Consider the following 400,171-nt stretch of genomic DNA (forward strand, 5'->3'; position numbering starts at 1 on the left):
CGACTCCTGGAACCACGGGTGCGCGTCACTGGTGTGGTTGAGCACCAGGTCCGTGATCACCCGGATGCCCCGCCGGTGCGCCTCCTCCAGCAGGTAGACGAAGTCCTCCACCGTGCCGAACTCCGGCAGCACCGCACGGAAGTCGCTGATGTCGTACCCGCCGTCACGCAACGGCGAAGCGTAGAACGGCGGCAACCACAGGCAGTCGACGCCCAGCCACTCCAGGTAGTCGAGCCGCGACGCGAGCCCGCGGAGGTCACCGGTCCCGTCGCCGTTGGAGTCGCTGAACGCCCGGACCAGGACCTCGTAGAAGACGGCGCCCTTGTACCAGTCCGGGTTCGGCTTCGCCTGCCGCGCGGACTTGAAGTCCTCGGCCTGCGGCTCGACCAGGAAACCGGCGTCGTCGATGGCTTCTCCGGTGTGCGGTGTTCCTTCCAGCCCGAGTGCAGCGTCGGGACGCGGGTCGTCGACCATGATGCCCACCTCGTCGGGGGTTGTGCGGTGGAGCGGCTTGCGCGCGCTCTAGGAAAAACGTCGTTGGAGGCTCACGACGTGCGCGGTCGCACGCCACGGCTCGAGGCGGACGTAGTTCGCCTGTCCCCAGTCCCAGGTCTCGCCCGTGACCTCGTCGTGCGCGATCACCCGCTCGTGCCAGTCGAACCCGAGGTCGGGCAGGTCGAGGTACAGCGTCCCCTCCTGCGCGTTGTTCGGGTCGAGGCTCACGACCACCACGACGGTGTCACCGGTCCCGGGGTCGCGCTTGCTGAACGCGACCAGGGCGTCGTTGTCCAGCTCTTGGAACTTCAACGTGCGCATCTGCTGCAGCGCGGGGTGCGCCTTGCGGATGTGGTTCAGCTTGCGCAACCACGGTTCGAGAGAACGCCCGTCCGCCAGTGCACGGGCGTAGTCGCGTGGCCGCAGCTGGTACTTCTCGGAGTTGAGGTACTCCTCGCTGCCGGGCTTGACCGCCTCGTGCTCGAACAGCTCGTAGCCGCTGTACACGCCCCACGTGGGGGAGAGTGTCGCCGCCAGTGCCGCACGCAGGCCGAACATGCCGGGGCCGCCGTGCTGCAGCGACTCGTGCAGGATGTCCGGCGTGTTGACGAAGAGGTTCGGCCGCGCCTCGTCCCAGTGGTCGCGGAGGTCCTCGCCGAACTCGATCAGCTCCTGCTTGCTCGTCCGCCACGTGAAGTAGGTGTAGGACTGCGTGAAGCCGAGCTTGGCCAGCCCGTAGAGGCGGGCGGGCCGGGTGAAGGCCTCGGACAGGAACAGCGTGTCCGGGTAGACCTCCTTGACCTTCCAGATCAGCCACTGCCAGAAGTCCGGCGGCTTGGTGTGCGGGTTGTCGACCCGGAAGATCCGCACCCCGTGCTCGGCCCAGTACAGGACCACGCGCAGCACCTCGTGGTAGAGGCCCTGCGGGTCGAGGTCGAAGTTGATCGGGTAGATGTCCTGGTACTTCTTCGGCGGGTTCTCCGCGTACGCGATCGTGCCGTCGGGCCTGGTCGTGAACCACTCCGGGTGCTTGAGCACCCACGGGTGGTCCGGCGCGCACTGCAGTGCGAAGTCCAGCGCCACCTCGAGGCCGAGCTCGTGCGCGCGTGCGACCAGCGCGTCGAAGTCCTCGATCGTGCCCAGCTGCGGGTGGATCGCGTCGTGACCGCCCTCGTCGGCACCGATCGCCCAGGGCGAGCCGGTGTCCTCGGGACCCGCGACGAGCGTGTTGTTGGGGCCCTTCCGGTTCACCCGGCCGATCGGGTGGATCGGCGGGAAGTAGACGACGTCGAAGCCCATGGCCGCGACCCGGTCGAGCTCCTTGGTCGCCGTGGCGAACGTGCCGTGCACCGCCTGGCCGGTCTCGTCGATCCCGCCGGTGCTGCGCGGGAAGAACTCGTACCAGGAGCCGTACGCGGCCTTCTTCCGGTCGCACCAGACCTTGTGCGGCTTGCCCTTGGTGATCAGCTCGCGCACCGGGTGCTCGAACATCACCTTCTGCACGTCACCGGCCAGCGCCGGGGCCACCCGTTCGGCCAGCGGCCGTTCGTCGTCGCGCAGCGCCGCGGCCGCGTTCATGAGGAGTGCTCGGTCCTGCCTCCGATCGGGGCGCCTTGCCACCCGATCGAGCAGGAGAGCGCCGATTTCGAGGTCGTTCGCGAGTTCGCCGGCCCCCTGGCCGGCGGCGATCTTCACCTCGACGGTGTGGTTCCAGGTGCCCCAGGGATCACTCCACGCATCGACCCGGAAGGTCCACGCGCCCTCGGCGTCGGGAACGATGGTCGCTCCCCACCGGTCGAGCCCGGTTCCCACCTCGTGCATGCGGGTCTGACGAGCGACTCGGTCGTTCGGTCCCCTCCACGTCACTGTGGCCGCGAGCTTGTCGTGCCCCTCGCGCCAGACTGTCGCCTGGACCGGAATGTGTTCTCCCACAACGGCTTTGGCTGGATACCTACCAGCCGACACCACCGGGGATACGTCGTCGATACCGAGCCGTCCACTCATCGGCAGCGCCCTTCCGCCGTGGATCTCCGCGATGCCTGCGAATCTTGCCTTGTTCGGTCAAACGCCCTGTCAGCGGGTTGCCCCAAGTAGATCCGTACCCCGCTGCCGCCGATCGCACACCTCGAACACGGACCGTGTCCGAGGTCTCCCGGCCGGGCCTCCGGCGCCTCGAACCTCTCCAGTGGACCGTTCTCGTGATACCCACCGGGTCACCGGGGTGTTACGGGTACCGTGCCCGCGTGAACAAGGTTGGCGACCGGTACGTCCTGCTCGACCAGCTCGGTGCGGGTGCGATGGGCGTCGTGTGGCGTGCCCGCGACGAGCTGCTGCACCGCGACGTGGCCGTCAAGCAGCTGCTCCTCACCGAGGTGCAGCCGGACGAGTTCCACGAGGCCGTCCAGCGGGCCATGCGCGAGGGCCGCATCGCCGCCCGCCTGCAGCACCCGAACGCGATCGCCGTGTACGACGTCGTGGTCGAGGACGGCAAGCCCTGCCTGGTCATGGAGTACCTGCCGTCGCGCAACCTGTCGGCGCTGCTGAGCGAGCGCGGCACCATGCCCGTGCAGGAGGCGGCCAGGATCGGCTCGCTGGCCGCCGGGGCGCTGGCCGCCGCGCACGAGGCCGGCATCGTGCACCGCGACATCAAGCCCGGCAACGTCCTCATTGGACGCGACGGCGCCGTCAAGATCACCGACTTCGGCATCTCCCGCGCCCTGGGCGACGTGGCCGTGACGAAGACCGGGATGCTCGCGGGCACGCCCGCCTACCTCGCGCCGGAGCTCGCCCGCGGCTCCGAGCCCGCGCCGCCGTCGGACGTGTTCTCGCTCGGCGCGACGATCTACGCGATGACCGAGGGCGAACCGCCGTTCGGCAAGAGCACGAACGACCTCGGCCTGCTCTACAAGGTCGCCCGCGGCGAGACCCGGCCGCCGATGCGCTCCGGCCCGCTCACGCCGCTGCTCACCCGCCTGCTCGCCAACGAGCCGCACCAGCGCCCGACCGCCGCGCAGGCCGCCGAGGCGCTCAGGGCCGTCGCCGCGGGCCAGCAGGTGCCGGCCACGACGTTCATCCCGCCCGGTGCGGGCACGCCGCCCGGTGGCACCGCCGTCCTGCCGCCCGGCACGCCTCCCGGCGGCACGCTGCGCCAGTCCGGCCCGCCGTCGCCGCCGCCGCGCCAGGGACCGGGCACCGGCACGTACGGGGCCGCGTCCCGGCCCCCCACGGCCCGCCAGGCCGTGCCCGCGGGCCCGCCCGGCCCGCCCACCCGGCCGCCCCGCGAGCCCGACCAGGAACCGGAGCCGAAGCGCAACCGCGGCCTCGCGGTGGCCGCCTCGGTGCTCGCCGTCCTGCTGGTCGCGGGCGTCGCCTACGCGATCATCCAGGGCACGGGCGACGACCAGCGGACAGCCGACCCCGGTCCCTCGACGTCGCAGGAGGTCGAGCCGACCAGGCCGACCGCCGGTGACGAGCCGACCACCACCCAGCCGCAGCCGACCCAGAAGCCGCCGGCGCCGACCTACACCACCGCGCCGACCACCACCGCGTCCAAGCCGAGCGGCCCGAAGTTCAGCAAGGCGCAGGTCACGCAGTTCGTGCAGCAGCACTACGGCAAGCTGCCCGGCAACACCGACGCCGCGATCAAGGACTTCACGAAGGAGAGCGCGCCGAGGGCAGCGGACTACCAGGACTACTGGAAGGCGTTCAGCAAGGTCGCGCTGCAGGGCACGCCGCTGGTCGAGGCGAACGACGACGGCTTCTCGGTGACGGTGGCGCTCAAGCTCACCGAGGCCGAGGGGGACAAGACCAAGACCGAGGAGCACACCCTGACCGTCGCCGGTGACGGGGACAGGCCGCTGATCGCGAGCCGCGACCACCCGTAGTCCGCCGGGCGTGTGACCGGGAACGTTGTCAGTGCCGCGGGGGTGCCGGGTAAGTTGCCTCGTCATGCGAGCACTTCGCCGGTTCACCGTCCGCGCCAGTCTGCCGGAGCCCCTGTCCGCGCTGAGCACGCTCGCCACCAACCTGCGCTGGACGTGGCACCCGCCGACGCAGGAACTCTTCTCCTCGATCGACTCCCGGGTCTGGTCCGAGGTCGGTGGCGACCCGTTGCGCCTGCTGTCCGCTGTCGGCGCCGCCGACGCGGGACGGCTGGAGACACTTGCGAGAGATGAGCAGTTCCTCCTGAAGGTGCACGCGCTGGCGTCCGACCTCGACCGCTACGTCAACGGTCCGCGCTGGTACCAGCGCCGCCAGGACGAGATCGCCGGGCGCAGGGAGCACGGCGGCGGCACCGACACCCCGTTGCCCACCTCGGTCGCGTACTTCTCGATGGAGTTCGGCGTGCACGAGGCGCTGCCGAACTACTCGGGCGGTCTCGGCATCCTCGCCGGCGACCACCTGAAGGCGGCCTCCGACCTGGGCGTCCCGCTGATCGCGGTCGGCCTGCTGTACCGCTCCGGCTACTTCCGCCAGTCGCTGTCGCTCGACGGCTGGCAGCAGGAGCACTACCCGTCGCTCGACCCGCGCGGCCTGCCGCTGGAGCTGCTCACCGAGCCGTCCGGCCTGCCGCTGCTCGTGCACGTCGCCATGCCCGGTGACCGGGTGCTGCGCGCGAAGATCTGGAAGGCCCAGGTCGGCCGGGTGCCACTGCTGCTGCTCGACTCCGACGTGGAGCAGAACGACGAGGACCTGCGCGGTGTCACCGACCGGCTCTACGGCGGCGACCAGAACCACCGCATCCGCCAGGAGATCCTCGCCGGCATCGGCGGGGTCCGCGCGGTCCGCACGTTCTGCGAGCTCACCGGGCACGCGCAGCCCGAGGTGTTCCACACGAACGAGGGCCACGCGGGCTTCCTCGGCCTGGAGCGGATCCGCGAGTACATCACCAACGACGGCCTCGACTTCGACCAGGCGCTGACCGCGGCGCGCGCCGGTGCCGTGTTCACCACGCACACCCCCGTGCCCGCGGGCATCGACCGCTTCCCGGTCGACCTGGTCCAGCACTACTTCGGGTCCGAGCAGCTCGTGCCCGGCGTGAACACCCAGCGCATCCTCGCGCTCGGCGCCGAGGACAACCCCGGCATGTTCAACATGGCGCACATGGGCCTGCGCCTGGCCCAGCGCGCCAACGGCGTGTCGAAACTGCACGGCGAGGTCAGCCGGGACATGTTCCGCGGCCTCTGGCCGAGCTTCGACGCCACCGAGGTGCCGATCGGTTCGGTCACGAACGGCGTGCACGGCCCGACCTGGGCGGCGGCGGAGATGAGCCGCCTGCTCGGCGCCTCCGAGGCGGACACGCAGACCAGCGGCATCGGTCTCGGCGCGTTCGAGCCGGTCACCGACGCGGGCCTGTGGGAGCTGCGCTCGACGCTGCGCGGCCGGCTCGTCGACGAGGTGCGCAGGCGGCTGCGCGAGTCGTGGCTGCAGCGCGGCGCCTCCGCCCTGGAGCTGGGCTGGACCGACGGCGTGTTCGACCCCGGTGTGCTCACCGTCGGGTTCGCCCGCCGCGTGCCCACCTACAAGCGCCTCACGCTGATGCTGCGCGACCCGGAGCGGCTGCGGTCGCTGCTGCTGCACCCCGAACGGCCCGTGCAGCTCGTGGTGGCCGGCAAGTCGCACCCGGCCGACGACGGCGGCAAGGCCCTGATCCAGCAGATCGTGCGCTACGCCGACGACGCGGGCGTGCGCCACCGGATCGTGTTCCTGCCCGACTACGACATGTCGATGGCCCGCTACCTGTACTGGGGCTGCGACGTGTGGCTGAACAACCCGATGCGCCCGCTGGAGGCGTGCGGCACGTCCGGCATGAAGGCCGCGCTGAACGGCGGGCTCAACCTGTCCATCCGCGACGGCTGGTGGGACGAGCTCTACGACGGCTCCAACGGCTGGGCCATCCCGACCGCGGACGGCGTCAACGACCCGATCCGGCGCGACGACCTGGAGGCCAACGCGCTCTACGAGCTGCTCGGCTCGCAGGTCGCGCCGCTGTTCTACGACCGCAACGAGGACGGCGTCCCGCTGCGGTGGATGTCCATGGTCCGGCACACGCTGGCCTCGCTCGGCCCGGTCGTGCAGGCCTCGCGCATGGTCCGCGAGTACGTGGAGACGTACTACGCGCCGGCCGCCGCGTCCGCCCAGAACGTCGTCGGTGAGGGCTTCCGCGGCGCGAAGGAGCTGTCGGCGTACCGGCACCGGCTGCGCGCCTCGTGGACGCGGGTGCGGGTGCTCGACAGCGACCTGGTGATCGCCGGGTCGTCGGTGCCGGTACTCGGGTCGCCGGTCGTGGTGCGCGCCCGCGTCGAGCTGGCCGGCCTGGAACCGTCCGAAGTGGACGTCCAGGTGGTGCTCGGCAAGCTCACCCACGACTCGGACGAGCTGAAGGACGTCGTCACCGCGCCGATGAACTACGCGGGCAACGGCAACTACGAGGCCGAGGTGCCGCTGCCGCACGCCGGTGCGCTGGGCTACACCGTCCGCGTGCTGCCCCGGCACGGCCTGCTGGCCTCGCCCGCGGAGCTGGGACGCGTGGTCCTGGCCGGCTGACCGCTCAGCCCGATCGACGCAGGGCATCCAGCTCGCCTTCTTCCGGCGGGCTGGATGCCCTGATTTGTTCATTTTCACCGTGCCCGGTCACTGCTCGTGACCTGGTTCAGGCGCATCTCGCCCAGGCACGTCTCCCTCATCCGGATGACGCCCTTTTCCGGCGGGTGATTTCACGATCCCCGCTGGTAGGGGTCGGTGGACCGACTTACGCTCGATCGCATCGGACGAACCGCAGCCGAATTCCGACGGAACTTTCCGGCGCGGCCCCACCTGATTGCGCATTGAGGAAGAAGGTAGCCGTGAAGAAGACGATTACCGCGCTCTCGCTCGCCGCAGCTCTGTTCGCCGCCTCCACGGTTCCGGCTGCCTCCGTCACGACCGCCGCGCCGGAACCGCCCGCCGCCTGCGCCGACCTCGTCTCCGACCTGGCGGCGAAGCTCAAGAAGGCCGTCGCCAGCCTCGTCCCGGCCCCCGACGTGGCCGCGCTGACACCGCTGGTCGGTGACGTGCTCGCCGTCCTGACGGCGATGCAGAACGCGGGATGTCTGCCGGCACCACCGGTCAGCGCGCCGAGCGTGCCCGCGCCGGTCACCGCGAAGACCTACGAGGGACCCGCCGACCAGTGCGTGGCGGCCGTGCTGAACCTGATCTCGTCCGTCGCCGGTCTCGGCGGCACGGTGCTGGGTGCGGCCGCCGGAGCCCAGCCCGACGCCGCCAAGCTGACCGAGCTGCTGAAGGGCGTGCTGAAGGACGCCGAGGACCTGCTCGCGAAGTGCGGCCTGCCGAAGCCGTCCGGTGGCATGCCCGCGATGTCGGGCGCGCCGCTGCCGGTCGGGCAGGGCTGATCCGGCGCGGGGTGGGAAGGGCCCGTCACGGTGTCGGTGGCGGGCCCTTCCCACCGGTGGGTCAGCTGATCTCCAGCCGGGCGCGGGTCGCCGCGACCCGCGGGTACCAGCCGGCGAGCTCGTGCGCCTCGGCCACGAACGCACGCGCCTTCGCGTTGTCGCCGTCCGCCATCCACGCCCGCGCGACCGTGACCAGGTCGTCCGCCCGCCCCAGCGCCTGCTCGCTGTTCTCCGCGGCCCACGTCGCGAGCTTGCGCGCCTCCGCGTTCTGCCCCTCGATCAACGCGATCAGCGCCAGCGTCCCGTGGGCCCGGTGCTTCGGGTACCCGGCCTCGTAGGCGTTGACCAGCATGTTCTTCGCCGTCTCCAGCCCGATCTCGCGCGGGAACTGCCCGGACTCCACGGCCTGCGCCGCCACCCCCGCGGCCGTGGCCATGACGAACGCGAGCTCCCGCTGGGAGAGGTCCGAGCGCGAGCTCAACCCGACCACCGTCTGCAACGCGTCGAGGTACTTCTCCCGCGCGCACGCCGTGACGACCTTGAGCCCGACCACGGTCAGCAGGTGCGGGTACCGCGCGACCGCCTCCTCGTAGATCCGCTCCGCCGCCTCGACGTCACCGCGGTGGTAGGCGTCCATCCCCGCTCCCACCAGCGGGCGTGCCTCCATCTCGTCGAGCGGCCGTCCGCTGACCTTCGGCAACCGGAACACGAACCACCCCAGGCTCGTGTGCCCCGGCTTCTCGAGCGGCCACAGCTGCACCGCGAGCAGCGCCGTCGAGGCGAGCGCCATGCCCTTGCCGAACGCCCAGCCGGTGAGCAGCCACGTCACCGCCACGAACAGCGCGGTCACCACGATCGCGGTGACCCCGGCCAGCACGGTCCGGCGCCGCACCCCCGGCTTCACCCCGGTGAAGCTCAACGACGCGAGCAGCGGCACCGACCGCAGCACGACCCGGCGGTCGTTGCTCGTCCACGACCTCACCTCGCTGCCCACGCCGATCGTCACGTGGGTGAGCCGCAGTCCGAAGAGGACGGCGCCGAGCGCCAGCCCCGCCTGCACCACGCTCAGCTCCAGCAGCAACCCGGTCACCGCCCCCGCGAGCCCCAGGTACCAGGCCGACGGGTCCCACGCGATCGTGCCCGCCACGACCAGGGCCGCGAGGGCCCAGCGCACAACTGTCACGGTTCGCAGACGCTACTCGGCGGGCTCGCGGTTCCCGGCTCGGGCCGATGTGGGGGACCGGCCGGCCGTCGGCGCGTCTCGGAGTGCCGTTCCGGACCACCGGCTTCGGCGCACCAGCCCCGGTTCCCCGGCCTCACGCCACCGCCTGCGTGCCGCCCTCCCGCACCGGCAGTCCCGCGGCCCGCCACGCCCGGTACCCGCCCACGAGGTCCGTCGCGTTCGGCAGCCCGATCCGTTGCAGGTCCCGCGCCGCCAGCGACGACGAGTAGCCCTCGTTGCAGACCACGACGACCGTGGTGTCGGCGGTGAACCCGGGCAGCCGCCAGTCGCCGGTCGGGTCGAGCCGCCACTCCAGCACGATCCGCTCGACCACCACGGAGTTCTCGATCTCGCCCTCGGCGAGCCGGTTGGGCAGCGGCCGGATGTCGACGACCAGCGCGTCCGGCAGGGCGTGCACCTCCTGCGGGGTGAGGCGGGTGAGGTGGGCGCGGGCGGCTTCGAGGTAGGTGTCGACGTTGCTCACGGGCCCTCCAGGTCGGCCAGCCGGCGCAGCTCGGACAGCGGCAGCCGTTGTGCGGGCAGGGGTGGGATCTGGTCGGGGATGTCGAGCAGCGACGCGTACTCGCGCGTGGGCACGAGGGGCGGTGAGTAGGCGTGCACGGTGGCCGCGGGGGTGTCGAAGGGGTTCGTCACCTGGTGGGCGCGGCCGGAGCCGAAGCCCAGCGCGTCGCCGGTCGTGCGCACGGCGGAGCGGACCGGGCCGGCCGGGTAGCGGTAGTCCTCGTGCAGCCGGCCGGTCAGCACGGTGAACGAGCCCGCGGACCCGCCGTGGTCGTGCGGTTCGGTGCCCTGGCCGGGCAACCACGACAGCAGCCACAGCTCGACGCCCTCGGTCAGGCCCAGGCGCGCCCACCAGCGGCGTTCGGCCGAGTACTCCAGGACCTGGAGCAGGCCCGTGGTCAGCTCGCTCGCCACGAACGAGGTCAGGTCGCGCAACTCGCGCGGGGTCCACAGCGACCGCGACGGGTGGATCACGTCACGCAGCAGCTGGGTGTCCAGGACAGGGTGCAGGTCGTACTCGGAAAGGGTGGAAGTCACCGGCTCGCTCCTGAAGGCCACGTCGGTACGGGGTAGCGATCAAGACGCGACGGCGGCCGTCGTTCAGCGCGCGCGTCGCGTCGAGCTACACCCGCACGACGCCACCAGGACGAGGTCGATCGTGCGGTCGGACCAGTAGTGGACCAGCACGACCGTGATGGTGCCACGATTGCCTCGAAGGCCGCCACAGCGTCCACGGGCTGGTCACCGGAACTGCCTCCGAGCTGCCGGTCAGCGCGGCAGCCGCAGCAACAGCAGCGACCGCGCCTCCATCGTCAGCTTCGTGCGCGGCAGCAGCGCCGAGGTGTCCGCCGGCGAGCCGTCCGGGGTCGTCGTGTCCAGGAACGGCTCGTACGACGGCCCGTACCGCTCGTGCGGCAGCGTCACCGTGATCGCCTCCGCGCCCGAGTGCATCAGCAGCAGCCACGAGTCGTCCGACACCAGCTCGCCGTCGCGGGTGCGGGACAGGCAGTTCGAGCCGTCGACGAACATGCCGAGGGTGCGGCGGCCCTCGTCGAACCAGTCGGTCTCGGCCATCTCCTGGCCGTCCGGCCGGAACCACACCAGGTCCGGGTTGCCGCTCGGGGTCGTGCGGCCCTCGAAGAACTCCGGCTGCCGCAGCGCGGGCGAGGACGAGCGCAGGTCGATCAGCCGCTGCGTGAACCCCAGCAGCGCCTCGCCCGCGTCCGTCCTGGTCCAGTCGACCCACGAGACGCGGTTGTCCAGGCAGTACGCGTTGTTGTTGCCGCCCTGGGTGCGCCACATCTCGTCGCCCGCGACCATCATCGGCGTGCCGGTGGACAGCAGCAGCGTGGCGAGCAGGTTGCGGGCCTGCTTCGCCCGCAGCGCGAGGACGTCCCGGTCGGTCGTCCCGCCCTCGGCGCCGCAGTTCCACGACCGGTTGTCGTTCGTGCCGTCCCGGTTCTCCTCGCCGTTCTCCTCGTTGTGCTTGTCGTTGTAGGACACCAGGTCCCGCAGCGTGAAACCGTCGTGGGCGGTGATGAAGTTGATCGACTGCCACGGGCGGCGCAGGTCGTCGGCGTAGAGGTCGGACGAGCCGGACAGGCGGTAGGCGAGGTCGCGCACCGACGTGTGCCCGCGCCAGAAGTCGCGCACGGTGTCGCGGTAGCGGCCGTTCCACTCCGCCCACTGCATGCCGAAGTCGCCCACCCGGTAGCCGTCGCCGGTCGCGTCCCACGGCTCGGCGATCAGCTTCGCGCGGCACAGCACCGGGTCCGTGGTGATCGCGGTCAGCAGGGCCGAGTCGCGGTCGAAGAACCCGCCGCCGGGACGGCCCATCGTCGAGGCGAGGTCGAACCGGAACCCGTCCACGCCCATCTCCTCCGCCCAGTACCGCAGCGAGTCGGTGACGAGGCGGACGACCTGCGGGGAACCGGCGTCGAGCGTGTTGCCGCAGCCGGTGATGTCGACCGTGCTGCCGCCGCCGGCGTGCAGGTAGTAGCCGGGTGCGTCGAACCCGCGGAACGACAGCGTCGGGCCGTCCGGGCCGCCCTCGCACGTGTGGTTGTAGACGACGTCGATCAGCACCTCGATGTTCGCCGCGTGCAGCGCCGCGACCATCGTGCGGAACTCCTGCACCTCGTTGCCCGGCTCGCTCGCGTACGCCGGGTGCGGCGCGCAGTACGCCAGCGGCGAGTAGCCCCAGTAGTTGCGGGCCCCGCGGCTGATCAGCGAGGGCTCGTCCTGGAACGCCTGCACCGGCAGCAGTTCGACGGTCGTGACGCCCAGCCTGGTCAGGTGCTCGACCGCGGCCGGGTGCGCGAGGCCGAGGTAGGTGCCGCGCAGCCGCTCCGGGATGTCCGGGTGGCTCTTCGTGAAGCCCTTGACGTGCAGCTCGTAGATCACCGCCTCCTCGAACGGCACCTCGGGCTTGGTCCCGGTGTTCGCGCCGCCCGGCGAGCTGACCACGCTCAGCGGGACGCTGCCCAGCGAGTCCTCCGCCGACGGCGGGCCGTGCATGGGGTCGCCGACGTAGCCCAGCGCCCTGCCCAGGTCGGTGACCGCGCCGGTGATCTGCCGGGCGTACGGGTCGACCAGCAGCTTCGCCGGGTTGCAGCGCAGCCCCCTGCCGGTGTCGTAGGGGCCGTGCACCCGGTAGCCGTAGCGCTGGCCGGGTGTGACGCCGGGCACCAGGCCGTGCCAGACGCCGAACGTCCGCTCGGTCAGCTCCACCCGTTTCTCCGCGCCGTCCTCACCGATCAGGCAGACCTCCACCGCGTCGGCGACGTGCGAGGTCACCGCGAACCGGACACCGCCCGCCTCGGCGTGTGCCCCCAGCGGGAACGGTCGGCCTGCCAGCACCTCGGACTCCGGTCGCGTAGCCATGCCTCCGATCTTGGCATCCGCCACCGACAAAAAACTTGAGACTTCACACAGGCGGCGCAGCGGTCGTGCCCGGTGTGAGGTGCACCCCGATGAGTGGTCGGTCGGAGGCCGTTCGGAACAATGGGGGCGTGGCGGACGTCGACGTGACAGATCTGGTCGTGCACATGGCGGGCGTGTCGGTCCGCCGAGGCAAGAACACGCTGGTCGGCAACATCGACTGGAGCGTGGAGCTGGACGAGCGCTGGGTGGTGCTGGGCCCGAACGGCGCCGGCAAGACCACCCTGCTGAGGCTCTCCAGCGCCGACCTGCACCCGACCAAGGGCAAGGTCCACCTCCTGGGTGAACGCCTCGGCAAGACCGACGTGCAGGAGCTCAAGCCCAGGATCGGGCTGTGCTCGGCGGCGCTCGGCGGCCGCATCCCGCCGGACGAGTCGGTCGTCGACCTCGTCGTCTCCGCCGGCTACGCGGTCCTCGGCCGCTGGCGCGAGGAGTACGGCAAGCAGGACACCGACCGCGCCCGCGAGCTGCTCGGCACGCTCGGCATGGCACACCTCGCCGACCGCCTCTACGGCACGCTGAGCGAGGGCGAGCGCAAGCGCACGCTGATCGCCCGCGCGTTGATGACCGACCCCGAGATGCTGCTGCTCGACGAGCCCGCCGCGGGCCTCGACCTGGGCGGCCGCGAGGACCTCGTGGCGAAGCTCTCCGAGCTCGCGCTCGACCCGGACGCGCCCGCGATGGTGCTGGTCACGCACCACGTCGAGGAGATCCCGCCGGGCTTCACCCACGCCCTGCTGCTGCGCGAGGGCTCGATCGTGGCGCAGGGGCTGCTGGAGGACACCCTCACCGAGGAGAACCTCTCGAAGACGTTCGGCCAGGACCTGGAGCTGCAGAAGTCCGGGGACCGCTTCTTCGCCCGCAGGAAGAGCTAACAGCTACTGCCGGGTAACGTGAGGGCAGCCGGACTGAACCGCGAGTTCGCGTCGGTCGTCCGGTCGCCTCTTCGGGTCAACCGCCGGAGGCGATTCGGGCCGAAGCGGCGGCCGGACGGCCGACTTCCCGGCGAACTCGCCGCCGTCTGCGGAGCAGCGGCCGAAGATACGGAGGATTGCTTTGGCTGAGTTCGTGAGGCTCGAGGTCGAGGACGGGATCGGCACGATCCGCCTGGAGCGGCCGCCGATGAACGCCCTGAACCGGCAGGTGCAGACCGAGCTCCAGGCCGCCGCGAAGGAGGCCTCCGAGCGGTCAGACGTCTACGCGGTGATCGTCTACGGCGGCGAGAAGGTCTTCGCGGCCGGCGCGGACGTCAAGGAGTTCGCGAAGATCTCCCACGCCGAGATGACGCTGCGGGCCAAGGGCCTGTCCGACGCACTCGGCGCGCTGGCCACGGTGCCCAAGCCGACGGTCGCGGCCATCACCGGCTACGCGCTCGGCGGCGGGTTCGAGGTCGCGCTCGGCTGCGACCGGCGCATCGCGGGTGACAACGCCAAGCTCGGCCAGCCCGAGATCCTGCTCGGCCTGATCCCCGGCGGTGGCGGCACGCAGCGCCTCGCCCGGCTGATCGGCCCCGCGAAGACCAAGGACCTGCTCTACACCGGCCGGTTCGTCGGCGCCCAGGAGGCGCTGGAGATCGGCATGGTCGACGAGGTCGTCGCGCCCGACGACGTGTACGCGGCCGCCGTGCGGTGGGCCAAGCAGTTCGTCGGCGGACCGGTGCTCGCGCTGGCCGCCACCAAGGCCGCCGTCGACGGCGGCCTCGACACGGACCTCGAGTCCGGTCTCAAGCTGGAGAGCCACCTCTTCGCGGCGCTGTTCGCGACCGAGGACAAGAAGGCCGGTGTGGAGTCGTTCATCGAGAACGGCCCCGGGAAGGCGAAGTTCAGTGGCAACTGACCCGGCACCCAACCCGCACGCGACCGAGGAACAGGTCGAGGCGGCCTACCAGGACACCAAGCTCGCCCAGGTGCTCTACCACGACTGGGAGGCGGGCACGTACGACGAGAAGTGGTCGATCTCCTACGACGAGCGCTGCATCACCTACGCGACCGAGCGCTTCCGCGCCGCCGCCGGTGACGCCGGACCGTACGGGCACGCGCTGGAGCTGGGCTGCGGCACCGGCTTCTTCCTGCTGAACCTCATGCAGGGCGGGGTGGTCGAGAAGGGTTCGGTCACCGACCTGTCGCCCGGCATGGTCGAGGTCGCGCTGCGCAACGCCGAGCACCTGGGCCTCGACGTCGACGGCCGGGTCGCCGACGCCGAGCGCATCCCGTACGACGACGACACGTTCGACCTCGTCGTCGGCCACGCGGTGCTGCACCACATCCCCGATGTGGAGGCGGCCATGCGCGAGGTGCTGCGGGTGCTCAAGCCCGGCGGCAAGTTCGTGTTCGCGGGCGACCCGACGAACATCGGCAACTTCTACGCCCGCAGGCTCGGCCAGGCGACGTGGTGGCTCACCACCACCATCACCAAGGCCGTGCCGGTGCTGAACGACTGGCGCCGCCCGCAGGAGGAGCTCGACGAGTCCTCCCGCGCCGCCGCGCTGGAAGCGGTCGTCGACCTGCACACGTTCGACCCCGACCAGCTGGAGGCCACGGCCCGGCGCGCCGGTGCCGTCGGTGTCCGCGCCGTCACCGACGAGCTGTCGGCGGCGTTGTTCGGCTGGCCGGTGCGCACGTTCGAGGCCGCGGTGCCGCGCGAGAAGCTCGGGTTCGGCTGGGCGATGTTCGCCTACCGCACCTGGCAGAACCTCTCCTGGCTCGACCAGAACGTGCTCTCGAAGGTGCTGCCGCGCGAGGTGTTCTACAACGTGTCGATCACCGGCAGGAAGTCGCAGTAGGGCGTTGGGGTACGCGTTCACCTCGGCCGACGTGGCGTTCCTGCGCTCTGCCGCCGGAACCGCCGCTCTCGCCGAGGTGGACGCGCTGCCGTTCACCGACGCCTCCCGCCTGCACGACGTCGGTGCCGCCCGCAGGCTGCTCGGCGACGGCTTCGCCCCCGTGGTCGAGACGGTGCTGCTGCGCCGCCGCGCCCGGTCCAAACTGGACGGTGCGCGCGACTGGCTGTTCACCGACGACGCGCTCCAGCAGGCGACCGCCTCCCCGGTCGCGCGGCACCGGGCGGAACGCTTCCGCGGCCGGGACGTCCACGACGTGACGTGCTCGGTCGGCGCTGACCTGGGGGCGCTGCACGAGGTCGCCGCCCGTTGCCTCGGCTCCGACCTCGACCCGGTCCGGCTCGCCATGGCCCGTCACAACGTCCCCGGTGCGCTCGTGGTCAGGGCCGACGCGCTGCGGCCGGTCTCCAGGGCCACCGCGGTCACCGCCGACCCGGCCCGCCGCGACTCCGCCGGCCGCCGCCGGTGGCATCCCCAGGACTTCCTGCCACCGCTCGACGAGCTGGCCGAGGTGTACGCGCACGTCGACCTGGCGGTGAAGTGCGCGCCCGGCATCGACTTCGCGGTCGCGCCGTGGGCCGACGAGGTCGAGCTGGTGTCGCTGGACGGGTCCGTCCGCGAGGCCTGCCTGTGGACCAGGGGCCTGGCCACACCGGGGGTGTCCCGCCGCGCCACGGTCCTGCACGGCACGGAGGTGTGGACGCTCACCGACGCCGAACCCGACGACTGCCCGGTCGCCCCGCCCGGCGAGTGGCTCGTCGACCCGGATGGCGCCGTCGTGCGCGCGGGCCTGGTGCGGCACTACGCGGCCCGGCACGGCCTGCACCAGCTCGACGAGCGCATCGCCTACCTCAGCGGGCCGGAACCGCCGCCGGGCATCAGGGCGTTCCGCGTGCTCGACCACGCGCACTACACCGAGAAGGCGCTGAAGACGCTGCTGAAGGCGCGCGGGATCGGCCGGGTGGAGATCCTGGTGCGCGGCCTCGACGTCGACCCGAACACGCTGCGCAAGCGCCTCAAGCCCAGTGGTCCCGACGAGGCGTCGGTCGTGCTGACCAGGATCGGGTCCAGGCCGGTCATGCTGCTGTGCCGGGCAGAGCGGACCTGAGCCGGGATCAGGCCGGGGCGAACGCGGCGAGCACGAGGTCGAGCCGGTCCCCGTCGAGCTCCGGGCGCAACCGCTGCCCGTGGCGCAGCGTGGCGATGCCGTGCAGGGCGCTCCAGAACGCCTCGGCGAGCGCGTCGAGGTCGCGGTCGCCTGCGACGGGTTCCAGTGCGGCGACGATCTCGCCGAACGACGTGCGCAGCTCGGCCGGCGTCTCCTCGCTGCCGAACGCGATGTCGATCCGCTGCACGAACATGGCGTCGTAGAGCGCGGGCCGTTCCCCGGCGAACCGCAGGTAGGCCTCGGCGAGCGCGCGCAGCGGGGCGGTGCTGGTGGCGGCGGCGGTGGTGCGCGCGGCGCGCATCCGGCGGCCGAGCTCGGCGAAGCCCTCGACCGCGACCGCGCGCACGATCGCGTCCTTGCCCTTGAAGTGGCTGTAGAGCACCGGCTGGCTGTACTCGACCTTCTCGGCGAGCCGGCGCGTCGTCACCGCGTCCCAGCCGTCCGACTCGGCCAGCTCGCGGGCCGCGTCGATGATCAGCTGGTGCCGCTCTGCTCGTTCGCGCTCCCGGCGCTGCTGGACGGACACGACCCAGAATCTAGCACTGCTAGACAACCGAGCGGCGTTCATTTAGCGTTGCTCGTGTTGCTAGCAGTGCTAGATCCTGGAGGGTGTCATGCGGTTGACCACGACCATGGCGTGGCTCGTCGTCGCGGCGGGTTTCGTGTTCGGGCTGAACTTCCTGTTCAACGGGCACGGCGCCGCCGCGGGGTTCGGCATCGCCGACCCGAGCGGCTACTACGTCGTGAAGGGCGTGCGCGACCTGGCGTACGCGTTGACGGCGCTGATCCTGCTGGTGCTGCGGCAGCGGCGGGCGCTCGGCTGGGTGGTGCTCGCGGACGCGGTCATCCCGATCGGCGACTTCTTCTCGGTGGTCACGTCGGGCGGCAGTGCCGCCTACGCGGCCGCGGTGCACGGCTCGGCGGCCGTGCTCGTGCTGATCACGGCCGCACTGCTGCTGCGCGAGTCAGCTCACGCACCGTCCGCACCAGCTGCGGGTCCTCGATCTCCAGCATCAGCAGCCCGCTGAGCACGCGGAACGCCCGCAGCAGCTCCTCCGGCTCGGTGGATCGCGCGAGGGTGGCGCCGAACTCGCCGGCGTCGGACAGGTCGTCGAGGCCGCGGCCCTGCACGGCGGGAAGGCCCCGGCGCAGGCACCGCAACGACATCACGTTGTCGCGCATGGTGTTGACGAGGTGCAGCGCCTGCCACACCCGGCCCCGCGCGAGGCTCGCGCGGACGTGCAGCGCGTGCAGCCACGCCAGGCCGATGAGCTGGCCGCGGTCGGGTGGCCGCACCTTCGGGATGTCGTTGACCTCGCCGAACAGCAACCGGAACGCGGGCCCGGACGCACCGAACTCCGCCGAGGGCCAGAACGCGAGGTCCACCTGCAGGGTCGTGGCCATCAGGAAGACCCGGAAGAGGGTGGCGCCGTGCTGCACGTCGAGGTGGCTGACCGCGCCGCACGCGTAGAGCAGGTCGGTCCAGTCCTCCACCACGGCGTCCATGTCGCGGTCGACGGACACGGCGAAGTCGAGGTCGGACCAGCGGTCTTCCCGTCCCAGCGCGGACGACCCCGTCAGCGCCGCCCCGACCACCCGCGGGTCGGAGTCGGCGGCGCTGACGAGGTCGTCGCGCAACCGGTCACGTTCGGAAACTGTGAACACGGACCAACACTATTGGTGGTGACTTGAGCCCCGGCTCAGATCACCCCGTGGCCACGGCGAAGACGTGCAGGTCCCCGTCCTCGGGCAGCACGATGCCCTGCAGCACCTTGCCTTCCGGGGCCGTGTACGTCTTCGTCGCGAAGATGTGCGTGGCGACCTTCTCGTTGCCGCCGCCGAGCTGGTTGCGGTACGGGGTGGCGGCGACGACCACGTTGCCGTAGCTCGGGGTGGCCCCGCCGCCGCCCAGCGTCCAGTCGCTGAACCCGATCTCGACCGGTGCCGTGGTGCCGTCGGTGAACGTCACCGTTGCGGTGCGGGTGCGGGCGCCGTTGGCGGCCGAGCCGAGGAACGCGAGCCTCGTGCCGGACAGCGTGAGCTTCTGCTTGTTCGCGGTCACGTTGTCCGGGCGGCCGGCGGGGGAGCCGGGCCAGGTGAACGTGAGCCCGTCGACCGTGCCGGTCTGGCCGGGCACGAGCCCCGCTGTGGCCAGCGCCTGCCGCGAGTAGCTGTAGCCGCCGCCGTCGAAGTCGCCGTCGCCGGTGGCGTCGTCGGAGGCACCGACGTTGTTCACCGCGGCGAGCATGCTGCCCTCCTGCGCGACCTTCGCCGTCATCGGCAGCACGACCGGCTTGGCGGCGCCCTCCACGGTCACCGTGACGGTGAAGTCGTAGAAGCCCTCCGCCGTACCGGCCGCGGCGCTCACCTGGAACGACGACGGCACCGCGCCGGTGGCCGGGGTGAACGTCAGCGACTCGGGGCCGGTGATCACGTAGGTCGCCTTCGGGTCGCCGTCGTAGAGCTTGACCGCGTTGACCTTCGCCGTGACGGTTCCGCCCGGCGTGACGACGACCTGCTGCGGCTCGACGCTCAGGTAGTAGGGCTGGTCGTGCTTGATCGGTTCTTCGCCGTCGCGGAACGACGGCGGCGCGTCGGCCGCGCCGGTGCCCCAGGACGACGGCTTGGCGCCGAGCACGAAGTCGAGCTTGCCGCCGCGTTCGACGAACGACTCCGGCAGCCAGGTCTTGGTCGCTGTGCGGCCGTTGACCTTCATCGACTGCACGTACTTGTTCGCGGTGCTCGCGCCGGGTGCGGTGATGGTGATGTCCCTGCCGCCACCGCGGTTGATCTTCACCGACGTGAACAGCGGGCTGCTCAGCACCAGCTCGGCGCGCGAGGGCACCTGCGGGTACACGCCCATGGCGGTGAACACGAACCACGACGACATGGCGCCGAGGTCGTCGTTGCCGGGAATGCCGCCGGGGGTGTTCTTCCACAGCGTGTTCACGGTCTCCCGCAACGTCTCCTGCGTCTTCGCGGGCTGACCGGTGTAGTTGTAGAGCCACGGCACGTTCACCGACGGCTCGTTGTCCAGCTCGGACTTCGCGCCGCCCTTGCCGGTGAGCGCCCAGCTGCCGTCGGCGTTGTGGAAGAAGTCGTCGAGCCGCTTGTTCGCGCGGTCCTTGCCGCCCAGCGACTCCACGAGCCCGGCCACGTTGTGCGTGACCATCCAGGTGTACTGGGCGCTGCTGCCCTCGACGAACCCGTTGCCGGTGTCGGGCGTGAAGTTCTTGACCCACGTGCCGTCGGCGTTGCGGTTGCGGACGTAGCCGCCGGTGCTGTGCGCGACCGGGTCGAAGTTGTGCTGCCACCACTGGGACCGCTCGGCGAACGTCTTCGCGGTCCTGCGGTCACCCGTGCGCTCGGCGAGCTGGCTGATCGCGAAGTCGGCCGCGGAGATCTCCAGGGTCTCCGCCGCACCGCCCCAGGCGTTCGACACGGACGGCATGTACCCGTGCTCCAGGTACTTGTCGAGCGACGGCCGCTGACCGACCGACATCACGGCCCAGCCGTCCTTGCTCAGGTCGAGCGGCGTCGGCACGGTGGCCGCCTTGACCAGCGACTTGAGCGAGGCCCGCAGGTCGTAGCCCCGGCCGCCGAACGCGGAGATCGCGGCGAGCGCGATCGGCGCGGGGTCGCCGTTCATCACGTGCGTCCCACCGCTGGCGTGCGTCCAGCGGTCCCAGACGCCACCGTTCTGCTCGGCCTGGTTCAGCAGCGACTGCGCGATGTCCGAGCCGATCTGCGGTTCCAGCAGGGTCAGCAGCTGCAGCTGCGAGCGGTAGACGTCCCAGCCGGAGAACGTGCCGTACTGGGCCTTCTGCCGCTGCCGGTCGACCTTGTGCACCTTGCCGTCGAAGCCGGCGTACTCGCCGTTGGCGTCGCTGAAGAGGTTGGGGTGCAACAACGAGTGGTAGAGCGCGGTGTAGAACTTCGTGCGGTCGTCATCGGAGCCGCCGCCGACCTCGATGCGCTTGAGCTGCTGCTGCCACGCGATGTAGGCGTTGTCCCGCATGTCCTCGATGGACTGGCCCTTGTTCTCGGCCCGCAGGTTCGCCCTGGCGTTGTCGAGGCTGACGTAGGAGATGCCGACCTTGACGTTCACCTGCGCGCCCGGCTCGAAGCCGAGGTACGCGCCGGACCCCTTGCCCAGCACCGGCCAGCCGTTCGTGCCGTACGTCGTGCCGCCCTTCGAGGTGGTGCTCCCGGGCGTGACAACGTTGTCCTGGTACGTGCCGACCTCCTTGAACGGCTGGTCGAACTCCGCCACGAAGTGCAGCGTGTAGTAGCTGCGGCGGCCGGCCTGGTTGATGTAGCCGCAGAAGTTGCCGGACGTGACGCTGCCGGTGATCGTGCGCTTCTCCTGGTCCACCGCGGTCTGCGCGTCGGAGGAGCCGACCTGCGACTTGGAGGTGTTGACCAGCACCGTGGCCGGCTTGCCGGCGGGGAAGGTGAACCGCGCGGCACCGGTGCGTTCGGTGGCGGACAGCTCGGCCTTCGCGCCGGACTTGAGCGTCACGTCGTAGCGGCCGGGCTTGGCCACCTCGTCGGCGTGCGCGAACTCGCTGGCGTAGACCGCGTCCGTGGCGTCGGTCGTCGGCGATGTCGTGACGGTGCCGACGTGCGGGAAGATCGGGACGTCCCCGCTGCCGCCCGCGCAGCCCGTGCCGGACATGTGGGTGAGGCTGAACCCGCGGATCTTCGTGGCGTCGTACCGGTACCCGCCGGGGGCCGCGGCGCGCAGGGTGTTGCCGCGGGAGGCCTCCGGGCTGAACGAGAACATGCCGAACGGCACGACCGCGCCGGGGAAGGTGTTCCCGAGGTTGGTCGTGCCGATGAACGGGTTGACGTGTGCTGCCGGGTCCGGCACCACCTGAACCTGGGGCTGAGCGGAGGCAGGGACCACTCCGAACGTCATGGCCACCGCCACCGCAGCTGCCGTGAGGACTCTTCGCTGCATGGTCGCGGACCCTACTTTCCGTGCCCGCTCAACCCCAGAGAGCGACACGAACCTGTCGTCAAACGGACAACCGCTGCTCCATGAACGTCCTCAGCGCGGGCCAGTCGGTGTCCTCCGCGACCGCCACCTGGTGCTTTCCGCCGATCAGCGCGCCTTCGTCGTCGACGTCGAGCAGGTGCGTCTTGAGCGTGAGCGTGCCGGGGATGATCGCCTCGGCGACCGCGACGGCGTCGTGCACGAGGATGCCCTCGTAGTCCGACCGCCCGGCGAGGTAGGCGCGGTAGGTCTCGGTCAGCCCGCTGAGCACCGGGTCGACGGCGTCGAGGAACGCCGGGTCCGCGATGCACCGCTGGGTGAGGTTGAGCGGCACCACGACCGGGTTGCCCCTGCGGACCACCGTGCGCGCCGCCGCCGGGTCGGCCCAGAAGTTGAACTCGGCCCGTTCCGTGGTGTTGCCCAGCCCCAGCCCGCCACCCATGACGACCAGCCGCGGGAACTCCACCCCGGCCTCAACAGCCCTGGCGATGTTGGTCTGCGGCCCGATCGCCGCCACCACGGTCTCGGCCGTGACGTGCTCGCGGAAGAACTCGACGACGTCACCCTCGTGCAGCGCCCTGTCGTTCTCCGGCAAGGTGTGCGCCCGCCCGCCGAGCCCGTCCGCACCGTGCACGTCCGCGGCCCCGCCCGGCCCCTCCGCACCCCTGACCACGGGCACGTCCGTCCGCCCCAGGTGCGCCAGCAACCGCTGGGCGTTGCGCGTGGTGTGCTCCAGCGACACGTTGCCGAACACGGTGGTGAGGGCGACCAGCTCGACCTCGGGACTGCGAGCGGCGAGCGCGATCGCGAACGCGTCGTCCACGCCGGGGTCGGTGTCGATGATGAGAGGAATCGCCATGCCCCCAGCCTGCCCGACGGCTCGGGTCAGCGTGCATGCCGCAGGACCGTTGTCAGGCATCTTCCTACCAGAGATGGCGCTGCAGGTGCGTCATCGGAGTGCTTGCAGGATTCGTACCGGCACTCGTTCTCTAGCTACGTCGAGCACTCGCTCCAGGCTCACCGCCAGCTCGGAAGAGTCGAGGTCGATGGCATCAGTCCAAGCTCCTGGCTCGTATCGAGCAAGACTCGACAGTCCCAACAGAAGCGCCCACCACAGCATCAATGGGTGAGGACTCGGACCTCCGGCCAATTCTGGCAGGGCGTAGCCGATGAGGTGGGGATACGGTGTTCTTGCATGTCGGTCATCGATCTCAACGAAAGAAGCAAGCTCTCGCTGTCTGCGCCAGAAGTCAGCGATGCTTATGTTTGGTGGTGCTTCCCTTCCGATCGTGACTCGCCATGAACCATCATGATCGGGTCCGCCAACGACCTCATCGTCCGGGCCGGAGCGCTCACCGCCACTGGGTCCTTGCTTAACCCCGAACGCGTCACGAAGAGTTGGATATGGCTGAAGGGCTCGGGTTACGTCGTCCCCAGTCTTGGCTGCAATGGTGGCTGATGTGGATACCATGCCGCCAGTAGTTATGGGAAGCTGAGATGGGTCGGCATTTTGTTGGCCTGTCAATGCCCGGACGTCTTGAACTCCGATTGGAACGTCGAGTGCTCTTGGCCATTCTCCTGCGCTTCTAGGTATTTGGGTATTGCGAAGATCCGGGTTAACTGCCCATAATGCGCCGAGTTCGACCATTCCGCTCAGTGCAGGGGAGCCTATAGCTTCCGAAACGCCCTTGAAGGAGTTGATTCCACGGCCATTTGGTTCTACCCGGGTTGCCAGCAGTGAGGTTGCCGCACTGCTGTCCACGCTCAGGCCATGTCCGCGAAGAACTCCGGAACTGGCCAGATGTGCGGCCGCTATGGCTCGTCCGGCTTGGCTGAGTGAGTAGAAGAGCGGAAGCGGGCGTGCCGAGTAGCCGGCGGCATCAGCAGCTTCGGCAAGTTCCTCCGCCTGCCGCAGAGACGCTACGAACGTCTTGCGTCGATCAGCATCCGTTGCGGCCAAACCTGTCGGAGTTGCGCGGAGACTGCGGATTTCCTGCCAAATACGAGTGTTCAAGTCGTGAGTCTCCTTCGATCCTGTGTAGAGCGGCACCCTGCGCGAGTCATTCGTCGTGCATCTCCGGCCTTAGCTCCCACACGCCACACGACTGCCCACATGCGGTCCACCACTCTCTGTCAGGTGGATCGCCGTCGATGCACCCGCCGTTAGTGGAGGTCGAGCACGGTCTCCACGCGCGCGGCGAACACGTCGTCGAACTCGCCGTCGATCCGGAACACCAGGTGCCCGTCGTCATCGGTGCGCGCGATCCGCAGGGTCAGGTGGGCGAGCGGGTACTCGAACCAGATCTCGACTTCGTCGTCTGTGCCGGGTAGGCCGGCCTCGAGCGCGCCCTCGTCCAGTTCGTCCCAGCGGTAGTTGACCAGGCCCGCCAGGTACTCGACGACCCTGGTCAGGTTCTCGGTGAAGATCCAGCCGCACACTTCGCGCACGACTCCGGATGGTGCCTGGCCAGGCCGGTCGTTCGCGAATAGTTAAAGTGCCCGCATGACTTCGATGTGGGGCGCACCCGTGTGGACCAGGTGGGCCAGGTCGCGCCGGGATCCGCAGCAGGCGCGCTTCCTCACGATGGCGTCGTTGCGCTGGGTCCTGCGCCACCGCGCCTACACGCCCTGGTACCTGGTGCGGTACTGGCGGCTGCTCCGGTTCCGGCTGCTCAACCCGCACGTGGTGCTGCGGGGCATGGTGTTCTTCGGCAAGCGCGTCGACGTGATGGCGCGGCCGGGGTACGGGCGGCTGGAGATCGGGCGGTGGGTGCACATCGGGGACGGCAACGCCATCCGGTGCCACGAGGGGTCGTTGCGGATCGGCGACAAGGTTGTGTTCGGCAAGGACAACACGGTCAACTGCTACCTCGACGTCGAGATCGGGGCGTCCAGCCTGGTCGCGGACTGGGTCTACATCTGCGACTTCGACCACAAGACCGAGGACATCACCTTGCCGATCAAGGACCAGGGCATCGTGAAGTCGCCGGTGCGGATCGGGCCGGACTGCTGGCTCGGCGCCAAGGTCACGGTGCTGCGCGGCACGCGGGTCGGGCGTGGGTGCGTGCTCGGCGCGCACGCGGTGGTGCGCGGGGACGTGCCGGACTTCAAGATCGCGGTCGGCGCGCCCGCCCGCGTGGTGCGGGACCGGCGCGCCGACTACGAGGCGGACGCGCAGCGCCGGGCGGACGTCGCCGACATGGCGCGCAAGGCCCAGGAGGCGCTGGCTAGGCGAGCGGAAGAAGCTGCGGACGCTTAGGCGTGAAGCCGTCGCCGGGCTGGCGGCCGATCAGCCTGTTGCGCGAGCGCGAGTAGGCGACCGGGAGGACCTGGTCGCGCAGCCACCGCCAGTGGTCCCACAGCGACGCGCCGGCCGCGGCGCCGGGCAGCGGTGCCGTCCAGGCCGGGTCGAACGGCACGTCCAGCGCGGACAGCAGGTGCCCGGCCAGCCGCCGGTGGCCCAGCGACGACAGGTGCAGGCGGTCGGGGCCGAAGTAGCGCGAGTCGTTGACGCACTCGTCGGCCCACACGTCCACCAGCAGCACGCCGTACCGGGCCGCCGCCGCGCGCACCGCGGCGTTCAGGGCCTCGATGCGCGGGCGCATGCGCCGGCCGAACGGCATCCGGTGCGAGATGTCGCTCAACGTGAACACGGCGACGGTCGGCGCCAGCGACGACACGGCGGACACCACCGCGTCGACCCGGTCGGCGATCTGGGCGCAGGTCGCGCCGGACATCACGTCGTTGCCGCCGCCGAAGAGCACGAGCAGGTCCGGTGACAGCTCGGCGGCGAGCGGCACCTGTTCGGCGAGCATCTGGTCGAGCCGGCGTCCGCGCACGCCGAGGTTGGCGTAGCGGAAACCGGGCGCGTCCAGCACGGACGCCACCCGGTCAGCCCAGCCGCGGTACGCGCCGTCGGGCAGCAGGTCGTCCAGGCCCTCGGTGCAGCTGTCCCCGAGTGCCACGAAGCGTTGGTATCTCATTCAGTCCCCGGTCACCTCTCGTTCACGTGGCCGCGGACTGTACTGGAGCTAGGTGAACAGATTTCCCGTCGCGATCTTGGGGCGGCCCAGCACCCGCGGCTCGCGCACGACGGCCGACGCGTAGACCTCCGCCGTGCCCGCCGCGATCGTGGCCCAGTTGAAGTCCGTTGCGAGCCGTGCCTTGGCGGCGCGCGCACGGGTGGCGGCAGCCGCCGGGTCCGACAGCACCGCGCGCACCGCACGGGCCAGCCCGTCCACGTCACCGGGCGCGAACGACAGCCCGGTTACCCCGTCCAGCACGACCTCGCCCAGGCCGCCCGCCGTCGAGGCCACCAGCGGTGTCCCGGCGGCGGCCGCCTCCAGGGCCACGATGCCGAACGGCTCGTACCGCGACGGCAGCACGACCGCGTTCGCGGCGGTGAGCAGCGCGGCGAGCGACCGGTCGGACAGGTGCCCCACGAACTCCACCGCCCGCAGCACCCGGTGCTTGCGCGCCTGCTCCCGCAACCACTCCGTCTGCGAACCACCACCGGCCACCACGACCCGCGTGCCCCGGAACGCCCTGCGGATCCGCGGCAGCGCGGCGATCAGGTCCTGGACGCCCTTCTCCCACTCGATCCGGCCGAAGAACAGCAGCAGCGGGTCGCCGTGCGGGGTGTGCCGCCGCCGGGCCGCACCGACGTCCGCCGGGCGCACCCGCCAGCCGCCGGGCTCGATGCCGTTGTGGAGCACGGAGACGTCCGCGGTGTCCACTTCGAACAGGTGCGCCACCTCCCGGCGCATCGCCGACGAGCACGTGATCAGCGCGTCGGCCCGGTTCGCGAGCCACCACTCCACCGAGTGCACCTGCTGGTTCAGCGGGTGCGAGAGCCAGCCGGAGTGCCTGCCCGCCTCGGTCGCGTGCACCGTGGCCACCAGCGGCACGCCGTGGGCCTCCGCGAGCGCGATCGCCGGGTGCGAGACCAGCCAGTCGTGCGCGTGCACCACGTCCGGTCGCCACGGTGCCAGCGCCAGCCCGGCGCGGACCATCGCGTGGCCCATCGCGAGCGTCCACGCCACGAGGTCCTTCTCGAACACCAGGTGCGCGGGGTCCTCGGCGACCCGGACGAGCCGCACGCCCTCGCTCTCCACGTCCGCGGTGGGGTGCGTGACCGCGTCGGTGCCGGACGGTTGCCGGCACAGCACGACGACCTCGTGCCCCTGCGCGGCCAGCTGTGTCGCGAGCGCGTGGACGTGCCTGCCCAGCCCGCCGACGACCACCGGCGGGTACTCCCACGACAACATCAGCACGCGCATGCCGTTACCTCATTCCTCGCGCGTCCAGCTGCCCGAACGGGCCGTCCGCCGCGCGGAGCTCCGCCGCCCTCGCCCGGCCCCGGCCGCTTCTGGCCAGCGCGGCGAGCTCGCTGAACCGGTCGCTGTGAATCTTCGCGCGGTACCGCGCGTAGTCGGCGGCCGAGTCCTTCGTGACCATGAACGCCCAGTCGCTCGACAACGCCAGCAACGCCTCGCGCACCGCCTGGTCCAGCACCGGGTCCCTGGTGGTGCCGGAGAGGTCGAGCTCCAGCAGCTCCCGCTGCACCGCCGCGTTCAGCGACACGACGTCGGCGACCTGCGCGCCGTCCCAGACCCGCCAGTCCTTGCCGCTGCCCCACGAGGAGGCGGGCAGCTCGACCGGCGCGCCCACGTGGCCGGCCTCGACGGCGCCGCGCAGCGTCGTCACGCGCACACCGGCCTCCGGCAACGCGCGCAGCACGCCCTCCAGCCACATCGGACCCTCGTGCCACCAGTGCCCGTACAGCTCGGTGTCGTAGGCCGCCACGACCAGTCCGCCGTCGATCGCGCGCAACCGCCGCACGACCGTGCCGACGAAGTCCTCGACGTGCCGTTCGATCGCCTCGCGGGCGAGCAGCGGGTCGTAGGGCCGCTTGTCCTGCGGCGCCACGTTCTTGCCGGTCACCCGCGCCGGCTTCAGGCCGGTGGGGTGGTCGAAGGTGTGGAAGTCCCGGTAGGCCGCGTCACCCGGATAGCCGACCTTGGGCGACCAGACGCGGTAGGACACCTCCAGGTCGCGGCCGAACGCGAGCACGTCGGACGAGCCGACCGGGTGCGCGGTGGACGTGTCGCCGTGCAACGCGGGCCCGTCGACCAGGAACCGCCGCACGCCCGCCGCCGCGTACCCGGTCTCCATGCCCGGCGAGTAGCCGCACTCGGGCGCCCAGATGCCCTCCGGCGCGCGGCCGACCCGCAGTGCCGTGTCGTCCAGGCCGGTCCGCAGCGCGAACGCCCGCACCCGCGGGTCCAGCAGCGGCTGGAACGGGTGCGTGGCGGGTCCGCCGAGCAGCTCGACGGTCCGGGAGTCCACAAGGGACCGCAGGATCGGCGAGAACCCGTGCCGCCACCGGGTCTCGAACTGCTCCAGCGCCCGGGCCGAGGCGCGGTGCTCGTAGGCCGACAGCTCCGGCAGCCGCCGTCCGGCGTACTGGGAGCGCAGGTGCCAGTTGCCGAGCCAGTCGTGCGCGCCGCGCAGGCAGTACGGGTCGTCCAGCTGTGCGGCCAGCACCGGCGTGACGCCCAGGGTCAGCACGTCGTGGCGGCCCTCGTCGGCGAAGCGCCGCAGCATGTCCACGACGGGCAGGTACGAGTGCGCCCAGGCCTGGTAGAGCCACTCCTCGCCGACCGGCCACGCGCCGTGGTGGGCGAGCCAGGGCAGGTGGCTGTGCAGCACCAGGCAGAAGGTGCCCTCGTGCCCGCCCGTCACGCGCGCACCGCCACGGCCACCAGGTCGAGGCTGGTGTCCAGGTCCGCGGAGGTGATGTCGAAGTCGTCCACCGTCACCGACTCGACGGCCTCCTTGAGCTCGGCCGGCCAGGGCGCGCCGGACAGGGCGACCTCGACCTGTGCGTCGATGATCCGTCCACCGAGGAGCGAGTCGAGCCTCGGTCCGTGACGCAGCCCGCTCAGTTCGTCAACGGCGAAACCAGCCGCCCGCAGCATCTCGTCCAGTTCGGACGGAGCCAGTTCCCTGGTGTGGAACGGGTTCAGCGGCGTGTCCTGGCCGGGGGAGAACGTGAGCCGGTTCGGCGTGGTCACGATCAGCGTGCCGCCGGGCCGCAGCACGCGCCGGCACTCCGCGAGGAACTGCTCCTGGTCCCACAGGTGCTCGATCACCTGCAGGTTCGCCACCACGTCCACGGAGCCGGTGCGCAGCGGCAGCGTCGCCAGGTTGCCGCGCAGCACGTCGAGCCGCGGGTACGTGCGGGCGACGTGCCGCGAGGTCAGCTCGTCGTAGTCGAGCGCGACGACCCGCCGCGCGACCGTGCGGATCAGCTGGGCGCCGTAGCCCTCGCCGCAGCCGGCCTCCAGCACCACGGCGTCCGCGCAGTGGCCGATGAGGTGTAGATATGCGGCCTCGTGCCTGCGGAACCAGTAATTCTCTTCCGCGATGCCGGGTACCGTGCGTTCGCCGGTCAGGGGGAGGGTCACGCCCGCCAGGTTACTTGCCAGTAGTGACAGTCGGTACCGCGGAGCACCCGGTCACCTCCCCGCTGCACGGGCCTCCGCGGTGCCTGGACGAGCATCCCGGCGCGGTCAGAACGGCGAGACGGTGACCGCCAGCGCGCCGGGACCCACGTTCGCGCCGATCGCCGCGCTCACCTGGGTCAGCACGATGTCGCGGGCGTGCGGGATCCGCCTCTGCAGCATCTGCAGCAGCTCCTGACCCTCCTGCTCGGCGGCGAAGTGCTCCACCGCGAGGTCCACGTCGCGGCCGTGGGCCAGTGCCACGGCCTTGTCGGCGAGCTTGGACAGCGCCCGGTCGCGGCCGACGACCTTGCCGAACGGCTCCACCTCGCCGTTGACGACCGTCAGCAGCGGCTTGACCGAGAGCGCGTCGCCGAAGAGCTTCGCCGTCGCGCTCACCCGGCCGGCCTTGCGCAGGTAGTGCAGCGTGTCGACGTAGATCAGCACGTGCGCGTCGCGGCCGCGCTGCTCGGCGACGCTGCGGGCGTGCTGCACGTTGCCGCCGGTCTGAGCGATCCGCGCCGCCGCGAGCGCCGCGAAACCGAGGGTCATGCCCGACGAGTGCGAGTCCACGATGAACACCGGCACGCGCGACTTGGCCGCTGCCGCCTTCGCCGCGTCCGTCGCGGGGGAGAGCTTCGGGCTCACGTGGACCGACACGATCGTCTCCGCGCCCTTGGCCCACGCGTCCTGGTAGGCCCAGAAGAACGCGTCCGGCGCCGGCGGCTGGGTCGTGATCGGGATCTCCGCCTGCAACGCCTGCAGCAGGCGCTCGGTCGGCACGTACGCCTCGTCGATCAACTCCGATCCGATCTTCAGCTGCATCGGCACGGTGATGATGTTGAACCGGTCGGCCAGCCGGGCCGGGAGTGACGCGGTCGAGTCGGTGACGACGGCTACACGTGAGGACACGGGAAGGAAGGTTAACGAAGCGTGATCGCTTGAACCACTGGCGAAGGATGGCAATTCGTGTGACGTATGCCTGCATCGTCGCTTTCCGTACACGACGAACGCACGGAGTGAACACCACAGAAAGGGCGACCCGCTTACACAATCGGGTGACTGACGGCCTGGTGGAGTTGATCTAGGATCTCCGTGTTTGCCCTGCAAGGAACCGTGTTCCCGACCGCCGCCGGAGACCGTCCGGTCCTTTGTCGACACTGGTTGGAGGGTGGTCAACTCGGTACGCTCGCACAATCTTCCGCGGTGTGAGTGAGCAGGTGACCATGGGTGCAAAAGGGCACGAGATAGTTCCGCTGCACGCCGGTTTCGACGTTGTCCACCGAGGTTTTCACCGACGTCAGGTCATCGACCACATCGAGAATCTCGAGGAGCAGCTCCGCTTCACGAGCCTCGACCGGGCCGAAGCGCTGGCGCAGGCCGCCGATCTGCGCCGGCTCCTGGAGACGACGCGCCAGGACCTCGACGAGGCGCGCGCCAGGATCGAGCGGCTGGAGTCCACCCCCGGGTCGCACGCGAGCGCCACCGAACGGATGCACCGCATGCTCCGCCTCGCCGAGGACGAGGCGGCGGAGATGCACCTGCGGGCCGGCCGCGAGTGCGCCGACCTCCGCCTGCGCACCGAGGCCGAGTGCGCCGCGCTGGTCGCCGAGGCCGAGCGCGAGTCCGCCGCCCTGCGGGCCGAGGCCGAGTCCGAGCTGCGCGAGACCCGCCGCCAGTGCTCCTCCCGTGCCGCCGCCATGGACGAGCGCGAGGTCGAGCTGGAGCGCCGCTGCGCCGACCTGGAGGCCCAGCACCGGCAGCGCGCCGACCAGGTCGAGCGCGAGTGCGCCGAAGCTGTGGAGCAGGCCCAGTCCGACGCCGACCGGCTGCTGCGCGAGACCGCGCTGGCGTGCAGCTCGCTGGAGGCCGACGCCGAGCGCAAGCGCGAGAAGGCCCAGCGGTTCTTCGAGCTGACCACGACCCGGCGCCGCACCGAGGCCGCGCAGCACCTGGAGCAGCAGGAGGCGCTGGCCCGCGCCCGCGCCGGGTTCGTGGTGACGATGGCCTGCCGCGAGTCGAACCGCCGCCTCGCCGAGGTGGCGCGGGAGGTGGACGAGCTGCGCGAGCTGCGCCGCGTCGTGCACTCGCAGCTGTCGGCCGCCCGTGCCGCCCTGACCGCCGCCGCCGACCAGGTCGCGCCCGCGCTGATACCGGAGCAGGTGGCCGCCTCGTGAGGCAGTGGGTGCCGCTCGTGCTGGGGGCGGTGCTGGTGCCCGCCGCGGTCACGGCCGCCGGCTTCTCGGTCGCGGGCGAGGAGCTGACGACCGCGCTGTCGCCGTCCCCCGCCACACCGCCGCCACCCGCGGGGCCGGTGCCGCTCCCGGCCTTCCTGCCACCGCTGCGGATGGAGCGGCCCGCCCCGCTGCTCGTCCCGGCGGCCGTCGCGCAGCAGAACGTGCGGCGGGCATCGCCTGCGGTGCCGCGCACCGTCTCCGGTGGCGCCGTCACCCCCGTCGGACAGGCAGGAGCCTGAGGTGGCCGGTGCCGTCGAGATCGTGTTCGGGTTGTGCTTGCTGTCCTTCACCCTGGGGGCGGCGCTGATGTACGTCGTGACGCGCCGCCGCGAGGACGCCGAGGAGACGCGGCCGGGTCCGGCGGTCGACGCGCTCCCGGTCCCGCGGCGGACCGCGTCCGCTGACGAGGCGTGGGCGCCGCAGCCGATGCCGGACGCCGACTACGACACCCCGCCGATCCACCGCAACGCCGTGGTGGGCCTGCCGCGGGCGGAGCCGGAACCCGAGCCGGAGCCGGTGGTGGAAGCGGTGCCCGAACCCGGACCGGAACCCGTTGACGAGGAACCGGCCGAGGCCGTGTTGCCGCCCCCGCCAGGACCCCAGCCCGCCGAGCACACCACGTGGGCCGAGCGGGACGAGTTCCGGGAGCGCTACCTGCGGACGTTCGACGAGGTGCGGCGCAAGGCCGGCAGCAACTGAGCGGACGGCCGCGACCTCGTGGCAGATGTCGGAAACCCGCGGTAGATGTCGGAAAACTGCCGGACTCGCGCGGTCCCGGCTGCTATCACTTGATCATGACTTCCAGCTCCGACCGCACGCAGCTCTTCCACGCCCTGCACCGGCAGCCGCCCCTGGTGCTCCCCAACGCCTGGGACGTGGCCTCGGCGCTGATCGTCGAGGCCGCCGGCGCGCAGGCCGTCGCCACCACGAGCGCCGGTGTCGCGTGGAGCCTCGGCGCCCCCGACGGCGACCGGCTCGACCGCGACCTGGCGGTGGACCTCGTCGCGAGGATCGCGAAGGCCGTGTCCGTGCCGGTGACCGCGGACATCGAGGCCGGGTTCGGCGAGACCGCCGACGAGGTGCGCGCGACCCTCGCGGCGGTCGCCGCCGCCGGTGCGTCCGGTGTGAACGTCGAGGACGGGTACGGCAGCGCGCTCCGGTCCGTCGAGGAGCAGTCCGAACGACTGCGCGCGGCACGGGAGGGCGCACCGGAGCTCTACCTCAACGCCCGCATCGATGTCTTCCTGCGCGGTGTCGGCGACCCGGCTGACCGGCTCGGCGAGACCCTGCGGCGGGCGGAGGCGTACCTGGCGGCGGGCGCGAGCGGCATCTTCGTGCCGGGGGTGACCGACCTCGCCGACGTGGCGGAGCTGGCGAAGAACATCGCGGCACCGCTCAACGTCCTCGCGGGTCCCGGCGCGCCCGCCACGGCGGAGCTGGCACAGGCGGGCGCGGCCAGGATCAGCGTCGGCACCGCGCTCGCCTCCGCCGCCTACGCCGTGGCGAAGAAGGCGGCGGAGGAGCTGCTGAGCGCCGGCACGTACGACAGCACGAGGGACGGCTTGGGGTACGGGGAGCTGAACGAGCTGTTCTAGTACCTGTCAGCCGGTCTAGTACTTCTTCTTGCCGCCACTGCGGAACTTGCGCAGCAGCTGCTCCGCCTGCGCGCGGCGGCGGGGGTCGCGGGAGAGCTCACGTGCCTTGTCCTGCAGTCGACGCCCCGAAGGGCTGTGCAGGAACTTGGTGATCTTGTCCATGAACGCCATCGGGTCCTCCAGGTGTCCGTTACGTCCATTTCAACGCAACACGGGGCACCTGGAGTTCCCGGACGTCACACCGGCGAAACGGTGATGCCCAGCGCACCGGGGCCCACGTGGGCGCCGATGGCCGAGCTGACCTGCGTCAGCATGAACTGGCGGACGTTGGGCACACCGCGCCGCAGCTTGCCCAGCAGCCGCTGCGCCCTCTCCAGCGCGTCGAAGTGCTCGACCGCGATGTCGACCTGGTCGGTGCCCGCGCGCTTGATCGCGATGTCCAGCATCCGGTTCAGCGCGCGGTCGGCGCCGATCACCCGGTCCAGCGGGGTGATCTGGGCGTCGGACATGGTCAGCAGCGGCTTGAGCGACAGCGCGGAGCCCACGAGCGCCGCCGCGGCACCGATCTTGCCGCCGCGCCGCAGGTATTCGAGCGTGTCGACGTAGATGAGCTCGGTGGACCGGTCGTAGCGGCGCTGGGCCGTCTCGATCACGCGCTCGACGGTCCCGCCGGCCTCGGCCACCTTGGCGGCGGCCTGGACCGCGTAGCCGATGCTCATCCCGCAGGTGTGGGTGTCGACGACGTGCACGGGGACACGCGACTGCGCGGCGGCGGTGCGGGCGGCGTCCACGGTGGCGGAGAGCCGGCCGGAGACGTGCACCGACACGATGGCCTGGACGCCCTGGGCGGCGAGGTCTCCGTAGGTCCAGAAGAAGGCGCCCGGATCCGGCGGGATCGTCTCGACGGGCACGTTCGCGCGCATGGCCGACACGAGGTCGGGAACCGGGACGCGGGCCTCGTCGTCGGTGTGGTCGCCGATCCTGACCTGGATCTGCACGACCTCGATGCCGAGCTGGTCGGTCAGGTGAGCCGGGAGGCAGGCCGTGGAGTCGGTCACTACTACTACTCGCCGGTACATGTCCGCGCAGGTTACTCGCCCGAATGGGGTACGTCTCAATCGGTGGTGCGACCGGGTGAGAACCGTCACGCTAGCGGAGTGCTTGCTCCCGTTTGCACCGCTGCTACTGGCGGGTAACATCCGGGTGATGGCAGGGTCGTGAACACCCGGCGGCGCAGTTCTGAAGTCCTCTGCGCGTCGCCGCCCGTCCGCAGGAGGTCGAAGAGGACCTATGAACATTGTTGTCCTGGTCAAGCAGGTGCCTGACACCTGGTCCGAGCGCAAGCTCACCGACGCCGACCACACCCTTGACCGCGAGTCCGCGGATGCAGTGCTCGACGAGATCAACGAGCGCGCCGTCGAAGAGGCCCTGCAGCTGCAGGAGGCCCACGGCGGTGAGGTGACCGTGATCGCGATGGGTCCCGACCGCGCCACCGACGCCATCCGCAAGGCCCTCTCGATGGGTGCCGACAAGGCCATCCACGTGAACGACGAGGCGCTGCACGGCTCCGACTCGCTGGCCACCGCGAAGGTCCTCGCCAAGGCCATCGGCACCGTCGAGGGCGTGGACCTCGTCATCGCCGGCAACGAGGCGACCGACGGCCGCGCGGGCGCCGTCCCGGCCATCATCGCCGAGCTGCTGGGCCTGCCGCAGGTCACCCAGCTGCGCAAGGTCACCGTCGAGGGCACCACGATCAAGGGCGAGCGCGAGACCGACGAGGGCGTCGCGTTCCTCGAGGCGTCGCTGCCCGCCGTGATCTCGGTGACCGAGAAGATCAACGAGCCGCGCTACCCCTCCTTCAAGGGCATCATGGCCGCGAAGAAGAAGCCCGTCTCCACGGTCTCGATCGCGGACCTGGGCGTCGACGCGGCCGAGGTCGGCCTGTCCGGTGCGTGGACCCAGGTGCTCGAAGCGGCCCCGAAGCCGCCGCGCACCGCCGGTCAGCGCGTCGAGGACGGCGGCGACGGCGGCGCGAAGATCGCCGAGTACCTCGTCGGCCAGAAGCTCATCTGAGGGAGTGGAAACCATGTCTGAAGTACTGGTCCTGGTCGACCACGTCGACGGCGAGGTCAAGAAGGTCAGCTACGAGCTGCTCACGGCCGCCCGTCGCCTCGGCACCCCGTCCGCGGTCGTCGTCGGTGCCCCCGGCACCGCCGCCAAGGTCCGCGAGTCGCTCGGCAGGTACGGCGCGGCCAAGGTCTACGCCGTCGAGTCCGACGACGCCGTCAACTACCTGGTGACGCCGAAGGTCGACGCGCTCGCCGCCCTCGCCCCGAACGCCGCCGCGGTGCTCGTCTCCGCGACCGCAGAGGGCAAGGAGGTCGCGGGCCGCCTGGCCGTGCGCATCGGCTCCGGCTGGCTCGTCGACGTCGTGGACGTCGAGGCCGACGGCACCGGCGTGCAGTCCATCTTCGGTGGCGCGTTCGTCGTCAAGGCGAAGGTCAGCCAGGGCACCCCGGTCATCACGGTCCGCCCCGGCGGCGTCGACGCCGAGGAGTCCGCCGCGGACGCCGCGCTCGACGAGTCGGTCTCCGTGTCCGTGGACACCGCCAAGGCCGCCCGCGTCACCTCCCGCGAGGCCGTGGTCGGCGGCGACCGCCCCGAGCTCACCGAGGCCTCCGTGGTCGTCTCCGGTGGCCGCGGCGTCGGCTCCGCCGAGAAGTTCTCCGTCGTCGAGGAGCTCGCCGACTCGCTCGGTGCCGCCGTCGGTGCCTCGCGTGCCGCGGTCGACTCGGGCTACTACCCGCACCAGTTCCAGGTGGGCCAGACCGGCAAGACGGTCTCGCCGCAGCTGTACGTGGCGCTGGGCATCTCCGGTGCCATCCAGCACCGCGCGGGCATGCAGACCTCGAAGACGATCGTCGCGGTCAACAAGGACCCCGAGGCCCCGATCTTCGAGATCGCCGACTTCGGCGTGGTGGGCGACCTGTTCGCCGTCGCACCGCAGCTGACCGGTGAGGTCCAGAAGCGCAAGGGCTGAGCACGACCAGCTCACCGGAAGGGCCGTCCCGTGCGCGGGGCGGCCCTTCCGCGTGCGCGGGCACCACCGGCTCTTCACCCGACTGCCACTGACCGGTCATCGTTGTGCCCTGCTGTCATTCGCCAACGCGGGATCACCCTGGTGCGCATGACGCAGCCGGAACTGCTTGTCAGCACCCCCGCCCGACAGGGTGAGGACGTTCCCCGCTACTCCCTCCTCGTCGCCAGGGACGGCGCCGAGGTCGTCGCCGCGCAGAAACTGCGCCACGAGGTGTTCGCCGGTGAGATGGGCGCGACGCTGACCACGAGCGTGCCCGGCCACGACGTCGACGAGTTCGACCGGCACTGCGACCACCTGGTGGTGCGCGACGACCGCACCGGCCAGATCGTCGGCGGCTACCGGATGCTGCCGCCGGAGCGCGCCAGGGAGGCCGGGCGGCTCTACGCCGACACCGAGTTCGACCTCGCCAACCTCGACCACATCCGGCACACCACGGTCGAGACCGGCCGGTCGTGCGTGCACCCCGACCACCGCAACGGCGCCGTCGTGAGCCTCGTGTGGGCCGGCATCGCGCGCTACATGCTGCTGAGCGGCCACAAGTGGCTCGTCGGCTGCGCCAGCATCCCGTTGCAGGACGGCGGTGCTCTCGCGGCCGGGGTGTGGGACACCGTGCACGCCAAGCACTACGCGCCCGAGCAGTACCGCGTGACGCCGCACCGGCCGTGGGACGTCGACGCGGTCGAGCGGCCCGCCAGGACCGTGCTGCCGCCGCTGCTCAAGGGGTACCTGCGGCTCGGCGCCCGGATCTGCGGGCGGCCCGCGCTCGACGCCGACTTCGGGGTGGCCGACCTGTTCATCCTGCTCGGCATGGACCACGTGGACCAGCGGTACCTGAGGTTCTTCCTGGGGGAGACGTCGTGAGCCACGCCTGGATGCCCGCCTCGCCGTGCGGCGACGGGTGCGTCGGGTCGGCCCCGCGGACCGCGGGCGGGGTCAGGCAGCTCTGGCGTGCCGTCACGGCCCTGACGGCACTGCTGTGCGGCGTGGGGATCGTCCTCGCGTTGCTGCTGCCGCGCGCACAGCGGGAAACCGTGGTGCGGCTGTGGTTCCACGCCCTGCTGCGCGCGTTCGGCGTGCGCCTGGAGGTCCACGGCGCCCGCAGGTTCCAGGAGGTGCCGCAACGCGGTGTGCTCGTCGCCAGCAACCACGTGTCGTGGCTGGACGAGCTCGCGATCGACGCGGTGCAGCCCATCCGGATCGTCGCCAAGAAGGACATCAAGGGCTGGCCGGTGCTCGGCCGGATCATCACCGCGGCTGGCACCGTCTACCTCGACCGCGAACGGCTGCGCGAGCTGCCGCGGACCGTCGCCGAGCTGGCGGCGACCCTGCGCGCCGGGTCCGCCGTCGGCATCCACGCCGAGGGCACCACGTGGTGCGGGCTCGCCTCCGGGCGCTACCGGCCGGCGTTGTTCCAGGCCGCCCTGGACGCCGGTGTGCCGGTGCGGCCGATCGTGCTGCGCTACCGGGTCGACGGCCACGTGAGCACGCAGCCCGCGTTCATCGGCAGCGACACCCTGGTCGACTCGATCCGCCGGGTGCTGCGCGTGAGGGGCCTCACCGTCGAGGTGCACGTGCTCGACGAGATCGCCCCCGGCCGCGCGGAGAACCGCAGGCAGCTCGCAAAACTTGCACAAGAGCAATCAAATCGCTTGACCTCGACCGAACTGGAAGTTGCACGATCTACCGGTGACACTCACCGCGCCCCGGCCGTCTCGCCTCTGGTCGCCTGACCGCCGCTGGCCCACGACGGGCATCGTCCTGCTGGTCACGCTCCTCGCCTTCGAGGCGATGGGCGTCGGCACGGCGATGCCCACCATGGTCCGCGAGCTGCACGGCGAGGCGCTGTACGCGTGGCCGTTCCTCGCGAACCTCGCGGCGAGCGTCATGGCCACCGTCTTCTCCGGCCGCCTGTCGGACCGGCGCGGCCCCAAGCCCGCCGTGCTGATCGGCGTGAGCCTGTTCCTCGCCGGCCTGGTCGTCGCGGGCGTCGCGGAGAACATGACCGTGCTGCTGGCGGGCAGGGCCCTGCAGGGCCTCGGCGCCGGCTTCCTGATCGTCGCGATCTACGTCGTCATCGCGCTGGCCTACCCGGAGAGCGACCGGCCCGCGGTGTTCGGCGCGCTGTCGGCGGCCTGGGTGGTGCCGTCGCTCGTCGGACCCGCCGTCGCCGGGTGGGCGACCGAGCACCTGACCTGGCGGCTCGTGTTCCTCGCGATCGTCCCGCTCGTGCTCGTCGGCAGCGTGCTGCTGGTCCCGGTGCTCAGGAAGCTGCCACCGCACACCGCGACCCCGCCGGTGCGCCGGTTCCTGCCCGCCGCCGCGCTGGCCGCCGGTGCCGGGGTGGCGAGCCTGAGCTGGGCGTTGCAGCACCGCACGTGGTGGCTGCTCGCCGTCGCGCTGCTGCTCCTCACACCGGCGGTGCGCATCCTGCTGCCCAGGGGCACGCTGATCGCCCGCCGCGGCCTCCCCGTCACGATCCTCGCCCGCGGCCTGCTCGCCGGCACGTTCTTCGCGGTCGAGAGCTTCATCCCGCTCACGCTGACCGTCGTGCACGGCTACTCGCCGCTGGAGGCCGGCATCCCGCTCACGGTGAGCGCCCTCGGCTGGGCCGGCGCGTCGATGTGGGCGTCGCGGCACCCCGAGATCGAGCGCTACACCCTCGTGCGGACCGGGTTCCTGTTCACGGCGGCCGGCATGGCGGCCGTGACGCTCGTCGCACCCTCGTGGGGCCCGGCCTGGCTGACGTTCCTCCTGTGGGCCGTCGCGGGCGCCGGCATGGGCATGGCGACCTCCAGCGTCGGCGTGCTGATGATGGCCGCCTCACCCGAGCAGGACCGGGGCTTCAACTCGGCTGCCCTGCAGATCTCCGACATGCTGGGCTCCGCGACCATGATCGGACTCGGCGGTGTGCTGGTGCTGGCGACCGCCCCCACGGCGGGCGTGGTGGTGCTGAACCTGTCGATGGCGGCGTTGGCCGTGGTGGGAGCGGTTCTGACCGGGCCCCGCATGCGGGCTACGCTGGAGCCCTGATGGCTTATCTCGACCACGCTGCCACGACCCCGATGCACCCCGAGGCGGTCGCGGCCATGACCGAGGCGTTGTCCACCACGGGCAACGCCTCGTCGCTGCACACCTCCGGCCGGCGGGCGCGGCGTGCGGTCGAGGAGGCGCGGGAGAACATCGCCGACGCCCTCGGCGCCCGGCCGTCCGAGGTGCTGTTCACCGGCGGCGGCACCGAAAGCGACAACCTCGCGGTCAAGGGCGTCTACTGGGCCCGCGAAGGCAAGCGCCGCGTGCTCGCCTCGGCCGTGGAGCACCACGCGGTCCTCGACGCCGTCGAGTGGCTGGAGCAGCAGGGCGCCGAGGTCACCTGGCTGCCGGCCGACCGGTTCGGCCGGGTGTCCGCCGAGTCGGTGCGCGAGGCGCTGGACGACGACGTGGCGCTCGTCACGACCATGTGGGCGAACAACGAGGTCGGCACCATCAACCCGGTGCACGACATCGCGGCGTTGTGCGCCGAGCGCGGTGTGCCGTTCCACACGGACGCCGTGCAGGCCGTGGGCGCGGTGCCGGTGCACTTCGCCGCGTCCGGCGCGTCCGCGCTGACCATGACCGGCCACAAGGTCGGCGGCCCCTACGGCGTCGGCGTGCTGCTGCTCGCGCGTGACGTGAAGTGCACGCCCCTGCTGCACGGCGGCGGCCAGGAACGCGACGTCCGCTCCGGCACCCTGGACGTGCCGTCGATCGTCGGCCTCGCCCGCGCCGTCCGCATCGCCGTGGAGGAGCAGGAACAGCGCGCCGCCGAACTGGTCGCGTTGCGCGAGGAGCTGATCGCCTCGGTGCGCGCGGTGGTGCCGGACGTGGTCGTCAACGGCGACCCGGTCGACCGGCTGCCCGGCAACGCACACCTGACGTTCCCCGGCTGCGAGGGCGACAGCCTGCTGATGCTGCTCGACGCACGCGGCGTCGAGTGCTCCACTGGCTCCGCCTGCACCGCGGGCGTCGCGCAACCGTCGCACGTGCTGCTGGCGATGGGCGTCGAACCCGCGCCGGCACGCGGATCTTTGAGGTTCTCCCTCGGGCACACCTCGACGCGTGCCGATGTCGAGGAGTTGGCGGGCGTGATCGGTCCCGTGGTCGAGCGCGCGCGCACGGCAGGTCTGGCAGGCATGAGGCGTTCCCGGAAGGTGGTCAAGCAGTGAAGGTCCTCGCGGCGATGAGCGGCGGTGTCGACTCCGCGGTGGCGGCGGCCCGCGCCGTTGAAGCGGGACACGACGTGACGGGCGTGCACCTGGCCCTGTCCGCCAAGCCCGGCACCCTCCGCACCGGCGCCCGCGGCTGCTGCACCGTCGAGGACGCCCACGACGCCCGCCGCGCCGCCGACCTGATGGGCATCCCGTTCTACGTCTGGGACTTCGCCGAGCGCTTCACCGAGGACGTCGTCGAGGACTTCGTCGCCGAGTACGCCGCCGGCCGCACCCCGAACCCGTGCCTGCGCTGCAACGAGCGCATCAAGTTCGAGGCGTTGCTGGACAAGGCCATCGCCCTCGGCTTCGACGCGGTCTGCACCGGCCACTACGCCCGCCTGCAGGTGGTCGGCGGCCGCCCCGAGCTCCGCCGCGCGGCCGACCTCGGCAAGGACCAGTCGTACGTGCTGGCCTCCCTGACCGCCGACCAGCTCGCCCACGCCATGTTCCCCCTGGGCGACACGACGAAGGACGACGTGCGCACCGAAGCCGCAGCGCGCGGCCTGTCGGTCGCGAAGAAGCCCGACTCGCACGACATCTGCTTCATCCCGGACGGCGACACCCAGAAGTTCCTCGCCTCCCGCATGGAGACCAAGCCCGGCCTGCTGATCGACGACGCGACCGGCGCCGTGCTCGGCCGGCACGCGGGCGTGCACGAGTTCACCATCGGCCAGCGCAAGGGCCTGGGCATCGACGGCCCCGCCCCCGACGGCCGGCCCCGCTACGTGCTGGCCCTGGAGCCCGTCTCCGGCAACGTCCGGGTCGGCTCGGTGGAGAAGCTGGCGGTCACGGGCATCTCGGCTTCCTCGCCGATCACGCACGTCGACCTGGACGGTCCCGTGGAGTGCGTCGCCCAGGTGCGCGCGCACGGCGGTACCTCGTCCGCCGTGGCCGAGGTGGTCGGCGGCGTGTTGCGGGTGCAGCTGCGGGAGCCGTTGAAGGGTGTGGCGCCGGGGCAGGCGGTGGCGATCTACCGGCCCGATGCCGGCGGTGACGTGGTGCTGGCCAGTGCGACGATCGACGCGACCAGCTGATTCGCTGGCCTGTCGGTGTTGGGGTGTCGCCCGGTCGGGTGATGTGTGTCCGGAAACGCTCGTTCGCTCGCCCCGTGGGGGAAGAGGAACGCGGGGCGGCACGGCGGTCGCGGTGGTTCCGGGGTGTGCGGGCTCGTGGGGTCAGGACTGGTGGTGGGCCGCGACAGTCCGACGATCAGGTCAGTGGCGGCGGTCCGGTGAGACCGGCCCGTGGCGACTGGCCCGGTAATAGCTGGCCTGGCGCATGGGATCGCCCCAGCGGTGACCGCCCCAGCGGTGACCGCCCCAGCGGTGACCGCCCTGGCGGTGACCGCCCTGGCGGTGGTCGGCCCTGGTAGTCGGCCTGCGCGGTGGTCACCTGGCTGACCACCGACCCGCCCGCGCTCAGCTCACCTGCGCTCGGCCAGCCGCGTTCGCCCGCTGGCGCTCAGCCCGTCCTCGCTCAGCCACCCGCGCTCAGCCCAGCCGCGCTCGGCCAGCGGCGACCAGCCCGCCCGCGCTCAGCCCGGCAACCACTCCGAGTTCGCTCCACACAGGAGCACACACGGAAGCTCCCCAGGAACCTCCCCCTTGAGGAACCCCGCAAACGCCACCGCCCCAGCCGGCTCCACCGCCAACCGGAACTCCTCCCACAGCCGATCCCGCGCAGCCAGCAGCTCCGCGTCGGACACGAGCACCGACGTGACGTTGTGGCGCTGCAACACCTCCAGCGGCACCGTGCCCACCTGCGTCGCCCCGAGTGCCGACGCCGCAACGGAGTCCACCGGACCGTCCACGGGCTCACCGGCTTCGAGGCCGCGGTGCACGGCGCAGCAGCCGGACGGCTCGACGTTCACGATCAAGCGACCGCCAGAGGCCAGTGCGGCGCCGGCGATCAGGCCGCCGCCGCCCGAGGCGATCGCGATCGTGTCCACCTCGGGCACGTCCTCGACGATCTCGCGGGTCACCGTGGACTGTCCCTCGATGACGACCGGGTCGTTGTAGGCCTCGACGTAGAGCGGGCCGAGGTCGCGGGCTGCGGCTGCGGCCTCGGCGTAGGTGGTGCCGTGGCGGATCAGCTTGGCGCCCAACGCCTCGATGCGGCGGGTCTTCGCCTCGGGGGCGGTCATCGGCACGAAGACGGTGGCGTGCATGCCGAGCAGGTGCGCGGCCTGGGCGACGGCGATGCCGTGGTTGCCGCCGGAGGCGGTGACGACCTCGTCCACGCCGGACAGGGTGAGGAGCTTGTTGACCGCGCCGCGGACCTTGAACGAACCGGTGAGCTGGAGGTGCTCCAGCTTGAACACCACCGGGCGACCGTCCACAGCGGTGCGCAGGACCGGGGTGCGGCGCACGTGGTCAGAAAGCGTTCTCATGTGACCAGCTTCCACAAGAACTGCGCCAGAGTCACGATTCCCAGCAGGAAACACACGATGACGAACGTCCCACCGGCCATCACGAGCAGGCAGGCGCCCCAGGACGTCTCCTCCCGCGGGGTCGCGTCGAGCTCGTGCTGCAGCTCGACGCGCGCCTCCAGGTACAGCGACGCGAGGCGGGTGCGAGCGGCCTCGGTCGGGGCCTCCTCCACACGGCCGGCCCAGTTCAGCGCGACGAGGCGGACCTGCGCGCGGCGGTAGGCGCGTTCGAACGCCAGGGTTTCCTCGGGGTCGCGGTCGTCGGAGAGGTACGTCCAGCGACCGGCCTGCGCGGGCTGGCCGAGCACGCGGTACGCCTCGGCGAGGCGGTCGCGCAGGTCGAGCCGGTGGGGGTAGGTGCCGACGAGTCCCGCGAGGCGTTGACGTGCGCGGAGCACGTTCGCGAGGTCGCCGCGCCGCAGCTCCTCGGCCGCTTTGTTGAGCGTCAGCTCTACCGGCATGCCGAGTAGTTTCGCAGGCGCGGCTAGCTTTGACCCGTGTTCGTCCTGTCGCTCGTGGTGTCCGGCCTCGCGTGGTGGCTCGGCCTCTACCTGCTCGCCCGCGATCCCGCCAAGCCCGTGCTGTGGTGGTCCGGCGCCGGTCTCGTCGGATGTGCGGCACTCGTCGTCATGCCTCATCCTGTGCTGTTGGGCGTGCCCGCACTCGCGTGGACTGGGGCGATCCTGGTGCTGGCACGGCCGGAGCTCGTCCGCTGGTGGATCTTCGCGGTGGTGCCGGTCTTCGCCGCGGCGCTGTGGCTGCCGTGGGTCGTGCTGCTCCCGCTGGCCGCGGCGACTGCGCTGGCGGCGGGGAAGCGTGCCTATTTTTCACTCGTTGGGGTGATGTTCGCGCTCTCAGCGGCGGCGTTCCTGCTCGACTGGGTACCCACCGCGGTCGCGTTGCCGGCGATCGGACTCGACGTGCTGCTGTTCGGCGTGCTCGTCGCCGTCACGGACGCGGTCGAGGAAGGGCAGGCGATCCGCGCCGACATGCTGCGCTCGCTGGTGATCTCCGGTTTCACCGCCGTCCTGTTCGGTTCGCAGGTGCTGCTCTTCGACGGCCCGCAGCTCCTCGCCTGCACGACGGTCGCCGCCGCCATCGCGGTCCAGGTGCTGGCGAACCCGCTCGCCGCCGCCGTCGACCGCCTCGCCGTGCCCGCCGTCGCCGCCGAACGCGCCGAACTCCGCGACGCGGCCGAGGCGCTGCCCAGGCAACGCCCGCTGGTGACCGAGGACGAGGCCGAGTTCGCGCGGCTGACCCGCAGGGCGCTCAGCCATTACGGCGACCTCGGAAAGCTCGTCGCGAGCCCGTTGATCGCGCTGACCGAGGAAGCACCGCCGCTCGACCGCGCGGCACAGCTGAAATCCATGTTGCTGACGAGCATCCAACGGCTCAAGCCCGCGGACGGCGATTTCGGCACGAGCGACGAATGGCGTTATTACAACGCCCTGTACTTCTACTACGTCAAGGGAATCCGGCCGTACTCGGTCCGCACCAAGCGCGAGGACCTCGACGCCGAGGACCGCCGCGCGCTGCAGTGGTTCGTGACACAGGTGCCCGAGCGCACCCTCCACAACTGGCAGAACGCGGCCGCCCGGCTGGTCGCGGCGGACCTGGTGGCAGGAGTCGGCAGCGCTTGACGTGGTCCTGGCAGTGATCACCGGGCCACGGTCGGGCCATGTTGAAATTCGCCTTGAAACTCGACGGTGTCGCTTCGTTCGGCCTGGGCCTGCTGACCCTCCTGATCCGCCCGGAGGTGGGAATGCCGGTGGGCTGGCAGATCGGGCTCGGTGCTTTCTGCGTCGTTTACGGCGCGGGCGTGTTCTTCCTCGGAACGCGCGCCGTCCCGGACCGCCGGATCGTGCTGCTGGTCATCATCGGAAACGCGGTGTGGGCGCTCGACAGCATTCTCACCGCGGAGCTGGAGTGGTTCCCGCTGACCGGTCTCGGCGTCGCGCTGGTGCTCGCCCAGGGCCTCGCGGTGCTCGGGTTCGCGGTGCTGCAGCTCATCGGTCTGCGGCGCGCAACGTCCGGGACCGGCCCCGGAACTCAGCCACGACCTCGGACCCTCGCCTGACCGTGATGTCGTAGATCCCGCTGCGGCCGAACCGGGTCCGTTCCACCGCCTCCGCCACGAGCTCGTCGCCCGCGTGCACCGGCCGGATGAAGTCGATCTCGGCCGTGGCGGCGACGGTGACGGACCCGGCCCTGTTGCAGGCGCACGCGAACGCCGAGTCGGCCAGCAGGAAGACGTAACCGCCGTGCGCGATGCCGTGCCCGTTCAGCATCAGCTCGGTCACCGTCATCCGCAGCACCGCGTACCCGTCGCGCAGCTCGACCGGCGTGATGCCCAGGGCGGTGGAGGCCTTGTCCGCGGCCAGCATCTCAGCAGGACCATTCATTCGTGGCAGCGTAATCACCCTGGCGGTGGTGTCACCCCGCGTCGACCCGGCCTTACTGTCCGAATGCTTGATCGCTCAAAACGGAGGTGGTCATCATGGGTGGATGCTCTTGCTGCGGCGGGTGCACGGGTCCGGGCTGCGGGTGCTGCAGCAGCTGTTAGGAGGCTCGGACAGGACGAACGAGGGCCGGCGCGGTGAACTCCGCGCCGGCCCTCGCCGTCGCCGGATGGGGAGTGGTGCGGGAACGCGGGGCGCGTCGCGCTCCCACACCACGTGCGGGGAGGTGCTCGCACGCTCGGCACCTGCTCAATCACGGTAAGTGGCCTAGACCATGGCGTCAATGGGTCTAGACCTCTTCTGTCCGCAGGACAGTGGAACAATCTGCCGGTGCGCGGAGCAACTGGAATCGGATCGCTGCCCGGAACCGACATCGACGAGGCGGCGCGGGTGGTCGTCGGCGAGCTGCCGGAACTGCCGCACGTGCCGGAGCTGCCTGCGCGGGGAGTGGGCGCGGACGTGATCGGCCGCACCGCCGGCCTGCTCGTCGACCTCGCGATCGAGGTGATCACGTCCGGCTACCGGGTGACGCCGCGGCCCGGCCGTGACCACCGCCGTGCCGTCGACCTGCTGCGCGGTGACCTGGACGCGTTCGACGAGGCGCTGGAACGCGCGGGTGCGAGCCCGGACACGGTCAAGGTGCAGGCGGCGGGGCCGTGGACGCTGATGTCGAACATCGAGCTGATGCGCGGGCATCGGGTGCTCACGGACCGCGGCGCCGTGAAGGAGTTCGCCGAGTCGCTGGCGGAAGGCCTGCGTCGGCACGCGGCCGAGGTCGCCAGGCGCACCGGTGCGAAGGTCGTGGTGCAGCTCGACGAACCCGGCCTGCCCGCCGTGCTGGAGGGGCTGCTGCCGACCCCGTCGAAGCTCGGGACGGTGCCCGCGGTGCCCGGTCCGGACGCGCGCGCGGTGCTCGCCACCGTCATCGAGGCGCTCGACGGCCACGAGGTGCTCGTCCACTGCTGTGCGCCGCAGCCGCCGCTGACGCTGCTGCGGGAGGCGGGCGCGGCGGCCATCGCGTTCGACCTGACCCTGGTCAAGGGTGCCGCGGCGCTCGACGAGATCGGCGAGACCTGGGAGGCGGGCACGACGCTCGCGCTCGGGCTGGTGCCGAGCACCGACCCCGGCACGCCGGTGACGTTGAAGGACGTCGGACAGCGGGCGTTCACGCTGGCCGACCGGCTGGGCTTCCCGCGGTCGGTCCTCGCGGAGAAGGCGCTGCCGACGCCGACGTGCGGCCTGGCCGGTGCCACGTCCGGGTGGGTCAAGCGCTCGCTCGCCCTGACGCGGGACCTCTCCTCGGCGTTCGTGGAGCCACCTGAGGGCTGGTGATGTCCGGTTTGTGGAGCTAGTCTGCTGCGAACTATTAGGAAACTTTCTTAACCGTAGGCCACCGCCGGGCCTGGATCGGGAGTTCCGAACATGCGCATCAGACGTGCGGCGCTCGTCGCCGCAGTGCTCACCGGTGTGGTCGTGGCACCTGCCGAGGCGGCCCCCGCCTCCCACATCAGGCTCGACCAGGTCGGGTTCGGCACCGCCGAGGCGAAACACGCCTACGTGCTCGGTGGTGCCGCGAACGCGCGGTTCTCCGTGGTCGACAGCCGCGGCCGGACCGTGCTGACCGGGCGGACGGGTGCCTCGACCGGGGCGTGGAGCGCGAAGTTCCCGGCCGTGCACCCGATCGACCTCTCCGGCGTGCGAAAAGCGGGGACGTACCGGGTCAAGGTCGGCTCGGCGACCTCCGCGGCGTTCCGGGTCGACTCGCTGAACCGGCTGTTCGCGCCGGTCGCCCGCAACACCGTCGAGTTCTTCCAGGCCCAGCGCGACGGTGCCGACGTCGTCCCCGGCCGGCTGAACCGCAAGCCCGCGCACCTCACCGACCGCGAGGCGCTCGTCTACGAGGAGCCGGTGTTCGCGGGCGAGGGCGGTGACCAGATCGCGGCGCCGTTGCAGCCCACCGGCGCCAAGGTCGACCTCGAAGGCGGCTGGTTCGACGCGGGCGACTTCGTGAAGTTCACCCACGCCTCGTCGTACTCCACGGCGTCGATGCTGCTCGCGTTGCGCAACAAGCACGACGACGCGCTGTACGAAGAGGCCGAGTTCGGGCTCAGGTGGCTCGACAAGGCCTGGGACGAGCAGACCGGCACCCTCTACGCCCAGGTGGGCATCGGGACCGGCTCCGCGGAGTTCGGCTTCGTCGGCGACCACGACGTGTGGCGGCTCCCCGAGGCCGACGACAGGCTCGACGTGAAGCCCGGCGACAGCGAGTACTTCATCAAGTACCGCCCCGTCTTCCGCGCGAACGCCGCCGGCGAGAAGATCAGCCCCAACCTGGTCGGCCGGGTGGCCGGCTCGTTCGCGCTGGCCGCGCAGGTCGAGGCCCGCAAGAACCCGCGCCTGGCCCGCGCGCACCTGGACAAGGCCGCGCGGCTGTTCTCGCTCGCCAAGACCGAGGACGTCGGGCAGCTCGTCACGGCGTTCCCGCACGCCTACTACCCGGAACCGTCGTGGACCGACGACCTGGAGTTCGGCGCCACCCAGCTCGCGCTGGCCGCGAAGGCGTTGAACGACAAGCGGTACCAGCAGTTCGCGAAGGCCGCCACGCACTGGGCCAAGGAGTTCCTCGCGACGAACGACCCGGACACGTTGAACGTCTACAACATCTCCGCGCTCGCCCACGCCGACCTCGCGAAGCTGCTGAAGGCGGGCGTCCACGGTGCCGAGGTGACCGAGGCCCAGGTCGTGGGGGACCTGCGGCGCCAGCTGCAGCAGGGCGCCGACGCGGCCAAGAACTCACCGTTCCGCACCGCCGCGAACGTCGAGACCTGGGACGTCGGCTCGCGCACGTTCGGCTTCATCACCACGGCCGCGCTCTACCGGAAGCTGACCGGTGACACGAGGTACCAGACGTTCGGCACGCAGCAGCGCGGGTTCGCGCTCGGCACCAACGCCTGGGGCACCTCGCTGATCGTCGGTGTCGGCGCGAAGTTCCCCGAGTGCCCGCACCACCAGGCGGCCAACCTCTCCGGCTCGCCGAACGGCGGCGCGAAGGTGCTGGTCGGCGCCGTGATCAACGGACCGAACGACGCCTCCCTGTTCGGCGACCTCGGCGAGATGCCGCCGGGCTCCGTGGACTGCACCAAGCCGTACACCCGGGAGTTCGACTCCGCGAAGTCCGTGTTCGCCGATGACCTGCGGTCGTGGCCGAGCTCCGAGCCGGCCATCGACTTCACGGCGACGGGCGTGCTGGGCTTCTCGCTGATCGCGCACGGGTGATGGGGCACGGCTGAGTGGCGGCGGCGCGGGCCTGGGTGTCCAATTCGGACTGTGCTCAGGCTCGCGCTGGTCGTCGTGCTGCTCCTCGTGGGCGTTCCCGCTCACGCACTGCCGTTGAACACCGAGTGCAGGGTGCCCGCGGTGCACGACCCGGAGGTCGTCCGCGAGGTGCACGCGGCCGGTCTCGCGCTGCGGGTCAGCGACAAGGTGATGCTCGCGGGCTTCGAGGCCGGCTGGGTCGAGTCGCACATGCACAACCTCGACTGCGGTGACGCCGACTCACTGGGCGTGTTCCAGCAGCGCCCGTCGATGGGCTGGGGCACGCCCGAGCAGATCATGGACGTCACCTACGCGGCGACGCGGTTCTTCCAGGCCGCCGTGCGGCTGGACCGGCCGGACCTCACGCCGGGGTTGCTGGCCGACGCGGTGCAGCGGTCGTGCTGCCCGGAGCGCTACGACCTGGCGGTGGACCGGGCCACCTCGATGCTGCGGCAGGCGTGGCAGGGCGGGCCCGAGGTGACCGACGTCGTGTACGTGGTCGACGACGGCGACGTCTGGGCGGGGCCGCAGCAGCTGAGCACGACCGCGGACTTCGTCGGGCGCCCTTCGGTGGCCGGGAAGCTGGTCTACGCGCGCACGGTCCGCGGCGAGGTCATGGTGCTGAACGGCACCTGGCGCCCGCTCGCGTCCGGCGTGGCGGGCGACCCCGAAGCCGTGCTGCTCCCCGACGGTTCGGTGGCGGTGTTCGCGGTCCTGGCCGACGGCAGCGTCGCGAAACTGTCAGACCTCCCTGCGACGATGGGAGTGGGGGCTTCGGACCCCCCGGAGGGGGGCCAGGCGGGATCGATTCCGTTGAGCGCGGCCGGGTTCGCGGCGGGCAAGCCGTCGGCGGTCGTGCACCCGGACGGGTCCGTCACGGTGTACGTGCGGTCCGGCAGCGCGTTGATGGCGCACACGGCCGGTGTGTGGCGGGAGATCGCCGGCGGGCTCACCGGCAGCCCCGAGGTCGTGCTCCGTCCGGACGGGACGATCGCCGCCTACACGCTGCTCGACGGCCGCGTGCACCGCCTCGGACCCACGTGGGAACCGTTGGGCGACGGCCGTTTCATCGACACCGTGGCCGCGCTGCCCGACGGTGCGGTCTACGCGCGCAAGGCCGACGGGACCGTGCTCAAAGTCGGTTGAACGGCTCCGCGTACCGGAACGGACCCGGCTCCACCGGCGCGAACAACCGGGCCTGGAAGTGCGGCGCCCACTCGGCGACCGGTGGCGTGATGCCGAACTCCGCGGCCGGCCGGAAGCCGAACCGCGAGTAGTAGCGCGGATCGCCGAGCAAGATCACGGCCTTCTCACCGCGGGCCTCCGCAGCCCCGAGCACCGCGTGCACCAACGCCTTCCCGATGCCGGAACGCTGGTGGTCCGGGTGCACCGCGATCGGCCCCAGCCCGAGCGCGGGCGTGTCGCCGACGTACCCGCGGGTGCACACGACGTGACCGAGCACGCCGTCCGCGACCAGCGACAGCTCCGGTATCCAGCCGGGGTCGGCGCGCAACCAGTCGATCAGCGGTGCCTCGGGGCCGTTCTTGAACGCGAGGTTCGTGACGTCGCGGATGGCGTCGATGTCTGCGGGCGTTTCCCGGCGGATCAGCATGACGCGCACTTTGTCCGGACAACGCGCGCGACGCCACTCATAATTCGGGGACGCGGGGAGTGCTGAGGGGAGGGTGCGTTGATCATCTTCGAAGGTCCGGACGAGTTCGACCGGTGGCTGCACGACAACGGCGCCACCGAGACCGAGTTGTGGATCAAGTACGCCAAGAAGGGGTCCGGGCTGCGGACGATCACCTACGACGAGGCGCTGGACGTCGCGCTGTGCCACGGGTGGATCGACGGGCTGGTGCGGTCGGTCGACGACACGTACTACTCGCAGCGCTGGACACCGCGCAAGCCGCGCAGCAAGTGGTCCAAGCGCAACTGCGGCAAGGTCGAGGAGCTCGTCGCAGCAGGGCGGATGCTGCCGGCCGGGCTGGCCGAGGTCGAGAAGGCCAAGGCGGACGGCCGCTGGGAGGCCGCCTACGCGGGACCCGCGACGATCGAGGTGCCGGCCGACCTCAGGGCGGCGCTCGACGCCAACCCGGAGGCCGCCGCGTTCTTCGAGACCCTCAACAGCCAGAACCGGTACGCGATCCTGCTGCGCGTGCACGACGCCAAGCGGCAGGAGACCCGGCAGCGCCGCATCGCGCAGTTCGTCGGCATGCTGGCCGAGGGGCGCAAGCTCTACGCTTGAGAATCATGAAGTGGTTCCGCCGTCGCAAGGCCGAAGAGGTCGCGCCAGCCCACCTGCCGAACGCCGGGGAGGCCGCCCAGCGGTTCTGGGAGCAGTGGTTCGAGCTGGTGCCGGTGGTGAGCGCGGCGCTGGGCGACGGCGAACCGCACCGCGTCGAGGACGACCTGCGCGCGCTGGTCGAGGGACTGCACCCGGACCTCGTGTTCAGCCTCGAACAGGGCCACCTGGCGATGTACGCGCTGGTGGTCACCGGCCAGGAGGACCCGCGGCTGCGCCCGTACACCGACGCGTGGATCGCCGCCGCGCCGCCCTCGGACATGGTGTGGGAGTTCCACGACTCGGTGCCGCCGGTGCCCGACCCAACCGAGGTCGTGGTCAACCTCGGTGAGGTGCGGATGCGGCTCGGCGACTTCCGGATCGTGGCGCAGGTCGACGGCGAGGTCGTCGACGTCGCCGTGTACCACCCGGCGCTGAAGGACCTCTCCGACCACCAGCGGCAGACGATGACGTTCCTGCCGCTGGACGTCACTCTCGGCGAGCGGCTGGCGGGGGAGCGGCTGCGCCGCGTCGAGACGGCCCAGCTGGAACCGGAGGGCACGATCAGCCTGCTGGAGCTGCGTTCACTCGTCCGGACACTCGCCGGTGCGTCCGGCGGCTGAGCCCTCCGGAATTGTCGGACCTGGTCACTAAGCTTGCGGACGTGACCAGCGAGAGCCTTGAAGACGTTCCGGCCGAGATCCGCGAACGGCACGCCGTGCTCGCGGAAGAGGTGCGCTCGCACCAGTTCCGCTACTACGTGCTGGACGACCCGATCGTCACCGACGGTGAGTTCGACGCGCTGCTGAAGGAGCTGGAGGCGCTCGAAGCCGAGCACCCCGGTCTGGCCACTCCGGACTCGCCCACGCAGCGGGTCGGCGGCACGTTCTCCACGGAGTTCCGCGCGGTCGACCACCTGGAGCGGATGCTCAGCCTGGACAACGTGTTCGCGCAGGACGAGCTGGCCGAGTGGTTCAAGCGCGTCGAGCGGGAGACGGGCGCGGGCACGCACTTCCTGTGCGAGCTGAAGATCGACGGTCTCGCGATCAACCTGCTCTACGAGAAGGGCAAGCTCACCCGCGCGCTGACGAGGGGCGACGGCCGCACCGGTGAAGACGTCACGCTGAACGTCCGCACCATCGCGGACGTGCCGCAGACCCTGCGGGGCACGGGCGAGTACCCGGTGCCGGACCTGGTGGAGGTCCGCGGCGAGGTGTTCTTCGCGGTCGAGGACTTCCTGGCGCTCAACGCCGCGCTGGTCGAGCAGGGCAAGCCGCCGTTCGCGAACCCGCGCAACACCGCGGCGGGGTCGTTGCGGCAGAAGGACCCCAAGGTCACCGCGTCGCGCCGGCTGCGGATGATCTGCCACGGCATCGGCAAGACCGAGGGCTTCTCGGCCGACCGGCAGTCGCTCGCCTACGAGGCGCTGGGGGCGTGGGGCCTGCCGGTCTCCCCGCACACCAGGGTCCTGACCGACCCGGCGCAGGTGGCCGAGCACGTCGAGCACTGGGGCGAGCACCGGCACGACGCGGTCCACGAGATCGACGGCGTGGTGGTGAAGGTCGACGAGGTCGCGCTGCAACGCCGCCTGGGCACCACGTCACGGGCCCCGCGGTGGGCGATCGCGTACAAGTACCCGCCGGAGGAGGCCACGACGACGCTGCTGGACATCCAGGTCCAGGTCGGGCGCACCGGCCGCGTCACGCCGTTCGCGGTGATGGAACCGGTGAAGGTGGCCGGCTCGACGGTCGCGCGCGCCACGCTGCACAACGCGTCGGAGGTCAAGCGCAAGGGCGTGCTGATCGGCGACCGGATCGTCATCCGCAAGGCCGGCGACGTGATCCCGGAGGTGCTCGGCCCGGTGCTGGCCGCGCGCCCCGCCGACGCGCGCGAGTTCGTGATGCCGGCCCGCTGCCCCGAGTGCAACGCCGAGCTGCGCCCGATGAAGGAGGGCGACGTCGACATCCGCTGTCCCAACGCCCGGACGTGCCCCGGCCAGCTGCGCGAACGGCTCGCCCACCTCGCCTCCCGCGCGGCGCTCGACGTCGAGGTGCTCGGGTACGAGGCCGCCGCGGCGATCACCGAGTCGACCGCCTACACCAACGAGGCCGACCTGTTCGACCTCGACGCCGAGTCGCTGCGGCAGGTCGAGCGGTTCGTCACGGTCAAGGGCGAGCTGTCCGCGAACGCGGTGAAGCTGCTCGACAACCTGGAGGCGGCGAAGTCGCGTCCGCTGTGGAGGGTGCTGGTCGCGCTGTCGATCCGCCACGTCGGCCCGACCGCGGCCCGCGCGCTGGCGCAGGAGTTCGGGTCGATGGCCGCGATCGTCGCCGCGGACGAGGAGGTGCTGGCCGGCGCCGAGGGCGTGGGCCCGACCATCGCCGCCGCCGTCGTGGAGTGGCGGGATACCGGGTGGCGCCAGGAGGTCGTGCGCCGCTGGGCGGCCGCGGGCGTGCGGATGGAGGACGAGCGCGACGAGTCCATCGCCCGCAACCTGGAGGGGCTGTCCATCGTGGTCACCGGGTCGCTGGCGGAGTTCTCCCGCGACTCGGCGAAGGAGGCGATCCTCGCCCGCGGCGGCAAGGCGGCCGGGTCGGTGTCGAAGAAGACCTCTTTCGTCGTGGTCGGCGACTCGCCAGGATCGAAGTACGACAAGGCCGTCTCCCTGAAGGTGCCGGTGCTCGACGAGTCCGGTTTCCGGGTGCTGCTCGACTCCGGACCCGACGCCGCGCGGGAGGTCGCCGTCAACCCCGAAGAGGAGGCTTGATGACCCAGCTGCTCATCCGCCCGGCCACCGCGGCCGACCTGCCCGTCGTGGGCGCGCTCACCGTCGAGGCCTACCAGGCCGACGGCTTCGTCGACGAGGGCGACGACTACGTCGCGCACCTCGCCGACGCGGCGGCCCGGTCCCGCGACGCCGAGCTGCTGGTCGCGGTGGACCCCTCCGGCGGCGAGGTGCTGGGCTCGGTCACCGTGGTGCTGCCCGGCAGCCCGTTCGCGGAGATCTCCGAACCGGGCGAGACCGAGTTCCGCATGCTGTCCGTGGCCGCCGCGGCGCGCGGCCGCGGTGTGGGCGAGGCCCTGGTGCGGGCGGTGCTGGACCGCGCCCGCACCCTGGGCGCCGAGCGGGTGGTGCTGTCGTCGTCGGAGAAGATGCGGGCGGCGCACCGCCTGTACGAGCGGCTCGGGTTCACCCGGCTGCCGGACCGCGACTGGTCCCCGTTGCCGGGCCTGAAGCTCCTCGCCTACGTCCTGCCGTTGTGAGCGCAACCCGGTGCCCCGCGCACGCGTCCACCGGTGACCGACCGCGAATGGGGGTTCGCGAACGATGAGAGCCGCACCGCTGCTCGCACTGGCCGCGCTGACGACCCTGGCCACCGCCGCCTCGGCCACCCCGCTGGAGCTGCCCGGCCACGACCGGGACGGGATCGCCGCGCTGGCCCAGCGCTACCTGGAGAACCGCGCCCAGAAGGTGACGACCGGCCCGCAGACACCCGGCTTCGGCGTCCCGCTCACCCCGGCGCTGGCCGCCGAGCTGCGCACGCACGAGGAGGAGTTGGCGGCCGCGCGCACCTCGTGGTCGCACCGGCGCACCCGCTACCGGTCCGCGGTGGTGCGGACCGAGGTGACCCGCTTCGACGTGCAGCATCGCGACCTGGTGGTGGCGCACGTGCGGGAGGCTGGCGAGCTGCACTTCGACCGCCCTGGCACCGTGCCGGCCACCGGCTACGGCCTGCTCCACCACCTGACCGTGCGGCGCGAGAACGGCGACTGGGTGCTCGCCGGCGTGGCGGTCGAGCACTCCGAGGCCTGCGGCCTGCTGCCCGAACCCCAGGCGGTGACCTGCACCGACTAGACGTGCCCGGCAAGCGCTACGCCACCGGCTGACCCGGCGCCCGCTCCACGTCCTTCTTCGCCTTCATGATCCGCGACCGCAACGCCAGGTCCGCGGCCGCCTGCTCGTACAACAGCTCCCGCAACGCGTCCGGCGACAGCGATCTCAGCCGGTCGCGCAGCTCCACGTCCTCCGCGTCCGGCGGCGGCACGGTCTCCCCGCGCTCCAGCAGCACCAGCCCCACGGCCACGCAGTGCTTGCAGAAGAACCCCTCGGACCCGTGCGGGCAGGTGCACGTGCCCGCCAGGTGCGTCTGCGCCCACGACAGCTCCACCGAGTACAGCGCGTCCTCGCTGCCCCGCACGAGCGCCGTCACGTGCCTGCTGTGCACCCGCAACGCGCGCACGGCATCGCGGTAGGTCAGACCACGCCAGTACGACTTGGTGCCCGCGCGGTGCAACAGCAGCTCGGTGGTGAGGGTCGTCGACACGGGGGTCATCCAACCGGGTGACCGCAGCGAGGATCAACATGATCGCGATCAGTCCACCCCACCCCGCCGAGAGCGGCCGGTGAGCGAGCGCACGGCCGCCGAGGCGACCGCCCGCACGCTCGCCGAGGCGGCCAGGACGCCCACCACCCGCAGCCCTACCGGGCCGTCGTCTCCAGGTCGAGCAACGTGACGGCGGCGCGGAAGTACTTGTTCGTGCCCAGGTCTCGCACGGTCTTGATGTTGAAGGCGGCCTTCAGCTTCTCCGCGTCCCCCGCGCTCACGCCCTGCAACGCGTCGACGGGCGCGTCGAGGATCTCGGACAGCGGCAGGTTCTCGCAGGCCTTGTCGAGGAGCATGTCGAGGTTGACCGTGATTGCCATGATCCGTCACCTCCGTCTGCGGAAAGGGTTCGACCACGGCAGATTCTGGGGCGCCTCCGGCGTTTCCGCCGGGCGAGCACCACCCCGGGACGGCACCCATCGGCGCAACGCGGTGACCGGCGTTGTGTGGGACCGTTGACCTGTGCTGCAAGCCTGTCTGAACGGCTCCCGCACCGCGCAGGAGCACCCGGCCCTGCCGTTGACCCCCGAGCGCCTGGCCGAGGACGCCGCCGACGTCGCCGCGCTCGGTGTCACGTCCGTGCACATCCACCCGAGGGACGTCATCGGCGCGCTCACGCTCGTCGGGCCCGAGGTGGCCACCACCATCGCCACGGTCAGGGCGGCGGTGCCCGGCATCGAGATCGGGGTGTCGACCGACGTGGACGGGCCGCGGGCCGCGGTGATCGGCAGCTGGGCGCCGCTCGCGACCGGGCGGCCGGACATCGCCTCGGTGCGGGTCGGCCGGCCGGGCTGGCAGGAGGTCGTGGAGGCGTTGCACAACGTCAACGTCGCCGTCGAGCTGGTCGTCGACGGCGTGGGCGCCGCGCGGCTGCTCACGACCGTCGACCGGGTCGCCCGGCTGCGCGTCACCGCGACCCGTGCGAACGCGGGGGAGCTGCTGGCCCTGCTCGAACCGCTCCAGCGGCCGATCCTGCTGCACGGCGTGGACGACGAGGCGTGGCCGGTGCTCGACCGCGCGGGCAGGCTGGAGCACAGCACCCGCATGGGTCTCGCGGACACGCTCGCGCTGCCCGACGGGCGCCCGGCCAGGAACAACGTCGAGCTGGTCGCCCTGGCCAGGAGGACGCTGCGGACCAAGGCGCCGCAGTAGCGGCTCAGTCCGGCAGCACGACCGCGACGATGCCGGCCAGGTGCGCGAGGCGCGCCACCTCGGCCGCGCGGAACATGGGACCACCGGGACGGCCGACGACCAGCACCCGGTCCGGCTTGCCCAGCGGCGTGGCGGCCAGCTCCGTGCCCAGCTCGCGCCAGGTCTCCGGCACCCACTCCTCCTCGCCGTCGAGCACGGTCGCGCGCTCCAGCGGGAACCACGGCACGTTCGCCATCCGGGTCTCCGGCGCCGCCGACGACGACGTCAGCCGGTTGATGCCGGTGCCCTCCGGGCCGACCACGACGGCCCAGCCGGCGCGGATGATCTTCGGGACGCCCTCGGTGAAGACCTCGAGGCCCTTGTGCGGCTCCTCGGCGATCTCTTCCACGAGCTCCAGCTCGCGGTGGGTGTCGAGGATGCCCGCGTACGGCCGCACGGCGTCGACCTCGACGCCCTCGACGGACTCGGCCGCGGTGATCAGCGTGTCCGGCAGGCGCCCCGACGGCAGCTCCACCACGAGGTCGTCGATCGCGAGACCGGAGCCGCGCTCCACGACGTCCACGCTGAGTATGTCCGCCCCGATCTCCCCCAGTGCCGTTGCGACCGCGCCGAGGGTGCCGGGACGGTCCGGGAGCTGGACCCGGATCAGGAACGACAAGGTGAACGCCTCCATAGCTCGTGCGCGGGACCCCGCGTCCCGCGCCGTTGCCGGTCGGTGATTCTCGCAGACGCATCCTCAACGCATGACCTGCTGTCCGCGTTGCGGAACGGTTAAGTTGAGCGGTCGCTCGGCAACCCGTTCGAAGACGCTGCTGACCAGCCCATAGACTCACGGGGTTCCCGATTCGAATCCCGACCCTACGGGGGTTGACAGGAGTGCCCAGCATCTCCCGCGACGAGGTCGCGCACCTGGCGAAGCTCGCCAGGCTGGCCGTCACCGACGAAGAGCTCGACCTCTTCGCAGGCCAGCTCGACGTGATCCTCCAGTCGGTGGCCACGGTGGGCGACATCGCCACGGCCGACATCCCGCCGACGTCGCACGCCGTTCCGCTGACCAACGTCTTCCGCGAGGACGTGGTCCGTCCGAGCCTCGGTCAGCAGCAGGCGCTTTCTGGCGCTCCTGACGCCGAGGACGGCCGGTTCCGCGTGCCCCGCATCCTGGGTGAGGAAGCATGACCAACGACCTGATCCGCGCCACCGCGGCCGAGCTCGCCGCGAAGATCCACAGCGGCGAGGTCTCCTCGGTCGAGGTCACGCAGGCCCACCTGGACCGCATCGCCGAGACCGACGGGAAGGTCAACGCCTTCCTGCACGTCGACACCGAGGGCGCGCTCGCGCAGGCCCGCAAGGTCGACGAGGACGTCAAGGCGGGCAAGACCGTCTCGCCGCTCGCCGGTGTGCCGCTCGCGCTCAAGGACGTCATGACCACCGAGGGGATTCCGACCACGGTCGGCTCGAAGATCCTCGAAGGCTGGCTGCCGCCGTACGACGCGACGGTGACGCGCAAGCTCAAGGAAGCCGGCGTCGTCATCCTCGGCAAGACGAACATGGACGAGTTCGCCATGGGTTCGTCGACCGAGAACTCGGCGTACGGCCCCACGCACAACCCGTGGGACCTCGACCGCATCCCCGGTGGTTCCGGCGGTGGCTCCTCGGCGTCGCTCGCCGCGTTCCAGGCGCCGCTCGCGATCGGCACCGACACCGGTGGCTCGATCCGCCAGCCCGGCGCGGTCACCGGCACCGTGGGCGTGAAGCCGACCTACGGCGGCGTGTCCCGCTACGGCCTCGTCGCGTTCTCGTCGTCGCTGGACCAGGCCGGTCCGTGTGCGCGCACGGTGCTCGACGCCGCGCTGCTGCACGAGGTCATCGCCGGCTACGACCACATGGACTCCACGTCCATCAACGCGCCGGTGCCGCCGGTGGTCGCCGCGGCCCGCGAGGGCCTGTCCGGTGACCTGTCGGGCCTGCGCATCGGCGTCGTCACGCAGTTCAGCGGCGAGGGCTACCAGCAGGGCGTGCTGCGCAGCTTCGAGGCCGCCGTGTCGCAGCTCAAGGAGCTCGGCGCGGAGGTCTCGGACGTGTCGTGCCCGAGCTTCGACTACGCGCTGCCCGCCTACTACCTCATCGCGCCGAGCGAGTGCTCGTCGAACCTCGCCCGGTTCGACGCCATGCGCTACGGCCTGCGCGTCGGCGACGACGGCACGCGCAGCACCGAGGAGGTCATGTCGCTGACCCGCGAGGCCGGCTTCGGCCCCGAGGTCAAGCGCCGCATCATGATCGGCACCTACGCGCTGTCGTCGGGCTACTACGACGCCTACTACGGCTCGGCGCAGAAGGTCCGCACGCTGATCACGCAGGACTTCGCGAAGGCGTTCGAGAACTTCGACGTCCTGATCTCCCCGACCACGCCGACCACGGCGTTCAAGATCGGTGAGCGCGCGGACGACCCGATGGCCATGTACAAGGCCGACCTCTGCACCATCCCCGCGAACCTCGCGGGCACGCCGGCGATGAGCGTGCCGAGCGGTCTGTCCGATGAGGACGGTCTGCCGGTCGGTCTGCAGCTCATGGCGCCGGCGTTGCAGGACCACCGCATGTACCGCGTGGCCGCCGCGTACGAGCTGGCGCGCGGCGCGTTTGGAGGGCCGTCGCTGTGAACATCAAGAAGGCAAGGGGCCTGCTGGGTCTCGCCGGTGCCGTCGCGGGTGCGGTGGGAGCGTTCTCCGGCTTCCGCAACGCCCGCGCGAAGAACGACAAGCTGATGCTGGCCAACGCGGTCGCCAGCATCGTCGTGGCGGTCACCGGTGCGGCGCTCGCGGCACGCGCTCTGCGGAAGGACGAGCTGGCATGACCTCTCTCGTTGAGCTGATGGACTACGACGAGGTCGTCGAGAAGTACGACCCCGTCCTGGGCCTGGAAGTGCACGTCGAGCTGCACACCAACACGAAGATGTTCTGCGGCTGCGCCAACGTCTTCGGCGGCGAGCCGAACACCAACACCTGCCCGACGTGCCTCGGTCTGCCGGGCGCGCTGCCGGTGGTGAACGCCAAGGCGATCGAGTCGGCGATGCGCATCGGCCTCGCGCTGAACTGCGAGATCGCCGAGTGGTGCCGGTTCGCCCGGAAGAACTACTTCTACCCGGACATGCCGAAGAACTTCCAGACGTCGCAGTACGACGAGCCGATCGCGTTCAACGGCTGGCTCGACGTGACGCTCGACGACGGCGAGGTCATCCGCGTCGAGATCGAGCGCGCGCACATGGAGGAGGACACCGGCAAGTCGCTGCACGTCGGCGGCGCCACCGGTCGCATCCACGGCGCCGAGCACTCGCTGCTCGACTACAACCGCGCCGGCGTGCCGCTGATCGAGATCGTCACGAAGATGATCCCGGGCACCGGCCGCCGCGCCCCCGAGGTGGCCCGCGCGTACGTCACCGCGCTGCGCGACCTGCTCAAGGCGCTCGACGTGTCCGACGTCCGCATGGACCAGGGCTCGCTGCGCTGCGACGCGAACGTGTCCCTGTCGCCGAAGACCACCGGCGCGCTGGGCACCCGCACCGAGACCAAGAACGTCAACTCGCTGCGCAGCGTCGAGCGCGCCGTCCGCTTCGAGATGACGCGCCAGGCCGCGGTGCTCGCGTCCGGCGGTGAGGTGACCCAGGAGACCCGTCACTTCGACGAGTCCTCCGGCAGCACCTCGCCGGGCCGCAAGAAGGAGACGGCGGAGGACTACCGCTACTTCCCGGAGCCCGACCTGGTCCCGATCGCGCCGTCGCGCGAGTGGGTCGAGGAGCTCCGCGGCACCCTGCCGGAGCTGCCCTGGGAGCGCCGCGCGCGCATCCAGAAGGACTGGAACCTCACTGACGAGGTCCTCCGCGACCTGGTCAACGCCGGTGCGCTGGATCTCATCGAAGCCACCGTCGTCGCCGGCGCCAAGCCGGACGAGGCCCGCTCCTGGTGGGTGTCCTACCTCGCGCAGCAGGCCAACACCCGCGGCGTCGAGCTGTCCGGCCTGCCCATCACGCCCGCCGACGTGGCGCGCGTGATCGAGCTGGTCAACACGGGCGCGCTGACCAACAAGCTCGCCCGCGAGGCCGTCAACGGCGTGCTGGAGGGCGAAGGCTCCCCGGACGAGGTCGTCGAGAAGCGCGGCCTCAAGGTCGTCTCGGACGACTCGGCGCTGGAGAAGGCCGTCGACGAGGCCCTCGCGGCTCAGCCGGACGTGGCGCAGAAGATCCGCGACGGCAAGGTCCAGGCCGCCGGTGCGATCGTCGGCGCGGTCATGAAGGCCACCAAGGGCCAGGCCGACGCGGCACGCGTGCGCGAGATCATCATCGCCCGGTGCAGCTGAGGTTGTGACGCTGCGTTCAGAACGGCACGAGGGCGGCAGCGCTCGGTAGATACGCAATAGATGGACAGATCACAAAGGGTCACCTGTTCGTGCAGGTGACCCTTTGTGATCTTAGGCCGTCCGAGTGGCTGTTAGCTAAATGAGACGTATACCCGTAGCCGTGTGTGCCACTCTCTCCGTGCATCCATCTGGGGGGATGGAGCGTAATAGTCCAAACGAGGGGGGAAACCTCATGACGACGCAGCGTGAAGGGTTCTTGGGCGACATCGTCGACAAGGTCAAGGACTTGCTCGACGGTTCGGACGAGCACAAGAACCCCACGAAGGTGGAAGACCCGCCGATGGTGCCGCAGTGCTGCGGCCCGCCGCCTCCGGGATGGCCCGTCATGGGTGGCCACAAGCTGGTGACCGAGGGCCCGGTGGAGCACGAGGCGAACTGCCCGAACCACCCGGACAACGCTCCGAAGGAAGAAGTGGCGAGCTAGTCACGCTCCGCGCTGTCCTTCAACCGGGCTCTGCGCCTGGTTGGAGGACAGCGCCATTCGGGCGAATGTGGTGTGATGATCACATGCCCGCTCGTGCCTTGGACACAGCGCGCGAGTTGTACATGCGGGGATGGGCGGAGCAGGCGAAGTTCCGGTTCCTGCCCGCCAGCCGACACCTCAAGCGTGCACTCGCGCACGCCGATCGCGCCCAGGACAGTCCGGAGCGGACGGACCTGCGCGCCCGCATCCTCTACAACCTCGGCCGGTGCCTCGGCGAGACGAGCGGCCTCGACACCGCCGTCGAGCTGTTCGACCAGGCCCGCCGCGAGATCGAACTGGTGGCCGACCCGTGGCTGCGCACCCTCCTCAAGGGGAACGCGGACTACAACCAGGGCATCCTGATCATGCGCCTGGGACAGCCGGAGCAGGCGGTCCAGTGGTACGAGCCGTTCATCGGCTTCGCCGAGAACGCCCTGCGGACCTCACCCGAGCGGATGACCGCGGAGTGGATGCACTGGCTCGCGACCAGTCTGACCAGCCGGGCGCTGGCGAACGCCGCCATCCGCCGGCGCGAGCTCGCCGTCGCCGACCTCGAACGGGTCGCCGTCCTCAGCCGTGAGCACAACCTGGACACGATCTACCCCTACACGGTGGTGGCACTGGCCAACACCTACAAGCAGAGCGGCGACCTGATCGAGGCGCTGCGGCGCTACGAGGAAGCCGAACGGATCTTCCGCGCGGCCGAACAGCCCTCGGTGCTCGCCGCTGTCCAGCTCCTGCACGCGGAAGCGATGCTGATGGTCGGGATGTCCGACGACGTCGGCCGGATGCTCGACGAGGCGTTGCCGGTGCTGCGCCAGGGAAAGGTCAGCCAGGACATCGCCGAGGTCGAGATGTACCGGGCGTCGGCCGCGTTGCTGGACGACCAGTTCGACCTCGCCCGCCGGATGGCCAAGGCGTCCATGCGCAAGCTGGAGAAGCGCGGCAGCACCTGGTCGATGATGGCCGCGCTGATCGAGCTGTGGGCGCACGCCATGCAGGTCAAGCGCGTGACGAACGCGTTGGTGCAGAAGGCGTTGTCGCTGTCGTCGCAGCTGGAGGCCAACCACCTGCTCGACGAGGCGTGGCTCGCGAAGGTGCTCGCCGTGCGGCTGGAGGTCCGCAGGGGAAGGCTCGCCGAGGGCGAGGAGCTGCTGCGGCAGCTGCCCAGGCCGAGGGCCGTCACACCGATCGACCACCGGATGCAGCGCCGGCTCGTGCTCGCCGAACTGGCGCTGGCCAAGGGCGACCGCCGGACCGCGTTGCTGCACGCGCGCAAGGGGCTCGACGAGCTCGGCCTGGTCCGTGACCAGCTGGGCGGGCTGGAGCTGGTGTCCGCCACCGCGGTCCACGGCCGTGAGCTGCGGGAGCTGGCGATCCGGCTCGCCCTGGAGAGCAACAACGCCCGCCAGGTGTTCCTGTGGATCGAACGCACCCGTGCGCAGACTTACCGCTACGAACCGCTGGAGCTCGTCGAGAACCCCGAGCTGGCCGACCGCATCGCCGAGGTGCGGGGGCTGGGCCGGGAGCTGATGCGCGCCGGTCTCGACGGGCGGCCGACCACCAGGCTGCGGGCGGAGATCGCGAAGGCGCAGCGGGAGGCGAACCGGCTCGGGTGGCACGCGCAGCGCTGGGGGCGCACGCGTCCGATGGCGACGGTCGGCGAGGTGTTCGCCGAGCTGGGTGAGCGGGCGATGGTCAGCTTCGTGGTGTCCAACGGTGAGATGGTCGCCGTTGTGCTCGTGGGCGGCCGGGTGCGGATGGTGCGCCTGGGGGTCGCCGAACCCGCCCTGGAAGGGGCGCAGAAGCTGCACTTCGACCTCAACGCGCTGGCGCCTGACCACCTGCCGCCACCGTTGGTGCAGGTCATCGGGGCGTCGGCGCGCAAGCAGGCGGATGCGCTGGACACGTTGCTGATCAAGCCGCTGGCCCACCTCATCGGTGAGCGCGAGCTGGTCATGGTGCCGACCGGGTCGCTCTACGCGGTGCCGTGGGGTGTGCTGCCGAGCCTGCACGGCAGGCCGGTCACCACAGCACCGTCGGCTACGGCCTGGCTCGCCGCCACGCAGGCCGTCGAGCCGAGGTCCGACCGGGTGCTGCTGGTGCGGGGCCCGGGGTTGCAGTTCGCGGACGGTGAGCTGGACCGGCTGGGGGCACAGCACGAGAAGGCGACCGTGCTCGCGGGGGACCGGGCGACCGCGGGGGAGGTGCTCGCGCACCTCGACGGCGCGGACCTGGTGCACGTCGCGGCGCACGGGGAGCACGAGAACGAGAACGCGTTGTTCTCCCGGCTGGAGCTGTTCGACGGGCCGTTGTTCGCGCACGAGCTGGGGCGGCTGCGCAGGCCGCCGACGCAGGTGGTGCTGTCGGCGTGTTCGCTCGCGTTGAACCGGATCAGGCCCGGTGACGAGGCACTCGGGTTCGCCGGGGCGATGCTCGCGGGCGGCACCCGGACCGTGGTCGCGGCGGCCAGCAAGGTCGGGGACGAGGCGAGCGCGGCGGCGATGGCGGACTACCACCGGGCGCTGCTCGCCGGGGCGGCACCGGCCGTGGCGCTGGCGGAGGCGATGGCGAAGGACCCGTTCCGCCGGCCGTTCCTCTGCCTGGGGTCCGGCTAGGCCGATCGGGTGGTTGTCCCGGTCACGTGCTGTCGAACGCGCTGGTCAGCTGTGACTTGTACCCGGTTGGCGGCTGTGGTTGGTGAACTTTTCTCGCAGCTCCGGCGGGTTCTGTGCCACCCTTACCCCCTCGACCGAGGGGAACGGACCCGGTCGTCGCAGCCCCCCAGGGGGTGAGGCTGGGAGCCGGGGTCCGTGCCAACGGCCCGCCTGTCGGCTCTCGCCGATGCGCGGGCCGTTGTGTCACAACGGGCACATGCGCCGGGACGCGGGAGAACGGCTTCCACCTCAACCGCGTGGCCTGGAAAACCAGGGGGCGGCGCTCAGTCCTTCGTGCCGCCGGGCGGGCCCTGGCGCGTGATCAACGCAACCCGGTCGTCGGACGACACCGGCTGGCCACCGGCCTTGTTGACCGTGCCGACCAGTGCCGCGGAGTCGTTCAGCAGCTCCATCGGGCCGAGCAGGCCGTAGCCGTTCTCCTGCATGGCCGGCTCCGGCTTCCCGGTGATGGCGCCGGCGGCGTTCATCGGCAGGTTCTGGAAGCCCGCCACCTTCGACGTCGACACCCACAGCACGTCCGACAGCGACGCGCAGCCCAGGACGCCGAGCCGGTCGGTCCACCGCCACGCCGGGTCGCCCAGCGGCTTGCCCGCCGTGACGCGGTAGACCACGTCGCCGGTCGCGGCCCAGTCGGTCACCCAGATCTTCGAGGTGTCACCGGAGACGCACAGGCCGCCGGGCAGCCGCAGGCCGGACGCGATCACCGCGGAGCCCGCCGCCGGGTTGCCCTGGGCGGCCTTGCCGGAACCGTCGATGCGCAGGACCTTGCCGGCCAGCGAGTTCGGGTCGGCGGCCAGTGCCGGGTTGCCCGCGTCGCCGGTCGCGACCAGCAGCGAGCCGGTGCGGTCGCTCGCGATGGCACCGCGGTTGCCGGTCGGGCCCTTCGGGATGCCGGTCAGGATCGGTTTGGGCGCGTCGCCCGGTGCGATCCGCAGCACCCGGTTGTCCGTGGCGGTCGTCACGTACACGTAGGCGAGCTGGTCCTCGGCGAACGTTGCCGAGATCGCGAGCCCGGACAGGCCGCCGTCGGAGGAGGCGTCCACGTCGACCTGTGCGACGAGGACCGGGTCGGCGTCCTTCGTGACCTTCAGCAGCCGGCCGCCGCGTTCGGTCGCGTAGGCCGCCACGCCACCGTTGGAGTCGCCGCCGATCGGCGCCACGCCGGTGACCGTGTTCAGGCAGGTGGCGATCACGCCGGGGTTGAAGTCCTTGCAGCCCTGCGGCGGCGGCACGCTCTGCGGCGTCGGGTTCTGGCCGTTCTGACCGGGTGCGGGCCGGAACTCGCCCGGCAGCTCCGGTCGCGGGCCCGCCTGCGGCGTCAGCTGCGGTTGCGCGCTCCAGCTCGTGGGCGGCGGCTCGTCGGGAAAGCTCGCACAGCCCCCTGCCAGCAGGCAGGCGGCGGCCAACAACGCAACGGAACGAACCACGGGACCAGGCTAGGTGCGCGACCGTGAGCCTGGGGTGAACACCTCGGAAGTGGCGAAGTCGACCGCCTCGACCCGTTCCAGCAGCAGGTCCAGCTCCTCGCTCACGACCTCGGGCGCCTCCAGCGGCAGGTAGTGGCTGCACGGCAGCACCCTCAGCCGCGCCTGCGGCAGCGCACCGGCCGGTGCCGCCATGCTCTCCGTGGTCGCCAGCACGTCGTCCCTGCCCGCCAGCAGTGTGACCGGGCACACGATCGAGCCGAGGTCCTGCCGCGGTGCCGCGCCCAGCGCGAGCGCCAGCGTGAAGTACCAGCGCCAGTCGTGCTGCAGGAACCGGCCGACGGCGTGCGTCACGGCCTTCGGGTCGCTGCTCGGCTTGACCACGCCGGTGTACCGCAGCAGGGACGTCGTCAGGTCCGTCACCGGCACCCGGTGCAGCACCTCGTCCAGCACCGGTCCCGCCTGCCGCAGCAGCCGCGTGCCGGTGAGACCGACCAGCCTGCGCACGGACTTCGGCACCATCGGCAGCATCGCGTCGAACGAGTCACCCGGCGCACCCGCCACGAGCAGCAGGCCCGCGACCCGCTCGGGGTGGCGCAGCGCGAGCTCGGCGGCGATCGTCACGCCCATCGACCAGCCCATGACCACGCACCGCTCGACACCCGCGTCGTCCAGCACCGCGAGCGCGTCCGACACGTGGTCGTCCAGCCCGATGTTGCGCTCGTCGACCGGGCGGTCAGAGCCCATCGTGCCGCGCATGTACCAGCTGGTGAGACCACCGCGGCCGGCCAGCGACGGCCACGACTCCGGCCCCGAGCCGACGCCGGGGCACAGCAGCACCGGCGGCCCGTCGCCGCCCGGTCGCCAGGCCCGGATCTTCGTGCCGTCCCAGGAGAGGACGTCGTGCTCCCGCATGACCGACATTCTGACGTACTTTGCAGGGGTGACGCTCACTGTGCTGGTGCCAGATGACTTCGGAGTCCAGGCGCTGTCCCGGGTGGACGGTGTCCGGCCGGTCCGCTACACCCCGGGCGAGCCGTTGCCCGCCGAGGCCGCGACCGCCAGGGTCCTGGTGCCGAAGTTCCTCGCCGGCACCGACCCGCGCGAGGTGTTCGAGCAGCTGCCGGCCCTGGAGCTGGTGCAGCTGCTGAGTGCGGGAGCGGAGAACTTCGTCGGACGGATTCCGGACGGGGTGCTGCTCTCCACCTGCCGCGGCGCCCACGGCGGCAGCACGGCCGAGTGGGCGATCGGCGCGCTGCTCGCGATCTACCGGGACCTCCTCGTCTTCGACCGGGCCAGGGCCGAGGGCCGCTGGGACTTCCACCCCACGGACACGTTGCAGGACAAGAAGGTCCTGATCGTCGGCGCCGGAGACCTGGGCGAGCAGCTGCGCCGCAGGCTGGAACCGTTCGACGCGACCGCCACGATGGTCGGCCGCACGGCCCGCGAGGGCGTGCACGGCATCGACGAGCTGCCGGAGCTGCTGCCCGGGTTCGACGCCGTCGTGATCTTCACGCCGATGACCGAGGAGACCAGGCACCTGGTCGACGCGAAGTTCCTGGCCGCGATGAAGGACCACGCGATCCTGGTCAACGGCGCCCGCGGCCCGGTCGTGGACACCGGCGCGCTGCTCGCCGAGCTGAGCTCCGGACGGCTGCGCGCGGCCCTGGACGTGACCGATCCCGAACCGCTGCCCGCCGATCATCCACTGTGGACCGCACCCGGCCTGCTGCTGACCCCGCACGTGGCCGGGAGCTGCACCGGGAGCATGCAGCGCGCCTATGCCGTGGTCGCCGCCGAGCTCTCCCGGTTCGCCGCGGGGGAGCAACCGCGCAACCTCGTCCAGGGCAGCTACTAGCCCTCCCGCTGCTCCATCGGGGTGAAGTTCGGCTGCCGTTCGGCTCTCGCGCGGGCTTGCCCGGTCTCCTAGCGTGCGGGCGTGGCTACTCACGACAAAGGCTCGGGCAGTCCGAGCGCTTTCTCCGACGACTCGTTCTACTCGGGCAGCGGAGGGGGAGTGCACCACTTCGACGACGGCACCACCGGGGTCGGCGAGGGCACTTCGCCGTACGACTCCACGACGAAGGTGTTCGACACCACGGCCTACACCCCGCTGGACAGGTCCACTGTGGACAACGGCGGTGCCGGCGACGACCCGTTCGACGACCGGCACAAGAAGTTCGGCTGGACCGCCGGTCCCGACCTCGGCCTGCTGGGTCTGCGCGCCGTGCTCGGCGGCATCTTCGTGCTGCACGGCCTGCAGAAGGTCTTCGGCCTCTTCGGCGGCCCCGGCATCACCGGCTTCGCGCAGTCGCTGGAGAAGATGGGCTACCGCGAGCCGGTCGTCCTCGCCTGGGTCACCGGCGTCACGGAACTGGCCGGCGGCGGCCTGCTGGTCCTCGGCCTCTTCACCCCGCTCGCGGCGGCGGGCCTGCTCGCGGTGATGGCCAACGTCATCGCGCTGAAGTACAAGGGCGGCTTCTTCGGCCCCAACGGCGTGGAGCTGGAGCTGGCGCTCGCGGGCATGGCGTTCGCGGCCCTGTTCGCCGGCCCCGGCCGAGCCGCGCTGGACTACAACCGCAGCTGGTTCCGCCACCCGCTGGTGGCCGGCTTCCTCGCACTCCTGCTCGCGGCGGGCGGTGCGGCGCTGACGTTCTTCGTGTTCCGGTAGAAACGCGGCATGCGGAAGAACCTGACGGGAGCACTGCTCCAACTCGCCCTGCTGGTGGCCGGCATCCCGGTCGTCTACCTGGTGGCGTTCCCGTTCGGGCTCAGCGCGCGTTCCCTGCTGCCACCGCTCGGCCTGCTCGCGGGCCTGGTCGTGGCCGGTCTCATGGTCAAGAAGACGAACCAGCCCGTCAGCGGCCCGCTGACGGGCTGGTTCGTGTTCGGCGTCAGTCTGGCGCTCGCTCTCGCTCTTTAGCGACTGGGGTCCCGGACGGCGCCCGTGGACGCGTCCGTTGCCATTCGTGCGTACGCGCGCAGCGCAGCGGTCACCGGGCGGATGCGGTCGACCGGCTGCCACGGGCGCTCCGACGCCTCCATCTTCGCGCGGCGCTCGGCCAGCACCTCGTCGTCGACCAGCAGCTCCAGCCGCCGCTCGTGCACGTCGATCAGGATGCGGTCGCCGTTCTCGACCAGGCCGATCGTGCCGCCGCCCGCCGCCTCCGGCGAGATGTGGCCGATCGACAGGCCCGACGAACCACCGGAGAACCGGCCGTCCGTGATCAGCGCGCACTTCTTGCCCAGGCCGGAACCCTTGAGGAACGCCGTGGGGTGCAGCATCTCCTGCATACCGGGGCCACCGGAGGGGCCCTCGTAGCGCACGACCAGGACCTCGCCCGCCTGGATCTCCTTGTTCAGGATCGCCGAGACGGCCTGCTCCTGGGACTCGACGACCCGCGCGGGACCCTCGAAGTGCCACAGCTCCTCGTCGATGCCCGCGGACTTGATGATCGCGCCGCGCTCGGCCAGGTTGCCGCGCAGCACGGCAAGGCCACCGTCCCTGGTGTAGGCGTGCTCGACGTCGCGGATGCAGCCGCCGGTCGCGTCGGTGTCCAGGGAGGACCAGCGGTTCGACGTGGAGAACGCCTGCGTGGTCCGGACACCGCCGGGCGCCGCGTGGAACAGCTCCAACGCTTCCGGTGACGGGTCCGAGGCGCGGATGTCCCACTTGCCGAGCCACTCCGCGAGCGTGGGCGTGTGCACCGACGTGACGTCGTCGTTCAGCAGACCACCGCGGTACAGCTCGCCCAGCAACGCCGGGATGCCACCGGCCCGGTGCACGTCCTCCATGTGGTAGTCGGAGTTCGGCGACACCTTCGACAGACACGGCACGCGGCGGGACAGGTCGTCGATGTCCTGCAGCGTGAAGTCGATCTCGCCCTCCTGCGCGGCGGCGAGGATGTGCAGCACGGTGTTCGTCGAACCGCCCATGGCCATGTCGAGCGCCATCGCGTTCTCGAACGCCTTGCGGTTCGCGATCGACCGCGGCAGCGCCGACTCGTCGTCCTCGCCGTACCAGCGCCTGCACAGCTCCACGACGACCCGGCCGGCCTCGGAGAACAGCTCGCGGCGCGCGGCGTGCGTGGCCAGCGTCGAGCCGTTGCCCGGCAGCGAGAGGCCCAGCGCCTCGGTGAGGCAGTTCATGGAGTTCGCGGTGAACATGCCGGAGCAGGAACCGCACGTCGGGCACGCGGAGCGCTCGACCTCGGAGAGCCCGTCCTCGCTCACCGCGGGGGACGCCGACGCGGAGATCGCGGTGATCAGGTCGGTCGGTGCGACGGCGACGCCCTCGACGACCACGGCCTTGCCGGCCTCCATCGGACCACCGGACACGAACACGACGGGGATGTTGAGCCGCATGGCCGCGTTCAGCATGCCGGGCGTGATCTTGTCGCAGTTCGAGATGCAGACGATCGCGTCGGCCTGGTGCGCGTTGACCATGTACTCGACCGAGTCGGCGATGATCTCGCGGCTGGGCAACGAGTACAGCATTCCGCTGTGGCCCATGGCGATGCCGTCGTCGACCGCGATGGTGTGGAACTCGCGCGGCACGCCACCCGCCTCGCGCACCGCCTCGGCCACGATGTCGCCGAGGTCACGCAGGTGCACGTGGCCCGGCACGAACTGCGTGTAGGAGTTGGCGATCGCGATGATCGGCTTGCCGAAGTCGCTGTCCGTCATGCCGGTCGCGCGCCAGAGGGCACGGGCTCCGGCGGCGTTGCGGCCGTGGGTGGTGGTGCGAGAGCGGAGCTGAGGCACTGCTCCTCCAGATTCAGTTCAAGAAGACATGCGCGCGGGACGGCCGGGTCAGGCGTCACCAGTCTGGGGGCGGTGCCTCAAAGGTTACTCGTGCCCGTGGGCTGCACCGCCACGCAGATCGGCCGCGACCAGCAGGTAGGCCAGCGCCAGCGTGATGACGTGCACAGCCGTGCACCACAGGCAGATCTTGCCGATGATCAGGAACTCGGCCGCCACCAGGTACACCACCATCAGCACGCCGACGCCCGCCGCGCCCAGCCGCACCCACCTGAGCGGCTCGACCCGCCACGCGAACGGGAGGCAGATCACGGTGAGGAACGCGAAGAAGGCCAGCCCGAGGATCGCGACGGGGATGCCGAACAGCTCCGACTGGTCGCTGGAGGTCACCGTCTCGCAGTCCACGACCGCGTCGGCCGAGCAGACCAGCGCGTCCCGGTCGAAGTGCGCGTACGTCAGGTAAGCCGAGACCAGCAGACCCGCGACGGACAGCAGCAGGCTCAGCAGCGGAACTCGTTTGATCACTTCTCCGACTGTACGGAGTCCGGCGTTCCGGTTTCGTCAGACGCGACGGCCGGCTCGCCGGGTTCAGCCTTTCCGGCTTCCTCCTCGGCCTCGGCCGCCTGCCGCGCGGCCTTCGCCTCCTCCAGCGAGGCGCTCGGGTCCGGCACCAGGCCACCGCTGATCAACGACAGCGCCGGCAGGTGCACCATCCGCACCGCGGGCAGCGTCACCTCGGTGCCGTCGGCCCGCACCGCCTTCAGCCAGCCCTTGTCGGCGAGCCGGATGGACTTCAGCTCCGACCACTCGACCGTCGTCGAGCCGAACAGGCCGCGGGCGACGAGGCGCTCCTCGGTGGCGGTCGTGCGGTTGCGGAGCACCCAGTAGGCGTACCCGGCGGGGAACAGGTAGAGCGCTTGCAGTCCGGGAACGGTCCACGCGACGGGAGTCACGCAGATCGCGATCAAACACGCCGCGAGCAGCGCCGTTGACTGGATGCGAAAGACGAGCTTCTTCACCCGGAGGATTGTTCCACGTCCACCATCCGGGAAATGCGTCCCGCAGAGTTGACGCACTCTTGCGGGAGGGGATAACGTCCGCTTCATGCAGCGCACGCTCGTTCTCGTACTTCTCAGGCGCGTCGACGCCTGAGCCGAACAGCCTGCGTCGACGCGCGACCCTCGCACGACCCTTCTCCGGGTTGTCGAGGGTTTTTTCGTGTCCGGACCCCGATACCCACGAGGCAATGAGATGACCAGCGCACCATCGCGACAGGCTTCCGAGCCGACGTCGCCACGTCCAGGTCCGCGGCCCAAACCGGCTCCGCCCACCGGCGCGCCGATCCGGGTAACCGGTGCCCAGTCGCTCGTCCGCTCGCTTGAAGCGGTCGGCTGCGAGGTCGTCTTCGGCATCCCCGGCGGGACGATCCTGCCCGCCTACGACCCGCTGCTCGACTCCACGAAGGTCCGGCACATCCTGGTCCGCCACGAGCAGGGTGCCGGCCACGCTGCCACCGGGTACGCCCAGGCCACCGGCAAGGTCGGCGTCTGCATGGCGACCTCGGGACCGGGTGCCACGAACCTCGTCACGCCGCTCGCCGACGCGAACATGGACTCCGTGCCCGTCGTCGCGATCACCGGCCAGCAGTCGCGGCCGCTGATCGGCACGGACGCCTTCCAGGAGGCGGACATCTGCGGCATCACGATGCCGATCACCAAGCACAACGTCCTCGTGACCGACGCCGCGGAGATCCCGCGGGCGATCGCGGAGGCGTTCCACATCGCGGCGACCGGCCGACCCGGCCCGGTCCTCGTCGACATCCCCAAGGACGTGCTGCAGGAGACCACGAGCTTCTCCTGGCCGCCCGACCTGCGCCTGCCCGGTTACCGGCCGACGACCCGGCCGCACGGCAAGCAGGTGCGCGAAGCCGCCAAGCTGATCGTCAGCGCCCGCAAGCCGGTCCTGTACGTGGGCGGCGGCGTGATCAAGGCGGACGCCCACGCCGAGCTGCTGCGCCTGGCCGAGGACACCGGCATCCCGGTCGTCACGACGCTGATGGCGCGGGGCGCGTTCCCCGACTCGCACCACCAGCACCTGGGCATGCCCGGCATGCACGGCACCGTCGCGGCCGTCGCGGCGATGCAGAAGTCGGACCTGCTGGTCGCGCTGGGCGCCCGGTTCGACGACCGGGTCACCGGCCAGCTGGGCTCGTTCGCGCCGGACGCACAGGTCGTGCACGCCGACATCGACCCGGCCGAGATCTCCAAGAACCGCCGCGCGGACGTCCCGATCGTGGGCGACTGCAAGGAGATCATCGCCGAGCTGATCGACGCGGTCCGCGCCGAGCGCGAGAACGCCAAGGCCGTCGACCTCACGCCGTGGTGGGACACGCTGAACGCGCTGCGCGAGACGTTCCCGCTCGGCTACGACTGGCCCGACGACGGCACGCTGTCGCCGCAGTACGTCATCGAGCGCATCGGCCAGCTGTCCCCGGCGGACACGATCTACACCGCGGGTGTCGGCCAGCACCAGATGTGGGCCGCGCAGTTCGTGAAGTACGAGCACCCGCGCACGTGGATCAACTCCGGCGGCCTGGGCACGATGGGCTTCGCCGTTCCCGCGGCCATGGGCACCAAGGCCGGTGAGCCGGGCCGCACGGTGTGGGCCATCGACGGCGACGGCTGCTTCCAGATGACCAACCAGGAGCTCGCCACCTGCGCCATCGAGGGCCTGCCCGTCAAGATCGCCGTCATCAACAACGGCAACCTGGGCATGGTCCGCCAGTGGCAGACGCTGTTCTACGGCGAGCGGTACTCCAACACGGATCTGGGCACGCACAAGCACCGCATCCCAGACTTCAAGCTCCTGGCGGAGGCCCTCGGGTGCGCGGGCCTGCGGGCCGAGTCGCGCGAGGAGGTGGACGACGTGATCGCGAAGGCGCTGGAGATCAACGACCGCCCGGTCGTCATCGACTTCGTCGTCGGCAAGGACGCGCAGGTGTGGCCGATGGTCGCGGCCGGCACCGGCAACTCCGAGATCATGGCCGCCCGCGGCATCCGCCCCCTGTTCGACGAGGATCTGTGATGACCAGGCACACGCTGAGCGTTTTGGTCGAGGACAAGCCCGGTGTGCTCGCGCGCGTCGCCGGCCTGTTCTCCCGCCGCGGCTTCAACATCGAGTCGCTCGCGGTCGGCCGCACCGAGTACCCCGAGATCTCCCGCATGACCATCGTCGTGTCGGTCGACGAGCTGCCGCTGGAGCAGGTCACCAAGCAGCTCAACAAGCTCATCAACGTCATCAAGATCGTGGAGCTGGAGCCGACCGCTTCCGTCCAGCGGCAGCTGGTGCTCATCAAGGTCCGCGCGGACGCGACGGTGCGGTCGCAGGTCCTCGAGACCGTGCAGCTCTTCCGCGCGAAGGTCGTCGACGTGTCGCCGGAGGCGGTCACGATCGAGGCCACCGGCACGTCTGAGAAGCTCGACGCGTTGTTGCGCATGCTGGAGCCCTACGGGCTTCGCGAGATCGTCCAGTCCGGCATGGTCGCCATCGGCCGTGGCGCTCGTTCCATCACCGCCACCGCGGTTCGTTAAATCCAGAAGGTAGGAAAATACTGTGAGCGTCGAGATCTTCTACGACGACGATGCCGACCTGAGCATCATCCAGGGCCGCAAGGTGGCCGTGATCGGCTACGGCAGCCAGGGCCACGCCCACGCGCTGTCCCTGCGCGACTCGGGCGTCGAGGTCCGCATCGGCCTGCAGGAGGGCTCCAAGTCCCGCGCCAAGGCCGAGGAGGAGGGCCTGGAGGTCGGTACCCCGGCCGAGGTCTCCGCGTGGGCCGACGTGATCATGATCCTGGCGCCGGACACCGCGCAGCGCCACATCTACGCCAACGAGATCGCCGCGAACCTCAACGAGGGTGACGCGATCTTCTTCGGCCACGGCTTCAACATCCGCTACGGCCTCATCACGGCACCGTCCGGTGTGGACGTCGCCATGGTCGCCCCCAAGGGCCCCGGCCACCTCGTGCGCCGCCAGTTCGTCGACGGCAAGGGCGTCCCGGCGCTCATCGCGGTCGAGCAGGACGCGTCGGGCACCGCGCAGGCGCTCGCCCTGTCCTACGCCAAGGGCATCGGCGGCACCCGTGCCGGCGTCATCAAGACGACGTTCAAGGAAGAGACCGAGACGGACCTCTTCGGCGAGCAGGCCGTCCTCTGCGGTGGCGCGTCCGCGCTGGTCCAGGCGGGCTTCGAGGTGCTGACCGAGGCGGGCTACGCCCCCGAGGTCGCCTACTTCGAGTGCCTGCACGAGCTGAAGCTGATCGTCGACCTCATGTACGAGGGCGGCATCGCCCGCATGCGCTACTCGATCTCCGACACCGCCGAGTTCGGTGACCTGACCCGCGGCCCGCGCGTCATCACCCCCGCGGTGAAGGAGGAGATGAAGAAGATCCTGGGCGAGATCCAGGACGGCACCTTCGCGAACGAGTGGGTGGCCGAGGACGACAACGGCCGCGCCAACTACAAGAAGCTGCAGCAGGAGGGTGAGAACCACCCGATCGAGGCGACCGGCAAGAAGCTGCGCGACATGATGTCGTGGGTCGACCGCCCGATCACCGAGACCGCCTGATTGGTCTGTTGGACTGATTTTCCGAACGGCCCGCGGCCCAGAGCCGCGGGCCGTTCGTCCGCATCCGCTAGCTTCTGGGCCATGACCGACAGCGCGCCGATCTACGACAACAAAGCCCACGTGCGCGGCAAACTGGACCTGCGCAACGCCGTCTGGCAGCGCCCGCCCGGCCCGCCGTCCGAGGGCGGTGACGCCGAGATCGCCCAGGTGGAGCACACCGACGGCGCCACGTACGTGGCCATGCGCAACTCGCTGCACCCCGAGTCGGTCCTGGTGTTCACCATGTCCGAGTGGGACGCGTTCGTGGCCGGCGCGCGCGACGGGGAGTTCGACGAGCCCTGGTGACCCGTGCGGTAACCAGCGCAAACCCCGTCCCATCCCACAGGACGCCCGCAGTGACCTGAGCCACCCGCCAGAAGCCCGCGGCAGGCCCGGTGTCTATGCTCGTTAACAGTCCGGACACATTGCGGTGCCCGGTCGGCGCGGGCCTGCCGCCCCCGACCACGCCCGCGCCCCACGATCCGACCCTTCCTGGGAGCGATGTCCGTGACCAACACCAGCCGACCTGTTGTCCTCATCGCCGAGAAGCTCGCACCGTCCGTTCTGGACGCGCTCGGTGACGGCGTGGAAGTGCGCCACGTCGACGGCACCGACCGCGCGGCCCTCCTCGAGGCCGTCCAGGACGCGGACGCCCTCCTCGTCAGGTCCGCCACCCAGGTCAACGCCGAGGTGTTCGCCGCTACCCGCAAGCTGAAGGTCGTGGCCCGCGCGGGCGTCGGCCTGGACAACGTCGAGGTGCCCGCCGCCACGCAGAACGGCGTGATGGTGGTCAACGCGCCGACGTCCAACATCGTGTCGGCGGCCGAGCACGCCGTCGCGCTGCTGCTGTCGGTCGCGCGCCAGATCCCGGCCGCGCACGAGACGCTGCAGAACCACGAGTGGAAGCGCTCCAAGTTCAACGGCGTCGAGATCAACGGCAAGACCGTCGGCGTGGTGGGCCTGGGCAAGATCGGCCAGCTGTTCGCGCAGCGCATCGCCGCGTTCGGCGTCGAGCTGATCGCCTACGACCCGTACGTCTCGGCCGCGCGGGCCGCGCAGCTCGGCATCGAGCTGGTGAGCCTCGAAGAGCTGCTGGAGCGCGCCGACGCGATCTCCATCCACCTGCCGAAGACGCCGGAGACCAAGGGCCTCATCGGCGCCGAGCAGCTGGCGAAGGCCAAGCGCGGCGTCATCATCGTCAACGCCGCCCGCGGTGGCCTCGTCGACGAGGAAGCCCTCGCGGAGGCCGTGAAGGAGGGCCAGGTCGGCGGCGCCGGCATCGACGTGTTCTCCACCGAGCCCACGACCGAGAGCCCGCTGTTCAACGTGCCGGGCATCGTCGTCACCCCGCACCTCGGCGCGTCCACGGCCGAGGCGCAGGACCGCGCGGGCACCGACGTCGCGAAGAGCGTGATCCTCGCGCTCGCCGGCGAGTTCGTGCCGGACGCCGTCAACGTCCAGGGCGGCGCGGTCGGCGAGGAGGTCCGCCCGTACCTGCCGCTGGTGCAGAAGCTCGGCACCGTCCTCAGCGCGCTCTCGCCCAAGGCGCCGACCAGCGTCACCGTCGAGGTGCGCGGCGAACTGTCCAATGAGGACGTCGAGATCCTGCCGCTGGCCGCGCTGCGCGGTGTCTTCTCGAAGGTCGTCGAGTCGCAGGTGACGTTCGTGAACGCGCCGAGCCTCGCCGCGGACCTGGGTGTGAGCGTCGAGCTCACCAAGGAGACGGAGAGCCCGAACCACCGCAGCCTCGTCACGGTCAGGGCCGTGCAGGCCGACGGCACGACGAACAGCGTCTCCGGCACCGTCAGCGGCATCGCCCAGGTCGAGAAGCTGGTCAACATCAACGGCCGCAACTTCGACCTGCGCGCCGAGGGCACCGTGCTCCTGCTGGAGTACCCGGACCGCCCCGGTGTCATGGGCACGGTCGGCACGCTGCTCGGCGAGGCCGGCGTGAACATCGAGGCCGCGCAGATCAGCCAGACCGGCAGCGACGCGGTGATGGTGCTGCGGGTGGACCGCCCGGTCGACACCGCCGTGCTCGACCCGATCGGTGCCGCCGTGGGTGCGCGCACGGTCCGCTCGGTCGACTTCGGATAGTCACGACAAACCGGGAGGGGGACCGCAAAGTCCCCTTCCCGGTTCTGTCGTCCTTCACAACGAAGTCGTAACAGGCAACTACCCGTAGACAACATTCATACTTTCGGGGCAATCGCAGACACACGATCAGCGATTAGCGTCCCAGCGAGGTTGACCCGGTGCCGTCGAGGGCGCGGCACTGCGTGTTCGGGTCGAAGGCACACACCTCGGTTGGGGCAACGTTGTGAAAAGACGATCAAGCCTGGTGGTGTTCTCCGCCATCACCACACTGCTGATCGCACCCGCCACCGCACCGGCGCAGGCGCAGGGCGAACCGCTCGCGCAGCCGGTCAAGGGTGCTCAGGGGCTCGACGCGAAGGCGTTGCAGCTCAAGGTTTCTCCCAGGCTGAACCAGGCCGGCCAGGTCACCGCGTTCGTCGCGCTGGACCGCAAGCCCGCCGTCGACGCGTTCGCGGAGAAGCAGGGCCAGGGCAAAGAGGCGCAGAAGCAGGCCGCCAAGCAGGCGAAGAACGACACGTCGGCCGCTGTCGACGGGGTCGTCCGCGAGCTCACGGCCAAGGACGGCGCCACCAGGGAGGTGTTCCGCACCTCCAACGGCGTTCCCGGTGTCGTCGTGACGGCGGACGCGGCGAAGGTGCGCGAGCTGGCCCAGCGCTCCGACGTCGTCGCGGTCTACCCGGTCGTGCCGAAGAAGCGCGACAACTCGAACGCGGTGCAGCTCACCAGGGTCGTCAACACCTGGCAGCAGTACGGCAAGCTCGGCGACGACGTCCGGGTCGGCATCATCGACACCGGCGTCGACTACACGCACGCCAACTTCGGCGGCCCCGGCACGGTCGAGGCGTTCAAGGCCGTCGACCCGCGCAAGGCCGACCCGAACTTCCCGACCGCGAAGGTCGTCGGCGGCTACGACTTCGTCGGCGAGGACTACGACGGGGAGAGCAAGGACCCGGCGATCAACACGCCGAAGCCCGACCCCAACCCGATCGACTGCAACGGCCACGGCTCGCACGTCGCGGGCACCACGGCCGGCTTCGGTGAGAACGCCGACGGCAGCACGTTCAAGGGCGACTACACCAAGCTGACCGCCGACAGCCTGAACGCGATGAGGATCGGCCCCGGCACCGCGCCGAAGGCCCTGGTCTACGCGCTCAAGGTCTTCGGCTGTGACGGCTCGACCAACGTCACCTCGCAGGCGCTCGACTGGTCGCTCGACCCCGACGGCGACGGCGACTTCTCCGACCACCTCGACGTGGTCAACCTGTCGCTCGGCTCCGACTACGGCGCCCCGGACGACCCCGACAGCCTCTTCGTGAAGAAGCTGTTCAAGGTCGGCGTCATGCCGGTCTTCTCCGCGGGCAACGGCGGTGACCTCTACGACATCGGCGGCTCGCCGGGCAACACGCCCGAGGCGCTGACGGTGGCGTCGGTTCGCGACTCCTACGTGCTGCGCGACGGCGCCGAGGTGCCCGGTCAGGGCCTCAAGGCCGGTCAGTACAGCCAGAACTTCACCGGCTACCCCGGCTACGACAAGACGCTGCCCGCGGTGAAGCTCACGCAGGCGGGCAACCTCGACGGCTGCCAGCCGATCACCGACGCGGTCGCGGGCAAGTTCGTGTGGCTGGAGTGGGACGACAACGACGCGACGCGCCGCTGCGGTTCCGCCGCCCGCGCGAACAACGTGCAGGCCGCCGGTGGTGCCGGTGTGCTGCTGTCGTCCACGCTCAACAACTTCGCGGCCGGCATCGCGGGCAACACCGCCATCCCGATGTTCCAGTTCACCGGTGACGCCACCGCCCAGGTGCGCCCGGCGCTGAACGCGGGCACGCTGACCGTCCGCCTCGCGGGCGAGCTGCGCACCTCGACGCCGACCTACGACCAGTCCATCTCGGACACCCCGAGCTCGTTCACCAGCCGCGGCACCCGCGGTCAGTCGATCAAGCCGGACGTCGCGGCGCCCGGTGACACGATCTCCTCGACCGCCGTGGGCTCCGGCAACGACCGCTCGGTCATCTCCGGCACCTCGATGGCGTCCCCGCACGTCGCGGGCATCGCGGCCCTGGTGCGCCAGACGCACCCGGACTGGACGCTGGAGGAGGTCAAGGCCTCGATCATGAACACCGCCGGTGCGGACGTGAAGGAGAACGGCAAGACCTTCGCGCCCAACCGGGTCGGCACCGGCCGCGTGGACGCCAAGTCCGCGCTGGACAACCAGGTGCTGGCGTTCGTCGAGGACGACCACGGCTACGTGAGCGCCAACTTCGGCACCGTCGAGGTCTCGAAGCCGGTCTCCAGGAGCAAGACCATCAAGATCGTCAACAAGTCCACGAAGCCGGTGGAGTACAAGGTCGGCTACACCGCGGCCACGACGATCCCCGGCGTGAGCTACGTGCTCTCGCAGGACAAGGTCAAGCTGAGCCCGCGCGGCGTCGCCCGCGTCAAGGTGACGCTGAAGATCGACGACCCGAAGGCGCTGCGCAAGACGATCGACCCGACCGTCGCGACGACGCAGCTCGACACGCCGCGCCAGTTCCTCGCGGACGCCTCCGGTCGCGTGACCCTCACGCCGACCGCCGGTGCCGTGGTGCCGCTGCGCGTGTCCGTCTACGCCGCGCCCAAGCCGGTGGCCGACATCAGCACCTTCCCGTCGCTGCGGTTCCGCGGCGGCGACAAGCAGGCCGTGCTCAACCTGAACGGCCGCGGCGTCGACCAGGGCACCGGCTCGCAGGCGTACCGCTCGCTGGTCAGCGTCCTGGAGCTGCAGGCGTCCTCGCCGAAGCTGCGCGACTGCCGCCGCAACGTCACCGAGAACTGCGCGCTCAACGAGACCGCCAAGGGCGGCGACCTGCGCTACGTCGGCGCGGCCTCCACGGCCCCGCTCGCCAAGGCCCAGGGCAGGCCGGAGGAGGCGCTGCTCGCGTTCGGTGTCGCGACGTGGGGCAACTGGTACAACCTCGGCGTCAACACCGTCCCGTTCATCGACATCGACACCACCGGTGACGGGGTCGCGGACTTCGAGACGTTCGCGACGCGCCTGACCGACACCGACCTGCTGGTCGCGACCACCGTCGACCTCAAGACGGGCCTGGAGGTCGACATCCAGGCGGTCAACAACCAGTGGGGCGACGTCGACACGAACACCGCCGACACCAACGTCGCGGTCCTGCCGGTGCTGCTCACCGCACTCGGCATCGACCCGGCGAAGGACACCTCGCGGATCTCGTACACCGCCGGCACCACGGGCTACTACGTGGCGCCGGGCAACGCGAACGGCCTGATCGACGTCATCGACCGCCCGCTGTCCTTCGACCCGCTCAAGCCGGGTCTGTGGGTGCAGGGCGGCGGTGACGCGGCGCTGTCGTACCTCGCGAAGCCGGGCACCGCGCTCGTGGTGAACCGGGACGCGAAGGCCCTGGAGCTCGACAAGTCCGAGGGCCTGCTGGTGCTCAACCACCACAACGCCACCGGCGACCGCGCCTCTGTCGTCACCGTGCGGGCCAGCGGCCGCTCCTAGCCCCTTCTCCTCCGACCTTTTCTGAAGTCCACGCGGGGACCTTTCGTACTCTCAGAGAGTACGAAAGGTCCCCGCGTGCGTTCCGGGGGAAGCGGGGTTACTGCGTGGAACTGCCGGGCGTCACCCCTTGACGCGACCCTGTTCCTGCGATCGAGTGACACTCGAAAGTGCGGAATGGGCCGTGTGGGTGTCCCGCAGTACGGGAGATAACACCCCGATGGGGTGTCCGGCATGCGGCGAGCGGCCGTGGTGCCGGTAACCTTTCGCGGAGGAAAGTAGTCCCACCAATTGGGGACTGACACCTGGGAGGTGTGTGGATGCGGCTCGCAGTGATCCCAGGAGACGGGATCGGGCCCGAGGTCATCGCTGAGGCCCTGAAGGTCCTCAACGAGGTCGTTCCGGCGGCCGAGATCACTCGCTACGACCTCGGCGCGGCGCGCTGGCACGCCACGGGAGAGTTGTTGCCCGAGTCGGTGCTCGGTGAGCTCCGCCAGCACGACGCGATCCTGCTCGGAGCGGTAGGCGATCCGTCGGTGCCGAGCGGAATCCTGGAGCGCGGCCTGCTGCTGCGCCTCAGGTTCGAGCTCGACCACCACGTGAACCTCCGCCCCGCCCGTCTCTACCCCGGCGTCCGCAGCCCGCTCGCGGACCCGCCGGAGATCGACATGGTGGTGGTCCGCGAGGGCACCGAGGGCCCGTACGCGGGCAACGGTGGCCTGCTGCGCAAGGACACCCCGCACGAGATCGCCACGGAGGTGTCGCTCAACACGTCGTTCGGCGTGGAGCGCGTGGTCAGGGACGCCTTCGCGCGCGCCTCGGCCCGTCCGCGGCGGCACCTGACGCTGGTGCACAAGACGAACGTCCTCACGCACGCCGGCTCGCTGTGGTCGCGCGTGGTCGAGGAGGTCTCGCTGCAGCACCCGGACGTGACGGTGGCGTACCAGCACGTGGACGCGGCCACGATCCACCTGGTCACCGACCCCGCCCGGTACGACGTGATCGTGACGGACAACCTGTTCGGCGACATCCTGACCGACCTCGCCGCCGCCGTCACGGGCGGCATCGGCCTGGCCGCGTCGGGCAACATGGACGTGACGCGGCGCAACCCGTCGATGTTCGAGCCGGTCCACGGTTCGGCACCGGACATCGCGGGCCAGGGCATCGCCGACCCGACGGCCGCCGTGCTGTCGGTCGCGCTGCTGCTCGACCACCTCGGCGAGCACGAGGCGTCGCGCCGGATCGAGGCGTCCGTGGCGTTCGACCTGGCGACCCGCGACCACCAGTCGCCGGGCGCGACGTACGCGATCGGCGACCGCCTGGCCGCCCTCGTGTCGTCGAACGTCCGCACGGGCTGACGGTTGTAGTGCACGCGGGGAGCTTTCGTACTCTTGTAGAGCACGAAAGGTCCCCGCGTGACATTCACAGCTGGGCGGTGGACTCGCGCCAGGCGCGCTCCTTCTGGATCCACTCGTTGTCCTGCGGGAACTCGTCGATCGTCGGCACGCGGCGGATCTCGGTCTTGAACCCGGGCCCGGCCATCGGCATCCGCTTCGCCCACTCGACCGCCTCCTGCAGCGAGGACACGTTGAGCAGGTAGAAGCCGCCGAACAGCTCCTTGGTCTCGCCGTACGGGCCGTCCGTCACGATCGCCGGTTCGGCGGAGAAGTCGACGACGACGCCCTCGGACGGGTCGGCGAGGCCCTCGGCGGCGAGCAGCACCCCGGCCCGGATCAGCTCGTCGTTGAACGCGCCCACGACCTCCAGCATCTTGTCGAAGTCGAGCTCGCCCATGTTCGCGTAGGCCTCGTCGGTGGCGCGCATGATCAGCATGTACTTCACGGTGGTCTCCCTGCGTTGTGCCCTGCTCGCTGACGTCCACAGGTCGAACGGGCACCCCGCCGGATCGACATCACAGCGGAGAAATTTTCGAACTTCCTGTTTGCGCAGGTAGGGTCACCCGAAGTCGTGCGTGGGGGAAGACCGGTCGAAGTCCGGCGCTGACCCGCAACGGTAGGTCCCCGGCCAGGGGACGAGCCCGAATGCCCGCACACGGCAGACATAGGACTCCAACTCCTGCCGTGGACTGCGGGAAGGGCACATGTGATCGGGAAGATCAGCGCGCTCGTCGGCGTGCTCGTCATCAGCATCGTGGCGGGCGTCGCGCTCGGCCCCGTCTCCGTCCCCTTCGGCGTCACCGCCGACCTGCTGTGGCAGGCGGTCACCGGCGGCACCGTGCCCGCCCACCTCGCCGGGCAGTACCACATCGTCTGGAACATCCGGCTGCCGCGCGTGCTGCTCGCCGCCGTCGTGGGCGCGGGGCTGAGCGCGGTCGGCGTCGCGATCCAGGCGATGGTCCGCAACGCGCTGGCCGACCCGTACGTGCTCGGCATCTCCTCGGGGGCGAGCGTGGGTGCCACGGCGGTCGCGACGATGGGGGTGCTGTCCGGGCTCGGCGTGTACGCGCTGTCGACGGGGGCGTTCCTCACCGGGCTCGGTGCCACCGCGCTCGTCTACCTCACCGCGCGGTCGAGCGGGGCGCTCACGCCGTTGCGGCTCGTGCTGACCGGCACCGCGCTCGCCTACGGGTTCTCGGCCGTGGCGATGCTGCTGGTGTTCCAGGCACCGCACGGGGAGGCGGCGCGGGCGGCGATGTTCTGGCTGCTCGGCAGCCTCGGCGGGGCGGACTGGAGGTCGTTGCCGGTCGCCACGGTCGTGACCGCGCTGGGCATCGCCTACCTGATGGCCAAGGCGCGGCCGTTGAACGCGCTGGCGATGGGCGACGAGACCGCGACCACGCTCGGGGTGGCGGTCAACCGGTTCCGCACGCACCTCTTCGTCGTCACCGCGGCCATGACCGGGGTGCTGGTGGCGGTCAGCGGGGCCGTCGGGTTCGTCGGGCTGATGCTGCCGCACCTCACGCGCATGGTCGTGGGCGCCGACCACCGCAAGGTGCTGGCCCTCGCACCGCTGGCCGGTGCCAGCTTCCTGGTGTGGGTGGACGTCGCCGCGCGGATGCTCGCCGCACCCGAGGAGCTGCCGCTCGGCGTCATCACGGCCGCGCTGGGCGTGCCGTGCTTCATCTTCCTGATGCGCCGCAGGGCGTACGTCTTCGGAGGCCGCTGATGCGCGTCGAGGTGCACGACGTCACCGTGCGGAACATCATCTCCGGCATCACGCTGCACGCCTGCGACGAGGTGGTCGGCATCGTCGGGCCGAACGGCAGCGGCAAGTCGACGACGTTGCGCTGCGTCTACCGGGCGCTGCGACCGGACGCCGGCGCGGTCCTGCTCGACGGCGAGAACGTCCACAGGCGACAGGGCCTCGCCCGCGACCTCTCCGCGCTGACCCAGGAGTCGCAGGTCGAGTTCGACTTCACCGTCACCGAGGTCGTGGAGATGGGCCGGCTGCCGCACGACCGCGACCCCGTGCGCGACGCCGCTGTCGTCGCCGATGCTCTGGCCACAGTGGACGTCGGGCACCTCGCCGCCCGCAGCTTCCTCAGCCTTTCCGGCGGGGAGCGCCAGCGGGTGCTGATCGCCCGCGCCATCGCCCAGCAACCCCGCGTGCTCGTGCTCGACGAGCCGACCAACCACCTCGACATCCGCCACCAGCTCGACGTCCTCGCGCTCGCGCGGGGACTCGGCGTCACCGTCCTGACCGTGCTGCACGACCTCAACCTCGCCGCGTCGTACTGCGACCGCCTCTACGTCCTCGACGAGGGCCGGGTGGTCGCCTCCGGCACCCCGGCGGAGATCCTCGTGCCCGAGCTCGTCGCCAAGGTCTTCCACGTCACCGCACACGTGGTCGCCCACCCCACGACAGGAGTCCCCCAGCTCCTGTTCGACCAGGAGGTCACCCCGTGAGAACCGCACTCGTCACCGCCGCCCTGCTGCTCGTCTCCGGGTGCGGCGCCACGGTCGCGCAGGACACCTCCGCGACCGAACCCGTCACCGTCACCAACTGCGGGCAGCAGGTGACCTACGACGAGGTTCCGTCCAAAGTGGTCACCAACGACACCGGCATCACCGAGCTGATGTTCGCGCTGGGCCTCAGGGACCGCATGGCCGGCTACGTCGTCAACGGCATCGACACCGTCGACGTGCGGACCTCGCCGTGGAAGGCCGACTTCGACAGCGCGAAGCACCTGTCCGACAAGATCTCCAAGGAGGTCGTGCAGGGCGCCAACGCCGACCTCGTGTTCGCCGGCTGGAACTACGGCTTCAGCGAGAGCACCGGCTTCACCCCGGACGCGTTGCGGCAGCTCGGGATCGCCACCTACCAGCTCACCGAGGCGTGCCGCAACGGCGTGGGCAAGCAGCGCGGCATCATGCCCGCCCTCGACGCGCTCTACACGGACCTGCGCAACCTCGGGAAGATCTTCCGGGTCGAGGCCAAGGCAGAGGAGCTGGTCAAGGGCTACCAGCAGCAGATCGAGAACGCCGGCAGGCTGATGGCCGGCAAGCCGCGGCCCAAGGTGTTCCTCTACGACAGCGGCCAGGACCAGCCGTTCACCTCCGGCAGGAACGCGGCCCCGCAGGACGTCATCTCCAAGGCCGGCGGCGACAACGTCTTCGGCGACCTCAACGACAGCTGGACCACGGTCAACTGGGAGGCCGTCGTGCAGCGCGACCCCGACGTCGTGCTCATCGTGGACTACGCCGACGGCGAGGCGAACACCCCGCAGGAGAAGCAGCGGTTCCTGGAGGGCTACGCACCGCTGCAGAACTCGCCGGCCGTGCGGAACAAGCGGTTCTACGCGCTGCCGTACGCCGCACTGGTCGAGTCGCCGCGCAACCCGGCCTCCATCGAGGCCTTCGCGCGGTACCTGTCCCAGGCGTGAACCCGTGACCAGATAGTGGGAGATTTCCTCCCGTCACTTGGTACGTCGTGCTGAGCTGTGGCAGCATCCCGGTCATGGCTCAGCACACCGCCATCATTATCGACGAGCGCGTCGGGTAGTCGCCGCCCCTGGCACCCGACGCGCAGACCTCTCGCATCCGCGGGAGGTCTTTTTGTTTGTCCTGGACAGGAGATGACCCGCGATGGCCGGCCCCGCCGACGAGTTCCACGTCTACGACACGACGTTGCGCGACGGCGCACAACGCGAGGGCATTTCGTACTCCGTCACGGACAAGCTCGCGGTCGCGCGGCTGCTGGACGGGCTCGGCGTCGGGTTCATCGAGGGCGGCTGGCCCGGCGCTCTGCCCAAGGACACGGAGTTCTTCGCCCGCGCGGCGGCGGGGGACCTGGAGCTCAAGCACGCCGAGCTGGTCGCGTTCGGCGCCACCCGCAAGGCCGGTGTGCGTGTGGAGGAAGACCCGCAGGTCAAGGCGTTGCTCGACTCCCAGGCACCGGTCGTCACGCTCGTGGCGAAGTCGGACCTGCGGCACGTCGAACGCGCGCTGCGCACCGACGCCGAGGAGAACCTGCGGATGGTGCGCGACACCGTCCGGTTCCTCAAGGACAACGGCCGGCGAGTCTTCCTCGACGCCGAGCACTTCTTCGACGGCTACGCCTTCTCCCCGGACACCGCGCTGCGCGTGCTGGAGTCCGCTGTGGAGGGTGGCGCCGACGTCGTCGTGCTGTGCGACACGAACGGCGGCCAGCTGCCGCTCGGCCTCGCCGAGACGGTCGCCGACGTCATCGCGAAGACCGGCTTCCGGGTGGGGATCCACTGCCAGGACGACACGTCCTGCGCCGTGGCGAACACCCTCGCCGCCGTCCAGGCAGGCGCGACGCACGTCCAGTGCACCGCCAACGGTTATGGCGAGCGAGCAGGCAACGCGGACCTGTTCGCCGTCGTGGGAAACCTCGTGACCAAGCTCGGCCTGGAGGTGCTCCCGACCGGGGCGCTGGCCGAGCTCACCCGTGTCTCCCATGCGTTGGCCGAGATCGCGAACATCGCACCCGACACCCACCAGGCCTACGTCGGGTCGTCAGCATTCGCCCACAAGGCGGGTCTGCACGCGAGCGCGATCAAGGTGGACCCGGAGCTGTACAACCACATCGATCCGGACACCGTCGGCAACGACATGCGGGTGCTGGTCACCGAGATGGCCGGTCGGGCGAGCCTCGAACTCAAGGGACGTGAGTTCGGGCTCGACCTGGCCGGCCGGGGGACCGAGGTCGGGACCGCGCTGAAGCGCGTGAAGGACCTGGAGGCGAAGGGCTGGTCGTTCGAGGCCGCCGACGCCTCCCTGGAGCTGCTGCTGCGCGGCGAGCTGTCCGAACTGGACACCCCGCCGTTCACCCTGGAGTCCTACCGGGTCGTGCTCGACCACCGCTCGGACGGCGAGATCGTGTCCGAGGCCACGGTCAAGGTGCACGTGGCGGGGGAGCGGGTCATCGCGACCGCCGAGGGCAACGGACCCGTGCACGCACTGGACGCGGCCCTGCGCAAGGCGTTGCTGCCGCACCTGTCCTGGTTGGACGCCGTCGAGCTGGCCGACTACAAGGTGCGCATCCTCACCGAACACCCCGGCACGGACGCGGTGACGCGCGTGCTGGTGGAGTCGACGGACGGCGAGCGCGAGTGGACGACCGTGGGGGTGCACGGGAACATCGTCGAGGCCTCCTGGCTTGCACTGTGCGACGCGTTGGTGCACAAGTCGATGCGTTCCGGCTCACACATCTAAGGTGTAGTACGTGCGTATTGCCAGGATCGCTCACCCGCAAGGCGTAGCTTTCGTCGCCGTTCACGGCGAGGAAGCCGCAGAGATCGCCGAACACCCCTTCGGCGAACCGACTTTCACCGGACGCAAGTGGCCCTTGGCCGACGTCAGGCTGCTCGCGCCCATCCTGCCCACCAAGATCATCGGGGTCGGCCGGAACTACGCGGACCACGCGGCGGAGCTCGGCAACGAGGTCCCCGCGGAGCCGTTGATCTTCTTCAAGCCCAACACCTCGGTGGTCGGGCCGAACGTGGAGATCAAGCTTCCGGCCGCGTCCGAACGAGTGGACTTCGAAGGCGAGCTGGCCGTCATCATCGGCCAGCCGTGCCGGGACGTGTCCAGGGCCAAGGCCATGGGCGTGGTGATGGGCTACACCATCGCCAACGACGTCACGGCGCGCGACCTGCAGAAGAAGGACGTGCAGTTCACCCGTGCCAAGGGCTTTGACACCTTTTGCCCGATGGGTCCGTTCATCGAGACCGAGTTCGACCCGTCGGACGTCCGCGTCGTCACCGAGGTCGACGGGGAGGTCAAGCAAGACGGACGTACTTCCTCGATGGTGCACGACATCCCGTCGCTCATCGAGTACGTCTCTGCGGTCATGACGCTGCTGCCCGGCGACGTGATCCTCACCGGCACGCCCGCCGGCGTGGGACCGCTGAGGGCCGGACAGACGGTCTCCGTGACTGTGGACGGCCTTGGCACGCTCACCAATCCGGTGGCAAATAGGTAGCCGTACGGAGCAATCCGGCGTTCGGCAGGTTACGCACCGGGGTACCCGCTAGTAACTTCCCGGTGTCATGACGGACCCCGCGTCCACCCGCGTGCTGCTCGTCGACGGTTCACAGCTCCTCACCGAGGGGCTGCGGATCTCGCTGCACCGCACGCACTCCTTCCGCGTTGTGGGCATCGCCCACACCGTGGCCGATGCCGCGCGCTGCCTGCGCGGCGTGCCGGTGGACCTGGTCGTCACGGACTTCGACGTGCCGGGCGCCGGACCGCTGCGCACCGTGCGGGACACGGCGCAGTACCGGCCGGACGCCCGCGTCGTCGTGCTGTCCAATGCGGACAGTCCGAGCTGGGCCCGCGCCGCGCTGGACGCCGGCGCGGTCGCCTACCTGCTGAAGACCTCACCCGTGGCCGAGCTGCTGCCGCTGATCGCGGCCGCGGTGCGGGGTGCGCCCGCCACGATCGACGCACGGGTGGGGTCCTTCGCCCGGTTGCCCGCGCGGATGCCGCCGCCCGCCTCGCTCGGCCGGCTGTCGGCGCGGGAGTTCGACGTGCTGGCCGAGATGGCGAAGGGCATGGACAACGCCCGCATCGCCCAGCGGCTCTTCATCAGCAACGACACCGTGAAGACGCACGTGAAGGCGATCCTGCGCAAGCTCGGCGCCCGCGACCGGGCCCACGCCGTGGCGATGGTGCTCGGGGAGAGCTCCGAGGCGTTCGTCACGACCTGACGATGGTCTGCGGTGCCCTGCGCGCGAAGTCCGGCGCGTGCTCCGGACGTGGGCCGATGGCCACCAGGTAGGCCGGCACGGCCTGCAGGAACGGGAACCGCCGCGCCACCCGGAGCATGAACGGCGTGCCGGTGCTCGACACCGTCTCGGTGCTGTTGAGCTTGCGCCCGAGGAACAGCCGGTGGACGGCCCGCTGCATCGTCTGGACGACCACGGTGGGGAAGAGCCTGCGGCTCCGCACCTTCGCGAGCACGGCACCCGTGACCCCGCCCTGCCGCAACGGCTTCGCGAGCAGCGCGGCCGCCGCGACCGCGTCCTGGACGGCGAGGTTGATGCCGACGCCACCGACCGGCGACATCGCGTGCGCGGCGTCACCGATGCACAGCAGACCGTCGACGTGCCAGCGCCGCAACCGGTCCAGCTTCACGTCCAGCAGCTTGACGTCGTCGAGGGTGGTCAGGTGCCCCACCCGGTCGGAGAGCCACGGCACGAGCGTGACGAGGCGGTCGCGGAACTTCTCCACGCCCTCCGCGCGCACCTGCTCATCGGTGCCCTTGCGGATCAGGAACGCGCACTGGAAGTACTCACCGCGCGGGATCAGCACCATGCCGCTGCCCGCGCTGAACCGGCCCGCACCGCCGCGGACCGGGTCGTCCTCGGTGCGCGGCAGCCGGAACCACCACACGTCCATCGGCGCGCCGAAGCGGTACACCGGCAGCTCCACGGCGTCGCGCAGGATCGAGCCGCGCCCGTCCGCCGCGACGACCAGGTCCGCGGCGATCTCGCCCTCGTGCCCGCCGGCCCGGTCCCGGTAGGTGACGCCGGTGACCCGGCCGCCGCTCCTGGTGATCCCGGTGACCTCGGTGCTCATCCGCAGGTGGAACCGCGGCTCCAGCCGGCCCGCGTCCGCGAGCAGGTCGAGGAAGTCCCACTGCGGCACCATCGCGATGTGCCGGTGGGCACCGGGAAGCCGGTTCAGGTCGGCGATCGTGGCCTTGCGGCCGCCGTCCAGCAGCACCTCGACCTCGTCGACCAGCTGGTGCGGCACCTGCTCGAAGGCAGGCCCCAGGCCCAGCTCGTCGAGCAGCGTCAGCGTCGACGCGTGCACGGTGTCACCGCGGAAGTCCCGCAGGAAGTCGGCGTGCTTCTCCAGCACCGTCACCTCGACGCCCCCGCGCGCCAGCAGCAACCCCAGCACCATTCCCGCGGGTCCGCCTCCGACGACGAGGCAGGTGGTCCTCTCCATGTCGATCCCCTCTTTTCAACCCTCGTTGAATAAATTCAGCATGCTCCTGATCGCCATGGCCGTCAAGCCGGTCGTGCTGTGGCGGGTGTCGCGCGGTCGCACCGCAGCTCGACAGTCCTCTGTGGACTGTCTGGTACCCCAGGCCCCGAAACCGTTGCGGCTGGTGCGATCCAGTGCGACTGGAGCTAAGGTGTCGCGCCGCTGGAACAACCGCCTTCCGAGTGGTGCCAGGGGTAGTCGAACAACACTCGTCCGGGCGATTGCATTCGGCGGCCGGACGAGTCTCACTGGTTCGTTCGGGGCCTCAAGGTCGGCTGGATCGAGCAAGGACCCACGGGAATCACCTCGTTAGCCGAATCGGACGAGGGGCCCACGCACCTAACCTTCCTGGGTGACAACTGCGTCCCCGACTTTCACGCGTAAGAGAACCGGCGAGATCCGCGCTGTGTGCCTGGACGTCGACGACACACTTGTCGACTACAGCACCTCTTCGCGCGCCGCGTTGGCCTCGATGGTCGGTAACGCCGACGCTTGGTCGTTGTGGCAGCGGATCACCGACGACCACGTCTCCCGCCAGCTCGCCGGCGAGCTCCAGTACGAGCAGATGCGCAACATCCGCACCCAGGCCTTCTTCTCCGCCCTCGGCGAGGAGCTGTCGATCGAGGAGGCCACCCGCCGCGAGCTCGGACGCCAGGCGGTCCTCTCGGCGGGCTGGTGCCTGTTCCCGGACGTCATCCCCATGCTCGACTGGCTGCGGGCCACCGGCCTGCCGATCGCCGCGATCAGCAACGCCTCCGGACGCCACCAGCGCGTGAAGATCGCCCAGCTCGGCCTTTCGCCGTACTTCGACGCCGTGCTCATCGCCGGCGAAGTCGGCTGCGCCAAGCCCGACCGCGTGATCTTCCACACCGCGTGCCTCGCACTGGGCGTCCCGCCCGGCGACACCGTGCACGTCGGCGACCGGCTGCACGCCGACGCCATCGGCGCCAGGGACGCCGGGATGCACGGCGTCTGGATCAACCGCACCGGCCCCACCGGCGGCACCCTGCCCACGGGCCTGTCGTCCATCACGACGCTGGCGGAACTGCCGGAGCTGCTCGTCTGCGAGCTCTCCGCCGCCACCGCCTGAGCGCTCCCCGAGACCGGCTCCCACCTGGGCTTTTGCCGTTAGGTGGGGGCCGATTTCACTTCTGGCGGGGACGTGGTCTAGTATTTCTCCCGGCAGCAACGAGGGCCTTCGGAACTCAGCGAGAACCGAAGACGATCGTGAGAGCCAATGGGGTATGGTGTAATTGGCAGCACGACTGATTCTGGTTCAGTTAGTCTAGGTTCGAGTCCTGGTACCCCAGCTGCTGAGAAAAAATCGAGAGTGGTAAGCTCCCGATCGAGAATCTCGGCAAAGCAAGAAAACGAACTGAATAGCCCGGATTTGGAACCGGCAGAGCGATCTGATAAGGTTCCTCCAGGCAAGAAGTTCTAGGGCCCCGTCGTCTAGCGGCCTAGGACGCCGCCCTCTCAAGGCGGTAGCGAGGGTTCGAATCCCTTCGGGGCTACAGAGGTGGGAGAGGCCTGTCAGCGGAAAGCGCTGACAGGCCTCTTTCGCTTTGTCCTCTGGGGGCCGAGCCCCCAGACCCCCAGCCGGCGGGCTTCGCCCCCGGACCCCCCGTTGGGGTTCCCGTCGAGGAATGTGCGGGCTTCGCTTCGCTCGCCCCTTGGGTGACAAACAACGAAGGCAGACTGGGCGTCGCTTCGCTCGCCCCCGATTAATGGGAGCGGTGGCGGGGGCTTATTAGTTTGGTGCGACAAAGCCCCCGGCGCTGGAGCGACGGGGGCTTTGTGTGTGGAGGGTTACAGGCGGCTTTGGAGAGCTTCTGCGGCGGCCAGGAGGTCTGCTGCCCAGCGGGCGCCGGGGCGGCGGCCCATGCGGTCGATGGGGCCTGAGACGGAGACTGCGGCCACTACGGCGCCGGAGGAGTCTCTGACTGGAGCGGAGACTGAGGCGACGCCTGGTTCGCGTTCTGCGACGCTTTGCGCCCAGCCGCGGCGGCGGACCTCCAAGAGCGTGCGTTCGCCGTAGACGGCGTCCGCGAGGACCGCGCGCTGGGTACCGGGATCCGACCAGGCCGCCAGGACCTTCGCGCCCGAACCCGCCGTCATCGGCAGGCGGGCACCGATCGGCACGGTGTCGCGGAGACCCGACGGCGGCTCCGCCGACGAGACGCAGACGCGCTGCATGCCGTCACGGCGGTACAGCTGCACGCTCTCACCGGTGATGTCACGCAGCCGCGGCAACACCGAGGACGCCGCGTCCAGGAGCGGGTCCGTCGCACCACCCGCCAACTCCGCCAGCGCCGCACCCGGACGCCAACGGCCGTCAGAGCCCCGGCGCAGCAGGCGGTGCACCTCCAGGCCCACGGCCAAGCGGTGCGCTGTTGCTCGCGGAAGGCCGGTGCGATTGCACAACTCAGCCAGGCCGCACGGATCTTTTGCCACGGCGTTCAACACGGCCACTGCCTTGTCCAGCACGCCGATCCCGCTATGCTGTCCCACAAGCCGATACTAACTTCCCAGACAGTGAGAAGTCCAGATCTGTCGGCACGTCCAGACTGTGGGAGATGTCGCGATGAGCCGCACGCTCGCGGAGAAGGTGTGGGAGGCACACGTTGTGCGCCACGGCAGTGGCGCGGAGCCGGACCTGCTCTACATCGACCTCCACCTGCTGCACGAAGTAACCAGCCCCCAGGCGTTCGACGGGCTGCGCCTCGCCGACAGGAAGCTGCGCAGGCCCGACCTCACGATCGCCACCGAGGACCACAACGTCCCGACCGTCGACATCGACAAGCCGATCGCGGACCCCGTGTCGCGCCTGCAGGTCGAGACGCTTCGCCGCAACTGCGCGGAGTTCGGCGTGCGGCTGCACCCGATGGGCGACCTGGAGCAGGGCATCGTGCACGTGGTCGGCCCGCAGCTCGGCCTCACGCAGCCCGGCATGACGGTCGTGTGCGGTGACAGCCACACGTCCACGCACGGCGCGTTCGGCGCGCTGGCGTTCGGCATCGGCACGTCCGAGGTCGAGCACGTGATGGCGACGCAGACGTTGCCCCTTCGTCCGTTCAAGACGATGGCGATCAACGTCGAGGGAGCGCTCAAGCCGGGCGTCACGGCGAAGGACGTCATCCTCGCCGTCATCGCGAAGATCGGTACCGGTGGCGGGCAGGGCTACGTCCTGGAGTACCGCGGCGCCGCCATCGAGGACCTGTCGATGGAAGCGCGCATGACGGTCTGCAACATGTCGATCGAGGCGGGCGCCCGCGCCGGCATGATCGCGCCGGACGACACGACCTTCGACTACCTGGAGGGCCGCCCGCACGCACCGTCCGGCGCGGACTGGGACAAGGCCGTCGAGTACTGGCGGACGCTGCGCACCGACGACGACGCCACCTTCGACGCCGAGGTGACGATCGACGCCGACGAGCTCACGCCGTTCGTGACGTGGGGGACCAACCCCGGTCAGGGCCTGCCGCTCGGCGCGAGCGTTCCCGACCCGGAGGCCATCGCCGACGAGAACGAGCGCGTGGCCGCCGAGAAGGCGCTGTCGTACATGGGCCTGGAGCCCGGCATGCCGCTGCGCGACATCCGGGTGGACACCGTCTTCCTCGGCTCGTGCACGAACGGGCGCATCGAGGACCTGCGGGCCGCCGCGGACGTCATCAAGGGCAAGCGCGTCGCCTCCGGGGTGCGGATGCTCGTCGTGCCCGGTTCGATGCGGGTGCGCAGGCAGGCCGAGGACGAGGGCCTGGACAAGGTGTTCCTGGACGCGGGCGCCGAGTGGCGGCAGGCCGGCTGCTCGATGTGCCTTGGCATGAACCCGGATCAGCTCGCCCCCGGCGAGCGCAGCGCCTCGACCTCCAACCGCAACTTCGAGGGCAGGCAGGGCAAGGGCGGCCGCACGCACCTCGTGTCCCCGCTCGTGGCGGCCGCGACGGCCGTGCGCGGCACCCTGTCGGCCCCCGCAGACCTGGAGAACTGACCATGGACGCCTTCACCACCCACACCGGCGTCGGTGTGCCGCTGCGCAGGTCCAACGTGGACACCGACCAGATCATCCCGGCCGTCTACCTCAAGCGCGTGACCCGCAGCGGGTTCGAGGACGGCCTCTTCGCCGCCTGGCGCGGTGACGAGCACTTCATCCTCAACCAGGAGCCGTTCCGGGCCGGCAGCGTGCTCGTGGCCGGCCCCGACTTCGGCACCGGCTCCTCCCGCGAGCACGCCGTCTGGGCGTTGATGGACTACGGCTTCCGGGTGGTCGTCTCGTCCCGGTTCGCCGACATCTTCCGGGGCAACGCGGGCAAGCAGGGCCTCGTCGCCGCCCAGTGCTCCCAGTCCGATGTCGAGCTGCTGTGGAAGCTGCTCGAGTCGGAACCCGGCACCCCGGTCACCGTCGACCTCACCGACAAGACCGTCCGCGCCAAGGACTTGGTGGCGCCCTTCGAGATCGACGACTACACCCGCTGGCGGCTTCTGGAAGGCCTCGACGACATCGCTTTGACACTGCGCCACGAGGCCGAGATCAGCGATTTCGAGGGCAATCGCCAGACTTGGTTGCCCACAACGGATCCGCTTCCGGCGGTCTGAGAGGGGGCCGGATTCTCCCCTTGAGAGGGGCGAATCCGGCGCCCGGAGTCCCTCGAAGGGGCGCAATTAGCCACGCCACAACGAAAATTTTGGCGTGGCGATTGGTATTTCCCGCGATTTGGGCCTACCGTTGCGTTCTAGTCGGCCCGAGCTAGGGCCGTGAGCGTCCTGGGAGGGACTGAAGGTGAACAAGGCCCAGCTCATCGAGGCGCTCGCCGAGCGCCTCGGAGACAAGAAGACTGCCGGTGCTGCTGTTGACGGTCTCGTCGATGTGATCGTGCGAAGCGTCAACAAGGGCGAGAAGGTCAACATCACGGGCTTCGGCGTCTTCGAGAAGCGTGCCCGCGCGGCTCGCACTGCGCGCAACCCGCGCACCGGCGAGACCGTGAAGGTCAAGAAGACCAACGTGCCCGCGTTCCGGCCCGGCTCGACGTTCAAGGACGTCATCAGCGGTGCGAAGAAGCTGCCGAAGGCCGTTGCGGCCAAGGCCGCCGCGAAGCCCGCCGCCGCCGCTGCCACCGCGAAGCCCGCGGCCACCAAGGCTCCGGCGACCAAGGCCGCGACGACCCGCGCGACCACGACGCGCACGCGCACGGCCGCGGCCGCCACCAAGGCGCCCGCGACCCGTCGCACCACCACCACGGCCGCCGCGGCGAAGACCACGGCTGCCAAGGCGCCCGCGAAGGCGCCCGCCACCAAGGCCGCCGCCGCCACGAAGACGACGGCTGCGAAGACGACGGCTGCCAAGGCCACCCCGGCCAAGAAGGCCCCCGCCGCCAAGACGACGGCCGCGGCGAAGCCCGCTGCCAAGACGACGGCCGCGGCCAAGCCGGCTGCTCGCAAGACGGCTGCCAAGAAGAAGTGAGACGGGCCTCCCGGAGAGGAGGCTGCGTCACTTCAGCATCATGCGAAAGGCCCCGGTGTGCGCACACCGGGGCCTTCGTGTTCGCCGGTGCGGGCCGGAACCGGCGCTGAGTTCGCAGGCGTGAGCTCGCGGCGCGGATGGCGCCGCCAATCTCCATTCCGCCAATACAAATAACGCTCGGCCCTTCCGAACGCACCCCCGCACAAGCGAAACCGCCGCCTTCCCGGCCCACTCAGTTGCCGGAGGCGAACTTTCGTCGGGCGAGAAGGCGGCGGCGGTGCGAGCGCGGCCGGAACGGTCTCAGGGACGGGGCAGCGGCGAGGCCAGGTAATGCGCCGACACCAGCGTTGGCCAGCGCGAAGGCGCGTCCGAAGTGGACCAGGAGCCGAACGGGCGGGTGAAGGCGAGCACCCAGGTGCTGCCCTTCTTGCACGGGACCTCCGGCAGCCGCAGACCCCCGAGCTCGGCCAGCGTCTGCACCAGGGACGGGATCACCCCGCCCTGCGACGACACCACGGCCCTGCCTTCGTCAGCCGCGACCTCCAGCAGCCGCACCAGCCCCGCCTCCGGGTCGGGCCAGTAGCCCTCCTCGGACAGCCGCGGCTCCTCGACCACCTCCACGTCCAGGTCCGCGGCCACACCCCGCACGGTGTCCGCACAGCGCACCCGAGGGGCCGTGTGCACGCGCGTGGGCGCCCACAGGGGCAGCAGCGCTCGCAACGCCTTGGCCTGCCGCCACCCGGCGTCGGAGAGCGGCCTGAGGTCGTCGTCGCCCTCCCACTCGGACCGCTTGCCGGCCTTCGCGTGCCGCACCAGCAGCACCAGCAGCAGGTCCGCGGGCAGCCGCGCGAACTCGGCCAGCACCAGCCGGTCCGGTTCGTAGGTCAGCAGCGCGGTGGCCTCGGCGACCGGCAGCCAGCGCAGCTCGTCGACCTCGTCGTTGACCGCGAAGGACCCCGACACGGCCTCGGCCGCGTAGTAGTCGACCGTCTTCGGCACGCCCTTGACGTCGTAGGAGACCTGCTTCAGGTGCCGGCCGAGCACGCACGCGTACCCGGTCTCCTCGGCGATCTCCCGCACGGCGCACTGCGGGATGGTCTCCCCGTCGTCGAGCTTCCCCTTGGGCAACGACCAGTCGTCATAACGCGTGCGGTGGACCAGCGCGACCTCGACGTCCCCGTCGGCGTCGCGCCAGAGCACCGCACCGGCAGCTCTGATCACCCAAGGGCTCCGTGCTCGTGCAGCAGTTCCATTTGGTGGTCGCGCACGGACGTGCCGTCCGAGGGCGATGGTTCCCATTCTCCGTCGGCGCGCAGCACCCAGCAGCGGGTGTGCGGGTCCAATGCCGAGACGAAGATGTTCGAAAGCTGGTTCGTGAGCCGCGGATCGGTCACGCGAACGGCGACCTCGACGCGCCGGTCGAGATTCCGGTGCATCATGTCCGCGCTGCCGATCCAGAACTCGTCGCAGCCGACGAACTGGAAGATGCGCGAGTGCTCCAGGAACCGGCCGAGGATCGACCGCACGTTGATGTTCTCGGACAACCCCTTGATGCCGGGTTTGAGGCCGCAGATCCCGCGCACCACCACGTCGACCGGCACACCGGCCTGCGACGCGCGGTACAGGGCGTCGATGACCTGCTCGTCCACGAGCGAGTTCACCTTGATGCGCACACCGGACGGACGGCCCGCCTGCGCGTGCTCGATCTCCAGGTTGATGCGCTCCACGATGCCCTTGCGCACGCCGTAGGGCGCGACCAGCAGCGAGCGGTACTCGTCCTGGCGCGCGTACCCGGTCAGCACGTTGAACAGGTCCGTGAGGTCCGCGCCGATCGTCGGCTCCGCGGTGAGGATGCCGACGTCCTCGTACAGCCGCGCCGTCTTCGGGTTGTAGTTGCCGGTGCCGATGTGGCAGTAGCGGCGGATCGTCGAGCCCTCCTGGCGCACCACCAGCGAGGTCTTGCAGTGCGTCTTCAGGCCCACCAGGCCGTACACCACGTGCACGCCCGCCTTCTCCAGCGTGCGGGCCCACTTGATGTTCGCCTGCTCGTCGAAGCGCGCCTTGATCTCCACCAGCGCCACGACCTGCTTGCCCGCCTCGGCCGCGTCGATCAGCGCGTCCACGATGGGCGAGTCGCCGGAGGTGCGGTACAGCGTCTGCTTGATGGCGAGCACGTACGGGTCGGCCGCCGCCTGCTCGATGAAGCGCTGCACGGACGTGGAGAACGAGTCGTACGGGTGGTGCACGAGGACGTCGCCCTCGCGCAGCGTCGCGAACACGCTCTTCGGCGTCTCCCGCTCACCGAACGCCGGGTGCGTCGCCGGCACGAACGCCGGGTCCTTCAACGTCTTGCGGTCGATGCCGTAGAGCTGCCACAGGCACGACAGGTCGAGCAGCCCCGGCACGGTCACGACGTCGTGCGGGTCGACCTCCATCTCCCGCAGCAGCAGTTCGAGCATGTGCTCGGTCATGTCGTCGGCCACCTCGAGGCGCACCGGCGGGCCGAAGCGGCGCCGCGCGAGCTCGCGTTCCAGCGCCTGCAACAGGTCCTCGTCGCGGTCCTCCTCGACCTCCAGGTCCGCGTTGCGGGTCACCCGGAAGGCGTGGCACTCGATGACCTGCATGCCGGCGAACAGCTCGCCCAGGTGCGCGGCGATCAGCTCCTCCAGCGGGAGGAACGTCGCCGACGACGAGGACCGGTCCGACTCGACCCGCACCAGGCGCGGCACGTTGTCCGGCACCTTCACGCGGGCGAAGCGCTCGCCGCCGCCCTGCGGGTCGCGCACGGTCACGGCGAGGTTCAGCGACAGCCCCGAGATGTACGGGAACGGGTGAGCGGGGTCGACGGCCAGCGGCGTGAGCACCGGGAAGACCTGTTCGCTGAAGTAGTTCGAGAGCCGCAGCCGGTCGTAGTCCGTGAGGTCGCCCCACGTCACGATGCTGATCCGGTGCTCCTCCAGACCGGGCCTGATGTGGTCGAGGAACGCGCGGGCGTGCTGCTCCACCAGTTCCTGCGAGCGCTTGGAGATGGCCACGAGCTGCTCGAGCGGCGTGAGCCCGTCCGCGCTGCGCACCGTGAGACCGGTCTCCGCCCGCCGCTTCAGCCCGGCGACCCTGACCATGTAGAACTCGTCGAGGTTCGAGGCGAAGATGGCGAGGAACTTCGCCCGCTCCAGCAGCGGCTGCGAGGAGTCCTCCGCCAGCGCGAGCACCCGCGAGTTGAAGTCCAACCAGGACAGTTCCCGGTTGAGGTAGCGGTCGTCGGGCAGGTCGGTCGGCAGCGCGCTCGACGTCACGGCGGGCGGTGCGGAGGGAACACCCCGCACCGGCGTCGCCACCGGCTGCGCGGGCTGGGTCTTGCGCCGCGGTGGGTTGGACGCCCGCCTCGTGGCCGCGCGCGGCTGCTTGCGCGTGGTCGCCTCGGGCGGGGTCTCCGCCGCCTTGCTCCGCGTGGCTCGACGCCGGGGAGGTGTCGGCTTGCCGTCAGTGTTCTCCGTGCTCACGCCCCGCATTGTTCCGCACTATCGGCGTGAGCGCCCCCGCCGAGAACGTCCGACCGGTGAACTCCTCGTCACAGAACAGGCGGCCGGACGGCCGTCACGACGCCGCCGGCATCGCGTTCGAGCGTCACCCGCTGACCAGGGCGCAGCATCCGCCAGCCACCCGCCGCGACCGCTTCCGCGCTCACGTCGAGCAGAACGCCGTCGTCCCGCAGCACCACCGCGGAACCATCACCGTCAAACGTGGACACCGTCGCCTGCACGGAGCAGAACGATAGACCTCCGGACCCGACCGGCCGAACCGGTGCGCCGCCGGGCCGGCGTGGAGACCGGCCTCGCGACGTCCGACGTCACCGAACCGGACCAGCCGGAACGCCTGTTGATGTTGAGTTGGTGGTACTTGCAGATGCCGGCAGAGCCAGGGGGGAACTTGGGGCGTCGAAGGCACAACATCGTGTCTGCTGTGGACCCGGCCGGACTCGGGGTGCTGCCCACCGGCACGTCCGCGTGCATCAACGGGTGCTCGTTCCTGTGGACGGCGGGGTTGGGCAGGTCGGACGCCAAGACCGGCCCGCGAGCACCCGCCGGGTTCACCGCCCTGCGGGGCACGAGCCGGATCGGCCGGGGAGAGCGACCGGGAACCCGTGCCGCTCGCCCCGAACCCGTTCTACGGCTGAGCCTGCCCGATGGTCGCCAACCGCGCCGACTCCGGCGACTGCGGAGCGGGGGCCTGCGGAGCGCCCTGCTGAGGCACGTCCGCCTCCTGGACGCGCCGGCGGGCGATCACCCGGCGGCCGAGGTTGATCATCGGGATCTCGACCGCGCGGTACAGGACGCTCGCCAGCGCCAGCCCCAGCGCGGTGACCGCCACGGCCTGCCCGGTGCCGGACAGTTCGGGCCAGAAGAACCAGATGACCGTCGCCGCGACCGTCTGCACGAGGTAGAGCGAGTACGACCGCTCACCCACGAACTGCATGGGCCGGGTGGACAGCAGGGTCGTGACCGGTCCCGGCGAGACCAGCGCGGCGAGCAGGACCGCGGTCGCCACCGCGTAGACGGGGATGACCAGGACGTGACCGGGGATGCCCGCCAGCCCGTCGAGGAACGCGGCCATCGGCTTCACGGCCAGGTGCACGCCGGCGAATCCGATCGGGACGACGAGCTGCGCCGCGCGGTTCGTCAGCGGCCGCAGCACCGCGAAGCCGAGCGGGCTGTGCAGCGCGACGGCCAGCAGCACGCCGGTGAGGATCGAGAAGTAGTGCAGCGGCCAGCCGGGGTTGCCGTGGCCCACCGTGAAGTTGACCGCGACGAGCGCGAGCAGCATGCCCAGCAGCGCGGCACCGGCGCGGCGGCGCAGCACGACGGTGCCCAGCGCGATCGCCACCAACGGCCAGACCAGGTAGAACTTCTGCTCGATGCCCAGAGACCACGACTGGCCGTACGGGCTGTTGTCGGCGAACTCGTTGGTGAACGTGAGGAAGTACTTGAGCGACGGGCCGATCCCGTTGCTCGTGAACGTGCCGTAGAGCGCCGAGCTGACCGCGGCGACCGCCAGCACCACCAGGTACACCGGCATGATCCGGAAGGCCCGGCGCAGGTAGAACTCCTTGAGCGAGATCCGGCCGGTCCTGCGTTCCTCGCGCAGCATCAGCGTGGTGATGAGGAAACCGCTGAGGACGAAGAACATCTGGACACCGGCCCAGCCCTGCAACCAGTCGGGGCCGCCGTAGTGGAAGAACACGACGAGCACGGCGGCGATGGCGCGCAGGCCGTCGAGAGCGGGAAAGCGGCGCAACGCCAGGTAGTCGGCGTGCGTCAACGAAGACAACTCAGAACACCTCGGGAACGCGTCGGGGAACACGACGTCGGGGGCACGTCGCCAGGGGGGTTACTTCGGGGAATACGGATGTAAAGGTGCTGAGGGTTCCCGTTGCGTTGCTCGGAGTAACTGATTCGTGGCGTTCGTCACGGTGTCAGCAGGCTGGCAGTGCGGACAGCGCCGACAGGGGAGCGGCGGCCGCCACGTCGCGGCCGCGCCGGGTGAGCGCGCCGCCGTGGACCTCCAGCCAGTAGTCGTCCTCGGTCGTGTGCACGGTGGTGCCGCTGCGGACGTCCGTGACGTACGAGGACTCCGAGCGCCACGACACGAAGTCGCCGCTGACGCGCGGGAGCACGATGCCCTCCGTCTTCGGCACCGCCTCGATCTCGGCGATCCTGCGCGGCCGCGGCCAGTCCGCCCGCCAGGCGAACAGCTCGTCCTCCTGCGCCCACGCGAGGGTCCGGCCGTCCGAGGCCACGTCACCGCGGGGTGCCGCCGTCGCCAGCGGCTCCGGGACCACCGCCTCGCCGCGGTCGGTCCGCACCGCGCGGAACCTCCCGTCCTGCGTCCAGACGAGCATGTCGCCGAAGAACGCCGGCGACTTGCCCTTGCCCACGACGGTGTCCTTCTTCTTCGCGAGGTCGTGCAGGTGGACCTCGCCGGCGTCCGACCACGCGGCCTTGCCGTTGTGCAGCACGGGAGCGCTGCGGCCCGCGAGCTCGACGGGTGCGCCGTCCCTCTGGGAGTCCCAGGCGTAGATCGTGAGGTCGCGGCTCTCCTGGCCGGGCGCGGTCGCGAACGTGACCCAGCGGCCGTCGAACTCGACGTCCGAGATCTGCGCGTCGTCCTGCGCCGCCATGACCTGCTGGCGCTTGCTCCGGTCGCGCAGCACGAGCTCGGTGGTGCGGTTGCGCTTGGTCTTCACCAGCGTCGTGCCCGCGGTGCCGTCAGCGGCGACGACGCTCACGTGTTCGTGCGAACCCACCTCGGTCCCGTTGCGGGACAGCTGGTCCTTCCAGTCCGCGGGCAGCTCCGCGCGGCACGACAGCAGCTTGCTCGGTGCGGTGTACCCGTCCGGCCGGTCCAGGTGCAGTGCCGTGGCGCAGCCGGCGACGGCGGTGAGCACCGCCAGTCCGATCAGAGTTCGCATTGGTCCCCAAGGTCGTGGATCACCTCCGAGGACGCGTGTGAGCCGCTCAGGTTGTCCAGGCGGGCAAGGCGTTCGCGGTGTGCTGGCCCAGCCCGAGGGTCCGCGCCAGCCGCAGGTCCTCCTCCGTGTCCACGTCGCAGCGCAGCGACGGCCACGGTCCGGCCAGCGCGACCGCGCCGGACCGCTCGTGCAGCCCGGCGGAGCCGGCGCCGAAGCGCGGGTCGAGCTCACCACCGGGTGCGGCGAGCAGCAGCGTCGTGCCGGTGCCCTGGCGGTCGGGGACGAACGCGCGCCTGCCGTCGGCGGCGACCAGCGCCGCTTGCAGCTCGCCGGACCGCAACGCGGGCAGGTCGGCCTGCAGCGCTCCGATCCGGTGCGACCGCAGCGACCGGGCGCCGTGCAGCAGCGCCTCGTTGAGACCGGGCTCGGGCGGCTCCGGCAGCGCCGCGACGCCGAGCGCGGCCATCTCCGCGGCCACCGCCGGGTCGGATGTGACGGTGACCACGCGCCGGACACCGGGGGTGGCCAGAGCGGCGCTCACGGTGTCGAGGGCGAGCGCCAGCGCCAGCGCCGCGTGCGACACCGGATCGCCGCCGGTGGCACTGCTCAGCCTGGTCTTGGCCCTGTCCAGCGTCTTGACCGGAACCACGAGGTCGACTTCATCCCGCACCTCGTCATAGTCCACGATCTGGCGACTAATGTGCGCATGGGCGCAGATCTACGCAGGTGAGGAGAGGCCACGTGGCCAAACGGGAGAAGGGCGGCTTCTGGGTCGGTGTCGCCGCGGCGATCGTCTACCCGATGTCGTTCGTGCTGGGCAGGCACCGGATCCTGCACAAGGACCGCATCCCGCGCCAAGGTGCGGCCCTGCTCGTGATGAACCACATCTCGCACCTCGACCCGTGCTACGACGCCGTGTTCGTGCACCGCAGCTACCGGGTGCCGCACTTCCTCGCCAAGCACAGCCTGTGGAACGTGCCGGTCATGGGCTCGATCCTCAAGGGCGCGAAGCAGATCCCGGTCTACCGCGGCACCTCCGACGCCCAGCAGAGCCTGCGGGCGGCGCACGAGGCGCTGGAGAACGGCCAGGTGGTGGTGATCTACCCGGAGGGCACGATCACCAGGGACCCCGACGGCTGGCCCGCGAACTCGCGCACCGGCGTGGCGCGGCTGGCGCTGCAGCACGACGGCCCGGTCATCCCGGTCGCCCGCTGGGGCACCCTCGACCTCTACAACCACTACCAGCGCAAGTTCCGGCCGTTCCCGCGCAAGACGATCACCCACCTCGTCGGCGAGCCGGTCGACCTGTCCGCCTACCGCGGCAAGGAGGAGACGCTGCCGTTGCTGCGGGAGGTCACCGACCTGCTGATGGGCAGCGTCAAGGACCGCCTCGCCGAGATCCGCCAGGAGCAGGCGCCGGCGGGCTTCTACGGACCGAGGAAGGCCTGACATGGCAATCGAACGTGTCGCGGTGCTCGGCGCCGGTTCGTGGGGCACGACCTTCGCGAAGGTCGTCGCCGACTCCGGTCCCGAGGTCGTGCTGTGGGCGCGCCGGCAGCAGGTGGCCGACGAGATCACCGAGACCCGCGTGAACTCCGGTTACCTGCCGGGCATCTCGCTGCCCGCGAACCTGGCGGCGACCGCGGACCCGGCCAAGGCGCTCGACGGTGCCGACGCGGTGGTGCTGGCCACGCCGTCGCAGACGCTGCGGGTGAACCTGTCGGCGTGGAAGGAGCTGCTGCCGCCGGACGCGACGCTCGTGTCGCTGTCCAAGGGCGTGGAGCTGGGCACGCTCAAGCGGATGAGCGAGGTGATCAGCGAGGTCGCCGGTGCCGACCCCGCGCAGGTCGCCGTCGTGTCCGGACCGAACCTGGCCAAGGAGATCGCCGTCGGGCAGCCGACCGCGACCGTCATCGCGTGCACCGACCACGACCGCGCGGTCGACCTGCAGCACGCGTGCTCGAACTCGTACTTCCGCCCGTACACCAACACCGACGTGATCGGCTGCGAGCTCGGCGGGGCGTGCAAGAACGTCATCGCGCTGGCGTGCGGCATGGCGGCGGGCCTGGGCTACGGCGACAACACGATGGCGTCGATCATCACCCGCGGGCTCGCCGAGACCGCGCGGCTCGGTGCGGCGCTGGGCGCGGACCCGCTGACCTTCGCCGGGCTGGCCGGGCTGGGCGACCTGGTGGCGACCTGCGCGTCGCCGTTGTCGCGCAACCGGACCTTCGGCGAGCGGCTGGGCAAGGGCGAGACGCTGGAGCAGGCCCAGGAGGCCGCGCACGGCCAGGTCGCCGAGGGCGTGAAGTCGTGCTCGTCGATCCGCGAGCTGGCCCGCGCGAACGGCGTCGACATGCCGATCACCGAAGGCGTGCACATGGTGTGCCACGACGGGCTGAGCGCGCGTGACCTCGGTGCCGCACTGCTGGGACGAGACAGGAAGCACGAGCGCCAGTGAACGAGACCTTCGGTGACGGCACGCGCGTCGTGCACGCGGTGCAGGGTTCCCCCGGCGAACCGTTCGGCGCGCAGCCGGTGTTCGCGTCGGCGTACCACCTCGGTGGCGACGACTTCTACGGTCGCGTCAGCAACCCGACCTGGCGGGCGCTGGAGAACGCGCTCGGGTCGCTGGAGGGCGGGGAGTGCGTCATCTTCCCGTCCGGCATGGCCGCGATCATGACGTTGCTGCGCACCGTGCTGTCCGCGGGGGACACGCTGGCGGTGCCGTCGGACGGCTACTTCCTCACCAGGCGCGTGGTGTCCGAAATGGACGTCAACGTCGTCGAGGTGCCCACGGCCGGGCCGTACCCGTCGTTCGAGGGCGTCACGCTCGTGCTGCTGGAGACGCCGTCGAACCCCGGTCTCGACGTGTGCGACATCGCGGAGCTGGCCGCCGCGGCGCACGCGGCGGGCGCGCTGCTGGCCGTGGACAACACGACGGCGACCCCGCTGGGGCAGCGGCCGCTGGAGCTGGGCGCGGACGTCGTGGTGGCGTCGGACTCCAAGGCGGTGTCCGGGCACAGCGACGTCCTCTTCGGACACGTGACGCTCGCCTCCGCCGAGCTGGCCGAGAGGGTGCGGACCGCGCGGACGTCGAACGGTGCCATCCCCGGACCGTTCGAGACGTGGCTCGCGCTGCGCGGCCTGGCGACGCTCGACCTGCGGCTCGCGCGGCAGGCGGAGAACGCGGCGGCGCTCCACGAACTGCTGAAGGGCCGTGTGAGGGGACTGCGGTGGCCGGGTGCGCCGGAGGACCCCGCGCACCCGGTGGCGGCGCGGCAGATGCGGCGGTTCAACGGCGTGCTCACGTTCGAGCTGGAGTCGGCGGAGGCGGTGGACGAGTTCCTGTCACGCCTTCGGGTGGTGTCGGCGGCGACGTCGTTCGGCGGCCTGCACTCCACGGCCGACCGGCGCGCCCAGTTCGGCGACCCCGTTTCCCCAGGTCTCGTGCGTTTCTCGGCTGGCTGTGAGGACACGCGGGACCTGGTCGCGGACGTGTCCCACGCGCTGGGACTGGATTGACGGGGGGTCCCGGCTCCGGGACCCTCTCCCACATGTCCTCCCGCGCTCTGTGTTGTACCTGGCGATAGTCCCGCGTCCTCTTTTCGCGCATTCGCCATGGTTAGGACAGTTCTTCCCATGTTCGCCGTTCCCGAGAACACCGTCGTGCTCCCCGAGAGCTCCGCGCTGCTGCACCCCGTCCGGGTGGCGCTGGCGGTCGCCGCCGACCGCTCCCGGTGGGCCCACCTGCTGCGCTACGACCCGGAGGAGCGCTTCTCGACGCTGGTGGAGAAGACCGCCGACCAGGAGATCTGGCTCATGAGCTGGCTCCCCGGTCAGACGGCCTCCCTGCACGACCACGCCGTGACCACCGGTGCGTTCACCGTGGTCAGCGGCGTGCTCACCGAGGTCGTGACGACGAAGATCCAGGTCGTGCACACGCTGCACACCGGTCAGTCGCGCGTGTGGGGCCCCGGCTACGTGCACCACGTGCGCAACGACGGCGTCGACCCGGCCGTGTCGGTCCACGTGTACCGGCACGGTTCGCGCGCCATGACCCCGTACCGCTACGACCCGGTCAACGGCCCCGTGCGCTGACGTGCGGCGGGACGGGCTTGTCCGTCTCGTGCGGCACCGGCGCGCCCCACGTCGTGACGAGCGGCATGTGCCCGCCCCACACCAGGTTCGCCGCCAGGTCCTCCGGGTCCTCGCCGGGTCCGCCGTCGCGCACCTTCACGCTGGCCTCGGTCAGGTCGAGCTCCAGCGCGACCGTCGCGGCCAGCTCCTTCCCGGTGGGCCGGCGCGCGTAGTCCCAGCTGCCAGGGGTGACGTGCTCGACGATGACCTTGAGCGCGTGCTCGGGGTCCTCGGCGACCCGCGCGGTGCCGTGGATGATCGCTGACCGGTAGTTCATCGAGTGGTGGAACACCGAGCGCGAGTAGACGACGCCGTCGACGAGCGTGACCGACACGCACACCGGCTTGCCCTCCAGCATGCTCCTGATGGACCGTGAGCCCGTCGAGCCGTGCAGGAAGATCCGGTTGCCGTCCCGCCCGTACGCGGTGGGGATGAGGAACGGGGCGCCGTCGACCTCCACGGCGAGGTGGCACACCAGTCCGGCGTCGAGGATGTCGTAGAGCACCCGGCGGTCTTCGACCGCTCTCTTCTTGCCGCGGACGACGGTGCTGCGCGGGGTGGGGGAGAGCTGCACGTCAGTGGTCATGCGCACCACTCTGACGGTCCAAGTGGCATCATTGAAGCGCCATTTTCGATCGATCTGAGAAGGCCACTTTGGTGGAGACCGCACTGCCCGTCGCCCTTGACCGCGAGTCGCCGGAGCCGCTCGCCGTGCAGCTGGCCGACGCCCTGCGCGCCGCGGCGTCCGAAGGCCGGTTGCGCGCGGGCGACCGCTTGCCGTCCACACGCGCGCTCGCCGAACGCCTCGGAGTGTCCCGCACGGTGACCGCCGCCGCCTACGACCAGCTGCACGCCGAGGGCTGGATCGCCGGCCGGCACGGTTCCGGCACCTACGTGACGACGACGCCGCCCGGCCCCATGCGCAAACGTTCGCGCAAGGCCGTCGTGCCCGCCATCACCGACTTCGTCGACCTCGGCACCGGCGCCCCCTGGGCCGGTGGCCTCGACCGCGCGGCCTGGCGCCGCGCCTGGCGGGCCGCCGCGGACGCACCCCCGCTGTCCCGCCCGGAACGCGCGGGCCTGCCCGAGTACCGCGAGGCCATCGCCGAGCACCTGCTGCGCCACCGCGGCCTGGCCGTGAACGCCGAACCCGTGCTCGCCACCGGCGGCACCACGGCCGTGCTCACCGAGATCGCGGTGGCGGTGCTGCACCGCGGCGACGCCGTGGCCGTGGAGGAACCCGGCTACCAGCGCGCGGTCGGCGTGTTCCGCGCGGCGGGCCTGAAGGTCGTCCCGGCCGCGGTCGACGCCGAGGGCCTGCTGCCCGGCGCCGTGCCCGCGGGCGTCCGCGCCGTCTACTGCTCGCCCGCCCACCAGTACCCGCTCGGCGGCCGCATGTCCGCCGGCCGCCGCGTGGCACTGGTCGAGCGCGCGCGCCGGGACGGATGGCTGGTCATCGAAGACGACTACGACGGCGAGCTCCGCTACGACGTGGCGCCGCTCCCGTCACTCGCGGCGCTGGCCCCGGACGTCGTCGTCCACCTCGGCACCACCAGCAAGATCCTCACCCCGACCCTGGGCGCCGGCTGGATGGTCGCCCCCGAGCACATCGCCACCGCGGTCCTCGAACACCGCGACCTCACCGGCACCAGTCCCGCCGCCGCGGGCCAGCGCGTGGTGGTCGAGCTCGCCCGCACCGGCGACCTCGGCCGCCACCTCCGCAAGCTCCGCCGCGAGCTCGCCGAACGCCGCGCCCTGATCGTCGACACCTTCGCCGGCGCGGGGATCGAGGTCCTCGGCGACGACGCGGGCGCGCACGTCGTGGTCCTGCTGCCGAACGCGGACGCGGAGCGCGAGGTGATGAAGCGGGCACTGGAACGCGGCCTGCGCGTGGACGGCCTGGCCCGCCACTTCGTGAACCGCGCCCGGTGGCACGGGCTGGCCATCGGGTACAGCGCCTGCTCGCGGGAACAGCTGATCAGCGCCCTGCCGGTGCTCACCGAACTGCTCAGCAGGGCCGGCTGACCGTCACGACCTCCCGGGCGTCGACGAACCCGAGCCGGTGGTTCACCCGGATCATGTGGACGTTGTCCGCGTTGGTCTGCGTCTCGACGAGCTCCAGTCCCGGCCGGTCGGCGAGCAGCCACCGCAGCATGTGCGCCTTGACCACCCGGCCGAGCCCGCGGCCGCGGTGCGCGGGCACCACCACCGTGTCCTCCTGGTACACCGAGGTCAGGTTCGACGGGTAGAGCGACATCTCGGTCAGCGCGACGACCTCGTCACCGTGCACGGCGACGACGATGCGCTGCTCAACACCCGCCGCCCTCGACAGCGCCTCCTTGGCGCGCACCTGCTCGGGCGTCCAGGCGGGAGCGACGAGCACGATGCCCTCCGCCGGGGCGTCCGCGATCGACTGCCTGGTCGTGGCGACCGACGCCAGCAGGTGCTCCGGCGTCGCGTTGGTCCACTGCTGCACGCGGTACCCGTCCGGCACCGGCACGTCCCACAGCGCGGGGTCGACGTCCGCGATCCTCAGCTCCTGCCACAGCCGGTGCGCACCCACCGTGAACCCGCGTGCGACCGCCCACTTCTCGCCCGCGCTGCCCCCGGGCACCCACAGGTTCTCGAACGTCTCCCTGTCCCTGGCGCACAGCTCGGCCAGCAACGCCTCCAGCACCTCGGTGCCGACGCCCTGCCCGCGGTGACGGGGGTGCACCTCGATCCCACCGGCGGCGATCTTGGCGTTCTCGTCCGGCGGCAACGCCACCGACGCCGCGGCCACCACCACCCCGTCCCGGACGGCGATGCGGTGGACGACCTCGCCGTGCTCCACGCGCGGGTTCCGCAGCCCGCGCGCGATCCGCTCCCCGTCCGGCACCGGCCCAGCGGGGTCGTCCACGGTCTGGGCCGCGATCCGCAGTGCGACGCAACCGTCCAGATCGTCGAGGTCGAGCGGTCTGATCTCCAGCACGGACGCCACGCTGACGGCCACCAACGTGTCATCAGGGGCAATCGCCCAAACGGGTAGGGTCGCCCGCATGACGCAGCGCAAGACGAGGGTGGCCGTGGTGTTCGGCGGCCGCAGCTCCGAGCACGAGGTCTCCTGCCAGTCCGCCAAGAGCGTGCTGCCGCACCTGGACCCCGACCGCTTCGAGGTGGTGCCGATCGGCATCACGCCGCAGGGGCAGTGGGCGCTCGGCACGGACCCGAGCGCGCTGGAGGCGGGCGCCGGCAACCTCCCGACGCTGCGCAACCGGACCGTCGTCGCGGTCGAGCCGGGGCAGGCGCTCGAAGGCGTCGACGTCGTCTTCCCGCTGCTGCACGGCGCGTGGGGCGAGGACGGCACGATCCAGGGCCTGCTGGAGCTGGGCGGCCTGCCGTACGTGGGGCCGGGCGTGTTCGCCAGCGCCGCCGCCATGGACAAGGTCTTCGCGAAGAAGCTGCTGCAGGCCGAGGGGCTGCCGGTCGGCACGTTCGTCGCGCTCGACCGCGCCGCCACCACGCTCACCCTCGACGAGCGCGAGCTGCTGGGACTGCCGGTGTTCGTGAAGCCGTCGCGCGCCGGCTCGTCGGTGGGCATCACGAAGATCAGCGACTGGGCCGACCTCGACGCCGCCGTCTTCGAGGCCCGTCAGCACGACCCGAAGGTCATCGTCGAGTCGGCGGTGCCGAACGCGCGGGAGATCGAGTGCGCGGTGCTCGAGTTCCCCGACGGCCGGGTCGAGGCGTCGCTGCCCGCCGAGCTGCGGCCGGTCGGCGAGGGCGTCGAGTGGTACGACTTCAACGCCAAGTACGTCGACGACTCCTACGAGTCCGACATCCCGGCGAAGCTCGACGACGACATCACCGCGCGGCTGCGCGAGATGGCCGTCACCGCGTTCAAGGCGCTCGACTGCCAGGGCCTGTCCAGGGTGGACTTCTTCCTCACCGAGGACGACCAGCTGATCATCAACGAGCTGAACACCATGCCCGGCTTCACGCCGATCTCCATGTACCCCAAGGCGTGGGCGGCGACCGGTGTGGACTTCGCCACGCTGTTGACCACGCTCGTGGAGACGGCGGTCGCGCGCGGGTCCGGCCTGCGCTAGGGCGAGGTCCTGACCGGCTGCTTCGGCAGCAGGTCGCGCACCGTCGTGGAGATGTCCTGCAACGGTCCGGTGCCCGCGTCGTCGGGCACCGTCAGCGCCACGTGCACGCCGCGGTCGACGACCACCCACGTCGAGGTGCCCGAGCCGGGCAGTTGCAGCCACTGCACGTCGGAGATCACCCGCAGCTGGGCCGACGGGGTCAGCTCGGCCGGCCGCGGCAGGCCGCAGCGCAGCACCACCGGGTCGTGCCGGGCGTCACCCCACGCGACGGCGCCGGCGGGTGCGGGCGTGGCGATCTCCCGGCGCGGCAGCATGTCCTTGCCGGACGGCAGGCCCACCGGCAGCTTCTCGACCAGCGAGGTGCACTGCGGTGAACCGGCGTCCGGCGCGTCGATCGAGACCAGCGCGAGCGGGCCCGACCGGCCGGGGACGTCCTCGACCTGGTTCCCCGTGCCCAGCACGAGGCCGAGCCCGGCGACACCGATGGCGAGGAGCACGGCGAGCCCGACCGCCAGGACGAGCGGCCGGGACAGCGCCGACGTGGATTCCTGCTGAGTCACCCGGCTATGACAACACGGGCTGGCTAGAGGTGGACCACCGGGCAGGTGAGCGTCCTGGTGATCCCCTCGACGTTCTGGATGCGCGCCACCACGAGCTGGCCGAGCTGGTCGACGGTGTCGGCCTCGGCGCGGACGATGACGTCGTACGGACCGGTGACGTCCTCGGCGGTGGCGACGCCGGTGATGCCGGAGATCTCGGAGGCGACTGCAGCGGCCTTGCCGACCTCGGTCTGGATGAGGATGTATGCATGCACCACGGCGTGCCCCTTCGTCGCGACAGGTTGGGTCGAGGTAGGAACGTGTCACGCAACGTACCCCAGTTGGGGTTCCGAATGCTCAGATTGGGAGGCAACTTTGCGTCCGGAGCCGCCGCACGACGCGGAGACGGTCGCCGACGTGGGTGAGTTCGATCTCATCCACCGGGTGACGACCGGTCGGGCGCAGCCTGAGACGACCGTCCTCGGTCCCGGTGACGACGCGGCCGTGGTGGCCGTGCCGGACGGGCGTGTCGTCGCGTCGATGGACGTGCTGGTCGAGGGTGTCCACTTCAGACTCGACTGGTCCAGTCCTGAGCAGGTGGGCCGAAAAGCAGCCGCGGTGAACCTCGCGGACGTCGTCGCGATGGGGGCGTTGCCGTCCGGTCTGCTCGTCGGCGTGGCGTGCCCGCCGGACACCCCCGCGGCGACGATCACCGGGATCATGGCGGGCCTGTGGGAGGAGGCGGCCAAGGCCGGCGCGGGCGTCGTCGGCGGCGACATGGTCAGCTCCGCCACGCTGGTGATCTCCATCACGGCCATGGGCGACATGAACGGGCTCGAGCCGGTCACGAGGTCGGGAGCGCTCGTCGGGGACGTCGTGGCGGTCACCGGACGGCTCGGCTGGGCGGCAGCGGGACTGGCCGTGCTGGGCCGCGGTTTCCGCTCCCCGGTCGGCATCGTCAACGCCCAGCGCACCCCGGAACCGCCCTACGAGGAGGGTCCCAGGGCCGCGGAGGCCGGCGCGACAGCGATGATCGACGTCTCCGACGGCCTGCTGCAGGACCTCGGCCACATCGCCGACTCGTCGGGCGTGGCGATCGACATCCGCACCGAGCTGCTGCCGCTGCACCCGCGCCTGCTGGACGTGGCGTCCGCGCTCGGCGGCGACGCGCGGCACTGGGCGCTGACCGGCGGGGAGGACCACGCGCTGGCCGCGACCTTCCCCGGTCCCAAGTCCGTGCCGGAGGGGTGGACCACGATCGGCACGGTCCGCGCGGGCAGCGGTGTCACGGTCGACGGCAGGGCGTACGAGAAACCCCCTGGCTGGGAGCACTGGCGCGCGTAGACTGCAGGTCGTGGAACTATGCACGCGCACGTATGACCATCCAGACTCGGTCAAGCTGATCGAGGACCTCCAGCAGGTCTTCGTCGAGCGCTACGGCGAGGAGGACGTGACGCCGGTCGACCCGGCCCAGTTCGCCGCTCCGCTCGGCTACTTCGTGGTCGGCTACCTCGACGGCACGCCCGTGGCGTGCGGCGGCTGGCGCGTGCACCAGGAGCTCGACGGCGCCGCCGAGATCAAGCGCATGTACGTCGCCGAGGCGCTGCGCGGCCGTGGCCTCTCCCGCCTCGTCCTCACGAACCTGGAGGACACCGCGCGCAAGGCCGGCCACAAGCAGATGGTGCTGGAAACCGGTACCCGCCAGCCCGAGGCCATCGGCCTGTACCTGGCCACCGGCTACGAGCGCATCGCGAACTTCGGCGTCTACCGCGACCACCCGGACAGCCGCTGCTACGGCAAGCCGTTGTAGGTTCGCCTCCATGGCCATCTACGCGCTCGGGGACTACACGCCGCAGATCCACCCGGACGCGTACGTGCACCCCGATGCCACGGTGATCGGTGACGTCCGGATCGGCGCGCATTCGTCGGTGTGGCCCCAGGCCGTTCTTCGCGGCGATTACGGCCGAATCGTGATCGACGAACGCACTTCGGTCCAGGACGGCACGGTGATCCATTGCACCGAGGTGCACCCCGTGCACATCGGCTCGGGGTGCGTCATCGGGCACAACGTCCACATCGAGGGCGCGACCGTCGCCGACGACTGCCTGATCGCGTCGGGATCGGTGGTGCTCAACGGTTCCATCGTGGAAAAGGGCGCGATCGTCGGCGCCGGTGCCGTGGTCTCGTTCGACGGCCACGTCCGCGAACGCACGATGGTGCTCGGAGTTCCCGCACGAGAACGGGCCGGTTATGTCGTGCCCGAACAGGCGTGGGCATTCATCGTCGACAAATACGTGCAGAACATCGCGGTGTACCGGGAGAACCTCCGGCGCCTGGATTGAGTGGGATAGGGTTCACAGTCGTGGCTCGTCCCCTCAACGAAGTTGTCGAAGCCGGTTGGGCTGAAGCTCTCGCCCCCGTCGCTGACCAGATCGCCGCCATGGGTGAGTTCCTGCGCGCGGAGGTCGCCGCCGGCCGCACCTACCTGCCCGCGGGCGAGAACGTGCTGCGCGCGTTCCAGCAGCCGTTCCACCAGGTGAAGGTGCTCATCGTCGGCCAGGACCCGTACCCGACACCCGGCCACGCGGTCGGCCTGTCGTTCTCCGTGGCACCCGACGTGCGGCCGATCCCCAAGTCGCTCATCAACATCTACAAGGAGTACGCGGAGGACCTGGGACACCCGATCCCGTCCAACGGTGACCTCACCCCGTGGGCGGAGCGGGGTGTGCTGCTGCTCAACAGGGCCCTCACCGTCCAGCCCGGCAAGGCGAACTCCCACCAGGGCAAGGGCTGGGAGGCCGTCACCGAGCAGGCGATCAAGGCGCTCGCCGCCCGTGAGGCGCCGCTGGTCTCGATCCTGTGGGGCCGCAACGCGCGCAACCTGCGCCCGCTGCTCGAACCGCTGCCCGCCATCGAGTCCGCGCACCCGTCACCGCTGTCCGCGCACTCCGGGTTCTTCGGCTCGAAGCCGTTCAGCCGCGCCAACGAGCTGCTGGAGAAGCAGGGCGCCGAGCCGATCGACTGGAAGCTGCCGTAACCCGTCGTCCCCCGCACGCTTCGCGCCGATGGCGGCGCGCGGGGGACGATCCCAGGCCGTTGCGCAGGACCCTGGAACGCGAGAAGAGCCCGGCCGGAGCCGGGCTCTTCTCGTAGATCACGAACTGTGGCGGGGTATCAGCCGCGCACGACCTTGCCCGCCTTCAGGCAGGAGGTGCACACGTTGATGCGCTGGCGCTGCGAGGCCGAAACCTTCGCGCGCACGGACTGGATGTTCGGGTTCCAGCGGCGGTTCGTCTTCCGCTGGGAGTGCGAAACCGAATGGCCGAAGCCCGGCCCCTTGCCACAGACGTCGCACACGGCAGCCACGTCAGCCACTCCTTCAGGTTCCTCAAGCGGTAAGTCTCGCGTCCCGGTGGGCGCGCAAGCGTGCACAAGCCTCAACCGGGCACGGCAACCCAGTCAGGGTAGCCGGTGGCCGCACCGGTGACCAAACCGGGTGGATACCCTCCCCGCCATGCAGGTCATGGATGCGGTCGCGGTGCGCAGGTGGGCGGACGCGTGCGTGCGGTCGCTGGACGCCAACCGGGCGTCGATCGACCAGATCAACGTCTTCCCAGTGCCCGACGGCGACACGGGCACCAACCTGCTGCACACGATGCAGTCGGCGCTCGACGCGTTGCTGCGCTCGCCCATGACGACCGTGGGGGACGCGCTGTCGGCACTGGCCCGCGGCGCGCTCGCCGGGGCCCGCGGCAACTCGGGCGTGATCCTGTCGCAGGTGCTCAGGGGCCTGGCGGAGACCGCGCAGGGCATCTCGGAGGTGTCCGGGGCCGCGCTGCGCAGGGCCCTGCAGCGGTCCGACGAGCTGGCCACCGCGGCGGTGTCCAAGCCCGTTCCCGGCACGGTCCTGTCGGTGCTGCACGCTGCCGCGGAAGCCGCCCGCGACTGCCCGTCCGACGAGCTCGACGAGGTGGTCGTGGCGGCCTCCCGCGCGAGTGCCGCCGCACTGGCCGACACCCCCCGCCAGCTCGCCGTCCTGGCCAAGGCCGGGGTGGTCGACGCCGGTGGCCGCGGGCTGGTTGTGTTGTTGGACACACTGGCCGCGGTGATCACCGGTCAGGCCGTCGAGACGCCCGTGGACGCGCCGCTGCTGCCGCGCACGCCCGAGTCGCTCACGACCGAGCGGGAGAGCGGCTCGTCGGAGTTCGAGTACGAGGTCATGTACCTGCTCGACGACACCTCCGAGAAGGCCGTGGACGAGCTGCGGGCCACGTTGACCGGGCTCGGCGACTGCGTGTCCGTCGTCGGCGACGGCGCTTCGCTGTGGACCGTGCACGTGCACTGCAACGACATCGGCGCGGCCATCGAGTCCGGTGTGCGCGCTGGGCGTCCACACCGCATCACGGTGGCGCGCTTCGCCGACCAGATCGCGGCGCAAGCCTCCCGGTTCGTGCGCGACCGGGCGATCGTGGTGGTCGTCAGCGGTGCCGTGGACCTGTTCCGCGCCGAGGGCGCCACCGTGTTCGACCTCGCATCTTCTTCGGCGACGCCCACGGACCTGTTGTCCGCCATCGTGTCGACGCGGGCACGTCACGTCGCCGTGCTGCCGGGGGACCCGGACATCCGCGAGGCGCTGGAAGAGGCCGTGGCGTACGCACAGGCCGCAGGACAGGACGTGGTGGTGGTGCCCACCCTGTCGCCGGTGCAGGCCCTCGCCGCGTTGGCCGTGCACGACGTCTCACGCCGGGCCGGTGACGACGTTGTCGCGATGGCCGAGGCCGCCGCCGCGACCCGCCGCGGCGAGCTCGCCATCGCCGCCGACGAGGCCATCACGTGGGTGGGCCGCTGCCAGCCCGGTGACCTGCTGGGCATGCTGGACGGCGAGGTCGTGCTGATCGAGCCCGGCCCGGCGGCCCCCGAGTCGCTGCTGGACCTGTCCTGCCGGCTGGTCGACCGCATGCTGTCCGGCGGCGGCGAGCTGGTGACCGTGCTGCTGGGAGCGGACGCCCCCGGCGGCCTGGTCGACGTGCTGGAGGACCACCTCCGCGTCACCCATCCGGAGGTCGAGGTGACCGCCTACCCCGGCGGCCAGCCGGACGCGGTGATTTTTGTCGGTGTCGAGTAGTTCAATGGGACGCGATGATCTCCTTCGACGACAAGCTGCAGCCGCTGCTCGGCAAGAAGTCCGCCGACGCGCTGGAGACCGGCCTCGGCCTCACGACGGTCGGTGACCTGCTGCGCCACTACCCGCGCCGCTACGACGAGCGCGGGCAGCTGACCGACATCAAATCGCTGGAAATCGACGAGCACGTCACCGTGCAGGCCGAGGTCCGCAAGTGCCAGAAGCGGCAGATGAAGGCGCGCCGCGGCCAGATGACCGAGGCCGTCATCACCGACGGCACCTCCGAGCTGCACCTGGTGTTCTTCGGCAAGCCGGCGTTCGTCGCGGAGAAGGAGCTGCTGCCGGGCACGAAGGCGTTGTTCGCGGGCAAGGTCGGCCGCTACCGGCAGAACCTCCAGCTGGTGCACCCGGCGTTCGAGGTCCTCACCCCGGAGTCGGACAGCTCCGCGTTCCTCCAGGCGTTCCTGCCGGTCTACCCGGCCTCGCAGCACATCAACACGTGGAACATCGCCAACTGCGTGAAGCAGCTGCTGGAGGTCTGGGACGGCGTGCCGGAGGACCCGCTGCCCGCCGACTTCCGCGCCGAGCACGGCCTGATCGGCCTGGAGGAGGCGCTCCGCGCGATCCACCGCCCGGAGAGCTGGGCGCAGATCTCCGTGGCGCAGCAGCGGTTGAAGTGGGACGAGGCCCTGGCCGTGCAGCTCGCACTGGCCCAGCGCCGCAAGTCCGCCACGGCCCGCCCGGCCCCCTCGTGCGCCCGCCGCTCCGGCGGCATTCTGGACGCGTTCGACGCGCGCCTGCCGTTCACGCTGACGGCGGGCCAGGTGGAGGTGGGCGAGCAGATCTCGTCCGACCTCGCCTCGGTCGTGCCGATGAACCGCCTGCTGCAGGGCGAGGTCGGGTCAGGGAAGACCATGGTCGCGCTGCGGGCAATGCTCCAGGCCGTTGACGCGGGCCGGCAGGCCGCCATGCTCGCCCCGACCGAGGTCCTCGCCGCCCAGCACGCCCGGTCGCTCGCGGAGATGCTCGGCGACCTCGCCCAGGCGGGCCAGCTCGGCGCCGCCGAGACCGCGACCCGCGTGACGCTGCTGACCGGCTCGATGAACACCGCCCAGCGCCGCCAGGCGTTGCTGGACATCGTGACCGGCGAGGCGGGCATCGTCGTGGGAACGCACGCGATCATCCAGGACAAGGTCGAGTTCCACTCGCTGGGCCTGGTCGTCGTCGACGAGCAGCACCGCTTCGGCGTGGAGCAGCGCGCGGCGCTGAGCGCCCGCGGCGAACGCGAGAACCCGCACGTCCTCGTCATGACCGCCACCCCGATCCCGCGCACCGTCGCCATGACCGTCTACGGCGACCTGGAGGTCTCGGCGCTGCGCGAGCTGCCCGGCGGCCGTTCGCCGATCAAGACGTCCGTGGTCCCCGTCCGCGAGAAGCCGGCGTGGCTCGACCGCGCCTTCGCCCGCATCCGCGAGGAGGTGGCGGCGGGCCACCAGGCCTACTTCGTCTGCCCGCGCATCGGTGACGGCGACGACGAGCCCAAGGGCCCCGACGACGAGGGCAAGCGCCCCGCACTGTCCGTTGTGGACGTGGCGAACACCCTGGTCGCCGGCCCGTTGAAGGGCCTGCGCGTCGAGATCCTGCACGGCCGCATGCCCCCGGACGAGAAGGCCGCCGTGATGCGCGCCTTCTCCGCGAACGAGGTCCACGTCCTCGTCGCCACCACGGTCATCGAGGTCGGCGTGAACGTGCCGAACGCGACCGTCATGGCGATCATGGACGCGGACCGGTTCGGCGTCTCCCAGCTGCACCAGCTGCGGGGTCGCGTGGGCCGTGGTTCCGCGCCGGGCCTGTGCCTGCTGGTGACCGAGATGCCGGAGATGACGGCCACCATGGAACGCCTGCGGGCGGTCGAGTCCACGCTGGACGGCTTCGAGCTGGCTCAGCTCGACCTGGAGCTGCGGCGGGAGGGCGACATCCTCGGCGCGGCGCAGTCCGGCAAGCGGTCCGGGCTGAAGATGCTGTCGCTGCTGCGGGACGAGGACGTCATCGCCGACGCCCGTGCCGCGGCCCAGGTGGTGGTCGACGCCGATCCGGACCTGGCCGCACATCCGGGGCTGGCGGGGATGGTGACGACGCTGCTGACGGACGAACGGGCGGAGTTCCTGGAGAAGGCCTGACGGGCGGCGGACCGCTGACGCCTTCTGCTCGCCTCGCGCGGCCCCATGCGGTCGTCGTGGACCGGCGGCACACCGCCGACGCCCTGCTCGACGCGCACGGCAACGAGCGCACGTGCGTCACCAGCCGGGGAACGGGTCCGTAGCCCCCGTTCCCCCGGCTGACTCAGCTCTGCGGTCGCTGCTTGGGGAACTGCTCGGTCTTCGGCTCGGAGTCCAGCGAACCGCCGGCCTTCGAGCCACCGGCCTTCGAGCCACCGGCCTTCGGAGCGGTGGCCTTCGGGGCGGCGGCCTCCGCGGCAGCGTCGGAGTCGACCTCGGAGGACGGCAGGGGCTTCAGCGCCGTCATCGCCGCCTCGACCGCGGCCTGGGCCGCGTTGAACTGGGTGGTCAGGTTGTCGTGGGCGGCACGCAGGGCGGCCTCGCGCTCGGCGGCGTGGGCGGCGCGCTGGTCGGCGTCGGCCTTCAGACGCGTCACCGTCTCCTCCGCCTCGCGGACCAGGCCGGTGGCCTTCTCCTGCGCGACGCTCACCAGGCCCACGGCCTTCTCGTCGGCCTCGCGCACGGTCGTCGCGGCGCGGGACTCGGCCTCGGAGACCAGGGCCGCTGCCTTGGTCTCGGCGTCGCCCACGAGGGTCGTCGCCTTCGACTCGGCGTCGTCTACCAGCGCGGTGGCCGCCGCCGTGGCCTCGGACGTGGTCTTCTCGACCCGCGCGAGCGCGTCGGCCTCCAGGTCGGCGATGGCCTTCTCGGTCTCGGTCCGCTTGCTCTTGAGCTCCTCGTCGAGCTTCCGCAGCGCCTCGACGCGGGCGGTCTCGGCCTCGGTGGCGATGCGGTCGGCCTCGGCGCGGGCGTCGGCGAGGACCTTCTGGTGCTCGGCGGTCAGCTTCGCCTTGAGGCCGTCGTACTCCTTGTCGAGCTCGTCGTGGTAGGCCTTGTACTTCTGGTCCAGCTCGACGCGGCGGGCGTCCAGGTCGGCGGACTTGCGGTCGAAGTCGGCCGTCACGCGCTCGCCGGCGGCGCGGACCTCGGCGACCAGCGCCTCGTGCTCGGCGGTGAGCTTCGTGCGCAGCGCCTCGAACTCGGCCTCCAGCTCGGAGCGGCGTTCGGCGAACTGCTTCTCCAGCTCCGTCGTGCGCTGCTGGTGGGCGACCTCGAGCTGCTTGCGGCGGGCCTCGGTCTCGGCGAGCAGGCGCTGGTGGTGCTCGCGCTGCTCGGCGGCGTGCTTGTCGGCCTCGGCGCGGGTCGCGTTCGCCGCGTCCAGCGCGCCCTTGCGGATGTCCGCGATCTCTTCCTCGGCCAGCGTCATCATCACGCGCACGCGCTCGGTGACGTTGGAGGCGTCCACCGGCCGGTTGGCGAGGTTGTGCAGCTGCATCTTGGTCTTGTCGAGGTCGGCGCGCAGCGTGTTCAGCAGCTTCGTCAGCTCCGCCACCTGCGCCGCCGCCGCGTCGCGCGACCTGTTCGAGTTCTTGAGGTCGAACTCCAAGCGGGTGACCCGCTCGTTCACCTGTCGCTGGTTGTAACCACGGAGGACAACGTCGAAATGCGGTGTGCGGGCAGTAGGCTGCCCGGCTCCATCAGCCCCGGCCATATGGCTCACCCTACCGAGATTGTGACCATGATCGTCACTCGATCCGGTCAAACCCACTACCGGCAGGAGTCCGACCGGGTGGCGGGTGTCCGCGCCACGCTCAAACCGCGAGAATCCTCACGGGGCAAGACCGATCAGGATGACACCCATCACGTGAGACAGTCCTCCCAACAGGCAAGAGTCGCACGGTAACGTGCCTGAACTGACCGTCGAGCAACTCCGGGAGGGCAACGGATGTTCCGCAAGGTTCTTGTCGCCAACCGCGGCGAGATCGCGATTCGCGCGTTCCGAGCCGCCTACGAACTGGGCGCGGGAACGGTCGCCGTTTTCCCTCACGAGGACCGCAACTCGCTGCACCGCCTGAAGGCGGACGAGTCGTACGAGATCGGTGAACCCGGTCACCCGGTGCGCGCCTACCTCTCGGTCGAGGAGGTCATCAAGGCCGCGCGCAAGGCGGGTGCCGACGCGATCTACCCCGGCTACGGCTTCCTGTCGGAGAACCCCGAGCTCGCGATGGCCTGCCGCGAGGCGGGTCTCACGTTCATCGGTCCGGTCGCCGAGGTCCTGGAGCTGACCGGCAACAAGGCGCGCGCCATCGCGGCCGCCCGCGAGGCCGGTCTGCCGGTGCTGGAGTCGAGCGCGCCGTCCTCCGACGTCGACGAGCTGCTCGAAGCGTCGAAGACGATGCGCTTCCCGGTCTTCGTGAAGGCCGTCGCCGGTGGCGGTGGCCGCGGCATGCGCAAGGTCGACGACCCGGCGGCGCTGCGCGAGGCACTGGAGGCCGCCTCCCGCGAGGCCGAGTCGGCGTTCGGCGACCCGACGGTGTTCCTGGAGCAGGCCGTCGTCGAGCCGCGCCACATCGAGGTGCAGATCCTCGCCGACGGCCAGGGCAACGTGATCCACCTCTTCGAGCGCGACTGCTCGGTGCAGCGGCGCCACCAGAAGGTCATCGAGATCGCGCCCGCGCCGAACCTGGCGCCCGAGCTGCGCGACCGCATCTGCAACGACGCCGTGAAGTTCGCGCGGCACATCGGCTACCGCAACGCGGGCACCGTGGAGTTCCTGCTCGACCCCCAGGGCAACTACGTCTTCATCGAGATGAACCCGCGCATCCAGGTCGAGCACACGGTCACCGAGGAGGTGACCGACGTCGACCTCGTGCAGTCGCAGATGCGCATCGCCTCCGGTGAGACGCTGGAGGACCTGGGCCTGTCCCAGGACACCGTCCAGCTGCGCGGCGCCGCGCTGCAGTGCCGCATCACCACCGAGGACCCCGCCAACGGGTTCCGCCCGGACACCGGCACGATCAGCGCCTACCGCTCGCCGGGTGGTTCCGGCATCCGCCTCGACGGCGGCACGGCGGGCGCGGGCATGGCGATCAGCCCGCACTTCGACTCGATGCTCGTGAAGCTCACCTGCCGCGGCCGCACCTTCTCGCTCGCCGTCGCCCGCGCGCGCCGCGCGATCGCGGAGTTCCGCATCCGCGGCGTGTCCACGAACATCCCGTTCATCCAGGCCGTGCTGGACGAGCCGGACTTCTTCGAGGGCCGCGTCACCACGTCGTTCATCGAGAAGCGCCCGCACCTGCTGACGGCGCGCCACTCGGCCGACCGCGGCACGCGCCTGCTCACCTACCTCGCCGACGTCACGGTCAACCACCCCAACGGCACCCGCCCCACGGCGGTCGACCCGCGGGAGAAGCTGCCGGCCGTCGACCTCGGCGCCGAGCCGCCCGCCGGGTCCAAGCAGAAGCTCACCGAGCTCGGCCCCGAGGGCTTCGCGCGGTGGCTGCGGGAGAGCAGGGCCGTCGGCGTCACCGACACGACGTTCCGCGACGCCCACCAGTCGCTGCTCGCGACCCGCGTGCGCACCAAGGACCTGCTCGCCGTCGCGCCGCACGTGGCGCGCATGACGCCGGAGCTGCTGTCGCTGGAGTGCTGGGGCGGCGCGACCTACGACGTGGCGCTGCGGTTCCTCGCGGAGGACCCGTGGGAGCGGCTCGCTGCGCTGCGCGAGGCGGTGCCGAACATCAACCTGCAGATGCTGCTGCGCGGCCGCAACACGGTCGGCTACACGCCGTACCCGGAGGCCGTGACCAAGGCGTTCGTGCAGGAGGCCACGAACACCGGCATCGACATCTTCCGGATCTTCGACGCCCTCAACGACGTCGAGCAGATGCGCCCGGCGATCGAGGCCGTGCGCGAGACCGGGACGGCCGTGGCCGAGGTCGCGCTCTGCTACACGAGCGACCTGTCCAACCCGGACGAGCGGCTGTACACGCTGGACTACTACCTCAAGCTGGCCGAGCAGATCGTCGGCGCGGGCGCGCACGTGCTGTGCGTCAAGGACATGGCGGGCCTGCTGCGGGCACCGGCCGCGTCCCGGCTGATCACCGCGCTGCGCAAGGAGTTCGACCTCCCGGTCCACCTCCACACGCACGACACGGCGGGCGGCCAGCTCGCGACGTACCTCGCGGCGGTCCAGGCCGGTGTGGACGCGATCGACGGCGCCACCGCGTCGATGGCGGGCACGACCTCGCAGCCGCCGCTGTCGTCGATCGTGGCGCTGACCGACCACACCGAGCACTCCACCGGCCTCGACCTGCAGAACGTCTGCGACCTGGAGCCGTACTGGGAGTCGGTGCGCAAGATCTACGCGCCGTTCGAGTCCGGCATCCCCGGCCCGACCGGTCGCGTCTACCACCACGAGATCCCCGGTGGTCAGCTCTCGAACCTCCGCACCCAGGCCGTCGCGCTGGGCCTCGGGGAGAAGTTCGAGGAGATCGAGTCGATGTACGCCGCGGCCGACCGGATGCTCGGGCACCTGGTGAAGGTGACGCCGTCGTCGAAGGTCGTCGGCGACCTCGCGCTGCACCTCGTGGGCGCCGGTGTCGAGCCGGAGGAGTTCGAGGAGAACCCCGGCAAGTTCGACATCCCCGCCTCGGTGATCGGCTTCCTGCACGGCGAGCTGGGCGACCCGCCCGGCGGCTGGCCGGAGCCGTTCCGCACGAAGGCGCTGGAGGGCCGGTCAGCCCCGAAGCCGGTCGAGGAGCTCTCGCCGGAGGACGAGGCGGGACTCGCGGACGACCGCCGTGCCACGCTGAACCGGCTGCTGTTCCCCGCGCCCACGCGGGAGTTCCTGACCCACCGCGAGGCTTACGGCGACACGTCGGTGCTGCGCTCCAAGGACTTCTTCTACGGCCTGCGCCCCGGTGAGGAGTACTCCGTCGACCTGGAGCCGGGCGTCCGCCTGCTGATCGGCCTGGAGGCGATCTCCGAGGCCGACGCGCGCGGCATCCGCACGGTCATGGCGACCCTGAACGGCCAGCTCCGCCCGATCCAGGTGCGCGACCGCTCGGTGGCCGCCGACGTCCCGGCGGCGGAGAAGGCCGACCGCGGCAACCCCAACCACGTGGCGGCCCCGTTCGCCGGCGTGGTGACGGCCGCCGTGGAGGAGGGCGACTCGGTCGAGGCCGGGCAGACCGTCGCGACGATCGAGGCCATGAAGATGGAGGCCGCGATCACCGCACCGAAGGCGGGTGTGGTGCAGCGCCTGGCGGTGCGCGGCGCCCAGCAGGTGGAGGGCGGCGACCTCCTGATCGTCCTGGAGTGATCTTCGCGTGAGAAGGCCCGGCCCGGTGCTCCGGCCGGGCCTTCGTGCTGCGCGGACCGTGGAACTCCACGACGATTCCCTGCGTTGCACCGGTCACCGGGTCAGGAAGAGGGATGGACATGAAGAAGGCGTTGGCCGGGCTGCTCGGGCTCGCGGGCGTGGCGTGGGCGTTGCGGGACGTGCCGAAGCAGCTGGGGGGCAAGCCGGACCCGTTCGAGATGGCGCGCTCACCGCGCTACCGCAACGGCAGGTTCCACAACGACAGGGAGGTCAGCTCGGTCCCCGACCGCGACTCCTTCTCGATGCGCGACTTCCTCTTCGGCGGCGACGACCGCACGCCGTCCGCGCCGGTCCCCCTGGTGGCCCCCTCCGCGCCGGTCGCCTCTGGCCTGCACGTCACCTGGTACGGCCACGCCTCCGCGCTGATCGAGGTCGACGGCGCCGCGGTCCTCGTGGACCCGGTGTGGAGCGACCGCGTCTCGCCGTCCGCGCACCTCGGCCCCAAGCGCCTGCACCCGGTTCCGCACCGGCTGTCCGACCTGCCCGCGGTGAGCGCGGTCGTGATCTCGCACGACCACTACGACCACCTCGACATGGCGACCGTGCGGGAGCTGACCACGACCACGACCGCGGTCTTCGTCGTGCCGCTGGGCCTCGGCGCCCACCTCGCGGCCTGGGACGTGCCCGCCGACCGCGTCGTCGAGCTCGACTGGGACGAGTCGTTCTCCGTGGACGGCTTCACCCTCACCTGCACCGCGGCCCAGCACTTCTCCGGCCGCTCGGTGCAGCGCAACAACACCCTGTGGGCCTCCTGGGTGATCGCCCGCGGCGACCGCTCGGTGTTCTACAGCGGCGACACCGGCTACTTCGCCGGCTACAAGGCGATCGGCGAGGCCCACGGCCCGTTCGACGCGGTGCTCATGCAGGTCGGCGCGTACAACGACGCGTGGCCCGACATCCACATGACGCCCGAGGACGGCGTCCGCGCGTTCGACGACCTCGGCGGTGGGCTGCTCATCCCGGTGCACTGGGCCACGTTCAACCTGGCGCTGCACCCGTGGGGCGAGCCGATCGACCGGGTGTGGCGGGAGGTCAAGGCCCGCGGGATGCGGCTGGCCGTGCCGCGGCCGGGGGAGCGGGTGGACGTGGACGCACCGGGCGAGGTCGACGGGTGGTGGCAGGGGCTGGCCTGAGGCCGGCTCGGCTGTTCCCGGGACCTCGCCCCGGACCTCGACACTCCCGAAGAAGCCGGGAAGCCACCACCGCCGAAGCCCGCGTGCAGAGCGCTGAACGCCTCGCCTCCGGCTTCGGCCCCGAGGGCGTCGGCCCCGCCCGCTTCGGGGCGACCAGCCCCACGCCGGTCGGGGCCCGCTGCCCAGCCAGGCCTCGCGCTCCGGCCGCCTGGGACGATGAGCCGGTGACACGAATCGTTGCCGGCACCGCGGGCGGCCGCAGGCTCAAGGTGCCGCCCAAGGGCACGCGGCCCACCTCCGAGCGGGTGCGGGAGGCGCTCTTCAGCTCGCTGGAGGCGATGATGGACCTCGACGGCGCCCAGGTACTGGACCTCTACGCCGGGTCGGGCGCGCTGGGGTTCGAGGCGCTCAGCCGGGGTGCGGGGCACGCCACGTTCGTGGAGTCGGACAAGCGGGCGGCCGAGGTGCTCAAGGGCAACGCCAGGGAGCTCGGGTTCGCGAACACGACCGTCGCCAACCGCACGGCCGAGGCGTACGTCACCGCCGAGGGCGGGGCGTTCGACGTGGTGTTCGCCGACCCGCCGTACGCGGTGGGGGACGACGAGCTCGCCAAGGTGCTCCGCGGGATCGCGCCGAGGCTCACCGGGGACGCCGTCCTGATCGTCGAACGTGCTTCGCGAAGTGTCGAACCAGCGTGGCCTGATGGGGTGGAACCCTTGCGTGCCAAGCGATACGGGGACACGGCGGTGTACTGGGCGCAAGTGCGTGCCGATGGGTGACGAGAACCACGGACCCGCCTGGCGGCATCCGATCGGGTGCTAACGTCCGGCTCATGACGCGTGCCGTGTACCCCGGCTCCTACGACCCGGTGACCAACGGCCACCTGGACATCATCGGGAGAGCCGCGCACCTGTTCGACGAGGTCGTCGTCGCCGTGCTCATCAACAAGAACAAGCGCACCCTGTTCAACGTCGAGGAGCGGCAGGACATGCTCCGCGACGTCACGTCGCAGTGGGACAACGTGCGGGTGGACTCCTGGCACGGGCTGCTGGTCGACTACTGCCGCGAGAACCACATCAAGGCCATCGTCAAGGGCCTGCGCGCGGTCAGCGACTACGACTACGAGCTGCAGATGGCGCAGATGAACCACCAGCTCACCGGCGTCGACACGCTGTTCATGCAGGCCAGCCCGCAGTACTCGTTCCTGGCGTCGTCGCTGGTCAAGGAAGTGGCGACCTACGGCGGCGACGTGTCGACGCTGCTGCCGGCCAGTGTCGAGCAGCGGCTGCAGCAGCGCCTCGCCGAGACCCGTTAGAGGGCCAGCTTCATCCCCACGTGCGACGCGGTGAAGCCGAGCCGCTCGTAGAACCGGTGCGCGTCCGCCCGTGACGCGTCCGTCGTGAGCTGGAGCATGCCGCAGCCGCGTGCGCGCGCCTCGTCGGCGGCCCACCGCAGCAGGCGCTCGCCCAGGCCGTTGCCGCGCTGGTCGGAGCGCACCCGGACGGCCTCCACCGTCGCGCGGGTCATGCCCAGGCGGGACAGGCCGGAGGTGAACGTGAGCTGCAGCGTGCCCACCACCTCCCCGCCGGCCTCGGCGACCGCCAGGAGCTGGTGCGGGTCGGCGTCGATGACCGCGAACGCCGCCAGGTACGCCGGGTCGCCCGGCCGCTCCCTGGTCGCGCCCAGCGGGTCGTCGGCGAGCATCGCCACGATCGGGTCCACATCGGCAGCGGTCGCACGCCTGATGATGATCTCCACGGTCCCCCCAAGGTGTCACCGAATCTTGACACGCCCTGCCGATCTCCCTCTTTCGGGGAGACCGGCAGGGCACACTTGTGGGTGGGAGCCACAGGGGTTAGGGAGTGAGACGTGTACCGGGTGTTCGAGGCACTCGACGAGCTGGTGACGATCGTCGAGGAAGCGCGCGGAGTTCCGATGACCTCCGGCTGCGTCGTGCCGCGTGGTGACGTGCTCGAACTGCTCGACGACGTGCGCGACGCCATCCCGGCCGAGCTGGACGACGCGCAGGACGTGCTCGACCACAAGGAAGAGCTCGTCGGCAAGGCCAAGCACGAGGCAGAGACCGGCGTGTCCAAGGCCCGTTCGGACGCCGACCGCATCCTCGCCGAGGCCCAGGCGGAGGCCGAGGCGATGCTGTCCGACGCCCGCGCCCGCGCCGAGCGGATGGTCGCGGAGGCGGAGGACCAGGCGGAGCGCACGGTCGCCGCCGGCCGGCAGGAGTACGACGACCTGGTGGGCCGTTCACACGCCGAGGCGGAGCGGATGATTCAGGCCGGCCGGGCCAACTACGAGCGCGCCACCGAGGAGGGCCGCGCCGAGCAGGCCCGGCTCGTCAACGAGCAGGAGGTCGTCCGCGCGGCCCACGCCGAGGCCGCCCGGCTGCTCGACGCCGCCCAGAACGAGTCGATCCGGCTGCGGTCGGAGTGCGACGCCTACGTGGACGGCAAGCTCGCGGACTTCGAGGACCTCCTCGCGCACACCCTGCGGTCGGTCGGCAAGGGCCGTTCGCACCTGCGCGGCCCGGCCGTCGCGGGCGCCGCGGCACCGTTCGACTACGGCTCCTGACTTTCACCCCTTCGCGTTTCCCGAGGGCACGCGGGGACCTTGCGTACCCCAGAAGGACACGCGGGGTCCCCGCGTGCCGTCCGGGGACAGGGGAGGGGGCACCTGAACGTGTGATTCGTGTTACGTCGGGCAGGTGCGATCACCTGGCGATTTCACTCGCGGAGGCGTCGTCCCGTACCCTGGACCGGCTGGACGTGGTAGGTCCCCGTTCCAGCACCCAACCCGATCATGACTGAGCATCGCCACGCGTCCACGCGTCCCACAGCATCAGGACCCTGGGTCATCGACACCAGGGACCTCGGCCGTCGCGCCGGTTCCAGCCGACCCTTCATCCGGTCGGTACCCGCCGCAGGAGTGGGTCTGCTGGGGGTGATCGCGGTGCCGGAAGGCGGGGAGGTCGAGCTCGACCTCCTCACCGAGTCTGTCGTGGAGGGCGTGCTCGTGTCGGGGACGGCGTTCGCCAAGGTCGAAGGTGAGTGCGCGCGGTGTCTCGACCCCATCTCCGATGAGGTCGAGGTCCGGATCACGGAGCTCTACGCGTGGCCGGACAGCACCACGGACGAGACCACCGACGAAGACGAGATCAGTCGGATCGAGAACGATCTGATCGACCTCGAGCCTGTGGTGCGGGACGCCATCGTCCTCGCGCTGCCGCAGGCGCCGCTCTGCGAGCCGGACTGCAAGGGGCTGTGCCCCGAGTGTGGTGGCAGGTGGGCGGAGCTCGGGCCCGACCACGGGCATGAGACGATCGACCCTCGTTGGGCCGCGTTGCAAGAGCGGTTCAGCGATGACAACAACGAGGAGAAGTAGTCGTGGCCGTCCCGAAGCGGAAGATGTCGCGCTCGAACACCCGTGCGCGCCGTTCCCAGTGGAAGACGTCTGCCGTGCACCTGGTGGCGTGCTCCAACAAGGCTTGCCGCCAGCCGAAGCCGCAGCACGTCGCCTGCCCGGCCTGTGGTCAGTACGCTGGCCGCCAGGTCGCTCAGCCGGCCTGATCTCCTCGGCCACGTAGTGGGGGGAAAGCCGCCGCGCGCTCCGCGAGCCGACCGCGCGACCTTGCTCGAAGCGCTCGGCGTCCACCTGGACGCCGAGCTGCTCGTGCTCGCGCTCACCCACCGGTCGTACGCGTACGAGAACGGCGGGTTGCCGCCGAACGAGCGTCTCGAGTTCCTGGGGGACGCCGTGCTGGGGCTGGTCGTCACCGACCACCTCTACCGCACCCACCCCGACCTCCCGGAGGGTCAGCTCGCGAAGCTCCGCGCCAGCGTGGTCAACATGCACGCGCTCGCGGGGGTCGCACGCAACCTGGGTGAGGGCGGACTCGGTGCGCACCTGCTGCTCGGCCGCGGCGAAGAGCTGACCGGCGGCAGGGACAAGGCGAGCATCCTCGCCGACGGCCTGGAAGCCGTCATCGGTGCGGTGTACCTGCAGTTCGGTATCGATACCGCACGAACGTTCGTTCACCGGCTGTTCGATCCACTCTTGGCCAAAGCTCCGCTTCTGGGTGCTGGACTGGACTGGAAGACAAGCCTGCAGGAGCTCACCGCTCAAGCCAGTCTCGGCGTCCCGGAGTACCGCGTGGACGACCAGGGGCCGGACCACCGCAAGGAGTTCACCGCCACGGTGCTCGTCGGTGGTCAGCCCTACGGCAAGGGTGATGGGCGCACCAAGAAGGAAGCCGAGCAGAAGGCCGCGGAAGCGGCCTATCATGTTCTGTCGGAACGCGTGCAGGCCGAGCAGGAGCCGGCCTCGTCCGCGAACGGACAGAATGGCGCCTCGGTGACGCCAGGGACCGCCCCAACCGAGGAAGACTGAGACCGCAATGTATGCGACCAGGAACCGCACGAACCGCCGCACCCGCACCGTCCGCGGGCCGGTGAACACCTCCCGCAGCGGAGGAATCCAGGGCCTTGTGCTGGTCAGGGACACGAGCCGGGCCGGTGTGTGGGTGCTCAAGCCCACCAAGCCGCAGGCCGCCGTGATCGAGGCGCAGCCCGTCGACGAGGGCAAGTCCGAAGCCTGACGTGCCCGAACTCCCAGAGGTCGAGGTAGTCCGCCTCGGCCTCGAAGCCCACGTCGCCGGCCGGGTGATCTCCTCGGTCGAGGTGCTGCACCCGCGTGCGATCCGCCGGCACGACCTGGGCTCCGCGGACTTCTGCGCGCGCCTGGCCGGTCAGCCGATGACCGCAGCCAGGCGCCGCGGCAAGTACCTCTGGGTGGAACTGGCCGACAAAGCCGCCATGCTCGCCCACCTGGGCATGAGCGGCCAAATGCTCGTCCAGCCGTCCACGGCACCGGACGAGAAACACCTCCGCGTCCGGTTCCGGTTCGCCGACGGCGGCCCGGAGCTGCGCTTCGTCGACCAGAGAACCTTCGGCGGCCTCGCCTTGGCTGAGCTGGTCGAGGTCGACGGCACCCTCGTCCCGGACACGGTCGCGCACATCGCCCGCGACCCGATGGACCCGCTCTTCTCCCGTGATGCCGCCGTGCGCGCGTTGCGCCTGCGTCACACGGAGGTCAAACGGGCCCTGCTCGACCAGACCCTCGTCTCCGGCATCGGCAACATCTACGCCGACGAGGCCCTCTGGCGCGCCAAGCTGCACGGCACCCGCATGACGGACAAGCTCACCAAGGTCAAGGCCGCCGAGCTGCTCGACCACGCCACCGACGTGATGCGCGAGGCCCTCGGCCAGGGCGGTACGTCGTTCGACGCGCTCTACGTCAACATCAACGGCCAGTCCGGCTACTTCGACCGCTCGCTCAACGCGTACGGCCAGGAGAACCGGCCCTGCAAGCGGTGCGGCGCGATGATGGTCCGAGAGCCGTTCATGAACCGGTCGTCGTTCTCCTGCCCGCGCTGTCAGCCGCGCCCGCGCCTCTAACGCCTCACGGCCGCGTGACCCGGTCCTGGATGCGCTGCACCTGGACGTGCACCTCGTCGGCCACCTCGCGCCGCACCCAGCGCTGCCGGCGGAACGCCGCCTCGACCGTGGCCCAGGCCATCGCCGCGACGAGGCCGAGTGCGACCGCAGGGACCCAGAGCCGCATCGCCGGCAGTGCCGCCGACGTCAGCAGCCCGACCGATGCCGCAGCCCACGCCGTGTAGGCGACCAGGTAGCCCGTCGGGTCGGAGGTCAGCCACCGCCACCGGCCGCGGCTCGCGTCCCGTGCGAGCACGTCGGCGGCGTTCTCCAGGTGCACGAGGTGCCAGCGGACCCGTTCCGCGTCGGCGGTGGCGTGCTTGCGCCGCAGGCGTTCGAGCTCGCGGCGCACCGGAGCCGGCTTCACCGGGTGCCGCAGCCGCACCGGCCAGTGGTCCTCGCGGAACTTCTCGGTCTGGTAGTTGCCCAGCACGAGGAACACCAGGTACAGCACGCCGACACCGGCGCCGACGACCAGGAACGGGCGCAGCTGCGGGTCGACCGGCGAGCTGAACACGAACGCCACGACCACCGATTCGAGCAGGATGAGCAGCGGCGCACCGACGGCCAGGTGGTAGCGGGTCGGGTCGACGTACTGCGAGAGCCGCTCGGCCGTGTTGAGCGGCTTGCGCGCCAGCGAGACCACCGACACCGCGAACAGCACCGCCGCCAGCACCACTACCCCGAACACGGAAAGGTAGACGGCCGCTTCCTGCCAGTCGCCCGGCACCAGCACGACCGGCGCGGCGAACGCGACGGCGCCGGCCACCCCGGCGACCGGTCCTGCCCACGGCTTCGGCGGCGTCTGCGCGATGGCGGCTCGCCGCCGGGGTTCCGCGGCGATCTTGTCGACGAGGAGGTCGTGACCGGGGTCGTCGTCGGCCCGGTGGGCCTGGAAGTTGGCCAGCTCCCTGATCGTGCGCGGCAGTTCCTGCGCCCGCGGCATCTTCGCGCCGCCGAAGAGCACCGGGATGATCGTCTTGCCGGCGTCGAGGGCCCACCTGATCTCGTTGTGCACCCAGTCCGTGCCGTCGGTCCGCAGCTCCCGCGCCCAGCCGTCGTGCACGACGACGACCACCACGTCGGACCGGTCGAGGTGGCGGCGCAGCTGGTTCGGGTAGCGCCGGCCGTGACCGATCGAGGCGGAGTCGAGGAAGACGGTGCCGGCGCCGAACCGTTCGGCGAGCCGCTCGTACAGCCCCCGGACGAACGCGAGGCGCTCGTCGTGGCGCCGGTAGTTCAGGAAGATGCCTCCCATGGCGTGCGACCGTAGCGGTACGGACACCGTGCGCGACAAGAGTTCGAGCGGATTGGACCGACGGGCCCCGGGAAGCAGGTGAGTCGGCGCGATGAGCGGCGGCATCTTCGTCAGCTACCGCAAGATGCACGACGGCGAACGGCGTGTGCACGCCCAGACCATCGAGGCGATCGTCGAACGCCTCCAGCACCACTTCGGTGAGGAGAAGGTGCTCGTCGACGTGGAGCTGGAGCCGGGCGTCCACTACCCGTCCCGGCTCCGCGACTGGCTGCGGGGCTGCGAGGTCGTGCTGGTGGTGATCCACCGCGAGTGGCTGGACGACCTCCGTGCGCGTCGCGGTGAGAAGTGGGACTGGGCGCGCTGGGAGGTCGAGACCGCGCTCGCCATGGGCCTGCACCTCGTCCCGGTGCTGCTCGACAACGCCCGGCTGCCCGGCAAGGAGCAGCTGCTCGCCGAGGACTTCCCCGGCCTGGCCGAGCTCGGCACCCGGCAGTACTGGCGGATCGGCTTCGGCAGCTGGAAGAAGGAGCTGGCGGAGCTGCTGCGAGCGCTGGAGGTGCGGGTCGCCACCGAGCCCCTGCCGGCGGCGGAACGACCGGAGCCTGTGCGCCGCAAGCACTTCCGGGCGGAGATGGGCGCGGCGGTGGTCACCGGCCTGACGGCGCCGTGGGTGCTGGCGCACTCTCCGGCGGGGCAGGGGCAGCCGGAGGAGTTCCTGGTGGCGCTGTCGATCGCGATGACCGTGGTGCTGGTCGTGTGGCTGGTGGTGGTCGCGGCCTGCTACGCGCTCCGGCACCTGTACGACCGGTACGACGTGCTGTTCGCCGAGGCCGGGCCGAACTCGAAGATCACCAACGGCCTGCTCGTCGCGGGCATCGGTCTCCTCCTGCTCCTCCTCGGCGCGGTGCTGTCGTACCGGGCGGTCGTGGCGGTGATGCTGGTGGTCGCCGCGTACGCCTTCGCGAGAGGCCACCGGTGGGTGGAGGAACGCCGCCGTGAGCGGTGGCCGTACCCGCACCTCGAACCGAGGTCCGAGCCCGTCCGCGGTGTGCTCGCGCACGCCAGCCGGTTCGTGGCCGAACGCGACCTGCTCACCAGGGCCGAGCGGGACCAGGTCGAGTTCGTGCTCGGGCAGGTCGAGTGGGCGCGGCGGCGGATGGACGACTTCGCCCGGCTGGGCAGGTGGGCGTGGTTGCGGCAGGCGGGGAGCCTGCTGCCGGCGGCGTATGTGCTCGTCCTCGCCGCGGTGGCCGGCTCCGCGGTGCTCGCGATCGCCGAGGGCGCCGTTCCGTCCTACGGGGCGTTCCTCGCCGGCTCCGTCGTCGTGGCGCTGCTGTGCTGTCCCGTCACCTTCGAGCTCGCGTTCCGCTTGCAGCGGTGGCAGCGCCGGACCGTCGTGGCGGACCTGCCCGCTCACGTCGACCGGGTGCGCGCGCGGCTTGCCGAGATCAGCGTTCCGCCCACCCGACAGGAGCACGGCGGATGAAGATCGCCATCGCCCTGCTCGTCCTCGTGCTCGCCGGGTGCGGGAACACGCCACCGCCGGGCCCGACCGCGCAGAGCACGCCCACCGTTGCCGAGGAGAAGGTGCCGAAGGTCGTGGAGCTGCGGCTCGCCGAGGCGCGCGAGGTGCTGAAGGCACGGGGATACCGGGTGGTCGAGGAGGACGCGACCGGGCAGCGGCGGCCGGTCCTCGAACCGCGGAACTGGGTCGTCACCTCCCAGCTGCCGGAGGCCGGCGCCGACGCACCGGGCGGGACGGAGGTGGTGCTGGAGGTCCGCAAGCCCACGGACGCGTCGACGAGCTTGCCGCCGCCCGCGAAGGGGACCGTGCCGGACGTCGTGTGCCTCGACCTGCAGAAGGCGCAGGACACGTTGCAGGCGGCCGGGTTCTTCGTGTTGTCGTCGGAGGACGCGACCGGGCAGGGGCGGCGGCAGGTGGCCGACCGGAACTGGGTCGTGGTCAGCCAGTCCGCGGCCGCGGGCAGCACGCCCGAGGCCACCGTGAAGATCACGCTCGGGGCGGTGAAGCTCGGCGAGCCGACCGGGGGGTCCGGCTGTCCGAGCTGACGACGCCAACCGGCACCGGCCTCCCGCGTCCTACGACGGGGAGGCCGTTCTCGTCGCGCCGGAGCATCAACGGGTTCGACAGTACTGTGCGATGCGTAGTACTGTTCACCACGCAACAGTGCGTCGGAGGGGCCATGGACACCAGTCAGCTGCTCAAGGGGGTGCTGGACCTGGCCGTGCTTGCGGTTCTGCGCAAGGACGACGGGTACGGCTACGACGTGGTGCGCAGACTGCGCGCCGGGGGGTTGAACGACGTGGGGGACGCGTCGGTGTACGGGACGCTGCGGCGGCTCTACAACGCCGGGATGCTGACGTCGTACGTGGTGCCCAGCGAAGAGGGCCCGCACCGCAAGTACTACAGCATCAACGAGCCCGGCCGGGTGCGCCTGGCCGAGTCGAGGGACACGTGGCGGTCGTTCGCCAGCACGCTGGACGGCCTGCTCGGGGAGGTCGCATGAACACGCAGGCACTGGGTGTCGAGCACTACGTGGCCGGGATGCGGGCCGCGCTCGACGACCTGCCGCCGCACGAGGTCGCCGAGATCATGGAGGACGTCGAGGCGCACCTCGCGGAGCTGTCGACCGAGCTGGGCGAGGACGAGACGATCGAGCGGCGGCTCGGGCCGCCCGAGCAGTACGCGCGGGAGCTGCGGCAGGCCGCCGGGTACCCGCCGCGGACCGAGCGGGTGCCGGTCACGGTCAAGCAGGCGCTGCTGACGCGGCCGCGTGCGGCGGCGTGGGGGTTGGCGGCGGCCACCGGGATCACGCTGCTCGCGGGGGCCGCGGCGTTGCGGGAGCCGGCGATCCTGCTGCTGCCGGCGGTGATCCTGGTGCTCAGCCTCGCGCTGGTGCAGGACCGCGGTCCGCAGCAGGCCGAGGTGATGAACCTGCGCGAGACGGTCAAGCTCAAGGAGTGGCTGACGCCGCAGGAGGGCACGCCGGCCGAACGCGCGCTGACCTACCTGCGGTCGCTGCAGCCCGCGTGGTGGCTGGTGCGGGCCGGGCTGCTCGGGCTCGGTGCCGTGCTGCTCGCCGGTCGTGACCTGCTCGGGTTCCTCGCGCTGGCCGCGGTCGCCGTCGTGTCGGTGTTCGCGGCGCCGCGGGCCAAGACCGACCGCCGGTGGCTGTGGTTCACCCTGCCGGTCAGCGCGCTGGCGGTGGGCGTGCTGTTCTCGGTCATCGACGTGGCGGCCGACCAGTTGCGGTTCGGCGGCCCGGCGCGGCAGTCGTACTCGGCCCCGGTCGTGCGCGAGTACGAGAACATCTACGTCCGCGACGAGAACGGCAAGCTGCTCACCAACGTGCTGCTGTACGACCAGGACGGCCAGCCGATCAACGCGTCCGACCGGTACTACGGCTGCCAGAACCGCGGTGAGGAACCGATGATTCCGGCGAACCAGTACCCGCGGCCGAAGATCGACTACGAAAACGGTGTCTGTTACACCGTGACACCGAGTGCGGACACTCCGTCATCGGCGCCGAGTTCGGTGAGTTCGAGTGCGCCACCGCCTTCCAGTGGCGCACCGTCGAGCTCGGTGACACCCACTTCTGTGCCACCTAGCAAGTAATGCCGGGAGCGGGACCCGTCGGGGGGTCCCGCTCCTACTTGTTTTCCTGCGGGTCGGCCAGGTGGCGCAATACGGGCATGGCGGACCTCAGGTGTTCGCGGTCTTCCGGCGAAAGTTCCGACATTCTTTCACTCAATAGTTCTGCTTCGCCGTGAGCGAGCGACAGGATCGTCTCGCGGCCGACTTCGGTGAGCACCACAATCGTGGCCCTTCCGTCGGCCGCGTCGGGCTCCCTGCGGACCAGTCCGGTGGACTCCAGGCTGGTCACGACCGTTGTCGCGGTCGGCTGCGAACACAGCGCGCGCACCGCGATCTCGCCGATCCGCATCGGGCCGTGGGCGCTCAGTTCTGACAGCACCAACAACTGGGTGGGTTGCAGACGACGGGCCGGAGCGGCCTGTCGAAGACTTCGCACCAGCCGGTGCACGGCCACCACGAGTTGAAGTGCCTCGTGGTTGGTGACGGTGGTGGGCATCGTTTCTCCGCGCGCATGTGATTGTCCGAATTCGGACACGAACCCTGGCACTTTCCCTCATTCACGCTCCGCGCGCTATCCGCCAATTGCCGATAACCCATTCGGCCGTTGTGGTGACCGGAGGTGTCACAGCGCGCGTCCAGTACGCTTGAATGCGCTGGTAAACGGCGTAAAAAGCGCACTGCGGTTCCCGCGAACGGGTGGCGTGCGGCACCGTGGTTCCGATCGGTCAGAACGTGTGACAAAGATCCGCGAAGGAGCGCCGGTGTGCCCGGGTGGCGTAGCGCGTGCCTCCGAACGGCCGGTGGGGGTGCGGGGGCAGACTGACGAGGTGAGTGCGAAACCCAGGCGTGGCGAGCTCCGCATCTACCTCGGTGCCGCTCCGGGCGTCGGCAAGACGTTCGCGGTGCTCGGCGAGGCGCACCGCCGCCGGGAACGCGGCACGGACGTGGTCGTCGGCCTCGTCGAGACGCACGGCCGCGCGAAGACCGCGGACCTTCTCAGCGGACTGGAAATCGTGCCGCGGCGGCGGAGCACGCACCGCGGTGTCGAACTCACCGAGATGGACGTGGACGCGGTGCTCGCCCGCGCGCCCGAGGTCGCCGTCGTCGACGAGCTCGCGCACACCAACGCACCCGGCTCGCGTAATGCAAAAAGGTGGCAAGACGTCGAAGAACTGCTGGACGCCGGCATTGACGTCCTCTCGACCGTCAACGTGCAGCACCTGGAATCGCTGAACGACGTCGTCCAGCGCATAACCGGCGTGCCGCAACAGGAAACCGTCCCGGACGAGGTCGTGCGCAAAGCCGAGCAGACCCAGCTGGTCGACCTCACACCGGAAGCCTTGCGGCGCCGGCTCGCCCACGGCGACGTGTACGCGGCCACGAAGATCGACGCCGCGCTCGGCAACTACTTCCGCGTCGGCAACCTCACGGCGTTGCGGGAGCTCGCACTGCTGTGGGTCGCGGACCAGGTCGATGTCGCGTTGCTGCGTTATCGCACCGAACAGCAGATAACGGACACATGGGAAACGCGCGAACGAGTCGTCGTCGCCATCACCGGCGGCACGGAGAGCGAAACGCTCATCCGTCGCGCGCGCCGCATCGCAGCGCGCGCGGGAGCGGACCTTCTCGTCGTGCACGTCCTGCGCGGTGACGGTCTCGCGGGTGCCGATCCGCACTCGTTGCAGAGGTACCGCACGCTCACGGAGGACGTCGGGGCCACGTTCCACACCGTCGTGGGCGATGACGTGCCCACGGCGCTGCTGGAGTTCTCGCGCGGGGTGAACGCCACTCAGCTGGTGGTCGGCACCTCGCGCCGGTCGCGGCTCGCACGTGTGTTCTCCGCGGGCATCGGTTCGACGGTCGTGCAGGAGTCCGGTGCGATCGACGTCCACATGGTCACGCACGCGGCGACCGGCTCCGGCTGGCGGGCCCGGTTCGCCGCCAGCCCGCTGCGGCCGGGACGGCTCGCGCTGGGCTGGGTCCTGGCCGTCGCCGGACCCGCTGCGGTCACGGCGGCGGGCGCGACCCTGCGCGAGGGCCTGAACTTCTCCACGACCGTCATCGGCTACCTGCTGGTGACGATGGTGGTCGCGACCGCAGGCGGCCTCGGACCGGCGCTCGCGACGGCCCTGCTGAGCGCGCTGCTGCTGAACTTCTTCTTCACCGAGCCGCTCTACACGTTCACCATCGACGCGCAGCAGAACGTGCTCACGTTCGTCGCGATGATCATCGTGGGCGTGTCGACCGCGCTCGTGGTGGACTACGCCGCCCGACGCGCCACCCAGGCCGCACGCGCTCGCACCGAAGCCACGCTCCTCGCCTCGTACGCGCGCACCGTGCTGACGAACCCCCATCCACTCGCACGACTGCTGGAGAAGGTGCGGGAGAACTTCGGCCTGACGTCGGTCGCGCTGCTGGAACGGGCCGACGGCGAGTGGCGGCGCGTGGCGGCCGTGGGCGCGCATTCGCCGGACGAGCCGGACGACGCCGAGATCGACATCGCGGTGACCGCGGACGTGCACCTGGCGGCCCGCGGCCGGTCGCTGCCCGCCTCCGACCGGCGGGTGCTGGAGGCGGCGGCCGGTCAGGCCCTGCTCGCGCTGCGCCAGCAGCGGATGGCCGAGCAGGCGCTGGAGGCCCAGCGGCAGGCGTCGCGGACCGAGCTGCGCACCGCGTTGCTCTCCGCCGTCGGCCACGACCTGCGCACGCCGCTGACGTCCATCAAGGCCTCCGTCTCGGCGCTGCGCGACCCGGACCTGACGCTGTCGGACCAGGACACGGCCGAGCTGCTGGAGACCGTCGAGGAGTCGGCCGACCGGCTCACCGGCCTCGTCGACAACCTGCTCGACTCCTCCCGCCTCGCGACCGGTGCGGTCGAGCCGCAGCTGCGCGCGGTCGGCTGCGACGAGGCGGTGGCGCTGGCACTGCGCGGCCTGAACGGCGACGTCGAGGTCGACGTCCCCGAGACGCTGCCGCTCGTGCGCGCCGACATCGGGCTGCTCGAACGGGTGATCGCGAACGTGGTCGGCAACGCGCTGCGTTACGCCGGTGCCGTGGCGGTGCGGGCCAGCGCCCACGGCGACCACGTCGAGCTGCGGGTCGTCGACCACGGCCGCGGCCTGCCCAGCGGGACGGCGGAGGCGGTTTTCGCCCCGTTCCAGCGCCTCGGCGACCGCACGCCGGGTGGCGTTGGTCTCGGTCTGAGCGTGGCGAAGGGCTTCACCGAGGCCATGGCGGGCACGATCACGGTGGAGGACACGCCCGGCGGCGGCCTCACCGTGGTGATCGCGCTGCCGGCCGAGGAGGGGACCCCGTGACGAAGGTGCTGGTCGTCGACGACGAGCCGCAGATCGTGCGCGCGTTGCGGATCAACCTGTCCGCCCGCGGCTACGAGGTGCTCACCGCACCCGACGGCGCGACGGCGCTGCGGCTCGCCGCCGACGGCCGGCCCGACGTCGTCGTCCTGGACCTGGGCCTGCCGGACATGGACGGCACCGACGTCATCGCCGGCCTGCGCGGCTGGACGACGTTGCCGATCATCGTGCTGTCCGCGCGCACGGACTCGCATGACAAGGTCGACGCGCTGGACGCCGGCGCCGACGACTACGTGACGAAACCGTTCGGCATGGACGAGCTGCTCGCCCGGTTGCGCGCCGCCGTCCGCCGCTCCGCCGTGACCGGCCCTGAGGACGAGCCGGTCGTGCACACGGCCTCGTTCACCGTCGACCTCGCGGCCAAACGGGTGCTGAGGGACGGCGCGGAGGTGCACCTCACGCCCACCGAGTGGGGACTGCTGGAGGTGCTGGCGCGCAACGCGGGCAAGCTGGTCGCCCAGAAGCAGCTGCTGCGGGACGTCTGGGGCCCCGCGTACGAGAAGGAGACGCACTACCTGCGGGTGTACCTGGCGCAGCTGCGGCGGAAGCTGGAGCCCGAACCGGCCCGGCCGCGGCACCTGCTGACCGAACCGGGCATGGGCTACCGGTTCGAGCCCTGAGGGCGCCTACGGCTGGGGCGGGACCGGCGAGGTGCCGACGGTCGACGACGGCGTGGTCGGCGCCGTGCTCGACGTGGACGACCCGGTGGACGGGGTGGACGTGGCCGGCTCGGTCCACGACGTCGGCGGGTTGCTGTGCGTCTCGGTCGGCACCGCGGGGTTCGTCGTCACCTGCGGCTGCGCGGCCGGCTCCTGCGGCCGGGGCTGCTCGTCGGGACGCGCGGCCTGCCTGCGGTCCGAGCCGGCCTTGCCCGCCCCCTTGACCGACGACGACACGGTGACGACGACGGTGCTGGTGCTGCCGTCCGGGGCCACCGAGGTGAGCGTCTGCACGACGTCCGCGGTCGCGCGTTCCGGGGCGGCCTCCTGGCCGGAGCCGGCGAGCATGGCCGCGACGGTGGCGAACAGCGTGGCCACGACGACGCCACCGGCGGCCAGCACGACGGCCGTGCCGACGCGCTTCTTCTGCGGTGCGGCCGGCGAGCCGGGTGACTGCGGATGATCTACCTCGAACACACCCATCTCCTCGTGGGAAACCCGGTTGGATGGCTTTGCGTTCGAGTTATCGGCGGAAACGCACCAAGACCTCAGCAGGGCCACACCTTCGTGTAACCCTGTGTCACGTCGTGGGGACGGGCGTAACCCTACGGCGCCGTGGTCGTTGTGGCCGGCGCCGTCGTGGTGGTGGTCGTCGTGATCGCGGTGGTCGTCGTCACGACAGTCGTGGTGGTCGTCGGGTTCGTCGTCACCGGCGGGGGTTCCTCGGTCGTCACCGTCGTCGTGGTGCCGTCCGGGCGGGTGATCGTGGTGACCCGCGTGGGCCGCTTCGTCGTGGTCGTGGTGGCCGACGTGGTCGTCTCCGCCGTCGTCGAGGTCACCTCCGCGACCGACGAGGTGGTGGGCACCGTGGTGGAGGTGGTGCTCAGCGCGTCGCGCACGGCCTCCTTGCGCGGCGGCTGCTGGACGGGCGCCTCCGCGGCCGAGTCCGAGCCCGCGGCCAGCGAGGCGACCGCGGCGAAGACGGTGGCCAGCACCACGCCGGAGGCGGCGAGGATGATCTGGGGCGCACCGCGAAAGCGTGAACGCGCGTCGGGTTCCGGGCTCTCGTACACGAAGTTTCCCCTGCTCGAACCGTCAGTAGCCGTCTGTGGAGCCGTCAGAAGCCGAAGTTCTGCGTCCAGTAGAAACCGCGGGTGTCCAGGCCGACGCCCATGGTCGTGAACTTGCAGTTCTCGATGTTCGCCTTGTGGCCGGAGGAGTTCATCCAGCCCTGCATGACCTGCTCGGCGGTGCGGTAGCCCTGCGCGATGTTCTCGCCGCCGGGCTTCGGGTACCCGGCCGCCTTCATGCGCTCGGCGAAGTCCACGCCCTCGGGGGTGTCGTGGCTGAAGTACTTGCGGCTCGCCATGTCGGTGCTGTGCGCCTGGGCCGCGGTGGTGACGCGGTCGTCGATCACGAGCGCCTTGCAGCCCTTCGCGGCGCGGGCGTCGTTCACGAGGGCGAGCACGGCCTGCTCCGGCGTCTTGTCACCGGTGGGCGGCTTCGGCGGGTCCGGCGGCTTGGGCGCCTCGGACTGGGTCGTCGTCGTGGTGGTGGGAGCCGCCGACGAGGAGGTCGAGGAGGGCGTCGCCGTCGTCGTGGACGTGGTGGGAGCGGAGGAGGACGACGACGGGGTGGCGGTGCCCTGGACGGGGGTGCCGCCCGCGGTCTGCCTGCCGGGTGCGGCGGCGCTGCCCGATCCGAACTGGTTCGCCGCGTCGGTGCTCTCCTGCTGCGCGGCGGAGGTGACACCGATGCCGAGGGGAGAGGTGCCGCTGACGGCGAGGCCGCCGACGCCGGTCGCACCGATCAGCAGGCCGAGTAAGAGGCTGCGGGCACTCACGGCTGGGGACCGTACCACTAATGGGTGATAAGCCCTGGGTGCGTCTTCGGTCACCTCGGGTCACTGCGCGACCATTCGGAGGTGGACGTACGACTGAACGCGTGGGTGCGCGGACGAGTGCAAGGCGTGGGTTTCCGCTGGTGGACGCGGGCCCGAGCACTGGAGCTCGGCCTGGTGGGGAGTGCTTCGAACCGGGAGGACGGCCGGGTCGAGGTGGTCGCGGAGGGACCACGGGACAAGTGTGAACAACTCCTGAAGGCTCTCCGTTCGGGTGAAACTCCCGGACAGGTCGAATCGGTGGGTGAGCAGTGGTCCGGCGCCCGCGGCGGCCTGAACGGCTTCGTCGAACGCTGAACCTTCCGGCGACCGGTGGCGTAGAGGAGACCGTGGACTCCGGCGAAGACGTCCTCAACCAGCTGTACAAACGCTGGCGAGGCCCGTTGCTGCACTACGTGCTGCGACTGGTCGACGGCGACTACCAACAGGCAGAGGACGTGGTGCAGGAGACGTTGCTCAGGGCGTGGCGCCACCACGACGAGCTGGAACCCGACGACGCGGCACCGTGGCTCTACACGGTCGCGAAGAACCTGGTCATCTCCGGCTACCGGCGCCGCGGCGCACGCGCGACCGAGGTGCCGCTCGAACCCGTGGACCTGCCACCGGTCAGCGACCAGGTCGAGCACGTGCTGCAGGCGTGGCAGATCGCCTCGGCGCTGCGGGCCCTCACACCGGAGCACCGCGCCGTCGTCATCGAGCTGTACTACCGGCGCCGCACGGTCGCGGAGGCCGCCAAGACGCTCGGCGTCCCGCCGGGCACGGTCAAGTCGCGCTGCTTCTACGCGTTGCGGGCGCTGCGCGACGCCCTGGAGGAGAGAGGGGTGACCGAGGCATGAGCTGCGCGCACACCGTCGACGTCGGCGCCTACCTCTTCGGATCGCTCGACCTGAGGGAGCGCTCCGCGTTCGAACGCCACCTGCCCGGCTGCGCGGCGTGCCGGGCCGAGGTGCTGCGGTTCGCCCCGCTGCCGGGCCTGCTCGGCCGGCTGAGCCTGCGGGAGGTCGAGCACCTCGACGAGCTGCCCGCCGAGCCGCCGAAACCGGTCCGCGACCACCGTCGCCGCCGCCGTGTGCTGCTGGTGTGCGCGGCCGTGCTCGTCGCACTCGCGCTCGCCGGCGGCATCCTGTTCCTGCGGCCACCGCCCGCACCGACGTGGGCGGCGATGGACGCCGGCACCGGCGTGAACGCCGAGGTCGCGATGATCCAGAAGACCTGGGGCACCGAGCTGCGGTTCAAGCTCGGCAACGTCAAACCGGGCGCGCGCTGCAAGGTCATCGTGTTCGACCGGCGCGGACAGCGGGAGATCGGCGGCTGGTGGGGGTCCGACCACACCGCTGACGAGCGGATTCCCGGCTCGACGTCGTTCCGGGTGGACCAGATCGACCGGCTGGAGGTGTCGGACGAGAGCGGCCTGCTGGTCACCCTCCGCCCTTAGGGGCGCAGGTCGGCCCCCGCCTCCCGCAACCGGCGCAAGCGCTTGGGTACTCTGCGCGGCGTGCACCTCAAGAGCCTGACGCTGAAGGGCTTCAAGTCCTTCGCCTCGGCTACCACGCTGCGCTTCGAGCCCGGCATCACCTGTGTGGTCGGCCCCAACGGGTCCGGCAAGTCCAACGTGCTCGACGCGCTGCGCTGGGTGATGGGCACGCAGGGTGCCAAGGACCTGCGCGGCGGCAAGATGGAGGACGTCATCTTCGCGGGCACCTCCGGCCGCGCGCCGCTGGGCCGCGCCGAGGTGACGCTGACGATCGACAACTCCGACGGCGTGCTGCCGATCGAGTACACCGAGGTGTCGATCACCCGCCGGATGTTCCGCGAGGGCGCCACCGAGTACGAGATCAACGGCAGCTCCTGCCGCCTCATGGACATCCAGGAGCTGCTGTCGGACTCCGGCATCGGCCGCGAGATGCACGTGATCGTCGGTCAGGGCCAGCTCGCCGCGATCCTGGAGTCCAAGCCGGAGGAGCGGCGCGCGTTCGTAGAGGAGGCGGCCGGCGTCCTCAAGCACCGCAAGCGCAAGGAGAAGGCGCTGCGGAAGCTGGAGGCGATGCAGGCCAACCTGACCCGCCTCACCGACCTCACCGCCGAGCTGCGCCGCCAGCTCAAGCCGCTGGGCAAGCAGGCCGAGATCGCCCGCCGCGCCCAGGTCGTGCAGTCCGAGCTGCGGGACTCGAAGCTCCGCCTGCTCGCCGACGACCTCGTGACGCAGCGCGCGGCCATCGCCCAGGAGGAGCACGACGAGGCGAGGGCCCGCGAACGCCGCGCCGAGGTCGAGAAGTCGTTGCAGGCCGCCCAGTACCAGCAGAACGAGCTGGAGGAGCGGGTCGCCGCCGACACCCCGAAGCTGCAGGCCGCCCAGGACACCTGGTACCGGCTGTCCGCCCTGGAGGAACGCCTGCGCGGCACCGTCCGCCTGGCCGCCGAACGCGCCCGGCACCTGTCCGCGGACGTGGACGCGCCGTCGCGCGGTCGTGACCCGGACGACCTCGACCGCGAGGCCGAGGAGACCGCCGAGATGGAGCTGGAGCTCCAGGAGGGCGTGACCGAGGCCAGGATCGCGCTGGCGGAGGCCGTGGAGACGCGCGCCGAGCTGGAGCGCATGGTCTCCCAGGCCGAGAAGGCGCACATCGCCGCCGTGCGGGCGATCGCCGACCGCCGGGAGGGCCTCGCGCGCCTGTCCGGTCAGGTGGAGGCGTTGCGCAGCAAGACGAACGCGACCGCCGAGGAGATCGAACGCCTCTCCGGCACGCTCTCCGAGGCCGCGGAACGCGTCGAGCTCGCGTCCGTCGAGCTGGCCGAGGCGCAGGCCGTCACCGGCTTCGAGGACGAGGGCGACAACGACCTCGACGAACGGCTCCGCCAGGCCGTGCAGGCCAACGACGCGGGCCGTCAGCGCGTCGAGGAGCTGGTCAAGGCCGAGCGCACCGCCGAACGCGACATCGCGTCGTGGCGGGCCCGCGTCGACGCCCTGTCGCTCGGTCTGACGCGCAAGGACGGCGCCGGCGCGCTGCTCGCGTCGGACGTGCCGGGCCTGCTGGGGTCCGTGGCCGCGCTGCTGACCGTCGACCCCGGCTACGAGGTGGCGCTGGCCGCCGCGCTCGGCCCGATCGCCGACGCCGTGGCGGTGTCCTCCGGTGACGGCGCGCTCGCGGCGCTGAAGCTGTTGAAGGAGAAGGACGCCGGCCGCGCGGGGGTGCTGATCGGCGGTCATGGGTCCACTGTGGACACCGCGCAGTGGGGACCGCTGCCGCACGGTGCGCGGTGGGCGGTCGACGTCGTGCACGCACCCGAGGCGTTGCGTCCCGCACTGGCCCGCGCGCTCGACCGCCTCGCCGTGGTGGACGACTTGGACACCGCGGCCGGCTTGAACGTGCGCGCGGTGACCCGTGACGGTGACCTCTTCGGCACGGACTGGGCCGTCGGCGGCTCCGGCGGCCAGGGCCAGAGCGTGATCGAGGTGCAGGCCGCGGTCGACGAGGCCCAGGAGCAGCTGGCCACCGCGGAACGCGCGCTGCAGCACGCCTCCGCGGCGCTGGAGGGCGCCCGTGCCGAGCAGCAGGCCCGCCGCAAGGTGCTCGACGCGGTCAAGGAGGCCGTGCAGGAGGCCAAGGTCCGCCAGGCCCGCTCCGGCGAGCGGCTGAACCGGATGGCCGCCGCGGTGCGCTCGGCGCAGGCCGAGGTCGGCCGCATCACCGAGCAGCGCGCGAAGGTCGAGCGGTCGCGCGAGGAGGCCCTGCTGAAGCTGGGCGAGCTCGAAGAGCGGCTGCTGATGGCCGAAGAAGAGCAGACCATGGACGACGAGCCGGACACCGACCAGCGCGACGAGCTGGCCGCCGAGCTCGCCTCCGCGCGCCAGGCCGAGATGGACGCCCGGCTCGTGCAGCGCACCGCCGAGGAACGCGCGCGTGCGTTGCAGGGCAAGGCCGACAGCCTGCGCCGCGCCGCCCGTGCCGAACGCGAGGCCCGTGAACGCCACGCCCGCGCCACCGCCCACCGCGCCCGTGGCGCCGTGGTCGCGAAGGCCGTGGTGCGCGGCGGTGAGCAGGCACTGGAGCGCATCGAGGTCTCCCTCGCCCGCGCCGCCCGTGAACGCGACCAGGCCCAGGAACGCCGCGCCCAGCACGAGCTGCTGCTGACCCAGGTGCGCAACCTCGTGCGCGAGATGTCCGGGGAGCTGGAGAAGCTCGTCGACGCCGTGCACCGCGACGAGGTGCTGCGCGCCGAGCAGCGCATGCGCATCGAGCAGCTGGAGACGAAGATCGCCGAGGACTTCGGCATCGGCCTCGACGACCTCGTGAACGAGTACGGCCCGGACGTGGTGGTGCCCGCCACCGCCGCCGAGCTCGCCGAGTACCAGGCGGCGAAGGAACGCGGCGAGCAGGTCTCCGAGCCGCAGCCCTCGCCCTACGACCGCGACACCCAGGCCCGCCGCGCCAAGCGCGCCGAACGCGACCTGTCGTTGCTGGGCAAGGTCAACCCGCTGGCGCTGGAGGAGTTCGCGGCGCTGGAGGAGCGCTACAAGTTCCTCTCCACGCAGCTGGAGGACATCAAGGACACCCGCCGCGACCTGCTCACCGTCGTGAAGGAGGTCGACGACAAGATCCTGGAGGTCTTCACGCTGGCCTACGAGGACGTGGCGCGCGAGTTCGAGGTCGTGTTCAAGGTGCTGTTCCCCGGCGGTGAGGGCCGGCTGGTGCTCACCGAGCCCGGCGACATGCTGACCACCGGCATCGAGCTGGAGGCCCGCCCGCCCGGCAAGAAGGTCAAGCGCCTGTCGCTGCTCTCCGGCGGCGAGAAGTCGCTGGCCGCCGTGGCGATGCTGGTGGCGATCTTCCGCGCCCGCCCCTCACCGTTCTACGTGATGGACGAGGTCGAGGCGGCGCTGGACGACACGAACCTGCACCGCCTGATCAGCCTGTTCGAGCAGCTGCGGGAACACTCGCAGCTGCTGATCATCACCCACCAGAAGCCGACCATGGAGATCGCGGACGCCCTGTACGGCGTCTCGATGCGCGGTGACGGCATCTCGCAGGTGATCTCGCAGCGGCTGCGGACGAAGGGCGAGGAACCCGAGCCCGCGAACGAGGCCTAGGACGAGGGCGACCGGAGCGGGCGCCTGGGGGGCGTGAACCGGCTCCGGTCGCGGCCTTCCGGCTGCGTCAGCGCGGTGGCCTCCCCCTCCGGGAGCCCCCTCGCCACCGCTCTGACGCAGCTCGCGCTCCGGGCGGGGTGTGATCCCCCAGTTCCACCGCACCACGTCCCGGCTCGCAGGACAAACTGTGCACGGCCGAGCTTGTGGAAACCTTGCATCCGCAGGTCAGAGGCGGTTCGATGGGGTCTACTCAGGCCTGCGCGCGTCGAGCCGCGCGGCTTCCTCCGGTGTCGGCGCGGTGCCACCGAGGTGCCGCGGCACCCACCACGCACCCGGCTCGTTGGGGTAGTCGGCTTGGGCGGTGTCGAGCAGGTCCTGCATCCGCTCGCGCAGCAACTCGTCGCCGGAGTCGCCGGGGGAGGCCTCGAACGGCTCGCCGATCAGGATGGTGACGGGCACGTGCCGCTGCGTGAGGTCCTTCTTGCGCCCCTTGGTCCACAACCGCTGCGTGCCCCACAGGGCGACGGGCACGAGCGGCACACCCGCCTCGTGCGCGAGCCGGTTCGCCCCGGACTTGATGTCCTTGACGGTGAACGACTGGCTGATGGTCGCCTCGGGGAAGATCCCGACGACCTCGCCGCCGCGGAGCGCGGACAGTGCCTGCTGGTAGGAGGCCTGACCCGCGCTCCGGTCGACGGGGATGTGGTGCATGCCGCGCATGAGCGGGCCTGCGATCTTGTTGGCGAAGATCTCGTGCTTCGCCATGAACCGCGTGAGCCGCCCCGACTGGAGCGCCCCGTAACCGCCGAAGATGAAGTCGAGGTAGCTGACGTGGTTCGACGCCAGCACCGCCCCGCCCTCATGCGGCACGTGATGCGCCCCTTTGACGGTGATCCGCAGGTCGAGCACGCGGAACATGAGCTTGGCCGCGGCGATCACCGGGGGGTACACGAGATCCGACATGCCTCAGAAAGTAGCCGGAACGGCTACTCGCCGGTAGCGGTACCTTCCTTGTCCCGGATGACCCTGGGCACACCCGCGAGGTCCTCGTCGTTGCAGAGCAACTTGAGGTCGTAGTACGGGTTCCCCTTGGTGTCGTCGTAGTCCAGGTGGACCGCGATGACGTCCACGGGTTCGCCCAGCCACTCCTGCGTCTGCCGCAGCCACGCGGCGGCACGTTCGAGGGCGGTGGGCAGATCATCGTCACGGAATTCGACCGGCCGGTACGGAACACCCTGGACCTGGTCCCGGTTGTTCGTCGGCAGCGGCAGGTCGACGGCCACCCCGGATTCGTTGAGATCGAGTTGGATCGTTTCCTCACTCACCGTAGAAGAGTCCCCCACCCTCACCTGGGCTGCAAGCCCGAATCTGGTGGTTGCCGCTCGAATCACCTGTTGATTTGCCGACACGGCGAGATCCGCGTCACGTCTGCGCGATGCGCGACGGACGGTCGGCCGGGGGCACTGGGCGATTGTACCTGTCAGGATGACCTGAGGGGCATTTGTGCTGTTCAGAGCCGGTATAACCGCGTCAGTTGAGACACCCGCGAAAACTCCCTCGCTTCGAACGGCCGTGCGAGCAACCATTCCCTGCATGTACGACATCCGTTTCGCCGAACCTGGCGACCTGAGCGCCACGATGGCGCTGCTCGTCCGGCTCCAGGCCGACAACGCGCACCACATCGGCTACCTCGGTGAGACAGTCGACGAGCTCCGCGCCGAGCTCGGCGAGTTCGAGCCGAGCTGGGCCGACTGCACCGTGGTCGCCACCGACGCCGATGACAACATCACCGGCATGTTCAGCGTCGAGGTCGACAGCGAGCTGGGCCGTGCCTGGTTGCACGGGCCGTTCGTCGACGTGCCGGTAAACCACCCGGCGGGCAGCCGGATCTGGGACCAGACCGCCGACGCGATGTTCCGGAGGGCCGCCGAGATGCTCACCGGCATCACCGACCTCGAGCTGTACGGGCACACCGCCCACCGGCGGCTCGCGGCGTTCGCCGAGCGGCACGGGTTCAGCGCCGGCAAGGCGAGTGCCATCCACGTGCTCGACAACGGGGATCTGCGCACGCTGCTGCTGCGGGACGCGAAGTGCCCCAGCGAGCGTGAGATGCGCGTCCTGCCCACCGATCCGCACGTGCACGAGGCCGTTGCCGTGCTGCACGAGCGATGTTTTCCGCGCACGTACCTGTCCGGCAAGCAGCTCGTCGAGTCCAAACCGGAGAACCGCACCGTCGTCGTCGCCATGGACGGCCGGCGCGTGCTCGGCTACGCCGCGGGCAAGGCGCAGCCCGAGGAGTACTACGTCGACTTCGTGGCCGTGGAACCGGACGTCCGCGGTCAGGGCGTGGGCGCTGCCCTCGTCACCGAACTGCTGTGGAAGCTCGCGGCGGACCACGGTGCACGACCGCAGGCCGCCGCGTCGATCCACGCGGGCAACGAGAGCTCGCAGCGGATGTTCGACCGCCTAGGCTTTCGGCTGCACGTCGAGCTCGTCGCCTACCGGCACACCGCCTGAACGCCCAGCCGGGTGCCGCAGTGACAGCAACCCGCCGACCAGCAACGTGACCGCCACCCCCAGGGGCGTGTTCCACCAGCCGGTCAACGACTTGCGCGTCGCGTCCGCCTTCGCGAAGTCGATCGTCGGGGTGTTCCCGACGAACTTGACGCCCAGGATCACGAACCCGACGACGAGGACCGTCGCCACGAACGCGATGACCGCGTCCGCCTGCGTGACGCGCTTGAAGACCAGGCCGAGGAGGAAGGCCCCGAGCAGCGCGCCGTAGGTGTAGCCGGCGATGCCGAGCGCCTGCACCACGATCGGGTCCGCCGTGGTCTTGTTCGAGGAGGCGAACAGGCCCGCGCAGACGATCAGCAGCCCCGCCCACACCAGGGTCCAGATCCGGCCGTGGCGCAGGCGTTCCTCGTCGGTCATCGGGGTCTTGCGGACGCGTTCGTAGACGTCGGTGACCGTGCTCGACGCCAGCGCGCCCAGCGACGACGACAGCGCCGCGGCCAGGATGCCCGCGATCACGAAGCCGGACAGGCCGCTCGGCATGCTGACGATGAAGTGGGCGAACAGCTCGTCCTTGTTGTTCAGCCCCAGGTCCTTCACCGGGTCCACGCCGTTGTAGAACGCCCACATCATCACGCCGATGAACAGGAAGAACGCGAACTGCAGGAACACCACGAACCCGGACGCGATCAGCGCCTTCTGCGCGGCCTTGACGTCCCTGGTCGCCATGAGCCGCTGCACGATCAGCTGGTCGGCGCCGTGCGAGGCCATCGACAGCAGGGCACCGCCGAAGAACGCCGCGATGAACGGGTAGGCGCCCGTCAGCGGTGACGAGGTGAAGTCGAAGAGCTGGAACTTGCCCGCGTCGGCGGCTTTCCCGAACCAGCCGTCGGGCAGCTTGCCGGCCAGCACCCAGATCACGACGAGACCGCCCAGGACGTACCAGAGCATCTGGATCGCGTCGACCCACACGACCGCGCGCACGCCGCCGAAGAAGCTGTAGAACACCATCGCGATGCCCAGCGCCAGCACGATCACCCAGTACGACGCGGTGATGCCGTACTGCGCCAGCACGACCTTGATCGGGATGGCCGTGGCGAAGAGCCGGATGCCGTCCGCGAGCAGGCGCGTGAACAGGAACGTGACGGACGCCGTGGCGCGCATGCCGTTGCCGTAGCGCTGGCCCAGGTACGCGTACGCGGTGACGAGGTCGCCCTTCACGTAGCGTGGCAGCAGCACGAACGACACGACGATCCGGCCCACGATGTACCCGAGCGCGAGCGTCAGGTACGTCATGCCGCCCTGCGCGGGCGTCGCCATGTAGGCGATCACGGGCACGCTGAGCACCGTGAGGGTCGACGTCTCCGCCGACACCACCGACAGGCACACCACCCACCACGAGATGCGCTTCTCGCTCACGAAGTAGTCGGTGGCCGACTTCTGCCTGCCGCCGATCCACGTGCCGAGCAACGGCATGCCGACGAGGAACAGGGCGATGATCGCGAGGTCTAGTCCGCGCACTTCGGGTCCCCCATCTTGAGCTTGGTCACGACGGTGCCGTGCGGCTGCGGCATGCGCAACGGCCCGTTGCCGGGAGTGATGCTGCCGAGCAGGCGCGGCCCGGACGCCCCGGTCGCGGACGGCGTGTTGCCCGCGACGCCGTGCCAGGTCAGGAAACCGAGCAGCGCGGCCAGGTAGGCCTCCTTGCCGTCGCGCGGCAGGCCGAGCGCGTCGCTGATCCGCAGCGGGATCGGGTGCAGCGCACGGGTGAGCGCTTCCACGAGCACCGGGTTGCGCATCCCGCCACCGGAGGCGACGACCACGCCGGCGTCGTGCGCGCGGCAGGCGTCCGCGATGGTGCGCGCGGTGAGCTCCACCAGGGTGCGCAGCATGTCCTCGGCCGGGACCGTCGGGAACCCGTGCAGGTACTCGGCGTTGAACAGCTCCTTGCCGGTCGACTTCGGCCACGGCGTGGCGTAGTACGGGTCGGCGAGCAGCTTGCCGAGGATGTCCTCGCGAACGGTGCCGCGGCGGGCGAACTCCCCGTTGGTGTCCTGGCGGCGCCGGCCGTCCGACAGGACCTCGACCACGGCGTCGAGCAGCGCGTTGCCCGGCCCGGTGTCGTAGGCGATGGGCGCGGAGCCCGGCCGCACGACGGTGATGTTCGCGATGCCGCCGATGTTGAGTGCGACGGCGGGCGTGTCGACCATCCCGGCGAGCCACAGCGCGTCGAGCGTGCTCGCCAGCGGCGCCCCGTGCCCACCGGCGGCCACGTCGCGCACCCGCAGGTCGGCGACGACCGGCAGGCCGGTCCGCTCCGCGATCCAGGCCGGCTGCCCGAGCTGCAACGTGCCCAGGCAGTCGCCGTCCTGCACCTCGTGGTGCACGGTCTGGCCGAGCGAGCAGATCAGGTCCGCCGGGAGGTAGCCGGCGGCGACTTCGCCGAAAGCCTGCCCCAGCGACGTGTCGAAGGCGCACACTTCAGCTGCGTCCCGCGGTATCTCCAGCAGGTCCTTCGGGAACGGGTGCTCGGCGTGCTGCACCGGCACGAGCTCGACGACGTCACCGCTGATCGCCAGGTCGGCGACGGCCACGTCGATGCCGTCCATCGACGTGCCGGATATCAGTCCGATCACCCTCACGACGTGTGGTCTATTCCACACCGTGTTCAGGCGCAAGAGCTGCGGTGAAATCTTCGCCTAATTGAGCACTATCTCGTTGACAGGTCACATGCACCGCTGTGAAACGATGCTCCCGTGACGTCTTCCCTGATCCTGATCCTCATCGTCGTCGCGGTCGTGCTGATCGCCGCGCTGGTGACCGGCGTGGTGCTGACGCGTCGCCGTCGCATCAGCCTGACCCAGAAGGAGGAGACGCCGCGCCCGGCCGGCTACCAGGCCTCGTCCGGCTTCTCGCTCGCACCGGCCGCGCCGGACGCGTCCGAGGCGGAGGCCGTCGCCCACGCCGAGGCGGAGGTGGTCGCCGAGCCCGTCGCGCCCGTCAAGCCCGTCTCACCCGTCAAGCCCGTCCCACCCGTCGCGCCCAAGCCCGTCGAGCCCGTCGCGCCTGAGCCCGTCGCACCGGTCGACCACCCGGTCGCCGACCGCACCGAGGTCGACGGCCAGCCCGGTGTGGGTGACGACGCCTCCGTGCCGCGCGACTCGGTCAAGCGCGGTTTCGTCGAGGTCGACCTCCCCGAGGAGGCCTCCGAGATCGAGGAGATCGAGCCGACCGCCGGGCGCCTGGAGCGCCTGCGCGGCAAGCTCGCGAAGTCCCGCAGCGGCTTCGGCTCGTCCCTGCTGGGCCTGCTCGGCGCCGGCGACCTGGACGAGGACTCGTGGCAGGACGTCGAGGACACGCTGCTGATCGCGGACCTGGGCGCCGCCACCACGACCGAGATCGTCGACACGCTGCGCACGAAGATCGCCTCCACCGGCGTGCGCACCGAGGCCGAGGCACGTGCGCTGCTGCACTCCGTGCTGGTCGCGGCGCTGGACCCGTCGATGGACCGCTCCCTGAAGGCGCTGCCGCACGCGGGCAAGCCGGCCGTGCTGCTCGTCGTGGGCGTCAACGGCGTGGGCAAGACCACCACCACGGGCAAGCTCGCGCGTGTGCTGGTCGCCGACGGCCGCACGGTGCTGCTGGGTGCCGCGGACACGTTCCGCGCCGCTGCCGCGGACCAGTTGGAGACGTGGGGCAAACGCGTCGGCGCGGAGACCGTGCGCGGCCCCGAGGGCGGCGACCCGGCCTCGGTGGCGTTCGAGGCGGTCAAGCGCGGCGTGGACACCGGCGTGTCCACCGTGCTTATCGACACCGCGGGCCGCCTGCACACCAAGAAGGGCCTGATGGACGAGCTCGGCAAGGTCAAGCGCGTCGTCGAGAAGCAGGCCGTGGTCGACGAGGTCCTGCTCGTGCTCGACGCGACCACCGGGCAGAACGGGCTGACGCAGGCACGCGTGTTCGCCGAGCAGGTCGCCATCACCGGGATCGTGCTGACGAAGCTGGACGGGACCGCCAAGGGCGGCATCGTGTTCCAGGTGCAGCGGGAGCTGGGCGTGCCGGTGAAGCTCGTCGGGCTCGGGGAAGGCGCGGACCACCTGGCCCCGTTCGAGCCGGGCGCGTTCGTGGACGCGCTGCTGGGCTGAGGTCCCTCAGGCGGTGGCGGTCTGGTCCGCCAGCTTCTTCGCCACCGCCAGCACCTCCGGCAGGATGCGGTTCACCGCGTCCTTCGTCAGCCGCCCCTCCGGCCCCGACACCGACACGGCGGCCAGCGTCGGCCCGCCGATCACCGGCACCGCGATGCAGCGCACCCCCAGCTCCTGCTCCGACTCGTCCAGCGCGTACCCCCGCGCGGAGATCTCGTCGAGCGAGTCCAGCAGCTCCGCGGCGTCCGTGATCGTGTTCGGGGTGTAGGCCGGGAGGCCGGTGCGTTCCAGCAGCGCGCGCACGTCGTCGCGGGGGAGCTGCGACAGCATCGCCTTGCCCACGCCCGTTCCGTGCGGCAGCAGCCTCCTGCCGACCTCCGTGAACATGCGCATCGAGTGCTTCGACGGCACCTGCGCCACGTAGACGACCTCGTCGCCGTCCAGCACGGCGAGGTTCGCCGTCTCCTCCACCGAGTCGACCAGGGCCGAGAGGAACGGGCGGGCCCAGGTGCCGTACTGGCGGGAGGCGGTCTCGCCGAGGCGGATCAGGCGCGAGCCGAGGGTGTAGCGGCGGTTGCTGTTCTGGCGCACGTAGCCGAGCGTGACGAGGGTGCGGATGAGACGGTGGATCGTCGGCAGCGGCAGGCCGGAGGACACGGCCAGCTCGGACAGCGACGCCTCACCGCCGGCGTCGGCGAGGTGTTCGAGCAGGTCGAAGGCACGCTGCAGGGACTGCACGCCACCTGTGGACACGTGCGGCTCCTTCCGTTGCCGTTCCGCAATGCAGAAACTATAGTCCACACAGCAAAACCGAGAGAGGTGGCTCCAGGTGCAGGTCCTCACCGCAGAGGCTCTTGAGTTCGTCGCGAAGCTGCACGAGGCGCACGCCGCGCGCCGCGACGAGTTGCTCGCCCGCCGCAAGGACCGCCGGCCGCTCGGCTTCCTGGAGGAGACCAGGGACGTCCGCGAGGGCGAGTGGCAGGTCGCGCCGGCGCCGGAGCCGTTGCGGGATCGCCGGGTCGAGATCACCGGGCCCACCGAGCGCAAGATGACGATCAACGCGCTCAACTCCGGGGCCAAGGTGTGGCTCGCGGACCTGGAGGACGCGAACACCCCGCACTGGGACAACGTGGTGCAGGGGCAGGTGAACCTGTACGAGGCGGCGCGCGAGACGATCGAGTTCACCTCGCAGGAGGGCAAGGAGTACCGGCTCAAGGGCGGGCCGTACCCCACGATCGTCGTGCGGCCGCGCGGGTGGCACCTCGACGAGCGGAACCTGCAGTTCGGCGGGAAGAACGCCGTCGGCGCGCTCGTGGACTTCGGGCTGCACTTCTTCCACAACGCGGAGCTGGGCAAGCCCTACTACTACCTGCCGAAGATGGAGTCGCACCTCGAAGCGCGGCTGTGGAACGACGTCTTCACCACGGCTCAGCAGCTGCTGGGCGTCCCGCACGGCACGATCCGCGCCACGGTGCTCATCGAGACGATCCCCGCCGCGTTCGAGATGGAGGAGATCCTCTACGAGCTGCGCGACCACGCGTCGGGGCTCAACGCCGGACGGTGGGACTACCTGTTCAGCGTCATCAAGTACTTCCGGGACGCGGGCGCGGACTACGTGCTGCCGGACCGCAACAGCGTCACGATGACGGCGCCGTTCATGCGCGCGTACACCGAGCTCCTGGTGAAGACCTGCCACAAGCGCGGTGCGTTCGCCATGGGTGGCATGGCGGCGTTCATCCCCAACCGGCGCGACCCGGAGGTCACGGAGAACGCGCTGCGCAAGGTGCGCGAGGACAAGACGCGCGAGGCGAACGATGGTTTCGACGGGTCGTGGGTGGCGCATCCTGACCTCGTGCCGATTTGCCGTGAGATCTTCGACGGGGTGCTGGGCGACCGGCCCAACCAGGTCGACAAGCAGCGCCCGGAGGTCAGCGTCACCGCGGAGCAGCTGCTGGACTTCACGTCGGCGGGCGGCGCGGCGACGCGGGCCGGGCTGGAGAGCGCCGTGGACGTCGGCGTGCGGTACATCGCGTCGTGGCTGGGCGGCAACGGCGCGGCGGCGATCCACAACCTGATGGAGGACGCGGCCACCGCGGAGATCAGCCGGTCGCAGCTCTGGCAGTGGGTCCACAACTCCGTCGTGCTCGACGACGGCACCCCGGTGACCGCCGACGTGGTCCGCGAGGTGCTGGACCGGGTCAAGGGCGGGGTCGAGGGCGAGCACGTCGCCGCGGCGGCCGAGCTGTTCGAGCAGGTCGCGCTGTCCGACGACTTCGTCGACTTCCTGACACTGCCCGCCTACGAGCGCATCTGATGTACGAGACATCCCTGTCGCCCGACGACGTCGCACGGGTCACGGCGCGGTTGTCCACTGTGGAGCGCAAGGTGCCGGTGGGCCGTCAGCCCGTGCACACGTGCTACGTGCCCGCCGGCCGCCTCATCGGGTCCACGGTCGACGACTGGGGCCGCGAGGCACTGGAGTCCATCGACGAGGAGCTGCTGCCGGAGCTGCCCGACGGCGTGCTCGACCGGGTCCGCGCGAAGCTGCGCCGGGAACCGGTCGAGGACCTCAGGATCGACTTCGAGGACGGCTACGGCGCGCCCGAGGACGACGTCGAGGACATGGACGCCGAGAGCACGGCGCACATCGTGTCCCGCTGGCTGGAGAACGGGACCGCGCCGCCGTCGTTCGGCGTGCGGATCAAGTCCTTCGACACCAGGGCGTCGCGCGAACGCGGGCTGCGCACGCTCGACATCTTCCTGACCGCGCTGGAAGAGGTCCCGCCGGGTTTCGTGATCACGTTCCCGAAGGTCACCTCCGCCGAGCAGGTCGAGGTGTTCGCGGACGTGCTCGACCTCTTCGGCGGCGACCTGCGGTTCGAGATCCAGGTCGAGACCGCCCGGTCCGTCGTGGACGACCAGGGCCGGCTCGCGATCCCGGGGTTCATCGCCGCGGGACGGGGCCGGGTGAGCGGCCTGCACTTCGGGACCTACGACTACACCGCGGACTGCGGGTTGCCTGCGGCGCAACAACACCTGGCGCACGGTGCGTGCGACTTCGCACGGCACGTCATGCAGGTCTCCGCGGCGGGCACCGGCGTGCGGCTGTCCGACGGGTCGACCAACGTGCTGCCGGTCGGCGAGCAGAAGCAGCACGGCTGGCTGACCCACTACGAGCTGACCAGGCGGTCGCTGGAGCACGGCTTCTACCAGGGCTGGGACCTGCACCCGGCGCAGCTGGTCACGCGCTACGCGGCCGTGTACGCCTTCTACCGGGAGGGGCTGGCCGCGGACGCCCGGCGGCTGGAGGACTACGTGCGGCGCGTCGCCGGCGGTGTGCTGGACGAACCCGCGACCGCTCGGGCGTTGTCGGCGTTCTTCCTCCGCGCGGTGGACTGCGGGGCGCTCGACCCGGCCGAGGTGCACGCGGCGACGGGCCTCGACGAAACAGCGCTGCGGGGGCTCGCCGCCCGGTCGGACTGACCGGTGCTCGCCCGTTCAGGTGGTTCTGGCAGCGGGTGTCGACGGGTGTGGGCAATGGGTGCAGGGTGGCTCCCATGAGCATGCGAGCCGGCCTGTGGACCGGGCTGCCGGACCTCGACGCGGCGGAGCACAGGTACCAGGTCGTCGCGTGCGCAGCGGATGTGGACACCCTGATCGGGCTGTTGGGGCGGCCGGAGTGCAACGACGGGTCGCTCGACCACTTCGGCCGGCCGCTCACCCCCGAGGGGGATCCTGACCACAACGTCGTGCTCGCCGTCCGCGGCGGATGGGGCTACCTGTACTACGTCGACAACGAGTTCATGGGCTGGCCGAAGGGCTCGCCAGAGGCGCCGTACGTGAACGAGAAGTACACGGACTTCCCGCCCGGCGTGGGGGTTCCGCTCGGCCTGTACCGGCAGCTGCTGGTGGAGTTCATGACCACGGGGAAGCGGCCGACCGGGGTGGACTGGTACAGCGAGGCCGACCTGTTCCACTCCTGGCGCGACCAGCAGATGTCGCTGCGCTCGTCCGAGAACCGGTGACGCCCGGCTGAACGCTGGTTCAATGGCTCCATGAAGGCCGTGGTGATCGGTGGGGGAATCGCCGGCTTGCTCGCCGCCAGGGTGCTGACCGAGACGTGCGACGACGTGGTGGTCCTGGAACGCGACGAGCTGTCCGGCGAACCGGAGTACCGGGCCGGGGTACCGCAGGGCAGGCACGTGCACGGGTTGCTGGTGCGCGGCGGTGAGCTGCTGGAGGAGCTGTTCCCCGGTCTGCGCGAGGAGCTGGTGCTGGCCGGTGCGGAGCTCGCCGACGCGGGGGACATGCGAATCCTCAACCCGCTCGGCTGGCTGGCCGCCGCACCCACGGGCATGCCGCTGCTCTCGCTCAGCCGCCCGCTGCTGGAGACCCGCATCCGCCGCCGGGTCACGGCGCAGTTCATGACCGGTGTGCACGTCACCGGGCTGTCGATGCGCGACGGCGTCGTGGACGGCGTGCTCACCCGCGCCGGCCGGGTGGACGCCGATCTGGTGGTCGACGCGTCCGGCCGGTCGTCGAAGCTGCGGGACTGGCTCGCCGCCGCGGGGATCACCACGCCGGAACCCGAGGTGGTCGACTCCCGCACCGGGTACGCGACCCGGACCTACACCGCACCGGCGGACTTCCCGGTGGTGTACGCGGAAAGCCTGTCCGCACCCGACCTGCGGCGCGGGGTCGCGGCGATGCGCGTCGAGGGCGGCCGGGTCATGGTGACCGCGCAGGGCGCCGCCGGTGACCACCCGCCGCGCGACCCCGAGGGCTACCGGGAGTTCCTGGGCTCGTTGCGGGTGCCCATCACGGAGCTGCTCGCCGGCGCGGAACCGCTCACGCCCGTCTACCTGTTCGCCCGCACGGCCAGCCGCCGCAACGCCTTCGAGGACACCGCGCGGTGGCCGGGCGGGCTGGTGGCGGTGGGCGACGCGGTGTGCGCGTTCAACCCCGTGTACGGCCAGGGGATCACCGTCGCGGCGATGGAGGCGCTGTTGTTCCGCAGCCACGGGGACTTCAGCGCCAAGGGCTGCCGGGACTTCCAGCGGCAGGTCGCGCGGACCACGCGGGGGACGTGGGCGATGTCGAGCAACGCCGACCGCGGCTGGGTGGAGACCAAGCGCGGTGGCCTGCTCGGCTGGTACCTGAAGAAGTGGCAGGCCGGGATCGTGCACGACCCCGACCTGTTCCGCCGCTTCCTCCGGGTCGTGCACATGGTCGCGCCGCCCGCGAGCCTGTTCACCCCGGTGGTGTTCAGAAGGCTGGCAAAGTACTCCAGGCTCGACCGGCGCCGGGGGCGTCGTCCCGCAGCACCGACCCCTCGATGAGGCCGTACGGGCGGTCGGCGGCGTAGAAGACCTCGTTGTCGTTCTCCAGGCCGAACGGGCTGAGGTCCACCGGGAAGTGGTGCTTGTTCGGCATGGAGAGCCGCACCTCCGCGACCTCGGGCCGGGTGTTCAGCACCGCCTCGCCCATCGCGTAGAGGGTCTGCTGCAACGACAGCGAGTGCTTGTCCGCGAACGTCCTCAGCATCGTCAAGCGGATCTCGGTGAACGACGTCGCCCAGTCCACGTCCGTGCCGGTGTACCGCCAGCGCGCGGTCACCGACGTCGCGAGGATGCGGTCGTCGGTCTCCTTCAACGTGGTGTACGGGTCCTTCGGGTAGCCGTGGAACTCCGACCCGGTCGACTTCAGCACCACCAGGTCCCGCAGGCCGGAGACGACCCACGCCTGCGCGCCCTCGATCGTCACGGCCGTGGTGCGCTTCTCGTTCGAGCCCTGCACGAACGCGTGGTCGTGCCCGTCGATGCGGTTCCACGAGTGCTCGTCGACGAGGATCCGCGCACCGGTGATCGGTTCCTGCGAGCCGACGAAGTGCCGGCCGAGCCGCAGCGCGAAGTCCTCGACCTCCCCGACCGGCGCCTCCTTCGCGAAGGCGTAGACGGTGTTCTTCTGCGTGTCGGTGGCGAGCACCTTGGCGTTGTCGCCGGTGAGGTGCGTGTCGGCGAGGTCGCCGCGCAGCGAGGTGCTGACGGTCAGATCCCTGATGGTGTGCACCGAACCGTTGCGCGACACCGTGACGAGGCGGTTCTCCGCCTTGCCGTACTGGTTGGGGCCCAGGACGATGGCCATGTCGATCAGCTCCCGATCAGCTTCTGCAGCCGCAGCGCGGCGATCTTCGCGAGTTCGTCGTTGACGACGCGGAGTTCGACGTCCGGCGGGTTGTCCATCCGGGAGGACAGGTCGTCGAGCACCTCCGCACCGCTCAGGCCGGTCGCGCACACCAGGTAGATGTGCCCGAACCGATCCTCGTACGCGGCGTTCGCAGCCGCCAGGCGATCAGCCTCACCGCTGTCCACACCGGACTGTTCCGACCGCGACCACCTCGCCGACACCCCGCCACCGCGCTGTCGTTCGCCGATGCGCGGGTGCCCGGCGATGGCACCGAGCACCTCCTCGTCGGAAAGCCCTTGTGCGGCAACCGAAGAAGCCGCGAGGAGCGCATCGACCGACGCGTACGGCCGGCCGTTCAGGATCGCGTCGACCCAGCGGGGTACCGCGAGGCACTCGGTGAGCAGGGGGCGGAGTTCCGACTCCGGGGCGCTGTTGAAGCTCTCCACGGCTCTCCAAGTTTCTACATCGCGGAATTGAACTTCCACATTCTTGACCTGAGGCTCGCGGAATGTCTAGTGTCTCCGTTATACGGAATATAACTTCCGCTATGTGGAAGGAATCGCCGAAGATGTTCGACGCAAACCTGTCCATGCTCTTCACGGAGCTGCCGTTGCTGGAACGCCCGGCAGCGGCGCGAGCCGCCGGGTTCGACGCGGTCGAGATCTGGTGGCCGTTCGCGGACGCCGTACCGGAGACGCGCGAGGTCGAGGCGTTCGAGAACGCGATCGTGGACGCGCGGGTGCGCCTGGTCGGCCTGAACCTCTACGCGGGCGACATGGCCGCGGGGGACAGGGGACTGGCGAGCTGGCCGGGCCGTGAGACGGAGTTCCGCGCGAACGTCGAGATCACCGCGGCCATCGCGGGCCGGCTGGGCTGCCGCACGCTCAACGCGCTGCACGGCAACTTCGAGACCACCGCGCAGACGATCTCCCACTACCGCTTCGCCGCCGACGTCGCGGCGGAGATCGGCGCGCAGGTCGTGGTCGAACCGCTGAGCGGCGCGCCGCGGTACCCGATCAAGACCGCCCGGCAGGCGTTCGACCTGATCGACGAGGTCGACCGCGGCAACGTGAAGCTGCTCGCGGACCTCTACCACCTCGCCACGAACGGCGACGACCTCGACGCGCTCGCCGGCCACGTGGACCGCATCGGTCACGTGCAGGTCGCCGACGCTCCCGGACGCGGTGAACCCGGTACCGGTGAGCTCGACCTCTTCGGGCACCTGCGGAAGCTCCGCGCCAACGGCTACACCGGCTTCGTCGGCGCCGAGTACAAGCCCGTCACCCACTCCTTCGCGTGGAGGGACCAAGCATGACGAAGATCGGTTTCATCGGCCTCGGCATCATGGGCAGCCCGATGGCGGCCCACCTGGTGGCCGCGGGGCACGACGTGACGGGCTTCGACCTCAGCCCGGCCTCGCTCGACAAGCTGGTCGCGGACGGCGGCAAGGACGCGTCGTCCGCACAGGAGGCCGTGAGCGGCGCCGAGGTCGTCATCACGATGCTGCCGAACCACCCGCAGGTCGAGGCCGTCGTCGACGAGGTGACGTTCGACGACGGCGCGTTGCTGGTCGACATGAGCACGATCCGCCCGTCCACCTCGATCGACATCGCGCGGAGGCTGGCGCACGTGCGGGTGCTCGACGCGCCCGTGTCCGGCGGTCAGACCGGTGCGGTGCAGGCGTCGCTCAGCATCATGGTCGGCGGTGAGGAGCGGGACTTCGCGGCCGCGCGGCCGTTCCTGGAGGTCGTCGGCAAGACGGTCGTCCACGTCGGGCCGCACGGCGCCGGGCAGGTCGTGAAGGCCGCCAACCAGCTGATGGTGGGCGGCATCTACGCCCTGGTCGCCGAGTCGATCGTGCTGCTGGAGGCGAGCGGTGTCGACCCGAAGGCGGGCCTCGACGTGCTCGCGGGCGGTCTCGCCGCGAACCGGATCCTCGACCTCAAGCGCGAGTCGATGATCGCCCGCGAGTTCCAGCCCGGGTTCCGGATCGACCTGCACCACAAGGACATGGGCATCGCACTGGACGCGGCACGGGCCGCCGACGTCGCGCTGCCGGTCACCAACCAGATCGCCGCACTGGTCGCGGCGGCCCGCGCGCAGGGGTACGGCTCACTCGACCACTCCGCGCTGCTCAAGGTCATCGAGAACTTCGCGGGAAGGGCCTGACAGATGCCGAAGATCCCCGTCATGCAAGCGGTCGTCGAGGTCCTCAGGTCCGAGGGCGTCGACGTCGTGTTCGGCTGCCCTGGCGCCGCGATCCTCCCGCTGTACAAGGCGATGGAGGAAGACGGCGGCATCGAGCACCTCATCGTGCGGCACGAGGAGGGCGCCACGCACATGGCCGACGGCTGGTCGCGCACGACCGGCAACGTCGGCGTCGCGATCGGCACCTCGGGCCCGGCCGGCACGAACATGATCACCGGGCTCTACACCGCGCAGGCCGACTCCGTGCCGATCCTGTGCATCACCGGCCAGGCCGCGGTCTCCAAGCTGCACCAGGAGGCCTTCCAGGCCGTCGACATCGTCTCGATCGCCGCGCCCGTCACGAAGTGGGCGGTGCAGGTCAAGGAAGCCGCGCAGATGCCGTGGATCTTCCGCGAGGCGTTCCGGATCGCCCGCTCAGGCCGTCCGGGTCCGGTGCTGATCGACCTGCCGATCGACGTGCAGAAGCAGGAGATCGAGTGGGACTCGACGATCGACGAACCGTTGCCGGTGCAGCGGAGCGCTCCGAGTGCCGCACGGGTCGAGCGTGCGCTGGAGATGCTGCTGGCCGCCGAACGCCCGCTGCTGCTCGCCGGTGGCGGTGTCGTCCTGGGCGAGGCGTCCGCTGAGCTGCTGGAACTGGCCGAGCTCCTGCAGATCCCCGTCCAAGCCACGCTGATGGGCAAGGGCGCGCTCGACGAGGACCACCCGCTCTACGCGGGCATGACCGGCATCCAGACCTCGCAGCGCTACGGCAACGCGTCGTTCCTGGAGTCGGACCTGGTGCTGGCGCTGGGCGCGCGGTTCGGCGACCGGCACACCGGCGACCTCGCGACCTACCGCGGTGACCGCAGGTTCATCCACGTGGACGTCGAGCCGACCCAGATCGGCAAGGTGTTCGGGCCGGACCTCGGGATCGTCGCGGACACCAAGCTGTTCCTGCGGGCCCTGCTGGACGAGGCGAAGCAGCACGGCCCCCGGGAGAAGGACGCCTGGGTCGAACGCTGCCAGGAGCTCAAGCGGACGCTGCTGCGGCGCGAGGACTTCGACACCGTGCCGGTCAAGGCGCCGCGGGTGTTCAAGGAGATCAACGAGTTCTACGGCCCGGACACCTACTTCGTCACCGCGATCGGGCTCTACCAGATCTGGTCCGGCCAGCACCAGAAGGCGCACAAGCCGCGGCACTACCAGGTCTGCGGCCAGGCCGGCCCGCTCGGCTGGGAGATCCCGGCGGCCATCGGAGTGAAGAAGGCCCGGCCAGACGCCGAGGTCGTCGGCATCGTGGGCGACTACTCGTTCCAGTTCCTCGTGGAGGAGCTCGCGGTCGGCGCGCAGTACGACGTGCCGTTCGTGCTGATCATGCTGAACAACGAGTACCTGGGCCTGATCCGGATGGCCGAGGACCACGGCGGCTACGACATGAGGTACGAGGTCGACATCCACTACGACACCACGGGCTCGGACAACGTCAAGATCATGGAGGCCTACGGCTGCTCCGGCGTCCGGGTCGCCGACCCCGGCGAGATCCGCTCCTCGCTGGAGTGGGCCCGCAAGGAGGCCGACCGCACGTCACGGCCGGTGCTCGTGGAGATCATGATCGAACGCGAGGGCAACACCGCCAACGGCACGTCCATCGCCGCGATGCACGAGTACGAGCCCCTCCCGTGACCGGTTTCGAGGTCACGCGGGAGTCCCGCGTTCCCCTCAGGGACACGCGGGGCCCTTTCGTACCCCAGGAGAGTACGAAAGCTCCCCGCGTACTCATTGCGCCGGACAAGTTCAAGGGATCGCTCACCGCTCCGCGGGTCGCCGCTGCCGTGGCGCGCGGCCTGCGGGAGGCGGTTCCCGACGTGGTCGTGCGTTGTCTGCCGGTGGCCGACGGCGGTGACGGCACGGTCGACGCGGCCGTCGCCGCCGGGTTCGTCCGGGTCGGGCGCTGGGTCACCGGACCGGTCGGCGAGCCGGTGCCCGCGTCGTTCGCGGTGCGGGACCGGACCGCCGTGGTGGAGGTGGCCTCGGCGGCCGGGCTGGCGTTGCTCGCCGAACCCGCTCCGCTCGACGCCACCAGCCACGGCGTCGGTGAGCTGCTGAGAGCCGCGCTGGACGTCGGCTGCACGACCGTCGTGCTCGGGCTGGGCGGCAGCGCCTGCACCGACGGGGGTGCGGGCATGCTCGAAGCGCTCGGGGACACCTCGTTCGACGGCGTCGACCTGGTGCTCGCTTCGGACGTGGACAACCCGTTGCTCGGGCCACACGGTGCCGCCGCGGTCTACGGGCCGCAGAAGGGCGCCTCACCCGAGCAGGTCGCGGTGCTGGAGCAGCGGCTGGCGGCGTTCGCGCAGCGGACCGGACCCGAGCTCGTGGACCGGCCGGGAGCCGGTGCGGCCGGCGGGATCGGGTTCGCGGCGCTCTGCCTGGGCGGCCGGTTCCGGCCGGGCATCGAGGTGGTGCTGGAGCTGGCCGGGTTCGCCCGAGCGGTCGCGGACGCGTCGCTGGTGATCACCGGCGAGGGCTCGCTGGACGCCCAGACCAGGCACGGGAAGGCGCCGTACGGGGTCGTGCGGGCCTCCGGTGACGTGCCGGTGGTCGCGGTGGCAGGGCAGTGCTCGGTCGAGCCCGGTGACCTGGGGTTGAAGGCCGCCTACGCGCTGCTGGACGTCGAACCGGACCTCACCCGGTGCCTGGCGCGGGCGGAGGAGCTGCTGGTGGGTCTCGGTGGTCGCATCGCGCGCGACTGGGTGTCAGAGTGAGGGACATGGACCTGGTGTTCCGCGCCCGCAGGGTGGTCACCCCGCAGGGCGAGATCGCGTGCGACGTCGGTGTCGCCGACGGCCGGATCGTCGCCGTCGAACCGTTCATCGAGTCGCCGAACGTCGTGCGCCTCGCGGACGACGAGGTGCTGCTGCCCGGTCTCGTCGACACGCACGTGCACGTCAACGACCCCGGCCGCACCGAGTGGGAGGGCTTCGAGACCGCCACCCGCGCGGCGGCCGCCGGTGGCGTCACCACCATCATCGACATGCCGCTCAACAGCATCCCGCCGACCGTCGACGTCGCGGCGCTGGAGACCAAGCGCAAGGCCGCGGCCAACGTCTCGGTGGACGTCGGGTTCTGGGGCGGGATCGTCCCAGGCAACCTCGACGACCTGAAGCCGTTGCACGAGGCGGGCGTCTTCGGCTTCAAGTGCTTCCTGCTGCACTCGGGCGTCGACGAGTTCCCCGCGGTGACCGTGCCGGAGCTCGACGTGGCGTTGCGGCGGTTGGCGACGCTCGACGCGTTGACCATTGTGCACGCCGAGGACGCGCACACGGTCCGCGACTCCGAGCCGGACTACGCGGGGTTCCTCGCGTCCCGGCCGCGCGAGGCCGAGAACAAGGCGATCAGCGACGTCGTCGAGCTGACCCGCAAGACCGGCGCTCGCACGCACATCCTGCACCTGTCGTCGTCGGACGCGTTGGCAATCCTCGGGGCCGCGAAGCGGGAGAGCCTGCCGATCACCGCGGAGACCTGCCCGCACTACCTCACGTTCACCGCCGAGGAGATCCGCGACGGGCAGACGGAGTTCAAGTGCTGCCCGCCGATCCGCGAGGAGGTCAACCGCGAGGCGTTGTGGCAGGGCCTGCGCGACGGCGTGGTCGACCTCGTCGTGAGCGACCACTCGCCGAGCACCGCCGAGCTGAAGGCCGGCGACTTCGCCACGGCGTGGGGCGGCATCGCGTCGCTGCAGCTCGGCCTGCCGGCGGTGTGGACGGGCGCCCGCGACCGCGGTTTCCGGCTCACCGACGTCGTGCGCTGGATGGCGGCGCACCCGGCGCGGCAGGCCGGGCTCACGACCAAGGGCGCCGTCGAGGTCGGCAAGGACGCGGACCTCGTGGTGTTCGCACCGGACCAGACGTTCGTGGTGGACCGGAACGCGCTGCACCACCGCAACCCCGTCACGCCCTACCACGGGCGCGAGCTGCACGGCGTGGTGCGGCAGACGTGGTTGCGCGGCAAGGAGACCGGCACGACCCCCGGCAAGCTGCTACGCAGAGGAGAAGCATGACGGAGTGGACCCGGCTGCCCGATCTCGCCTCGCGCGCGGTCGGCGGCGGTGTGGTGTGGGCGAACGACGAGCTGTTCGCAGAGCGGGAGAACCTGGTCAAGCCCGCCGAGCCGGTCTACCAGGTCTACACCTTCGGCCACAAAGGCCAGATCTACGACGGCTGGGAGACCCGGCGCCGCCGGGAGCCCGGTGTCGACCAGGCCGTGGTCCGGCTCGGCATGCCCGGCGTGGTGCGCGGGATCGTCGTCGACACGGCGTTCTTCAAGGGCAACTACCCGCCGTTCTGCTGGGTCGAGGGCGCCCAGGTCGACGGCTACCCGGCGGCCGACGAGATCACCGGGTGGTTCCCGCTGGTCGGACGCTCGCCGCTCCAGGGCGACGAGAAGCACTTCTTCGACGTCACCGAGCACCGCCGCGTCACGCACGTCCGCCTCACCATCGACCCGGACGGCGGAGTCGCCCGGTTGCGCGTGCACGGTCAGCCGGTCGCCGACCCGCGCCTGCTCGTCGGCGGCGTCGACCTGGCGGCACTGGAGAACGGCGCGGTCGTCGTGGGGTGCAGCAACATGTTCTACAGCTCGCCCAACAACCTCATCGCCCCCGGTCAGGCGACGGTGATGGGCGAGGGCTGGGAGACCGCGCGCCGCCGCGACGACGGCAACGACTGGGTGTCCGTGCAGCTCGCGGCGGCCGGCGTGGTGCGGCTGGTCGAGCTCGACACCAGCCACTTCAAGGGCAACGCGCCGGGCTGGGCGTCGGTCAGCGGCTGCGACGCGCGCCGGGACCCGGGCGCGTGGTTCGACGTGCTGCCGCTGACCCGGCTGCAACCCGACACCCGGCACCGGTTCCTCGTGGACGCCCCGGAGGTGACCCACGCGCGGCTCGACATCCACCCCGACGGCGGGATGGCAAGGCTCCGTCTGCTCGGTACCCCTACGAGTGACGGCCTAGCTCACCTGCGGACGGTGTGGTCTGAAACGACCAACTGAGGGTGGTTGTCCGACTACGGTCTGATTCGCCCCCATACTTCGGTCGGTTGTACGGATCACACGAACGGTGGAAGCGTTTCCTCTCGCCAGATCGGGGATCTAGGGAGGAAATCCATGCAACCGATGATGCGCGTCTTCGGGGCCGCGCTCGCGAGTTCTGCATTGGTTCTGGGCATGGCTCCGCTCGCCACCGCGGCGGAGCAGGGGCAGGCACAGCCGGAGTTCAAGGTCGGCGCGATCGACTGGAAGCCCTGCGAGGAGGTGCCGACGGTCGACTGCGGGTTCCTGACGCTGCCGATCGACTACGCGAAGCCGAACGGCGAGAAGTTCCAGCTCGCCGTGTCGCGGCGCAAGGCGAACGACCCGGCGCAGCGCATCGGCGCCATGGTCATCAACCCCGGTGGGCCGGGCGGTTCCGGCGTCGACTTCTCCTTCGGCGCCGACCGGTACTTCAGCAAGGAGATCGTCGACAGGTTCGACGTCATCGGGTTCGACCCGCGCGGTGTCGCACGCAGCCAGCCGATCAAGTGCTCGCTCGACCTGCTGCAGAAGTCGCCGTCGGAGTACCCGAAGTCGAAGGCCGAGTTCGACCGGCTGGTCGCGTTCAACAAGGAGCTGCGCGCGGACTGCCGCAAGCAGTCCGGTGCGATCTTCGACCACGCCTCCACCAGGGACGTGGCGCACGACATCGACTCTATCCGGCGCGCGCTGGGCGAGCAGAAGATCAACTACTACGGCGTCTCGTACGGCACGATCATGGGCCAGCACTACGCGGAGCAGTACGGCCGCAACATCCGCGCCATGATCATCGACTCGAACATGGACCACAGCCTCGGCACGTGGAAGTTCCTCGAGACCGAGGCGCGTGGCGCGGACGACATGTTCAACGAGTGGGTCAAGTGGAGCGACCGCACGCCGGCCTCGCCGTTCTACGGCAAGGACCTCCGCAAGATCTGGAAGGACCTGCTCGCCAGGGCCGACCGCGGTGAGCTCGTCGACGAGAGCGGCCGCAAGATCACCGCGGAGAACCTCGGCGCCAACGTCGTCGGCATGGGCTACGGCCCGTCGTTCAAGCCGTTCGCCGACTGGATCGCGACGCTCGTGGCCGGTGCGCCGGCGCCCGCCAAGACCTTCGCCGCGGGGGAGACCGCGGAGAACCCGTTCGCGGGCATCTTCTGCAACGACTACAACCTGCGCGTCGGCTCGTGGGGCGAGTACCAGGCCCTCAACGCCCTGGAGAACCGCGTCGCGCCGAACACCCGTGGTTCATCGATCGGCCACGGCGCCATGATGGGCTGCGTCGGTTTCCCGAAGGCCACCAACGCCCAGCGTCCGCTGAAGATCAAGAACGCGCCGAAGATCCTGCTCACCAACTCGCGCTACGACACGGCGACGGTGTACGAGTGGGCCGTCAACGCGCACCGGCAGTCCCGTGACACCACCGTCTTCGTCACCTACGAGGGCTGGGGCCACGGCGTCTACGACCGCAGCGAGTGCACGCTGAAGATCAACAACGAGTACCTGCTGTCGCTGAAGCTGCCGCGCAACGGCACCACCTGCGCCGCCGTCGAGCCGCCGCTCGAGCCGGCCGTGCTGTCGGCGAAGCCGAAGGTCACGGTGGGCCCGTTCTAGTCCGTCACCCGTCGTGAACCGCGCCCCCGGTGTGTACGCCGGGGGCGCGGTTCACGTCACGGGCGGGTGAGCGGGGCGGGACACGCCTCGTGACCGGACCGGCGCCGTGAGGTGACCGAACCGAAGCCGTGAACGCGGCGAAACGCGGTCGTAACACCCCCGCCCCGACAGTTCACCTCGGCGAAACGTTCTGCGCGGGCGCGTGAAACAGGCCATGCCGATGCTCCCTGCAACCGACGTGCAGTGGAGGTCGAAGTGGATACAGGGGACACCGCCTGGGTGCTCACCAGCGCCGCCCTGGTGCTGTTGATGACGCCGGGCCTCGCCTTCTTCTACGGGGGCATGGTCCGTTCGAAGAGCGTGCTCAACATGATCATGATGAGCCTCGGCGCGATGGCCGTGGTCGGTGTCCTGTGGGTGCTCTTCGGGTACTCGACGGCGTTCGGCGCGGACGTCGGCGCCGGCCTGCTGGGCAAGCCGTTCGAGTTCTTCGGCCTCGACGGGCTGCTGGGTGCGGACTCGCTCGCCGGCAAGATCCCGAGCACCGCGTTCGTGGCGTTCCAGGCCATGTTCGCGATCATCACGGTCGCCCTCATCTCCGGTGCGATCGCCGACCGCGCCCGCTTCGGCCCGTGGCTGCTGTTCGCGGGCCTGTGGGCCACCGTCGTCTACTTCCCGGTCGCGCACTGGGTCTTCGACTTCGACGGCAAGGACGCCGACGGCAACGTCATCGACCCCGGTGGCTGGATCGCCAACAAGCTGCTCGCGATCGACTTCGCCGGTGGCACCGCTGTCCACATCAACGCCGGTGCGGCGGGTCTCGCGCTCGCGATCGTCCTCGGCAAGCGCGTCGGCTGGCCGAAGGAGCCGATGAAGCCGCACAGCCTGCCGCTGGTCGTGCTCGGCGCCGGTCTGCTGTGGTTCGGCTGGTTCGGGTTCAACGCCGGTTCCGCGCTGGGCGCCAACGGCCTCGCCGGTGTCACGTTCGTCAACACGCTCGTCGCGACCTGCGCCGCCATGCTGGGCTGGCTGCTCACCGAGCGCATCCGCGACGGCAAGGCCACCACGCTCGGTGCCGCGTCGGGCATCATCGCCGGCCTGGTCGCCATCACGCCCGCCTGCTCGTCGGTCACGCCGATCGGTGCCATCGCGGTCGGTGCGATCACCGGTGTCCTGTGCGCACTGGCCGTGTCCCTGAAGTACCGCCTGGGCTTCGACGACTCGCTCGACGTCGTCGGCGTGCACCTCGTCGGTGGCCTGTCCGGCACGATCCTGATCGGCCTCTTCGCCAGCGAGGCGGCCCCGGCCAAGATCAACGGCCTGTTCTACGGCGGCGGCTTCGACCAGCTGTGGCGCCAGGCCGTCGGCGCGGTCGCGGTGCTGGGCTACTCGTTCGTGATCAGCCTGCTCCTCGGCTACCTGGTGAAGTTCACCGTCGGGTTCCGCGCCACCGAGGAGGCCGAGGTGGCGAGCATCGACGAGTCCGAGCACGCTGAGCGCGCCTACGAGTACGGCAGCCTCACCAGTGCGCGGGGAACCGGCAAGCCGAGCGTGGCCGCGGGTGCGACCGCGGTCCTCGAGGGGAGCAACAAGTCATGAAGCTGGTCACCGCGATCATCAAGCCGTTCACGCTCGACGACGTGAAGGGCGCCCTCGAACAGCTCGGGGTGCTCGGCATGACCGTCAGCGAGGTGCAGGGCTACGGCCGCCAGAAGGGCCACACCGAGGTTTACCGCGGCGCCGAGTACTCGGTGGACTTCGTGCCCAAGATCAAGATCGAGGTCGTCGTGGACGACACCGCCGTCGACAAGGTGCTGGAAGCGGTGGTCGAGGCCGCCCGCACCGGCAAGATCGGCGACGGCAAGGTCTGGGTCACCCCGGTCGACGCCGTGGTGCGGGTGCGCACCGGCGAACGCGGATCGGACGCGCTCTAAGGACTGAGGGAGACGGCCCGTGGAGAACAACGAAACGGCCGTCGTCACGGCTGACGACCTGGTGCGAGCCCGCGAGAGGCTGCTCGTGCCAGGTCGTCGTCGCTTGGCCGCCGAACCGCTGCGCGAGGCACTCGTGGACCTGCACGAGTTCTGGTTGACCAAACACGCGGGCGCAGCTGGGACATCCGGACCGGGTGTCGCGCTGGTGGCGGTCGGCGGGCTGGGGCGGCGCGAGCTCGTGCCCTACTCCGACCTGGACCTCGTGCTCGTGCACGGCGGTCTCAAGAACATCGACGAGATCGCCGAGAAGCTCTGGTACCCCCTGTGGAACTCCGGCATCGGCCTCGACCACTCCGTCCGCACGGTCGGCGAGGCACTGCGCGTGGCCGCCGGAGACCTGCGGACCGCGTTGGGGCTGCTGGACATCCGGCACGTCGCGGGCGACCAGGAGATCACCCGCAAGCTCGCCGACGGCGCGCGGCAGGCGTGGCGCGGCAACGTGCGCAACCGGCTCGACGAGATCGCCGAGTCCTCGACCAAGCGGTGGGCGCGCAGCGGCGAGATCGCGCACCGCGTGGAACCCGACCTGAAGCACGGCCGCGGCGGGCTGCGGGACATCACGATCCTCGACGCCCTGTCGGTGGCCCAGCTGGTCGACCGGCCGTCGGCCGACGTGGACGAGGCCCGCAAGCTGCTGCTGGACGTGCGCACCGAGCTCCGCAGGGTGGCGCGCAAACCCCGTGACGTGCTGCGCGCGCAGGACGGTGACGAGGTGGCCTCCGCGCTGGGGCTGGCCGACCGGTTCGCGTTGGCCCGGTCGCTCTCCTCCGCCGCGCGAACGGTCGTGTACGCGTTCGACGTGGCCACACGAACGGCCCGTGCCGCGGTTCCGAAACGGGGGCTCGGGGCGTTCCTGCGGGGCCAGCCGCCGCGCCGGCCGCTCGATGAAGGCGTTGTGCTGCACGGGTCCGAGGTGTCCCTGGCCCGTGACGCGATCCCGAGCCGTGATCCCGCGCTGTTGTTGCGCGTCGCGACGGCGGCGGCGCGCTCGAAGCACCCGATCGCGGCCGGAACGCTGACCCGGCTCGCGGACTCGGCGCCGGAGCTGCGCCAGCCGTGGCCGCGCGAGGCCCGCGAGGAGCTGCTGGCGTTGCTGGGCAGCGGCAGCGGGCTCGTGGACGTGGTGGAGGCACTGGACCGCACCGGGCTGTGGGGCCGGCTGTTCCCCGAGTGGGGTGCCGTGCGGGACCTCCCGCCGCGCGACGCCGCGCACATGTGGACCGTCGACCGGCACCTCGTGCAGACCGTCGCGCACGCCGCCCGGCTGGCGACAACGGTGTCACGGCCCGACCTGCTGCTGCTGGGCGCGTTGATCCACGACATCGGCAAGGGCCGGCAGCAGGACCACTCCGAGGTCGGCGCCGCGCTGGCCACGGCGATCGGCGAGCGGATCGGGTTGTGGCCGCAGGACGTCGCGACGCTGTCCGCCCTGGTCCGCCACCACCTGCTGCTGCCGCACACAGCGACCCGCCGCGACGTCGAGGACCCGGCGACCGTGCACCGCGTGGTCGAGACCCTCGGCGGCGACGCGGTGCTGCTGGAGCTGCTGCACGCGCTGGCGGAGGCGGACTCCCTGGCCACCGGTCCCGGCGTGTGGACGGACTGGAAGGCGTTGCTGCTGGCCGACCTGGTCGCCCGCTGCCGCACGGCCATGGCGGGGGAGGCGCTGCCCAAGCCGGAACCCCTCGACCCGGCCCACGTGGCGATGGCCGAACGCGTCGCGGCGACCGGAAAACCCGACGTGCTGCTGGAGAAGCAGGACCACGCGGCCGTCGTGACGGTGCTCGCCCCCGACCGCCCCGGCATGCTGTCGAAGGCGGCGGGCGTGCTCGCGCTGAACTCGCTGGAGGTCCACGCGGCGACCCTGCGCTCCCACGGCGGCGCGACGGTCGACGCGTTCACGGTCTCCCCGCGGTTCGGCTCACTCCCCGACGCCGCCCTGCTGCGCGAACAACTCGCCAGGGCCATCGAGGGCTCCCTGCCGCTGGCCGACAAGCTCGCCGCCAAGGAACGCGACTACGGCGGCCCGCCACTCGACCCGCCCCCCGCGCGCGTGCTGTGGTTCGACGACGAGGCCACCGGCGCGGTCGTGCTGGAGCTGCGCGCGGCCGACCGCATCGGCCTGCTGCACCGGATCGCGGGCGCCCTGGAGCAGTGCGGCGTGGACGTGCGGTGGGCGCGCGTCTCGACGCTGGGCGCCACGGTCGTCGACTCGTTCAGCATCGCCGGCTCCGACCTGGACCGGCGGCGCGTCGAACGCGCCGTGCTCGACGCGGCCAGGTAGCGGATGAGTATTCCTACGCACAACCACTCGGGGTGCTCACGCTCCTGCGGCGCCGCGGAACAGGGCAGTCTTCGTCGTGTCCGGAAAGCGTCCTTCGAGGGGTGGACCGCTTCCCGGACGAGGTGGCCCGGCCGGGGCAGACCGGTGGTGGGCGTTGGCGGGGCTGGGGGAGGCCACCGCGCGACCGACACCGCCGGTGGCTCCGGCCGCGGTTGCCGGTCTCCTCTCAGACGGTGCGCTTGATCACCCGGATTTTTCCGTGCATTCGGTGATGAATCGGACCAAACTGAACGAGAGGGCCGGCCCAGACGTCTTCTAGGACATGACCGCCGTGTTGAACACGCAGACCACCGCCGTCCGAGTGCAGCGCCGCTCACTCGTCGTCCTCGCCGGAATCCCCGGCGCGGGCAAGACGACGCTGCTCACCCGCCTGAAAGCGGACGAGCCGGTCACGGTGCTCGACTCGGACCAGGTCCGCACGTTCCTCGAACCCCGCATCCCGCTGCCGTACCGGTACTGGCGCGTCGTCGTCCACCTCACCCACCGCCTGCGCGTGTTCCGGGCGGCCCTCTTCAGCCCGGGCCTGCTGGTCGTCCACGAGCCGTCCACCCGCCCCGGCACCCGTTCCATGCTGGTCCTGGCCGGCCTGCTCTCCGGCCGCGCCCGCCACTTCCTGTGGCTCGACGCCACCGCCGCCCAGGCCCTGGACGGCCAGATCGCGCGCCGCCGCATCGTGCGCACCCACGCGTTCGAACGGCACGTGCGCCGCGGCGTGGAGATGCGCGAGCGCTTCGAGTCGGGCTGGGTGCCGTTCGGGTTCCGGTCGGTGACGCTGCTGACCCGCGCGGGCACGTCCGGCGGCCTGCGGATCACCGTGGGCTGATCCTGCGTCTGGCCTCCGCGATGAGGTCATCGGGGTCTCCGGTGACGGCCGAACCCGTCATCGGGTGGGTGCGGCCGTCGGCGATGTCCCAGAACCTGACCGTGCGGTCGGACGAGCCGGTGACGATCACGTCATCGGGCAGCCACAACGCTGCTGTCACCGCGGAGCTGTGCCCGATCAACGCCGTCCGCTGACCGCCCGTGGTGGTGTCCCACAGGCGAGCGGTGTGGTCGTCGGACGCAGTGAGAAGAGAACCGCCGTCCGGAGACCATGCCACGACGTTGATCTGATCCCGGTGTCCACGCAGCTCGGACTCCTCGCCCAGCTCATCTGTGAGACGCAGGACGAGGATGGTTGCGTCCGCACATCCGACCGACAGGAGCTCTCCACCCGGATGCCAGTCGAGGCAGGTGAACCGTTTGTTGGTCCTGAAACTGCACAGTGTGCGGTCCAGGGTGTTGATGGTGATCAGGTTCTCCGAGTCCGCGACTGCGAGAACGTTCCGGGATGGATGCCAGCGGACTGCTCTGAGCGATCCCGCGTGGTCCCTCCAGTTCGTCGGCACGATCAGTTCTCCGGTGCGACCGTAGATCCTGGGCACACCCGTGTAGCTGAGCGATGCCACCGCCAGCAGCGAGCCGTCTGCCGACCAGTGGACGTCGAGTGCGGGGTCGGCTTGTCCGGTGAGCTGCGCCACCATGCGGAAGTTCTTGTCGTAGACGAGCACATCGCCGCGGGAGGCTCCGACCGCGAGCTGCTCACCGTCCGGTGTCCAGGCCAACGCCTCCGGTGCCGGGTACTGGATGAACCTGATGTCGCGCCGGCTCACCTCCGACGTCCAGCGTGACGGAGCCCGGTCGTCGTGGAGGTTCGCGGACATACCGACCGACAGTTCGAGGTCGAGAGGATTCCAAGCCAGCGCGCGAACCGGTTCGCGCGCGCTGAACCACCGGTAGTCCGGTTCCGAACCGATCTTCCAGGTTCGCTCGACGCCGTCGGCTGACACCGTCGCCAGACGATCTCCCCGGTGCGACCACGCGATGGCTCGCACGGCGTGCTGGTGGACGTGCAGCCGCAACACCTCCTCCCCGGTCACCGCGTCCCAGACCCGCAGCACGCCGTCGACGGCCCCGGTGGCCAGTCGCGTCCCATCCGGCGACCACGCCACCGCCTCGACTGCCCCGGTGTGCCCGAGCAGGTGGCGTTCTGCGTCCATGCGGTGCAGCCCGGCGCTGCCGTTTTCACTCCCACTCGCGAGCACCTCGTTGTCCGACGGGTGGAACCGCACCGAGTGGACAACCGAACCCGTCGCGATGTGTCTGTGCTCTGAGGAAACCGGGCCGTTCGCCGTGCTCGCGACAACGATGCCGCCATCACCCCGTGCGACCGCGACCCATCTGCCGTCGCTTGAGATGTCGGCGTCCCACAACGCCGATGGCTGCACGGCGGTGTTCAGCGTCCGGAACTGCCACATCGCGTCGGGGAGTTCCTCGAAGAGATCCCAGACCCGGACCACTCCGTTCGCACAAGCGACCAGGAGAAACCTGCCTTCGGCGTTGAAGCGCACGGAAACCGGCCTGCCCTGCAACGGCAGTTCCCGGAGTTCCCGCTTCTCGCTCACCGACCACAGACGGAGAACCTCATCGGTCCCGGCCGACGCGATGATGTCGCCGGTGACCGACCATGCGATCGACCGGACGTCCGTTGTGCCGATTCCGTGGGAGAGGGTCCACCGAGGTTCATCTCGGTCCGCGTTGCGGATGTTGATCTTTCCGTCGGAGGAGCCGGTCGCCACCATGGTGTCGTCAGGTGACCAAGCCACGTTCGCAATGCCCACACCGGGGCTGGGCGTCGATCGCAGTAGCGGTGTGGATGACAACGCTTCCAGAAGCGCCTGTTTCCACTTGGCCACATCAGGCGCGAGCCACAGAATTCGGGCTGAGGTGTCGTCACCGGCGAGTGACCGCAACACCTCCTCGGGATCCAGCAGACGTTTGCGCTTCACGACCTCATCGAGCCGTTGCTGCAGTGACAGCTCGACCAACTGCCGGGCGTCCTCCGACAGACCGGATGCAGCCACTGCTTCAGCGAACTGCCTGCGAGACTCGCGGAACGATCTGTTCTCGGCGACGGGCCACAGCGCCGCAAGCAGGGAAGTGAGCCGAGAGGGCGCGATGAGCTGGTCGGGGTGTCGTGTCCAGTCTGCGGCGATGCCCTCCAGTTCTCGGCGGGCGAGCAGCGCTGCTTGGTCGCGTTGCAAACTCTCCCGCAACCGCGGCCAATGCTCGAACAAGCTTTCGTGTGCAACCTCAACGGCGTCCTGACCGCAGTGTGCCCAGCCGTCTTCGCCCACCGCGCTCAGCCGGACGGTGGTGAGGACGCGGTTCGCGATGAACGAGTCGAGCAGCTGTCGTTCCGACGGGCTCAGTCCGCGCAGCGCGACCGGGCGTCTCGTGAACCTGCCGGATGCGTCGACGGTGGCCAGCCGGTGGAGTGTGCGCAGCACCTCGAGCTCGGCCTCTCGGGGATCAGGCCATGACCCGTCGCCGTCGCGAACGAGGTCACGAGCCATCGCGAACGCTTCTTCGGCTTGCCGCCGGAGGATGTCCATGACTCGGCCCGACGCCAGGTACTCGGCGCGGGTGATCGCTCGCGGCGGCTGGGTGCCATCCGGGTTGACGTGCCACCACAAGTTCTCCAACGCAAACGCAAGGAGTGGTAGCGAGCCGCGGCTGGTGTCCGCCAAGATCGAGCCGAGTGCCTCCTCGTCGACGTGCCAGCCGCGTGAGCGCAGAGGCCCGTTCACGACGAGCGGCAGGTCGGCGCTGGTGAGTTGGTTGACCAAGAAGTTGTCGCGCAGCAGAGGTGTGAACTCCTCGTGCTGCATCAGCGCGTCGAGGAAGTCCGCCCGCACGGTGTACACGACCCACGCTGTGGTGCGACTTGCCTCAATCAAGGCCTTGACCAGCGCGGACGGCTCAGGAGCCAGATGTCCGTCCTCGGCTCCGAGCAACAGTTCCTCGGCCTGGTCGAGCACTACGACGTGGTGTTCGGCATGGCTGCCGGCAGTGATGATGTCGATTGCGTCCCGAGCAGGTGTGAGGGGGCCCGTGATCGTTCGCCCGTGCTTCCTCAGCAGCGGAATCAAACCCGCACGGACCAGCGAGGACTTTCCGGCGCCTGACGGTCCGATGACCGCTATCGCGCCAGACGTACGCCGTCCGAGTAGAGGCTCGGCAAGCCGCCGTACATCGTCATCACGGCCGAAGAACAGCGACGCCTGGTGTTCGTCGAACGCCTTCAAACCAGGAAACGGTGATGAAGGGCCCGCCGCCGTGCTCACACCCGCCCGCGAGAGAGTGCCGAGCAGTATGTCCGCAGCCGCCGCCAACGAAGCCGGATCAGACGCGTCCACGCTTTGCGCTTGCAGGTCGTTGAGGAGCACGCGGCCTTGAGTGCGTGCGCTGAAGAACTCGATGCACGGCGACTCGGGCTTGCGTTCGCGGAAGACCGACACCTCCCAGATGCACCATTCGGAGGCGGAGCCGGGCGACGTGACCACGATCAACGCCTCCGCGCCGAGCAGCTCACGGCGCAGGCTGTCCTTCCACGGCAACGACACCGTCGGGCCTGATCCGGGTGCCGTGTAGGCGTGCACGTCCTCGTAGCCGGCGGCCAGGAGCGCTTCACGCAGGTAGAGCGCGATGGTGTCGCCCTCGTCGTGGCCGTGGTAGCTGACGAAGATGCGCCCCATGCGCTGAATCCTGCAGCAATCGACGCAGATGGGGAGCCTGCCCTCGGGTGACGGGACGGCCAGCTAGTCTGGGAGGCGTGTTCTCGACGCTTTCCGACCGGCTGACCACGGTCCTCCAGGGCCTTCGCGGCAAGGGCAAGCTCAGCGACGCCGACATCGACGCCACCGCGCGTGAGATCCGGGTCGCGCTGCTCGAGGCCGACGTCGCGCTGCCCGTGGTGCGCGGCTTCATCGCCAAGGTGAAGGAACGCGCCAAGGGTGCGGAGGTGCACCAGGCGCTCAACCCGGCGCAGCAGGTCGTGAAGATCGTCAACGAGGAGCTCGTCAACGTCCTCGGTGGTGAGACGCGCCGGCTCAACCTCGCGAAGAACCCGCCGTCGGTGATCATGCTGGCGGGTCTGCAGGGTGCCGGCAAGACGACGCTCGCGGGCAAGCTCGCCAAGTGGCTCAAGGGGCAGGGGCACACGCCGCTGCTCGTCGCGGCCGACCTGCAGCGCCCGAACGCGGTCACGCAGCTGCAGGTCGTCGGTGAGCGCGCGGGCGTGCCCGTGTTCGCACCCGAGCCCGGCAACGGCGTGGGCGACCCGGTCTCGGTGTCGCGCCGCGGCATCGAGGAAGCGAAGGCGAAGCAGCACGACATCGTGCTCGTCGACACGGCCGGCCGGCTCGGTGTCGACGAGGAGATGATGAAGCAGGCCGTCGACATCCGGGCGGCCGTCAACCCGGACGAGGTCCTGTTCGTCGTCGACGCGATGGTCGGCCAGGACGCGATCAACACGGCCACGGCGTTCCGCGACGGCGTCGGCTTCACCGGTGTCGTGCTCACCAAGCTCGACGGTGACGCCCGCGGTGGTGCCGCGCTCTCGGTCCGCGAGGTGACCGGCCAGCCGATCCTCTTCGCGTCCAACGGCGAGAAGCTCGAGGACTTCGACGTCTTCCACCCGGACCGGATGGCGTCGCGCATCCTCGGCATGGGTGACGTGCTCACCCTCATCGAGCAGGCCGAGCAGCACTTCGACCAGGAGCAGGCCGAGAAGGCCGCGCAGAAGCTGCACTCCGGCCAGTTGACGCTGGAGGACTTCCTGGAGCAGATGCTCGCGATCCGCAAGATGGGCCCGATCGCGAACCTGCTCGGCATGCTCCCCGGCGCCGGCCAGATGAAGGACCAGCTGGGGATGCTGGACGAGAAGCACCTCGACCGCATCCAGGCGATCATCCGCGGCATGACCCCGGCGGAGCGGGACGACCCGAAGATCATCAACGGCTCCCGCCGGCTGCGCATCGCGAACGGCTCCGGCGTCAAGGTCAGCGACGTCAACGACCTGGTCAACCGCTTCTTCGAGGCCCGCAAGATGATGGCCTCCATGGCCGGCCGGATGGGCTTCGGCGGCGGTGGCGGCAAGAAGGGCAAGGGCAAGAAGGGGAAGAAGGGCAAGGGCCGCGGCCCGACGCCCCCCAAGATCAAGGGCGGCTTCCCCGGGATGATGCCCGGCATGGGCGGCCTCCCCGGCATGGGCCAGCTCCCCGGCATGCCTCCCGGCGGCCTCCCCGACCTCGGCGGCAGCCTGAACGAGCTCCCGCCCGGCTTCGACCCGTCGAAGTTCAAGTTCGACGGCGACGACAAAAAGAAGAAGTGACCATGCACCTGCGCGGCGTCGTCCTGCCGGACGGCGAGCCGCGAGACCTGTGGGTGGTCAACGGCCGCGTGCGCACCCGGCCCGTTCCGGGTGCGCAGACCGTGGTCGACGGCGGTTTCCTGGTACCGGGCCTGGTCGACGCGCACTGCCACGTGGGCCTCGGCCCGCAGGGTGGCGTCGAACTGCCCGAGGCCGTCGACCAGGCGCTGACCGACCGCGCCGCGGGCACGTTGCTGATCCGCGACTGCGGGTCGCCGGTCGACACGACGCCGTTGCAGGAGCGCCTCGACCTGCCCCGGATCATCCGCGCGGGCCGGCACATCGCCAAGCCGAAGCGGTACCTGCCGCACATCGGCGTGGAGATCGAGACCGACCTCGCCTCCGCCGTGGCCGAGCAGGCCGCGCAGGGCGACGGCTGGGTGAAGCTCGTCGGCGACTGGATCGACCGCGGCGTCGGCGACCTGGCCCCGCTGTGGACGGACGACGAGCTGGCGCAGGCGATCAAGGTCGCTCACGACGCCGGCGCCAAGGTCACCGCGCACGTGTTCGGCGAGGACGCGCTGCCCGGCCTGATCGGCGCCGGGATCGACTGCATCGAGCACGGCACCGGCCTCACCGACGACACCATCGCGATGATGGCCGAACGGGGCACCGCGCTGGTGCCCACGTTGATCAACATCGAGACCTTCCCCGGCATCGCGGACAAGGCGGGCAAGTACCCGGCCTACGCCAGCCACATGCGCGACCTGCACGCCCGCGTCGCCACCACGGTGGCGAAGGCGGTCGAGGCGGGCGTCCCCGTCTACGCGGGCACCGACGCCGGCGGTGGCATCCAGCACGGCCGCATCGTCGACGAGATCGCCGCGCTGCACCGCGTGGGCATGAGCGCCGCCGACGCCATCGGTGCCGCGTCGTGGAACGCCCGCGAGTGGCTGGGCTTCCCGTCGCTGACCGAGGGCGCGGCCGCGGACATCGTGGTGTACGACGAGGACCCGCGCACGAACCTCGACGTCCTGCGGTCACCGCGCCTGGTCATGCTGCGGGGCCGGGTCTACTGAGCCCGGGCGAGCGCACCGACCTGGTACGAGCCGCCCTTCCGCTGCGTGATGACGGCCATCCGGTTGGCCGCGTTGATGAGCCCCACCAGGCACACCAGCGCGGCCACCTGCTCGTCGTCGTAGTGCTTGCGCACGTTCTCCCAGGTCTCGTCGCTGACACCGTCCCTGGTGAGCAGCGTGCCCTCCTCGGCGAACGCCAGCGCGGCCTGCTCGGCCTCGGTGAACACGGTGGTCTCGCGCCACCCGGCCACCAGGTGCAGCCGCAGCGGGTCCTCACCGGCGGCGACGGCTTCCTTGACGTGCATGTCGAGGCAGAAGCCGCAGCCGTTGAGCTGGCTCGCCCGCAGGCTGACCAGCTCGGCCGTGAGCGTCGGCAGCGACGTGCCGCGCACCGCTTGGCCGAGGCCCGCGAACCGCTTGGCGATCTTGGCGCCGGTCTCGGTGGCGAAGAGGTCGAAGCGGGGTTCCATGGTGTTCCTCCCTCGTGGGTCTTGCTCGGTGCCCACAGGACGCCGCCGCTCCAGACCGTGTGACAGGCCGCCGTTGTGACCCGTGCCACTGTCACAGGACCCGATCGGGTGGCGTCTGGTGGGGAGGCCACGTTCAAGGGGGACACCGATGCCGGACACCGCGACGGACACCTTCGTCAGCCACCGCAACCTGCTCTTCACGATCGCCTACGAGATGCTCGGCTCCGCCGCCGACGCCGAGGACGTGCTGCAGGAGACGTGGCTGAAGTGGTCCGGCGTCGACCACGGCACCGTCGAGAACCACCGCGCCTACCTGGTCCGCATCGTGACCCGCCACTCCCTCGACCGCCTGCGCACCCTCGGCCGCCGCAAGGAGACCTACGTCGGCTCGTGGCTGCCGGAACCCCTGCTCACCGCCCCGGACGTCGCCGAGGACGTCGAGCTCGCCGACAGCGTCTCGATGGCCGTGCTGCTCGTCCTGGAGACCCTGACCCCGACCGAACGCGCCGTCTTCGTCCTGCGCGAGGTCTTCGACCTGGACCACGACGAGATCGCCGCCGCCGTCGACAAGACCCCGGCCGCGGTCCGCCAGATCGCCCACCGCGCCCGCTCCCACGTCGCCGCCCGCCGCCCGCGCGAGGTCGTCACCCAGGCGGCCACCCGTGCCGCGCTGGCCGCGTTCCGGCGCGCCACCGAGACCGGTGACCTGCAAGGACTCCTCGACCTGCTCGCACCGGACGTCGTGTTCCTCGGCGACGGCGGCGGCGTGAAGCAAGCCGTCCCCCGTCCGGTCGTCGGCGCCGCGAAGGTCGCCCGCATGCTGCTCGGCGGCCTCACCAGGGTGGCCGGCTGGTCCATGGAACCCGCGCAGGTCAACGGCTACCCGGCGCTCGTGCTCAAGTTCGCCGGCGAGCTCGACACGGTCATCGCGCTGCGCATCGACGACGGGCGGATCAGCGGGCTCTACGCGGTGCGCAACCCGGCGAAGCTCTCGCACATGGAACGGGAGAACCCGCTGGCCCGCTGACCGCGGCGCGGAGGTTTGGACCCCTCTCCGCCCGCCGATTCGACTACGAGGAGAAGGACACCCGCCAAGACCCCGATCTGACCATCTTTTGGCCAGGCGCTTGGCCGGGTTCCACCGGTGCAGCACGCTAACCTCGGATTCGGGGCCGCTGATCGCTGTCCCCACTCCACTCGTATCGCGAGGCACCGGTCCCGCACCGGTGTCTCAGCAGCCGTCGATCGCGAGGTGAGCCGATGAGTGCGCCACACACCACGCCACACACCACGCCGCACGCAGTACAGCCGCTGGCAGCCGCGGCGTGACTAAATTGCAGAGCGTGAACGAGCAGGAGTCCCCCAAGCGCACCTTCCTCCAGAGCGTGCGCGACGTCAGCCGCAACCCGGAGCCGGAGCGGGTCGGCCAGCGCTGGGGTTTCGGTGCGTTCCTCCTGGTGGAGGCCGTCTTCATCCTGTCGGCCGTGTTCATCACCGCGGTCGGCAGCAGCGTCGGCGCGACCCTGGAGAACTCGACGTCGCTGGTGCTGATCGGGTCGCTGGTGCCGATCCTGCTCGCCGCCACCCTGGCCGTGGTGATCACCTACGTGCGCGGCAACGGGCCCGTGGTCGACCTCAGGCTGAGCATGACGAAAGAGGACGTGGCGATCGGCCTGAAGATCGGTGTCGCCGGTTTCGTCCTCACCTACGTCGCCGCCACCGCGTGGGCCAAGATCGTCGGCGAGGGCAACGCGACCAGCGCCATCGCCGAGCTCTTCAGCCAGGCGAACCTGCCGCTCGCGGCCGCGATCACGATGTTCCTCTACATGAGCTTCATCGGGCCGATCTGCGAGGAGATCATCTTCCGCGGGCTGCTGTGGGGTGCCGTCGAGCGCCAGGGGTGGAGCCGGTGGGCCGCGTTCGTGCTGACCACCGTGATCTTCGCGGTCAGCCACCTGGAGCCGCAACGGACGTGGCTGCTGCTGGTGATCGCCATCCCGATCGGGGTGGCCCGGTTGATCACCCGCAGGCTCGGGGCGAGCATCGTTGCGCACGTGATGAACAACTTCCTCCCCGGTCTGTCCCTCCTGCTGCTCTCGGTCGGTGTCATCTGATGGACCTCAACAGCGACCTCGGCGAGGGCTTCGGCATCTGGCAGCTGGGCGACGACACGGCGCTGCTGGGCGTCATCACCAGCGCGAACGTCGCCTGCGGCTTCCACGCGGGCGACCCGTCGACCATGCGCCGGGTGTGCGAGCAGGCCGCGCGCAACGGCGTCCGGGTCGGCGCCCAGGTGTCCTACCGCGACCTCGCGGGCTTCGGCCGCAGGTTCATCGACGCCGACCCGGCCGAGCTGGCCGACGAGGTGCTCTACCAGATCGGCGCGCTCGACGCGTGCGCGCGAGCGGCGGGCACCGAGGTGGTCTACGTGAAGCCGCACGGCGCGCTCTACAACGCGACGGTGCACCACGAGAAGCAGGCGCAAGCCGTGGTCGACGGCATCAAGGCGTTCAAGGACCTGCCCGTCCTCGGCCTCCCGGGCTCGCAGCTGCTGGCGAAGGCCGAGGCCGCCGGCCTGCGCGCGGTGCAGGAAGCCTTCGCCGACCGCGGCTACACCCCGCAGGGCACGCTGGTGCCGCGCTCGGAGCCGAACGCCCTGCTCACGGACACCGAACAGGTCGTGGAACGGGCCAAGCGCCTGCTCGACGGCGAGATCGTCGCCGTCGACGGCACGGTGCTCAAGACTCGGGCCGAGTCGTTGTGCGTGCACGGCGACACGCCGGGTGCCGTGCACCACGCGCAGGCGGTGCGAGAGGCGCTGGGAACGGTCGCCGCGTTCGCCTAGACCGCCCCGATTCGGGTTCGGCGGCTCCCCTCTGGCACAATTGACCGCTGTCCGCCGCGGTCGGCCCCTCTGCCCGGGCCGCGGCTGTGCGAACCACCAACACAGAGTTCGAGGAGTACCAGGCCCGTGGCCGTCAAGATCAAGCTTCAGCGTCTCGGCAAGATCCGCCAGCCGTACTACCGCATCGTGGTCGCCGACGCGCGCACCCGCCGCGACGGCAAGGCGATCGAGACGATCGGCAAGTACCACCCGAAGGAAGAGCCGTCGTTCATCGCGGTCGACTCCGAGCGTGCGCAGTACTGGCTGGGTGTCGGCGCGCAGCCGACCGAGTCGGTCCAGCGCCTGCTGGAGATCACCGGTGACTGGCAGAAGTTCAAGGGCCTGCCGGGCACCGAGGGCACCCTGAAGGTCAAGGAGCCGAAGCCGTCGAAGGCCGACCTGTTCGCCGCCGCGCTCGCCGCCGCGAACGAGGAGCCGATGACCGAGGCCACCACGCCGAAGGCGAAGAAGGCCAAGAAGGCCGACGAGGCCCCCAAGGCTGACGCCGAGGCCACCAAGGACGAGGCGTGAGTTTGTTGGCTGACGCCCTCGAACACCTCGTTCGCGGCATCGTCGACCACCCGGACGACGTCCGGGTGAACCTCGTCACGACCCGCCGCGGCCGCACCCTCGAGGTCCACGTCCACCCGGACGACCTCGGCAAGGTGATCGGTCGCGGCGGTCGCACCGCGACGGCTCTGCGCACCGTGATGGCCGGCATCGGCGGTCGTGGTGTGCGGGTCGACGTCGTCGACACCGACCGCTGAACGAACTTCAAGGGCAAATGGACGTCGTTGTCGGCCGTGTGGCCAAGGCGCACGGGATCACCGGCGAGCTCGCCGTTGACGTGCGCACTGATTCACCCGAACTGCGGTTCGCGCTCGGAGCCACGCTCCAGGCCAAGCTGCGTGACGGCACGTCCCGAAGCCTCACCGTGTCAGCCGCCCGGCCTCATGCCGGGCGGCTGCTCGTGCGTTTCGCCGAGGTCGTCACCCGCGACGTCGCCGAGGCGTTGCGCGGCACGTTGCTGCTGGGCAGCACCGACGACCTGCCGCCGAACGACGACCCCGACGAGTTCTACGACCACGAGCTCGAAGGGCTCGCGGCGGAGCTCGTCGACGGCACGAAGCTCGGCACGGTCAAGGAGGTCCTGCACGGACCCGGCGGTGAGCTGCTCGTCGTGCTCCGCGACAGCGGTGAGGCGCTGATCCCGTTCGTGCGCGAGATCGTGCCGACCGTGGACGTGCGCGGTGGCCGTGTCGTGATCGACCCGCCAGAGGGCCTGCTCGATGCAGATTGACGTCGTCACGATCTTCCCGGAGTACCTGGCGCCGCTGCGTGCCGCGTTGCTCGGGAAGGCGATCGACAAGGGCCTGATCAGCGTCGGCGTGCACGACCTGCGCGACTGGACCCAGGACGTGCACAAGGCTGTCGACGACAGCCCGTACGGCGGTGGGCCCGGCATGGTCATGAAGCCGGACATCTGGGGCCACGCGCTCGATGACGTGTGCACGGACTCCACGCGCCTCATCGTCCCGACGCCGGCCGGACGCCCGTTCACGCAGGCGCTCGCCCACGAGTACGCGGGCGAATCGCACCTCGTGTTCGCGTGCGGCCGTTACGAAGGCATCGACCAGCGTGTCGTCGATGACGCCGCACGGCGCGTGCGCGTCGATGAGGTGTCCATCGGGGACTACGTGCTGGTGGGCGGTGAGGTGGCGGTGCTCGCGATCGTGGAAGCGGTCGCACGGCTGCTGCCCGGCGTGCTCGGCAACCCGAAGTCGCACGCCGAGGACTCGTTCCAGGACGGCCTGCTGGAGGGCCCGAGCTACACGCGGCCCGAGGTGTGGCGCGAGCTGGCGGTACCGGACGTGCTGCGCTCCGGCAACCACCGGCTGATCAACCGCTGGCGGCGTGACCAATCGCTCGCCAGGACCCTCGAAAGGCGTCCTGACCTGCTGGAGGCGTTGCCGGCGGACGCGTTCGACAAGCACGACCGGGCCCTGCTCGCACGCCTGCGCGAGGGCGGGGAGTAGCCCGATTTCGTCCCGGAGTGCCTGGTCTGGCACACTGGACCAGTTGCCGCAGCCGGTGTCACATCGGCGTGCGCACCAAGCCGACCCCCATCATGTCGTGCACAGCCATGGAACATGCTCTGGGGAGTTCACAGACACACGTGAGGACCACCGATGAACATCCTGGACGCACTTGACGCCCAGTCGCTGCGCTCCGACGTCCCGGCCTTCCGCGCCGGCGACACGCTGAAGGTCCACGTCCGCGTCATCGAAGGCCAGCGCGAGCGCGTCCAGGTCTTCCAGGGCGTCGTGATCCGTCGCCAGGGCGGCGGCATCCGCGAGACCTTCACCGTCCGCAAGGTCTCCTTCGGCGTCGGTGTCGAGCGCACCTTCCCGGTGCACTCCCCGAACATCTCGGAGATCGAGGTCGTCACCCGCGGTGACGTGCGTCGCGCCAAGCTGTACTACCTGCGCGAGCTGCGCGGCAAGGCCGCCAAGATCAAGGAGAAGCGCGAGGCCCGTCCGGTCTCCTGATCGGTGGCTTCAGGCCCAGAAGACTTCGAGGACGCCTCCGCACCGGATGAACCGGGGCGGGGGCGTGCTCTTGTCTGGAGGGATGTTCTCCACGTCGTCGTGACGGCGGTCGTGCTGACAGTGCTGATCCAGGCGTTCGTGGCGCGGGTCTACGTGATCCCCTCGGCGTCGATGGAACGCACGCTGCACGGCTGCTCCGGGTGCGAGAACGACCGCGTGCTGGTCGACAAGCTCACCTACCGGTTCAGCGACATCGAGCCGGGCGAGGTGATCGTGTTCCGCGGCCCCGAGGCGTGGGGGACGAACGACTTCCGCGGCGCCCCGCCGTCGACGAACCCGATCGCGCGCGCTGTGCGCAACGTCGGTTCGCTGGTGGGCATCGCGCCCGCGAACGAACGCGACTTCGTCAAGCGCGTCATCGCGTTGCCTGGTCAGACCGTGGAGTGCTGCGACGCGCAGCACCGCGTGGTGGTCGACGGCAAACCGCTCGATGAGCCCTATGTGCATTGGCAGGCGGGCACGTCGCCGGCCGACCACGAACCGTTCGCGCCGATACGAGTTCCGGATGGGCGCCTGTTCGTAATGGGCGACAACCGCATGAACTCCACCGATTCGCGCAAACAGGGCGGCGGGGGCGTAGCGGGCACAGTGCCCGTCGAGAACGTCATCGGCAAGGCGCGGTACGTCGTTTTCCCGAAAGAACGGTGGCGTGCGGTGTCCGACCACAACCCTCAGCCCCTAGGCTGATCTCGTGGTTGACGTCGATCCAGAGCACACGCCGTCCAGTGACGAGCCGACTTCGGACGCTTCGGGCGAAACCTCGAAGAAGAAGAAGAAAAAGGGCAACTTCTGGAAGGAACTGCCGGTTCTCATCCTGGTCGCGTTCGGTCTCGCGATCGGCATCCAGGTCTTCCTCGGCCGCGTCTACATGATCCCGTCGGAGTCGATGGAGACGACGCTGCACGGGTGCACCGACTGCTACGGCGACCGGGTGCTCGTCGACAAGGTCACCTACCGCTTCAGCGAGCCCGCGCCCGGCGACGTGATCGTGTTCCGCGGGCCGCCTGCCTGGCAGAACGACTTCCTCGTCGACGAGCCGGGCAACCCGGTCTCGGAGGGCCTGTCGTGGCTCGGGTCGCTGGTCGGCCTGCCGTCGGCCAACGAGGAGGACTTCGTCAAGCGCGTGATCGCCGTGGGCGGGCAGACGGTGAAGTGCTGCGACGAGCAGAACCGGGTGCTCGTGGACGGCAAACCGCTCGACGAGCCGTACAAGCACTTCGACGAGGGCACCGAGGCGGTGCAGGAGTCGTTCGAGGAGCTCAAGATCCCCGAGGGCAAGCTGTTCGTGCTCGGCGACAACCGCAACCACTCGTGCGACTCGCGCTGCCAGGGGCAGGGTGGCCTGAACGGCCTGGTCCCGGTGGACGACGTGATCGGCAAGGCGCGCGTGATCGTGCTGCCCCCGTCGCGGTGGCAGGGCGTGTCGGACCACAACCCGCAGGTCGTGTCGATGGGTGCGCCGGGATGGCAGGAAACCGTCCCGATGGGCCTGGGTATCGTCGCCGCGTGGCCGCTTCTGTTGCTCGGACGCCGACTGCGGGACCGATTCCGCCGATGACGATGCTGATGCCGCCCCGTGCGGTCGTACGCGGCTCGTCGGGGAACTGGGCGCTGCAGAGCACGCTGGAACGCCGTGGCCTCGGTCCGGTCGCCGGTGTCGACGAGGCGGGGCGCGGGTCGTGCGCGGGACCGTTGGTGATCGCGGCGTGCGTGCTGCGGCCGGGTGACGCGGCGCGGTTCGAGGGCCTGAACGACTCGAAGCTCATGACCGCGGCGGCGCGCGACCGGATGTACGACCTGGTGCGCAAGCGTGCTTTGGATCACTCCGTCGTCGTGGTGTCGCCGGCCGAGATCGACGCGTTCGGCATCCACGTCATGAACATCGAGGGCATGCGCCGGGCCGTGGCGCAGCTGTCGACGCAGCCCGGGTACGTGCTCACCGACGGTTTCAAGGTGCCGGGGATGCCCGCGCCGAGCGTCGCGGTGATCAAGGGCGACCAGGCGGCAGCGTGCGTGGCGGCGGCATCGGTGCTGGCCAAGGTCACGCGGGACCGCATCATGGCCGAGCTGCACGAGCGGTGTCCGGAGTACGCGTTCAACGTGCACAAGGGCTACTGCACGGCCGAGCACACGGCTGCGTTGATGGAGCACGGGCCGTGCGCGGAGCACCGCTGGTCATGGGTGAACGTGGCCGCCGCGGCACAGAAGCACGGTCTCGCCGCGCCGCACAGGGTGGCGCGCAGCATGGCCGCGACGGCCGTGGTCCAGAATGGGGCTTCCCCGGAGAACATCGGGGAGCTCGCGACGAGGGAGGGCGCGGAGCAGATGAACCGCGCGGAGGCGTAATGAGTGCAGAGGATCTCGAGAAGTACGAGACCGAGATGGAGTTGTCGCTGTACAAGGAGTACCGCGACATCGTCAGCCAGTTCTCGTTCGTCGTGGAGACCGAACGGCGGTTCTACCTGGCCAACTCGGTGGACGTGCAGGTGCGCAACGCCGACGGCGAGGTGTACTTCGAGGTGCGCATGTCGGACGCGTGGGTGTGGGACATGTACCGGCCCGCGAGGTTCGTCAAGAACGTTCGTGTCATCACTTTCAAGGACGTGAACGTGGAGGAGCTGGACAAGCCGGACCTGCGCCTGCCGGAGAGCGGGCCGTTCCCCACGTAGCACACCCCACCGACAACTCCGCCGTTTCAAGATCCACAACGGCCGACTTGTCCACAGCCACCGAGTTGTCCACAGATTCCCCTCGGCCCCACCACCCGCCCCGCCCCACCCTGCAAGGTCGTACCCAACGACCCGCAGGGAGGCGAAGGCGATGGAAGCACCGGTACTGGTCCGCAGGCGGCCGCAGCAGGACCTGGCCCGCAGGGGTGAGGATCTGGCGTGCAGGTACCTGGAGCAGCAGGGCCTGGTGGTCCTGTCGAGGAACTGGACGTGCCGCGACGGAGAGCTCGACGTCGTCGCGGTCGACAGCGGCCAGTTGGTGGTCGTCGAGGTCAAGACGCGCACGGCGCCGGCCTGGGGGCGTCCGGACGAGGCGGTCGACGAACGCAAGCTGAGCCGCTTGCGGCGCACAGCGCTGCGCTGGCTCGGCGCGCACCAGGTCGGGTGGTGCCCCGTGCGGGTGGACCTGATCTCGGTGCTCTGGCCACCGGGCGGCGAACCGCAGGTGCAGCACCTGCGAGGGGCCTGACGTGGGCCTCGCGCAGGCGTGGTCGGTGTCGCTGTACGGCGTCGACGGCCTCGTGGTCGAGATCGAGGCGGACGTGGGGGTCGGCCAGCCGCGCACCCACCTGCTCGGGCTGCCCGACGCCGCGTTGCACGAGTCCAAGGAGCGGGTGAAGGCCGCCGTCCGCAACACGCGGGAGGAGTGGCCCAAGCAGCGCATCGTGCTGGGCCTGTCCCCGGCGGCGCTGCCGAAGGGCGGCAGCAGCTACGACCTCGCGATCGCCTGCGCCACCCTGTCGGCCGCCGGCTCGGTCCCGCCCGACCGCCTCGGCAGCACCGTGCTGCTGGGCGAGCTGGCGCTCGACGGCCGGGTCCGCGCGGTCCGCGGCGTCCTGCCCGCCCTGCTGGCCGCCCGCCGCGCCGGCCTGCGCACCGCCGTGGTGCCGGTGGACGCGCTGCCGGAGGCCGCCCTGGTCGACGGCGTGGAGGTGCACGGCGCGCAGACGCTGGGCGAGGTGCTCACGTGGCTGCGCGGCGACGTCCCGGCGCTGGCACCCGTCCCCGAGCTGGCCGACCCGCCACCGCCGCAGGTCCCCGACCTGACCGACGTCGTGGGCCAGCCCGAGGCGCGCTGGGCCCTGGAGGTCGCCGCCGCGGGCGCCCACCACCTGCTGCTGACCGGCCCGCCGGGCACCGGCAAGACGATGCTCGCCGAACGCCTCGCCGGCCTGCTGCCACCCCTGAGCCGCCAGGACGCGCTGGCCGTCACCGCCGTCCACTCGGTGGCGGGCGTGCTGTCGAGCAACGCGCCGCTGGTGTCCAGCCCGCCGTTCGTGACGCTGCACCACACGACCTCCATCGCCGCCCTGGTCGGCGGCGGCAGCGGCCTGGCGAAACCCGGCGCCGCCTCCCGCGCGCACCGCGGCGTCCTGTTCCTCGACGAGGCCTGCGAATGGGGCCAGAAGGCCATCGAGTCCCTGCGCACCGCCCTGGAGGACGGCGAGATCCGCATCGCCCGCCGCGACGGCACCGCCCGCTACCCGGCCCGCTTCCAGCTGGTGCTCGCCACGAACCCCTGCCCCTGCGCCCCGCCGAAGGAGATCGACTGCTGCTGCACCCCGGCCGTGCGCCGCCGCTACCGGTCGCGCCTCTCCGGCCCCCTGCTCGACCGCGTCGACCTGCGCGTCCGCATGCGCCCGATGACCGCGATGTCGAACGCCGACGCCACCCCACCCGAACCCACCGCCACAGTGCGAGCCCGCGTCCTCGCCGCCCGCACCCGAGCCGCCGCCCGCTGGTCCGCCCACGGCCACCCCTGGCAGACCAACGCCGACGTCCCCGGCCCCTCCCTCCGCCGCGAGTTCGCCCTCCCACGCCCCGTGACCGCCCTCCTGGACCGCGCCCTGGCCACCGGCGCCCTGACCGGCCGCGGCGCCGACCGCTGCCTCCGCGTCGCCTGGACCCTCGCCGACCTCTCCGAGTCCGCCCGCCCGACCTCCGACCACGTGGCCGCAGCCCTCTCCTTCCGCGACCGCTCCTAACCCACCCTCAACCCCCGCCTACCCACCCACCTACCCACCCCCAACCCACCCTCGCCAGCGCGGGCACCAGCCCCAGCGCCACCGCCCGCCCCATCGCGGCCACCGCCGCCACACCGAGGGCGGTGCCCGCCGAAGCCAAGGCAGCGCCTACCGATCCCCTCGACGGCGTCCGCCAAGCCCAAGGCGGCGTCCTGCAGGCCCAAGCCCTCTGTCCTGATCCGCCTAGCTCAATCAGCTCAGTCCCGCCCGCCCAGTCCTGCCCGCCCGCCGGCCGAGTCCCGCCCGGCCAAGTCCCGCCCGGCCCAGTCCCTCCTCGACCCAGTCCCTCCTCGACCCAGCCCGACCGGGCTCACCCGCCGCCCAGGCCCGACACATCCCCGGCCCGAACTACCCCGTTCGACCCGCCCCGTTCGACCCGCCCCGTTCGACCCGCCCCGACCGGACCGGGCGCTAGCCGCCGCCCACCTTCCGCCGCTTTCCGCCACCACCAGACCGCCGGGCGCGGAGCCCACTCCCACTCCGCGCCCGGCCCCACCCCCGCCCCTCCGAAACCGCACGACCCCCAAACAGCCGGACGCAGAGCGTTCGAGCCCCGGCTCTGCGTCCGGCCCCACAAGCGGGACGCCCGCCCTCCCCGGCGGGCGTCCCGCTCCCTCCCCCACAACGCCGCCCACGCGCCTCCAGCTCTCCTCAGCCCGTCCCCTCCCGAACCGATCAACCCACCCACCTCAGACACCTCAGACAGGAGTCCGACCGTGAACCTGTTCTCCGCCTCGCCCGCCCTGGCCGTCGCCGCCTCGCCGACCGCAGGCCTGCCCTCCCACTGGCTGCCCTCGGTGGTCCGCGGCCGGACTCCTGCCACCAGTCCGCCGTGGTGGCCACATCCCTGGCAGCGGTGGCTTCCCTGGTGGTGGTTCCAGTGAGCGGCACCGCGCCCGACGACGTTCGTCTTGCCAGGGCATACCTCTCGCGTGTTGCTGAACCGCATGCCGGGGCGCTGGCCGGGCTGGTGTCGGAGGTGGGGCCGGTGGAGGCGGCGCGGTTGGTGCGAAGCGGCGAAGTTTCGCCGTCGGTGGTCAGCCAGACGTCCGCGCGCAGGGCCGAGGAGCGGGCGCATGAAGACCTCGAGCGCATCGCTGGGCGGGGTGGGCGGTTGGTGGTGCCCGAGGACGCGGAGTGGCCGGGGTGGCCGTTCATCGCGTTGACGTTGGGGCACGCGCGGCGGTTGCGGTGTGGTGGTGAGCCGTTGGCGTTGTGGGTTCGGGGGCCGTACGACCTGGGGGAGGTCACCGAGAAAGCGGTGGCCGTCGTCGGGTCGCGGGCTGCCAGCGGGTACGGCGAGCACGTTGCCGCCGAGTTCGGGTACGGGCTGGCGCAGGCCGGGGTGACCGTTGTTTCCGGTGCGGCGTACGGGATCGACGGTGCGGCTCACCGGGGTGCGCTCGGCGGTGGCGGGGTGACGGTCGCGGTGCTGGCCTGCGGGGTGGACATCGCCTACCCGGCCGGGCACCAGGGGTTGCTCGGGAAGATCGCGAAGGAAGGACTGGTGATCAGCGAGTACCCGCCGGGGGTGACGCCGGCGCGGCACCGGTTCCTGACGCGCAACCGGCTCATCGCGGCCTTGGGGGTCGGGACCGTCGTGGTCGAGGCGGGGCGGCGCAGCGGGGCCAAGAACACGGCGGCGATCACGGTGGCGTTGGGGCGGGTGCTCATGGCCGTGCCGGGGCCGGTGACGTCCGCGAGCTCTGCCGGGTGCCACGAGCTGCTCAGGGACCGGCAGGCGGAACCGGTCAGTTCCGTTGCGGAGGTCGTGGAGTCGGTGGGGCGGTTCGGGGACGATCTCGCCACCCAGCCCGCGCAGAAGCAGAGCGAGATCGGCGCACCGCAGGGCGAGGCGATGCGCGTGTACGAGGCGCTCGGGAAGCGCAGCGCGGTCAGTGCCGAGGTCGCGTCGGTCGAGTCCGGGGTGGCGTTGGAACGGGTGCGGGCGTTGTTGCCCGAGCTGGAGCTGGCCGGGTTGGCGCTGCAGGCCGACGGCGGCTGGCGGCGGGTGGAGGTGCCACGGTGATCAGGTGACCTTATGACCTGCGCTTCTCATATGTCCATTGTGGAGTCAAAGCAAATCTGTCGGCGGTTCTGGTGCTGGGACTTCATTCCACGTCGAGGGGGAAGGAGGTGGACCTTCGGCTGATTGGGTGGTCGTGCTAACCGTGAGCGCTACTCCGAAAGGTGATCCGTGGCCGTTGTTGTGCCGATTGTCGTCACGGGGAGTGGGAACGTTACCGGCTGAACGATCATGAGAGCGCTCCCAGACGGCGTGGGGGTGTGGCGAGACTTGACCAAACGCCCCGACTGGCGCAGCGTCTTGGCCTATGTCCCCGCCGCCGCATGGTCGGACACGCCGTGTCGATCTCGTTCGCCTGCGCGAAAAACTGCCGACCAACGTCGCGGAGGCGTTGCGGCAGTACGAACGGCACCTCACGTTGGAGCGTGATCTCTCGCCGCACACGGTGCGCGCGTACATGGGAGATGTCGTCGCGCTGCTCGGACACGTCGCGGGGGACACCCCGGAGAACGCCGACGTGGGCCGGATCGACCTGATCGGGCTGCGGTCGTGGCTGGCTGCTCAACGCGCGGAAGGGTCGAGTCGCACGACCCTCGCGCGGCGTGCGGCGGCGGCGCGGACGTTCACGGCCTGGGCGCACCGGGCCGGGCACCTCGCCGCGGACCCCGGTCCGCGGCTCGCCGCGCCGCGGCCGCACCGCACGTTGCCGGCGGTGTTGCGGGCGGATCAGGCGAAGGACGCGATGGAGGCCGTATCCTCTGGCGCTTCCGAGGGCGATCCGGTTGCGCTGCGTGATCAGGCCGTGGTGGAGTTGCTGTACGCCACAGGTGTCCGCGTGGCTGAACTCTGCGGGCTTGACCTCGACGACGTCGACTACTCCCTAAGGGTGATTCGAGTTCTTGGCAAAGGTGGACGCGAGCGCACCGCACCGTTCGGCGTTCCGGCCGAGCGAGCATTGCGGCGTTGGCTCGACCAAGGCCGGAATGCCCTGGTAGCAGCCGATTCACCGCCGGCGCTGTTCCTCGGCGCCCGCGGCGGCAGGCTCAACCAGCGGGCCGTTCGCCAACTGGTGCACGAGGTCGTCGCCGTGGTGCCGGACGCACCGGACATCGGGCCGCACGGGTTGCGCCACTCCGCTGCGACCCATTTGCTGGAAGGAGGAGCGGACCTGCGCACCGTCCAAGAACTGCTCGGTCACGCTACGCTCGCAACGACTCAGCTTTACACACACGTCACTGTCGAACGGCTGAAGGCGATCCATGACCGAACCCACCCCCGTTCCTGACGCCGCAGGGGGAGGATCGCGTACGGCGACCGTGCCCCCTGAACCCATCGTGCCCGCAACCGCCACCAAGCAGGCGAGCAACGGTCACCGTCAGAACGGCGCGCCGCGCACCGAGGTGAGCACCGGGTCGGCCCCAGAACCCGGTGCGGACACGCACGTCAACGGCACGCCTGTGGCCGCTCCGACCGCGGTGACGCGCGCGGACGTGCGGTCCGGTGACGACGTCGAGGCCGGCATCGTCGCGCTGTGGCGCAGCTACGGCGGGTCGCGCGACCAGAACGAGCGCGACCGCCTCGTCCTGCACTACGCGCCGCTGGTCAAGTACGTCGCCGGTCGCGTCGGAACCGGCCTGCCCGCGCACGTGGACGTGGCCGACCTGATCCAGTCCGGCATCTTCGGCCTCGTCGACGCCATCGAGAAGTTCGAGCCGGAACGCGGCCTCAAGTTCGAGACCTACGCCATGCAGCGCATCCGCGGTGCGATCCTCGACGACCTGCGCTCGCAGGACTGGGTGCCGCGCTCGGTCCGCAGCCGCGCCCGCGATGTCGAACGCGCCCTCGAACGCCTCGGCGCCAAGCTCCAGCGCACGCCCACCGACCGCGAGCTCGCCGCAGAGCTCAAGATCGGGCTGGCCGAACTGCGCGAGCTCTACGGCCAGCTGCAGCTCACCAGCGTCGTCGCCCTCGACGAGCTGATCGCGCCGAACAAGGGCGGCTCCTCGCTCGCCGAGTCGCTGCCCGACGACGCCGCGGAGGACCCGGTCGCGAGCCTCGTCGACCAGGACAGCCGCCGGCAGCTCGCCGACGCCATCGCCCAGCTCGCCGAACGCGACCGCGTGGTCGTCACCCTGTACTACTTCGAGAACCTGACGCTCGCCGAGATCGGCAAGGTCCTCGGCGTGACCGAGTCCCGCGTCTGCCAGCTGCACACCCGCGCCGTCCTGCGCCTGCGCACGAAGCTCAACGAGCAGTCTGAGGCCTAGACCGCCTCCTTTCCGTCGCAACCTGGTCCGTACCGGGCTGCCGTTGACACGCGCCTGTGGTCTCGCCGCCGGAACATGACCGCTGGGCCACGGTTGATCGACTGGGGTGGGTGGTGGCCTGAGGCCGCCTGACCGAGCTGGTGGACTGAGGCTGGTGGGCCTCAGGCTCGTAGACCCGAAGCCGCTGGACCGGGCTGGAGGAGCTGGGGTTGCGGACAGGGTGGGCCGGGGCTGGTGGACAGGCTGGTCCACCAGGGACTGTCGGACCGAGCTGTGGTTCGTGCTGCGCACCCGCCGCCCGATCGGGGCCATGGCTCACCACCTCGCGCCCGGAACGTGCCCGAGTCGTGGTCCCCCTGTCGTGTCGGAGTGCGCTACGAAGGGGCGGCTTGAGGTCTCGAAGAGGTGAGTGGGGCTCGGAAACGAGGGTGAATCGGGCCTCCCGGAGGGGTGTCTGGGGCAATTCACTCGATCGAGTGGCGATCGGTTGCGCAGTGAAATCGGGGTGCGCGAGCGGCCCGTGCGGGCGGTGAGCGGAGGGCGGGTCACGGGCTGCGGATCACGGGCTGCGGGCCGTGGACGGCGGGGGTGTGGGGAGCAGGCGGACGCGGCCGGAGGAGAGCAGGCGGAGCGGGTCGACGTAGTCGTGGCCGCGGCGGGCGCCCCAGTGCAGGCACGCGGCCGGGCAGTGGCCGGGCTGGAGGTGGCCGATCACCTCGCCGCGGCGAACGGTGCTGCCGGCGGTGACCGCGGGCGTGATCGGTTCGTAGGTCGTGCGCAGGGGGCCGCGGTGCTGGAGCGAGACCAGGGTTCTGGCGGCGACCGCGCCCGCGTAGGCGACGGTGCCGTCGGCGGCTGCCAGCACCGGTGTGCCGGCGGAGGCGGCCAGGTCGACGCCGCGGTGGCCGGGGCCGAACGGTGTGGCGGGGGCGGTGAACGCGCGCACCACGGGGTGCGGCGGGGGCAGGGGCCACGAGTAGCGCGTGGTGGCCGGGGTCAGGAGGGTCGCCAGGAGCAGGGTGGTGGGGAGGAGCATGGGGACAGCTTCGGGTAGGGGATGTCCCGGGGACCACCGGCGAGCTGGGAACTGTGGACAACTCGGGGGTTGTGGACAAGTGCTCCCTCCGGCTACCTGCCGATTGGAGGTTTGTCGGGGGTGGGGCGTAGACTGTCGGGCGCGTCCCGTCTGTGCGGGACGACTTCGCGTGCCAACGCAGATCCGACCTGCTGTCGCTAGCTGGGTCGAGTCACGACGTCCGACGGTCCTGGCGGTGCAGAGATGCTCCGCGGGTGCGGGCGACGGCTACGGCACCAGGGCCGACGGCCACCCCGGCCGGAGGCGTCAACCGAACCGACGCGCAAGGTGAGACCTGGCGCGTCCGACAGATGAGGTGCGAACCGGCCATGGCCGTCGTAACCATGAAGCAGCTGCTCGACAGCGGCGTGCACTTCGGGCACCAGACCCGCCGCTGGAACCCGAAGATGAAGCGCTACATCTTCACCGAGCGCAACGGCATCTACATCATCGACCTGCAGCAGACGCTGACCTACATCGACCGGGCTTTCGAGTTCGTCAAGGAGACGGTCGCGCACGGCGGGTCGATCCTGTTCATCGGCACCAAGAAGCAGGCGCAGGAGGCCATCGCCAACGAGGCGCTCCGCGTCGGCATGCCCTACGTGAACCAGCGCTGGCTGGGCGGCATGCTCACCAACTTCTCGACGGTCCACAAGAGGCTCCAGCGCCTCAAGGAGCTCGAGTCGATGGAGCAGACCGGCGGTTTCCAGGGTTTCACCAAGAAGGAAATCCTGATGATGAACCGCGAGAAGGACAAGCTGGAGCGCACGCTCGGCGGTATCCGCGACATGTCCAAGGTGCCCAGCGCCGTGTGGATCGTGGACACCAAGAAGGAGCACATCGCGGTCGGTGAGGCTCGCAAGCTGAACATCCCGATCGTGGCGATCCTCGACACGAACTGCGACCCGGACGAGGTCGACTACCCGATTCCGGGCAACGACGACGCGATCCGTTCCGCCGCCCTGCTGACCAAGGTCGTGGCCGAGGCCGCCGCCGCCGGTCTCATGCAGCGCTCCGGTGCCCGTCGCGACGCCGCCGAGGGCCAGGACAAGCCCGAGGTCGCCGTCGACGAGCCGCTGGCGGAGTGGGAGCAGGAGCTCCTCACCAACACCTCCGCCGAGGCCAGCACTTCTGCCGAGGCCAGCACCTCCGCCGAGGCCCCGGCCGCGGCAGAGCAGCCCGTCCAGTCCTGATCTCCCACGCGGCGCCCGCACACCAGCGGGCGCCGCGTGACTCAAGCGCGTACATCGCAGAAGGAAAACGATGGCGAACTACACCACCGCGGACGTCAAGAAGCTCCGCGAGCTCACCGCCGCCGGCATGATGGACTGCAAGAAGGCCCTGGACGAGGCTGACGGCGACTTCGAGAAGGCCGTCGAGATCCTGCGCATCAAGGGCGCCAAGGACGTCGGCAAGCGCGCCGAGCGCACCACGTCCAACGGCCTCGTCGCCGTCAAGGACGGTGCCATGGTCGAGCTGCGCTGCGAGACGGACTTCGTCGCCAAGAACGCCGACTTCATCGCGCTGGCGGACGAGATCGTCGCGATCGCCAAGGCCAACAAGGTCGCGGACGTCGAGGCCCTCAAGGCCGTCGAGGTCGACGGCAAGACCGTGGACGCGCTGGTCCAGGAGTTCTCCGCCAAGATCGGCGAGAAGCTCGAGCTGGCCAAGGCCGTCGACTTCGACGGTGCCGTCTCGACCTACCTGCACAAGCGCGCCGCCGACCTGCCGCCCGCCGTGGGCGTCCTGGTCGAGTACACCGGCGACAACGCCGAGGCCGCCAAGGGTGCCGCGATGCAGATCGCCGCGATGCGCCCGAAGTTCGTCACCCGTGACGAGGTCCCCGAAGACCTGGTCGCCAACGAGCGCCGCATCGCCGAGGAGACCGCTCGCGAGGAGGGCAAGCCCGAGGGCGCGCTCCCCAAGATCGTCGAGGGTCGCGTCAACGGCTTCTTCAAGGACGTCGTGCTCCTGGAGCAGGCTTCCGTGACGGACAGCAAGAAGACGGTCAAGGCCCTGCTGGACGAGGCCGGCGTGACGGTCACCCGTTTCGCTCGGTTCGAGGTCGGCCAGAGCTGATCACGGTGAGGGCGGGGTTGCGAGAAGACGGCGACCCCGCCCTTGCTATGTCCTGACCAATGGCGCTGAGGAGGACTGACCTGTGAGCGAAGAAGGTAGCCACGGCTACAACCGGGTGATGCTCAAGCTCGGTGGCGAGATGTTCGGCGGTGGTGGCGTCGGGGTCGATCCCGATGTCGTCCAGACAGTCGCCCGGCAGATCGCTGCGGTCGTCCGGTCCGGCGTGCAGGTGGCCGTCGTCATCGGTGGTGGCAACTTCTTCCGCGGCGCGGAGCTGCAGCAGCGCGGCATGGACCGCTCGCGCGCCGACTACATGGGCATGCTCGGCACGGTCATGAACTGCCTGGCGCTGCAGGACTTCCTCGAGCGCGAGCACGGCATCGACACCCGCGTGCAGACCTCCATCCAGATGACGCAGGTCGCCGAGTCCTACATCCCCCGCCGCGCGATGCGTCACCTGGACAAGGGCCGCGTCGTGATCTTCGGTGGCGGCGCGGGTCTGCCGTACTTCTCCACCGACACCACCGCCGCCCAGCGCGCGCTGGAGATCGGCTGCGAGATCGTGCTGATGGCCAAGGCCGTCGACGGCGTCTACACGGCCGACCCCAAGATCGACCCGGACGCGCTGATGTTCGACAACATCACCCACCGCGAGGTGCTGGAGCGCGGCCTCAACGTCGCCGACGCCACGGCGTTCAGCCTCTGCATGGACAACAACATGCCGATCCTCGTCTTCAACCTCCTCACCGAGGGGAACATCGCGCGCGCGGTCCGTGGTGAGAAGATCGGCACCCTGGTCAACACCCCCGGTGGCCGGCCCGCCTTCTAGACCTGGTGGGATCAGACCTGGACCGGGACAAGGGCACGAACACGCAGAGCAAGGAGCAGTCGTGATCGACGAGACCCTCCTCGACGCCGAGGAGAAGATGGAGAAGGCGGTTTCGGTGGCGAAGGAGAACCTCGCCTCCGTGCGGACCGGTCGAGCGACTCCCTCGATGTTCAACCGCATCAACATCGACTACTACGGCTCGATGACGCCGCTGAACCAGATGGCCAGCATCTCGGTCCCCGAGGCGCGCATGGCGGTCGTCAAGCCGTACGACGCGAGCCAGCTGAACGCGATCGAGAAGGCGATCCGGGACTCCGACCTGGGCGTCAACCCGAGCAACGACGGCACCGTCATCCGCATCGTCATCCCGCAGCTCTCCGAGGAGCGCCGCCGGGACATGGTGAAGGTCGCCAAGCAGAAGGGCGAGGACGCGCGCGTCTCCGTCCGCGGTGTCCGCCGCAAGGCGAAGGAAGAGATCGACAAGCTCGTCAAGGACGGCGAGGTCGGCGAGGACGACGGCGCACGTGGTGAGAAGGAGCTCGACGCTCTGACCCACAAGTACACCGCGCAGGTCGACGAGCTCGTGAAGCACAAGGAAGCCGAGCTCCTCGAAGTCTGATTCCCCCTGATGGTTCGCCCGGCCGAGTCGCGGCAGGCGTGATTGCCCTGGCCGGGCGGAGGTCGTGATGGGAGCACAGGTGGCAGGCGGTCCCGCGGACGTGCCCGCGTCGAAGCCGTCGCGGGCGGGACGTGACCTGAGGTCGGCGGTCCTGGTCGGCGTCGGCCTCGGCGCGGTGATCATCGCGTCGCTGCTGACCGTCAAGGAGACCTTCATCGGCATCGTCGCGGCCGCCGCGGCGGTGTCGACGTGGGAGCTCGCGAACGCCTTCAAGAAGGGCGGCATCAACGTCGCCCTGTGGCCCGCTCTCATCGGCGGCCAGGCGATCATCTGGCTGTCCTGGCCGCTGGGCCGCGACGGCATGATGACCACGCTCGTGGTCACCGTGCTGGTCTGCATGTTCTGGCGGTTCCGCGGCGGTTCCGACGGTTACCTGCGCGACCTGAGCGCGTCGGTGTTCACCGTCGTCTACGTGCCGCTGTTCGCGGCGTTCGCGGCCATGCTCGTCGTCCCCGACGACGGTGCGGGCCGCGCGTTCGCGTTCATCATCGGCGTGGTGCTGTCCGACGTGGGCGGGTACGCGGCCGGTGTGTTCCTCGGCAAGCACCCGATGGCGCCGACGATCAGCCCGAAGAAGTCCTGGGAGGGCTTCGCCGGTTCACTGGTCGCCGGCGTGGTCGGTGGCGCGATCACCGTCACCACGCTGCTGGACGGCCAGTGGTGGCACGGCGCGCTGTTCGGTGCCGCGATCGTCGTCACGTCCACGGCGGGCGACCTGGTCGAGTCGCTGATCAAGCGCGACCTCGGCATCAAGGACATGGGCACGCTGCTGCCCGGCCACGGCGGCATCATGGACCGGATGGACTCGCTGCTGCCGTCCGCCGTCGCCTCCTGGCTGCTGCTGCATCTGTTCGTGCAGTGACGCCCCACTAGTCGTCGAACGGGTCGTCCACCGCGGTGCGCGGCTCGGCCTCGACGACGCGGGACGGGTCGATCACGGAGAACGCCATTCCCGCGTGGTCCTCGACCACGGTGATGCGCCCGAACGGCGTGTCGTAAGGCTCCACGGTGACCCGTCCGCCGAGCTCCAGCACGCGGTAGGCCACGGAGTCCGTGCCGATCTCCGGCGCGGCGTTGAAGTACACCATCCAGTGCGAACGCTCGCCGTAGGGGAACTCGCGGCCCATCTTCTGCCGGCCGAAGACCTCGACGCCCTCGATGGACCACGACGCGTAGTCCAGCCGTTGCCCGTCGCCGATCTGCGTGATGTCGAAGCCGCACAGCTCGCCGAAGAACTCGTCGGCCGCCGCGCCGTCGCGGGTGTTGAGCTCGGCCCACGCGTAGGCGCCGTGCCCGTTCATGCCGAACCGCCAGTCCTCCGGTACGTGCCGGAACCCGACGACGGCGCCGGTCGGGTCGCTGATCACGGCGCTCTGGGTGTGGTCGGCCCCGTCCTCGGGGTCGCGCAGCACCGAGCCGCCGAGCAGGAGGGCCTTCTCCGCTGTGGCCCGCGCGTGCGGCGTGACCAGGTACAACCGCCACGGCTCCGGTTCACCCTGCGGTAAGCCGGCGACGGGGACGCCGTCGACCATCGCCACCGTGCAGCCGTTGTCGTCGGCGTAGTGCCAGCCGAACAGTCCGGTGTAGAACTCGATCGTCGCCCGGAGGTCGTCGACGGAGCGTTCGACCCAGCACGGGCTGCCTCCGAGTAAAGGCGCGAGCTGGGGTGTGTTGGGCGCGATCGACACTGCCGCCTCCTGCAGGGAAGGAATGCGGTCACGCTACGCCGTAAGTGGACGAATTCGTACGGTCACCGGCAAATAGAGGTCTTACAGTGGCTGCGTGAGGGGATTCGTGCGGGCGGCGCTGGCGGCGGTGCGCCCGGTGGACGTGGTGCCGAGCCCGAACATCTGGCATTGGCCCGAGGTCTACGAGGTGGAGAACCGCGCGCAGGACGTGCACGGCGCGATCTGGGCCGCCCTGCGCGAGGAGTGCCCGTTCGACTCGGCCGACGTGGTCGACGTCGGTTGCGGTGACGGTTTCCACCTGCCGATCTTCGCCGCGTCCGCGCGTTCGGTCGTGGGCGTGGAACCCCACCCGCCGCTCGTCGCGCGGGCCGGCCGACGGGTGGCCGGGCTGCCGAACGCCCGCGTCGTGTCCGGGCCGGCCCAGCGGTTGCCGCTCGACGACGCCTCGGCCGACCTGGTGCACGCGCGGACGGCGTACTTCTTCGGTCCCGGATGTGAACCGGGGCTGCGGGAGGCGGACCGCGTGCTGCGGCCGGGTGGCGCAATCGCGATCGTCGACCTCGACGGGTCCGCCGCGCCGTACGGGCCGTGGTTGTGCGCGGACGAGCCGCGGTACGACCCGGCCGCCGTGGAGAAGTTCTTCACGGACAACGGGTTCTCGTTGCGCCGGGTCGTCGCCGAGTGGCGGTTCGAGTCGCGCGAGGCCTTGGAGTCGGTGTTGCGCATCGAGTTCTCCGCCGGGGTGGCCGAGCGGGCGATCGCGTCCGTTGAGGGATTGAGCTTTCCGGTGGGGTATCGGCTGCACGTGCGGCGCAAGCCGACCGGGCTGATCGTGTGAGCTGGGGAGCGTGGCTCCCCAGCTCACACGATCAGATCATCCACTGCCCCACATGCGGCTGGCTCTGGGTTTGGCGGGAGCGCCGGGGAGACGCTCCGCCGACGGAGTACACGAGGCAGCCGCCGGATCCGGACTAGGCTTCGGTTCGTGGAGAAGCGAAACGCAGGCAGGTTGAACCGCCAGGTCGGCGTCGTCGGGCTGGGGTGCTGGCAGCTCGGCGCCGACTGGGGCGAGGTGGACGAGAGCGAGGCGCTCGCGCTGCTGCACGCCGCCGCCGACACGGGGGTCGACTTCTTCGACACCGCGGACGTGTACGGCGACGGGCGCAGCGAGACGCTCGTCGGGCGGTTCCTCAAGGAGCGCAAGGACGACGGCGTCTTCGTGGCCACCAAGATGGGGCGGCGGCTGCCGGCGCAGACCACGGAGGGGTACAACCGCGAGAACTTCCTCGCGTGGAACGACCGGAGCCGCCGCAACCTCGGGGTGGACACGCTCGACCTGGTGCAGCTGCACTGCCCGCCGACGCCGGTGTACAGCCGGGACGAGGTGTACGACACGCTCGACGAGATGGTGGAGCAGCAGCGGATCGCTGCTTACGGCGTGTCGGTGGAGAAGGTCGAGGAAGCGCTCGAGGCGATCAAGCGGCCGAACGTGGCCAGCGTGCAGATCATCCTGAACGCGTTCCGGCTCAAGCCGCTCGAAGAGGTGCTGCCCAGGGCGGCCGAGGCGGGGGTCGCGATCATCGCGCGGGTGCCGCTGGCCTCCGGGTTGTTGTCCGGCAAGTACAGCAAGGACACGCAGTTCGGCGCGGACGACCACCGCAACTACAACCGCAACGGTGAGGCGTTCGACGTCGGCGAGACCTTCTCCGGGGTGCCGTTCGAGGTGGGGCTGGAGGCCGTGGAACGGCTCCGGCCGCTGGTGCCCGAGGGCGCGTCCATGGCGCAGTTCGCGCTGCGGTGGATCGTGGACCAGGCCGGTGTCACGGTGGTGATCCCCGGTGCGCGCAACGTGGAGCAGGCGCGGTCCAACGCGGCGGCGGCTGAGTTGACCGGAGTGGACCAGAAGGCGGTCGAAGCGGTGTACGACGAGCTGATCAGGCCGCACGTGCACGACCGGTGGTAGGTCACTCCTCGGCGAGGATGGCGTAGAGCTTGCGCCGCAGCTCGTTGTAGAGCTCGACGGCACGGGCCTTCTGCTCGGGCGTGCCGGCGTGGGAGATCTGCTCCATAGCGCTGCCGAGGAGCCGGATGGACGACCTCAGCTCGCCGTCGACCGGGTCGAGCTGGAAGTTGATGTCGCGCCAGGGCGGGGCCGTGTGCTCCGTCCTGCCGTGCTCGGTGAGGGTGAACAGCTTCTTGCCTCCTTCTTCTGCGGAGGAGATCAGGCCCTCGTCGGCCAGCATCTGCAGCGTCGGGTAGACCGAGCCGGGGCTCGGGCTCCAGCCGCCGCCGGTGCGCCGGGCGATCTCCTGGATGATCTCGTAGCCGTGCATCGGGCGTTCTGCCAGCAGGGACAGCACAGCCGCACGGACGTTGCCGCGCCGTTGGCGACCGCCCCTGCCGCCGCCCCCGAACGGGCCGTGGCGGTGCCTGTGAACGCGGTTCCTGTGGTGTGGTCTCATCATCATGCCGTTAACGATATATCGGAAGCTATCGCGATGCAACGGTCTTGTGTTGGCGAAGTTCGTGGGACACTGGATGTGCTATGACCTCGCTTCCCCTCGTCTTCGACGCGCCCAAGCGCGGCCTGCCGCCGCGCCACCTGGTCGACCTCACGCCCGCGCAACGCGCCGAGGCGGTGTCCGCCCTCGGTGAGAAGCCGTTCCGCGCCAAGCAGCTGTCGAACCACTACTTCAGCCGCCTGACCGTGGACCCGGCCGAGATGACCGACATCCCGGCCGCCACGCGCGACAAGCTCGTCGCCGACCTGATGCCGCCGCTGTTCACGGTCGTCCGCAAGGTCACCACCGACGAAGGCACGACCGCGAAGACGCTCCTGCGCGCACACGACGGCACGCTCATCGAGAGCGTCCTCATGCGCTACCCGGACCGCGCGACGCTGTGCATCTCCTCGCAGGCCGGCTGCGGCATGGCCTGCCCGTTCTGCGCGACCGGTCAGGGCGGTCTGCAGCGCAACCTGTCGACCGCGGAGATCGTGGACCAGGTGCGCCTGGGTGCCGCGGCGATGCGCGACGGCGAGCTGCCCGGTGGGCCCGGCCGGCTGTCGAACATCGTCTTCATGGGCATGGGCGAGCCGCTCGCGAACTACAAGCGCGTGATCGAGGCCGTGCACCGCATCACCGCGCCGGCGCCGGACGGGCTGGGCATCTCGCAGCGCACCGTCACCGTGTCGACGGTCGGACTGGTGCCCGCGATCAAGAAGCTGACCGAGGAGAAGCTGCAGGTCAGGCTTGCGGTGTCGCTGCACACGCCGGACGACGAGCTGCGCAACACGCTGGTGCCGGTCAACACCCGCTGGGACGTGGCCGAGGTCCTGGAGGCGGCCCGCGGGTACGCCGACCAGACCGGGCGCCGGGTCAGCATCGAGTACGCGCTGATCCGCGACATCAACGACCAGGGCTGGCGGGCCGACCTGCTCGGCAAGAAGCTGCGCAAGCACCTCGGGCAGCTCGTGCACGTGAACCTGATCCCGCTGAACCCGACGCCGGGCTCGAAGTGGGACGCGTCGCCGAAGCCGGTTGAACGGGAGTTCGTGCGGCGGGTGCGGGAGCAGGGTGTCGAGTGCACCGTGCGGGACACGCGCGGGCAGGAGATCGCGGCGGCCTGCGGTCAGCTCGCCGCTGAAGGCTGACCTGTCGGGCGGGCATGACCGCAACTACGAGCCTTTGAGTGCTAGCATTGACTGCAATGACAGCATTGGAGGTGGGTCATGGCGGTCCTCACGATCCGTGACTTCGACGAGAGCCTGAAGGCGAAGCTGAGAATTCGTGCGGCTGAACACGGCCGATCGATGGAAGCTGAGGTGCGTGCGATCCTCGCCGCTGTGTTGACCAAGTCCGACTCGGGGCCTGGTATGGGAACGAGGATTCGGCAACGCTTCACCGATATCGATGAAGTCTCGTTCGAACTGCCCCAGCGTGCTGAGTCGGCGCGAGCGGCGGAGTTTCCCGAGTGATCGTTCTTGACACCAACGTCGTTTCCGAACTCATGCGGCAGGTTCCGAACGACGAGGTGGTCCGCTGGGTGGATCGGTACCCGGCCGACGAAGTCTTCATCACCGCCGTCACAGCTGCCGAGCTCGCGTACGGCGTTGAGCGAATGCCGGACGGTCAACGTAAATCCGCGCTCGCGGTCAAGGTCTCAGAACTCCTGGCTGAGGATTTCCAGGGGCAGATCCTGCCGTTCGACGGCGTGGCGGCCACGTACTACGGCGAGATCGCAGCGGAACGCGAGGAACAAGGCTCCCCGATCAGCATGGCGGATGCGCAGATCGCCGCGATCTGCCGCCGCTTCGCGGCGTGCTTGGCCACCCGCAACATCGAGGACTTCGCAGACACGGGGATCACCTTGCTGAACCCGTGGCGCGACGCCGACTGACCGTGCGAGACACGCGGGCAGGAGATCGCCGCGGCCTGCGGCCCGCACGCCGCTCGGCCCGGACCGAGGTCTCGGCCAGGGCCTGGCCGGCAGCGTCGGAGGTCTACGGTTCCACCTCGGTCAAGGCCCCGGTGGCCACGTCGAACACGAAGCCTCGTACGGAGTCCTTGACCGGCACGAACGGGTTGCCGGTGATGCGCGCGATCGACTGGCGGACGTCCTCCTCCAGGTCGGCGAACGCCTCGGCGGCCCAGGGCGGCTTCACGCCGACGTCCTGCTGGATCGAGCGCTTGAAGTCGTCGTCGGTGAACGTCAGCATGCCGCAGTCGGTGTGGTGGATGAGGATGATCTCCCTCGTCCCGAGCAGCCGCTGGCTGATCGCGAGCGAGCGGATCTCGTCCTCGGTCACGACGCCGCCGGCGTTGCGGATCACGTGCGCCTCGCCCTCGTTCAGCCCGAGCACGCGGTAGACGTCGAGGCGCGCGTCCATGCACGCCACCACGGCGACCTGCTTCGAGGGCGGTAGGGGCAGAGGGCCGGAGAACTGGGCGGCGTAGGTGGCGTTGTGGGCGAGCAACTCGTCGGTCACCGACATGATCTGGTCCTTTCACCTGGACGTATGTCGATGAGCCAACTGCCGCATGCGCATACCTGCAACAGTGCCCATGGGCTGGGAATGGCTCCGCAGCAGAAAGAGCGGAGACCGATCAGGTCGGGGACAGACCACCTCGCGGACGCGACGGCTGCTGACCCCTCAACGGGTGGTGGCGGGCTCCAGGCCGACGGGCGCGGTGTTGTCGAACGTCTCGCGCGCCTCGGCGACCGAGTCGTAGTTCTGCTGCGCCCACACCCGCAGCGCCGCGAGCGGTTCGATCACGCTGCGGCCCAGTTCGGTGAGCTCGTACTCCACGCGCAACGGCACCGTGGGGTACACCGTGCGCGTGACGAGCCCGTCGCGTTCGAGCGCGCGCAACGTCTGCGTGAGCATCTTCTGGCTGATGCCCTCCAGTTCGCGCTTCATCTCGCCGAAGCGCACCGGCCCGTTCTCCATCGCGCCGATCGCCAGAGCCGTCCACTTCGACGCGACCATGTCCAGCAGGTCGCGGCACGGGCACATCTTCGAGTAAACGTTCCTGATCACGGATAGTTTCTACCAGGTACCTAGTGCACAAACTAGTGCCTGATTGCGAACGGTGACCAGGTCACGCAAGCTTGTGCACATGCGAGCGATCAGCCAGACCGAGTTCGGCGGACCAGAGGTCCTGACCCTCATCGACCTGCCCAAGCCCACGCCCGTTCCGACGGAGGTGCTGGTCAGGGTGCACGCGGTCGGCATCAACCCGGTCGACTGGAAGACCCGCGCCGGCGGTGGCATGGCCGGGTTGCAGACGTTTCCGCTCGTGCTGGGCTGGGACGTGTCCGGCGTGGTCGAGGAGGTCGGCTTCGGCGTCACGACCCTCAAGCCCGGTGACGAGGTCTACGGCATGCCGCGCTTCCCGCACGCCGCGAGCGGCTACGCCGAGTACGTCACCGCCCCGTCGCGCCACTTCGCGCGCAAGCCGCAGGGCCTCACCCACGTCGAGGCGGCCGCGCTGCCGCTCGCCGCGCTCACCGCGTGGCAGGTCCTGGCCGACACCGCCGACGTCCAGCCGGGGCAGAAGGTGCTGGTCACCGCGGCGGCCGGGGGAGTGGGGCACCTCGCGGTGCAGATCGCGAAGGCCCGCAGCGCGCACGTGATCGGGACGGCACGGGCGCAGAAGCACGCGTTCCTGAAGGACCTCGGCGTGGACGAGGTGGTCGACTACACGGTCGCCGAGTACGGGGGCCGCGACGTCGACGTGCTCGTCGACCTGGTCGGCGGCAGCTCGTCGGCACCGGTCAAGCCCGGTGGGCTCTTCGTCGGCGTGCCGTCGGGGGTCGCCGTCGGCCACCGCGACGACATCAGGACCAGCCCGATCCTCGTCGAGCCGGACCGCGCGGGCCTGGAGGCGATCACCGCGCTGGTCGAGTCCGGTGCGCTGCGGGTGCACGTCGACGCGACGTTCCCGCTGGAGGAGGCCGGACAAGCGCATGCCCTGGGCGAGAAGGGTCGCACCCGGGGCAAGCTCGTGCTGGAGGTCTGACGGGGGACTAGCGCCGCCAGGACGTCTTGCGGCGCGCCATGTCCCACACCAGCAGGGCGATGATCACCACGCCGGTGGCGACGAGGTAGATGTTCTCGATGCGACCGTGGTGGTTGCCGATCAGCATCAGGAAGCAGAAGATCGCGGAGAGCCAGCCGGCGATCCGGGTGCCCTTGGGCAGCGTGCCGTGCCAGCCCCACTCGTGCGACGGCTCCTCGTGAGGGTCGACGGCAGGACGCTTGTCCAGTTCCGAGGACGAAGCCACGGTTTCCTCCACTGCTCATCCGGTTACCTGGTCATCGTCGCACACGGGGACGCGCGCGGATGTGTGAGGTCGCGCGCGCACGCCTTATCAGCGGGGTCGTGCACCGTTACCGTTAGCGCGGCCCACCCGTCCCACCCTGCGAAGGCGCCACCGACTTGACCGGCTTCTCCCCCGCCGAGGGCTCCACCCCGGACACGTCCGCCCCCGTCGAGATCGGCCTGCACGGGGTGCGCAAGCGCTTCTCCGACCAGGTGGCGGTCGACGGGATCTCGCTCGACGTCCACGAGGGCGAGTTCTTCTCCGTGCTCGGCCCGTCCGGCTGCGGCAAGACCACGGTGCTGCGCATGATCGCCGGATTCGTCGACCCGGACGAGGGCCGCATCGAGCTCGACGGCAACGACATGGTGGGCGTCCCCCCGTACCGGCGGGACGTCAACACCGTCTTCCAGTCGTACGCGCTGTTCCCGCACATGTCCGTGTGGGACAACGTCGCCTACGGCCTCAAGCGCAAGAAGCTGCGCGGCGAGGAGCTGCGCAAGCGCGTCGGCGAGCACCTGGAGCTCGTGCGGCTGTCGCAGTTCGCGCAGCGCAGGCCCGCCCAGCTCTCCGGCGGCCAGCAGCAGCGCGTCGCCATCGCGCGGGCGCTGGCGGCCGGTCCGCAGCTGCTCCTGCTCGACGAACCGCTCGGCGCGCTCGACGCGAAGCTGCGCAAGGAGCTGCAGATCGAGCTGATGCGCATCCAGCGCGAGGTCGGCACGACGTTCCTCTACGTCACGCACGACCAGGAGGAGGCGCTGGTCCTCTCGCACCGCATCGCCGTGATGAACGCCGGCAAGATCGAGCAGGTCGGCTACCCCGAGGACGTCTACGAACGCCCCGCCACCCGGTTCGTCGCCGGGTTCATCGGCACGTCCAACATCCTGGACGCCGAGGTGTCCGGAGTGGACGGCGGCTTCGCCGAGCTGACCGCTCCCGGCGCCACCCGGTTGCGCGCGCGGCTGACCGGCAGCGCCGCCCACGGGCAGAAGGTCGCCGCGACCGTGCGCCCGGAGAAGGTGCACCTGTTCAACGAGACCGCGGAACCGCCCACGGGCTGGTGCGTGCTCCAGGGCGTGGTGCACGACGTCGTCTACACGGGCGTGTCGACCCAGTTCGTCGTGGACACCCCGGTGGGAGAGCTGGTGGCGTTCGTGCAGAACGCCCAGCGCATCGACGACGCGGGCGCGCCGGGACAACCGGTGCGGATGGCGTGGGACCCCGAGTTCACCGTGCTGCTGGAGAAGGCTGATGACTGACAAGAACGTCCGGATCGCCCGTCTGTGGGACAACGACTCAGCGCGGGTGACCCGGCGCACGATGCTGGGCTCGATGACGTTCTTCGCGCTGGCCGCCTGCGGTGTCGGTGAGGCGCCGACGACCGGCGGTGCCACCTCGGCCGCGGCGAAGGCCAAGAACCTGAAGGACGAGCTCAAGCTCAACTTCTACAACTGGACCGACTACATCGCGAAGGACACCCTGCCGGGCTTCCAGACCGCGACCGGCATCCAGGTCACCTACGACAACTTCTCCACCAACGACGAGATGGAAGCCAAGATCGCTTCCGGCTCCGCGGGCTACGACCTGGTGGTGCCGTCGGACAACTTCCTGCGCCGGTTCCTGCGCTCGGGCCTGCTGCAGCCGCTGGACCACTCGTCGCTGCCGAACCTGAAGAACCTGGAGAAGCGGTTCGTCGAGGCCGACTACGACGCCGGCAACAGGTACTCGGTGCCGTGGGCGTGGGGCACGACCGGTCTCGCGTACTCGAAGTCGCAGATCGGCGGCGACGTCACCGGGTTCTCCGCCTACGACCTGCCGAACGCGCAGGGCCGCAGCACGATCCTCGACGAAGCGCGCGACGGCATGGCGCTGGGCCTCCTCAAGCTCGGTCACGACCCGAACACCACCGACGCGAAGCAGATCGACGACGCGGCGAACTTCCTGCTGTCGTTGAAGAAGAAGCTCGGCCAGATCACCTCCGACGTGATCGAGCCGCTCACCTCCGGCCAGGTGCGGCTGGCGCAGGCCTACTCCGGTGACGCGTTCCAGGCGCGTGAGACCAGCGAGGACGTGGCGTACGCCATCCCGTCCGAGGGCGGACTGTCCTACGTGGACCTGCTGGTCATCCCGAAGGACGCGCCGCACGCCGAGAACGCGCACCGGTTCATCGACTACATCCTCGGTGCCGAGACCGGCGCCGCGCTGTCCAACGCCGTGCGCTACGGCAGCCCGAACGCGGCCGCCAAGCCGTTGATCGACAAGGAGCTGCTGGACGACCCGCTGGTCTACCCGTCGGAGGAGCAGCTGAAGAAGCTGCCGTTCACCAAGGACCTCGGTGGTGACGTCGAGGCGCGGTACGCCGACGCCTGGACGAAGGTCAAGACCGGCTGACCGGCTGGCTCAGCATCCCCCTGATCAGCACCGACTCGCGGAACGTCGCCGGACCCGCCAGCCGCAGGTCCGGCGCCGCACGCGCGATCGCGCGGAACGCGACCTCGCCCTCCAGCCGCGCGAGCGCCGCGCCCAGGCAGTAGTGGAGGCCGCTGGAGAACGCCAGGTGCTCCGGCTGCTGCACCCGCATCACGTCGAAGCGGTGCGGCTCCGGGTAGACCCGCGGGTCCCGGTTCGCGGCGGCGAGGAGCAGGTGGACGCCCTCGTCCACGCCGATCTCCTCACCCAGCAACGTGACCGGCTCGTGCGCGAGCCGGGTGGTGAACTGCACGGGCGGCGCCCAGCGCAGCGTCTCCTCGACCACGTCGGGCGCGATGCCGGGGTGCGCTGTGAAGAACGCCCACTGCGCCGGGTGGTCGAGCAACGCGCGCACGCCGTTGCCGATCAGGTTGACCGTCGTCTCGAAGCCCGCGATGAGCAACAGCACCAGCGTGCTCAGCAACTCCGGCACGGTGAGCTCCTGCTCCGCCTCCGCGGCCACGAGCGAGCTGATCACGTCGTCGCCGGGCCGCGTCCTGCGTTCGGCGATGAGCCGCTCGAACAACGCGAAGACCCGGTCGTCGGCCTTGTCCTTCTCGGGGGAGACCCTGCCGTCGAACGACTCCGCGACGAGGCGGCCGTAGTGCGCGAAGTCGCCGGTGTCGGCGTCCGGGATGCCGAGCAGCTCGCTGATCACGGCGATCGGCAGCGGTTGCGCGAAGTCGCTCATCAGGTCGAACTCGGTATCGGCCCGGTCGAGCAGCGCGCCGGCGACCTCCTCGACCCGCGGCCGGTACCCGTCGATCTTCTTCGGGCTGAACGCGGGCGCGGCCAGCCTGCGCAACCGGGTGTGGTCGGGCGGGTCCAGCTCCAGGAACGACCCGGACAGCACGTTCGGCGTGCCCGGATAGGTGCCGTTGGCGTATCGCACGCCGAAGCGGCGGTCGCGCAGGATCTTGTTCACCAGCGAGTGGCTGGTCGTGGTCCACAGGCCGCCGTCGCGCGTCAGCGGTCCCCGTGCGCGGATCCGTTCGTAGATCGGATGCGGGTCTTCATGGCCGTTCAGCTGCTCCAGCACCGCTTACCCCCTTGCCGGGAAGCGACTGCGGCATGTGGTCCTGCCGACAACCTTGACCACCACGGTACGGGAGCGGGCACGTGGCAGGATGTGCGCTCGTGCTCCGACGCTGGCTGAAGGCCAACGCCCTGCTCACGCCCACCGGGCTGTGGCTGGGAATTTTCCTGATCGCACCGCTCGCGCTCGTCGTCCAGTTCAGCTTCGCGACGCGGGACACCGGCGTGGCCCGCGCGGTGCTGCCGTGGACGACGCAGGCCTACCTGACGGCGCTGGACCCGGCGTTCCTGCCGATCTTCGGGCGGACGCTGGTCTACGCGGTGGCGACGACGGTCGCGTGCCTGCTGCTCGGGTTCCCGCTGGCGTGGTTCATCGCGCGGCACGGCGGCCGGTACCGGACGGCGTTGCTGGCGGCGGTGCTGATCCCGTTCTGGTCGAGCTACCTCGCGCGGATCTACGCGTGGAAGGCGCTGCTCGACGGGGAGGGCCTGGTCAACACCGTGCTCGGCTGGGTGGGGCTCGACCGCGACGGCGGCTTCCTGCTCACGCACGGCGCGGTGGTCCTCGGGCTCACCTACGGGTTCCTGCCGTTCATGGTGCTGCCGCTCTACGTGGCGTGCGAGCGGTTCGACTTCCGGCTGGTGGAGGCGTCGTACGACCTCGGGCACGGGCGGGTGTCGACGTTCTTCCGGATCGTGCTGCCGGGCGTGCTCACCGGCGTGCTGGCCGGGTCGTTGCTGGTCCTGGTGCCCTCGGCGGGCGACTTCGTCACGCCGAAGCTGCTCGGCGGGGTCGACCAGTCGACGTTCGGGTCGGTGATCGACGACCAGTTCCGCGGCGGTAACAACTGGCCGCTGGGGTCGGCGATGGCGGTGCTGCTGCTCGTGCTGGTGGTGCTCGTGCTCGTGTTGCGCGGGCGGCGTGGGGAGGACGTGCTGTGAACCGTCGGCCGTGGGCGCTCGGTGCGGTCGCTCTGCTCGTGTTCGTGTTCCTGTACGCGCCGATCGTGTGGCTCGCCATCGCGTCGTTCAACTCCTCGCGGTCGTTGTCGCGCATCAGCGGCGTGTCGACGCGGTGGTACGAGGAGCTGTTCCGCGACACCCGCGTGTTGGAGTCGTTGCAGCTGACGCTCCAGCTGGCGTTGGCGTCCGCGGTGATCTCGACGGTCATCGGCACGTTGGCGGCCTTCGGGTTGCGGCGCGCGTTCCCCGGTCGTGGGCTGTGGACGGTCTTGCTGTCGTTGCCGCTCGTGGTGCCCGAGGTCGTCATGGGTGTGGCGATGCTGGGGTTCTTCGTGAAGCTTGCCGGAATCCCGCTCGGGTTCGGGGCGCTGCTGCTCGCGCACGTGGCGTTCTCGCTCAGCTTCGTCGTCGTCGTGGTGCGGTCGCGGGTGTCCGGGATGGACGTCCGGCTGGAGGAGGCCGCGGCCGACCTCGGGGCGTCGCCGTTCGTGGCGTTCCGGACCGTGACGCTGCCGCTGGTCGCGCCCGCGGTGGTGGCGGGTGCGGCGTTCGCGTTCCTGCTGTCGTTCGACGACGTGGTGATCTCGTCGTACCTGACCGGTGTCGGGTCGACGACGCTGCCGGTGTTCGTCTACGCGCAGGCCTCGAAGCGGGGCATCTCGCCGGAGGTCGTGGCGCTGTCGACGTTGATGGTGGCGGCCACGGCCCTGCTGCTGATCATCGGTGTGGTGCTCGCGTCGTGGCGGGCGCGGAGGGCCGGGTCCACCGCGCAGCTGGTCTGAGGGTCAACTTTCGTCGCGGGAAACCGATACTCCAGCGTGCCGCGCGGTGGTGGGACGTCTCGTAGCTTGGACCGCGTGACTACTGCTGTGCGGGCCAGGGCCGAGGCGTTCGTCGCCGACAACCTGGCGCGGTTCAGGGCGCTGACGCCCGTGCGGGTCGCCGGGGACGTGCTCGTCGCGGTCGCCGTCGTCCTGCTGGACCTCTGGCCCGGCCCGTGGGCCGAGCAGCGGGTGACGGGCTGGCTGCTCGCCGCCTACTTCGCCGTCTACCTGGTGCTCCTGCCGCTGCGGCACGCGCTGCCCGCGACGGTGATGATCGCGGCCGCGGCGATCCCGTTCATCGGGGCGGCGCTGATGGTGGTGCTGAGCTACACGGCCGGCCGCCGGATCGAGTCGTGGGTCAAGGCGGTGGTGTCGACGGCGATCACGTTCGTCGTCGTGGTGCTGCTGTGGGACTGGGACGCACGGCCGCTGGAGATCGAACCCGTCTACGGCATGCTCATCCTGATCACGATCTTCGGCGTGGCCGTGGCGCTGCCGTTCCTCGTCGGCCGCTACCTCGCCCAGCGCGAGGCGCTCGTGCAGGCCATGCAGGACCGCGAGGCGCGGATGCGCGGCGAACACCGGTTGCTGTCGCGGCAGGTGCGCCTGCGCGAACGCAGCCGCATCGCCCAGGACATGCACGACAGCCTCGGCCACCGCCTGTCGCTGATCTCCGTGCACGCCGGCGCGCTGGCGCTGGACCCGTCGCTGGGGGAGAAGCAGCGCGAGGCGATCGGCGTGCTGCGCTCAGCGGCGTTGACCGGAATGGGCGAGCTGCGGTCGATCATCGGGGTGCTGCGCGCGGAAGACGGCCCCGACGACGACCCCGCGACACGCACAGCGGAGTCCATCGACTCGTTGGTGGCCGACGCGCGCAAGGCAGGCGTGCTCGTCAGCCTGGTCCGTGGCGGGCAAGCGCACCCGTTGCCGTCCCGTGTCTCTCACGCCGCCTATCGCGTCGCACAGGAAGGCCTCACGAACGCGGCCAAGCACGCGCCTGGAGCGGCCGTGCAGGTGACGGTGAAGTACGAGCCGGACGCACTCGTCGTGGAGGTGCGCAACAACCCGTCCCGCAACGGTTCATCGACCGGTGAGCCGGGCGTCGGCCTGATCGGTCTCAGCGAACGCGTGCGCGTTGCCGGCGGCATCTTGCACGTGGGCGCGCTACCGTCCGGTGGCTTCCGCATCGCCGCCGTGCTGCCGTACGAGGAAGCCCCGCTCCCCGACGACCCCGAGGACGAGCAGGAGGAGACCCAGTCACCCGGCCGCCTGCGCAAGTGGGCCGGCATCGGCTCCATCGCGGGCGCGTCCCTGGTGCTGTCCGTCATCATCGGCGGCTTCACCTACCTCGGCGCGCAGCCGGTCACCGAGGTCGTGTCGGAGCAGACCCTCGACAGCATCTCGGTGGGCCAGCCGGAGCCCGACGTGATGGCCCTGCTGCCCGCGGGTGACGAACCCCTGGTCGGCGACGGCGAACGCCGCTCCCAGGCCACCCCCGAGCCACCCGGCTCCCGGTGCGTCTACCACATCACCGACGAGCAGTCGTACCTCGCGAAGGGCACCCGGGTGGTGCGTTTCTGCTTCAAGGACGGCAAGCTGGTCGAGAAGAAGATCCACGTCCAGAGGAACGAGCCATGATCCGGGTGCTCATCGCCGACGACGAGCCGTTGATGCGCGCGGGCATCAAGGCCATCCTCGGCACCGCCGACGACATCGAGCTGGTGGCGGAGGCCGGCGACGGCCGCGAGGCCGTGCAGATCGTGCGCGAACGCCGCGTCGACGTGGCCGTGCTCGACATCCGCATGCCCCGCATGGACGGCCTTGCCTGCGCGCGCGAACTGCGCGTCGTGGCACCGTCCGTGCGCGTCGTCATGCTCACGACCTTCGGCGAGGACGAGAACATCGTGCGCGCGCTGTCCGACGGCGCGGCTGGGTTCCTCTTGAAGGACTCGGCGCCCGAGGAGCTGTTGCGCGCCGTGCGCGCGGTGCACAACGGCGAGGCCTATCTGTCACCCATGGTCACGTCACGGGTCGTCGGCATGGTCGCGACCTCCGGGCAGCCGAAGCGGCAGGAGGCGCAGAAGGCCGTCGCGGGGCTGACCGAGCGCGAGGTCGAGGTGCTGGCGCTGCTGGGGCAGGGGATGTCCAACGCGGACGTCGGGGCCAAGCTGCACATGTCCGAGGCGACGGTGAAGACGTACGTGTCGCGGTTGCTGGCCAAGCTGGGGCTGACGAACCGGGTGCAGGCGGCACTGCTGGCACGCGATGCGGGCCTGGCGGGATAGTCCGCTCCCGGCACGCCGCGCGAGCGGGCGCAAGCGATTGCGGCTGAGTCCGGCCTGGTTGCGGGTTCGCGACCAGCTTCCCGGCGAACCCGCCGCGCGAGCGAAGCGAGCGCCAAACAACACGAAGGGGCCGTTCGGGTGTCACCCGAACGGCCCCAAACGTCATGTGCGCCTACACGCGGCTTCGTCGCCCCGTCACGAGGCGGTAGATGCCGAGCAGGATCAACGATCCGACGATGGCGAGCAGCCACGTGCGCAGATCGAAGAACGTACCGAGGTCGGTCCCGAAGAGCGCCGATCCGATGAATCCACCGAGGATCGCGCCCACGATGCCGAGCAGCATCGTGATGATGATTCCGCCGGGGTCCTTCCCCGGCATGACGGCCTTCGCGATGGCTCCGGCCAACAGGCCGAGCACGATCCATCCAAGGATGCCCACGGAAAGTCTCCTTCCATCTGCCTGACGCGGACGGAATGCCCCCGAACTGGCGACTTCACACCTCCAAAACCACTCCGTTATCAAAGTAGCGGGCTGTGCCGGGCTCTCAGGCACTCTCCGGAACAATGAGGGGCGATGAGTACTCCACGCACTGTCCTGATCCTGGGCTCGACCGGCTCCGTCGGCACCCAGGCGCTCGACGTCATCCGCCGCAACCGCGACCAGTTCAGGGTGGTCGGGCTCGGTGCGGGTGGACGTCAGCTTGACCTGCTCGCGGAGCAGGCAGCCGAGTTCGGCGTGCCCGTCGTGGCGGTGGCCAGCGGTGCCCAGGTGCCCGGTGTCAAGACGTTGACCAGCATGGTCGACCTGATCGAGGCGTGCCCCGCGGACGTCGTCCTCAACGGGATGGACGGGTCGCGCGGGCTCGAGCCGTCGCTGAAGGCGCTGGAGTCCGGCGCGACGCTGGCGCTCGCGAACAAGGAGTCGCTCATCGCGGGCGGGCCCCTCGTGCTGAAGGCGGCCAAGCCGGACCAGATCGTCCCCGTCGACTCCGAGCACTCGGCCCTGGCCCAGTGCCTGCGCGGTGGCGCGGCGCACGAGGTGCACAAGCTGGTGCTGACGGCGTCCGGCGGGCCGTTCCGCGGGAAGACCCGCGCCGAGCTCGCGGACGTCAGCGTCGGGCAGGCGATGGCGCACCCGACGTGGTCGATGGGCCAGGTCGTCACGATCAACTCGGCGAACCTCGTCAACAAGGGGCTGGAGCTGATCGAGGCGCACCTGCTGTTCAAGGTGCCCTACGACCGCATCGACGTGGTGGTGCACCCGCAGTCGGTGATTCACTCGATGGTGACGTTCACAGACGGCTCTACACTCGCGCAGGCCTCGCCGCCTGACATGCGGCTTCCCATCTCGCTCGGTCTCAGTTGGCCCGACCGCGTGGCCGGTGCCGCACCCGCCTGTACCTTTGACAACGCCACCTCGTGGACGTTCGAGCCGCTGGACGACGTCACGTTCCCGGCGGTCGAGCTCGCGCGGCAGGCGGGCGGTGCGGGCGGGTGTCTGCCCGCGATCTACAACGCAGCGAACGAGGAGGCCCTCGCAGCTTTCGTCGCGGGTGCGACGTCGTTCCTGTCCATCGTCGACACCATCGGCCAAGTCGTCGGCGAGGCGGGCGACTGGCAGAGTGACCCCGCCGATGTGGCGGAGGTCCTCGCCGCCGAGGACTGGGCACGCGCACGCGCCCGCGAGCTGGTCGGAAGGAACTGAACGTCACCGTGAACACATTCATCAACATCCTCGGGGTGCTGTTGTTCGCGTTCGGCATCGCGGTCTCGATCGCGCTGCACGAGTTCGGGCACCTGCTGACCGCCAAGGCCTTCGGCATGAAGGTCACGCGCTACTTCATCGGGTTCGGCCCGAAGCTCTTCTCGTTCCGCAAGGGCGAGACCGAGTACGGCCTGAAGGCGATCCCGGCCGGTGGCTTCTGCGAGATCACCGGCATGACGGCGCTGGAGGAGGTGCACCCGGACGACCGCAAGCGCGCGTTCTACAACCAGAAGGTGTGGAAGCGCGTCGTCGTGCTGTCGGCGGGCTCCATCACGCACTTCATCCTCGGCTTCATCATCCTGCTGGTCCTCGCGATGTCGCTGGGCCTGCCGAACAACAAGGGCCTCCCGGTGCTGCAGGAGGTCACGCCGTGCGTGCCGGTCGCGAACGTCACCGACGGCTCGTGCCCGTCCGGCTCGCCCGCACCCGCCAGGAACGCCGGCCTGCAGCCCGGTGACGAGATCGTCGCGATCGCCGGCCAGCAGACGCCGACGTGGCCGGACATGCAGCGGGTCACCCGCGAGCGCACCGGCCCGACCGAGTTCAAGATCCTGCGCGACGGCAAGGAGATGACGGTCACCGTCGACGTGGCCAAGGTCACCCGGACCCTCACCGACGGCAAGGGCGGCAAGGAGACCAAGGAGATCGGCGCGATCGGCGTGCTGCCGAAGGAGTCGTTCACCTACGGGCCGGTCGAGGCCGTCCCGGCGGCCGTGGCGTTCACCGGCGACATGTTCGTGAACACCTGGAAGGGCCTCATGCGCTTCCCCGAGCGCATCCCGGCCGTGGTCAAGGCCATCGGCGGCGGCGAACGCGACCTGGACACCCCCATCTCCGTCGTCGGTGCCTCCCGCTTGGGCGGTGACGCGGCCGAGCGCGGGCTGTGGGCGTTCTTCGTGCTCATGCTCGCGGGTCTGAACTTCTTCGTGGGTGTGTTCAACCTCCTGCCGCTGCTGCCGCTTGACGGTGGTCACATCGCCGTCAACCTCTACGAACGGGTGCGAGACTGGGTGAGGAAGCTGCGCGGGAAACCCGCCGGCGCCCCGGTCAACTACATGCGCCTGCTGCCGCTCACCTACGTGGTCATCTTCCTCGGCGGCGCCATCACGCTGCTGACCGTGACCGCCGACATCGTCAACCCGATCAGGTTGCAGTGACTTACGGAAAGGTGCACAACCCATGAGTGACGGCGTGATGCTCGGAATGCCGGCACTGCCGCCGCCGGTGCTGTCGGAACGTCGCAAGACCAGGCAGCTGATGGTGGGCAACGTCGGTGTCGGCAGCGAGTTCCCCGTCTCCGTCCAGTCGATGACGACGACGCTCACGTCGGACGTGAACGCGACGCTCCAGCAGATCGCTGAGCTCACCGCGGCCGGCTGTGACATCGTGCGCGTCGCCTGCCCGTCTCAGGACGACGCGGACGCGCTGCCCGCCATCGCCAGGAAGTCGCAGATCCCGGTGATCGCGGACATCCACTTCCAGCCGAAGTACGTGTTCGCCGCCATCGAGGCCGGGTGCGCCGCCGTGCGCGTCAACCCCGGCAACATCCGCAAGTTCGACGACCAGGTGAAGGAGATCGCGGCCGCCGCCAAGGACCACGGCACCCCGATCCGCATCGGCGTCAACGCGGGTTCGCTCGACCCGCGGCTGCTGCAGAAGTACGGCAAGGCGACCCCGGAGGCGCTGGCTGAGTCGGCGATGTGGGAGGCCTCGCTCTTCGCGGAGCACGACTTCCACGACATCAAGATCTCGGTCAAGCACAACGACCCGGTCGTCATGATCCGCGCCTACGAGCTGCTGGCCGAGCAGTGCGACTACCCCCTGCACCTCGGCGTGACGGAGGCCGGTCCCGCGTTCCAGGGCACCATCAAGTCGGCCGTGGCCTTCGGCGCGCTGCTGCGGCAGGGCATCGGCGACACGATCCGGGTGTCGCTGAGCGCACCGCCGGTCGAGGAGATCAAGGTCGGCCACCAGATCCTCCAGTCGCTCAACCTGCGCCCGCGCAAGCTGGAGATCGTGTCCTGCCCGTCCTGCGGCCGCGCCCAGGTCGACGTCTACACCCTCGCCGAGCAGGTCACGGCCGGTCTCGAGGGCATGGAGGTCCCCCTGCGCGTCGCCGTCATGGGCTGCGTCGTGAACGGCCCCGGCGAGGCCCGCGAGGCCGACCTGGGCGTCGCGTCGGGCAACGGCAAGGGCCAGATCTTCGTGAAGGGCAAGGTCATCAAGACCGTGCCCGAGCACGCGATCGTGGAGACGCTGATCGAGGAGGCGATGCGCCTCGCCGAGGAGATGGAGCCCGTCGAGGGCGGCACTCCGGCGGTCACGGTCGGCTGACGGCGTCTGCGAGCACCCCCAACTCAACATCAACAGGCTCGTGACCGCACCCAACCAGTTCGGCGATCGTCGAACTAGTTGGGTGTGGTCATGAGCGGAACGATCATGAGTTGGGGGTACTCGCAGTGCGGTCAGTCACGATCAGGCCGCACTGTTGGCTGATCCCACACGCGCGGCAAATCTGGCACGCTGGATGACGTGCTGAGGCTGGCCGGAGCGCGCGTGCTCGACGAGCGCGACCTGATCGACGTGCGCGGGGTGCTCGACAGCGACCCCGTGGCCGCGTGCATGGTCGCGGCAAGGGTGGAGACCGCCGGTCTCGACCCGTGGCGCCTCGGGGGCGAGATGTGGGGGTCGGACGCCCGGCCGATGCGCGGCAAGGTCGACGGCCTGTGCTTCTCCGGGCCGAACCTCATCCCGCTGCGGGGCAGCCCCAGCGCCATCCGCATGTTCGCGGACCGGGCGCGCAGGAGGGGCCGCATGTGCTCCAGCCTGGTCGGACCGGCCGAGCAGGTGCTGACGCTGTGGGACGAGCTGCAGAGCGACTGGGGACCGGCCCGCGAGGTGCGCGGTGACCAGCCGCTGATGGCGCTCAGCCGGACCCCCGACGTCGCGCCGGACCCGATGGTGCGGCAGGTCAGGCCCAGCGAGCTCAACCGGTACCTGCCGGCCGCGATCGCCATGTTCATCGAAGAGGTCGGCATCGACCCGTGCGCGGAGGACGGCGGCGCGGGCTACCGGGCCCGCGTGAGCGAGCTGATCGCGGCGGGGAGGGCGTTCGCCCGGTTCGAGGGCGGCGAGGTCGTCTTCAAGGCCGAGATCGGGGCCATGTCGAAGCGGGTCGGGCAGATCCAGGGGGTCTGGGTGCGACCGGAACGGCGGGGTGAGGGGCTCGGAACGGCGGGAACGGCGGCGGTGGCCAGCCGGCTCGTGCACCACCTGGACCGCACGGCGAGCCTCTACGTCAACGGCTACAACCACGTGGCGCAGGCCGCCTACCGGCGGATCGGGTTCGAACAGGTCGGGCAGTACGCCACGGTCCTCTTCTGAAACGGGCATACTCGCGGCCGTGCGACTTCTGGCGATGACCACGGCGGTCCTGGTGGCGGTGAGCGGCTGCGGGCTGTTCGAGGACGAACCCGGCGCTCCGGAGATCACCGGCGACTTCCTGGGCAAGCTCGCCTCCGGTGACGTGCAGGGCGCGGCGAACCTGACCGACAACCCCGCCGACGCCAAGGAGACCCTGGAGAAGTTCCGCGGTGCGCTCAAGCCGGAGAAGCTGACCAGCAAGGTCGACCAGATCCGCAACAACGGCGACACGGCGGCCGAGGCGTCGGTCTCGCTCGACTGGGACCTCGGCAAGGGGCGGCACTGGTCGTACCCGACGAAGTTCGAGGTCCGGCGGGAGGGCGACGCCTGGAAGGTGCGCTGGGCCACGTCGGTGCCGCATCCCAAGCTCGCTCCACAGCAGACCGTCAAGCTCACCGAGCTCAGGCCCGACCCCGCGCCGGTGCTCGACCGCGACGGGACGCCGCTGCTCTCGCCGGAACGGGTCGTGTCGGTGCTGCTGGTGCCCAAGGAGGCCGGTGACGTCGCCGCCGTCGCGAGGGCGCTGGGGGAGGCGCTGAACCCGCTCGACAAGGCGATCACCCAGCAGTCCATCACCGACGGCGCGGCCAAGACGCCGGAGGGGCAGGCCTACCAGGTCGCGGCGCTGCGGGACCCGGACTACCAGTCCGTGAAGCCGAAGATCTACGAGCTGCCCGGCGTGCGGTTCAGCTCGCAGACCTCACTGCTCGCACCCAGCCGCACGTTCGGTTCGCAGGTGCTGCCCGCGATCCGCAAGGCCGTCGAGGACGAGATCGCGGGCCACACCGGCTTCCGCGTCGCCACGGTCAACGCGCAGGGCGCCGAGGTCGACGAGCTGCACCAGCAGGCACCCGAGCCGGCGAAGGCGATCGGCACCGCGCTGTCGCGGATCGTGCAGACCGCCGCGGAGGACGCCGTCGAGCCGCTGCAGCAGCCCACGATGCTCGTCGCGCTCCAGCCGTCCACCGGTGACGTCCTGGCCGTCGCGCAGAACGAGGCCGCCGACGCGCAGGGGGCGCTGGCGCTGACCGGCCGCTTCCCGCCGGGGTCGACGTTCAAGGCCGTGACGGCGCTCGCCGCTGTCCAGTCCGGTCAGGCCACCGCCGACACCCCGCTGCCGTGTCCCGGCAAGACCACCATCGCGGGCCGCCGGGTCGTGCCGAACTCGAACGAGTTCGAGAAGGGCACCATCCCGCTGCGCTCGGCGTTCGCGTTCTCCTGCAACACCACGTTCGCGCAGCTCGCCGTCGACATGCCGGCCGACCTGCTCACGAACACCGCGCTGTCGCTCGGCCTGGGCGTCGACTTCGACATCCAGGGCCTCACCACGATCACCGGCTCGCTGCCGCCGGCGCAGGACGTCGTGGAACGCGCGGAGGACGCGTTCGGCCAGGGCAAGGTGCTGGCCTCGCCGTTCGGCATGGCGCTGGTGTCCGCGTCCATCGTGAAGGGGTCCATGCCGACGCCGCAGCTGGTGCGCGGCAAGGAGACGAAGGCCGACAAGCAGCCCGCCCCGCCCACGGCGCTCGACCCGGTGCGGCAGATGATGCGCGAGGTCGTCGACTACGGCACCGCACCACAGCTCAAGCCGTACGGGGACGTGCGGGGCAAGACCGGTACCGCCCAGTTCGGCGACGGCGTGCACTCACACGGGTGGTTCATGGGGTACCGGGGTGATCTCGCGTTCGCGACCCTGGTGCTCAGCGGGGAGACCTCCACCCCGGCGGTGGACGTCGCTGCGCGGTTCCTCCAGGCGGTGCCGTGATGAGCCCTGACGACCTCTCCGCGCTGCGGGAACGCCTGCTCCGCGCGGAACGGCAGTGGCCGCACGTGCAGGACCAGGTCCGAGGCGGTTCCGTCGTCGCCCAGTAGGGTGGAGACCATGGCTGTTCGTGCTCCGCTGCAACCCGGTGTGCAATCTCCACGTCGTCCGGTGCCGTCACGCATCGTTCGCCCCGAGTACGTCGACAAGCCCGCGCCGACGCGCGGCAACGACCCGTGGGTGCAGACGCCGGAGATCATCGAGGCCATGCGGGTCGCGGGCAGGCTCGCCGCCCAGGCGCTGCAGGAGGCCGGCAAGGTCGTCGTCCCCGGCGTCACGACGGACGAGATCGACGCGGTGGCGCACGAGTTCCTGTGCGACAACGGCGCGTACCCCTCGACGCTGGGCTACCGGGGCTTCCCGAAGTCGTGCTGCACCTCGCTGAACGAGGTCATCTGCCACGGCATCCCGGACTCGACGGTGGTCGAGGACGGCGACATCGTGAACATCGACGTGACGGCGTTCATCGGCGGCGTGCACGGCGACACGAACGCGACCTTCCTCGCGGGCGACGTCTCCGAGGAGGCCAAGCTGCTCGTCGAGCGCACGCACGAGGCGACCATGCGCGCGATCAAGGCCGTGAAGCCGGGCCGGGAGATCAACGTCATCGGCCGCGTCATCGAGGCGTACGCGAACCGCTTCGGCTACGGCGTGGTCCGCGACTTCACCGGCCACGGCATCGGCCGCGACTTCCACAGCGGCCTCGTGGTGCTGCACTACGACGAGCCGTCGATGAAGACCGTGCTCGAACCGGGCATGACGTTCACGATCGAGCCGATGATCACGCTCGGCGGCTTCGAGCACGACATGTGGGACGACGGCTGGACCGTCACCACCCAGGACAAGAGCTGGACCGCCCAGTTCGAGCACACCATCGTCGTCACCGAGACCGGCTCGGAGATCCTCACAGTCTGCTGAGGACGGCCTTGAGCGCGGCCGCGACCGCCGAGGGCGACGTCGCGGCCGCCAGGTGGTGCGACTCGACGCGCTCGACCGGCCAGCCGAGCTTCTCGGCCGCGTCCGCCGCGTCCTCGTAGACCGCCGACAGCAGCACGTACCCGCACGGTCCGTCCCACTCCACGACCGGCCGCTGCTCCTTCAGGAACTCCCACGCCACCTCGGGCGCCTCGTCGCGCATCTCCCCGCGCAGCTCAGCGGGCACCAGCGTCAGCGGGTCGGTGTCGAACCAGCGGTCCCAGCGGGGCAGCTTGCCGTCGCGCACCGACGCCTTGACCTGGCTGACCAGCGCCGGGTCGACGGTGTCGCGCCACGCCCTGCCCGGCGTCGGCAGGTCGGAGTCGAGGAACACCAGCCCCGCCACCTCGGTCTCCAGCGCGTCGGCGAACCCCGGCAGCAACGGACCTGCGCCGCTGTGCCCGACCAGCACCAGCGGTCCGGCGACACCCGAGTCCTCCAGCGCGTCCGCGAACGCGCCGATCAGCCGCTGGTGCACCGGGGCCTCGTTCACCGTCATCTGCAGGTCCACCAGGAGCACCGCCACCCCGTCTGAGGCCAGTTCGTCGGCGAGCGGACGCATGCTCGACGGGCCTAGGAAAGGGCTGTGCATGAGCACGACGGTGACCATGCCCGTGATGATGGCAGCATTGGCGTCCATGCGGGGTGCGATGTTGATCTGTGGGACGACCTCGGACGCGGGCAAGAGCGTCCTGGTCGCCGGACTGTGCCGGTTCCTGGCGCGGCAGGGTGTCGACGTCGTGCCGTTCAAGGCGCAGAACATGTCCAACAACTCGTTCGTCACGCTCGACGGCGGCGAGATCGGCCGTGCGCAGGCGGTGCAGGCGCGGGCGGCGTTCAAGGAGCCGAGCGTGCGCTTCAACCCCGTGCTGCTGAAGCCGGGCAGCGACCGCACGTCCCAGGTGGTGGTGCTCGGCGAGGCGCGGGGCGAGGTCTCGGCGCTGAGCTACCGCGAGCGCAAGCAGGAGCTGCTCGGCACCGTGCTGTCCACTTTGGACGGACTGCGGCGCGACCACGAGGTCGTGGTCTGCGAGGGCGCCGGTTCACCGGCCGAGATCAACCTGCGCCGCAACGACATCGCGAACATGGGCCTGGCCACCCGCGCCGGACTGCCCGTGCTCGTCGTCGGTGACATCGACCGCGGTGGTGTCCTCGCTCACCTCTTCGGCACGGTGGCGGTGCTGGACGCGGCGGACCAGGCGCTGGTCGCGGGGTTCGTGGTGAACAAGTTCCGCGGCGACCCGCGCCTGCTCGAACCCGGGCTGCACCAGCTCCGCCACCTCACCGGGCGGCCGGTGCTGGGCGTGCTGCCGTGGCGGGAGGAGCTGTGGCTCGACGCGGAGGACTCGCTGTCCTACACCGCGGACGGCGTGATCGGCCGGCCGCTGCCACCGGTGCGCGACTGGCTGCGGGTCGCGGTGGTCAGGCTGCCGCGCATCTCGAACGCCACCGACGTCGAGGCGCTGGCCTGCGAACCCGGTGTGTCCGTGCGGTTCGTCACCGAGCCGTCCCGGCTGGCGGACGCGGACCTGGTGGTGCTGCCCGGTTCCAAGGCGACCGTGTCGGACCTGCGCTGGTTGCGGGAAACGGGCCTGGCCGAGGCGGTCTCGCGGTTCGACGGCCCGGTCCTCGGCATCTGCGGCGGGTTCCAGATGCTGTCCCGGCGCATCGAGGACGACGTCGAGTCCGGTGACGGTGCGGTCGACGGGCTCGGCCTGCTCGACGTCGACGTCCGCTTCGCCGCGCGCAAGACCCTGGCCAGGCCGTCGGACGTGGCGTGGGGCGAGCCGGTCACGGGCTACGAGATCCACCACGGCCAGGTCGTGCGCAGCGGGGAACGCCCGCTCGTCGGTGACGAGGGCGCCGAGACCGACCGCGTCCTGGGCACGCACTGGCACGGCCTGCTGGAGAACGACGGGTTCCGCCGCCGGTTCCTGCGGTGGGCGGCGGACCGGTCGGGGCGCGACTTCGTGCCGGGCGAGGTGAGCTTCCAGGCCGCCCGCGAGGCCCAGCTCGACCTGCTGGGCGACCTGGTCGCCGACCACCTCGACACGAAGGCCGTCACCGACCTGCTGGAACGAGGGGTTCCGGCGGGACTGCCGTTCGTGCCGCCCGGCGCCCCACCAGCTGCGGGATAGCGAGCCCCGCCAGCACCAGCCCACCGGCCGCCGCGCGGACGGCCGTCAGGTCCTCGCCCAGGAACGCCCACGCCGAGAACATCCCGAACACCGGCACCAGCAACGAGAACGGCGCGACGACGGACGACTCGTAGCGGCGCAGCAGGAACCCCCAGATCCCGAACCCGAGCAGCGTCGAGACCCACGCGACGTACCCGATCGCGCCCACGCCCGCCCAGTCCATGCGGCCCAGCGCGCTCATGTCCTCGGTGAGCGCCGACAGCGCGAACAGCGGCAGCACCGCCACCGCGCTCACCCACACCATGAACCGCAACGTGTCCGCGGGCCGCGCGTAGCGCATCAGCACGTTGGACACGCCCCAGCACGCCGCGGCCGCGATCACCAGCACGAACCCGAGCAGCGGTGACGACAGCCCGTAGTCCCACGCGATGATCCCCATGCCCGCCACCGCGAGCGCGATGCCGGTGACCTGCACGGGTCTGGGCCGCTCGCGCAGCACGACCGCCGCGAACACCGCCGTGAAGATCACCTGGCTCTGCAGCACCAGGCTCGACAACCCGCCGGGCATGCCCGCGTGCAGGCCGATGAACAGGAAGCTGAACTTCGCGACGCCGAGCACAAGCCCGACCGCCACCACCCACTTCCACGCGACGCTCGGCCGGCCCACGAAGAAGATCGCCGGCACCGCCGCGGCGAGGAAGCGCAGCGCGGAGAACAGGATCGGCGGGAACTCGTCGAGACCCACCTTGAGCACGACGAAGTTGAAGCCCCAGATGGCGGCGACCAGCACGGCGAGCAGGACGTGGCGTGGGTTCACGCTGCCCAGCGTGCGCCGCACGACTGTTTAGCACCAGTTCCAAGTCGTGGGGTATTGGGTTTAGCATCGCTACATGCTCGATCTCGGACGCCTGCGGGCCCTGCACGCCGTCGCGACCTACGGGACCGTCGGCGAGGCCGCCGACGTGCTCGGCTACACGCCGTCCGCGGTCTCCCAGCAGATCGCGAAGCTCGAACGCGAGACGCGCACGACGTTGCTCGAACGGCGTGGCCGCGGGGTGGCGCTGACGGACGCCGCGCTGCTGCTGGCCGACACGGCCGGGCAGGTGCTGAAGCTCGTCGAAGAGGCCGAGGTGGCGCTGGAGGAGCACCGCGGTGCCGCGGTCGGCCGGCTGTGCATCGGCGCGTTCGCCACGGCGGCGCGCGGGGTGCTGCCGGACGTCCTGGTCGGTCTCGCCGAGCAGCACCCCGCGCTGGACGTGCGGATGAAGGAGATCGACCCGCCGCTCGCGACCGAGGCCGTGGCACGCGGAGAGCTCGACCTGGCGGTCGTGCACGACTGGGAGAACACGCCGCTGCCGGTGCCGGACTCGTTGTCGCGGGTGGCGCTGTGCGAAGACCTCGCCGAGGTGCTGGTGCCGGCGTCGAACCCGTTGGCGGACAAGGAGTTCCTGGTGCCCGCCGACCTGGCGGGCGAGCGGTGGATGTGCCAGCCGGAGGGGGCGATCTGCTTCGACTGGCTGGTGCGGACGTTCCACGGCGCGGGCATCGAACCGGAGCTGGCCTACCGGGTCAGCGAGTACCAGACTCAGTTCGCGTTGCTGAGCAAGGGGATCGGGGTCGCGCTGATCCCGCGGCTGGGCAGGGGGGTCGTGCCGGAGAACGTGCGGGCGGTCCCGATGCGGCCCGCCCCCACCCGCACGCTCTACGCGATCTGGCGCACGCAGGCCTCGCGCCGCCCGGCGATCACCGCGGCGCTCGACGTGCTCAGGCAGGTTGCCGCTGCTCGATGACGTGCTCCTTCCCTGGCGCCATCACCTTCAGCACCGCCTTCGCCTCCCGCTCCACGCCGGCCAGGTCCTTCTTGGTGGTCCTGAAGTACGGCTCGATCGTCAGCGTCGCGGTGTCCCTGGTCTCCACCACGTTCCACGTGCCGCGCAGGAACCCGTCGACCAGGAACGTCGGCGGGAACACCCCGTTGCGCACCGCGCCCCAGCGGGAGCGGGCCTCCTCGCTCATGATCCGGGTGCGGTCGGCGTGGCCCAGCAGGACGTTGTCGAACGCGGGCAGCAGCCGGGCGGGCGCGGGGGTGTCGGCGGGGACGATCACGCCGTCCGGCACGTCGTAGAGGACCTTGCCGTCCTCGTTCTCGTACTCCACGAGGTCGAGGCCGGCGGCGTGCGCCTTGAGCCCGATCAGCCGCGACCACGCCTGCATGTCCGCGAGCGTCGCCGGGCCGAACGCGCGCAGGTAGCGCTTGATCAGCTCGGGCACGTCGGCCGACGAGGGCAGCTCCCGGCCGAGCCAGGTGGCCATCGCGACGTTCTGCGGCACCCCGCCGACGCCCCAGATGCCGCGCGGGGGCACCTGGACCATCGGCACCAGCATCTGCGCCTGGGTGGACAGCTCGCGCGCCCTGGCCTCGGGGAAGTGCTCCTCCAGGTGGGCACCGATCTCCGCGACCGTGCGCGGTTCGGTGTCGATGTACTCGCGGGTGATGCGGGCCAGCTTCTCGAGGTCGATCTCGACGCGGGTGGCGGGCGGCATCACGATCTTCGCCCACTTGTTCAGCTCCGGCTGCAACGCCGTGCGCATGAGGTGGACGTCATCCGCCGAGATCAGGTGCAATGTGCCGCGCCACAACGTCATCCGCACCAGCGAGCGGTCGATGATGAGCTTGCTCAGCGCGTCGACCCTGTACGGCTTGAGCCGGGTCCACAGGGCGAGGTAGGGCGGGATCGGGGCCTGGGCCTGCAGTCCGCCGAGGTGCTCGACGGCGGCCACGATCGGCATGTCGGTGCGCTCCAGCAGCAGCTGCCGCTGGAGCAGCGTCCGGTTGAGCGTGCGGTTCGAAAGAGTGGTCACAGTGAGCCGAAGAACTTCCTGATGTCTTGGACCAGCAGGTCCGGTTCCTCCATCGCGGCGAAGTGCCCGCCGCGGTCGAACTCGGTCCAGTGCACGATCGTCGGGATCATCTTCTCCGCGAGCGACCGCACCGGTCGGCTGATGTCGTGAGGGAAGACGGCCACGCCGGTCGGCACCGTGGTGGGTTGCTGGTTGCCCCAGGACGCGGCCTGCTCCTTGTAGAGGGCGGCGGAGCTGCCGGCCGTGCGGGAGAACCAGTAGAGCGAGACGTTCGTGAGGACGTGGTCGCGCGCCACGGCGCTCTCGGGCGTGCCGTCGTTGTCGGTCCAGTCGTGGAACTTCTCGGCGATCCACGCCAGCTGGCCGACGGGGGAGTCGGTCAGGCCGTAGGCCAGCGTCCGCGGGCGGGTGCGCTGCTGGTGCATGTAGCCGGAGAGCTCCTTCTGGTAGTGGTCGAGCGACTCCAGCGCCCCGAGCTCCTCCGGTGAGAGGTCGTTGACGCCCTGCGGCCGGAAGGTCTGCAGCATGTTCACGTGCACGCCGACGACCTGCTCGGGGAAGACGCGGCCGATCTCCTGCGCGATGCCGGAGCCCCAGTCGCCGCCCTGGGTGCCGTAGCGGTCGTAGCCGAGGCCCTCCATGAGCTTCGCGAACGCCCACGAGATGCGCAGCACGTTCCAGCCGGGCTTCTTCACCGGCCCGGAGCAGCCGAAGCCGGGGATGGAGGGGATGACCAGGTGGAAGTCCCGCGAGAGCGGCTCGATGACGTCCAGGAACTCGACGAACGAGCCGGGCCAGCCGTGCACCAGCAGCAGCGGCAGCGCGTCCGGGTTCTGCGAGCGGACGTGCAGGAAGTGGATGCGCTGCCCGCTGATCTCCGTCGTGAACTGCGGGTGGGCGTTGATCCGCGCCTCCTGCGCACGCCAGTCGAACCCGTCGGCCCAGTAGTCGGCGAGCGGTCGCAGGTAGCTCAGCGGGATGCCGTAGGACCAGCCGACGCCCGGCAGGTCGTCCTCCGGCCAGCGGGTGTTCGCCAGCCGGGAGCGGAGGTCGTCGACCTCGGCCTGCGGGATCTCGAGTCGGAACGGCGCGATCTCCATGGCCCCCACGCTATGAGCTCGTGCGGACAGGTGCTGTCCGCGTTCAGCAGAACTTCTCGATCAGCTCCTCGAAGAACCCGCCCGCCTCGATCGCCGCCTTCTCCTGGTCGCCGTCGCGGACCGCGTGCAGCAGCCCGGTGTGCGACACCTGGTCACGACCGGGCTGGCTGGTGTCCACAGAGGCCGCCACCGAAGCTTTGACCGCCTCGGTCAAGCCCTGGTAGAGCTCGGCTAGAAGCGTGTTGTGCGAGCACCGCACGAGCAGCACGTGGAACGCGGTGTCGTGCTCGACGACCTCCGCCCACTCCTGCGCCTCCATCGCCGCGTCGCGCCGGCGCAGCTGCTCGGTGAGCTGTGCCAGCTCGGCGTCGGTGCGGTGCTTGGCGGCCAATCGTGCGCCCTCGACCTCCAGCGTCCTGCGGACCTGGAGGACCTCCTTCAGCTCCGTTCCGCACATCCGGCGCACGGCGCCGGAGATCTCGCTGGTGGCGCGGACGAACGTGCCGTCGCCCTGCCGCACCTCCAGCAGGCCTGCGTGCGACAGCGCCCGCACGGCCTCGCGAACCGTGTTCCGACCCACCCCGAGCGCCGTGACCAGCTCGGGCTCGGGCGGGATGCGCTGCCCGACGGGCCATTCGCCGCTGGTGATCGCACCTCTCATCTGCTCGATCACCTGGTCGACGAGGCCCGTCCGTCGGGTAGTGGCCAACGGCACAGCGTCATCCTTTCATCCGAACATCCCATGTCTGCGATAGTGGTGCGCGTGACGATCCAGCAGACGACTAGTGCCGCACAGACTGCCACCGATCGGGGTCGCAGGGTGACGGTCGTCAAGAATCGTCACGTTCCGCTGGTCGGGTCCACGCTCCTCGCGGTCGGGGTCGCCCTCGCGGCGGCGAATCTCCGCCCAGCGGTCACCAGTCTGGCCTCGGTACTCGGCGACGTCCGCGCCGCCCTCGGCGTTTCCGCCGCGTGGACCAGCGCGCTGACGGCCGTTCCGGCGCTGTGCTTCGGCTTCGCGGCGTTCGCGGCGCCGTGGCTCAGCCGCCGCCTCGGCATGGCCCGCGCGATCGGGCTGTCACTGGGGGTGCTCACGCTCGGCCTGGTGCTGCGCGTGGTCGACGGCCCGTGGGTCGTGCTGGGTGGCACCTTCATCGCGTGCGCGGGCATCGCGGTCTCCAACGTGCTGATCCCCGTGGTGGTGAAGGCGTCGTTCCCGGACCGCGTCGGCCTGCTCACCGGCGTGTACACCGGAACGCTCGCCGCGGGTGCCGCACTCGCCGCGGCGCTCACGCCCCGGCTGGAGGACCTCCTCGGCTCGTGGCGCCTCGCGGTCGGCTCGTGGGCGCTGCTGTCGCTGGGCGCGGTGCTCGTCTGGTCCGCCGCGGCCCGGCACGGTTCCTCCGCCACGGTCGTGAAGCCGGCGACCCCGGCGGAGAAGCGCTCGTTGCTGCGCAGCCCGCTCGCGTGGGTCATCACCGTGTTCTTCGGCCTGCAGTCGCTGTTCGCCTACACCGTCATGGGCTGGCTGCCCGCGATGCTCGTCGACGCCGGCGTGGACCGGAACACCGCCGGCCTGCTGCTCGCGGTCTCGATGCTGCTGAGCGTGCCGGTGAGCCTGTTCGTGCCGCCGATCGCCGCCCGGTTCTCCAGCCAGGGCCCGATGGTGCTGGTGCTGGGCGTGCTGTCGTTCGCGGGAATCCTCGGGATGCTCGTGGCACCGGCCGCCGCCCCCGGCCTGTGGATGGTGCTGATCGGGTTCGGCATGGGCATGTTCCCGTTGGCGCTGCTGATGATGTCGCTGCGCACGAAGTCAACGACGGACACCGCGCGGCTGTCGGCGATGGCCCAGAGCCTCGGCTACCTCATCGCGGCCTCCGGGCCGTTCGCGTTCGGCCTGCTGCGCGACGCCACGGGGTCGTGGACGGTGTCGCTGGTGCTGCAGCTCGTCCTGCTCGCCGCGCTGACGGCGCTCGGCTGGGTCGCCGGCCGTCCCCGTTACGTCTAGCTTCGGTCAGGAATCGAGAAGCACGGCGTTCGCGCTGCTCATAGCGTTGCCGGCATGGACATCACCATTCACGCCACGTTCCTGCCGCACACCGACCCGGACGCCTCGCTCGCGTTCTACCGCGACCTGCTCGGCTGGGAGGTCCGCCTGGACGTCGGTCAGGGCGCGCACCGCTGGATCACCGTCGCACCCGCCGGTTCCGCGTCGTCGGTCGTGCTCGAACCGCCCGCCATGGCCGACGGCCTCACCGACGCCCACCGCACCGCGATCGCGGAGATGATGGCGGCGGGGAGCTACGCGTACATCACGCTCGCGACCCCGGACCTGGACGGTGTGTTCGACAAGCTCCAGGCGGGCGGCGCGGACGTGGTGCAGGAACCGACCTCGCAGCCCTGGGGCGCCCGTGACTGCGTGTTCCGCGACCCGGCCGGCAACACCGTGCGCGTCCAACAGTCCTAACCCCTTGCTCTGCTGGCATCTGCAAGTACTGGTACTTGCAGATGCCGTTAGCAGCAGGGGAGTCGGCGTGGCGCGGCGCCGTTGGAAGGGCCTGCCTCAGTCCAGAGGCAGGTTGAGGAGTGCGTTTTCCACGAGCTCCGGCATCGCCGGGTGGATCCAGTACTGCCCGCGCGCCATGGTCTTCGCGTCCAGGCCGAAGCTCATCGCCTGGATGAGCGGCTGGATCACCGTCGAGGCCTGCGGCCCGATGATGTGCGCGCCGAGCAACTGCCCGGTGGCCGGGTCGGCGAGCAGCTTCGCGAAGCCCGTCCGGTCCTCCATCGCCCACCCGTACGCGATGCTCGCGTAGGCCTGGCTCGCGGTGACGTACCGGATGCCCCGGGCCTTGGCCTGTTCCTCGGTGAGCCCGACGCTCGCGATCTGCGGGCTGGAGAACACCGCGGCCGGCACGAACCGGTGGTCGCTCGCGATCGGCTCGTCCGGGTGCAGCAGGTTGTGCTGCACGACCTTCGCCTCGTGGTTGGCGACGTGCTTGAGCTGGTAGTCCGAGCTGATGTCGCCCAGCGCCAAGATGTGCGGCTGGCTGGTGCGCTGGAACTCGTCGACCTTGACCCGCCCGTCCTCGTGCAGCTCGACCGCCTTGCCCGCGTCGAGCAGGTCGGTGTTGGGCTGCCGGCCGACCGCGACGAGGAGCTGCTGCGCCTCCACGGTCTCCTCGCCGTCGGGTCCTTCGAGGTGCAGCCGCACCCCGGTGGCGGTCTTCTCGGCGCGCGTGGTCTTGCGCTGCAACCGCACGTCCCACTTGGTCTTCGCGACCTCGGTGAACCGCTCGGCGACCTCCAGGTCCTCGTGCCGCAGCAGCAGGTTGCTCCGCGCGATCACCGTGACCCGCACGCCGAAGCTGCTGAAGACGTGCGCGAACTCGGAGGCGATGAACCCGCTGCCCACGATGATGAGGCTCTCGGGCAGCTCGTCCAGCCGCATGACGGTGTCGCTGGTGTGGAACCCGGTCGTGTCGAGGTCCGCGATGTCGGGGGTGGTGGGCCGCGACCCCGCCGCGATGACGATCCGGTCGGCGGTGATGGTCTCGCCGGTGCCGGTGTCGATCGTGTGCGCGTCGATGAACCGCGCCGTGCCCTCGTAGACGGTGACGTTGGCGTTCTCGTTGGCCCGCCAGTTCCGGCCGCCCTGCGAGATCGGGTCGATCCGGCCGAAGATCCGGTCGCGGATCTCCGGCCAGTGCACGGCGTCCAGGTGCGCGTCCACGCCGAGCTTCTTCGCGTTGGCAGGCGCCGCGGCCTGGTCGGCGGTGTGGACGAACATCTTCGTCGGGATGCAGCCGACGTTCAGGCAGGTGCCGCCGAACGTGCCCTTTTCGAGGATGGCGATCTGCCAGTCCGCCATGGCGTCGTTCGGGATCGAGTTGCCGGAGCCGGTGCCGATGATGACCAGGTCGAAGTGCCTCACGTGACGATCCAACCATTGTTCGGGGACCGGTGTTCCCGAGACGGGGCCCGCCGCACGACGGTGCCCGGCCCGCCCGCGGGCGCACCGGGCACGGCCGGACCAGGTCAGTGCTGGTAGGTGGGCGTGATGATCGCGCGCGCCAGCGTGTGGAACGCGAGGTTGAAGCTCACCACCGCGGGGGAGGCGTCGGAGTCCACGTCGAGGGCGTCGACGTCGACCGCGTGCACCACGAAGAAGTAGCGGTGCGGGTGGTCGCCCTTGGGCGGGGCGGCACCGCCGAACGCGCGGGTGCCGTAGTCGGAGCGGACGTGGAACGCGTCACCGGGCAGCGTGGCGTCGGACTCGCCGGCGCCGGTGTCCAGCGAGGTGGTCGAGGCAGGGAGGTTGACGGCCACCCAGTGCCAGAAACCCGACGGGGTCGGGGCGTCCGGGTCGAAGCAGGTGACGACGAAGCTGCGGGTCTCGGCCGGGAAACCGGACCAGGAGAGCTGCGGCGAGGTGTTGCCGCCCTCGAACACCTGGGCGTCGGGGAGCTGTTCGCCGTCGCGGACGTCCGCGGACGTGACGGAGAACGTGCCGACCGCGGGGAGCAGGGCGTAGGGGTCGGGAGCGACTGGACGCTCAAGGCTCATCGGAACTCCTCCTCTTTGTGATCATTTCGACCTTATCCCCGTGCAACCATGAGTGCCTGCGCGGCGTCTTCCGCGTGGAGGGGGAAATGATGTCCAAGTTGCGGCTTTGTGCTGCCTTTGTGCTGGTCGTGGTGTTGGTCGCATGTGCGCGGCAACCCGACGCGCAGCCGGGCGAGCTGGTGCTCACGACGGCGCCGCAGACGACCACCGCCACGACCGAGCAGCCGAAGCGGATGTTCGAGCCGCCGTACACGTACGGCACGGTGCAGGCGCACGCGCCGGCGGTCCACGACGGCATGGTGCCCGTCGTCACGCGCATCGAAACCGCCAAGCCGTACGTGTTCATCACGATCGACGACGGCGCGGTGCAGCACCCGAAGGCGCGCGAGCTGATGGAGAACGCGGGCGTGTGGCCGTCGCTGTTCCTCAACACCAAGTACGCCGAGGGGCACAAGGACTACTTCAAGCACATGCCCGTCACGGTCCACAGCCACACCACGAACCACCCGAACCTGCAGGGCAAGGGCTACGAGCTCCAGCGGCAGGAGATCTGCGGCAACGCCGACTTCCTCGCGGCCGAGTACGGCAAGCGGCCCACGTTGTTCCGCCCGCCGTTCGGCAACTACGACGCGAACACCCGCAGGGCGGCTGCCGGCTGCGGGTTCAAGGCGCTGGTCAACTGGACCGCCGCGGTCAACGACGGCCGGGTGCAGTTCCAGGTGGGCGACCGGCTGCGGCCGGGGGACATCGTGCTCATGCACTTCCGCACCACGTTCGTGGAGGACTTCACCGCGTTCCTGGAGCGGGCGAAGCACGACGGGCTGACGCCGGTGCCGCTGGAGGACTTCCTCGCCTGACCGCGCACCCGCGGTCGTCATCGACACCCACCCGCGGCGGCGACGCAACTGTGGCCCGGCTCACACGTCTTCAGGTCATCGAACGAGCCTTGAGAGGGGGCCGAAGATGAACACACGTCTCACCGCGGTGCTGGTGGCGGTGCTCGCGGTCGGCACAGTCGTCCCGACGGCGTCGGCGCAGAGCACACCGACGCTGTCCGACATCAGGACCGGCCGCAACACCGGGTTCGACCGGGTGGTGCTGGACCTGTCCGGCCTGCCGGCCGAGCACCGGGTCCGCGAGGTCACCGCTGTTTCGAACTGCGGGTCGGGGCTGCCGGTCGCCGTTCCCGGGAACGAGGTCCTGGAGGTCACGCTGATCGGTGCGGCCGCGCACGACGACGCCGGGAACCCGACCTACACCGGGTCGCGCAACTTCCCGACGCCCGGTCTGGAGAACGTCCGCGGGGTCGCGCTCACCTGTGACTTCGAGGCCACGCTGGGCATCGCCGTCGGGTACGGCGACGCCGCGTCGTGGCACCGGGTGTTCACGCTGACGGGTCCGAACCGGCTCGTCATCGACATCGGTCACTGAAAAGCCCCGCGGGGGCAGCAGTCGCCGCTGCTGCCCCCACGGGGGGTCTACCGGAGACCGTTACGCCGCAACGGTCTCCTGGGCCGTCTCCGCCGACAGCGCGTGCCGCAGCACCTCGGACACGTCCGAGACGAAGTGCACGGTCAGCTGCTCGCGCACCGACTCCGGCACGTCGTCCAGGTCCGGCTCGTTGCGCTGGGGCAGCAGCACGGTCGTGATGCCGGCGCGGTGGGCGGCGAGCAGCTTCTGCTTCACGCCGCCGATCGGCAGCACCCGGCCGGTCAGCGAGATCTCACCGGTCATCGCCACGTCCGAGCGCACCGGGCGGCCGGACAGCAGCGAGGCCAGCGCCGTCGTCATCGTCACGCCCGCGGACGGCCCGTCCTTCGGCACCGCACCCGCCGGGACGTGGACGTGCACACCCCGGTCGGCCAGCGCCGCGGCCTTGTCGTCGTGCGAACGCAGGTAGGACAACGCGATCTGCGCCGACTCCTTCATCACGTCGCCGAGCTGGCCGGTGAGCGTGACGCCGGTCGACCCGGTGTCCTTCGGGGCCAGCGAGGCCTCGATGAACAGCACGTCACCGCCGACGCCCGTGACGGCCAGACCCGTTGCCACACCGGGCACCGAGGTCCGCTCCGCCGACTCGGGCGTGTTCTTCGGGCTGCCCAGGTACGACTTGAGCGACGGCCGGTCGACCTCGATCGGCAGCTCCCGCTCGCCCAGCGCGACCTTCGCGGTCACCTTGCGCAGAATCCGCGCGAGGGACCGTTCCAGCTGCCGCACACCGGCTTCCCGCGTGTACTCGCTCGCGAGCTGGTGCAGGGCGGCTTCGTCGATCGCGACGTCCTGCGCCGTGAGACCGGCCCGGTCGAGCTGGCGCGGCAGCAGGTGGTCGCGGGCGATCGTGACCTTCTCGTCCTCGGTGTAGCCGTCGAGCTGCACGAGCTCCATGCGGTCGAGCAGCGGCGCCGGGATCGACTCCAGCACGTTCGCGGTCGCGAGGAACACCACGTCCGAGAGGTCGAGCTCGACCTCCAGGTAGTGGTCGCGGAACGTGTGGTTCTGCGCCGGGTCCAGCACCTCCAGCAACGCCGCCGTCGGGTCGCCGCGGTAGTCGGAGCCGACCTTGTCGATCTCGTCGAGCAGCACGACCGGGTTCATCGAACCGGCCTCGCTGATCGCGCGGACGATCCGGCCCGGCAACGCGCCGACGTACGTGCGGCGGTGACCGCGGATCTCGGCCTCGTCGCGCACGCCGCCCAGAGCGACCCGCACGAACTTCCGCCCCATGGCGCGCGCCACGGACTCGCCCAGCGACGTCTTGCCGACACCGGGGGGACCGACGAGCGCGAGCACCGCACCGGAACGACGACCGCCCACGACACCAAGACCGCGATCGGCCCGGCGCTTGCGCACGGCCAGGTACTCGGTGATGCGCTGCTTCACGTCGTCCAGACCCGCGTGATCGGCGTCGAGCACCTCACGCGCGGCCTTGATGTCGTACGAGTCCTCGGTCCGCTCGTTCCACGGCAGTTCGAGGACGGTGTCGAGCCACGTCCGGATCCAGCCCACCTCCGGCGACTGCTCCGAGGTGCGCTCCATCTTCTCGACCTCGGCGAGCGCCGCCTTCTCGACCTTCTCCGGCAGGCTCGCGGCCTCGACGCGGGCCCGGTAGTCGGCCTCCTCGGACGCCGGCTTGCCGTCGAGCTCGGCCAGCTCCTTGCGGATCGCGGCCATCTGCTGGCGCAGCAGGAACTCCCGCTGCTGCTTCTCGACGCCTTCCTTGACGTCCTTCGCGATCGTCTCGTTGACGTCGAGCTCGGTCAGGTGCGCCTGTCCCCACTCGACCAGCTTCTCCAGCCGCGCGGTGACGTCGCTCGTCTCCAGCAGCCAGATCTTCTGCTTCTCGTCGAGGTAGGGCGCGTAGCCGGCGAGGTCGGCGAGCGCGGACGGGTCGGTGATCTGCTGCACCGAGTCGACCATCTGCCACGCACCCCGCGTCTGCAGGACGTTCGTGACGATGGCCCGGTACTCGCGGGCCAGCTCCCGCGTCCGGTCGGTGACCGGCGACTCGTCGGTGACGGTCGCGTTCACCCACAGCGCCGCACCCGGTCCCGTGGTCCCCGTCCCGATCCGCACGCGCTTGGTACCGCGCACGACCGCCGCGCGCTCACCGCCCGGCAGGCGTCCCACCTGCTCGATCTCGGCCAGTGTGCCGACCGCCGCGTACTTCCCGTCCAGCCGTGGTACCAGCAGAACCTGGTGGTTCGCCGCCGTCGTGGCGGCGTCCACGGCGGCACGGGCCTCCGCGCTGGCGTCCGCACCGGAGATGCGGATCGGCACCACCATGCCGGGCAGCACCACAACGTCGTCCAGCGGCAGCACCGGCAGGGCCAACGTCTCGCCCATCTCCATCACCCTCCAAAGTTGAGTCTGTACCGCTCAACCAACTTCAGCGGGGTGGTGTTCCCCCGGTCCGTTCGCTGTGAGCGAGCGGGGAAGCGGGTGACACGGCGGGCGACCGGGCGTGTGGCGGTGGACACCCGTGCGGCGATTAGCGAGGATCTTCGCGTGAAGGAAGAGCTGAAGTGGGTCCCGTCCACGGTCGACGTCACGCGTCCGAGCGTCGCGCGGATGTACGACTACTACCTGGGCGGCTCGCACAACTTCGAAGCCGACCGCGCCGCCGCCAAGCAGGTGGAGAAGATCTTCCCCGGCATCGCCCACAGCGCGGGCGCCAACCGCTCGTTCCTGCGCAGGGCCGTGCGCCACCTGGTCGCGGAGGGCGTCGACCAGTTCCTCGACCTGGGCTCCGGCATCCCGACCGTGGGCAACGTCCACGAGATCGCCCAGCAGGACAACCCGTCGGCACGCGTGGTCTACGTGGACTTCGAGCCCGTCGCCGTGGCCCACAGCACCGCGCTGCTCGCCGACAACCCGCACGCCACGGCGTTGCAGGCCGACCTGCGCGCGCCCGCGAAGGTGCTGCACGCCGCCCGCGACGTCCTCGACTTCGACCGGCCGGTCGCGGTGCTGATCATCGCGGCCCTGCACTTCGTGCCCGACTCCGACGACCCGTACGGCGCCGCCGCCGAGTACATGGCCGCGTTCCCCTCCGGCTCGTACCTGGCGATCACGCACGCCACCCACGACGGCCTCACGCCGCAGGAACAGGAGGAGGCCGCGCAGGTCATGGCGGTGTACCGCAGCACCGACAACGCGATCAGCGTCCGCTCGCACGCCGAGGTCGTCCGCTTCTTCGACGGCATGGACGTGCTGGAGCCGGGCGTCGTCCCGGTGAACGAGTGGCGCCCGGACTCCTACGAGGACCGCATCAGCATCTACGGCGCGGTCGCCCGCAAGCGCTGAAGCAGCCGGTCCCTCAGCTCGTTCGTCTCGCGGTCGGTGAGGGTGCGCTCCGGCGCCCTCATCGTCACGCGGATGAGCACGTTCTTCTGCCCCGGCCGGGCATCGAGGCGCTCCCGGACGTGCGCGGGCAGCTCCTCGGCCGGTGTCTCGCTGAGAACCGCGATCTCCTCGACCAGGTCCTGCGGGTCCAGCGCGCGAATCCGGTCACCGAGCGTCTCGGCGTCCTCGTGCCCGTCGGCCACGATCGAGATGTCCCTGGTCGCGGCCGGGTGCCGGGAGATCGGGCGGTACTCGGCCAGGTCCCGCATCTGCTCCGCGATGCGCGCGTCCCCGTTGCGCAGCAGGCGGATGTCGGGAACGCCCTTGCGCAGCATCACCAACCGGTCGAGGCCCAGCCCCATCGCAAGCCCGTGCGGGTGGTCCTTGAGGACGTGCCGCGCCGCGTACCCGCACTCGCCGATCTCCACCCACTGGCCGTCGTGCCACACGTCGATCTGCTTGCCGTGCGTGGTGTACGGGTGTTCGGCGTCGATCGTGCGGTAGCGCTTGCCGGGGAGAACCGTGCTCACGACCACGTGGATCAGGTCTTCGAGCGGTTCGGCTCCGTGCGTTATGCGCCAGAGGTCGAGCTGGTGCGGTGTGCCCGTGTGCAGCCTGTCGACCGTGTCACGGCGGTAGACCAGACCGGGGCACAGGAGCGTGACGTCGGGCCGCGCGTCCTTGAGAGCGGGCGGGATCATCGCCGTCGTGTGGCTGCGCAACATGCACGTCTCGCTGACGTACCTCGTGTAGCGGGCATCGCGCGTGATGGCGTCGGCGGGATAGCCGAGGTGCTCGTAGTTGTGCTCCACCGGTACGAGCGGATGGTGGCGCACTTCTCTCGTGTCCGGCAACGCTGCCTTGAGGTCGGCGATCAGCAGTTGCATCGCGTGCGGGCCCTGGGCGGGATCGGTGAGGTCGCGGACCTTCAGGGCGCGCACGAGTTCATCGGTGCGGTACATGGGTTCTTCCCGTTCTCGGCGTGGGGTGCTGGTGCGAGGTCCCCCGACCGACGGGAAGGTGGTTCAGGCGCGCGCCACCGCCGCGGGTCGGGGGTGGCTGAATCGGCGCGTCATGTCCACGAGGGTAGCGCGCTCACTCGGGCGGTGTCAGCCGCAGATCCGGGTCCACCGGCGGTACCCCGTCGAACGGACCGCCCTCCGCGAGCCGGCCCACGTCGTCCAGCGCGACCTCGATCGCGTCGCGGTACGGGTCGCCGTCCGCCGGTGGGGTGCGGAACCACTCGTGCAGCGCCTCGGGGATCTCGAACCGGGCGAGCACGGCGTCGTAGAGCGCCTCACGGTCCTCGGCCTGCACGCCGAGCTCCTGGTACTCGCGCAACGCCATGCGCAGCCGGATCCAGCGGTAGCGGTCGGTGTTCTGCTGCTGCGTGAACCGCTCGCGCAGCAGATCGCCGGCCTTCTGCCCGCGCAACGCCAGCGTGCGGATGGTCTCGGGCGTCATGAACAGGTTCGTGCCGCCCTCGTCCTCCGCCTGGCGCACGTGCGCGATGCGGCCGCGGTAGCCGGGCAGCGCCGACTGCATCGTGTCCCGCCAGTCGAGGAACGTGTCCAGGATGGACATCAGGAACCCCGGCATCGACGTGAGCTGCCGGTAGGGCGTCCCGCTGTCCGACGCGTCCTGCTCGGGCAGCCACACCTCAGCCGTGTCGCCGTCGGGGTAGGACTGCAGGCTCAGCCCGAACGTGGGCCACCGCGGCAGCAGCGCGTCGAAGAAGTGGATCGGGAAGTTGCTGGTGATCCCGCCGTCGGAGAACCAGTGCACCTTCCCGCCGCGGCACAGCGGCACCGCCGCGATCAGGCCGGGGAACGACAGGCTCATCCGCACCGCCACCACCACCGGCAACCGCTCCCGGCCCGGCAGCTGCCGCAACGGCATGTGCTCGTGCAGCGGGCACCGGCCGTCCGCCGGTACGCCGTCCAGCTGCTCCACGACCCGTCGCGGCAGCACGTACCCCAGGCACTCCTCGCAGTACTGCCACTCCTCGCTGAGCGGCAACCGGTACGGCCGCCCCTCGGACAGGTCGGTGGTCATCAGCACGAGGTTGACCTCGCCCAGATCCCCGAACGTCAACGCGCGTTCGGTGCCCGCGAGCTCGTCGAGCCGGTCCGCCAGCCAGTCCGCGAGCGGCGGCACCCCGGTCGACTTCGGCACCCCCGCCAACCGGTCGAGCCACGACGGCCGGAAGTCACCCGTGCCCGGCACGAGTCCGAAGTGGACGGCGCGGGCGTTGTTCTTCATATACCGCTGCATCGCATACGCGTACGTGGCGATCAACGCGCTGACCATCGCCAGCGTCAACACCAGCCACACCAGCAACACGACCGCCGCCGTGCCGTAGTGCCGGGCGAACACCATGCCGAGCACCAGCGGCACCGCCATGAACACCCATGCCTGCCAAGGCAAGCTGTTCCGCAACGGCCACAACACCAACGGCACACATGCCACCGCCACGACCGTGAGCGCTATCGCGAGCCACGGCAGGTACTCCCGCGGCGCCAGCCAGGCCGACCACAGCACCGGCCCGGTCAGCCACAGCAGCGCCATCAGCCCGAGCACGGCCTTCGCCCGCAACCCGACCGCGCCGAGCAACGCGAAGAACAGGCACGACACCGCACTGCGCCCGGTCGTCGCCCGCTGCTGCATGGTGGCGACGACGATCCGGTACAGCGCGCGCGTCTTGGCGTTCGGCTGGAACAGCTGCGCCAGCCGCCACCGGTCCGCCCCGGTGCCGCCGGCGAACCAGTCGACCAGCCCCGCGAGCTTCTCGAACCCGCCGCTGCCGCGCCCCTTCTCGGCGGCGGCGGCGAACGCCGCGGCGATCGCCCCCGCCGACGCGCCGCCGATCTGCCGGAACTCGTAGTGGCGTGCCAGCGACGCGACAGCCAGCGGGTACACGACTCCGCTGGTCGTGCCGCCGCGCATCGTCAGGTCGCAGTAGCGGTCGTACTCCATGTGCCCATGGTCGCGCGATCACCACGGTCCGTCAGCGATGTTCACTCAGACGCCACCGAACCGGTCCCGTCCCGTGCTGCCGGCGGGTCCTGCAAGCCTTCCGCCGCCGCGACCGCGGCCAGCTCGGCCGGTGTCCCCGCCATGATCACCCGCACGTGCTCCGTCACCTTCTCCACGGGCCACTCCCACCACGCGACCCGTTGCAGCACGGCGACCTCCTCGTCGCTGTACCGCGTCCGCAGCAGCCGGGCCGGGTTGCCGCCGACGATCCCGTACGCGGGCACGTCCCCGACCACCACCGACCCGGCGGCCACGATCGCCCCGTCACCGATCCGCACGCCGGGCATGACCACCGACCGGTACCCGAGCCACACGTCGTTGCCCACCACCGTGTCCCCGCGCGACGGCGCCCCCAGCGCGATGTCCAGCGTCTTCTCCGCCCAGGCCCCGCCGAAGATCGTGAACGGGAACGCCGACACGCCGGACATGCCGTGGTTGGCGCCGGACATGATGAACCGCACCCCTTCTGCCAGCGCGCAGTAGCGGCCGATGACCAGCTTCTCGGGGCCGAAGTTGTAGAGCACGTTGCGGTGCTCGAACTCCATGGCGTGGTGCGGGTCGTCGTAGTAGGTGTACTCGCCGATCTCGATCTGCGGGTTCTTGACCAACGGCTTGAGGAGCACGGTGCGGGGCATGTCCGGCAACGGGTAGAGGTTGTCGGGCGAGGGGATGGTCACGGCGCTCCGATCGGCTCTTCGCTGAACTGGGTGCGGTACAGCTTGGCGTAGTGGCCGCCGAGAGCCAGCAGGGACTCGTGGGTGCCGCGTTCGACGACCTGGCCGGCGTCGACGACGAGGATCTGGTCGGCGGCGCGGACGGTGGACAGGCGGTGGGCGATCACCAGCGAGGTGCGGCCGGCGAGGGCTTCCACCAGTGCCTCCTGCACGGCCGCCTCGGAGCGGGAGTCCAGGTGCGCGGTGGCCTCGTCCAGGATCACGACGCGGGGCTTGGCGAGCAGCAGGCGGGCGATGGTGAGGCGCTGGCGCTCGCCGCCGGACAGGCGGTAGCCGCGTTCGCCGACGACCGTGTCGAGCTGGTCGGGCAACGACAACACCAGGTCGGCGAGGCGCGCGCGGCGCAGGGCGTCCCACAGCTCCTCGTCGGTGGCGGCCGGTGCGGCGAGGCGCAGGTTGGCGCCGATCGACTCGTGGAACAGGTGGCCGTCCTGCGTCACCATGCCGACGGTCTCGCGCAACGAGTCGAACGACAGCGTGCGGACGTCCACACCGGACAGCCGGACGGCGCCGGAGTCGGCGTCGTACAGGCGGGGGAGCAGGGAGGCGATCGTCGACTTGCCCGCACCCGAGGCGCCGACCAGTGCGATCAGCGAGCCCGGCGCGGCCGTGAAGGAGATGCCGCGCAGGACCGCGTCACCGCCGCGCGTGTCGAGGGTGGCGACCTCCTCCAGCGAGGCCAGGGAGACCTTGTCCGCGGCCGGGTAGGCGAAGTGGACGTCGTCGAACTCCACCGAGACCGGGCCGTCGGGCACGGAGACCGCGTCGGGCTCCTCCTTGATCAGCGGCGGCAGGTCGAGCACCTCGAAGACGCGCTCGAACGACACCAGCGCCGTCATCACGTCCACACGCGCACCGGCCAAGGCGGTCAACGGGGCGTAGAGGCGCGTCAGCAGCAGCGCCAGCGTCACGATCGTGCCGGGTGCCATCTGACCCATGAACGCGAAGTAGCCGCCGAGGCCGTAGACCAACGCAAGGGCCAGCGACGACACCAACGTCAACGCCACCAGGAACAGCCACTGCGCAACGGCCGTGCGCACACCGATGTCACGCACACGCCGAGCGCGCGCACCGAACTCCGCGCTTTCCAGGGCGGGACGGCCGAAGAGCTTGATCAGGGTCGCGCCGGGAGCGGAGAACCGCTCGGTCATCTGGGTCGTCATGGCCGAGTCGAGGTTCGCGGCCTCGCGGTGCATGGACGCCAGGCGCCTGCCCATGCGCCGCGCCGGGATCAGGAACACCGGCAGCAGCGCCATCGCGAGAACGGTGACCTGCCACGACAGCGTCAGCATCACGACCAGCGTGAGCACCAGCGCGATCAGGTTCGTGACGACACCGGAGATCGTCTCGGAGAACGCCCGCTGCGCGGCGATCACGTCGTTGTTGAGCCGGGAGACCAGGGCGCCGGTGCGGGTGCGGGTGAAGAACGCGATCGGCATGCGCTGCACGTGGTCGAAGACGGACTGCCGCAGCCGCAGGATCAGGTCCTCGCCGACGCGGGCGGACTGCCAGCGCTCGGCCAGCGAGAAACCGGCCTCCAGCACGGCGACGCCGGCGATCGCGAGTGCCAGCCACACCACCAGGTCCAGGTCGCGGCCGCCGATGATCGTGTCGACCACGCGGCCGGCCAGGACCGGGCTCGCCACCGCCAGCACCGCGGCCACCGCGCTGGTGGCGAGCAGGGCCAGCACCGCAGGCCGCTGCGGGCGGGCGAACCGGGCGACGCGCTTCAACGTCGCCCGGCTGACGCGGCGGTTCTCCTTGTCCTGCATCGCGCTTTCGAGCGCGTACCAGGCGTTGAAGTCGATGTTCACGACGCCCAGTCTGCGACCTCCAGCTGAGTCGAGGTCAAGCCGTTTTCAAGAACGCGTCGACCTCCGCCAGCGCCGCCGCGCGCACCGGTTCCGGCGACAGGAACAGGTCGTGCAGGCCGGCCTTGATCTCCACGACCTTCACGGACGTGCCGAGCTTCGGTCCCCACCTGCGCATGCCCTCGACGTCGAGCACCGCGTCGGCCTTCGCCACGTCCTCGTTCCACTCGCGGGCGCCGAGCGTGCTGCGGTCGGAGTGCAGCACCAGCACGGGCACGCGCACGTCGAGCCCGGCGTGCACCTTCTCCTGCGCCACGAGCACCGCGCGGATCCACCCGGCCAGCACCGGGAACCCGTCGAGCGGCTTCCACCTCAGGTCGAAGTCCCACTCGCCGTTGCGCGAGGAGTGGATCGAGGCGCCGTACGCGTCGCCCAGCCCGCCGCGGACCTTCACCGAGGGCGCGACCTTCCCGAGCAGCTTCACCACCCGCCGCAGGAGCGGCGGTTCGACGACGTCCAGCCACGGGCTGTTGAGCACGAGGGCGTCGATCAGGTCCTCCGAGCGCCGTTCGTGCGCCCACAGCGACGTCGTGAGCCCCCCGGTCGAGTGGCCCATCAGCACGACCCGCGAGTGCTCGGCGCGGACGACGGCGACGGCCGCGTCGATCTCCTCGAAGTACACGGCCATGTCGGTCGTGTAGTTCGGCACCTCGCCGTCGCGCAACGACCGCCCGTAGCCGCGCAGGTCCACGGCGTAGAAGTCGTAGCCCTGAGCGTTGTAGTGCTCGGCGACGTGCTCTTGGAAGAAGTAGTCGGCGAACCCGTGCACGTAGAGGATCGCGCCGCGGTCGGCCTGCGCGGCCCGCCTGCGGACCAGGGTCGCGGTGGCCCCGCCGCGCAACGGCAGGACCGTGGTGTCTTCGTCGCTCACGGCGCCAGTCTGCTCCCGAAAACCGGCGATTCCGCGCACCCTTGTCCGGATCGTGTCTAACCTGGACCGATGACGGGGGACATCGAACAGTCGTCGAGGGTGCGCTTCCCGGGGATCAGCTCGCGCGCCTACGAACACCCAGCCGACCGGGGCGCGCTCGCCGTGCTCCGCGCCGTGCCGGCCGTGGCACCGATCGTCAAGGCGGTCGCGTCGGCGTTCTCCGAACGCGGGGAACGCCTGGTCCAGGTCGCCTCCTCGGTGCGGGTGGGCCCGAAGCAGTACCCGGACCTGCACCGCATCCAGAACGAGGTCGCCGCCGCGTTCGACCTGGAGGAGGCGCCGGAGGTCTTCGTCCGGCACTCTCCGGAGGTCAACGCGTTCACGCGGGGCATCGACAAGCCGTTCATCGTGCTGAACTCCGCGCTGGTCGAGCGGTTCGACCGCGAGGAGCTGCGGTTCGTCCTCGGGCACGAGACCGGCCACGCGATGTCCGGCCACGGGCTCTACAACACCATCCTGGAACGCCTGCTCAACCTGCAGTACGCGTTCGGCTGGATGCCGGCGGGCGCGTTCGCCCTGCGCGCGGTCATTGCCGCCCTCTACGAGTGGCAGCGCAAGACCGAGCTGTCCTGCGACCGGGCCGGGCTGCTCGCCTGCCAGGACCCGCAGGCCGCGCTGCGCGTGCACCTCGCGTTCGCGGGCGACATCGGCGGCCAGGTCGACATCGCGGCGTTCCTCGAACAGGCGAAGGAGTACGAGGGCGAGGACATCCGCGACAGCATCCTGAAGCTGATGGACAACGAGCGCCGCTCGCACCCGCTGGCCGTGGTCAGGGCCGCGCAGCTGCAGCGCTGGGCCGCGGGCGAGGAGTACCGGGAGATCCTCACCGGCGTCTACCCGCGCCGCGAGGACGACCACCCGACGAGCAACCTCACCGACGACGTCAAGAGCGCGGCGCGGTCCTACCGGGAGTCGGCGAGCAGCTCAGCGGACCCGCTGATCAAGACGATCAACGACATCGGCGAGACCGTGATGGGTGCCGCGGGAAAGATGTGGAGCAAAGTTGCTCCAAATGGACCAGCGGAGTAGCTACCATCTGGAGTCATGAGACGACTCGCTGTTGTGGTCCTGGCTCTGCTCCTGACGGCGGGCACCGCTGCCGCCGACGAACAGGTCGTCGGCGGTGAACGGGTCCCCATCGCCACGACCCCGTGGGTCGTCTACCTGACCGACCCGAACGGCTACCAGTTCTGCGGCGGCACGATCGTCGCCCCGACGAAGGTCCTGACGGCGGCGCACTGCGCGGTCGGCCGGCCCGCCTCCCAGTTCCGCGTCGTCGCGGGCCGCGAGGACAAGAAGAGCTCGGAGGGCGTGGTCGCCACGCCGGTCGAGGTCTGGGTCCACCGGCAGTACGTGGCCGCCGACCGGGGCGAGGACCTCGCCGTGCTGACCATGGCCACGCCGCTGCCGTTCACCCCGCTGCCGATCGCCGGGCAGGCCGACGCCGACCTCTACCGGCCCGGCACCCCGCTGCGGGCGCTCGGCTGGGGCCGCACCAGCGAGAACGGCAGGACCTCCCGCTACCTGATGGGGGCGACGGTGCCGGTGCTGCCCGACGCCGACTGCGCGGGCTCCTACCCGCAGTTCGTGCGGGCGGACATGTTCTGCGCCGGCTACCCCGAGGGCAAGGTCGACACCTGCCAGGGCGACTCCGGCGGCCCGGTCGTGGCGGCGGGCAGGCTCGTCGGCGTCACGTCGTGGGGCGAGGGCTGCGCGCGCAGGGGCAAGCCCGGCGTGTACGTCCGGGTCGCCCGGTACGCGAAGGACCTCCAGCCGGTCGTGGGCGTCGTGGAACCCCCGGCGGAGGAGCCTCCCGCGGAGGAGCCCCCGGCATGAGGACCCGCCCGGTCCGGCCGTGAAACCCGATCGCCGCGGGCCCGGCGCTGTGCCAGCCTGGGCCCGTGGTGGTGCTGCGACGGGCCCGGCCGGACGAGGCGGGCGTGCTGACCGAGCTGGCGCTGGCGGCCAAGGCGCACTGGCCCTACAACGCGGCGTTCCTGGAGGCCGTGCGCGCCGAGCTCACCGTCCGGCCGGAGGACGTGGAGCGGCGGCTGCACGTGGTCGCCGAACGGGACGGCGTCGTGCTGGGCTGGTACGGCATCGGCGGGACGCCGCCGGCGGGTGAGCTCACCGACCTGTGGGTGGAGCCGGCCGCGATCGGCACCGGGCTCGGTCGTGCGCTGTGGGACCACGCCGTGGCGTCCGCCGCCGGCTACGACCACCTCGACATCGATGCCGACCCGTACGCCGAGGGGTTCTACCTGCGGATGGGCGCCGAACGCATCGGTGAGTCGCCGTCGGGCTCCATCCCCGGCCGGGTGCTGCCCCGGCTGCGCGTGCGGACGTCCTGACGGCCCGTCCCCGGACCGGCCGCCGCGGTGAGCCGTCTCAGACCACGAGGCCGACGGACATCGTGAAGAACACGGTCGCGCACACCACGTCCAGCGCCTTCGTGACCCCGGGCCGGCGCAGCCGTCCTGCGACGCTGCTCGCCGCCAGCACGATCATCAGCTCCCACACCGCGGCCAGGCCGAGGAACACCGCCGCGAGCATCGTGAGCTGCGCTGCCGGTTCACCCGATCCGATGAACTGCGGCAGGAACGCCAGCGCGAACAGGATCATCTTCGGGTTCGTGATGTTGGTCAGGAAGCCCTGCCGGAACGGCCGGTCGCCGACGACCTCCTCCGGCTCCTGCACACCGCGCTTCAGCAGCCCGCGCGCGATGGAAACCGCGAGGTAGAGCAGGTACCCGGCACCGATCCAGCGCAACGCGACGAGCACCGCCGGGTACCGGGCGAGCACCACTCCCAGGCCCGAGATCACCAGCGCCACCTGGACCGCGGCGGCCGTGTGGATGCCGGCCAGCGCGAGCAGCCCCGACCGCACTCCCGACCGCAGCGACGTGCGCAGCAGCAGGAACGCGTCGACACCGGGGGTCACGATGACGACCGCACACGCGATGAGGAAGGCCGGAACCTGGCCGAAGTCGAACAACACCGCACATACCCCCGTGATCTACGACACTGACCGTAAAATCTCCGGCCAGATGGAACACTAACACCAAATTCTCCGGTTTTGACGCCGTCCTAACGTGCTCGCTACCGTTGGTGACCAATCGTCCACCTGGCGCAACGAGGAGTGACCCGTGAGGGGTAAGCGGTTTGCCGTGCTCGCCGCCGTTGTCCCGCTGGTCAGCGGGGCAGCGACGGCGAACGCGATCGTCGGGGGGACACCCGCGCGGGCGGCCGACACGCCCTGGGTTGTGGCGATCACCACCCCGGACGGGCAACTGATCTGCGGTGGCGCGCTCGTCGCCCCGGACAAGGTCGTGACGGCGGCCCACTGCGCCACGGTGAAGGGCCTCGCGGGCCGCACCCAGCGCCCGGTCGAGCACATGCGGGTGATCGCGGGCCGCACGGACCTGCGCACTACCGAGGGTGCCGAGGCGGCGGTGACGAACGTGTGGCGCCACCCCGACTTCAAGGACGTCACGCAGGGCGACGACGTGGCGGTGCTGACGCTGGACCGGGAGCTGCCGTACCGGACGATCGCGCTGGGCGACGCGGGTGAGAGCGGTGTCGTGCTCGGCTGGGGCCGCACCGCGGAGCTCGACAAGCCCGCGATGTCGCTGCGCAAGGTGACGGTGCCGATCCTGCCGGACGGCGAGTGCGCGGCGAAGGAGCCGGACTACCGGCCGGGGGCGATGCTGTGCGCCGGGCGCGGTGGCAAGGACGCGTGCACCGGCGACTCGGGCGGGCCGCTGGTCGTCAAGGGCAGGCTCGCCGGTGTCGTGTCGTACGGGCGCGGGTGTGCGCGGCCGGACGAGCCGGGCGTCTACACGCGGCTGGCTCACTACCGGTCCACGGTCGGCTTCTGATATCCAAGGTCCGGTGCGAACCACACCGTTCCCGGCCACCCTGCGCCGGCAGTGGGGGCTCGACCTGAGCCCCGCCCAGCTCTACGCGATCCTGCGGCTGCGCCAGGACGTGTTCGTCGTCGAGCAGAACTGCGTCTACGCCGACGTGGACGGCCGCGACCTGGAGCAGGGCACCCGGCACTTCTGGCTGGAGGCGGACGCGACGCACGAGCCGCTGGCGTACCTGCGGCTCACCGAGGAACCCGGCGGCACGTTCCGCATCGGCCGCGTCGTGACCGGCCGGATGGCCCGCGGCCGCGGGTTCAGCCGCCGGCTCGTGCAGGCGGCGCTGGTCGACGTCGGTACCGCGCCGTGCGTGCTGGACGCGCAGACCTACGTCACCGACTTCTACGCCTCGTTCGGCTTCGTGCCCGAGGGCGCCGAGTTCATCGAGGACGGGATTCCACACCTGCGGATGCGGCGCACTCCGTGATCACGCGCACCGCGCGCTCGATGTCGGCCTCGGTCAGGTCGGCGCGCGCGGTGAGCCGCAGGCGCGAGATCTGGTCCGGCACCGACGGCGGGCGGAAGCAGCCGACGACCACGCCGTTGGTGCGGCACGCCTCGGCCCACCGGAACGCCTGATCCGGCGAAGGGGCCCGCACGCTCACCACCGCCGCGGTCGGCGTGCTGACCTGGAACCCGGCCTCCTTCAGGCGGAAGCTCAGGTCGTGCGCCACGGTCAGCGCGCGCTCGGGGCGGTCCGGCTCCTCGCGCAGGATCTTGATGGCGGCCAGTGCGGCGGCGGCGCTGGCCGGGGCGAGACCGGTGTCGAAGATGAACGTGCGCGCGGTGTCGACGAGGTGCTTGATCACCCGGCTCGGTCCGAGCACCGCACCGCCCTGGGCGCCCAGCGACTTGCTGAGCGTCAGCGTCGTGACCACGTCCGGTGCCCGCACGAGCCCGGCCTCCGCGACCGCGCCGCGCCCGCCGGGGCCCACGACGCCGAGGCCGTGCGCGTCGTCGACCACGAGCCCGGCACCGTTCGCGCGGCAGGCCTCGTGCAGCTCGGCGAGCGGGGCGATGTCGCCGTCCACGGAGAACACCGAGTCGGTCACCACGATCGCGCGCCGCTTGCCGCGGGTCTCCAGCGCGTGCCGGACCTTGCCCACGTTGCAGTGCTCCGCGACCACGACGTCGGCCTTGGACAGCCGCGTGCCGTCGATCAGCGAGGCGTGGATGTGCTGGTCGGCGACGATCGCCGTGCCGGGGCCGGTGAGCGCGGTGACCGCGCCGAGGTTCGCCGCGTAGCCGGAGGAGAACACCAGCGCCGACTGGCTGCCGCAGAAGTTCGCGAGCTCGTACTCCAGCTCGGCGTGCAGCTCCGTCGACCCCGAGACCAGGCGCGATCCCGTCGACCCCGCACCCCACTTGAGCGTCGCCGCGGCGGCCGCCCCTGCGACCCGCTTGTCCCGCGCGAGCCCCAGGTAGTCGTTGCTCGCGAGGTCGAGGTCCGCCGAGTCGGCCTGGCGCGGCCGCAGGCGCCGGGACAGACCCGCCTTGGCGCGCGCCTGGGCCCTGACGTCGATCCAGTCGAACGTCGCCTCACCACCGCTGGACGACGCCTCAGTTGTGCTCACGCTCACCGACTGAGTCTCCCATCCGCCGACTAGCGTGCCGCTCGTGGACCTGTTCACCTTCACGCGCGCCGAGCTGACCTCGCCGGTCCAGTTCTGCGACGGCCGCTGGGTGGTGTCGTCCTGCGCCGACGTGCGCGCGGTGCTCGCCGACCCGGTGACCTACCTGCCGGACAACGCGCTGACCGCGGTCACGCCGGTGGCGCCGGCAGCGCTCCGGTCCCTGGTCAGGGCCCGGTTCTCGTTGCCGCCGACGCTCGCGAACAACGGGTCTGACTCGCACGCCGGGTTGCGGCGGCTGGTCGCGTCGTTCTTCACCCCGGCACGGGTCGCCGCCGCGGAGCCCCGCATCCGCGCACTCGCCGTGGAACGGCTTGGTGGCTCAGATCTCGTGCGGTCGCTGGCGTGGGACCTGCCGGCGATCGTGCTGATGGACCTCCTCGGGCTCGACGACGTGGACATCCCGACGCTCAAGCGGTGGAGCACGGCGTCGCTGGAGTTCTTCTGGGGCGACATCACGCGTGACCGGCAGCTGGAGCTGGTCGACGACGTCGGCGCGTTCCACCAGTGGCTGGTCAAGCGGTACGAGGCCCGGGACGGGGCGTTGTTCTGCGCGCTGGCCGACGCCGGTGTGTCCGCGGAGGACTCCGCCGGGCTCTGCTACTTCCTGCTGATCGCCGGTCAGGAGACGACGACGCAGCTGCTGTCCACGGCGTTGCGGCGGGCGTTGCGGGACCGCTCGGTGTGGGAACGGCTGCCGCTGCCCGGTGTCGCGGAGGCGTTCGTGGAGGACGTGCTGCGCACCGAGACGCCCGTGGTGACGTGGCGGCGGCTCACCGCACGGGAGGTCGTGCTGTCCGGTGTGCGCGTCCCGGCCGGTGCGGAGCTCGTGCTGGTGCTGAGCGGCGAGGAGGACGACCCCAGGCACCTGGCGTTCGGGTACGGGCGGCACTTCTGCCTGGGCGCGGGGCTGGCCCGGCTGGAGGCCGCGGTGGTGCTGCGGACCGTGGCCGAGCACGAGCCCTCGCTCCGGCTCGCCGGTGACGAGCCGGAGTGGCTGAACCTCCTGTCGTTCCGCGCGCCCAGGTCCGTCACGGTCGCGCGATGAGCCCGGCGATCTCGCCGCTGGTGCTCGGTGAACAGCTGCGGGACGGGGACATCCCGCTCGCGGAGTCGCTCGCGGCCGGTGTTTGATGCCGGGGTGATGAACCGCCAGCTCTCGGGAGTCCGCAAGAAGACGCTGCTGGAGTCGCTCGGCCCGGTGCCGGACGCCGCCCCGGACCGCTACGGCGACGGCGGCCCGGTCGAGGAGCTGGAGACGCGGGTCGCCCGGCTGCTGGGCACCGAGGCGGCGCTGTTCGTGCCGACCGGCACGATGGCGCAGCAGATCGCGTTGCGCTGCTGGGCCGACCGCACGCACAACCCGATCGTCGCGATGCACCCGCAGGCCCACCCGCTGCACCACGAGGACGACGCGCTGACCGCGCTGTCCGGCCTGCGCCCGGTCCGCGTGGCGAACGACGAGGTGGCGGCGTGCCCGGAACCGTTCGGCACGCTGCTGGTCGAGGTGCCCGACCGCGAAGCCGGGTTCGTGCTGCCCACCTGGGACGAGCTCGTGGCGACCGTGGACGCCGCCCGCGAACGGGACGCGGTCGTGCACCTCGACGGCGCGCGGCTGTGGGAGGCCGTGCACGGGCTGGGCAAGCCGCTGGACGAGGTCGCCGGCCTCTTCGACTCGGTCTACGTGTCGTTCTACAAGTCGCTGGAGGGCATCTCCGGCGCGGCGCTCGCCGGGTCCGCCGACTTCGTCGAACAGGCGCGGGTGTGGCGGCACCGGTACGGCGGGATGCTGTTCCAGCAGTGGCCGGCGGCGCTGTCGGCGTTGCACGGCCTCGACACCGTGCTGCCGCGGCTGGGCCGCTACGTCGAGCACGCCAAGGTCGTGGCGGCGGCGATGGACCTGCCGGAACCGGACACGCACCAGTTCGCGCTGCACCTGCCGGGTGATCCGGCGCGGCTGACCGAGCTGAGCGGGAAGTTCCTCGGCCGGTTCTGGCGGTCGGGGCAGCTGGCGAAGACCGAGGTCACCGTCGCCGAGCCGGCGCTGGAGTGGACGGCGGACGAGGTCAGGGAGGCGTGGCGGCAGTTCCGCGGGTCGCTGTGAGCCGTCCGCTCCTGCTGTGGGGGCTCGTCGCGGCCGGCAGCCGGTTGCCGGTGGCGATGGCGCCGCTCGCGCTGGTGTTCCTGGGGCGGTCGACCTCCGGCGGTTACGCGCTCGGCGCAGGGGCGGCGGCGCTGTACGTGGTCGGCGAGATCGCCGGGTCGGCGGTGCTCGGCGCGCGGCTCGGCCGGTCGCGCGGGCAGCTGCCGGCGGGGATGGTCGTCGGTGCGCTGGCGTTCGCGGTGCTGCCGTTCGTCGACGGGCCGGTGCTGCTCGCGGTCGTGTTCGTGGCAGGCGCGGCACCCGCCGCGGCTCCGGGTGGCACCCGCGCGATCCTCACCTCGCTGGTGCCCGAGTCGCGGGCGGCGCGGGCGCTGAGCGGCGAGGCCGTGTTGTCGCAGGTCGTCTGGGCGGCGGCACCCGCGCTGGTGGTGTTCCTCGCGCTGCAGGTCCACCCCGGTGTGCCGCTGGTGCTCGCGGCGGCGTTCTTCCTGGTCGGCGCGCTGGGGCTGCGCTGGCTGCCCGCCCCGGAACCGGTCACAGCGCCGATCAGCCGGTCGCTGTGGCGGGCCTGGCCGATCTACCTCACCGGCACCGCCTCGAACGCGGTGTTCGCGGCCACCGAGCTGATGCTGCCGGCGTTGCTGGAGCAGCGCGGGATCGCGGTGGGCTGGGCCGGGCCGTTGCTCGCCTGGTTCGCGCTGGCCTGCGCCGGGGGCGCGGTGCTGTACGGGCTGCGCACGTGGCCGGGCTCGCTGCGGGTGCAGTGCCTGGTGCTGCTGGTGGCCATGTCCGGGTCGATCGCGCTGGTGGCCGTGTTGCCAGGGGTGGCAGGCATCGCCGCCGGGTTGCTGGTGGCCGGCCTGTTCCAGTCCGGTGCGATGGTGTCGCGCAGCCTGGCCCTGCGCGAACGCCTGCCGTCCTACGCGCACGCACCCGCCTACTCGGTGATGTACGCCGCGGCCGGGGTGGGGTACAGCGCGTCGGCGGGCATCTCGGCGGTGGCGATGGAGGCGTTCAGCGCTTCCGCGGCGGTCCTCGTCGGCGTCGGTATCACGCTGGTGGTCGTCGTGGTGAGCGCGGCAGGGGAGCGCCCTGTCGTGAAGGCCACCTGACCGCGGGGTTGGTCCTGCCGGTGCGAGGTGCGACGATCTCGGGGCTGTGAGGGGAGCGCGAGGAAGCCGGTGCGAATCCGGCGCCGTCCCGCGACTGTGACCGACGCGCGTCGGGAGTCAGGAACTCGTCCCCCTCTTACCCGACCGGACCCGGGCGTGGACACCCGAGGAAGGACTCGCTGGAGCATGTTCCCGTTTTCGGCCGTCGTCGGACACGACGACCTCCGGCTCGCCCTGTTGCTGAACGCGGTGCACCCCGGCATCGGCGGCGTGCTCGTGCGCGGCGAGAAGGGGACCGCGAAGTCGACCGTCGTGCGGGCCCTCGCCGCCCTGCTGCCCGAGCTCGACGTGTCGCGCGACTGCCGGTTCGGCTGCGTGCCCGGCAGCACGGACTGCCCGGACGCACCGCACGCCGGGAGCGAGCGCAGGCCCGCCCGGCTGGTCGAGCTGCCCGTGGGCGCCACCGAGGACCGCCTGATCGGCTCGCTCGACCTGGAGAAGGCGCTGACCGAGGGCGTGCGGGCGTTCCAGCCCGGCCTGCTCGCGGCGGCGCACCGGGGCGTGCTCTACGTCGACGAGGTCAACCTGCTGCACGACCACCTGGTCGACCTGCTGCTCGACGCGGCGGCGATGGGGCGGGCGCACGTGGAGCGCGAGGGCGTCTCGGTGGCGCACCCGTCGCAGTTCCTGCTGGTGGGCACGATGAACCCGGAGGAGGGCGAGCTGCGTCCGCAGCTGCTCGACCGGTTCGGGCTCACGGTGTCGGTGAAGGCCGCGCGGGACGTGGCCGTGCGCACCGAGGTGATCCGGCGCCGGCTCGCCTACGAGGCCGACCCGGAGACGTTCGCCGGTCGCTGGGCCGACGAGGACGCCCGGCTCAAGCAGCAGATCACCAACGCCCGCGCCGCCCTGAAAACCGTGTCCCTCCCCGACGGCGAGCTGCGCCGGATCGCCGCCGTCTGCGCGGCGTTCGAGGTGGACGGCATGCGCGCGGACCTCGTGGTCGCCCGCACCGCCACCGCCCACGCGGCCTGGCGCGGTGCCGCCGAGGTCGAGGAGACCGACGTCGAGGTCGCCGTGCGGCTCGCGCTGCCGCACCGGCGCCGGCGCGACCCGTTCGACGAGCCGGGCATCGAGGAGCAGCAGCTCGAGGACGCCATGCGGCAGGCGGCCGAGCACGCCCGAGAGCCAGAGGACCAGGAACCCGATCCCACCGACGGCCCCGACGACGACGGCCCCGGCGGCGGCGAGCTGCCCGAACCGCAGGACGGTCCCAAGGGGAACGGGAACGCGCAGGGCGACCGGCCCGCACCCGAGCCGTCGCCCGCGTTCAAGGCCCGGCTGCTGGAGGTGCCCGGCGTCGGCGAAGGCGCTCCTGGCAAGCGGTCGCGGGCACGCGCGCGCACCGGCCGGGTCGTGCGTTCCTCCACAGTGGACGGAAGCGGGCTGCACCTCGTCGACACCCTCGCCACCGCGGCACCGCACCAGCACGACCGCGGGCGCACCGGTGCCGGCCTCAAGCTGGTGCCGGGCGACCTGCGCAAGGCCGTCCGCGAGGGCAAGGAGTCGAACCTCGTCCTGTTCGTCGTGGACGCCTCGGGTTCGATGGCCGCGCAGAAGCGGATGTCGGCGGTCAGCGGCGCGGTGATCTCGTTGCTGCGCGACGCCTACCAGCGCCGCGACAAGGTCGGCGTGGTGACGTTCCGCGGCAACCAGGCCGAGGTGGCGCTGCCGCCGACCACCTCGGTCGACGCCGCCGCGACGCGTCTCAAGAAGATGCGCACCGGCGGCCGCACCCCGCTCGCGGACGGACTGCTGAAGGCGCACAAGCTTCTTGAGATCGAACGGCTGCGCGACCCCCGCAAGCGCCCGCTCGTGGTGCTGCTGACCGACGGCCGCGCCACGTCGTCCGGTCTCGGCGGCGACCCCACGAAGGACGCGCTCAAGGCCGCCGCGCTGCTCGAACAGACCGCTGTCGTCGTCGTGGACTGCGAACAGGGCCACATCAGGCTCGGGCTCGCGGCCAAGGTCGCCGACGCCCTGCGGGGCACCTGCGTCCGCCTCGACCAGCTCAGCGCCGACCACCTCGCCGGCGTCGTCCGCGCCGCCTAGGGAGGAGACCCAATGCCACAGGGACAACCCACCGCGGTGCCGCAGGACGGCCTCACCACGCGACAGCGGCGCAACCGGCCGTTGCTGATGGTGCACACCGGTGAGATGAAGGGGAAGTCGACGGCGGCGTTCGGCCTGGCGTTGCGCGGCTGGAACCAGGGCTGGGACATCGGCGTGTTCCAGTTCGTGAAGTCCGCCAAGTGGAAGGTCGGCGAGGAGAACGCGTTCAAGGCGCTCGGCCGGCTGCACGACGAGACCGGCGAGGGCGGCGCGGTCGAGTGGCACAAGATGGGCGAGGGCTGGTCGTGGTCCCGCAAGCAGGGCACCGAGGAGGACCACTCCGCCGCCGCGCTGGAGGGCTGGCAGGAGATCCGCCGCCGGCTGGAGACCGAACGCCACGGCCTCTACGTGCTCGACGAGTTCACCTACCCGCTGCACTGGGGCTGGATCGACGTCGACGAGGTGGTGGAGGCGCTGGTCAACCGGCCGGGCCACCAGCACGTCGTGATCACCGGCCGGTACGCGCCGCAGCAGCTGGTGGACGCCGCCGACCTGGTGACCGAGATGACCAAGGTCAAGCACCCGATGGACGCGGGGCAGAAGGGCCAGCGGGGGATCGAGTGGTGAACCGGCTGGTCGTCGCCGCACCCGCGTCGGGCAGTGGCAAGACCACGGTGGCGACGGGCCTGATGGCCGCACTGCGCAGGGCCGGGTCGCGGGTCGCGCCGTTCAAGGTGGGACCCGACTACATCGACCCCGGCTACCACGGGCTCGCGACCGGGCGGCCCGGCCGCAACCTCGACCCCGTGCTGGTCGGCGAGCACCGCATCGCCGGCCTGTTCGCGCACGGGTCGAGGGGCTGCGACCTCGCCGTGGTCGAGGGCGTGATGGGCCTGTTCGACGGCCGCGTCGACACCGCGGGCATCGGCTCGACCGCGCACGTGGCCAAGCTGATCGGCGCGCCCGTGCTGTTCGTGGTCGACGCGCGGGGGCAGAGCCGGTCGCTCGCGGCGCTGCTGCACGGCTTCCGCGGCTACGACCCGACCGTGCGGCTCGGCGGCGTGATCCTCAACCAGGTCGGGTCGGAGCGCCACGAGCAGGTGCTGCGGTCGGCGTGCGACGAGGTCGGCCTGGACGTGCTCGGCGTGCTGCCGCGCGACGCGCAGTTCTCGTTGCCCTCACGGCACCTGGGGCTCGTGACGGCGGCCGAGCACGGCAGCGAGGCGGTCTCCGCGGTCGACGCGATCGCCGCCGCGGTGGCCAAACACGTCGACCTGGACGCGGTGCGCGCGCTGGCGTCATCGGTGCCGGCGATGGCCGTGGCACCGTGGGAACCGCAGGTCGAGGCCGTCCGCGGGGAACCGGTGATCGCGGTGGCCGGCGGGGCGGCGTTCACGTTCGGCTACGCGGAGCACGCCGAGGTGCTGGCGGCGGCCGGTGCCGCTGTCGCCGTCGTCGACCCATTGCGCGACGACCGGTTGCCCGAGGGCACCGCCGGTCTGGTGCTGCCGGGTGGTTTTCCCGAGCAGCACGCGGAGGCGTTGTCGGCCAACGCGCCGCTGCGCGAGGCGGTCGCGCGGTTCGCCCGCTCGGGCGCGCCGGTGCACGCCGAGTGCGGCGGGCTGCTGTACCTCGCGCGCTCGCTCGACGGGCACGAGATGTGCGGCGTGCTCGACGCGGAGGGCTTCATGACGCCGAAGCTGACCCTGGGCTACCGCGACGCCGTCGCGGCCACCGGCTCGTCGCTGCACCCGCCGGGCGGTCGCGTGACCGGCCACGAGTTCCACCGCACCCAGCTGTCCACACCGCACTCGCTGCCGCCCGCGTGGCACTGGCGCGGCGTCGAGAACCGGCCGGTGGCCGAGGGGTTCGTCGTCGGCGGTGTGCACGCCTCGTACCTGCACACGCACCCGGCCGGCGACCCGGAGGCGGTGGCCAGGTTCGTGCGGGCCTGCCACCCGTTCGTGGCGGGTTCGGCAGGCGGTACGGTCTTCGCCTAAGCCTTTCGTCCAACCCCTGTGGAGCTGTCGTGACGACGACCGGTCGGGTTTCCTTCGTCGGCGCCGGTCCGGGTGCCGCCGACCTCATCACCCTCCGCGGCGCGCGCCGCATCGCCGAGGCCGACGTCGTCGTCTGGGCTCCCAGTGCGGTCGAGGCCGAGTGCGTCCGCGAGCACGCGCGCGAGGGTGCCGACCTGGTCGACTTCTCCCGCGTCACCGCGGAGGAGATCACCGACCTGTACCGCCGTGCCGCCGCCGCGCGGCTGAAGGTCGTGCGGCTGCACGCGGGCGACGCCGCGACCGGTGGCGGAGTGCAGGAGCAGCACGACCTGTGCCAGCGCCTCGGCCTGGAGGTCGAGGTCGTGCCGGGCGTGTCGGTCGTCGCCGCCGCTGCCGCGCGGATCGGCCGCGAGATCACGCTGACCGAGGCCTCCTCCGCGGTGTTCCTCGCGCCGGAGGGCAGCGAGGGCGTCCGCGAGTTCGCCGCACTGCAGACCACGATGGCGGCCACGGTCTCCGGTGCGCGCACCGGCCAGTTCGTGGAGCAGCTGCTGGAGGGCGGCTACACCGCCGAGACGCCGGTCGTCGTCGCGTACAAGGTGAGCCAGGCCGACGAGCTGGTCGTGCACACCACGGTCGGCGAGCTGGAGGCGGTGGTGAAGCAGCACAAGCTGTACCGCCCGACGCTCTTCCTGGTCGGCGCCGCGGTGAAGGCCGCACCGGCCCGCCGCCAGTCCGCGATCGCGGCCGCCGCCGACGAACCGGCCCGCACCGCCCGCCCGACCCGCTGGTCGCGCAGGGCCGCCTCGCGCATCGCGACGCGTGCGGACGAGCCGGTGCCCGCTCCCGCCGTCCCGGTCGCCCCCGCGACCTCCGCCGAGCCGAACCCGGCCTGGAACGCGGTGGAGGAGCTCCAGCAGTCCGTGCGCAAGCAGGCTGAGGAGTCCTCGCAGAAGCCCAAGCCGAAGCTGACCGTGGTCGCTGCCGCGACGCCGAAGCCGCCGACGGTGCAGGCCTCGACCTCGAACCCGCCCAAGCGCCGGTCCACCGCCCGCAAGCCCAAGCGCGCCAACTGATGTCAGCCCTCGTCGAGGAGCTGCGGGAAGCGGCGGGCCGGCCCGGCGTCGAGGTCGTGGACGCCGCCGACGGCCTGCGGCCCGCGCTGAACCTGTGCCGCGCCCGGTCCGCCGTCATCGTGAAGGTGGCGGCCGGCGCCGGTCCGGCCGAGATCGGTGCGGGACTGGCCGGCTGGCGGCGCACGCTCGTGGTCGCCGACGTCGGTGAGCTGTCCACAGTGGACCCGAAGGATGCGGTCACCCGGCGCTGGATCGCACCGGAGGCCGTGCTGTGCCTGGCGGACACCGAGTTCCTGCGCGGCACCGGGTGGGCGCTGCCCGAGGACGCGTTCTCCACCAGGACGCAGGTGCTGGGCGCCGAGGTCCGCGCGTTCGTGCTGGCCGTGCTCGCGCCCAGGCCCGGTGTGCTGGTGTGGGACGTGCTCGCGGGCTCCGGCGCGGTCGGCGTGGAGTGCGCACGGCTCGGTGCCGCGGTCGTGGCGGTGGAACCGGACCCGGTGGAGTGCGTGCGGATCATCGCGAACGCCTCCGCGCACGGCGTGGACGTGCGCGTGGAGGAGGCCGGGCTGGACACGACGGCGTTACCGCGCCCGGAGGCGGTGTTCGTCGGCCGCGGGTCGCTGCCCGAGGTGAGGGCGTGCGCGGCGGTGAACGCGCGGCGCGTGGTCGTGGTCGCCGAGCGGGTGGACGAGGTCGTGCCGACGCGGGACGCGTTGCGGGCGGCCGGGTACGAGGTGGAGGGCGTGCAGCTGACCGCCTCCCGCCTGCTCGACTCCGGCTTCGGCGCCGCGGCGCCGGTGACCGTGGTGTGGGGAACCAAGAAGTGATGTCGTGGGTGGGCGGCGGTGTCGTGGTGCGGGGAGTCCGGCCGTGATCGGTGTGTTCGCGGGGACGGTCCAGCGCGGTGACGCGGCCGACCTCGCCGGGGTGCTGGGCTCGGACGCCGTGGTGCCGGACGGGCCGATCCGGCCCGCTGTGCACCGGCTGTGGGACCGGCTCGACGCGCTCGTGCTGTTCCTCGACGCGGGAACCGCTGTCCGGTTGATCGCGCCCCTGTTGCGGGACAAGCGGACCGACCCCGCGGTGGTGTGCGTGGACGCCGGGTTCGCGGTGGCGCTCGCCGGTGCCGCGAACGACCTGGCGTGGCGCGTCGCGGACGCGTTGAACCGCACCGCCGTCGTCACGACCGGCCCGTCGATCGACTCGGTGCTGGACGAGCTCGTCGAGCAGCTCGACGCCACGGCCGACGGCGACGTCGCCGCGTGCGCGGCGGCCATCGAGTCGGGCGAGAAGGTGGTGCTGCGCAACCCGTTGAGCTTCCCGCTGCCCGCGCTGTCGGCGAACGTGGTGTCGGCCGACGAGGACGCCGCGTGGGTGATCGTCATCGACGACCGCGCCGCCGCGCCGAAGGACAACGTGCTGCGGATCGTGCCGCGCACGCTCGTCGTGGGTGTGGGGTCGACGCGGGGTGCGTCGGCCACGAGCGTGGGTGCCGCGCTGGCCGAGCTGGACGCGCAGGGCGGCCTGGACCTGCGCGCCATCAAGGCGTTCGCGACGGTCGACGTCAAGGCGGACGAGCCCGGCATCGTGGACGCGGTGGAGGACTGGGGTTTCTGGCACGGCGACACGGCCGACCTGATCACGTTCAGCGCCGAGGAGCTCAACGCGGTCGGCGTGCCGAACCCGAGCTCGGTGGTGCGCAACTCGCTGGGCACCGCGAGCGTGGCGGAGGCGGCGGCGCTGTGCGGCGCACGGCAGGTCGCGCACGGCGCACCGGTCGAGCTCGCCGCGGAGAAGTTCAAGCGGGACAACGTGACCGTGGCCGCGGCACGGGTGCTGCCGCGCGGCCGGCTCGCGCTCGTCGGCCTCGGTCCCGGCGGCGCCGAGCAGCGCACGCCGCGTGCGGAGGCCGAGATCCGGCGGGCCGCGGTCGTCGTGGGCACGCCCGAGGCCGTGCACGCGGTGGCCGCTCTGCTGCGGCCGGGCACCCAGACGCGTGCCGATGGTGCGCCGGAGCTCGCGGAGGGTGGCGCGGCGGTCGCGCACGTCGCGTTCGGAACTGGACCAACGCTGGACAATCCGGTCGAAGCCGACGTGGTTGTTGTTCCCGGAGTGTGGGAACGGTAGCGTTTTTCCTTCTTTCGTAGGGTCTACCCAGAAGATTTGCGGATTAGCGTCGCCATGCACACGGCCCACCCTGCCGGGCCCGGATGCACTGGAGAGCGACATGAGAGCCCGTCGTCTCGTCGCGGTCGCCTGCACAGCAGGTGTCGCCCTGTCCATGCTCACGATCAACGCCGCCGCCGCTACCCCGAAGGACGGCCTGCGCCTGCTCGCCGTGCGCGACTCGCTGACCGCCACGCACACCTGGTACGAGCAGACCTTCGACGGCAAACCGGTGCTGGGCGCCTACTACGTCGAGCACGTCGACAAGGCGACCGGCGCGAAGACCGTGGACGACGGCCGCATCGCCGTGGGTGCCGTCGACCTCACGCCCGCCGTCACCGCCGAGGACGCGCGGACGAGGTCCGCCGGTGTGCCCGAGACGGCGAAGCTGACCGTCCTGCCGGGGACGGGCCTGGTCTACGAGGTGATCTCGGACAACGGCAAGGGGTCCGAGCGCACGCTGGTGCACGCGGAGACCGGCGCGGTCGTGCGGACCGAGAGCCTGGTCAAGCACGCGGACGGCACCGGCAAGGTGTTCAGCCCGAACCCCGTCTCCGCGCTGCAGAACCAGAACCTGACCGACGCCGACGACGCGGACTCCGCCGTGCCCGCCGCGGCCTACCGGTCGGTGACGCTGTCCCACCTGGACGGTTCCGGCTACCTCAGGGGCAAGTACGCGACGCTGACCGGGCCGAAGAGCAAGCTGGCCTACAGCAAGGCGAACAAGTTCGAGTACACGCGCGCCAACGACCTCTTCGAACAGGTCAACGCGTACTGGGGCGTGACCGAGGCGCAGAAGTACATCCAGGGCCTCGGGTTCACGAACGTCAACAACGAGGCGCAGAAGATCACCACGATCGGCCTCACCGAGGACAACTCGTTCTACGACCCGTCGAAGGACCAGATCACGTTCGGCACCGGCGGTGTGGACGACGCCGAGGACGTCGAGGTGGTGTGGCACGAGCTCGGCCACGCGATCCAGGACGCCCAGGTGCCCGGCTTCGGTTCCACCACGGAGGCGGGCTCGATCGGTGAGGGCTTCGGCGACTGGTGGGCGTTGATCATGTCCTCGCGCGACGCGAAGGACACGGCCACGACGCCGCTCGCGTGCATCATGGACTGGGACGCCACGGCGTACACGACCGAGACGCCGCATTGCCTGCGCCGCACCGACACCGAGCTGAAGTACGCCGACCGCAAGGGCGAGGTCCACTTCGACGGCCAGATCTGGTCGCGGGCGCTGTTCGACGTCTACAAGGCGTTCGGCCGCGACAAGGCGGCGAAGATCGTGCTGGAGGGCCAGTTCTCCTACGCCCCCTCGACGACGTTCGCGGCCGCTGCCAAGGCGACGGTCGCCGCGGCGAAGAAGCTCTACGGCGACAAGGACGCCGCCACCGTCCAGGCCGCGTTCACCGCGCGCGGCATCGCGTGAGTCAACTGTGAAGCCGGACATGTCCGACTAGTGGCGGTTGTGCCACTTCGATCCCGGGCGTGACGCTGTGTGTGCCGCCGCTGGACACCCTGCACACACAGCGTCATCGGGAAGGACTGGCAACATGGCGAAAACCCTGCGTCGCCTGATCTTGTCTGTCGTGGTCTCCGCTCTCGCGAGCATCTTCTTCACGGCTCCCGCAGCCAACGCCGACGACGTCTCGCCGATGATCGTCGGTGGTACGCGCGCCAGCACGGCGACCTACCCGTGGGTCGTCTACCTCGCTTCCACCACCGGTTCGCAGTTCTGCGGCGGAACCCTGGTGAAGGCCAACAAGGTCGTCACCGCCGCCCACTGCGTCGCCGGCCGCTCGGCCTCCAGCACCCGCGTGGTGCACGGCCGTGACGACAAGCAGAGCACCGCGGGCACCGTCGCGAACGTGACCCGCATCTGGTCGCACCCGAGCTACACCACCGCGACCGCCGGCTACGACGTGGCCGTGCTGACGCTGGACCGCAACATCAGCTCGGCGACCCTGCCGCTCGCCACGCCGTCCGACACCGCGCTGTACGCCGCGGGCAACTCCGCGCTGATCCTCGGCTGGGGCACCACGTCCTCCGGTGGCTCGGCGTCGCGCTACCTGCTGCAGGCGAACGTGCCGCTGACGTCCGACTCGACCTGCAAGACCGCGTACTCGCAGTACAGCAACACCTCCATGGTGTGCGCGGGCTTCCCGCAGGGCGGCGTCGACACCTGCCAGGGCGACTCCGGTGGCCCGCTGGTCTACGGCGGCAAGCTCATCGGTGCCACGTCCTGGGGCCGCGGCTGCGCCGGCGCCGGCTACCCCGGCGTGTACGCGCGGATCGCGCCGTACAACTCGGTGATCACCGCTCAGCTGTAAGCACTTCGCCACCGCGCACCCCGCGTCCACAGTGGACCCGGGGTGCGCGGTCGTATGCTGCCCGGATGACGGATCTGGAAGCAATGCCGGAGGACTGGGCGAGCGCGCTGGTCGTCGTCGCCCACCCCGATGACATGGAGTACGGCGGTGCGGGCGCCATCGCGCGGTGGACCGCCCAGGGCAAGAAGGTCGCGTACCTGCTCGCGTGCCGCGGTGAGGCGGGCATCGACTCGCTCTCACCGCAGGAGTGCGCGCCGTTGCGGGTCGAGGAGCAGATCGCGTCCTGCGCGGCCGTCGGCGTGACCGAGGTCGAGTTCCTCGACCACGCGGACGGCATGATCGAGTACGGGCTGCCGCTGCGGCGCGACATCGCGGCCGCGATCCGCCGGCACCGGCCGGAGTTCGTGATCACCGGTAACTTCCGCGAAACGTGGCCGAGCGGAAACCTCAACATGGCCGACCACATCGCGGTCGGCCGGGCCGCCGTCGACGCCGTGCGCGACGCGGGCAACCGGTGGGTGTTCCGGGATCTGGACATCGAGCCGTGGAACGGTGTCCGGTACGTGGCGGCGGCGTCCTCGCCGATGGCCACGCACGCCGTGGACATCACCGGCTCGTTCGACGCTTCCGTGGAGTCCTTGCGCGCCCACAAGGCGTATCTCGATGCGCTGAGCGGGGACATGGCCGAGCCGGAACCGTTCCTGCGCGGCATGGCGGAGGCCGTCGGCCAGCGGTTCGGCGGCGTCCTGGCGACGTCTTTCGAGCTGTTGCGCCTGTGACCATGTTCCCTTCGGCTGGACACGGCCGGTCTCGTGTGGATGCTTCTACGCATGCCCGTTGAACAGCACTACCTGGTTGGCCTCGATCTCCGGGGCCGGCGCGTCCTCGTGGTCGGCGGAGGCACCGTCGCCCAGCGGCGCCTGCCCCGCCTGATCGCCTCCGGCGCCGTCGTCGAGCTCGTCTCGCCCGTCGTGACCCCCGCCGTGCAGGGCATGGTCGACGCGGGGGAGCTGACGTGGCACGAGCGGCTGTTCGAGCCGGGAGACGTCGAAGGCGCCTGGTACGTGCTGGCGTGCACGTCGGACATCGAGGTGAACGCCCAGATCGGCGAAGAGGCGCTCGCACAGCGCGTGTTCTGCGTGCGCGCGGACATCGCCGTGGAGGGCACGGCGGTCACACCGGCCGTGGGCTCGCACGACGGCATGGTGCTCGGCGTGCTCGCCGGCGGTGAGCACCGTCGTTCGGCAGCGGTGCGAGACGGCGTCGTGGCGGCGTTGCGCGACGGCCGGATCGCCGACCAGTCCACCCCGCCGGTCGGCGTCGCCCTGGTCGGCGGCGGCCCCGGCGACCCCGAGCTGATCACGGTGCAGGGCAAGCGCTTGCTGGCCCAGGCGGACGTGGTGGTCGCGGACCGCCTCGCCCCCCGCGAACTGCTGGAGGAACTGCCCTCGCACGTCGAGGTCGTGGACGCGGCCAAAATCCCCTACGGTCGCGCGGCGACGCAGGACTTCATCAACCAGACGCTCGTCGACCGCGCCAAGGAGGGCAAGTTCGTCGTCCGCCTGAAGGGCGGCGACCCGTACGTCTTCGGCCGCGGCTTCGAGGAGCTGCTCGCGTGCGCCGAGGCCGGCATCCCGGTGACCGTGGTACCCGGCGTGACGTCGGCGTTCGGTGTGCCCGCGTTGGCCGGTGTACCCGTGACGCACCGAGGGGTGGCACACGAGGTAGTCGTCGTCTCCGGTCACGTGGCACCGGACGACCCGCGCTCCCTCGTCGACTGGCCCGCCATCGCACGGCTGCAGGGCACAGTCGTGCTGATGATGGCCGTCGAACGCGCGGGTGCGTTCGCCACGGCGCTGATGGAAGGCCGCCCCGGCAGCACGCCCGTCGCCGTCGTGCAGGAGGGCAGCACCTCCGCACAGCGCGTGTACCGGTCCACTCTGGAAACCTTGGGCGCGGACGTCGTGGCCTGGGGAGTGCGCCCGCCGGCGATCATCGTGGTCGGCCCGGTGGCCGGCATCGCGCCCGCCTAGCCGGGTTCTCGCTCGACGCCGCTCGACGCCGCTCGACCGGTGGGCCCCGCAGGTCCACCGGTTCCTGCGCCGCCACGGCCCACGGCGCCGGTCACTTTCGAATTCGCTCGCGACCACCCCGTCCGTCAGCGCGCCGACCGGCTGAACACGGCTGGGTGGCCAGCGTCTGCGCACTGCTGATCCGGCGGCGCGACCGCGCAGGTCGGGCCTGCGGCCTGGTGACGGCGTAAGTCGGGCCTGCGGCCTGGTGACGGCGTAAGTCGGGCCTGCGGCCTGGTGACGGCGTAAGTCGGGCCTGCGGCCTGGTGACGGCGCGAGTTGGCCCGTAGCCCGGTGACGGCGCGAGTCGGACTCGCAGCTCAGCGATGGCTCGAATCTGGCCTGCGGCCCGGTGACGGCGCGAGTCGGGCCCGCAGCTCAGCGATGGCTCGAATCTGGCCTGCGGCCCGGTGACGGCGCGAGTCGGGCCCGCAGCTCAAGACCGCGCGAGCCAGGCTCTCAGCCCGGTGACGGCGCGAGCCAGGCCTGTAGCCCGGTGACCGCGCAAGCAAGGTCCCGCAAGTCAAAACTCGCGCAGGGCAGGGCCCCGCCCTCCCTGGGGGCAGACCACCCACCTCCACTCAACCTAACCAAGATCCGGCCGTGTCAACCCACCGTTCGGCGATCTGTGGACAACTCGGCACGCGACGAGGGCCGCCTTCCCGACCGGAGAGGCGGCCCTCGTCGAACCAACAGGTCGGCAGGGCGGACACGAACGACTGCCCGTCAACGCCAAGAACAGCCCTCCGACCGGAGCTGCGGTGCCACGTCCGCGGCAGCCAGCCCGGGCGAGCTGACCGCCGACGACGAAGGCCGCCTCCCCAACCCGGGGAAGCGGCCCTCATCAGATCAGTCGATCAGTGCTGCGGCGCCCGGCGCGGGCGCCCGGTGGTGCTGCCGCCGCGGCGGGGACCGCCGCCTTCGCCGGCTGGGCGGCGCGGGCCGCTGCGGAACTCGCCGCCCTCGGAGCGGCGACCGGAGCCGCCGCGGAACTCGCCGCGGCCACCGGCCGCGGGGGCGCCGAAGCGACGGCCGCTGCCGCCGGAGCGGCGGGCGGGCTTCTCGCGTTCGACGACCGGCTCGCCGCTGGGGAGGCGGGCACCGGTGATGCGGATCAGGTCCTCGTCACCGGGACGGACCTTCGTGCTCTCCGGGCGGATGCCCGCGCGAGCGGCCATGCCCTGGACGGCGCGGCGCTGGTCGTGGGTGACCAGCGTGACGACCGTGCCGGACTGGCCGGCGCGCGCGGTGCGGCCCGCGCGGTGCAGGTAGTCCTTCGGGTCGGCCGGCGGGTCGACGTGCACGACGAGCGAGACGTCGTCCACGTGGATGCCGCGGGCGGCCACGTCCGTCGCGATCAGGACCGGCGTGGTGCCCTCGCGGAACTCGCCGAGCACGCGGGTGCGGGCGCTCTGAGCCTTGCCGCCGTGCAGCGCGCCGGCGTGGACGCCGACCGAGCGCAGCTTCTTGGCCAGGCGGTCGACGTGGTGCTTGGTGCGCACGAACATGATCGTGCGGCCCTCGCGCGCGGCCACCTCGGTCACCACGTTCTGCTTGTCCTCGGCGGACACGAACAGCAGGTGGTGGTCCATCGTCGTGACGCTCGCGGTGGCCGGGGCCACCGAGTGCGTCACCGGGTTGTGCAGGTACTGGCGGACCAGCTTGTCCACGTCGCCGTCGAGCGTCGCGGAGAACAGCAGGCGCTGGCCGTCCTGCGGGGTCAGGTCCATGATCGCGCGGACCTGGGGCATGAAGCCCATGTCGGCCATCTGGTCGGCCTCGTCCAGCGCGGTGATCTCGACCTGGGACAGGTCGCAGGTCCCCTGGCGGACGTGGTCGGACAGCCGGCCCGGCGTGGCGATCAGCAGGTCGACGCCGCGGCGCAGGTGGTCGATCTGGCGCGGGAACGACGTGCCGCCGACGACCACGCGGCACCACATGTTGAGCGCGCGGGCGTGCGGCATGAGCGCCGTCTCCACCTGCATCGCGAGCTCGCGGGTCGGGACGAGGATCAGCCCACGCGGCTTGTGCGGCGTGGAGCGGCCGCCCGCGAGGCGGGTCAGCATGGCGAGGCCGAACGCCAGCGTCTTGCCGGAGCCCGTCTGGCCACGGCCGAGGATGTCCCGGCCCGACATCGCGTCGGGCAGGGTGGCGGCCTGGATGGGGAACGGTGCGGTGATGTCGTTGGCGACGAGCGACTTGATCAGCGCGTCAGCCAGGCCGAGCTCGGCGAACGAGGGCAGCGGGCCTTCCGGCAGCGTGCTCTCGAAGTGCTCGGCGACGATCGGTTCCTCGACCCGCTGCTGCGGGCGTGAGGAGTTGCCCTGGCGACCCGAGCGGCGCCGCGGTGACCTGCGGCTCTGTGCGCGCTCGGAACGGCCTTCGGACATTGATGGCAAAACAAACCTCCGAGACATGGCACGTCTCAAGGCTGCCCCGCGCTTGTCGCGGTGCCAGTTCACAAGGACGAGCCCGGCGTGGTGTGCACGCCTGAATGAGTAGGTGGACGCACCGGTCAACGGCGGTCAAGCCTGCATCGGTGCTCTTACAGTCTAGCTGATCAGTGCGAGTGACCGGCGCGCCCGGCAGTGTCGTTGGACACGGCCGGGCGCGCAAGGTGAGTCACCCCATACCCGCCACGTCCAGCAGCGTCGCCACCAGCGCGGACGGCTCACCGATCTCCGGTGGCAGGCCGCGCGCGGCGAACCAGCCGCAGATGTTGCGGACGTCGCGGTCGAGGAACTCCACGCCGCGGGGGTTCGCGACCAGGTCCACCACCTGCGGCAGGTCGATCATGATCAACCGGCCGTCGTGGACCATCAGGTTGAACGCGGACAGGTCGCCGTGCGTCAGGCCCGCCTCCGCGAGCGTCATCAGCGTCGCGACCAGCTGCCGCCACAGGTCGAGCAGCTCGTCCTCGTCCGGGCGCGCCTGGGCGAGCCGCGGCGCGGCGTTGCCCTCGGCGTCCCCGATGAACTCCAGCAGCAGCTCGGTACCGCTGCGCTGCACCGGGTACGGCACGGGCGCGCCGATCTGCCACAGCTGGGTGAGCGCGGCGAACTCCGCGACCGCCCACTGCTCCGCGATCAGGTTGCGCCCGAACGCGGTGCGGTTCTGGATCGCCCGCATCTCGCGGGACTTCTTCATCCGGCGCCCCTCCAGATATCCCGCGTCGCGGTGGAACATCCGGTGGTCGTTGCTGCGGTAGCGCTTGGCGGCGAGCAGGCTCGACCGCTCGCCGATCGCGCGTTCCAGCAGGAAGACGTCCGCCTCCTTGCCGGTCTTCACGATGCCGAGCTCGCGGTCCACCGCGGCCAGCTCGGTGATGAGCCAGCTCGGGTGCGGCTTCGGGCCCTGCTCGGCGTCGCCCCACGTGGACCAGCGGTCGCCGTCCTCGGGGGTGTCGGCCGTGCTGAGCTGGTCCTCGCGCACTCGCGCGACGCGCACCTTCTCGGCCTCGGTCATGCGGCCGCGACGGGTGGGCTCCGCGTCGTCGCCGCGCTTGGTGGTGCGCTTTCCCTTGCGCCGCATGGTGTCGTCGGCGCCTTCGAAAGCAGACTCGTAACGTTCGTAGAGATCGTGCTCGCGCACGGTGGGGTCTCCCAAGAGCTGAAGGTGACCGCCCCACTGGCGCTCTGCGATCAAACGGTGCTGATCAGGCGCGAAGGGCGGCTGGACGGGTCGCGAGTGCGGTGCCGCGCCCAAAGACAGGCTCTGACATGTCGCACCTCCTCGATCCAGCTCCGTTGTCACGCTTCCGGGAAGATTCTGCCGTGCGGGCCCGGTGCCCGCAACCGAATTACGCCGTGATCAGGTCGGCCGTCTTCTCGCCCGTCGGCACCATGGCCAACCCGGCCTTCCGCGCGAGCTTGACCAGGCCTTTCAGGTCCGCCGGCTCCGCGTTGGACTTCGCGATGGCGCGCGCGAGCAGCCCCTTGTGCGCCTTGTTGAAGTGGCTGACGACCTTGCCCTCGCTCGTGACCACCCGGACGACGACGGCGTGCGGGATCTTCGCGAGGCTGGAGTACGCGCCGGAGCGGAGGTCGACGACGAACTCGTCCGCCTCCCTCAGCACCGGCTCCAGCGAGGGCTTCCACAGCGTGCGCAGGCTGCCGTGGTCGGGCAGGGCGCTGCCGCCGGACAACCGGTACGCGGGCACCGGGTCACCGCCGCGCACCGCCCCGAACAGCGCGGACGCGACCGCGAGCCGCTGACAGGCGCGTCCCCTCTCGGCCTTGCGGAGCGAGGGGAAGTCGAGGTTGTCGTAGAGCACGCCGGTGTAGCGCAGCAGTGCGGGCGTGGTTCCCGACGTGCGCAGGGACGCGTTGCGGTGCACCTCGTCGACCTGCCGCTCGGAGATGTCGAGCGCCTTGAGGCTCGCCGGGACGTCCGCCGCGAGATCAGCCAGCGCGGACACCAGCTTGTCGCGCACCGGGTTGAGCTCGGGGAACGACAGCGCGTCGAGGTCGAGCGGCGCGCCGTCGCCGCCGATCGCCTTGGTCTCCGACGGGGGAAGCAGCACCAGCACGGTTCGCAAGCCTAAGCCAACGCCGTGGAACCGCCGGACCTGCGTGGTGCCTCCGGACGGCGTGGACGGTCGGGCCCGTTGGGACGCGGCCGACCTGGTCACGGTGCGTGCGGCGCGGCTTCGGCCGGTCCCGGCGTGTGCGGCGCGGCTCCGTCGGCCCGCCGGGCGTGTGCGGCGCGGCTTCGTCGGCCCGCCGGCCGCCTAGGGTGCCTGCAGCGTCAGGTAGGCGAGGCCGAGCACGCCCCGCCAGCCGTGCAGCCGGTAGGTGCGCTGCCGGTCGGCCCTGGCCCTGACCTCCTCGGCGTGCGGGGAGTCCGGGTTGGCGCGCAACCAGCGTTCCCAGGCCAGCCCGTGGCCGTTCTCGAAGACGTCCCACTCGTCGAGGCTCGCCTGCTCCGCCGCGAGCAGCCGGTAACCGTGGCCGAGCGCGTGGTCGACCAGCCCGGCCAGCGAGCGGTACTGGTCGCGCGGAACCGGCATGGCGGCGAGCTGCGCGCTCGTCGGTTCCCGCTCCCAGAAACCCTCGCCCAGCAACAACCTCCCGCCAGGGCGCAGCAGTCCCTTGGCCGCGACGAGCGCGTTCTCGGTGTGCTGCAACGGGTCTCCGCCCCACGCCTGGGTGGCGCCGTTGACGATCACGGCGTCGGCCGGGCGGTCCGGCTGCCACCGGGCCACGTCCGCGACGTGCAGGCTCACCCGCCCGGACAGCCCGCGCCGTTCGGCGTTGGCGCGGCCGTGCGCGATGTCGTCCTCCTTGAGGTCGACACCGGTGCCGGTGGCGGTGGGCGCGGCCTCGAGCGTGCGCAGCAGGAGCTCCGCCCACCCGCACCCGAGGTCGAGCACGTGCCCGCCGTCGAGCGGCAGCAGCGAGTCGACCAGGCGCGCGGCCCTGTCCGCGGACAGCGGTCCGTGGAACGTGACGTCGTCGTACAGCGGCGTGATCTCTGGAGTCGTCATCGTCGGGCAGCATGGCCCCGCAGCGGCTGCCGGGCAACGCGTTATTCAGTTGTTGAGGGCATCACCTCCGCGTAGCTTCGACCGTCGTGGAACTCGTGTGGCGCGCGCTCACCACCGCGGACATCCCCGCGGTCACCGCGCTGTGCACGGCAGCGGAAGCCGCCGACGACACCGGCGAACTGCTGTCCGAAGAGGACTTCGCCCAGTCGTTCGCCAAGGCGGACCTGCCGACGACCTCGCTCGCCGTGCTGGCCGGCTCCGAGCTCGTCGCCTACGGCCTGCTCGAGCCGCGCGCGAAGCCCGCCGACGTCCACCGCCTGCGGATCGACGGGATGGTCCACCCGTCGTTCCGCCGCCGCGGCATCGGCCGGGAGCTGTTGCCGCGCATGGTGTCCATGGCCCGGACGCTGCACCTGGCCACCCACCCGGCCGTACCGCTGGTGGCGACCACGATGGTCGAGAGCCGCTCGGCCGGCCACGTCGCACTGTGCGCGTCGCTCGGCTTCACCGCGGACCGCCACTTCCACGAGATGGAGGTGGCACTGGGCGAGTCACTCGCCCAGCTCCCGGTCCCGCCGGGCTACTCGGTCGTCCCGTTCACCCCCGACCGCTCCGAAGAGACCCGTCGGGTCGTGAACACGACCTTCGCCGAGCACTGGGGCTCGACCGAGCGCACCCCGCAGGAGTGGGCGGCGTCCTTCACGGACAGCAAGAGGTTCGTGCCGGACACCTCCTTCCTCGCACTGGACAACGGTTCCGGCGCGGTCGTCGGTTTCGTGCTGGCCCGCCACTACCCGGCCGTCGAGGAGCAGACCGGCGTCCGCGAACTCTGGATCGGCGACGTCGGAACCCTCAGCGCGCACCGCGGTCGTGGCCTGGCGTCGGCGTTGCTGAGCTGGACGTTGACTCAGGCGCGGACGCAGGGGTACCAGCGGGCGGGGCTGTCGGTCGACACGGCCAACTCGACCGGGGCGCTCGGCGTGTACGAGCGGGCCGGGTTCCGGGTGGCGCGGACGTGGGTCGACTACGGCGTGCCGGTCGAGCTCGTCTGACGGACGGGGTCGGGCGGGACGGGCTGGGCTGAGCTGGACGGGCTGAGTGGCCTGGTCGGACGGATCAGGCTCGGCTTGTCGGACCGGGTGAGCAGGGCTGGGCGCGGGTGGGTCGGTCGTCGGCTTGGGCGCGGCAGGGCTGCTGGGCGGGTCCGGATCGGGTGGAGTGCGGGACCGGGCCGGGCAGGGTTGCGCGGGTGGCCGGGTGTCGGCTTGGGCGCGCAGGGCTGCTGGGCGGGTCCGGATCGGCTGGAGCGGGGGACCAGGGCGGGCAGGGCTGCGCGGGTGAGCCGGGTACTGGCTTGGACGCGGCAGGGCTGCCTGGGCGGGACACGACCGGTTCGGACCTGGGCGTTCGGCGTGTGAACGCACGGGTCCGGGGTGGTGCGCGGCCGGCTCGACCCCGGAGCGCTCGGCGTGCGCGAGCGCAGCGGGTTCGAGGTGACGCTGGCCGGGACGGCTCCAGACCCAGGCCGGCTTCACAGCCCGGGCCGGGCGCCGAGACGTCCGTGGCGCCTACAGCTCCTCGCCGGGCTGGCCGACGCAGAACTGGTTGCCGTCCGGGTCCGTCAGCACCGACCAGACGAGGCCGGGGACGCTGTGCACCCCGATCTCGGTGGCGCCGAGGGAGACCAGACGCGCGACCTCGGCCAGGCGGTCGGGGACGTGGGAGTCGAGGTGGACGCGGTTCTTGCCCGGCGTGACGTCCGGCACCTGCTGGAGGGCGAGTGCGGGGGCGCCCTCCGCGGTCGGGGCGAGGACGATGAACTCGCCCCAGTCGTTCTGCACCGCGGTGCCCAGGGCGGCGGTCCAGAAGTCGGCGAGCTTGCGCGCGTCGCCGGTGTCGATCGTGATCATGGCGATGGTCAGGGACATGGCAGGAACGCTACTCAGCGGGTCTGACAGTTTCGGGTCCGTGCAGCTCAGGGCCCGTGGGAAGCACCGCGTGCACGTTCGTGCGCGCACCAACCAGTAGGCTGCTCCAACAGCCCGTGAACGAGGAGTACCCACCGTGATCACCAGGATGTCGTCGTTGTTCCTGCGCACCCTTCGCGAGGATCCGGCGGACGCCGAAGTGCCCAGCCACAAGCTGCTGGTGCGCGCAGGCTACGTCCGCCGCGTCGCGCCGGGCGGGTACTCCTGGCTGCCGCTGGGGCTCAAGGTCCTGCGCAACATCGAGGCCGTCGTCCGCGAGGAGATGGACGCCTTCGGAGCGCAGGAGATCCAGTTCCCCGCGCTGCTGCCCAAGGAGCCCTACGAGGCGACGAACCGGTGGGAGGAGTACGGCCCCAACCTGTTCCGGCTCAAGGACCGCAAGGGCGCCGACTTCCTGCTCGGCCCCACGCACGAGGAGCTGTTCACGCTCACCGTGAAGGGCGAGTACAGCTCGTACAAGGACTACCCGGTCACGCTGTACCAGATCCAGACGAAGTACCGGGACGAGGCGCGGCCCCGTGCGGGCATCCTGCGCGGGCGCGAGTTCCTGATGAAGGACTCGTACTCGTTCGACCTCACCGACGAGGGCCTCACCCAGTCCTACCGCGACCACCGCGACGCCTACATCCGCATCTTCGACCGGCTGGGCCTGGAGTACGTGATCGTCTCCGCCACGTCCGGTGCGATGGGCGGCTCGGCGTCGGAGGAGTTCCTCGCGGTCGCCGAGACGGGTGAGGACACCTTCGTCAAGTCCACCGAGTCGGGGTACGCGGCCAACGTCGAGGCCGTGCGGACGCCCGTGCCCCCCGCGCAGCCGGTCGATGACAAGCCCGCCGCGCAGGTGCACCACACGCCGAACACGCCCACCATCGACAGCCTGGTGGACTTCCTCAACGCCAGCACCGACCGCAAGTTCACCGCGGCGGACACGTTGAAGAACGTTCTCATCAAGACCCGCCAGCCGGGCACGAAGGAGTGGGAGCTGCTCGCCGTCGCCGTCCCCGGTGACCGCGAGGTCGACTTCAAGCGCCTCGAGGCCGCGCTGGAGCCCGCCGAGGTCGCGATGCTGGAGGAGGGCGACTTCGCGAAGAACGCCTTCCTGGTCAAGGGGTACATCGGCCCGAAGGCGCTGCAGGACAACGGCGTGCGCTACCTCGCCGACCCCCGCGTCGTCACCGGCACCGCCTGGGTGACGGGTGCGGACAAGGCCGACCACCACGTCGTCGACCTGGTCGCGGGCCGCGACTTCACCCCCGACGGCGTCATCGACGTCGCCGAGGTCCGCGAGGGCGACCCGTCGCCCGACGGCAAGGGCGTGCTGGTCGCCGCGCGCGGCATCGAGATCGGCCACATCTTCCAGCTGGGCCGCAAGTACGCCGACGCGTTCTCGCTGGACGCGCTGGGCCCGGACTCGAAGCCCGTCCGCATCACCATGGGTTCGTACGGCGTCGGCGTCTCGCGCCTGGTCGCGGCGATCGCCGAGCAGTCGCACGACGACCGCGGCCTGATCTGGCCCCGCAACGTCGCGCCCGCCGACGTGCACGTCGTCATCGCCGGCAAGGACGAGGCGCTGACCGCGGCCGGCGAGGACTTCGCGCGGCAGCTCGACGCCAAGGGCGTGAAGGTGCTCCTGGACGACCGCAAGGCGAGCCCCGGCGTGAAGTTCGCCGACGCCGAGCTGATCGGCATCCCGACGATCCTCGTGATCGGCCGCGGCCTGCAGAACGGGGTCGTCGAGGTCAAGGACCGCCGCTCCGGCGAGCGCGTCGAGGTGCCGGTGGCCGAGGCCGTCGACCACCTCGTGGCCGTCGTCAGGGGCTAGTCGGACGACTGGACGCCGGGTCTGCGCGGGAACACCGCGCGGCCCGGCGTTCCCGCGTTCTGGACGTCGCGAAAAGTCGGTGGATCGCAGGGTGTCCCCGCCCTACGGTGACGCCATGAGCGATCAGCCGCCGGTCCCGGTGCAGGCCTTCGAACCGCCCTACTACGTGGCGGTCTTCACCACCGTGCGCACGCAGGAGCAGAGCGGCTACCGCGACACGAACGCGCGCATGGAGGAACTGGTCAGGGAGGTTCCCGGGTTCCTCGGCATCGACCACGCGCAGAACCCCGGCGGGCTGGGCATCACCGTCGGCTACTTCCGCGACGCCGAAGCGCTCACGCAGTGGCGGACCAACGCCGAACACCGCGCGGCACAGCAACGCGGACGGGACGACTGGTACCAGAGCTACACGCTGCACGTCGCGAAGGTGGAGCGCAGCCACGGGTTCACGCGCGAGCAGTAGGGGTCAGGTGTTCGGCTGCAGCGAGTCGATCATCTTCTGCAGGTCGGTCTCCTTGAGCAGCGGTGGCTTGTCGCCGCCACCCCCGCCTTCGAGGTCGCCGTTCACCACCAGCGCGTGCAGCTTGCCGGTGCCGTTGAGCAGCAGGACCTTGACCATGCCCTTGGACGCCAGGCACTTGTTCGCGGTCTGCGTGACCGTGGCGTCGACCTGCACGCCCTCGACGACGATCTTCTTGCCGTCCTTCTGGGTGTGCTGGATCTTCACGGGCTTGGGCTCGGTCAGCGCGACCTGCGGGGCGCCGCCCGACGAGTAGTACTGGGTGGCGACGGCCTTGGTGAAGTTCGTGGCGACCGCGTTGATGTCGCCCTTGTCCAGCAACGCGCCGCCGTTGGTGCCCTTGGTGTAGGAGCGTTCCTCGCACTTGTAGTCGCCGTACGAGGTCACGCTGGACAGCGCAACGCCCTCGAAGCCCTCGACCGGGACCCGGTCGTCGACCTGGGTCCAGTCCTTCGGCACCTGGTAGGTGTAGCCGAGCGTGGTCTGGACGCACTGCCAGCTCTCGTCCTTGCACGTGCCGGCGCCGTTGGGTTGCTGGGACGTGGTCGGCGGGGTCGACGACGCCGAGGCCGACGTCGTCGGCTGCGCGCCGGAGTCGCCGGACTTGTTCATGAGCAGGTACGTCGTGACACCGCCGCCCACCAGCAGCACGAGGACGACCGCGCTGAGCACCACCCACAACGTTGTTTTGCTCTTCTTCGGCGGTTGCTGGTCGAACCCGCCCCCGCCGTAGACGCCCAGGCCGCCGTACCCGCTGTTGTAGCCCTGGTGCTGCTGCGGGAAGCCACCGGTCTGCGGGTAGCCGACCGGCTGCGCGTGGCCCTCCTGCTGGGGGTAGGCGCCGCTGCCCTGGTAGCCACCGGTCGGGTAGTCGCCCTGCTGCTGACCCCAACCGGGCTGCTCGTTCCAGCCGCCCTGCCCGCCGCCGCCACCTGGGTAAGTCACGGGGAAACCGTACCTCGTGACCCCGACAGCCCTTAATTCATCAAGCGCTGACTTCCAGATCGTGACCGGCGTACCGTCGCGGCCATCGAATTCAACACATGATGAACTATGGAGGTCGCGATGCGCACCGCGCTGGTCATCGCCGCCGAGGCGCGGGCGCTGCTGGCCGGCCGGGAGGTCTACGGCGTCCTGGAGATCACGCCCGGCCAGGCCGTGGTCCGGCTCGACCCCGCGGTCAACCCGTCCGGCACGCAGGTCGCGCAGCAGGTGCTGACCGGGGTGGCCCAGGGCGCCGGACTGCCGGTGCGGGTCGAGGCACCCGCCGTCTCCTGTGGATCGGCGGGATGGTCGCTGGCGTGCTGTTCGTGCTGCTCAGGGGCACCCGGTTCCGGCTCCTGTCCGCGGTGACCGCCGCCGTGCTCACCGTCGGGTCCGTAACCGGTCTGCTCGCGTGGTGGGGCGTGGGCCTCACCGGTGGCGCGCTGGCGTTCCTCTTCGCCGTCGCCGGTGCGTTCGCGCTGCTGCAGGCCGGGTTGTTCAAGCACCTCGGCATCCGCGCGATGGGCGTCCTCGGCGTGCTCTACCTGATGGCGCCCGCGGTGGCCGGTCAGGTGCCGGAGCTGCTGAACCCCGTCTACCGGGTGGCGCTGTGGTCGTGGACGCCGTTCCGGTTCGCCACCGAGGGCCTGCGGGCGGTGCGGCACGACGGCTCGGCGGGCACGGCGTGGTGGGTGTTCGCCGGGATCGCGCTGGCCGGGCTGGTGCTGGTGCTAGCCGGCCAGGAAGCTCAGCCGGACCGTCCGGACGGGGTTGTCGACGTTGGTGTCGACCAGGCAGACCGACTGCCAGGTGCCGAGCGCCAGCACGCCGCCTAGGACCGGGATCGTCGCGTAGGGCGGCACCAGCGCGGGCAGCACGTGGTCACGGCCGTGGCCCGGGGTGCCGTGCCGGTGCCGCCACCTCACGTCGCGGGGCAGGACGTGCTCCAGCGCCGTCAGCAGGTCGTCGTCGCTGCCCGCGCCCGTCTCGATGATCGCGACGCCGGCGGTGGCGTGCGGCACCCACACGTGCAGCAGGCCGTCGCCGTTCTCCTCCTGGAGGAACCGCTCGCACTCGCGGGTGAGGTCGTGCACGACCTCCTCGGCACCGGTGCGGACCTGGATCTCCTCGCTGCGCATGACCTCAGATCTTACGAACCACCCGCGCGGGGTTGCCGACCGCGAGCACGTGAGCAGGCAAATCACGCGTCACGACACTGCCCGCGCCCACGACCGTGTTGTTGCCGATGGTCACTCCCGGGCACACGATCACACCGCCGCCGAACCACACCTTGTCGCCGATGACGATCGGGGCGGTCGTCTCCCACCCCGCGATGCGCGCGTCGTGGTCCTCGATCGGGTGCAACGCGGTCAGCAGCTGCACGTTCGGGCCCATCATCACGTGGTCGCCGATGGTGACCGGGCCGCAGTCGAGGATGACGCCCCCGTAGTTCATGAAGCTGTTGGCGCCGACGCGGGTGTTGTAGCCGTACTCGATCTGCAGGCGCTGCATGAACGTCGTGCCCTCGCCGATCTCCGCGACGAAGCCCTTGAGGATCGCGTACATCCCGTCGAGGTCCTCCGGGTCGTGCGCGTTGAACCGGGCCATCTCCCGCCAGCCGCGCCGCCGGTCCGCGTCCAGCTCGGGGTCAGCGGGCAGGTACGGCTCGCCGTTGATCATCTTGTCGCGGTTGGTTCCCATGGGGACTCAGTATCGTCACGGCATGCGTGTGCTGTTCGCCAGCATGGCCGCCGTCGGCCACACCTATCCGTTGATCCCGTTGGCGGTCGCACTGCGCGATGCCGGCCATGAGGTGCACTTCGCCGTCGGCGAGGAGATGCACCCGGTGCTGGGCAAGCTCGGGCTGCGGCCGTTCCGGCCGGGCCTGGTGTTCGGGGAGATCTACGCCGAGGACATCGCCCAGGAGCTGGAACGGCTGCTGCCCGACCTCGTGGTCGGCGGCTGGGCGGTGCCCGAGGTGGTGTCGGAGGCGCGGCGGCGCGGGTTCCCCGCCGTGTGGCACGGGTTCGGTCGGATGTTCCCGGACGGCATCGGGCTGGTGCGGCCGGAGGGCGGGCGGCACGTCGACATCTGCCCGCCCTCGTTGCAGGACCCGGCTTTCCTGGAGCAGGACCGCATCCCGCTGCGGCCGGTGCCGTTCGCGCCGCCCGGCGAGGTCCCGGTGCGCACGGCGGGCAAGCTCGTCTACCTGACGCTCGGCACCGCGTTCGGCACGCGCGAGCTGCTCGCCGAGGCGGTCGTCGGGCTCGGCAAGCTCTCCGACGTCCAGGTGGTGGTCGCCGCGCCGCGGGTCGAGCTCACCGACGTGCCGCCGAACGTGACGGTGCACCCGTGGCTGCCGCAGGCCGAGGTGCTCCGGTACGCCGACGTCGTCGTCCACCACGGCGGCAGCGGCACGATGCTGGGCGCGCTGGTCGCCGGGGTGCCTCAGGTGGTGCTGCCGCAGGGCGCCGACCAGTCCGCCAACGCGACCGCCCTCGTCGCGGCCGGTGCTGCGGTGCGGCCGCAGGCGTTCAGCGCGGGGCCGATCGCGGACTGCGCGCGGCTGCTGCTGACGGACGGCCGGTACCGGGAAGCCGCTGGTCAGATCGCCCGGGAGATACGTCACATGCCGTCGCCGGAGGAAGTTGCGGACAGTCTGGCGAACGTTGTGTAACACTGTTTTTTATGAAGGCAAGCCGCCTGCGCCGCGGGATGAACCTGTGGCCGCCGTTCCTGTTCGCCGGTGTCCACGTCGAGGAGATCTCGCCGGACTACCGGTATGCGCGCGTGCGCATGCGTCTGCGCCCGTGGAACCGCAACTTCTTCGGCACCCACTTCGGCGGCTCGCTGTTCGCGATGACCGACCCGTTCTGGGTGCTGCTGCTGTTCAACCAGCTCAAGGGCGAGCACGTGGTGTGGGACCGGGCCGGTGAGATCGAGTTCGTCGCACCCGGCCGCGGCACCGTGCGCGCCGAGTTCCGGCTGACCGACGAGCACGTGTCCGAGGTTCTGGAGCAGACGTCGTCCGGCGCGAAGGCGTTGCTCTGGTTCGACACCGACGTGGTCGGGCAGGATGGGACCGTGATCGCGAAGGTGCGCAAGCAGGTGTACGCGCGGCGCAAGCGCGGCAAGAAGCTCGTCCATGCGTGAGGCGTTCGGGGCGGTCTTCGACGTCGAGCCGGGGTACCTGAACACGGCGTCCATCGGCGTGCCACCGCGGCACGTCGCCGACGCGGTGGCCGCCGCCCACGAACGCTGGCGGCGCGGGCAGGACACGTCCTCGTCGTTCACCGACGCGGTCGAGACCTCCCGTGCGGCCTTCGGGCAGCTCGTGGGCGTGCCCGCGACGTCGGTCGCGTGCGGCGCCACCGTCTCGCAGTTCGCGTCACTGGTCGCCCAGTCGCTGCCGGCCGGGTCGAGGGTGTACGTCGGACCGGGCGAGTTCACCAGCGTCTCGCTGCCGTTCGTCGCGGCCGGCCACCGGATCGCCGCCTCCATCGACGAGTGCGACCTCGTCGCGGTCAGCGTGGTGCAGTCGGCCGACGGCGCGGTCGCGGACCTCGGCGCGCTGCGGGCGTCGGGCAAACCGGTGCTGCTGGACGTGTCGCAGGCGGCCGGCTGGATGCCGCTGTCGCTGGAGTGGGCCGACTTCGTCGTCGGCGTGGCCTACAAGTGGCTGATGTCACCCCGCGGTGCCGCGTGGCTGGCGGTGCGGCCGGACCGGCTCGAGTCGCTGCGGCCCGTGGCGGCGAACTGGTACAGCACGGGTAAGAACTACGGCACCGATCTGCTGCTGCGCCCGGACGCACGGCGGTTCGACCTGTCACCGACGTGGTTCGCGCACATCGGTGCGGCGGTCGCGTTGCCGTGGGTGGCCTCGCTGGACCTCACGGCCGTGCGTGCGCACTGTGTCGGTCTGACGGATCGGCTCCTCACCGGAATGGGTCTGCCGCCCACCGGCTCGGCGATCGTCTCAGTGGGGGAGCCGGCCGCCGAAGGCGTCGTTTCGTCCGTTCGCGCAGGTAGGACCCGATATGCGTGCCACCTATACAACACGGCCGAAGACGTTGATCGGGTGCTCGCAGCGCTGAGCTGAACGCCGTCCGTTACCGTGGGTCCTTGTGTCGGAACCACGCGAATCACCCGAAGAGGTGACCCAGAACCTGCCTCGCTTCCCACCGAGGCCGACCGACACCGCTCCGCTCTACCCGGCCGACGAGCTCGTGAAGCTGCAGTCGATCATGGACAGCCGCCGCGGTGAGCTGCCCCCGCAGCAGCAGCAGCAACAACAGCAGCGGCCGGCGCAGACGCCGAAGCGGATCTGGTTCGGCAGGGCGCTCGCACTGGTCGGCGTGGCGGTGGTGTCCGGCTTCGTGTGGTGGGTGCTGCAACCCACCGACCCGGTCGACAAGCCGGCGGCGGCCCCGCAGAAGACCGCGGGCGAGTTCGAGTTCACCACCTCGCCGCAGCTGCCGGAGCCGGTGAAGGACAGCGACTGCGCCGCACACGCCACCACCAAGACGCAGGAGTTCCTGAAGGCGACCCCGTGCGTCCAGCTGACGCGGGCGTTCTACACGGCCAAGCTGCCCGACGGGCGCACCGTGTACTCCTCGGTGTCCGTCGTGCGGATGAAGACCGCGGAAGAGGCCAGGAAGCTCAAGGAGCTCACCGAGCAGAACGGCACCGGCAACATCAAGGACCTGGTGCTCGACAAGGCCGTGAGCGTCCCGCCGCTGACGACGCTGGCCAACGGCGGGTACGCCTCCGAGGTGCGCGACCGCGAGGTCGTGATCGTCGAGTCGGACGCGCTGACGAAGGGCCAGGACGCGCTCGCGCACAACAAGGAGATGAAGAAGGTCTCCCAGGACGCGCTCCGCCTCGCGTCCTCCATCGGGAACTAGCGGGAGCTAGCCGGAGGCCACGCCCGGCATCGTGATCGACGCCGGAGTGGTCCCCGCGGCCTTGCGCCACCGCGTCGCCCGCACCGCCGCCGTCGTCAACGCGTCCAGCGCACTCGTGCGCAGCGCCGCGTCGTCGGTCCGCTCCAGCACCCCGCGCCAGGCCGCGCACGCGTCCTGCTCGACCGCGACGAGGGCCGCGATCGCCGACGGCCCGTCCGACACCGGCGACGGCGGCAGGTATGCCGCGGCGGGCGGGTTCGGCGTCGCGTTGTGGTCCTTCAGCCATCGCTCCGTGGTGTCCCGGCGCGCGCGGTGCGCGTTCGCGCCCTCGGCGACCGCCGGGTTGTCCAGGAACGCCGATACGAGCCCGTAGGTCCACACCGCGGCGTGCTCGGTGCCCAGCGCGGTCTGCACCGCCTCCGTGCTCACGCCAGCACCTCCCGCAGCGAGGCGCAGCCCGCCGCCACCGACCCGACCAGGCCCGCGCGGTAGGACGGCAACGTAGCCACGGCCTCCGACGCGGCGCGCACCGACTCGTCCAGCGCCGAGCGCAGCGCCGCGACCGGGTTCGGCGGCTGCGGCGGGGTCGGGGGAACGGGCGGCACCGCAGACGACAGCGGCGGGCGCTCGCGGTCCACCTCCGCCTGCAACAGCTGCGCGTGCGCCGCACGGGCCTTCGCGACCTCCGCGGCGGCCGGCACCGCTGTCAGCAACGTCGCCAGCGCCGCGTCCGAACGCGCCTGCGCCGCGAGCGCCGACAACGGGTCCGGCGGCGGAGGCGGGGGAGGTTCTGTGGTGCACGCAACGGCCAGAGGTGCGGCGGCCACCGCGAGCAGCACGCGGCGGCGGCTGACCGATTCGGAGATCACGCGAACCAATCTTGCCAGCGGACGGTGGGGCGGTGGCAGGCGGGCGAACGAGATACCCTGGGCGCCCACGGCCGCCGAAACACCGTCGGCCGGGGTTTTCATGCGTTCGAACTGAAGGAGACACCACGTGTCCAGCCCGCCGCGCGGAGAGCTTGCCGCGCAGCTAGCACCCGTTGTGCGGGAAGCGCTCGAAGCCGCCGGCTTCGACCTCGACGCACTCGACGTGAATCAGGCTGGGCGCCGCCGTCTGGTCAAGGTCGTCGTGGACGGCGAGGACGGCATCGGGCTCGACGAGGTCGCCGAGGCGAGTCGCGTGGTGTCCGCCGCGCTCGACGCGCACGACCACCTGATCAACGGGCCGTACACCCTCGAGGTCACCTCGCCGGGTGTCGACCGGCCCCTCACGCACCCGCGCCACTGGAAGCGCGCGCACCTGCGCCTCGTGAAGGTCAAGCAGCCGGACCGGGTCGAGTGGTTCGGCCGTGTCGGCGAGTGCGACGAGAGCGGCGTCGAGCTGCTGCACCAGGGCGAGCTGAAGCGCGTGGAGTACCGCGACGTCGAACGCGCGGTAATGGAGATCGAGTTCAAGCAGCCGCCGGTCGAGGAACTGGCTCGGCTCACTCGGAAAGCACCGGAGGAGGAGCCGAGGTGAACGTCGACATCGCCGCCCTGAGGGCGATCGAACGTGAAAAGGACATCCCCTTCGAGACGGTCCTGGAGGCGATCGAGTCAGCACTGCTGACCGCCTACAAGCACACCGAAGGGCACCACTCGCACTCGCGGGTGGAGATCGACCGCAAGACCGGGGTCGTGCGCGTGCTCGCGCAGGAGCTCGGCCCGGACGGCGTGGTCCAGGAGGAGTGGGACGACACCCCGGAGGGCTTCGGCCGGATCGCGGCCACCACGGCGCGCCAGGTCATCCTGCAGCGCCTGCGCGACGCCGAGCACGAGCGCACCTTCGGCGAGTTCTCCACCAAGGAGGGCGAGATCATCGCCGGCGTCGTGCAGCGCGACGCCCGCGCGAACGCCCGCGGCATGGTCGTCGTCCAGGTGGGGGACACCGAGGGCGTGCTGCCGCCGGCCGAGCAGGTGCCGGGCGAGCAGTACAACCACGGCGAGCGGATCAAGTGCTACGTCGTGAGCGTCTCCCGTGGCGCCCGCGGCCCGCAGATCGCCCTCTCGCGCACGCACCCGAACCTCGTGCGGCGGCTGTTCGCCCTCGAGGTCCCGGAGATCGCGGACGGCACCGTGGAGATCGCCGCGGTGGCACGTGAGGCAGGTCACCGCTCGAAGATCGCGGTGAAGTCGACGGTCTCCGGGGTGAACGCCAAGGGCGCCTGCATCGGCCCGATGGGAGCCCGTGTGCGCAACGTCATGCACGAGCTCGGTGGCGAGAAGATCGACATCATCGACCACTCGGACGACTCGGCCACCTTCGTCGGGAATGCCCTGTCACCAGCGAAGGTTGTGTCCGTGCGGGTGCTCGACGAACGGGCCAAGACGGCCCGTGTCGTGGTGCCCGACTTCCAGCTCTCGCTGGCGATCGGCAAGGAGGGGCAGAACGCCCGTCTGGCCGCCCGCCTGACCGGCTGGCGCATCGACATCCGCAGCGACGCGGAGGCTCCGGCTGCCGGAGCGGTCACATCCAGTTCGGCTGAATGAGCTCCAGGGGATAGAATTATCAACGGATCAACGTCGGGATCGGTTTCCCAGCACATCGGCCCTGTTCGCACGTGTGTCGGGTGCCGAGTTCGGACGTTGCCCTCTGAGCTGCTGCGAGTGGTCGCGGTGGACGGTTCGGTGGTCCCGGACGTCCGTCGGCGGCTTCCGGGTCGGGGTGCTTGGTTGCATTTCGATCTCGAATGTCTCCGCAACGCCGAGCGGCGACGAGCGTTCTCGCGGGCCTTCAAGGTCCAGGGAGCACTCGACGTCGCTTCGCTGCGCGAGCACGTCGAGCAGCACGGGAACTTGGCCTCGGGACAGCCCCAGGGCCAGCAAGCAACAAGGAAGCAGGTCGACCCGTCATGAGTCAGCCGTGAAGCTGAAGACATGAACGCGCGACGTTAAGACGAGGTCGATGGGACTTGCCCGCCGGCCTCACGACCTAGGAGAGCAGTGGCAGGCAAGGCCCGCGTGCATGAGCTCGCGAAAGAGCTCGGTGTTACGAGCAAGGAAGTTCTCAACAAGCTCGCCGAACAGGGCGAGTACGTGAAGTCCGCGTCGTCGACCGTCGAGGCCCCGGTGGCCCGGCGACTTCGCGACGCCTACGAAGCCAAGTCCTCGAAGCCGGCTCCCAAGCCGTCCGCTCCGAAGCCGAAGGCACCCGCACCCGCTGCTGCCGCAGCGCCCGCCGCACCGGCGGAGTCCAGGCCGGCAGCGTCCGACACCAAGCCCGCCGCGCCGAAGGCCATGCCCGGTCCGCGTCCGGCGGCACCGCGCCCGGCGGCGCCCAAGCCCGCTCCGGCAGCTCCTGCCGCGCAGGCCCCGGCTCCCGCCGCGCCCGCACAGCCCCAGGCCCCGGCCGCCGCACCGGCACCCGCCGCGTCGGCTCCGGCCGCCCCCAAGGCTGCCCCGGCTCCCGGCTCCAAGCCGGGTGGCCCGCGTCCGGGCCCCCGCCCGGCTCCGCAGCAGACCCAGCAGCAACAGCCCCAGCAGCAGCCGCAGGCCCCGGCCGCGTCGGCTGGTGGGCAGTCCCCGTCCGTGGTCCCGCCGCGCCCGCAGTCTCCCAAGCCTGCCGGCCCGCGCGCCCCGCGTCCGGGCAACAACCCCTTCGGCGTCGGTGGCGGCAACGCTCCCTCGCCGCGTCCTGGACCCCGTCCCGGCCCTCGGCCCGAGCAGGGCGGCGACCGCCCCGCCGGTGGTCCGAAGCCCGGTGACCCGCGTCCGGCGAACCCCCGTCCGAGCGGTGCGCCCGGTCAGGGTGGTCCGCGTCCCGCGGCCGCACAGGGTGGCGGTCGTCCCGGCCCCGGTCAGGGCGGTCCTCGCCCGGCGCCGGGTCAGGGCGGTCCCCGTCCCAACCCGGGCAACATGCCCCCGCGGCCGAACCCCGGCATGATGCCGGGCAACCGTCCGGCCGGTAACCGTCCTGGTCCTGGTGGCGGCGGTGGCCGTCCCGGCGGCGGTGGCGGTGGCGGCGGTCGTCCCGGTGGGGGCGGCGGCGGTGGCGGCTTCCGCGGCGGTGGCGGCGGTGGCGGTGGCGGTGGCTTCCGTCCCGGTGGCGGCGGTGGCGGTGGCGGTGGCTTCCGTCCCGGTGGCGGCGGTGGCGGCGGCGGCGGTTTCCGTCCCGGCGGTGCCGGTGGCGGCGGCGGCGCGCCCGCTGGTGGCGGCGGTTTCCGCGGTCGTCCCGGCGGCGGTGGCGGTGCCGGTCGCGGTGGAACCGCTGGTGCCTTCGGTCGTCCGGGTGGTCCGGCGCGCCGTGGACGCAAGTCCAAGCGGCAGAAGCGCCAGGAGTACATGGACAACATGCAGGCGCCTTCGGTCGGTGGCGTCCGCCTGCCCAAGGGCAGCGGCGAGACGATCCGCCTGCCGCGCGGTGCCTCGCTGACCGACTTCGCCGACAAGATCAACGCCAACCCGGCGTCGCTCGTGCAGGTGCTCTTCCACCTGGGCGAGATGGTCACGGCGACCCAGTCGGTGTCCGACGAGATCCTGGAGCTGCTCGGCTCCGAGATGAACTACGTCGTGCAGGTCGTGTCCCCCGAGGAGGAGGACCGCGAGCTGCTCGAGACGTTCGACATCACCTACGGCGAGGACGCCGGTGACGAGGACGACCTGCAGGTCCGCCCGCCGGTCGTGACCGTCATGGGTCACGTCGACCACGGCAAGACCCGCCTGCTCGACACCATCCGCAAGGCGAAGGTGCACGAGGGCGAGGCCGGTGGCATCACCCAGCACATCGGCGCGTACCAGGTGCAGACCGAGCTCGAGGGCAACCCGCGGCTCATCACCTTCATCGACACCCCGGGCCACGAGGCGTTCACCGCCATGCGTGCCCGTGGTGCGAACGCGACCGACATCGCGGTCATCGTCGTCGCCGCTGACGACGGCGTGATGCCGCAGACCGTGGAGGCGATCAACCACGCGCAGGCCGCTCAGGCGCCGATCGTGGTCGCGGTCAACAAGATCGACAAGGAGGGTGCGAACCCCTCCAAGATCCGCCAGCAGCTCACCGAGTACGGACTGGTCGCCGAGGAGTACGGCGGCGACACGATGTTCGTCGACATCTCCGCGAAGCAGGGCATCAACATCGACAGCCTCCTCGAGGCCATCCTGTTGACCGCCGACGCTTCGCTGGACCTCCGGGCCAACCCGGACATGGAGGCCCAGGGTGTCGCGATCGAGGCGCACCTCGACCGCGGTCGCGGTCCGGTCGCCACGGTGCTCGTGCAGCGCGGTTCGCTGCGCGTCGGCTCCTCGATCGTCGCGGGTGACGCGTACGGTCGCGTCCGCCGCATGGTCGACGAGCACGGCGACGACGTCACCGTCGCGACCCCGTCGCGTCCGGTGCAGGTCATCGGTCTGACGTCGGTGCCCCGCGCCGGCGACACGTTCCTCGTGGTGGAGGAAGACCGGGTCGCACGGCAGATCGCCGAGCGCCGCCAGGCACGCACCCGCAACGCCGCCAACGCGGCGAAGCGCAAGCGCGTCAGCCTGGAGGACCTGGACGCCGCGCTCAAGGAAACCAGCGCTCTCACCTTGATCATCAAGGGTGACAACTCGGGTACCGTCGAGGCCCTCGAGGACGCGCTCATGAAGATCGAGGTCGGCGACGACGTCGAGCTGCGCGTGATCCACCGCGGTGTCGGTGGCATCACCGAAGGCGACATCAACCTCGCCGTGGCCGGTTCCGCCATCGTCCTGGGCTTCAACGTCCGGGCCGAGGGCAAGGCGACCGAGCTCGCGAACCGCGAAGGCGTGGACGTCCGGTACTACACGGTCATCTACCAGGCGATCGACGAGATCGAGGCGGCCCTCAAGGGTCTCCTCAAGCCGGAGTACGAAGAGGTCCAGCTCGGCCGCGCCGAGATCCGCGACGTCTTCAAGTCCTCCAAGGTCGGCACGATCGCGGGTTGCATGGTCCTGTCGGGCGAGATCCGCCGCAACGCGCGTGCTCGCCTGCTCCGTGACGGCAAGGTGATCGCGGAGAACCTCCCGATCAGCTCGCTCAAGCGGTTCAAGGACGACGCCACCGAGGTCCGCGAAGGTTTCGAGTGTGGTCTCACGCTCGGCAACTACAGCGACCTCAAGCTGGAAGACATCATCGAGACCTTCGAGATGCGCGAGAAGCCGCGCGCCTAGTCGGCCGATGAGGGGGTGCGGAGCCGCTTTAACCAGTGGCTCCGCACCCCTTTCTTCTGGAGGATCTTGCCCATGTACGTGGGGGCTTTGGAACTGGACGTGCTCCTGGGCGACGTCCACTCGTTGAAGGAGAAGCGCTCGCTGGTCCGCCCGGTCGTGGCGGAGCTGCGCAAGCGCTTCGAGGTGGCGGCCGCCGAGGCCGGCCATCAAGACCTGCACCGACGCGCTTTGATCGGCGTAGCAGTGGTTGCTGCCGACGCTGCGCACGTCAGGGACGTGCTCGACAGCTGTGAAAGGCTCGTCGCCGGACGTCCCGAACTGGAATTGCTCTCCGCCCGCACACGACTCGTGGGGCCGGAGGACGACTAGGAAGGGGAGGCTCGTGGCCGACACGGCACGTGCCCGCAAGCTCGCCAAGCGGATCTCGCAGATCGTCGCCTCCGCGCTGGAGCACGAGGTCAAGGACCCGCGCCTGGCCCGCGTCACCATCACCGACACGAAGGTGACCGGCGACCTGCACGACGCGACCGTCTACTACACGGTCCTGGGCGAGCGTCTCGACTCCGAGCCCGACTACGCCGGTGCCGCCGCGGCACTGGAGAAGGCCAAGGGCGTGCTGCGCTCCATGGTCGGGCAGCAGACGGGCGTCCGGTTCACGCCGACGCTGACGTTCATGACCGACACCGTGCCCGACACGGCGCGGAAGATGGACGAGCTGCTCGCCCAGGCACAGGCCGCCGACGCCGAGGTCGCCCGTCTCGCCGCGGGTGCCTCACCCGCCGGTGAGGCCGACCCGTACAAGGCGCCGCGGGCCGACGAGGACGAGGACTGACGAATCGGGACGGTCTCCGGCACACGCCGGGGACCGTCCACTTCGCACCGCTCCTGCCAGCTCCGTCGCCGGAAAGCCGCACAGGAATGGGTGCCTTGTCACACAGCCGGACCACGAGCGGTTAACGTCTCCCTGTGGCAGACGACCTGAGCACCACCATCGCCGAGGCCGCACGGTTGTTGGCAGATGCCTGTGACGTGACCCTGCTGGCGCACATCAACCCCGACGCGGACACGCTGGGCAGCGCGCTGGCGGTCGGTCTGGCGTTGCACCGGCGCGGTGCGCGGGTGCGGGTGGCGTTCGGTGACCCCGAGGTCGTGCCGGAGTCGTTGCGGGCGTTGGACACCGCCGGACTGCTGGTGCACCGCGACGAGGTGCCCGCCCACCCCGAGCTGCTGGTCGTCCTGGACACCGCGAGCCTGCAGCGGTTGGGGCCCTTGGCAGATCGCGTCGCCGGCGCCCGCGGACCCGTGATCGTCGTCGACCACCACGTGTCGAACACGCGCTACGGCACCGTTCACTGCGTCGACGAACACGCGGAGGCGACGGTGCTGATCGCGTTGAAGCTCCTCGACGAGATGGACGTCGAGCTCGACGAGCCGATCGCGCGCTGCATCTACGCGGGCCTCGTGACCGACACCGGTGGCTTCCGCAACGCCGGACCCGCCGCGCACCGGACGGCCGCGCGGCTGCTGGAGACCGGAGTGGACGCCTACCGGGTGACGCGGCCGTTGATGGACGCCCACCCGTTCGCGTACCTGGGCATGCTGTCGCGCGTGCTCGCCCGCGCCGAGCTGGACCCGGCCGCGGCGGGCGGTCTCGGGTTGGTGCACGCGGTCGTCGGGCTGGACGACGCGCAGGGCGTTCGCAGCGAGGAGGTGGAGAGCGTGATCGACGTGGTGCGCTCGACCTCCGAGGCCGAGGTCGCCGCTGTGCTGAAGGAACTGCGCCCCGGCCGCTGGTCGGTGTCGTTGCGCGCGGTGAGCCGGGTGGACGTGCGCGAGGTGGCCCAGGTGCTCGGTGGCGGCGGCCACCGCCTGGCCGCCGGGTTCACGTTCGAGGGCGCACCGGCGGAGGTCGTCGCCGCGCTCAAGGGCGCGTTGGAGCGGGTGGAGTCATGACGAGAACCGGAAGCCCGCGCCTGCTGCGGGAGATCAACGACCGCGCGGCCATCGAGACGTTGCTGCGCAGCGGCGCCATGACCCGCGCCGAGCTGGAGGAGGTCATCGGCCTCTCCAAGCCGGCGACCGCGCAGCTCCTCGCACGCCTCGAAGAGGACGGCATGGTCGTCCGCACCGGCCTGCGCGGCGGCGGCCGCGGCCCGCGCGCCCAGATGTGGGCCGTGAACGGCGCCGTCGGCCACGTGGCCGCCGTGGCGCTGACGCCCGAGCTGATCGACGTGGTGATCGCCGACATCACCGGCACCCTGCTCGCCGAGCACAGCACCCCGATGCCCGCCACCGACACCCTCCAGGCCTTCCGCACCGCGGTCCAGAAGGCCGCCGCTCTCGCCGGCCTGCGCCTGGACGCCCTGTCCCACGTCGTCGTCGGCACCCCCGGCGCCGTCGACCCGGCCACCGGCTTCCTCGGCTTCGCCCCGCACCTCCCCGGCCTCGTCGAGGTGGACCTCCCCTCGACCCTGCGCACCCTGCTGGGCACCTCGGTGTCGATCGAGAACGACATCAACCTCGCCGCCCTGGAGGAGATGAGCACCGGCAAGGCCGTCGGCGTCCGCAACTTCGTCCTCTTCTGGCCCGCCGACGAGATCGGCTCGGCCATCGTCGTCAACGGCACCCTGCTGCGCGGCGTGACCGGCGGCGCCGGCGAGGTCGACTCGATGCAGATCCCCGGCGGCCGCTACGGCGACCAGGTGGACAACGAGGCGATCGTGGCCCTCGCCGCCTCGCACGGCATCACCGCCACTTCCGGCGTGGAGGCCGTTTCCGCCGCGTTGGAGGCCGGCGCTTCCGGCCGCGAGTTCTTGTCGGACCTCGCCCGTAGGATCGCTCACGGGTTGGCGAACGTGGTGTGCGTGCTCGACCCGGAACTGGTGCTGCTGTCCGGCGGAGTCGCGCAGGCCGGCGGCGAGACCCTGTGCGAGCTGGTGTCGGAGGAACTGCTGAAGCTGGTCGTCCCCCGCACCTCGGTGCAGCTCGCCCAGATCACCGCGAACCCGGTCCGGTCCGGGGCCCTGCACTCGGCGCTGGCCGTGGCGCGGGAGCAGGTGTTCGGGCTGCCGCAGCGGGCCTGAGCGGGTTCGTGCTCCCATCCCTGCTCCTTCACTCGAACGGGTGGATGTGGGCTGGTGGATGTCCGGATCTCGTCGCTCGGCTCCCTCGCTGGGGAGGAAGCGCGCGGGGGTGCGGGAACGAGGTGGGGCGGGAGTGCTTTCCATCGCTAAGTAGTTCGGTCGTGCGGCTTGAGCGCCTAGGTTCGGTGTGTGGAGGAACAGGGGCTAGGGGTCGGTGGGCAGGGCTCGGACGTGGACCGGGGCGCTGCGGGCCGGAGTGATGCGGGCCGGGATGCTGCGGGCCGGGATGCTGCGGGCCGGGATGCTGCGGGCCGGGATGCTGCGGGCCGGGATGCTGCGGGCCGGGATGCTGCGGCCTCGGCAGGGACCGTGGATGGAGCAGGCGCCGCGGGTGCGGGGGTGAATGCCGTTCGCGCCGGCGCGCCAGCCGGTGCCGACCACGCCACCGGCACCGACAACGACGACGACGACGGCGACCACGTGCCCGCCCGTCGCGTCATCGGCCTGGCTGTGCCCGCACTGGGCGTCCTGGCCGCGGAACCGCTGTACGTCCTCGTCGACACCGCCGTGGTGGGCCACCTGGGTGCGTTGCCGTTGGCCGGCCTCGCCCTGGGGGGTGTGCTGCTGACGCAGGTGTCGACGCAGCTGACGTTCCTGTCGTACGGCACGACTGCGCGCACGGCGCGGTTGCACGGTGCGGGGCGGCGGGGGGATGCCGTTGCCGAAGGGGTGCAGGCGACGTGGCTGGCGTTGGCCGCGGGTGTGCTCGTGGTGTTGCTGGGGCAGGTGTTCGCGCGGCCGTTGGCGGAGGTGCTCGCCGGAGGTGGGGCGGTTGCGGATGCGGCGGTCGAGTGGGTGCGGATCGCGTTGTTCGGGGCGCCGTTCATCTTGGTCACGATGGCGGGCAACGGGTGGATGCGCGGGGTGCAGGACACGCGGCGGCCGTTGCGGTACATCTTGATCGGCAACGGGATCAGTGCCGTGCTCTGCCCTGCGCTCGTGTACGGCGCGGGGTGGGGGCTGGAGGGGTCGGCGATCGCCAACGTCGTCGCGCAGGTGTTGTCGGCGGGGTTGTTCTTCAAGGCGTTGGTTGCGGAGCGGGTGCCGTTGCGGCCGCATTGGGCGGCTATGCGCGCGCAGCTCGGCATGGGGCGCGATTTGGTGCTGCGGAGTTTGGCGTTCCAGGCGTGCTTCATCAGTGCGGCGTCAGTTGCGGCGCGGACGTCTATTGCGGCTGTGGGAGCGCATCAGGTCGTGTTGCAGCTGTGGACGTTCCTGGCGTTGGTGCTGGACTCGTTGGCGATTGCGGCGCAGTCGCTTGTCGGGGCGGCGCTGGGGGCGTCGCGGCGCCGGCGGGCTGAGCGGCTCGCCTGGCAGGTGACGCGGTACGGGCTGGTGTTCGGGATCGGGCTCGGGCTGGTGTTCGCCGCGGTGGCGTCGGTGTTGCCGAGGGCGTTCACCTCGGACGCCGGGGTGCTCGCGGAGGTGCCGAACGCGTGGTGGTTCTTCGTTGCGCTGCAACCGATCGCGGGCGTGGTGTTCGCGCTCGACGGGGTGTTGCTCGGGGCGGGGGACGTGAAGTTCATGCGGACAGCGACGCTCGGGTCGGCGGTGGTCGGGTTCCTGCCGCTGGTGTGGGCCTCGTACGCGTTCGAGTGGGGGCTCGCCGGGATCTGGACCGGGTTGTCGGCGTTCATGGTCCTGCGGCTGGTCGCGGTGGTGTGGCGGACGCGGACCGGGGAGTGGGCGGTCGAGGGCGCCGTTCGGTGACGGCCGTCCCGCAGGGTGGGCTGTGGCCGAGTTCACGGCATGGAATCGTTACCAAGAAGGTTGTTTAGGCGATGTAACTAATGTTCGCCCGTCTCCGACCTGGGGAGAGTGTCGCCTTGCCGGTCGTCCGCCAAGATCGAGATGCTGCTCGTGCCGCGTGGCTGATCTGGACCACCGCCGTACTCGTCTACTTCGCCGCCGTCTTCCACCGCAGCACGCTCGGCGTGGCCGGGCTGGAAGCGAGTGAGCGCTTCGGGCTCGGGCCCGCGCAGCTCGGTGTGTTCACCGTGTTGCAGGTGGGGGTGTACGCCCTCATGCAGATTCCCACCGGTCTGCTCGTGGACCGCTACGGGCCGAGGAAGGTCCTCACCGCCGCCGCGTTGCTCATGGGCACGGGGCAGCTCCTCTTCGCGATAGCCGAGTCATATCCCCTCGGGCTTGTCGCGCGCGCGGTGCTGGGCATGGGTGACGCGATGACGTTCATCAGCGTGATCCGGCTCGTCGCGGCGCACTTCTCACCACGGAAGTACTCGTTGGTCGTCGCGATCACGGCCGCGCTTGGGGGCGTGGGGAACCTCGTCGCGACGGTGCCCCTCACGCTCATGCTCGGCAGCATCGGCTGGACGTGGGCGTTCCTCATCGCGGGCGGCGCGACCGCTCTGTACGCGTCGGTGGCGTTCCTGAAGGTCCGCGACGTGCCGCCGGGAACCGTCACGCCGAAGCCGGAGGTCGTGCCGTTCCGCAGGATCTGGCCGAAGGTCCGGCAGGCGTGGAGCGTCCCGGGCACCCGGCTCGGGTTCTGGGCGCACTTCAGCACCATGTCCACGCCCGCTGTGCTCGGCCTGCTGTGGGGCTTCCCGTACCTCGTGCAGGCGCAGGGCATGTCACCGAAGGCGGCGTCGTCCACGCTCGGACTGCTGGTCATCGGCGCGATCGTGACGAGTCCGATCATCGGCGCGTTGTTCTCGCGCAACCCGGAGTGGCGCATGCCGATCGCGGGCTGGTTCCTGGCGTTCGCGTTCATCGGGTGGGGCGTGCTCTTGTTGTGGCCGGGCGGTCACGTGCCGTCGCCGGTCATCGCGGTCGTGTTCCTCGTGCTCACGATCGGTGGACCCATCTCGGGCGTGGCGTTCGCGTTGGCGCGTGACTACAACCCGTCGCACCGGCAGTCCACGGCCAGCGGCCTGGTCAACGTCGGCGGCTTCCTCGCCGTCACGGTGGCGGCGCTCGGCGTCGGTGTCCTGCTGGACCTGCTCGAGAACGTGCTGAGCCCGCAGAACGCCTTCCGCGTCGCGTTCGGCTTCCTCGTCGTGGTGCTCGCGTTGGGCGCCTGGCGGATGCTGGTCTGGTGGCGGCGCGCACGGGCCGCGGTGTTCGCGGCGGAGGCGCGCGGCGAGACGGTGCCGGTGCAGTTGCGGCGTCGGCGTTGGGACGCTCTGCGCGTCGCTTAGGATCAGCGGCCGTGAAAAGTTCTGTTGCACCTGGCCTGGTCGTCGTCGACAAGCCGGACGGCATGACCTCGCACGACGTGGTGGCACGGGTGCGCAGGATCCTCGGCACCCGCAAGGTCGGGCACGCCGGCACGCTCGACCCGATGGCGACCGGTGTCCTCGTGCTCGGCATCGAACGCGCGACGAAGCTGCTCGGCCACCTCGCGCTCGACAGCAAGGCCTACCTCGCCACGATCGTGCTCGGCGCGGCCACCACGACCGACGACGCCGAGGGCGAGGTGCTGTCCACCGCGGACGCGAGCCACGTCGAGGACGCCGCGATCACGGCCGAGATCGCGAAGCTCACCGGCCCGATCCAGCAGGTCCCGTCCGCGGTCAGCGCGGTGAAGATCGACGGCAAGCGCGCCTACGCACGGGTCCGCGCCGGTGAGCAGGTCGACATCCCCGCCCGCCCGGTCACCGTGCACCGCTTCGACGTGCTGTTCAGCCGCCGCGAGGACGAGAAGGTGCTGCTCGACGTCATGGTCGAGTGCTCGTCGGGCACCTACGTCCGCGCCCTGGCCCGCGACCTCGGCGCCGCACTGGGCGTCGGCGGCCACCTCGGCGCGCTGCGCCGCACCAGGGTCGGCCCGTTCGACCTGCGCGTGGCCCGCACGCTGCAGCAGCTGGAGGAGACCCCCGGCCTGTCGCTCGACCTCGACGCGGCGGTCGGCACGGCGTTCCCGCGCCGCGAGATCGACCCGCTGGAGGCCGCGGCGCTGTCCCACGGCCAGCGCCTGAGCGCCGGCGGGTTCGACGGCACCTACGGCGTGTTCGGACCCGACGGCCACGTGATCGCGCTGGCCAAGGACGAGGACGGCCAGGCCAAGCCCGTGGTGGTGCTCAGCCCGGCCGGATGACCCCGGAGGTGCGGCGCAGACCCCGCAAGGCCTGCGCCGCACCACTTCTTCAGCCCTGCAACGGCACGTCCACGAACTCGCCGGCGCCGTCGGTCGCCGTGGCGGACCTGGCCGCCGCCGAGGCAGCCGCCACCCAGCGCAGCAGCTTCGGCACACCGCCGGGGGTCCGGAACGCGATGACCCAGGTGTCACCGGCCGGCGACACGGCCGGGTCGACCACGGTCTCGTCGGCGTAGTTCGTGACCTCGGTCCACGGGTGCCACGCCGTGCCCGCCGACGCGACCTGCCCGGTGCGGTAGACGAACCCGTCGTCACCGCGCACCGCGAGCTGCACCGTCCCCTGCGGAGCCAAGAGCGCGGACGGAGCGCCGACCGCCGTCACGCCGCTGGGCAACGAGCCGGGCACCGCGGTCCAGGTGTCCGGGATCGTGCCGCTCGACGTCGTCTGGACGGTGTGGACGGTGCCGTCCGACTTGCGCGCGAACAGCTGCACGACGTTGTTGGGCAGGGCGACGACCGCGGCCGCGCTGGTGAACCCGTTGGTGGTGGTGCACTGCCACGCCGTCTGCACCAGGTCGGTGATGCCCGCCTTGCACTGGCGGCCGTCGGCGTTGCGGACGACCAGCACGATCGTGTCGCCCTGAGCGTACGCGGTGAAGTCCTTGCTGCCCGGTGCCACCGGTGCCGCGCCACCCGGCCTGCGCCACGACGGGAAACCGCCGTTGAGCACGCGCTGCTGGCGCAGCCAGAGCGCACCGGAGGAGTCGATCGCCACCATCGTCTGGATCTTGTTCGCGGTCCGCACGAACTGCGGGGCGCTGACCATGTACCCGCCGAAGTCGGCGTGCGGGTTCCACACACCGGGCGAGTTGCGCAGGAAGCCGTGCACGTTCGAGTCGGTACCCGGCCCGTAGACGCGGATCATGCCGTTCTCGTTCTCACCCGTCGTCAGCGCACCGGTGAAGGACGAGTAGCCGGTGCGCGTCTCGAACCCGTTGGGGGTCGTCCCCGACAGGTCGGTGATCTCCCCGTGCACCAACGACTTCGCGTTGTCGACGTAGCTGTAGTGGAGGTTGCCCGTGGTGGTGGACCTCAGCAACGACGGCTTGGTCGTCGGCTCGGACGCGGCCGCGGGGATCGCCGGGTTCGTCACACCGGTCACCGCGCAGGTGTCCGGTGCCGCCGTCGTCGTCGCGCTGTCCGCCGCCCAGTTCGTGCCGGCGGGCTGGGCACCGCTGCCCGTGGCGAAGCGCTGCTCGGAGTCGATCCACCGGTACCACCACACGGTCCGGTACTGGGCGTGGATGCCGTAGACGATGTCGCCGCCGGGGGAGAACAGCGTGCTGTGCGCGTTCCACCCCGTAGCAAGCTTGCCGCTGCGCGACACCCACCGCTGGGACGGGGCGTGGTAGCGGAACCGGTACACGTCACCGGCCGGGGTGCGGGCCCACAGCACGCCCTCGCCGGCGGCGACGATCGCGTCGTACTGGTTCCACCCGCCGTCGAGGTACCACTCGGCCCAGCTGTTCGAGGTCTGGTTGTACCGCTTCATCCGCAGCGCCCCGGCGGCGTCGACGTAGTAGAAGTCGCCGCGCGCGTCGATGGTCAGGCGCTGCCGGTAGGCCGGGTCCGTGTTGTAGATCTTCCAGCTGTCCGACGTGTCGATCTTCGTCGACTCGCCGTTCTTGTCCCAGCCGGTGCCCAGCCAGATCTGCTGGTGCACCTCGCCGGCCGAGTTGATGTAGTACACCTTGCCGCCGGGCCCGGCGTACGTCGAGGCGGGCCACCCGTTGCCGATGCCGGCGTTGTTGCCCCAGACGTTCTGACCGGTCTCCGGCTCCTCGTGGTAGTGGATGTGCAACCCGCCACCCGTCCGCGCTTCGAAGATCGGCGCGGTCGTCTTGCACGTGAACGAGTCCACCGCGGCGGCAGTGGGAGCGGTGACCGCGGCGGGCAGCACCGCCACCGCGGTGGCGACGACCGCGGGCAGGGCGAATCTTCGGAAGTTCATGCGGTTCAAGCCTTTCTGAGCAGAAGAGCGGCGTGTCAGTCGCCGGTGGACGTGAACGAGCCCTGGTCGGCGACAGGAGCGCCGCCCGTGCGCGCCGCGGTCGTGCTCGGCACCCAGAACTGCATCTTCGGCACGCCGTCGGGGGTGCGGAACGCGATCAGCCAGGTGTCGTTGGCGAGCGACATGGCCGGGTCGGAACCTGCCTCGTCGGAGTAGTTCGTGATCTCCGTCCACGGCCACCACGCCGTGCTGGCGGGGGCCTGCTGACCGGTGCGGTAGATCCAGCCGTCGCTGCCGCGCACGGACAGCTGGACGGTGCCGTCGGGTGCTCTCAGCGCAGCGGGGTCGCCCACCACCAGAGCGCCCCCCGGCAGGTCGACCGGCACCGCGGTCCACGCGCCGGTCAGGGTGTCGCTCGCGGTGGTGCGGGTCGTGTAGACCCTGCCGTCGGCCCGCCGCGCGTACAGCTGGAGGGTGTTGTCCGCCAAGGGGACCACGGCCGCCGCGTCCGTGCCGCCGGAGCCGCCGCACGACCAGTCGCCGACCGCGGTGGGCGTGACCGTGAGCTTGCAGTAGTCACCGCCGGTGCGCAGGGCGACCACGTGGATGGAGGTGCCCGTCGTGACGGCGGTGACGTGCCCGGTCGCGCTGATCGGCTGCGCGGTCAGCCTGCGCCACGGGTACAGCGTGCCGTTCGACCCGTACTGCTTCGCCCAGACGTGGCCGTCGGCCGAGAGCGCGACGTAGCCGACCTTGCCGTCCGAGGTGCGGACGGCCTGCGGCGCGGTGAGCATCCGGCCGAAGTGGTTGACCGGCGCCTTCCAGGAGTTGATCGCCTGCCGGTCGAAGACGCGCGCGTCGGCGTCGGTGGCGCGGGCCCAGATCCTGGTGCTGCCGTCGGTGTTCTCGGCGAGCGCGGGCGTGCCGCGGAAGTCGACGGCGGTGTCCGGGAGAGCGCTGAACGGGTGGGGCCCGACCCGCACGTCGGCGATGTCCGAGTGGACGACGTCGCTGTTGCCGTTGACGTAGGCGAACTGGAGGTGGCCGTCGGAGGTCTTGAGCAGCGCGGGCTTGGCGTACGCCGTGAGCGGGACGCTCGGGCGGGCCGGACCCGGTTCGGTGACGAGGGTGCACGCGTCCGGCGCGGCGAGCGCGGTGACGCCGTCGGTCCACCACGTGCCCGCCTGCACGCCGGAGGTGATGTGGTGGGCGGTCTCGGAGTAGCGGAACCAGTAGACCTTGTTGTCGCGGATGCCGTAGATGACGTCCGCGCCGGGCGAGGTCAGGTTCTGGTACTGCTCCCACGGGATGCCGGGGATCGCGACGGGCGCGGGCGTGAGCCAGCGCTGCGAGCCGGCGTGGAAGCGGTAGCGGAACATCGCGCCGTTCGGCTGGCGGGCCCACAGCACGCCGTCACCGGCCGCGAAGATCAGGTCGTACCGGTCCCAGCCGCTGTCGATCGCCAGCTCGTCCCAGACACCGGTGGCCTCGTCGTAGGTGCGGCGCCACAGCCCGCCGTTGCCGTCGACCATGTAGAACGCGCCGGTGCTGTCGATCGTGAGCTTCCTGGCGCCGGCGGGATCGGCGTAGTAGCCCATGCCTTCGCGGATGGGCTTGCTGGTGCCGCCGTTCTCCCAGGACGGCGAGCCGGTGCCGAGCCAGCGGTGCCGCTGCAACGTGCCGTCGGCCGCGTTCAGGTAGTACATGCGGCCGTCCGGGCCCGCCCAGCTCGCCGCCGGCCAGCCCGAGCTCACCTCCGAGCCGTTGCTCCACGCGTCGGCACCGGTCGCCGGCGCGTGGTGCTCGTGCAGGTGCAGCTTGGTGGTGGCGCGCACCGCCCAGAGGCGGGCCGTCTGCTGGCAGGTGAACTCGTCGGCGGCCACGGCCGGTCGTACCGCGTCCGTCACCGCCGGTGCGGCGGTCAGGACGCCCGTCGCGGCGAGGACGGCCATGACCGCGGGCAGCGTTCTTCTGCGCGACAGCTGTGGTCGCATGGGATCTCCCCAGAGGTGGAAGGTGAAGTGCGGTGCGCCGGGAAGGCGGCCTTCCCGGCGGGTGGTCAGCGCTGGAGCACGACCTCGTCAGCGGCTCAGCGGAACGTCCACGAACGAGCCGTTGCCCGTCGGTGCCGCGGACCGGGCCGTGGCACTCGTCGTCGACGGCGCCGGGACGAAGGAGCGCAGCTTCGGGAGGCCCGCCGGCGTCCGGTAGGCGATGACCCAGGTGTTCTCGGCGAGCGACAGCGTCGGGTCCACCTCCGTCTCGTCGGCGTAGGCGGTGATCTCGTGCCACGGCCACCACGCGGTCGAGGCGTGGGCCTGCTGACCGGTGCGGTAGGTGAAGCCGTCGGTGCCGCGGACGGCCACCTCCAGCGTGCCGGAGGTGGGTGCCAGGACGGCGCTGGGCGGGCCCGCCGCCGTGACGCCCGGCGAGAGCTCACCGAGGACCGGCGTCCACGTGCCGTTGGCCGCGGAGCTGTGGGTGTAGACCTTGCCGTCTGTCCTGCGGGCGAACAGTTGCAGGACGCCGCCGTCCAGCGCGACCGCGGCGGCGGGACCGGTGTTGCCCGTGCCGCCGATGTTCTGCCACACAACGGTTTCCGTGGTCGGCGTCAGCGCCGTGGTGCCGTACGTGCCGTCGGTGCGCAACGCGACGACCTTGATCGTGTTGTCGACCGCCAGCACGGTGAGCTGACCGGTCGGGCGGGGTTCGCCGGTCTGGAACGACTGGCCCTTCACCCGCGACCACGGGAGCAGGTCGCCGTTCGCGGTCTTCTGCGACCGCGTCCAGAGGAAGCCGTCCTTGTCCACGGCCACGTACGAGACGAGGCCGTTGATGCGCACGAGCTGCGGCGGCGACTGCATCCGGCCGCCCAGGTCGGCGAGACCGCCGAACGAGGCCCCCGGCTGGGCCTGGAAGGCGCCGCGGGCGTCGGAGTCCTCGGTGTGCGCCGCGATCCGCAGCGACTGGTCCTGGTTGTCCACGATGGACGGAACACCGGTGAGGTTCGTGACACCGGGGAACGTCTCGAAGCCGTTGGGGCCGCCGGAGAGGCTGCGCACCTCGGCGTGGACGAGCATGCCGTCCTTCGCGACGTAGGCGTACTGCAGGTAGCCGTTGGACGTCTTGGTGAGCGCCGCGGCGGCCAGCCGGTTCCGCGGCACGACCGGGCGGTCCGGGTTCGGCTCCGGGGTGCGGACGCAGTTGTCGGTCAGCGCGAACACGGACAGGTCGTCGTGCCAGCCGTTGCCGACCTCCCGGCCGAAGCCGGTGACCGGGTCGCCCTGCCAGGTGCCGTTCGTCTCGTCGTAGCGGTACCAGAGCAGCTGGCCGGTGTCCGGTCGCGTGCCGTACAGCACGTCGCCGCCGGGGGAGAAGACGCGGCTGAACATCTGCCAGCCGAAGCCGACCGGCTTCGCGTACTCGAGCCAGCGCTGCGACGGCGCGTGGTAGCGGAAGCGGAACAGCTCACCGGCGGAACCGGCCTTGCGGGCGTAGACCACACCGTTGCCCGCGGCCGTGATGAGGTCGTACTGCTCCCAGCCGGTGTCGATGACCGCGGCGGCCCAGGCGCCGCCCGACTCGTCGTACGAGCGCCAGCGCAGGTTGCCTGCCTTGTCCACGTCGTAGAAGTGGCCGAGCGGGTCGACCGTGACCCTGTTCTTGAAGTTCGCGTCGGCGTGGTCCTGCCAGTCGTCGGCGATCTTGCGCCCGCTGCCGCCGTCCTCCCAGCCGGTGTTCGGGTCCAGCCGGAAGCGCCAGAGCTCCCCGTTCTCCTTGACGTCGTAGACCCGGCGGTCGGGGCCGCCGAACGCCCGCGACGCCCAGCCGGAGCCGACCTGGTTCCACTGGTTCCACTGCGCGGCACCGGTTTCCGGTTCCTGGTGCGGGTAGAGCCACAGGTTGCCGTCCGGGTAGACGGTGAAGATCAGCGCCTCGGAGTTGCACCTCAGGTAGTCGTCGGCCGCGTGGGCGACGACGGACGTGCCCGGTGCCACGACGGTGCCGAGCACCGCCGCCAGCGCGACGGCGATGGACGTGCTTCTTCTTCGCGACAGCTCAGGTCGCATCGATCCCCCCAGGGCATGTGTGAAGTTGGGCGATGGCCCGCGCCCCTCCCTTGGCCCGTGCACCGCGCACGAAGCATGCGGCGCGCACCCCGCCCACCGCAAGGGGCTTGCTTTCCGCGGCGCCGGAACGCATCCTGTGCGCTGCGTCGTGTCCGACCTGGGGAGGTGCCGGGCAAGGCGGCCTGGGTGGACACATGGGGGGATTCGACGTGGCCGAACCGCGGTTCTTCAGCATGCCCGGAAAACGGGCGCCGGGCAGCCGCGGCCGGCGTGCCGGTCTGGCCGGACTCGTGGGTGTGTTGGTGCTCACCATCGCCGGTCCCGCGCTCGCGGAGGTCTTCCCGGAGGCGTTGCAGCGCACCATCGCCGCGATGGGCCCGGCGTCCGGGCCCGGACAGCAGTGGGGTGACGCGGCCGCCGCGAACGGCGACCCGGCGGCGAACAGGGCAGACCCCCGGTCGTTGCAGGCGGAGTACCAGCCCGTGAAGGGCCAGGACACACCGTCCGCGAAGGACAACCCCACCGAGGTCGTCACGAGGGAACGCGGCGCCGTCCGCGGGTTCGACGCCGCCACGAGCAAGGAGCTCGCCGACCGGCGAACCGAGACGAGCCGCACGTTCGGCAACGCCGACGGCACCGAGACCACCGAGGTCAGCCAGGAGCCGATCAACCACCGCGGGCCGGACGGCAGCTGGGCACCGGTCGACCCGAGCCTGGTGGCCGCGGGCGGCGGCTGGCGCAACGCCTCGGACAGCGTCGACATCAGGCTCGCCGCCGCGGCCGACGCCACGCCGCTCGTGCGGTACGCCCTCGACGGCGACCACGAGCTCGGCTTCTCCCTGCGCGGGTCCGCCGCGTCCGCCGGGCAGGTGAGCGGCTCCTCGGTGACCTACCCCGCCGTCCAGCCGCGGGTCGACCTCAGGTTCGACGTCAGCGCGGGCACGGTCAAGGAGTCCATCGTCCTGCACTCCGCGGACACGCCGCGGACGTTCGACTTCCCGTTGCACCTCAAGGGACTCACGCCGCGCATCAGCAACGGCAAGCTGGAGCTCACCGGCCGTGACGGGAAGGTCGCCGCCGTCGTGCCCGCCGGGTTCATGGTCGACGCCCACGACGGCCCCGCCGGTGGCGTCCAGTCGAAGGGCGTGCGGTACGAGCTGGCCGGACAGGTGCTGCGGGTCACGCTCGACGACGCGTGGCTCCGAGACCCGGCGCGCAAGTACCCGGTCGTGGTCGACCCGACGGTGACCACGCCGGAGTCCGGCCACACCATGTACGTGCAGCGCGTCGGCAGCTCGTCGAACACCAGCTACTCCGACGGGGCCCAGCTGCGCGCGGGCACCGTGGTCGACAACGGCACGCGGATCAACGCCGCCACCTACCTCGACTTCTCCGGCATCGAGAACACCCTGCGCAACCACCGGATCTTCGGCGCCACCCTCGGCCTCACCAACGAGTGGTCGTACTCCTGCGGCGCCCGGCCGGTGTCGGTGCACCCGGTCACGCAGGGCTGGAACGCGTTCGCCGGCACGTACCCCTACCCCGGCCCCGCCTACGGTGGTGAGCTGGCGAGCTCGTCGTTCGCCTACGGCTACATCGCGCCGGGCAGCTCGCGGTCGAACTGCCCGCAGGCCACCGCCGCGATCGACCTCGGCGCCGCCGGTCGCGACCTCGTGCAGCGCTGGGTGACCGGCCAGCAGGCCAACTACGGCCTCACGGTCCGCGCCTCCGAGACCGACGTCTACGGCTGGAAGAAGTTCTACGGTCACGCGACGGCGAACAAGCCGAAGCTCTCGATCACGCACACCCCGTACGACGCCGAGTACCGCTTCGACCGCCCGGTGCCCAAGCCCGCGCTGCTCAAGGGCGGTGTGCCCGGCACGATCGGCATCAGCGTGACGAACCGGGGCGCCACCACGTGGACCCCGGGCGAGTACGTGCTGTCGTACCGCCAGTTCGCCGCCAGCGGTGCGCCCATGGTGCAGGTGAACGACTCCGCGACGCTCACCGGTGACGTCGGCCGCGGGCAGACGGTCGCGCTGGAGGCGAAGATCTTCCCGCCCGCGGACTGGGGCGAGTACACGTTCGAGTTCTCCATGCACCGCAAGGGACACGCGTACTTCGTCGACGAGCAGATCCCGCCCGCGGTGCTCAACCTCGAGATGCAGAACGTGCCGCCGGCGTTGCAGGAGCAGTACCCGCCGAACGGCTACTCGGCACCGACGCTGCGCCCCACGCTGTGGGCCGGCGGCATCGACATCGACAACGGCGGTGCCGGCCTGCAGTACCGGTTCAAGGTCTGCGACAAGGACAACGCTTCGTCCTGTGTGGACTCCGGGTACAGCGCGAACCAGTCGTGGACCGTGCCGGCAGGCGCGTTGCGGTGGAGCAAGACCTACCTGTGGAACGCGTTCGTGAAGGACTCCGGTGGCGCGGAGAGCCAGCCGGTCCAGGGCAGCGCGCTGCTCACCGCCGTGCCGCAGCCGGAGATCACCTCACACCTGGGCAACGCGCCCTACAGCGGCAGCACCGGTGAGGTGGACGCGCAGGTCGGCAACTACCGCACCAGCGCGGTGGACCTGTCGGTCGGCGGTGTCGGGCCCGCGCTCGGCGTGTCCCGCACCTACAACAGCCTCGACCCGCGCCGGAACCTGACGTTCGGCGCCGGTTGGAGCACCCAGTTCGACATGCGGGTCGTCGAGGACACCGACGGCTCCGGCAACGCCGTGGTCACCTACCCGGACGGCCAGCAGGTCCGCTTCGGCCACAACGGCGGCGGCACCTACTCGCCCCCGCCCGGCCGCTACGCCACGTTCTTCCGCAACGACAGCGGCTGGACGCTCGTCGACAAGAACTCGACCGGCTACTTCTTCCGCCCCGACGGCAAGCTGGCCAGGATCGCCGACAACAGCGGTCGCTTCATCGACTTCACCTACGACGCCACCACGGGCCGGCTCACCTCCGCCGGCAACCCCGCCTCCGGTCGCGCGCTGACCTTCACCTGGACCGGCGACGTCGTCACGCAGGTCAGCGCGACCGTCGACGGCACCGAGCTGAAGTGGGCCTACACCTACTCCACCGACCTGCCCGAACGCGGGCGGCGGCTGGAGGAGGTCTGCGACCCGAAGGGCGGCTGCACCACCTACTCCTACGGCTGGGGCTCGCACTACCGCAGCACGGTCCTCGACACCCGGCCCGAGTCCTACTGGACGCTGGGCGAGACCGACGGCTCCGCCAAGGCGCACAGCCAGATCGGCCTCAACCTGGGCAACGACGCGGCCACGTACACCGACGTGACCCGCGGTGTGACCGGTGTGGCCCAGGGCTCACCGGACAGCGCGGTGTCGTTCGACGGCACCAAGTCGCGGGTCACGTTGCCGGACAACGCCATCCGCAAGAACCGCAGCGTCGCCGTCGAGCTGTGGTTCAAGACCACGAAGTCCGGTCCGCTCGCCGCGTTCGCCGACAAGCCGTTCACCGAGAACTCCGCGTTCAACGGCATGTACGTCGGCACGGACGGCAAGCTGCGCGCCCGGTTCACCACCACCGCGGCCACCCAGCCGGCGCCGATCACCACCACGGGCACCGTCAACGACGGCCAGTGGCACCACGTCGTGCTCAGCGCGGACGTCGCCACGCAGGTCCTCTACCTCGACGGCGCCAAGGTCGGCGAGATCGCCGGTGACGTGCAGACGGCGGCGCTGAAGCACGGCCAGCTCGGCGCGGGCAACAGCTCCGGCCCCGCGTGGGGTGCGCCGCAGTGGTTCTTCCAGGGCGAGGTCGACGAGGTCGCCGTCTACGCGCACCCGTTGGGGCTCAACGAGGTCAACGCCCACGTGCAGGCCGCGAAGATGCCCGGCGCCCAGGTGGCGCGGGTGACGTTGCCGAGCGGCCGGGTCGCGGGCGAGGTCCGCTACGACACGGTCCGCGACCGGGTCAGCGAGCAGATCGACCGCAACGGCGGCTCGTGGCGGTTCGGCGCGCCCGCGTTCACCGGCAACGAGCAGAACCCGGTGCGCACGGTCCGGGTCACCGACCCCGGGAACCGCCACCACTTCTACGACTTCGACCCGCTGCGCGGACGCATCCTGCGCTACCTCTCGCCGCTCGGCATGGAGACCCGCAAGGAGGACCGCCCGCCGGGCTCCACGGCACCGGCACCCGGTGAGCCCACCTGCGCGCCGCAGCCGGACGGCAGCTTCTGCGACGTCCCGGTCACCGGTGGCGGTGGTTTCGTGAACGTCGAGTTCCAGGGCGTGCGGAACTTCTCCTACGACGAGGCCGGGTTCCAGACGACGATCACCGACGAGGTCGGCAACCAGGTCGTCCTGGCGCACGACCCCCGCGGCAACGTCAAGTCCCGCAAGACCTGCCGCCGTGCCGCGGACTGCCAGGTCGCCCACTACACCTACTACCTCAACCCGGCCGACCTGACCGACCCGCGCAACGACAAGGTGATCGAGCACCGCGACGGGCGGTCGGCCGGCGCGACCGACAACACCTACCTCACCCGGTACTCCTACGACCCCAAGGGCCGGCTGCTGGAGCAGGTGACCGCGGACAACGCGTCCGTGAAGCACACCTACACCGATGGCAGCTCCGCGGCCGTCGGCGGCGGCAACGAACCGGCCGGACTGGTGAAGACCAGCCGCGACCCGATGGGCGCCGTCACGACGTACCTGTACCACCGCAACGGTGACGTGGCCGAGGTCCGGTCGCCGAGCGGTCTGCGGCAGGTCTCGACGTACGACGCGCTGGGCCGCAAGGTCACCGGCAAGACCATCTCCGACGCCTACCCCAACGGGCTGCTGACGACGTACAGGTACGACGAGCGTTCTCGGCTCGTGCGCGTCACGGCACCCGGTGTCGTGAACGTGCTCACCGGCAAGACGCACGTCCTGCAGACGTCCCTGGAGTACGACGCCGACGGCAACCAGACGAGGGTGTCGCGCGCCGACCTCACCGGCGGCGACCCGACCCGGGAGACGTTCACCCACTACGACTCGCGCGGCCGGGTCGAGCGGGTGGTCGACGCCGAGGGCGGGGAGATCTCGCTGGGGTACGACTCCTTCGGCAACACCACGTTCGTCGTCAACGCGGACGGCGTGCGCACCGAGTTCGCCTACACCGCCCGCAACGCGGTGTCCGAGGTGCGGCTGCGCGGCTGGAACGGCGACCCCGAGGGCGCGCCGGCGCTGCCCAACGGCTACCTCGTGGTGCAGCGCAACAGCTACGACCGGGCCGGCCGGCTCACCCGCACCACCGACGCCATGAACCGCACCGAGGTGCGCGACTACTACGGCGACGACCTGCTGTTCTCCCGCAAGCTGCTGGGAGCGGGCACGGGGACCGGCGCACCGCCGAAGATCGACCTGGAGACGAACTCCTACGACGGCGCCGGCAACCTCGTCGAACGCCGCCAGCCCGGCAACCTCGTCACGAAGTACACCTACGACGCCGTCGGCCGCACGCTCACCACCGTGGACGACCCCGGCGGCCTGGACCGGCGCACCGCGTTCGCCTACAACCTGAACGGCGGCATCACCCAGGTCACCCGCACCGGCAACACCTCCAACGCGGGGCAGCTGCAGAGCGGCACCGCGGAGGTCGTCGACTACGGCTACGACGCCTTCGGCCGGCGCACGTCGGAGGACGTGCGCCTGAACACCGGCCGACTGCGCACCACGTGGGAGTACGACCAGCGCGGTCTCGTGCGCAAGGTCGTGCCACCGCGCGGCAACGAACCGGGCGCCAGCGCCGCCGCGTTCACGACCGACCTGACCTACGACGAGGCCGGCCGCCTGGTCGGCACGACCTCGCCCGCCGTCTCCGTCGTGACCGCCGAGAACGACCCCGCGACCGTGCGGCCCGTGACGAAGATCGGCTACAACGCGTTCGGCGAGTCGCAGCAGGCGCAGGACGCCAACGGCGTCGTGCACCGCTCCGAGGTCGACCGGCTGGGCCGGACCGTCAAGTCCTCCGCGCCCTCCTACACACCGCCCGGTGCGTCGCAGCCGGTCGAGGGCTTCTCCACGGCGCGGTACGACGGCAACGGCAACGTGCTGGAGACCGTCGACGCGCGCGGTGCGTCGACGACGTTCGAGTACGACCAGATGGGCCGCGTGGTGAAGACCACCGGCCCGGCCGGCAGCGTCGTGCGGACCTACACCAGGACCGGCGAGCTGCTGTCCACCGTGGACGAGAGCGGTGCGCGCACCGAGTCGACCTACGACGTGTTCGGCCGCCTCGCCACGAGCACCGTGCTGGAGCGGTCGCCCGCCAAGACCCTGACGAGCACCTACTCCTACAACGCGGCCAACCGCCTGGAGAAGGTCAGGTCGCCGCTGGGCGCCGAGTCGAAGCTGGAGTACGACGTGCTCGGCTCGCTCGTCCGCAGCACCGACCCCGCCGGTGTCGTCAACTCCTTCGGCTACGACCTCGCGGGCCGCCGGATCAAGGTGGCCGACGGCGCCGGCCGCGCCACGTTCACCGGGTACGACCAGGCGGGCCGGGTCGAGTCGGTCCGCCGCCTCAGTGCGTCCGGCGGGCTGGTCAGCCGTTCGACGTTCGTCCACGACGCCGCCGGCAACCTGACCACCGCCACCGACCCGCTGGGCCGCAAGACCACCTACGCCCACGACGCGCTGAACCGCACCGTCGGCCAGGTCGAGCCGGTCTCCGACACCGAGTCGATCACCACGTCCTCCGGCTACGACTCGGCCGGCAACCGCACGCGGTTCGTCGACGGCCGCGGCAACCGCACCGCCTACACCTACAACACGCTCGGCCTGCCGGAGTCCACGATCGAGGCGGCGACGGCGGAGCACCCCGCTCCGGCCGACCGCACGTGGACCACGACCTACAACGCGGCCGGCGACCCCGTGTCCGAACGCGCGCCGGGCGGTGTCGTCCGCACCCGCACGTTCGACCCGCTGGGCCGGCTGACGAAGGAGACCGGCTCGGGCGCCGAGGCGGCCACCACCGACCGCGGCTACGACTACGACGCGCTGGGCCGCCTGGTCGGCTCGTCCAGCGCGGGCGGCACCGACACGTTCACCTACAACGACCGCGGCCTGCTGCTGACGTCGTCCGGACCGGGCGGCACCGCGTCGCGCGAGTACGACGACGACGGCAACCTGACCGCGCGCACCGACGCATCGGGCACCTCCCGGTTCACCTACCTGCTCGGGCGGACCCAGTCCGTGCAGGACGGCGTGACCGGTCTGACGCAGACCTTCGGCTACGACACCGCAGGCCTGCTGAAGACGCTCGACATGGGCAACGGCCGCACGCGCACCTACGACTACGACGACGGCGGCCGCCTGGCCAAGGACACCGTCGCCGGCGCCGCGTCCGTCGCCTACACCTACGACCGCGCCGACCGGGTGCTCACGAAGACCTCGACCGGCACGACGGCCGCCGGTCAGCAGACCTACGACTACGACCACTCGGGCCGCCTGAAGTCCTGGACCTCACCGGCCGGAACGGTCTCGTACGGCTGGGACGCCGCGGGCAACCGCACCCGCGCGGGCGACGCCCAGTCGACCTACGACGAACGCAACCGCCTCCGCACCGAGAACGGAGCGGTGGTCTCCCACAACGCGCGCGGCGGCGTGACCTCCCGTGCGGGTGTCACGGCCTCGTTCGACGCCTTCGACCGCATGGTGAGCCAAGGCGCGCAGACGTACACGTACGACGCGTTGGACCGCGTGACCAAGCGCAACGACAAGTCGTTCCAGTACAGCGGCACGTCCAGCGCGGTCGTGTCGGACGGCACCGCGGTCTACGGCCGCGACGCCTCCGGCTCGGTCCTCGCCATCGGCCAGGGCACCGACAAGAAGCTCGCCGTCTCCGACCGGCACGGCGACGTCGTCGGCACCCTCGACCCGGCCGGCACCATGACGTCGCTGGCCGACTCGACCGCCTACGACCCGTTCGGCGTGGTCACCTCCGGCGCCAAGCGCGCGGTCGGTTTCCAGGGCGAGTGGACCGACCCGGCCTCCGGCACGGTCAACATGGCCGCGCGCTGGTACAACCCGGGCAGCGGCGGCTTCGAGTCACGCGACTCGTGGACCCTGCCGGCCGCTCCGTCCGGCATGGCCAACCGCTACTCCTACGGGCTCGGGTCGCCGGTGAACCACGTCGATCCGACGGGCCACTACCCGTGCAAGGGCTTCGGCGGCGGCAACCCGTGCGGCGACGACAGCGGTGGCGGTCTCTGCATCCTCATGCCGATGCTGTGCTCGTGGTTCCCCGGCGGTGGCACCCACGAGGACCCCGGTGTCGGTGGCAGCAACCAGTCCAGCAGCAACCAGGGCAGCAGCAACCCGAGCAACAACAGGAAGAACAACAACTCGAACCAGCGCAGGACCCAGCAGCAGACCGACCCGTCGGTCAACGCCCGCAAGCAGGCCCAGGACTACGGCCGCCGCAACCCGTTGCCGGTGCCGGAGGCGATGACCCAGCCGTCGTTCAGCGGTGACCGCAAGCCGCCGGTGTCGTCGGCGCCCGACCGGCGTTCGGAAGTCGCGAGCACGTACTCGAACCCGGTCAACGACGTGAACAACAGCTACCGCAAGCTCGAAATGCTGCTCGTGGTGCCCTCGAACGCCCTGATCGGCTCGGTGTCGCTCGCGTCGTCCGGCCCAGGCGAGATGACGTCGGTGCACTGGCGTCAGGACCGCGACCGCGATCCCGACGGCGTGCGGCCGCCCAAGGAGTGCGACCCCGACACCTACCTCAACCACAACGACCTGTGCCCTGCCGGCTCCGTGCCGCCGACGCCGCCGGACCCGCTCGCCGGCTGCGACTCGAACACCAAGGCCAACAAGCCGGAGCTTTGCGGGCAAGGCGGCTTCACGATGTGGGACCTCTTCGGAGGTGAGATCGAGGCCACAGCCGCCTGCGTGCAGGACCCCGGCGTCACCTGGGCATGCGGTCTCGCCGCCGCAGGTGTGGTCCTCGCCGTCATACCGTGGGGGAAGATCTTCAAACGCGCCGGCAGCGGTGTGGTGCGGCTGAGTCCGCTGGAACGGGCTGCGAGCCCGACGCTCACGGACTTGGACGAGGTCGCCGCGCACCTCGGCAAGCTCGACCACTTGCCGAGCAACGACCTCATGATCGGCCGAATCAGGGGCAACCTCCAGGCGGGAAGGCCGCTTCCGCAGAGCCAGACGAACTTCATGCGGCACGAGCTCACGGAGTCCGGACTCATGCAGCAGGGCATGAAGTACGAAGACGCGCACGAGCTGGCGCTCAAGACCCACGACCCCGGTAAGAACTACGACGTTGACATCATCGACAACGACCCGTCGTTCGGCCTGTGGTGGCGCAAGCAGAACGGCCTGCCGCCGAGGAAGTGAGATGTCGGCATGATCGAAGTAGATATCCAGGGCCGCGGTGTGGTCGCGGTGGAGTTCGGCCGGATGAGCGCTCCACTGCTGGCGGACGACTGGCTCATCGACCGTTCCTCCGCGACCGCCACCGGTGCGGCGGGCAGCACCGTCGTGACCGTGGAGCTGTTGCGGCGGTTCGGCGGCGTCGCTCCGAGGGCGTTGCTCGGAGCGACCTACACACCACTCGGTGCAGAGGCGTCGGCGGGTGTGCTGGAGGTGCGGGTGCCCCGCGCCGCCACGTCGGCCGGCGGCGAAATCACCTGCGCGTCCCGGCTGTGGAAGAACCCGTTCGAGGTGGGCCTGCCGGAGGACTTCCCGGAAGGGGCCTTGAAAGGCGTTCTCTCCGGTGGGGCGGAGCTGCCCGCCGGAACGCTGGTGGTCGACCAGGCAGGCTTCGACGAGATGAACTCGTCGGCGTTCGCCTTCGAACAGGCGGGCGCACTGCTGCGCCGGGTCCTGTCGGCCTCGATGCGTGGGGAAGACGTCGAGGCCGTGGTGGTCAGGACGATGCAGAAGTGGTGACGGAGGACCTGGCGAGGTAGGCGGGCAGCGGCACCGGCCGTCGTCGTAGGCTGATCACCGTGCAACGCTGGCGCGGACTGGATCACCTCCCCGGCGGCTGGGGCCGCTGCGTGGTCACCATCGGTGTGTTCGACGGGGTCCACAGGGGGCATCAGGCGCTCATCGGCCGGGCCGTCGAGCTCGCGCGGGAGCGGGGGCTGCCGGGTGTCCTCATGACGTTCGACCCCCATCCGTCCGAAGTGGTCCGGCCGGGCAGCCACCCCGCCCAGCTCACGACGCTGCGGCGCAGGGCCCAGCTGGTCGAGGAGCTCGGGGTCGACCACTTCGTGGTGGTGCCGTTCAGCCTGGAGACCAGCCGGATGCCGGCGGACGAGTTCGTGCACGAGGTGCTGGTCGAGAAGCTGCACGCGGCGGCTGTCGTGGTGGGTGAGAACTTCACCTTCGGGCACAGGGCGGCGGGTAACGTCGCGATGCTGCGCCAGCTGGGGCAGCGGTTCGGCTTTGTGACCGAGGGGGCTGATCTGGTGTCCGCTGACGACGTGACCTACTCGTCGACCTACATCCGCGCGTGCATCGACGCCGGTGACGTGAAGGCCGCCGCGGAGGCGCTGGGGCGGCCGCACCGGCTGGAGGGGATCGTCGTCAAGGGCGACGGGCGGGGCAAGGACCTGGGGTTCCCCACCGCGAACCTGTCGACACCCCGGTTCGCGGCCGTGCCCGCGGACGGGATCTACGCCTGCTGGTTCACCGACGCCAAGGGACGGACGCTCAAGGCCGCCGTCTCGGTCGGCACGAACCCGACGTTCTCGGGACGGGAACGGCGGGTCGAGGCGTTCGTGCTGGACGTGGACGAGGACTACTACGGCCAGCGGGTCGCCGTGGACTTCGTGGAACGGCTCCGCGAGATGGAGAAGTACGACTCCGTCGAGGCGCTCCTGGAGCAGATGCACCGGGATGTAGACCGAACGAGGGAACTGCTCACCGAGTCGTGACCGTCAGATGGCACGAAGAGCGCATATGACGGCCTTCGTGCTGGCAGGATGCGGGTCGAAGCAGGCTACGGGAGAGGCCAAGGTGGAGGACCACAAGATCGTTCAGCGCAACCTCGCCCTCCAGCGGGAGTGGTACGGGGAACCCCTGGGAGACCGGGTGAGGCGCTTGGTCGTGGCCTTCAACGTGTCGCAGGCGCAGCTGGCCGACGTGCTGGGGATCAGCGCGCCCATGCTCAGCCAGGTCATGAGCGGGCGGCGGGCCAAGATCGGCAACCCGGCCGTGCTCGCGCGGATGATCATGCTGGAGCGCAAGGTGCTCACGCCGGACGTGGCGACCGGGGCGCCGGAGGCGTTGCAGCGCGCGCTCGACGACGTGCGCGACTCCAAGCCGACCGTGTCGCGCGACTCGCTGCCGGTCAACGGCGACGAGAGCGTCGCGTACCCGGTGCTGCGCCGCGTCGCCGACCGGGTCGAGCTGCAGCAGGCAGCCGACCTCCTGCACGAGGACTTCCCCGCGATCGCCGAGCTGTTCCGCCGCGCCATCCGGGCCGCCGGGCCCCGGTGAGGTTCTTCACCGCCCTCTTCCCGCCCCGGCACGTGGTCGACGAGCTCGACGCCGTGCTGGACCGTTCGCTCGACATCGGGTGGACGAACTCCGGGAAATGGCACATCACGCTCTGCTTTCACGGCGAAAGCGCTGATGAGGAACGTTTCCGGGCACTCGCGGGACATCCCGCGCCGCAACTGCGGGTGAAGGGCTTCGGCGACTTCCGCGGCACGGTCCTGTGGGCGGGAATCGACGGCGACTTAAATGGGTTGGCACGGGCGGCGGGCGCGGACGACAATTGGAAAGCGCACCTGACGTTGGCCTACGGGTATCGGGGCCAGCCGATGCCGGCCTTCGAGAGCAGCCCGTGGACGCCGGCCGAGGCGGTGCTCGTGAGCAGCGCAGACGGCGTCTACTCGCCCGTGGCACGGGTGGGGTTGCGCACGTCAACGCGCCGTTGAGCGGTGTGCCTGATAACCTTCGCAGTTGGGTCTGGCTGCGGTCCGTGGCGGCCAGTACCGGCTACCCCGGCCAGCAATTCGGCGGGCGTGGGGCCGCACGGACCTGAACAAGTAGGAGAACCACCCAGTGGCACTGTCCACGGAGCAGAAGAAGACCATCCTCGGTGAGTACGGTCTGCACGACAGCGACACCGGCTCGACCGAGGCGCAGGTCGCGCTCCTGAGCAAGCGCATCGCCGACCTCACGGAGCACCTCAAGCAGCACAAGCACGACCACCACTCCCGCCGTGGTCTTCTGCTGATGGTCGGCCGTCGCCGCCGTCTGCTGAACTACCTGACCAAGGTGGACATCAACCGCTACCGCGCGCTGATCCAGCGCCTCGGTCTGCGCAGGTGATACCCGCCGAGGGGGAGTGACCGGCCGGTCGCTCCCCCTCGGCGCACAACCGGGTGTATACAGACCCCTGGTTGCAAAGAGGAACAAAACAGGGCCCGCATCGCGCGAAGCAGTTATCGCCGGTCCTCGGTAGTGGCCCTCTGGTGGAACGCCCCAGAGGACTTCGATCGAAGACCGGCCTCGTCAGAACGCGTGTTGCGGTGTCCCAAAAGACGAGGAGAAACACTTATATGACGGACATCGAAGTTCACGAGGCGACTGCCGTGATCGACAACGGCAAGTTCGGCTCGCGCACGATCCGCTTCGAGACCGGGCGCCTGGCGCGCCAGGCCGCGGGCAGCGTGGTCGCGTACCTGGACGACGACACGATGCTGCTCTCCGCCACCACGGCGTCGAAGCAGCCGAAGGAGCACTTCGACTTCTTCCCCCTCACGGTGGACGTCGAGGAGCGCATGTACGCCGCGGGCCGCATCCCCGGCTCGTTCTTCCGGCGTGAGGGCCGTCCGAGCACGGACGCCATCCTGACCTGCCGCCTGATCGACCGTCCGCTGCGCCCGTCCTTCGTGGACGGTCTGCGCAACGAGATCCAGGTCGTCATCACGGTCATGAGCCTCAACCCGGCCGACCTGTACGACGTCGTGGCGATCAACGCCGCGTCCGCGTCGACGCAGCTCGCCGGCCTGCCGTTCTCCGGCCCGATCGGTGGCGTCCGCGTCGCTCTGATCGAGGGCCAGTGGGTGGCGTTCCCGACCCACGAGCAGCTCGAGAAGGCCGTGTTCGACATGGTCGTCGCGGGCCGCGTGGTCGACTCCGGCGACGTCGCGATCATGATGGTCGAGGCGGAGGCCACCGAGAACGTGATCGACCTGATCGGCGAGGGCGCCGTCGCCCCCACCGAGGAGGTCGTGGCCGCTGGCCTCGAGGCCGCGAAGCCGTTCATCAAGGTCCTCTGCGAGGCGCAGGCGCAGCTCGCGCAGGTCGCCGCCAAGGAGACCGGTGAGTACCCGACGTTCCCGGCCTACCAGGCCGACGCGTTCGAGGCCGTCGAGTCGGCCGCCTCCGGCGAGCTCGCCCAGGCGCTGACCATCGCGGGCAAGGCCGAGCGCGAGAACAAGCTCGACGAGATCAAGGCCGCCACGCTGGACAAGCTGGCCGAGCAGTTCGAGGGCCGCGAGAAGGAGATCGGCGCGGCGTTCCGCTCGCTCACCAAGAAGCTGGTCCGCCAGCGGATCCTGCGCGACCAGGTGCGCATCGACGGCCGCGGTGTCACCGACATCCGCGACCTGGGTGCCGAGGTCGCCGTGATCCCGAGGACGCACGGCTCGGCGCTGTTCGAGCGCGGCGAGACCCAGATCCTGGGTGTCACCACGCTGAACATGCTGCGCATGGAGCAGCAGATCGACTCGCTGTCCCCCGAGACGCACAAGCGCTACCTGCACCACTACAACTTCCCGCCCTACTCGACCGGTGAGACCGGCCGCGTGGGCTCGCCGAAGCGCCGCGAGATCGGCCACGGCGCACTGGCCGAGCGCGCGCTCATGCCGGTGCTGCCGAAGCGGGACGAGTTCCCCTACGCGATCCGCCAGGTGTCCGAGGCGCTGGGCTCCAACGGCTCGACGTCCATGGGCTCGGTCTGCGCCTCGACGCTGTCGCTGCTCAACGCCGGTGTCCCGCTGAAGGCCCCGGTCTCCGGCATCGCGATGGGCCTCGTGTCCGACGAGGTCGACGGTGAGACCCGCTACGTGGCGCTGACCGACATCCTCGGTGCCGAGGACGCGTTCGGCGACATGGACTTCAAGGTCGCGGGCACCAAGGAGTTCGTGACGGCGCTGCAGCTCGACACGAAGCTCGACGGCATCCCGTCCGAGGTGCTGGCGGCGGCGCTGGGCCAGGCCCGCGACGCGCGCTACACCATCCTGGAGGTCATGGCCGAGGCCATCTCCGACCCGGACGAGATGAGCGCCTTCGCTCCGCGCGTCACGTCGGTCAAGATTCCGACCGACAAGATCGGCGAGGTCATCGGCCCGAAGGGCAAGATGATCAACTCGATCACCGAGCAGACCGGTGCCGACATCTCCATCGAGGACGACGGCACGATCTACGTCGGTGCGGCGGACGGCCCCTCGGCCGAGGCCGCGATCGACATGATCAACGCGATCGCGAACCCGCAGCTGCCGAAGGTCGGCGAGCGCTTCCTGGGCACCGTGGTGAAGACCGCGGCGTTCGGCGCGTTCGTCTCGCTGCTGCCCGGCAAGGACGGCCTCGTCCACATCTCGAAGCTGGGCAACGGCAAGCGCATCGCGAAGGTGGAAGACGTCGTCAAGGTCGGCGACAAGCTCCGCGTCGAGATCGCCGACATCGACCAGCGCGGCAAGATCAGCCTGGTGGTCGTGAACGAGGACGCCGCCGAGGCGCCCGCGTCCGACGCCACCGAGGCGCCCGCTGCCACCGAGGCCGCTGAGGCGGCTCCCGCGCAGTGAGCACGACTGACAACAACGTGACGGCCGCGGGTGCATCCACCCGCGGCCGTCCGCGTACTCCAGCGCTGGGGCACCTGCAGAAGCCGGGCAGCACGCGGGTGCTCGAGACCTCCGCGGGCTCCGAGGTGCGGCGCAGCATGCTGCCCTCGGGGCTGCGGGTCATCACCGAACGCATCCCCGGCGTGCGGTCCGCCTCGGTCGGGCTGTGGGTGCAGGTCGGGTCGCGCGACGAGCGCCCGGCGGTCGCGGGCGCGGCGCACTACCTGGAACACCTGCTGTTCAAGGGAACGGCGCGGCGTTCGGCGGCGGCGATCGCGGAGGAGATCGACGCGGTCGGTGGCGAGCTGAACGCGTTCACCGCCAAGGAGCACACCTGCTACTACGCGCACGTCCTCGACGAGGACCTGCCGCTGGCGGTGGACCTGGTGGCGGACGTGGTGTTCGAGGCGTTGTGCGCGCCGCGGGACTTCGAGACCGAACGCGGTGTCGTGCTCGAAGAGATCGCGATGCGCGACGACGACCCCGAGGACCTGCTGCACGACGCGTTCATCGAAGCGTTGTTCGGCGGGCACGCGCTGGGCCGTCCGGTGCTGGGCACCGAGAAGTCCATCCAGGACATGGAACGGGACAACCTGTACTCGTTCTACAAGAAGAACTACACGTTGCCGCGCATGGTGTTCGCCGTCGCGGGCAACATCGAGCACGCGCACGTCATGCGCCTGGTGCGCAAGGCGATCGGTGACCGGCTGTCGCGGGAGGGCAGCGCGGTCGCACCGCGGGCGGGCCGGGCGCGCATCGCCGACGCCCGCAAGCTGGTGCTGCACACCGACGACACCGAGCAGGCGCACCTTATGCTCGGCATGAAGGGCCTCGACCGCCACGACGAGCGCCGGTTCGCGTTGAACGTGCTGAACGCGGCGGTCGGCGGCGGCATGAGCTCGCGGCTGTTCCAGGAGGTCCGCGAACGCCGCGGCCTCGCCTACCAGGTGTACTCGTCGGTCGGCATGTACGCCGACACGGGCACGTTCGCCGTGTACGCGGGCTGCCAGCCGGACCGCCTCGGCGACGTCGCCGGCGTGATCCGCGAGGTGCTGGTGGACGTGGCGCGCGGTGGCCTGTCCGACGCCGAGGTGGCCCGTGGCAAGGGCCAGCTGCGCGGCGGGCTGGTGCTGGGCCTGGAGGACACGAGCTCGCGCATGTCGCGGATCGGCAAGTCCGAGCTGAACTACGGCGACCACCTGAGCGTCGAGGCGACGCTCGCGCGGATCGACGCGGTCACCGCCGAGGAAGTGGCGCTGCTCGCACGTGATCTGCTGCGCCGACCGGTCGCCGCCGCGGTGGTCGGTCCCTACGATCATGCCGACGATCTGCCGGACCAGGTACACGAGGTGATTGCATGATTCGCGTCGGTGTTCTCGGCGCGCGGGGCCGCATGGGCTCCGAGGTGGTCCGCGCCGTCGAAGCGGCGAAGGACATGGAGGTCGTGGCGGCACTCGACGCCGACGACCCGTTGCCGGCCCTGGTGGACGCGGGCGCTCAGGTCGTCGTCGACTTCACGCACCCGGACGTCGTGCTGGGGAACCTGGAGTTCTGCATCGGCGCCGGAATCCACTGCGTCGTCGGCACTTCCGGCTTCGACCAGTCCCGTTTGGACGCCGTGGCGGCACTGCTCGCCGACCAGCCGTCGGTCGGTGTGCTGATCGCGCCGAACTTCGGCATCGGCGCGGTGCTGCTGATGCGCTTCTCGGAGATCGCGGCCCGCTACTACGAGTCGGCGGAGATCATCGAGCTGCACCACCCGCGCAAGGCCGACGCGCCTTCGGGCACGGCCGCGCACACGGCCCGGCTGATCGCGGCGGCCCGCGAGGGCATGGACCCGATGCCCGACGCGACCACGCAGGAGGAGCCGGGTGCCCGTGGCGCCGTCGTCGACGGCGTGCGCGTCCACTCGCTGCGCATCTCCGGCATGATCGCGCACCAGGAGGTCGTGTTCGGCGGCGAGAGCGAGACGCTGACGCTGCGCCAGGACTCGTTGCACCGCACGTCGTTCATGCCGGGGGTGGTGCTCGGGGTGCGGGAGATCGTCTCGCGGCCGGGGCTCGCGGTCGGTCTCGACAAGTACCTGGACCTGTGAAGACCCGGATCACCGTGGGGCTGCTGATCGCGGCCCTCGCGGTGTACTTCGTGCTGCTGGCCGGCCGTGCCGTGGCGTTGCTGCGCACCGGTGACGTGGTGGCGGTGCTGCTCGGCGTCGGCGTGCTGATCCTGCCGCTGCTCGGTGTGTGGCTCGTGTACTCGAACCTGCGGTTCGGGTGGGAGACCGAGAGGATGGCCCGCGAGCTCGACGCGGACGGGCTGCTGCCGGACGTCTCGCACCTGCCGCGCCGTCCGTCCGGGCGGGTCGACCGGGATGCCGCGGACGCGTGGTTCGAGGAGCGGCGCGGTGAGGTCGAGACCTCGCCCGACGACTGGCGCGCCTGGTTCCGGCTGGCGTACGCGTACGACGTCGCCGGGGACCGCGGCCGGGCCCGGGAGACGATGAAGAAGGCGATCCAGCTGCACTCCTGACCTCGTCGGGGTGCTGGACACGGTGAGACGCAGGGGTTCCCGCAACGGGGACCCCTGCGTTCGTTTGTGCGGGTGAAAGCGGCCCTCGACCGGCGAGCAGGCACGTGCACAATTGACAAAAAAGCTTTGAACGTTCAAAGTTGTTTTTGCGATGAGAGACGTCATCTACCTGGACCGGATGGAGCAGGCCGAGACCCTGCTCAAGCCGCAGCGGATCGAAGTGCTGCGGCAGCTCGCCGCGCCGCGGTCGTGCACCGAGGTCGCCGAGGTGCTGGAGCAGACGCCGCAGCGGGTGCACTACCACGTGAAGCAGCTGGTCAAGGCCGGGTTGGCCGTTCAGGTCGCCGAACGCAAGGTGCGCGGGGTGCACGAGGGGCTCTACCAGGCGGTGGCGCGGTCGTACTGGCTGTCGCCCGCGCTGGTGGGGCGGATCGGGACCAGGGACGAGCTGGCGCTGGGGCACCTCGTGGACCTGGCCGAGCAGGTGCAGTCGGACATCGCGGCGCTCGACCGGGACGGGGAGCTGCCGTCGGTCGGGGTGTCGGGGGAGATCCGCGTGCGGCCGGAGGACCGGCAGCGGTTCCTGGCCGAGCTGCAGACGACGTTGCAGGAGCTGTTCACCCGTTATGGCGGGGACGAGGGTGATGCGTTCCGCGTTGCCCTCGCCTGCTATCCGAAGGGAGACAACCGATGAGCACGGGAGTGGTGCGCGTTCGGGCACGGGCTTCGGTCAAGCGCGTGCGGGAGGCGTTGATGAGGGCCGGCGAGCTGCGCGTGTGGCTGGCGGAGCACGCCGAGGTGGACCTGGAGCGCGGCGTCTTCGAGTTCTGGGGGCGGTTCACGCCGGAGGGGGAGCGGGGTCGGCAGAAGCTGCTCGGGTTCGACGAGCGGTCGGTGCGGTTCTCGTGGTTCCTGCACGGCGAGGAGCACACGGTGGAGCTGTCCGTCGAGGAACGGGACGGGGAGACCGTTGTCGCCGCCGCGCAGTCGCCGTACCCGGAGTGGGGCGAGGCGATCGTGGACGAGGTGCACGCCGGGGTCGAGCAGACGTTCTGGTCGTTCATGCTCGCGAACCTCGTCGAGCACGTCGAAGGGCGCGAGGTGTTCGGGTTCTGCGACTTCTCGACGTCCGAGCAGCGGTTCGAGGTCGACATCGCGGCGCCGGCCGCGCGGATCATCGACGCGTTGACCGACATGGAGAAGTTCCAGCGGTGGTTCGGGGCGCGGGCGTCCATCGAGCCGCACGTCGGCGGCCGGTGGGCCATGGGGAGCTTCGACGACGAACCGAACCCCGGCAAGGTCCTCGCGCTCGACGAGAACCGGTTCGCGATCGAGTTCCCGGACGGGATGGTGTCGTCGTGGGAGCTCGCCGAGTCGGGCGGGAAGACGCACCTGACGTTCGTGCAGAGCGGGTTCGATCCGGAGCGGCCGCCGTACGGGTCGTGGATGGGCTGGCTCAGCGGGTTCGCGGACCTGCGGCGGATGCTGGAGATCCCGGACTGGAAGCCGATGTGGCACTCCGTGGAGGTGCCGGGACTGCCGGATGGCGTGCTCGTGCTCGAATGATCGGGCGTGAAACGGCGGGTGAGAGCTGGATCATCCGGCTCTCACCCGTTTGCACGTGGCTTTGTCCGGTGCGGGCTCGCTAGTTTGAGGCACGTGCTGAAGGAGACCCGTGTTGTGTTCGCCGCGCTCGTGATCGCGTTCTCGGTGGCGGTGTCGATCGTGTTCGGCTAGAGCCACGCCATGATCAGGCCGGGTGAGGCGCACAGGAGGCTGAACCTGGCGAACCGGCCGACCAGCCCGGTGACCACGAAGACCAGCGTGGACATCCCGGCGAGGCCGGCGAGGACGCTCGTCGCCATGAACGGCGGCAGACCCACCAGCGAGCTGACAGCGTGGGTGCCGGCCATCCAGTTCGGGTGCGCCCGGCACTTCACGTGGATCCAGTCGCCCCACCGGTGCATGCGGGTGCCCTCGCCGAACCAGCGCTGCGCCAGCGTTGGCTTCGTGCGCTCTTTCTTCTTGCGGTGCAACCACTTCGGCAGCTGGATGTCACCGCGCGCCGCGTAGAAGTACACCAGCTTGCCCAGCACCTGGCCGACGGCGACGACGAGCCCGACCACCCAGAACGGGAGGCCCGGCCAGCGCGCGCCAAGCCCCACCACCCACGCTTCGATGCTGATGAAGGGGAGGAGCGCGGAGCCGAGAGCGATGCCGAAGGTGAGGCCCACCAAGCCGAACACCCGCCCGAGGCTACACAGTTCTCAGTCGCCGAGTCGGACCTCGAGCGGACCGGACAGCCGCACCTCGCGCAACGGACGACCGCCCGCGTCCAGGGTGCGCACCGTGCCGTCACCCGTCCAGCCCAGTCGCTCGTAGAAGTTCCGCGACGCCTTGTCGGCCTCGGGGACCCACGCGATCCCCCTGGTGGCGCCTGCTTTCGCAAGCTCGCGGCACGCTTCGGCGACGAGCCGGGTGCCGTGGCCGCGGCGGCCCCAGCGGGGTTCGGTGAGCACGCTCAGCAACGCGGTCGTCGCGGCGTCCTCGGGCAGCGACCCGTCCGCCCTGGCGACCTCGTCGTCCGGGGCCTTGGTCGCCACGGCGAAACCGACGGTCCATTCGCCCTCAGTCGCCACGAGCACGGCGCCGTTCTGCACGGCCAGCGACCACGCCTCGTCCGTGTCGAGCGTGCTCAGCACGTCTTCCGGCAGCAGTTGCGCGTAGGCGAGGCGCCAGGTCTCGCGGTGGATGCGGATGATCTCCGGAACGTCGTTCGCGGTGGCGGTGTGCACGCCGGCGTCGGCCATTGCCGCACCTTATCGGCCGTCCCCCGGAGAATTGTCAGGGGTGCGTGGCAGCATCGACGGGGTGCAGAGGATGAGTGCGGACGTCGCCCGGCGGATCGCCCTGGGGGCGCAGGGTTTCACGGACGGGCGGCCGTCAGCGGCCACGCGCAGGCACCTGCAGCGCGTGCTGTCGCGGGTGCAGCTGTTGCAGATCGACTCGGTGAACGTGGCGGTGCGCGCGCACTACATGCCGTTGTTCTCGCGACTGGGTGCGTACGAACCGGTGCTGCTGGACGACGCGGCGTGGACGCATTCGGCGCGCAGGCCGCGGATGCTGGTGGAGACGTGGGCGCACGAGGCGTCGCTGGTGCCGGTGGCCGACTGGCCGCTGTTCCACTCCGGGGCGAAGAAGCGCGGCTGGTGGCAGAACTACCAGACGATCGTGGACCGTTCGCCCCAGCTCGTGGACGAGGTGCTGGCGGCGGTCAAGGAGCTCGGCCCGATCGGCGCAGGCGCGCTGGAGAAGGCGCTGATGGGCGACACGGGCCGGGCGAAGGGTCCGTGGTGGGACTGGTCGGAGGTCAAGCGGATCTGCGAGGTGCTGTTCGGCGTCGGCGTGCTGACGACGGGCACGCGGCGCGGCTTCGAACGGCTCTACGACCTCACCGAGCGGGTCATCCCGCCGGACGTGCTGGCGCGGCGGCTGAGTCCGGAGGAGGGCGCGCGTGAGCTGGTCACGCGGGCGGCGGTGGCGCTGGGCGTCGCCACGGAACCGGACCTGCGCGACTACTACCGGCTCGACCCGCGGCGCTCGCAGGCGGCGGTGGCCGAGCTGGCGCAGGAGGGCGTGCTGGAGCCGGTGGCGGTCGACGGCTGGCGCGGTCCTGCCTACCGGCACGTCGAGGCGAAGGCGCCGCGCCGGGTGACCGGGCGGGCGCTGCTGTGCCCGTTCGACCCGCTGATCTGGGAACGGGCCCGCACCGAGCGGATCTTCGGCTTCCGGTACCGCATCGAGATCTACGTGCCGGAGCCGCGGCGGGTGCACGGCTACTACGTGTTCCCGTTCCTGCTGGACGGCCGGCTGGTGGCGCGGGTCGACCTCAAGGCGGACCGGGCGGCGGGGGTGCTGCGGGTGCAGTCGGCGTTCGCGGAACCGGAGGTGGACCGGCCGCGCGTGGCGGCGGAGCTGGCGGCCGAGCTCGCGCACATGGCGGAGTGGCTGGGCCTGGAGGACGTGCTGGTCGTGCCGAAGGGAGATCTGGCAGGCGAACTGGCGGCCGCGCAGGCGTGAAGCGCGGAGCGTACAAATAACGGCTGACAGATGTTGAAATCTGTCAGTCCAAGGTGCATAGTCGACCTCAGCCACAGAGGAGGAGTTCGTCATGCAGAAGCGTCAGCTCGGCAGCACCGGCCCGGTCGTGTCCGCGCTCGGGTTGGGCTGCATGGGCATGTCCAACGCGTACGGACCGGCCGATCGGGACGAGAGCATCGCCACGATCCACGCCGCCCTGGACGCCGAGGTCACGCTGCTCGACACCGGTGACTTCTACGGTCAGGGCCACAACGAGCTGCTGATCCGCGAGGCGATCAAGGGCCGCCGCGACGAGGTCCAGCTCAGCGTCAAGTTCGGCGGCATGCGAGACCGCGCGGGGGCGTTCATCGGGTTCGACACCCGGCCCGCGGCGGTGGCCAACTTCCTGGCCTACTCGCTGGAGCGGCTCGGCACGGACTACGTGGACGTCTACCGGCCGGCGCGGCTCGACCCGGCCGTGCCGATCGAGGAGACGGTCGGCGCGATCGCCGAGCAGATCGAGAAGGGGTGGGTGCGGCACATCGGGTTGTCGGAGGTGGGCGCGGAGACGCTGCGCCGGGCGCACGCCGTGCACCCGATCACGGACCTGCAGATCGAGTACGGCGTGCTCAGCAGGGGCATCGAGGCGGAGATCCTGCCCACGGCCCGGGAGCTGGGCATCGGCATCACCGCGTACGGGGTGCTGTCGCGCGGGCTCATCTCGGCCACGCCGAGCAAGGAGTTCGCGGCGAACGACTGGCGCAGCCACACGCCGCGGTTCCAGGGCGACAACCTCACCCACAACCTCGGCCTGGTCGAGAAGCTCGCCGGGATCGCCGCCGACAAGGGCGTCACGGTGGCCCAGCTGGCCATCGCGTGGGTGCTGGCGAAGGGCGACACCGTGGTGCCGCTGATCGGCACGACGAAGCGTGCGAGGCTGGGCGAGGCGATCGGCGCGCTCGACGTCGAGCTCACCGAGCAGGAGCTGCGGGAGATCGACACCGTCGTCCCGGTCGGGGCGGCCGCGGGCACGCGGTACGCCGCCGAGCAGATGGCGATGCTGGACAGCGAGAGGTGAGGACGTGGCGGAGGCGTTGACCGGGGAGGCGATCCTCGTGGCGACCGAAGAGGTCCTGCGCAGGTACGGGCCGGCCAAGGCGACGGTGGTCGACGTCGCCAAGGCGCTCGGGGTGAGCCACGGCAGCGTCTACCGCCACTTCCCGACCAAGGCGGCGCTGCGGGAGGCCGTGACGCGCCGGTGGCTCGACCACACCCACCGGGAGTTCGCCGCGATGTCGGACCACGGGGGCAGCGCGTCCGACCGGCTGCGCGCGTGGCTGCAGGAGCTGTTCGACCGCAAGCGGCGCGCGCACCTGGAGGAACCCGAGCTGTTCGAGACGTTCCAGGTGCTGGTCAAGGAGAGCGACAGCATCCCGGAGTACCACGTCGGGCACATGGTGGAGCTGCTCGCACGCATCATCCGCGCGGGAGTGGAAACCCAGGAGTTCATGGCGGACGACGTCGCTGTGACGGCACAGGCGGTGTGGGACGCGACGGACCGGTTCCACCACCCGAGCCACGCGCCCGAGTGGGGGGATCCTCACATTCAGGCCGCGTTCGACGCCGTCGTCTCCCTGGTGATCGCTGGACTGCGGTACAACCGAGGTCCGAGTTCCGCAGGCGATGCTTGAGGGTCACGGAGGTGAGCGGTGCCGCCTGACGAGTGGATCGACCTGCTGGGAGCGCCCGAGCGGCGTCCGGACCCGGTTGACTGGGACGCGGTCCGGGCACGGCTGGGCACACCCCTGCCGACCGACTACGTGCACCTCGCGGAGGCGTACCCGCCGCTCATCGTGGGCGGCTACGTCCGCATCCTGCACCCCACGGCACGTGCGGGGTTCATGAACTGGATGTCGCAGGCGCCCAAGGTCCTGCGGGCGGTGCGACGCCAGCCGGGGCTGCGGGCCCACCCGGAGCAGCCGGGGCTGCTGCCGTGGGGCACGACGCTGGGCGGCGACCACTGCCTCTGGTACACCGCCGGCGAGCCGGACGAGTGGACCGTCGTGATCACCGACCTGCGGCAGAGCTGGTCCTACGACGGCACGTTCTCGTCGTTCGTGCGGAAGTTCCTGACCGGGGAGATCCGCTGCCCGATCTTCCCGGACGACGTCCCCGGCGGCTCAAAACCGTTCCAGGAGCCCTAGCCCGAAGTGCACGCGGGGAGCTTTCGTACTCCACTGGAGCACGGGAGGTCCCCGCGTGCGGTCCGCCGCAACGGAAGTCACGCGGGAGTCCCGCGTTTCCCTTGGGGGAACGCGGGGCCCCTGCGTTCCCCTGGGGTCAGCTTGTTGCGGCGGTTACCAGGGCGGTGCCGCTGCCGGTGCGGCCGGTGACGGACAGCGCGGCCTCGCCCAGCGGCTCCGCGGAGACGTCGAGGTCGCTGCGCGCCGCACCGGACGTGGACACCAGGTCGATCTTGGCCAGCGTGCCGGAGCGGATGCCGACGCGGATGTTGCCCGAGCCGGTGCCGAGCTGGATGTCGCCCGCGGCGGCGTCGGCCACGGTCAGGTCACCGCTGCCGGTGCGCACCATGACGTCACCCTGCACCGCGCCCAGCCACACGTCGCCGGTACCGGTGATGAGCACGGCGTTGTCGCCCACGGACGACACCTCGACGTCACCGCTGCCGGTCTTGGCCTTGAGGCGGGCGAGCATCGTGCCGAGGCGGACCGTGCCCGACCCCGAGTTGATCTTTGCCTCACCGGTCGCGCGGTCGACGTTCACCGCGCCGGTGCCGGTGTTCAGGTCGACCCGGCCGGCCTCACCGGTCACCGACACGTCGGCGGCACCGGTCTTGGACTGCACGTGCGAGCCCGCCGGTGCCGTCACGACGACCGACAGCGGCACCGCGCGCAACGGCAGCGCCTTCGACGACTCGATGCGCAGCCGGTTGCCCAGCAGCTCCACGCGGGCGTCCCGCACGGCCTCCTCCGGCCCGGCGACCGGGGTGCCCCGGTCGGAACCGAACTGGCCGCTGACCCAGCTGAGCACGCTCGACAGGCCCTCGGTCCAGGTGTTGCCCGCCGCCGGGTCGTGGCGCACCTCGACGTGCACGCCCGGCTCGTTGACCAGGTGCACCTGCACCCGGCCGCTGAGCAGCGAGATGTCGATCTCCGCGACACCCGCGAACTCGAAGCTCTGCTGCCGCACGACGGCGGTCGGCCCACTCGACGGATCGGTCATCCCGCTCACCCCTGCACCCATCCGCGGACGCGCGAGCCGGAGCCGCCCTGTCCGCTCGGCCCCTTGTGCTGCTGCTTCCAGTGCTCGCGGTGCTTGCCCTGGATGGCACCGCCGACGGCCTGCTGGATGAACGAGTTCAGCGACACGCCCTGGGCGGCCGCGGCCTGCTCGGCCTTCGCCTTCAGCTCGTTGATCATCCGCAGCGTGATGCGGCTGATGTCACCGGTGGCGTCACCGGCGACGTACGGTGGTGGCACGTCCTGCTGCGGCCCGCTGTCCTGCTCGGGGGCCGAACCGGTGACGACCACCTGGACGTCGCGGCCGGCCAGCCTGACCTCCACGACCTGGCCGTCCAGCGAGGCGGTGACCTCGGCTGCCAGGTCCGACAGTGCGTTCATGATTGCCAGTCGCGCGGCTGGCTCGAGCGCTGCGGACAACGCGGCGGCCGTTCGACGGGTGCTTTCGTCCCCCGCAGATGCGGCCGTCGCCAGGTCCTCGCGCAGTGACGCGATGTAGGGCGACAGATCCATGACACCACTATGACGTCACTCGTGGTGTCGCGCAAGCACCGGCTAGTGTCGGCACCATGCCGAGAGTGCGTTTGGTGGCGAAAACCGAGTTCATCCCGCCGGACGACGTGCCGTGGACGACCGACGCGGACGGCGGCGCGGCGCTCGTCGAGTTCGCCGGACGGGCCTGCTACCAGTCCTGGGACCGGTCCAACCCCATGACGAACACGAACGCGACGTTCCTGCACCACCTGCTCGACGTCGGGCACCTGGCCGCGTTCGAGCACGGCAGCGCCACCCTCTACCTGACCGAGCTGCCCCGCTCGCTCACCCACGAGCTGATCCGGCACCGGCACTTCTCGTACTCGCAGCTCTCCCAGCGCACCGACCCGACCGACGTCGTCGAGCCCGCGCTGATCGCGGCGGACCCCGAGCTGCACGCGCGGTTCGTCGCGGCCACCGACGCCAGCCTGCGCGCCTACGAGGACCTGGTGCACAGCCTGGAGAAGACCGTCAACGGCCGGCGCGCGCGGCAGATCGCCCGGTCCGTGCTGCCGAACGCGACCGGCACCGAGATCGTCGTCACGGGCAACTACCGCTCGTGGCGGCACTTCATCGCGATGCGCGCCACCGAGCACATCAACGTGGAGCTGCGCGAACTGGCCGTGGCGTGCCTGCGCGAGCTGACGAAGGCCGCGCCGAACGCGTTCGCCGACTTCGTCGTCTCGACACTCCCGGACGGCACCGAAGTTGCCTCCAGCCCGCTGGTCGTTGAAGGCTGACGGTCATGAAGCGGCTCATCGTGGACGTCCGCCCCGGCGGGTACACCGTCACGCGCCTGGCACCCGGCACCCCGCTGCCCGCAGGGCTGCTGGACCTGACCGACGTCCTGGTGTCCGTGACCAGGACCCCGGACGAGGTGTCGGTCATCGCGCCGTCGTCGTTCGAGCTGCCCGCAGACACCGCCGAGGAGGGCTGGCGGCTGCTCACCGTGCGCGGGCCGCTGGAGTTCACCCTGACCGGCATCATGGCCGCGCTGGCCGGTGAGCTGGCGGCGGCGGGCGTCCCGTTGTTCGCGCTGTCCACTTACGACACCGACCACCTGCTGGTGAAGCAGAGCGACCTCGACCGCGCTGTCGTCGCGCTGCGTGCCGCAGGTCACGAACTGGTTGTAGCGCCGGAAGCGTAGGAACCGATCCTCCAGTCGGCGGGTCTGAAGTACCGTCAACGCCCCCCGGTTCCGAGGTCGTAGGAGCGCACGTTGCACGGACAGGCTGTCGAACCGCGCGTCATCGCGGGCAGGTACGCCCTGGTGGCCGAGCTCGGCCGCGGTGGCATGGGCATCGTGTGGCGCGCACAGGACCGTCACATCGGGCGTTTCGTCGCCATCAAGGAACTGCACCTGCCGGACGGCCTCGCGCACGAGGAACGCCGTGTGCTCGAAGAGCGCGCTCTGCGTGAAGCGCGCACGGCCGGCAAGTTGAACGATCCCGGCATCGTGACCGTCTACGACGCGATCAACGAGAACGGCACGACGTACATCGTCATGGAGCTGGTCGAGGCGGCCACGCTCTCGACGTTGATCAGCACGCACGGCCCGATGCCGCCGAACCAGGTCGTGTCGATCGCGCTGCAGGCGTTGTCCGCGCTGGAGACCGCGCACCAGGCGAAGATCGTGCACCGCGACGTCAAGCCCGGCAACCTGATGGTCCGCCCGGACGGCAAGCTCAAGCTCACCGACTTCGGCATCGCCCAGGCCGTCGACGACCCGCGCCTCACCACCAGCGGCAGCCTCATCGGCTCGCCCGCCTACATGGCACCGGAACGCATCCACGGCCACGAGGCCGGCCCCGCGTCCGACCTGTGGGCGCTGGGCGCGACGCTCTGCTACGCCGTCGAGGGCTGGAGCCCGTTCGAGCGCTCCTCCACGGCCTCCACGCTGCACGCGATCATGAGCGAGACCCCGCGCCTGACCAGGGCCACCGGCGTGCTCGGCGCGGTGATCACCGGTCTGCTGATCGCCGACCCGAACGCCCGCCTGTCCGGCCCGCAGGCCCGCGCCATGCTCTCCAGCATCGGCAACCAGCCCACGCCGCCCACCGGCATCCCGCCGGTCGCGACGCAGCAGTACCAGCAGAACACCGCGGCCGTGGACCCGGCGAAGAAGAAGCGCACCCGCATCATCGCGTCGGTGGCGGCCGCGGCCATCGCCGTCGCGGCGTTCGTCGGCGGCATCTACACGCACAGCTGGTTCACCTCGCCCACGAGCGGCGGCACCAGCGCCATGACCTACGGCGAGGGCGGCGAGGTGCCGGTGTTCGCCCTGTACGAGAACTACTGCGGCGTCGGTGAGGTCGCGCCCACCAAGCAGCTCGACTCCGACGCCCGCGAGGAGTGCGACAAGCCGCACGACTTCGAGGTGTTCGACGCGATCGACCTGCTGCCGGTGTCGTCGAGCCTCCCGGACGCGGCCTACCCTGGCGTCGAGGCGCTGAAGGACGTCGGCATCCCGCGCTGCCAGCTCGTGCTCGACTCGCAGTGGATCAAGGACGGCTCGAAGCTGAAGATGTCCGTCCTGGTGCCCTCGCAGTCGGCGTGGGAGAAGGACAAGAGCGGCAGCGCCCAGCGCAAGGTCTTCTGCGTCGCCGGCACCAAGGACGGCAGCAAGCTCGACGGCAGCATCAGCGCGAAGAAGGACAGCTGACGGTGAAAAGACGGGTCATCTCGTTGTTGCTGGTCCTCGGCTGCGCGGCCACGTTGCCCGCGTGCGCGAACAACGAGGACAGGTTCGTCTCCGAGCTCAAGGCCGCCGGTTTCACCAACCCCGGCGAGCCCAGCACGGAGAAGGAGAAGAAGACCAAGAAGATCGGCAAGCGCACGGTCAAGTCCTCGGAGAAGACCATCGAGGTCGTCGTCCGGGTGAAGGGCTGCGACCTGGAGTTCGCCAAGACCTCCGGCCAGTCCGGCTACTGGCTGGACGAGCTGCACGTCAACGGCCAGGAACCGGACTGGCCCGACTACCCGGAGAACCTCACCCGCGCCCAGACCGTGTCCCTGCTGGCCGGCGGCTCGGCCAAGCCGGCGGGCTTCACCGGCTGCTACAGGCCGAACGAGCCCTGACCCGGCTGTGGTGCAATGGAGGCGTTGCGCTGAGCCCGGCCAGGAGGACATGACGTGGGTCTAGCCCGCGACGAACGCAAAGCGCTCGTCGACCTGATGACCGAGCTCGGCCCGGACGCGCCGACCCTGTGCAGCCCCTGGCTGGCCAGGGACCTCGCCGCCCATCTGGCGATCCGCGAGCGCCGCCCGGACACCGCGCCGGGCATCCTCGTGCCCGCGTTCGCCAAGTGGACGGAGAAGGTCCAGGGCGAGTACGCGCACAAGGCGTGGAGCGAGCTGCTCGACCTCGTGCGCACACCGCCGTTCTGGATCCAGCCGGTCGACGAGCTGATCAACGCCGGCGAGTACTTCGTGCACCACGAGGACGTGCGCCGCGCACAGCCCGACTGGGAGCCACGCCCGTACGACGCCTCTCGTGAACGCGCGCTGTGGAAGCTGCTGCCGCTCACCGCGCGCATGACCTACCGCTCGTCGCCCGACGGGGTGACTTTGGTGCGGCCCGACGGCGAGCACGTCGTGGCCAAGCCGGGCGCGAACGGCGTGGTGATCACCGGTGAGGTGGCCGAGCTGGTCCTGCTGGCGTTCGGGCGCGACCAGGCGCGCGTCGAGTACAGCGGTGACGCCGCCGCCGTGGCACGCGTGCGGTCGGTGAACCGAAGTGTGTGACCTCGGGTAACGTTCCGCGCATGTCCGGAAGCCCGTACGCTGGGCCGAACCGCCCGTTCGGCCGCGTTCTCACCGCCATGGTCACGCCCTTCGACACGCGTGGCGAGGTCGACCTCGCCAAGGCGCAGGAGCTGGCGAAACACCTGGTGGACTCCGGCAACGACGGTCTGGTCGTCAACGGGACCACGGGGGAGAGCCCGACGACCACCGACCGGGAGAAGGCCGCGCTGATCACGGCGGTCGTCGAGGCCGTCGGCGACCGGGCGACCGTGGTGGCGGGTGCGGGCACTTATGACACGGCGCACAGCATCCACCTCGTGCAGCAGGCCGAGAAGGCGGGCGCGGACGGGGCACTGGTGGTGACGCCGTACTACTCGCGGCCGCCGCAGGAGGGGCTGCTGGCCCACTTCACGGCCGTGGCGGACGCGGCCGGGCTGCCGGTCATGCTCTACGACATCCCGCCGCGCGCGGTGGTGCCGATCGAGGTCGACACGATCCTGCGGCTCGCCGAGCACCCGCGGATCCTCGCCGTGAAGGACGCCAAGGGCGACCTGCACGCGGGCAGCCGGGTGATCGCGAGCACCGACCTCGCCTACTACTCGGGCGATGACCCGCTGAACCTGCCGTGGCTCGCCGTGGGCGCGGTCGGGTTCGTGAGCGTCATCGGCCACCTCGCCGCAGACCGCCTCCGCGACATGGCCGACGCCTACGAGAGCGGGGACGTGGTCAGGGCGAGGGAGCTCCACGAGTCGCTGCTGCCGCTGCTGCGACCCTTCCGCCGGGTTCCCGGCGTTACGTACACGAAGGCGGCGCTGCGCCTGCGCGGACTCGACGTGGGTGACCCGCGTCTTCCGCTCGTGCCGGCCGCCGCCGAGGACATCGAGGCCATCGCGGCCGAACTGGGAGTCAACGCGTGACCCACTCGACCGAACTGCCACCCGCACTGCCGGAAGGCGGCCTCCGCGTCGTCGCACTCGGCGGAATTGGCGAGGTCGGCCGCAACATGACCGTCTTCGAGCACGCCGGCCGGCTGCTCGTGGTCGACTGCGGCGTTCTGTTCCCCGAGGACGACCAGCCGGGCGTGGACCTGATCCTGCCCGACTTCCGCGCCATCGAGGACCGGCTCGACGACATCGACGCGATCGTCCTGACGCACGGTCACGAGGACCACATCGGTGCCGTGCCGTTCCTGCTGAAGCTGCGCCCCGACGTGCCCGTGGTCGGCTCGCGCTTCACGCTGGCGCTGCTCGCCGCCAAGTGCAAGGAGCACCGCCAGAACCCGCGGCTCGTCGAGGTGAAGGAGGGCGAACGCCACCCCTTCGGCCCGTTCGAGCTGGAGTTCTTCGCCGTCAACCACTCGATCCCGGACGCGCTGGCCGTCGCCATCCGCACCGCCGCGGGCCTGGTGCTGCACACCGGTGACATCAAGCTCGACCAGCTGCCGCTCGACGGCAGGCTGACCGACCTCGCCGGGTTCTCGCGGCTGGGCGACGAGGGCGTGGACCTGTTCCTCGTCGACTCGACGAACGCCGAGGTGCCCGGTTTCGTGGTGCCCGAGCGCGAGATCGGCCCGGTGCTCGAGAACGTGATCCGCAAGGCGGACCAGCGGGTCATCGTCGCCTGCTTCGCCTCGCACGTGCACCGCGTCCAGCAGGTCCTCGACGTGGCCGTGCAGTACAAGCGCAAGGTCGCCTTCGTGGGCCGGTCGATGGTCCGCAACATGGGCATCGCGTCCGAGCTGGGCTTCCTGAACGTGCCGGACGGCCTGTTCGTCGACCTCGACGTGGCCATGCGGATGGAGGAGGACGAGGTCCTCTTCGTCTCCACCGGGTCGCAGGGCGAGCCGCTGTCGGCGCTGTCGCGCATGGCCCGCGGTGAGCACCGGCAGATCTCGATCCGCGAGGGCGACACGGTGATCCTCGCGTCGTCGCTGATCCCCGGCAACGAGAACGCGGTCTTCAACGTCGTCAACGGCCTCGCGAAGCTCGGCGCCACCGTGGTGCACCAGGGCAACGCCAAGGTCCACGTCTCCGGCCACTCGCCCGCGGGTGAGCTGCTGTTCCTCTACAACGCGGTGCGCCCGTCGAACGTCATGCCGGTGCACGGCGAGTGGCGCCACCTGCGCGCGAACGCCGCTCTGGCCGTGGCGACCGGTGTGGCCGAGGACCACGTCGTGATCGCCGAGGACGGTGTCGTCGTCGACCTCGTGGACGGCAAGGCGGCCGTGAGCGGACGTGTCGTCGTCGGTCACGTGTACGTCGACGGCCTGTCCGTGGGCGATGTGGGCGAGTCGACGCTGTCGGACCGGCTGGTGCTGGGCGAGGGCGGGTTCATCTCGATCTCCGTCGCGATCGACCGGACGACCGGCAGGGCCGTCACGGCGCCGACGATCTCCGGGCGCGGGTTCTCCGACGACCCGAAGGCGCTGGAGGCGGTCGTCCCGCTGGTGGAGATGGAGCTGGCGCGCACCGAGGCCGAGGGCATCACCGACACCCACCGGATCGCGCAGGCCGTGCGCCGCGTGGTCGGGCGCTGGGTCGCGGAGGCCTACCGGCGCCGGCCGATGATCGTGCCGACCGTCATCCCCGTCTGATCATCGGTCCGATTTCCGTGACCCTGCTGTGACCTGCGTCCCCCTCGTCCGATAAAGTTTGGTCCCAGACCTTGGACGAGGGGGACGCCCATGGCCGCAGACATCGTCTTCAACCCACCCGGCAAGCCGGACATCTACCTGCCGCCGATCTTCACCTGGCACGACCCGTTCGGGCTGCCGTTCGCCGTCGAGATCACCAAGCCGATGGTGCTGCTGGTGCTGTCGATCGTGATCATCACGGTCTTCTTCCTGGCCACGACGAGGAAGTTGACGGTCGTGCCCGGCCGCTGGCAGTTCGCCGCCGAGTCGATCTACGACTTCGGGCGCAACAACATCGCACGGGAGCAGATCGGCGCGAAGGAGTTCGCGCCGTACGTGCCGTTGATCGTCAGCATCTTCTGCTTCGTGCTGGTGAACAACCTCTACGGGCTGGTGCCGCTGGTCCAGTTCCCGACGATGACGCACTTCGGGTTCCCGGTGGCGGTGGCGCTGCTCATCGTCTTCCCGCTCTACCACTTCGTGGGCATCAGGAAGTTCGGGCTGCGCGGCTACCTGCGCAACCAGTTCGTCATCGAGGGCGTGCCGAAGCCGGTGCTGTGGGGCCTGCTGATCCCGACCGAGGTCATCCTCAAGTTCTTCTTCGACCCGGTGAACCTCGCGATCCGGGTGTTCGCGGCGATGTTCGCGGGCCACCTGCTGGTGCTCGTGTTCACCCTCGGCAGCGAGTTCCTGTTGCTGCAAACCAACGTGTGGCTCAAGCCGGTGTCATTGCTCGGGTTCGCGCTCGCCATCGCGATCGTGTTCCTGGAAGCGTTGATCCAGGTGCTCCAGGCGTACATCTTCGCCACGCTGTCGGCGCACTACATCGGCCGCGCGCTCGCCGCGCACCACTGAGCCGCTAGGGGCGCTGGCACACCAGGTGCAGCGACTCCTCGGGCATGGCGCCGGGGTAGGACGGGGTGAACACCGGCCGGCTCCGGCGCACGACCCGCAGGCCGACCTCGCCGAGGTGCGCCTCGAAGTTCTCCTCGGAGAACGAGGACACCTCGATCTCCTGCCCCATCCAGGGCAGCCTGACCTGTTCGACGTCGATCGCCACGGTGGCCAGGAAGAAGTGGCCACCGGGCCGCAACCAGGTCGAGACGCGGCCGAGGGTGTCGATGATCTCCGCCTGCGTCATCTGCAGCAGCGAGAAGACGGCGCAGATGACGTCCCAGGAACCGGGCGGCGACTCGAAGTCGCGGATGTCGATCTTGTGGAACGTCGCGTCGGGGACCTGCTCGGTGGCGAGGTCGACCATGACGGGCGAGACGTCCAGACCGGTGACCCTCATGCCCGCCTTGGCGAGCGTGCGGGCGACCGGAACGCCGGTGCCGCACCCGATGTCGAGCACGCGCGAGCCGGCCGGCTGGGTCGCCGCGAACCAGGCGAGGGTGCCGTGCAGGGCCGGCTGGTGCGACCATGCTCGTTGGTACTCCAGCCCCAGCGTGTCGAACACCTCGGCCGCGTTCATCCCCGCCCCCCTCATTTCGGCCCAATCCACCTGATGTGAAGTGTGGAGAAGGGCTCTGCACGGACTCTGGATGGCTTCTGGACGAACCCTGACGGTAGGTTGCTAGCTGACTGCGGACAGCGACGAAGTGGGACAAAGGGTGCAGAACGAGTTGCGCGTCAGTCTGCTGGGCGCGCTCGCGGCGACCGTGGCCGGCCAGGAGCTCACCCTCGGGCCGCCCAGGCAGCGCGCCGTGCTGGCGGTGCTCGCGTTGCGCGCCAACCACGTCGTGTCCCGCAGTGAGCTGATCGACGCGGTCTGGGGTGACGAGCCGCCGGCCAGCGCCGACAACGGCATCCACACCTACGTCGCCGGTCTGCGGCGCCTCTTCGAGCCGGGCAGGGCCTCGCGCGCGCCGAGCTCGGTGCTGCTCTCCACGGACACCGGGTACCTGCTGAGGCTGCCCGCCGACGCGAACGACGTCGCGATGTTCCGCGCCCACCTGGACGAGGCCGGGCGGTTGCGCCGTGAGCCGGCGGCCGCCATCAGAGCGTTCGACGCCGCCCTCGGGCTGTGGCGCGGCGTTGCCCTGGAGGGTGTGCCCGGGCCGTTCGCCGCGGTCGAACGCGCGCGCCTGACCGAACTGCGGCTCACGGCCGTGGAACAGCGTGCGGCGCTGATGCTGTCCGTCGGGCGTGAGGCGGAGGTGGCGGCGGAGCTGACGACGTTGATCAACGCACACCCGCTGCGGGAGAGGCTGCACGGCCTGCTGATGTCCGCGCTGTACCGCGGTGGCCGGCAGGCCGAGGCGCTGGCGGTCTTCGCGGACCTGCGCCGGCTGCTGGTCGAGGAGCTCGGCATCGAGCCCGGTCCCGAGCTGCGGCAGCTGCACGAGCAGCTGCTGGTCGGCCGGCACGAGCCGCAGCCGGAACCGGTCGCCCCCGCGCTGGTGCCGGTCCAGCTGCCGCACGAGATCCGCGACTTCACCGGCCGTGCGAAGGAGCTCGCGAAGCTCGCCGAGGTCGTGCCGCACGACCACAACCCGGCGCTCGTCGCCATCACCGGCACCGGCGGTGTCGGCAAGACCGCGCTGGCCGTGCGGTTCGCGCACCAGGTCGCCGAGCGGTTCCCGGACGGGCAGCTGCACGTCGACCTGCGCGGGTTCGACGCCTCGTCGCCGCCGGTGCAGCCCGCCGCCGCGCTGCACCAGCTGTTGCAGAGCCTCGGCGTGCCGCCTGAGCGCATTCCGGAGGACCTGCCCGCGAAGTCCGCGCTGTACCGCAGCGTGCTGGCGGGCAAGCGCGTGCTGGTGCTGCTCGACAACGCGCGGCTGGCCGAGCAGGTCCGCCCGCTGCTGCCCGGCCGGTCGTCGTCGATGGTGCTGGTGACCTCCCGCAACCACCTCGGCGGTCTCGTCGCCCGCGACGGCGCGCACCCGGTGACGCTGTCGACGCTGACCCGTGACGAGGCGCTGGCGCTGCTGACCTCCGCCGTCGGCCCCGACCGCGTCGCCGCCGAGCCCGAGGCGGCCGCGCGGCTCGTCGAGCTGTGCGGTCACCTGCCGCTGGCGGTGCGGATCGCGGCCGAGCGCGTCGTCACCCGCCCGCACCTGACCCTGGCCGACCTGGCCGGCGACCTCGCCGACGAACGCGACCGCCTCAACGTCCTCGCGACCGGCGACGACGAGGACACCGCCGTGCGCGCCGCGTTCTCGTGGTCCTACCTGGCCCTCAAACCCGACGCGGCGCGGATGTTCCGGCTCATCGGCCTGCACCCCGGTGCCGAGATCAGCCTCGCCGCGGCCGCCGCGCTGGCCGGAGTCCCCTCGTCGCGCGCGCGGACCCTGCTCGACGTGCTGGCCGGCGGCCACATGCTGGAGGAGGTCGCCCGCGGCCGTTTCCGCCTGCACGACCTGCTGCGCCTGTACGCCACCGAGCTCAGCGCCACCGAGGAGTCCGGCACCGGCCGCTCCGAGGCCGTGACCCGCCTGCTGCGGTGGTACGCCGACACCGCGAACGCCGCCGGTCTCGCCATCTCCCCGCCCGACCACCCGGCGTTCCTGTTGCCGCCGCTGTCCACTCAGGACTTCACGTCGCACGACGACGCCTTCGGCTGGTGCCGCGCGGAGTCCGCGAACCTGCTCGCCGTGACCCGCCTCGCCGAGGACGCGCACTCCTCCACCGCCTGGCAGATCCCCGTCGCGCTGTGGAACTACTTCATCGTCTCCAGCGCGCTCGACGAGTGGACCCGCACCTACCGCGTCGCCGAACGCGCCGCCGCCGTCGACGGCAACCAGGCCGCCCGCGCCTGGGCGGTGCACGGCCTGGGCCTCGCCGCCTGCCGCGGCCAGCGCTTCGCCGACGCGCTGGAGCTCTTCGACCGGGCCCTCGCACTCCGCCGCGACATCGATGACCGCGTCGGCGCCGCCTGGAGCCTGACGGGCCTCGGCATGGCCTACGGCGGCCTGCGCCAGTTCGACCTCGCCGTCGACCGCTTCCGCCTCGCCCTCGACCAGCACGCCGCGGTCGGCTCGTGGTTCGGCGAGGGCGGCACGCGGCTGTTCCTGAGCGACATCCTGCGGTCCGCCTGCCAGTTCGAAGCGTCGCTCGCGTCCGCACGGATGGCCTACGACCTGATGGACTCCCACAGCGCCGTGCACGGCAAGGCGATGGCGCTGGTGAGCATCGGCCGCGCCCAGCTCCGCCTCGGCGCACGCGCCGAGGCCCGCGACTCGTTCCGCACCGCCGTCGAGGCCCTGCGGGTGCTGGGGGACCGCAAGAGCCTGGCGGAGGCGCTGCACGGCCTGGGGGAGACCAGCTCCGGGCAGCCCGAGGTGGCGCGCACGCACCTGCTGGAAGCGCTGACGATCTACGAGGACTACGACCACCCGTTGACGGCGGAGGTCCGGGCCCGGTTGCACGAGCTGGCCTAGGAGCACCTGGGGGAGATCCCTGATGCGTAGCGAGCCGATGTGTAGGCACACTACACGTCATGGCGAAGCGGTTGAGGACGTTGGTGGTGTGGCTGCACGTCGTGACGTCGGTGGGCTGGCTCAGCCAGGCCGTCGCGTTGCTGGCGTTGGTGCTCTACGGCCTGAAGACCGGTGACGGCAGCGCTTTTCGCATGGCGCGGGTGCTGGACCACCGGGTGCTGGCGTTCATGGGGGCGGCCAGTGCGTTCACCGGCATGATGCTCAGCGCCACGACGCCATGGGGGTTCTTCCGGCACTGGTGGGTGACCGCGAAGTTCGCGATCACCGTCGTGCAGCTCTACGCGGGGATCTTCATCCTGAGCGACAACCTCGAAGCGGCGGCCAGCGGGCACGTCACGCCGTGGCTGCCGGTCGGGACGGCGTGCATGATCAGCGCGTTCTCGTTCCAGACGTGGCTCAGCGTCGCGAAGCCCTGGGGGCGCACGCCGTGGGCGGACCCGGGGGTCAAGCTGCCCGCGGCGAGCGCGAAGGCGTTCGCGCTGGCGCTGGTCGTGCCCGCGGCAGACTTGGCGATCGGGCTCTGGGCGGGCAGCCCGGCGCCGTTCCTCATGCTGGTCACGGTGATCGCCTACGCGGTCAGGCGGGCCGCCAGGGGGAGACGCCGGTGGTCGGGCGGGTCGGGTCCTGGAAGCGCGGCAGGTCGGGCTCGTCCAGGCGCAGCGGCACCAGGTTCTCGGTGATGGCGCGCATGATGCGCTCGTGCGCGCGGCGGGCGTCGCCCATCGTGTCCGCGGACAGGTCACCGAGCTCGACCGGCTTGCCGAAGTGCACCTTGAAGGTCGGGCGCTTGCGGACCGCGGAGAACCACGACGTCAGGTACGGCAGGAGGTCCCGCCACCCGTTGACGTGCAGGTTGCCCCAGTACACCGCCTCGTGCGCGCCCCACTGGCTGATGGGGATCACCGGGATGTCGCCGCCCAGCGCCATGCGGGCGACACCGGTCTTGCCGCGCTCGGGCCACATGCCGGGGTCGAGGGTGATCTTGCCCTCGGGGTAGACGGCGATCGGGTCGCCGCCGTTGCGCAACGCCGCGACGGCGCGGTGCATGGCCTCACCGGCGTTCGCCGACGCGCGGTCGACGCGCAGGTGACCGCACGCCTTCAGGGCCGGGCCCATGACCGGGGCGTCGAGCAGGCCGCCGGCGAGCATGAACCGCGGGTTGATCCCGACCTTGCGGCACGCGGCGATCAGCACGAACGGGTCGAGGTTGCCGATGTGGTTCGAGGCGAGCAGCAACGGCTTGCCGAGCAGATCCGGTGGCACGTCACCGGAAACCTCGAGCTTGCCGGTCAGCGCGACGAGGCCGCGGTCGACCACCATGAGCACGCGCCAGAAGAGCGGTGTGGACACGCGGGGCAGCGTACGGCGTGTCGGATCGTCTTCGTGCACGAACAGGTGAACGATGGGGTTTCGCGCGCGTCCCAGTTGCGAACGAGGCTGGTGAGGCGCAAGGGACTACCTTGTACACATGGCCGGGCGCACAGGGACTTCGAGAAAGACCACGTCACGCGGCAAAGCACCAGCGAAGCCACGGGCGCGGTCCACCGCGTCCAGAAAGCCCCCCGCGCGCAAGAGCGGCGGCGCCGTCAGCGCCGTGTGGGGCGGCGTGGGACGGGGCGTCGGCAGTGTGGTGCGCACGGTGAGCCGCACCAAGGACCTCGATCCCGAGCACCGCCGTGACGGGCTCGGGCTGCTGCTGATCGCACTGGCGTTCATCACCGGTGCCGGTGTGTGGTGGCAGGCGGGTGGTCCCGTCGGCCAATGGGTGGACGTCGCCGTGCGCAGCTCCGTCGGGTTCCCCGCGGTGATCGTGCCGGTGGTGTTGCTGGGCATCGGCATCACGTTGATGCGCACCGACGCCGTGCCCGACGCGCGGCCGCGGCTGATCATCGGCTCGCTGCTGATGATGATCGGCGTGCTCGGCATGTTCCACCTCATCGGCGGCCTGCCGATGGACCCCGTCGCCCGCCGCGACGCCGGTGGCGCCCTCGGCTACCTGGCCGGCGGGTTCCTGGCGCAGGGCCTCACGTCCTGGGTCGCGGGACCGTTGCTGTTCCTGATCTTCTCCTACGGCCTGCTGGTCGTGACGCACACGCCGATCCGCCAGGCGCCCGAGCGGATCCGGTCCCTGCTGCACCCGCGGCAGAAGACCGACGTGTTCGCGGACGAGGACGACGAGCTGCCGGAGGAGGAGCCGAAGCCGGTCAAGCTGCGGCGTCCGTCGCGCCGCCGCCAGGCCGTGGCGCCGGTGGAGCCGGAACCGGAGATCGAGCTGCCGCTGGAGGAACCGGAACCGGAACCGGCGCCGAAGCCCGCGCCGAAGGAGTCCGCGAAGAAGGCACCCGCACCGGCGATGGCCGTGCGGGCCGTCGAGGGCGACTACCAGCTGCCGCCGCCGACCATCCTCAAGGACGGCGACGCGCCCAAGGCCCGCAGCAAGGCCAACGACCAGATGATCGAGGCCATCACCGGCGTCCTCGACCAGTTCTCGATCGACGCCCAGGTCACCGGCTTCACCCGCGGCCCGACGGTCACGCGCTACGAGGTCGAGCTCGGCCCCGGCGTGAAGGTCGAGAAGATCACCGCGCTGACCAAGAACATCGCCTACGCGGTCGCGACCGACAACGTCCGGCTGCTCGCACCGATCCCCGGCAAGTCCGCGGTCGGCATCGAGGTCCCGAACAGCGACCGCGAGATGGTGCGCCTCGGCGACGTGCTGCGCGCCGGCTCGACGGTCAAGGACACGCACCCGATGGTGATCGGCCTCGGCAAGGACATCGAGGGCCACATGGTCACCGCGAACCTGACGAAGATGCCGCACCTGCTGGTCGCGGGCTCCACGGGTTCCGGCAAGTCGTCGTTCGTGAACTCGATGCTGGTCTCGCTGCTGGCCCGCGCGACGCCCGACGAGGTCAGGATGATCCTCATCGACCCGAAGATGGTCGAGCTGACGCCGTACGAGGGCATCCCGCACCTGATCACGCCGATCATCACGCAGCCGAAGAAGGCCGCGGCGGCACTGGCGTGGCTCGTCGAGGAGATGGAGCAGCGCTACCAGGACATGCAGGTCAACCGGGTGCGCCACATCGACGACTTCAACCGCAAGGTGAAGTCCGGCGAGATCAGCGCACCCCCCGGTTCCGAACGCGTGTACCGCCCGTACCCGTACATCATGGCGATCGTCGACGAGCTCGCCGACCTGATGATGACCGCGCCGCGCGACGTGGAGGACGCCATCGTCCGCATCACGCAGAAGGCGCGTGCCGCGGGCATCCACCTGGTGCTGGCGACGCAGCGCCCGTCGGTCGACGTCGTGACCGGCCTGATCAAGACGAACGTGCCGTCACGGCTGGCGTTCGCGACCTCCTCGCTGACCGACTCGCGGGTCATCCTCGACCAGCCCGGCGCCGAGAAGCTGATCGGCATGGGCGACGGCCTGTACCTGCCGATGGGCGCGGGCAAGCCGGTGCGCATCCAGGGCGCGTTCGTGGGCGACGAGGAGATCGCCCAGATCGTCGACTTCACCAAGAACCAGGCACAGCCCGAGTACACCGACGGCGTCACCGCGGCCAAGGCCGGCGAGAAGAAGGAGATCGACGCCGACATCGGCGACGACCTCGAACTGCTCGTCCAGGCCACCGAGCTGATCGTGACCTCGCAGTTCGGCTCGACCTCGATGCTGCAGCGCAAGCTGCGGGTGGGCTTCGCGAAGGCCGGCCGGTTGATGGACCTGCTGGAGACGCGGGGCGTGGTCGGGCCGTCGGAGGGGTCGAAGGCGCGGGAGGTGCTGATCAAGCCGGACGAGCTGGAGTCGGTGATCTACCTGATGCGCGGTGGCGGGCCGGCCGAAGAGGACTAGGGCGTCTGAGGCCGTTCGGGCCTCGGGCGGGCTGACGGGCCCGGTGTGATGGGGCGGGCTTGGGGGCGTGAGGACTGGCTTGGCGAGGTCGGCTTGGCTGGGTCCGGCTTGGCTGGGTCCAGCTCGGCGAAGTCTGGCCTGGCGAGATTTGGCCTGGCGAGGTCCGGCTCGGCGAGGTCCGGCCGCGCCCGTTCCTCTCCCGTCGAATGCTGACGCAGGGGTCCCCCTGATCGGGGACCCCTGCGTTTCAACGTACTCAGCGGGTCTGACAGTGCCGGGCGACCTACCGCAGCCCGGCCTGCTGCAGAGTGGCCGCCGTCGACGAGCCGCTGCCACCGAACTGGCGCACGGCCGCGTAGTACACGTCGGCCGTGCGGTTGCACGCCCAGTTGCCGGCGCAGATGCCGTACATGTCGGACTTGAAGCGGTTGTCGATGCGCAGCCGGTTCGCATCGGTGAAGCGCGACTGCCGCTTGAAGTTGCGGTAGCCGAAGTCGTGGCGGTGGCAGGCGGGCTGGAACTTGAAGCCAAAGGGGCTGTCCGGCGAGTACGAGCAGCCGTCGGACGACCAGTCGAGCTGGTCCGCGTAGGGCTGCTGGGCACGCAGTGTTGTGAACTGGCCGACGGTCTTCGTGAACACGTAGTCGTCGGTGACCGCGACGATGTCCACGGCCTGGGCGGGCGCGCCGGTGAAGATCAGGGCCACGGACGCGGCGACACCCACGAATGCCGAGCGCACGGTCTTCGACATGACGGGCTCCTCTGTGTGTGAGCGGGGTCTCGTTCCGTTGTAGCCGGTGATCCACAGGTGCCGGTAGACACGATCCGGTGAACGTCAGGTGACCGCACCGCGGTTCGTGCCGCCACTGCTGAACCGCCGCTCAGCTCTCGGGGTCCACATCGGACAGACTGCGTGGTGCGCACGACGAGCACCAGGCCGGGTCAGCGACCAGGCTCGTCCTCGTCCCCTCTGCGCAGGAAGTTCTCGATCTCCTGCTCGCTCGGCAGGTCACCGGCCGGATCGACGATGTTCTCGGCGATCGGCGGCAACGGCTGCTCGGCCCACGCGGGCTGGAAGTCGTCGCTGGGCAACAACCCGTGCCGCGCCGCGAACTCCTCCGCCGCGTCCCGGATGGACTCCCGCAGCGTGCCGACCACCGCGGTCTCCGCGGTGAAGGTCAGCTCGACGAGCAGCGAGCGGACGTTCTCCAACTGGTTGTCGTCACCGGCCTTGCGGGCCAGCTCCGGCCAGAACCGCTGCTCGAACAACCGCACGAAGTCCGCCGCGATGGAGTCCGTGGCCGCGCGGAGCCGGGTGAAGCTGTCCATCACGTCGTCGCTGGGCACCCTCAGCCCCGCGAGCCGCCCACCGGCCTCGAGGGCCCACCTGCGCGCGTGCGGCCAGCCGTACTTCCAGCGGACGAGACCCAGCCGCATTGCCCGGAGGAGGAGACGCGGCTGGACCTCACCCATGGGCACGAGGTGCTTGATGTCGCGCACCTTGATCCGCACCCAGTCGTCCGGCCCCTCGGTTTCACCCATGCCGAGGACCGTGGCGACGCTTTCACCCTTCTCGCGCGCGGCGATGAGCTCGGCGATCGCGGGCAGCGAGAACCCCCGCTGCTGCAACCGCTGCACCAACGTCAGCCGCTCGACGTGCGAGGCGTCGTAGTACGCCACGCGCCCCTGCCGTCTCGGCGCGTGCAGCACACCTTTCGTCTGGTACATCCGAATGGTGCTGCTGGGCAGCGCGACACGGGCGGCGAGCTCGTCGATGGTGAGCGATTCGGGCACGGTTACGAGCTTGGTGGGCCCGCGTTAGTCGAGTCAAGACTCTTCGAGTGAATACTCGAAGGGTTACAGCTCCAGGAGCATCCGGCTGTTGCCCAACGTGTTCGGCTTCACATAGCTCAGGTCGAGGAACTCGGCGACACCCTCGTCCACCGACCGCATGATCTCCTCGTAGACCTCCGGGCTCACCGGCGTGCCCTCGATCTCCACGAACCCGTGCTTGCTGAAAAACCGCGTCTCGAACGTGAGCACGAAGATCCGCGCGAGCTGCAGCTCCTTCGCGGTGGCGATGAGCTGGGCGACGATCCGGTGCCCGACCCCGCGGCCCAGCGCGACGGGGGACACGGCGACGGAGCGGATCTCGGCCAGGTCCTCCCACATCACGTGCAGGGCGCCGCACCCGAGCAGCTCGCCGTCCTCCTCGGCGACCCAGAACTCCTGGACCGCCTCGTACAGCGTGACCAGGGGTTTGGAGAGCAGGACCTTGCCGGCATACCCGTCGATCAACGCCTTCATGGCGCGCACGTCGCTGGTGCGGGCGCGCCGCACGACTACCCCACTGGTCACAACCGTCAAGTATGGGCCGCGCCCTCGTCGGGGTTCTCGACCGGTTCGGGATCGGGAGGCGGTAGCTCCCCAGGAGAGGGCTCGGGCGCGTTGAGGAGCAGGCGGAGCATCTCCACGGAGTGCCTGCGCTGGTTCTCGGACCGGCTGTGCAGGGCGTGGTTGACCACTTTCTCCTCCAGGTCGGCGCGACGCCGGACAGCGGCCGATCGCACCCATTCGCGGAACGTCCGCGCCAACTCCACCCAGACAGGTCGGCTGACCAGCGCGAACACCAGCAGCAGCGCGGGCACCGCATACCCCGACCTCAACGCCTCGACGAGCACGTGCCGAAGAGTGCACTCACGGAAGTAGCGAGAAGTGGACAGATTGTGGATACGTCGCCTCGCGCACTCCGGGCCCGGACGTCCCGGCAGCGCGATTCAAGCGTCGGCACCCGGGGCGGTTACGCTGAGCGCCGTGTCTTCTCCCACCACTCCGCGACGCGTGTCGCTGCTGACCCTGGGCTGCGCCCGCAACGAGGTCGACTCCGAAGAGCTCGCCGGACGGCTCGGCGAGGGCGGCTGGGAGCTGGTGGACGAGGGCGCGGACGTCGTCGTCGTCAACACGTGCGGCTTCGTCGAGCAGGCCAAGAAGGACTCGGTCGACACGTTGCTCGCCGCGTCCGACACCGGCGCCAAGGTCGTCGCGGTCGGGTGCATGGCCGAGCGGTACGGCAAGGAGCTCGCGGACAGCCTCCCCGAGGCGGCCGCGGTCCTGGGGTTCGACCAGTACAACGACCTGGCCGAGCGGCTGCAGGACGTGCTGCACGGCAAGCCGGTCGAGTCGCACGTGCCGGTGGACCGGCGCACGCTGCTGCCGATCACGCCGGTCAAGCGCCAGGAGGCCAAGGACGCGGTGCAGGTGCCCGGCCACGGCTGGGGGCCGACGAAGGTCCAGCGCAAGCGGCTCGACGACGCGCCCGTGGCGCCGTTGAAGATCGCATCCGGGTGTGACCGGCGGTGCAGCTTCTGCGCCATCCCGAGCTTCCGCGGCGCGTTCGTGTCGCGGCACCCCGACGAGGTCGTGTCCGAGGCCATGTGGCTCGCCGAGAACGGCGTCAAGGAGCTCTTCCTCGTCAGCGAGAACTCCACGAGCTACGGCAAGGACCTGCCGCGGGAGCAGGGTGCGCTCGAACAGCTCCTGCCGCGTCTCGCGGGCATCCCGGGCGTCGAGCGGGTGCGGGTGAGCTACCTGCAGCCGGCCGAGACCAAGCCGAGCCTGGTGGCCGCCATCGCGAAGACCGACAAGGTCGCGAACTACTTCGACATGTCGTTCCAGCACTCCAGCGAGAACGTGCTGCGGCGCATGCGCCGGTTCGGCGACACCGACAGCTTCCTCAAGCTCGTGTGGCAGATCCGCGAGCACGCGCCCGAGGCGGGCATCCGCAGCAACTTCATCGTCGGCTTCCCCGGTGAGACCGAGGAGGACCTGGCCGAGCTGGAGCGGTTCCTCACCGAGGCGCGCCTGGACGCGGTCGGCATCTTCGGCTACTCCGACGAGGACGGCACCGAGGCCGAGGACCTCGACGGCAAGCTCGACGCCGACACCATCGCCGAGCGGGTCACCCGGATCGGCAACCTCGTCGAGGAGCTCACCAGCCAGCGCGCCGAGGACCGGGTGGGCACCGAGGTCGTCGTGCTCATCGAGCACGAGGAGGACGAGGAGAGCGACTGCGTCGGGCGCGCCGAGCACCAGGCGCCCGAGGTCGACGGCGAGTGCATCGTGCTCGAAGCCGAGGACCTCAAGCGCGGTGACCTCGTCCGCTGCCGGGTCGTCGACTCCGAGGGCGTCGACCTCGTGGTCGAGCCGATCGGGGTAGTGGGCACATGACCGAGGCCCGGAAGGTCCCGCTGCTCAACGTCGCGAACATCCTGACGATGGCGCGGCTGGTCCTCGTTCCGGTCTTCCTGTTCTCCCTGTTCGAAGCTGGCGGTTTCGACACGACCTGGCGGCTGATCGCGTTCGGCGTGTTCGCCGTCGCGAGCTTCACCGACCACATCGACGGCACGCTCGCCCGCAAGCACGGCCTGATCACCGACTTCGGCAAGATCGCCGACCCGATCGCGGACAAGGCGCTCACCGGGTCCGCGCTGGTCGGGCTGAGCATCCTCGACGTGCTGCCGTGGTGGATCACGATCACCATCGCCGTGCGCGAGGTCGGCATCACGCTGCTGCGGTTCTGGGTGATCCGCTACGGCGTCATCCCGGCCAGCCGCGGCGGCAAGGCCAAGACGCTCGCGCAGGTCATCGCGATCGGGTTGTTCGTGCTGCCGGGGAACGACGTGCTGGAGCTGGTCGCGTGGGCGATCATGGCACTGGCGCTGGTGCTCACCGTGGTGACGGGAATCGATTACGTCATCAGGGCGTTCAAGATGAAAGCAAGGGCAGATCGGGCCGTCGCATGACGAACGTGGTCGATCTGCTCAAGGCGAGGAACCAGACCGTCGCCACGGCCGAGTCGCTCACCGCGGGTCTGCTGTGCGCGACGATCGTCGACACACCGGGGGCGAGTGCCGTGGTCCGCGGTGGGTTGATCGTCTACGCCACCGAGCTCAAGCACGAGCTCGCAGGCGTGGACCAGCAGCTGCTCGACGAGCACGGTGCCGTGCACCCCGAGGTGGCCCTCCAGCTGGCCGGCGGTGCCCGGACCAGGTGCGGGGCGGACTGGGGGATCGGGCTCACCGGGGTCGCCGGACCGGACCCGCAGGACGGCGTCGCTCCAGGCACGGTCCACATCGGCTTGAGCGGGCCTGGAGTGTCCACGGTGCGGACCATCACCGTGAGTGGCGACCGAAAAGCGGTCCGTCTCACAGCGGTGGAAAAAGCCCTGGTCCTGCTCTCGGACGAGCTGCTGGGCACCGCGGACGGGAACAAATGACGACCAACCGTTCGTTCGCCCTGGGCGGACGTGTTCGGAAGTCACTGCCCGTTGTCGGTGTCGATCGGTAACGTAGGGACACGGCCGGCCGGAAGGAGGCGCGCGATGACCGTGCTGCTGCGCGAAGCGATCGGTGATCGGCTTCGCCATGCCCGCACCAACCAACGCCGCACGCTGCGCGAGGTCTCTCGGACCGCCCGCGTGAGCCTGGGGTACCTGTCCGAGGTGGAGCGCGGCCGCAAAGAGGCGTCCAGCGAGCTCCTCGCGGCCATCTGCGAGGCACTGGAACTGCCGCTGTCCGAGCTCCTGCACCACGTCGCCTCCGACATCGGCGCCGTCCAGCAGACGCCGGACACGGTGCCGGACACCGTTCAGAGCGGTCGTGCGGACCACGGGCGCGGCAAGCTGGAGGGTGGCCGCGTGCTGCCCACGACGCTCTCGGACGACCTGTCCGACCTGCGGTTGCAGCCGATGCTCAGCCACCGGCTCACCAGCAAGATCGGCGAGCCGCCCAAGGCAGTGGCCGCCGCATAACCACCCATGTCGTTCTCGGCCCCGTTCGCCCCCTGGTGAGCGGGGCCGCTGGCGTTCTGGTGAGCTGAGAGGGCGCTGAGAGCCGCTGTGGCCGCCGCCACGTGACTCGCTGCAACAACATCGTGCGCTCGTGCGTTCAACTGACAACGACCCCCGTCGGCTGAACGGGAGACAACGGCTTGGCCACAGCGGGTGGGGTCACCGCGTCCCAGGACGCGGGTGCGGGCAGGATTGCACGTCGTCAGGCGTGTTCTCCTCAGTCCCGGGGTGGGGTCAGGGTGTTCCCGGATATCTCCCCGTGTCGGTGGATACGCCGACGCACAATTGAGACGATGGATCCAACACCGGCACCGAGAAGGCAGGCGTAGGAGATGGCCAGTCCGTTCGTGAAGTTCTGGAAGTACCTGATGGCATCGTTCTCGTCCAAGATCGACGAGCACGCTGACCCGAAGGTGCAGATCCAGCAGGCCATCGAGGAGGCGCAGCGTCAGCACCAGGCGCTCTCTCAGCAGGCCGCGGCCGTCATCGGCAACCAGCGGCAGTTGGAGATGAAGCTCAACCGCCAGCTCGGCGACGTGGAGAAGCTGCAGGCCTCCGCGCGCCAGGCGCTCGTGCTCGCCGACGAGGCGCGCGCGAAGGGCGACGAGCAGAAGGCGCAGCAGTTCGAGAACGCGGCGCAGGGCTTCGCCACCCAGCTCGTGACCGCGGAGCAGGGCATCGAGGACCTCAAGACGCTGCACGACCAGTCGCTGCAGGCCGCCGCACAGGCCAAGCAGGCCGTCGAGCGCAACTCGATGATGTTGCAGCAGAAGCTCGCCGAGCGCACGAAGCTGCTCAGCCAGCTGGAGCAGGCGAAGATGCAGGAGCAGGTCTCCGCGTCGCTGAACCAGATGAGCGAGCTCGCCGCGCCCGGCAACGTGCCGTCGCTGGAAGAGGTCCGCGACAAGATCGAGAAGCGCTACTCCACCGCGCTCGGGTCCGCCGAGCTCGCCCAGAACTCGGTGCAGGGCCGGATGCTCGAGGTGCAGGCCTCGACCACCCAGCTCGCCGGTTCGTCGCGGCTGGAGCAGATCCGCGCGTCCATGCACGGTGGCCAGGCGAACACGCCGCAGCAGGTCACCCAGGGCAACAGCGCGGCGGCGCAGATCCAGGCCGAGATCGCGCAGCGCGTGCAGCACGAGCAGAAGACCACGCAGCAGCAGGTCCCGCCGGCTCAGAACTGAGCGGGGCAGGAGGAGTCAGCAGGTGATCATGGAGCCCTGGAGAAACCGTCCCAACAACGAGATCGTCCGCAAGGTCGTCGGCGAGTTGGGTGCGTCGCTCCAGGGCCACCCGCTGGCCGAGCAGGCGCGCTACCGCCTCCAGAGGTGGAACGACCCGGTCGCGAAGCTCGAACGCAGGCGCAAGCGCACCAACGCCGTGCTCACGTTCTGGGCGATCCTGATCACGATGCTCGGCACGCTGGCCGTCTTCGGCTTCACCGGCGTGCTGGGCACCTGGGCCGCCGTCGCCGGCACGGTCGGCGCGGCAGTGCCCGCGGTCCTCGCCGTGCGCAGCGGCTTCAAGCTGCGCGAGATCGGCGCGGCCCGGCAGCGGCTCGCGCTCAGCCCGCCGCCACCGCCCCGGCCGCCGCTGCCCGCGCACATCTCCGCGGCACGGGTGCCGATGGAGAAGCTGCACAGCGCCGAGGACACGATGACCGAGCTGCTGAAGCAGCTCGACTCGCCGGCGCTCACCTCGTTGCCGACGGAGTCGATCCAGCACGCCCGGCAGACCGCCCAGGAGGCGTCGGCCGCCATCCGTTCGGTGTCCGCGCAGCTCCAAGCCGTCGAACGGGCCCGCGACACCGCGCCGCACCTGGAGCGCGGCTCGCTCGTCGAGGGTGTGCGGGTGCTGCGGATCCAGCTGGCCGACGGCGTGGACCGCTACTGTGCGCTGGTGGCCGCGGCGGGCCAGGCGCTCGCGGCGAGCACCGCGTTCCAGGACCCGCGCATGGTGCTGGACGACGCCACCGACCACATGGCCGGTCTCGCGTCCGCAATGCGGGACGTGACAGGCTATTCAGCGTATTAATCGTCACCCTGGGTAATCACGTGCGTCTATCGGCGTGGATTGCTGGAGATATTTACGGCAATCGTGTGATTATCAGACCGTTATCTAGCCGTGGCCACTACCAGGCGTGGCAGGATTCCGGGGCCGGGCAGCGGGAAGTCCGGGTGGGTTGCCGGGAGGCAGTGCGTTGGCGTTGTGGACCGTGCACGGGGACGGTCGGGTCACCGACGGTGAGGCCGTCGCACCGCAGGAGCGGGCGAGCTGGCCGCTCACCATCGGGTTCGGCGTGCAGCACTTGGTCGCCATGTTCGGCGCGACGGTGCTGGTCCCCACCGCGACCGGCCTGCCGGTCGCCACGACGCTGCTGTTCTCCGGCCTCGGCACGCTGCTGTTCCTGCTGATCACCAAGAACCGGGTCCCCAGCTACCTCGGCTCGTCCTTCGCGTTCGTCGCGCCGCTGGTGGCCGCCCGTGAACAGGGCATCGCCGCGCAGCTCGGCGGGGTGGTCGCCGCCGGTCTGCTCGTGATCGTCGTCGGCATCGCCGTGAAGGCGCTCGGCGTGCGGCTGCTGGAGTCGGTCATGCCGCCGGTCGTCACCGGTGCCGTCGTGGTCATCATCGGCCTGAACCTCTCGCACCAGGCCACCTCGCACTTCGCGGAGCAGCCGGCGCTGGCCGCGATCACGACCGGCGTGGTCCTGCTGGCCGGTGTCCTCGGCCGCGGGCTGCTGGTCCGGTTCTCGGTGCTGGTCGGGTTCGTCGGCGTCTGGGCCGGCGGGGTGCTGGCCGGTGCCGTGCCGCCGGCGCGGTTCACGGCGTTGCGCGAGGCGTCCTGGGTGGGGCTGCCGCAGCTGCACCAGCCGGAGCTGCGCCCGTCCGTCGTGCTGCTGATGCTGCCGGTGGTGATCGTCCTGGTCGCGGAGGTCGTCGGCCACGTCAAGGCGGTGGCCGCGCTGACCGGCCGCAACCTCGACGGCAGCGCGGGCGACGCGATCATCGCCAACGGCCTGTCCACGGCGCTCTCGGGCCTGGGCGGGGGCGTGGGCACGACGACGTACTCCGAGAACATCGGCGTCATGGCCGTGACCCGGATCTACACCACGGCGGCGTTCGCGGTCGCCGGGGTGCTCTCCGTGCTGCTCGCGTTCTCCCCGAAGGCCATCGCGCTGTTCGGCACCATGCCGCCCGGTGTGCTGGGCGGGTGCACGCTGGTGCTCTACGGCCTGATCGTGCTCATCGGCGTGCGGATCTGGATGGACCGCGGCGTCGACCTCACCAACCCGGTCAACGCCATGGTCGGCGGGGCGGCGCTGGTCGCCGGCGTCGGCGACCTGACCATCGAGATCGGCTCGCTGAAGATGGGCGGCCTGGTGTGGGGGTCGCTGCTGGTCGTGATCCTGCACCCGGTGATGCGCTGGCTACGCGCCGCCCGGCACCCCGCGTAGCGCCTCGTTGATCCGGCTCACCAGGCCGGGACCCTCGTAGATGAACCCGGTGTAGAGCTGCACCAGGCTCGCGCCCGCGTCGATCATGCGCAGGGCGTCGTCGGGCGTCGCGATGCCGCCGACGCCGATCACCGGCAGGTCGCTGTTCTTCGTGATGAACCGGACGACGTCGTTCGCCCGCTGGGTGAGCGGCCTGCCGCTCAGACCGCCCGTCTCGTCCCTGTGGGGGCTCCTGAGGCCCTCGCGGCCGAGGGTGGTGTTCGTGGCGATGAGGCCCTTGATGCCGTGGTCCACGCACACCTGGATGACCTCGGCGATGGCGTCGTCGGTGAGGTCGGGCGCGATCTTGACGAGCATCGGCTTCTCGGTGGCCCGCGTCATCGCCGCGACGAGCTCGGTGAGCGCGCCCTTGTCCTGCAGGCTGCGCAGGCCGGGGGTGTTGGGCGAGCTGACGTTGATCGCGTAGTAGTCACCGTGGTCCTGAAGGGCGCTCAGCGAGTTCAGGTAGTCCTCGACGGCGTGTTCGACCGGGGTGACCTTCGACTTGCCCAGGCTGATGCCCAGCGGCGCCCTGAGGGTGGTCTTGTCGAGCTTCTGCGCGAGCGCGCGCGCTCCGGCGTTGTTGAAGCCCATCCGGTTGATGATCGCCTCGTCCTCGCGCAGGCGGAACAGCCGCGGCTTGGGGTTGCCCGGCTGCGGGTGCCACGTGACCGTGCCGACCTCCACGAACCCGAAGCCCAGCGTGGCCCACGCCGGCAGCGCCCTGCCGTCCTTGTCGAGACCGGCGGCGAGCCCGACCGGGTTGGGGAACCGGACGCCGAACACGGTGCGCGGGTTGTTCTGGCCCCGCGCGAACCTGGCCAGCGGGCTGAGCCGGGCCATGGCGGCGAGCGTGGTCTCGTGGACCCGCTCCGCGTCGCCACCGTGCATCGAGAACAACGCCTTGCGAACCACCTGCTTGTAGACCACGCGCCCACCCTATAACGCCAGTTCAGAACGGGCGCACCGGCTCTCGTCCGCCAGCGCCGGTCAGGACGGCCTGGGCACCTTCACCGTCGCCTGCTCGTCGAGCGGCACGGCCGGCCTGGCCAGGAACCGCACCGGCAGCGACCGCAGCCCCCGGCTGCCCAGCGACACCCGCCAGCCCAGCGGTCGTGCGGTGTCCAGGGCGAGCCCCGTGCAGCGGCCCAGCAGCGCGCGGAACGCCACGTCGCCCTCCAGCCGGGCCATCGGCGCGCCGAGGCAGAAGTGCATGCCGTGCCCGAACGCCAGGTGCTGCCGGTCCGCCCGCTCGATGTTGAGCTGGTCGGCCCGCGGGTAGCGGGTGGTGTCGCGGTCGGCGGAGGCCAGCGACAGCAGCACCACGTCACCGGCGGGGATTCGCACGCCGCCGATCGTCAGGTCCCCGCTCGCGAACCGCAGCAGGTGCGAGGCAGGGCCGTCGAACCGCAGGAACTCCTCGATCGCGCCCGGCAGCAGCGACGACGAGCGTTGCAGCAGCTCCAGCTGTTCCGGGTGGCGCAGCAACGCCAGCGCGCCGTTGCCGACGAGGTCGACCGCGGTCGTGTACCCCGCTACGAGCAGCAGGAACGCCAGCGAGGCGAGCTCGCGGTCGGACAGCGCGGCCTCGCCGCTCGCACGGGCCAGCCCGCCGATCAGGTCGTCGTCGCCGGAGGTCCGCTTGTGCGCCACCAGGTCGAGCAGGTAGCCCGAGGCCTCCTCGCGGGCGGAGGCGGCGTCACCGTCGGCGAGCCCGGTGACCACGTCCGCCCAGTACCGGAAGTTCTCCTGGTCCACCGCGGGCACGCCGAGCAGTTCCACCAGCAGCGTGATCGGCAGCGGCGCCGCGAAGTCCGCGACCAGGTCGCAGCGCCCGGCGTCGAGGAACCCCTCGACCAGCGTCGTCGCGAGCTGCTCGGCACGCGGGCGCAGCGCGGCGATGCGGCGCGGGGTCAGCTCGCTCGACACCGCGCGGCGCAGGCGGGTGTGGTCGGGGGCGTCGCTGTTCATCATGTGGTCCGACAGGTCGCCGAACCACCACGACGCGAAGTGCGGGTGCCCGCGCAGGGGCTCGGCGAGCGCGGAGCCGTGCGAGGACAGCAGCGGGTGGTCCAGTGCGGCCCGCACGTCGGGGTAGCGGGTCACGAGCCACATCGGCGCGCCGAAGTTCTCGACCCGGTGCACGGGACCCGCTTCGCGCAGGCTCGTCAGCACCGGGTACGGGTCGTCGGTGAAGCCCGGGCGCAGCGCATCCAGATTTACCGCCATGTCGAAGGACACGGCCGGACGAGCCCTTCGGTTCAACCGGACTGGCATTTTGGGCAGAAGTAGACGAACCTGCCGTCGAGCTCGCCCGATCGGACCCTGGTGCGGCACCGCAGGCACGGTCTGCCGGTGCGTTCGAAGACGTAGTGCTGCACGCGCAGGTCGCCCGTCGTGGACTGCTCCGGCCGCCACTGGTTGGCCTGCAACAGCTTCCGCGACAGCGCGACCGCTCGGGCCGGGTCCACCGCGGACACCGGCGCCGTCGGGAGGACGCGCAGCAGGAAGCAGACCTCCGCGCGGTAGAGGTTGCCGACACCGGCCATCACGCGCTGGTCCAGCAACGCGATGCCGATGGCCCGGTCGGGGTCCGCGGTCAACCGCCGCACCGCCTCGGCGGCGTCGAAGCCGGGGTTGAGCAGATCGGGCCCGAGGTGGGAGATGAGCTCGTCCTCGCGTGCCGTCGGCAGGAGCTCCATGTCGTGCAACGCGAACCCGATGGCCTGCCGGTCGTCGACCTCCAGCACCGCCCGCGCCTGGTGCCCCGGCCGCTTCCAGCGCTCGCCCGGCCGGTACAGGTGCCACGCGCCGTCCATGCGGAAGTGGCTGCGCAGGCTGTTGCCGTCGGAGAACCGGGTGAACATGTGCTTGCCGTACGTGCGCACACCGAGCACGTCGAGCCCGGCCAGGTCCACCGCGGCCAGCCTCGGGTGCCGCAGCTCGCCGCGCACCAGCGTCTTCCCGGCGAGCGCATCGTTCATCCGATGGCCGGCCAGGAAGACGGTGTCGCCTTCAGGCATCCACCGCCTCTTGGATCTCGTCGTCGTCGAAGTCGTGGTGCACCGCGCGGCGGCGGCTGCGGGAGATGCGCTGGATCCGGGCCAGCAGCAGGTTGAACGCCAGCGCCACCTCACGTGCGCCCGGAGTACCCCACTCGTGGATCGGCATGCACGCGCCCTGCGCCTGCTGCACCGCGAGCCGGTCCGGCAGCGCCACCGGCATCACCAGCGGGCCGAAGATGTCGCGCAGCTCGTCGATGCGGAACTGGTGCTCGTGCGAGCGCGGCCGCACCCGGTTCACCACCACGCCCAGCGGCTGCAGGTCGGTGTTGTTCTTCTCACGTTCGTTCTGCACCGCCTCGAACGCGCGCTGCACGCCCGCCACGGCGAACATGGTGGGCTCGGTCACCAGCAGTGCGCGATCGGCCGCGACCAGCGCGGAGCGGGTCAGCTGGCCCAGTGAGGGCGGGCAGTCGAGCAGCACGAGCTGGTAGGGGAACTCGTCGTACATGTCGCGCAACGTGCGCAGCGCGGTCTTGAGCCGGTGCAGGCGCGACTCGTTGGGGTCGGGGTGGTTGAGCAGCTCGGCGTCCTCCGACCCGGACAGGACGTCGATGCCGTCACCCCACCTGCTGGGGCGGATCGCCTGTTCCAGGTTCTCCTCCGACGGGTCCTTCAGGACGTCGTAGATGCTGGCCTTCGGATCCTCGGGCTCCAGCGTCGACGTGGCGTTGCACTGCGGATCGAGGTCGATCACCAGAGTGCGGACACCACGGCGGAGGGCGGCAGAGGCCAGGCCGAGCACCACCGTCGTCTTGCCGACGCCTCCCTTGAGGCTGAGCACGGACACCGTATGCACAGACCTACTCTAGGGTCTCCTACGCTGTGTGCCATGCGACCGGACGCCGTACACAGGGTGCTCGACGCCGAACTGACCGCCGCGCGGGAGCGCAGGGGCGGCGAACCGCCCCGCGTCCTCGACGTCGGCGGCGGCAGCGGCGTGTGGGCCGTGCCCCTCGCCGCCGCGGGCTGTGCCGTCACGGTCGTGGAGCCCTCGCCGAACGCACTGGCCACCCTGCACACCCGTGCGCGCGAGGCCGGCGTGAAGATCAACGCGGTGCAGGGCGACACCGACGCGCTGGGCGTTCCCGCCGGTGAGGCCGACGTGGTGCTCGCGCACGGGGTGCTGGAGGTCGTGGACGACGCGTCCGCCGCGCTCACGGCGCTGGCCGCCGCGGTGACGCCGGGCGGCGCGGTGTCGGTGCTGGTGGCGAACCGGTTCGCGGCGATCCTGCACCGCGCGATCGCCGGGCGGATCGTCGACGCGCGCCGGTTGCTGGACGACGACGCCGGTCAGCTGGCGGGCACGCGCGACCCGCTGCAGCGCCGGTTCGACGTGGCGGGCCTCGAGAAGCTCGTCCTCGAAGCCGGGTTGTCGGTCGAGTTGCTGCAGGGCCACGGCGTGGTGTCCGACCTGGTGCCCGGCGTCGTGCTGGATGCGAATCCGGGTGCGGCCGACGCACTGGCGGAGCTCGAGCTGGCCGCCGCGCGGCGGTCTCCCCTGCGAGACGTGGCGGCCCGGCTGCACGTGCTCGCCCGCCGCACGCACTGAGCCTTTGCTTTCGGGACGAATGCAGTCCCGGGGAGTGGCCCCAAACGACTCCGCGGCGAAAGATAGTAGTCTTCGCCAGTCGACGTAGGGACCCGCGCCATGGAGAGTTCCGACCTGCTGGCCTCGTTGGTCAACGAGGCCGTCGCGGGTGACCGGCCTGCCGTCGAGCGGCTGCTGGCCTCCGTCCGCCCGCTCGTGACCCGGTACTGCCGGGCGCGCGTCGGGCACGGCGAACGGGCGCAGACGTCGGCCGACGACGTGGCCCAGGAGGTCTGCCTGGCCGTGCTGACGGCGCTGCCGACCTACCGCGAGCAGGGCCGGCCGTTCCTGGCGTTCGTCTACGGCATCGCCGCCCACAAGGTCGCGGACGCCCACCGCGCCGCCGCTCGCAACCGCGCGGAGCCGGTCGCCGAGGTCCCGGACGGGCCGTCCACCGTGCCCGGCCCTGAGCAGCACGCGCTGCTCGGGTCGCTGTCGGTGCGGCTGGGCCGGCTGCTGGCGGCGCTGCCGGACAAGCAGCGCGAGATCCTGGTGCTGCGCGTGGTCGTGGGCCTGTCGGCCGAGGAGACGGCGGAGGCGGTCGGGTCGACGCCGGGTGCGGTGCGGGTGGCGCAGCACCGCGCGCTCGCGAAGCTGCGGTCGTCGGTGGGGGTCGAGGAGCTCATCTGACCGGGCGCTGCTCCTCTGCTGATCGCGGGGACGTGCTCATCGCGTTACGCGAGAGCCGTGGCGGACCGTCGTGGGCAAGGCACGGCATCGGGTGATTGCTCGTGACGAACTCACTGGAACGGCGGAACCGGAAGGTTCCGGTTGCCTTCAGTCGTTCCTCTCCGCGTTCCACGAGTCGTTGTTCATTGCTCCAAACGAGTGACGTTCAGAAGTTGCCCCTACTTTCCGCATAAGGAGTGACGATCCGCACGTCTCCTCTGCGGGACGAGGACGAGGGGACGCTCGGATGGAAAGTTCGGCATTACCCGCTGAGGTGGTCAGTGCAGCGGTGAACGGGGATCGCAGGGCCACTGACCTGCTGCTTCGCTACTTGCGACCGCTGGTGGTCAAGTACTGCCGCGCGCGCGTGGGCCGCTCGGCCACGACGGCGGACGACGTCGCGCAGGACGTGTGCCTGGCCGTGCTGACAGCGCTGCCGAACTACCGTGACCAAGGTCGCCCCTTCCTGGCCTTCGTCTACGGCATCGCGGCGCACAAGGTGGCCGACGCCCACCGCGCGCTCGCCCGCAACCGGGCGGAGCCCACGGCGGAGGTGCCGGACCAGGTCTCGCGCGGCGCCGGTCCCGAGGACTTCGCCCTCCAGGGCGAGCTGAACGGCGCGCTGGCGAAGCTGCTGCGCGTGCTGCCCGAGAAGCAACGCGAGATCCTCCTGCTGCGCGTGGTCGTGGGTCTGTCGGCCGAGGAGACGGCCGACGCGGTCGGGTCGACCCCCGGCGCCGTGCGCGTGGCGCAGCACCGTGCCCTGGGCCGGCTGCGCAGGGAGGTCGCCGAGGCCAGCGTCCTGATCTGATGGGGAGGCAGGAGACAGCCGACGAGCACGTCGCCGGCGCACTGGCCGGCGACCGCGGCGCCGTGGCGAAGCTGCTGGAGGCGATCCGCCCGATGATCGTCCGCTACTGCCGGTCCCGCGTCCGGGGCACCACGTCGGCCGACGACGTCGCCCAGGAGGTGTGCCTGGCCGTCCTGACCTCGCTGCCCTCGTACCGCGACCAGGGCCGCCCGTTCCTGGCGTTCGTCTACGGCATCGCCTCCCACAAGGTGGCCGACGCCCACCGCGCCGCCGCGCGCAACCGTTCCGAACCGACCTCCGACCTGCCCGAGTCGGCCGACCGGGCGGCGGGACCGGAGCAGCGTGCGGTGGACGGCGACCTGTCCCGGCGGATGGCGCGGCTGCTGGAGGTGCTGCCGGACAAGCAGCGCGAGATCGTGCGGCTGCGCGTCGTCGTGGGCCTGTCGGCCGAGGAGACGGCGGAGGCGGTCGGCTCGACGCCCGGTGCCGTGCGGGTGGCGCAGCACCGCGCCCTGGCCCGGCTGCGCAAGGAGGTCGGCTCGCTCGGCGAGTGACCGGTATTTGCTTTCGGAACTAGTTGGGCCGATCGCGGGGGGTGCGTGCGGCCGAACGACATCTCCATTGGCAAAGGCACCAACCCGCCGCCGACGTAGGGACCCGAGTGCATGGGGCGAACCCCGGATGCAGCCGATGAGCGCGGACCGGGCAGACCGCTGCTCTCCGTGGCGGACGTCGTGCACCACTTCAGCTCCGCCGAGGCCGACCAGCTGCACATGGACCGCGTGTTCGTCCAGCACTTCCGCGAGACCGGGTGCGCCGACCCGCTGTGGTCGGCCTTCCTCGGCAAGGTCGTCGGGTACGGCTTCGAGATCGTCAGGAACCTCGTGAAGTCCGGGGCCATGTTCGCGCGGGTCGACCGGCGCAGGTGGTCCGTGGCGCGCCAGGAGGTGTTCTTCCACGAGGCGGAGGAGCTCGCCAGCGAGGCCGTGTGGGCCGGGTTCAACCTGTTCCGCGAGGAGGGCGTGCTCGGCGGCAAGTGGTCGGAGGAGCACGGACCGCTGAAGGAGTACTTCGTGAACGCGTGCGTGCTGGCCTTCCCCAACGTCTACCGCAGGTGGCGGACCAGCAACAACGCCTGGCACGAACGGCACCTGCTGGACGCGTGGGCGCGCCTGGAGCACGTCGCGGCCGGCGGGGACCTCGAAGACGCCGTCGTGACCCGCGAGGCGGTGGACGACGTGTTCGCCGAGCTCAGCGAGGACCGGCGCACGCTGCTGTTCCTGAAGGACCAGAACTACTCGCACGCCGAGATCGCCGAGTTCATGCGGATCACCCCGCGGGCGGTCGAGGGGAAGCTGCGGCGCGCGAAAGAGGCCGCCCGCGAGGCGTCGAAGGGAAATCGGTGACCGCCATGGAGTTCTCCACCGGTCTGCACCGGACGGTTCCAGAAGCCGCCGTGGCGAACACCTCGGTCGGCGACGCCACGTCCGGACAGCTGGCGAACCGGGCGCACGGCCCGCGGTTCGACGCGCTGCTCGAACGCGCGAAGGCGGTCGGGCCGGCCGAACCGGTCGAGGCGCCCTCGGCCTCCTACCTGGCCCGGAGGCCGGACACCGCGGACACCTACGTGACCAGGGCCGCCGCCGGTGACCGGGGAGCGGCGGAGAGGCTGCTCGCCACGCTGCGGCCGTTGATCGTGCGGTACTGCCGTGCGCGGGTCGGCGGGCAGGACCGGTCGTCCACCTCGGCGGACGACGTCGCGCAGGAGGTCTGCCTGGCCGTGCTCACCGCGCTGCCGGCCTACCGGGACCAGGGGCGGCCGTTCCTCGCGTTCGTCTACGGCATCGCCGCGCACAAGGTCGCCGACGCCCACCGCGCGGCGGCGCGGCTGCGGTCGGAACCCGTGGCCGAGCTGCCGGAGACGACCGACCTCGGCGCCGGGCCCGAGCAACAGGCCCTGCAGGGCGAGCTGTCCGAACGCATGGGCGCACTCCTGCGGTTGCTGCCGGGCAAGCAGCGGGAGATCCTCGTGCTGCGCGTGGTGGTGGGGTTGTCGGCGGAGGAGACGGCGGAGGCGGTCGACTCGACGCCGGGTGCGGTCCGCGTCGCGCAGCACCGCGCCCTGAGCCGGTTGCGCAGGGAGATCGCGGCCCAGGAGGCGTTGCGCTCGGCCGCCCGTCAGTGACGCCGGCGCGTTTCGTGGCCGCGGTGCGGTCGGCGCTCGCCTCCACGACTGCCATCGGGACGAAGTCCGTTGCGGCGTACCGGATCGGGCTCGGGCTGTCGGCACAACGACCAGCGGACGCCGATGTCGTGCGGGGGTGCTCGGGGCGGTTGGCCGACCCGGTTAATGATCGTGTTTCTGGTGTGGGAGGCGTTGGACGCAGGGCTGCCGTTGCAGTTCCACGTCGGACACGGCGACTCGGACGCGGATCTGTCCAAGGGGCGACCGTTGTTGTTGACGCCGTTCCTGCGCGCAACGGCTTCACTTGGCGTGCCCGTGCTGTTGTTGCACAACTACCCGTAGCTCATCGCGTCGGAGAACGCTGCCCGCGTGTACCGGTTGTAGGATGTCGAACAAGGGTTCGAGAGGGGTTGTCATGGGTCGCAGTGCGAACCTGCCGCGCGGCCTGCGTGACCGCTTCCGTGCGCGCGACGGCGTGTGGCCTGATGACACGGGCTGCCGGATGTTGCACGTGGACATGGACGCCTTCTACGCGTCCGTCGAGATCCGCGAACGCCCCGAGCTCGCTTCCGTGCCCGTCGTCGTCGGTGGCGTCGGTGGGCGCGGTGTGGTGTGCTCGGCCAACTACCTCGCACGCGAGTTCGGCGTGCGGTCCGCGATGCCCACCGCGCACGCCCGCCGGCTCGCGCCGCACGCGGTGTACCTGCCACCGCAGTTCGACCTCTACCAGGAGGTGTCGCGCGGGGTCATGGCGATCTTCCGCGACATCACGCCGCTGGTCGAGCCGCTGTCGCTGGACGAGGCGTTCCTCGACGTCGGCGGGGCGCTGCGGCGGATGGGCACCACGCCCGGCGGGATCGGCGAGCTGGTCCGGTCGCGGGTGTTCGAGGCGTACGGCGTGACGTGCTCGGTCGGGGTGGCGCCGACGAAGTTCCTGGCGAAGCTGTCGTCCGGCATGTGCAAGCCGGACGGGATGATGGTGATCCCGGCGGACTCGGTCCTGGAGTTCCTGCACCCGCTGCCGGTCGGCGCGCTGTGGGGCGTGGGGGAGAAGACCGCCGCGCGCCTGTCGCAGCTCGGCCTGGAGACCGTCGGCGACGTCGCCGCGGTACCGCTGGCGACGTTGCGGCGCAAGATCGGCGTGGCGCTGGCGGAGCACCTCTTCGCGTTGTCGCGGGGCGTGGACGACCGCGCCGTGGTGCCGGAGTCGCGGGAGAAGTCGATCGGCGCGGAGGAGACCTTCGAGGTCGACCACCTCGACCGCGGCGTGCTCCGCCGCGAGCTGCTGCGCCTGTCCGAGCGGACGGCGAGCTCGTTGCGCGCCAAGGGTTTGCACGGTCGGACAGTGTCCATCAAGGTCAGGTTCTCGGACTTCACGACGATCACCCGCTCGCGCACGCTGCCCACGTCGACGGACGTGACGCAGGAGATCTACCGCACCGCCGTGGAGCTGCTCACCACCCAGGTGCCGCCGGGCGCGGTCCGCCTCATCGGTGTCCGGATCGAGGGACTTGACAACTCCGACTCCGCCCACCAGCTGATCTTCGACGCCCCGGAGAACGGCTGGCGCGAAGCCGACCAAGCCGCTGACCAGGCCCGTTCCCGCTTCGGCTCACTCGCCGTCCGCCCGGCCTCCCTCCTCGGCAAGGGTCCACAGAGGACCGCCGAGTTCGGGCCGAAGCCCGAGTGATCGCGACCTGTCCACAACCCGCGAGTAACCCACAGCCCCCCGTTTCCCCGTGGCACACCCCCGGTCCCCCGGTGCAACCTGGACCCCATGCGCCACCCCGTAGACCTGGAATCGCTGCACATCCTGTTCCGCCACCGCATCGCGCCGGTGGCCGCCCTGGTCCACATCGGACTGACAGGCGCCGTCATCGACCAGCGGTGCCGGCACGGCACCCCCTGGCAGCGCCTCCTGCCCGGCATCCTGTTGCTGGGCGCCGCGAAACCTACCCGTGAGCAGTGGCTGCAGGCCGCCCTGCTCTACGTCGGCGACCGCGGCATGGTCACCGGCTTCGACGCCCTGCACCTGCACGGCCTGAAGTCCGCCCCGGTCCCGTCCTCGGTCCACCTGCTGACCCCGCGCTGCTCCCGCGCAGTCAGCTTCGGCCCGTTGAACCTGATGCGCACCGACCACATCCCCACACCGGTGCTCCGCCGCGGCTTCCACACCGCCCCACTGCCCCGCGCCACGATCGACGCGGTCCGCTGCACCAAGTCCATCGCCGACACCCGAGCCATCCTCGACGAGGCCGTCCACCTGGTGGGCCTGCACGCCCTGCGCACCGAACTCGCCTTCGCCCCGCGCAAGGGCACCGCCCTGGCCCGCAAACTCCTCGGCGACTCCCCGATCCGCCAACTCGAACACGCAGTCCTGTCCCGCCCCTCACCCACGGCCCCTCGCCGCCGCTCCCTCACCCCCGCTGTTCCACCCCCGGCAGCGCTGCCCGCCGCGCCCCGCTGCCCCGACCCGGCACCCTGGCCCCGCTCGGCTCCGTCCCGCGCACCGGCCACGATCCGCCGAATCCCTTGCCACACAGCCGAAGAACCACCCCGCCAGCTGACCTGACCACCGCTCCCGCGCACCGCCCACCCGCGACGCCACTCACCCACGCGCGTCGTCGCCCACCCGTGCACGTGTCGCCTACCTGCGCCGCCGTCGCACGCGCGCCGCCTACCCGCGCCGCCCATCCACACCGCCGCCACCCGTGCGCGCCACCCGCCCGCTGAAAGGAGCCTGCGACGTCACCCTCGAACCGCGCGCCGCCGCACTCGGCATCCCGCGCATCGCCCACCGCCGCGCCCCGGACATCCGCGTGCTGTTGCCCCCGACATCCGCGCACGCCCCGGTTGCTCGCACAGCCCGCTGCCAAACCGGCCTGCTGTCGCCGTGGTCGCAACGCCGACCCACCGCCGCAGCCCGCCACCACACAGCGGCTCGCTCCCTCCACCGCAACCGATCCGCCACCGCCGGTCCGCCACCGCCGGTCCGCCACCACGCCCACCTCGCCAGGCCCCACCCCCGCCCGGCCTCAACGCGCGACGCGGTCCGAGACCACCCCCGGCCACCCCGCCTGAACGGCCCTACCGCCGCCCAGCCCTACCGCCGCCCAGCCCTACCGCCGCCCAGCCCTACCGCCGCCCGCCCTACCGCCGCCCGCCCTACCGCCGCCCGCCCTACCGTCCGTCTACCTCCCGCCCGCCCTACCGCCCACTTCGCCCAACCCGAGCCGCCCGCGAGGCCCCTTTCACGGCATCCCCGCGCAAACTCAGAAAGGAGAGCACCGGCATCTCGAAGTAGTTCCACGGCGCAGCGTCCGCGTGCCCGCCCAAAACCCGGAACTGCGCCACGGCCTCGTCGAACCGCCGCAGCCGCAACAGCGCGAGGATCGCGTACCCCCGGTCGTCCCGCACCGCGACCGTGTCGGCACCTTCGTCCGCCAGCCGCTCCAGCACGACCTCCAGCGCCCGGCCGACCTCGGGCGTCTTCCACAGGGAGGGGTCGGTGTCCTCGGCCTCCAGCGCCGCCTGCAGCGGCAGTGCGGCGAAGCGCGGCGAGGTGTCCGCGGCGTCCAGGGCGAAGCCGAGGGCCATTTCGTTGGAGCCGCGCCACTTCGCGCACCAGTACTGCAGGGCCTGCTGGTGCCCGTCGTGGTGTAGCGGGTCGCGGGCGACGAGTTCGGACCACAGGGTGCGGAAGTCGTCGTGGCTCGCGCCGAGGCCGCGGGCCGTGGTGATGAGGGTGCTCCACGGGGTCGGGTCGTCGGGGAGGACGGCGGCTGCGGCGCGGGCGGCGGCGCGGGCCTCGGCGAGGGTGCGGTGGAAGCTCTCGAACTGGGCTTGAGTGGTGTCGGTGGCCCTGGCGCTGCCGCGGATGTCCCAGGCGAGGGACACCAGGGACAGGGCGTGGACGACGGACCGGTGGGGGTCGTTCGGGCGGGCGGTGTGCCAGGTGGTGAGCCAGGCGTCGTCCTTGGCGGCGAGGTCGGCGAGGGCCCAGGCGATGCGTTGGCGGCGGTCCCACGTGCCGTAGGAGGCGGCGGTGAGGTCGGCGGCGTTCTCCCAGTGGCCGGCGCGGACGTCGGCGCGCACGGCCTCCAGTGCGGGGTCCTCGACCGGCGGGTCGGCGGTGACGTCCGCGTCGGGGACGAGGCCGAAGCGTTCCGGGCGGGTCTTGGGCAGCAGGAAGGCGGCGACGAGCTCGGTGGGCAGTTCCTCCACCTCGACGCCGCGGCGTTTCGCCTCGCGCATCAGGCGGATGACGGAGAGGGCTTGCTTGGGCTTGAACAGCAGTGAGAACACCACGGGAGGGAGGGCTCCAGTCAGCGGGTGGGGCGGTAGTCGAGGGCGATGCCGGCGGAGGCGAGGGCGTGGCGCAGGGGCTGGGTGTCGGCCTGGTCGGCGACGGCCTCGTCGAGGTGGTCGGCCAGGTCGAAGTCGTCCGCCGCGGTGACGAAGGTGGTGCGGCCGAGCCAGTCGACCTGCCAGTGGGCCAGGCCCGCGTCGGAGAAGGCTAGGGCGAGCAGGGCGGAGAGCTCCGCGTGCACCTCGGTGCGGGCCATCGCGCGGCGGGCGCGGGGGCCGGCGGTGGGGCTGCCGGGGACCGACGAGTCGGGGCCGATCTCGGCGAGCAGACCGGCGTCCAGCGCGTCGAGGACGGTGGTGAGCGACGGGGGTCCGCCGGTGGCGGTGGCGGCCGCGGTCAGGAGGCGTTCGGTGCCGCGGACGACGCGGGCGCGGGCACCGATGTGGCCGAGGGTGGCCCAGTCGACGCGTTCCTTGGTGCCGGCGTCGTCGACCAGGGCGTCGAGGACGGAGGCGTCCAGCAGCGGCATCGGGTCGTCGAGCAGCTCCAGTGCCGGGCGGTCGCCCCAGGACTCGGGTTCTGCGTGCAGGGCGTCGATGGCGGCGATGCGGTCCGGCAGCGACGGGTACGGGTCGTACGGGCCGCGGTCGGGGTCGGTCGGGTGCTGGCGGAGCTCCTCCAGCTCGGCGTGCAGCTCGGGGGAGGTGCGCAGGTGGGCGAAGCCCTCGAAGAACGTCGTGGGCAGGTAGCCGGTGTCCCACGCGACGGTGAGGTGGCGGTTGGTGAAGAGGTCCCAGGCGGCGTCGATCACCGGCAGCTCGCGCAGTGCGCTGGACGCGGCGGAGGAGCCGGCCAGGCGGGCGGCGTGGGCGTCGGCGGCGCGCTGGCGGGCGCGGGCGACGGGCTGGGAGAAGCGGAGGAACAGCGTGGCGTAGCCGCGGAACAGCTTGGTGGCCAGGCGCTTGAACCACCTGTCGGTGGCGAGCGCGGAACCGGCGCGCAGCACGGCGCCGCGGGCGGAGATGACGACTGCGGCCAGGCGGCTGTCCTTCTGGGCGTAGTAGCCGAGCTCGGTGGCGAGCACGGCGAGGAGCTGCTTCTCGGTCAGCGTGGTGAGCAGCGGGGCACCGATGAAGAGCCGGCGGTGCCGCACGCTCAGGCCGAGGAAGCGGGTGTCCTCGGAGATGCCGGAGTTCACCACGGCGACGACGCGGAGCTCGTCCGGCGGGCGGGTGCCGAGGTCGGCGGACAGGCGCTGGACGAGCTCCCACAGCGCGGGTTGCTCGGCCGCGGTGACCGGGACGCCGGGCACCTCGTCGTAGCCGCGCCGTTCCAGTGAGACGAGGAGGTGCACCAGGGCGTAGGCAACGGGCAGTGCGAGGAACGCGAGCTGGACCGCGGCGACCGGGCGGTTGATCAACGCGTAGACCTCGACGAAGAGGATCGCGCAAACCAGCCCGATGGTCAGCACGTAGTAGTTGACGAGCAATGCGACTGCGCCGGCAGCACGCAACGAAGCACGCATGAGTAGAGCGACCTTCCCCCAGGAGCTGCCTGCGCGGGCAGCAGGAGTGAAGTGTGCAGCACGGGCGGGAGCGAACTCAACGCCGTATCACGGGAGAGCGTGACCACGTGGTCACGCCGGTCACCGGTGACCGGGTGCCGGTGATCGTGCGGCCGGCGGCAGGCGCGCTGTCGGGGCGGGACAGCGCTTTCCGCGTTGGGCGAAGACGGCCTCGCTGCGCGCCAAGACAATGGACGCGGCGAGCGGCACGGGGGGAGGTGACGATCATCCGGCCTACCGGGTCGCCGCCTGAGCGGACGGGGGAGCGCGTCCGGGTCGACCGCCCGGACGCGCTCCCTCCGGTCAGGGCCTGCGGTACTGCGCCGGTGATCCGGCCGTCGCCGGGTCCTCGTAGCTGCCCGCCACCCCGCGGTCGACGTGGAACGTCGTCAGCGTCGACACGGGGGACGCGGCGTCGCGGCGGTCGGCGATGACGCGCATGTGCGTGCTGAACCGCCGCGGGGTCACCTCGTACACGTCGTAGCCGTACCTGTTGCCCTCGAAGTACTTCAGGTGCGGGTTGGCCGCTCCCATCACCGGCCCGTTCACGGCGTTCCACTCCGGCGAGTACGCCCCGGAGGTCACCGAGTGCGCGGTGAACTCGGTGCCGATCACCGGCGAGGTCACGTCGTCGAAGTCGGGGCGGATGTCGTCGACGAACGCCGAGTGCCAGTCGCCGGTGAGCACCACCAGGTCCTCCATGCCGGTGGCCGCGACGTGGCCGAGGACCTCGCGCCGCTCCGCGCGGAAGCCGTCCCACTGGTCGGTGAAGTAGTAGCCGCCGCCGGTGCGCGCGAGCTGCGAGAGCATGATCGAGTTGATCCACACCTGCCACGCCTCGCGGGCGCCGGAGATGCCGTCGAGCAGCCACTGCTTCTGCTCGGCGCCCAGGATCGTGCCCGCGGGGAGGTTCTGCGCGGACCGGTACTGGCGCAGGTCGAGCACCGTCAGGTCGAGCAGGTCGCCCCACTGGCGGCGCCGGTGGATCCGCGGCTCCAGTGCGCTGCCCGCGCGGATCGGCAGGTGTTCGTACCAGGCCTGGTAGGCGGCGGCACGGCGCTTCACGAACGGGGCCGCGCCCTCGGAGCCGCTGTAGTCGTTCGCAACTTCATGATCATCCCAGGTCAGGTAGAAGGGATGTGCGGCGTGGGCGTCGCGCAGGGACGGGTCGCCCTTGTAGAGCGCGTGGCGGCGGCGGTAGTCGGCCAGCGAGAGGACGGCGGGGCCCTCGTGGTCGCGGACGTGCTGACCGCCGACCTGGCCGTGCTCGTAGATGTAGTCGCCGAGGTGCACGACGAAGTCGACGTCCTCGCGGGCGATGCCGCGGTGGGCGGCGTAGAAGCCGTCGTGGAACGCCTGGCAGTTCGCGGTGGCGAAGCGGACGCGGGAGACGGGCCCGACCGGCGCGGTGCGGGTGCGGCCGACGCGGCTGCTCCTGCCGAGAGCGCGGAACCGGTAGTAGTGGGTCTGGCCGGGGCGGAGACCGTGCACGGGCACGTGCACGCTGTGCCCCAACAGGTTCGAGGCCGCCACGGTGCCGCTCGCGACGCGCCGGCGCAGCGCCGGGTCGGTGGCCACGGTCCACTCGACCTCGACGACCTCGGGCAGCGGCTGCTCGAACGCGAGCGGTTCGGGGGCGAGCCGCGTCCACAGGAGCACGCTGTCGGGCAACGGGTCGCCGGACCCGACGCCCAGGGTGAACGGGGCCGCGTCCCAGGAGGCGCCGAGCTGTTCGGCGGCCGCGCGGGCCTGGGCGGGGGAGAGGCCCTGCGCCAGCGGCCACGCCGTGCCGAGGGCGCCGGCGGCCGCGGCGGCGCGCAGGAGGTCACGCCTGTTCAACATCAGCGGGCTCCGATCGTGAACGAGATGTTGTCGGCGTAGCCGTCGTTGGACGTCCCGCTGCCGGAGCGGGTCAGCTGCAGCGTCACCACGGCGGTGCGGCTGCCGGGCGGGACGGTGCCGCTCGCGGTGCGCTCGAACAGGCCGGTGCGGCCGCCGCGTTCCTCCGCCGTGAGCGGGCCGAGCACCACGAGACCGCGCGGGGTGCCCGCGCCGTCGAGGAACTCCACCGACAGGCGGGCGCCGTCCTGCTGCGATGCGTAGCCGCCGAGCCACGCGGAGATCGAGAACTCCGACGGGCGGCCTGGCAGCGTCACCCTCTGTCGCAACGCGGACAACTGTGTCCCGCCGCCGCCGAAGAACGCCGCACCGCGCTGCGCGGGCCCGGGATCACCGGGTCCCGGATACCCCTGCCCGGTGTCGTAGCGCAGCACCACCGGCGTGCCCGCGAGGGTGTGCCAGCCGCTCAGGCCCTGCTCGGCGCCACCGTTGACGATGAGTTCGGTCATGGTCCCGATCCGACCAACCGGTCGTGGCGCCCGCGGAGCGCGTGGCCGAACGGGGTGTGAACGGCAGGCCACAAGGCCTCCTCCTGGCTCCGCGGCAAGCCTCACGAAGGCCTCACCACTGCCCCAGGAGGATGATGGTGACAGAACCGACCGTATGAGAGGGCCGACTGGGTAGTCGCCGGGGCGCGCGGATCGTATCCTGGAGGGTGACGTCCCCAGGGTGGGCCGTCCGCCGGGATCGGCGGCAACCGCGAACACCCGGCGCCCGCGACCGCTGTGCCGGAGGAGGAACGATGCCACTCTCCGAGCACGAGCAGCGACTGCTCGACCAGATCGAGCGCGCGCTCTACGCCGAAGACCCGAAGTTCGCATCCACCGTACGAGGCGCCAAGTTGCGGCGGCCGTCCAAGCGGCGTCGTGTACAGGGCATCGTGCTGTTCGTGGCCGGTGTTGCGGCCCTCATCGCCGGGGTGATTTTCTCGCAGCTCGCAGTCGCGGGCATTCCGGTCGTGAGCGTTTTCGGTTTCCTGCTCATGTTCTTCGGCGTGCTCATCACCCTGACGACGTTGCGTCGTGGTGACCAGGTCGCCGAAGGTGCGCAGGAAGAGGGCAAGCCGACGCGCAGCCGCAGCTCGTTCTCCGAACGGATGGAGGAGCGCTTCCGTCGTCGCTTCGACGAGGAGCAGTAAGCGCACACCCTTCAGACACCACTCGGGCCCGCCCCCACCAAGGGGACGGGCCCGATCCGTTGTGCGGGGGACTACGCCGGCACCGGCTCCTGGTCCGGGACGTCGGCCAGCGGCGCGGGCGAGGGCCGCAGCACCGACCGCGGGAACAGCTTCGCCCGCAGCGACAACGGCGCGTTCTGCCGCAACGACTGCCGCACGGCCGTGAGCGCCGCGGGCAGCGCCGGGTCCGCCGCCGGGTTCGGGCTGTACCAGGCCCGCTCGATCGCGCCGATCATCGTCCGCAGCCCGTCGCGGCCTGCCTCGTCCAGGTTGTGCTCCCGCGCGAGCCGGCGGGCCGCCGTCCTGACCGTCTCCGCCGACGGCACCGGGGCGCCGCGGTCGACCGACTCCGCCATCAGCTCGGCCCACGCCGCCGTCGCCGCGTCCGGCCCGAGACGGCCGACCACCCGCAGCCGGGACCGCTGCCGCAGGTACCGCAGGGCAGCCGGTGTGCCCGCGGCCAGCAGCACGAGCACGACGGCGGCCAGCACGTACGACAGCCATGCCGCCGCGAACAGCAGCGTGGCCGACCACAGCACCGCGGCCGCCACCGCCGCCCAGCGCCGCAGCCGGCGCCGGCGTTCACGGTGCTGCGGCATGACCGCGGCACCGTCGTCCTTCAGCAGCACGTTGCGCACCATCGAGACCGCGGTCGCCAGCACGAGGGCGGTGAACACCGCCCACGGCACCCAGTCCTTCGAGGTGTCCTGCTGTGTGGCGTCACCGGTGACACCGGCCTCCTCCTCGCCGTCGGCGGCGGTGGACGGCGCGGCCGAGCCCTGGCTGGGCTGCGCGGTCGTCGACGTCTGCGTGTTCGCCGTCGGCTCCTCCTCCGCACCCGGCGACTGTTCGCGCAGGTACGGGGGCACGACCGCGCGGCCGTCGGTCATCGGCGTCGGGTCGAACGTCATCCAGCCGTGGTTCGGGAAGAAGATCTCCACCCAGGCGTGCGCGTCGTCGGTGCTGATCGTGCGGTAGGCGTTGTCCGGCGACGGGACACCGGCGGTGAAGCCGATGGCCACGCGCGAGGCCAGGCCGACCGTGCGGGCCATGACGGCCATCGCGGAGGCGTACTGCTCGCAGTAGCCGCGCTTGCCCCGGAGCACGAAGTCGGTCAGCGCGTCCTTGGTGACGTCGCCCTGCGTCTTCAGGTCGTAGGTGAAACCGCTGGTCGGGCCGTTGAAGAACTCGGTGAGCGCGGCGGCCCTGTCGAAGTCGTTGGTCGCGTTCCCCGTGATCTGCTTCGCGAGGTCGATGATCTCCTGCTCGACCCCGTCGAACTTGTAGTACTCCGGGTCGACCAGGTTGCGCTGGCCGGACGCGATGCGCAGCTGGTTCTTCGTCGGCGTCGCGAGCACGGTCTCGAGCTCGTAGGGTTCCGGCTCCCGCTCGCGCTGGGTGAAGATCACGCCCTTGGCGGGGTCGAAGCGGTAGTCGTCGTCCGGGGTGTCGATCCGGCGGACCGCGCCGTAGGTCGGCAGCCAGAAGCTCGTCCAGCCTCGCGGTTCGACCCCGATCTTGGCCACCTTGCCGTCGCCGCGGTCGCCCGGCTGCAGCGGCAGCTCACCGCGCGCGGGCTGACCGCCGGGGTCGCTGCCGCGTTCCCAGCCCTTGTTCGGCACGTACCTGGCGAGCGTGGAGGCCCGCATGTACGTGCTCTCCGGCAGGCCGCGCACCTGGAACACCTCGGTGGTCTTGCCGCGGTTCAGCATGCCGCGCAGCGACGTCATCTCGTTCAGGCCGATGCCGCCGCGCCCGCCGGCACCGCTGCCGCTCAACGGCAGCCGCCCGACCGTGCCGACGATCGTCACGCCCGCGCCGACCACCAGCGCGATCACCATCGCGATGCTCGCCACCGTGGTCGCCGAACCGCCGGTGCCACCGGCCGACCCGGACCCGAGCCGCCCGCGCCACGCCTCGTGCCGGTGCTGACCGTCCACCGCGAGCAGCATCGCGAACGCCGCCGCACCCAGCACGAACGTCCAGAACGGCAGCATCTCGTCGGCCAGCGACGCCGGCACCGCGAACACGCACAGCAGCACCAGGCCGGACGCCGCCGGGGCCGCCGCGGCGACCGCGAGCGTGTCCACCAGCACCGCGACCAGGCCGATCGCCAGCACCACGAGCGCCTGGATCGCCGGTGACGCGTGCACCGGCGGCACCCCGGTCTGCACCTGCGACACCGACTCCGCGAGGACGCCACCGAGCTCGCTCAGCGCGTCGGGACCCGGCAGGAACAGCAGCACGCCCGACCGCGTGTGCAGGGCCGTGAGCAGGCACAGCAGCACGAACACCTGGGCCAGCGCCACCAGCGGAGGGGGCAGCCGGGTGGCCCGCAGGAACGCACCGGTCACCGTGATCGCCAGGATCACCACGGCGATGCGGACCAGCCACAGGTCGCCCTCGATCACCCCGGACAACGCCGTCGACGCGCACAGCACCGCCAGCGCCGCGATCCACGGCGTCGCGGAGCTGAACCACTCCGCGGTCTCGCCGCGGGAAGACGTCGTCGTCGCCATAGCTCAGCCCACCTCCGAACGCACGGCCGGTCCGCGGTTGCTCGCGCTCGCGCACAGCTCCTGCCACACCTGCTGCATCGACGACGAGGGCCGCGCTATCGCCACGCCCCAGCCGGCTCCGGTCAGCAGCCGCCGGGCGTCCTCGGGGTCGGGCGCGGTCGCGTCCGACCCGCCCGCCCACGCGGTGACGTCCAGCAGCACCGCGAGGCTGCGCGTGCCCCGCGGCCGGTACCTGATCAGCTCCTCGACCGAGGACGGCGACACCCCGCCGAGCACGGCGATGACCTCCTGGCCGGCACCGGGGTCGATGCCGGCGGAGAGCTCCTTGCGGTGCGAGGCCTGCAACGCCGCCAGCGCGTCGAGCACCACGTGGTCGCTGTGCCCGCCGTCGGACGCCCCGCCCGCGAGCACCCGGCCGTCCTCGGAGACCAGGCGCACCTGGTGGCCGAAGTGGTGCAGGTGCAGGCAGATCGACGCCGCGAACGAGATCGACCACTCCAGCGACGCCGTCGGGCCGCTGCCGCGGTGCGCGTGGACGCGGTGGTCCAGCAGCACGGTCGTGCCGCCGCGCCACGGGCGTTCCTCGACCCGCACCATCAGCTCGTCGCGCCGGGCGGTCGAGCGCCAGTGCACCTTCCGCAGGTCGTCGCCCTGCCGGTAGGGCCGCACCACCGCGTCGTCCTCGCCCTGGCCCGCGCGCAACCGCACCGAGCCGTCGTCGCCCGCGCCCATGCCGGACCCGCCGGGCAACCCGGCCAGGCGCACCACGCGCGGCACGACGACCAGGCGGGAGCGGCCGGCCAGCTCGCGGTCGAACTCGGCCAGCCCGAACGGGTCGGTGATCCGCGCCATCAGCGGGCCGACCTGCTGGATGCCGCGCATGACCGGCTTGAGCGGGTAGCGCAGCGACGTGGGCGTGTTGCGCGGCAGCCGCTCCACCAGGAACCGCGGCCGCGCGCCCAGCGCGTAGGGGACGGTGTCCTCCAGCATCAGCCCGCCGGTGGGCAGCCGGCCGGTGCTGCGCAGGTCGAGCTTGACCTCGGACGCGGCCCCGACCGGCACCCGGCTGGGCGCGAGGAACCGAGCCGCGTGCAGGCCGACCCTGGCCCGTGTGGCGAGCCAGGCGGCCAGCAGCGGCAGCGCGATCACGAACGCCGCGACGCGCAGCAGATCGCGTTCGTTGAGCACCACGGCGCACGCTCCGGCGGCGAACCCCGCGGCCAGCAAGCATCTTCCGCGGGTGGTCAGACCGGACAGTGCGGTGCGCATCGTTACCGTGGCGTCCCTGCGTTGTTGTTGATGCTGCGGACGAAGGCGGCGTTCGGGTCGAGTGCTGCGGTCGGCACCGGCACCCGCTGCAGCAGCGCCCTGACCAGCTCGGCCGCTGACCGGCGGGCGGCCTGGGCCTCCGCCGTCAGCACCAGCCGGTGCGCCAGCACGGGGATCGCCACGGCGTGGATGTCGTCGGGCACCACGAAGTCCCTGCCCGCGAGGGCCGCCTGCGACCGGGCCGCCCGCACCAGGTGCAGCGTGGCCCGCGGGGACGCGCCGAGCCGCAGCTCCGGCAGCCGGCGGGTGGCCGACACCAGGTCCACGGCGTAGCGCCGCACCTCGGGGGAGAGGTGCACCCGGCGCACGGCCTCGATCAGCCGCAGGATCTGCGCCGCGTCCGAGACGGGCCGCAGGTCGTCGAGCGGGTTGTGGCCCGCGTGCTCGTCGACCATGGCGAGCTCGGCCTGGGGATCGGGGTAGCCGACCGACACGCGCGCGGTGAACCGGTCGCGCTGCGCCTCCGGGAGGGCGTAGGTGCCCTCCATCTCGATCGGGTTCTGCGTCGCGATCACCATGAACGGCGACCCCAGCGGGTAGGTGTTCGCGTCGACCGTGACCTGGTGCTCCTCCATGCACTCCAGCAGCGCGGACTGCGTCTTGGGGGAGGCGCGGTTGATCTCGTCGCCGACGACGATGTTCGCGAAGATCGGTCCCGGCCGGAACTCGAAGTCGTTCTCCTGCCGGTTGTAGATCGACGAGCCGGTGATGTCGCTCGGCAGCAGGTCGGGCGTGAACTGCACGCGGCTCACGGTGCAGTCGATGGAACGGGCAAGCGCTTTCGCCAGCGAGGTCTTGCCGACCCCCGGCACGTCCTCGACCAGCAGGTGCCCCTCGGCGAGCAGCGTCACGAGGGCCAGCCGCACGACGTCGGGCTTGCCGACGAGCACCCGTTCGACGTTGGCGGCGATCCGCTGGACGGCGGCGTGCAGCTCACCCAGAACCTGTTCGACCGGCGCGTGACTGTTCGCGCTTGGGCTTCCCGGCGTCACTAAACCTCCAGCAGCCGTGTCCGGAACACGGACGTGTGAGCGTTTCACGCAGTGTGTCAAACCACGGCTAAGTGCCCCACACCTGCGGGCCGCTTCAGGTTCGCTCCACCAGTTTCCACCTTCCCCCACCACCGCGCCCCAACCCCGTGTTCCGGCCCGGATTTCTAGTCCGTTCGAGTGGCAAATCGGGGCTTGAACCTCACCCGCGCAGGTGGAGCCTGCGGAGATCCCCCACCATCCCCCCGCGTCTCCCCACCTCGTCTACCTGCGGAAACAGGTTGCTCGGTGGTGCGTGAGCACCTGTTTCAGCGTTGACTGTGGTGAAAAGTGGGGTACTGTGGCGGCCGGTGGGGCAGACGGGGGCTCCACTGCCGGTCCGTCGCCCGGCGAGGGAGGTGGCTGCCGATGTTCCTCGGCACTCACTACCCGCGCCTGGACGACAAGGGTCGGCTGACACTGCCTGCGAAGTTCCGGGACGAACTGGCGGGAGGTCTCATGGTCACCAAGGGCCAGGACCACTGCCTGTACGTGTTCCCCCGGGCGGAGTTCGAGCAGATGGCGAGGAAGGTCGCCGAGGCGCCGTTCACCAACGACGCCGTACGCGCCTACCAGCGTTATCTGTTCGCAGGTACGGACGAGCAGCGTCCGGACGGTCAGGGTCGGGTCCTGATCGCACCGGAACTGCGCCGGTACGCCGGGCTGACCAAGGAGTGCGTGGTCGTCGGCGCGTTCACCAGGTTGGAGATCTGGGACGCGGCGGCCTGGCAGACCTATCTCGACGAGCACGAGGACGGCTACGCCACGGCTCGCGAGGAGGTCATACCGGGCGTCTTCTGATGGCGGTCAGCCGAGCAACAGGCCGGATGTTCAACCGCGATTCGGGTGCCGTGAGGCCTCGGTCCGCTCGACAACCGACCCTGGCGCACCTTCCCCGGCGCCAGGTTCGACGGGCGGGCGGGGACCTGACGTCACCCGAACGCATTTCGGGGAGTAGAGGGACGATGGATCAGCCGCGGCACGTTCCGGTGCTGCTGGACCGCGTCCTGGAGCTGCTCGCTCCCGCGCTGAGCGGCAAGCCCGCCGTCCTGGTCGACACGACCCTCGGCATGGGCGGCCACTCCGACGCGCTGCTGAGCGCGCACCCCGGGCTCACCCTCATCGGTCTCGACCGCGACCCGCAGGCCATCGAGCTGGCCTCGGCCCGGCTCGCGCGCCACGGCGACCGCGTCCACCTCGTCAACGTCACCTACGACCACATCGACGAGGCCGTGCACGACCTGGGCTTCAAGCGGGTCGACGGCGTGCTGATGGACCTCGGCGTGTCCTCGTTGCAGCTCGACGAGTCCGAACGCGGGTTCGCCTACTCCAAGGACGCGCCGCTGGACATGCGGATGTCCAAGGGCACCGGCATGACGGCCGCGGACGTGCTCAACACGTACTCGCACGGCGACCTCGCGCGGATCCTCTCGACCTACGGCGAGGAGCGGTTCGCGGGCAAGATCGCCTCGGCGGTCCTGCGCGAGCGCGAGCGGGAGCCGTTCACGAACTCGGGCCGGCTGGTCGAGCTGCTCTACAACGTCGTCCCCGCCGCGTCCCGGCGCACCGGCGGCCACCCGGCGAAGCGCACGTTCCAGGCGCTGCGGATCGAGGTCAACGGCGAGCTGGAGTCGTTGCGGCTGGCCCTGCCCGCGGCGCTGGGCGTGCTCGCGGTGGGCGGGCGGATCGTCGTGGAGTCCTACCAGTCCCTCGAGGACCGGATGGTGAAGCACGCGTTCGCGGAGCTCGCGAGGTCGAAGACGCCGCCGGGGCTGCCGGTCGAGCTGCCCGGTCACGGGCCGGAGCTGAAACTGGTCACGAAGGGCGCGGAGGTCGCGTCCGAACAGGAGATCGAGGACAACCCCCGTGCCGCACCCGTGCGGCTGCGGGCAGCGGAACGGATCGGAGAGGTGAGATGACGGCACCGGCACGGGTCGGTGGGCCGTCCCCACGCGACCGCTCCAAGGACAAGAAGACCGACACCGACAAGGCCCGGCGCCGGTCCGCCGCCGCCGACCGCGCCTACGCCCGCCGGGCGCAGCGCGCGCAGAACCTGCGCGGCGGGTCGTCGGCACCGCAGCAGAACGCGCGGCAGGTGTCGAAGGCCCCGTTCGTCGTGCTCGTGATGCTCGTGCTGGTCGCGGGCATCGCCGGGATCATGTACTTCTCCACGCAGGCCGCCGCCGACTCCTACCGGTTGCAGGAGGCACGCGCCGAGCAGGAGAAGCTGACGCTGCGGGTCGAGCAGCTGCGCCGCGAGGTGGCGCTGCTGGAGTCGCCGACCGACCTCGCGCGCCGCGCCACCGAGATGGGCCTGGTGGAGCCGTCGAACCCCGCGCGGCTGCGGCAGCTGGCGGACGGCACGGTCGAGGAGTTCGGCAAGCCGAGCGCGCCGACGAAGTCGACGCCGCCGCCCCCTCCCACGACCACCACGCCGCCTCCCGCCGGTGAGCAGCCGCCGCCAGCCGGCACCACGCCGCCCGCGGGTGACGGGGCCGCGAACCCCCCGACGCCACCGGCGGGTGGCTGATGCCGGGACCGCAGCAGAGGGGCCCGCGCCGGCCGTTGTCCGTGCGCGGTCCCGCTCCGAAGGCCCGCACCGGCGGTAACAGCAAGGTGCGCATCGCCGTCGGCCGCATCCTGCTGGTCGGCGCACTGGTCATCGCGGGCCTGAAGCTCGTGCAGGTGCAGGGGTTGCAGGCCGACGAGCTGTCGACGCAGGCCCGGTTGCAGCGCACGACGTACCTGAACATCCCCGCCGAACGCGGCGCGATCCTCGACCGCAACGGCAACCAGCTCGCGTTCTCCGTCGAGGTGCGCGCGCTCTACATCCTTCCCCAGCGCGCCAGGAAGAACTGGGACGCCGAGCGCGAGAAGGAGAAGGACAAGCAGAAGAAGCAGTTCGCGCAGACCTACGACGAGCACGCGCGTGACGTCGCGAAGTTCATCTCCTCGACGCTGGGCCCCGAGGTCAACGGCGAGAAGACCGACGAGGAGACGATCTACGAGCAGCTCGTGGCCGACATCAGCTACGAGGTGCTGGTCAGCGAGGCCGAGCCGACCAAGGCCGCGGCGATCGTCGCGAAGTACCCGGCCGAGATCGGCTCCGAGTACCGCGCCAAGCGGATCTACCCGAACGGCCAGGTCGCCTCCAACATCATCGGCGCGGCGAACTGGCGCCAGGACGAGAAGCCGCCGACCACCCAGGGCATCCTCGGCCTGGAGAACGCGGCCGACAACGTGCTGGCCGGCCGGATGGGCCGCAGGGTCGTCGACACGATGTCCGGTGACGACACCCTCGTCATCCCGAACACCGAGCGCGAGCTGACCAAGCCGCAGCCGGGCAAGTCGCTCGAGCTCACCATCGACGTCGACACGCAGTACGCGGTGCAGCGGATGGTCACCGACTACACGAAGAAGTCGGGCGCCCGCAGCGGTTCCGCCGTCGTGCTGGACTCCCGCAGCGGCGAGATCATCGCCATGGCCAACGACCAGACCTACGACCCGACGGACTTCGGCAAGGCCAGCGACGCGCAGAAGCGCAACCGCGCCGTGGCCGACACGTTCGAGCCCGGCTCGGTGAACAAGATCATCACCGCCGCGGCCGCCGTCGAGTACGGCCTGTTCAAGCCGGACGACGTGCTCCAGGTGCCGGGCTACCTCAAGGTCGCCGACCGCACGATCAGGGACGCGTGGAACCACGGCACCGTCCCGATGTCGTTCACCGGCGTCTTCGCGAAGTCCTCGAACGTCGGCACCCTGCTGGCCGCGCAGGAGGTCGGCCAGGAGCGCTACGCCGAGATGCTGGAGAAGTTCGGCCTCGGCAAGCGCACCCAGTCCGGTGTGCCCGGCGAGGAGTCCGGCATCGTGCCGCCGCTCAACCAGTGGTCCGGCTCGACGTTCGGCAACCTGCCGATCGGCCAGGGCCTGTCGATGAACCTGCTGCAGATGACCGCGATGTACCAGACCATCGCGAACGACGGCCTGCGCGTGCCGCCGCGGCTGGTCCGCGCCGAGATCTCCGGCGACGGCTCGCGCTCGGAGAAGCAGCGCCCGGAGGGCGTGCGCGTGGTGTCGCCGGAGACCGCCAAGACCGTGCGGAGCATGTTCCGCTCCGTCACGCAGTCGGACCCGCGCGACGCGAACCAGAACGGCACCGGCGCGAAGGCGGCGCTGCCCGGCTACCAGGTCGCGGGCAAGACCGGCACGGCCCAGCAGATCGACCCGAAGTGCAAGTGCTACTCGGACTCGCAGTACTGGATCACCTTCGCCGGCATCCTGCCCGCCGACAACCCGCGCTACGTCGTCGGCATCATGCTCGACGCGCCCACCGGCACCCCGTTCAGCTCCTCGGCCGCACCGCTGTTCCACGACATCGGCGCGTTCCTGACGCAGCGGTTCCAGGTCCCGCTGTCGAACGAGCAGACGCCGTACGTGCAGCTGCAGCTCTAACAGGGCTTGCGCAGCACGGTTCCGGTCGTCCCCGGCAACGCCGCGAAGCTGACCGGCGCGTTCTTCTCGTCGATGTGCTTTTCCTTCAGCCGGACGGTGATCGGTGCACTGCCGGTCTTGTTCGCGTTGACGAGCACGGTGCCGCACGCGAAGTCGCGCTGGAACACGTTGGTGCTCACCGCGAAGTGGGCGCCGAGCGGCTTGCCCAGGTCCCAGTCGTACTCGGCGCGCCACGGCGAGGCGTTGTCGTAGCGGTCGGTCTCCGCGATCTCGGAGATCGCCGTGTGCCCGCCCTCGGCCAGCAGGTAGCTCGCGAAGGCGTAGCGGAACGGCTGCTCGGCACCGCTGTGGTGCGGCTGCACCCAGGTGATCTTGCCCTTGGCCTCGTTGGCGGTGATCTCGGCGAGCTGCCGGCTGAACCCCTGCGGGTACTCCGACAGCAGGTCCCGGTCCCCGAACGTCAGCCACCACTCGTCGAACCCGCCGTCGAGGTGCTCGACGTAGCTGTCCCACGCGCCGTCGTGCAGGCGGGCGTTGGACAGGTTGGCCACCGTCTTCAAGCCGGCGTCGACGAACTGCTGCCGGGTGTTGGCGAGCATCGAGCGGTAGGCCCCGCGCATGGCCTCGTCGGTGCGGTACTTCGCCGGGCACACACGCGCGTGGTAGGTGTCGCAGGCGAACAGCGCGTTGTCCATGAACACGCCGTCGAAGACGTTGCGCGACGCGCTGATCACGTTGTCGGCCCACGCCTTCTGGTAAGCGGTGTTACCGACGTCCATCTGCCAATGGCCGCCATATCCGTCGTACTCGAACCGCTGACCGTTCGGGTCCACGAGGAACCACGAGGGATCGGCCGCGCAGTAGCCGACACCGGTGGGCAGATCGGCGTCGTCCACCCCGTTCTCACAGGCATGGCTGCGGGTCGAGGAGAGGTCCTTGTAGACGAACGTCTTGATCTCGGGGTTGGCTGCTTTGAGCTGCCTGGCGAGATCGCCCTCCCAGGCGTTCAGCACCACGTACGACCGGCGCTGCGCCTCGGTCCTGATCATTTCCGGCGTGGTCGGTGAACTGTTCATGTGCAGCCAGTACGACTCGGTCGTGCGGGTCGGTTCATCGGCCTGAGCTGCGGGGACGAGTGACAGCGCCACCGCGGAAACCATGATCGATATTTGTGGGAATCGCACGCTGAACTCCACCTCGCCTTGCTCTCCGGATTTGGAGTATTAGACGTGATGAAACGCGTCTTATTAAGGGGGTGTGAGCTCGGAGTTTTCACTGTGAAACAATGAATTTGGTCATTGTCGCGCCTGGGTGTGTTCTCGCTCACTTGCACAATCGAAGTGCGCCACCAAGAATGCGCGACCCGCTCGATCGCCGAACGGACCGGCGGTCCCGTCCAGGTGGGGTTCGGGGTCAAACCACACGGGGCGGTCCACACTGGACAGAGGTGTGCGCGGAAGGGAAACCCGTGGTCCCGAGCGCGGTGGAACGGCGACGTCAGTCGATTGCCAACGCGCCGACCGGCCACTCTCCGCACGCCGGTAGCCTCTTGCGCGTGCCTGCCAAGCTCGAGGGCAAGGTCGCGACCGCCCCGCCCCGCCCGAACCACATCCGACCTGCGTCCGCGGCTGCCCTGGCCGCGGTCGCCGACGTGCACCTGACGCGTCCCGCGCACGCCGACGTCCAGGTCACCGGGGTGACTCTGCGTGCACAGCACGTGGTCCCCGGCGACCTCTACGCCGCGCTGCCCGGCGCCCACGCGCACGGTGCCGACTTCGCGGAGACCGCTCTCGCGAACGGTGCGGTCGCGGTGCTCACGGACGAGGCCGGTGCCGCTCGCGAGTCCCTCAAGGACGTGCCCGTGCTCATCCACCCGCGCCCGCGCGAGGTGGTCGGGCTGCTCGCCGCCCACGTCTACGGGCGGCCGTCGGCGAAGGTGCGGCTATGGGGGGTCACCGGCACGTCCGGCAAGACCACCACCACGTACATGATCGAGTCGGTGCTCAAGGCCGCGGGCCGCACCACCGGGCTGATCGGCACGGTCGGCACCCGCATCGGCGACGAGCAGCTCGGCAGCTCGCACACCACGCCGGAGGCGCCGGACCTGCAGGCGCTGTTCGCGGTGATGGCCGAGCGCGGTGTCACCGACGTGGCGATGGAGGTCTCCAGCCACGCGCTGCACATGGGCCGCGTCGCCGCCACCGAGTTCGAGGTCGGCGCGTTCACGAACCTCAGCCAGGACCACCTCGACTACCACGCCGACATGGAGGAGTACTTCCAGGTCAAGGCGCAGCTGTTCGACGGTCGCGCGCGCCGCGAGGTCGTCTGCGTCGACGGCGACTGGGGCCCCAGGCTGGTCAAGCCGGGCACCGTCACCGTCGCGACGACGAAGCCCGCCGACTGGACCGCGAGCGGTGTCGAGGTGAGCGCCACCGGCGAGCAGACCTTCACCGCGCACGGCCCGGACGGCGACGTCGAGGTCCACCTCCCGCTCGCGGGCAGCTTCAACGTCGCGAACGCCCTGCTGGCCATCGCCTGCCTGCACGCGGAGGGCGTCCCGGCCGAGGCGATCCGTGCCGGTCTCGCGGCCGTGCAGGTGCCCGGCCGCATGCAGCGGGTGGACGAGGGCCAGGACTTCACCGCCGTCGTCGACTACTCGCACAAGCCCGCCGCCGTCGCGCTCGCGCTGGACGCGGTGAGGGCCAAGACCGACGGCCGGGTGATCGTCGTGCTCGGCTGCGGCGGTGACCGCGACCGGGCCAAGCGGCCCCTCATGGGGGAGGCCGCGGCGGAACGCGCCGACGTGGTGATCATCACCGATGACAACCCCAGGAGCGAAGACGCGTCCTCCATTCGGGCCGCCGTGCTCGAAGGCGCCCTCGCCACCGCGAACCGGGGCGAGGTGCTGGAGATCGGCGACCGGGGGCTCGCGATCGGGAAGGCCGTCGAGCTGGCACTTCCCGGCGATGTCGTCGTCGTGGCGGGCAAAGGACATGAGACGGGACAAGAGATCGCCGGCGTGATCCACCCGTTCTCGGACGTGGAGACCCTGACCGCCGCGATCAGGAAGGCGCACCGTTGATCGCACTCACGCTCGCCGAGATCGCAGAGGTCGTCGGTGGACGGTTGCACGCAACCGATGGCAGCCCGGTCGTCACCGGCACCATCGAGTTCGACACCCGCAAGGTCACCGACGGCGGTCTGTTCCTGGCCCTGCCGGGAGAACGCGTGGACGGCCACGACTTCGCGGCGCAGGCCGTCGCGGCGGGCGCGGCCGGTGTGCTGGCCGGCCGCGAGGTCGACGCCCCCGCGGTCATCGCGCCGCCGGTGCCGACCAGGCACGCCAACGCCTACGTGCTCGCCGGCGACCAGAACGGCGAGGGCGCCGCGGTGCTGGAGGCGCTCGCGAAGCTCGCGCGCCACGTCACCGACCGGCTGGCGGACCTCACGATCATCGGCATCACCGGGTCGGCGGGCAAGACGTCCACGAAGGACCTCATCGCCCAGGTGCTGCGCCCCACCGGTGAGGTCATCGCGCCGCCGGAGTCGTTCAACAACGAGCTCGGCCATCCGTGGACCGCGCTGCGGGCGGGCGAGGACACGAAGTTCCTGGTGCTGGAGCTGTCCGCGCGCGGGGTCGGGCACATCGCGAACCTCTGCGGGGTCGCGCCGCCGAAGTTCGGTGCCGTGCTCAACGTCGGCACCGCGCACCTGTCCGAGTTCGGTTCCCGCGAGGGCATCGCGCAGGGCAAGGGCGAGCTGGTCGAGGCGCTGCCGGAGGACGGCGTCGCCATCCTCAACGCCGACGACCCGCTGGTCGCGGGCATGGCGAGCCGCACGAGGGCCAAGGTCGTCCTCGTCGGTGAGAGCCCCAACGCGGACGTGCGCGCGGTGGGCATCGAGCTCGACGAGCAGGCCCGTGCGAGCTTCACGCTGCGGACCGCGCGGGGCGAGGCGCACGTCAAGCTCGGCGTCAGCGGCGCGCACCAGGTCGGCAACGCGCTGGTCGCCGCCGCCATCGCGCTGGAGCTGGGCGCCACGCCCGCCGAGGTGGCCGAACGACTCGGTGCCGCGGAACGGGTGTCCGCGCACCGCATGGTGATCACCGAACGGGCCGACGGCGTGACCGTGGTCGACGACGCCTACAACGCGAACCCGGACTCGGTGCGGGCGGCGTTGAAGGCGCTCGCGACGATCGCCCGGTCCGCCACGCCCGCCCGCCGCAGCTGGGCCGTGCTCGGCCCGATGGCCGAGCTGGGCGACGACGCCGTGCGCGAGCACGACGAGATCGGCCGGCTCGTGGTGCGCCTGGACATCAGCAAGCTCGTCGTGATCGGCGACGCGGCCCGCGCGATGCACCAGGGCGCGCACCTGGAAGGATCTTGGGGAGAGGAATCCGTCCTGGTGCCGGACGCGGACGCGGCGATCGAGTTGCTGCGCGCGGAACTCCGGCCCGGTGACGTCGTGCTGGTCAAGGCATCCAACGCCTACCGCCTGTGGCGCATCGCCGAGGCCCTGCTGGAGGCAGGAACCAAGTGAAGAGCATCCTGATCGCGGCTGCGATCGCACTCGCGGTGTCGATCCTGCTGACGCCGTACCTGATCAAGATCTTCTCGCGCCAGGGCTTCGGCCAGGAGATCCGCGAGGACGGCCCGCAGCACCACAAGACCAAGCGCGGCACGCCGACCATGGGTGGTCTCGCCATCCTGGTCGCGATGTGGGCCGGGTACCTCGGCACGCACCTGGTGAACTCGATGTCGGCCTCGGCGTCCGGGCAGACCCCGACGGCGTCCGGCCTGCTCGTGCTGATGCTGACGACGTCGCTGGGGCTCGTCGGCTTCCTCGACGACTTCATCAAGATCCGCAAGGCCCGCAACCTGGGCCTGAACAAGACGGCGAAGCTGGTCGGCCAGTTCATCGCGACGATCACGTTCGCGATCCTCGTGCTGCAGTTCCCGAACAAGGAGGGCCTGACCCCCGCGTCGGTCAACCTGTCGTTCGTCCGCGACATCACCGTCGTCTCGTTCGGCACGATCGGGTTCATCGTCTTCTGCTACGGCATGGTCGCCGCCTGGTCGAACGCCGTGAACCTGACCGACGGCCTCGACGGCCTCGCCGGCGGCTCGTCGGCGATGGTGTTCGGCACGTACGTCGTGATCTCGTTCTGGCAGTTCCGCTACAACTGCACCAGCTACGCGGTGGTCGGCTGCTACGACGTGCGCGACCCGCTGGACCTCGCGGTGATCGCCGCGGCCGCGATGGCCGGCTGCATCGGCTTCCTGTGGTGGAACGCCGCCCCCGCCAAGATCTTCATGGGTGACACCGGCTCGCTCGCGCTCGGCGGCCTGGTCGCCGGTCTCGCGATCGCGACCCGCACCGAGCTGCTGATGATCGTCATCGGTGGTCTGTTCGTGGTCGAGGCGCTGTCGGTGGCGATGCAGGTCGCCGTCTTCCGCACGTCACGACGGCGGCTGTTCCGCATGGCACCGTTCCACCACCACTTCGAGCTGGCGGGCTGGGCGGAGACCACGGTCATCATCCGGTTCTGGTTGATGGCCGGCATCTGCTGCATGTTCGGTCTGGGCGTCTTCTACAGCGAGTGGCTGACGGGCGGGTTCTGATGACGAAGCTGGCCGGGTCGCGGGTGCTGGTCGCCGGTGCCGGGGTGACCGGCCGGTCCGCGGCGGAGGCGTTGCTCGCGGCGGGCGCCGAGGTCGTGGTGACGGACTCGTCCCCCGACCGGCTGGCGGCGCTGGAGTCGCTGCTGGAGGGCGTCGAGCTGGTGCCCGGCCTGACCGAACCCCCCGCGGGCACGTCGCTGGTGGTCACGAGCCCCGGCTGGCAGCCGTCGAGCCCGTTGCTCGCGGCGTCGGCGGCGGCGGGCGTCGAGGTGATCGGCGAGGTCGAGCTGGCCTGGCGGATGGCCGCCGAGCTCGCCGACCCGCCGGTGTGGCTCGCGGTGACCGGCACGAACGGCAAGACCACGACCGTCGGCATGCTGGAGTCGATCCTGCGCGCGGCCGGCGCGGACGCCGTGGCCTGCGGCAACGTCGGACTGCCGGTCGTGGACGCGCTGCTGGCCGGGCGCCGGGTGCTCGCCGTGGAGCTGTCGAGCTTCCAGCTGCACTGGGCGCCGTCGGTGCGCCCGCAGGCCGGTGCGCTGCTCAACCTCGCCGAGGACCACCTGGACTGGCACGGCGGCATGGAGGCCTACGCGCGGGCCAAGGCCGGGGTGCTGACCGGGGACGTCGCGATCGGCTGGCTCGACGACGAGCTCGTCGTCGACCTGCTGGAGGACGCCCCGGCGCGCGACAAGGTCGGGTTCACCCTGGAGGAGCCCGCGGAGGGCCAGCTCGGCGTGCGCGGCGGCTGGCTGGTGGACCGCGCGTTCGCCGACGACGAGCCGCTGGTCGAAGTGGCCAAGATCCGCCCGGCCGGCCCGCCCGGCATCGCGGACGCCCTGGCGGCGACGGCGCTGGCGCGCGCGTACGGCGTGCCGTCCGAAGCCGTGCGCGAGGGCCTGGAGTCGTTCGAACCGGCCGCCCACCGCGCCGTGCTGGTCGGCGAGGCCGACGGCATCCGCTACGTCAACGACTCGAAGGCGACGAACCCGCACGCGGCGGTGGCGTCGCTGCGCGCGTTCGACAGCGTCGTGTGGATCGCGGGCGGCCTGCTCAAGGGCGCGTCGGTCGAGGACGTGGTCCGCACAGAGGCCCACCGGCTGCACGGCGTGGTGCTGATCGGGCAGGACCGGCAGGTCCTCGCGGACGCACTGGCGCGACACGCGCCCGATGTCCCCGTTCGGGTCCTTGACGCGGGGGACGATGGGGCCATGACCGTCGCGGTACGTGCTGCCCGGGAACTGGCGGGGCCGGGTGACACCGTGCTGCTCGCCCCCGCAGCGGCCTCCATGGACATGTTCACCGACTACGCCCATCGCGGACAGGCGTTCACCGCCGCGGTGCGGGAGCTCATCGGCCGATGAGCGTCGTCGCGGAGAAGACGGGGACCAAGCGCAAGGCGCGTCCCGCCAGGCGCGTCGCGTCGGTGCGCGGCGGTCTGACCGCGTGGCTGAGCCGTCCGCTGGCGGACTTCCACCTGCTGCTCGCGGTCTTCGGCATGCTGACCGTGCTCGGCCTGGTGATGGTGCTGTCGGCGTCCGCGCCGGGGCAGGTCGCCTCGGGTGTCTCCGCCTACAGCGTGTTCCAGAAGCAGCTGATCTACGTGTGCGTCGGCGCGGTGCTGTTCTGGGTGGTGCTGCGGTTCCCCCTGCGGAAGCTGCGGCACCTGTCGACGGCCGCGATGGGCATCGGCGTGCTGCTGCTGGCGCTGGTGCTGACGCCGCTCGGTGACGTGCGCGGTGGCGCCCGGTCGTGGTTCACCCTCGGGCCGGTGTCGTTCCAGCCGATCGAGGCGGTGAAGCTCGCGCTCGCGCTGTGGGGCGCGCACGTGCTCGTGACCAAGCGGGCGCTGCTCTCGCAGTACCGGCACCTGCTGGTGCCCGTCGTGCCCGTGGCGATGCTGGTGTTCGCGCTGGTCATGTTGCAGCCCGACCTCGGCGGCACGATCACGCTCGGCGTGGTGCTGGTCAGCCTGCTGTGGTTCGTGGGCGCGCCGATGCGGTTGTTCGGCGTGATCCTCGGCGGCGCGGTGGCCGGTGCCGTCGTGCTCGCGATCGGGGCGACCTACCGGCTCTCGCGCGTCACGTCGTTCCTCGACCCGAACGCGGACCCGCAGGGCGCCGGTCTGCAGGCCCGGCAGGCGATGTTCGCGCTGGCCGAGGGCGGCCTGTTCGGCAAGGGCCTCGCCCGGGGCAGCTCGCAGTGGCGGTACCTGCCCAACGTCGAGTCGGACTTCATCTTCGCGGTCATCGGCGAGGAGCTCGGGTTCGTCGGGTGCGCGCTGGTGCTGGCGCTGTTCGGCACGCTCGCGTGGATCGGCCTGCGGGTCGCCGCGCGCAACACCGACCCGTGGATCCGGATCGTGGCGGCGACGCTGACGGTGTGGCTGGTCGCGCAGGCCGCGATCAACATCGGCTACGTCGTGAAGCTGCTGCCCGTCACCGGTCTGACGCTGCCGATGATCTCCGCCGGCGGCACGTCGATCGTCACGACCATGGTGGTGTTCGGCATCCTCGCGAACTGCGCCCGGCACGAGCCGGAAGCGGTGTCTGCGCTGCGCTCGCTCGGCCCCGGCCGGGTCGGTGGCCTGCTGAAGCTGCCCGCACCCGAGGCCTACAAGCCGCCGCCCAAGCGCAAGCCGGTCCGCCCGTCGACGCCCCCGCGCGCACCCGGCCGCAACCGCACCGCGCAACTCCCGGTGGTGGACGAACGTCGTGTGGCTGGACGCTCCGCTCCGCCCTCGGAGTACCGTCGCCGCGAAACGCGGCGGGTGAACCAGAGCCGTTCAGAGCAAGGCCGATCGACCCGCGGACGCGGGCGGTACAACTGATTTCGCAGCACACCAACACCGGAGGAACGTCTTGACCGGGCACCCTGCCCCCAGTGGTCCGTGCGTCGTGGTCGCGGGCGGTGGCACCGCGGGACACATCGAGCCGGCACTGGCGCTGGCCGACGCGGTCATGCGGCTGCGACCCGACGCGCGCGTCGTCGCGCTCGGCACCGAGCGCGGCCTGGAAAGCAAGATCGTGCCGGCCCGCGGCTACCCGCTGGAGCTGATCCCGCCGGTGCCGATGCCGCGCAAGCCCACGCTGGACCTGCTGAAGCTGCCGCTGAACGTGCGCGGCGCCGTGAAGCAGACCCGCGAGGTGCTGGAGCGGGTGGGCGCGGACGTCGTCGTCGGCTTCGGCGGCTACGTGGCGCTGCCCGCCTACCTCGCCGCGCGCGGCCGGGTGCCGATCGTGGTGCACGAGGCGAACGCGAAGGCCGGTCTCGCGAACAAGGTCGGCGCGAAGTTCGCCGAGCACGTGGCGGCGGCGGTGCCGGACTCCGGCCTCGCGGACGCGGAGGTCATCGGCATCCCGCTGCGCCACTCGATCACGACGCTGAACCGCGCCGCGCTGCGCGCCGAGGCCCGCCGGTTCTTCGGCCTGGACCCGGACGCGCCGACGCTGCTGGTCTTCGGCGGTTCGCAGGGCGCGCGGTCGATCAACGAGGCCGTGGCACCCGTGGCCGCCGAGTTCGCCCGCGCGGGCGTCGGCGTGCTGCACGCCTACGGGCCGAAGAACACCGTTGCGGTGCAACAGGTCCCCGGCCGGCCCGCCTACGTGCCGGTGCCGTACCTGGAGCGCATGGACCTGGCCTACGCGGCCGCGGACGCCGTGCTGTGCCGGTCCGGTGCGATGACGGTCGCCGAGGTGTCCGCCGTGGGCCTGCCCGCGGTGTTCGTGCCGCTGCCGCACGGCAACGGAGAGCAGGCGCTCAACGCCGGACCGGTCGTGTCGGCCGGTGGCGGCCTGCTGGTGCCGGACGAGGAGCTGACCCCGCAGAAGGTGGCCTCCCTGGTCGTGCCGCTGGTGGCGGACCGGCAGCGGCTGGCGGCGATGTCCGCGGCGACGCTGGGCACCGGCCGGCGCGAGGCCGACGAGGTCCTGGCCCGCCGGGTGCTGGAGGTGATCAAGAAGTGAGTCTCGGACGCGTTCACCTCGTCGGCATCGGTGGTGCCGGCATGAGCGGCATCGCCCGCATCCTGCTGGCCCGCGGCGTGCAGGTGTCCGGTTCGGACGCCAAGGACTCGCGGACCGTGCTCGCCCTGCGCGCCCAGGGTGCGCGGATCGCCGTCGGGCACGACGCGGCGAACCTGGACCAGCTGGTCGGCGGCCCGACCGAGGTCGTGGTGTCGACCGCGATCAGGGAGACGAACCCGGAGTACGCGGCGGCCCGCGAGCGCGGCATCACGGTGCTGCGCCGCGCCGAGGCGCTGGCCGCGCTCATGGAGGACCAGCGGGTCGTGTGCGTGGCCGGCACGCACGGCAAGACGTCGACCACGTCGATGCTGACCGTCGCGCTGCAGCACTGCCGCGTCGACCCGTCGTTCGCCATCGGCGGCGACCTGAACGAGTCCGGTGCGAACGCGCACCACGGCACGGGCGGGGTGTTCGTCGCCGAGGCCGACGAGTCCGACGGCTCGTTCCTGTTCTTCTCGCCGTCCGTCGCGGTCGTGACGAACGTCGAGGCTGACCACCTGGACCACCACGGCACGGTCGAGGCGTACACCGCCGTGTTCGACTCGTTCCTGGACCGCATCACGCCCGGCGGCGTGCTGGTGTCCTGCGCGGACGACCCCGGCGCCGCGCGGCTGATCACCGAGGCCCGCGCGCGCGGCATCCGGGTGCGCGAGTACGGCCGCACGGCCACCGACGCGCGGATCGTCGACTACAAGCCCGCGGAGAGCGGTGGCCTGGCGTCGGTCGAGATCGGCGGCGTCGCGGTCGAGGTGCGGGTCGCCGTGCCGGGCGAGCACATGGCGCTGAACGCGGTCGCCGCACTGCTGGCCGGGCTGGAGCTGGGTGCGGACCAGGCCGGTCTGCTCGAAGGCCTGGCGGCGTTCGGCGGCGTTAGGCGGCGGTTCGAGTTCAAGGGCCGTGCCGGTGGCGTGTCGGTCTACGACGACTACGCGCACCACCCGACCGAGGTCGACGCACAGCTGCGTGCGGCACGCCCGGTCGCGGGAGCGGGCCGTGTCGTCGTGGTGTTCCAACCGCACCTGTACTCGCGCACGCGCACGTTCGCCACCGAGTTCGCCGCGGCGCTGTCGTTGGCCGACGAGGTCGTCGTGCTGGACGTGTACGGCGCGCGCGAGGAACCGGAACCCGGTGTCACCGGTGCGTTGATCGCGGACCAGGTCACCGCCTCCGTGCACTACGAGCCGTCGTTCGACCGCGTGCCGGCACTGGTGGCGTCGCTGGTCCGCGACGGCGACCTCGTCGTCACGATGGGGGCGGGCGACGTCACGATGCTCGGTCCCGAGATCGTCAGCGCGCTGTCATGAGCGCCCCGGTTCGCGGCAGGTCCCAGCGCGCTCGCCCCGCGAACCGGCGCGCGAGGAGTTCCGAGCACCGGGCGCGGCGCAGGATCATCCTGCGCCGCCGCCTGGTCGCTCTGGCAACGGTGCTGGGCCTCATCGGCCTGACCTACGGGGTGTTCTTCACGCCGTTGCTGGGCGTCCGCAACGTGGACGTGCACGGCGCCGTGGTGCTCACCGACGACGAGGTGCGCGCCGCGGCCGCCATCGAGTCCGGCGCCCCGTTGGTGCGCTTGGACCTGCAAGCCATCCGCGAGAGAGTCGCCGCAGTCCCGCGCATCGCCGCCATCGAGGTCGAACGGCAGCTGCCCGGCACGGTCCGGTTGCTCGTCACCGAACGCGTCCCGGTCGGGTCCGTGAAGCTGTCGGACGGCTACCACCTGGTCGACTCGACCGGCAAGGACTACGCGACCATGCCGGCCCCCGCGCCGGGCGTGCCCGACCTGGTCCTCGCCACCCCGTCGGCGGTCGACCCGGCCACGCGCGCCGCGGTCGGCGTCGTCAACGAGCTGCCGGCGGCGCTGCGCGCCGAGGTGCTGCAGGTGTCGGCCACGACCGGCGCCGACGTGAAGCTGGTGCTGTCCGGCGACCGCGTCGTGAAGTGGGGCGGGTCCGAGGACACGCCGCGGAAGGCGGCCGTGCTGCTGGTGCTGCTGACCCGCGAGGGGACGGCGTTCGACGTGACCTCACCGGACCTGGCCACCATCTCCTAGCCGCGACCACTGCTCGAACCGCGGTGGTTCAGCGGGGTCAGGGCCGCGGGTTGCGCGGGCGGGACGGCGTCGGGACGCGGCGCGGGCGGCGCTGGGTGCGCGGGTTCGGCTGGGAGCACACGGGGATCTCTCCTGGGGTCCGGGTCAGCCGGCCGGCTTCAGCAACCGCACGACCAGGCTGCCGAGCCTGCTCGTGACGAGCTCCAGCACGATCGCCTCGACGACGAGCGAACGCACGGACGCGGGTGCGGGTGCCAAGACGGACCTCCTGGGGCGTGGACGACTACCGTGCTCATCGGCGTGGCCGGTGTGGCATTAGCCGTCCTGGTCGTTGTCACCCGAAGGAAGTACTCAAGGTCGCCCGTCACCGCGACGAAGTCCACACAGGACGATCAACAGCGGTCCCGGCGCGGTCGCCCCACCGGCGGCGTCGGCGGGACCGTCACCGCCTACCGGTGGTAGCGGGGGGTCGTCCCGCGGGAAGGCCGGAACCGCGAGAAGGTGGGGGAGACGATCTCCAGATCCGGGGCACGACTACGCTTGTGGTGCGCAGTGCTCAGCATCGTGCGGACTGCTTGACGGCACGACCGGGGAGTAGTAGCGCACAGTGTTGGGAATCTGCGGCGTGGCTGCTGGACCGACGCACCGCCGGTGCTTACCGTCCAGCAGGAACATATGGGGTTGACATAACTCTGAGTCTCGCCGAGAGGTTGAGAGTTCCAATCCGGGTGCATCACCACCCAGCACCACAGCACGGACCACGATCAGGAAGGCGGATCCGATGACGCCCCCGCACAACTACCTCGCGGTGATCAAGGTCGTCGGCATCGGTGGTGGCGGTGTCAACGCCGTCAACCGCATGATCGAGGTCGGGCTCAAGGGCGTCGAGTTCATCGCGGTGAACACCGACGCGCAGGCCTTGCTGATGTCCGATGCCGACGTCAAGCTCGACATCGGCCGCGAGTTGACCCGCGGCCTCGGCGCCGGGGCCAACCCCGAGGTCGGCCACAAGGCAGCGGAAGACCACCGCGAGGAGATCGAGGAGGTCCTCAAGGGGGCCGACATGGTCTTCGTCACCGCAGGTGAGGGCGGTGGCACCGGTACCGGTGGCGCTCCCGTGGTCGCCTCGATCGCCCGCAAGCTCGGCGCGCTGACCATCGGTGTCGTGACGCGCCCGTTCTCGTTCGAGGGCAAGCGGCGCGCCAAGCAGGCCGAGGACGGCATCCAGGCGCTGCGCAACGAGTGCGACACGCTCATCGTCATCCCGAACGACCGGTTGCTCCAGCTGGGTGACATCGGCGTCAGCCTGATGGACGCGTTCCGCTCGGCCGACGAGGTGCTCCTCTCCGGTGTCCAGGGCATCACCGACCTGATCACCACCCCCGGTCTGATCAACCTGGACTTCGCGGACGTCAAGTCCGTCATGTCCGGCGCCGGCTCGGCGTTGATGGGCATCGGCTCGGCGCGCGGTGAGGGCAGAGCGGTCCAGGCCGCGCAGAAGGCGATCAACTCGCCGCTGCTGGAGGCCTCGATGGAGGGCGCGCACGGCGTGCTGCTGTCCATCGCGGGTGGCTCCGACCTGGGCCTGTTCGAGATCAACGAGTCCGCGTCGCTGGTCCAGGAGGCCGCGCACCCGGACGCGAACATCATCTTCGGTACGGTCATCGACGACTCCCTCGGCGACGAGGTCAGGGTCACGGTGATCGCGGCCGGGTTCGACAGCGGCGGTCCCACGCACAAGAAGCTGGAGCCGACGGCGTTGTCCTCGCCGCAGCGCACCGCCACCGGTCCGATCGCCGCGGCCACGGCCGCGCCGACACCGGCACCGACCCCCGCTCCGCAGCCGGTCGTGCAGGCACCGCCGCCCGTGGTGCAGGCCCCGCCGCCGGTCCCGCAGCCGCAGCCGGAGGTGCGTCCCGCCCCGCCGGTGCAGCAGCCGCCCACGGCCGTGCCGCCGCAGCCCTCGCACGTGCAGGGCAACGGCTACGCGCCGTCCGTGCCGCGGCCGCTGACGCAGAACGGCTCGCTGCCCTCGCGGCCGGTCCCGGTCACCGACGACCCGGACGACGAGGTGGACGTGCCGCCGTTCATGCGGCGCTGACCAGGCGCAGACCCCGGAGGACCCCCGAGCACCCGTGCTCGGGGGTCCTCCGTCGTTCGAGAACTAGGCTGTGGGCGTGCGTATTCGTCGTGTTGTCACCACACGTGCCGGTGGTGCGTCCAAAGCCCCGTACGACTCGTTCAACCTCGGTGACCACGTCGGGGACGACGCCGGTGCGGTCGAGGCGAACCGGGCCCGGCTCGCCGAGGGCGTCGGGCTCACCCCGGACCGCCTGGTCTGGATGGAACAGGTGCACGGCCGCACCGTCGCGGTGGTTGACGGGCCGCAGGCCGAACCGCTGGAGGCCACCGACGCGGTCGTGACGAAAGAGCCCGGTCTCGGGCTCGCCGTGCTGACGGCGGACTGCGTGCCGGTGCTGCTCGGCGACCAGGAGGCCGGTGTCGTCGGCGCCGTGCACGCCGGGCGGGTCGGCGCGCGGGTCGGTGTCGTGGTCGAGGCGCTCAAGGCGATGATGGCGCAGGGTGCCGAGCTCGACCGGATCGAGGTGCTGCTCGGGCCGAGCGTGTGCGGCGAGTGCTACGAGGTGCCCGCGGAGATGCAGCGGGACGTCGAGAAGCACCTCCCCGGCAGCGCGTCGAAGTCGCGCAAGGGCACGCCGGCCCTGGACCTGCGGGCAGGGCTGTGGAACCAGCTCGCGAGCGCGGGGGTGGCGCGGATCGGGGTCGACCCGCGCTGCACCTTCGAGGAGAAGGACCTGTTCAGCCACCGCAGGGAGAACCCGACCGGCCGGCTCGCCTCCGTCGTCTGGATCGAACCGTGAACCGGCGCGACGAGCTGGCGGCGAACCTCGCGGACGTGCGCGACCGCATCGGGAAGGCGTGCGCGGCGGCCAGGCGCGACCCGAGCGAGGTGATGTTGCTCGCGGTGACGAAAACCTGGCCCGCGAGCGACGTGGAGCACCTCTACGAGCTCGGTCTGCGCCACTTCGCCGAGAACCGCGACCAGGAGGCCGCCGCGAAGGCCGGTCAGCTGGCACACCTCACCGACGCCCGGTGGCACATGGTCGGGCGGTTGCAGCGGAACAAGGCGCGGTCCGTCGTCGGGTGGGCCCACCAGGTCGACTCGGTCGACTCGGTCCGGCTGGCCGAGGCGCTGGCGAAGGCGGCGCACGCGGCGGGCCGCACGCTGGACGTGTTGCTGCAGGTCAGCCTGGACGGTGACACGTCACGCGGTGGGGTGGCCGTGGCCGATGTTGCGGAAGTGGCTAACGTGATCACTCGTTCGGGTGATCTTATTCTTCGAGGGGCGATGACCGTCGCCCCTCTGACGATGAGGCCGGCGCAGGCGTTTGAAGCGTTGGCTTCGGTGGTATCAGGCCTACGTGATGATCATCCCAGTGCTGTCGTGCTGTCAGCGGGGATGAGCGGCGACCTGGAAGATGCCATCTCGCACGGATCTACCTGTGTGCGTGTCGGAACGGCGTTGCTCGGCAGCCGGCGACTAACCTCGCCCTAGGGTGTCGGGAACCTCGGGACCGTCCGCGCCGTCCCTAAAGTGGGGCACCGCCGAGGAGGGGCTGGAATGAGCGCTTTGCACAAGCTGAAGGCCTACTTCGGGATGGTCCCCGCCGAGTACGCAGACGACCCCGGCTACGAGGACGACCGCGGTCGCTACGGCGACTACCGGTCCGAGTACGCGGCCGAGGCCGACGACTACGACTACCCGCGACGCGGCCGCGCGTTCACGGCGGGCCGGTCGGAGCTCCAGGGCTCCGGGTACCGGGCCGACCTCGACGAGTCGGACGACTACGAGCCGGAGTCGCGGCGCGGGGTGAGCAGCCCCCCGGGCACGCGGCGCTGGAGCGCTGACGCACCGGTGCACGGTGCGCTGGCGGTCGACCCGCAGCGCGAGCCCGTGAGCAGGCTGCGCCCGGTCGCCGAGCCGGCCGCGGGCAACCCGCTGGCGCGCATCACGACGCTGCACCCGCGCAGCTACAGCGAGGCGCGCACGATCGGGGAGCACTACCGCGACGGCACGCCGGTGATCCTGAACCTGACCGACATGGACGACGCGGACGCCAAGCGCCTCGTCGACTTCTCGGCCGGGCTCGCGTTCGCTCTGCGCGGGTCCATGGACAAGATCACCAGCAGGGTGTTCCTTCTCTCACCGCCCAACGTCGACGTGACGGCGGAGGACCGGAGGAAGCTGGCGGAGGGCGGGTTCGGGAACCGCGGTTAGAGTTGACCCCGTGGACCCGATCCGTCTCGTCATCTACTACCTCCTCTTCGCGTTCTCCCTGTTCCTGACCGCGCGCGTCGTGGTCGAGCTGGTGCGGACGTTCGCGAGGGAGTGGCGTCCTGCGGGCGGCGTCGCCGTGACGCTGGAGACCGTTTACACCGTGACCGATCCTCCGGTCCGAACGCTGCGTCGGGTGATCCCGACAGTGCGGATCGGAGGCGTCGGACTGGACCTATCGATTATTGTGCTGTGGCTGCTCGTTATCATTTTGATGCAAGTTGCAGATCCCAGGTGACGGGGAACCGTGGGATGACCGCAGCCCAGGAGTGCGAGAGGTGATCCGATGCCGTTGACCCCCGCTGATGTGCACAACGTTGCATTCAGCAAGCCGCCGATTGGCAAGCGGGGCTACAACGAGGACGAGGTGGACGCGTTCCTCGACCTGGTTGAGGGCGAGCTGGCCCGCTTGATCGAGGAGAACAACGACCTCCGTCAGCAGGTGGAGCAGCTCGACCAGCAGCTCGAGACCGCGCGTGCCGACCTCGACGACGCGCGTGCGAAGGCTTCTGCCGGCCCCGTGACGAGCCGTATGCCGGTCGAGGAGCCGCCGCGCCGCTTGGCGCCGGTCCCGCCGCCCTCGGTGATGGAGCAGACGTCGCCCGGTGGTGGCGGAGACCACCACGTGCAGGCCGCGAAGGTCCTGGGTCTCGCCCAGGAGATGGCGGACCGGCTGACCGGCGAGGCCAAGGCCGAGGCGGACGGCATGCTGTCCGAGGCGCGCACGAAGTCGGAGCAGTTGCTGTCCGACGCCCGCGTGAAGGCCGACACGATGGTCAACGAGGCGCGCACGCGTGCCGAGACCATGCTGAACGACGCGCGCACGCGCAGCGAGACGCTCGAGCGGCAGGCCCGTGAGAAGGCCACCGCGCTCGACCGCGACGCGCAGCGCAAGCACGCAGAGGTGATGGGCAACATCACCCAGGAGAAGAACACGCTCGAGAAGCAGATCGACAAGCTGCAGACGTTCGAGCGCGAGTACCGCACGCGGCTGAAGACGATGCTCGAGTCGTCCTTGCGCGACCTCCAGGACCGCGGCCCCGCCGCTCCGTCCGAGGGGCGCTCCCAGGGCTACTCCTTCGGCGCACGCGCCGAAGCGGGCTGAACTACTGTTCGCTAGGTGCTCTTCGTAGTTCTGCTTCTGGTGCTGGCTGCCCTCGGGCTGCTCGTGCCCGCGCTGACCACGTCCGACACGATCTGGGCGTGGGCCTCCGTGGGAGCGAGTGCGCTCGCCGCCCTGGTCCTCGCATGGGACTGGTGGCGACGACGTCCGGGGGACCCCGCGGCCGCAGCCCAGAGTGTAGATCAACATGCTGTACCTGATGATCATCAGGTGGTCTCGCCGGCGCCTGCCGACACGCCGCCTGCTGACGAGGAACCACCGGAAGAGGACACCGACGCGGCGGACCTGCTCGTCGTGGCCGACCTGGTGGACGAGGTGCGGGTGCTGGACGAGCGGCCCCGGTACCACCTGAGCTCGTGTTCCTGGCTCGCCGGGAGGCCCACGCTGGGCCTCCCGGTGCAGGAGGCACGTCAGCTCGGTTTCACGCCCTGCGGGGTGTGTGCGCCCGACGGCGCGCTGGTGCGCCGGAGCCGGTCCGCGTGATTCCCGCCTGCCGAGGCCGTGCGGGGGTCCAGAATGCGGTGTGCCTTTCAGAACACTGGTCCACGCCGCAGCCGTAGCCGTCCTCGTGCTGCTCGGCGGCACGTCCACCGCGGTCGCGGGTCCTGAGCTGGACGGGTGCGTGCCGGCCGACCTGCGCGGTGGCGCTGTCGCGTTCCGGGCCGCCGACGACCTGGAGCTGACCGGGCTGGTGCTCGGCGGCGGGCCGAAGGGCGTGCTGCTCGTGCCAGGGGTGACCGACGGGTTCTGCGACTGGCTGCCGCTCGCGCGCCACTTTGAGGACGACGGCTACCAGGTGCTCCTGCTCCAGGCGCGCACCGAGGTGCTCGACCTCGGCAAGTCCTTCCGGTTCGACCACGACGTGGTCGCCGCCGCCCAGGAGCTGGAACGGCGCGGGGTGACCTCGCTCATGGCGGGCGCCGGGACCACCGGTGCGACCGCCCTCGCCGCGGTCGCGGCCGACGTGCCCCGGCTGCACGGCATGTTCCTGCTCTCCCCGCTCGAACGCGTGGCGATGGGCGGCAACGTGCTCGACGCCGCCGCGGGCCTGGAGGCGTTCGACGGGCCCGTCTTCCTCGCCGCGGTGGAGGACGACGGTGTGGGCCTCGGTGGCGGGCGCGAGGTGACCGCCACCGGCGTCGTGGCGCGGCTCGGGAACGCGGCCCTGTTCAGCACCGTCAAGACCGTGCCCGGCTCTGCCCAGGGCGCCCGGCTGGCCGACGGGCCGGTGCGGGCGGACCTGCTGGCGTTCGTGCGGGAGACCGTGCCGCCGCCGGGCTTCCCGCTCTGGCTGCCGGTGGTCGCGGTCGCACTGGTCCTGCTGCTGGTCCCCGCGGTCATGCTCGTCCGGGGCCGCCGGGCCGTCCGCCGGCTGCCCGACCTCGGCGGCGCGAGGATCGTGGAGCTCGGGCCGCGCCCGTAGGGGTGGAGTCGCCGCTCAGCGGTCCAGGAACAGCAGGGTGATCAGCAGGCCGAGCAGCACCAGGTCCAGCACCACGCCGGTCGGCTTCGAGTCGTACCGCAGCCGGGTGACCGTCGCGCCGACCATCAGCAGGCCCAGACCGACCGTCGCCGCGTGCGCGACCCACGCCCAGGTGAACGAGCCGACGACGAGACCGGCCGCGCCCGCCCACTCCAGCGCGCCGATGGTCCGCCACAGGCCGCCGCTCATCCGGAAGTGGTCGCGGACCTCGATCGACTTCCGCGCACCCACGAGCTTGCCGGCGCCGGTCGCGACGAACAGGACGGCCAGCACGATGGACAGCGCGGTGGTCAACGTCATCGCGCGAGCATACGGTTTGCGCCCACCCGTTACGCTGTAACCACAGGCACCGATCCGGCCATCACCGGGGAGCCTCCGGAAGAACGGGTTCGGCGAACCTCAGTAGAACCGGACGGGACCGGCCCGTCACAGCCGAAGAACGAGCGGCTCACCCGCGTGGTGGGCAAGCGGGGTGGTACCGCGGCTCGCCGAGCCACATCGGCGTGTCGTCCTCGCGTGTCACATCTGACCGCGAGGAGCAGTGGAGATGGCCTACCCCAGGGCCGGAGCGAACGAGGTCCCGGCGCAGCCGTCCTTTCCGAACCTCGAGCAGGACGTGCTCGGGTACTGGAAGGACGACGAGACCTTCCAGGCGAGCATCGACCGCAACCCGGTGGGCGACGACGGCGCGAACGAGTTCGTCTTCTACGACGGCCCGCCCTTCGCCAACGGCCTGCCGCACTACGGCCACCTGCTGACCGGTTACGTCAAGGACGTCGTGCCGCGCTACATGACCATGCGCGGCAAGCACGTCGAGCGCCGGTTCGGCTGGGACACGCACGGCATGCCCGCCGAGTACGAGGCGGAGAAGCAGCTCGGCATCACGCACAAGAACGAGATCGACGCCCTGGGCATCGAGAAGTTCAACGAGGCCTGCCGCACGTCGGTGCTGCAGTACGCCGACCAGTGGCGCGACTACGTGACGCGGCAGGCGCGCTGGGTCGACTTCGACAACGACTACAAGACGCTCGACCTCGACTACATGGAAAGCGTCATGTGGGCGTTCAAGGCCTTGTGGGACAAGGGCTTGATCTACGAGGGCTTCCGCGTGCTGTGGTACTGCTGGCGCTGCGAGACGCCGCTGTCCAACACCGAGACCAAGATGGACGACGCCTACCGCGACCGGCAGGACCCGGCCGTCACGGTGGCGCTGCGCCTGGAGTCCGGTGAGAAGGCCCTGGTCTGGACGACCACGCCGTGGACGCTGCCGAGCAACCTCGCCGCCGCCGTGCACCCGGACGTCGACTACGTGACCGTGGTCGGCTCGGACGGGGACAGGTATCTGCTGGCCGAGGCCCGCGTCGCCGCCTACGCGCGGGAGCTGGGCGAGGAGCCCGAGGTCGTCGCCAGGTACAAGGGTGCGGACCTGGTCGGCAAGAAGTACCTGCCGCCGTTCGACTTCTTCGTCGGCCGCGAGAACGCCCACCAGGTGCTGACCGCCGACTACGTGACCACCGACGACGGCACCGGCATCGTCCACATCGCACCGGCGTTCGGTGAGGACGACAAGGTCGTGACGGACGCGGCGGGCATCGAGGTCGTCGTGCCGGTCGGCTCCGACGGCACGTTCACCGCCGAGGTGCCGCCGTACGCGGGCGTGCACGTGTTCGAGGCGAACAAGCAGATCATCCGCGACCTCAAGGACGCCGGTCTGCTGCTGCGGCACGAGACCTACGACCACCCGTACCCGCACTGCTGGCGGTGCAACAACCCGCTGATCCAGCGGGCGCTGTCGGCGTGGTTCGTCGCGGTCACGCAGTTCAAGGACCGGATGGTCGAGCTCAACCAGCAGATCAACTGGGTGCCCGGCCACATCAAGGACGGCCAGTTCGGCAAGTGGCTGGAGAACGCGCGCGACTGGAACATCTCGCGCAACCGCTACTGGGGCTCGCCGCTGCCCGTGTGGGTGTCGGACAACCCCGAGTTCCCGCGCACCGACGTGTACGGGTCGCTGGACGAGCTGGAGCGCGACTTCGGCGTGCGCCCGGCCGACCTGCACCGCCCGCACATCGACGAGCTGGTGCGCCCGAACCCGGACGACCCGTCCGGCCGGTCGACGATGCGCCGCGTGCCGGACGTGCTCGACTGCTGGTTCGAGTCGGGCTCCATGTCGTTCGCGCAGGTGCACTACCCGTTCGAGAACGCCGAGTGGTTCGAGAACCACTACCCCGGCGACTTCATCGTCGAGTACAACGGGCAGACGCGCGGCTGGTTCTACACGCTGCACGTGCTCGCGACGGCGTTGTTCGACCGGCCGGCGTTCCGCGACTGCGTGGCGCACGGCATCGTGCTCGGTGACGACGGCCAGAAGATGTCCAAGTCGCTGAAGAACTACCCGGACGTCAACGAGGTCTTCGACCGCGACGGCTCCGACGCCATGCGGTGGTTCCTGATGGCCTCGCCGATCCTGCGCGGCGGCGACCTGGTGGTGACCGAGCGCGGCATCCGCGACGCGGTGCGCCAGGCCGTGCTGCCGCTGTGGAACTCCTGGTACTTCCTCGCGTTGTACGCCAACGCCGAGGGCGTCGAGGGCACCTGGCGGGTCGACTCGAAGCACGTGCTGGACCGGTACGCGCTGGCGAAGACGCACGACCTCGTGCGCGACGTCACCGCGGCGATGGACGTCTACGACATCTCCGGTGCCTGCCAGCTGGTCCGCGAGTACCTGGAGGTGCTCACGAACTGGTACGTGCGGCGTTCGCGCGGCCGTTTCTGGTCCGGCGACCAAGACGCGGTCGACACGCTGCACACGGTGCTGGAGGTCGTCACGCGCGTCGCGGCGCCGTTGCTGCCGTACACGGCCGAGGTCGTGTGGCGGGGGCTGACCGGTGGCCGTTCCGTGCACCTGGCGGACTTCCCGGCCGTGACCGACCTGCCCGCGGACGACGCGCTCGTGGCGGCGATGGACGAGGTGCGCGCGGTCTGCTCCACGGCGTTGTCGCTGCGCAAGGCGAACAAGCTGCGCGTGCGGCTTCCGTTGGCGCGCTTGACGGTTGCTTCTTCTTCGGCGGCGGCGCTGGAGGACTTCGCGGAGATCGTGCGCGACGAGGTGAACGTCAAGGAGGTGTCGCTGACCCCCGACGTCGACGCGTACGGCCAGTTCCAGCTGGTCGTCAACGCGCGCGCGGCCGGTCCGCGGCTCGGCCCTAACGTGCAGAAGGTGATCAAGGCCGTCAAGGCCGGCGACTGGTCCCTCGTGGACGGTCAGGTCGTGGCCGCCGGGATCGAGCTGTTCGAGGGCGAGTACGAACAGCGCCTGGTGGCAACGGATCCGGCCGCCACGGCGGCACTGCCCGGTGGCGGCGGCGTCGTCGTGCTGGACACGGCGGTGACCCCGGAGCTGGAGGCCGAGGGTGTCGCGCGTGACCTCGTGCGGGTGGTGCAGCAGGCGCGCAAGGACGCCGCGCTGGACGTGTCCGACCGGATCACGCTGACGCTGGAGCTGCCCGAGGAGGTCCGCGCGGCCGTGGAGCGGCACCTGGAGTTCGTGAAGTCGGAGACGCTGACCGCGGACGTGGTGTTCGGGGCCGGTGTCTCGGAGGGCACGGTCGGCGACGGTGCCAAGGTGAAGGTGGCCGTGGCACGCGCCTGATGACGTGAGACGGGGCCGTTTCCGGGGATGTCGACCGGAAACGGCCCCGTCCCGTGTGCACGGCGGAAAACGATCGCGGGCACCGATGACGGCGCCACCTACCAGGTCGAGGACTTCGACGACGACGGGCGGGTCGTCGCCACCCGGTACGGCGCGCGGGACGAGCCGGTGCTCGGGCAGGTCTGGGACGCCGCCGGTGAACGCAGCACCCTCCAGCCGCCGGCCGGTCACCGCTACACGGTGGTGCGCTCGGCGCGGGCCGGATACGTCGTCGGCTTCGCCGCCGAGGACGGGTGGGGCGACCCGGTCGGTGTGGTGTGGGACGTGCGACGTGGTGGGGCTGACGTCCGGGGCTCCGCGGCGGTGCGGCGGATGGTGCGGGTGAGCCGGTGCCCGCGGGCATCTACGAGAAGTTCGCGGACACGGGTGCGTTGTACGGGCGCGCATACCGGGACGGCAGCTTCGTGCCCGTTGAGGCGCACTGCCTCTGAGCCGTGACCCGCCCGGCCTCACACCCGCACTGCGCGACGCTTCGTCAGCATCCCGAGGCCCTGTCGCAGCAGCCGCACCCAGGGCGACCACCGGGCTGGGCGGGCCGGTTCGCGGCCGGCTGCGCGTTCGCAGGCGTCGAGGAGGTCCTCCAGGCAGGCGTCGTGCAGCCACCGCACCACCAGCGCCCAGCGCAGGCGGGTGAGCGGGGCGAACTCGCCGACCAGTTCGTGGGTCAGGACGGTGCCCGCGGCCGAGAACGTGTGGGTGCCCTCGCCGCTCGAGAACGCGAAGGTGATCGACGAACCGGGGATGAGCTCCGTGCAGTGGTAGCGGATCGGGCCGTGGCCGCCGTCGGCGCCGACGCCGAGCGGGCGGTCGAACTCCTGCCTGCCCCAGGCGGGTGGCCAGAGCTCCTGGATGCGTTCGACGAACGGACCGGCCGGCACGCCGAGGTCCCGCGAGTGGACGTTCCTGATCATGGTGATCTCCCTCCATACGGTGGCGTATGTTCTCGGAACGTACGGTAGCGTATGGAAGCGTGGTGCGGAGGACTCGTGACGACTGGACTGAGAAAGCGCTGAGAGCGTTGGCGGAAGGCGGGCTCAGCGCCGTCGCCATCGAGCCGCTCGCTGCCAGGGAGGGCGCCACCAAGGGCAGCGTCTACCACCACTTCAAGAGCCGGAAGGAGTTGCTCAGGGCCACCGTCGAGCGGTGGGAGCGCGAGCACACCGAGAAGGTCATCGAGCTGGTCGAGGCGGAGCTGACGCCGGAGGCCAGGCTCAGGACGTTGTTCGCGACGGTGCTCGACCGCACCCACAAGGGGTCGGTGGAGATGGCGTTGCAGGCCGGCGCCGACGACGAGGTGATCGCGCCGGTGCTGCGGCGGGTCACCGAGAAGCGGATCGCCTACCTCGCGGTGCTGTTCGAGCAGCTCGGGTTCGCGCCGGAGCAGGCGAGGAAGCGGGCGTTGATCGCGTTCAGCCTCTACCTCGGGCAGGCGCAGATGTGGGTGACGTCGCCGGAGCTGGTCGAGCCGGTGGTCGACGAGGCGGTGGAGGTCCTGCTCCGGCGCGGCTAGGTGTAGTGACTAATCAGGTTGTTGACGGCGTGTCGGGTTGAACATGGGAGGACCTCCGGGCGGAGTGGATGTGTCTGACGCATCCCATCGGCACAC

382 protein-coding genes, 2 tRNA genes, 1 pseudogene and 2 riboswitches are annotated in these 400,171 nt (G+C 70.9%); of the genes and pseudogenes, 264 read left to right on the plus strand and 121 right to left on the minus strand.

What is annotated here, in order from left to right; translation table 11 throughout:
• The coding region (locus ACZ7CH_RS28395; protein WP_470375367.1) for an alpha-amylase family glycosyl hydrolase at positions 1-474 on the minus strand (474 nt) is incomplete at its 3' end.
• A gap of 48 nt (positions 475-522) precedes the next feature.
• On the minus strand, positions 523-2,499 hold the full coding sequence (locus tag ACZ7CH_RS28400; RefSeq protein ID WP_360391435.1) for an alpha-1,4-glucan--maltose-1-phosphate maltosyltransferase: 1,977 nt from the start codon (positions 2,497-2,499) through the stop codon (positions 523-525).
• Between the two features lie 239 nt (positions 2,500-2,738).
• On the opposite strand from ACZ7CH_RS28400, the gene ACZ7CH_RS28405 reads away from it, so the two are divergent.
• From ACZ7CH_RS28405 to ACZ7CH_RS28415, 3 genes are all read left to right on the plus strand, one after another.
• Positions 2,739-4,379 carry a serine/threonine-protein kinase gene (locus ACZ7CH_RS28405; RefSeq protein ID WP_470375368.1) on the plus strand — a complete coding sequence of 547 codons (1,641 nt, stop codon included), beginning with the start codon at positions 2,739-2,741 and terminating at the stop codon, positions 4,377-4,379.
• A gap of 64 nt (positions 4,380-4,443) precedes the next feature.
• The gene (glgP, locus tag ACZ7CH_RS28410; protein ID WP_360391430.1) at positions 4,444-7,041 is read left to right on the plus strand and encodes an alpha-glucan family phosphorylase; all 2,598 of its coding nucleotides are present in this window, start codon (positions 4,444-4,446) and stop codon (positions 7,039-7,041) included.
• 299 nt (positions 7,042-7,340) lie between these two features.
• Positions 7,341-7,886: a hypothetical protein gene (locus tag ACZ7CH_RS28415; RefSeq protein ID WP_470375369.1), complete on the plus strand. Its 546-nt coding sequence runs from the start codon at positions 7,341-7,343 to the stop codon at positions 7,884-7,886.
• A gap of 61 nt (positions 7,887-7,947) precedes the next feature.
• On the opposite strand, the gene ACZ7CH_RS28420 is transcribed toward ACZ7CH_RS28415, so the two are convergent.
• The 4 genes from ACZ7CH_RS28420 to glgX all read right to left on the minus strand — a co-directional run bounded on the left by ACZ7CH_RS28420 (position 7,948) and on the right by glgX (position 12,513).
• Complete coding sequence (locus ACZ7CH_RS28420; protein ID WP_360391425.1) at positions 7,948-9,069, minus strand: hypothetical protein; 1,122 nt, start codon at positions 9,067-9,069, stop codon at positions 7,948-7,950.
• Positions 9,070-9,202: 133 nt separating this feature from the next.
• Positions 9,203-9,592: a rhodanese-like domain-containing protein gene (locus ACZ7CH_RS28425; RefSeq protein WP_360391422.1), complete on the minus strand. Its 390-nt coding sequence runs from the start codon at positions 9,590-9,592 to the stop codon at positions 9,203-9,205.
• A complete protein-coding gene (locus ACZ7CH_RS28430; RefSeq protein ID WP_360391420.1) occupies positions 9,589-10,167 on the minus strand; it encodes a cysteine dioxygenase in 579 nt (192 codons plus the stop codon). Before ACZ7CH_RS28430 ends, ACZ7CH_RS28425 begins: the two co-directional genes overlap by 4 nt.
• A 231-nt stretch (positions 10,168-10,398) precedes the next feature.
• A complete protein-coding gene (gene glgX / locus ACZ7CH_RS28435) occupies positions 10,399-12,513 on the minus strand; it encodes a glycogen debranching protein GlgX (RefSeq protein WP_470375370.1) in 2,115 nt (704 codons plus the stop codon).
• A gap of 89 nt (positions 12,514-12,602) precedes the next feature.
• Between glgX and ACZ7CH_RS28440 the strand changes: the two genes are divergently transcribed.
• The 4 genes from ACZ7CH_RS28440 (at position 12,603) to ACZ7CH_RS28455 (ending at position 16,517) form a co-directional block, all read left to right on the plus strand.
• Positions 12,603-13,445, plus strand: a complete 843-nt coding sequence (locus tag ACZ7CH_RS28440; protein ID WP_470370838.1) for an ABC transporter ATP-binding protein — start codon at positions 12,603-12,605, stop codon at positions 13,443-13,445.
• A 181-nt stretch (positions 13,446-13,626) separates the two neighbouring features.
• Entirely contained in the window at positions 13,627-14,406 is a 780-nt protein-coding gene (locus ACZ7CH_RS28445) for an enoyl-CoA hydratase/isomerase family protein (RefSeq protein WP_360391414.1), read from the plus strand.
• Positions 14,396-15,352, plus strand: a complete 957-nt coding sequence (locus tag ACZ7CH_RS28450) for a class I SAM-dependent methyltransferase (protein ID WP_458430534.1) — start codon at positions 14,396-14,398, stop codon at positions 15,350-15,352. Before ACZ7CH_RS28445 ends, ACZ7CH_RS28450 begins: the two co-directional genes overlap by 11 nt.
• Positions 15,353-15,356: 4 nt before the next feature.
• Complete coding sequence (locus ACZ7CH_RS28455; protein WP_360391408.1) at positions 15,357-16,517, plus strand: THUMP-like domain-containing protein; 1,161 nt, start codon at positions 15,357-15,359, stop codon at positions 16,515-16,517.
• A 7-nt stretch (positions 16,518-16,524) separates the two neighbouring features.
• On the opposite strand, the gene ACZ7CH_RS28460 is transcribed toward ACZ7CH_RS28455, so the two are convergent.
• A complete protein-coding gene (locus ACZ7CH_RS28460) occupies positions 16,525-17,103 on the minus strand; it encodes a TetR/AcrR family transcriptional regulator (RefSeq protein ID WP_470375371.1) in 579 nt (192 codons plus the stop codon).
• 88 nt (positions 17,104-17,191) lie between these two features.
• On the opposite strand from ACZ7CH_RS28460, the gene ACZ7CH_RS28465 reads away from it, so the two are divergent.
• Positions 17,192-17,605, plus strand: coding sequence for a DUF4267 domain-containing protein (locus tag ACZ7CH_RS28465; RefSeq protein ID WP_458430537.1), 414 nt, complete (start codon positions 17,192-17,194; stop codon positions 17,603-17,605).
• Here ACZ7CH_RS28465 and ACZ7CH_RS28470 read toward each other — a convergent pair.
• The 5 genes from ACZ7CH_RS28470 to ACZ7CH_RS28490 form a co-directional block, all read right to left on the minus strand.
• Positions 17,517-18,242, minus strand: a complete 726-nt coding sequence (locus ACZ7CH_RS28470) for a nucleotidyltransferase domain-containing protein (protein ID WP_360391399.1) — start codon at positions 18,240-18,242, stop codon at positions 17,517-17,519. The two genes, ACZ7CH_RS28465 and ACZ7CH_RS28470, sit on opposite strands and share 89 nt — an antisense overlap.
• A gap of 40 nt (positions 18,243-18,282) precedes the next feature.
• Positions 18,283-21,540 carry a GH92 family glycosyl hydrolase gene (locus ACZ7CH_RS28475; protein WP_470375372.1) on the minus strand — a complete coding sequence of 1,086 codons (3,258 nt, stop codon included), beginning with the start codon at positions 21,538-21,540 and terminating at the stop codon, positions 18,283-18,285.
• A 58-nt stretch (positions 21,541-21,598) separates the two neighbouring features.
• Positions 21,599-22,435 carry a nucleoside hydrolase gene (locus tag ACZ7CH_RS28480; RefSeq protein WP_360391394.1) on the minus strand — a complete coding sequence of 279 codons (837 nt, stop codon included), beginning with the start codon at positions 22,433-22,435 and terminating at the stop codon, positions 21,599-21,601.
• A 90-nt stretch (positions 22,436-22,525) separates the two neighbouring features.
• Positions 22,526-23,626, minus strand: coding sequence for a YaaC family protein (locus ACZ7CH_RS28485; RefSeq protein ID WP_470375373.1), 1,101 nt, complete (start codon positions 23,624-23,626; stop codon positions 22,526-22,528).
• Between the two features lie 113 nt (positions 23,627-23,739).
• On the minus strand, positions 23,740-24,024 hold the full coding sequence (locus tag ACZ7CH_RS28490) for a hypothetical protein (RefSeq protein WP_470375374.1): 285 nt from the start codon (positions 24,022-24,024) through the stop codon (positions 23,740-23,742).
• A gap of 55 nt (positions 24,025-24,079) precedes the next feature.
• On the opposite strand from ACZ7CH_RS28490, the gene ACZ7CH_RS28495 reads away from it, so the two are divergent.
• Positions 24,080-24,835 (plus strand): acyltransferase, encoded by a 756-nt coding sequence (locus ACZ7CH_RS28495; RefSeq protein WP_360391385.1) that lies wholly within the window; start codon positions 24,080-24,082, stop codon positions 24,833-24,835.
• Here ACZ7CH_RS28495 and ACZ7CH_RS28500 read toward each other — a convergent pair.
• The 5 genes from ACZ7CH_RS28500 to ACZ7CH_RS28520 form a co-directional block, all read right to left on the minus strand.
• Positions 24,804-25,559: an SGNH/GDSL hydrolase family protein gene (locus ACZ7CH_RS28500; protein WP_360391382.1), complete on the minus strand. Its 756-nt coding sequence runs from the start codon at positions 25,557-25,559 to the stop codon at positions 24,804-24,806. The genes ACZ7CH_RS28495 and ACZ7CH_RS28500 overlap by 32 nt on opposite strands.
• Before the next feature lie 48 nt (positions 25,560-25,607).
• On the minus strand, positions 25,608-26,855 hold the full coding sequence (locus ACZ7CH_RS28505; RefSeq protein ID WP_470375375.1) for a glycosyltransferase family 4 protein: 1,248 nt from the start codon (positions 26,853-26,855) through the stop codon (positions 25,608-25,610).
• Positions 26,856-26,859: 4 nt separating this feature from the next.
• On the minus strand, positions 26,860-28,320 hold the full coding sequence (locus ACZ7CH_RS28510) for a 1,4-alpha-glucan branching protein domain-containing protein (protein ID WP_470375376.1): 1,461 nt from the start codon (positions 28,318-28,320) through the stop codon (positions 26,860-26,862).
• The gene (locus tag ACZ7CH_RS28515) at positions 28,317-29,045 is read right to left on the minus strand and encodes a class I SAM-dependent methyltransferase (protein ID WP_470375377.1); all 729 of its coding nucleotides are present in this window, start codon (positions 29,043-29,045) and stop codon (positions 28,317-28,319) included. Before ACZ7CH_RS28515 ends, ACZ7CH_RS28510 begins: the two co-directional genes overlap by 4 nt.
• Before the next feature lie 105 nt (positions 29,046-29,150).
• The gene (locus tag ACZ7CH_RS28520; protein WP_360391372.1) at positions 29,151-29,993 is read right to left on the minus strand and encodes a DegV family protein; all 843 of its coding nucleotides are present in this window, start codon (positions 29,991-29,993) and stop codon (positions 29,151-29,153) included.
• Positions 29,994-30,307: 314 nt separating this feature from the next.
• On the opposite strand from ACZ7CH_RS28520, the gene ACZ7CH_RS28525 reads away from it, so the two are divergent.
• The 4 genes from ACZ7CH_RS28525 (at position 30,308) to ACZ7CH_RS28540 (ending at position 32,913) form a co-directional block, all read left to right on the plus strand.
• Positions 30,308-31,258, plus strand: coding sequence for a hypothetical protein (locus tag ACZ7CH_RS28525; RefSeq protein WP_470375378.1), 951 nt, complete (start codon positions 30,308-30,310; stop codon positions 31,256-31,258).
• The gene (locus ACZ7CH_RS28530) at positions 31,255-31,557 is read left to right on the plus strand and encodes a hypothetical protein (protein WP_470375379.1); all 303 of its coding nucleotides are present in this window, start codon (positions 31,255-31,257) and stop codon (positions 31,555-31,557) included. Before ACZ7CH_RS28525 ends, ACZ7CH_RS28530 begins: the two co-directional genes overlap by 4 nt.
• Position 31,558: 1 nt before the next feature.
• The gene (locus ACZ7CH_RS28535) at positions 31,559-32,017 is read left to right on the plus strand and encodes a hypothetical protein (protein WP_470375380.1); all 459 of its coding nucleotides are present in this window, start codon (positions 31,559-31,561) and stop codon (positions 32,015-32,017) included.
• A gap of 95 nt (positions 32,018-32,112) precedes the next feature.
• On the plus strand, positions 32,113-32,913 hold the full coding sequence (locus ACZ7CH_RS28540) for an isocitrate lyase/PEP mutase family protein (protein WP_470375381.1): 801 nt from the start codon (positions 32,113-32,115) through the stop codon (positions 32,911-32,913).
• Between the two features lie 15 nt (positions 32,914-32,928).
• On the opposite strand, the gene ACZ7CH_RS28545 is transcribed toward ACZ7CH_RS28540, so the two are convergent.
• Both ACZ7CH_RS28545 and ACZ7CH_RS28550 read right to left on the minus strand, forming a co-directional pair.
• Positions 32,929-33,084, minus strand: coding sequence for a hypothetical protein (locus ACZ7CH_RS28545; RefSeq protein WP_360391359.1), 156 nt, complete (start codon positions 33,082-33,084; stop codon positions 32,929-32,931).
• Positions 33,085-33,149: 65 nt separating this feature from the next.
• Positions 33,150-33,992 carry a DegV family protein gene (locus ACZ7CH_RS28550; protein WP_360391356.1) on the minus strand — a complete coding sequence of 281 codons (843 nt, stop codon included), beginning with the start codon at positions 33,990-33,992 and terminating at the stop codon, positions 33,150-33,152.
• A 211-nt stretch (positions 33,993-34,203) separates the two neighbouring features.
• On the opposite strand from ACZ7CH_RS28550, the gene ACZ7CH_RS28555 reads away from it, so the two are divergent.
• The 7 genes from ACZ7CH_RS28555 (at position 34,204) to mnmA (ending at position 41,294) form a co-directional block, all read left to right on the plus strand.
• Positions 34,204-34,986, plus strand: a complete 783-nt coding sequence (locus tag ACZ7CH_RS28555) for an electron transfer flavoprotein subunit beta/FixA family protein (protein WP_360391353.1) — start codon at positions 34,204-34,206, stop codon at positions 34,984-34,986.
• 13 nt (positions 34,987-34,999) lie between these two features.
• Positions 35,000-35,953 carry an electron transfer flavoprotein subunit alpha/FixB family protein gene (locus tag ACZ7CH_RS28560; protein WP_458430546.1) on the plus strand — a complete coding sequence of 318 codons (954 nt, stop codon included), beginning with the start codon at positions 35,000-35,002 and terminating at the stop codon, positions 35,951-35,953.
• Positions 35,954-36,100: 147 nt separating this feature from the next.
• Positions 36,101-36,874, plus strand: a complete 774-nt coding sequence (locus ACZ7CH_RS28565) for a GNAT family N-acetyltransferase (protein ID WP_360391346.1) — start codon at positions 36,101-36,103, stop codon at positions 36,872-36,874.
• A complete protein-coding gene (locus ACZ7CH_RS28570; RefSeq protein WP_470370827.1) occupies positions 36,871-37,743 on the plus strand; it encodes a lysophospholipid acyltransferase family protein in 873 nt (290 codons plus the stop codon). The genes ACZ7CH_RS28565 and ACZ7CH_RS28570 overlap by 4 nt, the downstream gene beginning before the upstream one ends.
• A complete protein-coding gene (locus ACZ7CH_RS28575) occupies positions 37,700-39,043 on the plus strand; it encodes an MFS transporter (RefSeq protein ID WP_470375382.1) in 1,344 nt (447 codons plus the stop codon). The genes ACZ7CH_RS28570 and ACZ7CH_RS28575 overlap by 44 nt, the downstream gene beginning before the upstream one ends.
• Positions 39,043-40,215: a cysteine desulfurase family protein gene (locus ACZ7CH_RS28580; RefSeq protein ID WP_470370826.1), complete on the plus strand. Its 1,173-nt coding sequence runs from the start codon at positions 39,043-39,045 to the stop codon at positions 40,213-40,215. The genes ACZ7CH_RS28575 and ACZ7CH_RS28580 overlap by 1 nt, the downstream gene beginning before the upstream one ends.
• Positions 40,212-41,294, plus strand: a complete 1,083-nt coding sequence (gene mnmA, locus ACZ7CH_RS28585) for a tRNA 2-thiouridine(34) synthase MnmA (RefSeq protein WP_458430549.1) — start codon at positions 40,212-40,214, stop codon at positions 41,292-41,294. Before ACZ7CH_RS28580 ends, mnmA begins: the two co-directional genes overlap by 4 nt.
• A 500-nt stretch (positions 41,295-41,794) precedes the next feature.
• On the opposite strand, the gene ACZ7CH_RS28590 is transcribed toward mnmA, so the two are convergent.
• A complete protein-coding gene (locus ACZ7CH_RS28590; protein WP_360391333.1) occupies positions 41,795-42,649 on the minus strand; it encodes a serine/threonine dehydratase in 855 nt (284 codons plus the stop codon).
• On the minus strand, positions 42,646-43,149 hold the full coding sequence (locus ACZ7CH_RS28595; RefSeq protein ID WP_360391330.1) for a DUF6584 family protein: 504 nt from the start codon (positions 43,147-43,149) through the stop codon (positions 42,646-42,648). Before ACZ7CH_RS28595 ends, ACZ7CH_RS28590 begins: the two co-directional genes overlap by 4 nt.
• Before the next feature lie 36 nt (positions 43,150-43,185).
• Here ACZ7CH_RS28595 and ACZ7CH_RS28600 point away from each other — a divergent pair, with 36 nt between their 5' ends.
• On the plus strand, positions 43,186-44,328 hold the full coding sequence (locus ACZ7CH_RS28600; RefSeq protein ID WP_470375383.1) for a hypothetical protein: 1,143 nt from the start codon (positions 43,186-43,188) through the stop codon (positions 44,326-44,328).
• 38 nt (positions 44,329-44,366) lie between these two features.
• Positions 44,367-44,765 carry a hypothetical protein gene (locus ACZ7CH_RS28605; protein WP_470370823.1) on the plus strand — a complete coding sequence of 133 codons (399 nt, stop codon included), beginning with the start codon at positions 44,367-44,369 and terminating at the stop codon, positions 44,763-44,765.
• On the opposite strand, the gene paaI is transcribed toward ACZ7CH_RS28605, so the two are convergent.
• Positions 44,695-45,090 carry a hydroxyphenylacetyl-CoA thioesterase PaaI gene (paaI, locus tag ACZ7CH_RS28610; protein ID WP_360391321.1) on the minus strand — a complete coding sequence of 132 codons (396 nt, stop codon included), beginning with the start codon at positions 45,088-45,090 and terminating at the stop codon, positions 44,695-44,697. The genes ACZ7CH_RS28605 and paaI overlap by 71 nt on opposite strands.
• 381 nt (positions 45,091-45,471) lie before the next feature.
• Here paaI and ACZ7CH_RS28615 point away from each other — a divergent pair, with 381 nt between their 5' ends.
• From ACZ7CH_RS28615 to ACZ7CH_RS28625, 3 genes are all read left to right on the plus strand, one after another.
• Entirely contained in the window at positions 45,472-46,479 is a 1,008-nt protein-coding gene (locus tag ACZ7CH_RS28615) for a methionine synthase (RefSeq protein ID WP_470375499.1), read from the plus strand.
• Between the two features lie 90 nt (positions 46,480-46,569).
• Positions 46,570-48,423: a glycoside hydrolase family 9 protein gene (locus tag ACZ7CH_RS28620; protein WP_470370822.1), complete on the plus strand. Its 1,854-nt coding sequence runs from the start codon at positions 46,570-46,572 to the stop codon at positions 48,421-48,423.
• Positions 48,424-48,474: 51 nt separating this feature from the next.
• The gene (locus tag ACZ7CH_RS28625) at positions 48,475-49,608 is read left to right on the plus strand and encodes a PLL family lectin (protein ID WP_470375384.1); all 1,134 of its coding nucleotides are present in this window, start codon (positions 48,475-48,477) and stop codon (positions 49,606-49,608) included.
• On the opposite strand, the gene ACZ7CH_RS28630 is transcribed toward ACZ7CH_RS28625, so the two are convergent.
• A complete protein-coding gene (locus ACZ7CH_RS28630; RefSeq protein ID WP_360391309.1) occupies positions 49,595-50,074 on the minus strand; it encodes a GNAT family N-acetyltransferase in 480 nt (159 codons plus the stop codon). The two genes, ACZ7CH_RS28625 and ACZ7CH_RS28630, sit on opposite strands and share 14 nt — an antisense overlap.
• Positions 50,075-50,152: 78 nt before the next feature.
• Between ACZ7CH_RS28630 and ACZ7CH_RS28635 the strand changes: the two genes are divergently transcribed.
• The 5 genes from ACZ7CH_RS28635 (at position 50,153) to ACZ7CH_RS28655 (ending at position 54,602) form a co-directional block, all read left to right on the plus strand.
• Positions 50,153-50,710: a YdeI/OmpD-associated family protein gene (locus ACZ7CH_RS28635; RefSeq protein WP_470370820.1), complete on the plus strand. Its 558-nt coding sequence runs from the start codon at positions 50,153-50,155 to the stop codon at positions 50,708-50,710.
• 5 nt (positions 50,711-50,715) lie between these two features.
• A complete protein-coding gene (locus ACZ7CH_RS28640) occupies positions 50,716-51,369 on the plus strand; it encodes a hypothetical protein (protein ID WP_360391303.1) in 654 nt (217 codons plus the stop codon).
• A 41-nt stretch (positions 51,370-51,410) separates the two neighbouring features.
• Entirely contained in the window at positions 51,411-53,513 is a 2,103-nt protein-coding gene (gene ligA, locus ACZ7CH_RS28645; protein ID WP_470375385.1) for an NAD-dependent DNA ligase LigA, read from the plus strand.
• On the plus strand, positions 53,513-54,010 hold the full coding sequence (locus tag ACZ7CH_RS28650) for a GNAT family N-acetyltransferase (RefSeq protein ID WP_360391300.1): 498 nt from the start codon (positions 53,513-53,515) through the stop codon (positions 54,008-54,010). The genes ligA and ACZ7CH_RS28650 overlap by 1 nt, the downstream gene beginning before the upstream one ends.
• A gap of 64 nt (positions 54,011-54,074) precedes the next feature.
• A complete protein-coding gene (locus ACZ7CH_RS28655; RefSeq protein WP_470375386.1) occupies positions 54,075-54,602 on the plus strand; it encodes a hypothetical protein in 528 nt (175 codons plus the stop codon).
• Between the two features lie 16 nt (positions 54,603-54,618).
• Here the strand turns inward: ACZ7CH_RS28655 and ACZ7CH_RS28660 are convergent, their stop codons facing one another.
• Both ACZ7CH_RS28660 and ACZ7CH_RS28665 read right to left on the minus strand, forming a co-directional pair.
• Positions 54,619-55,071, minus strand: a complete 453-nt coding sequence (locus ACZ7CH_RS28660; protein WP_360391294.1) for an SWIM zinc finger family protein — start codon at positions 55,069-55,071, stop codon at positions 54,619-54,621.
• A gap of 155 nt (positions 55,072-55,226) precedes the next feature.
• Entirely contained in the window at positions 55,227-55,451 is a 225-nt protein-coding gene (locus ACZ7CH_RS28665; RefSeq protein ID WP_360391291.1) for a hypothetical protein, read from the minus strand.
• Positions 55,452-55,593: 142 nt separating this feature from the next.
• Between ACZ7CH_RS28665 and ACZ7CH_RS28670 the strand changes: the two genes are divergently transcribed.
• Complete coding sequence (locus ACZ7CH_RS28670) at positions 55,594-56,283, plus strand: 3-keto-5-aminohexanoate cleavage protein (protein WP_458430559.1); 690 nt, start codon at positions 55,594-55,596, stop codon at positions 56,281-56,283.
• Positions 56,284-56,287: 4 nt separating this feature from the next.
• Here ACZ7CH_RS28670 and ACZ7CH_RS28675 read toward each other — a convergent pair whose 3' ends face one another.
• Positions 56,288-56,941 carry an ACT domain-containing protein gene (locus ACZ7CH_RS28675; protein ID WP_360391517.1) on the minus strand — a complete coding sequence of 218 codons (654 nt, stop codon included), beginning with the start codon at positions 56,939-56,941 and terminating at the stop codon, positions 56,288-56,290.
• Positions 56,942-57,159: 218 nt separating this feature from the next.
• On the opposite strand from ACZ7CH_RS28675, the gene gatC reads away from it, so the two are divergent.
• The 6 genes from gatC (at position 57,160) to ACZ7CH_RS28705 (ending at position 63,774) form a co-directional block, all read left to right on the plus strand.
• Complete coding sequence (gatC, locus tag ACZ7CH_RS28680; RefSeq protein WP_360391282.1) at positions 57,160-57,459, plus strand: Asp-tRNA(Asn)/Glu-tRNA(Gln) amidotransferase subunit GatC; 300 nt, start codon at positions 57,160-57,162, stop codon at positions 57,457-57,459.
• Complete coding sequence (gene gatA / locus ACZ7CH_RS28685; RefSeq protein WP_470375387.1) at positions 57,456-58,940, plus strand: Asp-tRNA(Asn)/Glu-tRNA(Gln) amidotransferase subunit GatA; 1,485 nt, start codon at positions 57,456-57,458, stop codon at positions 58,938-58,940. Before gatC ends, gatA begins: the two co-directional genes overlap by 4 nt.
• Positions 58,937-59,134 carry a hypothetical protein gene (locus ACZ7CH_RS28690; RefSeq protein ID WP_245733102.1) on the plus strand — a complete coding sequence of 66 codons (198 nt, stop codon included), beginning with the start codon at positions 58,937-58,939 and terminating at the stop codon, positions 59,132-59,134. The genes gatA and ACZ7CH_RS28690 overlap by 4 nt, the downstream gene beginning before the upstream one ends.
• On the plus strand, positions 59,131-60,633 hold the full coding sequence (gene gatB, locus ACZ7CH_RS28695; protein WP_360391276.1) for an Asp-tRNA(Asn)/Glu-tRNA(Gln) amidotransferase subunit GatB: 1,503 nt from the start codon (positions 59,131-59,133) through the stop codon (positions 60,631-60,633). The genes ACZ7CH_RS28690 and gatB overlap by 4 nt, the downstream gene beginning before the upstream one ends.
• Before the next feature lie 232 nt (positions 60,634-60,865).
• On the plus strand, positions 60,866-61,117 hold the full coding sequence (locus ACZ7CH_RS28700) for a hypothetical protein (protein ID WP_360391274.1): 252 nt from the start codon (positions 60,866-60,868) through the stop codon (positions 61,115-61,117).
• A 122-nt stretch (positions 61,118-61,239) separates the two neighbouring features.
• Complete coding sequence (locus tag ACZ7CH_RS28705; protein ID WP_470375388.1) at positions 61,240-63,774, plus strand: CHAT domain-containing protein; 2,535 nt, start codon at positions 61,240-61,242, stop codon at positions 63,772-63,774.
• Between the two features lie 323 nt (positions 63,775-64,097).
• Here ACZ7CH_RS28705 and ACZ7CH_RS28710 read toward each other — a convergent pair whose 3' ends face one another.
• Positions 64,098-65,261, minus strand: coding sequence for a PQQ-dependent sugar dehydrogenase (locus ACZ7CH_RS28710; RefSeq protein WP_470375389.1), 1,164 nt, complete (start codon positions 65,259-65,261; stop codon positions 64,098-64,100).
• 9 nt (positions 65,262-65,270) lie between these two features.
• On the minus strand, positions 65,271-66,173 hold the full coding sequence (locus ACZ7CH_RS28715; protein WP_360391265.1) for an alpha/beta fold hydrolase: 903 nt from the start codon (positions 66,171-66,173) through the stop codon (positions 65,271-65,273).
• Here ACZ7CH_RS28715 and ACZ7CH_RS28720 point away from each other — a divergent pair.
• The 3 genes from ACZ7CH_RS28720 to ACZ7CH_RS28730 all read left to right on the plus strand — a co-directional run bounded on the left by ACZ7CH_RS28720 (position 66,172) and on the right by ACZ7CH_RS28730 (position 68,181).
• Positions 66,172-67,116 carry a 2-hydroxyacid dehydrogenase gene (locus ACZ7CH_RS28720; RefSeq protein WP_360391262.1) on the plus strand — a complete coding sequence of 315 codons (945 nt, stop codon included), beginning with the start codon at positions 66,172-66,174 and terminating at the stop codon, positions 67,114-67,116. The genes ACZ7CH_RS28715 and ACZ7CH_RS28720 overlap by 2 nt on opposite strands.
• An 81-nt stretch (positions 67,117-67,197) precedes the next feature.
• On the plus strand, positions 67,198-67,929 hold the full coding sequence (locus tag ACZ7CH_RS28725) for a DoxX family protein (RefSeq protein WP_470375390.1): 732 nt from the start codon (positions 67,198-67,200) through the stop codon (positions 67,927-67,929).
• Between the two features lie 9 nt (positions 67,930-67,938).
• Positions 67,939-68,181, plus strand: coding sequence for a hypothetical protein (locus ACZ7CH_RS28730; protein WP_470375391.1), 243 nt, complete (start codon positions 67,939-67,941; stop codon positions 68,179-68,181).
• Here ACZ7CH_RS28730 and ilvD read toward each other — a convergent pair.
• The 3 genes from ilvD to ACZ7CH_RS28745 all read right to left on the minus strand — a co-directional run bounded on the left by ilvD (position 68,178) and on the right by ACZ7CH_RS28745 (position 71,038).
• Positions 68,178-70,022 carry a dihydroxy-acid dehydratase gene (ilvD, locus tag ACZ7CH_RS28735; protein ID WP_360391253.1) on the minus strand — a complete coding sequence of 615 codons (1,845 nt, stop codon included), beginning with the start codon at positions 70,020-70,022 and terminating at the stop codon, positions 68,178-68,180. The genes ACZ7CH_RS28730 and ilvD overlap by 4 nt on opposite strands.
• Before the next feature lie 84 nt (positions 70,023-70,106).
• Positions 70,107-70,544, minus strand: coding sequence for a vitamin K epoxide reductase family protein (locus tag ACZ7CH_RS28740; RefSeq protein WP_360391251.1), 438 nt, complete (start codon positions 70,542-70,544; stop codon positions 70,107-70,109).
• Positions 70,541-71,038 (minus strand): PH domain-containing protein, encoded by a 498-nt coding sequence (locus tag ACZ7CH_RS28745; RefSeq protein WP_470375392.1) that lies wholly within the window; start codon positions 71,036-71,038, stop codon positions 70,541-70,543. Before ACZ7CH_RS28745 ends, ACZ7CH_RS28740 begins: the two co-directional genes overlap by 4 nt.
• Positions 71,039-71,270: 232 nt before the next feature.
• On the opposite strand from ACZ7CH_RS28745, the gene ACZ7CH_RS28750 reads away from it, so the two are divergent.
• The 7 genes from ACZ7CH_RS28750 to ACZ7CH_RS28780 all read left to right on the plus strand — a co-directional run bounded on the left by ACZ7CH_RS28750 (position 71,271) and on the right by ACZ7CH_RS28780 (position 81,650).
• A complete protein-coding gene (locus ACZ7CH_RS28750) occupies positions 71,271-73,103 on the plus strand; it encodes an acetolactate synthase large subunit (RefSeq protein WP_470375393.1) in 1,833 nt (610 codons plus the stop codon).
• The gene (gene ilvN, locus ACZ7CH_RS28755) at positions 73,103-73,609 is read left to right on the plus strand and encodes an acetolactate synthase small subunit (protein WP_360391242.1); all 507 of its coding nucleotides are present in this window, start codon (positions 73,103-73,105) and stop codon (positions 73,607-73,609) included. Before ACZ7CH_RS28750 ends, ilvN begins: the two co-directional genes overlap by 1 nt.
• Positions 73,610-73,631: 22 nt before the next feature.
• Complete coding sequence (gene ilvC, locus ACZ7CH_RS28760; protein WP_360391239.1) at positions 73,632-74,645, plus strand: ketol-acid reductoisomerase; 1,014 nt, start codon at positions 73,632-73,634, stop codon at positions 74,643-74,645.
• 81 nt (positions 74,646-74,726) lie between these two features.
• On the plus strand, positions 74,727-74,990 hold the full coding sequence (locus tag ACZ7CH_RS28765; protein ID WP_470370812.1) for a DUF397 domain-containing protein: 264 nt from the start codon (positions 74,727-74,729) through the stop codon (positions 74,988-74,990).
• Positions 74,991-75,185: 195 nt separating this feature from the next.
• On the plus strand, positions 75,186-76,781 hold the full coding sequence (gene serA, locus ACZ7CH_RS28770; protein WP_470375394.1) for a phosphoglycerate dehydrogenase: 1,596 nt from the start codon (positions 75,186-75,188) through the stop codon (positions 76,779-76,781).
• 244 nt (positions 76,782-77,025) lie between these two features.
• Positions 77,026-80,295 carry a S8 family serine peptidase gene (locus ACZ7CH_RS28775; RefSeq protein WP_470375395.1) on the plus strand — a complete coding sequence of 1,090 codons (3,270 nt, stop codon included), beginning with the start codon at positions 77,026-77,028 and terminating at the stop codon, positions 80,293-80,295.
• Between the two features lie 317 nt (positions 80,296-80,612).
• Positions 80,613-81,650 (plus strand): 3-isopropylmalate dehydrogenase, encoded by a 1,038-nt coding sequence (locus tag ACZ7CH_RS28780; RefSeq protein ID WP_360391230.1) that lies wholly within the window; start codon positions 80,613-80,615, stop codon positions 81,648-81,650.
• Between the two features lie 64 nt (positions 81,651-81,714).
• On the opposite strand, the gene ACZ7CH_RS28785 is transcribed toward ACZ7CH_RS28780, so the two are convergent.
• Complete coding sequence (locus ACZ7CH_RS28785; RefSeq protein ID WP_360391227.1) at positions 81,715-82,134, minus strand: YciI family protein; 420 nt, start codon at positions 82,132-82,134, stop codon at positions 81,715-81,717.
• An 83-nt stretch (positions 82,135-82,217) separates the two neighbouring features.
• Positions 82,218-82,360: riboswitch (cobalamin riboswitch) on the plus strand.
• Positions 82,361-82,395: 35 nt separating this feature from the next.
• On the opposite strand from ACZ7CH_RS28785, the gene ACZ7CH_RS28790 reads away from it, so the two are divergent.
• The 6 genes from ACZ7CH_RS28790 (at position 82,396) to ACZ7CH_RS28815 (ending at position 88,426) form a co-directional block, all read left to right on the plus strand.
• A complete protein-coding gene (locus ACZ7CH_RS28790) occupies positions 82,396-83,418 on the plus strand; it encodes a FecCD family ABC transporter permease (protein ID WP_470375396.1) in 1,023 nt (340 codons plus the stop codon).
• Complete coding sequence (locus ACZ7CH_RS28795; protein ID WP_470375397.1) at positions 83,418-84,158, plus strand: ABC transporter ATP-binding protein; 741 nt, start codon at positions 83,418-83,420, stop codon at positions 84,156-84,158. Before ACZ7CH_RS28790 ends, ACZ7CH_RS28795 begins: the two co-directional genes overlap by 1 nt.
• Entirely contained in the window at positions 84,155-85,135 is a 981-nt protein-coding gene (locus ACZ7CH_RS28800) for an ABC transporter substrate-binding protein (protein ID WP_470375398.1), read from the plus strand. The genes ACZ7CH_RS28795 and ACZ7CH_RS28800 overlap by 4 nt, the downstream gene beginning before the upstream one ends.
• Positions 85,136-85,337: 202 nt before the next feature.
• Entirely contained in the window at positions 85,338-86,930 is a 1,593-nt protein-coding gene (cimA, locus tag ACZ7CH_RS28805) for a citramalate synthase (RefSeq protein ID WP_470375399.1), read from the plus strand.
• A 10-nt stretch (positions 86,931-86,940) separates the two neighbouring features.
• On the plus strand, positions 86,941-87,699 hold the full coding sequence (locus ACZ7CH_RS28810; RefSeq protein WP_360391212.1) for a fumarylacetoacetate hydrolase family protein: 759 nt from the start codon (positions 86,941-86,943) through the stop codon (positions 87,697-87,699).
• A 67-nt stretch (positions 87,700-87,766) separates the two neighbouring features.
• Complete coding sequence (locus tag ACZ7CH_RS28815) at positions 87,767-88,426, plus strand: response regulator transcription factor (RefSeq protein ID WP_360391209.1); 660 nt, start codon at positions 87,767-87,769, stop codon at positions 88,424-88,426.
• On the opposite strand, the gene ACZ7CH_RS28820 is transcribed toward ACZ7CH_RS28815, so the two are convergent.
• On the minus strand, positions 88,416-89,672 hold the full coding sequence (locus ACZ7CH_RS28820; RefSeq protein WP_360391206.1) for an FAD-dependent oxidoreductase: 1,257 nt from the start codon (positions 89,670-89,672) through the stop codon (positions 88,416-88,418). The genes ACZ7CH_RS28815 and ACZ7CH_RS28820 overlap by 11 nt on opposite strands.
• 391 nt (positions 89,673-90,063) lie before the next feature.
• Here ACZ7CH_RS28820 and ACZ7CH_RS28825 point away from each other — a divergent pair, with 391 nt between their 5' ends.
• The 3 genes from ACZ7CH_RS28825 (at position 90,064) to ACZ7CH_RS28835 (ending at position 91,225) form a co-directional block, all read left to right on the plus strand.
• On the plus strand, positions 90,064-90,801 hold the full coding sequence (locus ACZ7CH_RS28825) for an HAD family hydrolase (RefSeq protein WP_360391203.1): 738 nt from the start codon (positions 90,064-90,066) through the stop codon (positions 90,799-90,801).
• Between the two features lie 148 nt (positions 90,802-90,949).
• Positions 90,950-91,021: transfer RNA gene (locus ACZ7CH_RS28830), tRNA-Gln, on the plus strand.
• Between the two features lie 131 nt (positions 91,022-91,152).
• Positions 91,153-91,225, plus strand: a tRNA-Glu gene (locus ACZ7CH_RS28835).
• 295 nt (positions 91,226-91,520) lie between these two features.
• On the opposite strand, the gene ACZ7CH_RS28840 is transcribed toward ACZ7CH_RS28835, so the two are convergent.
• Entirely contained in the window at positions 91,521-92,222 is a 702-nt protein-coding gene (locus tag ACZ7CH_RS28840; RefSeq protein WP_053736944.1) for an IclR family transcriptional regulator, read from the minus strand.
• A gap of 73 nt (positions 92,223-92,295) precedes the next feature.
• Between ACZ7CH_RS28840 and leuC the strand changes: the two genes are divergently transcribed.
• From leuC to ACZ7CH_RS28855, 3 genes are all read left to right on the plus strand, one after another.
• Positions 92,296-93,702 (plus strand): 3-isopropylmalate dehydratase large subunit, encoded by a 1,407-nt coding sequence (gene leuC / locus ACZ7CH_RS28845; protein WP_360391200.1) that lies wholly within the window; start codon positions 92,296-92,298, stop codon positions 93,700-93,702.
• A gap of 2 nt (positions 93,703-93,704) precedes the next feature.
• Entirely contained in the window at positions 93,705-94,307 is a 603-nt protein-coding gene (gene leuD / locus ACZ7CH_RS28850) for a 3-isopropylmalate dehydratase small subunit (protein WP_360391197.1), read from the plus strand.
• Positions 94,308-94,491: 184 nt separating this feature from the next.
• On the plus strand, positions 94,492-95,172 hold the full coding sequence (locus ACZ7CH_RS28855; RefSeq protein ID WP_360391194.1) for an HU family DNA-binding protein: 681 nt from the start codon (positions 94,492-94,494) through the stop codon (positions 95,170-95,172).
• Between the two features lie 300 nt (positions 95,173-95,472).
• Here ACZ7CH_RS28855 and ACZ7CH_RS28860 read toward each other — a convergent pair whose 3' ends face one another.
• The 6 genes from ACZ7CH_RS28860 to cofC form a co-directional block, all read right to left on the minus strand.
• Positions 95,473-96,390 (minus strand): NUDIX hydrolase, encoded by a 918-nt coding sequence (locus ACZ7CH_RS28860; RefSeq protein ID WP_360391512.1) that lies wholly within the window; start codon positions 96,388-96,390, stop codon positions 95,473-95,475.
• Positions 96,390-98,684 (minus strand): RNA degradosome polyphosphate kinase, encoded by a 2,295-nt coding sequence (locus tag ACZ7CH_RS28865; protein WP_360391191.1) that lies wholly within the window; start codon positions 98,682-98,684, stop codon positions 96,390-96,392. Before ACZ7CH_RS28865 ends, ACZ7CH_RS28860 begins: the two co-directional genes overlap by 1 nt.
• 59 nt (positions 98,685-98,743) lie before the next feature.
• Positions 98,744-98,923 (minus strand): hypothetical protein, encoded by a 180-nt coding sequence (locus tag ACZ7CH_RS28870; protein WP_360391188.1) that lies wholly within the window; start codon positions 98,921-98,923, stop codon positions 98,744-98,746.
• A 416-nt stretch (positions 98,924-99,339) separates the two neighbouring features.
• On the minus strand, positions 99,340-100,500 hold the full coding sequence (locus tag ACZ7CH_RS28875) for an acyltransferase family protein (RefSeq protein ID WP_470370808.1): 1,161 nt from the start codon (positions 100,498-100,500) through the stop codon (positions 99,340-99,342).
• A 145-nt stretch (positions 100,501-100,645) separates the two neighbouring features.
• The gene (locus tag ACZ7CH_RS28880; RefSeq protein WP_360391182.1) at positions 100,646-101,641 is read right to left on the minus strand and encodes a hypothetical protein; all 996 of its coding nucleotides are present in this window, start codon (positions 101,639-101,641) and stop codon (positions 100,646-100,648) included.
• A gap of 46 nt (positions 101,642-101,687) precedes the next feature.
• Positions 101,688-102,311, minus strand: a complete 624-nt coding sequence (gene cofC, locus ACZ7CH_RS28885; protein ID WP_470375400.1) for a 2-phospho-L-lactate guanylyltransferase — start codon at positions 102,309-102,311, stop codon at positions 101,688-101,690.
• Between the two features lie 71 nt (positions 102,312-102,382).
• Here cofC and ACZ7CH_RS28890 point away from each other — a divergent pair, with 71 nt between their 5' ends.
• The 4 genes from ACZ7CH_RS28890 (at position 102,383) to ACZ7CH_RS28905 (ending at position 105,742) form a co-directional block, all read left to right on the plus strand.
• The gene (locus ACZ7CH_RS28890; RefSeq protein WP_360391176.1) at positions 102,383-103,090 is read left to right on the plus strand and encodes a lysophospholipid acyltransferase family protein; all 708 of its coding nucleotides are present in this window, start codon (positions 102,383-102,385) and stop codon (positions 103,088-103,090) included.
• Position 103,091: 1 nt separating this feature from the next.
• Positions 103,092-104,102, plus strand: coding sequence for an NAD(P)H-dependent glycerol-3-phosphate dehydrogenase (locus ACZ7CH_RS28895; protein ID WP_360391173.1), 1,011 nt, complete (start codon positions 103,092-103,094; stop codon positions 104,100-104,102).
• Positions 104,099-105,166 (plus strand): cystathionine gamma-lyase, encoded by a 1,068-nt coding sequence (locus ACZ7CH_RS28900; protein WP_360391170.1) that lies wholly within the window; start codon positions 104,099-104,101, stop codon positions 105,164-105,166. Before ACZ7CH_RS28895 ends, ACZ7CH_RS28900 begins: the two co-directional genes overlap by 4 nt.
• Before the next feature lie 117 nt (positions 105,167-105,283).
• Positions 105,284-105,742: a cysteine dioxygenase gene (locus tag ACZ7CH_RS28905; RefSeq protein WP_360391168.1), complete on the plus strand. Its 459-nt coding sequence runs from the start codon at positions 105,284-105,286 to the stop codon at positions 105,740-105,742.
• Here ACZ7CH_RS28905 and ACZ7CH_RS28910 read toward each other — a convergent pair.
• Positions 105,723-106,367: a pyridoxamine 5'-phosphate oxidase family protein gene (locus tag ACZ7CH_RS28910; RefSeq protein WP_458430580.1), complete on the minus strand. Its 645-nt coding sequence runs from the start codon at positions 106,365-106,367 to the stop codon at positions 105,723-105,725. The genes ACZ7CH_RS28905 and ACZ7CH_RS28910 overlap by 20 nt on opposite strands.
• Positions 106,368-106,438: 71 nt before the next feature.
• Between ACZ7CH_RS28910 and pdxR the strand changes: the two genes are divergently transcribed.
• Complete coding sequence (gene pdxR / locus ACZ7CH_RS28915; protein WP_470370803.1) at positions 106,439-107,806, plus strand: MocR-like pyridoxine biosynthesis transcription factor PdxR; 1,368 nt, start codon at positions 106,439-106,441, stop codon at positions 107,804-107,806.
• Here the strand turns inward: pdxR and ACZ7CH_RS28920 are convergent.
• Positions 107,790-108,752, minus strand: coding sequence for a GNAT family N-acetyltransferase (locus ACZ7CH_RS28920; protein ID WP_470375401.1), 963 nt, complete (start codon positions 108,750-108,752; stop codon positions 107,790-107,792). The two genes, pdxR and ACZ7CH_RS28920, sit on opposite strands and share 17 nt — an antisense overlap.
• Before the next feature lie 67 nt (positions 108,753-108,819).
• On the opposite strand from ACZ7CH_RS28920, the gene ACZ7CH_RS28925 reads away from it, so the two are divergent.
• Positions 108,820-109,869, plus strand: coding sequence for a D-alanine--D-alanine ligase family protein (locus ACZ7CH_RS28925; RefSeq protein WP_458430583.1), 1,050 nt, complete (start codon positions 108,820-108,822; stop codon positions 109,867-109,869).
• On the opposite strand, the gene ACZ7CH_RS28930 is transcribed toward ACZ7CH_RS28925, so the two are convergent.
• Both ACZ7CH_RS28930 and ACZ7CH_RS28935 read right to left on the minus strand, forming a co-directional pair.
• Positions 109,866-110,429 carry a DUF3515 domain-containing protein gene (locus tag ACZ7CH_RS28930; protein WP_360391155.1) on the minus strand — a complete coding sequence of 188 codons (564 nt, stop codon included), beginning with the start codon at positions 110,427-110,429 and terminating at the stop codon, positions 109,866-109,868. The two genes, ACZ7CH_RS28925 and ACZ7CH_RS28930, sit on opposite strands and share 4 nt — an antisense overlap.
• Positions 110,430-110,452: 23 nt before the next feature.
• Positions 110,453-110,686: an Lrp/AsnC ligand binding domain-containing protein gene (locus ACZ7CH_RS28935; RefSeq protein ID WP_053736927.1), complete on the minus strand. Its 234-nt coding sequence runs from the start codon at positions 110,684-110,686 to the stop codon at positions 110,453-110,455.
• A 97-nt stretch (positions 110,687-110,783) separates the two neighbouring features.
• Here ACZ7CH_RS28935 and ACZ7CH_RS28940 point away from each other — a divergent pair, with 97 nt between their 5' ends.
• Genes ACZ7CH_RS28940 through ACZ7CH_RS28955 form a run of 4 tightly spaced genes read left to right on the plus strand, consistent with a single transcriptional unit; the run spans position 110,784 to position 113,445 of the window.
• On the plus strand, positions 110,784-111,752 hold the full coding sequence (locus ACZ7CH_RS28940) for a thiamine-phosphate kinase (RefSeq protein WP_360391152.1): 969 nt from the start codon (positions 110,784-110,786) through the stop codon (positions 111,750-111,752).
• A gap of 10 nt (positions 111,753-111,762) precedes the next feature.
• Complete coding sequence (locus ACZ7CH_RS28945; RefSeq protein ID WP_360391149.1) at positions 111,763-112,218, plus strand: GNAT family N-acetyltransferase; 456 nt, start codon at positions 111,763-111,765, stop codon at positions 112,216-112,218.
• 10 nt (positions 112,219-112,228) lie between these two features.
• On the plus strand, positions 112,229-112,750 hold the full coding sequence (locus tag ACZ7CH_RS28950) for a gamma carbonic anhydrase family protein (protein WP_360391146.1): 522 nt from the start codon (positions 112,229-112,231) through the stop codon (positions 112,748-112,750).
• Positions 112,751-112,755: 5 nt separating this feature from the next.
• Positions 112,756-113,445: a uracil-DNA glycosylase gene (locus tag ACZ7CH_RS28955; protein WP_360391509.1), complete on the plus strand. Its 690-nt coding sequence runs from the start codon at positions 112,756-112,758 to the stop codon at positions 113,443-113,445.
• A gap of 137 nt (positions 113,446-113,582) precedes the next feature.
• On the opposite strand, the gene rpmB is transcribed toward ACZ7CH_RS28955, so the two are convergent.
• A complete protein-coding gene (gene rpmB / locus ACZ7CH_RS28960; protein WP_030467945.1) occupies positions 113,583-113,774 on the minus strand; it encodes a 50S ribosomal protein L28 in 192 nt (63 codons plus the stop codon).
• Between the two features lie 148 nt (positions 113,775-113,922).
• On the opposite strand from rpmB, the gene ACZ7CH_RS28965 reads away from it, so the two are divergent.
• Together ACZ7CH_RS28965 and recG are read left to right on the plus strand one after the other, a co-directional pair.
• Positions 113,923-115,533: a DAK2 domain-containing protein gene (locus tag ACZ7CH_RS28965; RefSeq protein ID WP_470375402.1), complete on the plus strand. Its 1,611-nt coding sequence runs from the start codon at positions 113,923-113,925 to the stop codon at positions 115,531-115,533.
• A gap of 14 nt (positions 115,534-115,547) precedes the next feature.
• Complete coding sequence (recG, locus tag ACZ7CH_RS28970; RefSeq protein ID WP_470375403.1) at positions 115,548-117,710, plus strand: ATP-dependent DNA helicase RecG; 2,163 nt, start codon at positions 115,548-115,550, stop codon at positions 117,708-117,710.
• A 163-nt stretch (positions 117,711-117,873) separates the two neighbouring features.
• Here recG and ACZ7CH_RS28975 read toward each other — a convergent pair whose 3' ends face one another.
• Positions 117,874-119,217, minus strand: coding sequence for a hypothetical protein (locus ACZ7CH_RS28975; RefSeq protein ID WP_470375404.1), 1,344 nt, complete (start codon positions 119,215-119,217; stop codon positions 117,874-117,876).
• A 318-nt stretch (positions 119,218-119,535) separates the two neighbouring features.
• Between ACZ7CH_RS28975 and ACZ7CH_RS28980 the strand changes: the two genes are divergently transcribed.
• The 4 genes from ACZ7CH_RS28980 (at position 119,536) to coaD (ending at position 125,421) form a co-directional block, all read left to right on the plus strand.
• Positions 119,536-122,913: a pyruvate carboxylase gene (locus tag ACZ7CH_RS28980; RefSeq protein WP_458430586.1), complete on the plus strand. Its 3,378-nt coding sequence runs from the start codon at positions 119,536-119,538 to the stop codon at positions 122,911-122,913.
• Positions 122,914-123,032: 119 nt separating this feature from the next.
• The gene (locus ACZ7CH_RS28985; RefSeq protein ID WP_360391131.1) at positions 123,033-124,106 is read left to right on the plus strand and encodes an MBL fold metallo-hydrolase; all 1,074 of its coding nucleotides are present in this window, start codon (positions 123,033-123,035) and stop codon (positions 124,104-124,106) included.
• Between the two features lie 224 nt (positions 124,107-124,330).
• Positions 124,331-124,885: a 16S rRNA (guanine(966)-N(2))-methyltransferase RsmD gene (gene rsmD, locus ACZ7CH_RS28990; RefSeq protein ID WP_458430587.1), complete on the plus strand. Its 555-nt coding sequence runs from the start codon at positions 124,331-124,333 to the stop codon at positions 124,883-124,885.
• A gap of 53 nt (positions 124,886-124,938) precedes the next feature.
• Complete coding sequence (gene coaD / locus ACZ7CH_RS28995; RefSeq protein WP_360391126.1) at positions 124,939-125,421, plus strand: pantetheine-phosphate adenylyltransferase; 483 nt, start codon at positions 124,939-124,941, stop codon at positions 125,419-125,421.
• Here the strand turns inward: coaD and ACZ7CH_RS29000 are convergent.
• A complete protein-coding gene (locus tag ACZ7CH_RS29000; protein ID WP_360391506.1) occupies positions 125,418-125,858 on the minus strand; it encodes a GNAT family N-acetyltransferase in 441 nt (146 codons plus the stop codon). The genes coaD and ACZ7CH_RS29000 overlap by 4 nt on opposite strands.
• A 117-nt stretch (positions 125,859-125,975) precedes the next feature.
• On the opposite strand from ACZ7CH_RS29000, the gene ACZ7CH_RS29005 reads away from it, so the two are divergent.
• The 6 genes from ACZ7CH_RS29005 to mutM all read left to right on the plus strand — a co-directional run bounded on the left by ACZ7CH_RS29005 (position 125,976) and on the right by mutM (position 129,574).
• Entirely contained in the window at positions 125,976-126,692 is a 717-nt protein-coding gene (locus ACZ7CH_RS29005) for a DivIVA domain-containing protein (RefSeq protein ID WP_360391123.1), read from the plus strand.
• Positions 126,693-126,920: 228 nt separating this feature from the next.
• On the plus strand, positions 126,921-127,502 hold the full coding sequence (locus tag ACZ7CH_RS29010; protein ID WP_360391120.1) for a YceD family protein: 582 nt from the start codon (positions 126,921-126,923) through the stop codon (positions 127,500-127,502).
• A gap of 2 nt (positions 127,503-127,504) precedes the next feature.
• Positions 127,505-127,687: a 50S ribosomal protein L32 gene (gene rpmF, locus ACZ7CH_RS29015; RefSeq protein WP_030467958.1), complete on the plus strand. Its 183-nt coding sequence runs from the start codon at positions 127,505-127,507 to the stop codon at positions 127,685-127,687.
• Between the two features lie 16 nt (positions 127,688-127,703).
• On the plus strand, positions 127,704-128,507 hold the full coding sequence (gene rnc, locus ACZ7CH_RS29020; RefSeq protein WP_470370796.1) for a ribonuclease III: 804 nt from the start codon (positions 127,704-127,706) through the stop codon (positions 128,505-128,507).
• A gap of 7 nt (positions 128,508-128,514) precedes the next feature.
• Positions 128,515-128,715 (plus strand): hypothetical protein, encoded by a 201-nt coding sequence (locus ACZ7CH_RS29025; protein ID WP_030467960.1) that lies wholly within the window; start codon positions 128,515-128,517, stop codon positions 128,713-128,715.
• A 1-nt stretch (position 128,716) separates the two neighbouring features.
• On the plus strand, positions 128,717-129,574 hold the full coding sequence (gene mutM, locus ACZ7CH_RS29030; protein WP_360391114.1) for a bifunctional DNA-formamidopyrimidine glycosylase/DNA-(apurinic or apyrimidinic site) lyase: 858 nt from the start codon (positions 128,717-128,719) through the stop codon (positions 129,572-129,574).
• Positions 129,575-129,578: 4 nt separating this feature from the next.
• Here mutM and ACZ7CH_RS29035 read toward each other — a convergent pair whose 3' ends face one another.
• The gene (locus ACZ7CH_RS29035) at positions 129,579-130,871 is read right to left on the minus strand and encodes a TIR domain-containing protein (RefSeq protein ID WP_470375405.1); all 1,293 of its coding nucleotides are present in this window, start codon (positions 130,869-130,871) and stop codon (positions 129,579-129,581) included.
• Positions 130,872-130,962: 91 nt separating this feature from the next.
• Between ACZ7CH_RS29035 and ACZ7CH_RS29040 the strand changes: the two genes are divergently transcribed.
• From ACZ7CH_RS29040 to ACZ7CH_RS29055, 4 genes are all read left to right on the plus strand, one after another.
• A complete protein-coding gene (locus ACZ7CH_RS29040) occupies positions 130,963-132,357 on the plus strand; it encodes a toll/interleukin-1 receptor domain-containing protein (RefSeq protein ID WP_470375406.1) in 1,395 nt (464 codons plus the stop codon).
• Positions 132,354-132,941: a PASTA domain-containing protein gene (locus ACZ7CH_RS29045; RefSeq protein WP_470375407.1), complete on the plus strand. Its 588-nt coding sequence runs from the start codon at positions 132,354-132,356 to the stop codon at positions 132,939-132,941. The genes ACZ7CH_RS29040 and ACZ7CH_RS29045 overlap by 4 nt, the downstream gene beginning before the upstream one ends.
• Positions 132,942-133,075: 134 nt before the next feature.
• Positions 133,076-133,399, plus strand: a complete 324-nt coding sequence (locus ACZ7CH_RS29050) for a PadR family transcriptional regulator (RefSeq protein WP_360391102.1) — start codon at positions 133,076-133,078, stop codon at positions 133,397-133,399.
• Positions 133,396-134,508, plus strand: a complete 1,113-nt coding sequence (locus ACZ7CH_RS29055; protein ID WP_360391100.1) for a DUF1700 domain-containing protein — start codon at positions 133,396-133,398, stop codon at positions 134,506-134,508. Before ACZ7CH_RS29050 ends, ACZ7CH_RS29055 begins: the two co-directional genes overlap by 4 nt.
• A gap of 34 nt (positions 134,509-134,542) precedes the next feature.
• Here ACZ7CH_RS29055 and ACZ7CH_RS29060 read toward each other — a convergent pair whose 3' ends face one another.
• On the minus strand, positions 134,543-134,983 hold the full coding sequence (locus ACZ7CH_RS29060) for a MarR family winged helix-turn-helix transcriptional regulator (protein ID WP_090095422.1): 441 nt from the start codon (positions 134,981-134,983) through the stop codon (positions 134,543-134,545).
• A gap of 331 nt (positions 134,984-135,314) precedes the next feature.
• Here ACZ7CH_RS29060 and ACZ7CH_RS29065 point away from each other — a divergent pair, with 331 nt between their 5' ends.
• Positions 135,315-137,804, plus strand: a complete 2,490-nt coding sequence (locus tag ACZ7CH_RS29065) for a DUF4118 domain-containing protein (RefSeq protein ID WP_470375408.1) — start codon at positions 135,315-135,317, stop codon at positions 137,802-137,804.
• Entirely contained in the window at positions 137,801-138,481 is a 681-nt protein-coding gene (locus ACZ7CH_RS29070) for a response regulator (RefSeq protein WP_360391093.1), read from the plus strand. The genes ACZ7CH_RS29065 and ACZ7CH_RS29070 overlap by 4 nt, the downstream gene beginning before the upstream one ends.
• A 6-nt stretch (positions 138,482-138,487) precedes the next feature.
• Here ACZ7CH_RS29070 and ACZ7CH_RS29075 read toward each other — a convergent pair whose 3' ends face one another.
• The 3 genes from ACZ7CH_RS29075 to ACZ7CH_RS29085 form a co-directional block, all read right to left on the minus strand.
• Positions 138,488-138,997 carry a hypothetical protein gene (locus ACZ7CH_RS29075; RefSeq protein ID WP_360391091.1) on the minus strand — a complete coding sequence of 170 codons (510 nt, stop codon included), beginning with the start codon at positions 138,995-138,997 and terminating at the stop codon, positions 138,488-138,490.
• 128 nt (positions 138,998-139,125) lie between these two features.
• Complete coding sequence (locus ACZ7CH_RS29080) at positions 139,126-139,593, minus strand: hypothetical protein (protein ID WP_360391088.1); 468 nt, start codon at positions 139,591-139,593, stop codon at positions 139,126-139,128.
• A gap of 44 nt (positions 139,594-139,637) precedes the next feature.
• Positions 139,638-140,363, minus strand: a complete 726-nt coding sequence (locus tag ACZ7CH_RS29085) for a CAP domain-containing protein (RefSeq protein WP_470375409.1) — start codon at positions 140,361-140,363, stop codon at positions 139,638-139,640.
• 63 nt (positions 140,364-140,426) lie between these two features.
• On the opposite strand from ACZ7CH_RS29085, the gene ACZ7CH_RS29090 reads away from it, so the two are divergent.
• From ACZ7CH_RS29090 to smc, 4 genes are read left to right on the plus strand one after another with little or no spacing between them, the layout of a single operon-like run.
• A complete protein-coding gene (locus ACZ7CH_RS29090) occupies positions 140,427-140,717 on the plus strand; it encodes an acylphosphatase (RefSeq protein WP_458434323.1) in 291 nt (96 codons plus the stop codon).
• A gap of 32 nt (positions 140,718-140,749) precedes the next feature.
• Positions 140,750-141,256 carry a sigma-70 family RNA polymerase sigma factor gene (locus ACZ7CH_RS29095; protein WP_470375410.1) on the plus strand — a complete coding sequence of 169 codons (507 nt, stop codon included), beginning with the start codon at positions 140,750-140,752 and terminating at the stop codon, positions 141,254-141,256.
• Complete coding sequence (locus ACZ7CH_RS29100; RefSeq protein WP_458430595.1) at positions 141,253-141,855, plus strand: anti-sigma factor family protein; 603 nt, start codon at positions 141,253-141,255, stop codon at positions 141,853-141,855. The genes ACZ7CH_RS29095 and ACZ7CH_RS29100 overlap by 4 nt, the downstream gene beginning before the upstream one ends.
• Positions 141,856-141,915: 60 nt before the next feature.
• A complete protein-coding gene (gene smc / locus ACZ7CH_RS29105; RefSeq protein WP_470375411.1) occupies positions 141,916-145,509 on the plus strand; it encodes a chromosome segregation protein SMC in 3,594 nt (1,197 codons plus the stop codon).
• Between the two features lie 246 nt (positions 145,510-145,755).
• Here the strand turns inward: smc and ACZ7CH_RS29110 are convergent, their stop codons facing one another.
• Together ACZ7CH_RS29110 and ACZ7CH_RS29115 are read right to left on the minus strand one after the other, a co-directional pair.
• Complete coding sequence (locus ACZ7CH_RS29110; protein WP_470370788.1) at positions 145,756-146,472, minus strand: lysophospholipid acyltransferase family protein; 717 nt, start codon at positions 146,470-146,472, stop codon at positions 145,756-145,758.
• A 23-nt stretch (positions 146,473-146,495) separates the two neighbouring features.
• Complete coding sequence (locus ACZ7CH_RS29115; RefSeq protein WP_360391070.1) at positions 146,496-146,834, minus strand: hypothetical protein; 339 nt, start codon at positions 146,832-146,834, stop codon at positions 146,496-146,498.
• A gap of 268 nt (positions 146,835-147,102) precedes the next feature.
• Between ACZ7CH_RS29115 and ACZ7CH_RS29120 the strand changes: the two genes are divergently transcribed.
• On the plus strand, positions 147,103-148,026 hold the full coding sequence (locus ACZ7CH_RS29120) for a GNAT family N-acetyltransferase (protein ID WP_360391065.1): 924 nt from the start codon (positions 147,103-147,105) through the stop codon (positions 148,024-148,026).
• On the opposite strand, the gene ACZ7CH_RS29125 is transcribed toward ACZ7CH_RS29120, so the two are convergent.
• Both ACZ7CH_RS29125 and ACZ7CH_RS29130 read right to left on the minus strand, forming a co-directional pair.
• A complete protein-coding gene (locus ACZ7CH_RS29125) occupies positions 147,976-149,544 on the minus strand; it encodes a sodium:solute symporter (RefSeq protein ID WP_360391062.1) in 1,569 nt (522 codons plus the stop codon). The two genes, ACZ7CH_RS29120 and ACZ7CH_RS29125, sit on opposite strands and share 51 nt — an antisense overlap.
• Positions 149,532-150,665, minus strand: a complete 1,134-nt coding sequence (locus ACZ7CH_RS29130; RefSeq protein WP_360391059.1) for an anhydro-N-acetylmuramic acid kinase — start codon at positions 150,663-150,665, stop codon at positions 149,532-149,534. Before ACZ7CH_RS29130 ends, ACZ7CH_RS29125 begins: the two co-directional genes overlap by 13 nt.
• A 114-nt stretch (positions 150,666-150,779) precedes the next feature.
• Here ACZ7CH_RS29130 and ftsY point away from each other — a divergent pair, with 114 nt between their 5' ends.
• Positions 150,780-152,168: a signal recognition particle-docking protein FtsY gene (gene ftsY, locus ACZ7CH_RS29135; protein ID WP_360391056.1), complete on the plus strand. Its 1,389-nt coding sequence runs from the start codon at positions 150,780-150,782 to the stop codon at positions 152,166-152,168.
• A gap of 6 nt (positions 152,169-152,174) precedes the next feature.
• Here the strand turns inward: ftsY and ACZ7CH_RS29140 are convergent, their stop codons facing one another.
• On the minus strand, positions 152,175-152,921 hold the full coding sequence (locus tag ACZ7CH_RS29140; protein WP_360391053.1) for an IclR family transcriptional regulator: 747 nt from the start codon (positions 152,919-152,921) through the stop codon (positions 152,175-152,177).
• Positions 152,922-152,997: 76 nt separating this feature from the next.
• Here ACZ7CH_RS29140 and aceB point away from each other — a divergent pair, with 76 nt between their 5' ends.
• From aceB to ACZ7CH_RS29160, 4 genes are all read left to right on the plus strand, one after another.
• On the plus strand, positions 152,998-154,482 hold the full coding sequence (aceB, locus tag ACZ7CH_RS29145; protein WP_360391050.1) for a malate synthase A: 1,485 nt from the start codon (positions 152,998-153,000) through the stop codon (positions 154,480-154,482).
• On the plus strand, positions 154,482-155,651 hold the full coding sequence (locus tag ACZ7CH_RS29150; protein ID WP_360391047.1) for a DUF6986 family protein: 1,170 nt from the start codon (positions 154,482-154,484) through the stop codon (positions 155,649-155,651). The genes aceB and ACZ7CH_RS29150 overlap by 1 nt, the downstream gene beginning before the upstream one ends.
• Positions 155,652-155,725: 74 nt before the next feature.
• Entirely contained in the window at positions 155,726-156,193 is a 468-nt protein-coding gene (locus tag ACZ7CH_RS29155) for an Imm1 family immunity protein (RefSeq protein WP_470375412.1), read from the plus strand.
• A 30-nt stretch (positions 156,194-156,223) separates the two neighbouring features.
• A complete protein-coding gene (locus ACZ7CH_RS29160) occupies positions 156,224-157,507 on the plus strand; it encodes an FAD-dependent oxidoreductase (protein ID WP_470375413.1) in 1,284 nt (427 codons plus the stop codon).
• Here the strand turns inward: ACZ7CH_RS29160 and pucL are convergent.
• Positions 157,434-158,312 (minus strand): factor-independent urate hydroxylase, encoded by an 879-nt coding sequence (gene pucL / locus ACZ7CH_RS29165; protein ID WP_470375414.1) that lies wholly within the window; start codon positions 158,310-158,312, stop codon positions 157,434-157,436. The genes ACZ7CH_RS29160 and pucL overlap by 74 nt on opposite strands.
• A gap of 5 nt (positions 158,313-158,317) precedes the next feature.
• The gene (gene uraD, locus ACZ7CH_RS29170) at positions 158,318-158,800 is read right to left on the minus strand and encodes a 2-oxo-4-hydroxy-4-carboxy-5-ureidoimidazoline decarboxylase (protein WP_470375415.1); all 483 of its coding nucleotides are present in this window, start codon (positions 158,798-158,800) and stop codon (positions 158,318-158,320) included.
• 122 nt (positions 158,801-158,922) lie between these two features.
• Here uraD and ACZ7CH_RS29175 point away from each other — a divergent pair, with 122 nt between their 5' ends.
• The 11 genes from ACZ7CH_RS29175 (at position 158,923) to ACZ7CH_RS29225 (ending at position 172,386) form a co-directional block, all read left to right on the plus strand.
• The gene (locus tag ACZ7CH_RS29175) at positions 158,923-159,669 is read left to right on the plus strand and encodes a hydroxypyruvate isomerase family protein (RefSeq protein ID WP_360391034.1); all 747 of its coding nucleotides are present in this window, start codon (positions 158,923-158,925) and stop codon (positions 159,667-159,669) included.
• Positions 159,666-160,523 (plus strand): NAD(P)-dependent oxidoreductase, encoded by an 858-nt coding sequence (locus tag ACZ7CH_RS29180; RefSeq protein ID WP_360391031.1) that lies wholly within the window; start codon positions 159,666-159,668, stop codon positions 160,521-160,523. Before ACZ7CH_RS29175 ends, ACZ7CH_RS29180 begins: the two co-directional genes overlap by 4 nt.
• A gap of 3 nt (positions 160,524-160,526) precedes the next feature.
• On the plus strand, positions 160,527-162,227 hold the full coding sequence (gcl, locus tag ACZ7CH_RS29185; RefSeq protein WP_470375416.1) for a glyoxylate carboligase: 1,701 nt from the start codon (positions 160,527-160,529) through the stop codon (positions 162,225-162,227).
• Between the two features lie 95 nt (positions 162,228-162,322).
• Positions 162,323-163,309, plus strand: coding sequence for a glycerate kinase family protein (locus ACZ7CH_RS29190; RefSeq protein ID WP_470375500.1), 987 nt, complete (start codon positions 162,323-162,325; stop codon positions 163,307-163,309).
• A gap of 5 nt (positions 163,310-163,314) precedes the next feature.
• Positions 163,315-164,604, plus strand: a complete 1,290-nt coding sequence (allB, locus tag ACZ7CH_RS29195; protein WP_458430605.1) for an allantoinase AllB — start codon at positions 163,315-163,317, stop codon at positions 164,602-164,604.
• Positions 164,601-165,593, plus strand: a complete 993-nt coding sequence (alc, locus tag ACZ7CH_RS29200; RefSeq protein WP_360391023.1) for an allantoicase — start codon at positions 164,601-164,603, stop codon at positions 165,591-165,593. The genes allB and alc overlap by 4 nt, the downstream gene beginning before the upstream one ends.
• Before the next feature lie 114 nt (positions 165,594-165,707).
• Positions 165,708-167,225: an alpha/beta fold hydrolase gene (locus ACZ7CH_RS29205; RefSeq protein ID WP_470375417.1), complete on the plus strand. Its 1,518-nt coding sequence runs from the start codon at positions 165,708-165,710 to the stop codon at positions 167,223-167,225.
• 255 nt (positions 167,226-167,480) lie between these two features.
• Positions 167,481-168,824, plus strand: coding sequence for an ammonium transporter (locus ACZ7CH_RS29210; protein ID WP_360391018.1), 1,344 nt, complete (start codon positions 167,481-167,483; stop codon positions 168,822-168,824).
• On the plus strand, positions 168,821-169,159 hold the full coding sequence (locus ACZ7CH_RS29215; protein ID WP_360391016.1) for a P-II family nitrogen regulator: 339 nt from the start codon (positions 168,821-168,823) through the stop codon (positions 169,157-169,159). The genes ACZ7CH_RS29210 and ACZ7CH_RS29215 overlap by 4 nt, the downstream gene beginning before the upstream one ends.
• 19 nt (positions 169,160-169,178) lie before the next feature.
• Positions 169,179-171,503, plus strand: coding sequence for a [protein-PII] uridylyltransferase (locus tag ACZ7CH_RS29220; protein ID WP_470370779.1), 2,325 nt, complete (start codon positions 169,179-169,181; stop codon positions 171,501-171,503).
• Positions 171,504-171,825: 322 nt separating this feature from the next.
• On the plus strand, positions 171,826-172,386 hold the full coding sequence (locus ACZ7CH_RS29225; protein ID WP_360391011.1) for an AAA family ATPase: 561 nt from the start codon (positions 171,826-171,828) through the stop codon (positions 172,384-172,386).
• Here ACZ7CH_RS29225 and ACZ7CH_RS29230 read toward each other — a convergent pair.
• Positions 172,373-176,140 (minus strand): nSTAND1 domain-containing NTPase, encoded by a 3,768-nt coding sequence (locus ACZ7CH_RS29230; protein ID WP_470375418.1) that lies wholly within the window; start codon positions 176,138-176,140, stop codon positions 172,373-172,375. The genes ACZ7CH_RS29225 and ACZ7CH_RS29230 overlap by 14 nt on opposite strands.
• 77 nt (positions 176,141-176,217) lie before the next feature.
• Between ACZ7CH_RS29230 and ffh the strand changes: the two genes are divergently transcribed.
• Together ffh and ACZ7CH_RS29240 are read left to right on the plus strand one after the other, a co-directional pair.
• A complete protein-coding gene (gene ffh, locus ACZ7CH_RS29235; RefSeq protein WP_360391006.1) occupies positions 176,218-177,777 on the plus strand; it encodes a signal recognition particle protein in 1,560 nt (519 codons plus the stop codon).
• Between the two features lie 2 nt (positions 177,778-177,779).
• A complete protein-coding gene (locus ACZ7CH_RS29240; RefSeq protein ID WP_360391003.1) occupies positions 177,780-178,835 on the plus strand; it encodes an amidohydrolase family protein in 1,056 nt (351 codons plus the stop codon).
• On the opposite strand, the gene ACZ7CH_RS29245 is transcribed toward ACZ7CH_RS29240, so the two are convergent.
• Positions 178,829-179,305, minus strand: a complete 477-nt coding sequence (locus ACZ7CH_RS29245) for a carboxymuconolactone decarboxylase family protein (RefSeq protein ID WP_470375419.1) — start codon at positions 179,303-179,305, stop codon at positions 178,829-178,831. The two genes, ACZ7CH_RS29240 and ACZ7CH_RS29245, sit on opposite strands and share 7 nt — an antisense overlap.
• Before the next feature lie 148 nt (positions 179,306-179,453).
• On the opposite strand from ACZ7CH_RS29245, the gene ACZ7CH_RS29250 reads away from it, so the two are divergent.
• The 18 genes and pseudogenes from ACZ7CH_RS29250 to ACZ7CH_RS29335 all read left to right on the plus strand — a co-directional run bounded on the left by ACZ7CH_RS29250 (position 179,454) and on the right by ACZ7CH_RS29335 (position 193,844).
• Entirely contained in the window at positions 179,454-180,332 is an 879-nt protein-coding gene (locus tag ACZ7CH_RS29250) for an RNA polymerase sigma-70 factor (RefSeq protein ID WP_470375420.1), read from the plus strand.
• 316 nt (positions 180,333-180,648) lie between these two features.
• On the plus strand, positions 180,649-181,419 hold the full coding sequence (locus ACZ7CH_RS29255) for a type II CAAX endopeptidase family protein (RefSeq protein WP_360390996.1): 771 nt from the start codon (positions 180,649-180,651) through the stop codon (positions 181,417-181,419).
• Positions 181,419-182,150 carry a LamB/YcsF family protein gene (locus tag ACZ7CH_RS29260; RefSeq protein WP_470375421.1) on the plus strand — a complete coding sequence of 244 codons (732 nt, stop codon included), beginning with the start codon at positions 181,419-181,421 and terminating at the stop codon, positions 182,148-182,150. Before ACZ7CH_RS29255 ends, ACZ7CH_RS29260 begins: the two co-directional genes overlap by 1 nt.
• 126 nt (positions 182,151-182,276) lie before the next feature.
• Positions 182,277-182,720, plus strand: coding sequence for a 30S ribosomal protein S16 (gene rpsP, locus ACZ7CH_RS29265; RefSeq protein ID WP_360390990.1), 444 nt, complete (start codon positions 182,277-182,279; stop codon positions 182,718-182,720).
• Positions 182,717-182,956 carry an RNA-binding protein gene (locus ACZ7CH_RS29270; RefSeq protein WP_030468017.1) on the plus strand — a complete coding sequence of 80 codons (240 nt, stop codon included), beginning with the start codon at positions 182,717-182,719 and terminating at the stop codon, positions 182,954-182,956. Before rpsP ends, ACZ7CH_RS29270 begins: the two co-directional genes overlap by 4 nt.
• Before the next feature lie 17 nt (positions 182,957-182,973).
• Positions 182,974-183,489, plus strand: a complete 516-nt coding sequence (gene rimM / locus ACZ7CH_RS29275; protein WP_360390988.1) for a ribosome maturation factor RimM — start codon at positions 182,974-182,976, stop codon at positions 183,487-183,489.
• Positions 183,479-184,225, plus strand: a complete 747-nt coding sequence (trmD, locus tag ACZ7CH_RS29280) for a tRNA (guanosine(37)-N1)-methyltransferase TrmD (protein WP_470375422.1) — start codon at positions 183,479-183,481, stop codon at positions 184,223-184,225. The genes rimM and trmD overlap by 11 nt, the downstream gene beginning before the upstream one ends.
• Positions 184,226-184,378: 153 nt before the next feature.
• The gene (gene rplS, locus ACZ7CH_RS29285; RefSeq protein WP_360390982.1) at positions 184,379-184,738 is read left to right on the plus strand and encodes a 50S ribosomal protein L19; all 360 of its coding nucleotides are present in this window, start codon (positions 184,379-184,381) and stop codon (positions 184,736-184,738) included.
• Positions 184,739-184,741: 3 nt separating this feature from the next.
• Positions 184,742-185,473: pseudogene (gene lepB / locus ACZ7CH_RS29290) on the plus strand (signal peptidase I); the annotation flags it as partial.
• A gap of 16 nt (positions 185,474-185,489) precedes the next feature.
• The gene (gene lepB, locus ACZ7CH_RS29295; protein ID WP_360390980.1) at positions 185,490-186,356 is read left to right on the plus strand and encodes a signal peptidase I; all 867 of its coding nucleotides are present in this window, start codon (positions 185,490-185,492) and stop codon (positions 186,354-186,356) included.
• Positions 186,353-187,144: a ribonuclease HII gene (locus tag ACZ7CH_RS29300; protein WP_360390977.1), complete on the plus strand. Its 792-nt coding sequence runs from the start codon at positions 186,353-186,355 to the stop codon at positions 187,142-187,144. The genes lepB (ACZ7CH_RS29295) and ACZ7CH_RS29300 overlap by 4 nt, the downstream gene beginning before the upstream one ends.
• The gene (locus ACZ7CH_RS29305; RefSeq protein WP_030468024.1) at positions 187,144-187,467 is read left to right on the plus strand and encodes a DUF2469 domain-containing protein; all 324 of its coding nucleotides are present in this window, start codon (positions 187,144-187,146) and stop codon (positions 187,465-187,467) included. Before ACZ7CH_RS29300 ends, ACZ7CH_RS29305 begins: the two co-directional genes overlap by 1 nt.
• A 151-nt stretch (positions 187,468-187,618) precedes the next feature.
• The gene (locus ACZ7CH_RS29310; RefSeq protein WP_360390974.1) at positions 187,619-187,996 is read left to right on the plus strand and encodes a YraN family protein; all 378 of its coding nucleotides are present in this window, start codon (positions 187,619-187,621) and stop codon (positions 187,994-187,996) included.
• Position 187,997: 1 nt separating this feature from the next.
• Complete coding sequence (locus tag ACZ7CH_RS29315) at positions 187,998-189,512, plus strand: YifB family Mg chelatase-like AAA ATPase (protein WP_360390972.1); 1,515 nt, start codon at positions 187,998-188,000, stop codon at positions 189,510-189,512.
• A gap of 755 nt (positions 189,513-190,267) precedes the next feature.
• Positions 190,268-190,435 (plus strand): hypothetical protein, encoded by a 168-nt coding sequence (locus tag ACZ7CH_RS29320; protein ID WP_470375423.1) that lies wholly within the window; start codon positions 190,268-190,270, stop codon positions 190,433-190,435.
• Entirely contained in the window at positions 190,432-191,580 is a 1,149-nt protein-coding gene (gene dprA / locus ACZ7CH_RS29325; protein ID WP_470375424.1) for a DNA-processing protein DprA, read from the plus strand. Before ACZ7CH_RS29320 ends, dprA begins: the two co-directional genes overlap by 4 nt.
• 304 nt (positions 191,581-191,884) lie before the next feature.
• A complete protein-coding gene (locus tag ACZ7CH_RS29330) occupies positions 191,885-192,862 on the plus strand; it encodes a tyrosine recombinase XerC (protein WP_470375425.1) in 978 nt (325 codons plus the stop codon).
• On the plus strand, positions 192,837-193,844 hold the full coding sequence (locus tag ACZ7CH_RS29335) for a FliA/WhiG family RNA polymerase sigma factor (protein ID WP_458430616.1): 1,008 nt from the start codon (positions 192,837-192,839) through the stop codon (positions 193,842-193,844). The genes ACZ7CH_RS29330 and ACZ7CH_RS29335 overlap by 26 nt, the downstream gene beginning before the upstream one ends.
• A 559-nt stretch (positions 193,845-194,403) precedes the next feature.
• Here the strand turns inward: ACZ7CH_RS29335 and ACZ7CH_RS29340 are convergent.
• Positions 194,404-194,880 (minus strand): M23 family metallopeptidase, encoded by a 477-nt coding sequence (locus ACZ7CH_RS29340; protein ID WP_470375426.1) that lies wholly within the window; start codon positions 194,878-194,880, stop codon positions 194,404-194,406.
• Between the two features lie 368 nt (positions 194,881-195,248).
• Between ACZ7CH_RS29340 and rpsB the strand changes: the two genes are divergently transcribed.
• From rpsB to ACZ7CH_RS29365, 5 genes are all read left to right on the plus strand, one after another.
• The gene (gene rpsB, locus ACZ7CH_RS29345) at positions 195,249-196,112 is read left to right on the plus strand and encodes a 30S ribosomal protein S2 (RefSeq protein ID WP_360390957.1); all 864 of its coding nucleotides are present in this window, start codon (positions 195,249-195,251) and stop codon (positions 196,110-196,112) included.
• A 70-nt stretch (positions 196,113-196,182) separates the two neighbouring features.
• Positions 196,183-196,998: a translation elongation factor Ts gene (tsf, locus tag ACZ7CH_RS29350; RefSeq protein ID WP_360390954.1), complete on the plus strand. Its 816-nt coding sequence runs from the start codon at positions 196,183-196,185 to the stop codon at positions 196,996-196,998.
• 118 nt (positions 196,999-197,116) lie between these two features.
• Positions 197,117-197,827, plus strand: a complete 711-nt coding sequence (pyrH, locus tag ACZ7CH_RS29355) for a UMP kinase (protein WP_458434326.1) — start codon at positions 197,117-197,119, stop codon at positions 197,825-197,827.
• A 61-nt stretch (positions 197,828-197,888) separates the two neighbouring features.
• Entirely contained in the window at positions 197,889-198,446 is a 558-nt protein-coding gene (gene frr / locus ACZ7CH_RS29360; protein WP_360390948.1) for a ribosome recycling factor, read from the plus strand.
• Between the two features lie 67 nt (positions 198,447-198,513).
• Positions 198,514-199,368, plus strand: coding sequence for a phosphatidate cytidylyltransferase (locus ACZ7CH_RS29365; RefSeq protein WP_360390946.1), 855 nt, complete (start codon positions 198,514-198,516; stop codon positions 199,366-199,368).
• Positions 199,369-199,375: 7 nt separating this feature from the next.
• Here the strand turns inward: ACZ7CH_RS29365 and ACZ7CH_RS29370 are convergent, their stop codons facing one another.
• Positions 199,376-200,194 (minus strand): VOC family protein, encoded by an 819-nt coding sequence (locus tag ACZ7CH_RS29370; RefSeq protein WP_360390943.1) that lies wholly within the window; start codon positions 200,192-200,194, stop codon positions 199,376-199,378.
• Between the two features lie 94 nt (positions 200,195-200,288).
• Here ACZ7CH_RS29370 and ACZ7CH_RS29375 point away from each other — a divergent pair, with 94 nt between their 5' ends.
• Both ACZ7CH_RS29375 and ACZ7CH_RS29380 read left to right on the plus strand, forming a co-directional pair.
• Positions 200,289-201,032: a class I SAM-dependent methyltransferase gene (locus ACZ7CH_RS29375; protein ID WP_470375427.1), complete on the plus strand. Its 744-nt coding sequence runs from the start codon at positions 200,289-200,291 to the stop codon at positions 201,030-201,032.
• A gap of 147 nt (positions 201,033-201,179) precedes the next feature.
• Complete coding sequence (locus ACZ7CH_RS29380; protein ID WP_458430621.1) at positions 201,180-202,157, plus strand: aldo/keto reductase; 978 nt, start codon at positions 201,180-201,182, stop codon at positions 202,155-202,157.
• 1 nt (position 202,158) lies between these two features.
• Here the strand turns inward: ACZ7CH_RS29380 and ACZ7CH_RS29385 are convergent, their stop codons facing one another.
• On the minus strand, positions 202,159-202,554 hold the full coding sequence (locus ACZ7CH_RS29385) for a PadR family transcriptional regulator (RefSeq protein WP_470375428.1): 396 nt from the start codon (positions 202,552-202,554) through the stop codon (positions 202,159-202,161).
• A gap of 185 nt (positions 202,555-202,739) precedes the next feature.
• Between ACZ7CH_RS29385 and rlmN the strand changes: the two genes are divergently transcribed.
• The 3 genes from rlmN to ACZ7CH_RS29400 all read left to right on the plus strand — a co-directional run bounded on the left by rlmN (position 202,740) and on the right by ACZ7CH_RS29400 (position 204,592).
• The gene (gene rlmN, locus ACZ7CH_RS29390) at positions 202,740-203,846 is read left to right on the plus strand and encodes a dual-specificity RNA methyltransferase RlmN (protein WP_360390929.1); all 1,107 of its coding nucleotides are present in this window, start codon (positions 202,740-202,742) and stop codon (positions 203,844-203,846) included.
• Positions 203,847-203,924: 78 nt separating this feature from the next.
• Positions 203,925-204,170 (plus strand): FitA-like ribbon-helix-helix domain-containing protein, encoded by a 246-nt coding sequence (locus tag ACZ7CH_RS29395; RefSeq protein ID WP_470370767.1) that lies wholly within the window; start codon positions 203,925-203,927, stop codon positions 204,168-204,170.
• Positions 204,167-204,592 (plus strand): PIN domain-containing protein, encoded by a 426-nt coding sequence (locus ACZ7CH_RS29400; protein ID WP_470375429.1) that lies wholly within the window; start codon positions 204,167-204,169, stop codon positions 204,590-204,592. Before ACZ7CH_RS29395 ends, ACZ7CH_RS29400 begins: the two co-directional genes overlap by 4 nt.
• A 103-nt stretch (positions 204,593-204,695) precedes the next feature.
• Here ACZ7CH_RS29400 and ACZ7CH_RS29405 read toward each other — a convergent pair whose 3' ends face one another.
• Both ACZ7CH_RS29405 and ACZ7CH_RS29410 read right to left on the minus strand, forming a co-directional pair.
• Complete coding sequence (locus ACZ7CH_RS29405) at positions 204,696-205,187, minus strand: beta-class carbonic anhydrase (protein WP_360390923.1); 492 nt, start codon at positions 205,185-205,187, stop codon at positions 204,696-204,698.
• Between the two features lie 159 nt (positions 205,188-205,346).
• A complete protein-coding gene (locus tag ACZ7CH_RS29410; RefSeq protein WP_458434327.1) occupies positions 205,347-205,709 on the minus strand; it encodes a winged helix-turn-helix transcriptional regulator in 363 nt (120 codons plus the stop codon).
• A 103-nt stretch (positions 205,710-205,812) separates the two neighbouring features.
• Here ACZ7CH_RS29410 and ACZ7CH_RS29415 point away from each other — a divergent pair, with 103 nt between their 5' ends.
• Positions 205,813-206,715 (plus strand): NADP-dependent oxidoreductase, encoded by a 903-nt coding sequence (locus ACZ7CH_RS29415; protein ID WP_470375430.1) that lies wholly within the window; start codon positions 205,813-205,815, stop codon positions 206,713-206,715.
• A 7-nt stretch (positions 206,716-206,722) separates the two neighbouring features.
• On the opposite strand, the gene ACZ7CH_RS29420 is transcribed toward ACZ7CH_RS29415, so the two are convergent.
• Positions 206,723-206,980 carry a DUF2631 domain-containing protein gene (locus tag ACZ7CH_RS29420; protein WP_360390916.1) on the minus strand — a complete coding sequence of 86 codons (258 nt, stop codon included), beginning with the start codon at positions 206,978-206,980 and terminating at the stop codon, positions 206,723-206,725.
• A 155-nt stretch (positions 206,981-207,135) separates the two neighbouring features.
• On the opposite strand from ACZ7CH_RS29420, the gene ACZ7CH_RS29425 reads away from it, so the two are divergent.
• Both ACZ7CH_RS29425 and ACZ7CH_RS29430 read left to right on the plus strand, forming a co-directional pair.
• A complete protein-coding gene (locus tag ACZ7CH_RS29425) occupies positions 207,136-208,275 on the plus strand; it encodes an ABC transporter ATP-binding protein (RefSeq protein WP_360390914.1) in 1,140 nt (379 codons plus the stop codon).
• Positions 208,268-209,407, plus strand: a complete 1,140-nt coding sequence (locus ACZ7CH_RS29430; protein ID WP_470375431.1) for an ABC transporter substrate-binding protein — start codon at positions 208,268-208,270, stop codon at positions 209,405-209,407. Before ACZ7CH_RS29425 ends, ACZ7CH_RS29430 begins: the two co-directional genes overlap by 8 nt.
• Here the strand turns inward: ACZ7CH_RS29430 and ACZ7CH_RS29435 are convergent.
• Positions 209,394-210,524: a cytochrome P450 gene (locus ACZ7CH_RS29435; RefSeq protein ID WP_470375432.1), complete on the minus strand. Its 1,131-nt coding sequence runs from the start codon at positions 210,522-210,524 to the stop codon at positions 209,394-209,396. The two genes, ACZ7CH_RS29430 and ACZ7CH_RS29435, sit on opposite strands and share 14 nt — an antisense overlap.
• 98 nt (positions 210,525-210,622) lie before the next feature.
• Between ACZ7CH_RS29435 and ACZ7CH_RS29440 the strand changes: the two genes are divergently transcribed.
• From ACZ7CH_RS29440 to ACZ7CH_RS29455, 4 genes are all read left to right on the plus strand, one after another.
• Positions 210,623-211,462: an ABC transporter permease gene (locus ACZ7CH_RS29440; protein ID WP_360390905.1), complete on the plus strand. Its 840-nt coding sequence runs from the start codon at positions 210,623-210,625 to the stop codon at positions 211,460-211,462.
• The gene (locus ACZ7CH_RS29445; protein ID WP_360390903.1) at positions 211,459-212,265 is read left to right on the plus strand and encodes an ABC transporter permease; all 807 of its coding nucleotides are present in this window, start codon (positions 211,459-211,461) and stop codon (positions 212,263-212,265) included. The genes ACZ7CH_RS29440 and ACZ7CH_RS29445 overlap by 4 nt, the downstream gene beginning before the upstream one ends.
• A 75-nt stretch (positions 212,266-212,340) precedes the next feature.
• Complete coding sequence (locus tag ACZ7CH_RS29450) at positions 212,341-213,945, plus strand: sensor histidine kinase (RefSeq protein ID WP_470375433.1); 1,605 nt, start codon at positions 212,341-212,343, stop codon at positions 213,943-213,945.
• Positions 213,942-214,592: a response regulator gene (locus ACZ7CH_RS29455; protein ID WP_470370761.1), complete on the plus strand. Its 651-nt coding sequence runs from the start codon at positions 213,942-213,944 to the stop codon at positions 214,590-214,592. The genes ACZ7CH_RS29450 and ACZ7CH_RS29455 overlap by 4 nt, the downstream gene beginning before the upstream one ends.
• 172 nt (positions 214,593-214,764) lie before the next feature.
• Here ACZ7CH_RS29455 and ACZ7CH_RS29460 read toward each other — a convergent pair whose 3' ends face one another.
• Positions 214,765-215,031, minus strand: a complete 267-nt coding sequence (locus ACZ7CH_RS29460; protein WP_360390895.1) for a GlsB/YeaQ/YmgE family stress response membrane protein — start codon at positions 215,029-215,031, stop codon at positions 214,765-214,767.
• Positions 215,032-215,166: 135 nt separating this feature from the next.
• Between ACZ7CH_RS29460 and dxr the strand changes: the two genes are divergently transcribed.
• The 6 genes from dxr to map all read left to right on the plus strand — a co-directional run bounded on the left by dxr (position 215,167) and on the right by map (position 222,520).
• On the plus strand, positions 215,167-216,297 hold the full coding sequence (gene dxr / locus ACZ7CH_RS29465) for a 1-deoxy-D-xylulose-5-phosphate reductoisomerase (RefSeq protein ID WP_360390893.1): 1,131 nt from the start codon (positions 215,167-215,169) through the stop codon (positions 216,295-216,297).
• Positions 216,298-216,305: 8 nt separating this feature from the next.
• Positions 216,306-217,514, plus strand: coding sequence for a M50 family metallopeptidase (locus tag ACZ7CH_RS29470; protein WP_360390891.1), 1,209 nt, complete (start codon positions 216,306-216,308; stop codon positions 217,512-217,514).
• A 46-nt stretch (positions 217,515-217,560) separates the two neighbouring features.
• The gene (gene ispG, locus ACZ7CH_RS29475; protein WP_360391496.1) at positions 217,561-218,691 is read left to right on the plus strand and encodes a flavodoxin-dependent (E)-4-hydroxy-3-methylbut-2-enyl-diphosphate synthase; all 1,131 of its coding nucleotides are present in this window, start codon (positions 217,561-217,563) and stop codon (positions 218,689-218,691) included.
• Positions 218,692-218,889: 198 nt separating this feature from the next.
• The gene (locus ACZ7CH_RS29480) at positions 218,890-219,741 is read left to right on the plus strand and encodes a GNAT family N-acetyltransferase (protein ID WP_470375434.1); all 852 of its coding nucleotides are present in this window, start codon (positions 218,890-218,892) and stop codon (positions 219,739-219,741) included.
• Between the two features lie 19 nt (positions 219,742-219,760).
• Complete coding sequence (locus ACZ7CH_RS29485; RefSeq protein WP_458430631.1) at positions 219,761-221,545, plus strand: penicillin-binding transpeptidase domain-containing protein; 1,785 nt, start codon at positions 219,761-219,763, stop codon at positions 221,543-221,545.
• A 117-nt stretch (positions 221,546-221,662) separates the two neighbouring features.
• Complete coding sequence (gene map, locus ACZ7CH_RS29490) at positions 221,663-222,520, plus strand: type I methionyl aminopeptidase (RefSeq protein WP_360390883.1); 858 nt, start codon at positions 221,663-221,665, stop codon at positions 222,518-222,520.
• Here map and ACZ7CH_RS29495 read toward each other — a convergent pair.
• Entirely contained in the window at positions 222,507-223,217 is a 711-nt protein-coding gene (locus ACZ7CH_RS29495) for an alpha/beta fold hydrolase (protein WP_458430632.1), read from the minus strand. The two genes, map and ACZ7CH_RS29495, sit on opposite strands and share 14 nt — an antisense overlap.
• Between ACZ7CH_RS29495 and ACZ7CH_RS29500 the strand changes: the two genes are divergently transcribed.
• Entirely contained in the window at positions 223,216-224,715 is a 1,500-nt protein-coding gene (locus ACZ7CH_RS29500) for a cobyric acid synthase (RefSeq protein ID WP_458434328.1), read from the plus strand. The two genes, ACZ7CH_RS29495 and ACZ7CH_RS29500, sit on opposite strands and share 2 nt — an antisense overlap.
• Here ACZ7CH_RS29500 and ACZ7CH_RS29505 read toward each other — a convergent pair.
• Complete coding sequence (locus ACZ7CH_RS29505; RefSeq protein ID WP_360390878.1) at positions 224,639-225,532, minus strand: EamA family transporter; 894 nt, start codon at positions 225,530-225,532, stop codon at positions 224,639-224,641. The two genes, ACZ7CH_RS29500 and ACZ7CH_RS29505, sit on opposite strands and share 77 nt — an antisense overlap.
• Before the next feature lie 73 nt (positions 225,533-225,605).
• Here ACZ7CH_RS29505 and ACZ7CH_RS29510 point away from each other — a divergent pair, with 73 nt between their 5' ends.
• On the plus strand, positions 225,606-226,505 hold the full coding sequence (locus ACZ7CH_RS29510) for a LysR family transcriptional regulator (RefSeq protein ID WP_470375435.1): 900 nt from the start codon (positions 225,606-225,608) through the stop codon (positions 226,503-226,505).
• On the opposite strand, the gene ACZ7CH_RS29515 is transcribed toward ACZ7CH_RS29510, so the two are convergent.
• The 3 genes from ACZ7CH_RS29515 to ACZ7CH_RS29525 are packed head-to-tail and all read right to left on the minus strand — an operon-like array spanning position 226,480 to position 229,392.
• Positions 226,480-227,577, minus strand: a complete 1,098-nt coding sequence (locus ACZ7CH_RS29515) for a winged helix DNA-binding domain-containing protein (protein WP_470375436.1) — start codon at positions 227,575-227,577, stop codon at positions 226,480-226,482. The two genes, ACZ7CH_RS29510 and ACZ7CH_RS29515, sit on opposite strands and share 26 nt — an antisense overlap.
• Complete coding sequence (locus ACZ7CH_RS29520; RefSeq protein ID WP_360390870.1) at positions 227,574-228,677, minus strand: epoxide hydrolase family protein; 1,104 nt, start codon at positions 228,675-228,677, stop codon at positions 227,574-227,576. Before ACZ7CH_RS29520 ends, ACZ7CH_RS29515 begins: the two co-directional genes overlap by 4 nt.
• 43 nt (positions 228,678-228,720) lie before the next feature.
• Positions 228,721-229,392: a FadR/GntR family transcriptional regulator gene (locus ACZ7CH_RS29525; RefSeq protein WP_470370756.1), complete on the minus strand. Its 672-nt coding sequence runs from the start codon at positions 229,390-229,392 to the stop codon at positions 228,721-228,723.
• 105 nt (positions 229,393-229,497) lie between these two features.
• On the opposite strand from ACZ7CH_RS29525, the gene ACZ7CH_RS29530 reads away from it, so the two are divergent.
• Positions 229,498-230,685: an MFS transporter gene (locus tag ACZ7CH_RS29530; RefSeq protein ID WP_360390865.1), complete on the plus strand. Its 1,188-nt coding sequence runs from the start codon at positions 229,498-229,500 to the stop codon at positions 230,683-230,685.
• Between the two features lie 54 nt (positions 230,686-230,739).
• Entirely contained in the window at positions 230,740-231,144 is a 405-nt protein-coding gene (locus ACZ7CH_RS29535) for a VOC family protein (RefSeq protein WP_360390862.1), read from the plus strand.
• Between the two features lie 96 nt (positions 231,145-231,240).
• Here the strand turns inward: ACZ7CH_RS29535 and ACZ7CH_RS29540 are convergent, their stop codons facing one another.
• Entirely contained in the window at positions 231,241-232,611 is a 1,371-nt protein-coding gene (locus ACZ7CH_RS29540; protein WP_470375437.1) for a mycothione reductase, read from the minus strand.
• A gap of 104 nt (positions 232,612-232,715) precedes the next feature.
• A complete protein-coding gene (locus ACZ7CH_RS29545) occupies positions 232,716-233,243 on the minus strand; it encodes a YbhB/YbcL family Raf kinase inhibitor-like protein (protein WP_360390856.1) in 528 nt (175 codons plus the stop codon).
• A gap of 86 nt (positions 233,244-233,329) precedes the next feature.
• Between ACZ7CH_RS29545 and ACZ7CH_RS29550 the strand changes: the two genes are divergently transcribed.
• Positions 233,330-234,100, plus strand: coding sequence for a polysaccharide deacetylase family protein (locus ACZ7CH_RS29550; protein ID WP_470375438.1), 771 nt, complete (start codon positions 233,330-233,332; stop codon positions 234,098-234,100).
• Between the two features lie 106 nt (positions 234,101-234,206).
• Entirely contained in the window at positions 234,207-234,674 is a 468-nt protein-coding gene (locus ACZ7CH_RS29555) for an AMIN-like domain-containing (lipo)protein (protein WP_360390854.1), read from the plus strand.
• Between the two features lie 60 nt (positions 234,675-234,734).
• On the opposite strand, the gene lon is transcribed toward ACZ7CH_RS29555, so the two are convergent.
• Positions 234,735-237,086 (minus strand): endopeptidase La, encoded by a 2,352-nt coding sequence (gene lon / locus ACZ7CH_RS29560; protein WP_470375439.1) that lies wholly within the window; start codon positions 237,084-237,086, stop codon positions 234,735-234,737.
• A 162-nt stretch (positions 237,087-237,248) separates the two neighbouring features.
• Here lon and ACZ7CH_RS29565 point away from each other — a divergent pair, with 162 nt between their 5' ends.
• Complete coding sequence (locus tag ACZ7CH_RS29565) at positions 237,249-238,046, plus strand: SAM-dependent methyltransferase (protein ID WP_360390848.1); 798 nt, start codon at positions 237,249-237,251, stop codon at positions 238,044-238,046.
• Here ACZ7CH_RS29565 and srmL read toward each other — a convergent pair.
• The 5 genes from srmL to ACZ7CH_RS29590 form a co-directional block, all read right to left on the minus strand.
• Positions 238,019-239,047 carry a PheS-related mystery ligase SrmL gene (srmL, locus tag ACZ7CH_RS29570; RefSeq protein ID WP_470375440.1) on the minus strand — a complete coding sequence of 343 codons (1,029 nt, stop codon included), beginning with the start codon at positions 239,045-239,047 and terminating at the stop codon, positions 238,019-238,021. The genes ACZ7CH_RS29565 and srmL overlap by 28 nt on opposite strands.
• A gap of 133 nt (positions 239,048-239,180) precedes the next feature.
• The gene (locus tag ACZ7CH_RS29575) at positions 239,181-241,061 is read right to left on the minus strand and encodes a patatin (protein ID WP_470370751.1); all 1,881 of its coding nucleotides are present in this window, start codon (positions 241,059-241,061) and stop codon (positions 239,181-239,183) included.
• Between the two features lie 41 nt (positions 241,062-241,102).
• Positions 241,103-241,756, minus strand: coding sequence for a CatB-related O-acetyltransferase (locus tag ACZ7CH_RS29580; RefSeq protein ID WP_360391490.1), 654 nt, complete (start codon positions 241,754-241,756; stop codon positions 241,103-241,105).
• Positions 241,757-241,794: 38 nt separating this feature from the next.
• Positions 241,795-243,627, minus strand: coding sequence for an ABC transporter ATP-binding protein (locus ACZ7CH_RS29585; protein ID WP_470375501.1), 1,833 nt, complete (start codon positions 243,625-243,627; stop codon positions 241,795-241,797).
• Between the two features lie 76 nt (positions 243,628-243,703).
• Positions 243,704-244,597, minus strand: a complete 894-nt coding sequence (locus ACZ7CH_RS29590) for an alpha/beta hydrolase (protein WP_360390839.1) — start codon at positions 244,595-244,597, stop codon at positions 243,704-243,706.
• Between the two features lie 69 nt (positions 244,598-244,666).
• On the opposite strand from ACZ7CH_RS29590, the gene ACZ7CH_RS29595 reads away from it, so the two are divergent.
• The 3 genes from ACZ7CH_RS29595 to ACZ7CH_RS29605 all read left to right on the plus strand — a co-directional run bounded on the left by ACZ7CH_RS29595 (position 244,667) and on the right by ACZ7CH_RS29605 (position 247,008).
• On the plus strand, positions 244,667-245,686 hold the full coding sequence (locus ACZ7CH_RS29595) for a M48 family metallopeptidase (protein WP_470375441.1): 1,020 nt from the start codon (positions 244,667-244,669) through the stop codon (positions 245,684-245,686).
• A 15-nt stretch (positions 245,687-245,701) separates the two neighbouring features.
• Positions 245,702-246,493 (plus strand): S1 family peptidase, encoded by a 792-nt coding sequence (locus ACZ7CH_RS29600; RefSeq protein WP_470375442.1) that lies wholly within the window; start codon positions 245,702-245,704, stop codon positions 246,491-246,493.
• A gap of 65 nt (positions 246,494-246,558) precedes the next feature.
• Positions 246,559-247,008 (plus strand): GNAT family N-acetyltransferase, encoded by a 450-nt coding sequence (locus ACZ7CH_RS29605; protein ID WP_470375443.1) that lies wholly within the window; start codon positions 246,559-246,561, stop codon positions 247,006-247,008.
• Between the two features lie 37 nt (positions 247,009-247,045).
• On the opposite strand, the gene ACZ7CH_RS29610 is transcribed toward ACZ7CH_RS29605, so the two are convergent.
• A complete protein-coding gene (locus tag ACZ7CH_RS29610) occupies positions 247,046-247,654 on the minus strand; it encodes a LysE family translocator (RefSeq protein ID WP_458430646.1) in 609 nt (202 codons plus the stop codon).
• A 148-nt stretch (positions 247,655-247,802) separates the two neighbouring features.
• On the opposite strand from ACZ7CH_RS29610, the gene ACZ7CH_RS29615 reads away from it, so the two are divergent.
• Complete coding sequence (locus ACZ7CH_RS29615) at positions 247,803-248,534, plus strand: S1 family peptidase (protein ID WP_458430647.1); 732 nt, start codon at positions 247,803-247,805, stop codon at positions 248,532-248,534.
• A gap of 13 nt (positions 248,535-248,547) precedes the next feature.
• Positions 248,548-249,006 (plus strand): GNAT family N-acetyltransferase, encoded by a 459-nt coding sequence (locus ACZ7CH_RS29620; RefSeq protein WP_360390821.1) that lies wholly within the window; start codon positions 248,548-248,550, stop codon positions 249,004-249,006.
• On the opposite strand, the gene ACZ7CH_RS29625 is transcribed toward ACZ7CH_RS29620, so the two are convergent.
• Positions 248,960-250,153, minus strand: a complete 1,194-nt coding sequence (locus tag ACZ7CH_RS29625) for an 8-amino-7-oxononanoate synthase (RefSeq protein WP_360390818.1) — start codon at positions 250,151-250,153, stop codon at positions 248,960-248,962. The genes ACZ7CH_RS29620 and ACZ7CH_RS29625 overlap by 47 nt on opposite strands.
• A 43-nt stretch (positions 250,154-250,196) precedes the next feature.
• Here ACZ7CH_RS29625 and ACZ7CH_RS29630 point away from each other — a divergent pair, with 43 nt between their 5' ends.
• From ACZ7CH_RS29630 to cobA, 13 genes are all read left to right on the plus strand, one after another.
• Positions 250,197-251,258, plus strand: coding sequence for a cytochrome P450 family protein (locus ACZ7CH_RS29630; protein WP_360390815.1), 1,062 nt, complete (start codon positions 250,197-250,199; stop codon positions 251,256-251,258).
• Between the two features lie 96 nt (positions 251,259-251,354).
• Positions 251,355-252,314 carry a threonine aldolase family protein gene (locus ACZ7CH_RS29635; RefSeq protein ID WP_470375444.1) on the plus strand — a complete coding sequence of 320 codons (960 nt, stop codon included), beginning with the start codon at positions 251,355-251,357 and terminating at the stop codon, positions 252,312-252,314.
• Positions 252,311-253,426, plus strand: a complete 1,116-nt coding sequence (locus ACZ7CH_RS29640; RefSeq protein WP_458430651.1) for a hypothetical protein — start codon at positions 252,311-252,313, stop codon at positions 253,424-253,426. The genes ACZ7CH_RS29635 and ACZ7CH_RS29640 overlap by 4 nt, the downstream gene beginning before the upstream one ends.
• A gap of 59 nt (positions 253,427-253,485) precedes the next feature.
• Positions 253,486-253,553, plus strand: a riboswitch (cobalamin riboswitch).
• 59 nt (positions 253,554-253,612) lie between these two features.
• Complete coding sequence (locus ACZ7CH_RS29645) at positions 253,613-255,538, plus strand: putative cobaltochelatase (RefSeq protein ID WP_360390806.1); 1,926 nt, start codon at positions 253,613-253,615, stop codon at positions 255,536-255,538.
• Between the two features lie 12 nt (positions 255,539-255,550).
• The gene (gene cobO, locus ACZ7CH_RS29650; RefSeq protein ID WP_360390803.1) at positions 255,551-256,165 is read left to right on the plus strand and encodes a cob(I)yrinic acid a,c-diamide adenosyltransferase; all 615 of its coding nucleotides are present in this window, start codon (positions 255,551-255,553) and stop codon (positions 256,163-256,165) included.
• A complete protein-coding gene (locus tag ACZ7CH_RS29655) occupies positions 256,162-257,538 on the plus strand; it encodes a cobyrinate a,c-diamide synthase (RefSeq protein ID WP_360390800.1) in 1,377 nt (458 codons plus the stop codon). Before cobO ends, ACZ7CH_RS29655 begins: the two co-directional genes overlap by 4 nt.
• 29 nt (positions 257,539-257,567) lie before the next feature.
• Complete coding sequence (locus tag ACZ7CH_RS29660; protein WP_470375445.1) at positions 257,568-258,614, plus strand: cobalt-precorrin-4/precorrin-4 C(11)-methyltransferase; 1,047 nt, start codon at positions 257,568-257,570, stop codon at positions 258,612-258,614.
• On the plus strand, positions 258,614-259,441 hold the full coding sequence (locus ACZ7CH_RS29665) for a hypothetical protein (protein ID WP_470370742.1): 828 nt from the start codon (positions 258,614-258,616) through the stop codon (positions 259,439-259,441). Before ACZ7CH_RS29660 ends, ACZ7CH_RS29665 begins: the two co-directional genes overlap by 1 nt.
• A gap of 43 nt (positions 259,442-259,484) precedes the next feature.
• Positions 259,485-260,741: a cobalamin biosynthesis protein gene (locus ACZ7CH_RS29670; protein WP_470375446.1), complete on the plus strand. Its 1,257-nt coding sequence runs from the start codon at positions 259,485-259,487 to the stop codon at positions 260,739-260,741.
• 100 nt (positions 260,742-260,841) lie between these two features.
• Positions 260,842-262,212: a M36 family metallopeptidase gene (locus tag ACZ7CH_RS29675; RefSeq protein ID WP_470375447.1), complete on the plus strand. Its 1,371-nt coding sequence runs from the start codon at positions 260,842-260,844 to the stop codon at positions 262,210-262,212.
• Positions 262,213-262,336: 124 nt separating this feature from the next.
• Positions 262,337-263,113 carry a S1 family peptidase gene (locus ACZ7CH_RS29680; protein ID WP_360390788.1) on the plus strand — a complete coding sequence of 259 codons (777 nt, stop codon included), beginning with the start codon at positions 262,337-262,339 and terminating at the stop codon, positions 263,111-263,113.
• Positions 263,114-263,178: 65 nt separating this feature from the next.
• Positions 263,179-263,892, plus strand: a complete 714-nt coding sequence (locus tag ACZ7CH_RS29685) for a PIG-L deacetylase family protein (protein WP_470375448.1) — start codon at positions 263,179-263,181, stop codon at positions 263,890-263,892.
• Between the two features lie 51 nt (positions 263,893-263,943).
• A complete protein-coding gene (cobA, locus tag ACZ7CH_RS29690; protein ID WP_470375449.1) occupies positions 263,944-265,146 on the plus strand; it encodes a uroporphyrinogen-III C-methyltransferase in 1,203 nt (400 codons plus the stop codon).
• 896 nt (positions 265,147-266,042) lie between these two features.
• Here cobA and ACZ7CH_RS29695 read toward each other — a convergent pair.
• The 4 genes from ACZ7CH_RS29695 to ACZ7CH_RS29710 all read right to left on the minus strand — a co-directional run bounded on the left by ACZ7CH_RS29695 (position 266,043) and on the right by ACZ7CH_RS29710 (position 270,670).
• A complete protein-coding gene (locus tag ACZ7CH_RS29695; RefSeq protein ID WP_470375450.1) occupies positions 266,043-267,575 on the minus strand; it encodes a DEAD/DEAH box helicase in 1,533 nt (510 codons plus the stop codon).
• A gap of 232 nt (positions 267,576-267,807) precedes the next feature.
• Positions 267,808-268,776, minus strand: coding sequence for a serine protein kinase RIO (locus tag ACZ7CH_RS29700; protein ID WP_458430666.1), 969 nt, complete (start codon positions 268,774-268,776; stop codon positions 267,808-267,810).
• 208 nt (positions 268,777-268,984) lie between these two features.
• Positions 268,985-269,713, minus strand: a complete 729-nt coding sequence (gene yaaA, locus ACZ7CH_RS29705) for a peroxide stress protein YaaA (RefSeq protein ID WP_470375451.1) — start codon at positions 269,711-269,713, stop codon at positions 268,985-268,987.
• A gap of 201 nt (positions 269,714-269,914) precedes the next feature.
• Entirely contained in the window at positions 269,915-270,670 is a 756-nt protein-coding gene (locus ACZ7CH_RS29710) for an SAM-dependent methyltransferase (RefSeq protein ID WP_470375452.1), read from the minus strand.
• Positions 270,671-270,756: 86 nt separating this feature from the next.
• On the opposite strand from ACZ7CH_RS29710, the gene ACZ7CH_RS29715 reads away from it, so the two are divergent.
• Positions 270,757-271,722, plus strand: coding sequence for a GNAT family N-acetyltransferase (locus tag ACZ7CH_RS29715; protein WP_360390777.1), 966 nt, complete (start codon positions 270,757-270,759; stop codon positions 271,720-271,722).
• Positions 271,723-272,238: 516 nt separating this feature from the next.
• Here the strand turns inward: ACZ7CH_RS29715 and ACZ7CH_RS29720 are convergent.
• A complete protein-coding gene (locus tag ACZ7CH_RS29720) occupies positions 272,239-272,598 on the minus strand; it encodes a VOC family protein (RefSeq protein ID WP_360390774.1) in 360 nt (119 codons plus the stop codon).
• Between the two features lie 136 nt (positions 272,599-272,734).
• Between ACZ7CH_RS29720 and ACZ7CH_RS29725 the strand changes: the two genes are divergently transcribed.
• Together ACZ7CH_RS29725 and ACZ7CH_RS29730 are read left to right on the plus strand one after the other, a co-directional pair.
• Positions 272,735-274,480, plus strand: a complete 1,746-nt coding sequence (locus ACZ7CH_RS29725; protein ID WP_470375453.1) for a proline--tRNA ligase — start codon at positions 272,735-272,737, stop codon at positions 274,478-274,480.
• Between the two features lie 115 nt (positions 274,481-274,595).
• A complete protein-coding gene (locus tag ACZ7CH_RS29730) occupies positions 274,596-274,943 on the plus strand; it encodes an antibiotic biosynthesis monooxygenase family protein (RefSeq protein ID WP_470375454.1) in 348 nt (115 codons plus the stop codon).
• Positions 274,944-274,946: 3 nt separating this feature from the next.
• On the opposite strand, the gene ACZ7CH_RS29735 is transcribed toward ACZ7CH_RS29730, so the two are convergent.
• Complete coding sequence (locus ACZ7CH_RS29735; protein WP_458430670.1) at positions 274,947-275,945, minus strand: DUF8017 domain-containing protein; 999 nt, start codon at positions 275,943-275,945, stop codon at positions 274,947-274,949.
• A gap of 120 nt (positions 275,946-276,065) precedes the next feature.
• Here ACZ7CH_RS29735 and ACZ7CH_RS29740 point away from each other — a divergent pair, with 120 nt between their 5' ends.
• Entirely contained in the window at positions 276,066-276,353 is a 288-nt protein-coding gene (locus tag ACZ7CH_RS29740; protein WP_470375455.1) for a hypothetical protein, read from the plus strand.
• On the plus strand, positions 276,302-276,820 hold the full coding sequence (locus ACZ7CH_RS29745; RefSeq protein WP_470375456.1) for a hypothetical protein: 519 nt from the start codon (positions 276,302-276,304) through the stop codon (positions 276,818-276,820). The genes ACZ7CH_RS29740 and ACZ7CH_RS29745 overlap by 52 nt, the downstream gene beginning before the upstream one ends.
• Here the strand turns inward: ACZ7CH_RS29745 and ACZ7CH_RS29750 are convergent.
• Both ACZ7CH_RS29750 and ACZ7CH_RS29755 read right to left on the minus strand, forming a co-directional pair.
• Complete coding sequence (locus ACZ7CH_RS29750) at positions 276,716-277,123, minus strand: YjbQ family protein (RefSeq protein WP_360390757.1); 408 nt, start codon at positions 277,121-277,123, stop codon at positions 276,716-276,718. The genes ACZ7CH_RS29745 and ACZ7CH_RS29750 overlap by 105 nt on opposite strands.
• Before the next feature lie 4 nt (positions 277,124-277,127).
• Positions 277,128-277,685 carry a sugar O-acetyltransferase gene (locus tag ACZ7CH_RS29755; RefSeq protein ID WP_360390754.1) on the minus strand — a complete coding sequence of 186 codons (558 nt, stop codon included), beginning with the start codon at positions 277,683-277,685 and terminating at the stop codon, positions 277,128-277,130.
• Positions 277,686-277,707: 22 nt separating this feature from the next.
• Between ACZ7CH_RS29755 and ACZ7CH_RS29760 the strand changes: the two genes are divergently transcribed.
• Genes ACZ7CH_RS29760 through ACZ7CH_RS29775 form a run of 4 tightly spaced genes read left to right on the plus strand, consistent with a single transcriptional unit; the run spans position 277,708 to position 280,888 of the window.
• The gene (locus ACZ7CH_RS29760) at positions 277,708-278,661 is read left to right on the plus strand and encodes a glycosyltransferase (RefSeq protein ID WP_360390751.1); all 954 of its coding nucleotides are present in this window, start codon (positions 277,708-277,710) and stop codon (positions 278,659-278,661) included.
• Positions 278,662-278,672: 11 nt separating this feature from the next.
• The gene (locus ACZ7CH_RS29765; protein ID WP_470375457.1) at positions 278,673-279,137 is read left to right on the plus strand and encodes a DUF4442 domain-containing protein; all 465 of its coding nucleotides are present in this window, start codon (positions 278,673-278,675) and stop codon (positions 279,135-279,137) included.
• Positions 279,130-280,083, plus strand: a complete 954-nt coding sequence (locus tag ACZ7CH_RS29770) for an aminotransferase class V-fold PLP-dependent enzyme (RefSeq protein ID WP_470375458.1) — start codon at positions 279,130-279,132, stop codon at positions 280,081-280,083. The genes ACZ7CH_RS29765 and ACZ7CH_RS29770 overlap by 8 nt, the downstream gene beginning before the upstream one ends.
• A gap of 55 nt (positions 280,084-280,138) precedes the next feature.
• Positions 280,139-280,888, plus strand: a complete 750-nt coding sequence (locus tag ACZ7CH_RS29775; protein WP_458430678.1) for a hypothetical protein — start codon at positions 280,139-280,141, stop codon at positions 280,886-280,888.
• Positions 280,889-280,894: 6 nt separating this feature from the next.
• Here ACZ7CH_RS29775 and ACZ7CH_RS29780 read toward each other — a convergent pair whose 3' ends face one another.
• Complete coding sequence (locus ACZ7CH_RS29780) at positions 280,895-281,317, minus strand: ferritin-like domain-containing protein (protein ID WP_458430681.1); 423 nt, start codon at positions 281,315-281,317, stop codon at positions 280,895-280,897.
• Positions 281,314-281,757, minus strand: coding sequence for a hypothetical protein (locus ACZ7CH_RS29785; RefSeq protein ID WP_470375459.1), 444 nt, complete (start codon positions 281,755-281,757; stop codon positions 281,314-281,316). The genes ACZ7CH_RS29780 and ACZ7CH_RS29785 overlap by 4 nt, the downstream gene beginning before the upstream one ends.
• Before the next feature lie 127 nt (positions 281,758-281,884).
• Here ACZ7CH_RS29785 and rimP point away from each other — a divergent pair, with 127 nt between their 5' ends.
• From rimP to truB, 12 genes are all read left to right on the plus strand, one after another.
• The gene (gene rimP, locus ACZ7CH_RS29790; protein WP_360390736.1) at positions 281,885-282,409 is read left to right on the plus strand and encodes a ribosome maturation factor RimP; all 525 of its coding nucleotides are present in this window, start codon (positions 281,885-281,887) and stop codon (positions 282,407-282,409) included.
• Positions 282,406-283,419 carry a transcription termination factor NusA gene (nusA, locus tag ACZ7CH_RS29795; protein ID WP_360390734.1) on the plus strand — a complete coding sequence of 338 codons (1,014 nt, stop codon included), beginning with the start codon at positions 282,406-282,408 and terminating at the stop codon, positions 283,417-283,419. Before rimP ends, nusA begins: the two co-directional genes overlap by 4 nt.
• A gap of 126 nt (positions 283,420-283,545) precedes the next feature.
• Entirely contained in the window at positions 283,546-283,785 is a 240-nt protein-coding gene (locus ACZ7CH_RS29800; RefSeq protein WP_458434331.1) for a YlxR family protein, read from the plus strand.
• A gap of 87 nt (positions 283,786-283,872) precedes the next feature.
• A complete protein-coding gene (gene infB / locus ACZ7CH_RS29805; RefSeq protein ID WP_458430684.1) occupies positions 283,873-287,055 on the plus strand; it encodes a translation initiation factor IF-2 in 3,183 nt (1,060 codons plus the stop codon).
• 72 nt (positions 287,056-287,127) lie between these two features.
• Positions 287,128-287,424 (plus strand): DUF503 domain-containing protein, encoded by a 297-nt coding sequence (locus ACZ7CH_RS29810; protein WP_360390728.1) that lies wholly within the window; start codon positions 287,128-287,130, stop codon positions 287,422-287,424.
• Between the two features lie 13 nt (positions 287,425-287,437).
• Positions 287,438-287,887 (plus strand): 30S ribosome-binding factor RbfA, encoded by a 450-nt coding sequence (gene rbfA / locus ACZ7CH_RS29815; protein ID WP_360390725.1) that lies wholly within the window; start codon positions 287,438-287,440, stop codon positions 287,885-287,887.
• A 134-nt stretch (positions 287,888-288,021) separates the two neighbouring features.
• Positions 288,022-289,008 (plus strand): DHH family phosphoesterase, encoded by a 987-nt coding sequence (locus ACZ7CH_RS29820; protein WP_470375460.1) that lies wholly within the window; start codon positions 288,022-288,024, stop codon positions 289,006-289,008.
• Positions 289,005-290,138 carry an ROK family transcriptional regulator gene (locus tag ACZ7CH_RS29825; protein WP_360390720.1) on the plus strand — a complete coding sequence of 378 codons (1,134 nt, stop codon included), beginning with the start codon at positions 289,005-289,007 and terminating at the stop codon, positions 290,136-290,138. Before ACZ7CH_RS29820 ends, ACZ7CH_RS29825 begins: the two co-directional genes overlap by 4 nt.
• A 214-nt stretch (positions 290,139-290,352) precedes the next feature.
• Positions 290,353-290,541, plus strand: coding sequence for a hypothetical protein (locus tag ACZ7CH_RS29830; RefSeq protein ID WP_470375461.1), 189 nt, complete (start codon positions 290,353-290,355; stop codon positions 290,539-290,541).
• A gap of 77 nt (positions 290,542-290,618) precedes the next feature.
• A complete protein-coding gene (locus tag ACZ7CH_RS29835) occupies positions 290,619-291,908 on the plus strand; it encodes an MATE family efflux transporter (RefSeq protein ID WP_458434332.1) in 1,290 nt (429 codons plus the stop codon).
• A gap of 116 nt (positions 291,909-292,024) precedes the next feature.
• A complete protein-coding gene (locus ACZ7CH_RS29840; protein ID WP_360390718.1) occupies positions 292,025-293,359 on the plus strand; it encodes an MFS transporter in 1,335 nt (444 codons plus the stop codon).
• A gap of 11 nt (positions 293,360-293,370) precedes the next feature.
• Positions 293,371-294,258, plus strand: coding sequence for a tRNA pseudouridine(55) synthase TruB (truB, locus tag ACZ7CH_RS29845; RefSeq protein ID WP_360390715.1), 888 nt, complete (start codon positions 293,371-293,373; stop codon positions 294,256-294,258).
• 49 nt (positions 294,259-294,307) lie between these two features.
• Here the strand turns inward: truB and ACZ7CH_RS29850 are convergent, their stop codons facing one another.
• From ACZ7CH_RS29850 to ACZ7CH_RS29860, 3 genes are all read right to left on the minus strand, one after another.
• Complete coding sequence (locus tag ACZ7CH_RS29850) at positions 294,308-296,269, minus strand: tachylectin-related carbohydrate-binding protein (RefSeq protein WP_470375462.1); 1,962 nt, start codon at positions 296,267-296,269, stop codon at positions 294,308-294,310.
• A 35-nt stretch (positions 296,270-296,304) separates the two neighbouring features.
• Complete coding sequence (locus ACZ7CH_RS29855) at positions 296,305-298,263, minus strand: tachylectin-related carbohydrate-binding protein (RefSeq protein ID WP_470375463.1); 1,959 nt, start codon at positions 298,261-298,263, stop codon at positions 296,305-296,307.
• 87 nt (positions 298,264-298,350) lie between these two features.
• Positions 298,351-300,339 carry a tachylectin-related carbohydrate-binding protein gene (locus tag ACZ7CH_RS29860; RefSeq protein WP_470375464.1) on the minus strand — a complete coding sequence of 663 codons (1,989 nt, stop codon included), beginning with the start codon at positions 300,337-300,339 and terminating at the stop codon, positions 298,351-298,353.
• A 194-nt stretch (positions 300,340-300,533) separates the two neighbouring features.
• Here ACZ7CH_RS29860 and ACZ7CH_RS29865 point away from each other — a divergent pair, with 194 nt between their 5' ends.
• From ACZ7CH_RS29865 to ACZ7CH_RS29920, 12 genes are all read left to right on the plus strand, one after another.
• Positions 300,534-309,701 (plus strand): LamG-like jellyroll fold domain-containing protein, encoded by a 9,168-nt coding sequence (locus ACZ7CH_RS29865; protein ID WP_470375465.1) that lies wholly within the window; start codon positions 300,534-300,536, stop codon positions 309,699-309,701.
• A gap of 9 nt (positions 309,702-309,710) precedes the next feature.
• Complete coding sequence (locus ACZ7CH_RS29870; RefSeq protein WP_470375466.1) at positions 309,711-310,256, plus strand: hypothetical protein; 546 nt, start codon at positions 309,711-309,713, stop codon at positions 310,254-310,256.
• A gap of 59 nt (positions 310,257-310,315) precedes the next feature.
• A complete protein-coding gene (locus tag ACZ7CH_RS29875; protein ID WP_360390699.1) occupies positions 310,316-311,248 on the plus strand; it encodes a bifunctional riboflavin kinase/FAD synthetase in 933 nt (310 codons plus the stop codon).
• Positions 311,249-311,330: 82 nt separating this feature from the next.
• On the plus strand, positions 311,331-311,813 hold the full coding sequence (locus ACZ7CH_RS29880; RefSeq protein WP_360390696.1) for a helix-turn-helix domain-containing protein: 483 nt from the start codon (positions 311,331-311,333) through the stop codon (positions 311,811-311,813).
• A gap of 32 nt (positions 311,814-311,845) precedes the next feature.
• Entirely contained in the window at positions 311,846-312,256 is a 411-nt protein-coding gene (locus ACZ7CH_RS29885; RefSeq protein ID WP_470375467.1) for a 2'-5' RNA ligase family protein, read from the plus strand.
• 127 nt (positions 312,257-312,383) lie between these two features.
• Entirely contained in the window at positions 312,384-312,653 is a 270-nt protein-coding gene (gene rpsO / locus ACZ7CH_RS29890; RefSeq protein WP_360390691.1) for a 30S ribosomal protein S15, read from the plus strand.
• Positions 312,654-312,883: 230 nt separating this feature from the next.
• Complete coding sequence (locus ACZ7CH_RS29895; protein WP_470370724.1) at positions 312,884-315,133, plus strand: polyribonucleotide nucleotidyltransferase; 2,250 nt, start codon at positions 312,884-312,886, stop codon at positions 315,131-315,133.
• On the plus strand, positions 315,130-316,533 hold the full coding sequence (locus ACZ7CH_RS29900) for a M16 family metallopeptidase (protein ID WP_458430691.1): 1,404 nt from the start codon (positions 315,130-315,132) through the stop codon (positions 316,531-316,533). The genes ACZ7CH_RS29895 and ACZ7CH_RS29900 overlap by 4 nt, the downstream gene beginning before the upstream one ends.
• Positions 316,530-317,267, plus strand: coding sequence for a 4-hydroxy-tetrahydrodipicolinate reductase (gene dapB, locus ACZ7CH_RS29905; protein WP_360390682.1), 738 nt, complete (start codon positions 316,530-316,532; stop codon positions 317,265-317,267). Before ACZ7CH_RS29900 ends, dapB begins: the two co-directional genes overlap by 4 nt.
• Positions 317,264-317,701, plus strand: coding sequence for a hypothetical protein (locus tag ACZ7CH_RS29910; protein WP_360390680.1), 438 nt, complete (start codon positions 317,264-317,266; stop codon positions 317,699-317,701). The genes dapB and ACZ7CH_RS29910 overlap by 4 nt, the downstream gene beginning before the upstream one ends.
• 151 nt (positions 317,702-317,852) lie before the next feature.
• A complete protein-coding gene (locus tag ACZ7CH_RS29915) occupies positions 317,853-318,395 on the plus strand; it encodes a helix-turn-helix domain-containing protein (RefSeq protein WP_360390677.1) in 543 nt (180 codons plus the stop codon).
• Positions 318,392-319,267, plus strand: a complete 876-nt coding sequence (locus ACZ7CH_RS29920) for an SRPBCC family protein (protein WP_470375468.1) — start codon at positions 318,392-318,394, stop codon at positions 319,265-319,267. The genes ACZ7CH_RS29915 and ACZ7CH_RS29920 overlap by 4 nt, the downstream gene beginning before the upstream one ends.
• Positions 319,268-319,434: 167 nt before the next feature.
• On the opposite strand, the gene ACZ7CH_RS29925 is transcribed toward ACZ7CH_RS29920, so the two are convergent.
• Positions 319,435-319,947 carry a hypothetical protein gene (locus ACZ7CH_RS29925; protein WP_360390672.1) on the minus strand — a complete coding sequence of 171 codons (513 nt, stop codon included), beginning with the start codon at positions 319,945-319,947 and terminating at the stop codon, positions 319,435-319,437.
• 21 nt (positions 319,948-319,968) lie between these two features.
• Entirely contained in the window at positions 319,969-320,511 is a 543-nt protein-coding gene (locus tag ACZ7CH_RS29930) for a GNAT family N-acetyltransferase (protein ID WP_470375469.1), read from the minus strand.
• A 70-nt stretch (positions 320,512-320,581) separates the two neighbouring features.
• Here ACZ7CH_RS29930 and ACZ7CH_RS29935 point away from each other — a divergent pair, with 70 nt between their 5' ends.
• From ACZ7CH_RS29935 to ACZ7CH_RS29950, 4 genes are all read left to right on the plus strand, one after another.
• Complete coding sequence (locus tag ACZ7CH_RS29935; RefSeq protein ID WP_360390667.1) at positions 320,582-321,781, plus strand: winged helix-turn-helix domain-containing protein; 1,200 nt, start codon at positions 320,582-320,584, stop codon at positions 321,779-321,781.
• 91 nt (positions 321,782-321,872) lie between these two features.
• Positions 321,873-322,859 (plus strand): aldo/keto reductase, encoded by a 987-nt coding sequence (locus ACZ7CH_RS29940; protein WP_360390665.1) that lies wholly within the window; start codon positions 321,873-321,875, stop codon positions 322,857-322,859.
• Between the two features lie 4 nt (positions 322,860-322,863).
• A complete protein-coding gene (locus ACZ7CH_RS29945) occupies positions 322,864-323,472 on the plus strand; it encodes a TetR/AcrR family transcriptional regulator (protein WP_458430695.1) in 609 nt (202 codons plus the stop codon).
• An 18-nt stretch (positions 323,473-323,490) separates the two neighbouring features.
• On the plus strand, positions 323,491-323,985 hold the full coding sequence (locus tag ACZ7CH_RS29950) for a hypothetical protein (protein WP_360390659.1): 495 nt from the start codon (positions 323,491-323,493) through the stop codon (positions 323,983-323,985).
• Positions 323,986-324,121: 136 nt separating this feature from the next.
• Here ACZ7CH_RS29950 and ACZ7CH_RS29955 read toward each other — a convergent pair whose 3' ends face one another.
• Positions 324,122-325,024, minus strand: a complete 903-nt coding sequence (locus ACZ7CH_RS29955; RefSeq protein WP_360390656.1) for a DUF4097 family beta strand repeat-containing protein — start codon at positions 325,022-325,024, stop codon at positions 324,122-324,124.
• A gap of 5 nt (positions 325,025-325,029) precedes the next feature.
• Positions 325,030-325,554, minus strand: a complete 525-nt coding sequence (locus tag ACZ7CH_RS29960; protein WP_360390654.1) for a toxin-antitoxin system HicB family antitoxin — start codon at positions 325,552-325,554, stop codon at positions 325,030-325,032.
• A gap of 56 nt (positions 325,555-325,610) precedes the next feature.
• On the opposite strand from ACZ7CH_RS29960, the gene thyX reads away from it, so the two are divergent.
• From thyX to atpB, 8 genes are all read left to right on the plus strand, one after another.
• A complete protein-coding gene (gene thyX / locus ACZ7CH_RS29965; RefSeq protein ID WP_458430696.1) occupies positions 325,611-326,315 on the plus strand; it encodes an FAD-dependent thymidylate synthase in 705 nt (234 codons plus the stop codon).
• 5 nt (positions 326,316-326,320) lie between these two features.
• Entirely contained in the window at positions 326,321-326,722 is a 402-nt protein-coding gene (locus ACZ7CH_RS29970) for an ACT domain-containing protein (protein ID WP_470375470.1), read from the plus strand.
• A 72-nt stretch (positions 326,723-326,794) separates the two neighbouring features.
• On the plus strand, positions 326,795-328,237 hold the full coding sequence (locus tag ACZ7CH_RS29975) for a serine/threonine-protein kinase (protein WP_470375471.1): 1,443 nt from the start codon (positions 326,795-326,797) through the stop codon (positions 328,235-328,237).
• Positions 328,238-328,239: 2 nt separating this feature from the next.
• Positions 328,240-328,653, plus strand: a complete 414-nt coding sequence (locus ACZ7CH_RS29980) for a hypothetical protein (protein WP_470375472.1) — start codon at positions 328,240-328,242, stop codon at positions 328,651-328,653.
• Positions 328,654-328,707: 54 nt separating this feature from the next.
• Entirely contained in the window at positions 328,708-329,319 is a 612-nt protein-coding gene (locus tag ACZ7CH_RS29985) for a TIGR03085 family metal-binding protein (RefSeq protein WP_470375473.1), read from the plus strand.
• Between the two features lie 20 nt (positions 329,320-329,339).
• Positions 329,340-330,236, plus strand: a complete 897-nt coding sequence (gene dapA / locus ACZ7CH_RS29990) for a 4-hydroxy-tetrahydrodipicolinate synthase (protein WP_470375474.1) — start codon at positions 329,340-329,342, stop codon at positions 330,234-330,236.
• Positions 330,233-331,912 (plus strand): ribonuclease J, encoded by a 1,680-nt coding sequence (locus ACZ7CH_RS29995; RefSeq protein ID WP_360390636.1) that lies wholly within the window; start codon positions 330,233-330,235, stop codon positions 331,910-331,912. The genes dapA and ACZ7CH_RS29995 overlap by 4 nt, the downstream gene beginning before the upstream one ends.
• Positions 331,913-332,002: 90 nt before the next feature.
• Positions 332,003-332,806 (plus strand): F0F1 ATP synthase subunit A, encoded by an 804-nt coding sequence (gene atpB, locus ACZ7CH_RS30000; protein ID WP_470375475.1) that lies wholly within the window; start codon positions 332,003-332,005, stop codon positions 332,804-332,806.
• 4 nt (positions 332,807-332,810) lie between these two features.
• Here atpB and ACZ7CH_RS30005 read toward each other — a convergent pair whose 3' ends face one another.
• The gene (locus ACZ7CH_RS30005) at positions 332,811-333,425 is read right to left on the minus strand and encodes a class I SAM-dependent methyltransferase (protein WP_360390630.1); all 615 of its coding nucleotides are present in this window, start codon (positions 333,423-333,425) and stop codon (positions 332,811-332,813) included.
• Positions 333,426-333,564: 139 nt separating this feature from the next.
• Between ACZ7CH_RS30005 and ACZ7CH_RS30010 the strand changes: the two genes are divergently transcribed.
• The gene (locus tag ACZ7CH_RS30010; RefSeq protein WP_470375476.1) at positions 333,565-336,336 is read left to right on the plus strand and encodes an AfsR/SARP family transcriptional regulator; all 2,772 of its coding nucleotides are present in this window, start codon (positions 333,565-333,567) and stop codon (positions 336,334-336,336) included.
• A gap of 59 nt (positions 336,337-336,395) precedes the next feature.
• Positions 336,396-337,076 carry a hypothetical protein gene (locus ACZ7CH_RS30015; RefSeq protein WP_470375477.1) on the plus strand — a complete coding sequence of 227 codons (681 nt, stop codon included), beginning with the start codon at positions 336,396-336,398 and terminating at the stop codon, positions 337,074-337,076.
• Here the strand turns inward: ACZ7CH_RS30015 and ACZ7CH_RS30020 are convergent.
• Positions 336,973-337,746: a lysophospholipid acyltransferase family protein gene (locus ACZ7CH_RS30020; RefSeq protein WP_458430703.1), complete on the minus strand. Its 774-nt coding sequence runs from the start codon at positions 337,744-337,746 to the stop codon at positions 336,973-336,975. The two genes, ACZ7CH_RS30015 and ACZ7CH_RS30020, sit on opposite strands and share 104 nt — an antisense overlap.
• Positions 337,747-337,864: 118 nt before the next feature.
• Between ACZ7CH_RS30020 and ACZ7CH_RS30025 the strand changes: the two genes are divergently transcribed.
• Positions 337,865-340,255 (plus strand): DNA translocase FtsK, encoded by a 2,391-nt coding sequence (locus tag ACZ7CH_RS30025; RefSeq protein WP_470375478.1) that lies wholly within the window; start codon positions 337,865-337,867, stop codon positions 340,253-340,255.
• 283 nt (positions 340,256-340,538) lie between these two features.
• Here the strand turns inward: ACZ7CH_RS30025 and ACZ7CH_RS30030 are convergent, their stop codons facing one another.
• From ACZ7CH_RS30030 to ACZ7CH_RS30045, 4 genes are all read right to left on the minus strand, one after another.
• Entirely contained in the window at positions 340,539-341,006 is a 468-nt protein-coding gene (locus ACZ7CH_RS30030; RefSeq protein ID WP_470370717.1) for a phospholipase, read from the minus strand.
• 191 nt (positions 341,007-341,197) lie between these two features.
• Positions 341,198-342,049 carry a MerR family transcriptional regulator gene (locus ACZ7CH_RS30035; protein WP_360390617.1) on the minus strand — a complete coding sequence of 284 codons (852 nt, stop codon included), beginning with the start codon at positions 342,047-342,049 and terminating at the stop codon, positions 341,198-341,200.
• A 63-nt stretch (positions 342,050-342,112) separates the two neighbouring features.
• Positions 342,113-342,613 carry an amino-acid N-acetyltransferase gene (locus tag ACZ7CH_RS30040; protein ID WP_470375479.1) on the minus strand — a complete coding sequence of 167 codons (501 nt, stop codon included), beginning with the start codon at positions 342,611-342,613 and terminating at the stop codon, positions 342,113-342,115.
• A gap of 5 nt (positions 342,614-342,618) precedes the next feature.
• The gene (locus tag ACZ7CH_RS30045) at positions 342,619-342,936 is read right to left on the minus strand and encodes a hypothetical protein (protein ID WP_470370716.1); all 318 of its coding nucleotides are present in this window, start codon (positions 342,934-342,936) and stop codon (positions 342,619-342,621) included.
• Positions 342,937-343,069: 133 nt separating this feature from the next.
• Here ACZ7CH_RS30045 and rimO point away from each other — a divergent pair, with 133 nt between their 5' ends.
• The 7 genes from rimO to ACZ7CH_RS30080 all read left to right on the plus strand — a co-directional run bounded on the left by rimO (position 343,070) and on the right by ACZ7CH_RS30080 (position 349,560).
• The gene (gene rimO / locus ACZ7CH_RS30050; protein ID WP_360390608.1) at positions 343,070-344,482 is read left to right on the plus strand and encodes a 30S ribosomal protein S12 methylthiotransferase RimO; all 1,413 of its coding nucleotides are present in this window, start codon (positions 343,070-343,072) and stop codon (positions 344,480-344,482) included.
• Positions 344,479-345,057 (plus strand): CDP-diacylglycerol--glycerol-3-phosphate 3-phosphatidyltransferase, encoded by a 579-nt coding sequence (pgsA, locus tag ACZ7CH_RS30055; protein ID WP_458430708.1) that lies wholly within the window; start codon positions 344,479-344,481, stop codon positions 345,055-345,057. Before rimO ends, pgsA begins: the two co-directional genes overlap by 4 nt.
• A complete protein-coding gene (locus ACZ7CH_RS30060; protein WP_458430709.1) occupies positions 345,054-345,530 on the plus strand; it encodes a CinA family protein in 477 nt (158 codons plus the stop codon). Before pgsA ends, ACZ7CH_RS30060 begins: the two co-directional genes overlap by 4 nt.
• 105 nt (positions 345,531-345,635) lie before the next feature.
• A complete protein-coding gene (locus ACZ7CH_RS30065) occupies positions 345,636-346,064 on the plus strand; it encodes a helix-turn-helix domain-containing protein (RefSeq protein ID WP_470370714.1) in 429 nt (142 codons plus the stop codon).
• A gap of 371 nt (positions 346,065-346,435) precedes the next feature.
• Positions 346,436-347,287 carry a PspA/IM30 family protein gene (locus ACZ7CH_RS30070; RefSeq protein ID WP_360390597.1) on the plus strand — a complete coding sequence of 284 codons (852 nt, stop codon included), beginning with the start codon at positions 346,436-346,438 and terminating at the stop codon, positions 347,285-347,287.
• A 28-nt stretch (positions 347,288-347,315) separates the two neighbouring features.
• Positions 347,316-348,137, plus strand: coding sequence for a phage shock envelope stress response protein PspM (gene pspM, locus ACZ7CH_RS30075; RefSeq protein ID WP_360390594.1), 822 nt, complete (start codon positions 347,316-347,318; stop codon positions 348,135-348,137).
• A 181-nt stretch (positions 348,138-348,318) separates the two neighbouring features.
• Positions 348,319-349,560 (plus strand): uracil-xanthine permease family protein, encoded by a 1,242-nt coding sequence (locus tag ACZ7CH_RS30080; protein ID WP_470375480.1) that lies wholly within the window; start codon positions 348,319-348,321, stop codon positions 349,558-349,560.
• Here the strand turns inward: ACZ7CH_RS30080 and ACZ7CH_RS30085 are convergent.
• Genes ACZ7CH_RS30085 through ACZ7CH_RS30100 form a run of 4 tightly spaced genes read right to left on the minus strand, consistent with a single transcriptional unit; the run spans position 349,534 to position 353,460 of the window.
• The gene (locus ACZ7CH_RS30085) at positions 349,534-350,529 is read right to left on the minus strand and encodes a quinone-dependent dihydroorotate dehydrogenase (protein WP_470375481.1); all 996 of its coding nucleotides are present in this window, start codon (positions 350,527-350,529) and stop codon (positions 349,534-349,536) included. The two genes, ACZ7CH_RS30080 and ACZ7CH_RS30085, sit on opposite strands and share 27 nt — an antisense overlap.
• 60 nt (positions 350,530-350,589) lie before the next feature.
• Positions 350,590-351,828: a cytochrome P450 family protein gene (locus ACZ7CH_RS30090; protein ID WP_470375482.1), complete on the minus strand. Its 1,239-nt coding sequence runs from the start codon at positions 351,826-351,828 to the stop codon at positions 350,590-350,592.
• A gap of 32 nt (positions 351,829-351,860) precedes the next feature.
• A complete protein-coding gene (locus ACZ7CH_RS30095; protein WP_470375483.1) occupies positions 351,861-352,622 on the minus strand; it encodes a DNA-formamidopyrimidine glycosylase family protein in 762 nt (253 codons plus the stop codon).
• Complete coding sequence (locus ACZ7CH_RS30100; protein ID WP_360390583.1) at positions 352,615-353,460, minus strand: ParA family protein; 846 nt, start codon at positions 353,458-353,460, stop codon at positions 352,615-352,617. The genes ACZ7CH_RS30095 and ACZ7CH_RS30100 overlap by 8 nt, the downstream gene beginning before the upstream one ends.
• A gap of 33 nt (positions 353,461-353,493) precedes the next feature.
• On the opposite strand from ACZ7CH_RS30100, the gene ACZ7CH_RS30105 reads away from it, so the two are divergent.
• The 9 genes from ACZ7CH_RS30105 (at position 353,494) to ACZ7CH_RS30145 (ending at position 360,489) form a co-directional block, all read left to right on the plus strand.
• Positions 353,494-354,213 carry a class I SAM-dependent methyltransferase gene (locus ACZ7CH_RS30105; protein WP_360390581.1) on the plus strand — a complete coding sequence of 240 codons (720 nt, stop codon included), beginning with the start codon at positions 353,494-353,496 and terminating at the stop codon, positions 354,211-354,213.
• Positions 354,214-354,312: 99 nt separating this feature from the next.
• Positions 354,313-354,882, plus strand: coding sequence for a sigma-70 family RNA polymerase sigma factor (locus ACZ7CH_RS30110; RefSeq protein ID WP_458430713.1), 570 nt, complete (start codon positions 354,313-354,315; stop codon positions 354,880-354,882).
• A gap of 286 nt (positions 354,883-355,168) precedes the next feature.
• Complete coding sequence (locus ACZ7CH_RS30115) at positions 355,169-355,732, plus strand: sigma-70 family RNA polymerase sigma factor (RefSeq protein WP_360390576.1); 564 nt, start codon at positions 355,169-355,171, stop codon at positions 355,730-355,732.
• Entirely contained in the window at positions 355,732-356,286 is a 555-nt protein-coding gene (locus ACZ7CH_RS30120; protein WP_458430714.1) for a sigma-70 family RNA polymerase sigma factor, read from the plus strand. The genes ACZ7CH_RS30115 and ACZ7CH_RS30120 overlap by 1 nt, the downstream gene beginning before the upstream one ends.
• 111 nt (positions 356,287-356,397) lie before the next feature.
• Positions 356,398-357,138: an RNA polymerase sigma factor gene (locus ACZ7CH_RS30125; RefSeq protein ID WP_360390571.1), complete on the plus strand. Its 741-nt coding sequence runs from the start codon at positions 356,398-356,400 to the stop codon at positions 357,136-357,138.
• 188 nt (positions 357,139-357,326) lie between these two features.
• A complete protein-coding gene (gene shbA, locus ACZ7CH_RS30130) occupies positions 357,327-357,917 on the plus strand; it encodes an RNA polymerase sigma factor ShbA (protein ID WP_470375502.1) in 591 nt (196 codons plus the stop codon).
• 165 nt (positions 357,918-358,082) lie between these two features.
• Positions 358,083-358,259 carry a hypothetical protein gene (locus tag ACZ7CH_RS30135; RefSeq protein WP_470375484.1) on the plus strand — a complete coding sequence of 59 codons (177 nt, stop codon included), beginning with the start codon at positions 358,083-358,085 and terminating at the stop codon, positions 358,257-358,259.
• A gap of 73 nt (positions 358,260-358,332) precedes the next feature.
• Positions 358,333-359,607, plus strand: a complete 1,275-nt coding sequence (locus ACZ7CH_RS30140) for a DNA polymerase IV (RefSeq protein WP_470370709.1) — start codon at positions 358,333-358,335, stop codon at positions 359,605-359,607.
• An 87-nt stretch (positions 359,608-359,694) separates the two neighbouring features.
• Positions 359,695-360,489, plus strand: a complete 795-nt coding sequence (locus ACZ7CH_RS30145) for a hypothetical protein (protein WP_470375485.1) — start codon at positions 359,695-359,697, stop codon at positions 360,487-360,489.
• A 635-nt stretch (positions 360,490-361,124) separates the two neighbouring features.
• Here the strand turns inward: ACZ7CH_RS30145 and ACZ7CH_RS30150 are convergent.
• The 4 genes from ACZ7CH_RS30150 to ACZ7CH_RS30165 form a co-directional block, all read right to left on the minus strand.
• Entirely contained in the window at positions 361,125-362,222 is a 1,098-nt protein-coding gene (locus ACZ7CH_RS30150; RefSeq protein ID WP_470375486.1) for a DUF4034 domain-containing protein, read from the minus strand.
• Between the two features lie 20 nt (positions 362,223-362,242).
• Positions 362,243-363,751 (minus strand): M48 family metallopeptidase, encoded by a 1,509-nt coding sequence (locus ACZ7CH_RS30155; protein WP_470375487.1) that lies wholly within the window; start codon positions 363,749-363,751, stop codon positions 362,243-362,245.
• 342 nt (positions 363,752-364,093) lie between these two features.
• Positions 364,094-365,632, minus strand: coding sequence for an alkaline phosphatase D family protein (locus ACZ7CH_RS30160; protein ID WP_470375488.1), 1,539 nt, complete (start codon positions 365,630-365,632; stop codon positions 364,094-364,096).
• Complete coding sequence (locus ACZ7CH_RS30165; protein WP_470375489.1) at positions 365,632-366,138, minus strand: hypothetical protein; 507 nt, start codon at positions 366,136-366,138, stop codon at positions 365,632-365,634. The genes ACZ7CH_RS30160 and ACZ7CH_RS30165 overlap by 1 nt, the downstream gene beginning before the upstream one ends.
• 293 nt (positions 366,139-366,431) lie before the next feature.
• Between ACZ7CH_RS30165 and ACZ7CH_RS30170 the strand changes: the two genes are divergently transcribed.
• A complete protein-coding gene (locus ACZ7CH_RS30170) occupies positions 366,432-366,827 on the plus strand; it encodes a DUF3040 domain-containing protein (protein WP_360390551.1) in 396 nt (131 codons plus the stop codon).
• A 71-nt stretch (positions 366,828-366,898) separates the two neighbouring features.
• Here ACZ7CH_RS30170 and ACZ7CH_RS30175 read toward each other — a convergent pair whose 3' ends face one another.
• Genes ACZ7CH_RS30175 through ACZ7CH_RS30185 form a run of 3 tightly spaced genes read right to left on the minus strand, consistent with a single transcriptional unit; the run spans position 366,899 to position 371,706 of the window.
• Entirely contained in the window at positions 366,899-369,385 is a 2,487-nt protein-coding gene (locus tag ACZ7CH_RS30175) for a transglutaminase TgpA family protein (protein WP_470375490.1), read from the minus strand.
• A 3-nt stretch (positions 369,386-369,388) separates the two neighbouring features.
• Positions 369,389-370,654 carry a DUF58 domain-containing protein gene (locus ACZ7CH_RS30180; RefSeq protein WP_458430722.1) on the minus strand — a complete coding sequence of 422 codons (1,266 nt, stop codon included), beginning with the start codon at positions 370,652-370,654 and terminating at the stop codon, positions 369,389-369,391.
• Positions 370,655-370,656: 2 nt separating this feature from the next.
• The gene (locus ACZ7CH_RS30185) at positions 370,657-371,706 is read right to left on the minus strand and encodes an AAA family ATPase (protein ID WP_470375491.1); all 1,050 of its coding nucleotides are present in this window, start codon (positions 371,704-371,706) and stop codon (positions 370,657-370,659) included.
• A 405-nt stretch (positions 371,707-372,111) separates the two neighbouring features.
• On the opposite strand from ACZ7CH_RS30185, the gene mraZ reads away from it, so the two are divergent.
• From mraZ to ACZ7CH_RS30205, 4 genes are all read left to right on the plus strand, one after another.
• Positions 372,112-372,543 (plus strand): division/cell wall cluster transcriptional repressor MraZ, encoded by a 432-nt coding sequence (gene mraZ / locus ACZ7CH_RS30190; RefSeq protein ID WP_053733094.1) that lies wholly within the window; start codon positions 372,112-372,114, stop codon positions 372,541-372,543.
• A 164-nt stretch (positions 372,544-372,707) separates the two neighbouring features.
• The gene (rsmH, locus tag ACZ7CH_RS30195) at positions 372,708-373,661 is read left to right on the plus strand and encodes a 16S rRNA (cytosine(1402)-N(4))-methyltransferase RsmH (RefSeq protein ID WP_360390542.1); all 954 of its coding nucleotides are present in this window, start codon (positions 372,708-372,710) and stop codon (positions 373,659-373,661) included.
• Positions 373,658-374,272 (plus strand): cell division protein FtsL, encoded by a 615-nt coding sequence (ftsL, locus tag ACZ7CH_RS30200; RefSeq protein WP_470370701.1) that lies wholly within the window; start codon positions 373,658-373,660, stop codon positions 374,270-374,272. Before rsmH ends, ftsL begins: the two co-directional genes overlap by 4 nt.
• Positions 374,272-376,194, plus strand: coding sequence for a peptidoglycan D,D-transpeptidase FtsI family protein (locus tag ACZ7CH_RS30205; RefSeq protein WP_360390537.1), 1,923 nt, complete (start codon positions 374,272-374,274; stop codon positions 376,192-376,194). Before ftsL ends, ACZ7CH_RS30205 begins: the two co-directional genes overlap by 1 nt.
• On the opposite strand, the gene ACZ7CH_RS30210 is transcribed toward ACZ7CH_RS30205, so the two are convergent.
• Positions 376,191-377,342 (minus strand): putative glycoside hydrolase, encoded by a 1,152-nt coding sequence (locus tag ACZ7CH_RS30210; RefSeq protein WP_470375492.1) that lies wholly within the window; start codon positions 377,340-377,342, stop codon positions 376,191-376,193. The genes ACZ7CH_RS30205 and ACZ7CH_RS30210 overlap by 4 nt on opposite strands.
• Positions 377,343-377,749: 407 nt before the next feature.
• Here ACZ7CH_RS30210 and ACZ7CH_RS30215 point away from each other — a divergent pair, with 407 nt between their 5' ends.
• From ACZ7CH_RS30215 to ACZ7CH_RS30290, 16 genes are all read left to right on the plus strand, one after another.
• Positions 377,750-379,276 carry a UDP-N-acetylmuramoyl-L-alanyl-D-glutamate--2,6-diaminopimelate ligase gene (locus ACZ7CH_RS30215; protein ID WP_470375493.1) on the plus strand — a complete coding sequence of 509 codons (1,527 nt, stop codon included), beginning with the start codon at positions 377,750-377,752 and terminating at the stop codon, positions 379,274-379,276.
• Entirely contained in the window at positions 379,273-380,733 is a 1,461-nt protein-coding gene (locus ACZ7CH_RS30220; protein WP_360390528.1) for a UDP-N-acetylmuramoyl-tripeptide--D-alanyl-D-alanine ligase, read from the plus strand. Before ACZ7CH_RS30215 ends, ACZ7CH_RS30220 begins: the two co-directional genes overlap by 4 nt.
• On the plus strand, positions 380,730-381,815 hold the full coding sequence (gene mraY, locus ACZ7CH_RS30225; protein WP_065916843.1) for a phospho-N-acetylmuramoyl-pentapeptide-transferase: 1,086 nt from the start codon (positions 380,730-380,732) through the stop codon (positions 381,813-381,815). The genes ACZ7CH_RS30220 and mraY overlap by 4 nt, the downstream gene beginning before the upstream one ends.
• Positions 381,815-383,179 (plus strand): UDP-N-acetylmuramoyl-L-alanine--D-glutamate ligase, encoded by a 1,365-nt coding sequence (murD, locus tag ACZ7CH_RS30230; protein ID WP_470375494.1) that lies wholly within the window; start codon positions 381,815-381,817, stop codon positions 383,177-383,179. The genes mraY and murD overlap by 1 nt, the downstream gene beginning before the upstream one ends.
• Entirely contained in the window at positions 383,176-384,645 is a 1,470-nt protein-coding gene (ftsW, locus tag ACZ7CH_RS30235; protein WP_360390522.1) for a putative lipid II flippase FtsW, read from the plus strand. Before murD ends, ftsW begins: the two co-directional genes overlap by 4 nt.
• Before the next feature lie 31 nt (positions 384,646-384,676).
• On the plus strand, positions 384,677-385,780 hold the full coding sequence (murG, locus tag ACZ7CH_RS30240; protein WP_360390519.1) for an undecaprenyldiphospho-muramoylpentapeptide beta-N-acetylglucosaminyltransferase: 1,104 nt from the start codon (positions 384,677-384,679) through the stop codon (positions 385,778-385,780).
• On the plus strand, positions 385,777-387,144 hold the full coding sequence (murC, locus tag ACZ7CH_RS30245) for a UDP-N-acetylmuramate--L-alanine ligase (RefSeq protein ID WP_458430729.1): 1,368 nt from the start codon (positions 385,777-385,779) through the stop codon (positions 387,142-387,144). Before murG ends, murC begins: the two co-directional genes overlap by 4 nt.
• Complete coding sequence (locus ACZ7CH_RS30250) at positions 387,141-387,890, plus strand: cell division protein FtsQ/DivIB (RefSeq protein ID WP_458430730.1); 750 nt, start codon at positions 387,141-387,143, stop codon at positions 387,888-387,890. Before murC ends, ACZ7CH_RS30250 begins: the two co-directional genes overlap by 4 nt.
• 781 nt (positions 387,891-388,671) lie before the next feature.
• Complete coding sequence (gene ftsZ, locus ACZ7CH_RS30255; protein ID WP_360390512.1) at positions 388,672-389,991, plus strand: cell division protein FtsZ; 1,320 nt, start codon at positions 388,672-388,674, stop codon at positions 389,989-389,991.
• A 76-nt stretch (positions 389,992-390,067) separates the two neighbouring features.
• Complete coding sequence (gene pgeF, locus ACZ7CH_RS30260; protein ID WP_470375495.1) at positions 390,068-390,772, plus strand: peptidoglycan editing factor PgeF; 705 nt, start codon at positions 390,068-390,070, stop codon at positions 390,770-390,772.
• Positions 390,769-391,467 (plus strand): YggS family pyridoxal phosphate-dependent enzyme, encoded by a 699-nt coding sequence (locus ACZ7CH_RS30265; RefSeq protein WP_360390507.1) that lies wholly within the window; start codon positions 390,769-390,771, stop codon positions 391,465-391,467. The genes pgeF and ACZ7CH_RS30265 overlap by 4 nt, the downstream gene beginning before the upstream one ends.
• 66 nt (positions 391,468-391,533) lie before the next feature.
• The gene (locus ACZ7CH_RS30270; RefSeq protein WP_470370696.1) at positions 391,534-392,190 is read left to right on the plus strand and encodes a cell division protein SepF; all 657 of its coding nucleotides are present in this window, start codon (positions 391,534-391,536) and stop codon (positions 392,188-392,190) included.
• Positions 392,191-392,209: 19 nt separating this feature from the next.
• Positions 392,210-392,485 (plus strand): YggT family protein, encoded by a 276-nt coding sequence (locus ACZ7CH_RS30275; protein ID WP_458434334.1) that lies wholly within the window; start codon positions 392,210-392,212, stop codon positions 392,483-392,485.
• 48 nt (positions 392,486-392,533) lie between these two features.
• The gene (wag31, locus tag ACZ7CH_RS30280) at positions 392,534-393,352 is read left to right on the plus strand and encodes a DivIVA-like cell division protein Wag31 (protein WP_360390498.1); all 819 of its coding nucleotides are present in this window, start codon (positions 392,534-392,536) and stop codon (positions 393,350-393,352) included.
• Between the two features lie 15 nt (positions 393,353-393,367).
• Positions 393,368-393,853: a hypothetical protein gene (locus ACZ7CH_RS30285; protein WP_360390496.1), complete on the plus strand. Its 486-nt coding sequence runs from the start codon at positions 393,368-393,370 to the stop codon at positions 393,851-393,853.
• Positions 393,854-393,893: 40 nt separating this feature from the next.
• Positions 393,894-394,793, plus strand: coding sequence for a hypothetical protein (locus ACZ7CH_RS30290; RefSeq protein WP_470375496.1), 900 nt, complete (start codon positions 393,894-393,896; stop codon positions 394,791-394,793).
• A gap of 15 nt (positions 394,794-394,808) precedes the next feature.
• Here ACZ7CH_RS30290 and ACZ7CH_RS30295 read toward each other — a convergent pair whose 3' ends face one another.
• Positions 394,809-395,153, minus strand: coding sequence for a DoxX family protein (locus ACZ7CH_RS30295; RefSeq protein ID WP_360390490.1), 345 nt, complete (start codon positions 395,151-395,153; stop codon positions 394,809-394,811).
• 247 nt (positions 395,154-395,400) lie between these two features.
• Here ACZ7CH_RS30295 and ileS point away from each other — a divergent pair, with 247 nt between their 5' ends.
• Positions 395,401-398,505, plus strand: coding sequence for an isoleucine--tRNA ligase (gene ileS / locus ACZ7CH_RS30300; RefSeq protein WP_470370695.1), 3,105 nt, complete (start codon positions 395,401-395,403; stop codon positions 398,503-398,505).
• A 27-nt stretch (positions 398,506-398,532) separates the two neighbouring features.
• The gene (locus tag ACZ7CH_RS30305) at positions 398,533-399,003 is read left to right on the plus strand and encodes a hypothetical protein (RefSeq protein WP_470375497.1); all 471 of its coding nucleotides are present in this window, start codon (positions 398,533-398,535) and stop codon (positions 399,001-399,003) included.
• An 11-nt stretch (positions 399,004-399,014) separates the two neighbouring features.
• Here ACZ7CH_RS30305 and ACZ7CH_RS30310 read toward each other — a convergent pair whose 3' ends face one another.
• The gene (locus tag ACZ7CH_RS30310; RefSeq protein ID WP_360390481.1) at positions 399,015-399,476 is read right to left on the minus strand and encodes an SRPBCC family protein; all 462 of its coding nucleotides are present in this window, start codon (positions 399,474-399,476) and stop codon (positions 399,015-399,017) included.
• 59 nt (positions 399,477-399,535) lie between these two features.
• Here ACZ7CH_RS30310 and ACZ7CH_RS30315 point away from each other — a divergent pair, with 59 nt between their 5' ends.
• Positions 399,536-400,075, plus strand: a complete 540-nt coding sequence (locus tag ACZ7CH_RS30315; RefSeq protein WP_470375498.1) for a TetR/AcrR family transcriptional regulator — start codon at positions 399,536-399,538, stop codon at positions 400,073-400,075.
• Positions 400,076-400,171: the final 96 nt, after the last annotated feature.

It is taken from the genome of Lentzea sp. NPDC037011 (genome assembly GCF_055607425.1).

What these genes read in the sequence shown, in the direction of transcription:
- ACZ7CH_RS28910 (WP_458430580.1), bottom strand. Translation starts at nt 106,367, where the DNA reads ATGACCACTGACGTGCAGCTCTCCCCCACCCCGCGCAGCACCGTCGTC.
- ACZ7CH_RS29810 (WP_360390728.1), top strand. Translation starts at nt 287,128, where the DNA reads ATGTACGTGGGGGCTTTGGAACTGGACGTGCTCCTGGGCGACGTCCAC.
- ACZ7CH_RS28925 (WP_458430583.1), top strand. Translation starts at nt 108,820, where the DNA reads ATGACGCAGCGCAAGACGAGGGTGGCCGTGGTGTTCGGCGGCCGCAGC.
- ACZ7CH_RS29855 (WP_470375463.1), bottom strand. Translation starts at nt 298,263, where the DNA reads ATGCGACCACAGCTGTCGCGCAGAAGAACGCTGCCCGCGGTCATGGCC.
- ACZ7CH_RS29685 (WP_470375448.1), top strand. Translation starts at nt 263,179, where the DNA reads ATGACGGATCTGGAAGCAATGCCGGAGGACTGGGCGAGCGCGCTGGTC.
- ACZ7CH_RS29765 (WP_470375457.1), top strand. Translation starts at nt 278,673, where the DNA reads ATGAAGGCAAGCCGCCTGCGCCGCGGGATGAACCTGTGGCCGCCGTTC.
- ACZ7CH_RS29050 (WP_360391102.1), top strand. Translation starts at nt 133,076, where the DNA reads ATGGACACCAGTCAGCTGCTCAAGGGGGTGCTGGACCTGGCCGTGCTT.
- ACZ7CH_RS29100 (WP_458430595.1), top strand. Translation starts at nt 141,253, where the DNA reads ATGAGCTGCGCGCACACCGTCGACGTCGGCGCCTACCTCTTCGGATCG.
- pgsA (WP_458430708.1), top strand. Translation starts at nt 344,479, where the DNA reads ATGACCGAGGCCCGGAAGGTCCCGCTGCTCAACGTCGCGAACATCCTG.
- ACZ7CH_RS30030 (WP_470370717.1), bottom strand. Translation starts at nt 341,006, where the DNA reads ATGTCGAAGACCGTGCGCTCGGCATTCGTGGGTGTCGCCGCGTCCGTG.
- ACZ7CH_RS29205 (WP_470375417.1), top strand. Translation starts at nt 165,708, where the DNA reads ATGCAACCGATGATGCGCGTCTTCGGGGCCGCGCTCGCGAGTTCTGCA.
- ACZ7CH_RS28560 (WP_458430546.1), top strand. Translation starts at nt 35,000, where the DNA reads ATGTCTGAAGTACTGGTCCTGGTCGACCACGTCGACGGCGAGGTCAAG.
- ACZ7CH_RS28815 (WP_360391209.1), top strand. Translation starts at nt 87,767, where the DNA reads ATGACGGACCCCGCGTCCACCCGCGTGCTGCTCGTCGACGGTTCACAG.
- ACZ7CH_RS29230 (WP_470375418.1), bottom strand. Translation starts at nt 176,140, where the DNA reads ATGGGGCGCATCTTCGTCAGCTACCACGGCCACGACGAGGGCGACACC.
- ACZ7CH_RS28985 (WP_360391131.1), top strand. Translation starts at nt 123,033, where the DNA reads ATGAAGAAGGCGTTGGCCGGGCTGCTCGGGCTCGCGGGCGTGGCGTGG.
- ACZ7CH_RS30140 (WP_470370709.1), top strand. Translation starts at nt 358,333, where the DNA reads ATGGGTCGCAGTGCGAACCTGCCGCGCGGCCTGCGTGACCGCTTCCGT.
- ACZ7CH_RS30305 (WP_470375497.1), top strand. Translation starts at nt 398,533, where the DNA reads ATGTCGACCGGAAACGGCCCCGTCCCGTGTGCACGGCGGAAAACGATC.
- ACZ7CH_RS30005 (WP_360390630.1), bottom strand. Translation starts at nt 333,425, where the DNA reads ATGAACGCGGCCGAGGTGTTCGACACGCTGGGGCTGGAGTACCAACGA.
- mraZ (WP_053733094.1), top strand. Translation starts at nt 372,112, where the DNA reads ATGTTCCTCGGCACTCACTACCCGCGCCTGGACGACAAGGGTCGGCTG.
- ACZ7CH_RS30170 (WP_360390551.1), top strand. Translation starts at nt 366,432, where the DNA reads ATGCCACTCTCCGAGCACGAGCAGCGACTGCTCGACCAGATCGAGCGC.
- ACZ7CH_RS29335 (WP_458430616.1), top strand. Translation starts at nt 192,837, where the DNA reads ATGACCGAACCCACCCCCGTTCCTGACGCCGCAGGGGGAGGATCGCGT.
- ACZ7CH_RS29870 (WP_470375466.1), top strand. Translation starts at nt 309,711, where the DNA reads ATGATCGAAGTAGATATCCAGGGCCGCGGTGTGGTCGCGGTGGAGTTC.
- ACZ7CH_RS29645 (WP_360390806.1), top strand. Translation starts at nt 253,613, where the DNA reads ATGTTCCCGTTTTCGGCCGTCGTCGGACACGACGACCTCCGGCTCGCC.
- ACZ7CH_RS29225 (WP_360391011.1), top strand. Translation starts at nt 171,826, where the DNA reads ATGACCGCCGTGTTGAACACGCAGACCACCGCCGTCCGAGTGCAGCGC.
- ACZ7CH_RS28720 (WP_360391262.1), top strand. Translation starts at nt 66,172, where the DNA reads ATGACCGACATTCTGACGTACTTTGCAGGGGTGACGCTCACTGTGCTG.
- ACZ7CH_RS30165 (WP_470375489.1), bottom strand. Translation starts at nt 366,138, where the DNA reads ATGACCGAACTCATCGTCAACGGTGGCGCCGAGCAGGGCCTGAGCGGC.
- ACZ7CH_RS28540 (WP_470375381.1), top strand. Translation starts at nt 32,113, where the DNA reads ATGACTTCCAGCTCCGACCGCACGCAGCTCTTCCACGCCCTGCACCGG.
- ACZ7CH_RS30105 (WP_360390581.1), top strand. Translation starts at nt 353,494, where the DNA reads ATGCGACCGGACGCCGTACACAGGGTGCTCGACGCCGAACTGACCGCC.
- cobO (WP_360390803.1), top strand. Translation starts at nt 255,551, where the DNA reads ATGCCACAGGGACAACCCACCGCGGTGCCGCAGGACGGCCTCACCACG.
- cobA (WP_470375449.1), top strand. Translation starts at nt 263,944, where the DNA reads ATGCCCGTTGAACAGCACTACCTGGTTGGCCTCGATCTCCGGGGCCGG.
- ACZ7CH_RS29585 (WP_470375501.1), bottom strand. Translation starts at nt 243,627, where the DNA reads ATGCAGGACAAGGAGAACCGCCGCGTCAGCCGGGCGACGTTGAAGCGC.
- ACZ7CH_RS29120 (WP_360391065.1), top strand. Translation starts at nt 147,103, where the DNA reads ATGTACGACATCCGTTTCGCCGAACCTGGCGACCTGAGCGCCACGATG.
- tsf (WP_360390954.1), top strand. Translation starts at nt 196,183, where the DNA reads ATGGCGAACTACACCACCGCGGACGTCAAGAAGCTCCGCGAGCTCACC.
- ACZ7CH_RS29740 (WP_470375455.1), top strand. Translation starts at nt 276,066, where the DNA reads ATGCGCACCGCGCTGGTCATCGCCGCCGAGGCGCGGGCGCTGCTGGCC.
- ileS (WP_470370695.1), top strand. Translation starts at nt 395,401, where the DNA reads ATGGCCTACCCCAGGGCCGGAGCGAACGAGGTCCCGGCGCAGCCGTCC.
- ACZ7CH_RS29260 (WP_470375421.1), top strand. Translation starts at nt 181,419, where the DNA reads ATGGACCTCAACAGCGACCTCGGCGAGGGCTTCGGCATCTGGCAGCTG.
- ACZ7CH_RS28465 (WP_458430537.1), top strand. Translation starts at nt 17,192, where the DNA reads ATGCGGTTGACCACGACCATGGCGTGGCTCGTCGTCGCGGCGGGTTTC.
- ACZ7CH_RS28595 (WP_360391330.1), bottom strand. Translation starts at nt 43,149, where the DNA reads ATGCCGGTAGAGCTGACGCTCAACAAAGCGGCCGAGGAGCTGCGGCGC.
- trmD (WP_470375422.1), top strand. Translation starts at nt 183,479, where the DNA reads ATGCAGATTGACGTCGTCACGATCTTCCCGGAGTACCTGGCGCCGCTG.
- ACZ7CH_RS29675 (WP_470375447.1), top strand. Translation starts at nt 260,842, where the DNA reads ATGAGAGCCCGTCGTCTCGTCGCGGTCGCCTGCACAGCAGGTGTCGCC.
- ACZ7CH_RS28730 (WP_470375391.1), top strand. Translation starts at nt 67,939, where the DNA reads ATGCGGAAGAACCTGACGGGAGCACTGCTCCAACTCGCCCTGCTGGTG.
- ACZ7CH_RS29555 (WP_360390854.1), top strand. Translation starts at nt 234,207, where the DNA reads ATGAACACACGTCTCACCGCGGTGCTGGTGGCGGTGCTCGCGGTCGGC.
- ACZ7CH_RS29415 (WP_470375430.1), top strand. Translation starts at nt 205,813, where the DNA reads ATGCGAGCGATCAGCCAGACCGAGTTCGGCGGACCAGAGGTCCTGACC.
- ACZ7CH_RS29970 (WP_470375470.1), top strand. Translation starts at nt 326,321, where the DNA reads ATGAAGCGGCTCATCGTGGACGTCCGCCCCGGCGGGTACACCGTCACG.
- ACZ7CH_RS28550 (WP_360391356.1), bottom strand. Translation starts at nt 33,992, where the DNA reads ATGTACCGGCGAGTAGTAGTAGTGACCGACTCCACGGCCTGCCTCCCG.
- ACZ7CH_RS29310 (WP_360390974.1), top strand. Translation starts at nt 187,619, where the DNA reads ATGGAAGCACCGGTACTGGTCCGCAGGCGGCCGCAGCAGGACCTGGCC.
- ACZ7CH_RS30115 (WP_360390576.1), top strand. Translation starts at nt 355,169, where the DNA reads ATGGAAAGTTCGGCATTACCCGCTGAGGTGGTCAGTGCAGCGGTGAAC.
- ACZ7CH_RS29300 (WP_360390977.1), top strand. Translation starts at nt 186,353, where the DNA reads ATGACGATGCTGATGCCGCCCCGTGCGGTCGTACGCGGCTCGTCGGGG.
- ACZ7CH_RS28655 (WP_470375386.1), top strand. Translation starts at nt 54,075, where the DNA reads ATGAGAGCCGCACCGCTGCTCGCACTGGCCGCGCTGACGACCCTGGCC.
- ACZ7CH_RS29430 (WP_470375431.1), top strand. Translation starts at nt 208,268, where the DNA reads ATGACTGACAAGAACGTCCGGATCGCCCGTCTGTGGGACAACGACTCA.
- ACZ7CH_RS29455 (WP_470370761.1), top strand. Translation starts at nt 213,942, where the DNA reads ATGATCCGGGTGCTCATCGCCGACGACGAGCCGTTGATGCGCGCGGGC.
- ACZ7CH_RS30270 (WP_470370696.1), top strand. Translation starts at nt 391,534, where the DNA reads ATGAGCGCTTTGCACAAGCTGAAGGCCTACTTCGGGATGGTCCCCGCC.
- dxr (WP_360390893.1), top strand. Translation starts at nt 215,167, where the DNA reads ATGAGTACTCCACGCACTGTCCTGATCCTGGGCTCGACCGGCTCCGTC.
- ACZ7CH_RS29600 (WP_470375442.1), top strand. Translation starts at nt 245,702, where the DNA reads ATGAGACGACTCGCTGTTGTGGTCCTGGCTCTGCTCCTGACGGCGGGC.
- ACZ7CH_RS28640 (WP_360391303.1), top strand. Translation starts at nt 50,716, where the DNA reads ATGAAGTGGTTCCGCCGTCGCAAGGCCGAAGAGGTCGCGCCAGCCCAC.
- ACZ7CH_RS29895 (WP_470370724.1), top strand. Translation starts at nt 312,884, where the DNA reads ATGACGGACATCGAAGTTCACGAGGCGACTGCCGTGATCGACAACGGC.
- ACZ7CH_RS29860 (WP_470375464.1), bottom strand. Translation starts at nt 300,339, where the DNA reads ATGCGACCTGAGCTGTCGCGAAGAAGAAGCACGTCCATCGCCGTCGCG.
- ACZ7CH_RS28950 (WP_360391146.1), top strand. Translation starts at nt 112,229, where the DNA reads ATGGCCATCTACGCGCTCGGGGACTACACGCCGCAGATCCACCCGGAC.
- ACZ7CH_RS29755 (WP_360390754.1), bottom strand. Translation starts at nt 277,685, where the DNA reads ATGGGAACCAACCGCGACAAGATGATCAACGGCGAGCCGTACCTGCCC.
- ACZ7CH_RS29215 (WP_360391016.1), top strand. Translation starts at nt 168,821, where the DNA reads ATGAAGCTGGTCACCGCGATCATCAAGCCGTTCACGCTCGACGACGTG.
- ACZ7CH_RS28905 (WP_360391168.1), top strand. Translation starts at nt 105,284, where the DNA reads ATGTTCGCCGTTCCCGAGAACACCGTCGTGCTCCCCGAGAGCTCCGCG.
- ACZ7CH_RS29665 (WP_470370742.1), top strand. Translation starts at nt 258,614, where the DNA reads ATGTCAGCCCTCGTCGAGGAGCTGCGGGAAGCGGCGGGCCGGCCCGGC.
- ACZ7CH_RS29340 (WP_470375426.1), bottom strand. Translation starts at nt 194,880, where the DNA reads ATGCTCCTCCCCACCACCCTGCTCCTGGCGACCCTCCTGACCCCGGCC.
- ACZ7CH_RS29695 (WP_470375450.1), bottom strand. Translation starts at nt 267,575, where the DNA reads ATGTCCGAAGGCCGTTCCGAGCGCGCACAGAGCCGCAGGTCACCGCGG.
- ftsW (WP_360390522.1), top strand. Translation starts at nt 383,176, where the DNA reads ATGAGCGTCGTCGCGGAGAAGACGGGGACCAAGCGCAAGGCGCGTCCC.
- ilvN (WP_360391242.1), top strand. Translation starts at nt 73,103, where the DNA reads ATGACCAGGCACACGCTGAGCGTTTTGGTCGAGGACAAGCCCGGTGTG.
- glgP (WP_360391430.1), top strand. Translation starts at nt 4,444, where the DNA reads ATGCGAGCACTTCGCCGGTTCACCGTCCGCGCCAGTCTGCCGGAGCCC.
- ACZ7CH_RS28590 (WP_360391333.1), bottom strand. Translation starts at nt 42,649, where the DNA reads ATGAGAACGCTTTCTGACCACGTGCGCCGCACCCCGGTCCTGCGCACC.
- ACZ7CH_RS30110 (WP_458430713.1), top strand. Translation starts at nt 354,313, where the DNA reads ATGGAGAGTTCCGACCTGCTGGCCTCGTTGGTCAACGAGGCCGTCGCG.
- ACZ7CH_RS30070 (WP_360390597.1), top strand. Translation starts at nt 346,436, where the DNA reads ATGGCCAGTCCGTTCGTGAAGTTCTGGAAGTACCTGATGGCATCGTTC.
- dapA (WP_470375474.1), top strand. Translation starts at nt 329,340, where the DNA reads ATGTCCGGAAGCCCGTACGCTGGGCCGAACCGCCCGTTCGGCCGCGTT.
- ACZ7CH_RS29720 (WP_360390774.1), bottom strand. Translation starts at nt 272,598, where the DNA reads ATGTCCCTGACCATCGCCATGATCACGATCGACACCGGCGACGCGCGC.
- ACZ7CH_RS28650 (WP_360391300.1), top strand. Translation starts at nt 53,513, where the DNA reads ATGACCCAGCTGCTCATCCGCCCGGCCACCGCGGCCGACCTGCCCGTC.
- ACZ7CH_RS29935 (WP_360390667.1), top strand. Translation starts at nt 320,582, where the DNA reads ATGAGTGCGGACGTCGCCCGGCGGATCGCCCTGGGGGCGCAGGGTTTC.
- ACZ7CH_RS30145 (WP_470375485.1), top strand. Translation starts at nt 359,695, where the DNA reads ATGCGCCACCCCGTAGACCTGGAATCGCTGCACATCCTGTTCCGCCAC.
- ACZ7CH_RS30095 (WP_470375483.1), bottom strand. Translation starts at nt 352,622, where the DNA reads ATGCCTGAAGGCGACACCGTCTTCCTGGCCGGCCATCGGATGAACGAT.
- ACZ7CH_RS29495 (WP_458430632.1), bottom strand. Translation starts at nt 223,217, where the DNA reads ATGGACGCCAATGCTGCCATCATCACGGGCATGGTCACCGTCGTGCTC.
- ACZ7CH_RS30125 (WP_360390571.1), top strand. Translation starts at nt 356,398, where the DNA reads ATGGGGCGAACCCCGGATGCAGCCGATGAGCGCGGACCGGGCAGACCG.
- recG (WP_470375403.1), top strand. Translation starts at nt 115,548, where the DNA reads ATGATCTCCTTCGACGACAAGCTGCAGCCGCTGCTCGGCAAGAAGTCC.
- paaI (WP_360391321.1), bottom strand. Translation starts at nt 45,090, where the DNA reads ATGAATGGTCCTGCTGAGATGCTGGCCGCGGACAAGGCCTCCACCGCC.
- ACZ7CH_RS28880 (WP_360391182.1), bottom strand. Translation starts at nt 101,641, where the DNA reads ATGCGAACTCTGATCGGACTGGCGGTGCTCACCGCCGTCGCCGGCTGC.
- ACZ7CH_RS28965 (WP_470375402.1), top strand. Translation starts at nt 113,923, where the DNA reads ATGCAGGTCATGGATGCGGTCGCGGTGCGCAGGTGGGCGGACGCGTGC.
- ACZ7CH_RS29520 (WP_360390870.1), bottom strand. Translation starts at nt 228,677, where the DNA reads ATGGAGATCGCGCCGTTCCGACTCGAGATCCCGCAGGCCGAGGTCGAC.
- ACZ7CH_RS28500 (WP_360391382.1), bottom strand. Translation starts at nt 25,559, where the DNA reads ATGAGATACCAACGCTTCGTGGCACTCGGGGACAGCTGCACCGAGGGC.
- ACZ7CH_RS30135 (WP_470375484.1), top strand. Translation starts at nt 358,083, where the DNA reads ATGATCGTGTTTCTGGTGTGGGAGGCGTTGGACGCAGGGCTGCCGTTG.
- ACZ7CH_RS29865 (WP_470375465.1), top strand. Translation starts at nt 300,534, where the DNA reads ATGGGGGGATTCGACGTGGCCGAACCGCGGTTCTTCAGCATGCCCGGA.
- ACZ7CH_RS29025 (WP_030467960.1), top strand. Translation starts at nt 128,515, where the DNA reads ATGTATGCGACCAGGAACCGCACGAACCGCCGCACCCGCACCGTCCGC.
- ACZ7CH_RS29150 (WP_360391047.1), top strand. Translation starts at nt 154,482, where the DNA reads ATGTACGAGACATCCCTGTCGCCCGACGACGTCGCACGGGTCACGGCG.
- ACZ7CH_RS30180 (WP_458430722.1), bottom strand. Translation starts at nt 370,654, where the DNA reads ATGCGCACCGCACTGTCCGGTCTGACCACCCGCGGAAGATGCTTGCTG.
- ACZ7CH_RS30090 (WP_470375482.1), bottom strand. Translation starts at nt 351,828, where the DNA reads ATGGCGGTAAATCTGGATGCGCTGCGCCCGGGCTTCACCGACGACCCG.
- ACZ7CH_RS28865 (WP_360391191.1), bottom strand. Translation starts at nt 98,684, where the DNA reads ATGCGGGGCGTGAGCACGGAGAACACTGACGGCAAGCCGACACCTCCC.
- ACZ7CH_RS29680 (WP_360390788.1), top strand. Translation starts at nt 262,337, where the DNA reads ATGGCGAAAACCCTGCGTCGCCTGATCTTGTCTGTCGTGGTCTCCGCT.
- ACZ7CH_RS29175 (WP_360391034.1), top strand. Translation starts at nt 158,923, where the DNA reads ATGTTCGACGCAAACCTGTCCATGCTCTTCACGGAGCTGCCGTTGCTG.
- thyX (WP_458430696.1), top strand. Translation starts at nt 325,611, where the DNA reads ATGCCGAGAGTGCGTTTGGTGGCGAAAACCGAGTTCATCCCGCCGGAC.
- ACZ7CH_RS28620 (WP_470370822.1), top strand. Translation starts at nt 46,570, where the DNA reads ATGCGCATCAGACGTGCGGCGCTCGTCGCCGCAGTGCTCACCGGTGTG.
- ACZ7CH_RS28765 (WP_470370812.1), top strand. Translation starts at nt 74,727, where the DNA reads ATGACCGACAGCGCGCCGATCTACGACAACAAAGCCCACGTGCGCGGC.
- gatB (WP_360391276.1), top strand. Translation starts at nt 59,131, where the DNA reads ATGACCTCTCTCGTTGAGCTGATGGACTACGACGAGGTCGTCGAGAAG.
- ACZ7CH_RS30060 (WP_458430709.1), top strand. Translation starts at nt 345,054, where the DNA reads ATGACGAACGTGGTCGATCTGCTCAAGGCGAGGAACCAGACCGTCGCC.
- ACZ7CH_RS28545 (WP_360391359.1), bottom strand. Translation starts at nt 33,084, where the DNA reads ATGGCGTTCATGGACAAGATCACCAAGTTCCTGCACAGCCCTTCGGGG.
- ACZ7CH_RS29240 (WP_360391003.1), top strand. Translation starts at nt 177,780, where the DNA reads ATGCACCTGCGCGGCGTCGTCCTGCCGGACGGCGAGCCGCGAGACCTG.
- ftsL (WP_470370701.1), top strand. Translation starts at nt 373,658, where the DNA reads ATGACGGCACCGGCACGGGTCGGTGGGCCGTCCCCACGCGACCGCTCC.
- serA (WP_470375394.1), top strand. Translation starts at nt 75,186, where the DNA reads ATGTCCGTGACCAACACCAGCCGACCTGTTGTCCTCATCGCCGAGAAG.
- ACZ7CH_RS28480 (WP_360391394.1), bottom strand. Translation starts at nt 22,435, where the DNA reads ATGGCGATTCCTCTCATCATCGACACCGACCCCGGCGTGGACGACGCG.
- rsmH (WP_360390542.1), top strand. Translation starts at nt 372,708, where the DNA reads ATGGATCAGCCGCGGCACGTTCCGGTGCTGCTGGACCGCGTCCTGGAG.
- ACZ7CH_RS28795 (WP_470375397.1), top strand. Translation starts at nt 83,418, where the DNA reads ATGCGCGTCGAGGTGCACGACGTCACCGTGCGGAACATCATCTCCGGC.
- ACZ7CH_RS30295 (WP_360390490.1), bottom strand. Translation starts at nt 395,153, where the DNA reads ATGACGTTGACCACCGCGCTGTCCATCGTGCTGGCCGTCCTGTTCGTC.
- ACZ7CH_RS28895 (WP_360391173.1), top strand. Translation starts at nt 103,092, where the DNA reads ATGGCAATCGAACGTGTCGCGGTGCTCGGCGCCGGTTCGTGGGGCACG.
- ACZ7CH_RS29595 (WP_470375441.1), top strand. Translation starts at nt 244,667, where the DNA reads ATGACGGGGGACATCGAACAGTCGTCGAGGGTGCGCTTCCCGGGGATC.
- ACZ7CH_RS29405 (WP_360390923.1), bottom strand. Translation starts at nt 205,187, where the DNA reads ATGTCGGTGACCGACGAGTTGCTCGCCCACAACGCCACCTACGCCGCC.
- ACZ7CH_RS29045 (WP_470375407.1), top strand. Translation starts at nt 132,354, where the DNA reads ATGAAGATCGCCATCGCCCTGCTCGTCCTCGTGCTCGCCGGGTGCGGG.
- ACZ7CH_RS29395 (WP_470370767.1), top strand. Translation starts at nt 203,925, where the DNA reads ATGGCGGTCCTCACGATCCGTGACTTCGACGAGAGCCTGAAGGCGAAG.
- ACZ7CH_RS29510 (WP_470375435.1), top strand. Translation starts at nt 225,606, where the DNA reads ATGCTCGATCTCGGACGCCTGCGGGCCCTGCACGCCGTCGCGACCTAC.
- rimM (WP_360390988.1), top strand. Translation starts at nt 182,974, where the DNA reads ATGGACGTCGTTGTCGGCCGTGTGGCCAAGGCGCACGGGATCACCGGC.
- ACZ7CH_RS28555 (WP_360391353.1), top strand. Translation starts at nt 34,204, where the DNA reads ATGAACATTGTTGTCCTGGTCAAGCAGGTGCCTGACACCTGGTCCGAG.
- ACZ7CH_RS29550 (WP_470375438.1), top strand. Translation starts at nt 233,330, where the DNA reads ATGATGTCCAAGTTGCGGCTTTGTGCTGCCTTTGTGCTGGTCGTGGTG.
- ACZ7CH_RS29930 (WP_470375469.1), bottom strand. Translation starts at nt 320,511, where the DNA reads ATGGCCGACGCCGGCGTGCACACCGCCACCGCGAACGACGTTCCGGAG.
- leuC (WP_360391200.1), top strand. Translation starts at nt 92,296, where the DNA reads ATGAGCCGCACGCTCGCGGAGAAGGTGTGGGAGGCACACGTTGTGCGC.
- ACZ7CH_RS29330 (WP_470375425.1), top strand. Translation starts at nt 191,885, where the DNA reads ATGTCCCCGCCGCCGCATGGTCGGACACGCCGTGTCGATCTCGTTCGC.
- rlmN (WP_360390929.1), top strand. Translation starts at nt 202,740, where the DNA reads ATGACCTCGCTTCCCCTCGTCTTCGACGCGCCCAAGCGCGGCCTGCCG.
- allB (WP_458430605.1), top strand. Translation starts at nt 163,315, where the DNA reads ATGGACCTGGTGTTCCGCGCCCGCAGGGTGGTCACCCCGCAGGGCGAG.
- murD (WP_470375494.1), top strand. Translation starts at nt 381,815, where the DNA reads ATGACGAAGCTGGCCGGGTCGCGGGTGCTGGTCGCCGGTGCCGGGGTG.
- gcl (WP_470375416.1), top strand. Translation starts at nt 160,527, where the DNA reads ATGCCGAAGATCCCCGTCATGCAAGCGGTCGTCGAGGTCCTCAGGTCC.
- rplS (WP_360390982.1), top strand. Translation starts at nt 184,379, where the DNA reads ATGAACATCCTGGACGCACTTGACGCCCAGTCGCTGCGCTCCGACGTC.
- ACZ7CH_RS28525 (WP_470375378.1), top strand. Translation starts at nt 30,308, where the DNA reads ATGGGTGCAAAAGGGCACGAGATAGTTCCGCTGCACGCCGGTTTCGAC.
- ACZ7CH_RS28505 (WP_470375375.1), bottom strand. Translation starts at nt 26,855, where the DNA reads ATGCGCGTGCTGATGTTGTCGTGGGAGTACCCGCCGGTGGTCGTCGGC.
- ACZ7CH_RS28495 (WP_360391385.1), top strand. Translation starts at nt 24,080, where the DNA reads ATGACTTCGATGTGGGGCGCACCCGTGTGGACCAGGTGGGCCAGGTCG.
- ispG (WP_360391496.1), top strand. Translation starts at nt 217,561, where the DNA reads ATGCCGGCACTGCCGCCGCCGGTGCTGTCGGAACGTCGCAAGACCAGG.
- ACZ7CH_RS29535 (WP_360390862.1), top strand. Translation starts at nt 230,740, where the DNA reads ATGGACATCACCATTCACGCCACGTTCCTGCCGCACACCGACCCGGAC.
- ACZ7CH_RS29110 (WP_470370788.1), bottom strand. Translation starts at nt 146,472, where the DNA reads ATGTCGGATCTCGTGTACCCCCCGGTGATCGCCGCGGCCAAGCTCATG.
- ACZ7CH_RS29575 (WP_470370751.1), bottom strand. Translation starts at nt 241,061, where the DNA reads ATGGAGTACGACCGCTACTGCGACCTGACGATGCGCGGCGGCACGACC.
- ACZ7CH_RS29500 (WP_458434328.1), top strand. Translation starts at nt 223,216, where the DNA reads ATGCGGGGTGCGATGTTGATCTGTGGGACGACCTCGGACGCGGGCAAG.
- ACZ7CH_RS29770 (WP_470375458.1), top strand. Translation starts at nt 279,130, where the DNA reads ATGCGTGAGGCGTTCGGGGCGGTCTTCGACGTCGAGCCGGGGTACCTG.
- ACZ7CH_RS29635 (WP_470375444.1), top strand. Translation starts at nt 251,355, where the DNA reads ATGAACCGCCAGCTCTCGGGAGTCCGCAAGAAGACGCTGCTGGAGTCG.
- ACZ7CH_RS29940 (WP_360390665.1), top strand. Translation starts at nt 321,873, where the DNA reads ATGCAGAAGCGTCAGCTCGGCAGCACCGGCCCGGTCGTGTCCGCGCTC.
- ACZ7CH_RS28705 (WP_470375388.1), top strand. Translation starts at nt 61,240, where the DNA reads ATGCGGGGATGGGCGGAGCAGGCGAAGTTCCGGTTCCTGCCCGCCAGC.
- ACZ7CH_RS28980 (WP_458430586.1), top strand. Translation starts at nt 119,536, where the DNA reads ATGTTCCGCAAGGTTCTTGTCGCCAACCGCGGCGAGATCGCGATTCGC.
- ACZ7CH_RS29365 (WP_360390946.1), top strand. Translation starts at nt 198,514, where the DNA reads ATGGGAGCACAGGTGGCAGGCGGTCCCGCGGACGTGCCCGCGTCGAAG.
- ACZ7CH_RS29250 (WP_470375420.1), top strand. Translation starts at nt 179,454, where the DNA reads ATGCCGGACACCGCGACGGACACCTTCGTCAGCCACCGCAACCTGCTC.
- ACZ7CH_RS30120 (WP_458430714.1), top strand. Translation starts at nt 355,732, where the DNA reads ATGGGGAGGCAGGAGACAGCCGACGAGCACGTCGCCGGCGCACTGGCC.
- ACZ7CH_RS29160 (WP_470375413.1), top strand. Translation starts at nt 156,224, where the DNA reads ATGAAGGCCGTGGTGATCGGTGGGGGAATCGCCGGCTTGCTCGCCGCC.
- rpsB (WP_360390957.1), top strand. Translation starts at nt 195,249, where the DNA reads ATGGCCGTCGTAACCATGAAGCAGCTGCTCGACAGCGGCGTGCACTTC.
- cimA (WP_470375399.1), top strand. Translation starts at nt 85,338, where the DNA reads ATGGCCGGCCCCGCCGACGAGTTCCACGTCTACGACACGACGTTGCGC.
- ACZ7CH_RS29960 (WP_360390654.1), bottom strand. Translation starts at nt 325,554, where the DNA reads ATGGATCTGTCGCCCTACATCGCGTCACTGCGCGAGGACCTGGCGACG.
- ACZ7CH_RS30025 (WP_470375478.1), top strand. Translation starts at nt 337,865, where the DNA reads ATGGCCGGGCGCACAGGGACTTCGAGAAAGACCACGTCACGCGGCAAA.
- ACZ7CH_RS28565 (WP_360391346.1), top strand. Translation starts at nt 36,101, where the DNA reads ATGACGCAGCCGGAACTGCTTGTCAGCACCCCCGCCCGACAGGGTGAG.
- ACZ7CH_RS30175 (WP_470375490.1), bottom strand. Translation starts at nt 369,385, where the DNA reads ATGGCGACGACGACGTCTTCCCGCGGCGAGACCGCGGAGTGGTTCAGC.
- dapB (WP_360390682.1), top strand. Translation starts at nt 316,530, where the DNA reads ATGATTCGCGTCGGTGTTCTCGGCGCGCGGGGCCGCATGGGCTCCGAG.
- ACZ7CH_RS29580 (WP_360391490.1), bottom strand. Translation starts at nt 241,756, where the DNA reads ATGCCCCGCACCGTGCTCCTCAAGCCGTTGGTCAAGAACCCGCAGATC.
- ACZ7CH_RS29760 (WP_360390751.1), top strand. Translation starts at nt 277,708, where the DNA reads ATGCGTGTGCTGTTCGCCAGCATGGCCGCCGTCGGCCACACCTATCCG.
- ACZ7CH_RS29710 (WP_470375452.1), bottom strand. Translation starts at nt 270,670, where the DNA reads ATGACGACTCCAGAGATCACGCCGCTGTACGACGACGTCACGTTCCAC.
- ACZ7CH_RS29545 (WP_360390856.1), bottom strand. Translation starts at nt 233,243, where the DNA reads ATGAGCCTTGAGCGTCCAGTCGCTCCCGACCCCTACGCCCTGCTCCCC.
- ACZ7CH_RS30250 (WP_458430730.1), top strand. Translation starts at nt 387,141, where the DNA reads ATGAGCGCCCCGGTTCGCGGCAGGTCCCAGCGCGCTCGCCCCGCGAAC.
- ACZ7CH_RS28715 (WP_360391265.1), bottom strand. Translation starts at nt 66,173, where the DNA reads ATGCGGGAGCACGACGTCCTCTCCTGGGACGGCACGAAGATCCGGGCC.
- ACZ7CH_RS29730 (WP_470375454.1), top strand. Translation starts at nt 274,596, where the DNA reads ATGAGCGATCAGCCGCCGGTCCCGGTGCAGGCCTTCGAACCGCCCTAC.
- ftsZ (WP_360390512.1), top strand. Translation starts at nt 388,672, where the DNA reads ATGACGCCCCCGCACAACTACCTCGCGGTGATCAAGGTCGTCGGCATC.
- ACZ7CH_RS30155 (WP_470375487.1), bottom strand. Translation starts at nt 363,751, where the DNA reads ATGCGTGCTTCGTTGCGTGCTGCCGGCGCAGTCGCATTGCTCGTCAAC.
- wag31 (WP_360390498.1), top strand. Translation starts at nt 392,534, where the DNA reads ATGCCGTTGACCCCCGCTGATGTGCACAACGTTGCATTCAGCAAGCCG.
- ACZ7CH_RS28780 (WP_360391230.1), top strand. Translation starts at nt 80,613, where the DNA reads ATGCGGCTCGCAGTGATCCCAGGAGACGGGATCGGGCCCGAGGTCATC.
- ACZ7CH_RS29750 (WP_360390757.1), bottom strand. Translation starts at nt 277,123, where the DNA reads ATGCGCAGCGAGGAGATCCAGGTCCGCACCGGTGCCGAGGAGGTCGTG.
- pucL (WP_470375414.1), bottom strand. Translation starts at nt 158,312, where the DNA reads ATGGCCATCGTCCTGGGCCCCAACCAGTACGGCAAGGCGGAGAACCGC.
- ACZ7CH_RS29010 (WP_360391120.1), top strand. Translation starts at nt 126,921, where the DNA reads ATGACTGAGCATCGCCACGCGTCCACGCGTCCCACAGCATCAGGACCC.
- ACZ7CH_RS28605 (WP_470370823.1), top strand. Translation starts at nt 44,367, where the DNA reads ATGTTGAAATTCGCCTTGAAACTCGACGGTGTCGCTTCGTTCGGCCTG.
- ACZ7CH_RS28475 (WP_470375372.1), bottom strand. Translation starts at nt 21,540, where the DNA reads ATGCAGCGAAGAGTCCTCACGGCAGCTGCGGTGGCGGTGGCCATGACG.
- ACZ7CH_RS30065 (WP_470370714.1), top strand. Translation starts at nt 345,636, where the DNA reads ATGACCGTGCTGCTGCGCGAAGCGATCGGTGATCGGCTTCGCCATGCC.
- ACZ7CH_RS28750 (WP_470375393.1), top strand. Translation starts at nt 71,271, where the DNA reads ATGACCAGCGCACCATCGCGACAGGCTTCCGAGCCGACGTCGCCACGT.
- ACZ7CH_RS29040 (WP_470375406.1), top strand. Translation starts at nt 130,963, where the DNA reads ATGAGCGGCGGCATCTTCGTCAGCTACCGCAAGATGCACGACGGCGAA.
- ACZ7CH_RS28700 (WP_360391274.1), top strand. Translation starts at nt 60,866, where the DNA reads ATGACGACGCAGCGTGAAGGGTTCTTGGGCGACATCGTCGACAAGGTC.
- ACZ7CH_RS30205 (WP_360390537.1), top strand. Translation starts at nt 374,272, where the DNA reads ATGCCGGGACCGCAGCAGAGGGGCCCGCGCCGGCCGTTGTCCGTGCGC.
- ACZ7CH_RS29155 (WP_470375412.1), top strand. Translation starts at nt 155,726, where the DNA reads ATGAGCATGCGAGCCGGCCTGTGGACCGGGCTGCCGGACCTCGACGCG.
- ACZ7CH_RS29410 (WP_458434327.1), bottom strand. Translation starts at nt 205,709, where the DNA reads ATGTGCCCGTGCCGCGACCTGCTGGACATGGTCGCGTCGAAGTGGACG.
- ACZ7CH_RS29060 (WP_090095422.1), bottom strand. Translation starts at nt 134,983, where the DNA reads ATGCCCACCACCGTCACCAACCACGAGGCACTTCAACTCGTGGTGGCC.
- ACZ7CH_RS29180 (WP_360391031.1), top strand. Translation starts at nt 159,666, where the DNA reads ATGACGAAGATCGGTTTCATCGGCCTCGGCATCATGGGCAGCCCGATG.
- ACZ7CH_RS29915 (WP_360390677.1), top strand. Translation starts at nt 317,853, where the DNA reads ATGAGAGACGTCATCTACCTGGACCGGATGGAGCAGGCCGAGACCCTG.
- ACZ7CH_RS28665 (WP_360391291.1), bottom strand. Translation starts at nt 55,451, where the DNA reads ATGGCAATCACGGTCAACCTCGACATGCTCCTCGACAAGGCCTGCGAG.
- ACZ7CH_RS29035 (WP_470375405.1), bottom strand. Translation starts at nt 130,871, where the DNA reads ATGGGAGGCATCTTCCTGAACTACCGGCGCCACGACGAGCGCCTCGCG.
- srmL (WP_470375440.1), bottom strand. Translation starts at nt 239,047, where the DNA reads ATGTACCGCACCGATGAACTCGTGCGCGCCCTGAAGGTCCGCGACCTC.
- ACZ7CH_RS28400 (WP_360391435.1), bottom strand. Translation starts at nt 2,499, where the DNA reads ATGAGTGGACGGCTCGGTATCGACGACGTATCCCCGGTGGTGTCGGCT.
- alc (WP_360391023.1), top strand. Translation starts at nt 164,601, where the DNA reads ATGACGGAGTGGACCCGGCTGCCCGATCTCGCCTCGCGCGCGGTCGGC.
- ACZ7CH_RS28580 (WP_470370826.1), top strand. Translation starts at nt 39,043, where the DNA reads ATGGCTTATCTCGACCACGCTGCCACGACCCCGATGCACCCCGAGGCG.
- ACZ7CH_RS28630 (WP_360391309.1), bottom strand. Translation starts at nt 50,074, where the DNA reads ATGCTGATCCGCCGGGAAACGCCCGCAGACATCGACGCCATCCGCGAC.
- ACZ7CH_RS30015 (WP_470375477.1), top strand. Translation starts at nt 336,396, where the DNA reads ATGGCGAAGCGGTTGAGGACGTTGGTGGTGTGGCTGCACGTCGTGACG.
- lon (WP_470375439.1), bottom strand. Translation starts at nt 237,086, where the DNA reads ATGGGCGAGACGTTGGCCCTGCCGGTGCTGCCGCTGGACGACGTTGTG.
- pyrH (WP_458434326.1), top strand. Translation starts at nt 197,117, where the DNA reads ATGCTCAAGCTCGGTGGCGAGATGTTCGGCGGTGGTGGCGTCGGGGTC.
- ACZ7CH_RS28440 (WP_470370838.1), top strand. Translation starts at nt 12,603, where the DNA reads ATGAGTGGTCGGTCGGAGGCCGTTCGGAACAATGGGGGCGTGGCGGAC.
- gatA (WP_470375387.1), top strand. Translation starts at nt 57,456, where the DNA reads ATGACCAACGACCTGATCCGCGCCACCGCGGCCGAGCTCGCCGCGAAG.
- ACZ7CH_RS29850 (WP_470375462.1), bottom strand. Translation starts at nt 296,269, where the DNA reads ATGAACTTCCGAAGATTCGCCCTGCCCGCGGTCGTCGCCACCGCGGTG.
- map (WP_360390883.1), top strand. Translation starts at nt 221,663, where the DNA reads ATGGCTGTTCGTGCTCCGCTGCAACCCGGTGTGCAATCTCCACGTCGT.
- ACZ7CH_RS30310 (WP_360390481.1), bottom strand. Translation starts at nt 399,476, where the DNA reads ATGATCAGGAACGTCCACTCGCGGGACCTCGGCGTGCCGGCCGGTCCG.
- ACZ7CH_RS29245 (WP_470375419.1), bottom strand. Translation starts at nt 179,305, where the DNA reads ATGGAACCCCGCTTCGACCTCTTCGCCACCGAGACCGGCGCCAAGATC.
- coaD (WP_360391126.1), top strand. Translation starts at nt 124,939, where the DNA reads ATGACGCGTGCCGTGTACCCCGGCTCCTACGACCCGGTGACCAACGGC.
- ACZ7CH_RS29955 (WP_360390656.1), bottom strand. Translation starts at nt 325,024, where the DNA reads ATGACCGATCCGTCGAGTGGGCCGACCGCCGTCGTGCGGCAGCAGAGC.
- glgX (WP_470375370.1), bottom strand. Translation starts at nt 12,513, where the DNA reads ATGGCTACGCGACCGGAGTCCGAGGTGCTGGCAGGCCGACCGTTCCCG.
- ACZ7CH_RS30160 (WP_470375488.1), bottom strand. Translation starts at nt 365,632, where the DNA reads ATGTTGAACAGGCGTGACCTCCTGCGCGCCGCCGCGGCCGCCGGCGCC.
- ACZ7CH_RS29305 (WP_030468024.1), top strand. Translation starts at nt 187,144, where the DNA reads ATGAGTGCAGAGGATCTCGAGAAGTACGAGACCGAGATGGAGTTGTCG.
- ACZ7CH_RS28820 (WP_360391206.1), bottom strand. Translation starts at nt 89,672, where the DNA reads ATGGAGAGGACCACCTGCCTCGTCGTCGGAGGCGGACCCGCGGGAATG.
- ACZ7CH_RS29825 (WP_360390720.1), top strand. Translation starts at nt 289,005, where the DNA reads ATGACGAGAACCGGAAGCCCGCGCCTGCTGCGGGAGATCAACGACCGC.
- pspM (WP_360390594.1), top strand. Translation starts at nt 347,316, where the DNA reads ATGGAGCCCTGGAGAAACCGTCCCAACAACGAGATCGTCCGCAAGGTC.
- leuD (WP_360391197.1), top strand. Translation starts at nt 93,705, where the DNA reads ATGGACGCCTTCACCACCCACACCGGCGTCGGTGTGCCGCTGCGCAGG.
- ACZ7CH_RS29920 (WP_470375468.1), top strand. Translation starts at nt 318,392, where the DNA reads ATGAGCACGGGAGTGGTGCGCGTTCGGGCACGGGCTTCGGTCAAGCGC.
- atpB (WP_470375475.1), top strand. Translation starts at nt 332,003, where the DNA reads ATGGCCGCAGACATCGTCTTCAACCCACCCGGCAAGCCGGACATCTAC.
- ACZ7CH_RS29055 (WP_360391100.1), top strand. Translation starts at nt 133,396, where the DNA reads ATGAACACGCAGGCACTGGGTGTCGAGCACTACGTGGCCGGGATGCGG.